General features: G+C 45.3%; 334 protein-coding genes, 20 tRNA genes, 5 rRNA genes, 1 other RNA gene, 4 CRISPR repeat arrays, 2 riboswitches and 2 other annotated features (2 of these 368 only partly in view). Of the genes, 51 read left to right on the forward strand and 309 right to left on the reverse strand.

The features are described 5' to 3' along the window. The 8 genes from serS to gap all read right to left on the reverse strand — a co-directional run. Window positions 1-626, reverse strand: partial view of a serine--tRNA ligase gene (gene serS, locus GCWU000321_RS02225; protein WP_040381115.1) — the 5' portion only. The gene continues 679 nt to the left of window position 1, outside the view; 626 of the gene's 1305 nt are visible here — the first part of the coding sequence; it begins with the start codon at window positions 624-626; its stop codon lies beyond the left edge, outside the window. 322 nt (window positions 627-948) lie between these two features. Continuing rightward, entirely contained in the window at window positions 949-1809 is an 861-nt protein-coding gene (gene rsmA / locus GCWU000321_RS02230) for a 16S rRNA (adenine(1518)-N(6)/adenine(1519)-N(6))-dimethyltransferase RsmA (RefSeq protein WP_007069451.1), read from the reverse strand. Then, window positions 1796-2347, reverse strand: coding sequence for a ribonuclease M5 (gene rnmV, locus GCWU000321_RS02235; protein ID WP_007069452.1), 552 nt, complete (start codon window positions 2345-2347; stop codon window positions 1796-1798). Before rnmV ends, rsmA begins: the two co-directional genes overlap by 14 nt. A gap of 1 nt (window position 2348) precedes the next feature. Then, window positions 2349-3029, reverse strand: coding sequence for a response regulator transcription factor (locus GCWU000321_RS02240; protein WP_022027246.1), 681 nt, complete (start codon window positions 3027-3029; stop codon window positions 2349-2351). 554 nt (window positions 3030-3583) lie between these two features. Then, window positions 3584-4882, reverse strand: coding sequence for a phosphopyruvate hydratase (gene eno, locus GCWU000321_RS02245; protein WP_007069454.1), 1299 nt, complete (start codon window positions 4880-4882; stop codon window positions 3584-3586). 9 nt (window positions 4883-4891) lie between these two features. Next, window positions 4892-5647 carry a triose-phosphate isomerase gene (tpiA, locus tag GCWU000321_RS02250; protein WP_007069455.1) on the reverse strand — a complete coding sequence of 252 codons (756 nt, stop codon included), beginning with the start codon at window positions 5645-5647 and terminating at the stop codon, window positions 4892-4894. Further along, window positions 5647-6834 (reverse strand): phosphoglycerate kinase, encoded by a 1188-nt coding sequence (locus tag GCWU000321_RS02255; RefSeq protein ID WP_007069456.1) that lies wholly within the window; start codon window positions 6832-6834, stop codon window positions 5647-5649. Before GCWU000321_RS02255 ends, tpiA begins: the two co-directional genes overlap by 1 nt. 18 nt (window positions 6835-6852) lie before the next feature. Further along, window positions 6853-7857, reverse strand: a complete 1005-nt coding sequence (gene gap / locus GCWU000321_RS02260; RefSeq protein WP_007069457.1) for a type I glyceraldehyde-3-phosphate dehydrogenase — start codon at window positions 7855-7857, stop codon at window positions 6853-6855. Between the two features lie 514 nt (window positions 7858-8371). Here gap and GCWU000321_RS02265 point away from each other — a divergent pair. After that, on the forward strand, window positions 8372-9322 hold the full coding sequence (locus GCWU000321_RS02265; RefSeq protein WP_007069459.1) for a nitronate monooxygenase: 951 nt from the start codon (window positions 8372-8374) through the stop codon (window positions 9320-9322). Between the two features lie 130 nt (window positions 9323-9452). Next, the gene (locus GCWU000321_RS02270; protein ID WP_040381119.1) at window positions 9453-10010 is read left to right on the forward strand and encodes a gamma carbonic anhydrase family protein; all 558 of its coding nucleotides are present in this window, start codon (window positions 9453-9455) and stop codon (window positions 10008-10010) included. A 66-nt stretch (window positions 10011-10076) separates the two neighbouring features. Here the strand turns inward: GCWU000321_RS02270 and lysA are convergent, their stop codons facing one another. Both lysA and GCWU000321_RS02280 read right to left on the reverse strand, forming a co-directional pair. Further along, window positions 10077-11351, reverse strand: a complete 1275-nt coding sequence (gene lysA, locus GCWU000321_RS02275; RefSeq protein ID WP_007069462.1) for a diaminopimelate decarboxylase — start codon at window positions 11349-11351, stop codon at window positions 10077-10079. A gap of 222 nt (window positions 11352-11573) precedes the next feature. After that, a complete protein-coding gene (locus tag GCWU000321_RS02280; RefSeq protein ID WP_007069463.1) occupies window positions 11574-12371 on the reverse strand; it encodes a basic amino acid ABC transporter substrate-binding protein in 798 nt (265 codons plus the stop codon). 232 nt (window positions 12372-12603) lie between these two features. Between GCWU000321_RS02280 and GCWU000321_RS02285 the strand changes: the two genes are divergently transcribed. Genes GCWU000321_RS02285 through GCWU000321_RS02300 form a run of 4 tightly spaced genes read left to right on the forward strand, consistent with a single transcriptional unit; the run spans window position 12604 to window position 17156 of the window. Next, complete coding sequence (locus tag GCWU000321_RS02285) at window positions 12604-13197, forward strand: DedA family protein (RefSeq protein ID WP_007069465.1); 594 nt, start codon at window positions 12604-12606, stop codon at window positions 13195-13197. Then, the gene (locus GCWU000321_RS02290; protein WP_007069466.1) at window positions 13187-14770 is read left to right on the forward strand and encodes an ArnT family glycosyltransferase; all 1584 of its coding nucleotides are present in this window, start codon (window positions 13187-13189) and stop codon (window positions 14768-14770) included. Before GCWU000321_RS02285 ends, GCWU000321_RS02290 begins: the two co-directional genes overlap by 11 nt. 19 nt (window positions 14771-14789) lie before the next feature. After that, window positions 14790-16457 (forward strand): ArnT family glycosyltransferase, encoded by a 1668-nt coding sequence (locus tag GCWU000321_RS02295; protein WP_007069467.1) that lies wholly within the window; start codon window positions 14790-14792, stop codon window positions 16455-16457. Then, complete coding sequence (locus GCWU000321_RS02300) at window positions 16458-17156, forward strand: uracil-DNA glycosylase (protein ID WP_007069468.1); 699 nt, start codon at window positions 16458-16460, stop codon at window positions 17154-17156. Between the two features lie 55 nt (window positions 17157-17211). Here GCWU000321_RS02300 and GCWU000321_RS02305 read toward each other — a convergent pair whose 3' ends face one another. The 5 genes from GCWU000321_RS02305 to rpsF all read right to left on the reverse strand — a co-directional run bounded on the left by GCWU000321_RS02305 (window position 17212) and on the right by rpsF (window position 20077). After that, window positions 17212-17643 (reverse strand): GtrA family protein, encoded by a 432-nt coding sequence (locus tag GCWU000321_RS02305; RefSeq protein WP_007069469.1) that lies wholly within the window; start codon window positions 17641-17643, stop codon window positions 17212-17214. A 257-nt stretch (window positions 17644-17900) separates the two neighbouring features. Then, a complete protein-coding gene (locus GCWU000321_RS02310; RefSeq protein ID WP_007069471.1) occupies window positions 17901-18911 on the reverse strand; it encodes a uroporphyrinogen decarboxylase family protein in 1011 nt (336 codons plus the stop codon). Between the two features lie 164 nt (window positions 18912-19075). Further along, entirely contained in the window at window positions 19076-19306 is a 231-nt protein-coding gene (gene rpsR / locus GCWU000321_RS02315) for a 30S ribosomal protein S18 (protein ID WP_083786266.1), read from the reverse strand. Between the two features lie 24 nt (window positions 19307-19330). Then, entirely contained in the window at window positions 19331-19774 is a 444-nt protein-coding gene (locus GCWU000321_RS02320; RefSeq protein WP_007069473.1) for a single-stranded DNA-binding protein, read from the reverse strand. A gap of 18 nt (window positions 19775-19792) precedes the next feature. Continuing rightward, complete coding sequence (rpsF, locus tag GCWU000321_RS02325) at window positions 19793-20077, reverse strand: 30S ribosomal protein S6 (RefSeq protein WP_007069474.1); 285 nt, start codon at window positions 20075-20077, stop codon at window positions 19793-19795. Window positions 20078-20382: 305 nt separating this feature from the next. Between rpsF and citC the strand changes: the two genes are divergently transcribed. From citC to GCWU000321_RS02340, 3 genes are all read left to right on the forward strand, one after another. Next, entirely contained in the window at window positions 20383-21471 is a 1089-nt protein-coding gene (citC, locus tag GCWU000321_RS02330) for a [citrate (pro-3S)-lyase] ligase (protein ID WP_007069475.1), read from the forward strand. A 113-nt stretch (window positions 21472-21584) separates the two neighbouring features. After that, window positions 21585-22133, forward strand: a complete 549-nt coding sequence (locus GCWU000321_RS02335; RefSeq protein WP_050754513.1) for a chromate transporter — start codon at window positions 21585-21587, stop codon at window positions 22131-22133. Then, entirely contained in the window at window positions 22130-22693 is a 564-nt protein-coding gene (locus GCWU000321_RS02340; protein ID WP_007069477.1) for a chromate transporter, read from the forward strand. Before GCWU000321_RS02335 ends, GCWU000321_RS02340 begins: the two co-directional genes overlap by 4 nt. A gap of 100 nt (window positions 22694-22793) precedes the next feature. Here the strand turns inward: GCWU000321_RS02340 and larAH6 are convergent, their stop codons facing one another. The 3 genes from larAH6 to GCWU000321_RS02355 are packed head-to-tail and all read right to left on the reverse strand — an operon-like array spanning window position 22794 to window position 26107. Further along, on the reverse strand, window positions 22794-24041 hold the full coding sequence (gene larAH6 / locus GCWU000321_RS02345; RefSeq protein ID WP_007069478.1) for a nickel-dependent malate racemase, LarAH6 family: 1248 nt from the start codon (window positions 24039-24041) through the stop codon (window positions 22794-22796). Between the two features lie 58 nt (window positions 24042-24099). Then, window positions 24100-24489: a rhodanese-like domain-containing protein gene (locus GCWU000321_RS02350; protein WP_007069479.1), complete on the reverse strand. Its 390-nt coding sequence runs from the start codon at window positions 24487-24489 to the stop codon at window positions 24100-24102. Between the two features lie 28 nt (window positions 24490-24517). After that, window positions 24518-26107 (reverse strand): helicase HerA-like domain-containing protein, encoded by a 1590-nt coding sequence (locus GCWU000321_RS02355; protein ID WP_040381124.1) that lies wholly within the window; start codon window positions 26105-26107, stop codon window positions 24518-24520. A 156-nt stretch (window positions 26108-26263) separates the two neighbouring features. On the opposite strand from GCWU000321_RS02355, the gene GCWU000321_RS02360 reads away from it, so the two are divergent. Further along, window positions 26264-26959 carry an HAD hydrolase-like protein gene (locus tag GCWU000321_RS02360; protein ID WP_007069481.1) on the forward strand — a complete coding sequence of 232 codons (696 nt, stop codon included), beginning with the start codon at window positions 26264-26266 and terminating at the stop codon, window positions 26957-26959. Between the two features lie 84 nt (window positions 26960-27043). On the opposite strand, the gene GCWU000321_RS02365 is transcribed toward GCWU000321_RS02360, so the two are convergent. Next, on the reverse strand, window positions 27044-28615 hold the full coding sequence (locus GCWU000321_RS02365) for an MATE family efflux transporter (protein ID WP_007069482.1): 1572 nt from the start codon (window positions 28613-28615) through the stop codon (window positions 27044-27046). Between the two features lie 222 nt (window positions 28616-28837). Then, window positions 28838-29194 (reverse strand): hypothetical protein, encoded by a 357-nt coding sequence (locus GCWU000321_RS02370; protein WP_040381127.1) that lies wholly within the window; start codon window positions 29192-29194, stop codon window positions 28838-28840. A gap of 326 nt (window positions 29195-29520) precedes the next feature. Between GCWU000321_RS02370 and GCWU000321_RS02375 the strand changes: the two genes are divergently transcribed. The 3 genes from GCWU000321_RS02375 (at window position 29521) to potE (ending at window position 34801) form a co-directional block, all read left to right on the forward strand. Continuing rightward, entirely contained in the window at window positions 29521-30432 is a 912-nt protein-coding gene (locus GCWU000321_RS02375; protein ID WP_007069485.1) for a LysR family transcriptional regulator, read from the forward strand. Between the two features lie 743 nt (window positions 30433-31175). After that, window positions 31176-33353: an ornithine decarboxylase SpeF gene (speF, locus tag GCWU000321_RS02380; RefSeq protein WP_007069487.1), complete on the forward strand. Its 2178-nt coding sequence runs from the start codon at window positions 31176-31178 to the stop codon at window positions 33351-33353. 116 nt (window positions 33354-33469) lie between these two features. Continuing rightward, window positions 33470-34801: a putrescine-ornithine antiporter gene (gene potE / locus GCWU000321_RS02385; RefSeq protein ID WP_007069489.1), complete on the forward strand. Its 1332-nt coding sequence runs from the start codon at window positions 33470-33472 to the stop codon at window positions 34799-34801. Between the two features lie 131 nt (window positions 34802-34932). Here potE and speC read toward each other — a convergent pair whose 3' ends face one another. The 43 genes from speC to cas10 form a co-directional block, all read right to left on the reverse strand. Then, window positions 34933-37116, reverse strand: coding sequence for an ornithine decarboxylase (speC, locus tag GCWU000321_RS02390; RefSeq protein WP_040381774.1), 2184 nt, complete (start codon window positions 37114-37116; stop codon window positions 34933-34935). Between the two features lie 385 nt (window positions 37117-37501). Continuing rightward, the gene (locus GCWU000321_RS02395; RefSeq protein ID WP_007069491.1) at window positions 37502-37804 is read right to left on the reverse strand and encodes an HU family DNA-binding protein; all 303 of its coding nucleotides are present in this window, start codon (window positions 37802-37804) and stop codon (window positions 37502-37504) included. A gap of 62 nt (window positions 37805-37866) precedes the next feature. Then, window positions 37867-38934 (reverse strand): nucleoside triphosphate pyrophosphohydrolase, encoded by a 1068-nt coding sequence (mazG, locus tag GCWU000321_RS02400; protein WP_169303243.1) that lies wholly within the window; start codon window positions 38932-38934, stop codon window positions 37867-37869. 78 nt (window positions 38935-39012) lie between these two features. After that, the gene (locus GCWU000321_RS02405) at window positions 39013-40617 is read right to left on the reverse strand and encodes a putative polysaccharide biosynthesis protein (RefSeq protein WP_007069493.1); all 1605 of its coding nucleotides are present in this window, start codon (window positions 40615-40617) and stop codon (window positions 39013-39015) included. Next, on the reverse strand, window positions 40610-44017 hold the full coding sequence (gene mfd, locus GCWU000321_RS02410) for a transcription-repair coupling factor (RefSeq protein ID WP_007069494.1): 3408 nt from the start codon (window positions 44015-44017) through the stop codon (window positions 40610-40612). Before mfd ends, GCWU000321_RS02405 begins: the two co-directional genes overlap by 8 nt. Beyond that, a complete protein-coding gene (folK, locus tag GCWU000321_RS02415; protein WP_007069495.1) occupies window positions 44002-44514 on the reverse strand; it encodes a 2-amino-4-hydroxy-6-hydroxymethyldihydropteridine diphosphokinase in 513 nt (170 codons plus the stop codon). The genes mfd and folK overlap by 16 nt, the downstream gene beginning before the upstream one ends. Next, window positions 44511-44870 carry a dihydroneopterin aldolase gene (gene folB / locus GCWU000321_RS02420; RefSeq protein WP_007069496.1) on the reverse strand — a complete coding sequence of 120 codons (360 nt, stop codon included), beginning with the start codon at window positions 44868-44870 and terminating at the stop codon, window positions 44511-44513. Before folB ends, folK begins: the two co-directional genes overlap by 4 nt. 14 nt (window positions 44871-44884) lie before the next feature. After that, complete coding sequence (gene folP / locus GCWU000321_RS02425) at window positions 44885-45724, reverse strand: dihydropteroate synthase (protein WP_040381130.1); 840 nt, start codon at window positions 45722-45724, stop codon at window positions 44885-44887. Window positions 45725-45869: 145 nt separating this feature from the next. After that, on the reverse strand, window positions 45870-46019 hold the full coding sequence (locus GCWU000321_RS09540; RefSeq protein ID WP_007069499.1) for a hypothetical protein: 150 nt from the start codon (window positions 46017-46019) through the stop codon (window positions 45870-45872). Further along, window positions 46019-46633 carry a DUF47 domain-containing protein gene (locus GCWU000321_RS02430; protein WP_007069500.1) on the reverse strand — a complete coding sequence of 205 codons (615 nt, stop codon included), beginning with the start codon at window positions 46631-46633 and terminating at the stop codon, window positions 46019-46021. Before GCWU000321_RS02430 ends, GCWU000321_RS09540 begins: the two co-directional genes overlap by 1 nt. Window positions 46634-46745: 112 nt before the next feature. Further along, a complete protein-coding gene (gene ribH, locus GCWU000321_RS02435) occupies window positions 46746-47213 on the reverse strand; it encodes a 6,7-dimethyl-8-ribityllumazine synthase (RefSeq protein ID WP_007069501.1) in 468 nt (155 codons plus the stop codon). 20 nt (window positions 47214-47233) lie between these two features. Further along, entirely contained in the window at window positions 47234-48442 is a 1209-nt protein-coding gene (locus GCWU000321_RS02440; protein ID WP_040381133.1) for a bifunctional 3,4-dihydroxy-2-butanone-4-phosphate synthase/GTP cyclohydrolase II, read from the reverse strand. Further along, window positions 48432-49082: a riboflavin synthase gene (locus GCWU000321_RS02445; protein ID WP_007069503.1), complete on the reverse strand. Its 651-nt coding sequence runs from the start codon at window positions 49080-49082 to the stop codon at window positions 48432-48434. Before GCWU000321_RS02445 ends, GCWU000321_RS02440 begins: the two co-directional genes overlap by 11 nt. Window positions 49083-49084: 2 nt before the next feature. Next, entirely contained in the window at window positions 49085-50389 is a 1305-nt protein-coding gene (gene ribD, locus GCWU000321_RS02450) for a bifunctional diaminohydroxyphosphoribosylaminopyrimidine deaminase/5-amino-6-(5-phosphoribosylamino)uracil reductase RibD (protein ID WP_007069504.1), read from the reverse strand. A 43-nt stretch (window positions 50390-50432) separates the two neighbouring features. Further along, a riboswitch (FMN riboswitch) is annotated at window positions 50433-50557 on the reverse strand. A gap of 94 nt (window positions 50558-50651) precedes the next feature. Further along, window positions 50652-51320, reverse strand: a complete 669-nt coding sequence (locus GCWU000321_RS02455) for a dTMP kinase (RefSeq protein ID WP_007069505.1) — start codon at window positions 51318-51320, stop codon at window positions 50652-50654. Between the two features lie 191 nt (window positions 51321-51511). After that, window positions 51512-52084, reverse strand: coding sequence for an aminoacyl-tRNA hydrolase (pth, locus tag GCWU000321_RS02460; RefSeq protein ID WP_007069506.1), 573 nt, complete (start codon window positions 52082-52084; stop codon window positions 51512-51514). Further along, the gene (locus GCWU000321_RS02465; protein ID WP_007069507.1) at window positions 52081-53034 is read right to left on the reverse strand and encodes a ribose-phosphate diphosphokinase; all 954 of its coding nucleotides are present in this window, start codon (window positions 53032-53034) and stop codon (window positions 52081-52083) included. The genes pth and GCWU000321_RS02465 overlap by 4 nt, the downstream gene beginning before the upstream one ends. 136 nt (window positions 53035-53170) lie before the next feature. Beyond that, a complete protein-coding gene (gene glmU / locus GCWU000321_RS02470; RefSeq protein ID WP_007069508.1) occupies window positions 53171-54550 on the reverse strand; it encodes a bifunctional UDP-N-acetylglucosamine diphosphorylase/glucosamine-1-phosphate N-acetyltransferase GlmU in 1380 nt (459 codons plus the stop codon). Window positions 54551-54715: 165 nt separating this feature from the next. Then, a complete protein-coding gene (locus GCWU000321_RS02475; RefSeq protein ID WP_007069510.1) occupies window positions 54716-56005 on the reverse strand; it encodes a peptidoglycan-binding protein in 1290 nt (429 codons plus the stop codon). Window positions 56006-56134: 129 nt separating this feature from the next. Continuing rightward, window positions 56135-57130 (reverse strand): tryptophan--tRNA ligase, encoded by a 996-nt coding sequence (gene trpS / locus GCWU000321_RS02480; RefSeq protein WP_007069511.1) that lies wholly within the window; start codon window positions 57128-57130, stop codon window positions 56135-56137. Between the two features lie 16 nt (window positions 57131-57146). After that, a complete protein-coding gene (gene glmS, locus GCWU000321_RS02485; RefSeq protein WP_007069512.1) occupies window positions 57147-58973 on the reverse strand; it encodes a glutamine--fructose-6-phosphate transaminase (isomerizing) in 1827 nt (608 codons plus the stop codon). A 129-nt stretch (window positions 58974-59102) separates the two neighbouring features. Continuing rightward, complete coding sequence (locus tag GCWU000321_RS02490; RefSeq protein WP_040381136.1) at window positions 59103-59681, reverse strand: YIP1 family protein; 579 nt, start codon at window positions 59679-59681, stop codon at window positions 59103-59105. 9 nt (window positions 59682-59690) lie between these two features. Further along, window positions 59691-60638, reverse strand: a complete 948-nt coding sequence (sppA, locus tag GCWU000321_RS02495; protein ID WP_007069514.1) for a signal peptide peptidase SppA — start codon at window positions 60636-60638, stop codon at window positions 59691-59693. A gap of 113 nt (window positions 60639-60751) precedes the next feature. Continuing rightward, window positions 60752-60827, reverse strand: a tRNA-Glu gene (locus tag GCWU000321_RS02500). A 47-nt stretch (window positions 60828-60874) separates the two neighbouring features. After that, window positions 60875-61663, reverse strand: a complete 789-nt coding sequence (locus tag GCWU000321_RS02505) for a type III pantothenate kinase (protein WP_007069515.1) — start codon at window positions 61661-61663, stop codon at window positions 60875-60877. A 153-nt stretch (window positions 61664-61816) separates the two neighbouring features. Continuing rightward, window positions 61817-62380 carry a biotin transporter BioY gene (locus GCWU000321_RS02510; RefSeq protein ID WP_007069516.1) on the reverse strand — a complete coding sequence of 188 codons (564 nt, stop codon included), beginning with the start codon at window positions 62378-62380 and terminating at the stop codon, window positions 61817-61819. Between the two features lie 24 nt (window positions 62381-62404). Next, window positions 62405-63394, reverse strand: a complete 990-nt coding sequence (locus GCWU000321_RS02515; protein ID WP_007069517.1) for a biotin--[acetyl-CoA-carboxylase] ligase — start codon at window positions 63392-63394, stop codon at window positions 62405-62407. Between the two features lie 125 nt (window positions 63395-63519). Beyond that, window positions 63520-64881, reverse strand: a complete 1362-nt coding sequence (gene hslU, locus GCWU000321_RS02520; RefSeq protein ID WP_007069518.1) for an ATP-dependent protease ATPase subunit HslU — start codon at window positions 64879-64881, stop codon at window positions 63520-63522. Then, entirely contained in the window at window positions 64878-65411 is a 534-nt protein-coding gene (hslV, locus tag GCWU000321_RS02525; protein WP_007069519.1) for an ATP-dependent protease subunit HslV, read from the reverse strand. Before hslV ends, hslU begins: the two co-directional genes overlap by 4 nt. 98 nt (window positions 65412-65509) lie before the next feature. Continuing rightward, window positions 65510-66808: a methylenetetrahydrofolate--tRNA-(uracil(54)-C(5))-methyltransferase (FADH(2)-oxidizing) TrmFO gene (trmFO, locus tag GCWU000321_RS02530; protein ID WP_007069520.1), complete on the reverse strand. Its 1299-nt coding sequence runs from the start codon at window positions 66806-66808 to the stop codon at window positions 65510-65512. Then, entirely contained in the window at window positions 66808-69207 is a 2400-nt protein-coding gene (topA, locus tag GCWU000321_RS02535; protein ID WP_007069521.1) for a type I DNA topoisomerase, read from the reverse strand. Before topA ends, trmFO begins: the two co-directional genes overlap by 1 nt. Before the next feature lie 47 nt (window positions 69208-69254). Beyond that, window positions 69255-70346, reverse strand: coding sequence for a DNA-processing protein DprA (gene dprA / locus GCWU000321_RS02540; protein WP_007069522.1), 1092 nt, complete (start codon window positions 70344-70346; stop codon window positions 69255-69257). Continuing rightward, window positions 70343-71860 (reverse strand): YifB family Mg chelatase-like AAA ATPase, encoded by a 1518-nt coding sequence (locus tag GCWU000321_RS02545; protein WP_007069523.1) that lies wholly within the window; start codon window positions 71858-71860, stop codon window positions 70343-70345. The genes dprA and GCWU000321_RS02545 overlap by 4 nt, the downstream gene beginning before the upstream one ends. Window positions 71861-71874: 14 nt before the next feature. Next, window positions 71875-72228, reverse strand: coding sequence for a YraN family protein (locus GCWU000321_RS02550; RefSeq protein ID WP_007069524.1), 354 nt, complete (start codon window positions 72226-72228; stop codon window positions 71875-71877). Between the two features lie 110 nt (window positions 72229-72338). Further along, window positions 72339-73345: direct repeats of the CRISPR family, unit length 35 nt; unit sequence GTTTCCGTCCCCTCATTCGGGGATTCTTTTTTTAT. Window positions 73346-73527: 182 nt separating this feature from the next. Next, window positions 73528-73839 carry a CRISPR-associated endonuclease Cas2 gene (gene cas2 / locus GCWU000321_RS02555; protein WP_007069527.1) on the reverse strand — a complete coding sequence of 104 codons (312 nt, stop codon included), beginning with the start codon at window positions 73837-73839 and terminating at the stop codon, window positions 73528-73530. Beyond that, window positions 73839-74834: a CRISPR-associated endonuclease Cas1 gene (cas1, locus tag GCWU000321_RS02560; protein WP_007069528.1), complete on the reverse strand. Its 996-nt coding sequence runs from the start codon at window positions 74832-74834 to the stop codon at window positions 73839-73841. Before cas1 ends, cas2 begins: the two co-directional genes overlap by 1 nt. 17 nt (window positions 74835-74851) lie before the next feature. After that, the gene (gene csm6, locus GCWU000321_RS02565) at window positions 74852-76216 is read right to left on the reverse strand and encodes a type III-A CRISPR-associated CARF protein Csm6 (protein WP_007069529.1); all 1365 of its coding nucleotides are present in this window, start codon (window positions 76214-76216) and stop codon (window positions 74852-74854) included. Continuing rightward, window positions 76213-76980 carry a CRISPR system precrRNA processing endoribonuclease RAMP protein Cas6 gene (gene cas6, locus GCWU000321_RS02570; RefSeq protein ID WP_007069530.1) on the reverse strand — a complete coding sequence of 256 codons (768 nt, stop codon included), beginning with the start codon at window positions 76978-76980 and terminating at the stop codon, window positions 76213-76215. The genes csm6 and cas6 overlap by 4 nt, the downstream gene beginning before the upstream one ends. Continuing rightward, window positions 76974-78140 carry a type III-A CRISPR-associated RAMP protein Csm5 gene (gene csm5, locus GCWU000321_RS02575; protein WP_007069531.1) on the reverse strand — a complete coding sequence of 389 codons (1167 nt, stop codon included), beginning with the start codon at window positions 78138-78140 and terminating at the stop codon, window positions 76974-76976. The genes cas6 and csm5 overlap by 7 nt, the downstream gene beginning before the upstream one ends. After that, complete coding sequence (csm4, locus tag GCWU000321_RS02580; protein ID WP_007069532.1) at window positions 78137-79123, reverse strand: type III-A CRISPR-associated RAMP protein Csm4; 987 nt, start codon at window positions 79121-79123, stop codon at window positions 78137-78139. The genes csm5 and csm4 overlap by 4 nt, the downstream gene beginning before the upstream one ends. Continuing rightward, the gene (csm3, locus tag GCWU000321_RS02585) at window positions 79120-79815 is read right to left on the reverse strand and encodes a type III-A CRISPR-associated RAMP protein Csm3 (protein WP_007069533.1); all 696 of its coding nucleotides are present in this window, start codon (window positions 79813-79815) and stop codon (window positions 79120-79122) included. Before csm3 ends, csm4 begins: the two co-directional genes overlap by 4 nt. Window positions 79816-79817: 2 nt before the next feature. Next, window positions 79818-80219, reverse strand: coding sequence for a type III-A CRISPR-associated protein Csm2 (gene csm2, locus GCWU000321_RS02590; RefSeq protein WP_007069534.1), 402 nt, complete (start codon window positions 80217-80219; stop codon window positions 79818-79820). Then, window positions 80216-82771 (reverse strand): type III-A CRISPR-associated protein Cas10/Csm1, encoded by a 2556-nt coding sequence (gene cas10 / locus GCWU000321_RS02595; protein WP_007069535.1) that lies wholly within the window; start codon window positions 82769-82771, stop codon window positions 80216-80218. Before cas10 ends, csm2 begins: the two co-directional genes overlap by 4 nt. A 136-nt stretch (window positions 82772-82907) precedes the next feature. Beyond that, window positions 82908-83897: a CRISPR direct-repeat array (repeat unit 28 nt; unit sequence TTTCTAAACTACCTATGCGGCAGTTAAC). Between the two features lie 117 nt (window positions 83898-84014). On the opposite strand from cas10, the gene GCWU000321_RS09685 reads away from it, so the two are divergent. Beyond that, a complete protein-coding gene (locus GCWU000321_RS09685; RefSeq protein WP_007069537.1) occupies window positions 84015-84293 on the forward strand; it encodes a transposase in 279 nt (92 codons plus the stop codon). Between the two features lie 17 nt (window positions 84294-84310). Next, on the forward strand, window positions 84311-85156 hold the full coding sequence (locus tag GCWU000321_RS02605; RefSeq protein WP_244835126.1) for an IS3 family transposase: 846 nt from the start codon (window positions 84311-84313) through the stop codon (window positions 85154-85156). Window positions 85157-85248: 92 nt separating this feature from the next. After that, window positions 85249-86958: direct repeats of the CRISPR family, unit length 28 nt; unit sequence TTTCTAAACTACCTATGCGGCAGTTAAC. Window positions 86959-87090: 132 nt separating this feature from the next. On the opposite strand, the gene cas6f is transcribed toward GCWU000321_RS02605, so the two are convergent. From cas6f to GCWU000321_RS02710, 22 genes are all read right to left on the reverse strand, one after another. Continuing rightward, entirely contained in the window at window positions 87091-87663 is a 573-nt protein-coding gene (gene cas6f / locus GCWU000321_RS02610) for a type I-F CRISPR-associated endoribonuclease Cas6/Csy4 (protein WP_007069539.1), read from the reverse strand. A gap of 3 nt (window positions 87664-87666) precedes the next feature. Then, complete coding sequence (gene csy3, locus GCWU000321_RS02615; RefSeq protein ID WP_040381144.1) at window positions 87667-88686, reverse strand: type I-F CRISPR-associated protein Csy3; 1020 nt, start codon at window positions 88684-88686, stop codon at window positions 87667-87669. Between the two features lie 16 nt (window positions 88687-88702). Next, window positions 88703-89590, reverse strand: coding sequence for a type I-F CRISPR-associated protein Csy2 (csy2, locus tag GCWU000321_RS02620; RefSeq protein WP_007069541.1), 888 nt, complete (start codon window positions 89588-89590; stop codon window positions 88703-88705). Further along, window positions 89587-90750: a type I-F CRISPR-associated protein Csy1 gene (locus tag GCWU000321_RS02625; protein ID WP_169303244.1), complete on the reverse strand. Its 1164-nt coding sequence runs from the start codon at window positions 90748-90750 to the stop codon at window positions 89587-89589. The genes csy2 and GCWU000321_RS02625 overlap by 4 nt, the downstream gene beginning before the upstream one ends. 2 nt (window positions 90751-90752) lie before the next feature. After that, window positions 90753-94187 (reverse strand): type I-F CRISPR-associated helicase Cas3f, encoded by a 3435-nt coding sequence (cas3f, locus tag GCWU000321_RS02630; RefSeq protein ID WP_007069543.1) that lies wholly within the window; start codon window positions 94185-94187, stop codon window positions 90753-90755. Beyond that, window positions 94184-95149 carry a type I-F CRISPR-associated endonuclease Cas1f gene (gene cas1f / locus GCWU000321_RS02635; RefSeq protein WP_007069544.1) on the reverse strand — a complete coding sequence of 322 codons (966 nt, stop codon included), beginning with the start codon at window positions 95147-95149 and terminating at the stop codon, window positions 94184-94186. Before cas1f ends, cas3f begins: the two co-directional genes overlap by 4 nt. A 964-nt stretch (window positions 95150-96113) precedes the next feature. Then, window positions 96114-97376, reverse strand: a complete 1263-nt coding sequence (locus GCWU000321_RS02640; protein ID WP_007069546.1) for a sensor histidine kinase — start codon at window positions 97374-97376, stop codon at window positions 96114-96116. Between the two features lie 28 nt (window positions 97377-97404). Further along, window positions 97405-98079 (reverse strand): response regulator transcription factor, encoded by a 675-nt coding sequence (locus GCWU000321_RS02645; protein WP_007069547.1) that lies wholly within the window; start codon window positions 98077-98079, stop codon window positions 97405-97407. Beyond that, window positions 98076-98696 (reverse strand): GTP pyrophosphokinase, encoded by a 621-nt coding sequence (locus GCWU000321_RS02650; protein WP_007069548.1) that lies wholly within the window; start codon window positions 98694-98696, stop codon window positions 98076-98078. The genes GCWU000321_RS02645 and GCWU000321_RS02650 overlap by 4 nt, the downstream gene beginning before the upstream one ends. Window positions 98697-98860: 164 nt before the next feature. Then, window positions 98861-99430: direct repeats of the CRISPR family, unit length 28 nt; unit sequence TTTCTAAGCTGCCTATACGGCAGATAAC. Between the two features lie 548 nt (window positions 99431-99978). Further along, window positions 99979-100094, reverse strand: a 5S ribosomal RNA gene (gene rrf, locus GCWU000321_RS02655). Between the two features lie 70 nt (window positions 100095-100164). After that, window positions 100165-103091: ribosomal RNA gene (locus tag GCWU000321_RS02660) — 23S ribosomal RNA — on the reverse strand. Window positions 103092-103331: 240 nt separating this feature from the next. After that, window positions 103332-104899: ribosomal RNA gene (locus GCWU000321_RS02665) — 16S ribosomal RNA — on the reverse strand. The 16S, 23S and 5S rRNA genes sit together here, the layout of an rRNA operon. Before the next feature lie 316 nt (window positions 104900-105215). Next, window positions 105216-105869 carry a thiamine phosphate synthase gene (thiE, locus tag GCWU000321_RS02670; protein WP_007069551.1) on the reverse strand — a complete coding sequence of 218 codons (654 nt, stop codon included), beginning with the start codon at window positions 105867-105869 and terminating at the stop codon, window positions 105216-105218. Next, the gene (thiM, locus tag GCWU000321_RS02675) at window positions 105859-106671 is read right to left on the reverse strand and encodes a hydroxyethylthiazole kinase (RefSeq protein ID WP_007069552.1); all 813 of its coding nucleotides are present in this window, start codon (window positions 106669-106671) and stop codon (window positions 105859-105861) included. The genes thiE and thiM overlap by 11 nt, the downstream gene beginning before the upstream one ends. 110 nt (window positions 106672-106781) lie before the next feature. After that, the gene (locus GCWU000321_RS09770; RefSeq protein ID WP_244835036.1) at window positions 106782-107285 is read right to left on the reverse strand and encodes a thioredoxin family protein; all 504 of its coding nucleotides are present in this window, start codon (window positions 107283-107285) and stop codon (window positions 106782-106784) included. Beyond that, window positions 107238-107581, reverse strand: a transfer-messenger RNA (tmRNA) gene (ssrA, locus tag GCWU000321_RS09345). The genes GCWU000321_RS09770 and ssrA overlap by 48 nt, the downstream gene beginning before the upstream one ends. A gap of 45 nt (window positions 107582-107626) precedes the next feature. Next, entirely contained in the window at window positions 107627-108583 is a 957-nt protein-coding gene (locus GCWU000321_RS02685) for a P1 family peptidase (protein ID WP_007069553.1), read from the reverse strand. After that, the gene (locus GCWU000321_RS02690) at window positions 108583-109509 is read right to left on the reverse strand and encodes an RluA family pseudouridine synthase (protein ID WP_007069554.1); all 927 of its coding nucleotides are present in this window, start codon (window positions 109507-109509) and stop codon (window positions 108583-108585) included. The genes GCWU000321_RS02685 and GCWU000321_RS02690 overlap by 1 nt, the downstream gene beginning before the upstream one ends. Continuing rightward, complete coding sequence (gene lspA, locus GCWU000321_RS02695) at window positions 109510-109941, reverse strand: signal peptidase II (RefSeq protein ID WP_040381148.1); 432 nt, start codon at window positions 109939-109941, stop codon at window positions 109510-109512. 115 nt (window positions 109942-110056) lie between these two features. Continuing rightward, a complete protein-coding gene (locus GCWU000321_RS02700; protein ID WP_007069556.1) occupies window positions 110057-111034 on the reverse strand; it encodes a G5 and 3D domain-containing protein in 978 nt (325 codons plus the stop codon). Window positions 111035-111662: 628 nt separating this feature from the next. After that, window positions 111663-113849 (reverse strand): polyphosphate kinase 1, encoded by a 2187-nt coding sequence (gene ppk1 / locus GCWU000321_RS02705; protein WP_007069557.1) that lies wholly within the window; start codon window positions 113847-113849, stop codon window positions 111663-111665. After that, window positions 113846-115402 (reverse strand): Ppx/GppA phosphatase family protein, encoded by a 1557-nt coding sequence (locus tag GCWU000321_RS02710; protein WP_007069558.1) that lies wholly within the window; start codon window positions 115400-115402, stop codon window positions 113846-113848. The genes ppk1 and GCWU000321_RS02710 overlap by 4 nt, the downstream gene beginning before the upstream one ends. 193 nt (window positions 115403-115595) lie before the next feature. Between GCWU000321_RS02710 and GCWU000321_RS02715 the strand changes: the two genes are divergently transcribed. After that, window positions 115596-117173 carry a Ppx/GppA phosphatase family protein gene (locus tag GCWU000321_RS02715; protein WP_007069560.1) on the forward strand — a complete coding sequence of 526 codons (1578 nt, stop codon included), beginning with the start codon at window positions 115596-115598 and terminating at the stop codon, window positions 117171-117173. Between the two features lie 57 nt (window positions 117174-117230). Here the strand turns inward: GCWU000321_RS02715 and queF are convergent, their stop codons facing one another. The 22 genes from queF to GCWU000321_RS02825 form a co-directional block, all read right to left on the reverse strand. After that, window positions 117231-117725 (reverse strand): preQ(1) synthase, encoded by a 495-nt coding sequence (queF, locus tag GCWU000321_RS02720; RefSeq protein WP_007069561.1) that lies wholly within the window; start codon window positions 117723-117725, stop codon window positions 117231-117233. Window positions 117726-117791: 66 nt separating this feature from the next. Next, window positions 117792-118475, reverse strand: coding sequence for an energy-coupling factor transporter transmembrane component T (locus GCWU000321_RS02725; protein ID WP_007069562.1), 684 nt, complete (start codon window positions 118473-118475; stop codon window positions 117792-117794). Further along, a complete protein-coding gene (locus tag GCWU000321_RS02730; RefSeq protein ID WP_007069563.1) occupies window positions 118472-119290 on the reverse strand; it encodes an energy-coupling factor ABC transporter ATP-binding protein in 819 nt (272 codons plus the stop codon). The genes GCWU000321_RS02725 and GCWU000321_RS02730 overlap by 4 nt, the downstream gene beginning before the upstream one ends. After that, window positions 119283-120770 (reverse strand): tryptophan transporter, encoded by a 1488-nt coding sequence (locus GCWU000321_RS02735; RefSeq protein ID WP_040381151.1) that lies wholly within the window; start codon window positions 120768-120770, stop codon window positions 119283-119285. The genes GCWU000321_RS02730 and GCWU000321_RS02735 overlap by 8 nt, the downstream gene beginning before the upstream one ends. A 73-nt stretch (window positions 120771-120843) precedes the next feature. Further along, window positions 120844-121077: a binding site (T-box leader), on the reverse strand. A gap of 106 nt (window positions 121078-121183) precedes the next feature. After that, entirely contained in the window at window positions 121184-122038 is an 855-nt protein-coding gene (locus tag GCWU000321_RS02740) for a mechanosensitive ion channel family protein (protein ID WP_007069565.1), read from the reverse strand. A gap of 31 nt (window positions 122039-122069) precedes the next feature. Next, window positions 122070-122915: a bifunctional 5,10-methylenetetrahydrofolate dehydrogenase/5,10-methenyltetrahydrofolate cyclohydrolase gene (locus GCWU000321_RS02745; protein WP_007069566.1), complete on the reverse strand. Its 846-nt coding sequence runs from the start codon at window positions 122913-122915 to the stop codon at window positions 122070-122072. A gap of 9 nt (window positions 122916-122924) precedes the next feature. After that, window positions 122925-124592, reverse strand: coding sequence for a formate--tetrahydrofolate ligase (locus tag GCWU000321_RS02750; RefSeq protein WP_007069567.1), 1668 nt, complete (start codon window positions 124590-124592; stop codon window positions 122925-122927). Window positions 124593-124725: 133 nt separating this feature from the next. Further along, window positions 124726-126714 (reverse strand): penicillin-binding protein, encoded by a 1989-nt coding sequence (locus GCWU000321_RS02755; protein WP_007069568.1) that lies wholly within the window; start codon window positions 126712-126714, stop codon window positions 124726-124728. Then, complete coding sequence (locus tag GCWU000321_RS02760) at window positions 126701-128122, reverse strand: CCA tRNA nucleotidyltransferase (RefSeq protein WP_040381796.1); 1422 nt, start codon at window positions 128120-128122, stop codon at window positions 126701-126703. The genes GCWU000321_RS02755 and GCWU000321_RS02760 overlap by 14 nt, the downstream gene beginning before the upstream one ends. 214 nt (window positions 128123-128336) lie before the next feature. Beyond that, complete coding sequence (locus GCWU000321_RS02765; RefSeq protein WP_007069570.1) at window positions 128337-129548, reverse strand: NAD(P)-dependent malic enzyme; 1212 nt, start codon at window positions 129546-129548, stop codon at window positions 128337-128339. 150 nt (window positions 129549-129698) lie between these two features. Continuing rightward, entirely contained in the window at window positions 129699-130292 is a 594-nt protein-coding gene (locus tag GCWU000321_RS02770) for an XTP/dITP diphosphatase (protein ID WP_007069571.1), read from the reverse strand. A gap of 25 nt (window positions 130293-130317) precedes the next feature. Then, on the reverse strand, window positions 130318-131796 hold the full coding sequence (locus GCWU000321_RS02775; RefSeq protein ID WP_007069572.1) for a restriction endonuclease subunit S domain-containing protein: 1479 nt from the start codon (window positions 131794-131796) through the stop codon (window positions 130318-130320). A 158-nt stretch (window positions 131797-131954) separates the two neighbouring features. Beyond that, window positions 131955-132347 carry a 30S ribosomal protein S9 gene (gene rpsI / locus GCWU000321_RS02780; RefSeq protein ID WP_040381798.1) on the reverse strand — a complete coding sequence of 131 codons (393 nt, stop codon included), beginning with the start codon at window positions 132345-132347 and terminating at the stop codon, window positions 131955-131957. A gap of 21 nt (window positions 132348-132368) precedes the next feature. Next, on the reverse strand, window positions 132369-132809 hold the full coding sequence (gene rplM / locus GCWU000321_RS02785; protein WP_007069574.1) for a 50S ribosomal protein L13: 441 nt from the start codon (window positions 132807-132809) through the stop codon (window positions 132369-132371). Between the two features lie 261 nt (window positions 132810-133070). Further along, window positions 133071-134957: an ATP-dependent zinc metalloprotease FtsH gene (gene ftsH / locus GCWU000321_RS02790; RefSeq protein ID WP_007069575.1), complete on the reverse strand. Its 1887-nt coding sequence runs from the start codon at window positions 134955-134957 to the stop codon at window positions 133071-133073. 145 nt (window positions 134958-135102) lie between these two features. Next, a complete protein-coding gene (gene hpt, locus GCWU000321_RS02795; RefSeq protein WP_007069576.1) occupies window positions 135103-135654 on the reverse strand; it encodes a hypoxanthine phosphoribosyltransferase in 552 nt (183 codons plus the stop codon). Continuing rightward, window positions 135641-137062, reverse strand: coding sequence for a tRNA lysidine(34) synthetase TilS (gene tilS / locus GCWU000321_RS02800; RefSeq protein ID WP_007069577.1), 1422 nt, complete (start codon window positions 137060-137062; stop codon window positions 135641-135643). The genes hpt and tilS overlap by 14 nt, the downstream gene beginning before the upstream one ends. A 16-nt stretch (window positions 137063-137078) precedes the next feature. After that, the gene (locus GCWU000321_RS02805) at window positions 137079-137990 is read right to left on the reverse strand and encodes a Ppx/GppA phosphatase family protein (protein WP_007069578.1); all 912 of its coding nucleotides are present in this window, start codon (window positions 137988-137990) and stop codon (window positions 137079-137081) included. 147 nt (window positions 137991-138137) lie between these two features. Next, window positions 138138-138662, reverse strand: a complete 525-nt coding sequence (locus GCWU000321_RS02810) for a S1 RNA-binding domain-containing protein (protein WP_007069579.1) — start codon at window positions 138660-138662, stop codon at window positions 138138-138140. Window positions 138663-138780: 118 nt separating this feature from the next. After that, a complete protein-coding gene (locus GCWU000321_RS02815; protein WP_007069580.1) occupies window positions 138781-139080 on the reverse strand; it encodes an FtsB family cell division protein in 300 nt (99 codons plus the stop codon). Beyond that, window positions 139050-140042 (reverse strand): D-alanyl-D-alanine carboxypeptidase family protein, encoded by a 993-nt coding sequence (locus GCWU000321_RS02820; RefSeq protein ID WP_007069581.1) that lies wholly within the window; start codon window positions 140040-140042, stop codon window positions 139050-139052. The genes GCWU000321_RS02815 and GCWU000321_RS02820 overlap by 31 nt, the downstream gene beginning before the upstream one ends. 26 nt (window positions 140043-140068) lie before the next feature. Further along, window positions 140069-141220, reverse strand: coding sequence for a M48 family metallopeptidase (locus GCWU000321_RS02825; RefSeq protein ID WP_040381155.1), 1152 nt, complete (start codon window positions 141218-141220; stop codon window positions 140069-140071). A gap of 182 nt (window positions 141221-141402) precedes the next feature. Here GCWU000321_RS02825 and GCWU000321_RS02830 point away from each other — a divergent pair, with 182 nt between their 5' ends. Continuing rightward, entirely contained in the window at window positions 141403-142359 is a 957-nt protein-coding gene (locus tag GCWU000321_RS02830) for a DUF1858 domain-containing protein (protein WP_040381158.1), read from the forward strand. 198 nt (window positions 142360-142557) lie between these two features. On the opposite strand, the gene GCWU000321_RS02835 is transcribed toward GCWU000321_RS02830, so the two are convergent. The 12 genes from GCWU000321_RS02835 to recG all read right to left on the reverse strand — a co-directional run bounded on the left by GCWU000321_RS02835 (window position 142558) and on the right by recG (window position 155194). Next, on the reverse strand, window positions 142558-143235 hold the full coding sequence (locus GCWU000321_RS02835) for an ECF transporter S component (RefSeq protein ID WP_007069584.1): 678 nt from the start codon (window positions 143233-143235) through the stop codon (window positions 142558-142560). 242 nt (window positions 143236-143477) lie between these two features. Further along, window positions 143478-144326 carry a hypothetical protein gene (locus GCWU000321_RS02840; RefSeq protein ID WP_156777731.1) on the reverse strand — a complete coding sequence of 283 codons (849 nt, stop codon included), beginning with the start codon at window positions 144324-144326 and terminating at the stop codon, window positions 143478-143480. A gap of 103 nt (window positions 144327-144429) precedes the next feature. Continuing rightward, on the reverse strand, window positions 144430-145704 hold the full coding sequence (locus GCWU000321_RS02845; protein WP_007069586.1) for a DEAD/DEAH box helicase: 1275 nt from the start codon (window positions 145702-145704) through the stop codon (window positions 144430-144432). A 137-nt stretch (window positions 145705-145841) separates the two neighbouring features. Then, on the reverse strand, window positions 145842-147092 hold the full coding sequence (locus GCWU000321_RS02850) for a M20 metallopeptidase family protein (protein WP_007069587.1): 1251 nt from the start codon (window positions 147090-147092) through the stop codon (window positions 145842-145844). Between the two features lie 181 nt (window positions 147093-147273). Beyond that, window positions 147274-147359: transfer RNA gene (locus GCWU000321_RS02855), tRNA-Leu, on the reverse strand. A gap of 36 nt (window positions 147360-147395) precedes the next feature. Next, window positions 147396-148172 carry a 5'/3'-nucleotidase SurE gene (surE, locus tag GCWU000321_RS02860; RefSeq protein ID WP_007069588.1) on the reverse strand — a complete coding sequence of 259 codons (777 nt, stop codon included), beginning with the start codon at window positions 148170-148172 and terminating at the stop codon, window positions 147396-147398. 1 nt (window position 148173) lies between these two features. Beyond that, complete coding sequence (locus GCWU000321_RS02865) at window positions 148174-149433, reverse strand: glycosyltransferase family 2 protein (protein WP_007069589.1); 1260 nt, start codon at window positions 149431-149433, stop codon at window positions 148174-148176. A 1-nt stretch (window position 149434) separates the two neighbouring features. Further along, window positions 149435-150145 (reverse strand): CDP-diacylglycerol--serine O-phosphatidyltransferase, encoded by a 711-nt coding sequence (gene pssA, locus GCWU000321_RS02870; RefSeq protein WP_007069590.1) that lies wholly within the window; start codon window positions 150143-150145, stop codon window positions 149435-149437. After that, the gene (locus GCWU000321_RS02875) at window positions 150142-150795 is read right to left on the reverse strand and encodes a phosphatidylserine decarboxylase (RefSeq protein ID WP_007069591.1); all 654 of its coding nucleotides are present in this window, start codon (window positions 150793-150795) and stop codon (window positions 150142-150144) included. The genes pssA and GCWU000321_RS02875 overlap by 4 nt, the downstream gene beginning before the upstream one ends. Continuing rightward, the gene (locus GCWU000321_RS02880; RefSeq protein WP_007069592.1) at window positions 150789-151547 is read right to left on the reverse strand and encodes a WecB/TagA/CpsF family glycosyltransferase; all 759 of its coding nucleotides are present in this window, start codon (window positions 151545-151547) and stop codon (window positions 150789-150791) included. Before GCWU000321_RS02880 ends, GCWU000321_RS02875 begins: the two co-directional genes overlap by 7 nt. After that, the gene (gene guaB, locus GCWU000321_RS02885) at window positions 151547-153004 is read right to left on the reverse strand and encodes an IMP dehydrogenase (RefSeq protein WP_040381162.1); all 1458 of its coding nucleotides are present in this window, start codon (window positions 153002-153004) and stop codon (window positions 151547-151549) included. The genes GCWU000321_RS02880 and guaB overlap by 1 nt, the downstream gene beginning before the upstream one ends. Window positions 153005-153157: 153 nt before the next feature. Further along, window positions 153158-155194, reverse strand: a complete 2037-nt coding sequence (recG, locus tag GCWU000321_RS02890; RefSeq protein WP_040381803.1) for an ATP-dependent DNA helicase RecG — start codon at window positions 155192-155194, stop codon at window positions 153158-153160. A 136-nt stretch (window positions 155195-155330) separates the two neighbouring features. On the opposite strand from recG, the gene rpmB reads away from it, so the two are divergent. Then, the gene (gene rpmB, locus GCWU000321_RS02895) at window positions 155331-155522 is read left to right on the forward strand and encodes a 50S ribosomal protein L28 (RefSeq protein WP_007069595.1); all 192 of its coding nucleotides are present in this window, start codon (window positions 155331-155333) and stop codon (window positions 155520-155522) included. Between the two features lie 108 nt (window positions 155523-155630). Here the strand turns inward: rpmB and GCWU000321_RS02900 are convergent, their stop codons facing one another. The 20 genes from GCWU000321_RS02900 to GCWU000321_RS02995 all read right to left on the reverse strand — a co-directional run bounded on the left by GCWU000321_RS02900 (window position 155631) and on the right by GCWU000321_RS02995 (window position 165264). After that, window positions 155631-156281, reverse strand: a complete 651-nt coding sequence (locus GCWU000321_RS02900; RefSeq protein WP_007069596.1) for a coenzyme F420-0:L-glutamate ligase — start codon at window positions 156279-156281, stop codon at window positions 155631-155633. A 1-nt stretch (window position 156282) separates the two neighbouring features. After that, window positions 156283-156840 (reverse strand): hypothetical protein, encoded by a 558-nt coding sequence (locus tag GCWU000321_RS02905; protein ID WP_007069597.1) that lies wholly within the window; start codon window positions 156838-156840, stop codon window positions 156283-156285. Between the two features lie 3 nt (window positions 156841-156843). Then, window positions 156844-157620 (reverse strand): glutamate racemase, encoded by a 777-nt coding sequence (locus tag GCWU000321_RS02910; protein WP_007069598.1) that lies wholly within the window; start codon window positions 157618-157620, stop codon window positions 156844-156846. After that, window positions 157613-158035: an acyl-CoA thioesterase gene (locus tag GCWU000321_RS02915; protein WP_022026388.1), complete on the reverse strand. Its 423-nt coding sequence runs from the start codon at window positions 158033-158035 to the stop codon at window positions 157613-157615. Before GCWU000321_RS02915 ends, GCWU000321_RS02910 begins: the two co-directional genes overlap by 8 nt. 162 nt (window positions 158036-158197) lie before the next feature. Next, complete coding sequence (locus GCWU000321_RS02920; protein WP_040381806.1) at window positions 158198-158881, reverse strand: potassium channel family protein; 684 nt, start codon at window positions 158879-158881, stop codon at window positions 158198-158200. A gap of 23 nt (window positions 158882-158904) precedes the next feature. Next, window positions 158905-160203 (reverse strand): TrkH family potassium uptake protein, encoded by a 1299-nt coding sequence (locus GCWU000321_RS02925; protein WP_040381165.1) that lies wholly within the window; start codon window positions 160201-160203, stop codon window positions 158905-158907. A gap of 105 nt (window positions 160204-160308) precedes the next feature. Beyond that, window positions 160309-160393, reverse strand: a tRNA-Leu gene (locus tag GCWU000321_RS02930). 33 nt (window positions 160394-160426) lie between these two features. Further along, window positions 160427-160511 (reverse strand) — tRNA-Leu (locus tag GCWU000321_RS02935). A gap of 5 nt (window positions 160512-160516) precedes the next feature. Continuing rightward, window positions 160517-160592 (reverse strand) — tRNA-Phe (locus GCWU000321_RS02940). Between the two features lie 7 nt (window positions 160593-160599). After that, window positions 160600-160676 (reverse strand) — tRNA-Asp (locus tag GCWU000321_RS02945). A 4-nt stretch (window positions 160677-160680) separates the two neighbouring features. Beyond that, window positions 160681-160756, reverse strand: a tRNA-Val gene (locus GCWU000321_RS02950). Between the two features lie 3 nt (window positions 160757-160759). Beyond that, window positions 160760-160834, reverse strand: a tRNA-Glu gene (locus GCWU000321_RS02955). A 5-nt stretch (window positions 160835-160839) separates the two neighbouring features. After that, a tRNA-Lys gene (locus tag GCWU000321_RS02960) sits at window positions 160840-160915 on the reverse strand. 4 nt (window positions 160916-160919) lie between these two features. Then, window positions 160920-160994, reverse strand: a tRNA-Gln gene (locus GCWU000321_RS02965). A 2-nt stretch (window positions 160995-160996) separates the two neighbouring features. Beyond that, window positions 160997-161072 (reverse strand) — tRNA-Asn (locus GCWU000321_RS02970). A gap of 35 nt (window positions 161073-161107) precedes the next feature. Beyond that, a tRNA-Gly gene (locus GCWU000321_RS02975) sits at window positions 161108-161182 on the reverse strand. 175 nt (window positions 161183-161357) lie between these two features. Continuing rightward, on the reverse strand, window positions 161358-162125 hold the full coding sequence (gene larC, locus GCWU000321_RS02980; protein ID WP_007069602.1) for a nickel insertion protein: 768 nt from the start codon (window positions 162123-162125) through the stop codon (window positions 161358-161360). Beyond that, window positions 162125-163147: a nicotinate-nucleotide--dimethylbenzimidazole phosphoribosyltransferase gene (locus GCWU000321_RS02985; RefSeq protein WP_007069603.1), complete on the reverse strand. Its 1023-nt coding sequence runs from the start codon at window positions 163145-163147 to the stop codon at window positions 162125-162127. Before GCWU000321_RS02985 ends, larC begins: the two co-directional genes overlap by 1 nt. Further along, window positions 163144-164193 (reverse strand): nicotinate-nucleotide--dimethylbenzimidazole phosphoribosyltransferase, encoded by a 1050-nt coding sequence (cobT, locus tag GCWU000321_RS02990; RefSeq protein ID WP_007069604.1) that lies wholly within the window; start codon window positions 164191-164193, stop codon window positions 163144-163146. Before cobT ends, GCWU000321_RS02985 begins: the two co-directional genes overlap by 4 nt. A 198-nt stretch (window positions 164194-164391) precedes the next feature. Further along, a complete protein-coding gene (locus tag GCWU000321_RS02995) occupies window positions 164392-165264 on the reverse strand; it encodes a hypothetical protein (protein ID WP_007069605.1) in 873 nt (290 codons plus the stop codon). A gap of 170 nt (window positions 165265-165434) precedes the next feature. Between GCWU000321_RS02995 and GCWU000321_RS03000 the strand changes: the two genes are divergently transcribed. Next, window positions 165435-166028, forward strand: a complete 594-nt coding sequence (locus GCWU000321_RS03000; protein WP_007069607.1) for a DUF2939 domain-containing protein — start codon at window positions 165435-165437, stop codon at window positions 166026-166028. Window positions 166029-166298: 270 nt separating this feature from the next. On the opposite strand, the gene GCWU000321_RS03005 is transcribed toward GCWU000321_RS03000, so the two are convergent. The 27 genes from GCWU000321_RS03005 to GCWU000321_RS03135 form a co-directional block, all read right to left on the reverse strand. Next, the gene (locus tag GCWU000321_RS03005; RefSeq protein WP_007069608.1) at window positions 166299-166661 is read right to left on the reverse strand and encodes a DUF488 domain-containing protein; all 363 of its coding nucleotides are present in this window, start codon (window positions 166659-166661) and stop codon (window positions 166299-166301) included. A gap of 106 nt (window positions 166662-166767) precedes the next feature. Continuing rightward, window positions 166768-168390, reverse strand: coding sequence for a chaperonin GroEL (gene groL, locus GCWU000321_RS03010; RefSeq protein WP_007069609.1), 1623 nt, complete (start codon window positions 168388-168390; stop codon window positions 166768-166770). A 33-nt stretch (window positions 168391-168423) separates the two neighbouring features. Next, entirely contained in the window at window positions 168424-168705 is a 282-nt protein-coding gene (gene groES, locus GCWU000321_RS03015) for a co-chaperone GroES (RefSeq protein WP_022026953.1), read from the reverse strand. Between the two features lie 162 nt (window positions 168706-168867). Next, a complete protein-coding gene (murB, locus tag GCWU000321_RS03020) occupies window positions 168868-169794 on the reverse strand; it encodes a UDP-N-acetylmuramate dehydrogenase (protein ID WP_007069611.1) in 927 nt (308 codons plus the stop codon). Beyond that, a complete protein-coding gene (locus GCWU000321_RS03025; protein WP_007069612.1) occupies window positions 169791-170144 on the reverse strand; it encodes a YlbF/YmcA family competence regulator in 354 nt (117 codons plus the stop codon). Before GCWU000321_RS03025 ends, murB begins: the two co-directional genes overlap by 4 nt. Then, window positions 170128-170640 (reverse strand): tRNA (cytidine(34)-2'-O)-methyltransferase, encoded by a 513-nt coding sequence (locus tag GCWU000321_RS03030; protein ID WP_007069613.1) that lies wholly within the window; start codon window positions 170638-170640, stop codon window positions 170128-170130. The genes GCWU000321_RS03025 and GCWU000321_RS03030 overlap by 17 nt, the downstream gene beginning before the upstream one ends. A 17-nt stretch (window positions 170641-170657) precedes the next feature. Continuing rightward, entirely contained in the window at window positions 170658-171059 is a 402-nt protein-coding gene (locus GCWU000321_RS03035) for a hypothetical protein (RefSeq protein WP_156777732.1), read from the reverse strand. 175 nt (window positions 171060-171234) lie between these two features. Continuing rightward, on the reverse strand, window positions 171235-171576 hold the full coding sequence (gene rplS, locus GCWU000321_RS03040) for a 50S ribosomal protein L19 (RefSeq protein ID WP_022026957.1): 342 nt from the start codon (window positions 171574-171576) through the stop codon (window positions 171235-171237). Between the two features lie 149 nt (window positions 171577-171725). After that, window positions 171726-172910, reverse strand: a complete 1185-nt coding sequence (gene rpoD, locus GCWU000321_RS03045; RefSeq protein WP_007069616.1) for an RNA polymerase sigma factor RpoD — start codon at window positions 172908-172910, stop codon at window positions 171726-171728. A 239-nt stretch (window positions 172911-173149) separates the two neighbouring features. Further along, window positions 173150-173226 (reverse strand) — tRNA-Arg (locus GCWU000321_RS03050). Between the two features lie 4 nt (window positions 173227-173230). Then, window positions 173231-173306: transfer RNA gene (locus tag GCWU000321_RS03055), tRNA-Pro, on the reverse strand. Between the two features lie 56 nt (window positions 173307-173362). Then, window positions 173363-173797: a Holliday junction resolvase RuvX gene (gene ruvX, locus GCWU000321_RS03060; protein ID WP_007069618.1), complete on the reverse strand. Its 435-nt coding sequence runs from the start codon at window positions 173795-173797 to the stop codon at window positions 173363-173365. After that, window positions 173794-174987 (reverse strand): DUF3084 domain-containing protein, encoded by a 1194-nt coding sequence (locus GCWU000321_RS03065; RefSeq protein ID WP_007069619.1) that lies wholly within the window; start codon window positions 174985-174987, stop codon window positions 173794-173796. Before GCWU000321_RS03065 ends, ruvX begins: the two co-directional genes overlap by 4 nt. Window positions 174988-175050: 63 nt before the next feature. Then, complete coding sequence (locus GCWU000321_RS03070) at window positions 175051-176136, reverse strand: LptF/LptG family permease (protein WP_007069620.1); 1086 nt, start codon at window positions 176134-176136, stop codon at window positions 175051-175053. A 28-nt stretch (window positions 176137-176164) separates the two neighbouring features. Beyond that, window positions 176165-176887 carry an LPS export ABC transporter ATP-binding protein gene (gene lptB / locus GCWU000321_RS03075; protein ID WP_007069621.1) on the reverse strand — a complete coding sequence of 241 codons (723 nt, stop codon included), beginning with the start codon at window positions 176885-176887 and terminating at the stop codon, window positions 176165-176167. Continuing rightward, window positions 176884-177732 (reverse strand): LptA/OstA family protein, encoded by an 849-nt coding sequence (locus tag GCWU000321_RS03080; RefSeq protein ID WP_007069622.1) that lies wholly within the window; start codon window positions 177730-177732, stop codon window positions 176884-176886. The genes lptB and GCWU000321_RS03080 overlap by 4 nt, the downstream gene beginning before the upstream one ends. Further along, the gene (gene lptC, locus GCWU000321_RS03085) at window positions 177729-178274 is read right to left on the reverse strand and encodes an LPS export ABC transporter periplasmic protein LptC (RefSeq protein WP_007069623.1); all 546 of its coding nucleotides are present in this window, start codon (window positions 178272-178274) and stop codon (window positions 177729-177731) included. Before lptC ends, GCWU000321_RS03080 begins: the two co-directional genes overlap by 4 nt. After that, window positions 178271-179254: a lysophospholipid acyltransferase family protein gene (locus tag GCWU000321_RS03090; protein ID WP_007069624.1), complete on the reverse strand. Its 984-nt coding sequence runs from the start codon at window positions 179252-179254 to the stop codon at window positions 178271-178273. The genes lptC and GCWU000321_RS03090 overlap by 4 nt, the downstream gene beginning before the upstream one ends. Window positions 179255-179294: 40 nt before the next feature. Next, window positions 179295-179834 carry a KdsC family phosphatase gene (locus GCWU000321_RS03095; RefSeq protein WP_007069625.1) on the reverse strand — a complete coding sequence of 180 codons (540 nt, stop codon included), beginning with the start codon at window positions 179832-179834 and terminating at the stop codon, window positions 179295-179297. Further along, window positions 179834-180805 (reverse strand): KpsF/GutQ family sugar-phosphate isomerase, encoded by a 972-nt coding sequence (locus tag GCWU000321_RS03100; protein ID WP_007069626.1) that lies wholly within the window; start codon window positions 180803-180805, stop codon window positions 179834-179836. Before GCWU000321_RS03100 ends, GCWU000321_RS03095 begins: the two co-directional genes overlap by 1 nt. 155 nt (window positions 180806-180960) lie before the next feature. Continuing rightward, the gene (kdsA, locus tag GCWU000321_RS03105) at window positions 180961-181782 is read right to left on the reverse strand and encodes a 3-deoxy-8-phosphooctulonate synthase (RefSeq protein ID WP_007069627.1); all 822 of its coding nucleotides are present in this window, start codon (window positions 181780-181782) and stop codon (window positions 180961-180963) included. Further along, complete coding sequence (gene kdsB, locus GCWU000321_RS03110; RefSeq protein ID WP_040381169.1) at window positions 181779-182510, reverse strand: 3-deoxy-manno-octulosonate cytidylyltransferase; 732 nt, start codon at window positions 182508-182510, stop codon at window positions 181779-181781. The genes kdsA and kdsB overlap by 4 nt, the downstream gene beginning before the upstream one ends. Beyond that, window positions 182507-183619, reverse strand: a complete 1113-nt coding sequence (gene lpxK, locus GCWU000321_RS03115; RefSeq protein WP_007069629.1) for a tetraacyldisaccharide 4'-kinase — start codon at window positions 183617-183619, stop codon at window positions 182507-182509. Before lpxK ends, kdsB begins: the two co-directional genes overlap by 4 nt. Next, the gene (locus GCWU000321_RS03120) at window positions 183609-184940 is read right to left on the reverse strand and encodes a 3-deoxy-D-manno-octulosonic acid transferase (protein ID WP_007069630.1); all 1332 of its coding nucleotides are present in this window, start codon (window positions 184938-184940) and stop codon (window positions 183609-183611) included. Before GCWU000321_RS03120 ends, lpxK begins: the two co-directional genes overlap by 11 nt. Window position 184941: 1 nt before the next feature. Next, the gene (locus GCWU000321_RS03125) at window positions 184942-186699 is read right to left on the reverse strand and encodes an ABC transporter ATP-binding protein (protein WP_007069631.1); all 1758 of its coding nucleotides are present in this window, start codon (window positions 186697-186699) and stop codon (window positions 184942-184944) included. Continuing rightward, window positions 186699-187835, reverse strand: coding sequence for a lipid-A-disaccharide synthase (gene lpxB, locus GCWU000321_RS03130; protein WP_007069632.1), 1137 nt, complete (start codon window positions 187833-187835; stop codon window positions 186699-186701). The genes GCWU000321_RS03125 and lpxB overlap by 1 nt, the downstream gene beginning before the upstream one ends. Further along, window positions 187832-188656, reverse strand: a complete 825-nt coding sequence (locus tag GCWU000321_RS03135; RefSeq protein WP_040381172.1) for an LpxI family protein — start codon at window positions 188654-188656, stop codon at window positions 187832-187834. The genes lpxB and GCWU000321_RS03135 overlap by 4 nt, the downstream gene beginning before the upstream one ends. Before the next feature lie 201 nt (window positions 188657-188857). On the opposite strand from GCWU000321_RS03135, the gene sstT reads away from it, so the two are divergent. Continuing rightward, window positions 188858-190111 (forward strand): serine/threonine transporter SstT, encoded by a 1254-nt coding sequence (sstT, locus tag GCWU000321_RS03140; protein ID WP_007069634.1) that lies wholly within the window; start codon window positions 188858-188860, stop codon window positions 190109-190111. Between the two features lie 91 nt (window positions 190112-190202). On the opposite strand, the gene GCWU000321_RS03145 is transcribed toward sstT, so the two are convergent. The 7 genes from GCWU000321_RS03145 to mnmL all read right to left on the reverse strand — a co-directional run bounded on the left by GCWU000321_RS03145 (window position 190203) and on the right by mnmL (window position 195966). Next, on the reverse strand, window positions 190203-190856 hold the full coding sequence (locus GCWU000321_RS03145) for a hypothetical protein (protein ID WP_007069635.1): 654 nt from the start codon (window positions 190854-190856) through the stop codon (window positions 190203-190205). Then, window positions 190849-192159, reverse strand: coding sequence for a hemolysin family protein (locus GCWU000321_RS03150; RefSeq protein ID WP_007069636.1), 1311 nt, complete (start codon window positions 192157-192159; stop codon window positions 190849-190851). Before GCWU000321_RS03150 ends, GCWU000321_RS03145 begins: the two co-directional genes overlap by 8 nt. 45 nt (window positions 192160-192204) lie before the next feature. Further along, window positions 192205-193107: a GTPase Era gene (gene era, locus GCWU000321_RS03155; RefSeq protein WP_007069637.1), complete on the reverse strand. Its 903-nt coding sequence runs from the start codon at window positions 193105-193107 to the stop codon at window positions 192205-192207. Further along, the gene (locus GCWU000321_RS03160) at window positions 193100-193516 is read right to left on the reverse strand and encodes a cytidine deaminase (protein ID WP_007069638.1); all 417 of its coding nucleotides are present in this window, start codon (window positions 193514-193516) and stop codon (window positions 193100-193102) included. Before GCWU000321_RS03160 ends, era begins: the two co-directional genes overlap by 8 nt. After that, entirely contained in the window at window positions 193503-193994 is a 492-nt protein-coding gene (gene ybeY, locus GCWU000321_RS03165; RefSeq protein WP_040381814.1) for an rRNA maturation RNase YbeY, read from the reverse strand. Before ybeY ends, GCWU000321_RS03160 begins: the two co-directional genes overlap by 14 nt. Next, complete coding sequence (locus tag GCWU000321_RS03170) at window positions 193978-194937, reverse strand: PhoH family protein (RefSeq protein WP_007069640.1); 960 nt, start codon at window positions 194935-194937, stop codon at window positions 193978-193980. The genes ybeY and GCWU000321_RS03170 overlap by 17 nt, the downstream gene beginning before the upstream one ends. A gap of 78 nt (window positions 194938-195015) precedes the next feature. Beyond that, a complete protein-coding gene (gene mnmL, locus GCWU000321_RS03175) occupies window positions 195016-195966 on the reverse strand; it encodes a tRNA modification radical SAM protein MnmL/YtqA (protein WP_007069641.1) in 951 nt (316 codons plus the stop codon). A 105-nt stretch (window positions 195967-196071) separates the two neighbouring features. Between mnmL and nadE the strand changes: the two genes are divergently transcribed. Further along, complete coding sequence (nadE, locus tag GCWU000321_RS03180; RefSeq protein ID WP_007069642.1) at window positions 196072-197952, forward strand: NAD(+) synthase; 1881 nt, start codon at window positions 196072-196074, stop codon at window positions 197950-197952. Between the two features lie 49 nt (window positions 197953-198001). Here the strand turns inward: nadE and cshA are convergent, their stop codons facing one another. The 7 genes from cshA to GCWU000321_RS03215 form a co-directional block, all read right to left on the reverse strand. Further along, window positions 198002-199534, reverse strand: a complete 1533-nt coding sequence (gene cshA / locus GCWU000321_RS03185) for a degradosome RNA helicase CshA (protein WP_007069643.1) — start codon at window positions 199532-199534, stop codon at window positions 198002-198004. Between the two features lie 343 nt (window positions 199535-199877). Then, window positions 199878-199953 (reverse strand) — tRNA-Val (locus tag GCWU000321_RS03190). A 6-nt stretch (window positions 199954-199959) separates the two neighbouring features. Beyond that, window positions 199960-200034, reverse strand: a tRNA-Glu gene (locus GCWU000321_RS03195). Between the two features lie 2 nt (window positions 200035-200036). Continuing rightward, window positions 200037-200112: transfer RNA gene (locus tag GCWU000321_RS03200), tRNA-Asn, on the reverse strand. A 293-nt stretch (window positions 200113-200405) separates the two neighbouring features. Further along, entirely contained in the window at window positions 200406-200987 is a 582-nt protein-coding gene (locus tag GCWU000321_RS03205) for a hypothetical protein (RefSeq protein ID WP_022026982.1), read from the reverse strand. A 17-nt stretch (window positions 200988-201004) separates the two neighbouring features. Beyond that, window positions 201005-201577 (reverse strand): hypothetical protein, encoded by a 573-nt coding sequence (locus GCWU000321_RS03210; protein WP_156777734.1) that lies wholly within the window; start codon window positions 201575-201577, stop codon window positions 201005-201007. Window positions 201578-201869: 292 nt separating this feature from the next. Next, window positions 201870-201945 (reverse strand) — tRNA-Val (locus GCWU000321_RS03215). 480 nt (window positions 201946-202425) lie between these two features. On the opposite strand from GCWU000321_RS03215, the gene serC reads away from it, so the two are divergent. The 3 genes from serC to GCWU000321_RS03235 are packed head-to-tail and all read left to right on the forward strand — an operon-like array spanning window position 202426 to window position 205787. Continuing rightward, the gene (gene serC / locus GCWU000321_RS03225) at window positions 202426-203496 is read left to right on the forward strand and encodes a 3-phosphoserine/phosphohydroxythreonine transaminase (protein WP_007069646.1); all 1071 of its coding nucleotides are present in this window, start codon (window positions 202426-202428) and stop codon (window positions 203494-203496) included. Window positions 203497-203539: 43 nt separating this feature from the next. Further along, entirely contained in the window at window positions 203540-205132 is a 1593-nt protein-coding gene (gene serA / locus GCWU000321_RS03230) for a phosphoglycerate dehydrogenase (protein WP_007069647.1), read from the forward strand. Between the two features lie 16 nt (window positions 205133-205148). Then, the gene (locus tag GCWU000321_RS03235; RefSeq protein ID WP_007069648.1) at window positions 205149-205787 is read left to right on the forward strand and encodes a histidine phosphatase family protein; all 639 of its coding nucleotides are present in this window, start codon (window positions 205149-205151) and stop codon (window positions 205785-205787) included. 56 nt (window positions 205788-205843) lie between these two features. On the opposite strand, the gene GCWU000321_RS03240 is transcribed toward GCWU000321_RS03235, so the two are convergent. Then, complete coding sequence (locus GCWU000321_RS03240; protein ID WP_007069649.1) at window positions 205844-206473, reverse strand: hypothetical protein; 630 nt, start codon at window positions 206471-206473, stop codon at window positions 205844-205846. Between the two features lie 192 nt (window positions 206474-206665). Here GCWU000321_RS03240 and GCWU000321_RS03245 point away from each other — a divergent pair, with 192 nt between their 5' ends. Continuing rightward, window positions 206666-207541, forward strand: coding sequence for a LysR family transcriptional regulator (locus tag GCWU000321_RS03245; RefSeq protein ID WP_007069650.1), 876 nt, complete (start codon window positions 206666-206668; stop codon window positions 207539-207541). Between the two features lie 261 nt (window positions 207542-207802). On the opposite strand, the gene GCWU000321_RS03250 is transcribed toward GCWU000321_RS03245, so the two are convergent. From GCWU000321_RS03250 to GCWU000321_RS03285, 8 genes are all read right to left on the reverse strand, one after another. Next, window positions 207803-208006: a CsbD family protein gene (locus GCWU000321_RS03250; protein WP_022026988.1), complete on the reverse strand. Its 204-nt coding sequence runs from the start codon at window positions 208004-208006 to the stop codon at window positions 207803-207805. A 23-nt stretch (window positions 208007-208029) separates the two neighbouring features. Further along, complete coding sequence (locus GCWU000321_RS03255) at window positions 208030-208269, reverse strand: GlsB/YeaQ/YmgE family stress response membrane protein (RefSeq protein ID WP_007069652.1); 240 nt, start codon at window positions 208267-208269, stop codon at window positions 208030-208032. Between the two features lie 377 nt (window positions 208270-208646). Further along, complete coding sequence (gene ftsY, locus GCWU000321_RS03260) at window positions 208647-209588, reverse strand: signal recognition particle-docking protein FtsY (protein WP_007069653.1); 942 nt, start codon at window positions 209586-209588, stop codon at window positions 208647-208649. Then, window positions 209575-213132 carry a chromosome segregation protein SMC gene (gene smc / locus GCWU000321_RS03265; RefSeq protein WP_007069654.1) on the reverse strand — a complete coding sequence of 1186 codons (3558 nt, stop codon included), beginning with the start codon at window positions 213130-213132 and terminating at the stop codon, window positions 209575-209577. The genes ftsY and smc overlap by 14 nt, the downstream gene beginning before the upstream one ends. Window positions 213133-213275: 143 nt before the next feature. Further along, window positions 213276-213809 (reverse strand): methylated-DNA--[protein]-cysteine S-methyltransferase, encoded by a 534-nt coding sequence (locus GCWU000321_RS03270; RefSeq protein WP_040381183.1) that lies wholly within the window; start codon window positions 213807-213809, stop codon window positions 213276-213278. Window positions 213810-213823: 14 nt separating this feature from the next. After that, a complete protein-coding gene (locus GCWU000321_RS03275) occupies window positions 213824-214411 on the reverse strand; it encodes a DNA-3-methyladenine glycosylase (RefSeq protein WP_007069656.1) in 588 nt (195 codons plus the stop codon). A 40-nt stretch (window positions 214412-214451) separates the two neighbouring features. Continuing rightward, entirely contained in the window at window positions 214452-215519 is a 1068-nt protein-coding gene (locus GCWU000321_RS03280; RefSeq protein WP_007069657.1) for an efflux RND transporter periplasmic adaptor subunit, read from the reverse strand. 19 nt (window positions 215520-215538) lie between these two features. Continuing rightward, the gene (locus GCWU000321_RS03285) at window positions 215539-216753 is read right to left on the reverse strand and encodes an FprA family A-type flavoprotein (protein WP_040381818.1); all 1215 of its coding nucleotides are present in this window, start codon (window positions 216751-216753) and stop codon (window positions 215539-215541) included. A 171-nt stretch (window positions 216754-216924) separates the two neighbouring features. Here GCWU000321_RS03285 and GCWU000321_RS03290 point away from each other — a divergent pair, with 171 nt between their 5' ends. Continuing rightward, a complete protein-coding gene (locus GCWU000321_RS03290) occupies window positions 216925-217230 on the forward strand; it encodes a hypothetical protein (protein ID WP_007069659.1) in 306 nt (101 codons plus the stop codon). A gap of 60 nt (window positions 217231-217290) precedes the next feature. Here GCWU000321_RS03290 and GCWU000321_RS03295 read toward each other — a convergent pair whose 3' ends face one another. From GCWU000321_RS03295 to GCWU000321_RS03320, 6 genes are all read right to left on the reverse strand, one after another. Beyond that, window positions 217291-218778 carry a Na+/H+ antiporter NhaC family protein gene (locus GCWU000321_RS03295; RefSeq protein ID WP_040381185.1) on the reverse strand — a complete coding sequence of 496 codons (1488 nt, stop codon included), beginning with the start codon at window positions 218776-218778 and terminating at the stop codon, window positions 217291-217293. Between the two features lie 252 nt (window positions 218779-219030). After that, complete coding sequence (locus tag GCWU000321_RS03300) at window positions 219031-220296, reverse strand: metallophosphoesterase family protein (RefSeq protein ID WP_007069661.1); 1266 nt, start codon at window positions 220294-220296, stop codon at window positions 219031-219033. A 13-nt stretch (window positions 220297-220309) separates the two neighbouring features. After that, on the reverse strand, window positions 220310-220795 hold the full coding sequence (locus tag GCWU000321_RS03305) for a flavodoxin family protein (RefSeq protein ID WP_007069662.1): 486 nt from the start codon (window positions 220793-220795) through the stop codon (window positions 220310-220312). Window positions 220796-220814: 19 nt separating this feature from the next. Then, window positions 220815-221312, reverse strand: coding sequence for a flavodoxin (locus GCWU000321_RS03310; protein ID WP_007069663.1), 498 nt, complete (start codon window positions 221310-221312; stop codon window positions 220815-220817). A gap of 202 nt (window positions 221313-221514) precedes the next feature. Beyond that, window positions 221515-222258, reverse strand: a complete 744-nt coding sequence (locus tag GCWU000321_RS03315; RefSeq protein WP_007069664.1) for a TIGR03915 family putative DNA repair protein — start codon at window positions 222256-222258, stop codon at window positions 221515-221517. 1 nt (window position 222259) lies between these two features. Further along, entirely contained in the window at window positions 222260-223501 is a 1242-nt protein-coding gene (locus tag GCWU000321_RS03320) for a putative DNA modification/repair radical SAM protein (protein ID WP_007069665.1), read from the reverse strand. A 317-nt stretch (window positions 223502-223818) separates the two neighbouring features. Between GCWU000321_RS03320 and GCWU000321_RS03325 the strand changes: the two genes are divergently transcribed. The 5 genes from GCWU000321_RS03325 to GCWU000321_RS03345 are packed head-to-tail and all read left to right on the forward strand — an operon-like array spanning window position 223819 to window position 228748. Next, entirely contained in the window at window positions 223819-225387 is a 1569-nt protein-coding gene (locus GCWU000321_RS03325) for an ABC transporter substrate-binding protein (protein WP_007069666.1), read from the forward strand. 33 nt (window positions 225388-225420) lie between these two features. Next, window positions 225421-226401: an ABC transporter permease gene (locus GCWU000321_RS03330; protein WP_244835045.1), complete on the forward strand. Its 981-nt coding sequence runs from the start codon at window positions 225421-225423 to the stop codon at window positions 226399-226401. Beyond that, window positions 226394-227248 carry an ABC transporter permease gene (locus GCWU000321_RS03335; RefSeq protein WP_007069668.1) on the forward strand — a complete coding sequence of 285 codons (855 nt, stop codon included), beginning with the start codon at window positions 226394-226396 and terminating at the stop codon, window positions 227246-227248. Before GCWU000321_RS03330 ends, GCWU000321_RS03335 begins: the two co-directional genes overlap by 8 nt. Window positions 227249-227256: 8 nt before the next feature. Beyond that, window positions 227257-228126 carry an ATP-binding cassette domain-containing protein gene (locus tag GCWU000321_RS03340; RefSeq protein WP_007069669.1) on the forward strand — a complete coding sequence of 290 codons (870 nt, stop codon included), beginning with the start codon at window positions 227257-227259 and terminating at the stop codon, window positions 228124-228126. Further along, the gene (locus tag GCWU000321_RS03345) at window positions 228113-228748 is read left to right on the forward strand and encodes an ABC transporter ATP-binding protein (RefSeq protein ID WP_007069670.1); all 636 of its coding nucleotides are present in this window, start codon (window positions 228113-228115) and stop codon (window positions 228746-228748) included. The genes GCWU000321_RS03340 and GCWU000321_RS03345 overlap by 14 nt, the downstream gene beginning before the upstream one ends. A gap of 173 nt (window positions 228749-228921) precedes the next feature. Here GCWU000321_RS03345 and GCWU000321_RS03350 read toward each other — a convergent pair whose 3' ends face one another. The 25 genes from GCWU000321_RS03350 to GCWU000321_RS03470 all read right to left on the reverse strand — a co-directional run bounded on the left by GCWU000321_RS03350 (window position 228922) and on the right by GCWU000321_RS03470 (window position 254334). Continuing rightward, window positions 228922-229602 (reverse strand): response regulator transcription factor, encoded by a 681-nt coding sequence (locus tag GCWU000321_RS03350; RefSeq protein ID WP_007069671.1) that lies wholly within the window; start codon window positions 229600-229602, stop codon window positions 228922-228924. 89 nt (window positions 229603-229691) lie between these two features. Further along, complete coding sequence (locus tag GCWU000321_RS03355) at window positions 229692-230474, reverse strand: pseudouridine synthase (protein WP_040381190.1); 783 nt, start codon at window positions 230472-230474, stop codon at window positions 229692-229694. A 143-nt stretch (window positions 230475-230617) separates the two neighbouring features. After that, a complete protein-coding gene (locus GCWU000321_RS03360) occupies window positions 230618-231472 on the reverse strand; it encodes a transporter substrate-binding domain-containing protein (protein WP_040381192.1) in 855 nt (284 codons plus the stop codon). 217 nt (window positions 231473-231689) lie between these two features. Continuing rightward, window positions 231690-232529, reverse strand: a complete 840-nt coding sequence (locus GCWU000321_RS03365; RefSeq protein ID WP_007069674.1) for a transporter substrate-binding domain-containing protein — start codon at window positions 232527-232529, stop codon at window positions 231690-231692. A gap of 80 nt (window positions 232530-232609) precedes the next feature. Beyond that, window positions 232610-233302: an amino acid ABC transporter permease gene (locus GCWU000321_RS03370; protein WP_007069675.1), complete on the reverse strand. Its 693-nt coding sequence runs from the start codon at window positions 233300-233302 to the stop codon at window positions 232610-232612. A 12-nt stretch (window positions 233303-233314) separates the two neighbouring features. After that, window positions 233315-234076 carry an amino acid ABC transporter ATP-binding protein gene (locus GCWU000321_RS03375; RefSeq protein ID WP_007069676.1) on the reverse strand — a complete coding sequence of 254 codons (762 nt, stop codon included), beginning with the start codon at window positions 234074-234076 and terminating at the stop codon, window positions 233315-233317. Window positions 234077-234218: 142 nt separating this feature from the next. Continuing rightward, window positions 234219-235976, reverse strand: coding sequence for a phospho-sugar mutase (locus tag GCWU000321_RS03380; RefSeq protein ID WP_244835047.1), 1758 nt, complete (start codon window positions 235974-235976; stop codon window positions 234219-234221). Beyond that, window positions 235868-236881 (reverse strand): UDP-glucose 4-epimerase GalE, encoded by a 1014-nt coding sequence (gene galE / locus GCWU000321_RS03385; RefSeq protein ID WP_007069678.1) that lies wholly within the window; start codon window positions 236879-236881, stop codon window positions 235868-235870. The genes GCWU000321_RS03380 and galE overlap by 109 nt, the downstream gene beginning before the upstream one ends. Before the next feature lie 47 nt (window positions 236882-236928). Continuing rightward, on the reverse strand, window positions 236929-237804 hold the full coding sequence (galU, locus tag GCWU000321_RS03390) for a UTP--glucose-1-phosphate uridylyltransferase GalU (RefSeq protein ID WP_007069679.1): 876 nt from the start codon (window positions 237802-237804) through the stop codon (window positions 236929-236931). Between the two features lie 194 nt (window positions 237805-237998). Continuing rightward, window positions 237999-239123, reverse strand: a complete 1125-nt coding sequence (locus GCWU000321_RS03395; protein ID WP_007069681.1) for an MGDG synthase family glycosyltransferase — start codon at window positions 239121-239123, stop codon at window positions 237999-238001. Window positions 239124-239251: 128 nt separating this feature from the next. Beyond that, the gene (locus tag GCWU000321_RS03400) at window positions 239252-239506 is read right to left on the reverse strand and encodes a hypothetical protein (protein ID WP_007069682.1); all 255 of its coding nucleotides are present in this window, start codon (window positions 239504-239506) and stop codon (window positions 239252-239254) included. A 123-nt stretch (window positions 239507-239629) separates the two neighbouring features. Beyond that, entirely contained in the window at window positions 239630-241045 is a 1416-nt protein-coding gene (locus GCWU000321_RS03405) for an amidophosphoribosyltransferase (RefSeq protein ID WP_040381195.1), read from the reverse strand. A 278-nt stretch (window positions 241046-241323) separates the two neighbouring features. Next, the gene (locus tag GCWU000321_RS03410) at window positions 241324-242934 is read right to left on the reverse strand and encodes a zinc ribbon domain-containing protein (RefSeq protein WP_007069684.1); all 1611 of its coding nucleotides are present in this window, start codon (window positions 242932-242934) and stop codon (window positions 241324-241326) included. Window positions 242935-242946: 12 nt separating this feature from the next. Continuing rightward, on the reverse strand, window positions 242947-243474 hold the full coding sequence (locus tag GCWU000321_RS03415) for a hypothetical protein (protein WP_007069685.1): 528 nt from the start codon (window positions 243472-243474) through the stop codon (window positions 242947-242949). A 421-nt stretch (window positions 243475-243895) separates the two neighbouring features. Further along, complete coding sequence (hemL, locus tag GCWU000321_RS03420; protein ID WP_007069687.1) at window positions 243896-245197, reverse strand: glutamate-1-semialdehyde 2,1-aminomutase; 1302 nt, start codon at window positions 245195-245197, stop codon at window positions 243896-243898. Then, on the reverse strand, window positions 245194-246180 hold the full coding sequence (hemB, locus tag GCWU000321_RS03425; protein ID WP_007069688.1) for a porphobilinogen synthase: 987 nt from the start codon (window positions 246178-246180) through the stop codon (window positions 245194-245196). Before hemB ends, hemL begins: the two co-directional genes overlap by 4 nt. Next, entirely contained in the window at window positions 246177-247697 is a 1521-nt protein-coding gene (gene cobA / locus GCWU000321_RS03430; protein WP_040381837.1) for a uroporphyrinogen-III C-methyltransferase, read from the reverse strand. The genes hemB and cobA overlap by 4 nt, the downstream gene beginning before the upstream one ends. 17 nt (window positions 247698-247714) lie before the next feature. Beyond that, a complete protein-coding gene (gene hemC, locus GCWU000321_RS03435) occupies window positions 247715-248638 on the reverse strand; it encodes a hydroxymethylbilane synthase (RefSeq protein ID WP_007069690.1) in 924 nt (307 codons plus the stop codon). Next, window positions 248628-249911, reverse strand: a complete 1284-nt coding sequence (gene hemA / locus GCWU000321_RS03440; RefSeq protein ID WP_040381198.1) for a glutamyl-tRNA reductase — start codon at window positions 249909-249911, stop codon at window positions 248628-248630. The genes hemC and hemA overlap by 11 nt, the downstream gene beginning before the upstream one ends. Continuing rightward, window positions 249880-250518: a precorrin-2 dehydrogenase/sirohydrochlorin ferrochelatase family protein gene (locus tag GCWU000321_RS03445; RefSeq protein WP_007069692.1), complete on the reverse strand. Its 639-nt coding sequence runs from the start codon at window positions 250516-250518 to the stop codon at window positions 249880-249882. Before GCWU000321_RS03445 ends, hemA begins: the two co-directional genes overlap by 32 nt. A gap of 17 nt (window positions 250519-250535) precedes the next feature. Further along, a complete protein-coding gene (locus GCWU000321_RS03450) occupies window positions 250536-250811 on the reverse strand; it encodes a metal-sensing transcriptional repressor (RefSeq protein WP_022027020.1) in 276 nt (91 codons plus the stop codon). 31 nt (window positions 250812-250842) lie between these two features. After that, window positions 250843-251613 carry a ribonuclease HII gene (locus tag GCWU000321_RS03455; RefSeq protein WP_007069694.1) on the reverse strand — a complete coding sequence of 257 codons (771 nt, stop codon included), beginning with the start codon at window positions 251611-251613 and terminating at the stop codon, window positions 250843-250845. Further along, window positions 251610-252467, reverse strand: coding sequence for a ribosome biogenesis GTPase YlqF (gene ylqF / locus GCWU000321_RS03460; RefSeq protein WP_007069695.1), 858 nt, complete (start codon window positions 252465-252467; stop codon window positions 251610-251612). Before ylqF ends, GCWU000321_RS03455 begins: the two co-directional genes overlap by 4 nt. Before the next feature lie 255 nt (window positions 252468-252722). Beyond that, a complete protein-coding gene (locus GCWU000321_RS03465) occupies window positions 252723-253715 on the reverse strand; it encodes an inorganic phosphate transporter (protein ID WP_007069696.1) in 993 nt (330 codons plus the stop codon). Beyond that, window positions 253708-254334, reverse strand: coding sequence for a DUF47 domain-containing protein (locus GCWU000321_RS03470; RefSeq protein ID WP_007069697.1), 627 nt, complete (start codon window positions 254332-254334; stop codon window positions 253708-253710). The genes GCWU000321_RS03465 and GCWU000321_RS03470 overlap by 8 nt, the downstream gene beginning before the upstream one ends. 235 nt (window positions 254335-254569) lie before the next feature. On the opposite strand from GCWU000321_RS03470, the gene rbr reads away from it, so the two are divergent. After that, window positions 254570-255142 (forward strand): rubrerythrin, encoded by a 573-nt coding sequence (gene rbr, locus GCWU000321_RS03475; RefSeq protein ID WP_007069699.1) that lies wholly within the window; start codon window positions 254570-254572, stop codon window positions 255140-255142. Window positions 255143-255266: 124 nt separating this feature from the next. On the opposite strand, the gene GCWU000321_RS03480 is transcribed toward rbr, so the two are convergent. Next, a complete protein-coding gene (locus tag GCWU000321_RS03480; protein WP_007069700.1) occupies window positions 255267-256589 on the reverse strand; it encodes a bifunctional folylpolyglutamate synthase/dihydrofolate synthase in 1323 nt (440 codons plus the stop codon). 24 nt (window positions 256590-256613) lie between these two features. Beyond that, window positions 256614-259265, reverse strand: coding sequence for a valine--tRNA ligase (locus GCWU000321_RS03485; protein WP_007069701.1), 2652 nt, complete (start codon window positions 259263-259265; stop codon window positions 256614-256616). 436 nt (window positions 259266-259701) lie between these two features. Between GCWU000321_RS03485 and GCWU000321_RS03490 the strand changes: the two genes are divergently transcribed. Next, window positions 259702-260397 carry a TVP38/TMEM64 family protein gene (locus GCWU000321_RS03490; protein WP_007069703.1) on the forward strand — a complete coding sequence of 232 codons (696 nt, stop codon included), beginning with the start codon at window positions 259702-259704 and terminating at the stop codon, window positions 260395-260397. 98 nt (window positions 260398-260495) lie between these two features. Continuing rightward, window positions 260496-261074 (forward strand): cob(I)yrinic acid a,c-diamide adenosyltransferase, encoded by a 579-nt coding sequence (locus tag GCWU000321_RS03495; RefSeq protein WP_007069704.1) that lies wholly within the window; start codon window positions 260496-260498, stop codon window positions 261072-261074. A 77-nt stretch (window positions 261075-261151) separates the two neighbouring features. On the opposite strand, the gene GCWU000321_RS03500 is transcribed toward GCWU000321_RS03495, so the two are convergent. From GCWU000321_RS03500 to GCWU000321_RS03540, 9 genes are all read right to left on the reverse strand, one after another. Continuing rightward, entirely contained in the window at window positions 261152-261601 is a 450-nt protein-coding gene (locus GCWU000321_RS03500) for a PaaI family thioesterase (protein WP_244835131.1), read from the reverse strand. A gap of 26 nt (window positions 261602-261627) precedes the next feature. Further along, the gene (gene rnc, locus GCWU000321_RS03505; RefSeq protein ID WP_007069706.1) at window positions 261628-262377 is read right to left on the reverse strand and encodes a ribonuclease III; all 750 of its coding nucleotides are present in this window, start codon (window positions 262375-262377) and stop codon (window positions 261628-261630) included. A gap of 2 nt (window positions 262378-262379) precedes the next feature. Next, on the reverse strand, window positions 262380-263621 hold the full coding sequence (fabF, locus tag GCWU000321_RS03510; RefSeq protein ID WP_007069707.1) for a beta-ketoacyl-ACP synthase II: 1242 nt from the start codon (window positions 263619-263621) through the stop codon (window positions 262380-262382). 183 nt (window positions 263622-263804) lie between these two features. Next, window positions 263805-264038 (reverse strand): acyl carrier protein, encoded by a 234-nt coding sequence (locus tag GCWU000321_RS03515; RefSeq protein WP_007069709.1) that lies wholly within the window; start codon window positions 264036-264038, stop codon window positions 263805-263807. Between the two features lie 270 nt (window positions 264039-264308). Further along, window positions 264309-265052 carry a 3-oxoacyl-[acyl-carrier-protein] reductase gene (gene fabG, locus GCWU000321_RS03520; protein WP_007069710.1) on the reverse strand — a complete coding sequence of 248 codons (744 nt, stop codon included), beginning with the start codon at window positions 265050-265052 and terminating at the stop codon, window positions 264309-264311. A gap of 2 nt (window positions 265053-265054) precedes the next feature. Then, a complete protein-coding gene (fabD, locus tag GCWU000321_RS03525) occupies window positions 265055-265993 on the reverse strand; it encodes an ACP S-malonyltransferase (protein WP_007069711.1) in 939 nt (312 codons plus the stop codon). A 51-nt stretch (window positions 265994-266044) separates the two neighbouring features. Further along, on the reverse strand, window positions 266045-267037 hold the full coding sequence (locus GCWU000321_RS03530; protein WP_007069712.1) for a beta-ketoacyl-ACP synthase III: 993 nt from the start codon (window positions 267035-267037) through the stop codon (window positions 266045-266047). A gap of 20 nt (window positions 267038-267057) precedes the next feature. Continuing rightward, window positions 267058-268095 (reverse strand): phosphate acyltransferase PlsX, encoded by a 1038-nt coding sequence (gene plsX / locus GCWU000321_RS03535; RefSeq protein WP_007069713.1) that lies wholly within the window; start codon window positions 268093-268095, stop codon window positions 267058-267060. Further along, window positions 268088-268654 (reverse strand): hypothetical protein, encoded by a 567-nt coding sequence (locus GCWU000321_RS03540; RefSeq protein WP_007069714.1) that lies wholly within the window; start codon window positions 268652-268654, stop codon window positions 268088-268090. The genes plsX and GCWU000321_RS03540 overlap by 8 nt, the downstream gene beginning before the upstream one ends. Before the next feature lie 382 nt (window positions 268655-269036). Between GCWU000321_RS03540 and GCWU000321_RS03545 the strand changes: the two genes are divergently transcribed. Next, the gene (locus GCWU000321_RS03545; RefSeq protein ID WP_007069715.1) at window positions 269037-270092 is read left to right on the forward strand and encodes an NAD(P)H-dependent flavin oxidoreductase; all 1056 of its coding nucleotides are present in this window, start codon (window positions 269037-269039) and stop codon (window positions 270090-270092) included. A gap of 151 nt (window positions 270093-270243) precedes the next feature. Here the strand turns inward: GCWU000321_RS03545 and pyrE are convergent, their stop codons facing one another. From pyrE to GCWU000321_RS03570, 5 genes are all read right to left on the reverse strand, one after another. Next, a complete protein-coding gene (gene pyrE / locus GCWU000321_RS03550; protein ID WP_007069716.1) occupies window positions 270244-270831 on the reverse strand; it encodes an orotate phosphoribosyltransferase in 588 nt (195 codons plus the stop codon). Further along, complete coding sequence (gene pyrF / locus GCWU000321_RS03555) at window positions 270828-271559, reverse strand: orotidine-5'-phosphate decarboxylase (protein WP_040381204.1); 732 nt, start codon at window positions 271557-271559, stop codon at window positions 270828-270830. Before pyrF ends, pyrE begins: the two co-directional genes overlap by 4 nt. Before the next feature lie 156 nt (window positions 271560-271715). After that, window positions 271716-272669 (reverse strand): hypothetical protein, encoded by a 954-nt coding sequence (locus tag GCWU000321_RS03560; RefSeq protein WP_007069718.1) that lies wholly within the window; start codon window positions 272667-272669, stop codon window positions 271716-271718. Window positions 272670-272679: 10 nt separating this feature from the next. Continuing rightward, window positions 272680-273627: a phosphodiester glycosidase family protein gene (locus tag GCWU000321_RS03565; protein WP_022027038.1), complete on the reverse strand. Its 948-nt coding sequence runs from the start codon at window positions 273625-273627 to the stop codon at window positions 272680-272682. Between the two features lie 14 nt (window positions 273628-273641). Further along, on the reverse strand, window positions 273642-274544 hold the full coding sequence (locus GCWU000321_RS03570; protein WP_007069720.1) for a polysaccharide deacetylase family protein: 903 nt from the start codon (window positions 274542-274544) through the stop codon (window positions 273642-273644). A 218-nt stretch (window positions 274545-274762) separates the two neighbouring features. Here GCWU000321_RS03570 and GCWU000321_RS03575 point away from each other — a divergent pair, with 218 nt between their 5' ends. Together GCWU000321_RS03575 and GCWU000321_RS03580 are read left to right on the forward strand one after the other, a co-directional pair. After that, window positions 274763-275923 (forward strand): N-acetylmuramoyl-L-alanine amidase family protein, encoded by a 1161-nt coding sequence (locus GCWU000321_RS03575; RefSeq protein WP_007069721.1) that lies wholly within the window; start codon window positions 274763-274765, stop codon window positions 275921-275923. Window positions 275924-275933: 10 nt separating this feature from the next. Next, complete coding sequence (locus tag GCWU000321_RS03580) at window positions 275934-276464, forward strand: GerMN domain-containing protein (protein ID WP_007069722.1); 531 nt, start codon at window positions 275934-275936, stop codon at window positions 276462-276464. Window positions 276465-276527: 63 nt separating this feature from the next. On the opposite strand, the gene smpB is transcribed toward GCWU000321_RS03580, so the two are convergent. The 14 genes from smpB to GCWU000321_RS03650 form a co-directional block, all read right to left on the reverse strand. Then, entirely contained in the window at window positions 276528-276998 is a 471-nt protein-coding gene (gene smpB / locus GCWU000321_RS03585; protein WP_007069723.1) for an SsrA-binding protein SmpB, read from the reverse strand. Continuing rightward, complete coding sequence (gene rnr, locus GCWU000321_RS03590) at window positions 276998-279037, reverse strand: ribonuclease R (protein WP_007069724.1); 2040 nt, start codon at window positions 279035-279037, stop codon at window positions 276998-277000. The genes smpB and rnr overlap by 1 nt, the downstream gene beginning before the upstream one ends. Window positions 279038-279091: 54 nt before the next feature. Beyond that, window positions 279092-279328 (reverse strand): preprotein translocase subunit SecG, encoded by a 237-nt coding sequence (gene secG / locus GCWU000321_RS03595; RefSeq protein ID WP_022027044.1) that lies wholly within the window; start codon window positions 279326-279328, stop codon window positions 279092-279094. Between the two features lie 118 nt (window positions 279329-279446). After that, a complete protein-coding gene (locus GCWU000321_RS03600) occupies window positions 279447-279956 on the reverse strand; it encodes an NYN domain-containing protein (RefSeq protein WP_040381206.1) in 510 nt (169 codons plus the stop codon). A 1-nt stretch (window position 279957) separates the two neighbouring features. Beyond that, window positions 279958-280806: a 23S rRNA (guanosine(2251)-2'-O)-methyltransferase RlmB gene (gene rlmB, locus GCWU000321_RS03605; protein ID WP_007069727.1), complete on the reverse strand. Its 849-nt coding sequence runs from the start codon at window positions 280804-280806 to the stop codon at window positions 279958-279960. Next, window positions 280799-281266: a Mini-ribonuclease 3 gene (locus GCWU000321_RS03610; RefSeq protein ID WP_007069728.1), complete on the reverse strand. Its 468-nt coding sequence runs from the start codon at window positions 281264-281266 to the stop codon at window positions 280799-280801. Before GCWU000321_RS03610 ends, rlmB begins: the two co-directional genes overlap by 8 nt. Beyond that, window positions 281256-282701 (reverse strand): cysteine--tRNA ligase, encoded by a 1446-nt coding sequence (gene cysS, locus GCWU000321_RS03615; protein WP_040381209.1) that lies wholly within the window; start codon window positions 282699-282701, stop codon window positions 281256-281258. Before cysS ends, GCWU000321_RS03610 begins: the two co-directional genes overlap by 11 nt. Window positions 282702-283327: 626 nt before the next feature. Next, a complete protein-coding gene (locus GCWU000321_RS03620) occupies window positions 283328-283678 on the reverse strand; it encodes a hypothetical protein (protein WP_007069731.1) in 351 nt (116 codons plus the stop codon). Window positions 283679-283859: 181 nt separating this feature from the next. Continuing rightward, window positions 283860-284216: a hypothetical protein gene (locus GCWU000321_RS03625; protein WP_040381212.1), complete on the reverse strand. Its 357-nt coding sequence runs from the start codon at window positions 284214-284216 to the stop codon at window positions 283860-283862. Window positions 284217-284455: 239 nt separating this feature from the next. Beyond that, window positions 284456-284737, reverse strand: coding sequence for a WapI family immunity protein (locus GCWU000321_RS03630; RefSeq protein ID WP_007069733.1), 282 nt, complete (start codon window positions 284735-284737; stop codon window positions 284456-284458). Window positions 284738-285296: 559 nt separating this feature from the next. Beyond that, entirely contained in the window at window positions 285297-285788 is a 492-nt protein-coding gene (locus tag GCWU000321_RS09840) for an SF0329 family protein (RefSeq protein WP_007069734.1), read from the reverse strand. A 265-nt stretch (window positions 285789-286053) separates the two neighbouring features. Next, window positions 286054-286764, reverse strand: coding sequence for a hypothetical protein (locus GCWU000321_RS03640; RefSeq protein ID WP_007069736.1), 711 nt, complete (start codon window positions 286762-286764; stop codon window positions 286054-286056). A 165-nt stretch (window positions 286765-286929) separates the two neighbouring features. After that, window positions 286930-287316, reverse strand: a complete 387-nt coding sequence (locus tag GCWU000321_RS03645) for a YfbM family protein (protein WP_277352338.1) — start codon at window positions 287314-287316, stop codon at window positions 286930-286932. 229 nt (window positions 287317-287545) lie between these two features. After that, a complete protein-coding gene (locus GCWU000321_RS03650; RefSeq protein ID WP_007069738.1) occupies window positions 287546-287902 on the reverse strand; it encodes a hypothetical protein in 357 nt (118 codons plus the stop codon). Window positions 287903-288297: 395 nt separating this feature from the next. On the opposite strand from GCWU000321_RS03650, the gene GCWU000321_RS09690 reads away from it, so the two are divergent. Together GCWU000321_RS09690 and GCWU000321_RS03660 are read left to right on the forward strand one after the other, a co-directional pair. Next, window positions 288298-288576 (forward strand): transposase, encoded by a 279-nt coding sequence (locus GCWU000321_RS09690; protein ID WP_007069739.1) that lies wholly within the window; start codon window positions 288298-288300, stop codon window positions 288574-288576. 17 nt (window positions 288577-288593) lie between these two features. Continuing rightward, window positions 288594-289439 (forward strand): IS3 family transposase, encoded by an 846-nt coding sequence (locus GCWU000321_RS03660; protein WP_244835139.1) that lies wholly within the window; start codon window positions 288594-288596, stop codon window positions 289437-289439. Between the two features lie 103 nt (window positions 289440-289542). Here GCWU000321_RS03660 and GCWU000321_RS09545 read toward each other — a convergent pair whose 3' ends face one another. From GCWU000321_RS09545 to acpS, 18 genes are all read right to left on the reverse strand, one after another. Next, complete coding sequence (locus tag GCWU000321_RS09545) at window positions 289543-289806, reverse strand: hypothetical protein (RefSeq protein ID WP_156777736.1); 264 nt, start codon at window positions 289804-289806, stop codon at window positions 289543-289545. A 186-nt stretch (window positions 289807-289992) separates the two neighbouring features. After that, window positions 289993-290169, reverse strand: a complete 177-nt coding sequence (locus GCWU000321_RS09550) for a hypothetical protein (RefSeq protein WP_007069742.1) — start codon at window positions 290167-290169, stop codon at window positions 289993-289995. A 155-nt stretch (window positions 290170-290324) separates the two neighbouring features. Then, complete coding sequence (locus GCWU000321_RS03670; RefSeq protein ID WP_007069743.1) at window positions 290325-291833, reverse strand: AIPR family protein; 1509 nt, start codon at window positions 291831-291833, stop codon at window positions 290325-290327. A gap of 528 nt (window positions 291834-292361) precedes the next feature. Continuing rightward, window positions 292362-292544 (reverse strand): hypothetical protein, encoded by a 183-nt coding sequence (locus GCWU000321_RS03675; protein WP_007069744.1) that lies wholly within the window; start codon window positions 292542-292544, stop codon window positions 292362-292364. A 146-nt stretch (window positions 292545-292690) separates the two neighbouring features. Further along, a complete protein-coding gene (locus tag GCWU000321_RS03680) occupies window positions 292691-293773 on the reverse strand; it encodes a hypothetical protein (RefSeq protein WP_156777737.1) in 1083 nt (360 codons plus the stop codon). 21 nt (window positions 293774-293794) lie between these two features. Continuing rightward, the gene (locus GCWU000321_RS03685) at window positions 293795-295234 is read right to left on the reverse strand and encodes a DUF5677 domain-containing protein (RefSeq protein WP_007069746.1); all 1440 of its coding nucleotides are present in this window, start codon (window positions 295232-295234) and stop codon (window positions 293795-293797) included. Window positions 295235-295541: 307 nt separating this feature from the next. Next, the gene (locus tag GCWU000321_RS03690; RefSeq protein WP_007069747.1) at window positions 295542-295784 is read right to left on the reverse strand and encodes a helix-turn-helix domain-containing protein; all 243 of its coding nucleotides are present in this window, start codon (window positions 295782-295784) and stop codon (window positions 295542-295544) included. 85 nt (window positions 295785-295869) lie between these two features. Then, a complete protein-coding gene (guaA, locus tag GCWU000321_RS03695) occupies window positions 295870-297408 on the reverse strand; it encodes a glutamine-hydrolyzing GMP synthase (RefSeq protein ID WP_007069748.1) in 1539 nt (512 codons plus the stop codon). Window positions 297409-297578: 170 nt separating this feature from the next. Next, window positions 297579-298130 (reverse strand): phosphoribosyltransferase family protein, encoded by a 552-nt coding sequence (locus tag GCWU000321_RS03700; protein ID WP_007069749.1) that lies wholly within the window; start codon window positions 298128-298130, stop codon window positions 297579-297581. Between the two features lie 131 nt (window positions 298131-298261). Continuing rightward, window positions 298262-299191, reverse strand: a complete 930-nt coding sequence (locus tag GCWU000321_RS03705; protein WP_040381221.1) for a hypothetical protein — start codon at window positions 299189-299191, stop codon at window positions 298262-298264. Window positions 299192-299348: 157 nt separating this feature from the next. Further along, window positions 299349-300155: a hypothetical protein gene (locus tag GCWU000321_RS03710; protein ID WP_007069751.1), complete on the reverse strand. Its 807-nt coding sequence runs from the start codon at window positions 300153-300155 to the stop codon at window positions 299349-299351. 158 nt (window positions 300156-300313) lie between these two features. Then, window positions 300314-301132 (reverse strand): hypothetical protein, encoded by an 819-nt coding sequence (locus GCWU000321_RS03715; protein WP_007069752.1) that lies wholly within the window; start codon window positions 301130-301132, stop codon window positions 300314-300316. Between the two features lie 398 nt (window positions 301133-301530). Continuing rightward, window positions 301531-301620, reverse strand: a tRNA-Ser gene (locus GCWU000321_RS03720). 61 nt (window positions 301621-301681) lie between these two features. Beyond that, complete coding sequence (locus tag GCWU000321_RS03725) at window positions 301682-302668, reverse strand: diaminopimelate dehydrogenase (protein ID WP_007069753.1); 987 nt, start codon at window positions 302666-302668, stop codon at window positions 301682-301684. A 161-nt stretch (window positions 302669-302829) separates the two neighbouring features. Then, the gene (locus GCWU000321_RS03730; protein WP_040381223.1) at window positions 302830-303072 is read right to left on the reverse strand and encodes a DUF1653 domain-containing protein; all 243 of its coding nucleotides are present in this window, start codon (window positions 303070-303072) and stop codon (window positions 302830-302832) included. 10 nt (window positions 303073-303082) lie between these two features. Next, entirely contained in the window at window positions 303083-303967 is an 885-nt protein-coding gene (locus GCWU000321_RS03735) for a ComEC/Rec2 family competence protein (RefSeq protein WP_007069755.1), read from the reverse strand. After that, entirely contained in the window at window positions 303964-305490 is a 1527-nt protein-coding gene (locus GCWU000321_RS03740; protein WP_007069756.1) for a bifunctional ADP-dependent NAD(P)H-hydrate dehydratase/NAD(P)H-hydrate epimerase, read from the reverse strand. The genes GCWU000321_RS03735 and GCWU000321_RS03740 overlap by 4 nt, the downstream gene beginning before the upstream one ends. Further along, the gene (gene acpS / locus GCWU000321_RS03745) at window positions 305487-305861 is read right to left on the reverse strand and encodes a holo-ACP synthase (RefSeq protein ID WP_050754544.1); all 375 of its coding nucleotides are present in this window, start codon (window positions 305859-305861) and stop codon (window positions 305487-305489) included. The genes GCWU000321_RS03740 and acpS overlap by 4 nt, the downstream gene beginning before the upstream one ends. Before the next feature lie 191 nt (window positions 305862-306052). Here acpS and rpsT point away from each other — a divergent pair, with 191 nt between their 5' ends. Then, the gene (gene rpsT / locus GCWU000321_RS03750; RefSeq protein ID WP_040381226.1) at window positions 306053-306328 is read left to right on the forward strand and encodes a 30S ribosomal protein S20; all 276 of its coding nucleotides are present in this window, start codon (window positions 306053-306055) and stop codon (window positions 306326-306328) included. Window positions 306329-306614: 286 nt separating this feature from the next. Here rpsT and purD read toward each other — a convergent pair whose 3' ends face one another. The 12 genes from purD to GCWU000321_RS03805 all read right to left on the reverse strand — a co-directional run bounded on the left by purD (window position 306615) and on the right by GCWU000321_RS03805 (window position 318842). Next, window positions 306615-307895 carry a phosphoribosylamine--glycine ligase gene (gene purD / locus GCWU000321_RS03755; RefSeq protein ID WP_040381230.1) on the reverse strand — a complete coding sequence of 427 codons (1281 nt, stop codon included), beginning with the start codon at window positions 307893-307895 and terminating at the stop codon, window positions 306615-306617. Window positions 307896-307908: 13 nt separating this feature from the next. Then, on the reverse strand, window positions 307909-309456 hold the full coding sequence (gene purH / locus GCWU000321_RS03760) for a bifunctional phosphoribosylaminoimidazolecarboxamide formyltransferase/IMP cyclohydrolase (RefSeq protein WP_007069760.1): 1548 nt from the start codon (window positions 309454-309456) through the stop codon (window positions 307909-307911). Further along, window positions 309453-310070, reverse strand: coding sequence for a phosphoribosylglycinamide formyltransferase (purN, locus tag GCWU000321_RS03765; protein ID WP_007069761.1), 618 nt, complete (start codon window positions 310068-310070; stop codon window positions 309453-309455). The genes purH and purN overlap by 4 nt, the downstream gene beginning before the upstream one ends. Continuing rightward, the gene (purM, locus tag GCWU000321_RS03770; protein WP_007069762.1) at window positions 310063-311121 is read right to left on the reverse strand and encodes a phosphoribosylformylglycinamidine cyclo-ligase; all 1059 of its coding nucleotides are present in this window, start codon (window positions 311119-311121) and stop codon (window positions 310063-310065) included. Before purM ends, purN begins: the two co-directional genes overlap by 8 nt. Before the next feature lie 10 nt (window positions 311122-311131). Further along, window positions 311132-312532 (reverse strand): amidophosphoribosyltransferase, encoded by a 1401-nt coding sequence (purF, locus tag GCWU000321_RS03775; RefSeq protein WP_040381851.1) that lies wholly within the window; start codon window positions 312530-312532, stop codon window positions 311132-311134. Window positions 312533-312549: 17 nt separating this feature from the next. Then, window positions 312550-313413 carry a phosphoribosylaminoimidazolesuccinocarboxamide synthase gene (locus tag GCWU000321_RS03780; RefSeq protein WP_040381235.1) on the reverse strand — a complete coding sequence of 288 codons (864 nt, stop codon included), beginning with the start codon at window positions 313411-313413 and terminating at the stop codon, window positions 312550-312552. A gap of 25 nt (window positions 313414-313438) precedes the next feature. Further along, window positions 313439-313927, reverse strand: a complete 489-nt coding sequence (purE, locus tag GCWU000321_RS03785) for a 5-(carboxyamino)imidazole ribonucleotide mutase (RefSeq protein ID WP_040381238.1) — start codon at window positions 313925-313927, stop codon at window positions 313439-313441. Between the two features lie 353 nt (window positions 313928-314280). Continuing rightward, window positions 314281-315483, reverse strand: coding sequence for an MFS transporter (locus GCWU000321_RS03790; RefSeq protein ID WP_040381240.1), 1203 nt, complete (start codon window positions 315481-315483; stop codon window positions 314281-314283). Window positions 315484-315495: 12 nt separating this feature from the next. Then, window positions 315496-316488: a tRNA dihydrouridine synthase DusB gene (dusB, locus tag GCWU000321_RS03795; protein WP_007069768.1), complete on the reverse strand. Its 993-nt coding sequence runs from the start codon at window positions 316486-316488 to the stop codon at window positions 315496-315498. 503 nt (window positions 316489-316991) lie between these two features. Then, window positions 316992-317849 carry a transporter substrate-binding domain-containing protein gene (locus tag GCWU000321_RS03800; RefSeq protein WP_156777738.1) on the reverse strand — a complete coding sequence of 286 codons (858 nt, stop codon included), beginning with the start codon at window positions 317847-317849 and terminating at the stop codon, window positions 316992-316994. A 32-nt stretch (window positions 317850-317881) separates the two neighbouring features. After that, the gene (locus GCWU000321_RS09845) at window positions 317882-318016 is read right to left on the reverse strand and encodes a hypothetical protein (RefSeq protein WP_007069771.1); all 135 of its coding nucleotides are present in this window, start codon (window positions 318014-318016) and stop codon (window positions 317882-317884) included. Between the two features lie 307 nt (window positions 318017-318323). Further along, complete coding sequence (locus GCWU000321_RS03805) at window positions 318324-318842, reverse strand: nitroreductase family protein (protein WP_156777739.1); 519 nt, start codon at window positions 318840-318842, stop codon at window positions 318324-318326. Window positions 318843-319241: 399 nt separating this feature from the next. On the opposite strand from GCWU000321_RS03805, the gene GCWU000321_RS03810 reads away from it, so the two are divergent. The 5 genes from GCWU000321_RS03810 (at window position 319242) to GCWU000321_RS03830 (ending at window position 323512) form a co-directional block, all read left to right on the forward strand. Then, window positions 319242-319913 (forward strand): amino acid ABC transporter permease, encoded by a 672-nt coding sequence (locus GCWU000321_RS03810; protein ID WP_040381242.1) that lies wholly within the window; start codon window positions 319242-319244, stop codon window positions 319911-319913. Next, entirely contained in the window at window positions 319882-320559 is a 678-nt protein-coding gene (locus GCWU000321_RS03815) for an amino acid ABC transporter permease (protein ID WP_007069774.1), read from the forward strand. The genes GCWU000321_RS03810 and GCWU000321_RS03815 overlap by 32 nt, the downstream gene beginning before the upstream one ends. Before the next feature lies 1 nt (window position 320560). Further along, on the forward strand, window positions 320561-321313 hold the full coding sequence (locus GCWU000321_RS03820; RefSeq protein ID WP_007069775.1) for an amino acid ABC transporter ATP-binding protein: 753 nt from the start codon (window positions 320561-320563) through the stop codon (window positions 321311-321313). A gap of 15 nt (window positions 321314-321328) precedes the next feature. Beyond that, window positions 321329-322198, forward strand: coding sequence for a cysteine ABC transporter substrate-binding protein (locus GCWU000321_RS03825; RefSeq protein WP_007069776.1), 870 nt, complete (start codon window positions 321329-321331; stop codon window positions 322196-322198). 138 nt (window positions 322199-322336) lie between these two features. Further along, complete coding sequence (locus tag GCWU000321_RS03830) at window positions 322337-323512, forward strand: MalY/PatB family protein (RefSeq protein WP_007069778.1); 1176 nt, start codon at window positions 322337-322339, stop codon at window positions 323510-323512. Between the two features lie 49 nt (window positions 323513-323561). On the opposite strand, the gene GCWU000321_RS03835 is transcribed toward GCWU000321_RS03830, so the two are convergent. Then, window positions 323562-324197, reverse strand: coding sequence for a tetratricopeptide repeat protein (locus GCWU000321_RS03835; protein ID WP_007069779.1), 636 nt, complete (start codon window positions 324195-324197; stop codon window positions 323562-323564). Window positions 324198-324282: 85 nt separating this feature from the next. Between GCWU000321_RS03835 and GCWU000321_RS03840 the strand changes: the two genes are divergently transcribed. Continuing rightward, on the forward strand, window positions 324283-325044 hold the full coding sequence (locus GCWU000321_RS03840; RefSeq protein ID WP_007069780.1) for an SDR family NAD(P)-dependent oxidoreductase: 762 nt from the start codon (window positions 324283-324285) through the stop codon (window positions 325042-325044). A 63-nt stretch (window positions 325045-325107) separates the two neighbouring features. Next, window positions 325108-325183, forward strand: a tRNA-Thr gene (locus GCWU000321_RS03845). Between the two features lie 120 nt (window positions 325184-325303). Here the strand turns inward: GCWU000321_RS03845 and GCWU000321_RS03850 are convergent. The 9 genes from GCWU000321_RS03850 to GCWU000321_RS03890 form a co-directional block, all read right to left on the reverse strand. Beyond that, window positions 325304-325909 (reverse strand): superoxide dismutase, encoded by a 606-nt coding sequence (locus GCWU000321_RS03850; RefSeq protein WP_040381852.1) that lies wholly within the window; start codon window positions 325907-325909, stop codon window positions 325304-325306. A 166-nt stretch (window positions 325910-326075) separates the two neighbouring features. Next, entirely contained in the window at window positions 326076-326606 is a 531-nt protein-coding gene (locus GCWU000321_RS03855) for a biotin transporter BioY (protein ID WP_007069783.1), read from the reverse strand. Between the two features lie 161 nt (window positions 326607-326767). Then, window positions 326768-328696 carry a bifunctional 4-hydroxy-3-methylbut-2-enyl diphosphate reductase/30S ribosomal protein S1 gene (locus GCWU000321_RS03860; protein ID WP_040381245.1) on the reverse strand — a complete coding sequence of 643 codons (1929 nt, stop codon included), beginning with the start codon at window positions 328694-328696 and terminating at the stop codon, window positions 326768-326770. Window positions 328697-328766: 70 nt separating this feature from the next. Continuing rightward, on the reverse strand, window positions 328767-329387 hold the full coding sequence (locus GCWU000321_RS03865; RefSeq protein ID WP_007069785.1) for a lysophospholipid acyltransferase family protein: 621 nt from the start codon (window positions 329385-329387) through the stop codon (window positions 328767-328769). Continuing rightward, a complete protein-coding gene (cmk, locus tag GCWU000321_RS03870) occupies window positions 329380-330063 on the reverse strand; it encodes a (d)CMP kinase (protein WP_007069786.1) in 684 nt (227 codons plus the stop codon). The genes GCWU000321_RS03865 and cmk overlap by 8 nt, the downstream gene beginning before the upstream one ends. Further along, window positions 330056-331315, reverse strand: coding sequence for a BaiN/RdsA family NAD(P)/FAD-dependent oxidoreductase (locus tag GCWU000321_RS03875; protein ID WP_007069787.1), 1260 nt, complete (start codon window positions 331313-331315; stop codon window positions 330056-330058). Before GCWU000321_RS03875 ends, cmk begins: the two co-directional genes overlap by 8 nt. Then, complete coding sequence (locus GCWU000321_RS03880; protein WP_007069788.1) at window positions 331299-332018, reverse strand: pseudouridine synthase; 720 nt, start codon at window positions 332016-332018, stop codon at window positions 331299-331301. Before GCWU000321_RS03880 ends, GCWU000321_RS03875 begins: the two co-directional genes overlap by 17 nt. Next, the gene (gene scpB / locus GCWU000321_RS03885; RefSeq protein ID WP_007069789.1) at window positions 332015-332548 is read right to left on the reverse strand and encodes an SMC-Scp complex subunit ScpB; all 534 of its coding nucleotides are present in this window, start codon (window positions 332546-332548) and stop codon (window positions 332015-332017) included. The genes GCWU000321_RS03880 and scpB overlap by 4 nt, the downstream gene beginning before the upstream one ends. Continuing rightward, window positions 332545-333255, reverse strand: a complete 711-nt coding sequence (locus GCWU000321_RS03890; protein WP_007069790.1) for a segregation and condensation protein A — start codon at window positions 333253-333255, stop codon at window positions 332545-332547. The genes scpB and GCWU000321_RS03890 overlap by 4 nt, the downstream gene beginning before the upstream one ends. A 117-nt stretch (window positions 333256-333372) precedes the next feature. On the opposite strand from GCWU000321_RS03890, the gene GCWU000321_RS03895 reads away from it, so the two are divergent. From GCWU000321_RS03895 to GCWU000321_RS03905, 3 genes are all read left to right on the forward strand, one after another. Continuing rightward, window positions 333373-335190 (forward strand): Orn/Lys/Arg family decarboxylase, encoded by a 1818-nt coding sequence (locus GCWU000321_RS03895; protein ID WP_050754516.1) that lies wholly within the window; start codon window positions 333373-333375, stop codon window positions 335188-335190. Window positions 335191-335271: 81 nt separating this feature from the next. Continuing rightward, window positions 335272-335865, forward strand: a complete 594-nt coding sequence (gene rpsD, locus GCWU000321_RS03900) for a 30S ribosomal protein S4 (protein ID WP_007069792.1) — start codon at window positions 335272-335274, stop codon at window positions 335863-335865. Window positions 335866-335973: 108 nt separating this feature from the next. Then, the gene (locus tag GCWU000321_RS03905) at window positions 335974-336639 is read left to right on the forward strand and encodes a DUF1638 domain-containing protein (protein ID WP_156777740.1); all 666 of its coding nucleotides are present in this window, start codon (window positions 335974-335976) and stop codon (window positions 336637-336639) included. 59 nt (window positions 336640-336698) lie between these two features. Here the strand turns inward: GCWU000321_RS03905 and GCWU000321_RS03910 are convergent, their stop codons facing one another. The 10 genes from GCWU000321_RS03910 to nikB all read right to left on the reverse strand — a co-directional run bounded on the left by GCWU000321_RS03910 (window position 336699) and on the right by nikB (window position 351171). Next, on the reverse strand, window positions 336699-338228 hold the full coding sequence (locus GCWU000321_RS03910) for an alanine/glycine:cation symporter family protein (protein ID WP_040381248.1): 1530 nt from the start codon (window positions 338226-338228) through the stop codon (window positions 336699-336701). 91 nt (window positions 338229-338319) lie between these two features. Further along, complete coding sequence (locus GCWU000321_RS03915; protein WP_040381250.1) at window positions 338320-339570, reverse strand: pyridoxal phosphate-dependent aminotransferase; 1251 nt, start codon at window positions 339568-339570, stop codon at window positions 338320-338322. A gap of 190 nt (window positions 339571-339760) precedes the next feature. Further along, a complete protein-coding gene (locus GCWU000321_RS03920) occupies window positions 339761-341038 on the reverse strand; it encodes an L-lactate MFS transporter (RefSeq protein ID WP_007069797.1) in 1278 nt (425 codons plus the stop codon). Between the two features lie 63 nt (window positions 341039-341101). After that, window positions 341102-341187, reverse strand: a riboswitch (ZMP/ZTP riboswitch). A 102-nt stretch (window positions 341188-341289) separates the two neighbouring features. Further along, window positions 341290-343164, reverse strand: coding sequence for a TonB-dependent receptor plug domain-containing protein (locus tag GCWU000321_RS03925; protein WP_040381251.1), 1875 nt, complete (start codon window positions 343162-343164; stop codon window positions 341290-341292). A gap of 369 nt (window positions 343165-343533) precedes the next feature. Next, entirely contained in the window at window positions 343534-345474 is a 1941-nt protein-coding gene (locus GCWU000321_RS03930; protein ID WP_007069799.1) for a TonB-dependent receptor plug domain-containing protein, read from the reverse strand. A 453-nt stretch (window positions 345475-345927) separates the two neighbouring features. Continuing rightward, window positions 345928-346737, reverse strand: a complete 810-nt coding sequence (locus tag GCWU000321_RS03935) for an ABC transporter ATP-binding protein (RefSeq protein ID WP_007069800.1) — start codon at window positions 346735-346737, stop codon at window positions 345928-345930. Continuing rightward, on the reverse strand, window positions 346734-347522 hold the full coding sequence (locus tag GCWU000321_RS03940) for an ABC transporter ATP-binding protein (protein ID WP_007069801.1): 789 nt from the start codon (window positions 347520-347522) through the stop codon (window positions 346734-346736). The genes GCWU000321_RS03935 and GCWU000321_RS03940 overlap by 4 nt, the downstream gene beginning before the upstream one ends. Before the next feature lie 178 nt (window positions 347523-347700). After that, window positions 347701-349281 carry an ABC transporter substrate-binding protein gene (locus GCWU000321_RS03945; protein WP_007069802.1) on the reverse strand — a complete coding sequence of 527 codons (1581 nt, stop codon included), beginning with the start codon at window positions 349279-349281 and terminating at the stop codon, window positions 347701-347703. A 104-nt stretch (window positions 349282-349385) separates the two neighbouring features. Next, complete coding sequence (gene nikC, locus GCWU000321_RS03950; RefSeq protein ID WP_007069803.1) at window positions 349386-350213, reverse strand: nickel transporter permease; 828 nt, start codon at window positions 350211-350213, stop codon at window positions 349386-349388. 4 nt (window positions 350214-350217) lie between these two features. Then, window positions 350218-351171 (reverse strand): nickel ABC transporter permease, encoded by a 954-nt coding sequence (nikB, locus tag GCWU000321_RS03955; protein WP_007069804.1) that lies wholly within the window; start codon window positions 351169-351171, stop codon window positions 350218-350220. Between the two features lie 454 nt (window positions 351172-351625). Between nikB and GCWU000321_RS03960 the strand changes: the two genes are divergently transcribed. Continuing rightward, entirely contained in the window at window positions 351626-352258 is a 633-nt protein-coding gene (locus GCWU000321_RS03960; protein WP_007069805.1) for a lactate utilization protein, read from the forward strand. Window positions 352259-353026: 768 nt separating this feature from the next. On the opposite strand, the gene GCWU000321_RS03965 is transcribed toward GCWU000321_RS03960, so the two are convergent. The 9 genes from GCWU000321_RS03965 to GCWU000321_RS04010 form a co-directional block, all read right to left on the reverse strand. Continuing rightward, window positions 353027-353740 (reverse strand): ATP-binding cassette domain-containing protein, encoded by a 714-nt coding sequence (locus tag GCWU000321_RS03965; protein WP_040381856.1) that lies wholly within the window; start codon window positions 353738-353740, stop codon window positions 353027-353029. A gap of 2 nt (window positions 353741-353742) precedes the next feature. After that, window positions 353743-354507: an ABC transporter ATP-binding protein gene (locus GCWU000321_RS03970; RefSeq protein WP_007069807.1), complete on the reverse strand. Its 765-nt coding sequence runs from the start codon at window positions 354505-354507 to the stop codon at window positions 353743-353745. Further along, the gene (locus GCWU000321_RS03975) at window positions 354507-355469 is read right to left on the reverse strand and encodes a branched-chain amino acid ABC transporter permease (protein ID WP_007069808.1); all 963 of its coding nucleotides are present in this window, start codon (window positions 355467-355469) and stop codon (window positions 354507-354509) included. The genes GCWU000321_RS03970 and GCWU000321_RS03975 overlap by 1 nt, the downstream gene beginning before the upstream one ends. Further along, entirely contained in the window at window positions 355469-356350 is an 882-nt protein-coding gene (locus GCWU000321_RS03980; protein WP_040381256.1) for a branched-chain amino acid ABC transporter permease, read from the reverse strand. The genes GCWU000321_RS03975 and GCWU000321_RS03980 overlap by 1 nt, the downstream gene beginning before the upstream one ends. 216 nt (window positions 356351-356566) lie before the next feature. After that, window positions 356567-356766: a binding site (T-box leader), on the reverse strand. Window positions 356767-357056: 290 nt separating this feature from the next. Beyond that, entirely contained in the window at window positions 357057-358565 is a 1509-nt protein-coding gene (locus tag GCWU000321_RS03990; RefSeq protein ID WP_007069812.1) for an IMP dehydrogenase, read from the reverse strand. Between the two features lie 644 nt (window positions 358566-359209). Beyond that, window positions 359210-360439, reverse strand: a complete 1230-nt coding sequence (locus GCWU000321_RS03995) for an S-layer homology domain-containing protein (RefSeq protein WP_007069813.1) — start codon at window positions 360437-360439, stop codon at window positions 359210-359212. A gap of 818 nt (window positions 360440-361257) precedes the next feature. Beyond that, a complete protein-coding gene (locus tag GCWU000321_RS04000) occupies window positions 361258-362487 on the reverse strand; it encodes an S-layer homology domain-containing protein (protein ID WP_007069815.1) in 1230 nt (409 codons plus the stop codon). Window positions 362488-363448: 961 nt separating this feature from the next. Further along, window positions 363449-363564 (reverse strand): 5S ribosomal RNA (rrf, locus tag GCWU000321_RS04005). Between the two features lie 70 nt (window positions 363565-363634). After that, window positions 363635-366129, reverse strand: a 23S ribosomal RNA gene (locus GCWU000321_RS04010); it runs 432 nt beyond the window's last position.

Raw genomic sequence — 366129 nt, forward strand, 5'->3', positions numbered from 1 at the left:
TGTCCGGTTCCCTGCATAGAAGCACCATTAATGATATATGGTGGAATAACTTCCGTGAAATCATTCTGCTGTGTATGAACATCAAGCATGAAATTGTACACAGCTCTTTCCAGACGGGCTGCCATACTGAGATAGAAATAGAAACGCGCACCTGACACCTTCCCCGCCCGTTCAGAATCAAGAATGCCCAGGTTTTCTCCTAATTCATAATGTTCTTTTGCAGGGAAAGGGAATTTACGAATTTCACCCCAGCGACGGACTTCCGGATTTTCACTGTCATCTTTTCCAACCGGCACAGAAGCATCTGTCATATTTGGAATGCGTAAAAGACTGTCCTGTAATATGAGCTCCACGCCTGCCAGCTCCTTATCAATGGCAGCAATCTTTGTCCCTACTTCTCTCATAGCAGAAATGGCAACAGAAGCATCTTCCTTGTTCTTTTTTGCCAGAGCAATCTTTTTTGTTTCCGCATTGCGCTCACTCTTCAACGCTTCTGTCATCTGCAGAAGCTCTCTTCTCTTCCTGTCCAGCTCAATAACCTCATCCAAGTCAAAATCGTTATGGCGATTAACCAGATTTGCTTTTACCGCTTCCGTATTTTCCCTAATAAATTTAATATCCAACATAGCCATCTCTCCCTGCATAAACCTGCCATTCGGCTAAAACATAAAAAAAGACTTCCATCCTGTATGGGACGAAGTCATCACGGTGCCACCCAATTTGCATAAGCTAACTTGATTGTGGCATAACGTCCACAAACCGTCCGATTCATCACCGGCCATTCCCGATTGGAAAACACCTTCTCTGCCAAAGCTCGCACCAACCGCTTTCTCTCTGTACGCACTGAAAGAATATTTTCTCTTTCACTATGTTTTTCTAATTATATAACCCTCGCAGTCTTTTGTAAAGTAAAACAGCGGTTCTGCAAACCCCCGCTGCACTTGATACTCATTTATTTACCACCAGTTCATCCCATGCATTGGCAAGAGCAGCATATTCCTCCATCGAAAACGTTTCTCCACGGCGGCCGCCGTCAATCCCCGCTCTCTCCAGAATCTTCTTTCCCAACTCCATGCTTATCCCGCCGGATTTCATAGCGTTGGTAAATACCTTCCTCCGCTGCCCAAACCCCATTTTAACCAGACGGAAAAACAGTTTGCGGTCCGCCACCTTCACCGCAGGTTCTTTTCTTCTCCTGATTTTCAGAACTGTCGACGTTACTGCAGGATGCGGCAAAAAAGCTGCCGGTGGAATATCCATCACCCTTTCCACGGTACAATCAAATTGTACCGCCAAGGTAAGCGCACCATAATCCTTCGACCCGGCCTTCGCCAAAATACGATCCGCCACTTCCTTTTGCATCATAAATACAAAGAGGGAAATGGGCAGTTCAGATTGAATCAGGTACAGCAAAATAGGTGTCGTAATATAGTAAGGAAGATTGGCCGCTGCGTGCCAGTTATTATCTCCCAGTATTTCTTTCAAATTTGCTTTGAGCACATCTTCATAGATAATATGCACATTATTATAAGCTTCCAGCGTATGCGTCAAAACATTTTCCAAACTTTTATCAATTTCAAAAGTTGTTACATTTGCCCCTGTTTCAGCAAGTGCCTGTGTTAATGTCCCTATACCTGCACCGATTTCCAAAACAAATGCTCCTTCTGCCAGTTCCGCTGCCGCCGCGATTTCTGCCACAATATCGGGACGTACGAGAAAATTTTGCCCTAAACGATGCTTCGCTCGAATACCAAATCGCTGCAATACATACCTTACAACTTTAATATCTGCTAAATTAGCGTCTTTCATTCTTTCTCCCGCACTCTGCCAACGCGGATTCCCACTCCTTTCGTGTAATCCCAAAATGATTCAGCCTGCGCAAAAACTGCTTGGCATTCCCATATCCGATGCCAAGTATAGCCCCAACAGATGCTCTTTTCCCCGTGGCATCTTCCGCACCCGTAAGGCCGGAATTCCAAAGATCTTCCATATGAAATTCATGGGAACTTTCCTGATAAAGTATCCGTACTTTATCCAAAGCTTTTCTAATCGACTCCGGAGATGCATCTTCAATCCCCACATCATCCTCCGTAGACGCTTCACTTTTCGGAACAAAAGCATGAAGTGCTTCAGGAAACATAACGGAAAGTCTGCTTCTTATTTTTTCACCGGGACCATCCGGATCAGTCAGTATAATAATCCCTCTTTTTTCATAAGCGGCACGAATATCCTGTATAACAGCAGACCGGAGGGCATAGCCTCCGGTCGCAATCAGATCCGCATCTACCGCCTGTCTCACACGGGCAATATCCGATTTGCCCTCGACAACGATAACCTGCTGAATCATATCAGTCTCTTGCTACATACCCGATACCACGAACAGTATGGATATATTTCTTTCCTACTTTTTCATCAATTTTGCTTCGCAGGTAACGGACATATACATCTACAATATTCGTTTTCCCTGCATATCCATATCCCCAAACCTTTTCAAGAACTTCTTCACGTTTCAGGACACGATTTTTATTTTTTGCCAGGAATAAGAGTAAATCAAATTCCTTCTTCGTCAGATCCACGACTTCATCACCGACACGTACTTCATGGCGATCCGGATAAATTGCCAGGTCTCCGATATTAAAAGACGGGTCGGCCACAATTTTCGGCTCCTCATGACGGCGCAGTGTAGAACGGATTCTGGCAATCAATTCTTTTGTGGCATAAGGTTTGGTCAGATAATCATCAGCACCTGCATTCAGCACTTCAACTTTTCTGTCCACACTACCGTCAGAAGACAGGTAAATAATCGGAATCGTGCTGATTTCTCTTACGTTCTCAAGAATTTTATCGCCATCTTCCATGGGATCATCCGGATCAAGGACAATGATGTCCACTTGGCGCTGTCCTGCCAGATCTACCACAGAATCACCAATATTGTCTACCAAACAGGAAAATCCTTCTTCTTCCAGCTTAAGCTGCATGAAACGGCTGACACTCGGATCACGTTCAACTACTAATACACAATTTCTCATTTTTAGGTTCCTCCCCCAAAACACAACAAATACTACAAATACTACAAATAAAAATGCTCTTTTAAATTATTATTATTATTTTTCGTCAATCACTTTAAACGGGAAATTATTATTTTTTTACCATTTTTATAAAAGTAATCGCCAAAGAGCTTCATGGTTCTCCACTTAATAATACCATAACTTTAATTAAATTCAAGCAATTCATTTTAAATATATTGTATTAAAATTAATTTTTAAATAGTAATTGATCGCTTATATTTATTAAACTTTTGCGAATTACTCTTATTCCTTTTTTCTCTTGTATTATTTCAAACCCCTACTTATTTACCGATACTTCCTGGTAAAACTCAATATATTCAAAATTTTAAATGATACTGTATCTCATTCATTTCTTTATAAAATTATTCTCCTTTTATCCAAAATACCCATACCCCCCATGTGTATAAAACTTTTTTATGATTGAGCTTTAATGAATTTATTACCTTTATAATTTATTAGAGCCCAAGAAAAAAGAGGGGCATCCCGGAAGGAACCCTCTCTTCTGAACCGATTTATTATTTTAAGATATCTCTCATACGATGTGTCAATGAGCCGCTGCCATAAAAAGCATCCGCATCAAGCGCCTCTTCAATACGGAGAAGCTGGTTATACTTTGCCACCCGTTCGGTACGGCAGGGAGCACCAGTCTTAATCTGCCCCGCATTCAGGGCTACTGCCACATCAGCAATTGTCGTATCAGCCGTTTCACCGCTGCGGTGAGAAATAACTGCGGTGTATCCGCTTCTCTGCGCCATCTGCACCGCCTCAAAGGTCTCTGTAATCGTCCCGATCTGGTTCAGCTTGATCAAAATAGAATTGGCAACACCTTCATGGATTCCTTTGGATAAGCGGCTTGTATTGGTAACAAAAAGATCATCACCCACCAGCTGTACACGTTTCCCCAACACAGCCGTTAATTTTTTCCAACCTCCCCAGTCTTCCTCTCCAAGACCATCTTCAATGGAAATGATCGGATATTTATTGACAAGGTCTTCATAAAAAGAAATCATTTCTTCTGCCGTTTTAGCGGCATGATCCCCGGACAAATGGTACAATCCGTCATCGCCCAGAAGTTCAGATGCCGCCACATCAGCTGCCAGAACGATATCTTTCCCCGCCGTATAACCCGCTTTTTCTACCGCTTCACAGATAACTTCCATCGCTGCTTCATTAGACGGCAGATCAGGCGCAAAGCCGCCTTCATCACCAACTGCCGTGGATAAATGACTCTTTTTTAATACTGTTTTCAAGGCATGATATACTTCTGCGCACATACGAAGTCCTTCAGAGAAAGAAGAAGCACCGACGGGCATTATCATGCTTTCCTGAATATCCACATTGTTATCCGCATGAGCTCCTCCATTAATGATGTTCATCATAGGAACCGGAAGATTATGGGCATTAATACCGCCAAGGTACTGGAACAGCGGAAGTTCTGCTGATTCCGCGGAAGCATGAGCAGCCGCAAGAGATACCCCAAGAATAGCATTGGCACCAAGGCGGCTCTTATTCGGTGTGCCGTCCAAATTAATCAGGATATGATCCAATCCGCGCTGGTCACTGGCATCCCAGCCAAGAACAGCATCAGCAATTTCTCCATTCACATTATTGACAGCGCAGAGAACACCTTTTCCATCATAACGGTTCTCATCACCATCACGAAGTTCCGTTGCTTCAAACATACCTGTAGATGCGCCGGAAGGAACTCCCGCCCTTGCGAAAGCTCCATCTTCCAGTGTCATTTCTACTTCTACCGTGGGATTTCCACGGGAATCAAGAATCTCTCTTGCGTGAAGATCTGTAATAACTGCCATGATATCTCCTTATTCACATGCTTTTTTATAAATAGACAATAATTCTTCTGCTTTCAGACTGGCACCGCCGATAAGAGCGCCGTCCACATCTTTTTCTCTAAGGAAAGAAGAAATATTCTCTCCTGTTACGGAACCGCCATACAAAATTCGTATCCGTTCTGCGACTCCCCCGGATGAAAACGCTTCTATTGTTTTGCGAATAAACGCGGATACAGTTTCCGCATCCTGCGCGGTGGCCGCTTTTCCCGTACCGATCGCCCAAACAGGTTCATAAGCAATAACTGTCCGTAATAATTCTTCCGGGGAAAGCCCCGACAGCGCCGCTCTCATTTCTTCCAGCAAACGTGTTTTCATCTGCCCGCTTTCCCGCTCTTCCAAGGTTTCACCGACACAAAGGATAGGCGTCATTCCATACGCAAGGACTATTTTCACCTTTTTCCCTACAAACTCATCGGATTCACATAAAATCTGTCGGCGTTCCGAATGTCCGCAGATGACATAAGAACAGCCTGTTTCTTTTAACATACCAGGAGATATTTCTCCGGTAAATGCGCCTTTCTCCGCCGGATACACATTTTGCGCCCCCCACTTTATGCCCGTACCTGCCAGGTATTTTTCCGCCAAGTACAAATCGGTGAAAGGCATACAGATTAAAAGTTCGGCTTTCCCCATTTCCGCATCGAATCGGCCGAGAAACTGTTCCGTTTCCATGGCGGTACGATTCATTTTCCAATTTCCCGCAATCAGTCTTGTCCGCACCGGCATCACTCCTTATCTGCAAGAACAGCCACACCGGGAAGAACCATCCCCTCCAGCATTTCCAAAGAAGCGCCGCCGCCGGTAGACACATGAGAGAACTTATCTTCAATCCCCATCTGATCCACAACGGAAGCGGATTCTCCGCCGCCGATAACAGTTGTCGCATCCAAGTTTGCAATAGCTTCCGCAATAGTAAAAGTCCCGGTTGCAAAAGGCTTCATCTCAAATACACCCATCGGTCCGTTCCAGACAACAGATTTCATTTTTTTCAGTGTTTCTGTATAGAGACGGATTGTCTTCGGTCCGATATCAAGAGCCATCCAGGGATCGCTGAAATCTTTCGCCTCCAATACTTTTATATTTGCTTTTTCTGAAAAAGCATCTCCCGCCATAAAATCTACAGGAAGTATTATGTCCGATCCCATTTCCTTTGCTTTTTTCATCAGGTTGCGTGCCAGTTCAAAGCGATCTTTATCCTGCAAAGACCGGCCCATGTCATAGCCTTCCGCCGCGACAAAAGTATTTGCCATACCGCCGCCGATCATGATGACATCCGCTTTTTCCATCAGGTTGGCAATCACCTGGATTTTGTCACTGATCTTAGCCCCGCCGATAATGGCCGCAAAAGGACGCTTCGGATTTTCAATAACACCGTCGAGGAAATCTATTTCCTTCTTCAGTAAGAGTCCGGATACCATAGGCAATAATTTACCAACCCCCACAACAGAGGCATGGGCTCTGTGAGAAACGCCAAATGCGTCATTCACAGCTGCTGTACAGCCTTCCACCAGCGCTTTTGCAAAATCGGGATCATTCTTTTCTTCTTCTTTATGGAAACGAAGATTTTCAAGAAGCAGCACCTGTCCCGGCTGAAGCGCTTTTTTCATGGCGGCCGTTTCGCTGCCGATGCAGTCATCGGCAAATTGTACCGGCTGTTCCAAAAGTTCTGACAGTCTTTCCGCCGCAGGGCGAAGAGAAAGTTCCGGGTTCCGCTCCCCTTTAGGCCGCCCCATATGGCTTGCCAAAATGACTGCTGCCCCCTCTTTCAGTAAATATCGGATAGTCGGGAGTGTAGAACGGATTCTTCTGTCATCGGTGATATGCCCATCCTTGTCACAGGGAACATTATAATCCACACGGACATATACCGTTTTTCCCGCTACATCAATATCGTAAATCGTCTGTTTATTCATCGCGGAGTCCTCTTCAGATCAAAACTTTCCCGCTACAAAAGCGACAAGGTCAATGATTCTCATGGAGTACCCCCATTCATTGTCATACCATGCGATTACCTTTACCAGGTTGTCATCCATCACCATGGTGAGAAGACTGTCAACAGTGGAACTTACATCGGTGGTTTTGAAATCACTGGAAACAAGAGGTTCGTCAGTATAAGCCAGAATACCTTTCATCTTTCCTTCAGCGGCCGCTTTCAAAGCAGCATTCACCGATTCCTTTGTCGCCGGTTTATCCAGTTCAACCGTAAGATCCACTAAAGATACATCAGGCGTAGGAACACGGATAGCCAGTCCGTTCAGCTTTCCTTTCAGCGCAGGAATAACGATACCAATAGCTTTCGCCGCACCGGTGCTGGTGGGCACCATATTTTCGGCAGCGGCTCTTCCGCGTCTCGGATCTTTTTTATGTGCTTTTTCCAAAATAGCCTGGTCATTGGTATAAGAATGTACCGTAGTCATAAGACCGCGCTTGATTCCAAACGTATCATTCAACACCTTGCAGACGGGTGCCAGACAGTTTGTCGTGCAGGAAGCGTTGGAAATAATATCATCTTTAGCAGGGTCATAAATATTTTCATTCACACCTACGACGATGGTCGCGTCTTCATCTTTACCCGGAGCAGTAATAATAACCTTCTTAACTGTTCCGCGGATATGTTTCCCCGCGCTTTCTCTGTCTTTCAGTTTACCTGTGGATTCGATAACGATTTCCGTGCCGTAAGCGCTCCAGTCCAGATTTTCCGGATTCCGATCCTGGAATACATGGATGCGTTTCCCGTCAACAATAAGATCATCTTTATCAATTTCTACCTTTTTATTCAAACGTCCATGAACCGTATCATATTTCAAAAGATAAGCAGCTGTTTCCGGGCCGCTTGGATTGTTGATGGCGACAATATCCAGATCCGTTCTGTCAAGAAGCCCCCGAAAAACAAGACGTCCAATTCTTCCAAAACCGTTAATTGCTACTTTTGTCATTCTTGCACCCTCCTATAGACCCAACCGGAAAATAAATTTTACCGCAATAAAACAGCCGCGCCCTAAAAGAAATACTGCAGTCACTCATGCAGTCTAACCGGCAATATCTTTTTGCGGCGGGAATAAAACAATAAAATGGTGACTTCCACCTCATAAGACTTCTGTAAGTATGCGGCAGAACCATACTTTGAGGACTCCTTACTTATGTAGTATATCACGCAGCCATTTCTGCTACAACAACAATAAACATTTTCAAAAGTAGTATATACTTATCTTTAACCAGACAAATAAATGAAACATTATTTCCCGTAACCGCTTTGAATCTGTCTTAATTTCCATATGAAATACATCCTGCTGATTTCGCACAAAATTAACTTTCTCCTTATATCAATTTTTATGTTTTTCGATTTCTTTTTCCTTTCAGTAGTTATATAATGAATACAAGTCATTAATCTTTTTCTATTTATGATTTTTTTCAATCATTAGTATATGCGCAGAAAAGAAAGGAAATATTATGTCTTGGAATACGAAAATCACAAAGCTTCTCAACATTGATTATCCTATCATCCAAGGTGCCATGGCGTACATTTCTGACGGTGTCCTGGCAGCCGCTATGAGCCATGCAGGCTGTGCAGGCGTCATTGGTTCAGGTGGATTTACCCCTGATGAAGTACAGTCCCATATCCGCCGTTTTAAAGATATCGCCGGTTCGCAAAAAGTCTACGGTGTCAACCTGATGCTGCAAGATGATAATAAAGATGACATAGCGCAAATCATTTGCGATGAGAAAGTCCCTTTTGTCACCATTGGCGCAGGAAACCCTATCCCCTGGTTTGAACCGTTTCACCAAAAAGGAATCAAATGTATTCCTGTCGTTCCCAATGTGAAACTGGCACAAAGGGTACAGGCTCATGGCGCCGACGCTCTCGTAGTAGAAGGTATGGAAGCCGGAGGTCACGACGGAAAACTGACGCTCATGGCGCTTTTAGAGAACGTTCTGCCGGATATAGAAATTCCTGTGATTGCCGCCGGCGGTATTGCCGACGGACGGGGTATCGCCGCATCGCTTCTTATGGGCGCATCCGGAGTCCAGATGGGTACACGTTTCCTCCTAGCTGAAGAATGCAGTCTCCACCCGAAAGCGAAGGATGCTATCATGGCAGCAGCGGATACGGATTCTGTTGTTACAGGATTTACCACCGACGACAGTGTAAGAGGCCTCAAAAACCGATTCTCCGATCGTTATCTGAAAGCGGAGTACAGCGGTGCTTCACCTGATGAACTGTCATCTATCTCTGCAGGTACCACAAAGAGAGGGGCTCTTTTTGGCGATACGGAAAATGGTTTTATTCTGGCCGGCATGTCCCTTACCCATTTGACAAAAATTCAATCTGCAAAAGAAATCGTAGAGGAACTCGTTTCTGAAACGGAACGGCGCCTTGCGGCGGCTCCAAGGCTCATCTGAATTTCTTTCGAATATTTATAGAAAAGTATATAATAAAGATGACTTCTTAATTGATAGAAGTTATTCTGTATTTAAAATCTTTGCGGTAATTTTTATAAGTTTTATTTTCTGTCTTTCATGGAGGTTCCTCATGTACACACTTTCCAATCTTAATTTTATGGGGAAGAGTCCCAAAATTGATCCTGATGCTTTTGTTGCACCCCGCGTATTCCTGGCCGGCGATGTGCGTATAAGCAGATACGCCAGCCTTTGGCCCGGTGTTGTCGCAAGAGGTGATGTTAACTATATTTCCATAGGCGAATGTTCCAATGTACAGGATTTGGTATGCCTTCACGTCGCCGATGATTTTCCCTGCATCATCGGCGACTATGTTACCATCGGACACTGCGCCTGCGTACATGCCTGCACGATTGAAGACCATGTCCTCATTGGTATGAACGCCACTGTTCTGACGGGAGCAAAAGTAGGCAAAGGTTCAATCATCGCTGCCGGTGCCCTTGTCCTGGAAAATCAGGTCATTCCGCCAAACTCCCTCGTTGTCGGCGTCCCCGGCAAAGTAAAATCCACTATCAATGCACTTAAAAACATCCATGCCCAGGCTTTGAAATACAAAAGTGAATGGGCTATCGGCTACGGTGTAAAACCCGATATTGGAGGCGAGCTTTACCACGGAGAAAAAATCGTTTAATTAATCCATTGAAAAATCGGTAATGACACAAGTCTGCAACTGCATCATTACCGATTTTTTATTGCTTTATTTTTCCAGCTTATCTACATTTTCATGAAGTTCGGGATAAGTAAGAGTAGCAAACAGATCATGGAGCGTTTCATTTCTGCGAATCTGCTGCACGGTTCCATCTTCATGAACCATGATTTCCTGATGGCGCAGACGGCCATTATAATTGTACCCCATACTGTGTCCATGGGCACCGGTATCATGAATGATGATAAGATCCCCCATTTCAATTTCCGGCAGTTCTCTCTGAATGGCGAACTTATCGGAATTTTCGCAAAGGGAGCCAACCACGTCATAAATTTTGTTCTTAGGCAAATTTCCCTTGCCAAGAACACTTACATGATGATAAGCACCATATATACCGGGACGCATCAGATCAGCCATACATGCATCTACGCCGATGTAATCCCTGTAAATATTTTTGTAATGGATCGCTTTTGTTACAAGGTAACCGTAAGGTCCTGTAATCATTCGGCCGCACTCGAAACAAATACGCGTATTTTCAAATCCCCGCATTTTTTCTTCAAAAAGTTTTTTCGCACCTTCTCCAAGTCCCTCCAGATCTACAGGTTCCTGTTCAGGCCGATAGGGAATCCCGATCCCGCCGCCGAAATCGATAAAGCTCACCGTTACACCATGAGTATTACGTATTTCATTAGCCAAATCAAACATCATGCTGATGGTTCCCAAAAGTCCCGGAAGTTCCAGCTCTGCGGAAATAACCATAGTATGAATACCGATATATCCGATACCCTTATTCTTCGCCCATGCCACACATTTGAGAAGCTGCTCGCGGGTCATGCCGTACTTCGCTTCCTGGGGTGTACCGATAATTGCATTCCCCCTCGCCAGATCAGGCCCGGGATTATATCGGAAACAGATGCGTTTCGGTACCAGGTGAAGCCGTTCCATATCATCCAAATTGGAAATATCATCCAGATTAATAATAGCCCCAAGCTCATGCGCTTTCAGAAACTCTTCATCCGGTGTGTCATTGGAAGAAAAAACAATTTCCTCTCCTGTGATTCCCACCGTTTCCGCCAAAATCAATTCTGCCATGGAACTGCAGTCTGCACCCACGCCAAGTTTTTTTAAGCTTTTCATAATCCACGGATTGGGTGTCGCCTTCACCGCGAAATATTCATGAAAATCCGAACTCCAGGAAAAGGCTTTCTGCAGGCGTTTTACATTATCCGATATCCCTTTTTCATCGTAGAGGTGAAACGGCGTACCGTAAACGGCAGCAATCTCCCTGACCAGCTCTTCGCTGAAGGGCAGCTTCTTTTCACTCATTCAGAGAACCCCTTTCCTTTTGTAGGAAGAAATATCAATTTCAATGACTGAAATCTTCCAAACAAATTTATACCCTATAAAGTATGTCTATTATAGCATAGCCATATTTTATATTCTATTGTAATGCCAAGCGTTATAAATAGAATTCTTTAATCTTATAGGTTTTCTGCAAATGAAAAGAACCCCTGCCACACAGAGGCTCTTCATTTTTACTCAAAAAACTTATTTTTCCGCTTTACCGAACCATTTTTCAAAAATCTTGTCATATTCACCGTTTGCTTTTAATTCCTTCAGCGCTTTATTCACTGCCGCCTGCAATTCTTTATTTTCTTTCTTCATAGCAAAAACAAATCCTACATCTGTCTTTGGCGTACCGACGATCTTCAAGTCTTCAGAACCGCCTTGCTTCATATAGAACATAGCCACCGGCTGATCAACAACAAAAGCATCTAATGTCTTCGCACGGAGTTCCATAAATGCCTGGGCGTTGGAGTCAAGCTGTTTCACTTCGCCTTTTGCTTCCTGAATCATCTTGACCGGTTCCGTCCCTACCTGGGCCCCCACCTTCTTGCCTTCCAGATCCGCCCAGTCTTTCAGACTGTCATTGTCCTTATTAACAATGATAACGAAGCCATTTTTATCAAAGTATACATCAGAAAAAGCGACCTGTTTTTCACGTTCCGGGTTTGCTGAAAGTCCGGATGCGATCATGTCAATCTGTCCGCTCTGGACCGCGGGAATCAGAGCATCAAACCCCATACTCTTAAACTCCATCTTGCTGCCCATCTGCTTAATGACGGCTTCTGCCAGATCCAGGTCAAATCCCACGTACTTATCATCCTTTGTAAATTCAAAAGGCGGAAAAGTGGTTTCAGCCCCTACACGAACGATAGACGGCACGCCTGATTTCGCAGCATCACCACTTTTTGCCTTATCTCCATTTCCACCGCAGCCCGATACTGCCAATACAGCTGCCAGTGCTCCTACCGCCAGCCATGCTTTCATCTTTTTATTGAACATACTCCCATCTCCATATCTCAAATAAAATAATCAATGTGCATATTCTATCAATATTCTGCATATATGTCAATAAATATTCATAAAGACCTCTCCGCCTTCTCCCATTTCCGTCCTCTGTAAATGAGATAATTATGCATTCTGTCGATTTGACCACATTTTTCTGCCATGCTATAGTTTAAAATAAAAGCTTTCCAAACATAATACACGTTAAACCACATTAAAAGGAACTATTATGGAATTACTCATCTCCTTTCTTTCCGATTGGGGTTATATCGCACTTTTTATCTGCATGGCTTTGGAAAACATGAATATCCCCATTCCCAGTGAAATTATCCTCGGGTTTGCCGGATTTCTTGTTTCACAGCAGATCTTTTCTTTTTGGCCCACCATTATCATCGGTACAGCCGCCGGTATCGCAGGCTCTCTTTTATCTTACTACATGGGGCTCAAAGGCGGACGGGAATTCATGCTCCGTCACACAGCTAAAGGCGGTCTTGGTGCGAAGAAACTGATTGCTGCAAAAAACTGGTTTGAAACATATGGGGGTATCGCTGTTTTTACAGGCCGTCTTCTTCCGGGGATCCGCACTTTTATCTCCCTTCCCGCAGGCATCGCACATTATCCTCTCCCCCAGTTTATTGCTTACACGATTGTCGGCACAATCCCGTGGACGATATTCCTTGTATATACAGGAGAAATACTCGGAGAAAACTGGATGCTTCTTCTTGAATACAAAATAGAAATTGCCCTTATTTCTTTCCTTACAGCCGGCATCATCGCCGTTGCTTTTTACTTTTGGCAGAAATCAAAAAAACATGAAAAATAAAAATGCTTTTCTTATATTTGTATTTGCTCTCCTTTTGTATGGATTATTTTCGGACATCATTCCGCTCATAGATCCTGACGAACCTGTCTACGGTGAAACGGCAAAAGAAATGCTTCTCACAGGCGACTGGCTTTCCCCCCGTATTTACGGGGAATACTGGTATGATAAGCCGCCGCTTTTTTACTGGCTTGACGCGGTTTCCTTTTCTATTTTCGGCGTTTCTACTTTTGCCGCCAGATTTCCCTCGGCCATAATCGGTGCCTGTACCGCTTCTTACCTGTATCTTTTTACAAGAAAACTGATTGGAGAAAAACCGGCTCTTACAGGTGCTTTCATATGTGCCACTTCTCTGGAAATTATTGTTCTTGCCAGAAGTGCCGTTACTGATACGACTCTTGTTTTCGCACTGACAGTCGCTCTTATATCCTTTCTTCGCAAAGAATACATTCCTGCGTACATGGCATGCGGCTTTGCTTTTCTGACAAAGGGTCCCATCGGATTTGGATTCCCTGCACTCATCGTTGCTCTTTGGATGATGATTACCAAAAGCTTTACATTAAAAAACATTATGGCCCTGAAATGGTACTGGGGCATTCCCCTGGCCTGCCTCATCAGTTTTCCCTGGTTTATATACATGGCCATGCACCATGGCCCCGTTTTCATGGATACCTTCTTCGGCTATCATAACCTGGCCCGCTTTTCCAGTCCTGAGCATGTGGGGAAAAACCATCTGTGGCTGTTTTTTATCGTTTTAGCAGCAGGATTTTATCCATGGACCGGCTCTATCCCCGGTATATTCCGCCATTTCCCGGAATGGAGGAAAGATCGTACCCTTCTTTTCTTTTATGTATGGACTGTCTTCATATTTATTTTCTTTTCCTTTTCCTCTACGCAGCTCTTTTCCTATATTCTTCCCATGTTCCCTCCGCTCTCTCTTTTAGCAGGAAAATACATGGTGAATCTGGAGGAAACCGGACATATTTCGAAACTATTCCTTTATACCCATCTATTCTTTTCTCTTGTCACCGCAGGGGCCATTGCCTGCGCTCCGATTGCTCCTGATGCAGGCAAATGGAGCCAATGGTGCGTTTCTGCCGCTATGCTGGCGGCGGGACTGATTGCTGCTTACTTTTTCAAAAAGGGACGATTTAAAGATTTTCTTATTTGCCAGGGGTTCATTGTTTCATGCTTCGTTTTCTCCGTATGGTTCACCTTCGGCGTGACTGTCACACGGCTCTTCACATCAGAAAGTATCGCCCTGGAACTGAAAAAAAACCGTCCGGGAAATGAATCTGTATATATTGATGCATTCTATCGTCCTTCTGTGGCATTTTACGGAGATATTTACGGCAAGATCCTTCCTAAATTTGATGAAGAAAACTTTGAAGAAGCAATAAAAAACCGGGAAAAAGGAATTATTCTTCCGACAGACAGTATAGACAGAGATATAGAAAAAGGCGCTTACATCCTTGTACAGGAAAAAGTATACAATCGATGGCCTAAAACGCAGAAAGCAGGACTGCAACTGATTTGGAAAAAAGATACGGCGCTGTTTTTACGAAAAGAATCTTAAAAAACATAAGAGGACTGCCATGAGCACAAAGAAACAAAAGCGGGAAAGGCTTCAAAAAGCACGGGAAGAAACTGCAAAAAGAGAATTTAAATACGCTACCGCACAGACATTAATCGGTATCTTTGCACTGGCCCTCATGTTTTTTGCCTGGGGTTCCCATCTTCTTCCAGTCACCGATCCGGTAGAATCCAACTATGCGCTTACCGCCAAGGAAATGGTATTGTCAGGGAACTGGCTGTCGCCGCAAATCTACGGCCATTTTTGGTTTGATAAACCTGCCATGGTGTACTGGCTCATGTCCATCTCATACAGCCTTTTCGGCTTTACCGATTTTGCCTCACGTCTCCCTGCCGCCTTCTGCGGGGCTGCAACGATCACACTTCTTGTCTGGTATATCCGCCGGATTACGAAAAATAACGTAGTTGCCGTCTGGTCGGGCATCATGCTTGCCACTTCTCTGGAATTTTGGATTATTTCTCACGCCATCATTACTGACAGTATGCTGATGCTTTTCACTGTGCCTACACTTCTTTCCGCCTATATCGGCCTCATGGAAAACAACAGGCGCCACATGGTCATCGCCTACTTTTCTTCGGGTCTGGCATGCCTTTCCAAAGGTCCTGTCGGTCTTGTCCTTCCGGGAATGCTTCTGCTGATTTGGTGTGGCTTGATGCGGAATAAAAAACTATTCCTCCGTCTCTTTCCCTGGCAGGGAATCCTTATCTTCTTCATCACTGCCCTCCCTTGGTACGCCTGCATGTACGCCATACATGGCGATCCATTCATCCGCGAATTTCTCGGTCTTCACAATATTGTCCGCGCCACATCATCCGAACATCCGGGAGATAACCACTTCTACTACTATTTTCTTCTTCTCCCTTTCTCTCTTCTCCCCTGGACAGGACTTTTTTTCTATGAAATAAAAAAACAGTGGAAAGAAAAAACATCATTTTATCTTTTTCTTATGGTATGGTGTTTCGGTACGCTCCTTTTTTATACCCTTATGGCGACAAAGTATGTGACCTACACCTATATCGCTCTCGTACCGGCAGCCGTTCTTGCCGCCCATGCCGCACCGGATGTGACAAGCGGAAAGAAAATCCCGGGACTGCTTGCGATAATTCCGTTCCTCCTTTTGCTTGCCGCGCTGCTCGCAGGTACATTCTTTTTCCCGGATTCCCAATGGTGGCCGCTCTACATTGTAACCGCCTATTCTGTATGGGCCCTCCTCTTTCGTTGGCATAAAAATTCACATAGACGGCTTACCGTCATTTCCACCGTCACCATTTCCGCACTCCTTGTTACCGTCAGCGCGGGACTTCCCGCTTACATGCATACACGGTCAGGATACATTATGTCAGACTACCTGCATAAACTTCCGGGACAGCACTATTTCTTTCAATCCTACTCAGCTTCTTTCTCTTACTACACGGGAGAAACCGCGACACGCCTCATTCCCATTCTTCCGAGTGAAGATGTACAAAATATTCGCGATGCCCGATGGAAAGAAAAATATGCCATGCCCTCCATCACAGAAGAAGAATTCCTCAAATTAAAAAAAGAAGAACCGGTCTACCTTTATGTATCAAAAGGAAACCTGTCCCGTATGGAAAAGTGGTCTTTAAATAACCGGTTTACCGTTGAGAAAGAATTTATTGACGGTACCATTTTCAAATTGGAAAAATAAATGATAAACGAATCCATAAAGAATTTTATCGAATCTCTTGCAGAATATCATGCGGAAAATGTCTTCAACCCGTGGGCGGATACAAATCCTGACTATGAAATAGAAAACGCTGTCATTCTCCGCCGCCGGCAATTGGAAACCTACCTGAGCCGCCGCCTTTCGGCCGCTAAACTTCTCCTTATAGCAGAAGCCTGCGGATACCAGGGCGGCCACTTTACCGGTATTGCCATGACCTGCGAGCGGATGATCCTCGGCTATCACAAAACGGTAACCCCCATGATGATCCTTGGAAAAGAAGGAACACGGACAAGCAGAAAGGACAGCCTCTTCATAAAAAAAGAAATACAAAGAGAAAAAGGCTTCAACGAACCCACGGACACCGTTGCCTGGTCGGCATGCCTTGAAGCGGGACTTGGGCCTGATGAATTTATTCTTTGGAATATATTTCCTTTTCACCCTTATAAAAAAGGCTGTTTTCTTTCCAACCGCACCCCCACCGATGAAGAGCTGTCCGTCGGTCTGGATTATACCCGGCAGCTTTTGGAAATAACAGGAACCTTGCCCATCTTCGCAGTAGGGAAGAAAAGTGAAATCACTTTATCAGCCGCAGGTTTTTCCGTCATCGGTCTCCGCCACCCGGCTAACGGCGGCGCTAATATTTTCAGAAAAGGCTTAAAAGATAATCTCCCCTGCAGCTAAAAAAAGACTTCGGCCTAAACTGTATTTCTCATACAATCCGTCGAAGTCTCTTCCTTTATACTTTCCCTTTCAGGATATACCGCTTTGTTGCATAATTCCATATCATGACGATACCACTGGCAATAACCTTGGCAAACATATACCAAAGACCTGCGATCTCCACAAAGAACCACATGGTCATCTGGTTGATTCCCAAGCCTGCCGCAGATGTGGCAAAAAAAAGAAACATTTCCATTTTCGTCCGTTTTCCCGTGTGAAAAACCACCGTCACACAAAGTAAATAATTCACCAGCAGAGAAATAAGGAATGCAATCGCTGAAGAGGTAAGATAAGGAATCCCCGCAAACTCAGTAAGCATGTACAAAAGCACATATTCCAAAAGGAAGCATCCGCCGCCGACGATAAGGAAACGAAGTATTTCATGAAACCGTTCCGCCGGCGGCAGTTTCTTCATAAGCCAATCTGCCAAAATAATCTCCTTTGCCATAAATATGTCCTTATTTTACTATATCTTGTCCGTGCTGCAAAACCCCACCAGAAAACCGTCTGCCATTTTACTCTGTTTTGGCAGACGGTTTTTCATTGCCGCTTGGCCGTCCTTATACGATAAGCTGCATTTGCGTTTTATGTCATTTTCTATGATGATTAAAAACATTACTTTCGTTCCAGTAAAAGCAATACAAAAGAGGATCTCAAGATATCACACAATGATTTCATGAAATTCCTCCTTTAGTAAACATGCTTTTATAATTCTGTCGCTTTCCGCAAAGCCATCAGATTTTCTGCCGATGCTTTCGGATTGACCACGCACCCCGGCGCCAGTATGAGACCTTTCCCGTCAACCTGGGAAATAGCATCTTTCACATGTTCTGCGATTTCTGCGGGTGTGCCGTCGAGGATAATATCATCATATTGGAGCACGCCATTGACAAAGTAAGGAGCTGACCGGATACCTGCCATGAGACACTTATCCGTGAGCCTCCGCGCTTCTTTCAGTGACGGCCAGGTATGACGGTCATGCCAGTTCAGACAATTTACCGGATAATCCTTTAATTTTTCAAAATACACATCTTCTCCATGCATATGAATAGGATTGAACCAGGTTTTCTTCGCATAGCTGTTAATGACAGCCAAATCATAAAATACACCGAATTCATTAAATTCTTCTTCCGTCATCATTGTCTTTACGGCATTTTGCGTAGCAAAAAAGAATCCGTCCACACCGGCATCGATATTGTACCCGACAAAATCCAGCGTCGTCGCTGTAATAGCGGCCAATGCATGGTGAACCGAACGCGGATATTCTTTCATATCGGTAAGCAGCCTGTCCCCCGCCAATTTCTTCAAGGTCGAAAAAGGACTGAAAATCGTCTGGATGATCGGCGTTCCTTCTATGCGGCGCTTTGCCAGTTCACGGGCAAATTCCACCTGCTTTCCGTACGTCCCCTGAAGTGCTGAGATCGCGCGGATTGAATCATATCCTGCAGGACCGTCAATAGCAAACTTTTGGACAATCGGTTCTTTGTAAGGATCACAGTAGATCTTTACCTGATTGCCAAAATCCTGGGTAGAGTACAGCCCGAAAGGCATCATCTTAATATAATCAAAGTCATATTTTTCCGTCAGTTCCACTTCCGCTTCCGCCAGAGAAATAGGATCCTGGTCATGTTCGGACAAATGCATCCACGCCGCCACGGGCACACGATCTGTTTCCCTGCCGGCAATCGCTGCACGGATACGCTCTTCTCTTGTCATACTTTCCCTCCCAAATGAAACCGTATATTCTCTATGTTCTGATTATAACACTCCTTTTCCAAAAGAAAAATCAGTTTTCTTTACTGTTAAAATTCCATCTCTCTAAACCATAAAAAAAGAACTGCCGCCATACCACTTACTGCCTGCAGTTCCTTCATATTCAATTAGTCTGCGCTGAACGGAAGCAATGCGATAGCTCTTGCCCTCTTGATTGCGAGATTGATTTTGCGCTGATGTTTCGCGCATATTCCGGTCACGCGGCGGGGCAAAATCTTGCCTCGTTCCGAAATGAACCGGCGGAGCATTGCAATATCCTTGTAATCAACATTTTCGATATGATCAACACAGCCCTGACAGATCTTTCTTCTCGGTCTTCTTACTCTATCTTTCTTAATCATATTTCCTCCAAAACTGGAAAATCAGAATGGAATATCCTCATCATCGTGGGAATCACCAAACTGGTTAAAATTACCTTTAGGCTGACTATCGCTTTCGCTGCCCGCAAATCCCTGATCCTGCGGTGCTGCGGAAACACGGGAACTCATTCCAATGGGAAGAGCGATCATATTGGCTACCACTTCGGTAACATACCGTCTCTGTCCATCAGGAGTGTCATAAGATCTGGTGGAATAACGCCCTTCGACAAAAACACGGGTTCCCTTTTTGAGCTGGTTACCCACCGCTTCTGCCAGATTGCCCCAGGCAACAACATTGATCCAATCAGTTAATTCTCTCTGTTCACCCTGAGGTGTCGTATAATTACGATTTACAGCAATAGAAAAAGATGCCACGGCACGGCCGGTTTTAGTCGCGCGGATCTGCGGATCCCTCGCCAGATTACCCATTACCTGAACTGAATTCATAGTCTTTACCTCGATCCCTTAGTCATCTTGCTTAACAATGATATGACGAATAATTTCTTCATGGATCTTAATGATACGGTCAAGTTCCGCAATCTGTGACGGGTCAGCTTCAAAATCAATGACTACATAATAGCCTTCATTCTGATGCTTGACTTCGTACGCCAGATGACGTTTGCCCCATTCATCAACCTTGGTTACTGTACCGCCGATACGAACGATCGTATCCTGCACCAGCTTCACTGCAGCCTGAATCACTTCTTCATTTGCAATGTCCACGATGAACATAACTTCATACTTTTTCACGAAATCGCCTCCTTTTCGGACCTATGTCCCATGCTCCCCATGGGCCAGGAAGTTGCTTGTGTAAAACAAGCTTCTATATTATACAAGGCTTCCCTTTAAATTGCAAACTCTCTGTAAGATATCTGCCGTATTACTTTTTGTACTCTAATTCCTTTTATAGATTTATTCAGAATCTAATATCATTTCTTCTTTACGCCTTTTTATTACTCGTGCTATAATATACTTGCTTATCAATAAATAGCATTTACATTTTTATTTAAAGAGTATACTTATTCTTCATCATTTTTACTTATAAGGAGCAAATAATGATTACAGAACGAGAAATTTTTTTGACAGATCCTGAAGAAAAAGCAAGAGTTGTAGAATTCCTGAAAGAATTTGATCTGACTTTCACAGGAAACATTGATTATACCATGGGACTTTTCGATGATGGGAAACTTATCGGCACAGGCTCTCTCGGCGGCCGTGTCATGAGAGATATCGCCATCAGTAAAGATTACCAGAAAAAGGGGCTTACCCATCGTATCATCCGTAACCTCCAGGGCGAATCCAACCGCCGCGGAATTACAGGAAACCAAATCTTCACCAAGCCGAAGAACGTCCCCGTTTTTGCCCATATGGGTTTCAAAGAAGTGGCTGTAGCCGAACCTTATGCGGGTCTCCTGGAGCGCGGACAGGACACATTGGAAGACTACCTGAACCGTGTCCGTTCCATCCTCGGTACCGGTGAGGGTAAGAACCGCGGTGCTATCGTTATGAACTGCAATCCTTTCACATTAGGGCATCGTTCTCTTGTAGAATATGCTGTTAATAACTGCGATGAGGTCATCATTTTCGCCGTGCAGGAAGACCGTTCCATATTCCCATTCTCTGACCGCTTTTCACTCATTAAGCAGGGTGTTAAAGATATGAAAGGTGTTTCCGTCATCAGCGGGGGCAACTACATTATCTCCAACGCCACTTTCCCGACATACTTCATTAAGGGCACTGATGAGCTGGCGGCGCAGACGAAGCTGGATGCCACCGTATTTGCTACGCGTATCGCACCCGCTCTGAATATCACTGTTCGTTTTGTAGGCGAGGAACCGACTGATAAAACTACACTTGCTTACAACCGGGCCATGCGCGAAGTTTTCGCCAACAACGGTATCGAACTGAAAGTCATCCCAAGAGAACAAAAGGGCCACCAGGTCGTCAGCGCTTCCACCGTACGGAAAGCCCTTTCCGAAGATGACTGGGAGACAGTTTACCGTATGGTTCCGAAATCTACCCTCGTTTACCTGAAGAGCCCGGAAGGACAGGCCGTCATCCGCAAAATTAAGATGACAGAAGCGTTTAAACAAATGGAAGCAGAAGAAAAGGCAAAAGCCGCTGAAGCAAAAACAGAAAAGTAACTGTATCCCGTAAATCCCGCCCCCTCACGTTGCGGGATTTTTCTTTTCCATTTTATCCTGTTAAGGTCTATAATAATCTAAAAATGCCAGTCATTATAAAAGAGGATCTGCTTATGCTTTGGGATTTATTTCTCACTTTTTTTAAAATGGGCGCCGTCACTTTTGGCGGAGGATATGCCATGCTTCCTATCCTGCAGCGGGAAGTAGCGGAAAATAAAAAATGGAGTACCGAAGAAGAGCTAATGGACTATTTCGCCATCGGCCAGTGCACGCCCGGCATGATTGCTGTCAATGTAGCCACCTTTGTAGGGTATAAACAAAAAGGTTTTTCAGGCGGCCTGGCTGCCACCTTAGGTGTCATTACTCCTTCCATGCTTATTATTACTGCTATTGCCATATTTCTTTCCAGCTTTGCAGCAAATCCGTTTGTCATCCATGCTTTCGCCGGCATCCGTGTCTGCGTATGCGTCTTGATTTTTGACACTGTCATCAAATTAGGCAGGAAATCCATTACTGATAAAAGAACAGCATTCATTTTTCTTTCCATTCTTCTGATCTCCCTTTTCTCCTCTCTCTCTCCGGTATTCTCTGTCATTTTCGCGGGAACAGCAGGGTACATTTTCATGCCTGATGCAGGAAAGAAAGGCAAGGTGGCGCAATGATCTGGTTCCAGATCTTCTGGGAATTCTTTAAGGCGGGACTTTTTGCCGCAGGCGGAGGACTGGCAACACTCCCTTTCCTCTATGCCATATCCGAATCTACCGGTTGGTTTTCCACAGCAGATATCGCCAATATGATTGCCATCTCCGAATCTACTCCCGGGCCGCTGGGCGTCAACATGGCGACTTACGCAGGTTATCAGACCCTCGGTATTGCCGGCGGCATCTGGGCAACGCTGTCTCTTACCTCACCGGCGCTCTTCGTTATTACAGCAGTTTCAAAAGCACTGGATAAATTTAAGAATGCCCTGCTTGTGGAAAAAATTTTCTACGGACTCCGCCCCTGTTCCATCGCTTTAATTACAGCAGCCGGGCTGGGCGTGGCAAAAATATCTCTCCTTAACATAAAAAATGATATCCCGGCACCAAATATCCTATCTTTCTTTGACTGGAAATGCATTCTTCTTGCTGTCATTATGTGGTATGCGCTTTGGCGGTTTAAAAAGCATCCTGTTATTTACATTGCCGTTTCTGCCGCCATCGGCATCTTATTTGAACTGTAATTTGAACTCCAGTATTCCGCCTAATCGGATTTCGCATCAAAAAACACGCATCCATATAGGATACCGTGTTTTTAAATATTCACTTTCCACCAATAATCATTCATTCCAGTACAGGAAGCGTCGAACCGCCGACAGGAACGACATACGCTGCCGCCTTTTCCCCCATTTGGGCAAATGCCGCATCTACCGCCTGCTGGAGATTATGGAAAGGAACCATGTTTGCCTTCTCCACCAGTTTATCTTCCATATCAGTCACCAGATAAATATCACAATTTTTCTGCACCATGGCAAGAGCTGCCGATTTGTGCCCGCCCAATTCAAAATGCCTTTGTATTTCTTCAATCCGTTCACCGGGCGTGCTGTATGTATTAATCCACTTGCCAAATACATCACTGCCGTATCCTTCACGGCAGCTGGCCGCCACAATCATAATGCCGCCCTTTCTCACAATATGTTTCACGTTATCGATAGATTTCTGCGCCTGGTACAAATTGATGTCCTTCGGATAGCCACCGGTAGAAACAATAACAATATCTGCCGCTTTTTTCACTTTTTTCTTGTATATTTTATCAAGAAAGGCACAGGCCTTGCGATGGGCCTCCACAGGATGTCCTGCTGCGGCAAAGGCAATCCGCTTATGATCATCAAGCGCTACATTTAAAATAAAATCAACAGAAATAAAGTCAGCTGTTTCTTCAATATCATCACGAACCGGATTATCTTTCAAATTCCCTGCAAATGCCCCGGGGTGAATCATATTTTTATGGTTGGCCTGGATGGCAGCACGAGAGGAAACTCCCGGCATAATTGCTTTCATGCCGCCGCTGTACCCTGCAAAATAATGGTATTCCACATTTCCCACCAAAATGCGTCGGTCCGCTTCCGCCACCGTACGGAATATATCCACCGGCGTACCATTCCTGCAAACGCCCAGGTGCACACAATCTTCAGGATCACTGTCAACGCATTTCACACGACTATACACTTCTTCTCCCACAAGAGATTTCTGTTCTTCTTCAGTTTGCTTACGATGGCTGCCAAGACCGAAGACAATCGTCACATCCTCATCTTTCACCCCTGCCTTTCCCAATTCATCCAAGAGGCGGGGAATGATAATCTTTGACGGTACGGGGCGGGTAATATCACTGGTAACAATTACAATCTTCTCTCCGGATCTGACAATTTCAGACAATCTGGGGGTTCCAAAAGGAACAGAAAGGGCACGGGCTACTTCTTCCGCCTCTGATACCGCAGCAGGTGCCGTATTGGGAAGGATATTCCCCAATACATTTTGATCCGGTATGTGAAAAGACACCAGATCCTTATAATATTTAATTTTGAACTCCATAAGATTCTCCTTCCCCTGGAAAACATGCGTTTTTATTATATATTCCTAATTTCAAAATTTACGTAACGACATCATAAGGCCAATCCTTGATACCACCCATATCAAATACCTTTTTATATCCCAATTTAATCAGTTTTTCAGATGCCTGTCTGCTTCTTACACCACTTCTGCAGTACACAAGAATTACGGCATTCTTATCCGGAAGAAGTGCCGGCGGTTCGTTGCCGATGGTCTCATTAGTCAAAAGAACTGCTTCGGGAATATGCCCCGTTTTGTATTCCTCTTCACGACGTACATCGACAACAGTCACACCGCCTTTATCCATCATATTTTTTGCTTCCGCCGCCGGAATCTTCTGATATCCCGCCATACTTTCTCCTCCACAGCCGATAACCCCCAAAAAGAGGAATACACAGATACTGCCTGCCGCTAAAAGTCTTTTCATCATAAACCTCCAGAAGAAAAACAGGTAGTCGTTACCGTTTAAAAAAAGTTCCCAGAAGTCCGCGGACAAGGCTTGCTCCAAGATTTCCGCCCACACTCCTGCCCAGACTTCCGCCTACGCTGCCGCCGATCGATCTTCCCGCCGCACGGCCGATTGTCCCCAGTACGGAATTCCCCACGGATTTTATGGCCCGGTTCTTTGCCGCCGATTCTTTTTCCGCTTCACGAGCCGCTTTCTCATCTGCCTTCGCCTGTTCTTTTGTCAGGCGCGCATCTTCTTTCACCTGCGCCGCTTCTGCCGCTGCCTGTTCCTCTCTTGCCTGTTCCTCCTGCCCTAAACGCATCAGGATCTCATAAGCCGATTCCGGATCATACCCTTCCGCATATTTACTGTAAAAAAGACTTGACTTAACGGACTGCTCCCGCTGCCCGTCCCCAATACTGCCCATACTGCACTGCGGCGGAAGAACAGATACCTTCTGCGCCATGCCCGGGACACCGTCTTCCCCAAGGAAAGAAACAACCGCCTTTCCCGTCCCGAGAGAAGTAAGCGTTTCTTCCGTATCAAATGCAGGATTCGCGCGGAAAGACATAGCCGCCGCTTTGACTGCTTTCTGGTCAGACGGCGTATATGCGTGAAGACCGTGCTGCACTTTATTCCCCAACTGCGCTAAAACACCGTCGGGAATATCTTTCGGATTTTGTGTACAGAAATATACCCCCACTCCTTTGGACCGAATCAGCTTAACCACCTGTTCAATTTTATCCAAAAGCTGTTTGGGCGCTCCATTAAACAGGAGATGAGCCTCATCGAAGAAGAAAACCATCTTGGGTTTAGGCAGATCACCCACCTCGGGAAGTGTTTCAAAGAGTTCGGACAGCATCCAGAGAAGAAAGGCGGAATACATCTTGCCATTATTGATCAGACTTTCACTGTCAAGAATATTGATCATCCCCTTGCCGCCATCACCTAATGTCAGCCAGTCGGAAATACGGAGAGCCGGCTCACCGAAGAACACATTGCCGCCGGCTGCTTCAAGAGCCACTACTGCACGGACGATCGTGCTGATAGAGGCCGGACTCATTTTCCCGTATTCTCCTTCAAAAAGCCCACGGTGATCACTCACATAATTCAGGACGGACTTCAAATCTTTCGTGTCGATAAGGAACCACTTACGATCATCGGCAATCTTAAATATTACTGTGAGGATATCACTTTGGAGATCATTCAAATCAAGGATACGGGCAAGAAGCATCGGTCCCATTTCAGAAATGGTGGTACGGAGCTGGATTCCTTTTACACCGTAAATATCCCATAAAGTAACAGGATATCCTTTGTAGGCGAATCCCGCATCCGTCAGATTGAACTTCCCGATGCGTTTCTGCATATCTTCGCTGTCTGTCCCGGGATTCATCATTCCTGCGATATCACCTTTGACATCCGCCATAAATACAGGGATACCCATATCGCTGAATGTTTCCGCCATGACTTTGAGCGTAACCGTCTTGCCTGTGCCTGTTGCACCGGCAACAAGACCGTGACGGTTCACCATCTTCGGAATGATGCTGATCCGTTCCCCCTGATCATTATTCCCTATCCAAATTTTTCCATCGATATACATAATTCCCTCCTGCATAATACATAACCTTTCTTTGCCTTAAGAATATCAAAAAAATCATGAGACCACAATAAACATAAGGCTCTTCCTTTTTTCTTATTCTCGCTGCCTTTTCTTCTTTTTGATATACTGAATTTAATTGATCAGAAGGAGTATCACATGACTTATAAATATATTCTTTTCGACTTAGACGGCACTATTTCTGCTTCCGGTCCAGGCATTATAAAAGCCATGCAGTACGGGCTTACAGCAGCAGGCATTAATGAAACAGATCCTGCTACACTTAAATCATTCATCGGTCCGCCGCTGAATGTGCAAATACAAAAAATCTATGGCCTGTCAGAAAAAGATACACTGGCGGTCATTATGAAGTTCCGCGAGCAGTATGATAATAAAGGCATTTTTGATTCCGCCCCCTACGAAGGTATCAATGGACTCTTATCCGCCTTGAAGCAAAGAAACATGATCACCGCCGTCGCTTCCAGCAAGCCGTGGCCGCTGGTGCATAAAATACTGAAAGACTTTTCCTTTACCTCTTACTTTGATGTGATTGTCGGCAGCAATCCTTCTGACGAAATGAAAAACAAGGCAGATTTCGACCAAAAAACACGCATTATCAAAAAGACTTTCATCAAATTGAAGGAAATCGGAATGACACCCGCCCTCGATGAAAAATTCCTTTCCTCCACGATTATGATTGGTGACAAAAACTATGACATCTTTGGCGCAAAAGCAAATAAAATCACATCTGCTGGGGCAGCATGGGGTTACGGTAGCCTGGATGAACTCGCCGATGCCGGGGCGGATTTTATTTTTAAAACGCCTCATGACTTGCAGGACTTTCTGCTCACATGAAAAATCGGAAGGCATATTCTCCAAAGAGGAAAATATGCCTTCCGATTTTTTGCCTTAAAGAAATCACTGTATCCTGAAGCAGCGCTATGGCACATAAGCCCGCGCAGCATGGCCTATGAGCTTGCGCTGGATACCCGTAAGCACATGACCGCGTATTTCCACAATTTTTTCCTGTGGTACAAAAAGATTATTTCCGATTTCCCTGCAATATTGCCATATAATTTTTATACCCGTCAAAACTTCTGCCTTTACTCTATAAACTCCATTGTCATAAGCCGGTTCCAAAGACAGCCTTCCGCGAAGGGATACAGCTGCTGTATTTTCCATAAACCCGCTTTCCAAAGTAAAAAGACGGATAGCCATAAATACCGCCGATGCCGCCACACCCACATCAAGACCAATCCAGTAAGAAACGGCAGCCATGTCCAGCTGATGATCAAGGAACAGGGCTACAGGGAAACAAGCTCCCCAGTAAGCCGCCAAAAGAAGGATAAAAGGCACTTTAGCATCTTTATATCCGCGAAGAATCCCCTGCACCGGCGCAGAGATAGAATCAAAAAACTGGAACCCTGAAGCAAAAATCAGGAATTGCGATGCGATAGCAATAACTGCGGCATCATCAGTATAGACCAGTCCGATCTGCTCCCGGAAAATCGTCGTCAAAAGGACTTCCGCTGCAGAAAATCCCACGGACATAAGAATTCCTGCTTTGGCGTACCGCCTTGCAAGAGCATGATCTTTCGCGCCTGCGGCACGAGCCACTAAAATGGTGAGCGCCATGGAACAGGACAGTGGTACCATGTATGCCATATTCGCAAAATTATCGGCGACCTGATATGCTGCAAGTGTTTCCGTGCCAAACCGCGCCATGAAAATAATAATCGCCCCAAAAAGTCCCATTTCCATGAAAACGGATAGTCCGCTCGGAATACCCACACTCATATATTCTTTCCAGTCACAAAAACGGCTCTTGCCGGAAGCGAATATTTCCTTTCCCATAAATCTTTCGTCACTATGAATCACATAAAGGAACATCAGCAGTACGAAAAAGTACGTAATTGCCGCCGAAACGCCTGCACCGATACCGCCAAGGCGAGGCAGCCCGCCATGACCATAAATCAGAAAATAATTCAAAACAGCATTGATAGGAAGCGCGGAAAGAAAAAGTTTCATAGAGGTAGCCGTGCTTCCTGCCACATCCGTCAAAGAGCGAAGCGGAATAATAAGAGAAATAAATACCATTGCCACTACCATGGCAAAAATATAATTCTTTGCAATATATTCCACTTCAGCCGTGAGTCCCATGCTGCTGACAACCTCATCAGCAAAAAAGAAATATCCTGCAAACAACAGCATGCTCAGTGCAAGTGCTATGTATATGCCTGTACGCACCACGAAAGGAATGGATGATTTTTCATTCTTCCCAATTAATTGGGCAATTATAGGCGTCCCTGCCATCAGAAGCCCGATAGCCGCACCTTCAAAAGGAAAGAAGATCCCTGTCCCTACTGAAACCCCGGCCAAATCATCTGCTCCCGCATGGCCTGCCATTGTCGTATTTATAAAATTGATTCCCATGGTGGAAAGCTGCGCTACTAAGATAGGAAATGTGACTGAAAGCAGCTTTTTCATATCACTATATAATCCGATTTTCATTTTTCTCTCCTTAAATCACCATCAAAAAAGACGCCGAGCGTCTGATTTTGGATTCCTGAAACTGGTGGAACCCTCCATATTGATTTCCTGTACTTCTCTTTTAATACAGGCTTCCTGTCCTATACGTTGGACAAGCATGGTCAATCAAGAAGATTTTCTTTGAAAGTTGACTGCCAATACACCAAAGTGCATCTTTTGCAAGATCAGCCAACCTTTCTGCTTTTAAATAACAAACAGGTCAGCACTGACCCGGCTATGATCAATATATTTCCGCAGTGAAATGATTTCACGCAGACGCTTTTGTAGATATGTCCCTGTAAAGAGCCGTATCCTTCTGTCATTCAAAACGACAGCCCGTGTATGTATTTTTACCGTGCCCAACGGTTTTTGGGCTTTCAGCCCCCATCCCCCTGCGCCGATGAACCCTTTGAAGAAAGAAGAGAATCTGGCCACAATTCGTTTGAAATTGAAATTTTCACGAAAAGGCACAAGCAGATTTGCTCCTTCTACAAAGAAAAGCGCCATTAGGCAAAGTTCATACATCATATCTCCCAATTCCATATCCACAGAGGATGCCATACTCTCATCTCCTTCCCCGATAAATTTTTGCAAATATTATTAAAGGTATATTCAATACCCATTTATAGTATATAACTATAACACTTAAAAATCAAGTTTTTACAAGTTATAGGCGATTCTCTCCTCGATGAGTCCGTATTTCTGTTAAATACAAATATCCCTCAGAAATTTTTATTTCCTAACCATTTCCACTTTATCCCCGCTTCCGGGTAACCCATTTTCCGCATCCCCGCTTTATGATATACTGTTTTTGATATATATTTTATGATTTAATTGTTATACTTTATATCGCTGTATATATTGCACTGATAAAAACCGGAGAAAATATGAAACTGAATTTCACCTCACTGCTCTATTTTCAAAGAACTGCAGAAATGCAGCATCTCACAAACGCCGCCGAAAGCCTTCATGTCGCCCAGCCAGCCCTCTCCAGAATGATCAGCGGCATAGAGAAAGAACTGGGTGTCGCACTGTTTGAACGGAAAGGAAGGAATATTAAACTGACACGAGACGGAGAAATTCTTTTGAAGCATGCAAAAAGTTTTCTTGCGGAACTGGATCAGCTTAAAACAGATCTGAATGAATCAAAAAATCTTCAGCAGATGACAGTTACGCTTAATATAGAATCCGCTGCCCAACTGATCCCCGTCTTTCTCATGAAATTTCGTCAGGAACATCCGGAAGCCATTCTGGATATCCGCAATCGTTCTCTGCATCATCTCCATTCTCAAGAAACGGATCTGACCCTTTTTTCAAGCAATGAGCCAATCGACAGTCCCCACACGGTAACGCTTTTCAAGGAAAACCTCATTGTAATCATGCCGAAAGACAGCACTTACGCAAACGGAAGCCGCCTCTCTCTATCGGATCTGGCAACTGCCAAATTCATTGCTCCGCCGAAAGGAATGTGGCTTAGAAAAACAATTGATGATCTTTGCGCTTCTGCAGGATTTGAAGCAAATGTAGTCATGGAAAGCGATAATCCCAATACCGTCCGTGAATTTATCCACGCGGGTCTCGGTATCGCCGTTATCCCGCAGCTCACCTGGTACGCTGCCCGCGGAGAACACATAAAGATGGCATTCCTTACTGACGACAAATGCTACCGTCACCTGAATCTTTCATGGCACACGGATTCTCAATTATCTCTCGTAGCGGTTCTGCTCCAAGAATATATCATTGATAATTTTTGGGAATTTGTTCAAAACGCGGCAAGTTACAACTCCCCCCTTCTTTAAATTTTAAAATTAAATCAAATTAAATCAACGCCTTTCATTGGGCGTCTTTTTATTTTGTTTAAATTATATCACTATAGATATAATTTAATATCATTATTGCTATTAAATATTCATTTTATTCATTTATTTATCAGGGTTATCAGATAAGTTTTTTCTTTATACATACACTCCTCAATCATACATATTATTTTTGTTATATATATCAAATAATTTTGGGGGATTTTGCATTTTTCCTTCTATGATTTTACTCAAAAATCCCATTATTTCTCTTTGTTATATCAAAATAAATATATTTATTCTTTTGGAGGTATATTAGTTAATTCCTTTCATTATTTTAATAATATACATTTTTATATTTTTACTTTCGATCTTTCCTTAAGGTTTTGTTTAATATACAACTCCTTTTATCCTTTTCTTATTAGTAATATAAAGAAAAAATTCTTTCAAGGTGAAAATATATGTTTCGGAATAATATTTAATTTATTGAATATTTAATAATAACTTTTTATATATTATTTTGTGATTAATTATTTATAAATATCTTTTATGATATTATACATGCCAAATGGATATTTTCCTTATAAAATGGTATTGGAATAGTATTAAAATCTATCCTATGATGAAGATGTCGAAAACACATGCTCCCCAGAAGGGCATAACCGCAGAGTGACTCACCGAAGTGCACACGGACGAGTACATTGCGGATCTGTGTTTCTAAGTTATTTGTTTAGGAGGTTATTACTGTGAAAAAACTAAAGATCGCTTATTCGGAAAATGCTCTCCAAGCTTTCGGCGCCATTGGTGGCCGCGAAATCATCGATGTAAACAATACAGACTACACTGACGTGGCTGCTGTTGTCATTACCGAACAAGATTCTGATGTGCTGAAAAATGAAATGATTGGCGCTTTTAAAATTCCTGTCATGCTTATTAAAGATGCAGACAGCCACGTAAGCGATGAAATAATCAAACAGGTATACCGCGTCATTGATTTAAATGAGACTGATCACGATTTTTATTCCCGCCAGATCGAAAGCGCTGCAGCCCATTATGAAGAAAATGTACTTCCTCCCTTTTTTAAAGACTTAGAGAAGTATGTTGAAAACGGATATTCCCAGTTCGACTGCCCCGGCCACCAAGGCGGTGCTTTCTTCCGTAAACATCCGGCAGGCCGCGCTTTTTACGATTTCTTCGGTGAGAATACATTCCGCGCCGATCTCTGCAATGCGGATGTCGCATTGGGTGATCTCCTCATTCATGAAGGTCCTGCTCTGTCCGCGCAAAAACATGCAGCCCGTGTATACAATGCCGACAAAACATATTTCGTACTGAACGGGACATCTACCTCCAATAAAGTTGTTTTAAATGCGGTTCTCGCTCCTGGTGATATTGTTCTCTTCGACAGAAATAACCACAAATCTATAGACCATGGTGCTCTTGTTCTCGCCGGCGCCACCCCGGTATATCTGGAAACGGCGCGAAACGCTTTCGGTTCTATCGGCGGCATTCTTGAACACTGCTTTGACGAAGAATATATCCGCAAACTCGTTGCCGAAAAAGATCCCGTAAAAGCGAAAGCAAAACGTCCGATCCGCATGGCGGTCATCCAGCTCGGCACATATGACGGCTGCATTTATAATGCCCGTCAGGTTGTCGACAAAATCGGCCATCTCTGCGACTACATATTCTTCGATTCCGCCTGGGTAGGGTATGAGCAGTTCATTCCGATGATGAAAGACTGCAGTCCGCTGCTTTTAGAGCTTGGACCGGAAGATCCGGGGATTTTCGTTACTCAGTCCGTCCACAAACAGCAGGCAGGTTTCTCCATGACTTCCCAGGTACACAAGAAAGACTCCCACATTAAAGGACAAGATCGTTATGTACCGCATAAACGGGTGAACAACGCATTCATGATGCATGCCTCTACATCTCCGCTGTACCAGCTCTTTGCCGCACTTGACGTAAATGCAAAAATGCATGAAGGCGAAGCAGGTAAAAAACTGTGGGTAGAAGCTGTTAAAACCGTTATCGAAACACGTAAGCAGATTCTCCGCAACTGCCACTATATACGTCCTCTCGTTCCGCCTGTTGTAAACGGCAAAAAATGGGAAGATGGCGATACGGAAAAGATGGCAAACGATATGGATTACTGGGCATTTGAACCGGGCGCCAAGTGGCATGGCTTTGAAGGATACGGCAAAGGACAGTATTTCATCGACCCGATGAAACTCCAATTCGTAACCTGTGGTATTGACATTGAAAACGGCGGCTATGAAGAATTCGGTATTCCCGGCAATATCCTGGCAAACTATCTCCGCGAAAACGGAATCATTCCAGAAAAATGCGATTTAAACGATATCCTTTTCCTCATGACTCCGGCGGAAAGCAAAACTAAGATGGACGATCTCGTTGCCAAACTGATCCGTTTTGAAAAGTTGATTGATGAAGATGCTCCGATGGCGGAAGTGCTTCCGTCCATCTATAAAGCCTACGAAGACAAATACAAAGGATATACGATCCGCCAGCTTTGCCAGGAAATGCATGATTTTTATAAGGACAGAAAAGTCTTCACCCTTCAGAAAAACCTCTTCCTGCATGACTACCTGCCGGAATACGTCATTAATCCGCAGGAAGCCCAGTATGAATTCATGCGCGGACATGGCGAACTGGTGGACTTGGAACAGGCGGAAGGCCGCCTCGCGCTGGAAGGTGCACTTCCCTATCCGCCAGGTGTACTCTGCATCCACCCGGGTGAAAGATGGTCCAAAACTGCCGTTAAATACTTCCTTGACCTTGTAGAAGGCATTAATCAGCTTCCCGGCTTTGCTCCGGAAATCCAGGGCGTTTATGTCCAGGAAGCGGAAGACGGCAAGAAACATGCTTACGGCTACGTCATGAAGAAGGAATTTGATAAGAAGTAAGAAAGCAAGTTTACGATTTATACAAGATATACCGAACCGACAGGCAGGAACCCGATTAAAGAGTTCCTGCCCATGCCGGTCCAAATCCTGAAATCATAAAAGGAGATTATAATATTATGAGTCAAAGCAATAAAATGAGCGTTATGCAACTCACCATCCTGACAGCAGTGAACATGATGGGTTCCGGCATTATCATGCTCCCTACCAAACTGGCCCAGGTAGGCGCGCTTTCTATCGTATCCTGGCTGGTTACCGCAGTGGGCTCCATGTGTCTGGCTTATGTATTTGCCAAATGCGGCATGTACAGTAAAAAAGGTGGCGGCATGGGCGGCTATGCGGAATATTCTTTTGGGAAAGCCGGTAACTTCATGGCTAATTACACCTACGGCGTTTCTCTGGTTTTCGCAAATACTGCGATCGCCATTTCTGCTGTAGGTTACGCCTGCGGATTTCTCGGCACCACGCTTAATCCGCTCTTCACGGCTATCGCCACAATAGGCGTACTTTGGCTGGCTACCGTCCTAAACTTCGGCGGTCCGAAATATACCGGCGGCGTTTCCTCCATTACCGTATGGGGCGTCATTATCCCATGTATCGGACTTGCTGTTATCGGCTGGGGCTGGTTCTCAACCGATATGTATATAGCCAACTGGAATGTGAATAATATGGCTTTCGGCGAAGCGGCCACAAACTCCATTACCATGACCCTTTGGGCATTCCTCGGTATGGAATCCGCCTGTGCCAACGCCGATGCTGTTGACAATCCGGAAGTTAATGTGCCGAAAGCCGTTCTTGGCGGCACACTCCTTGCGGCAGCCTGCTACATCGTTTCCACAAATATCATGTTCGGAATCGTTCCCGCATCTGAACTTCTGAAATCCACCGCGCCTTTCGGAATGGTATTTGCCCACATGTTCGGCGGCACAGTAGGGCACATCATCATGGGACTCATGGTTCTCTCCTGCTTCGGTTCCCTCCTTGGCTGGCAGTTTACCATCGCCAACGTATTCAAAGCTGGTGCTGATGAAGGCTACTTCCCTGCATTCCTGCAGAAGATTACATCCAAAGGCGCACCGATCGTGGGTATGGTTACAATTACCTGCATCCAGTCTCTCTTTGGCCTCATGACTATCAGCCCTTCCCTGAATGAACAGTTTGAAACATTGGTCAATTTGGCAACAATTACCAATATTATTCCTTACCTTCTCTGCATGGCCGCCATTATCGTTATCATGAAAGCCGCCGGCCACGAGGGAAGCGAATTAAAGACAACGACCTTCATTGCTTTCATTGCTTCCATCTACAGTCTCTATGCATGCTATGCTTCCGGATTTGAAGCAATGACTTACGGTGCGATTGTTACCTTCTTAGGCTGGACCCTCTACGGATTTGCTTCTGACAAATTTGATTTGGAAAAAGCAAAAGAAGATAACAGCAAAATAGCTTAAAGCTGATCATCTCCCATTAAATTTGATATATTTCCCACTGAAAACCACCGGGCTTCGTGTTCCGGTGGTTTTCAGCGGGAAAAGCTATTCAGCAAAAAGTTCCGGCATGCAGCCTGTCTTTCACTTTTCCATTATAAGATTTTTTCATACTCCTTTTTTAGTACCTGGGCATACACATGGAACTTCCCATCAGCTGCCCGCTCCATATATACCCCCTGCAGTTCCGGAGTGAAACCCGGAAAAAGATTGAATACTTCTGCCAGTGCCATGAAATAAGCAATAGCCGTCTTCGACCATTTTTCCCCCGGCTGAATGCAAGGAACCCCCGGCGGATAAGGAACTCCCCCTTCCAATGCCACGCACCCCTCCGCTTCTGCTAAATCGATCAGCTCGCCATGTCCGCGGACAAGCTCATAATTCGCTTCCTGCGGGCTCATACTGTATATGGGAAAATAGTTTTTCAGAAACAAATGTTTTTGGAGGACATTGACCTTACGTTCCTTATAAAAATCATGCATTTCCTGGCAAAGCCGGCGAATCGTATATCCTGCATACTTATCCTGATACGTATGATAAATATTGGGAAGAACCTTTGCCATAGGGGCATCATTATCTACAAATGCTTCAAAATGGAGAATCCTTGAAATCAGGTTATTAATCTTCGCCTTAGTTTCCGCCGGCGTTATGATAAAGAGAATATCATTTAAATCGCATTTTTCGGGAATCACGGCATTTTCCCTGAGATAATTAGCAAGCACAATCCCGGGGATCCCGAACTTTTCATACCGTCCGGTTTCTACATTGATTCCCGGCGTAGTAAAGAGAAGTTTCATAGGATCAATAAAATACTGTCCTTTCCCGTATCCCTGAAAAGAATGCCATTTCCCGCCCGGTTCAAAAGTAAAATAAGCAATATCATTAATAATTTCTTCCGTATCCCATTCTTCCCAATTCTTGCCGTGAACCACAGGAGGAACGAGAGGCTTCAGATACTTGCAGTTGCGGATAACTGCCTTTCTCGCTTCCACGGAAAGCTCCATACATTCTTTCCACAAAAGCGCTCCGCCTTCTCCCTCCTGTATACGGGCATTCATGTCCAGCGATGCAAAAACCTGATAAAAAGGAGATGTAGACGCATTCACCATGAAAGAATTATTCAAGCGTTTATGAGGCAAGTACCGTTCCTGTCCTTTAATATGCGCATCTTTTTTATGAATCTGGGATGACATGGAAAACCCCGCCTGATGCTTGTGGACGGACTGGGATACGATGATTCCCGGATCATCCGGCCCAAGATTCAAAAGCAGCGGACTGCAGTCACGGAGCATAGGGATGAACTGCTCATACCCTACCCAGGCGGAATCAAAATAGATATAATCGCAGAGATGGCCGATCTTTTCTACAATCTGACGGGCATTATAAATGCAGCCGTCATAATTTCCCAACTGTATGACCGCCACTCTGACAGGCCGTTTTGCCTTCGCCTTCTTTTTATCTTTTTCCGCGATGACCATGCGGATATATTCTTCATTGAAACAATGTTCTAAGATACCGCCAATTGAGCCAAAGGGGTTCCGCGCCGTCTCTAAATAGACCGGAACAGCACCTGCTTGTATCAATGCGCCATAGCTGATAGATTTATGGTTATTTCTTTCATAAAGAACAATATCTCCCGGCGCTAAAAGAGCATCCAGAACGACCTTATTGGCCCCCGATGTACCGGTAAGGACAAAATATGTCTTATCCGCATGAAAAACACGCGCCGCGTGACGCTGAGCCTCTAACGCCGGGCCCTCATGAATGAGAAGATCCCCCATAGCCACATCTGCATTGCAGAGATCGGCACGAAAGGTATTCTCGCCGTAAAAATTATAGAATATTCTTCCCGCAGGATGTTTTCTGAAATAAGCTCCCCCCTGATGCCCGGGACAGTCAAACTGCGTATTTCCCCGCTCCACATATTCCATCAGTTGTTTGAAAAAAGGAGGCAGCAGCCCGCTCTCGTATCGATCTGCGGCGCCTTCAATCTGCCGCGCATATAAATGGTGATCCCCATCGGTAGGATCGATAATACTGTATGCCTGCCCGATCAATTCATCATGTTTTTTACCTGCAGCCGACAGGATCAGAAACACAGGAATCTCAAAAGCATGGATCCGCGGATTTCGTAGTGCATCCCCGTCCTCATCAGTCACCACCACAGCGGCCACATCGGTAAAATCCGTTTGAAATACATCTACAATATCCCTTTTCTCTACCGCGCCGAAAGTTTCCAACGCTTTTCTCGAGTAAGCTATCTTTAAATGCTCCTGCATGGCCCCCACACCTTTCATACAGAAAGATTGTATACAGAAAATTTCCGAAATATACGATTACTTACAGAAATATATACTTATGTTCAGTATAGCAAAAAAAATGATAAAATGCACCTGTACTATCGACATTTACTGAATAAAACCACCTCTCTCCTTCTGTTTGCGGAATGATAAGCGACAACTCTCCAAAATGAAATTTATCATGGACTGAAACGGATGGAAAACAGAAGGGCTGCCTCTTTCTTTAAGTAAAATAATGCTTCTATTCATCATTCACAGAAAGACTGGTTCCCTTTCGAGTATTTCTGCATCTTTATTTCTTCCAAGCGAAAAGCCGTGTCGAAAGAGGGATTGCAGTCTCTTTCGACACAGCTTTTAGGCTGAATTATTTCTTTGCTTTCTTAGCAGCTTTCTTAGAGTTTACTCTTTCTTTCAGCTGTTTGGAAACTCTCCAAGCCGGGCTCTTGGAAGCCGGAATCTTGATAGCTTTCTGGGTCGCCGGGTTGTGGCCTTCACGGGCTTTGCGCTGGCGGACTTCGAATGTACCGAAACCGATAAGCTGAACCTTATCTCCCTTTACAAGAGCCTGGGAAATAACATCGATTACCGCTTTAACTGCTTTTTCGGAATCTTTCTTTGTCATTTCTGCCGTCTGGGCAACTGCACTGATGAGTTCTGTCTTGTTCATAACTAAACATCCTCCTTTAATTAACTCTGCGGAAAATCCCGCTGTAGTCCCGATGGATTAACTTACACTTTCGCATTGAATTCCCGCCACAGTTCTTCCAGCCTCTCCTGAGACAAGGCATCAAAAGATCCGCATCCTCTGATACCGTCCTCAAATTCGCTGAAGCGCCGCATGAGATTCACACAAAAAGAGTGTAACGAAAGTTCCGGATCAATTCCCTTTTCCTGCATGACACGGGCAAGCTCAAAAAGGTACGCTCCTGCACTTTCTTCCCCCATTCTATTCCCTGTCTGTACCTCTCTTTGAGTGGCATTCATCCAGAGCGGCTTTTCATCTTCACGAAAAGCCGTGAGGTCATAAATCCCTACAGAACTAACTTTCTTTTGAATTATACACGCTAAAAGCAGACTTGGCAAGCATTTTGGTATTCCGGAAAGCAGATATTTCCTGTTTTTTTCTTTTCTTTTACGTTTTTCCCAATTTTTAATCACCGCAAAAAGGTCTTCTTTGCTCATTTTTTCGAATACAAAGGGATGGCGTTTCACCATTTTATTTGCGATACCGTCTACCACATCCTGCATAGAAAACTCTCCATTTTCTTCTGCAATCCGCGCGTGAAAAACGACTTGAAGAAGTACATCACCTAATTCTTCTTTCAAATTTAATATGTCATTTTCTTCGATAGCATCAATAACTTCATATACCTCCTGGAGAAAATATGTCCGCAGCGTCATATGATTCTGACTCCGGTCCCAGGGACACCCTCCTGGTTCCCGAAGAGTTTTCATCGTATCAATAATCGGTTTTAAAGTGAATTTTTCCATCTCTTTTTTTATGATTTCTGAAGATTTAAGTATCACTGCCTTCACAGGAAATATAATTTTGTTATTAAATTCTTTAATTGTACATTTAAGAATTTTTCCATTATACATTAATGTAGTAATCGGTGTCGTTTCATCACATATTTTCATCAACCGGATAAAAATACACTTCTGTCGTTCTTCATCTTCCGCACCGGTAATAATCAACGTACCGTAAAAAGGCAAAGAAATATGTTCCGCCTCTTCCGCATTCACAAGAGCAAAAGAATCTTTCTCCGTAAGTATCCCATTTTCTAAAAGCTTACGCATGAGACACACATAATCTTGCATAACAGACTCCGTTTCTTTATAGAAAAACGGCACATCATCTCAAATGTGCCGTTATACCTATTTTTTTACAATACTGCAGCGGTCAATCAGTGCCGCCATTTTTCCGCCAATTTTGGGTATACTTGCCACATCTTCACCTTTTACGGCACGAAGCATGATGGCAGCCATACAATACACGATGCCGCTTGCGCAAATCGCCGCCAGTGTAGACAGTGTATTGCTGTGGATTATCCCATAGAGCCCCGTGTACACGCCATAAGCAACAGCACCCATGATCCCTGCCGCGATAAAGAGTTTAACCGTATGCATGATATCCATCATGTATCGCCGATACTTATAGAGGAAAAATAAATTTAGGAGAGCCGCCACACCGAAATCCGCATTTGTCGCCCATGCTGCCCCAAGAACTCCCCAGCTGGGCATCGCTGTCAGATTCCACGAAAGGAATACTTTTACCGCCGCGCTCACCACCATATTGATAAAAGGAACAGCAGTCTTTCCCATTCCCTGGAGAACACCCGTAGTGACCTGCTGCACGCCCAAAAGAAACACGCCGAAACTCATGACCGCAATACAGGGACCGGCATCAGGAATTGCGTAAAGCATGGCAGAGATCGGTGTAGCGATGACACACATCCCCACGAAGGAAGGAATCGTTATTAAGTTCGCCAGCCGCATGGCGGTATGCGTTCGTTTCAGGATCGTCTCGCTCTTATTTTGTGCCACCGCCTCGGAAATAACAGGAACAAGACTTGCCGCAAGGGATGCCGTAACAATAGTCGGCATATTCACGAGAGCTGTCGCCATACCTGTCAAATAGCCAAAAAGCGTGGTCGCCTCTTCCACGGAAAATCCTGCCACGGCCAGGCGGCGGGGCACAATGAAAAGATCAATACTCGATACAACAGGAAGCATAATATTGGCCAGCGAAACGGGGACTGCCAGTATCAAAAGGCGTTTCAGAATCGTTCCAACACCAAGAGGCTTTATATGAGAATCCTGCCGGGATGCCAGTTCTCTCCGCCAGCTCTTTGTCATAAAATAGCAGGCAATAAGTACGAGGATACCGATAAATGCACCGGGTGCCGCACCAAAAGTAGCACCGGCCGCACCGTATTCCAAACCGTAAGGCATGAGCACAATGGCAAGAGCAATCATTGTGACAACACGAACAAGCTGTTCGACAATCTGCGAAACAGCGGTAGGCGTCATCATCTGGAGCCCCTGGAAATACCCGCGGAGCGATGCCAGAAGCGTAGCGCAAAGTACCGCAGGAGATAAAGCGATGAGTGACCAATAGGCTCTCTCATCAGTTACGACACCTGAATGGACGAGCCAGTCCGCACCAAAATATAAAAGAGCGCTGAATACGATACCCGTAAGGGTAAGTGCCGTCATAGAGATACGGAATACCTTCTGTCCGCCCCAATAATCATTCACCGCGTTTCTTTCCGCCACCATGATGGAAATGGCCACGGGAAGTCCTGCCGATGAGATGGAAAGGCACAGCATATAAATGGGATAGGCCATCTGGTAGAGGCCGATCCCTTCTCCGCCAAGAAGCCTTGACAGATAAATTCTGCTGAATGCCCCGATAAACTTCACAATGATCCCCGCAACGGTCAAGATGAGGGCACCCTGAATAAATGAATTTTTACGCACGTTTTTCTCCTGAATATATTTCTTTCGTTATTTCTTCTATAAAATCCGACATCCATTTAGCAGTATTTCCCTGGATATCGGTCTTTTTAATTCTAACACGGGCAGGCGAACCTGGCAAAAAATGAAGCTTCGACATATAAGAATGAGGCAGCCGGTTCATATTCCATCGGTGCATCGGTTCTTCATCGGCCCATACAATGAGAAGCGTCTGTCCTTCATCAAGAATACTGCCGATTCCTAAACGTCTTGCCTGCACACGGATACGGGATACCAGGAACAGCCTTTCTGCCGGCCGGCTCGGACTGCCGAAACGATCTATGACTTCATCAATAAGATCGGTCAGTTCCTCTTCCGATGCCGCCACGGCAAGACGTCGGTAAATTTCCATCTTCTGCCCCTCATTGCTGATGTAGTCTTCATCCAGATAGGCATCCTGGCGAAGTTCCACAGTGGTATCAGGCATTTTCTTGGGTACCGGTTTATTTTCCCGCTCTGCCCGCAGACGCGATACAGTATCCTCCAGCATATTGCAATATGTGGCAAAACCTACACCTGCGATATTCCCATGCTGTTCTGCACCGAGGAGATTACCTGCGCCTCGGATTTCCAGGTCACGCATGGCAATTTTGAATCCACTTCCCAGTTCCGTAAATTCCCGGATCGTATTCAACCGTTTTTCCGCTGCTTCGGAAAGGACTTTCCCCTGGCGGTAGAAGAACCATGCACGCGCTATTTTTTCCGAGCGGCCTACGCGTCCCCGCATCTGATAGATTTGAGACAATCCCAGCTTATCCGCATCATAAACGAGCATCGTGTTTGCGTTAGGCTGGTCCACACCATTTTCAATAATCGTGGTACAAAGAAGAACATCATATTTCTTCTCGAAGAAATCCACCATGATTTTCTCCAATGTTCTGCCGTCCATTTGCCCGTAAGCAACGGCAATCGTCACATCAGAAGGCAGAATATCCCTCAAATGGGCTTCCATCGCCCGTATACTTTCTATACGGTTGTAAATAAAATAGGTCTGTCCGCCGCGTGCCTTTTCATGGAGAATGGCATCTTTCACAATGGTGTCATCGTACTCTGTCACATAAGTCTGTATCGCATGGCGGTTCGCCGGCGGCTGTGTCATCGCCACCATATCCCGCACACCGGTAAGACTCATATGGAGCGTACGGGGAATAGGAGTTGCTGAAAGCGTAAGAATATCCAGCTTCTTTGACCAGGATTTCCATTTTTCTTTCTGCATAACGCCGAACCGCTGCTCTTCATCCACCACAAGAAGGCCAAGATGGCGGCATTCAATTTTTTTTGACAGAACGGCATGCGTTCCAATGACTACATCCATTTCTCCGCTTGCCAGTTTCGACAGTATTTCTTTTTTCTCCCGCATTGTCGTAAAGCGGTTTAATAGAGCAATATTAATCCCGAAGGAATCCATTCTTCCCTTAAAAGTTTTATAATGCTGACTCGACAGGACCGTTGTAGGGCAAAGAACCATCGCCTGGAAGCCGCTCATGACGCATTTGAAAACCGCCCGCATGGCGACTTCTGTCTTACCAAACCCTACATCGCCGCAAATGAGCATATCCATGGGCTGCGGCCGTTCCATACCGCGTTTTACCGCCTGTATGGCCTCCAACTGGTCATCCGTCTCCACGAAGGGAAACGTATCCTCAAACTCACGCTGCTCCGCCGTATCGGGAAGGAAAGAAATTCCCTCCGTGATTTCACGGTCTGCGTAAACGGCCAGCAATTTTTCTGCCAGTTCCTCAATCGACTTTTTGGCTTTTCTCCGTACTTTATCCCATTGGACACCGCCCATACGGTGAAGAGCAGGGGTCTGCCCTTCAGGACCGATATATTTTTCAAGACTGGCAATCTGCTCCATGGGGAGGTAAAGTTTGTCCGCCCCGGCATACTGGATGGTAATATAGTCCCTGTGGACACCTTCCAGTTCAATGGTTTTTACCCCGATATATTTTCCGATGCCATGGACACGCTGCACTACATAATCTCCCGGCTCCAGATCAGAGAAATATCGGATCTGTTTTCCTTTTCCTCCGGCTTTATACCGTCTTGCCTTCTGCTTTCCGAAGATATCTCCTGCTGTGATAAAAGCCATCTTCGCATCAGGCAGTTCAAAGCCGCCGGAAAGGACACCATTGTACAACGTAACTTTTCCTTTTTGCACTTTTTGTGAAACAGGCACATGGTAATCCGACAGATATTGCTCCAATTCCTTCCGCTCCGACCGGCGGGGCGTGAGAATAACCGCAGACCAGCCTTCCTTTAAAAGACGCGTCAGGTCATTGAAGAAAAGAGAAATCTGCCGCTGGTAATTCACCATGGTACGTCCCTTCCAAGTTGCGGTTTCTTTAACTTTGAAAAGATCCGCATCTCTTTTCAGGAAAGAAAACAAGATCTCCCTGTTTCTATATTTCCTGCCTGACCGCCCTGTCTTTACAAGACCTGCCCAATCAAAAGCTTTTTCTTTATTTTCAGCTTCTTCATGGAAATACTTCTTTAACTCTTCTTCACACCGCTGCGGCTCATCATAGAATATCCTGCCGCTATTCAGGTATGACAGGATGGAAGAAGAGCATTCCCCGCGGATGACAGCGGGAAGAATGGATATATCGTCTCTTATATCAATGGAACGCTGTGTATCTTCATTAAAAACACGGATTCCGTCCACTTCATCATCAAAAAATTCGACACGGAAAGGATGACTTTCGTTAATGGCAAAAATGTCCACAATATCTCCGCGTACGGAAAAATGACCGCACCGCTCCACCTGATCCACCCGTTCATATCCCAGTTTTACCAACTTCCCCACCAGTATTTCTCTTTCGATAACTTCGCCCATATGAATGGTCATCAGATTCTCAAGAATACCGGAAGGACTGATAATTTTTTGCGCCGCTTCCACGACTGTCGCAATAACTGCCGACCTGCGCCCATCTAAGAGACTTGCAAGTCCCCTCATGCGGTCACGAAGGCGTTCGGTACCTGAAAAAGTAACTTTAAATCCGGTTTCTTCCACCAGGGGAAAATAGTACAAATGTAAATCAGTTGCAAAGAACCGCAAATCCATTTCCCATCGAAATACATCCTTTTGAGACGGCACGATAATGATTAAAGGACTGTCTTCTTTCGCAGCCATCGCCGTTAAAAGAGCCTTCTGCGAATCTCCTGCGCCTGAAATCATAATGGGGTCTGCCAGGGAAAAAAGCTTTTCAACAGACCTGATATCTTTATGGCGGCATACTTCCTGCACCAGTTCCGCGCCAATCATTTCATCAAAAACGAATTCCTCACTTTGTATACGGCCGGGCAAGTCCGGCGCTGACGCTTCTGTCCGCAGGTTCGCAATTTTTCTTATTTCGTCTGCCACAGATACTCTCCTTTCCCTGTAATTTCCTGTTTCACTATTTCCCTGCCGCCGCCAAGTTCCCGGATCCTGCTTTGTATATCCTGTCCTTTGAAGATAAAGTAGGGCATGATTTCTGCAAAAGGAACAAGCACAAAAAGCCGCTCCCAAAAAAAAGGATGCGGTAATTTTAAAAATTCCGTCTGTTTTTCTACATTTTCGCCATAGAGTAAATCCAGATCCAATGTCCGCGGCCCCCATCGCATCATCCGTTTACGTCCGAAAGAGTTTTCCGTATCCAGCAAAAGTCTCATCAGTTCTTCCGGCGTCCCCTGCCAGTCTGCTTCGATAACGGCATTCAGAAATTCTGCCTGATCCGTCTTTCCCCACGGCGGTGTTTTATATAGAGATGATACTTTGCTGATGGAAAGAAAAGGCATGAGAGAAAGCTTGTGGAGCGCCGCGCCCATAATCTCTTCTGACGGTCCCTCATTGGAACCTATTGAAATGAAATATTTCATCTTTTTTTATGCAGCGTCACTGAAACATCTTTCAAAATACCATGGATAGGTACAGACGGTTTATGCACTGTCGTTGCCACCTCCTCCACCTTAGAATAGCGCGCAAGAATTTCTTCATTGATTTTTCCCGCCACCCGTTCCAAAAGTTTACAGGGCGTCCCCTCCGCAATAGACTGTACGAGAGAAAACACTTCCGCATAATTCACCGAATCTTCAATGTTGTCGCTTTCACCTGCACCGGACAAATCCAAGTCCATTTCCACATCGATGAAAAAGCGCTGTCCCAGGGTATTCTCCTCAGAGTCAATCCCATGGTGTCCATAAAACGCCATTTCCTGCAATTTAATCTTATCCATTTCCGCCCCCAAGATTATATAACGGTGCAATTTTTCAACGCATCCCAGACTTTTGCCATCCGTACCGCCATAGACACATTATGGACACGGAGAATTGAACATCCTTTATTTATCCCCCATAACCCCGCGGCTCCGGTTCCCTCATCCCGTTCTCCCGCAGGCAGATCCAAAATAGCGCCGATGAACCGCTTTCTGCTTACACCAAGAAGCCAGGGGCAAGGGAACGCCCGCACCAGTTCATCCAGCCGCCGCAGCACTTCCATATTTTGATTCCCATCTTTGCCGAAACCGATTCCCGGATCAAGAATGATATTCTCTTCTTTCACACCGGCCTGCAGTGCGATGTCTAAAGACTTATCAAAAAATATTTTCATTTCTTCTATGACATCACCATTATAATTTGTATCCGCTTTGTTATGCATGACAATGACCGGTACCTGATGACAGCCCGCTACCTCTGCCATCTCCCCATGATCATACTGCAGTCCCCAAATGTCATTCATCATATGGGCACCCGCATGAAGAGCATAGTCTGCCGTTTTCCAATGATAAGTATCTACGGAGACGGGAACACTGCTTTCCCTCAAAACCACAGGCAGAAATATTTTCATCCTTTCTATTTCTTCTTCTGCCGTGAGCGGCTGACCGCCGGGACGTGTAGATTCCGCCCCTACATCAATAATGTCCGCGCCGGCATCTGTCATTTCCCTTGTATGAGATTGTGCCTTTTCCGCCGTATTCCACCTTCCGCCATCAGAAAAGGAATCGGGGGTTACATTCAATATCCCCATAATCAGCGTTTTTGCTGTAACTTCCAATCTCTTTCCGTCACACCACGTATAAGCCCGTTCCAATTTTCCTCCTTGCAGAAATCATAACTCCATACTCTGTAATATTGTTATTTTATCACCACCGGAAGACAGTAGCAATGAAAGCAGGCAACAAAAAAAGCGGTGCAACACCGCCTCCTTTGCGCAAGATGCTCATTGAGGAGTATGATCATCCGCAGCCGAATTGATAATCAGGGAAATAATCATCAAACCGGCTCGATGGACGTACATCCACCGCCATGGCATTTCCTCCATGTACTTTAATTATACATAAATTGTAAGAAAAGTCCAATATCAATTCATAAAAAAGATACCACATTATACCCGCACAAAAAGTTTTTGCAGGAGTGTTGCGGCACCGGCAGCCGCATCCAGCATCCTTTCCACATCCACCAGAATATCTTTCCAATAAATCATATAGGCAGCAGATTGTTTTTCCGTAAAAAGACGGCGGATTTCTTCCCGATAAAATTCATCTCCCCGTTCCTCAAAAACATAAATCTTCCTGCACCGCGCTTCCATTTTCATGTAATTTGCCGCCACGTCCCCCGTATAGTCCAGTACTTTCTTCATTTCAAGAAGAGCATCCCGCACCAACATGACCATGGAAGAAAATTCACGGGGTGTCGTTTCCACATTATACAAGGTAAAACGATCCACCACTTCATGAATTACATCAATAATGCCGTACATCTTCCCGATAAACCCGCGGGCAAATTCGATTTCTGCCGGATCCTTGTATACTTTGTACATGCGCTCATACAGTTTTCCCAAAGACGCGCGTGCTCTTTTTTTTATTGCGTGGAGTGCATCCACACCATCTTCTATTTCCATTTTCCCTTCGGTAATCCGCTGAAACACTTCTCCTGCTTCATAGGCATTTTCTGCCAGCATACCGAGCTGCTCAAAAAACTTTCCTTCTTTATTTGCCATAACGATTCCCCTTTACCATTTTGATATCCTCATTTTAACACATAAAAATACTTTCAGCGCAGTCTTTGGGTAATCGAAAAGCCTGTCTCAAACAGACAAGCTTCTCTACTCCTTACCTGCCGATTTTTTTATAAAGGGAAACAAGCTCCAATGCATCCAAAGCACATTCGAAACCTTTGTTGCCTGCCTTCAGCCCCGCACGGTTCAGTGCCTGTTCCACAGTGTCAGTCGTAAGAACCCCATAAAGAATGGGTACACCGGTGGAAAGCGATACCTGGGCAATTCCTTTCGTTACCTCTGTGGATACATAAGCATAGTGGTCCGTTTCTCCGCGAATAACGGCGCCAAGACAGAGAATGGCGTCATACTTGCCGCTCTCCGCCATCTTTTTCGCAGTCAGGGGAACCTCAAACGCTCCCGGCACCCATGCCAGATCTACAGTATCCATATCCACTCCGTGACGGGAAAGACCGTCCGCCGCGCCGTCAACCAGCTTGGATACAACCACCTCATTAAAACGGGTCGCTACGATACCCACTCTGATTTGTCCTTCATTATAAAGTCCTGAAATAATATTCATAAGCCGCCTCCTTCAGTAAATTATTTATGGGCATGAAGCATATGTCCCATTTTATCCTGCTTCGTCTGTAAATAAAATTCATCCTCGCTGTGCGGTTCCATTTCAATAGGGATCCGTTCCGCAATGGTAATTCCATATTCACTTACATCCCCGATTTTCTGCGGATTGTTTGTAAGAATACGAATCGTTTCAGCACCAAGGTCATGAAGAATCTGGGCACCCGTCATATATTCCCGAAGGTCAGCGGCAAATCCGAGTTTCAGGTTTGCTTCCACCGTATCATACCCCTCATCCTGCAAAGCATATGCGCGGAGCTTATTGATAAGGCCGATGCCGCGCCCTTCCTGACGGAGATAAATGAGTACACCCCTGCCTTCCTTTGCAATCATTCTCATAGAAGTATCCAGCTGTTCGCCGCAGTCACAGCGGCGGGAACCGAAGCAGTCTCCGGTAAGACATTCGGAATGGATACGGCAGAGAACGGGTCTGCCGTCATTTACATTCCCCATCGCAAGCGCCACATGGTGTTCGCGGTTGATGAGGTTCACATAGCCATATATACGAAACTTACCGTACCTGGTAGGCAGATCCGCTTCCGTGACCCGTTCAATAAGTTTTTCATGAATCTTTCTGTATTCAATCAGATCCTGAATACTGCCAATCTTCAAACCTTTTTCTTTTGCCAGTTTAAAAAGGCTTTTCTTATCAGACATCGCACCGCCTGCATCCATGATTTCACAGCAAAGACCTGCCGGTTTGAGTCCCGCCATTCTGGCCAGATCCACAGTGGCCTCTGTATGTCCCGGCCGTGCAAGAACTCCCCACGGCTTTGCTCTCAGGGGAAACATATGCCCCGGCCGTTTAAAGTCTGCTGGATTGGCTCCGTCTCTGACCGCTTCCATAGCCGTCATGGAACGGGCTGCTGCAGAAATCCCCGTTCCCGCATCCTTAAAATCAATTGACGTAAGAAATGCCGTCTGGTTGCTGTCCGTATTATGACGAACCATCGGAGCAAGATACAGCGCATCGGCAATTTCCCCCGCCATAGGCATACAAATCAAGCCTCTCGCTTCCGATGCCATGCGATTGATATTTTCAGGCGTAGCAAATTCAGCGGCGCAGATATAGTCTCCTTCATTTTCACGATCAGCAGGATCCTGCATGATGACAATATGCCCCTGTCTGATTTCCTCCACAATTTCTTCAATCGGATCAAATTTAAATTCCATAATGGCCTCCATACCCTAAATCCTTTAAACGTTTTGTTGTTACTCCCTCATGTTCTTTTTGCATGAGTTGCTCTATATACTTTCCCAAATAATCACACTCTATATTCACCGGCTCACCTATGCGCTTAGCAGAAAGAACCGTCAGGCTTCCTGTATGGGGAATAAGGGAAATCATAAAAGATGAATCTCCTCTTTTTGCCACAGTCAGGCTGACACCGTCTACGGCAACAGAGCCTTTCTCAAGAATATACTTCATATATTTTTCTTCCGCCGAAAATGTCAGATTGAGAGCGATTCCTTCTTTTTCAGAAGAAAGAATACGTCCCGTAAAATCCACATGCCCCAGCACAATATGCCCGCCAAGACGGTCGCAGAAACGGAGCGCCCGTTCCAAATTCACAGGCGTCCCCGAGGCAAACAGGGAAAAGGCAGTACGCCGCATCGTTTCAGGCGTGACATCACAGGAAAACGTACTCCCGTCAAAAGCCATTACCGTAAGACAGGTTCCGTTGACAGCGATACTGTCACCCGCTTTCGTGCCTTCCAGCACTTTATGGCAGGCAATTGTAAGCCGGCAGGAACTTCCTGTGCGGTCCACCTTTTTAATCTGCCCGATTTCTTCCACAAGTCCGGTAAACATGGCTACGCCTGTCCTTCCGGCAGTCTGGCTTCCTGTGCTTCAGCCATTTTTTCTGCTGCTTTCTCCATTTTTGCAGGTTCCTTTATTTCCTCCTGCATTTTTTCCGGTTCCCGATCCCTTATTTCATTTTCAACAGCAGTACTTCCTTTCTTCCCGGAGATATCCGCTTTAAACTTTTCAGGCAGCGGTCTTTCGGCGGGTACCTTTTTCCTCTTCTTTACATATCCTTCTACCACAAGATCCACACCACTCCGCTCGGTACGGATATTTTCCAGCTGCACCGCTTCCGGAATAAGCGCTGCGCCTGTACCGCCGACCGCCCCAGGTGCATCTTTCCCTCCAATAAGTATAGGCGCCATATAGAAACGGATTTTATCTACAATACCCGCTTCAAAAGCGGCTGCCGCCGTTTCCGCTCCACCTTCGAGAAGGATGCTGTCGATCCCTTTCACCGCCAGACCGATCATGGCCGCTTCCAGATCAACACAGCCCTCCGTATCGCTGTCGGCAAAAATCACTTCAATTCCTTTTGACTGGAAAGCCTTCACCTTTTCAGATGCGGCAGAAGAAGTAGTCAGAACGATCACCCGTGACTCGCCGCCGAAAACACGAGACTCCATGGAAACGGATAATTTGCCGTCTACGATGATGCGGACAGGATCTTCCAATCCCTCCGTCCGTGCCGTAAGCAGAGGATCATCTGCGGCAATCGTTCCCGCCCCTGCCATGACAGCCGCGTACAGACCGCGCAGCGTACGAACTTCTTCTCTTGATTCTTCCGATGAAATCCACTGCGACTTTCCCGTATGGCATGCCGTTTTTCCATCCATGGACACTGCTGATTTGTACAGGACGAAAGGTTTCTTTTCTGTAATAAATTTCATGAAAACTTCATTTAAAACCTGCGCCTCTTTTTCCATCACACCAGTCGTCACGAAAATCCCCGCATCTTTCAGTTTCCGGATACCCTTTCCTGACACAAGCGGATTTGGATCCTGCATGGCAACCACGACACGCTCAAGATTCTTGGATACGATGAGATCCGCGCAGGGCGGCGTCTTTCCATAATGACAGCACGGTTCAAGCGTCACATAAAGAGTCGCTCCGGCGGGATCAGCCCTGCAATCGGCAAAAGCATTGACTTCCGCATGGGGCCCGCCATAAAATTCGTGCCATCCTTCACCGATGATTTCGCCGTCTTTTACAAGTACCGCGCCCACCATAGGATTCGGACGGGTATGTCCCATCCCGTTAGCCGCCAGCTCCAGCGCCCGCGCCATAAACTTTTTGTCATCATCAATCCGCATAAAAAACCTCCCGTCTTCAGGGAGGCTCTTACGAAATCAGAAAAACAATCTTCTCCCATCCAGACTGTACTGTCGGCTTTGGAATCACACCAAATCAGCCATACGGCTCGTGGGCTCAGGAAAACCTTTACCACCGGTCGGGAATCACACCCTGCCCTGAAGATACATAATTGGAAACACACAAGCTGATGCCTGTATATTCCTTAAACCTATTCAATTATAGCAAACCCATGAATAAAATCAATAAAAATCCCGTCAACAGTTATCCAAGCCGGGAAAGCACAGCATCAAGCACTTCCTTTGAAATGTCATCCGTACTCCGCAATCTGCCATCCGCCATGCAGGAAATACGCAGCCAGTCATAAGTTTCACAAAGTACCTGGTACGCATCGCAGCATTTTTCAAGATATGCCGAATGCTGCTCATGGATATCCATAGACCCGCCCTGCTTTGCCCGCTCACGAACCAATTTTTTGGAAACAGCCGGCGGTACATCAAGAAGAATCACCACATCCGGACGGGGAAGCTCCAATTCTTCATATTCCATATGATCCAGCCAGGAAAGGAACTCTTTCCGCTTTCCTTCATCATCGTACTTCGTCATCTGGTGAACCATATTGCTCGTCGTGTACCGATCGGCAATCACGACCCCCCCGTTTTCATAGAAAGATTTCCACTTCATTCGAAACGAAGCAAAACGATCCACCGCATAGAGCATGGACGCCGCATAAGGATTCACATCCCCCGGTGCTCTGCCGAAATCACCGTTCAGGTACATTTTCACCAGCGCCGAGGAAGGACTTCCATAATCAGGAAAAGAAATATGCATGACGTCTTTTCCCCTCTTAATAAGATGATCCTCCAAAAGTCCTGACTGCGTCGCCTTTCCGCTTCCATCAATTCCTTCAAGAACAATCAATTTCCCATTCATGATATCTCCTGCATAACATCTTTGTTTTCTATTTTATCATACTATCCAATGGCGATAACCTGCTCCGCACAATAGCCGATCTTGGATTTTACAACAGCTGAATAATTTTTTGAGTCAAGACGGATTTCTACACGTATCCATAATAAAGAACCGTGAACATAAAGAGTCCTTCTCTATATTCACGGATATCTTCATCTCCCCCGTTTGGGATTAAATTCATTCATAGCTTTGTCCACAGTGGTTTCTAACGCCCGTTCCACGGAATCAGCAGTATACTTCCTTGCGGCTTCGATACGTTCAATTTCTTCACCATATGGCCGGCCAAGAACATGCTCTATAACGGTATGCCCGTCCTTCGGATGTCCCACCCCGATACGGAAACGGACGAATTCCTCCGTGTGAAGGCCGGCAATCAGGGATTTGATGCCATTATGACCACCGGCAGACCCCTTCTTTCGAATCCGTGTTTTCCCCGCCGGCAAATCCAAATCATCGCAGATGATATAAATATCTTCTGCAGGTATTTTGTAGTAATTGGCAATCGCTCCTACTGCGTCCCCGCTGAGATTCATATAAGTCAGCGGCTTCACCAGAAGGATCTTTTCGCCGAACCTCACAACGGAAGCGATCTCCGCTTTCATGTCCGTTTTCCAGACATTCACAGACCAGCGGCGGGCCAACTCGTCAATAACATCGAATCCCATATTGTGGCGGGTATGTTCATATTCTTTACCGGGATTCCCCAGTCCTGCCACCAATTTCATTTATCGAAAAGGGCGCTGACGGAAGCGTCATGGAAAATACGAAGAATTGCTTCCCCAAGGAGAGGAGCCACGGACAGCACTGTCAATTTATCCTGCATTTTTTCTTTTTCTATGGGCAGCGAATTGGTCACTACCAATTCTTTCAACACAGATTCTTTAATTCTTTCTGTCGCCGGATCGGTCAGCACAGGATGGCATACAGCCGCATACACACCGGCAGCGCCGTACTCCATGAGTGCTTTCGCACCTTCACAAAGGGAGCCTGCCGTGTCTACGATATCGTCAACAACGAAGCAGTTTCTTCCTTTTACATCGCCGATAATATTCATAACCTTTGCTACGCCCGGTTCCGGACGGCGTTTTTCAATAATAGCGATAGGCGCGCCTACGCGGTCAGCCAGATCTCTGGCACGGTTTACACCGCCCAGATCAGGAGATACGACCGTCAAATTTTCCAGATTCTTGGATTTTACATAATCGGCAAGTAGCGCCGCAGAAGCCAGATGGTCTACAGGGACATCAAAGAAGCCCTGGATCTGTCCCGCATGGAGATCCATGGTCACCACTCTTGTAACACCGGCCGTTCCAAGCAGATCCGCCACCAGTTTCGCGCTGATCGGTTCTCTACCGCGGGTTTTCCTGTCCTGACGGGCATAGCCGTAATAAGGGACGACCACGGTAATATTACGTGCCGAAGCTCTTTTAAGCGCATCCACCATAATCAACATTTCCATCAGGTTATCGTTTACCGGTGAACCTGTCGGCTGGATGATGAAACAGTCTTTGCCACGGACACTTTCATTAATCATGACCTGTATTTCGCCATTATTAAATCTTCCGCACAAAGACTTTCCAAGCGGAACGCCGATATAATCTGAAATTTCTTTTGCAAGAGCCGGATGCGCGGTTCCTGTGAAAATTTTCAGTCTCGATGTACCTTCCATATCCATTTATGATGCTCTCCTTTTCTCCCCTGCGGGATCTCCGACAATAACTCCCCCATGCCGTCTTCATGGCAGCATTTCTTATATTATATACCCTTTCTCAAACAGAAACTATCCTGCTTGGACGGAAATATAAAACAGGCTAATCTTTATATGTATCTTCTTTTACCCAATTTTCAATATTCACCTGCTTTGCCCTGCCCACAGCAAGCGCTTTGGCAGGAACATCCTTCGTAATCGTCGAGCCCGCGGCGGTAAACGCCCTTGCCCCTATATGAACCGGTGCCACAAGATTTGTATTGCACCCGATGAATGCATGCTCATCAATCGTGCAGCGGTGCTTATTTTTTCCGTCAAAGTTTACCGTTACCGTTCCGCATCCGAAATTCACGTTTTTCCCTAAATCGGAATCGCCGCAGTAAATCAGGTGCGGCAGTTTCGTGCCATCGTCCACGTCGGAATTTTTCACTTCCACGAAATTCCCGATTTTAATATCATTGTGCAGACAGGTCTCGGGACGTAAGTGGACAAACGGCCCGATTTCATTATTATCTCCCAATTCACAGGAATGGGCATATACACGGTTTAAATGATTACCATCACCGCAAATCACATCGGTAAGCTGCGTATCGGGACCAAGAGTACAGTTTTTCCCTACTTTTGTTTTCCCCTGCAGCATTGTTCCCGGTAAAATCACCGTATCCTGTCCCACTTCTACATCCTGCTCGATATATGTACTGTACGGATCGGTGACTGTGACACCTGCCGCCATCAGGTCTTCCGCTTTACGGATGCGAAGGATGCGGTCAGCTTCTGCCAGCTGGATACGGGAGTTAACGCCCATTGTCTCGCTTGCGTCTTCAGCTGCAACAGGAATCACTTTCCGCCCCGCCTTAATTAATATCTCAAACACATCAGTCAAATAATATTCACCCTGGGCATTTTTATTGTCTACCTTCTCCAAAGAATCAAGCAGTGCACCTGTTTTGAACACATACGTCCCTGTATTGATTTCATGGACAGCCAGCTGATCCGGCGTACCGTCCTTCTGTTCCACAATGGAAATCATATGTCCTTTTGCATCGCGGAGAACTCTTCCGTATCCGAAAGGATTGTCCATAATTGCCGTCAGGACAGCCGCGGCGCCGTCATGATCCCTGCACGCACAGACGAGACCTTCGATCGTTTCCCGGCGCAAAAGTGGTGTATCCCCGCAAACCACAAGCACATACCCGTCACGATTATCTTTAAACAAAGGAACCGCCTGCATCACCGCATGGGCGGTTCCCAGCTGTTCCTCCTGATGGACGAAATAAATATTTTCTCCGGCAAGCCTTTCACGAACAAGTTCCTCTTTGAATCCCGTGACAACCACACATTTTTCAGATCCTGCCTTTTTTACCGTACGAATGACCTGCTCCGCCATAGGGACGCCGCAAACTTTGTGCAGAACTTTCGGCCATTGCGACTTCATTCTTGTACCCTGGCCTGCAGCCAAAACGACCGCCGTCAAACTCTCCATATTGCCTCCCGCCGTTTTTTACAACGCGCATATATTTTCAGAAAATAGATTGCCTCATAAAACAAGTTTTCCCAATTTATTTTAGCAAAACAGACTTGCTGCCGCAATACAAAAGCCGCGTGTCCGTTCTTCACCACGCAGCTCTTTATCACTTAACTTAAAACTTCAGGAAATAAGGTAAACGGTAATATTATCTCTTGACCCCCACTGGTATGCCTGCTCCAGGTTGTCCACACCGACATCGATAACATATCCTTGTATGGCTCCGCCGATATCATCACAAATGGCATAGCCGTATCCCTCGATATATACGATACTCCCCAGAGGAATCACATCAGGGTCTACCGCCGCATGCCCTTTCCCTGCATAGTTTCCCAAGGCGGTACGGCCGGAGCCGCCGCCGTCCGTCGGCGTGTATGCCGTAGATTTCATTTGAAATGATTTTTTATACTTCCCCGTAAATTTTGGCGCATTTTCCAAACGTTCCCACACATTGGTATCTGCCATTCCTGTCCTTTCCAGTTTTTCTTCCGCCTGCAATTTACGGACCGCCTCTGCTGTTGCCGCTCCGTAAATACCATCAGAACCGCCAGGATTATACCCGTGCAGAAGGAGCCTGTTCTGTAATTTAACGACGCGCTTGCCCCGATCTCCTGCTTTTAACGTGCCGCCCGCAGAAGGAGCGCTTAACCCGCCGAGCAGTTTCCACGTAGCATCATCCACATTTCCTGTAACGGATAAACCATGTTCTTCCTGCAGTGCGCGCACGGCGCTTTCTGTGTCATTACCGTAAATGCCGTCTGCTTCCCCGTCCAGATACCCTGCGCGGCGGAGCTTATTCTGTAATGTTTTGATCTCACTCCCGCGGTCACCTTTTGTATAATGCATGTCTTTTTTATTCTTTTGTTCCTTCTTTATTTCCTTTTTGTTTTCTTTTTTTGCCTCTCCCGTTTCTACCCCTCCCAAAAGGGAAAGTGTCTGTTCATCTACAGCTCCCGACACCGGAAGTCGGTGGTCTTTTTGGAACTGTTTCACGGCAGCCGCCGTATCCCCGCCATAGATACCGTCAGAAGCGCCAGTGAGATAGCCTGCCGCCGCAAGACGGTCCTGCAGTTCAGCAATCATATCCCCCCGATTTCCTTGGGCATATACGATCCCGCCTCCATCACGATACCCTTTCCCGTCATCTTCTTTCAGCTTTGCCTGTGTGCTGTCATCTGCTTTTCCCGTAACAGGGAGTCCATGATCTTTTTGAAATTCCGATACCGCCTTCACCGTGGTCGATCCATAGTCGCCATCTACCGTACGCGCCAGATATCCCGCTTCTACCAGATCATTCTGCAAGGATTCCACAGCGGCGCCACGCATTCCCATGTGAAGAATTTCTGCCGATACGGAGCCTACCATACACAGCCATAAGGCCGCAGCAAGTTCCAAAATATATAATTTACGCATTTCTTTTACCTCCGTAAAAAATTCATGTGTATTTTACCATGGACGATATTTTTTGTAAAAATTCCTCAGAATGAAATACCATTCAATACGCAAAAAACCGCGGTGAAGTCATCGCGGTTCTCATTCCTATTATTTTCTATACAGCCCCATGGCATGAATTGCATTTTCATACGTCACGCGGGCTTTCGCACGGGCGCGGACGGCACCGTCATCAAGAATGGCATCCAGTTCGGGAGTTCCTGTAAGTTCATCATATCGGGAACGGATCGGACTAAGTTCTTCTACTACCAGATCAGCTACATCTTTCTTGAACGTGCCGTATCCCTGTCCGTCATACATCGTTTCTATTTCTTCAAAAGTCTTTCCGGAAATAGCCGAATGGATACTCATCAGATTGGAAACGCCGGGCTGGTTCGCCTTATCATAGTGGACATGCGCCAATGAATCGGTGACTGCCTTCTTTATTTTCTTCACAATTACATCTGCCGTATCCAGCATATGGATGGTCGCCCATTCATTATCATCAGACTTGCTCATTTTACCTGTCGGCTCCTGAAGGCTCATGACTCTCGCCCCGCCCTGGGGGGCCCACATTTCAGGAATGGTAAATACTTCGCCATACTTGCGGTTAAAACGTTCCGCCAGATCCCTTGTAATTTCCATATGCTGGCGCTGGTCTTCACCAACCGGCACGAGATTTGCCTGATACAGGAGAATATCGGCAGCCATAAGGGGCGGATATGTTAAAAGTCCCAGGGGAATAAACCCCTCTTTCTTTTCCTCTTTCTGTGCTTTTGACTTATACTGCGTCATGCGTTCCATTTCTCCCACATACGCACTGCAAATCATCATCCACCCAAGCATGGCATGCTCCGGTACTTCCGACTGGACAAAAATCGTCGCCTTCTTCGGATCCATCCCTGCCGCGATATAGAGTGCCGCCAGATTCCGTGTCCGTTCATGAAGCAGTGCCGGATTCTGGGGAACAGTAATCGCGTGCTGGTTTACAACACAATAGTAACATTCCGCTGTTTCCTGAAAAGGGATAAAATTTTTCAATGCCCCCAGATAGTTTCCTAAAGTTAAAGAACCGCTGGGCTGGATTCCCGAAAAAATAACATCCATTATGTATCTATGCTCCTTATTCCACAGTGACCGATTTGGCCAGGTTACGGGGCTTATCCACGTCATTGCCCCGTTTGATACCGGTATAGTATGCAAGAAGCTGCATAGGAATGACAGAAAGAATAGGGGCGATAAATTCGTCTACTTTCGGAATTCTCACGATTCCTGTAGTATATTTTTCAAGCTCATGATCATCATCATAACCGATTCCCAGTACATCTGCACCGCGGGCGCGTACTTCCTGTATATTGCTGTACATCTTAGCTCTCACATTATTCTGTGTTGCCACGGCAATAACCGGCGTTTCGGCAGAAATAAGAGCCAGCGTGCCATGCTTTAATTCACCGGCCGCATATGCTTCCGCATGGATATAAGAAACTTCTTTCAGTTTCAGTGCTCCTTCCATGGCAATGGCATAGTCAATAGAGCGCCCAAGATAAAAAATATCTTCTGCTTTAATCAGGCGGTCCGCCACCTCAGACATATGTTCCTTTTCAGTAAGCACTTCTTCAATCTGCTTCGGCAGTTCAAGCAGAGCGGCAGTCAGCTTCCTCACCAGTTCCAAAGAAATACTCTCTTTTACCTGCCCCATATAGAGAGCAAGCATCAAAAGGGAAACCAGCTGTGTAGTATATGCTTTTGTAGATGCCACGGCGATTTCCGGACCGGCCAGTGTGTAAATGGCCACATCTGTTTCACGGGCAATGGAAGATCCGATGGAATTTGTCACCGCGATACTCTGGGCACCAAGACGCTTTGCTTCTTTCAGCGCCGCCAGTGTATCGATCGTTTCACCGGACTGGCTGATAACGATACATAACGTCCTTCCCGTCGTCAGAGGGCGGCTGTATCTGTATTCCGACGCGATTTCCACGGAAACCGGAATTTTCGCGAACCGTTCGATATAGTGCTTTGCCACCAGCCCCGCATGATATGCCGTACCGCAGGCAGTGATCAGAATATTGTCAATATTTTCAAGACTGTTTTTCGTCCAATTCAGCTTATCAAAAAACACAGTGCCGTCTTTTTTCAAATGAATTTTTACAGTATCACGGACTGCTTTCGGCTGTTCATAAATTTCTTTCAGCATAAAATGGTCAAATCCGCCCTTTTCCGCCGCTTCCGCCGACCAGGTAACTTCCTGTACTTTTTTTGAAATAGGAAGACCGTCAGCACTGAACACGGAAACACTGTCTTTTTTTACGACCGCAATCTCCCCGTCATTCAAAATATAAATACGGCGGGTATGATTAATCACTGCAGGAATATCGGACGCAATGAAATTCTCATCTTCACCAAGCCCTATAATCAGCGGATTATCTTTCTTTGTGCAGATAATCGTATCGGGATCGGCATCATGCATGAATACAAGAGAATAAGAACCATCGATTACAGCAAGCACCTTGCGGACGGTAGAGAAAAAATCACCGTCATCAAGCTCTTCCGCCAAATGGGCAACGACTTCGCTGTCCGTTTCAGACTTGAATACATGGCCTTTTTTCAGAAGATCTTTTTTCAAATCCATGTAGTTTTCAATAATGCCATTGTGAACGATGACGAAATGATTATTTTCATCCCCATGGGGATGGGCATTCACATCTGATGGTTTGCCGTGAGTTGCCCATCGGGTATGCCCGATACCGATATTTCCACGTAAAGGATGGGACTCCAGCGCCTTTTCCAAATTTACCAGACGTCCCGCTTTTTTCTCTATCTCGATTTTCCCATTTTCATACACGGCAATGCCTGCCGAATCATAACCTCTATATTCCAGACGGCGCAGACCTTCTATCAGGAAATCGGAAGCATTTCCATTTCCCACATAGCCCAATATACCGCACATAATATTTCCTCCTGCAAAACTCCAATAAATGAATCATTTATTTCAAAATTCAGCCATGTAATACTAAGTCATTATACCACAACCAGGCAATATTCAGTGTCCCGATAAGCTACCGGCACCCCCGTTTTCTCAGAAAGAATTTATGATACCCTCCACATCCTGAAGTTCCGAAATACCTGCAAGAGCTGTCATAATACCGATAACAAACAATGCAGTAATCAGCATGCCGCAGAGAAGGAAAGGAGAAATACTGATAAAAAAGGCTTTCCCTTTCCCAAACCCGTAATTTGCACGGATGGCAAGAATGTCTAAGAAAAAGCTCCAGACAACAATAGCAAAAACAGCAAATCTGTGGATGCCGTCCAGGCCAAACTGTCCTATAAGAGAAAAGAAAACAGAAAAAGCATAAGGGATCGACGCGCACATGAACCCCGCCGTAATCCCTCTTGCCGTCCCCCGCCCGCCAAGGAGTCCGGAAATATAATCCACCACGGCACTGTGTATCAAAAGGAGAGAACCTGTCCCGACAAAAGATGCCAGAAAAGCGGTCACAAAACTTCCTGCCTCCACAGAAGAAAGGGTAAGAAGCAAAACCACGAATCCCCAGATGATACTGCTTTCTTTCATTTTTTCACCGGTAGTCACATCAGACATCGCGTCTGTGGGATGGGCAAGCAAACGGTATATTAAATCTAAAACTGTATTCATCATAGCTCCTTAACGAACAGAGGGTGCCGGCGTCTGGGAAAACGTGCCCCATATATTATCTGAAATGTTTTTTGCTAAACTCCTCACAGCACTGTCCATTTCCCCTGCAAGGATATTTTTCCAGGATGTTCCTACGGAATATCTTTTCACCGGTACACTGTCCCCTTCTATTCCGGCGACGCCTCCCGCATAATTCAAGGCATCATAATAATTCCCCATCGCATCAACCAGTCCCAGTTCCATAGCCTGCTGGCCGGTAAGAATCCGTCCGTCAGCCACACTTCTTACACGGCTTTCTTCCATACGTCTTCCGTCAGCCACGGTCTTCACAAACTGGCTGTAAATATCATCCACCATGGTTTGAAGCATTTTCTGCTCGTCTCCTGTCATGGGCCGGTACATAGAAAGAATATCCTTATGGGCACCGCTTTTGATTTTTTCATTTTTTACACCCAGCTTATCCATAAGCTCTTCAACATTCGTATAATCCATGTACACGCCAATACTTCCTGTCAGGGTAGCAGGATTGGCAAAAACATAATCGCCTTTGCTGGCGAGCCAGTATCCTGCAGAGGCACACATATCCCCCATGGAAACGACGATCGGCTTTCCCGCATTCTTAATCTTGTCCATTTCTTCCGCAATTTCCTGCGTTGCTCCCGTAGAACCGCCGGGACTGTTAATGCGGAGAAGGACGCCCTTTACCCGATTATCCTTCCGCGCCTGTTCCATTTCATACATCACCTGCTCGCTGGAAACGCCTTCTGACGCCCCCAGGAGAGTCCCATTGCGGGGACCGCCGTAAATAGTACCATCAATGCGGATTTCCGCCACATAGTCCTTACCCTTCCCGATGGCGGACGTCTTTTTCCATTCAGGCATAAAACCTGCCGCTGCAGCGGAAATAACAAGAACCGCCAGCATCACCATGATCCACTTTTTAATTTTACTATCCATTGTTAATCTCCTATCTTGTCATTTCATTATACCATCATCATGAATACAAGAAAAATCAAGCCAGAAAAAAAGGTTTCTCCAAAGATGTTTCCATCATTCAGCGAAACCTTTTCTGGTGACCGGTATGGGATTCGAACCCATACTCTCTGCGCTGAGAACGCAGCGTCTTAACCGTTTGACTAACCGGCCATGTGTTCCATATTATAACCGGCACTGACTGAAATTTCAAGTATTTTTTACATACATGGTTTCCGATCCCCCTTGTTTTTTTCATAGAGAATCAAAAGACCTTTCAAAGTAAGCATGGAATCCACCCTGTCAATCGTTCGGGATGCGCCCGCCATAAGCGTCGCCAGACCGCCCGTAGCAATGACCTTGATATCGTTCCGTTTCATTTCCGCTTTAATACGGGTAACGATTTCATCAATCTGTCCCACGAAGCCGTAGTAAATCCCTGCCTGCATGGCAGACACGGTATTTCGACAAATAATGGAATTCGGTTTTAACAGTTCGATACGCGGCAGTTTGGACGCCCGTTGGAAAAGGGCTTCCATGGAAATACTGATCCCCGGAGCAACAGCCCCGCCAAGATAATTCCCTTTTTCATCGATGACACAAAACGTTGTCGCCGTTCCCAAATCGATAACAATAAGAGGGCACTTATATTCAGCGATGGCGGCTACCGCATTAACGATACGGTCAGCCCCCAAATCTTTCGGGTTGTCATAAAGGATATTCAGCCCCGTTTTAATCCCCGGTCCCACAAGAATGGGATTCACGCTGAAATAACGGCGCGAAAGAGATTCAAGGATAGGAATAATCGGCGGTACCACTGTTGAAATAATGACATCTTCAATATCGGAAAACTGAAGTCCGTTAATACGGAACAGCGTTCCCAACACACTGGCATAGCCATCAGCAGTCTGGAGTGTATCCGTTGCCAGACGCCAGTGATTGAGCAATTCCTTTCCACGGTAAATACCACAGACAATATTTGTATTCCCTACATCAAAAGCAAGCAGCATTATTCATCGCCTCTCAGAATAAAGGTGCCTCCGGATCCGGATTTCCCCTCTTGGTTTATAAATCACGAAACCGTAATTTATCACATGTGTATCATGCAATAAAGACTCGATTCTGTCAAGCAAAAAAGGCAGAGGATCCGCCTTTCATTAAATTTATTCATTTAAAAAGAGTCCCGCGTTTCGGAGTGCTTTTTGTATACGTATGCCGCAGAATACACCGGCGGCCACTTTGATGAGATCAAATCCGATAAAAGGGAAAACGGTCATCGTAAGGGCTGTCCAAAGCGGCATTCCTTTCCCCAAACCAAGAGAAAAGTACATCATGAACCAAACTGTCCCCAACGCGTAGCAAAGGATGAGCCCCAGAAGCGCAAATACTCCCTGGGTGAAAAAGCGGCTTTTTTCTTTAAGATATATCCCGCTGAAACCGGCCATAAGAATAAATCCGATATAATAACCGCCCACAGGGCTCAGGAAAATACCAACCCCTGCCTTGCCCATCGTAAGAATAGGAACGCCCAGTGCGCCAAGAAGAAGCCACACGGAAATAGAAACCGCGCCCCATTTCCAGCCAAGGACACCACCGGCAAAAGCACAAACAAACGTCTGTAATGTAACCGGCACCGCCCCGACGGGAAAAGCAAACTGGGAAAGTACCGCCATGATTCCCGCAAATAAAGCGGCACCCGACATATAATGAAATTTATTTCTGTCCATAAATTATTTTACTTCTTTTCTGTTTTATCTTTGCGGAATTGGCGCATCTGCCGGACGGATGGAAACATCGCCTGCCATTACGCGGCGGACTTCCCTGCCGGTGTCTACCAGGAGGCAGCCGTCATCATCAATATCCACAGCTTTGCCAGTATAATTATCATTGCCGAAAATCACGCGCACCTCTTCGCCAAGAGTCACGGATAATTTCCGCCAGTCATCAAGTACGCGGCCAAACCCTTCCGTCTGTGCCAGCTTATACTCCGCTTCCAGCTCGGCCAGGACGGCTGCCAGCAAATCCCGGCGGGACACATTAACCCCTTCGTTCAGGAAAGACGTCGCATGGCCGCGGAAATCTTCAGGGAATTCCTTTTCCTTCACTCCCGTATTGATGCCGATTCCCATAATAATATAATCAATCTTTTCCATAGAAGCCGACATCTCGCAAAGCATCCCCACCAATTTCTTCCCATGATAGAGAATATCGTTGGGCCACTTGATACCTGCATCAGCAAGTCCGAGACGGCGGATACCGCGGCAGACTCCTACTGCTGCAAGGAGCGTGCTCTTTGATGCCTCCATCGGGAAAAACGTGGGACGGAAAATGACAGAAAACCAAATCCCTTTCGCAAAAGGAGAATAAAAATGCCTTGTAAGGCGTCCGCGGCCGGTCGTTTGTTCCTCTGCCACGACGATCGTCCCCTCTTCCGCGCCTTCCCTTGCAATCTTTTTGGCTTCTTCATTTGTGGACGGTGTCGATTCAAAATAAACCACTTTCTTTCCAAGCGTTTCCGTATGGAGAACACTGGCAATTTCCAAAGGTGTCAGTAAATTCGGCGCATAAATCAGCCGATATCCTTTCCGTGTGCTTGATTCAAAAATATATCCCCTGCTTTTCAGAATATTGATATGCTTCCAGATTGCTGTACGGGATACGTTTAAATCTCTGGATATCTGTTCCCCCGACACATAATTTCCATTTGCTTTGCGGAAATACTCCAGTATTTCATTGCGCATAATATCCTCCTTTTCCTTTCAGAACTTTCCTTCATTATAATTTTCGACAATCCCTTCGTCAACTTATTTCATTTACGACCTTTACATTAAAAAGAGAGCCGTTTTGGAGGCTCCCTTTCTTCTTTTTACAAAATGTAATTTGATGTATCCATATCCTTCGTGATTTCCCCAAGCTTTTGCCTCACATAAGTACCGTCAATGGTAACTTCTTTATTTTCCAGCTCAGATGCTTCAAAAGACAGCTCCTCCAGTACCCGCTCCAGAATCGTATAAAGCCGCCTCGCACCGATATCTTCCGTTTCCGAATTCACCACAGATGCGATTTCCGCAATCGCACTGACAGAATCTTCCGTAAACGTCACTGTGACGCCTTCCGTTTCCAAAAGCGCCGTGTACTGCCGGATCAAAGCCTGCCGCGGTTCTGTTAAAATCTTCCGCAGATCCTCCTCTGTAAGGCTTTTTAATTCTACACGGATCGGGAACCGTCCCTGCAGCTCAGGAATCAAATCGCTCGGTTTTGATACATGGAACGCACCAGCCGCCATGAAAAGAATATGATCCGTCTTTATTCGTCCGTACTTGGTCTTCACCGTCGCCCCTTCCACAATGGGAAGGATATCCCGCTGCACCCCTTCACGGGATACGTCAGGCCCGCCGGATGCACCGTGTCTCCCCGCAATCTTATCGATTTCATCAATAAAAATAATGCCCCGTTCTTCAGCAAGCGCAACCGCCCTGTCACGGACAACATCCATATCCACCATCTCTTCGGCAGAAACCTCCGCAAGAACAGTTTTGGCCATGCGCACTGTCATTTTCCTCTTCTTCATCTTTTTCGGCATCATGGATGCGAATATTTGAGAAATCCGATTCGCCTGTTCATTGTCCGCTGTATCTTCAATATTTCCTTTTTCTTCCAATTCCACTTCTATTTGGCGGTCGTCCAATTCGCCGCTCCTGATACGGGCAAGCAGATTCTTTCTTCTCTCCCTTTCCCCTTCATCTGAAACACCTGTCTTCTCCGCCTTTTCCCCTAAAATAATTTCCATAGGAGATCTCGTTTCCTTTTTCTTTGCAGGCCACATGATTTCAGCAATTTTCTGCACCGCCGCCTCTTCCGCATCTTTCCCATAACGACCTGATTCCTGCTTCTTCACAAGGCGCACCGCTTCTTCCGCCAGGTCGCGCACCATAGATTCCACATCGCGGCCCACATAGCCGACTTCCGTATACTTCGTCGCTTCCACCTTTACGAAAGGGGCACCTGTCAGCGCAGCAATGCGGCGGGCAATTTCCGTTTTTCCCACTCCGGTGGGACCGATAAGAAGAATATTTTTCGGACTTACTTCACGGGCTATTTCCTTAGGAAGCCGGCTGCTGCGCCAACGATTCCGCAGGGCGACAGCGACAGACCGTTTCGCATTCTGCTGTCCCACAATGTATTCATCAAGATATTCCACAATTCTCCGTGGTGTCAGATCTTTCATCCTATTTCCTCCACAATCACATTATGATTCGTATATACGCAGATATCCGCCGCCACATGGAGTGACTGTTCCGCAATCTCCCGCGCTGATAAATCCGACACCGAACACAAAGCGCGAGCTGCGGCAAGAGCATAATTTCCGCCGCTCCCGATTGCCAGTATGCCGTCATCCGGCTCGATAACCTCTCCGCTGCCTGATACAAGAAATAAATGGTCGCCATCCGTCATAATCAAAAGAGCTTCCAGCTTTTGGAGCACCCGATCCCGCCTCCACTCTTTGGCGAACTCCACGGCAGCACGCACCAGATTTCCATTGCAATCAGAAAGTTTTCCTTCAAACTTATCAAAAAGAGCAAATGCATCCGCTACAGAACCGGCAAATCCGGCAATGACCTTTCCATGATACAGGCGGCGCACCTTCCGCGCCGTATTCTTCATCACCACGGCGCTGCCCATCGTGACCTGCCCGTCACCGGCCACAGCCGTATGTCCGTCTTTCTTTACAGCCAGTATTGTTGTTGCAGTAAACATATTTCCTCCTTGTACTTTTATGTTTCAGGTAATAGTAAGTTCACTTCCTTTATTATACCCCGCGATAAAAGCCGTCCCCTGAAAGAAACGGCTCCTCTTTATCCCTTTATAAACTCATCCAAGACTGACAATGCCCGCGCCGCCAGTCTTTCATTCTTTTCTCTTTTCTTCACCTTTTCAGGCAAAGGAGGCAGCAATCCGAAATTCACATTCATCGGCTGGAAATTCTTTCCGATAAAATGAGAAATATAATGGCAGAGCGCGCCAATTGCCGTCTCCTTCGGGAATGCCCGCGGCTCCTTCCCCGCCGCCCGCGCGAAAGCGGAATAGGCTGCCGCGATTCCCGATGCCGCCGATTCCACATACCCTTCGACGCCTGTCATCTGCCCTGCAAAGAAGAGTCCCTTCCGTGCCCGCGTTTCCATAGTGGCTTCCAGTAAATCGGGCGAATGGATATAGGTATTCCGATGCATCACGCCATAGCGGACAAACTCCGCACCAGCAAGTCCGGGAATCATGCCAAAAACCCGTTTCTGCTCGCCCCATTTCAGATGAGTCTGGAAGCCGACAATATTGTACATCGTATCTTCTTCATTATCCTGACGCAGCTGGACAACAGCATACGGTTCCTTCCCTGTCCGCGGATCAGGAAGTCCTACCGGTTTCATCGGCCCGAAACGCATCGTATCCTTACCGCGCTGCGCCATCACTTCCACAGGCATACACCCTTCAAAGACATTTCCTTCTTCAAACCCGTGGACTTCCGCTGTCTCCGCCGTCCTGAGCGCCTCATAAAATGCATTGTATTCCTCTTCGTTCATGGGGCAGTTCAGGTATGCCGCCTCTCCCTTATTGTAGCGGGACATCCGGTACACGATGTCCATATCAAGGGATTCTTTCATCACGATGGGCGCTGCGGCATCATAGAAGTGAAGTCCTTCGCCGCCGCAGAATTTTTCTATGCTTTTTGCGAGAGCGCCGTCCGTCAGCGGCCCGGTCGCAATAATCACGATCCCTTCTTCCGGTATTTCCCTGATTTCTTCATTGACAAATTCAATCAGCGGATGACTTTTTATCTTTTTTGTCACTGCCGCCGCGTATCCGTTACGATCCACCGCCAGAGCACCGCCTGCAGGGACACGGTGGGCATCGGCACATTCCATAATCACCGACCCGAGCCGGCGCATCTCTTCTTTCAGAAGTCCTACCGCATTGGTAAGAGCCGCCGCACGGAAAGAATTGCTGCACACCAGTTCCGCACAATATCCCGTATGATGGGCAGGCGTTCCGATTGCCGGACGCATTTCCGCCAGCTTCACGGGAACCCCCATTTCCGCCAGCTGCCAGGCAGCCTCGCTTCCTGCTAAACCGGCTCCGATTACCGTAACCTTCTCCATCAATCACCGGCTCCTGTTTTGGTTTTCCCCGCCGCCCCGGCAGTCGTCTTCTTTGCAGTTGTTGTCTTTTTCTTTGCTGCCGAAGTTTTCGTTACAGTTTTCTTTTTCGGATGCGTTGTGCACTCGGGATTAGAGCAGATAAGCTCTTCTTCCTTATTTTTCCGAACCTTCTTTACCTTGATCGCGCCGCAGACAGAGCAGAACTCATTAACCGGTTCATCCCAGACTGCCATATCGCAGGCCGGATAACGGCTGCAGCCATAGAAATAACGTCCCCGCTTTGAGCGGCGCTTCACCAAATGCCCCTCATGGCATTTCGGACACTCTATGCCTGTATCAATAACGATCGCTTTGTTCTGCCCGCATTCCGGGCACTTCAGATATCTGCCGTACGGCCCCTGGCGGTACACCATCTTCGCGCCGCACTTGTCACAATCCACATCGGAAATCTCTTCCTTTTCTTCTCCCGTATGATAAGGCTTGATATTTTTGCAAGAAGGAAAATTCGGGCAGGCGAGATATTTCCCGTAACGGCTCATCTTCACAATCATATGGGCACCGCATTTTTCGCAGATTACATCGGATACTTCCTGATTTTCTTCCTTCGCCTTCGCTGCCTCCAGGTTGGCATTCTGCAGTTCCTTCTCAAAAACATCCCAGAACCCGCTCATGACCTTTTTATACGTCGCTTTGCCGTCAGCAATTTTATCCAGCCAGGTTTCCAGCTGCGCGGTGAAATCCACACTGACAATACCGGCAAAATATTTCTTTAAAAGATCCGTCACTTTAAACCCGATATCTGTGGGAACAAACTGTTTTCCCTCTTTTTCCACATACTTACGCCTCTGGATGGTATCCAAAATAGGCGCATATGTAGACGGCCTGCCTATCCCCTTCTCCTCAAGTGTCTTAATCAGGCTGGCTTCCGTGTACCTTGGCGGCGGCGCGGTGAAATGCTGCTCTCCTTCCGCCTTTGTATTGAGTACCGTATGTCCTTTATGGAGCGCCGGCAGAATAGGAAGCTCTTCATTATCCTGCTTCTTTTCTTTTACCGTCCGGAGTACCGTAAATCCATCAAACAATATCTGCGTCCCTGTCGCGCGAAGTGTGTAAATGCCGCTTTGGAGCACTGCATTCGTTGCCTGGGAAATCTGGGGCGCCATCTGGCTTGCAAGGAATCGGTTCCAGATCAATGTATACAGCCGGAGCTGGTCACGGGACAAAACGGCCGCCAGCATATCCGGAGCAAACTGCAGATTCGTGGGACGAATCGCTTCATGGGCATCTTGAGAATCCTTCCCCCTGGCATATACATTCGGTTTAGGCGGCAGATAGTCTTTCCCATAAACACGTTCAATGTACGGCCGTACCTGCTTGATCATTTCATCGGAAATACGGGTCGAGTCAGTACGCATGTATGTAATCAGTCCTACATGTCCGTGACCCGGTATTTCGATCCCTTCATAAAGCATCTGGGCAAGAGCCATCGTCTTTTTGGAGCCGAAATTAAGACGGTTGACCGCATCCTGCTGCATCGTGGAAGTCGTGTACGGCGGTTTTGCCTTACGCTGCTTTTTCGTTTTTGTGACTGAAGTGATTTCTGCCGGTTGTTTTAAAATCCCCCTGACAACCCGATCCGCTTCCTCTGCATTATTAATTTTTGCTTCCTTCCCGTCAACCTGCGTCAGTTTCGCCTTGAAACTTTCCTTTTCCTCCGTACGGTAAATCCCTTCCACCGTCCAGTATTCCACAGGCTTAAACGCCCGTATTTCTTCTTCCCTTTCACAAATCAGACGTGTCGCTACCGATTGTACACGTCCCGCGGAAAGGCCGCGGTAAATCTGCTTCCACAGCCACGGTGAAAGCTTGTACCCCACAAGACGATCAAGCACGCGGCGTGCCTGCTGGGCATCTACACGGTTTAAATCAATCGGTTCGGGATGGAGTACCGCCTCTTTAATCGCCGGCGGCGTGATTTCATGAAAGGCGATACGCGCATTTGACCGGGGATCCACATCAAGAAGTTTCGACAAATGCCAGGAAATGGCTTCCCCTTCACGATCAGGGTCCGTTGCCAGAAGAATATCTTTCGACTTATTGGCTTCTTTCTGCAAATTTTCAATGACATCGGCCCGTTCCGCCGAACTAACATACTCCGGCTTGAAATCATTTGCCACATCCACACCAAGCGTACGCTGCGGCAAATCACGTAAATGACCCATGGAGGCAAGCACCTTATAATCGGAGCCCAAAATACGCTCAATCGTCTTCGCCTTTGCCGGAGACTCCACGATAATCAGGTGTTTCCCCTTGGCATTCGGTTTCCTTGTGAAAAGTTTTTCCCCGGCAGAAGATCTTTTCTTCTTATCCTTCACGGTGATCGTAATCTGTATAGCCAAAATACCCTCCCTATACTACATGAAATACAGCATATATCTCATTTATATTATCCGCGTCCTGTTGTAATAAACCGGCCGGATCCCGTTTCCTTTATAAACCCTTTAAGCTGAAGCCGGAGCAGGAGCATCGTAATCTTCATCACCGACATTCCTGACTGCTGGAGAATATCCTCCGCCGTCACTTCCTCTCCTGTACAGCAGAAACGATACACCACTTCCTCTTCCAATGTCAACTGTTCAGGAGATTCCTTCTTGGAAGAAATACTCTTTTCGTTCCACCCGTATTCAGAAAGGATATCCTCGTAGGACGTACAGCAAATCGCCCCGCTCCGTATCAGATGATTGGTTCCTCTGCTCGAATCGAGCCAAATATTTCCCGGAACGGAAAAGACATCCCGTCCTTCTTCCAAAGCAAAGTCAGAGGTAATAAGAGCGCCGCTCCGTTCTGCCGCTTCCACCACAAGAATCCCCCGGCTCATTCCCGCGATAATTCTGTTCCTTGCGGGAAACTGCCTCCCCAGAGGCGGCGTACCCGGCGGGTATTCAGAAATAATCGTACCGCCATTATCAATGATTTTTTGGAACAAATTTTTATTTTCCGGAGGATATACATGATCCAGCCCGCAGGCAAGCGCCACCACCGTCGGGCTTTCTCCGCGCAATGCCCCTTCATGCGCAGCGCTGTCGATCCCCCGCGCGCCGCCGGAAATTACCGTCACTCCATTTTCAGCCAAACCGCAGGCTATCCGTTCTGCCGTCTGCACGCCATAAGGCGTCGCTTTCCGTGATCCTACAATCGCCACCGTTTTCTCAAAAACGGGATTATTTCCTTTATAAAATAAAACAGCCGGAGGATTTGCCGTCGTCTGTAAAAGCGGGGGATACAAATCATCCTCCCATGTCACACAGCGAATCTGCAGCCGGTATAACTTTTCCCCTATTTCTTCAGGCTCCGTTTCTTTCCGGTACGCCAAAAAAGACGCTTCCGTCTTTCCTTTCAGCAAATGAGATTCCACAATCTCCTTATCGGAAGCCTTCCACACATCTTCCGCCGTTCCGAACGCCTCTATGAGAGTCCGCATATGTTTGGCTCCCAGTCTTGGACAACCGGGGAGCGCCGCCGCGAATATATCCATCATGACCTCCGGGGAAGCATATTTCTGTAACTGAGCGCTTCCGCCACATGCTCGGGCTTAATCTCCGACGTACCTGCCAAATCGGCAATCGTACGGGATACTTTAATGATGCGGTCATAACTTCTCGCGGATAAATGGAGCTTTTCAAAAACCTCACGGAGCAGCTCCGACCCCTCCGCATCCAAACGGCAGGTTTCCCGAAGCTGGCGGTGCCCCATCTGCGCATTATTCTGCATATGCCATTTAGACAACCGTTCCGACTGCATGGCCCTTGCCGCTGCTACACGTTCCGCAATCCGTACTGAAGATTCCCCTTTAATCGTTGCTGTGAGTTCACTATACTTCGGACGCATCACCGACACATGCAAATCAATCCTGTCCAAAAGAGGGCCGGAAATCTTTCTGCCGTAACTCCGTATTTCTCCATCACTGCAGGTACAGGGATGGTCAGGATCCCCAAGATATCCGCAGGGACAAGGATTCATTGCGGCAATCAGTACAAAATCGGAAGGATATACAAAAGATGCATTTACCCTTGAAATATGCACCTCCCGATCCTCCAGCGGCTGCCGGAGAACTTCCAGCACCGCCCGTGGAAACTCAGGAAGTTCATCTAAAAATAAAACACCGTTATGGGCAAGCGTCACCTCGCCGGGACGAGGAATCGTACCTCCGCCGATAAGCCCGGCCATGGAAATCGTATGATGAGGACTGCGGAACGGACGCTCACGGATGATATCCTCCGCCTTGAACAGTCCGGCCACCGAATAAATCTTTGTCACCTCAAGAGCCTCCTCCCGCGTCATCGGAGGAAGAATCGTCGTGATGCGGCGTGCCAGCATCGTTTTCCCTGATCCGGGCGGCCCCGTCATAAGGACATTATGGGACCCTGCCGCCGCTATTTCCATAGCATGCTTCGCCATGATCTGTCCCTGCACCTCGGCAAAATCCACATCACTCAACTTAGATTCCGCCGCTTCCCGCCGCTTGGCAGGAGCCATCGGGCTATGCCCCAAAAGATACTCCACCAGTTCGCCAAGCGTCTTTGGCGCGTACACAGTCACATTTTCACAAAGAAGAGCCTCCCCGGCAACTGCAGGGCTCATGAAAAAAGTAGAAATCCCCGCTTCCCGTCCGGCAAGAACCATGGAAAGCACACCAGGCACCGAGCGTATTTCCCCCTGCAAAGAAAGCTCTCCGATGAACATCACCGATGCAAGAGCCTCTTTCGGAATCACCCCGCTTGCCGCCAGTACCCCCATGGCAATCGGCAGATCAAGACAGGAACCGTCCTTCTTCAAATCCGCAGGCGCCAAATTCACCGTTACCTTTTCAATAGGAAAAAAATATCCGGAATTCCGTATCGCCGACTGGACACGCTCCTTCGACTCCTTCACAGAAACCGCAGGCAGCCCGACAATATCAAAAGCCGGTGACGCACGGCTGATATCCACCTCCACAGTAATCACATGACCATTCAACCCAAACGTACATGTCCCAAACACCTGCGCAAACATGGCATCTCCCTCTCTCAGAACGCATTCCTTGTATGACGTAAGCGCACCGCACGCCCCGGCGCCATCATGACTTCCACCACATCAAAACGGATCCGGACATCATGCAAATGACGCGCTAAAAGAAATACCTCCGCTGTATAACGGATATGCCGCTGCTTATACACAGTCACCGCCTCAATCGGTTCCCCATATAAACGGCTCCGCCGGGTCTTTACCTCGATAAATACAAAAACGCTTCCGTCCTTCATGATGAGATCGATTTCCCCATGTTTACACCTGAAATTCCGGGTGACCAAAGTCATCCCCTTCTCCTCCAGGTACAAACAAGCCCGATCCTCACCCATCCGTCCGAAAGCTGTATTTCCCATAGCGCCTCTCTATTTACCACTCTCTTCCTTTCTTATTATTGTAAGTAAAAAGAAATGCAATAGTCAAATGCAATCTGCATACTGAAACATTGAAATTACTCCATCATCGTTTTTTCTGCCCCTCATTCAGGGATTCTTTTTTTATTGTCCGCAAGTATGAAACGAATAATCCTAATGATCTGGCGTTTCCGTCCCCTTATTCGGGGATTCTTTTTTTATTCAATATCGAGGGGAGCCCGAACGGAGTGATCGCCGTCGCTAGTTTCCGTCCCCTCATTCGGGGATTCTTTTTTTATTTCCCTTTTCCTGGTTGGACAGGTATTTCCTGACCACGTTGGGTTTCCGTCCCCTCATTCGGGGATTCTTTTTTTATGGTATATAGATATGGATGACACGAGAGACAAGATAAAACACGTTTCCGTCCCCTCATTCGGGGATTCTTTTTTTATACAAAATATCAGAATGCGTTCAGAAAAAAATTCTTAGGTTTCCGTCCCCTCATTCGGGGATTCTTTTTTTATGATTTTATTTGAACAGCGGAAAGAAAGTTGATGTACGCGTTTCCGTCCCCTCATTCGGGGATTCTTTTTTTATATGAGGACGCCAGCTGTGGTGTCACTGTCGTCGTCGACGGTTTCCGTCCCCTCATTCGGGGATTCTTTTTTTATCGCCTCATGTTCCCCAACATAAAGGGGAATTTAATAAAAGTCGTTTCCGTCCCCTCATTCGGGGATTCTTTTTTTATTGATGAAAATCAGTAGCGTTATTGGCAGGTTCTTGCAAAGTTTCCGTCCCCTCATTCGGGGATTCTTTTTTTATACGCCGTGGGGATACTGGAACTTGTACCATATGCTGAAGTTTCCGTCCCCTCATTCGGGGATTCTTTTTTTATATCGGGCAAGTTGAGTTAGTGCCCTACAGTACCAACGTTGTTTCCGTCCCCTCATTCGGGGATTCTTTTTTTATCACAGCTACTATCGTCCACGACGACTTCAATGCCGTTTGCCTGTTTCCGTCCCCTCATTCGGGGATTCTTTTTTTATAATGGGCGGAAAGTGAGGACATCATGAAAATCTCAAGCAGTTTCCGTCCCCTCATTCGGGGATTCTTTTTTTATACTGTCGTTATGATATGCCGCCAAGTCTGAACATTTTTGCTATCTTTCGGCGGATCCTCCATTTCCTTGCACAAAAAGGCTCCCCTCTGACGCAATCCATACATTTCTCTCCGTACCCATCGGCATCGGCGCGGATTAAATCTTTTTTTCATCCATATTGTACCGTCTCCAATTCCTCTTAATCAATATATTATCACATCGTCTTCTTTTATATCACCTATGCCCCACGATCTTACTCTTGTATGGTCATAGAGAATATAAATACGCAATGAATCTTGCTCCGCATTTATGATTCTGCTCGCCAGTTCCGATATACATTCGTATTGTTTGGGTGTCAGAAATCCTTCAAATGCGGATTTTTGCACGCGCACGGCAAACTGCTCCAGACAGCGTACCATAGATAATCTTCTTTTATTATCCGTGATGTCATAAATGATGAGAACAATATACCGATTATCGTCTGTCGGCCGCACTCTGATTTCTATTTCTTCCATTATCGTATAACCATCGGCTTTAATTTCTCTACATCTCTTTGATGCACAGCAAGACTATAGGAGTCACATTCCATTTGTATGGTATGGCGCCAGGAATATGTTCCCTGAAAATAACGATTCACCGTACGCATTTTCCTTTCATATGCTTGCAGGAATATGCGCCGTCCAATCCGATTCAGATAAATCCCCCCATTTTCTCCTTTCACAAAATAATCTTTAGATATTTCCCGGTGCGTCACAAGGGAGAGGCAGAAAGCATCCACCACAGCCGGTCTCCATGGTTCCATGAGATCGGACGCTAATGCAGGATGTCCATTTCTCAGTGCATGAAGAAATCCTATATAAGGATGAAGGCCGCAGTTTACGATTGCACTGTAAAAATCATACATAAGGAGGGTATACCCGAAACTAAGAAGGGAATTGAAATAATCCCGGGGAGGACGCTTCGTACGCTTTTCAAACCGGAATTCTTCAGGAAGGATATGCCCTATCGCCTGAAAATAGATTCGTGCCATCATCCCTTCATATCCCATGACTTCTTCGACGGAATGAGCCATATGCAGCTTATCTGCTAATATCCGTATGTCACTTCTTACTTTTTCAATAAATGGATCCTCGGCACGGCGGTTATAATTCCGCAATATGGTTCTTTGATTATATACTTTCCCAAACACAACTCTTTTCGCAAGCGCAAGGCAGAAGTCCTTATCTGCCAACGCGTCAAACTGTTCTTTCTGGCGCAATACATTCTGATGATCCGTGGATTCCAGGCGGCCGAAAAAGCGTCCTGTCGAGGAGATCCATGTCAAAGGAATATTTCTTTCCAAAAAATCTACAATGACGGATGATGATATCTGGATAGAGTCAAACAATGTGACACCTTCTACCACGGCAGACGGTACTTCGCAGATCGTTTCATTCTCACGACTGATCACATATCGTCCGCCCTGCCGATTAAGCTTTGCCCCCGGTTCGGTGACATAGATCCAGCTCACGTCCGATAACCTTCTTTCTATAAACTATCTATGATGGAATTATTTAATTCACCATAATCCCATTGGAACTTTTGACCTCGAATCAAATCTGATGCCCGATGTAAATAATTTAATATATCCCGAGAATCTAATCCTGCATCAGCAATTCCGCTTCTTTCTTTGCCCTTTGACCACTCCCTTATAATATTTTCCGTCAAGTTCATGACTATTTTATGCGCCACTTTATTTCTTATATTCTCTGATACAATGCTTAAACGGACAAATATTTTCTTAATTTCAATATCTCGTCCATTTGAAGATATCCCAGAATTAATGATCCATTCACAAATATACGCCATATTTGAAATAGATAAATCACTGTCCTTAAATCCGCCAGAGCGTTTATATTGATGATTCAAATGCTCCAACAACGTATTATTATATCGTCCTATTTTTTCTCTTTTTAATACATACCTGACATCCCCATCTTCATCTCGGCGAATCTCACTACATGCGTTTAAGTCAAATAACGTTCTCTGCTCCAAAGATATCGCGTAATCTGTCGCTAACTTCGTACAAATTGGTGTTGTTTTTACAATAAATTCATACAGCTGCTTTTTCCTTTGCCTAAGTTCCATGACACGGAAAAACTCTTCAAAATCTCCTGCCTTGCTGATTAAAGGTTTCCCATTATAAGAGGGAATAATTTTGTTGGCATCCTTCCACATCAAATTCCTTCTGCAAACCGCGTGACGCAAAAGCTTTTCCGATATATCAGAAAACAGATGCCGATTCTGTCTCAAAAGCTGCAGCGCGCCTTCATACTCATAATTTTCCACCAGAGATATAATTTGCCATTTCACACTGTGTTTTTTGAGCAGAGAAAGTTTCGCCTCCTTGCAGCGATTGGGGGCAGCGGGATCATTATCATCATTACAATCCAGCATTTCCACCAGTCCCGGTGTTTCTTCCGGATGATTTTTACTATTTGAGCTTTTTCCCGGAGTTAAAACCTGAATAGCTTTAGTCTCCGGATAGTCCAGCCCTATAAGCCCCATGACTGTTTTGATCTGCGGTGTGCCGGAGCTGAGATTCAGCAGCCATTCCTCATCAGGGTACTGTTCATACTTCTCATGGAATACATCCTGCAAAACCGTCAGTCTTTCATATATATGGGGCTCGGTAATTCCGCTCCTGATGAATTCGATCTTACATTGGGGTGCTACTTTTTGTATCCCTTTTGTATAACATTCGCTCTCTGCTTCCTTATCTTCCATTTCTTTCGTAAGAAATACAAAGATGCGGTCTACCGGCGCATAATGACGGAGAATATGCAGCATCCCGCCATCATGATATCCTCTCACCGGATCCGTATCTCCTACAGGTGTAAATAAGATTCTCATAACTGCTCCTTTTTTTGATAATAAGCAATATTCGAATGAACTGCGCCCATCCCCATAGCCGTCTTTATACCTATCCCCGCATAATCGGCAAAGGCAGCAAGCATAGACGCCATACGGCGTGTTATGTCATCTTTAAAAAGGCCAAGCCGTATATTTCCCCGGAATGCCCGTATGCGCCTCCCTTCCACGGAGAAAGGATGGGTATGCAGCCGGTAATCCGTGATACACATAAATTCCGCCAGTTTATCCCCCAGCCGTTCTTCTCCCAGCACCATGCTGTCAGAATATACATTCCATTTCCGGATCAGGTTGTTAAAAACAAGCAGAAGCTCCGGAAAGATTTTGTATTCTCCATTTTTTTTGAACGAAGCGGATGTAAGAAAATCCAATTCTATATGATGGATCTTTTCCGTTCCTGTCCAGAATCGCTCTTCCAGTCCCTGAAATGAGTCTTTCTTCAGTATACTGAATTTTCCTACCTCTACTTCATATCCCTTTTGCTCCAAAAAAAGAGAGGTTTTCTGCATCATCGGCCGGAGTATATGGTCAAAAGCTTCTTCTGTCAGCACCGCTATCCGCCAGTAAGGGTTCCCCTCTTTCACCAAAAGATATTGGCTGTACGGGCGAATCTGCTGTTCATGCATCTTTTCCGCCCATTCTCTATCCAACTCGCTGATTAACGCGCCATGAAAAACCGATCCGAATGACTGGTTCAGCAGAATACCTTCCGGTAACCGCAGTTCCGTTTCTGCCAATGTCAGCATAATTCTTCTTCCACTTCTAACTTGCACATTCCCATGACCTGATAAGAATTTCCCCGCTTCGCCAATTTCAAGGTATGCGGAGAAATATGTTCGCCTTGATTATGATGTCCTCTTTTGAATTGCTCCGCCATCAGCCGCTTCACCACATCCCGTCCTGTTTTCAGATCGGGTGCCAGCGCATAGATAACGGTCTTGCTCAAAAAGCCCGCTCCTCCACCGAGCAATAAATCAGTATGCTGCATTTCCTGTATTTCATCGGTATCCCCAAATGACTTCCATAGCAATTCACACTGGAAATCAACAAAATCCTGTAAGCATTGAATAAGCCCCTTCGTGTCAGAAATCCCCAAAGCTTTCATTCCCACGCTGTCAATTCCCAGCTTAAAATTCACTGTATCGCCGGGCGCCATGCACTCCCGCCAAAGGGAAATGGTATGCGGATTATCTTCCTTTTCTCCGAAATCCGCCTTTTGCACAATGATACCTGCCTTGGAAGCGGTACTGCTGTCTCCCACAGTGAGAGCACGGAAGCAGCTGTTGACCATATTCCGCTTCCCGTCAGTGCCAATGGGTATAAAAATCTCTTTTTCCAGTTTATCCAGGACATTTCCTATATTTCGATTAAGGTAATTTGCTCTCTTAGCAATATTAAATATCTCATTCCAGTATTTTTCATACCTTTCCCTATCTTTTCTTATCATGGCAGCGATTATGGCGGTGCGGAAAGCCCCTTTCAGACTGGAACCGGGTATGTACATCCTGCCCTTACTGTCCTTGATAAAGGTATGAACATCATTTAAGGCATTCCTTGGATTCTTTGAGTAAGGAACATCCGCCGTTTCCGGTTTTGACAACACACCGCTATCGACCAGGTCCCTTATCAGTCTTTTTAATGATTCCGGCTGACGATCATTTCTTTTACATGTATTCAAAAAATCATAAATGGAGAAATGCTTAAACTTTCTATGAATTTCAGAAACAAAGCTGTCCAGCAGTTTTTCTTTTTCTAAAAATTCCGCCCATTTCGATTCGTTTAGAAAATAAATATGAGCTTTTTTCCCGTTGTCCTCATATACATACTGATTTTTTTGATATATATCTCCACTGCCGATATGCACCGGTGACTGGCAGGTCAGTTTCATTTTCCAATATTTCATCATAACGGCAGCCCCACAAATAATCCTCTACCATATTTATAGACAGGATGCGGTGCCGAACCATTATTCACGTCGGCAATCCGTCCCTCTAACCGCTTGGAAAAACAGGCGCCTGACGCTATCATATACACGCTATTGGTTTTCGCAGCGCTTATCATGTCTCTTGACCATGCAAAGCCGCCCCGCTTAATGATTTTTCCCGTACCGGCCGATACATCCTTCACCTCCGATTTTTCCGGAAGAAAGGAAGAAAGCGACATATAACAATCGGAATGATCGGCACACAGCATTTTATACAAGGAAACATCATCCCCGCCGTAGGTATCCTCATCACTTAACGCCAAAGGGTCATCCTCAAATATGTACTTCCCGAATCCGCTGCTTCTTTTTCCCCCGATTCCCGCCATTCCCAAAAGCTTAATAAGCGGTTCCAACCTTTCCGCAAGCTCCTCACTTCCCGAAAGGATAAAATATAAACCGGCATCAGGCATAAAGTGATATGCCCCGATTCCATAGGGATGCCTTTCTCTGGCATTATACTGCGTACGGATTTCTTCCTTTCCAAAATCAGGCTGGACAGATACATCCCGTCCCTGTAAATAAATCTCCATTTCCGAAGCACGGATAAAAGAACGTTTCTTATGCTTTTTCCTTTCTCCCGACTGCGCTCTTACCTCTTCATAAGAAAGCGTTTCTACCAGATCAGAATTCTTTTGATACATTACGGGACGAGGCAGGTATAACTCGTAACAATGGTTTGCCTTCTTCCACGGAAACAAATCCGAAACCCGCAAGTTTCCCAGCCGAACATTCTCTATTACACATTCCAAAAGTTCCTGCGAAATATCCGCAGCTTCCCGGCAGAGCGCGCTGAAAAAAGTATCCGCCCTGCAATAAGATAAAATTTCCCCAAGACCTCCACCTTCTGCCACATCACCGAAGTGTACCGGAGAGGTAAAGTGGAACAGTATGATTTCATGCCTCATAATTTTGATCCCTCAAACTCCTGTGCCAATGCAGCCTGTTCTTCCATTTCTGCTGTCTGCGGATCCATTTTCTGTACATGGAACGAGGAAAACGCAATCCTGCCATAACCGCGGGATCCATGTCCCCCAAGATAGTCTAACTGCAGCAAGCGGAATCCTCTGCACAGTACTTCCATATCCTCTTTCATCTGGTTCTCGTCTTCGATGTTATAAACCAGCTGGAAATCAAATTCCATCCCTGCGGGTACCCGTTCAATCATCCGGGGATTGGCCACACCGGTCCCCCGATTAATCGTATTTTCCGCTTTAATCTCTCCTAAGTAGGTATCTGTATCTAAGTTTTTAAACTTATTCCTGCTTTCTGCTTTAACGAATGCGTCCCTGAACTGCAATCGCGCGGGTTTGGTTTCTGTTTTTGAGCTGATGCCGAATAATCTGGCCACGACCGCTTCATCCTCTTCCGGCGAAGGGAGAGCAGCCATGCCGTCCCGTACCCTGGCTAAAAGCGTCCTCATCTTTCCTTTTAAAGAACTCCCAGGAATGATCGGCGCCTTTGTCAACGGATCCCTGATAAAAGGACTGTCTACAGCGCCAATCGGCGCAAAATCGCTGGAATCACCGATATGCAATCCCGTCTTCACTGTAAGTACCGCTCCAATCAGCAATTTCCCTTTTAACTGTACCTGTGCCATGATTAGTCCTTCCCTCCGTAAAATTTATGAAAAGCCACCAATGCTTCAATATAATGGGCAAATTTTTCATATTCTTTTGTACTGCTTTTTATCCCGTCAATCAGGCTTATTAATCCGGCTTCTTTTTCGAAGTCTTCAACCGGATTTCCCCATTTACTCCTATTCCGTCCAATCTGATAAGCTAACTTTACTTTCAGATACTTGATTTGCGCCTGCAATTCCACAGGTAATGTATCATACTCATCTGTCTTCTCTAATTTATAGGCATTCACTTTTTCGGTCACTGTATTTACGGCTGTCAAAAATTTCCGTATCTGCGATGTAGTAACCATTTGCCCCTTTCGAGATAAATTTCCCATCACCTGCTGCGCCCGATCCACGATCTTATTTTCTTCCAGCATCATGCTTCCTCCTTGTCACGCATACGATAAATAATGAACTGAAGAGCTGTCACCAATTCTTTTCGTTCTTCTTCCTTCACCGCCCACTGATAAAACCAGCTTCTTACCTTCTCATAACAGGGCTGCAATTCTTTCCCCTTCGGCTTCAATCGCGCCAATGTGTAAGCAAACCGCGCCAAGTCCATCCTATCCCCGGCAGCTCCCTGCAGCAAGTTCATTAATTTGTATAAAAGCGATTTACCTGCGGAGATACGATCATTTCTTTTATTGTTGCCATTGATACCATCCAGCAGCATATGCTCCATAAGGAACTTTATTTTTTCACCGTGAACTTTCTCTATGAATTCATCCCATGTATAAACAGCAGCATTTTCTTTTTCCGCTGCACCGCTATTCTTTTCATTTCGATGATATTCCGTACCACTGCCAAATAAAGCGATGCTGTTTTTTCCCGGACTGGTCTTCGCCAACTCTTCCAATTCCCCGGTGACCTCCGCCATACGGCTAATCGGATACGTGGAAGAATACAATCCCAAGCCGGCGGAAAAGGTAAGCTTTCCATTGGTATAAACCGAAAACGCACGTTTCAGATCAACGGCAAATCCCATCAGATCATCCCAGGCGCCGACAAGAAAAAGATCATCACCGCCGGAGTATACTACATGAATTTTTCTCGGCTCACCGTCTTTATCCTCAAAAAGATAAAATGGCTTTATGCCTTTGGGCAATTCTTTTTTACAAATACTATTGATTATCTTTCTAAAAAACAGCGCCATACTGCGTGATAGGGCAGCATATCGGGATAAAGTCGCATAGGCTTCCGGATTTTTATTCTCTTTATGTATAAAGCCTGCAATAAAGGCTGCTCCCAATCCATCTACATCTGCCCGAAGTACGCCAAGACGTTTAATTCCTTTTCCTGTCTTTTCTCCGGAACTTTCTGCCAGCTCATTGAAATCAAGCACTTTCCCCATCTCATTCTTTGCCGCATAGTCTGCCACCCACAAACGGGATGCCATGAATGACGACGTATAAGAGCCATTTTTATCATAAATCCGTTTCAGTATTCCGGCTTCAGCCCACTGCTTCAAATCATTTTGAGAAGCTGCTGTAAGCCAGCACAAACCGGAACATGCGGAAATCGGTATCGCCTTGTCCAACCCTTCCGCTTTTTCTGAAAGAACAGCAAAAACACTTCTTTTATCATCAATCAGTGCTTTTCCTAAATAATACAGCCCGTTGCAGACTTCACAAACCTCTATACCCGTGCTGTCATTTGATTCATTTCCTTTGTAAGGCCCCAGTCTGTTTGTCGAAACATGGCATATACCACATTCACGAGCTCCCTGATCCGCTCTATTTATATTGCTGTTTTCATCAAATATTTCGGTCAATATATCCGGACCATATCTGGATGCCTTTGCTGTAAAAACCTTTTCGGATACAGAACGAAATACATTCTTTTTATGATGTACTGTATCAGATTCCGCCATTAAATCATTGGCACAGAGAGGTTCACATCCCATCGCTAAATACAAAGTTCCGGAAAACAGCTTCACCAGTCCCTGATTTATTTTTTCCGCAACGGCTTTTGCGGTATCCTGTGTTTCCTTTGTATTATCTGCCAATATATAAAAATGCCCGCCGCTGCAATAAATCAAATTCGCTCGGGAAAGATGCAATTCTTCCAACAACTCATCCACTATATTTTCCAAAGCAATATCCAAGTAAAAAGAACGCCCGCGAAGCATACGCATCGCGCCTTCAGATCGGATACGGTATATAAATTTCTGTATGCCTGAAAAATCACCGGAAATCATCAGGAATACGTCCTTATTTCTGTTTTCTTTATTATGAGTAAAGCAAAACTCTTTATAATCCGTAATTTTCGACATTTCCATGTACTTCATCAGAACAGCTGCTATCGCGCCGGTCATTTTCATGTGATCATATAAAGAAATATCCGCATGTTCCTTCATATTTGTGCTTGACGGTACATAGATGAGTGTATCTTCCAATATACGCAGGAGCTCATTTTCTTCCATAGAAATCGGTGATTTTTTCCGAAAATTCTCTTCCAGATACCGCATGATGGATCTATATTGTCCCTGTGTCGCTATACTTTTATTTCCATGAGGAAAGTTATCTTTTTTTATCGCATCTAATTCATGTAAAGAAAAATAAGACGATTCCGCGTCCCCCGAAAAGACATTAAATATATTTTCCAGGCACAAATCGGAATCAAACTTCACACCCCTGTCATTAAGATCTCCTTCCACTTCCCGTCTGTCTGCTCCGGCTGCAATATTATCCGCTTCATATATAACATATGCCAGATCATCGGCACTCAATCCAGCGCCGGACAATTCCCTTCCATGATGATATTTTATACAGCGCAGCAGCTGCTCATCTGCTTCTGTATCCTTTAAAAATGTTTTAATAAAATCCGCACCAAGAACAGAATGTCTTGTCTTCTCATGTGTAGCACGTATACATACCTTCCCCACATCATGGAGCAGTCCCGCCTTTAACGCTAAAGAAATTTTCCCACTCATTTTTCCTCATCCTCACCATCACATAATAAAATCTTATCTTTACACTATATTTAATCATACCCAAAACTTCAAAACAAGTTAATGATTTATGAAAATCCTCCTCTAAAGTGACAAATCAGATAAACAAAACCGAACCTCTCCAAGCTGCCTATGCGGCAGTTAACACGCATCTATCTGCAGAAACGCTCAAGTATACTTTCTAAACTACCTATGCGGCAGTTAACTCCAATTTTGTGGCATCCGCCGGAAATGTTATTTTCTAAACTACCTATGCGGCAGTTAACTCCGGCAGGGGTGAGCGGAGACGGAAGCAACTTTTCTAAGCTGCCTATGCGGCAGTTAACAAATCACTTCCGTATAATGGTTTGGCGTACATTTTCTAAGCTGCCTATGCGGCAGTTAACTCCGGCAGGGGTGAGCGGAGACGGAAGCAACTTTTCTAAGCTGCCTATGCGGCAGTTAACGCTGAGGTAAACGGCGGAAAGATGACTATTCATTTCTAAGCTGCCTATGCGGCAGTTAACACGGCATGGAATCCGTCAATGCCGAAGCGTACTTTCTAAACTACCTATGCGGCAGTTAACGATAGGTTGCCCGGCGGCAATTTCTCCCAGAATTTCTAAACTACCTATGCGGCAGTTAACATTGGGACTTTATAGAGACTACATCGGCATTTTTTCTAAACTACCTATGCGGCAGTTAACGAGTAGCTTTTTTATTCATCAAAGCATACATATTTCTAAACTACCTATGCGGCAGTTAACATGCATAACAGCTTCAACGGCTTCCTGTTGGTATTTCTAAACTACCTATGCGGCAGTTAACATTGGCTTTTTCTTTTCTGCAGCATACGGTCTTTTCTAAACTACCTATGCGGCAGTTAACCTTTCTGATAACAATAAATCATTAAATTTTGCTTTCTAAACTACCTATGCGGCAGTTAACGATCAGTTTTTTATAACCGTAGATAGTGCTGTTTTCTAAACTACCTATGCGGCAGTTAACATGAAATTACCGATAATGCGTATATGTATATCTTTCTAAACTACCTATGCGGCAGTTAACGTGCAGTTGATTCGCGGGAATTAAGCCGCCAGTTTCTAAACTACCTATGCGGCAGTTAACTACTATAAAAGCTATCGGCATTTTATAAGATTTTTCTAAACTACTGGTGTTAGTATAAATTAGTGGACACATAAAATGCGACACATTAAACTTTTGTATAGGAAAGGATGTGTTGCAAATGGTGCATAACAACAAGAGGTATTCTGAGGAATTTAAGAAACAGATTGTAAACTTACACCTTTCCGGAAAATCAGTTAAAGCGCTCGCAAATGAATATAGCTTAGTCGAGCAAACAATTTACAAATGGAAGAAGCTCTATGCTCCTACTCTTCAAGTAAATGAGAAGCAAACTATTTCTATGAAGGAATATCAAAAACTCCAAAAGAAAATACATGAACTTGAACTGGAAAATGAAATATTAAAAAAAGCTACAGCCATATTCGCCAAAGAACAATAACCGCAATCGTTACTTTCATAACAGCATATCAAAATAAGTATCCTATCAAACTTATGTGTAAGGTACTCAATATGAATCGCAGCACCTTTTACAAATGTATTCACCATGTCCCTTCTAATCGGGAAATTGAAAATCAAAAGTTAGATGCAGATATTTTGGCAATCTATTACGATACAAATTACCGTTACGGAGCGCCAAAGATCTGTGATGACCTTCATGACAGAGGCTGGCATGTCAGTTTAAAACGTGTGCAGCGAAGAATGGCTGCTATGGGGATTCGTTCTATCGTCATCAAGAAATACCGTCATGTCTCAAACAATGTCCATGTCGATGAAAAAGAAAATATATTAAATCAGGATTTTACAGCGACCGGCATTAACCAAAAATGGTGTACAGATATTACCTATATATTCACACAAAAAGACGGTTGGACATATCTGGCATCAGTAATGGATTTATATAGTCGCAGGATTATCGGGTGGGCTTATGATACATCAATGACTGCTGAACTTGCAGTAAAGGCTGTGCGTAATGCTTGTATGAATGTTTCTGATACGGAAGGAATCATTATTCAAAGCGATTTAGGGACGCAGTATACAAGTGAATTATTTGAACAATATCTTACAAATCATAAAATACGGCATTCATTCAGTCGAAAAGGTTGTCCTTACGATAATGCTTGTATTGAATCATTTCATTCTTTGCTAAAAAAGGAAGAAGTGTATTGTAAAACGTATAAGGATTCAAAAGATGCCTATCAGAGTATCTTCGAATATATCGAGTCATGGTACAATCACAGGAGAAAGCATAGTAGCCTTGGCTATCAGACCCCGGATGAAGTGCATGCGGGGAGTGTGGCATAAAAGTCGCAATTTTAGTGTCCACCATATTGTCCTAAGACCACTACCTATGCGGCAGTTAACATAAAACAACATATACAATATTACTGGCAATTTTTCTAAACTACCTATGCGGCAGTTAACACGTATGCTGCAGTGGGATTATGACAAAAAAATTTCTAAACTACCTATGCGGCAGTTAACGAATTACTGCTGGATGCTGACTCTGACGTATTTTTCTAAACTACCTATGCGGCAGTTAACTCATTTCTTTCATCTCCATATTTTTACAATTTTTTCTAAACTACCTATGCGGCAGTTAACTGGTCCTGCGGGTGTTTCGGTGAAATTTGCGTTTTCTAAACTACCTATGCGGCAGTTAACTCTTGTACGATGACGCAATTACCGCCGAAAAATTTCTAAACTACCTATGCGGCAGTTAACCATTTGCGGCAATCAGAAAGAGTTTTGTTGCATTTCTAAACTACCTATGCGGCAGTTAACGCAGGCGGCAAGCTATGTAATGCTTTTGATTTTTTCTAAACTACCTATGCGGCAGTTAACTTCGAGAGTCAGTATTACATGAAAGATTGAGATTTCTAAACTACCTATGCGGCAGTTAACTCCATAATAAAATCAGCTCCTTTTCTGAAATATTTCTAAACTACCTATGCGGCAGTTAACTTCTGATACATCGGGGGCAGGGGTATTCATCTTTTCTAAACTACCTATGCGGCAGTTAACGTGCACGCTCCAGCGTCTGTTTCGATGACGGCTTTCTAAACTACCTATGCGGCAGTTAACTGAAAGTTATTGCAGACCGCAAGCTAAAAGATTTTCTAAACTACCTATGCGGCAGTTAACATATACGGTTAATCTATGTGACAACACAGAAGATTTCTAAACTACCTATGCGGCAGTTAACTACCTCCTGAGTAAATAAAAAAGCCCCCATATTTTCTAAACTACCTATGCGGCAGTTAACCCGCACAAGGCAATGTTGTTCCATTGCCTCATTTTCTAAACTACCTATGCGGCAGTTAACGAGAGCCGCGCGTCAAAATCCTCTTTTTTCGCTTTCTAAACTACCTATGCGGCAGTTAACAAAGTAAAATAAATGTCATTTCCAAGTGAAAATTTCTAAACTACCTATGCGGCAGTTAACAAAGTAAAATAAATGTCATTTCCAAGTGAAAATTTCTAAACTACCTATGCGGCAGTTAACTGAAATTAACAGGGAACAGGTGTTCTCTGAATTTTCTAAACTACCTATGCGGCAGTTAACGCACTTCCTTTTATTTAAAAAGCGCCGGTTAATTTCTAAACTACCTATGCGGCAGTTAACTCGATCACGTACATAAACAGAGGATATACTATTTTCTAAACTACCTATGCGGCAGTTAACCCAGAGATTTCTTTGTCGTTTCGCAAGTTTCATTTCTAAACTACCTATGCGGCAGTTAACGTTTATTGCAGTCATTTCCTGCTTCCCCCCAATTTCTAAACTACCTATGCGGCAGTTAACAAACGCATAAAATGTATATGCGTTCCCGTTCATTTCTAAACTACCTATGCGGCAGTTAACTCAACGGGCTCAAGGTAGCCCGTGCGGCTTACTTTCTAAACTACCTATGCGGCAGTTAACGAGTACAAGTAAATAAACTTGAGCTTGATGAATTTTCTAAACTACCTATGCGGCAGTTAACCACGACACGTCGCTGTGGCCAACTTCGAAAAATTTCTAAACTACCTATGCGGCAGTTAACTATATTATACGCATTATGCGTATAATTGTCAATTTCTAAACTACCTATGCGGCAGTTAACCCGATGCTGGAGCGGAAAAAGAAGCCGACAGCACGTGCGCTTATACATCTTTTTCCCACTTTGACCCAAATTTATTCCTGCTTTGAAATAGATTGATTTAATCGCATTTTTCAAATGCCGTAAAAATTTGGGTTAAAATTCCGGAACGGTTCTGTTATTACTTAAACCATAGGTTCCGCATTCTGTCAAGGCGGATTCTTTTTCTACCCGCTTTTTTATAAAAAGGCTAAATGTTCCTCCGCGGGAAAGGCTTTTCATCTGTATGTACGGCAGTCTGACAGATTTTCTCTTTCCTTGCAGAAGCCGGGCAGCCTCTTCAATCGTTACTCCCGGATGTCTTTTTGCATAGCGTCTCGCTTTCACCCAGATTGAACCTTCCGGTTGGTACCTGCTATACACGGCATACCCCCGCAGCTTGCGCTCCGGCACTTTCCTTATGCTTGTACAGTGCACATAATCAAGGAGGCGTCCCAGTACTTTGGACAGGTTGAGTCTTTCCAATTCTTGTGCTTCCGCAAAGACACGGATTTTTTCTCCCAGACCTGTTTCCCTATATTCGGGAAATGAAACGGCATAGAGGTTATGTCCGCTTTTATTTTTTTCATCTGCAAAAGCAATATGGAGCTGGGTAAACACTTTGGTCCAAAGGAAGGCAAGCGATACTTCCGCACACGGGAGCAAGGTGATTTCCTGATAGTATTCCATGGCTTATTCCTTTTCGCTCTGACCAAAAACACCGCCGCGGACGAGAACAGCCATGACATAGTTTTTGTCATTTTCATCGTCCGGTTCACTGCCGGTTGACCACTGATCAAACAGGGTATAAAAATCTTTTTTCTCTTTTGGTGTGCGGTAAGCTTTCCCAAGAGTGGTGACCGCACCATAGGGTTCAATGGCAATCGGTATCCGTCTGCCCTCTTCCTGGGGATACCAAGTGTCAACAGTTCTGATGGCATTGCTGAGTTTCTGCGAGTGCATGGCTGCCGTACCGTCCACATGGTAAAGAACCTTGCTCTTCTTGCCTTTTCCTTTATCAAGAATCAGTTCTTCGCTGGGATAAATTTCCTGTCCTTTTCCCATAAGTGCGAAGGCTTCCACTTCAATCAGAAGGGATGACCTCTTTCCACAGAGAGTTTCGGCAATAAAAGATGCCAATTCTTCCACTTTTTCACGATTCTTATCAAAATCCTTCAAGCTGAAATCATAAATATTAAATATCCATTTTTTATTTTCTTCTTTTATGGATACAATGACCTCCGCTTTTTCCGCCCCTACACGATTTCTCCAAAGGAAGCGTCCATTGGCTATATTCATCGCATAACGGGCTGACAGCTCTTTAAATCCGTTCTGCTCAATAAATTTCTTTCCTATTTCTTCTATCTTTTTATGATGAGTTTCGTTATTGCATGCAGAAGGATGCTCTACACCGGAAAGGACTTTGATTGTAAAGGATAATTTCAATGTGTCATCGTTTAAAGAAATAGAAGCACTGTCTACGGTCTGCAGATTTGCTTTTTCCACTTCCGCATTCAATTTCATGGGATCATTTTTTACACTATCCTTCAATCGGTTGGAAATGGTTCCTCTTACAGATTTTTCTACCAGCATAACGGGACGGGCTGTTTCATTTCTTTTTTCCCAGGTTGTTCCATACATATAGCCATCCGATAAAACAAGTTTCTTTTCAAAAGAAAGTACAGATGCCAGATTTGATTCTTTTTTCGCCATTTTCATTTCCTCCTGATCATTCCTTATTTTTACAAAGATATAATTGATTGGTTTCTTCATAGGCATAGTGCCACATCATTTCATCTATGTCACGGAACCGATGAGCCATCTTAAATTCACCAAGGGTGACTATGCTTTCTGCAAATCGATGGGGCGTATCCGGATCCCGCTGATTTTTCACTTTCCCCAGCGGAGACAATCCCTTAAATCCTACAGCAAGCGGCGCAATCCATCCGGCTGCCGCCTTTTCATATTTCCAGTCTGTTACCTTACCGGATTCATCTTTTTCTGCCATCTGATGTACTTTCAGATAGTGAAGCAGCCTGTCCAGACTGTCTTTTCCTTCCAGCTCTTTCGCTTCCATGAGATCCCTGCGCTCAATAGGTATATAACCGGGCATAAGTGTGGAAATCACTTTCCTAACTGATATAGGATTGTCTTCATTTATACGCATGACTTGGATTTTTCTAATATCCAGTATGTCTCCCCCCGCCATTTTCATCCGGGGCAATATTTCCTTTACTACCTGTTCCAATAATTCCATGTTATTCCCATCTACCCTTTCGGCCTCTATCAGAAGGGATACGGAAAGATGGATTCTCGCATCTTCAATAAATGACGGTCTTTCTCCTTTTTCATTAAGTGGATTTGCCGTTCCTACAAGGGAATTCACATAGTCTCCGGGGCCCTTATAAATCTGCAGATTCGTCTTGTGATATGATACCGCTGTTTTTACAAGTCGTATCCCCTCCAGAGCCGGCTCCCTCCTTTCTCCCAACTTTCGTTCCAGTGCATGGACTGCACCGAGCCATGCTGTCATAGCAGGTACTCCGATGGTTAAGGTACTGCTCATGGCATTGGCATTATGAATACGCAGACGGGATATAAGCAGATATGCTTTCATGACAAACTTCTCACCTCCTCCATAAGAACCTCTATCATTGCGTGCCGAATATATTTCATTTCCTCCTCGCCTAATGATATACGCTGTTCTTTTTTAATCCTTCTATATTTGTAAATAAACCATTTTGCAAAATACTTCCCTGTTTCCTTTGCCCATTCATCTGTCCGTTCCTCTCTATATTGTTCATCAAGCCATATTTTCTGGATCTGCGGCAGATTAAGGAACTCCTCGCCATTGCTCCAGCCGGCAGGCTCTTCCCGTAAACGATAACAGGACTGCAGTATGACATCAATCAGATCACAGACCAGTGCTTCCCTCTTATTCCGAATTTCCACATTATTCCGTTCCATGAGAAACAACTCATGCAGATTTCGGAACAGGAAGAAATAGTCTCGGTATGGCACTGTTTCCTCAAGGAAATTACGGTGGGGGCGACGTATTTTTTTCTCTTCCAACAGAGCCGGCATAGACATGAGCAGATCCGCTTTTCCCGCTACCCGTGCATTAAAAGCGCTGATATTCTGCGCTTTCGTTCCCCCAAAGCCAATGACTGTCCGCTCCATGATTTCATCACATGCATTCCCATAAAACTCGCTTTTCTCATTACGGCAGTCAAACCTGTGCTGCCTCATATTCCTGCTTCTGCCGTTCAGCACTTGCAGGAGGCTTGAGGACGGCAATACAGTCAACAGATGATACATCCCTTCTCCGACAGGAAAGTAAATTTGCCGCAGCCTTCCGTCCGTTGCTGCCAGATCGGCAGTCGCCATCATGCGTTCCACTTCCTGTCTCATTGTATCAAAGGATACGCCCAAAGATTCTACTTCTCTCCTGACGTTTTCATCATTTTCATAGATATGCTTCCATAATGGTCTTCCGTCATCCAATGCATAAAGCAGTAATTTTGCCGCGCCCATGTAAGCAGCGGAAGAATATACGATATCCGTTTCACAGTCCACATTTTCCGTCACTACATATGCATTTTGTCCTGCTTTATTTTTTCTCTGCAAATACACTTTCACATCGGGATGGGTAAATTTCCCGACATGTGTCGCCATATCGCATTTGGAAAGCAAAGAAACCGTATCCGCCAGCCACTTCTGTGGCGTTTTCTTTTTCCCTGCCGCCGCTTCCGATATGTACGCTGTCAACCCGCTCAAAATCATCCCTCCTGTCTATTTTCTTCCGTTAACTTGAACATACCTAACTGATCTGAATATTTCCATTCATCCACTGTACTGGATCTCCCGTAGGGTATAGTGATTTCTCCATATCTGCAGGAAATCTCATTCATCTGCACATCCTGCGGCACATCACTTGTATCTGATACGTACCGCCTCAAGGCAGCTTCATAATCACGAATAAGCCATAACCGTCCCTCCATTTCCTCTGTCATACCACTGTAGTCGGTAATTTCCACACTATCTGAAAGCAAAGTCTTCTCCGTTCCCTCATACACAAGAAATTTTCGTTCCCCCTCCTCATAAACTGCGCAGGCCTTGATTTCTTCCCCATAACTTTCACGAAAGCGGCTGCAGCCTTGCGGAAGTGCCGTCATCCACCAGTATTCTTCCATCCATCCGTGCATACACTGCGGCCCGCAATCTTCCTCGCAGTTAAAATCCATCATGCTCGCATGTTCCAGATCAGAGAGTTTTGAGAAATATCTTTTATCATCCGGACAGAATTGCTCCTTATCCAACATTTCCGGTTTTAAAATTCTCGGTACCGCATCAATCCTTCTGCCCAACTCCTCTTCATCCACAAGATCATGCATGTCATAACTGTTCAATTTCCGTTTTTTAGTTTCATACCCGGGTTTGCTGTAAGCCGGCTCTTTTCCCTGCCAAGCTTTCAGATTATAGGCCATGATTGCCATATTCTTTTTTTCAAGCGTTCCTGAAACCGGCTGACGATGACGAAGGACACGGCCGGCAAGCTGTATGATGGATCGGTACGACGACGGCTCCACCACTGCCCAATCGAAGTCATGATCACGGCCGACTTCCTCCACCGGTGTTGCTACAAGAATAAATATGATATTCTCTTCCGGTGTGCTGTCCAGATGCTTCCGCACGGTTTCATCCTGAAAATCCACTGTGGCAGACTGCGTTTTTCTTGTGAGCACCTTGTCCAGATACCGCTCCTGCTCATGACGGAGAAGAAGGATCTGCCTGCTGTGGTAAGTCATCACTCGGACAGCTGTCCCCTCGCTCCATCCGCATTTCATGAGGTACAGGCTGACTTTCACACAGGGGGTGATATTTGCCACACGAACCACACCGAAAGAAATCCGCTTCTTTGTTCTTTTATCAATGACATGGTGATTTTCATGCAGCTTTTCTATGGCCTTCCTCATATTTTCAAAATAGGAAGTCTCTTTCGCAGCGTCAGTGTCATTATATTCCGCTCCGCAGGGCTGTATATATCCCTTACGCTTTATCGGCTCTTTCCCCAGATTTTCCACTCGTTTACGGATAAATCGATCGTGAATCTTTCGATAAGCCGAATCATCCCCGCTGTCCATCGGTTCCACATCTGTCCTGAACTCATCACAAAGCACAAGAGCACACTGTTTTTTCCCCGTAAAGAAGGAATTGTAACTTTTCAGTCCTGCCTGATATGACCTGTACAGCCCTTCCACCAGATCAGGCGGTATCGTCGCTGAAGAGATCGCCACATTTCTTCCGCACAATCCCGCCAGATGAACAAGCCTTGCTATGGCGATGAGATCCTTGGAATTGAAATCATCAATTTCATCAATCACCAGATCCGATGACATCAGCCGCAATGAAGGCAAAATATACCTTCCTCCCCGTGTCGTCTCCACAGCCCCCATCATATGATCGATAGTCGCCGCAAGAACAGGCTTGTATAGAAAGGCTTTATTCTTTTTTGACGTCTTTTCATTTACCGCCACTCCTTTTTTATCTGTCTTATTGAAAAAGATATCCAGAAACCGGGACTGCTCCTCGCTTTCCGTATCCACATACTCCAATTCTTCCGGCAGCAGCGGCTCTTCCGATAAATACCCCTTTCTATTTCCCTTTTTCTCTTTACCTTTATCTGCTTCCTTATTTTCCTCATGCAATTTGGTTACAGCACTGGAACCGATAAGGACGGCCAGATCATTTCTGTCCAAATGTATCCGTTCCCTGTATTCATCACCGGTCTGCAGCGTCAACGTACGGAGGCCGAGGGCAAGGATATACCGGAGCGATTTTCCGTCCATCGATACAGCCTGCATGATCTTTGCATTGGCAAACGTTTTGCCGCAGCCGGTGCTTGCCATATTGACTATAAAATACCTGGCACCATCCCCATTCTTCTCCCGGAATGCTCTGATTTTCTCGACAACTGTATCCTGCCATCTGAAAACTGCCGGGCTTTTCTTTGTCAACGCCTTTACATCATAGACGCTCTCCATCTGATCACTGAAATAAGGAAGTCTGTGGGCAATATGGGTTGCCTGTTCACAGACCCTGACCAAATGTTCCTCCAGAAACTGCTTTTTCTTTCCGGTCTTACCGTCCGTATTCGCCCACAAATCATTTTTTACCCATCGGCCCTTATCTGTTTCCTCAGGCAGGGAAGAAACATAATGGTCCGCCAGCATAAGAGACAATCTCGTATAGTGGGCGATAGCCCTGAATGATGGTTTGTATGTCTCCCCTCCCATAATATCCATCAGTCTGTCGTAATCATTTAATAACCGGCCGCACCATTTTTTTATGGCCTTCCGCCAAGCTGCCGCATTCTCCACAAGGAGTCCCTCCGGAAATACAAAGCAGCTCCTGCGGCACATAATAGCCTCCTCCGCTTCACTCTCATATCCCCAGCACGCATTCAGACTGAAGAACATACTGTGGAAACTTTTTTTCTCCACATTCACCCAGCCATTCTTATCCATAGACGGCAGCCTGTGATGAGACAGGATCAACCACATCAGAAACTTTGCAATCGGCGGCAAATGTGCTGCATCCAGCTTTTTCATATCTGCCTGCCCGTTTCCTTTTTCGTCAATTTGCAGATTCTTTTCTATATCCTCTGTCTTTATCGTTCCTTCGGCCAGTACTTTCAGCCATTTTCTGTCGTCTTCCTCCGCACCTGCGGCAAAAATAAGCGCTTCAAGAAGCTTGCAGGATACCCATTCATGACGAAAGGGATCCATTTTCAATGTCTTTTCATCCAGTTTCTTCTGAAATAACGCTGATGCCTTTCCCCAGTCATGGAAGAGTGCCGCCACCGCTGCCAGCGCTTTTATCAACGGCAGATACTGCCAGTCATTTTCCCACTCATGGTGAAGGATTTCCTTTTGTGTGGAGTGGACAGGCACGATGCCTTCTTCGTTAAACATATCCCGCTTCCCTACAATCCAGACTAACTCGCTATGGCTCCGGGATCGGATCCAATGACACGCCACTGCTGTACTTTTGGTAGCAGTCCGTCGCAAAAGTGCCTGTACCGTCAGCAATCCCTCTTGCGTAATGACCGTTTTCCACGTATCATTCCCAATTCTGTCTGCAAAACTATCCAGAATCCTCCGCACCGTATAAATAGCCTTCTTCTCGCTCCTGCTCGTAAATATGACCATCATGACCGTTCACCGCCCGCATATAGTCTGCTGCACCGTTTCACTTCATCAAACATAAAATCCAGCGCCTTATGCTCGGTAAACTTCTGTAAGCAGATCTGCCTGAACTCTCTGTCTCTCTGCCCTCTCATGGCACAGATAAAGCTCCATGGCAGGACAATGGCATCCTTGATCAAATCTGCCACATCAAAAACAAGAGCGCCTCGTCTTGTCTTACCATGCATCACCGCGAAGCCGTGAGGAATACCAAGTACCCAGAGAGTCGTTGCCGCCAGTCCGTACGCCAGATAATTCCCATGGTCAAGCAGCCTGTTCGCAGGCTGGTCAGAATTACGCTCCCTCGTGAAATCGACTGTTTCCGTATTCTGTGCCGCGTACCTGTAGAGCTTTTTTGTGAATTCCGCCTCCGCCGCCAATACATGGGTCACATCCCCCGCTATTTCCATGCGGCTCTTAAAAACGGAAATCGCTTCTTCTGTCAAAGCATCATCGGTAAAAAAACCTTCATCGGCCAATTCATTGTCTTTATCCCAGACTGTCTGCAGAAAACGGATACGCTTTTTCTGGAACTCCTTTGCCACAGCAAGACGTTTCTCTTCATCAAACCAAAAAGACAGCCACCCCTGCACATATTCTGTCGGCCTGTACTCACTTTGCGGATTCAGCCACTCCACCTCCGTACCGGCAAATAACGGTGTAGCCCCACCACCGCAGAAACCAACAAGTACACCGGCGCTGCTGAGCAGCCGCATTGCCGCCTGTGTCACAGAAGTACCGCTGCCCAAAAGAATCACTGTTGTGTTGGCAATCGGAATATTCCAAAACAAGTTCTCTTTTTTCGTCTCCGTCAAATAAACAATACGTCCATCCTTCTGCATGATCCTGCACTTTTCAAGATAATATAAATTCGCCCGTTTAGAATGAAGAATCGTTTTTAAGTCCGACTTGACAATATCCTCTATCATAGCCCTCACCACATTCTTTCCTGCAGAATTTTTACTGCAATACAGATACGTTCTCTTTTGCAATATTCATCAATACCTTACAGTAATAAAGATAATTTAACACCATCCATCCATTTCTGATCGACAGCAATCTACTAATTTCTTTGTTATTGCTTTTCTCATTTTACCCCTTAAGTAAAACCATGTCAAATATAATTATTTATTAAGTGGAATTTATTTGACATGGAAATAATCTTTTATGAAATTCAAACTGCCTATGCGGCAGATAATTATAATCATTCATTAAGTTTTCTAAGCTGCTTATCCAGCAGTTGTCTACATTGTACACCATGATAAAAATAAACAGCAACCACAAGATGTTCTTAATATGGATACATTTGCCGTACTGATTTTTCTATAGCTCAGCTTCATGAATATTTTGATCATCCTTACTTTTCATTATCCAAAACCTTCAACTTTTTCATTCCTTCAGTATTCAAATTCTCCAAAGAAAATAATTAGGTTCTTGCCAATTTTCTAAGCACGACCATTCGCTCTTTCCAATCAATCTTTTTACCAATTAAAACTGCATTACAGCTTTCCATATTCGCAAGGACCAATAACTCATTTAGATTTGCACAAGCCCTCATTTTTCTTTCAGATCCGGATTTTCCTCACGCCACTATTTTGCACGTTTATTGAACAACACAACATTTAGCACATCCGCTTCACTTACATATTTGCAGGACAATTGTTCACTTGTTAAATCAGATAAAAGATATCCGTTGACAGCATCTGTGTAAATTTTATAGTTAATCTTTAGGATTTCTCTATTTAGATTCCAAAGCCCTGAATACCCATTATCGGGGCAAATCCACTCATAGCTTATCCAAGCTGCGCCTCATTTTCATTGCATTTCCAAAAACACTCTACAATCCTTTACTCAAAAACGGCACTGTTTTTCTTTCAGTGCTGTTTTTCTGTTTCAGAAGTCAAGGCGGAAGGAAATGCGCCCTTCTTTCCATGATACGTCTATGGTTCCATCGAGGATCTGCACGATGTCGGCAGCTATGGAGAGGCCTACGCCGTAGCCTTTGATCTGGCTGCTGTGGGAGATGTCGTGGCGGTAGAAGCGTTCAAAGAATTTCGTGTAGTCTATATCTTCTCCTTCTGCAAAGTCGTTGGAGATTATTATCGCAAAACCTTTTTCTTTTTTCTCTGTCGTGACTTCCACTTGCACGCGTCCTTTTTCGTCGCAGTATTTCACGGCGTTATCCAGAAGGATGCCGAGGATCTGTCCGAAGAGTTTTTCTTCTGACCGGACGTGGACGCCGGGCGGTATATGGGTTTCGAGCGTCTTCCCCCGTTCAGCCGCCACCTGTCGGAAGTCACCTGCGATGGTTTCTGTGACTTGGGAAATATCCACATCTTCCAGTTTCAGGTTTTCTTTTTCTATTTCCCCGACCCGGGCGAGGGCAACAAGGTCGTTGATAAGGTTCGTCAGGCGTTTCGTCTGTTTGATAATATTCCCTGTCCATTCGCTCTTTCCGCTGACGAGTTCGAGCGCTTCCGTATTCGCCGAAATGATCGCCACCGGTGTTTTCAGCTCGTGGCTGGCGTTTGTGATGAACCGTTTCTGGTTTTCCATATTTCTCACGAAGGGCTTGATGGCCTTGCTGGAGAGGAAGGTGATGATGAGGAAGAAGAGGATGATGCAGAAGAGACCGAGCGCCACGGAGTAGCTGAATATGGAAGAGAGGGCGAGGATGTCCCGGGTACAGTCGAAAAAGACGACGAGGGTGTCACCGCTGGCGGTCTGTGTGATTTTATAGTTGTAATAGGCCCTGTCTTTAAGGAAGAAATCTTCCGATTTCTCTGTCTGGAGAACCCGTACGGCGAGGTTGAAGGCTTCTTTGGCGTTGAATGCGGCGATGTGGTTGACGTTAATGACCTTCGCTTCCTTTTTGTTCGCGTCAAAGAGAATGGAGAAATATCTCGCCTGATAGGAGAATTCAGGTGTTTCTTCCGCCCAGTTCCCGAATTCGAAGAGTCCTTTCTCCTGCGGCGCGAGGTCGGATGGGATAGTGCCGCCGTTCTGCGAAATGATGTCGGTGATGGACGATATTTCATGGTGCACCCTGACGTAAAGGGAGCCATTGATCAGTCCGACGGCAAGGACGATGATGGCCACGACGGAGACGGTGGCCATCCATATAAATTTGCGGTGGAGCCTGCGTATCATATCCATAGGAGTACCTTCTGTTTCTGTATGTCAATCAGCGGGAGACGATCTGGAGGCGGAAGTCGCTGTTTTTCTCTCCTGCTATCCGTATATTTCCATGAACGGCCTCGATTTTTTCTCTGAGGTAGGAAATATACATCCAGACGATGCCGATATCCATGTCCGCTTCATCACTCCAGACATAGCGGAAAAGCTCGTCGGTAGAAATAGTCTTCCCTTCGTTCATCATAAGGTAGGAAAGGAGCTTCGTTTCCTTGCTCGACAGGCGGACGGAACTGGTGCAGGAAAGTTCTTGCTCCGCCACATCCAGCTCGACATCGCCTTTTTTCAGCTTAGTCGGCGTGAATTCGCCCATGCGCCTTGTCATGGAACGGATGCGGGCGAGCAGTTCCCCCATGGCGAACGGTTTAGCGAGGTAGTCGTCCGCGCCTGCGTCAAGGCCCATGATGCGGTCTTCTACCTCCGATTTGGCGGTCAGCATGATGACCGGCGTCATATCACCGCTGTCACGGATACGTTTCAGCGCTTCAATACCGTCTATTTTCGGCATCATGATATCGAAAATCATACAACTGTAGGAGTTCTCCCTCGCCTTTTCCGTAGCGGCGAGCCCGTCATAGACGGCGTCCACCTCGTAGCCGAAATGTTTCAGCACCGCCGCAAGGGCGTCTGACATAGCCTTTTCGTCTTCTGCTATCAATATTTTCATTCTGTTCCACCTTCTTCACGGATAAGTTTACGAATCGTCTGCATGGAAATATCGCAGGACGCCAGTTCATCAGCACAGCGTTTCAACTCCTGCTCAATGAGCGGCGCATTCCTGATATGGTGCTTATATTTCATTTCATGCTCCAGACTCGCCCACGAATCCATAGCGATGGTGCGGAGCTGTATTTCCACAAAAAAATGACCCGGATTATCTCCGCGAACGTCCTCATACGGCGCCTCAACCGACAGGATCATATGGTAGCTGCGGTACCCATTTGATTTCACATCCAGTATATAATCCTTTTCTTTCACCACGGTGATTCCCGGCAAGTTTTTAATTCGTGAAATATTTTTGTAAATATCGTCGATAAAGCGGCAAACAACACGGAACCCGATGGCATCCCGTACCTCGCAGAGCGCCGAATAAGGGGTAAGAGGCAATCCCCGCGTTTCCAGCTTCGCCTGCATGCTTTTCTCCGATTTCAGCCGGTAACGCAGATGCTCATAAATCAACTCCCCCGAATTATCTTTATGTGCCTTCGCATACCGCTCTATGGAAACCGCCATCATCCGCATGACCGCCTCTAAAGAATCCTTGTACTGTCCATATATATCCATATGATAAACCTCTTTTACATAAGTATGCCTAAATTATAGCACAGGAAAAACGGCCCCTGACAAAAAAGCCCCCCCACTTCGCCACATACGCCCTGCAACATCAGCCGCGCAACACAAAAAGCCGACCCCCATCAGACGTCAGCCATAAAAAAAGAACTATGAAGTATATAACCTGCCTATACGGCAGATAACGAAAAAGGAATACAGCTGCCACTGATCACGAACGTTTCTAAACTGCCTATACGGCAGATAACTTACCGCTCTTGCTGTCGCTTGTGCGGTAATCTTTCTAAGCTGCCTATACGGCAGATAACATGCCGGAAACGACTTTTCCGTGTGCGAAAGTTTTCTAAGCTGCCTATACGGCAGATAACTTGAAGTCCATATAGTTTTCAACAACTTCATATTTCTAAGCTGCCTATACGGCAGATAACTTGTTTATTCCTCCTGTTTTTGTTACAATGGATTTCTAAGCTGCCTATACGGCAGATAACAGAAAACATAGACTATTATGCTTTCAAAGCATTTTCTAAGCTGCCTATACGGCAGATAACTGTCCTCTTTTCTTTTAAAAATATGCGATTTTTTTCTAAGCTGCCTATACGGCAGATAACCCGTATTTCCTTTTTCTCCTTTTTCGCCTTTTTTTCTAAGCTGCCTATACGGCAGATAACCATGTTTTTTAACGGTGTTTCCGCAAATTCCCTTTCTAAGCTGCCTATACGGCAGATAACTGTAAAAAATAAAAAGATATTGCGATACTGTCTGGCCGTATCCTTTTTTCTTTATTTTATCCCAAATTTATCTTCTTTTGCAAACATATAGGTTTTATCGCATTCCCCAGTGTCCATAAAAATTTGAGTTAAAATTTAGTATTCAATACTTCCTCTATCCTCCGTCATACCTTACCGCTCCTTTCGTCCAGGTATGGCGTTTCAAACGCTTTTATAGTGTCGCTTCGCTCTCTTAAAAATGGTTCACTTCCTTTCTTTTGAATAAAAGGGCTCACCCAAACCCTATTCTTACCGGCAGAATTTCTTTTATAAAACCGGTTCGCAATAAATACCTTATGAAGCAAAAGCGTAAGCAGAAAGCCTTCTTCTTTATAAGGATGTAGTCAGCAAAGCCGGACAGAAGATGCTCACTTGCCGAGATAACTCAAATCGTAAAAGAAAAAGTTCACCGTTTGCCTCACTACGGGTACAGATCCTTCACATGTCCTACTCCCTTCAAATTTATGCATATGAAAAAAGACACCTACATTTGTAAGTGTCTTTTCCTTTATCAGCAGCTTCCTATCCTCCCGAGCCGCTTCCGGCCAAGTACTTTCGGCGTTTGTGAGCTTAACTTCCGTGTTCGGCATGGATACGGGTGATCCTCACAGCTATCGCCACTGTTTCTCTGAGAGTCTGTTCTCTCAAAACCATATAGAAGAAGTCCTGAAGTTATTCGCTTGTCTCGGTGTTCCTAAGTTAAGACCTCGACCTATTAGTTTTATGTCGCTCCAAGCCTTGCGGCTCTTCCACTCATAACCTATCTACCTCATCGTCTGTAAGGGGTCTTACTCATTGCTGATGAGAAGTCTCATCTTGAGGTTGGCTTCGCGCTTAGATGCTTTCAGCGTTTATCCTTCCCGGATGCGGCTTTCCAGCCGTGCCACTGGCGTGACAACTGGGACACCGTTGATCCGTCCACTCCGGTCCTCTCGTACTAGGAGCAGCTCCTCTCAAACTTCTTGCGCCCGCGATGGATATGAACCAAACTGTCTCACGACGTTTTGAACCCAGCTCGCGTACCACTTTAATGGGCGAACAGCCCAACCCTTGGGACCTACTCCAGCCCCAGGATGTGATGAGCCGACATCGAGGTGCCAAACCTCCCCGTCGATATGAACTCTTGGGAGAGATTAGCCTGTTATCCCCAGGGTAGCTTTTATCCGTTGAGCGATGGCCTTTCCACTCAGTACCACCGGATCACTAAGCCCGACTTTCGTCTCTGCTCGACTTGTTGGTCTCGCAGTCAAGCTCCCTTCTGCCTTTGCACTCTTCGGCCGGTTTCTGTCCGGCCTGAGGGAACCTTTGGGCGCCTCCGTTACTCTTTCGGAGGCGACCGCCCCAGTCAAACCGCCTGCCTGAGAGGGTCCGCAGGGTCGTTACTCCTCGCGTTAGAATCTCAGCAACAGAAGGGTGGTATCCCAACATCGGCTCCGCACCGCCCTAGGGCAATGCTTCGGCGCCTCCCACCTATCCTGTGCATCTGTCACCGGGATTCAATCTCAAGCTGCAGTGAAGCTCCATGGGGTCTTTCTGTCCAGTCGCGGGTAACCTGCATCTTCACAGGTATTTCAATTTCACCGGGCCCCTCGTTGAGACAGTGCCCAAATCATTACGCCTTTCATGCGGGTCGGAACTTACCCGACAAGGAATTTCGCTACCTTAGGACCGTTATAGTTACGGCCGCCGTTCACCGGGGCTTCAGTTCGATGCTTCGCTTTCGCTAACTTCTCTCCTTAACCTTCCGGCACCGGGCAGGCGTCAGCACCTATACTTCAGCTTTCGCTTTCGCAGGCACCTGTGTTTTTGGTAAACAGTTGCTTGGGCCTCTTTTCTGCCGCCCCTTTTAGCTCTGAGCGTTTCTGCTCTTCACTGACCGGGGGCCATCCTTCTCCCTAGGTTACGGATGCAATTTGCCGAGTTCCTTAACGAGGGTTTTCCCGCGCACCTTAGGATTCTCTCCCCGCCTACCTGTGTCGGTTTACGGTACGGGCGGATCTTGTCTCGCTAGAAGTTTTTCTTGGCAGTGTGGGATCCATGAGTTCGTCAAAGTTTCCTTTAACTCCCCATCATGTCTCTGCTTTTAGCTACAGGGGTTTTCCTCTGCAGCAACATACGCACTTGGACGCGCTCTTCCAGCCGCGCGATCATGTGCCCTCCTGCGTCGCTCCTTCGCTCAATCGACTTGATCCGGTACAGGAATTTCAACCTGTTGTCCATCGCCTACGCTTCTCGCCTCGGCTTAGGTCCCGACTTACCCTGAGTCGACGATCGTTGCTCAGGAACCCTCGGGCTTTCGGTGGAAAGGATTCTCACCTTTCTTTTCGATACTCATACCGGCATTCTCACTTCTTATTCGTCCACATGTCCTTCCAGTCATGCTTCTTCCTTATAAGAACGCTCCCCTACCCATGATATTGCTATCATGCCATAGCTTCGGTTCCGTGCTTGAGCCCCGGACATTTTCGGCGCAGCGTCTCTCGACCAGTGAGCTATTACGCACTCTTTAAATGGTGGCTGCTTCTGAGCCAACATCCTGGTTGTTTATGAAATGCCACATCCTTCGCCACTTAGCACGGCATTGGGGACCTTAGCTGATGGTCTGGGCTGTTTCCCTTTTGACTGCGGCCCTTATTAGTCGCAGTCTGACTCCCAGGTATGATTGCAGCCATTCGGAGTTTGACTGGGTTTGGTAACCGGGTAGGTCCCTCTCCTGATCAGTGCTCTACCGCCTGCAATCTTTTCCCTGAGGCTAGCCCTAAAGCTATTTCGGGGAGAACCAGCTATCTCCACGTTCGATTGGAATTTCACCCCTACCCACACCTCATCCTAACCCTTTTCAACGGATATAGGTTCGGTCCTCCACACATTTTTACCTGTGTTTCAACCTGGACATGGGTAGATCACTGTGGTTTCGGGTCTACGCTTCCTGACTTGCGCCCTCTTAAGACTCGCTTTCGCTTCGGCTCCGCATTTCCTGCTTAACCTTGCCAGGCTTCGTAACTCGCCGGTTCATTCTTCAATAGGCACGCCGTCGACCTTATTATTAAGCGGTCTCCGACTGCTTGTAAACATACGGTTTCAGGTTCTCTTTCATTCCCCTCCCGGGGTGCTTTTCACCTTTCCCTCATGGTACTATGCGCTATCGGTCGATATCTGTGTTTTGCCTTGGAGGGTGGTCCCCCCTGCTTCCCACGGGATTTCTCGTGTCCCGCGGTACTCTGGTGCCATCTCCGCGTTTCTCTTTTTCGCCTACCAGGCTTTCACTGTCTTCGGCACTGTTTCCCAACAGTTTCGGCTAAGGTTCTTCGCGGTTCTGATGGTCCTCAACCCCGGTAAAGTTTCCTTCACCGGTTTGGGCTTCTTCCCTGTTCGCTCGCCGCTACTTGGGGTATCTCGTTTGATTTCTTTTCCTCGGGTTACTTAGATGTTTCAGTTCGCCCGGTTCCCTTCTCATGCTCTTGGGCATGGATGGCTGTGCATCATCACAGCCGGATTTCTCCATTCGGATGTCTGCGGGTCGCCGATTATTTGCATCTCTCCGCAGCTTTTCGCAGCTTGTCACGTCCTTCGTCGGCAGATATCGCCAAGGCATCCACCGTATGCTCTTAGTATCTTAACTTACGTTTTTTACCTTGACTTTTGTTTCTTTTTCCCGGGGAAAGGGTTCCCTCTCTCCGGGTTTCCTTCAGTACGCCAGAAAATTTTTCTCTTTCGTGAAATCTTTTCTTTCGTTTCTTCTTCTATACAGTTTTCAAAGAACAGTTGAGAGTTATGGTTCTCTCAAAACCGAACAGTACTTCGAGATTTCCGATGTCCGACCTACACGTTCTTAAGGTTTCCCTTAAGTGTGTCTCCTTAGAAAGGAGGTGATCCAGCCGCACCTTCCGATACGGCTACCTTGTTACGACTTCACTCCAATCATCAGCTCCGCCTTCGACGGCTGGCTCCTTGCGGTTACCTCACCGGCTTCGGGTGTTTCTGACTCTCATAGTGTGACGGGCGGTGTGTACAAGGCCCGGGAACGTATTCACCGCGGTATGCTGACCCGCGATTACTAGCGATTCCTACTTCACGCAGGCGGGTTGCAGCCTGCGATCTGAACTGGGGGTGTGTTTTTGAGGTTTGCTCTTCCTCGCGGGTTCGCTTCTCTTTGTTGACACCCATTGTAGTACGTGTGTAGCCCAGGTCATAAGGGGCATGATGACTTGACGTCGTCCCCGCCTTCCTCCGCGTTGTCCGCGGCGGTCTCATTTGAGTCCCCACCTTTACGTGCTGGTAACAAATGATAGGGGTTGCGCTCGTTGCGGGACTTAACCCAACATCTCACGACACGAGCTGACGACAGCCGTGCACCACCTGTTTTCTCGTCTTCCGAAGAAGAACTCCGCATTTCTGCAGATCGCGATCAATGTCAAGACCTGGTAAGGTTCTTCGCGTTGCGTCGAATTAAACCACATACTCCACCGCTTGTGCGGGCCCCGTCAATTCCTTTGAGTTTTAATCTTGCGATCGTACTTCCCAGGCGGGATACTTATTGCGTTAACTCCGGCACAGGAGGGGTCGATACCTCCTACACCTAGTATCCATCGTTTACGGCGTGGACTACCAGGGTATCTAATCCTGTTTGCTCCCCACGCTTTCGCGCCTCAGCGTCAGTTTTCGTCCAGAAAGTCGCCTTCGCCACCGGTGTTCTTCCTAATCTCTACGCATTTCACCGCTACACTAGGAATTCCACTTTCCTCTCCGATACTCCAGCTTCCCAGTTTCCTTCCCATCACGGGGTTAAGCCCCGCACTTTTAAGAGGGACTTGGGAAGCCGCCTGCGCGCGCTTTACGCCCAATAATTCCGGACAACGCTTGCCACCTACGTATTACCGCGGCTGCTGGCACGTAGTTAGCCGTGGCTTGCTTTTCCGGTACCGTCAATGCAGTTTGTTCTTCGCACTCTGCCTTTTCGTCCCGGATCACAGAGTTTTACAACCCGAAGGCCGTCATCACTCACGCGGCGTTGCTCCGTCAGGCTTTCGCCCATTGCGGAAGATTCCCCACTGCTGCCTCCCGTAGGAGTCTGGACCGTGTCTCAGTTCCAGTGTGGCCGTTCATCCTCTCAGACCGGCTACTGATCGTCGCCTTGGTGGGCCGTTACCCCTCCAACCAGCTAATCAGACGCAAACCCCTCTTCAGGCGATAGCTTACAGGTAGAGGCCACCTTTTCTTCCATGGGCCATGCGGCTCTTGGAACTTATTCGGTATTAGCAGTCGTTTCCGTCTGTTGTCCCCATCCTGAAGGCAGGTTGTTTACGTGTTACTCACCCGTTTGCCACTCAATTCTGAAAAGAGCAAGCTCTTTCCGTCTTTTCGTTCGACTTGCATGTGTTAAGCACGCCGCCAGCGTTCGTCCTGAGCCAGGATCAAACTCTCCATGATAGATTGTTTGTTTCGGCTCGATTTTGTCTTGCCTTTCTTACTCAAATTCTTTGCGGTTTCCTTTTTTTCTTGAAACTCGCACATCGGCTTTTTTCTCGCTGTACTGTTCAGTTTTCAAAGAACCATCGCTCTAAGCGACTTCATTACTTTAGCACGACCATTTCCTTCTGTCAAGCATTCTTTTGAATCCTTTTGAAAAAATGGAACCAGACTTACTATGCACTGGTGCATCAGTAGAAGTTATTATAACAGCGTTCTATCTTTAAGTCAAATGTGTCTTCTTGCAGATTTAACCGATGCTTTAAACATAGAGCTATTAGTTGCTGCTATATTTATTTTTTATATTTAATGTGCTGATTACCACCTTTTTCATTTTTTTTGCGGCACTATATGCTTGTGCCGCCCCTAAAATTGCGGAAACAACCGCGATCCCGCTTATACCGGTTTCATGCAAGTATTTAACATTGCTGCAATTAATGCCTCCAATGGCTACTACAGGAATAGAAACGGCCTTTACTATCTCCTGTAACATTTTTATCGTAACATTTTTCGTATTTTTTTTCGTGTTCGTAGAAAATACTGCCCCCACACCAATATAATCTGCTCCATCACGCTCCGCCTGCAACGCCTCTTCCACATTATGAGCGGATACACCCATAATTTTTTCTGCACCGATAAGCCGTCTCACAATGGAAGCAGGTATATCATTTTGCCCTACATGGATGCCCGGTGCGTCTATTGCAAGCATCAAATCCAATCTGTCATTAATAATAAGCGGTATACTGTATGTATCAGTTATCCTCCTCAGTGCAGCCGCGTCATGATAAAATTCTTTCATATTCCCATTTTTCTCACGCAACTGTACCATCGTGCATCCACCTCTGATTGCCAATTCGACTTTTTTATCTAATTTTCTTCTTTCTGTCGTACCGGTATCAGCCACTAAATATAACGAACAATCAAATTTCATGAATACGTGCCTCTGCTTCAAAAATTTCTTTTCTCATATTCCCAAGCATGTCAAATAATCCCATATGAAAATGCCCCAATCCACACTCCCCATATCTCTTCCATGACAATTCACCTGCAATCCCCACACAGGCTGCTGCACAAACAGCAGAATACACCGCCTTCGTATCTGCACCGAGAAATAAGCCTGTAAGCGCACTGCAAATACAACCCGTTCCTGTCAGTAAAGACATTTCTTTACAACCGTTTTCAATCATATACATCTTATCCCCGTCAGTAACTATATCTCTTTCTCCCGTAACAACAACAACTGCATGTGTCTTTTCCGCAAATTTTCGTACGGTGCAAATAGAATCAAACTTCGTCTCTGCGTCAATTCCCCTCATCCGATTGTACTTATCAAATAAACATTGTATTTCAGATGAATTTCCTCGAATTACGGATACTTCCACTTCATGCAGCAACTTTTTAGCAGCATTCCTACGGAAAGAACTTGCTCCACATCCTACTGGATCAAAAACAACAGGAATCCTTTTTTTATTAGCAGCCTTTCCTGCTAACAATAATGATTGAAGTCTTTCTTCTGATGGCACACCCAAATTCAAAACAAGACTATCTGCTGCACCGGTGATTTCTTCAACTTCTTCAATATAATCTGCCATTACGGTGCGCCCCCCCATAGCCAACACTGCATTGGCACAATCATTAGCAGTTACAAAATTAGTGATTTGATGTACAACGGGATTTCTATTCGTAATCAGTTCCAGATAAGCTCCGAATGAATTTATACCATCTTTCTCCATACTATATTTACTCCCTCACATAAACCCATTTCAATTATCTTAACTTCTACCATCATACACTAAAAAAGCTGTGACCAAAAATTTTTCAGTCACAACTTTTTGTATTTCGGTTATTTTACATTATTCTTGTTCACAAATTCCATTAATTCCGAATATCCTACATTACCATAACCAACGATACTATCCACCGGTTTTCCATCACGGAAGAAAAGCAATGTAGGAATTGTATCTACTTCGTACTTTTCGGCAACAGCCTGATCTTCATCAAAATTAAGTCCATAGATCGGCACATCAATTTCCTCGGAAATCTTTTCTAAAATCGGGCGAAGACGACGGCAATAACCGCACCATGGCGCACTAACCCCTATAATTACATTCCCGCCTGAAATAACTTCATTCACTTTTTCTGCTCCTTTAATTGGCTGGATCATATCGAACACTCCTTTTCTATGAAAGATTAATTTACTAAGATTATCATAGTCGACTAATCGAATTTTGTCAATATACTTTTTTTGATATATTAAGTCATAAAAAAACAGGCCATGTATATGACCTGAAAACACTTCTGGTGGAGATGAGGGGAGTCGAACCCCTGTCCAAAAAGCCTGCCCCATAAACTTCTCCGAGTGCAGTTCTTGTTTTTTATTTAAGCAAAGTATCGTACAAAAACAAACTACCTTTGCCGATCTTGGAATTAGTTTCCCTAAAAAGTCCCAAGCCTCCTCTCTCGGTATCCTATTGGTTGATGTCAGCCTGAAGTCATAGGAAAACTTTAGGGGACATTAGCAGATTAAGCTGCTAAAGCAAAATCATGTTTTGCGTTTAAGTTTTTCCACCGTTTAACGGGGTAGATGGAATCCCGACTCGCTTTTTATGATACAGAATCTCCTGTCGAAACCGGTACATCCCCAGAACACTATTATTTTAAATCAAACTCGGAATACTTGTCAAAATATTACCCGGAAAAAATATCATTATACGAAATGCATCCTCCCATAGTTTCCGTATTTTTTATGGCATCAAGCACTGCCAGCCGGATGGCATCTTCTGCCAGATAGCCTACCGTATCCACCGCCGTCTCATACTCTCCGGAAGCCATTGTAAAAATCGCATCTCCATCCATTGTCGTATGGACCGGCCGGATAGATCGGGCATATCCGTCATGTGCCATACCGGATACTGTACTGCATTCCGCTTTACTCAGTGCTGCATTTGTAATAACGCAGGCGATCGTGGTATTTGCTCCGCTACACTCCCGCGTGATACCGCTAAGCATCAATTCATGAGAAGATATGAGCTTTTTTCTGCTCCGGGAAAAAACACCGGCGAATATTTTTTCTCCATCAAATACCTCTCCGCAGGCATTGACCACCACATAAGCACCAACGCGAAGACCACCGGGTAAAGAAATCTCATGGTAACCTGCTCCGCTTTTCATGGCATTTCCAAATCCAAGCAATTTACCCACCGTAGCACCTGTCCCGGCACCGTTACATCCTGATAAGAATTCTGAGGATGCAGATTTAGCCGCTTCATATCCCATCAATAAATCAGGATAAGCTTTTTCATCTCCAATCATCAGATCGAAAAGCACTGCACTGCATACAATCGGGACACATACATTCCCTATCGGAAATCCCACCCCCTGTTCCGCCAGGTATTTCACACATCCCGATGCGGCTTCCAAGCCGAACGCAGATCCCCCTGACAAAACAACGGCATGAATTTTTTGCACGGTTTTTCTTGGATCCAATAAATCCGTCTCTCTTGTCCCAGGTGCACAGCCGCGGACATCTACACCGGCCGTTGCACCGCCATCAGGTGCCAAAATAACGGTAACACCGGTCAACCCCTCTCTGTTCTCTGCTGTACCGATTTTAAATCCCGATATATTTATTTTTGATTTCCTCATTATAGCATGCTTTCTTTCCTTGCTAAATTAAGGCAGTTTATCATATCTTCCGGCACAGGCGCCTCAAAATGCATAACTTCTCCCGTAATAGGATGGCATAATTCCAACGTATGGGAATGCAGCGCCTGTCCCTTTATCGGAAAATGATCTTTCTTCCATCCATACAATGGGTCATTGACTACCGCATGCCTGATATGTGCCATATGAACACGAATCTGATGCGTACGTCCTGTTTCCAGTTTGCACTCAATCCATGAGTAATGCGGTAGATATTCTATAACATGAAAATGCGTTACCGCAGGCCTGCCTGTTTCATGCAGCACATCCCATTTCATGCGATCTTTAGTACTTCTCCCCAAAGGCAGCCGAATTACTCCAGTATCGCCCTCCATCTGCCCGTGCACCAGTGCGATATAACAGCGCTGTGCTTTATGACTGGCAATTTCCTTTTGTAAAATACCATATGCCCGTTCCGATTTGGCCGCCACCATGACACCCGATGTATCTTTATCCAAACGGTGGACAATCCCTGGCCTTTCAGGATCCCCCACACTTCTCAGTTGTTCGCCGCAATGAAAAAGAAGAGCATTCACCAGCGTTCCTTCCGTATTTCCCGCTCCGGGATGAACTACCACACCTCTTCTCTTATTGATGACAATCATATCATTGTCTTCATATAAAATATCAAGAGGGATATTTTGCCCAATAAGTTCCTGTTTTTTCTTCTCCTCCCAGAAAAACGAGATACGGTCTCCTTCAGATACATGATAATTCGAATGAATCATCTTCTTAGGCAGTAAACTTACATTCCCCGCCTTAATCCACTTTTGTACCTCAGAACGAGTTAACCCGGTCCGCTCCTTTAAAAATTGATCCAGCCGTTTCCCTTCATCTGCAACAGACACTAAGTAAACATTCTGATTCATTCAATCATGTCTCCAAAAATAAAATGCAATACATGCCACACCTATACAAATCGCAATATCCGCCACGTTAAAAATAGGCCAGATACGAAAATCAAAAAAATCAACAACCCCGCCTATTCTGCACCGATCCAAGGCATTTCCCACCGCTCCGCCAAGTAATAACCCAATAGACAAAGGAAAATATACCGGCTTTTGAGGAATACGATTCCTAAGCCAAGCAAAAGCAAGTAACAGTATCATGACTATTCCCAAGAACAGCACATCCTGATGGGGAAATAAGCCAAATGCCGCCCCCGGATTAATGATATAAGTTAAGTGGACAACATTTTTTATGACAGGTATAGTTTCTCCCAGATCCATATTTATACACACGAAATACTTTGTGATTTGATCCGCGATAACAGTAAGAAAGGTAACCAAAATAGTGAACATAAAGCCTCCTGTTTTCATATTATAACAGACGCTTCCGCAAAAATAAAAACCGGCGTCTTTCCCCTCGCTTTATCGCAAAGAGGAAGATACCGATTTCCAAAAACATTTAAGTCACCTAATAATTTATAAATACCTGCACATCGCGACGGCCGAACTGGTAACATTCTTCGTAGCTTTCCATACAAAGGTCAATTTTATGCCCGACAATCGCTCCACCCGTATCCGCAGCTATCGCTTCACCATACTGCGGAATATACAATTTAGACCCCAAAGGGATTACGCTTGGATCTACCGCTACAGTTCCATAACCTGCTTTAGTCCCGGTCGCCGTTATACCGTCTCCACCGCCATCATTAGGATGATAGGCGGTAGCGTTCATTGTAGTCACCCATCCCACGGCACCATCTCTTTTCCCGGTCCGCGCAATACCCTTGACCCCGGCCTCAAGTGTTTCTACTTTGAAAACGCTTTCATGAATCACCTTACCATCTGAAATAAATTCTTCAATTTCAAGACGCCGCCGTTCAGGTGTCCCCTCTTGAATAACCACCACTTCATCAGGCGCAAGAGAACTATCATACCACATGGTATATCCTGCGGGAACAGATTCTTCACGAACTACATTACGAGCCGTATACGGAACCATATGAATCTTCATATTTTCATGAACCTTCGATAAACCATCTTCCAGCGGCATCATTTTACGCCAATCATATCCAGCGTCATTGACCGCTCCCTGAACAGTCTGTTGTGTTGTATAAATTATTTTTTCCTTATCATTTTCAATAATAGTGACCGGCACCGAACGTTCCACATAAAGAACTGCCCCATCTTTTAGTTTTTCTGTACTGGTCCAATAAGTATCATGTATCCTTAGCGGCTGCGAAAGCGAATCAAGAACATCCTTAAAGGTATTCCCCCGGGTTTTTACAACAGTCCTCACTTCGCCGTCATATACAGTGATATTTTTAATTTCCGGCAAAGAAGCTGGATTTACTTTTGCAAGAACAAACTCAGTATGCATAATTGCTGCGACAATAAGAAATAATACAGCAACCATGATTTTTACTTTTTCTTTAATAAATATCTTCATAATGTCTCTCCTACAGGCATTATTCTACCATAGGTGGACATTCTGTCAAATACGGTTTGGTTTACAATATATTTTTGCTAATTTTAATCATAATTTATCGCATAATATATAAATCAACCTATGCTTTACATAAACAAAATAAAATTATATATATCTTTTAAATCCACAAATAACTTAATGAAATTAAGTTACTCCCCTACGTCCATATTGTAAACATATTGTTTCTCCAGTGGACTTATCCATAAAGTTCTAAAATACATAAACACTAAATCTCACTTTTCAAAAGGAATGCCTCTTAGTACCTCTTTTATTTCTGACTTGATCAATTTACAAATTTTTTTAGTTTCATTATTTTTTATGGTCTCTTTTTGTCTCATTCTTCCTATGTTTCAATTATCTGAAAAATTATAATTTTATTAAAAGTGGGTAATTTGTTTTAATAATAGGTAATTAAAGGTGTCATTTCCCAAAAACGTCCGAAATAGATGCCAAAAGTGGATAATATACTTTCCTTCGTTTACCCATTCACCAGCTTCCCTATTTATAAAATAACGGCTATTGTTGAGTTTTTTTCCCAGCAACAACCGTTTATACAATTATATCCAATCAGAAACTTTATCGGAACCCTTTAATCAGATCCATCTCCATGCCCAAGTACAGGTGTATATGGTTCCAGTTTTTGTGCCAATGTCATTTCATCTTCCGCATCACGTTTTTCTGCAATCTTCTGAAAATACTCCTGTGCACATAACTGATTCTCCGCGGAAATAGTCTTCAACCAAGTACCATCAGCCTGCATAATATGTGCTTTCTGGTTATCAGACAATTCAATATCCACCATCTGTTTTAAACGCCGCTTGATCTCCGGATCTTCAATAGGTACCATGAGCTCCACACGATCATTTAAATTTCTTGGCATCCAGTCAGCACTGCTTATATAAAGTTCCTCACGTCCCCCATTTCGGAACCAGAATATCCTGCTGTGTTCCAAAAAACGTCCCACTATACTGCGCACTGTAATATTATCACTTACTCCGGGAATCCCCGGAATCAGAACGCAGATGCCACGCACAATCAATTCAATTTTTACTCCCGCCTGCGATGCCTCATACAATTTTTCAATAATCCCCTTGTCTAAAAGAGAATTCATTTTCGCAATCATATGGGCATCTTCCCCATTTTTCGCAAAATGGATTTCCCTGTCAATGAGTTCTATGCAGCGTTGTCTCAAGTTAATTGGCGCTACAATAAAAGAATCCCAGATTGGCGGGTCAGAATATCCAGAAAGAAGATTAAAGAAAGCTGATGCATCAATTCCAAAACGGTCATTGCAGGTCAGTATCCCTAAATCTGTATAAAGCTTCGCTGTTGACGCATTATAATTTCCGGTCGCTACATGAACATAACGACGGATCCCATCTTTTTCACGACGGATGACAAGAGTACATTTGGAATGAGTTTTAAGTCCGACCAAACCATAGATGACATGGGCTCCCGCCTTTTCCAACCGCCTTGCCATAAGTATATTATTGGCTTCATCAAAGCGGGCCTTTACTTCCATCAAAACAGTGACCTGTTTCCCATTCTGAACAGCTTTTTCCAGCGCCTGGACAACAGGACTTGAAGAACTGACACGATAGAGTGTTTGCTTGATTGCCAACACATCTTTATCATTTGCTGCCGAATACAAGAAATTAACTACTGATTCATCAAAAGACTCATAGGGAAGATGAATCAACAGATCTTTTTCCCGGATCATATCAAAAATATTTGTTTCCGGAGTACGCTTTAGCTCGAGCATGCTCCAGGGCGAATGCGGATGTGCCTCGGGATAGCGGAGATGATTATATCCCTTTATGCCGCAAAATCCAAAAAATACAGTCATATCCAAAGGCCCGTCAATTTGATACATATCTTCTTTTTCAAGATTCATTTCCTGTGTCATGAATCGCCGCATAAACCGGCTCGTTCCCACTTCGAACTCAAGGCGTACCGCTTGCCCACGCTGCCGTTTCTTTAATTGGCGCTCCACTTCCACCACAAGATCCTGGGCATCTTCCTCATCGATATAAAGGTCCGCATCCCTTGTAATCCGGAATGCACGGGCTTCAAGCAGATCATAGCCAACAAAAAATCGTGCTGCATAAAACATAAGCATATCTTCAAGAAAAACGAAACAATGCCTGCTGTTTGCTTCAGATACATCAGGCAGACGGATTATGCGCGGCAGCACAGATGGCACCGGAACAATGGCTGTTTTTACATCAATATCATTTTCTTCATCCATTTCTTCATCACGCTCATTTTTCTCCAAAAGCATGGCGATATTCAGACTTTTGGATGCAAGGAACGGAAAAGGGTGCGAAGAATCCACCGCCATCGGTGTCACTACAGGAAAAATTTCACGTTCAAAATAATTTCCCATCCATTGTTTCTGCCGCTCATCCGCATCCGCCGGCTTTATAAATACAAGCCCTTCTGTCTCCAATTCTTTTAAAATGCCTTTCAAATGCATATATTGCTGGGCGACCAACTTCTGACAGGCATCTGAAATATTTTCCAATTGTTCTGTTGGTGTCATATTCGCAATATCCCGTCTTTTCACACCATTTTCTTTCTGGTGTTTAAGTCCTGCCACACGGATCATAAAAAATTCATCTAAATTAGAACTGGTAATAGCCAGAAACTTTAACTTCTCCAGCAGAGGATTACTGGTATCTACAGCTTCCTGAAGCACACGTTTATTGAATTGCAGCCAGGATAATTCCCGGTTTAAGTAATACCGACTGTTTTTTACATCTGTTTCCATAATCATCTACGCTCCAATTTCACTTCAAGACCATACACATTTTCAAAGAACTCTTTATTTTTATCAAACATCCATGTTTCAAGAGCCGTATTTTCCCTGCTGTCGTATTCAATAATCAAAATATCACCTGTTGCACGAGCTGTTATGTCTTTCAATTTCTGCTTTCGAGAAATATCCATGGCACGAACCATACGAAATATGGAAATTAATTTTAAGGCCGTCATCTTCGCCGTATCTGACAAAATACGGAATGGTGTGTCATCATCACTTGGATTTCCCTTATGGTCATAGTACACGACACTTGCCACAATATCTTTTTCTTTATCTGATATGCCAAATATATCCGTACCTCTGATTAAATTCCAGGCATGCGCCTGCGAATCCAGAAGATTTACATATTTTCCAATTTGATAAAGAATAATCGCCATCCGCAGAAGAAATTCGTCCCGCTTCGTAAGCCCGCTTTTTTTCTTTAAACCGGCAATAATTACATGGCTGTACAGTTCAAGGGCCTTTGTATGGAGCGGTTCATAATAATAGGCCGCGGCAATAGATCGTGTCAACTCAATGTTTTGCGTCTGCATATATAAGATAAAAGGTTCTTTTACTTTCTCTGCTCCATAAAACATAGTCACCGCTTCGACAAAAGTTGTCCCAAACATCAAAATATGTTCTACGGGAACATTGTCCAATATTTCTTTATATATATGAATAGTAGGAAGAACTGTCATTGCCCATTGCTCACTGACATAGTACTTTTGTCTTGTACGTGATGCTGAAAGTGATCCTGCTTCCATATACAACTTTTTAAATGCATCTGCTTTAACTTCCGCCTTATTTTCCGCATCCATGCTAAGTTTCATCAAACTTGCAATAATTCGGGCTTCTCTTCCGGACAAAATAATACTGTTCGGATGATACCTTTTAATCGCCCCCCACAAAGGGCTCATAATTGCATGGATATATTCCGCCATCGCCTGCGGAAAATCAAGAGAATCCCTTTGATTCTGCTTAAATGTTTCCAACAGACGAAGCGTGCCGATATGCACATTATGCTGATACCGCAAAGAACCATTTTCCCAGGCTGTCAACCCTACGCAGCCTGACGTAATATCCACAAAAAGCAAATTATCTCCATAATCATATCTCTTGCCGTTTCTGCTTTTTTGTATGAGATACTGAAGAAGATAATGCTTGTAATAAATCTCCTGCGGCATATCCACTACATCCACATGAAATCCCGTATTCACATGAATCAAATCCAGCACGGGCCTGCGATTTTCCGCTTCTCTGAGGATTGCTGTAGCATATACTTTATAATCAGTTACACAATAGTCCCGCAGCAGCTGTTTCAGCCCGTTCAGCATATCACAAAGTCGTCGTATAGAAGTAAAAGACAATTTCTTATTAATAAATACTTCTTCCCCAAAAGTTGTTTCTTTCCTTACCTCTTCAATCACTCTGATGGTATCCGCATCTTTATACTCTACAATACGCATAGAAAGGCTGGAAGATCCGATATGAATGATTCCATAAACAAATGAATTCTCTTCTGCCATTTAACTCCCCTCGCTTCCGCGGATAAATTATACATGAAATGCATCTTTTCATATTTATTATACTAAAAAACACCGTATCCTGCGTATATATTAAAGAAAAAGACACCATGTTTTCCTACACGAATTTTAATCACCACAGCTTTTTTATGTATTGTAAAATAGTAATAACCGTACGGCAAGAAAGGGGTAAATTATGAACCGCATCGCTATCATTGATCTTGGCTCCAATTCCATCCGCTTCATCATCATCTCTGTCAGCGCCAAAGGAATTTATCAACTCATATATCAGGAAAAACGTTCTATCCGCCTGGCGGAAGGAATGAGCGATGATTCTCCGTTTCTTACGGATGCCGCACAGAACCGTGCAATTGACTGTCTCAAGGTATATGCACATCTTGCCAAAGTTCACCAGGTGACAAAGACACTTGCAGTTGCCACGGCTGCCGTACGAACAGCCCGCAACGGTTCTTCTTTCCTGAAGCGTGTTCATTCCGCTGCCAATATTCCCATGACGATTATCAGCGGGAAGCAGGAAGCTGCACTCGGTTTTTCCGGAGTGATACATACGATTGACACATCGGAATTTCTACTTTTTGATTTAGGCGGCGCCAGTATAGAAATATCCTTGGTAAAAAACAAAAAGCAGCTGCATTCTGTCAGTATTCCCATAGGTGCTGTCAGTTTGACGGAAAAATTTAAATCTTCCGGTCTCCTTTCCGCAGCAAAAATAAAACATATCCGCTCCTACATAAAAAGTAAACTTCAATCTATTCCCTGGCTTCCCAAGTCTCCTATTCCCGTCATCGGTATAGGCGGCACAATCCGAAACTTGGCGAAAATACACCAGAGATACTCTGGTTATCCTCTTTCAAAACTCCATAATTACAAAGTATCCTCACAAGGATTATTTTCCGTGATACATATGATTTTAAAATCTTCACCGGAAGAACGAAGAAAAATACCGGGACTTTCTGCTGAGCGTGGAGATATTATAAATGCAGGTGCTCTTATTGTCAGAGAAATCCTTACTTTGACAAAAGCCGAATCTCTCACCATTTCCGGCTGCGGTCTCCGTGAGGGGCTTTTCTATCATTGGTATGATCCCATTTACGACAAAAACAAAGAGCTTCAGCATAATATGCTCCTGTCTTCCGTACGAAACTATTATTCCACACTTCCGCTAAAAGATCATGACCATACCCGTTATGTGACTGCTCTCGCCTTATCCATGTTCGATCAGTGGCGGAAAATATATCAAATGCCTGATCGAATGCGTACTTTATTGCACATGGCCGGATTGCTTCACGATGCGGGACAAGTCATTAATTATTACAGCCATGCACGCCACAGCGCTTATATGACAGCCAATGCACATATATTCGGGTGGTCTCACAAAGAACAGGTCCTATGTGCTTTGATTACAGCTTTTCACCATGGCTTTTCGGGAAAAATACTGAAATCCATAAAAGAAACACAAATACTCACAGAGAAAGAAATTGACAGGGTAAAAATTCTTTCTGCTTTTCTTGCTTTAGCGGAGAGTTTGGATGAAAACCACGAGCAATGCATTTCTCAAGTCATCTGCACTTCTACGCCAAGTTCTCTGAATATTCATATTTACTTGAACAGAGATAATTTCATCGTCCCTGCCCATGCAACAAAAAAAATTATTTCCGCTTACGAAAAGCTATGCCATTATCCGCTTACAATCCAGTGGTTTCCCTCCAGCAGGCAGAAAGATTTAATAAAAGAAATGGCACGGTCCCTATAATTAAAAAGGAGAATCATCATTGAAGTAAATGAGATTCTCCTTTTTACATGCCGATAGTCAGCGGTTATCTATTTTTTCGGGGTCCAAATCATGACGCAGAAGTCTGAATCTTGCAAAATCACGCCACTCAGTATTCGGAATTCCATAATTGCAGTAAGGGTCGATCGACAGTCCGCCTCGAGGAAGAAACTTTCCCCATACCTCAATAAAACGCGGGTGCAGCAATTTAATCAAGTCGGTCATGATAATATTGACACAATCCTCGTGAAAGTCCCCATGATTTCTGAAGCCGAACAGATATAACTTAAGTGATTTACTTTCCACAATATACTTATCAGGAATGTATGAAATATAAATTGTTGCAAAATCCGGCTGCCCTGTCTTCGGACAAAGGCTCGTAAATTCAGGGCAATTAAACTTCACGAAATAATCTCTGTCATCATGTTTATTAGGGATCTTTTCCAATACATCAGGATTATAATCAAAAACATATTTTGTATGCTGATTGCCCAAAGCTTTTAATTCATCAACACCTTCTCTTATATTTCCCATGATATTTCTCCTTCCAATATAAGTCTATGAATATCAAATACCACAAAAGGGATCTGCCGCTATTGATCATGCACCATATAAAACACGGGCATAAATCACTGCAACTGTAAACAATATAATCAATAGCATGAATATATAATCTATCCCTTTAGGAGAAACACTTTCCATAAAAGTTCGGGTAGAACTGCCGAACCCGCGAAGCTCCAAAGAAAGCGCCATCGTTTCACTGCGTCCGAGAGAACGAAGCATTAACGGTCGTACCACCGACATATAACGTTTTACCTGTTTAATGAAATTGCCTTCAATTGCCAGTCCCCTGCATGACTGCGCCTCAGCAACAGCTTTATTCTCTTCCATAAAATCCGGTACGAAACGAAGCCCTGCGGTAAACATAAAAGCGTATTCATAGGGCACTTTCAATTGTTGTACCATCGCCGCCGTCAGATCCTGCAATCTGACAGTAGCAAGCAGATAAATGAATATGATAGTCATGCCAAGCATACGGAGCGCCGCTACTGCACATTCCTTCTCCGTTCCACCTCCGATATATTCAATCAGTCCCAAAAAGAACGCAAAAACGCAAAGCATCATTAAAGCTTTTACATTCTTAAATAACTCATTGGAAACCAAAAGAATGATCAGTTCCAACACACACAGAAGCGCAAGGCTGAAAGGCTCTCTGAAGATAATGGCCCACACGGCTGTTCCCAGTGTCAGCAATATTTTTGTCAATGGAACCAGATTTCTCATCGTACTCTCTCCTTTCTGATTTCTAGGAACTTAGCGCAGAATGTATCCATATCTTTGCAATACGGCGCCCCCGGAAGACATCGCCCCAATAATACGGCGGGAGGATATGTCAATCCCCAAATTCCGGGACGGTTTTCCTCCGAAAACAAGTCTGACGGCACCCCGTCAAATACTATCTCTTTATTGGCTACAACAATAACCCGGGTACAGTTTTTTGCAACCACATCCATGTCATGGGTAACCAAAAGAATGGTAATTCCTTTTGCTTTTAACTGATCCATAAGGCTCATTAATTTTTTCTTTTCCCGTCCATCCTGCCCGCTTGTCGGTTCATCAAGCACTAAATATTCCGTATTCATCGCAAGGCCGGATGCGATAGCCACTCTTTGCTGATCCCCGCGGGAAAGCGTTCTCGGATATGCATCAGCTAACTCCGAAATATCAGTATCCGCCATAGCCCGGTCAACCAGTTCATCTAGTTCACTGCCACGCTTCCCCTGCTGATAAGGGCCGAAACCAATTTCTTCCCGAACAGTAGGCATGAACATTTGCCGCTCCGGCTGTTGAAATACATAACCGATAAAACGGCTTCTTTTGGCTGCACCTTCATCAGTTACGTTTTTACCGTCATAAATAATTCGACCCTCCGTAGGTTTTTCCAATCCGGTAAGGAGTCTCGTTACCGTTGTCTTTCCGCTGCCGTTTCGACCTGTAACAGCAATAAATTCACCTTTCCCAAAAGATACGGAAACATCAGACAAAATGACTGGAGTTTCTTTACTATAGCGGAAGGTCACATGTTCCATTTCAAGCATTACGCACTCCTCCGGATTCCATCGAATTCAATACGGAATATTCCGCATCTTCTATATTTAAGAATGATCTTTCAAATTTTATACCGGCCTGTTCCAGCCTGAGCTGTGCTAAGTATATATCAGGAATCGCTTCTTCATAAATATGATTCCGTTTCATATCACGCATGACCTGCTCGGGACTTCCATCGCTGATAACATGTCCTTTATCCATAAGAATGAATCTTTTTGCGTAAGGCAGCGTCGCTTCCAGATGATGTTCTGCGACAACAACGGTAAGTTTTTCTTTCTGATTCAATTCTCCGACCATTTCATAGAATTCATGAATACCTTCCGGATCCAGCGCGCTGGTCGGTTCATCAAACACAAGAACTTTCGGTTCTTCCGCTAAAACAGCCGCTACGACGAGACGCTGTCTCTGTCCGCCGGAAAGGGTAGAAACTTTTCTTTCCTCCAGTCCGTCAAGATGTACTTTCCTGAGCGCCTCTGCCGACCGTCTTCGTATTTCTTCCGGTGAAAAGCCATGGTTTTCCAAAGTAAAGGCCATCTCTTCCCCTACAGTCATCGTTACGATTTGGGCAGAATAATCTGAAAGTATCACGCCGATGCTGGAAGCAAGATCTGCAATCCCGGTTTGCGTGACCGCCTTGCCGCCGGTAAAAACCATCCCTTTCATTGTCCCGCCATAGTAATGAGGAATTGCTCCCGCCATAGACATGAGAAGCGTCGTTTTTCCTGCGCCGTTAGGCCCTGTGATGACAACAAAAGACCCCTGTTCTATATTAATACTCACATTTTCCAAGGCCGGTGCATTTGAAAATAAATAGGAATAAGAAAGATGCTCTACACTGATCACCCCATTCCCCTTTTGCTGCAAATTCAAATGACTGTGATTACTGTCCTCCACATCGGATTCTGTCATATACTGCATGGATCTAAATAATTTGAGGGCGGGAAAATATAGAAAAGGTGTAATAATCGCATTTCCTACTCCAACGAGAGCTACCATAGGAAGAATACCATACAGATATACGCTGATCGGTATCCCCACCACTACGGTTAAAATGGAAACGAAAATGAACCCGCTGACTAAAGTCGTAATAAATCCCGCAATAGCAGGCCTTAAAGAAAATCTGCCGATTTTAAATGGCGGAACGGAATGGGCAAAAAAGCCTGCCACATAAGCACCTGCAAACTCACTGGCAAAATCACCATACGGAAACGCGGACTTCGAAGTAAATACTTCCATAAGCGCTGCCACCATACAGATCCCCAGGCATTGCCGATAAGATGGCTTTGTCAGTAATATCGCCACTACATAAGTCGCAATCATCCAGTTCGGAGTAAAGCCGGCAACCGATGGAGAAACCAAGTGGAGCAGCATACCGATTGCCAACATCAGTGTGGAAATCGTCAGCCAGCGAAACCGACCGCCCCTCGCTTTTGTATAAATTAAACTTGATACATCTTTTACTGCTTCCATGCATCTTCCCCCTTAGAAAATCTTTTCCTGATCTTCCACAAATAAAAAATCCTTTCATTCCCCCTGCATTATGCAAAGGGACGAAAGGAAATATTTCCGCGGTACCACCCTCATTGACTAAAGTCCGGCTCTCATGGTCATTATAAACCACTATCTCTATAACGGAAGCCTTCCGGCAGTTCCTACCCCATATGGCTCGGACTGCATCTTGTGGGCCCATTCATAATACCGGCTGTATCGGACTCCCACCTGCGCCGACTCTCTCGAACAGCTCATTATTACTACTCTTCCCAGTCATTGATATTAAGAGAAGTATATCACTCCATTTTTTAAGTGTCAATAAAATTTATCGTCAAACATTTAATAAAAACCGCAAAAAAACATCATTCTCATCAGACAGCTTTACACGGCAATCAATCCCTGGCATGGTGAACAACCAACTGAGGAAATGGAATTTCTATCCCCGCTTCATCAAATGCATTCTTCACCTTAATATATAAATGGTTCTGCGCTTCATTGTACTTTGAGCGCTCTACCTGCGCCCGCACATAGATTCGAATACTTGATTCACCCATACTGCTTACATAAATGGGCAGCTCCGCTCCATTCAACACATATGCATCGGCGCTGAATAATTTCTGTAAAAGTTCTACGCACTTCGCCAAATCCGTGTCATAAGCCACATCAAAAGTAAATTCTATATTCCTTGTTTCAAAAAATGAATAATTTTTGATGACACTGTCTGTAAGCCTTGAATTGGGTATGACGATCATTTGATTTCCCAGCGTGGATATTTCCGTGTACATAACGCGTATATCCACAACGGATCCTTCGCTATCCCCTACTTTGATATAATCCCCTACACGAAACGGTCGGAAAATAAGGATAAAAATCCCTGATGCCACATTCCCGATATTATCCTTAAGCCCCAATCCGATAGCAAGACCAATCCCGCCAAAAGCAGCCGCCAACGTTGCCGGAGCCACCCCTGCTGCTGACAGCGCCATAATAATAACTCCGGCAAGACATAAGAAAAATATAATTTCCGAAATAAAGCTGATTGCGGATGGCTCTACATTACTCCGTGCAAGCAGTCGGCGGACAACCCCACGCAGCCAGCAGCATATCATGTACCCGATGCTGAAGATAATAATCGCCTGAAAAATATCTACGCCTTTTGTTACTGCAAAATTTTTGACACCACTGATTAAGCCGGCTGTCATATCCAATTCATTATTTACTACTTTCTCCACAACATTTCCACTCACCTGGCAGCCTACCTCCTTGCTGTATGAAATTTCACTTTATTCCCGCCGCATGTTCTCCGGCTTTCACAATCGATTCAATAATCATTGTTGTCGTCACAGAGCCTACGCCGCCGGGAACAGGTGTCACAGCGCCGGCCACAGGAAACACATTTTCATAATCCACATCTCCGACAGTCTTGCCATGGATCCGATTAATTCCTACATCAAGAACTATGGCTCCTGGCTTAACCATATCTGCAGTGACACAACCCGCTTTCCCTACAGCCGTAACAAGTATATCGGCCTGCTGTGTTATCTCGGACAGGTTCTTTGTCCGTGAATGGCAAATTGTCACAGTAGCATTTTTTTGCATAAGCATCATGGCAACCGGCTTTCCAATCACATTGCTTCTGCCAATGATAACAGCATGTTTCCCTTCGACAGAAATCCCATAATGTTTTAATATCGCCATCACCGCACGGGGCGTACCGCCAAATAATCCATCTTTTCCTGAAAATAATCTGCCCGCATTCACCGTCGTTAATCCATCCATATCTTTATCGGGATGAATCATCTCTATCATTTTCTCTTCATGAATATGACCGGGCAACGGCATCATCATGAGAATCCCAGTAATAGATGGATTTCCATTCAATGCCTGTATCAAAGCGCCTAATTCATCTTCTTTTACATTCTCAGGCTTTTCATACAGCTCCGTCCCGATCCCATAAGACAAAGCCGCTTTCTTCATAAACTCTGCATACATATGAGAAGGCTTGCTGCTCCCCGCCAGAATAACCGCAAGTTTGAGAGTACAGCCTCTCTCCTTCAGAACGTCAATCCGTTCCCGTATATCTTTCTCCAACGCCGCTGCCGTAACTTTCCCGTCAAGTATCATATCCGCCTCTTAAAACAGTCCCGTAATATGACCTTCATCATCCACATCAATCCGTTCTGCTGCCGGGTGTTTCGGCAATCCAGGCATTGTCATAACCTTTCCGGTCAAAATGACAACAAATCCTGCTCCTGCCGCGACACGGCAGTCACGCACATGAAGAGTGAACCCTTCCGGCGCTCCCAGTTTAGACGGATCATCTGAGAAAGAGACTGGGGTTTTCGCGATACATACCGGCATCCGCCCATACCCCATTTCCTCAATGTGTTTCAATTCTTTCTCCACATTGGAATCATATTGTACATCAGCAGCCCCATAAATTTCTTTCGCAATGGTTTCGATCTTCTGCTTTAAAGTTAAATCAAGATTATATAAAGGCTTATAGTCAGAACCGCGTTCTACCGCAGTCAGAACCTTCCTCCCCAATTCAAGCGCTCCTTTTCCGCCGCAGGCAAATACATCAGAATCGGCAACTTGGACGCCTGCGCTTTCACAAGCCTCATAGATCACTTTTTTCTCTTCTTCTGTATCCGAAGGGAATAAATTCAGCGCTACCACAAGAGAGACTCCATATTTCTTTACATTAGAAATATGACGCAGTAAATTCGGCAGTCCTCTCCTGACTGCGTCCGGATCCGATTCGGTCAATTCATTTTTTGCTTTTCCGCCATTCATTTTCAATGCACGAACAGTCGCTACAAGAACAACCGCTGCCGGATGGAGCCCGGCAAACCGGCATTTGATATCAAGAAATTTTTCAGCGCCGAGGTCTGCGCCGAACCCGGCTTCTGTCACTACATACTCCGCTAAATGCAGTGCGGTCTTCGTCGCAATCACGGAGTTACAGCCATGAGCAATATTGGCAAAAGGTCCGCCATGAATGAATGCAGGCACATGCTCCAATGTCTGCACCAGATTTGGCTTCAACGCATCTTTCATGAGTGCCGTCATCGCACCTTCCGCATGGATATCCCCTGCACGAATCGGCTGATTATCATAAGTGTAGCCAATAATAATGCGGGCAAAGCGCTCCTTCATATCTTTTACGGAAGATGCAAGACAAAGAATAGCCATGATTTCGGATGCAACAGTAATATCAAAGCTGCCTTCCCTGGGAACGCCATCCGCATGTCCCCCCAAGCCGATAACGATATGCCTGAGCGCACGGTCATTCATATCCATAACACGGTTCCAGACCACACGGCGCGGATCAATTTGAAGCTCATTCCCTTGCTGGATATGATTATCCGTCATGGCTGCAAGAAGATTGTGAGCCGCCGTAATGGCGTGGAGATCTCCCGTAAAATGAAGATTAATATCTTCCATAGGCACTACCTGGGAATATCCGCCTCCCGCCGCACCGCCTTTAATGCCCATACAAGGCCCGAGGGACGGTTCCCGCAGACAAATCATGACTTTCTTATCAAGCTGTGTCAACGCTTGTCCCAGACCTACGGTTGTCGTTGTTTTTCCTTCTCCCGCCGGTGTGGGGGAAACAGCCGTGACCAGAATTAATCTGCCTTCCTGCCTGTCTTCCACAGCTTTTGCAAACTTTAAGGAAATCTTTGCTTTGTACTGTCCATAATTTTCCAGATCTTCCGGCGGAATGCCAATCTTTTCCGCAATCTCACAAATTGGTTTCAATTCAGCCCTCTGTGCTATTTCGATATCACTTAACATTTTCTTCCCCCTTTATTCTTACCGAACATTTTCTTAATTATAGCATAGACCTATGTATCACAGACTTAATATTCCGGACTCATCGTAAATAAAAACAGCCTCTTCCATTAACGAGAAAAGACTATTTCCTATACTATGAATCAGAAAAATGAACTCTTATATTATCGCCGCGCTGTACTGTTTCTCCGGCACCGGGCGACTGTGAATCTGCACTTCCATTTCCGTCAGGCTGGAACCCCAACCCCGCTTTGTACAGCCATTCACCAACTTCACGAATAGACCATCCGTAAAAGTTCGGAAGAAGAAAGGCTTTTTGATCCTTGCCCGGCAATGCAGGCAGATTGTCATTATTGTATCCCCCTGCGCCCGCAGAACTTATCCTTTTTTCTTCCATAGCGGGTATTCCCATATACCGCATAATCTGTCCCATGGTCTCTTTGAATACCGGCGCCGCCACCTGTCCGCCATAATACACGCCCCGCGGATTATCTAAAACGACAAGGCATATAGCTCTCGGATCTTCCGTCGGACCGAACCCGCAGAAAGACGCAATATATTCATTTTCCAAATATCCACCTTTGACGGGATCTATTTTCTGCGCGGTTCCTGTTTTTCCCCCCATGTGGTATCCGGGAACACGTGCATTGATACCGCCGCCTTCAGACACTTCTTTTTCCATCATATCCTTGACTTCATCAGCCACTTTTTTAGACACCGGGTTTCCTACATATTCAGTTTCATACACTTTATTAACAGAGCCGTCAGGATTATTAACGGTTCTTAAAATATGAGGTTTTACCATTTGCCCCCCATTGGCAAGAGCACTATATGCCTGCAGCATCTGCAGCGGAGTCACCGCTATACTCTGTCCGATAGACATGGTCGCCACATCAATATCCCGCATGTCATCCGGATTAAACAGAATGCCCGCTCCTTCTCCGGGAAGTTCTATCCCTGTCGGTTTTCCGAAACCAAATCTCAAAGCATATTCCGTCAAGGTTTTCCCACCTGTCAAAAGACCGATATGGGCAAACCCTGTATTGATTGAATATTTAATAATATCCACCAATTTTACATCACCATATGCCCCATCATCCCAATTTCGGATTGCATGTCCCGACGCCCAAATTTTACCGGGATCATGCCAGACTGTTTCCGTGGAGTATGTTCCTGCATCAAGTGCGGCTGCAGCAATAATCGGTTTAAAGGTCGAACCCGGTTCATAAATATCAGTAATTGCTTTATTTTTGAAATCCTTTTCTACTGCCTTTTCAAAATGATTTGGATCATAGGTCGGACGATTTCCCAACGCCAGAATCTCTCCTGTTTTAGGATCCATTACGATAATAATCCCGCCCTGAGCTTTCGTCTTCGTCATAGCCCGATCCAAAGCACGTTCTGCATAAAACTGTATTGTCTGATCGATTGTCAGATAAACAGAGTTTTCCCCTTTGGATTTATAAGGCGTTAACGCGGATTCCATAATAGGATTTCCTTTGGCATCAATGCGCATCCTGACTGAATTTGCTTCTTTACTGCGTTTAAGGATGTCTCCCAGATACAGTTCCAATCCGTCTAAAGCCTTATCGTCGACTCCGACAAAACCAATTACATTGGCCAATAATCGGCCATTGGGATAGTATCTTTTACTTTCTTCCCTAAATCCTAAAAACCTTTCCCAGTCTTTTGATTTTAAGAGTTCCTCTACCTTAAGAGCCTCTTCCGGTTCCATTAACCGTTTAATCCAAACAAATCGTCCCTCTTGTGAAAATTTTTTTAAAAGTTCTTCCTCCGATATATTCAAAATTGGAGAAAGTATTTCTGCCATTTCAATCTTATTTATATTTTTTTGTTTATTCAGCGTGGCAGGATCACAATATAAGGATTTAACCATTACAGAAATTGCCAGCTGATTGCCGTTACGATCATAAATCGTACCGCGGGGAGAATATAACTCTTCATTTTTTTCCACTTCATTCTTCGCCAAAGCTACGTATCGCGCATGATCAAAAATTTGTACATATGCAAGACGTCCTATTAAGATGACCATAACGGTAAGAAAAAATCCCAGCAGCCATTTGGCACGATTATTCCTTATTCTCCTTGGACTATTCATCTTCATTATGACGTCTCCTATACCTTACCGCAGCATCGAGCAGGGCTTCTTTCTCATTCTTTAGCGTCCCATTCTGGACGCGAAAAAGTAAATTGGCCATCCCATCAGCTACCGCCGGCCGCAAAGCATCAATCACCCGCCTGTCGTACCGAAGATCTTTTGTAGACACAGGCATCATCTGACATAACTCCTCCATATATTTTCCAAAAGAAGAATGTCCTTCCGTAGCGTTCTCATCTTTCCCACAGCCAATGATATCCGCATTGCATAATGCCGTCAATTCACCAATCCCCTCTTTCATATCGGCAGATGAGCTAAATTGTTTGCCTCTTGCAAGCTGTCTTAACCACTTTTCCACATTCGCTTCAGGTACATTGGCAAAATAATGATAACGCATATGGTTTTCTACCAGCCAGACAACGCGTTTGGCAAAAGCAGCCGGGAATCTCCAACGACGGAAAATCTCCGCTGCCATTTCCGCCCCTTTCAAATCATGTCCATAGTCTGTATATTTCCCATCTTTTATTCTGCGTACACCAGGCATCCCCTTTCCCACATCATGCAGAAGAGCGGCCCAGCGGAGAAGCAACGTAGGCGGCGCCGCATTTACAACAGCTAAAGTATGATACCAGCCATCAAATTTATGAAATTTTTTTTGCTGCGGTAAATCCACCAGGTGTGATAACTCCGGCAAAATCCTAACAGCTTCCGTCCGGCCGTTTTCACGGATACGGCAGCTGCATTCATTCAAGCCGGTACGAACCAATAAATCCAATCCTCGTGCTGCAAAAGGAGAAACAAGAAGCTTTTCCACTTCCTCTCTCACCCTTTCCAGCGATAACCCCGAAACTCTGTCAAAAGCGGATGCCATTCCGCGGACTAAACTCTTATCCGCCATGAAATCTAACTGCCCGATGAAACGGCATGCCCGAAAAAGGCGAAGCGCATCTTCACGAAATCGTTCCTCCGCCTTTCCCACAGTTCTCAATTTTTTATTTTCCAAATCCTTTGTTCCATCAAAATAGTCATAAACTACACCATCCCTGCCAAGAGCCAAGGCATTCACTGTAAAATCTCGGCGGGACAAATCCTCCTTAAGAGTAGATGAAAACGTTATATTTTCGGGACGGTGGCTGTCCTGTCCGTAAAACTCATTTCTAAACGTAGTGACTTCATACGCGATATGGTTAATAACGACAATAACCGTACCGAACCGCCTTCCGGCACCGTCAACGGTTTTCCATCCATTCCTACCCATAACGGAAATAATTTCTTCCGGTTTTGCAGAAGTAGTAATATCCCAATCATGAGGTGCTTTAGCCAAGAGCAAATCTCTCACACATCCGCCGACCGCATACGCTTCATATCCGCTATTTTCAAGCGCATTAATAATAGCAGATGCATTCCTGTCCATTTTCCCGCGATCTGCATCTACAGCATCGTATTCAAATTCTTTTTTTAGAAGCTGCTCTTTTATATCATCCATAAAATTCATGTACGCCGACTTTCTCTAATTTTCTTAATCATATACGATTTTTTTTTGCAGTGCAATAAACAGACAATCACCAGCAAGATAAAACCGCCTGCCCGCAAAGACAGACGGTCTTATCCCCATCCCCATTTACAAATCAGTCTTTATACTGTTCCGGCAATTTGGTTACTCTTGCTACACCAGACTCAATAGCCGCTTTTGCGGATGCCTTTGCTACCGCATGAGGCACACGCGGATCAAATACATCAACCACTACATATTCAGGTTTAAGTTCTTCATCGGAAACCAGGTCTGCCAGTGCATGAGCCGCTGCCAGTTTCATCGGTTCATTAATCTGTCGGGCACGGACATCAAGGGCACCGCGGAAAAGCCCCGGGAATACAGAAGAATTATTTACCTGGTTCGGCATATCGCTTCTGCCTGTACCAAATACATAAACGCCCAATTCCTGTGCATCAGACAACATCATTTCCGGAATCGGATTTGCCATGGCAAAGACAACATTCTTTTCCGCCATCGTCTTGATTGCTTCTTTATGCATTTCTTTGAATGCTGCCGGTGCGGAAGTAGCCAAAAGGATATCCGCACCTTTTACTGCGTCCGCAAAAGTTCCTTGGCGATTTTCCGGATTAACCTGTTTCGCCAATTCCTTTTGTACACGGTTCAATCTTCCGTCATCATAGAGAATCCCCTTGCTGTTCAAGACCGTCATATTTTCCGGTTTGACGCCATCTTCCAGGAGCAGTCTTGCAATAGCCGTGCCTGCCGCGCCTGCGCCAAACATAACCACCTTGGCTTCACCGATGCCTTTTTTAATCAGACGAAGCGCGCCGAGAACAGCAGCCAAAGCCGCAATGGCGGTTCCATGCTGATCATCATGGAACACAGGGATATTCATGGTTGCTTTCAGTTCATCTTCAATATCGTAGCATTTGGGGGAAGAGAAATCTTCCAAATTGATGCCGGCAAAAGATTTCTCCAAAATTCGAATAGTGCGAACTATTTCATCCTTGTCTTTTGTATTGAGCACAATCGGAATGGCATCAATATTGCCAAAACGTTTGTAAAGGGCGCTTTTGCCTTCCATGATAGGCATAGCCGCAGCCGGTCCAATATCGCCTAATCCCAATACACGGGTACCATCAGAAATAACGGCGACAACATTTCCCCGCCAAGTCAGTTCCAAAGATTTATCTTCTTCTTCCTTAATAGCCAGGCATGGAGCTGCAACCCCAGGTGTATAAACAACTGCCAAATCATGGCTGTTTTCCATTTTTGCATTCAATCCCGTTTTAATCATCTGATGTTTTTCATTTCTTAATTGCATCGCTTCATCTCTGATATCCATTATTTTCCTCCTTCAAACCCGATATCTGTTTTTTCAACCCACAAACATTTATATACTAAATACGCCCGGCTGGTAACTCTTTTTACTTTATCAGTTTTGCAGCCTTATGTATTTAATAACACAATTATATCACAGGCAGCTTTCTACATATTATATGCCCGCCTCTTTTAATTTTTTCAGCATCGCGTCAACAGCTTTTCCGCGGTGGCTTATTTTATTCTTTTCCTCCATGGATAACTCCGCCATTGTCTTTCCAAATTCCGGCAGATAAAACAACGGATCATATCCAAATCCGCCTGTTCCTTTATAAAAATCGCGAATAATTCCGTTACATCTGCCTTCCGCGGTAATCTCCCTTCCATCGGGCCACACGACAGCAATCACGCACATATAGTGTCCCCGGCGTGCTTCTCCGCGATAAGGACGCAAAACTTCCACCAGTTTTTGATTATTCGCTTCGTCATTCCCATGAACGCCTGCATACCTGGCCGAGTATACACCCGGTTCATTTCCCAATACATCCGCTATAATTCCGGAATCATCTGAAAGCACCGGCAAATTCACAGCTTCAGCATAGTAACGGGCTTTTTGCAGCGCATTCTCCCTAAAGGTGGTTCCTGTTTCTTCCGGTTCCGGTATATCCGCTATATCCGCGATAGGAATCACTTCCCATCCAATCTCAGAAAAGTGCTTTTGAAATTCCCTTATCTTCCCCTGATTACGGGTGGCCAAAACAACTTTCATATATCCTCCTGAATCAGCAAAATAATTAAGATTTCCCCATCATAAGCTGTACCGCTCTCTTCTTAGATTCCCGCCAGTTTGCCGCCGCTGCAGACAACTCCTTCACAGATGTCCGGCAAAGTTCCGTTACTGTAGAAATGCCTTCTTCCGGAGCATCAAGAAATGGAATCCGCATTAATCGGGAACTTTTCAGCCCTAACGCATCTCCCGCATGAATTGTCTCAAGGAATAACGTTCCCACAGGCCCGTCAAGATACATTTTCATATATTCCCCTGTATACTTTCCTTTTGACCGGATCACCGTAATTGCCGCATCCGCTACCATGGTTCCCTGTTTGTTATAAACGACAGCGGTATATACCCTGTTCCGGCTGGCGGCCAGCAGTAAATCTCCGGATCTTACCTTTGTCCCGATAATTGGTTTGGAAATACTCATCTCTTCTATTAAATCTGCGCAAAGACCTGTATCTTCCAATATGGCGGCTTTAGAAACCTTTAAAATCCGCCCGGAAAAAATCTTTTCCTTTTCTACAAGGAAGAACTCTTTTTCGATCGGCGTTCCCATGTCCACAACGTGAGCACTTAAAATAGCTTGAAGCGCCGTTGAACTATTATAAGCATATACATCATAATTCCAGTCATCAGCTTCAAAAAATTGATCGGCACCGATAGAAAACAGCTTTGTTTTTTGCAAAATGTCATCTTTAATAACTGCTTCACCAAAAGTAACCGGCCCGCTATTTCCTTTTATTATCTCCAGTAAAACAAATTCATCATTTTCAAAAGAGAAGTCGTAGTACCCTGCTAAAGATTTTTCTTTGGCTATCATCCTTTTTATTTCCTGCTCCCTTACCGCCGTATCCGTTATTTGTGTATAAGGCAGCACCACATTCATTTTTGCGTTTTCAAACAAATGCCCTTTGAGCAATGGTACCATTTTTAAAGAATCTTTTTCAAAAAAGAATATATAATCATACGGTTCCTCATCATGGAAAATTTCTTTCTCCAGCATAATCCTCCCCCGTGGGAACAGGTTGGAAAGATTTTTCTTCCATACTTCCGATTTAACAGCAACTGCAATCCGGCAATCGTTCAAATCATAAAAAATTTTAGGCAGCATATATATATAATGATCCGCTCCTGCAAACAGGATTGTTTTCCCCGATTGTTTTGCCTCACTAATAACAAATTCAATAAGTCCGCGTAAATCATCACCTGCCTTAATAACACCTGTGGCAAAATCCATCGGGTTGATTCTCATGGCAAGCGTATATACATTCGCATAAGTTTCTTCATTTCCCGTATAATCGCCAAACTTATCCGAGGTGAGTTTCATATTTTCATACAGGCTTTCAATTGTCACGCCATACTCAGCATTTGTGGGATTTAGGAATAAATTGTAGTCTAAATAACGGGCACGCATAATTTCCGAAAAAATAGATTTTTCCGCAACCCCCATGCGCAGGAAAGATTCTTTCGCCTTTTGGATTTCTTCATCAGTCATAAAGCTTCTCCTTTAATGTCACAATTATTATATGACAGTCCCCTCTAAAAAGCTATATCTTTTATTTAAAGCATACCTTTATTCCTATTTCAATAAAATATAAGCGCAATGAAAAACGCATATGGATGACCATATACGTTTTGTAATCTTCCTGTGAATTAACGCTTGGAGAACTGGCTTGCCTTCCTCGCCTTTTTAAGACCGTATTTCTTACGTTCTTTCATTCTCGGATCACGAGTCAGAAGACCTGCGCTCTTAAGAATCTTTCTATATTCCGGATCAACTTCCAACAATGCGCGGCTGATACCATGGCGGATGGCGCCGGCCTGTCCGGAAGCACCGCCGCCCTTTACGGAAGCAATCACGTCATAGACAGCAGTTGTGCCGGTCAGTTCCAGAGGCTGTTTAACAATAATTTCAAGAGTTTTCAAATCAAAGTAATCATCAAGTACGCGACCATTGATTACGATATTTCCCTGTCCTGCTACCAGACGGACTCTGGCAACGGATGTCTTTCTGCGGCCTGTGCCGTAGTATGTAGCTTCTGCCATTTTCATTTCCTTCCCTTCTGGTTAACGGATATCAAACTTCAATTCTTCAGGCTGCTGTGCAGCATGCGGATGTTCGCTGCCTGCATATACCTTCAACTTACGATACATCTGATCCCCCAGCTTCGTTTTGGGAAGCATTCCTCGGATAGCATGCTCAACTACCCATACCGGCTTTTCACGAAGTGCATCACCGGCTTTCTGGTAACGATCTCCACCGATATATCCGGTGTAATGAAAGTATTCTTTCTTCAAAAGTTTCTTGCCTGTCAGAACCACTTTATCTGCGTTAATGATTACGACGAAATCACCCGTATCAACATGTGGTGTAAAGGTCGGTTTATTCTTGCCGCTGAGGACTTCTGCAACTCCTGCAGCCAGACGTCCAAGAGTCTTGCCTTCAGCGTCCACGATATACCATTTACGGGTAACATTGCCCGCATTGGCCATGAATGTGCTTTTCATTCTTACTGATCCTCCTAATAAAAAACGGAACCGCAAGATATAATCCTTCCTCCGGGGCTAGTGGTTTCCGGACAAATCTCACAAGGAGTATTATACCGTTTTAATATATAAGTGTCAAGAAAATTTCATACTGTCTTTCCTGACAAATTAAGCTTTTGCTGAATTAACAATTCATCCTCTTTTGAGATGACACTGCATATTTCTTATTTTCTTAACGGCGCTAAAAAGACCTGAGCTATGCCCAAGCCTTTTAGAGTCAAATTAATTTGTAAAAGAGGGAAGTCCATATCCATCATCCATGGGAGGTGGTGAAAATTCCGATTCCTCTTGCTTCGGCTCTTCTCCCGGCGCATAGATAGAATGATATTTAAAAAGATTTTCAACCTGCTTATGGTTGATTGTCTCCACTTCCAAAAGTGCCTGTGCCATGGCCTCCAGTACTTCTATATTTTCTGTAAGGATACGCATCGTATCATTATAGGCTTCATCCAGATACTTATGCATCTCTTCATCGATAATCGTAGCTACTGTTTCCCCGTAGTTCCTTTCCGAACCAAGCTGCTTGCCGAGGAAAATCTGTTCCTGATGCTCCCCAAAAATCATCGGGCCGAGGCGGTCACTCATCCCCCATTCCATAATCATTTTTCGCAAAATACCTGTAACCTGCTGCAAGTCGCCGGAAGCGCCACTGGAAATTTCCTTAAAAACAATCTGCTCGGCACATCGGCCGCCAAGAGCTACACGAAGCTGGGCAAGTAAATGGGCTTTTGTAATAAAAGAACGTTCTTCATGGGGAAGCATCATGGTATATCCGCCGGCCTGTCCACGAGGAATAATGGTTACCTTATGCACAGGATCCGCCTCTTTAAGTACTGTCGCCATGATTGCATGACCTGATTCATGATATGCCGTCAGCCTGCGCTCGCTGTCACTGACCTTATGGCTCTTTCTTTCCGGGCCATAGCTTACCTTTTCACTGGCTTCTTCCATATCCGCCATAGAAATAGTTTTTCTGTTCTGTCGGGCAGCAAGCAGCGCTGCTTCATTCAATAAATTCGCGATATCCGCCCCTGTAAATCCGGGAATCTTTTTTGCGATGATATCAAGATTAATATCAGAGTCAAGCGGTTTATTTCTTGCATGTACTTTCAGGATAGCAATTCTCCCCGCCAGATCCGGACGACCTACAACCACGCGGCGGTCAAACCGCCCCGGTCTTAATAATGCAGGATCTAGAATATCCGGCCTATTTGTCGCAGCAATCGTGATAATCCCTTCGTTCGCACCAAATCCATCCATTTCTACAAGAAGCTGATTCAATGTCTGTTCACGTTCATCATGTCCGCCACCAAGACCCGAACCGCGCTGGCGGCCAACCGCATCAATTTCATCAATAAATACAATGCAGGGCGCATTTTTTTTCGCCTGCGCAAATAAATCACGGACACGTGATGCGCCTACACCGACAAACATCTCCACAAAATCAGACCCTGAAATGGAAAAGAAAGGAACCTTTGCTTCCCCGGCCACCGCTTTCGCCAAGAGAGTCTTTCCGGTACCGGGAGGCCCCACGAGAAGAACCCCTTTAGGGATTTTAGCACCAATCGCTGTATACCGTCCCGGATTCTTCAAAAAATCTACGACTTCCGCCAATTCTTCTTTCGCTTCATCTTCACCGGCAACATCACTGAAGTTCACATGAACTTGTCCTTCCCCGCTCATTCTTGCACGGGATCTGCCGAAACTCATGACACGACCGCCGCCCCCCTGGGTCTGATTCATAATCCAGAACCAAACGCCCACAAGAATTAGAATAGGAAGAAGCGAAGACAGAAGGCTCATCCACCAAGATGGCTGTTCCGGCGGTTTTACGGTAATCACTACGTCCCCATCGGTCATTTTCTTAACAATCTGTGTATCATTGTTAGGAATATATGTAGAAAATTCCGTTCCATCTTTGAGTTTTCCTTTAATTGAATTTTCCACCATGATGACAGAAGAAACATTCTTTTTCTCTATCTGCGCCACGAAATCACTATATGCCATCTCAGTAAATTTTTCCTGCGGATGGACAAACGTATTGAATATAGCCACTGCTATGACGATGATAAAGACATAGAGCGCCACATTCTTTACAAACTTATTCAAACTGATCCTCCTTCTCTGCCAATGAGAGTAAATTTAAAATTATGGTTTCAGTGATTAATTTTATCATATTCTTCTATATTTAATCAACTTAAAGCCGGATAATCCTCCTGCCTAAACTGCCCCTGTACCAATATTATTTCCCGCATCAGGTTCTTGTATACACTTTACTTTTCAATGTGCATACCGCCGGTAAATTACGGTATTTTTCCGCGTAATCACAGCCATACCCCACAATAAATTCATCAGGCACGTCAAACCCCACGTATTTCACGGAAACATTCTTTTCCCGCCGTTCCTTCTTGTTCAGGCACACTGCCAGCTCTACAGAAGCGGCCCCCCTCTTTTTCAGCAAAGGGACAAGCAGAGATAAAGTAATTCCCGTATCAATGATATCTTCCACCACAAGGACATTCTTCCCCTGAATCTCTTTATCTAAATCTTTTCTTATATGGATACTTCCCGAAGAAACCGTATCATTCCCATAGCTGGAAACAACCATTGTATCGATAGTAAGCGGAAGATCAATGGCCCTCATCAAATCACAAAGAAAAGGCATCGCTCCTTTGAGCACACCCACGAGAACAAGTTCCCTGCCCTCATAGTCTTTCGTAATCTGTGCACCCATTTCACAGACTCTCTCTTGTATCTTCACCGCATCAATCAAAACCTTTTCAACATCTTTGTCAAGATTCTTCATCTTCTCTATTCTCCTTTTTCAGTGTGATGAGCAGGTACTTTTTCGTATTTTTATCCGGAAGTCCGTAATTGCTTCCCCGCAAGAAGGCAATCCAGTATATATGATTTTCATCGGCAACAAGCGGCCATATCCTGCGCTCACCTGCGGAAATATGAAGATCACGCATAACACGGGCAAGTTTTTTTGAACCGTTTATCCCGCGCGGACTGAACCGATCCCCTGCTTTCCAATACCGCAATACGATATTTCCCACTTTATCGGCATCAAGGATAATCTGATTTTTTTCTATGAAATCCGGCTGCTTCGATAAAATCACTTTCTCAATGCACCACTGACCAAGATGCTCTATCAGCCGTTTTACCAGCTCAGATAATACAGCCGCTGATGTTCCGACATTTTTTAATTTTCCCGCCGGAATCCGGTTCTGCGTGCTCCCTTTATAAAAAATAGCCTTTCCATATTGAATCTCCAAAAATGTTCCTGATGAAGATGTGACACTTCCTGTTTTGCCGGCACCAATCAGAAATATAAACTTTTCAGTTCCTTCAAAACTTGGAATGCGCCCCGCAACCATGCAGCAGATCTTTCTAATCACTCTGCGTTGTAAAGCAATGTGCAATGCGAGAAAATATGCAATGAAAAAAACACACTTGTCGTTATCATGCTCTACGCAGGAAGAAATAAAGACATCCGCCTTCTCTTCCATAAACAAATCTTCCTCACGAAATATGTCTGCTGTCCGCCGAAGAGACTCCGTTACACGCGGATTATATGATATCAGTTCCGGAACCAGTGATAATCGGATACGGTTCCTAACCGCATCTTCTACATCATTGCTTTCATCATGACAAGGCACATAAGAAAAATCTTTCAAAAAATCTTTTATTTCATTTTTACTGACACATAAAAAAGGGCGGATAATATCCCCGTTTATCGGCTTCATTCCCGAAAGTCCCGTCACACCGCTCCCGCGAAGTAAATGATATAAAACCGTCTCTGCCTGATCATCACCATGATGAGCGACGGCAATCTTTGCATATCTGCCGCCACGAGCCGCTTCACGAAGCGCTTTATAGCGGAAATCTCTTGCTGCCGTTTCGATGGATCCCCCATTTCTGACTGCAGACTGGACATCCACTTCTTTTAAAATGAACGGAATATTCCACTCACGACAGACAGACTCTACAAATTCAGCCTCTTTTCCCGCCGCTGCCCGTAAGTGATGATTGACGCAGCAGCAGCCAATGTTTATTTTTTCTTTTACTGCCAACAACTTTAAAGCCAGCAGCAGCGCAAGGGAATCAGGACCACCGGATACCGCCGCAAGGATCCGCTCCCCTTCTCTCCAAAGAGCATGCTTATGCGCATAGGAGGCGACCCTTCTCAAAAACTTTTCGTTTCCCTGCATATCTCTGCTCCCACACTCAGTCTTTCGGCATCATGGTATCAGCATTCAGCAAACCTTCACTCAAGTCTCGATCACTGACTTTAACTTCAGAAACGGCAAAATACTCCATCAGACTGTCTAAAATAGCCACACCTGCCACGATAATATCCGCCCGTTCAGGACGCATCCCCGGTAAATTACATTTCTCATCGTAGGACATATGACAGAGCCGATCCAGCAGATCTGTCACCTTGGACTGATCCATCACATAGCCCTGCACTTTTTCCGCATCATATACTTCCAATTGCTGCAAAACCGCTGCCATAGATGTAACTGTTCCGCCGACAACCACCCAGTTCTTTACCGCTTCTGCTTCATCTATCAGTTTTGTCTTCCTGAATGTTTCGAAACAATATTTTTTTAATTCACCAATCCCTCTTGCCGTAGTCGTATCAAAGAGATGAGAACAACGCACCGCCCCCAGCGGGAAACTATACCGCATACCAATATCCGCACTGAAACCGATACATATTTCCGTAGAACCTCCGCCGATATCCACCACAGAAGTCACGACGGCAGAAGTGCCTGCCGCGCCGATATAACTATAATACGCCTCCTCCCGTCCCGATAAGATCCGTACGGGCACACCGGACGTGGAAGTGATCTCATCAGCAAATTCGCTTCCTTCCTTTGCATCACGCATGATAGATGTCCCGTATGCCCGGATATCCGTAAATCCATCCGACCTTGCCATCGCTGCAAACTCTTCTATGGCCTTAAGTGTACGGTGACGCGAACCGTCAGCGATGGAAGTGGATTCCGTCATTCCTTCTCCCAGGCGTGTGCTGTTTATTTCCTTACGGACGACATCCCATTCACCCGTCTCACTTTTGCGTGCTTCAAGCAGTCTGACTGAATTGGTACCGATATCAATAATCGCGCGATTCATAATTCCCTCCGCAATATTTTCTTAGTATATCCCACTGAACCTTTATCTTTATTATTCTATAAGCATTTTAACATACCATGAACACTAAAAGACATAAAAATAAACCGAATCCCACAATATGGAAAACGGCTATTTATCTGCAAAACATCAGTCAGTGCGTCTGGCTCCGCGGCCGCCGCGTTTAGACTCCACATTACGTTTAAGATCCAGGAGCCTTTCATCGCTGTCTTTCAGGAATCGGCTCAATTTATCCTCAAAAGAAGCCGGATTATCATGTTTGCGGCTCGGACGGGGATTATCATTTCTTCCTGCGTAGGAATAGCGCATCTCTTTTCTCTGCATTACTGCCCGATCGATACGGGAAGCGCCGCTGTCACGGCGAATGTCAGCAGAATGTTCACAGGTATGCTGATCAGGCTTCCGCCTTCCGCAGACTTCCGCCTGCGCCTGTTTAATGGACAAAGCAATCTTTCCTTTTTCATCCACAGAAATAATTTTCACTTTTACCTTATCATGCAATTTAAGGTAATCATTCACATCGCTCACATATTCCCCGGCAACTTCCGAAATATGGACCAGGCCGATTTTTTTATCGGCAATTTCCACAAACACACCGAATTTTGCCAAACCAGTGACAGTGCCTTCAACGATACTTCCGACTTCTAAAGCCATGTAAGAATAAATATCCTTCCTGCAATACATAAAATAATATATCCACCATTATACGAAACTTCATTTAGGAGTGCAATACAAACAGTTATAAAATCTGTAAAATATCTGCATGAAAAACTTACTTGATATAGGGAATCTCCCGTTCCTTGACAAGCCCCAGATCTTCCCTTGCCTTTTTCTCTATGACAGAAGGATCCTCCAGATCTTTTTTCTTTTCCTGTAGCGCTTCCTGCATTTCCAAAAGGTGTTTCTTCTCTTCGGTAAGCCGTGATTCCTGCACTTTAATCTCGTAAAAATGGTACATACTGTATCCTGCAATATAAACTGTTGACATAACCACAATTACAAACAGAATTCGCAAGAAAGGACTATAAGGAAACAATCGTTTCAGTAATGGCGTTTTCTTTTTTCTTCCCATGAAGACTCCTTTCCCGTCAATTGATTCATAAACTTATAGACGGCAGGTTCTCCCGCCATTTCCTGTTCATATTTTTCCCAGGCCCGGATGCAGGCGAACCCATAATCAAACCACGCTTCCACATCCTTCCAGCGATTTTCATCGTCATAAACTGCCGCAATCAAAAGCTGCCCATCACGTTCAGCAGAAGCAACAAGACATTCTCCTGCCGCCATCGTCATTCCCGTCTTGATTCCGTTTGCCCCGCGGTAACCATTGGATAGAAACTCATTCCTGTTTTCCACATTACGATATACCCCGCTGCGATACCTCATGGGGTACACCTTTTCCCTTACGATTTTTCTGAACTCAGGATTTCCCATGGCATAACGGGAAATTTTCGCCATGTCAATAGCAGTTGTATAATGGTTCTTGTCTGTCAGACCATTAGGATTGGCAAAATGGGACCGGGTGGCACCAATAGACACCGCCTTTTCATTCATCATCTGAATAAACCCGCCATAGGAACCACCTACCGTTTCCGCCACAGATACAGCTGCGTCATTTCCGGAAACAAGCATCATGCCATACAGCAGTTCATGAAGAGAAATCGGCATGTCACTGCGAAGCCCTATATTTGTTCCGTCCTGCCCAATTGCCAGCGGCGTAATGACCGCATCCGCCTCCAACTTCTCTCTTCCCTCTTCCAGCGCAATAATACAGGTCAAAATCTTTGTCGTACTGGCAGGATAAATTTTCAGTTCCCCTTCTTTCTGGGCAATGATATCTCCTGTATTTCCATCCATTAATACAGCGGACACAGCGCCCACGGGAGGAAGCGGCGGAAACACAGGCGGCTTTGGCGGTGGAGGTGTCATATATGCCAGCGTACCGAAACCAATCCCCGTAAAAATAACTATACAAGAAATGATTGTTAAAAAATATTTCAGAAAATTCCCTTTTCTTTTTTTTGCTATGCCCATTGATTTCTCTGATTCCTTTTGTTCGTTTAACGAACAGCTGTTTCCGCTGTTTCTATCCGTTTTTCTTTGAGCTTATCTTTTCTTTTTTCCACTTCTGATTTCTTTTTCACCGGGTCACCGCGATCCAGCACGATTCCTTTATTCAGAGCCGCCTCGATTTCCATGCCGTTCTCTCTGGAGGAAACGGTGTAAATCGGTACATTGCCAATCTGTATCATACCATCTTTATATCTTGCATTTTGTACATTACCATCATGATATACAGCCGCCAGCTTGCCTGCCGTCAGATACGCCCGTTCCGTCTGCGTATACCGTTTTGTTTCTGCCGGCTGAAATGTTTTTTCCCCGTTGATAAGGATCCAATTATCCTTTGCTTTTACATGATTTCCGGAATACTCGTACAGACGTTTTCCATTCTTTTCTACACGTTCCTTTGTGGATGGATGGTCAGCCGGAGCGATAACGCCCTTAAGACCCGTTCTTGGTTTATCTCCATACTTGTCAAGAAGGACGCTCATGGATGCTGCCGCCCCGCCAGGATTGTAACCGGCTTCCACAAGATACTGGAATCCTAAGCTGTCAGCTTCTTTCTCCTGATCCTTGGTAAATACCGCATTAGAAATATAATTGGCCGCGATATTCCCAAGAATCACACCGCCAACCCCTTGTTCGCTTCCAAGATAAATACTGAGCGCCGTCTGTAATCCCACTCTTTTCTTCACGCCATTCACACTATGCCGTTTTTCACCATGGACAAGCTCATGTGCCATGATATAAGCCAGCTCATCATCATCCATAGCATCAAGAGTCCCCTTATTGATGCACATGACCCCACCAAGACTCATAAACGCGTTGATGTCCTCATCAGGAGAAACATATACAATATAATTTCTTTCTACCGCTCCCGTTTCCACAAGACGATCATAAATATCCGCCACCCGTGTCTGGGCTTCCGCCGATTCATAAACACCAGTTTCCTTTTGACACGTTTCCAAAAACTGCAACTGCTGATGATCATCCATATCTGAAAAATAACGGGAAATAAAAACCATGGCTGCCGTCCCATATAAGACTTTTTCCAGTGTACTTGCCGCCTGTGCTTCCATAGGAACTGCTGCACCGGAGATAAGAACGGCTGCGGCCAACATAGCGGTTACAATTTTTTTCAGACGACGCATGATTATCCCTCCGTCATACTTATTATCTACTGGTCTTATTTTACCATTTTCACCGTATACCACAAATATATAATTAATCGCTGTTGAAATTCATTTAAAATTTATCCCTTCTCCTCTTTTGGGATTCATATCGATATGATACAATGTGGATACAAGAAATTGGATATATAAAGGAGCTTCTTATGACTGCAGACAACCTTACTTTCGCGCTGGAAATAGACTTTATTCCGGATTTACAAGAAGGACGCGATGATTTTAAAAAGAAAATGAAATCCGTTGCCGAAAAAATAGACGGCAGCTATACCTTAGACCAGAAATCCCGTCCTATTATTTCCGGACTCACAAAAGAAGATATTGAAAAAGTGCTGACGGAACTCGGACTGCTTGCCTTCGGCATGTGGCCATCCTGCATACTCACCTGTTCCGTCACAACCGCTCTTCCCATGCGTGCTGTAGGCATGTCTGACGGTTGGGATATATACACGGGAAAAAAGACTTTCTTTGCCTTTGCCCAGTTCCCTGCAGATGCGCTTTCCATCATGGTCAAAGCCTGTACCTACTACCTGGATCACGAAAATTACCAGTCTTTAGAAGAATTTATCGACTCTATGGGATATGAAGCATTCCGCGACACTGTCCTTGGAAACACCATGTCCGATATGAACGGTAATGAAAATTACTACGGAAGTTCCTGGGTCATGCCGAATGTTCCCCCGTTAAATGAAGGCGATTTTGTGAGACCGGAACACAATATCATGCAGGTCATCGAAGTATATCCTGAAATGGGACAGTTCCTTATGGAATACGGCATGTCTTGCGTAGGCTGCTTCGTCTCTTATGATGAAAACCTGTGGCAGGCGGCACAGACCCACGGTATGGACGTCTTTGAACTCATTGGCGAAATCAATGAATACCTGTCAGATAAATTCCAAAAACCCCTTTTAACGGAAAATACGCCTATGGAAGAAATCCTCACTCTCTATCCGCAGCTCCTCCCTCTCTTCCAAAATGAGAAAATACAGATGCCGTCCGAAATGGCAACGCCTATCGGCGAACTTTGCAAAGAAGCAAATGTAGATTTTACTTCTTTTATTCAAAAGTGCGATGCCCGACTGCGCGGTGATGAGAATAATTTATAAAACATAAAGTGCATTGTATTTTTCTATTTCTCTTTTTACGATAAATGACTCCCTTCGCGGGAGTTTTTCTTTTTCCGGAAACCTTTTCCTCTGACTCTATTTCGTTTTCCGGAGAAGTTCTTCCGGATAAAAAGCTTTCCCCATATATATATTTCATAAAAGGAGAAAGCTTTTTAAATATCGTTTTATTGATTTATATTATTTCATTTTCCATCCTGATTTTTTCAGCATCATCACAATCGGAGTAATAATAATGCCGGATACCAGTGCTTCAGGAATACCATTCATCGTTACAATCCCCATAAGCAGGTATCCCACCCCCGCCACAGACATATCATGAGCCTCTGCATAAGGCGCTCCCACAAGAATAAAAATGGAGCCAAGGAAAAGTACTGTATTTGTGAGCGATCCGCAAACCGCAGCAATTGCGGTCCTTGTAAAATCTCTTACCGGTATATGTTTATACAGCCAATAAGAAACCAGTGCAATACAGATACGCGGCACAATACATATAAATGCATCATAGACTACACTGTACTGGAGAATAAACTGCATTAAAAGGCTTGGTGCACGGAGCGTCTGGATAAAAGAAAATGCCCCGAAGAGGAATCCGACGACAATTCCCACACGGGGACCCGCCACGACAGATCCGATAATCGTAGGAATATGTAAAATTGTGGCATTCATAAAAATAAGCGGGATAAATCCATATCCTGTCAGTCCGAGGAAAATGGTAATTCCCGCAAGCAGACCGGAAACAGTAAGTTCACGGATGCTCATAAACGGATTCATCTGTGATCCCAAACTCTGTGAAACACCGCCGGCCATTGCAGCTTCTGTGTACTGTCCTTTGATCTGATTTACTTTTTCTTTCATTGAAAAATACCTCCGTTCTCATTCCATATGGATACAAGGCGAATAAAAATACAGGCACAGGCTTTTCTGAAGTCCGACTCAAACGATATCGGCAATACAGATTCCTTCAGCCAATACCTGTATTATAAACAAATCTCCCCACATGTCAATCTTAAATTCATATTTCCATAATAAAAGATGACGACTTCTATTTTTTACGGGCCGTCATCTTTCCATTTGCGAAATCAAACCTACGAAGACATTCATTTAAAAATCCATTTTGACACATATCCGCCGATGATCATTGACAAACCGACACTCCATAAATCCGATAAGACCGGAAACAAAGAAATATAAGCAGGATCAGCATAAGCACGCCATTCCCCTGCCATCGGCAGACGGAGTGATATGATAATCGGAATATAAATCAGCATCAAATAAAACAAAGCGGTAAAAACGACCTGTGTTGCCCGTTTTCCTTTTGTCCCTGACAAAGCAAAATACAGATAGACTGCAAAAGATGCCATAGCAAGAAAAATTTTCAGGAAAAATGTTTTTTCCAAAATCGTTGACACAAAGAACAATTCCGTATAAGGATCAAGGCGCATCCCTTGAAAAAAGTAAATAAAAAGCACCGATACGATAATCGAGGCAGGAACCAGACCGATAAAATAACAGCATGCAAGCCAATGTGCTATATTTTCATTCTTTCTCCGCAAAAAAATATAAACATGGGCAAGTGCATCATCCAACAGCATGGATAAAAAGACAGCGGCCGCCATCACAGGAATCGATAATGCCGCAAAAATCATTTCTCTTTCCCATATTTCCTGAAATAGATCGAGAAAACACCAGACTATCGCAAGAAAGAATACAGACAGAGCACTCCAGGCCGCTAAATGCGCCGCACTATGATAGGGGCCTTCTGCATCGCCCAAATCTTCTCTCTTCACAAAATAATATAGAAAAGGTCCTATCAAACCGCAAAGTATAAAGCCAATAATCCCCCAAAGAAAGGAATACGGCGTATGTAAAATGAATCCCGCAATGCCCGGAGGAACGGAAAGCGCCAAAAGCCACGAAAACTGTTTCCCTTTATATATACATCTCATCAAGCTCACCTCGAATGTTTCCATTTTACCATAAGCAGCGGCATGCTGTTCCCATAACGCAAATACCGGCCACCTGTAATGGTGACCGGTTTTCATGCAGACGCTATTCCCCGCGGCGGCTTCCTTTCGCTTCCCCTTTCTTTTTCTTCTTCCTCATGTCAGATCCTTTATGCCCAAGCACCTTATGTTCTTTTTTCTTTGTCGGTTTGTACATACCGGGCAGGATAACCTTTTTCTTAGCGGACGGGCCTTTGATCCGTCGGATATTCCCTTTTTCATCATACTTCGTGATGATTTCCTTGATTGCCTTTTCCAGTTTGCGAAGCAGCAGGATATCTTCAGGCGTTGCATAAGTGATGGAGACCCCTTGTGTTCCCGCTCTGCCTGTACGGCCAATCCGATGAATATAGTATTCCAGATTGCGGGGAATATCATAATTGAAAACATGAGTAATCCCCTCTACATCAAGACCGCGGGCAGCGATATCAGATGCCACAAGCACCTGCGTCCTTGCCTTTTCAAACTCACGAATAACTTGGTTCCGCTGACCCTGGCTCATATTTCCATGAATTTCATCGACAACAAGATCCGTTTCCTCCTGCAGACGCCCCGCCAATTCATGGGCACCTTCACGAGTATTGCAGAAAACGACAGCCATATAGGGATTTATCTCTTTGAGATGACGAACCAGCAGGGAAAATTTATGTGTTTTTACTGTTTCATAAACACGCTGCTCCACCGTCGAAGCTACTGCCTTTTCCGCCACGTCCGCCACCACCGCTGATTTCATGTACTTATGGGCCAGTTTCTTGGCTTCCGGCGGCATGGTTGCACTGAAAAGAAGCACTTGCCGTTTCTTCGGTGTTTCATCCACAAGGGCATCTATATCTTCTCTGAATCCTGCTGCAAGCATCTGATCCGCTTCGTCAAGAACAACCGTTTTTACCCCGGATAAATCCAGACTGCGGCGGCGTATATGATCCAAAAGACGTCCGGGCGTTCCAATAATGATATGCGGTTCCCTCTTCAGTTTCTGAATCTGGTTTTCAATCGTCCGCCCGCCGATGATATCCGCCACGTCCGCTTCCATAAGGATGGCAAAAGGACGCAGTACATCAAAAATCTGCTTTGCAAGCTCACGGGTCGGTGTCATAATCAAAACCTGCGTACCGCCTTTTTTTACATCCACACGCTGTACCAGCGGCAACAAGTACGCCAAAGTTTTCCCCGTTCCCGTTTCTGAACGGCCGATGATGTCTTTTCCCTTAAAAATCGCAGGGATAGATGCCTGCTGGATCACCGTGGGAAACCTGATCCCCTGCTGGTATAAAGCCTGCGCCAACGGCTCTATCACGCCAAGCTTAATAAATGCATTCATAGTTCCTCCCGAATCCCTTCGTTAAAATAATTTCACTCATTATACCATACCGATCTTTTTTCTAATTGGCCAATCTCATATGCAAAAAAAGATCATCACCATAAGTAATGACCTTATACAGCGCTGAGAAACTCCTGCTATTCTATCAGTTTCAGCATACTCTCCAAATCCGCCGGCTGAAAGCTGTTACATTTCGGCTTCTCTTTCAGTGCGGCAAGAACAAATGATAACGCCGCCGCCACTCCTGTCACCAATCCTTTTTCACCGATATCAAACGCAGGAGTATGATGTCCGCTGCCACTTCCTACCGTTTCATCATAAATGCCTGTAAAAAAGAATACCCCCGGATAAATGGATTCCGTGATGGAAAATGTCTCCGTTGCCATCCACATGGGGCAATTCGGATCAAGCGCTCCCGTCCCACAATTCTCCCTGACCGCTTTCCGCGCAAGATCCACACATTCCCTTGTATTCACCGTCACAGGGAAATATTGATCCTCCACAAACTCCGCTGTACATTCATACATGCGGCAGGTATGCTCTATGATTTCCTTCATAACCGTCCGGAATGACAGGCCGTCTTCATTCTTTGTACACCGTGCCGTTCCTGCAAATGTCAGCTCTTCAGGAATAATATTCGGCTCATGCCCACCCTCTACACAGCCAAAAGAATAGGTCAGACTTTCCTCCGGCGCAACGGCACGCATACGATATGCCCGAAGTTCATTGGCAATCGTAACAAAACATTCAATCGGGCTGTGAGCCATATCAGGACGAGAACCATGGCCGCTCTTTCCATGGATTTTCACCCGGAAGAAATACGCGCCTGCCATGACCGAACCATAAAGGATTCCCACTTTCCCCGCAGATAAATCCCATTTCACATGTGTACCGAAACAGGCATCCACATGAATCCGGTTGTCTCGCAGATAACGGAGCAAGGGCGCGATACCACGCTCCCCCATTTCCTCCGCTTCTTCAAACATCAGAATGATCTTGCCTTCCCATTCTTCTTTATGCTCCGCCAAAATCTTGGCTTCTGTCAAAAGCATCGCCATATGCCCGTCATGCCCGCAGGCATGCATTACTCCTGCATTTTTAGAAACGCATATCTTTTTCCCTTTTAAATTACAGGAATCCTCATCAATCGGAAGCGCATCGATATCTGCACGCATGAGCATCGTCCACCCGGGTTTACCGCTGTCCAAAACACCAAAAATGCCGCCGTGGGGAATACGAATTGTTTTTATTCCCCACCCATTCAATTTCTTTTCAATGAAATCCATCGTCTTAAATTCTTTTTGCGACAATTCGGGATTTTCATGGAAATAACGGCGCAGACCAACTACCAGATTTTTTTCATATCTCGCCAGTTCAAGTATATTCAAAATATCTCCTCCATCATTTGCATCAGATGACTCCCATTATAGAAACGACCATCCCCCATGTCAAACTTTCCTGCCCTGCCTCATTTATATACCTACATAAAAAATCCTGCCATATATTTAAGCCGATCGTCTTTCCGCATAATAAAATACCGCAGGAACGTAATAGTCCTTACGGTACTTATGGTGCCGGAGGTGGGACTTGAACCCACACGATATTGCTATCGGCAGATTTTGAGTCTGCTGCGTCTGCCATTCCGCCACTCCGGCATATATCAACGGCAATTATTGTAACATACACAAGAGCTATGCGTCAATGAACGCCGCTGTAAGTTTTCCTACTTCCCTCAGATTCTCAAAATCGGTTTGATTCCACTGCAGCGGAGTAATCGTTATATAACCTTTTCTCGACCAATAAACATCTGTCTCCGGTTCATATCTTTCCAGCGGTTTCCCTCTCATGATAAATTCCATTTCATCCGCTTTTGTCCGCTTTCCCGCAATCACATTAGAATAGCGCAGCAAGCCGAGCCGGGCTACTTTCACATTTTCCCAGGAAACTTTTTCCGGTTTTATCTTCGGAATATTTACATTGAGTATACCAGTATACCGCTTTTTCATAAAATATCCGGATACCAGATCCGCAGCAAAAGCAGCCGTTTCTCTTAAAAGAGTTCCATCTGCCATGCTTTCCATAGAAACTGCCATAGAAGGAATTCCCGCAAATATACCTTCCAGTGCGCCTGCCACTGTCCCGCTGTAAAGACAGTCGCTTCCTGTATTAAAGCCATCATTAATCCCTGATACAATCAGGTCCGGCAAGTCATCCTTAAGCCAGTATTCCAAAGCCAATTTACAACAGTCGCCGGTAGTCCCCGTCAAAGAATATACTTCGATGTTTTCTCCATAACTTTGCCGCTTTTTCAATTTCATCGGCTTTCTTAAAGACAATGCGCTTGAACAGGAACTCACTCCTTCCGCCGGTGCGATAACGGTAATTTTTGCAAGCGCGGAGAGTGCTCTTGCCAGGGCTCGAATACCCGGCGCAGCGACACCATCATCGTTTGTCACAAATATATGCATACTAACTGTCTATTTCCTTTTTACGTGTAAGAGAAGCAGCCTGAAACTGCATGCTTCTCGTATGAATAGTATGAACCCATTGTTTCTCATGGCGATGAATCCATCCGAGGAAAGTCACAGGAACCCAGGAATACATGAACACAGGATAAATCAGCCAATACAGGTAAATTTTAGCAGGCACTTCAATTTGCAAAAGGACGATAAGCGGCAGAACATACTGGATTGTCCCCAATACACTCCAGAATTGCCGCGGAACCAAAGCATCATTATATAGAACCACCGTAAAACAAGGATAGAACATATTAATATATGTCATCACTAAATAAAAAGCGGAAATAAGCAGAAAATAATTCTGCAGCAGCTGCATAATCCCATCAAGCACGACAATACTGTGTCGCTTAAAACCTTCTTTCATCAAAATGGGGATATATCTTTCGGAACAGTCAAACTGACCTTGGGCCCAGCGCTTTCTTTGTCTCCAGGACGCCATAAAAGTCAATGGTTTTTCATCGTAAATAATCGCATCATGAACCCAGCAAGTGCGGATCCCATGAGAAAGGCATTTCATGGAAAATTCCATGTCTTCCGTGAGACAGTCGCACCCCCACCCGAATTCCCGCACAATATCCGCCGAAATACACATCCCTGTTCCCCCAAGACAGGAAGATAATCCTAAATTATACTTTCCAAGATGCCACAAATGATTGACAGTCCAGAAAGCAATCGCAAAAGTACCCGATACCCAAGTATCCACCGGATTTTTAGCGGATAAGTATCCTTGAAGAACTTTCTGCCCTTTCATCAGACGGGTATTCATGACCGCCAAAAAATCAAGATGGACAAGATTATCTGCGTCAAACACGCAAAATGCATCATAATGGCGGCCTGTTTCAAATATTTTCGGAAAAGCCCAATCCATGGCATATCCTTTTCCGCCAAGTTCTTTATTACATCGTTCAAGGACATAAGCGCCATGCCGTTGAGCCACTTCTGCTGTACTGTCGGTACAGTTATCAGCAATAACGTAAATATCATAAAGTTCTTTCGGATATTTTAAAATATTTAGGTTTTCAAGAAGATCTCCGAGAACCATTTCTTCATTATGCGCCGGAATCATAAGCGCGAATTTGTTTTTCGGTGCAGACAAATCCCTATCTTTCCTATGCCATATTCCAAAAACGGCAATTACCGTATAATAAACGGTAAACCACGCCACAATCAGTTGGATGGGCAGCATCAGGATATCCAAAGGATAATTCATGTCAAAATTCTTCCTTTACTCTTCTTTTAAGTTTTCTATGGAATTTCTTCCGGCGGTTCAGGTATGTATTTACTATGCCGAACATAATATACGCCGCACATAAAGCAGCTGCCCAGGACGGCCAGTAAATCATGGTGCAAAGTATGAAAAAACCGAGGCAGAACAGGAATGCCGGCAAATGAAGCTGATCGGCGCTGGCGCCTTTATTATCCGGATAATGTACTTCACTCACCATCAGCACCGCGAGAACAAGCACGCAAACCATGGCAAGCCAGTTCCAGATCTTTACACCGGAAAGGACATAGCAGGCAATAATTACACCGACCGTCGGGCAAGGCAGTCCTTCAAAATATCCATGGACAGAAGTCACTTTCACATTGAAGCGCGCCAAACGGAACGCGCAGAACGCACCGAGGAGTGCGCAGGGAATAAACCCGAGCGCCCCCAATTCCCGCAGCTGATAAGAATACATCAATGCCCCGGCAGCGACACCGAAAGAAATATCATCAGATAAAGAATCCAGCTCCACTCCCATCGGACCTGCAGTCCCAAGAGCACGAGCCACCCTGCCGTCAAAGGCATCGGCCGCCATAGCAATCAATATGCATATCGCCGCCACATGGTATTCTCCTGAAATCGACATCATAATAGAAAGACCGCCAAATAATGCATTGGCTGCGGTAAATCCGTTCGCAATCCATGATTTATTCATTCTAATTTAAGCCTCCCCACTATCGTCAGCCCACCGCGGACTGTATCACCTTTCTTTACACAAATTTCCGCTTCTCCCGGTATATAAAGTTCTGTACAAGATCCGAACTTAATCATTCCGTACAGTTCCCCCTTTTGCAGCGGATCTCCCAACTGTTTCCATGAAACTACACGTCGTGCCAAAATGCCGGCAATTAATATAACGAGGATATTCCTATGCTTTCCCTCGATACCAATCGCACCGCGTTCATTCTCAAACCCCACTTCTTTTTCATAAGCAGGAAGAAACCGTCCTTGTGTATAGGATTGGTATTTAATGGTTCCTTCCATGGGAGAACGATTACAGTGCACATCAAAAACAGAAAGGAAGATCGTGATCTTATGGCATTTTTCTCCAAGATACATTTCTTCTTCCACGCCATGAGAAACATCCACTACAGTACCGTCAGCCGGGGAAACGATCGTATCTTCCCCCGGAGGGATAATCGCATTTCTTCTGGGGCAACGGAAGAAATAGCAAAAGTAACAGGAAAAAACAAAAGGAATAACCGCCGCATAAAGCATGCTAAAATACCACAGCAACGCCGCGACTATTAAAGATATGATGATGAACGGATATCCTTCCGGTAATATAATTGGTTTTTTCAGCATATTTTATTTCCGTTTTTCCTTTTCCATTTTTTTATCGCCAGCATAAACTTTGGAATCGCCGCCATACGTCCGATACGGCTCGGCTGTAAATACAAGCGGTATGCCCATTCCAATCGGTGATTTCTCATCCACAGCGGTGCCCGCCGTAAATTCCCTGCCATGACGTCAAACACGCCGCCGACCCCCATCGCCAGCACGGGCCCTAACTCCTTCCTATGGTTCCACAGCCATTTTTCCTGTTTAGGCACTCCCATTCCACATAGAAGGACTTTGGTACCGCCGGATTTAATTTCTTCCACGATTTTCTGTTCTTCCATTTCATCGAAATAGCCATCATGGAAACCCGCTTTTTCAAAAGAGCCGTATCGTTCCGTAAATTTACGAATCGCAGTTTCCGCCACCCCCGGTGCACCGCCGAGAAAATATACCGGCCATTTTTCTTTCACCGCGATTTTAAGGATTTCTTCCGCGTAATCGGCGCCTGCCACCCGCGCAGGAAAATATGCCCCCAACTGTTCACCTGCCCAAAGGATTCCCGCCCCGTCCGGTACGACCAGGCTGCAATGGTTCAGCACATAGACCAATTCCTTATCTTCCTGTGCGATCATAACCATTTCGGCGTTAGCGGTAGCAATTATATGTTCTTCTCCTGACGCCGCCATTTCACGGGCACATCGCAGCGCCTCTTCCATAGTTACAGCATGTATGCGCACATCCATGACCGTATGAGATGGATATTTGTTTTCTATCATTATTTAGCACTGTAATTTGGCGACTCTTTCGTGATGCTTACATCATGGGGGTGGCTTTCACGAAGACCTGCGCCTGTAATTTCAATAAATCGGGTATTCTCATTCATAGCCGGGATATCAGGTGTGCCGCAGTATCCCATTGCCGCCCGCAGACCGCCAATTAACTGGAACAGTACGTCAGATACATGTCCTTTGTAAGGAATCCGTCCTTCAATGCCTTCCGGAACAAGCTTCTTTGCGTCCTGCTGGAAATATCTGTCCTTGCTCCCCTGCTGCATAGCCCCCAGTGATCCCATGCCACGGTATAACTTATAATTTTTCCCCTGATAAATAATTATTTCGCCCGGGCTTTCATCGGTTCCCGCAAGAAGATTCCCAAGCATGACCACTGACGCTCCTGCACCAATGGCTTTGGCTATATCGCCGGAGTACTGAATACCTCCATCGGCAATAACCGGCACATCCGTCCCGGCCGCCGCTCTCGCGCAGTCATAAATTGCGGTAATCTGGGGTACACCGATACCTGCGATTACCCGTGTCGTACAGATAGAACCCGGCCCTATACCGACTTTCACCGCGCTCACGCCTGCTTCAATCAGTGCTTTTGTCCCCTCATAAGTTGCCACATTTCCTGCAATCAATTCTGCATGGGGAAAAGCATCCCGAATCTTACGGATCGTATCCAATACCCCCGGGCTGTGTCCGTGAGCCGTATCAATCACCAGGACATCCGTCTTCTTCGCAAGAAGAGCTTCCGCCCGTTCCAATACATTCGGCGTCACGCCGACAGCCGCAGCCGCCAGCAGCCTCCCATCTTTATCCTTGGAGGAATTGGGATACTTCCTCATTTTCTCTATATCCTTAATCGTAATAAGGCCCTTCAAATACCCGTCCTTATCAATTAATGGCAATTTTTCAATCCGATGTTCCTGTAAAATACGTTTGGCTTCCTCCAGCTTCGTATTCTCCGGCGCGGTAATTAAACCTTCGCTCGTCATAATTTCTGAAATAGGTCTTGACAGATCCGTTTCAAAACGCATATCGCGATTGGTTATGATTCCAACCAATTTCCCATCTACAGTAACAGGAATTCCTGAAATATCATATTTCACCATGAGATCATCCGCATCGGAAAGTGTATTATCCGGATTGAGATATACCGGATCCACAATGACGCCGTGTTCAGAACGTTTTACCTTCTCCACTTCTTTACACTGTTCATCGATGCTCATATTCTTATGGATCACACCGATGCCGCCTTCCCGCGCCATGGCGATAGCCATATCTGATTCTGTGACAGTATCCATACCTGCGCTCATCACAGGGATATTCAAAGTAATGTTCCGTGTTAAACGTGTAGAAACATCGACTTCTTTGGGAAGCACTTCTGAATGCGCGGGAACCAAAAGGACGTCATCAAAAGTAAGTCCTTTTTTCCCAAACTTATCCTCCCTCATATTTACCTCCATATTTTATTATTGTATAAAAGTCATTCTCAAAGTACAGGCACAAAACATACCCGACTAATATATTTATTTTAATTCAAATAATAACCGATAGCAACTTGACTCTGCTTCATCAAGCTTCATAACTATACCACATACCACTTCTCAGTAGTATATCCGCTCAAAGAACTGCCCGCCGAACCGATGCCTTAATTCTTCCTTGAAATCCAGTCCTTTATCAACGGCTTCTTTCGCATCATGCTTCGCCAGTTCCAAGAGCGGCAAGTCACGCACGATATCCGCAGCTTTCAGATCAGGCATACCATGCTGATGGTACCCGAAAAACTCTCCTGCCCCGCGTAGGAGCAGGTCTTTTTCCGCCAGAAGAGCGCCATCCCGTATTTCGCACATCAGTTTCATTCTAAGCTGAGTCGTTTCATTTTGATTATCCGTATATAAAACACAATATGCCTGCTCTTTGCCTCTGCCCACACGGCCGCGAAGCTGATGAAGCTGGCTCAGGCCAAAGCGATCGGCGCCATAAACAAACATAACCGTCGCATCAGGCACATTCACCCCGACTTCAATAACTGACGTGGCCACCAGAAGTTTGAATTTACCTTTGCGGAAATCTTCCATAACCTGTTCTTTTTCCGCGTTTTTCATTCGCCCGTGAACCAGTCCTACGCCAAATTGGGGGAACACGTGATCCCGCAGATTCTCATAAACGGAAACAGCTGCCGCCAGATCCTGCTTTTCGCTTTGTTCCACCAAAGGGCACACCACATAAGCCTGATGACCGCTTTCCATCTCTTTTTTCATGAAACGGAAAATGCGCTGCAGCATATGGCTTCCTACCACATAAGTTTTCACCGGATGTCTGCCGGGAGGCATGCCTTTAATAAAGGAGACATCTAAATCACCATACACAGACAGCGCCATTGTCCTGGGAATCGGAGTCGCCGTCATAATCAACACATGGGGCGACTTGCCTTTACTTTCCAGTGCCTGCCGCTGTTTAACGCCAAAACGGTGCTGTTCATCAGTAATGACAAGGCCTAATGCGGAAAACACCACGTTCTCTTCTATCAAGGCATGCGTCCCTATTAAAATATGGATACTGCCGTCTTTTAGCTGCTCCAGTATTTCCTTCCGCTCCGCCGCTTTTGTATGTCCCGATAAGTAAGCTGTCTTTACAGGCATTCCTTTAAATACCTGCTGGAAAGTTTTAAAATGCTGGGCTGCAAGAACCTCTGTCGGCGCCATAAGCGCTCCCTGATATCCATTTTCTACAATTTTCGTCAGCGCCAATATGGCTATCGCCGTTTTACCGCTTCCCACATCGCCCTGCACAAGACGCTGCATAGGAACAATCCCCTCCATGCTGTCTTCTATATCGCGAAATACGCTTTTCTGCCCTTCCGTAAGTGCAAAAGGAAATTTCTTCATCACTTCATGCACTAAATTCCCTGATGGCATGCATTTGATTCCCACATTGTCCGTTTCTCTGCGCTTTCGTAAAAGCTGAATACCTGCCTGCATGAAAAACAATTCTTCAAAGGCTGTCCTCCTTCGTGCCGCCCGCTGTTCTTCCCAGCCAGCGGGATCATGCATTCCGCGGATTGCCGCCATACGTCCCATCAAATGCTCCCGTACAAGAACGTCTGCCGGAAGATTTTCCCTGATTCCCTCCGCATGATCAATGGCAAAGCGGATCATCGCCCGCATTTGCGAAGCACGGATTCCTTCCGTCAGGGGATAGACAGGTACCAATTTCTTGAATGCATGAAGCTCTTCAGCAGCGACTGCCTCCGTATCCGCATTGGATATCTGCCATTTTCTGTAATTATATTCTATTTTCCCATAGGCAAGAATGTTTGACCCGTAAGCAAACTGTTCTTTCTTCCACGGCTGATTAAAGTACACCAGATTGACCGCGCCTGTCCCATCCACCAAAGTCACTGTAAGTATGGACAGATTTCTTCGGGGATGTACTTCCCGGATTTCAACCACCGTTCCATAAACCGCAGTTTCCATTTCATAAGAAAGATCCGCCATAGGGGTAATCCGTGTCCAATCCTCATACCGCCGGGGATAATAAGAAATCAGGTCCTCTACAGTCTTTATCCCTAAACGTTCCAGCTTTTCTTTCATTCGCATTCCCACTCCCTTGACGACAGTGACGGCATCAGATAAATTCATAAAGCACCCCATTTCAAAATGCATCATTTCCTTTATTATAAATCGGGAAAGCAGCATACAAAAACACTTGCCTCTAAAAATATTTTATGCTATATTATGAATGTTGCAATTGCGGAAGTGCAAGGAGGTGTAGCACATGGCTAATTATTGTGAAATCTGCGGAAAACATACCGCAACGGGATTCAATGTATCCCACTCCCATCTGAAAACAAAGAGGACCTGGAAACCGAATATCCAGAGGGTTCGCGTAAAAGCTGACGGACAGGTCAAAAGAATGAATGTCTGCACTCGTTGCCTTCGTTCTCATAAAGTTGACAGAGATATCTGATAAAGTAACCGGTCAATCACACCGGTTACTTTTATTTTACAATGATATCATTCAGGTCCTCCTAAATTGAAAAGATATCTCTCCACGTACAGGAAAGATATCTTTTTCTTATCTATTTATATGGTCTGTGAAATTTTTGATAATGACGATAGGTGTTTTCTGATTATCATTGCCAAAGGGATTATCAATCAGAATCTTCGCTATCTGACCGGGATTGATTCCTTTGCTCTTCCCCAGAACGGCTGAACGCCTCAAGTCATTTACATCCGCAATGACTGCACCGTACGCACCGGTAGCATTTTTTATTTCTTCGCATACCCTATCAGTATCCGCCGGCCCATAAACGAGGCATTTATCAAAAGGAGGCATCGTTCCTGTAACATCATCAATCAAAGATGCCTGGCGGCATCGGGCGTAAAACACGCCGGCCTTGCCAAATATTTTTGCCACAGCGCCGATTATGAAAGAAAAAAGCATATTCCATTTCCCTTCTTCTTCCATGGCCGCCTGCATGCCATAAATACTGGCCATGGATCCCGCGCCCGGTACAAAACGGTTCATCAATCTGGCCTGCCAGCAGATATGAAGTTCTTCAGGACGGATATAACGCCCCTGAGTAATTGCCACGACTGATTCCGCTGCACAAACGATATCATGATTGGTAATATCATGCCCCGCGTATTCCATAATCGCATCTACAATATTATCTTTATTTGTCAGAATCCGGGTAGGAACCGGAACAAGTTTCAAATCTGCCATTTTATTTTCTCACCCCCGATGTGTACTGATAAAGAGCGGTCCGTAAATCTTCAGAGGTCAGAGTAACTCTTGTTTTTGCATAGTAATAGTCACTTCTCGCCACCACCTGGTAGATAATATCCATAGGCATATCAGGAAAATCCTCCAAGTCGCGAAGTATATTCCCTGATTTCCCTTTTATTGCCAATTTGATTAAAAACACTTTCGGTTTCCGAATTTCCATGATAAAAGCCTGCCAGTAACCGTCATCCCTCGGTGTGTCGGCAGCGGTAAGGGTGGCAGTTACACTTGCTTTGTCATACTGTTCAAAAGGAAGGTATGTACGGACAAACGCATCCATAATCGTGCCGATCTGCCTCCCTGTATTTACAATCGGTATCGTAAAAGACAGGACAACACTTTCCCTGTCCATGTCTTCCACCTTTAAAGGCGTCATTTTCCCCTTTAACATACGCAGCGAACAATCGCCTTTAAGAAGCGCCATCCCCCAGTAGGCAAGGAACCCGAGACAGACAAGGAAAATACAGATTCCAATTATTTTCAAAATCAATATAAACATTTTTCACACTCCTGATAAAACAACTCGTTGTATATCCGCTCGCCTGCCAAACATTTTCTTTACAAGAATTTCCGCCCTGAGGGTACTTTCCGTAAAGAAAAACAAGCATGGTCCCGCTTCCTCAGACTGCCCATTTTGATCAGCCAGGATGGACATCGCTTTTTTCACTGTCCTCTCCGCAGGATCAATCAACAGGGTATTCGGTAATATATCTCGGAAAACTCCTGCAACGAGAGGATAATGTGTACAAGCAAGCACAGCAGCGTCCACAGATTCAGCACCGGCCTTTTGAACTGCTTTGTTTATCATCCTATAAATAAAGGATTCTTCTTTTCCCATCTCTATAGCGTAAGCCAAACCGTCAATGGGGATTTCAGTGACATTCATCAGCGGAAAATCCTTTTTCAGCCGTTCCCGATGCCGATGACTCCGTATCGTCATGGGCGTACCAATTACCGCCAGATGATTCACGCTTTCCAGTTCCGGAAAATCAAGACTCATTCCGATGACAGGAATTTTACCTTCAAAGAAAGACGGCGGCACACTAAATGTAATCGTATTACAGGCGGCAATAATCATTTTTACCTGTTTTCCCGCTAAGAATGCTTTCATTTCTTCCGCAAAAAAAGTGACTTCCTCAGGGCTTTTGTTTCCGTAAGGATTCCGCGCCGTATCACCGATAAAAATAAATTTTTCATTCGGATATTTTTCTTTAAGGACACAGGCAACAGTCAAACCGCCTACGCCGGAATCCATGATCCCAATCGGTCTGTTATCCATCCGTTCTGTCCTCTTCCGCCATATCCATCAGCTTCTTCAATCTTTCTTCCGGTATCCTCACTATTTTCCCCGTGGAAATCTTCGTATACGTTCCCACAGACTGTCCCGTTGCTAAAAGCTCGTTCGTATTTTCACGAAGCACCTCATATTCAAATACCAACTTAACCCGATTCACCTCGCGAAGATACGCCCTGACCAGAACGATATCATCATACACAGCGGATTTCATATACTTCACATTCATTTCCACGATAGGGAATACAATGCCTTCCGCCAGCAAATCATTGAGGCACACGCCTCCCTCACGCATGTATTCTACACGCGCTTCCTCAAACCAATTAAGATAATTGCCGTGATAAACGACCCTCATTCCGTCAGTTTCATAAAAACGTACTCTTTTACGTAATGTATACATATACTCCTCCATGTTCTTTATTGTACTACAAGAAGAAACGAGTTTACAGGAAAACTTTGATGATATGGCTGAATGGTATCTTTCTATAAACCGATCATGCAGGTTCTTTTTCCTGCTATACATAAAAACCACCGCCATCCAAAGCAGTGGTTCGATTTCTATTTATTCACCTGCAAGTCCAACCCATTCCGTCAGCGCTTTAAAGCCGTCTCTGCTTCCGGCAAGAAAAAGCAGGTCGCCTTCCTGGAATACATAATTCGGACTAATCATATCAGTAACTCCTGCAGCATTCTGGATTGCAATAATATTCAGTTCAAACTTTGTCCTCAGCCCACTGCCGACAACAGTTTGACCAACAAGAGGCTTCGGCAGAGAGGCTTTATAAATATTAATTTCTTCATTTAACTGGACAAAATCAAGAACCATATTGGCGCGAAGGCGGCTGGCAAGACGAATCGCCATATCCCGCTTTGGATAAACAACTTCAGCGCCAATTTTTTCAAGTATCTCTCCATGTTCGGAAGTATCTGCCACAGAAATAACTTTCTTAATACCGAGGTTAATCAAATTCAGGGTAACTAAAAGAGACTTCTCCAGTTGTTCTTCCAAACAGACGATAACTACATCACAGTTTTTCACGCCGGAATCTTTTATGGATTTCTTATCATAATCATCAACCACAATAGCGCTTTCTGTCACGGTTCTGAGATCCTGCACTAAATTCTCGTCTTTATCCACAACAAGGAAATCATAGCCATACTCTGCCAATTGTATAGCAAGTGTATAACCAAATTTCCCTAAGCCGATTACTCCATAAGAAATTGTTTCTTCCTTCTTTTTTTTCATAAAGCCGAGCATATTCTCCCCCATTAACCAACTGTTACATTGCCCTCAGGATACCGCGCCCGGGTTTCTTCATAAAAATACCAGGCTGTTGCAATAGTCATCGGTCCCATTCTTCCTGTAAGCATAACCAGAATAGAAATCAGCTTCCCCCATTCATTCAAAGAAGCTGTCGTCCCAAGTGACAGTCCCACCGTAGTAAAAGCGCTCATCATCTCTGTAAAGGCTTCTGCCAGCGAAAGTTCCGGGCACACAAGAAGCAAAATAAACGTACTGATTACGATATCTGCGATAGCCAAAACTACGACAACCGCCGCTTTTCTGAACGCCAGTGGCGGCAATGAATAATGAAAAGCCTCCGCTCTCGCATTGGTCGTTACACGACGTACCCCGAGCACAAGCGCAAAAACAGTACTCGTTTTTACTCCGCCTCCCGTTGATCCCGTTGAAGTGCCGATAAACATCAGGACCAGCATGACAAGCAATCCCGCAGGAGACCAGGATTCAAAAGGATACACCATATATCCTACCGATCTCGCCGATTGGCTGCTGAAAAATGCGACCAACCAGGAAATAGGATTTGTCAGTTTAAGGAGCACAGCGCCGCCAATCAGAAGGAATACGGCCATAAAGATGGAAACCCGGGAGTGCATGCTGAGCTTGCGCCAACGAAACCGGTTTACCCAGCACTCACGAATTACAATAAACCCTAAACCGCCAACAAAAACAAGTGCTGTCGTAAGAATCAGCATAAAAGGATCTTCAGCATACATTTCCATGCTCCATTCTTTCGTCAGAATTGTTAATCCCGCATTATTGAACGAAGAAATAGAATGGAAAATACTAAGCCCGATAGATTCCATCATTTCATAATCACGGCGAAAAACGAAATATCCAAGAAAGGCTCCGATGATCTCTATAAAAACTGTCGTTGCGAAAAGTGTCCGCAAGAAACGGACCACACCGGAATAAGAATCAAGATTCATCGTATCATGAATCAGATTTCTTTGCCGTATCCCGACTTTCCGTCCAAGCATAAGCAGTACGCCTGCTCCCATGGTAGAAACGCCAAGCCCCCCTACCTGTATCAGCACCGCCAAGATTGCCTGCCCAAAAGGATTAAATACCGCTGCTGTATCAACAATAGATAAACCTGTCACACATAAAGCACTGACCGCAGTATACAAAGCATCTACATAGGTTATACTTTGTCCGGGCATATGCCCCCAGGGAAGATACAGCAATATAGAACCGATGAAGCTGATGCTGCCAAAGGCTCCCGCAATAATGCGCGCAGGAGACCATCTGAACATATGTCTTCTCATCTATCCGCTCTCCATAATTTATACATGATTTTATTATATCATGAGGCTGGAAAAATATTCTTCACAAAAAAAAACTCATCCGAAGATGAGATCTTAATGAATGACTGGTGCGGTTGGAGAGATTTGAACTCTCACGGATAAATCCACTACCGCCTGAAGATAGCGCGTCTGCCAGTTCCGCCACAACCGCATATAAACTTAAATATAAAAAATGAACTTGGAATGGTGCGGCTGGTGAGACTTGAACTCACACGATCAAGGATCACTACCCCCTCAAAGTAGCGCGTCTGCCATTCCGCCACAGCCGCATATTTGGTGCCTCAGCACGGAATCGAACCGTGGACACAAGGATTTTCAGTCCTTTGCTCTACCAACTGAGCTACCGAGGCAAAATTGTGGCGACCCGGATCAGATTTGAACTGACGATCTCCGCCGTGACAGGGCGGCATGTTAGACCACTACACCACCGGGCCGTTTTGGTGGGCGATGACAGGATCGAACTGCCGACATTCTGCTTGTAAGGCAGACGCTCTCCCAGCTGAGCTAATCGCCCACTTGGTGACCTGTGGGGGATTCGAACCCCCGAACCCGCCGTGAAAGGGCGGTGTCTTAACCACTTGACGAACAGGCCACAAATGGTGATCCATCCGCGACTCGAACGCGGGACACCTTGATTAAAAGTCAAGTGCTCTACCGACTGAGCTAATGGATCAACTTGGCAGGGGTAGCAGGATTCGAACCTACGAATGACGGAGTCAGAGTCCGTTGCCTTACCGCTTGGCGATACCCCTATTGGCTCCTGAAGCAGGGTTCGAACCTGCGACATCGTGATTAACAGTCACGCGCTCTACCGGCTGAGCTATTCAGGAATTTATAGTACATCCTTGCAGATGATACTAACTTATGGAGCGGAAAACGGGACTCGAACCCGCGACCCCAACCTTGGCAAGGTTGTGCTCTACCACTGAGCTACTTCCGCATCTGTTTTAGCAACGACATTATTATACCATTGCTTAGTCATTTGTCAAGCAACTTTCAAAACACGTTCTGTTTCAAAAGCGCCTGAAACTCTGACGTCATGTCCAATACTCTACCATACGAGATTTCCCATGTCAATAACACACTTAAAGAAATGGGGCAATCATATTTCCCCTTCAGACACCCATTCCAAAAACCTTCAGATGACGGCTGAAAATGGAATCTTCCCGATCCGTAAAATACCCTAAATATTCAGCCACCGTAACTTCCCCTTCTATTTTCTCCACACTGGCAGTCCCATAAGCAGTCTTATCCACCAGGAATCGTCCATCCATGGCGATAAATCCTGCAGAAAGCCCCTCCAGTATAGCTGCAGCGAATGGGTCAATATCCTCGGATGAAATCACATTCTCAGTTGTCGACACGGCTCTCGTCAGAATTTTTTCCGTCGTCCGGGCAGCTTCTGAAGTCCCCGCCGCCAGGGAAAATGGACAGGTAAATAATGTTTCCACACCTAAATAATCCAATCCGGCGAGAAAACAATACAAGGAAATCAAATTTTCCTCTTTTACCCGGCATCTGCGTAGATCAATAATTGTCGCGGGTATTTCATCCAATGCATCTGACGCGCCGGCAGAAAGAGCTGAAAACACTTTCCACCCCAAGCTTTCCCATCCCGACTCGCCACCTTCGCAGATTTTCCTCCATATGACAAACAGATCTTTCTGCTTTAGCAAAAGAGGTTTATCTTCTTTTTCCGGAATACAAAAATAATGAGCTGATACTTTTGCGTCAAGATTTGAACGTTCAATAAAATCGGAAGAAACTCCGGCTGCCTCCAATTTTGTTCGAAGATAGGCCGGCGGCACCCCCATATCAATCAATCCGCCAACCAGCATATCCGGCGTTAGTTTTCCATTACAACGGATAAATAAAGCTTTCATCACTGCACATCCTCCCTTTGCCGTCCCTTGCCGGGACCATCCTCCGCCACATCGACACCGCCCTGTCCAAAAGTTTTCATTTCATTAACCATATCCAAAGCAGCATCAAAAAGTGAAAGTCCCATCGCTGAACCAAACCCTTCTGCTACGGTAAAATCATAGTAGAAAAAAGGTTTCATTCCCAGTTTCTTCATTTGTATTTGATGAACAGGCTCATTATAAGCCGCTGATGGAAATACATAATCCCTTACTTCAGGATATACTTCTATTGCAGCAAGAACGGCAGCACCGGTTACCGCATTGTCAAATACGATGGCAATCTTCTCTCTTGCCGCCTGTACCACAAGGCCAAAAAGTCCTGCAATTTCAGCGGAGCCTACGCGAGACAATACGCCGACAGGATCATTTGCCATATTTCCCACATCATCCATATGGAGAGAAAATCCGTCTTTTAGGGAATTTTCCTGTAACTCCTTTTTCATAATGGCAGCTGTTACGCCTAAGGCGGACAACAAGGAACGCTCACCTATATTCCCCAGCCCCACAGCTTGAATACCCTGAACTGCCAATGTCCTTGCTACAGACATCCCGATCGATATAGCAGCGGATACCGCATCTTGGTCTAAAGCGGGATTTCCACGATGAGTTCCGTAAACCACCTTATTTGTCAAAACACCTTCTATGTCATTGGTATTCTGTTCCAGCCCCACATCAATAAGATACACCGGAGCACCAAGCGTACGGGCCACCGCACTTACAGTGCCCAATCCTCTGGATACCATCTGTACTTCTGTCAAACTTGTTTTACCGCCAGTCTTATTTTCTCCGTCTACCGCCGTATCACCCGCCATAATGACAATCGCTTTATTCAGCTTTCCAGGTTTTATTTTTCCTGTAATCCCCGCCAACCTGACTGCTATATCCTCCAGCTTTCCCAAGGAATGGATCGGCTTAATTAAATTATCCACATAAAGCCGGCAAGCCTCCATGGTTTCCTTATCCGGTGCCTGTATTCCGCTCATTCTGCCACTCCCGTTCTTTTATCCGCGCCGTCTTTATAAACAGCAAGCGCCATATCCAATATTTTCTTTTGTATACTTGCGCCGACAGCTTCCCCAAGACGGATATCCAAATCAATATATTCTGTAAGACCGATTGCCTTCAGTGATTTTCTGTGAGCCTGCTCCAAGGACAAATGAGAAGCCATCAGGTATTGAACGGATTCCTCAGACAGTGCCTTTGCAATAAATGCACTGGCAGTAGAATTAAATCCGTCAATAATCGTCATGCAGTGATTGGCAGCCGCACCAAGCATAACGCCCGTCATACACCCGAATTCAAAACCTCCAACTTTAGACAGCACATCCAAACCGTCAGCAGGATCCGGCTGATTGACATCAAGTGCTTTTTGCACCATCTCAATTTTATGAAGAAGACGGGCATCGGAAATATTTGTACCACGCCCCGTAACCTCAACAGCATTCCACCGGTTAAATGCTCCAAGTATGCAGGCAGACGCTGTCGTATTCGCAATCCCCATCTCTCCCACCGTAAAGACACGGTATCCTTCTTTTATTTTATTTTCTGCGATTTCAATACCGGCTTCTATGGCGTGAATCGCCTCTGCCCTGCTCATGGCCGCCCCTTCTGTTATGTCCTTGGTTCCGAAAGTAATTTTTCTGTGAAGCAAACCGGGCACATCACTCATGTCCGCATTGATTCCCATATCCACTACGACCATATGAGCACCGCAATAATGAGCCAGAGCATTGGCTGATGCGCCTTTTACATCCACATAAGATTTTACCATGCCTACAGTTGTAGACTGGGGGTAAGCAGATACTTTCTGACGATACACGCCATGATCCGCACAAGCCACCACCATACAGCATTTAGGAATCTCGGGTAATACCTCCCCTGTAACTCCTGCATACTGAATCACCATCTCTTCCAGCTTGCCCAAATCCCCTACACCCACATAAAGATCGTCCCAGCGCTTCTGCGCCTTATACATGGCCTCTCTGTCCAAGGGATGAATACGCCCAATTGTTTCATCTAACAATCCCATATTTATTTTCGCCTTTTATCATTAAATTCTATAAAGATTATAATTTAGATTCTGCTTAAATTATACCATAGAAAAACAGCAGTCTGCAGACATCTTCCGCATGACATGGCAGGTATCCATGAGAGCACTTCCATCGGAATTTCCACAAAAAAAGAAATGCTGCAGAAAATTCTCTGCCACATTCCTTTACACTGCTTTCTACTTTTTAATAATATGCAGACGCCCATCCATCAGTGAATCAGGAAAAGGGAACTCCATTTTCTTACCTGAGAAATCCACAATGAAATATCCGTCTTCCACACTTATGATAATCCCTTCGCCATACACCTTGTTACTGACTTTCGTACCGCTGCCAACCTCTATATAATTCGTCATGATCCGCTCTTTCCGTGTGGAAGCTGCCTGTACAGGAAGAGATTTAACCTCCTTTAGCGCCATCTTTACGGGCGGCACCTTATAAATACGAGCTACGCCGCCGGAATGCTTAATCGGTTTCTTTTTCTTCATCCCCGTTTCAGGGAAAGCACTTTTCAGCAGTTTCACAGGCAGTCCTGACGGATACAGAACAAACTCCCCCGTCCGTTCATAAGTTACATAGGTTCCCCGTTCTGTAATCTTTCCTACCACACCGGGACCTAAAATATCATCGACCACGTGCAAGCCAATCTTGACAGGTGAACGGCCCTCTCCCGGTTTCCGCTCCGTTTCCCTGGCATCGGTACGATCAAACTTGAATACGGGATTTCGATCATCTTTCGCATATTCCCTTTTGACAAAAGACTTCGGTTCTCCTCTTCGTTCTGTATGTTTATGACGGGGAATGATTTTTTCAATCACTCCGAACTGCACCGTCATGCTCTCTTTATTGATTTCCTTAACCGCTCCGGTTCCCAATTCCCTGTCATGGAATTCAGCTCCCACTTCCAGCTTTTTTCTTTTTAAACCGTCCCGCTTCCCTTTAATTCTTCTATTACGGCTCCCGTCACGGCCATCATAACTTTTGCGAGAAAAGGCCCCCCTTTTGCTGCGGAAATCCTTATGAGTCTCTTTTATATCTTTACTCTTTTCCATATTTGCCCCCAAATATAAAATTCTATCCTGCCTATTATACACGATAGCGGGAATTTACACACGAAAATAAGAACTCTATTCTGCCATCCATCATAAAAATATACCCGCTCCGCCATCTTCCTATGATAAAATAGAAAAAATGCTTTCTTCTGTAACGGAAAGGAGTTCTCATGAAAAAACTTTTCATCATTATTATACTGCTCGTTACCGCAGCTGTCGGATTCTATTTTGGTTACTGGACAAACACCCCCGCCTATGCCGCTGGAGAAATACAGCAGGCAGTACAAAAAAAAGATCTGCAACTTTTTAAAGAACGGGTAGATATGGAAAAAGTTTATTCTTCTGCCATTGACGATATCCTGTCAGAGCTGAAAGCAGACGGGCAACCAGAACATAAAATGGCCGCCACGGTCATCAGAGGACTAAAAAAAGATCTCATTCGTGAACTCATCCGGCGTACGGAATTGAAATTCCAGGCAAAAGAAGTCCCGGATTCATCCCTTATGGATAAACCGCTCAAAAGCATCACTGCTTACATCGGTTCTGCCGCACTCTCCATGACAGATGTTTTAGATGTGGAAGAAAAAGATGGGCTTGCTTTTGCCAATATAAAACTTCATGATAAAAAATTGGACCAAGACTTCCTATGGCGCGTACAACTTGAAAAAGATCCGAACAATAAATGGACAGCTGTAAAAATCGTTAATTTGAAAGAATACATGGAAAAGCGAAAAGAATTATTGAAAAATCAGGTTGAATTCTGACAAAGATATTCAATCCATTCTGAACGCTTGCGCATTTCCAAAAGAATTTGTGTAAAGGGCTGGCACAAAACGTAAAAAAATGTTTTGTGCCAGCTTTTTTATGCTATCCATTTAAAACCTCGCAATATTTTTCGAAAAAATGCCCAAACATCCTTACTCCGCGATACTGCATTTAAACCTTATGCAGTTTTAAGGAATCATCGTAAAATTTTACGATGGCAATTCATTTATTTAAATTCACTTATTTACACGATTTTCACCTGCCTTATATCAATTATCTTTTGAATCCAAGTATTCTTTCAATACCGCCGCCTGATTATGAGTCTCATCCTTAGCGCCGAAAAGAAGAGTTACTTTCTTATCTTTCCCTAAATGATGAATCATATCCTCTAAACGTTTGATCGCCGGATTATCTTCAAGTTCTTTTCTGTATTTATTCCTAAAATCATCAAATTTATCCGGATCATGTCCGAACCATTTTCTAAGCGCTGCAGAGGGTGCCACATCTTTTTCCCATATATCAATGGCAGCCTTTTCTTTTGACAAACCTCTGGGCCACAAGCGGTCCACAAGAATCCTTTCCCCGTCGTCAGGGCTGGCAGCTTCATACACTCTTTTTATACAGATCCGCATACTGCACCTCCTTTTTTATTTTACAATATGTGCAAAATAATGTGCAAAATAAAAATAAGAGCCCCGCAAAGAAGCTCTTATCTTTCACTCTATTAAACTATACAGATTACATCATTCCGGCACCGGGCATCGGAGGCATCGGAGGCATTGCCGGTTTATCTTCCGGTTCATCTCCAACGATGGCTTCTGTTGTCAGTACAAGTGCCGCAATAGATGCTGCATTCTGCAAAGCGGAACGGGTAACTTTTGCAGGATCTACAATACCTGCAGCAATCATATCCTCATATTTATCTTCCGCTGCATTGTAACCGATGCCGACCTTTGCAGCTTTTACCTTTTCAGCCACAATCGCACCTTCCATGCCTGCATTGCTTGCAATCTGGCGGATTGGCGCCTCAACAGCATGACGGACAATATTGATTCCTGTCTTTACATCACCTTCTGCTTTGATTCCATCCAGTTCTTTCTGGATATCAACAAATGTCGTACCGCCGCCTGCTACGATGCCTTCTTCTACAGCCGCACGGGTTGCATTCAGAGCATCTTCAATGCGGAGCCTCTTGTCCTTCATTTCCACTTCAGTTGCTGCACCAACTTCAATGACAGCCACCCCGCCGGACATCTTGGCCAAACGTTCCTGAAGCTTATCTTTATCAAACTGGGAAGTTGCCACTTTGAGCTGCTCACGGATCTGTTCCACACGGGATGCGATAGCTGCTTTATCTCCCGCACCACCGACAATTGTTGTATTATCTTTTGTAATGCGAACCTGGTGTGCTGTGCCAAGATCTTCAATAGAAGCGCTATCCAGCTTGCGGCCCATATCTTCGGAAATCACCTGCCCGCCGGTAAGCACAGCAATATCTTCCAGCATGGCTTTGCGGCGGTCACCAAAGCCAGGAGCCTTGACCGCAGCGCACTTGAATGTCCCGCGAAGCCTGTTGACTACGAGTGTCGCCAGCGCTTCACCTTCTACGTCTTCCGCAATAATGAGAAGTTCTTTACCTGCCTGTACCACTTTCTCCAACAGCTGGATAATATCCTGAATTACAGGGATCTTTTTATCGGTAATGAGAATGTATGGATCATTCATGACACATTCCATTTTATCAGCATCGGAAACCATGTACGGGCTGAGATACCCACGGTCAAACTGCATGCCTTCCACAACTTTAAGGCTTGTACCCATAGTTTTGGAATCTTCTACAGTAATAACACCATCATTACCTACTTTTTCCATGGCATCAGCAATCAGATTACCAATGGTAGAATCAGCAGAAGAAACAGAGGCTACCTGTGCGATCTTAGCCTTCGTATCAACGGATACGGCTTTCTTTTTAATTTCTCCCACAAGAACATCTACTGCCTTTTCAATACCTTTTTTCAGAACCATCGGGTTTGCACCGGCAGCTACGTTCCTCATCCCTTCATGAATCATGGACTGAGCCAGCAGTGTGGCAGTTGTCGTACCGTCACCGGCCACGTCATTTGTCTTTGTTGCCACTTCCTTCACAAGCTGGGCACCCATATTTTCAAAGGGATCTTTCAGCTCAATCTCACGGGCGATGGATACACCGTCATTAACGATATTCGGTGCGCCATATTTCTTGTCGAGGACCACATTACGCCCCTTGGGTCCAAGAGTAATCTTTACTGCATCTGCCAGTTGATCAACACCTTTTAAAAGCGCTTTGCGAGCTTCTTCATTATAAAGAACTTTCTTTGCCATTTATATCACTCCTATACATTTATACAAACAATATTAAAGTTTTCCAAGAATATCTCTTTCAGAAAGAAGAAGGAACTTCTTTCCGCCTTCTTCAATATCAACACCGGAATACTTTGCAAAAAGAACTCTGTCACCTACCGCCACTTCAAACGGTAAACGTTCTCCGTTGTCAAGGACCTTCCCGCTGCCAATGGCAATAACTGTCCCTTTCTGGGATTTCTTCTGCGCTGTATCAGGAAGCAAAATACCGCCTGCGGTCTTGGATTCTTCTACATCGACTTCGACAAGAACACGATCTGCTAATGGTTTTAACATTTCAATTCCTCCTTTACTTATTAGCACTCACCATCTTTGAGTGCTAACTTACGTTATTATAATACATACTTTTGGGTTGAAAATCAAGAGCATAATAATTATTTTTTTATTTCATTGAAAAAGAAGAGGCTCCCGATAGACTCTCCTTCTCCAACTCCTTATTTATCTTTCCTGTTCCAGTCCCTCACCAAGCATTCTTACATCAAGAGGAATATGGACGCCAAACTTTTCTTTCACCCGTCTTTGAACTTCATGGAGTACAGCCAAAACGTCTTCACAGGAAGCATTTCCATTATTCACCACAAAATCCGCATGCTTGGTAGATACCTCTGCATCACCGATTGCAAATCCGATCAATCCGCAGGCTTTAATCATGGGACCCACATGGTATCCCGGCGGCCGGAGATACATTGTCCCTGCACTTCTTTTTTCCAAGGGCTGCTTCGCTCGGCGGGATTGCTGATGGTCATCCATTTCTGCCTTGATTTTTTCAGAATCTCCCATCGCCAAATGAAGTTTGACGCCATAAATAACATCACCGTTGTGCATAAATACACTATCACTTTCGCCATAGTGCAGGTCGTCCCAACCATATACTTTGTCTATTTCCCCATCAATAGATACGGCATAAACCTCTTCTACCACATTTCTCATTTTGCTGCCATAACCATTGGCATTCATAAAAGCGGCCCCGCAAAGTGTACCGGGAATCCCCACCGCCCATTCAAACCCGGTAAGGCTGTTCTTTTGTGCAAATCGTGCTACGGTTCCCGTTCCTACTCCGCCATAAGCAGTAATCCAAGTTTCAAAGCAGGCCATTTCCGGTTTTATACGGGAAGTACAAATCGTTACCCCGCGAATTCCTTTATCACTAATCAGGCAATTGGAACCGCCGCCAATCAATGTCACCGGCAAACCTTCCGCAGCTGCTTTTCTTAAAACAGCAATCAGTGATTCTTTATCAGCCGGACTCACGAACACATCTGCATTTCCGCCGATGCCATAAGTATTATGGTTTGCCATCGGTTCATTTACTTTAATCAGTCTTTCGTCTAAAATCCCCTCAAAAAAGCTGTTCCAATTTGTCATTTTTGCAAATCCAATACATCCATACCCTGCGCCATCGCATCAGAAATGATCTTCTGAATATCCGCAGCCACCTGGTTCCATCGAATAAATGCCTGTAAGTATTCCTGGGCATCACTATTATTGCTTATAAGTAAGGCCAGTTCCTGAAGATGGCGATACTCCTGCCCATCCGTTTCCTGCCCCGCCAGCTTCGCATAGTCAGATTTCATCTGTGCCATGATATACTCTTTAACCATTTTCCCCGCATCTGCATTACTCTTAATTTTTTCCGCAGCCTGCGTAAGTCTTTTCATCTCATCACATTCACGAATTGCCTTTGCCAATGCATGCGCTTCATCGTAAGTATTCATTGCTCCCAGTTCCTCCTTTAAATAAACGACCGCTCTGTTTCAGCAAATGGGGAAATCCGACCTGGCGCATCGCTTCCATTGCCACAATCGCCACCGCATTTGATAAATTCAGGGAACGCGCTTCTTCTATCATGGGTATGCGGATACAGTCTTCTTTATGGCTCCGCAGCAATTCCTCGGGAAGTCCTTTCGTTTCTTTCCCAAAGACAAGTACATCGTCCCCATCATAGGAAATATCTGTATAGGAACGTATCGCTTTTGTCGTATTTAAATAAAAATGGTGACCCGCAAGCATCCGTACCACGGAATCATAATTCGGATGCACATGGACGTCAAGCAGATCCCAGTAATCAAGCCCTGCTCTTTTCAGATGTTTATCATCAATCTGAAATCCAAGCGGTTCAACCAAGTGAAGCGTCAAATGTTCTGCTGCACAAAGTCTTGCTATATTTCCTGTATTTCCCGGAATTTCAGGCTCCACCAAAACTATATGCATAATTAAATTACTCCCAATTAGAAATAACTGCCATACCGCTCCCTGTATTTATCTTTCATCTCGCCTGACTCATACGCCTTAAATGTATGAGGTTTCTGTCCCTTGTAAGAAATACGGTAAATAATATCTATATCCAATCCATTAACAGGAATTCTGTACACATTTTCATGGAAACCGTCAGAAGGTTGAAGAATAGGCAATCCCGTAGCTTTAACCCCCTCATTGAAAGTAAAACTCGGCTTGTAACCAGGATCTTCCACCTGGCGGGGATCCAGCTCCTTTTCTGTGAGCGGCTCTTTCATCATGACTTCCACATTCAAATAATCAACAGCAATAACCGATTCTATTTTATTTGCTTCTGCAGTTATGGAAACTGCTAAAACTGCCGCCATAAAGGTTGGTATGAATATTGATTTCATAACTCCTCCTATCATACATCCAGTTTATTGTATCACATTGACTATGCCCTGCAAATAATTATCTTTTTATATGGCAAAGTTTGCGAATGCAGTCACAACTCTTTTTCTGTACCACATTTATATGTAATAGTCTAAAACACGAAAAAAGAAGACCCGCAGGTCCTCTTTTCTTGTTTTACTTTCTTTCCTTAATCCTCGCCGCTTTACCGGACAGTCCGCGCAAATAGAACAGCTTGGCGCGGCGGACAATACCGTGGCGCTTCACTTCAATCTTTGCCAAACGCGGAGAATGAATCAGGAATGTTCTTTCTACACCTACGCCATAAGAAATACGACGTACAGTAAATGTTTCCCTTACGCCATGATTTCTTCTCGCAATAACAATGCCTTCGAACACCTGGATTCTTTCAGTCTTGCCTTCGACAACCTTTACATGCACACGAACCGTATCACCCGGACGAAATGCAGGGATGTCATTGCGGAGTTGTTCATTTTCCAAGGTTTCAATAATATTCACGATCTTTTCCTCCTTCTCACAAGACATTCATGCCGATCGCATTTGGCAGAGGACTGTCCAGATTAACGGTGTTATTATACTACAGAAAGAATGGATTTGCAATCATCATTTGATTCCAGACAGTTCGTCTCTGCTGAAGTTTCATTTAATTAAAGCCCTGCCATGGGAATAGCCAATTTTTTTAATTTTTTTAAAGCTTTCCCTTCAATCTGACGAATACGTTCGCGGGTAACTCCAAAATATTTTCCCACTTCTTCCAATGTACGCTGGGTTCCATCATCAATTCCGTACCGCAGTGCAATAACGCCTTTTTCACGTTCCGTTAATGTTTCCAAAAGCTGATGGATCTGCTCACGGCGCATAGTTGCTGCCGCCTCATCTTCCGGAGATGCTGTCTTCTGATCCTCAATAAAGTCTCCCAAATGGGAATCTTCCTTTTCACCAATAGGCGTTTCTAAAGAAATAGGATCCTGTGCCGCTTTTTTAGCTTCACGAATTTTTTCCACACTGGTTTCCATTTCTTTGGCCAGCTCTTCGTTTGTCGCTTCCCTACCATGTTCCTGCAGGAAATGTCGCCCTACACGGTTCATTTTATTAATGGTTTCCACCATATGAACCGGTACACGGATAGTTCTAGCCTGATCCGCAATAGAACGGGTAATAGCCTGTCGAATCCACCATGTAGCATAAGTACTGAATTTATATCCTTTCGTGTAATCGAACTTATCCACGGCTTTCAAAAGTCCCATATTCCCTTCCTGGATCAAATCAAGGAAAGGCATTCCCCTGCCGGGATATTTTTTCGCAATAGACACGACAAGTCGAAGATTAGCATTGGCCATTTCCTTTTTCGCTTCTGCCGCCATCCGTTTTTGTTCATCAGTAGCTTCAGGCATTTTTCCAATTTCAATCGTCTGTGCCAGTTTCATTTCCTGTTCAGAAGTTAAAAGAGGTGTCGTACCGCATTCTCTTAGATATAATCGAACCGGATCGGTTATCCCAGCCGGATCAGCAGAAATATCACCATCCCCCTTTTCCCATTCCTTTTCATCAACATCTGCTTCTGCATCGCCATCTTCTAAAAGTTCATCTTCAAATTCTTCTTCCGACTCTCCATCTCTAAACTCATCTTTACCGTCCTCTTCATAAATAATTTCTACGCCACCTTCATGAAGCGCCTTAAAAACAGAATCTAACTGTTTGGACGTCAGAGATTTTTCTTTTGTAAAAAGAAGTATGTCATCATATTTAATATTGCCATCTGCATTCACTTTATCCTGCAATTCTTTAAGCCACTGTGCAAGTTGAGCCGCTTTAGCCGCCAATAAGGACACCTCCTGAATAAACTTGTAATGTGTTTTCCCTATAGAACTCTCTATTTTTAAATTAAATTAATTTACTCCATTTAGAGGCCTGTTTATGCTGGGGATACTTTATTAACAGAACAACATGATACTCCTATCCATAGAAAATTGCAAGGAAGAATCTCCATATTGATTTTTCTTGCCATAAAATAACACAAAAAAAGATCCGTATATACAGACCTTTTTCTGTTCACAAAATGTGAAACTGCTGGTGACCCAGGGGGGATTCGAACCCACGACCTACCGCTTAGAAGGCGGTTGCTCTATCCAACTGAGCTACTGAGCCATGCTGGTCGGGGCAGCCGGACTCGAACTGGCGACCCCCTGCTCCCAAAGCAGGTGCGCTACCAACTGCGCCATACCCCGCAATACTACAAGAGTATATTACATATAATCTTGTATGTCAATAAAAATGTATTTCATCACACCTTTTTATGCCCCACATCTTCTGCACGGACAATCCCCAAGTAAATACAAGCGATGATCCATGCCACATAATCATCTACAGGAACAGGAATACGGCGGAATCCGTCCGGGATCAAACGCCGCCAGCCGGTCACAGGATGTTCTCTTTTATACCATGTTTCCCCCATTTCCGTGGTATATTTTTCATCCACCAATTCTATTTTTACATTCTTTTCACGCTCTTTCAAGAGCATCACCGTCCGCTGCTGCATCTCTTTATGATGAGTGCCGTTTCCCATCACAATGACACCTATGTCGTATGCGTCAAGAACCCCCTGGACTTCTTTTTCAAAATCTTCTGTTTGGATAACTTTTTTCCATGCGAGACTCCCATCTTTATGGACAACAGCCACACCGGTTTTTACTGAACCGGGATCAAGAGCAAGTATCATGAAACATCTCTTTCTACTTCAATATCAATTAAAAGCGGACCCTCCGAATAGATATCTTTTTTCGCTTTTATAACGAGAACACATTTGCTGTTATATCCTTTTACTTTTTCAATCACCGAAAGCAGTTCCTGCCCTTCCAGCTGTCCCACCTTTCCTGTAATCGGATCCGGCAGTATCCCTTTATCCTTTGCTAAATGGTTCAATTCATTCAGCATACTCAGAACCTGGGCATCCGGCCGTTTAAGACCTTTATAATTGAGCATCTTCGCCGTCATGATGGTTTCATTCGCATGAAAAACCAGATTATTATCATGAACATCAAATTCCACAATTGCCGGCTCCCCCAAAATCAGGTTTCCCGCAGCAACAACACGAACAAGCTTCTTACTGCTTGCACCTGCCACTTGATCAACGGCTTTGTCAAATGCAATCTTCGGCATACGTACAAGGTAAACATCTTTGTCACTGACATTCATTCGTTCTTTCAGCAAATTATTGATATCATTCAAAATACTCCCAAGTACCTGCTCAGATTGTTCTTTGGACATATTCTCATCAACAACCGCATCAGTAAGCACCTGTCCTGCACGAAAAACGACAGTGCCTTCACGGATAGCCGCAATATTCCCAAGAAGCGCTTCCTTCTCGCTGTTCAGTTTTGTAATATTACCGGAAAGTTCTTCTTTTGTTTTTTCCAACTGTTCTATTTCTTCTGCAGACTGCTGGATACCTGCCTGCGCTTCCTGGTAAGCATTTTGTACAGAAAATAGTTCACTCTGCACGTAAGCACGCTGGCTTTCCACCCGTTCCAATTCTTTTACTGTCTTTTCCGATTTTTTTGTTACCCCTTCATACTCTTTATTCCTTGCCTCAAGCTGCTTTTTACCTTCATCAAGTTCTTTATTTTTTACGATGATCTCCTGATTAAGGTTTGCCATCTGTGCCTGTAATTTGCTCAAGCCAAAAAGCGCTACGCGTACATTTTCATTTACTACGGCAAGCACAGCAACTGTCAGGAATGAAATAAGGACACCTGAAATAATCGTAACGATAATGGAAGTATATTTTGGCCGCAGTCCAAAGAGCGTCATTCTCTTTTTCCCCACCTTGGATCCAATTTTATCGCCAAGAAATGCAATGAGTCCGCCCATCAGCATAAGGACGAAAAACATAGCAATGCCAATAAACATACTGACCTCCTTCAGTTAAAATACCACAGCGAAGAAATTAAAAAGAGAAAACGCACAATATAATTACTGATTAACCCGCTTAATCAAGTACACTGCACAAATAAGAGCGATCAGGTTTGGGAGCCATACTGCTGCCACCGCAGAAATTACATGCCCTTTTCCAAGCGCTTCAAGAAATGTCATTACAGCATAATATACAAAAATAATAACTACTGAAAGTCCAAATCCGATTGATGATGATGATCGTTCGCGCTGCACGCCGAGAGGCGCTCCTACGAGACCAAATACAAAACTCGCAAAAGGAAGTGAAAAACGGCGATGAATTTCCATAACAATGGCAGTCGCATCTTCATGAGCAGCCTCATAAGCTTTTCTTGCTGTAAAGAGCTCCCGAATGGTCATCTCATCATAATCTTTATGCTCTTTTTGTATCGTTTCCGGCGACTGCCCATAAGGAATAAATTGATTCTTAAAACGCATCGTGCGGCTAATTCCATCTTCACCAAGATCATAAATAGTACCGTTTTCCATAAACCATTTACCATCTTTCCAAACGGCATTTGGCGCATTTTCCACGCGGATAACAGCTTCATTCTGGAATTCCTGAATCGTTATATTTTCCAATTTTTTATTTTCAGGATTATATCTCCTCGCATAAAGCAAATGGGCAATTTTTCCATTTTGTACATCACGAAGAATAACATGATCCGTAACCCCCGGATTCAAATTACGTTTAATTTCAATATTGATAACCTGTTCATATTTCCGATTCGTCCATGGCACCACATACTCATTAAAAGCCACCGCACATAAACTGATTAAAAAAGTAAGGATAAAAATAGGCATGACCAATCGGCTAAAGCTCTGTCCGGATGTGCGCATAACAATCAATTCGCTGGAACCGGATAGCCGGGATGTCGCCATTAACGCCCCCAATAAGACCGCCATAGGAAACGTATAAACAATAATCCGGGGCAGTGCCAATATAAATATTTTCAGTGCCGCGGTAGAAGATGCACCATATTTTGTAACATAGTCCGCAATTTTCAGCAGTGTATCCGCCCCGAGAAATATAGCAGTAAATGCGGCAACACCAAACAAAAAAGGTCCCAGGAATTCCTTAAGGATATATTTATCAAGTATACGCATCAGAATCCCACTCCTTTAATCAAATAAATCATAGGCTGAAATTTTCTCCCAGGTAGAATTTTCTCGCCACAGGATCTGCAGCAATATCACCGGATTTTCCATTAAGCAGAATTTTCCCTTCTGAAAGGATATACGCATTATCCACAATCCGAAGAGTTTCACGAACATTATGATCTGTAATTAAAATACCGATACCTCTTGTTTTAAGATGCATGACAACGCTTTGTATATCTTCGACAGCAAGAGGGTCTACACCGGCAAAAGGTTCATCCAGCAATATAAAGGACGGCCCCATGGTCAAAGATCTGGCAATTTCTGCCCGCCTCCGTTCGCCGCCTGAAAGGGCATCTCCCCTTGTATCCTTTACATGAGTAATGTGAAACTCCTCCAGAAGCCCTTCCGCCTTTTCTTTTCTCTCTGCAGGGCTTAATTCTGTTCTTGTTTCCAGTAAAGACATCATATTTTCCCATACTGTCATTTTGCGAAATATGGAAGCTTCTTGGGGTAAATAGCTGATACCGAACTGATGCCGTTCATGAATAGGCATATGATCCAAAGATTTCCCATCAGCAGTCACATCCCCTTCATCAGGCCGGATAATGCCGACAATCATATAAAAAGTTGTGGTTTTTCCCGCACCGTTAGGCCCGAGCAGACCTACAACTGTTCCCTGTTCAACTTCTACATTTACATCATTAACTACGGTACGTTCTCCGTAGCGTTTGATTAAATGATGTGTTTCTATTTTCATTTGTGATCCTTATCAAAAAAAGAACTTTGTGCCGGTTCGTCGGCATAGGATGGTCTTCCTGCGATAGGAGTTTCTTCTGTCACGCGTTCTGTGCCGCCTGTTTCAGCGGCTTGGTTTCCGGCAGCCATACTTGATGCGCCTGCAGTGTTTGTAATTGTGATTGTGCTTCTTCCGGAAGTCTCTACAATTTTCTCTGCATCCCGCATAATCAGCTCAGGTCCGTCAAAAGAATTCCCATTTTGCACAACATGGGCATTTCCTGTCAATATCAGTTTACCATCGATCCCTTCCTGTCCACTTCTTGTATAAACAGCTTTGTCCCCGTATCCATTCATTTGATGCATAGTACTGGAAAGGTGTACTCCACCGGTTGCTTCTATCTTTACCTGTTTCATATTTCCTTCGATCAAAGGCGCCTCGATAATACCATCAACAGATTCCAGGTAACCATTCCCCTGAATTTTGCCGAATCCGGTTTCCGGATTATACATGATATCGTCTCCTTTCATCGTGCGCTTTTCCGCTTCATCATGAATATAGACTCCACCTACACCGCGAGTTGTTTTATCTTCATATAAATACATTTTTTCCGCGGTCATAACAGTCTGGTCTTTTTGGTACTCAACACCTCCATCAAGCCATGCGCTGCGGTTTTCAAAATAATACTGGCCTTTTTTACCGGTAACTACAGCGCCCTCATTAGCATGAATAACCACATTCCCTGTCGCAGTGACTGTTTTAGCTTTTCCATCATAAGTCAATATATCGGCGGTGATATCATCTGCCCATGCCGTACCGCCTGCTGCAATTAAAAATACTGCCAGGAACCCATATATTTTCCTCACTTATTTGCCTCCTTATCAGCAAGCTTAGCATGTCCTTTTGCTACAATTTTTTCAAGTACACGATCGGCCGTAAATGAATCTGCTGTTAATATTCGCCCATCCTTTTCCGCGGTAAACGAGCAATCTGTGGATAAAACCTGCTTCTTCCCATCATAAGTCAGGTTTTTGGCATAAAGAATAAGGCCGTCTTTCGTCTTTCCCTCAATATCTCCCTCAAGATTTACTGTTTGCTCCGCTCTTTTTATGATTCCCTTCTTTGCTTTGATAGACAATTCATTCCCATCTTCTGCAAAAAAGCCTTCTATATCCGTAAGATAAGCCGTATTTCTGTTACTCTCCATCTTAACATGACGCGCCTTCAGATTCCATATCACTTTACCGTCTTTTTCTTCATTCAGGTTAATATCATTGAACTCCACTGCCTGTGTCGTATCATCACCAGTAAAAACAGAATTACCGTCTCCTTTAAAAAGTATGTACACTCCTAAGGTGATCAAGACCATGAGTACTACACCAATAATAGATTTTTTATGTTTTTTCATGTACTGCCTCCCTCCGCTCTTTCCGCAAAAGGTACTCCGTGGATAATTTCCTTTTTTTCTTCATCTGTCATCCGGCAATACATCTCAATACTCCATGGTTCCGTCCAAAAAAGATGCTGGAACCACATCCAATCGGCAGGATGTGCTTTAATAAACTCTTCCATAATGGTAGCCATTTTTTGTGCGTTCACCAGCAAGTCATGTTTTTTATCTCCGGTTTCTTCATAATAAAAATGCTTTCCTACACAAATGGTATTTCCTATGCAGTCTTCATTCCTAACTACAAAGATAGGAAGTACCGGAGCTTTGAACTTCTTGGCAAAAACCACGGGCCCCTGGGGAAAGGAGAAAATCCGATTCATGAAACGAACCGGTATCCCCACTCTATCTCCATCTTTATCAGATAAAAATCCGAGAATATGGTTCTTTTTCATGGAACGGGCCGCTGCAATCATTTCATAGCCGCCTGTTCCGGTCAGATAAATATGTTCGCCTGATTCCGCCCGATATTCATTAATAATCCTCATCAGAGCATCATCTTTCTGTTTTTTGCCAATAGCGGACGTATCATATCCATGCAGGGCAAGACCGGCTCCAAGCCATTCCCAGTTTCCTACGTGGGCAGTAAGCCCCACAATCCCTTTTCCCTCTGCGTATGCAGCCTCCAGATACTCCGGATGATCAATAGAAACATATTCATCTATATGAAGTTTCTCTCGGCACAGCCGCGGCATATACAGCATTTCCATCGCCGACATTCCTACACGTTGATACACTTTATTCAACAGCTGCTCCGCATCTTCTCTTTCACATAACAGACCTGTCATAATCTGCTCAATTCCACGATTACGTTGTTTCGGTATCCGATTCATAATTGCCGGCCCCAGAAAAGAACCTATAGCTAAAATATTTTTATAGGGCATTCTGCAAAGTATGCTGCTGACCATCTTAAGCAAATGATATTTTACATTAGAAAGCATGTCTTCTCTTCCTCAAAAATCAGTTTCCTAAATTATATAACTATTGCCGGGCAGGTGCCTCTTGCATTTCCGAATAAAATGACGCAACTGCTTCATCCCACCGTCCCTGTTCCTTGAGTATTTCCTCAATAAACTCTCTCGCTGCTCCACTTCCCCCGGCACGGCGGGAAACAAATTCCGCCTTTTTTAAGTTTTCAGGAGCTCCATTTGATGGACTGCCTGCTATTCCAACTTTATCAAAAAGAGGCAGATCATTTAAATCATCTCCCATGAAAGCGACTTCTTCCCAACATAAACGATACTTTTCCAAGGCCGCTGCCACGGCCTGTACCTTATTTTTCACCCCCATAAGGAGCACATCTACTTTTAATTCCTCCGCCCGCACACGGACAATATCCGAAGTACGCCCAGTAATAAAACCGGTAATATATCCCATACGATGTGCCAGCCCCAAGGCCATTCCATCCTGGGCGTGGAAGATTTTATAAGCTTCGCCTTCCGTCCCTAAAATCAATGTACCGGAAGTCAAGGTTCCATCTACGTCAAAAAAGAATGCCTTTATACTTCGCGAACCTCTCATCAGACCACACCTTGTCTCAACAAATCTGTGACATGCACCATACCTATAGATTTTCCATCCTTATCCACTACAGGAAGCACCGTGATAGGATGAGGCGCATGTTTTTCCATTTTATGGAGTGCTTCTGCCGCCAACTTATCAGCAGTTATTACCAAAGGATTCTGTGTCATCACTTCTTTTATGGTGAGCATCAGAAAATCTTTTTCTTTTTCCAGCCCACGACGGACATCCCCATCTGTCATAAGCCCCTTCAGCTTAAACTTTCCATCCACAACAGATACCGCACCAAGCCCCATTTTAGTCATCACAAAAAGCGCATCCTTAACAGAAGCAGTTTCTTTAATTACGGGATTATCACTGCCATGGTGCATAACCATTTCAACAGTCATAAGCAGACGTTTTCCCAAAGATCCGCCCGGATGAAATACCGCAAATTTATCGGCAGTAAAATTCTCTTTTTCCATAAGCGCCACTGCCAAAGCATCGCCAAGTGCCAATGCCGCTGTCGTTGAACTGGTCGGAGCCAATCCGAGGGAATCAGCCTCTTGTAAAACACCTGCATCCAATACAACATCTGCATTTTCCGCCAGCGTAGAATGGGTGTTCCCAACAACAGCAATCAATTTCGCACCGATTCTTTTCAGCGAAGGCAGAATGTTTAATATTTCACCGGTTTCACCGCTATTGGAATAAGCTACAACCACATCTTCAGCTGTCACCATTCCCAAATCTCCATGGATACCTTCCGCAGGATGAAGAAAAAATGACGGTGTTCCCGTACTTGCCATAGTTGCAGAAACTTTTTTTGCAATATGCCCGGACTTTCCCATTCCCGTCAGTATGACACGACCATTTGCATGAAGAATCAAATCGACAGCTGACTCAAAATTATTATCCAGTTTATCAATCAGGCTCAAAATGGCATCCGCCTCATCACGAAGCACCCTTATCGCTGTTTCTATCGAAGACATGCTTCCTCCCTTGATAAATCCATGCCGCTGGCAGCGGCTCACCATTAGGCAACTATGCCTTATCTTACGCTAAAAAGAAACGGTTTTGTTCTGTATCAATTTATTATACTATATTCTCTTTATTAATATTCTCTTTATTATTAGCCAATGTCTTCTTATTTATCGTGTTTCACAATTTCATTAATCTTAATTAAATCTTTCAGCAGCCCCTCCAAAGATGACAAATAAAGCATATTCGTAGAGTCAGACAGACCTTCCGGCGGATTATCGTGAACTTCCATAAAGAATCCATCCACTCCGCTTGCTGCCGCCGCACGTGCAAGATAAGGAATCATATCCCGCTGCCCGCCGGTTACCGTACCCATAGCGCCCGGCAGCTGCACACTGTGGGTAGCATCATAGATAACCGGATAACCAAACTTCCTCATTATCGGGAAAGAACGCATGTCTACTACAAGATTATGATAACCAAAAGATACACCTCGTTCGGTGACGGCCAAATTGGGATTATGAGCTTCTTCCATTTTATTCAGCACGTTTTTCATATCTTCAGGCGCCATGAATTGTCCTTTTTTTACATTTACCGGTTTTCCTGTCATCGCCGCCCCGTAAACCAAATCGGTCTGGCGGCAGAGAAATGCGGGAATTTGAAGCATATCCAACACTTCCGCGGCCTTTTCCAATTGAGTCACATCATGCACATCGGAAAGCACCGGCACATCCAGTTCCTTTTTTATAGACTTTAGAACTCGAAGACCTTCCTCCAGCCCCGGACCACGAAAAGAATGATAAGAAGAACGATTTGCCTTATCAAAAGATGCTTTAAAAATATATTGTACACCTAATTTTTCACAAATTCTTTTCACTTCACGCCCAATCATCAATGTGCGGTCGTAGCCTTCAATCACACAGGGGCCGGCAATTAAAAATAATCTGCTTCCATCAATAGTAAGATTTCCCACCTGAATTGTTTTCATAATTGGCTCCTTTCGAAATATGCGTTTACTTTCTTTAGATCTTCTTCCGTGTCAATCCCTATATCTTCCGTCTCTACCGTAATTACACCTATTTTATGCCCGCTTTCCAACGCCCTCAGTTGTTCCAAAGACTCTGTCATTTCAAGCGGCGTCTGCTTCATGTGGGCATATTTCAGAAGAAACTCTCTCCGATAGGCATAAATTCCTACATGTTTTAATGCGGGAACTACAAAATCATGGCGGGGATAGGGAATCAGCGCTCTTGAAAAATATAATGCTTCGCCCTTTTGGTTGACAACAACTTTTACCGCCGACGGATCTTCGTAGTCGTCATTTTTTAACGGCGTTGCCACTGTCACCATATCAAGTTCCGCCCGTTCAACAAGTGTCTTCGCAAGAAGATCGATAACATTGGGATCAATCAGAGGCTCATCTCCCTGTACATTGACAATGATATCATAATCCGGCAGACTTTCCGCCACTTCCGCTAAACGGTCAGTCCCGGTCGGATGATCAGCAGAAGTCATCACTACATCTCCACCAAAAGACCGGACTTCTTTTTCAATATCTTTATGATCCGTAGCTACGATGACCACATCAGGCAGCATCGCCAAAATCGCTCTTTCATAAACACGTCGCACTAACGTTTTCCCCGCAATCATCCTCAGCGGTTTTCCCGGCAGACGTGTCGATGCATAGCGGGAAGGGATTATACAGGCAATTTTCATAAAAAGGCCTCCCATTGTTCCTGAAGCTGTGCTTCTCCATTTTCAGCAAATTTCATTTCTATCTCCAAAACATAAAGAGGAATTTTACTGTCTTCCGCTTTACTTAAATTCAGCATCTTTACCGCATCTTTTTCTGTCACCGTGATCAGATCAGCACCACTATATGCAGCTGCCATTTCAGCAGATTCCATATCTGCTGATGTATATACATGGTGATCCGGAAAAAACATATTTCCCACAGGGCTCAGCCCCGCCTCTAATGTTGTTTCTTTAAACGCTTCAGGATTTCCTATTCCTGAAAGAATAAACGTCCTTCTCCCTTTCTGGCAGGATAAACAGTCTTCTTTGATTCCTTTTTTCCATTTATTGAAAGGAACAAGCAATGACGGCGAATGGAAAGATTCAAGGATAAGCGCCTGCGGTGCCAATCGAAAAAGGTTCTTCTTTATATCCGTTTTCACAGACACATCTGCCTGCTCACTTTTAGTGAGGATAAATGTATGGGCACGTCGTAATGCCTCCATAGGCTCACGGAGAAGTCCGCGGGGTAGGGAATATCCGTAACCGAAAGGATTCGTGCAGTCTATGAGAACGATGTCTAAATCCCGCTTCATATCCCAGTACTGAAAACCATCATCTAAAAGCAATATATCCGCCCCCAATTTAATCGCTTTTTCCGCAGAAATGATCCTGTTACGTCCCACAAGAACAGGGACATCAGGAATTTTTAACGCCATCATATAAGGCTCATCTCCCGCCAGTTTCTGGGAAATCCGCAAAGATCGTCCGTCAGATACAACTCCTCCGACTTTTTCCAATCCGCTTTTATAACCGCGGGAGAGAATGGCCGGATGATGCCCCTTTTTGTGAAGCATTTCAGCCAGCTTTAAAATGCACGGTGTTTTCCCCGTTCCACCGGCCGTAATATTTCCAACGCTGATAACAGGTATCGGCATACGGCGGGCATTTCGCCCAACCTTCTCATATTTTTTCACGACACCTTTTTCATAAATCCCTGCAAGAAGCTCCAACCCGCCAAGAACAATCTTTCCTATCTTTCCCGGCGACGGATTTTTTTGGAGTCCAAGTATGTAAGACTCAATACTCATCAGTATTCTCCATCAAATCAATCTTATACTTTTCAGCAAGTTTTGCAAAAGTATCTACATTCCTTTTCGTCGCCCCCTGATTCTCCGCCACCACAGACAACGCCGCTTCCCCCATAGCCTTCATTTTTTCGGGATGAGCCAATAAATCCCGCAGCGTTTTTTCTAATTCAGACTCATTTTGTGCCATGCGGCAGACACCACGCTTAGACAGCAGATCAAATATTTCCCGGAAATTGAACATATAAGGACCTACAAGCACCGGTTTCCCATGTGCCGCAGGTTCCAATATGTTATGTCCCCCCACCTTTACAAAACTTCCGCCAACAAAAACTACGTCCGCAAGACTGTATAAACGTCCTAATTCACCAATGGTATCAAGAATAATAACCTGATGGCCTCTCCCATCATCTTCCTCCGTCCCCATCTTAGAGCGGCGGAGAACACTGTATCCAAAATGCTTCACCAAAAAGCGGACAGACGGTGCCCTTGTAATCTCACGTACTGCCAGAAGCAACCGGGCGTCAGGATACTCTTTCAGAATCTTGCCAAATATACGAAGAATAATTTCTTCTTCTCCGTTATGCGTACTCCCTGCTACAATCACAGGCCCTTTTCCATCAAAGTGAAATTCATGACGAAGCTGTTGTTTCTCTTCTTCCGAAACTTCCACATATGTTTCATCATACTTTGTATTTCCTGTAATTGTCACCCGATCAGAAAGTGCTCCCATAGAAATAATATGTTCTGCATCAATGCCCGACTGCATACAAAATTTTTTAATTTGGAGAAGCATGCGCGAGGTAAAACGCCGGATCAGGGAATACCTTTTCATAGAACGGTCACTGATACGGCCGTTCATCATCATAACAGGAATATTCTTTCTCCATGCCAGCCGAAGAAAATTTGGCCACAATTCCGTTTCAATCAGAATAATTGCTTTAGGATTCACTATATTCACAATTCGTTCTGTGATAACAGGCAAATCAAAAGGAAAAAATATATGGCCGTCCGCCTCGGGCATGATCCTTTGCGCCATTCGGTGACCTGTAGCAGTAACGACGGATACAACGACCATTTCTTTGGGATAGCGTTTTTTCAATTCTCTCACAATAGGACTGGCTGCGACAACTTCACCCACCGACGCCGCATGTATCCAGATTGCATTATGATAAGCAATCTGTTCCAAAGTCGGCGTCGGCATAATCCCGGCACTCTGCTTCAGTCTGTCATAAAAACCGTCTTCAAAAATAAGACGGTAAAGCAGTACCGGCACCTGAAAGAACCAATAAGCAACCAGACAGACATTATAAAACCAGTACAAGTTATTTTTCTCCTTCCGGCTGTTTTATCGACATGGTATACAGTTCATGATATAAACCGCCCATAGCCATAAGTTCTTCATGTGTTCCCTGTTCTTCAATCCGTCCTTTATTCAGCACTAATATCTGATCAGCATTTTTAACCGTCGATAAACGATGGGCGATAACAAACGACGTCCGTCCCACCATCAGTTTATCCAAAGCATCCTGTACAATTTTCTCGCTTTCTGTATCCAAAGCGGAAGTAGCCTCATCCAGGATCAAAATGGCCGGATCTTTCAGTATTGCCCGTGCGATAGCAATACGCTGCCGCTGCCCGCCGGACAATACAAGCCCCCGGTCTCCAACTTTCGTATCTATGCCATGAGGAAGTTCTCTGATAAAATTTTCCGCATTTGCTGCTTTTATAGCTGCCCAAACCTCTTCATCCGTCGCATCCAGTCTTCCATAAAGAACATTTTCCTTAATTGTCGTATTAAAGAGAAGTGTATCTTGAGGTACAAGACCTATATTTTCCCTTAAAGAGCCGACAGTCACATCGCGGATATCCATACCATCAATGCAGATTGCCCCTGCGCTGACATCATAAAAGCGGGGAAGCAGGTTTGCCACCGTGGTCTTCCCCGATCCCGATGGACCGACAAGAGCAATGGTCTGTCCTGGCTCCGCGATAAAGTTTAAATCTACGAGAACTGGATTTTCTTTTTCATAGGAAAAAGAAACGTGCTTTGCCTCTACTCTGCCTTTCTTAATAATGAGCTGCTTTGCGTCCGGCTTATCCTGTACTTCCGGCTGCTCATCAAGGATGGCAAAAACACGGTCGGCTGCAGCCAGTGATTTTTGGATATTCCCAACGCTTTCCGCCACGCGCCGTGTCGGATTCGCCAAATTGATGGCATAAATAAGAAACGCAATCAGTTCCCCGGTCGTCATCACCCCGTCAATAACGGAAACACCGCCATACCAGATAATAGCGCACACCGCAATGGCCGCTAAAAATTCAACAAAAGGCGTCATCTGACTCTGTTGGCGGATGGAACGAACCGTTGCGCTGAAGCTGAAACGATTAATTTTTTCAAACCGTTTTTCCTCATAACTGCCGCGGTTAAAACTCCTTACAATACGAACGCCTTGTATCGTCTCCTGCAGCATGGAGGTTACATCAGCAAGGCATTCCTGTACCACCCTCCCGCTGGTATGCAGTTTTCTGCCGAAAAACTTAATCACATAAGAAACCAGAGGCACGATGATGAGACAAAGCACGGTCAGCTTCCATTGCAGATAAATCATAGACGCAAAGGAGCCGATAAAAATTGCGCTTTCCTGTACAAGAGAAATAAAATCCACCACGATGGCCGTTTGCAGCGCAGCAATATCATTAGTCAGATTACTCATGATATCCCCCGTACGGCGGCGATCATAGTAGGAAATGGACAAAACCTGCAAGTGATGGTAGAGAACATTACGGATATCCATAATAACCGCCTGTCCGATATACCCCATCAGATATCGATGCCCGAAAGTCGTGAGCGCCCTGATAAAGAAAGTCACTAAAATAGCTACAATAACCAAGTACAGCATTCGCAAGTCCTTTTGCTCCAGCACTTGGTCAATCACGTCCTTAATAATCCATGGAACCACCAAATTTGACAATGCTACAAAAAGCATAAAAACAACTGACAATATTAATAACTTCTTGTATGGCCACAAGTAAGACAGAAGACGTTTATAACTATTTATCTTATTTTTTTTACTACTCATTATTTCCCCTCTGCTGTCCTTAATATAAGTTCCGCCGTACGACGAACTGCTCCGCCTTCACCCAGCACGGCACGTACAGATTTTAATTCTCTTATATTCTCCTGCCGCTTTACTTCATTAGTCAGCCACGGCAGCACGACTTCCGCTATATTTCCGGCAGTAACTTTATCCTGTAAAAGTTCAGGCGTCACTTCTTTATGAAGCAGTATATTCGGCAGCCCCGCATACTCCACCCGTACAAGATGCTTGGCCAGGAACCAGGTAATCGCAGATAATCGATACACAAGCACAGTAGGAAGCCCCATCAGCGCTGTTTCAAGAGTAGCGGTTCCAGACGAAGCGATACACGCCGTACAAATCCGCATCAGATCATATATCCGGTCGGCCGTCACAATGATATCCAATCTCGGTGAAGCATTTTTTAAAAAACCTTGAATAAACTCCGATGAAATCGTACCAGCACGGGGCAAAAAGAATTGGCACTCACATTTTTCAGTAAGTATATCCGCTGTTTTAAGCATGGCGGGAAGAAGTTTTTCCACTTCATTTTTTCTGCTTCCCGGCATAAGCAGAATTCTTTTTTTTACTCTGTCTCCCCCAAAAAACATCATTGCCTCTTCATAAGACATAGACGCTTTCACAGTATCTGCCAAAGGATGCCCCACAAAAGTCACCCGGGCTCCAGCTTCTCGATAAGCCTCCGCTTCAAAGGGAAATATAGATGCCACATGCTCCACATCACGAACAATATTCTTTGCCCGTCCCTTGTGCCAGGCCCAAATTGTCGGTGCAATATAGTACACTACCGGAATGCCCAGCTCTTTTGCCACGTGGGCAATCTTCATATTGAACCCCGGATAATCCACACACACAACTACATCCGGTTTTTCTTCCATCATAGCATGTCTAAGGAATGTCCGTAACTTAAAAAACAGTGATAAATGACGAATGACTTCTACCACTCCGATAATTCCCAGATTACCGATATCATAAATAATACGCACTCCCGCATTACGCATATTATCTCCGCCCATGCCGAAAATATCAGCATCAGGATATTCTCTTTTAATTTCCGCGGCAACAGCGGCGGCGTGCATATCCCCGGAAGCTTCTCCGGCAGACATCATAATTTTCATAAATGCTCCTGCTCCACGGATAGAATAGCAATTCCTGCACAATCCGCCTCTTTCAGCACGGACGTTTTTTCCACAAATAAGGTGCGGTACGCCTCAATAGCAAGTACTTTGCATCCGGTTTCCATCATAGAATGTAAAGTTTCCAATCCCACAGCGGGTACATCAAAACGCAGATCCTGATCCGGTTTTGCCGTCTTCACCACCACGGCTCCCCCGCGGGCCAGCATACCACCGCGTCTAATACAGGCATCTGTCCCTTCAATCGCTTCCACTGCCATAACCGCCTGATCTTTGATGACCACCGTCTGCCCCAGATCCATACCGCCAATGGCCTTAGCCGCCTTAAAGCCGAATGCTACATCAAGCATTTCATTTTCTGTCGGCCGGCGTTTGGTAAATATTTGCGGCCCCGGCATTAAAGGCTTTAAATATTTCGTTTGATCCAGCACTGAAATCCCGTCTTTCCCCAATTCTTCCACAAGTTCCAAAGTAATCGTGTCATCCTTGAAATTCTTTTTCCTCAATCGATTCAAAACTTTCAGCGCACGCAAATCAGGAATCACATGATCCTTATACAGCCATTCTTTTGTTACTTTCCCAAGCATTGTGACTTCCTGCACGCCTTCCGACAAAAGCGTTTTAATGACCTTATTCAATTTAAAGACGCTGATTTCATAATAAGCATCAGCTTTTTCTTTTAGTTTCTTTTCGACTCCTGGAATCACAGCAATGCATACAACCTTATATCCCTGTATATGTGCGGCCTCTATAAATTCCACCGGAAGTATGCCGATTCCGGCAAGCAGTCCTACGGTCTCCATCGTTCCCCCTATCATTCTACCCTTTGAGTATTTTACCATATATTTCGTATTTTACGGAAATTATCGATTCTATATGAAAATACTTTTTTATGCTAAAAACGTATGCTAAACAGCCTTATACAAATCATTTTTATATGCTTCTTGAAAGAAATATAAACGCAAGGTATACTTAAATTATTATAATTTAAAGGGGGAATTACTTTGCTAAACAAAATCAAAAAAGTTTTGTCCAGTGTCGCATTGATCAAACAAATTGCTGTCGGCTTGGTCATCGGTATCCTGATTGCCGTCTTTACACCGACGGTAATCCCTGTCGTTAAAATTTTTGGCGATCTCTTCGTCAAAGCACTGAAAGGCGTTGCTCCCGTCCTCGTATTTTTCCTTGTCATGAACGCGATGGCACAAAAAAAAGAAGGGACGAACGCAAATATGAAACCGATCATCATCTTGTATGTCATCGGAACCTTCTGTGCCTCTCTCGTCGGCGTAGCATTGTCATTCCTTTTTCCGACCGTACTTCATCTCCAGGTGGCAGCCGATGCCAAACTGGCTCCGCCTTCCGGCATCGTTGAAGTATTGCACAATGTAATTCTTTCCGTTGTAGATAATCCGGTCAATGCGCTTCTTACTGCAAATTACATCGGTATCTTGGCCTGGGCGATCATTGCCGGTCTTGCACTCAAAAGTTACGCAAACGGTACAACAAAATCTGTGCTTGATGATATAGCCCGTGCTATCACTCAGGTCGTCACCTGGGTCATCCACTTCGCTCCGCTTGGCATCATGGGACTTGTTGCTGACTCTGTCGGTACTGCCGGTGTAGATGCCCTGTTGGGATATGCAAAACTTTTGGCTGTCCTGATCGGCGCCTATATTCTTGTTGCTTTTGTTATGAATCCGATTATCGTATTCCTCAATGTTCACCATAACCCTTATCCTCTTGTCTGGACAACAATCCGTGAAAGCGGTGTATATGCATTCTTTACAAGAAGTTCCGCAGCAAATATCCCTGTCAATCTGACCTTGTGCAAGCGGCTGGGCCTTAACCCCGATACTTTTACAATTTCTATTCCGCTCGGCGCAACTATCAACATGGCGGGCGCTTCCATTACCATTTCTGTACTGGCTTTAGCTGCTGCCAACACATTGGGAATTGTTGTCGATCTTCCGACAGCGCTTCTTCTGTGCCTGATTTCCACAGTTGGCGCCTGCGGCGCTTCCGGTGTAGCCGGCGGTTCCCTCCTTCTGATTCCTGTGGCCTGTGCCTCTTTCGGTATCAGCAATGACATTGCCATGCAGGTTGTTGGCGTAGGCTTCATCATTAGTGTTCTTGAAGACGCCTGTGAAACGGCACTGAACAGTTCCAGTGATGTCCTCTTTACTGCTGTTGCTGAATTTTCTGAACGCCGCAAGAATGGAACTTTTGATCCTAAAGATATGGTTCCCCACAACTGAATCTGATACAAAAAAGACTGTGAAAATGCGAAATACTTTTCACAGTCTTTTTTCGTGTGCCTTATGGCGGATATTCCGCATTCAATCTGATCTATACCTCTATCAAAAAAGCTCCGGCGGTTTTCATTTTTACATCTCCATAGCAGAGAATAAATTTATCTATATACCCCGCCAATTCCTTAAAAACTGATGCCTTAATAGAGCCTCCCCACTCCGATCCCCAATCATAATCAGAAAAAGATTGCATAAGCTTCATCCCTGCCGGTGACAAATGTAATTCACGTTCTGTTTCATGACTTCCTGCATCGATACCGGCTGCCCGAAGGAGCTGCACGGATACAATCAGCGCTGCCACCTTTTTATTTTTACATGCGGCAACAGTCATCGCACGTCCCAAAAGCCGGTATACCCTTTCATTTCTTTCCTCTTTTGGAAAGAATATACTGACCAACTCAATCACATAGTACCAGCACTGCATTTCTTCATAGGATAAATTCATCATATCCAAAAGCATCCGGCTCTCATACTGGGACATGAAAAAATTCTCGCCATCTTTCCACGCAGTGAACCGAAGAAACGCAAAAGAAACCATACCGCCGCTTCCACATCGTTCAAGCACCGTCTTGCCTACATAGATCCGTACTAATCCGGCAGATAAAGTAAATACATCCGCAATTTTCCCGCCATCCTTCCCCGCATGAGCATGAAGAAGGATCCCCTCATCATTTTCAAGCAATTTATTCATGACTGTCTGGTTCCGTTTCTTCTTTACGATCCATTTCCGCCTTCACACGCATAATACGGAATCCGTACATTTTCAGTACGGTAAACTTCCACCCGCCAAAAGAAATATGGTCACCGACTTGGGGTATCCGTTCCAATTTCGAAAAAATCAGCCCGCCAATCGTATTATTTCTTTCTTCATCATCAAACTCCATTTGGAGCCTTTCAGAAACATCTTCCAGGATGACGGTACCGTCAAACTCATAAACATGGTCATTCACACGCAAAATTTCAGCAGGCGCGTTGCTCTCATTCTGCGGAATTTCTCCAGCCAGCTCTTCCATCAGATCCTCCAGCGTCACAAGGCCTGACGTCCCTCCATACTCATCCACGACGACCGCCAGGTATGTTCTCTTATTCTTCATCATTTGAAGGAGGGCCGGCGCGGGCATAACTTCAGGTACAGTCAGTATTTCCCTCATGATTCTTTTTATGTTGTACTCACCCCTCAAAAGGCTTTCTAAAAAATCTTTTACATGAATAAATCCAAGAATATGATCCTTGTCCTCCATACACACGGGATAACAGGTATGATGCGTTTTTGAAATATTCCGGCGCATTACGTCCATATCATCATTAAAATCCAAAACGACCATATCATTCCGGGGAATCATGACATCCCTCACATCTAAATCAAAAAAGTCAAAAGAATTTTTGATCAACGTATTTTCAAGAGTATTCAAACGCCCGCCGCGATGACTTTCTTCCACGATGCAACGGATTTCATCTTCGGTATAAGTGAAATTAACTTCGTCTCTGCACGGGATTCCTTTCATATCCAATATCTTTTTTACCGCGAACAAGCCGATGAAAATGAAAGGCTTCCATAGCCTGCCGGACAAATTGATGAACCATGTATAAGAGGATAACATGGACAGCGGCCTGACCAATGATATGGATCCCGGCACAAGAATGGTAAAAATCCAATAGAGCATCAGTGCAATAACAATGTAGGCAGAAACACCGACATATATCAGCACCGCGGAAAAAAAATTGGTTTCTTCCCAAAACAAAACCATGTGACGGACACTCTGGTATAAAGAAAGGGCAAAAATGCTGCTGCAGAAAAGATAACCGATCTGTGTCCCCGCAAGTACCACAGAAGTCTTTTGATAATAAGGAGCCACTTTTTCCACTTTCTCCGCATCCAGTTCATCATTGTCTTCAATGTATTTCTTTCTCATTCGCGCAAAAGAAAAATTAACAGCAGTACATACATAATTGACGGCTGCCGCAAAAAGCGCAACGAAAATCCATACAATCACCCATTCTACGTGGATATTGATAAGTCATTCCTCCTTTTTTAAACATTACTTATGCTCTTTATACCCTAATTCCCGAAGAATATAATCTTTATTCTTCCAATCTCTACTGACTTTCACCCATAAATCAAGAAATACAGGAGCGCCGATCAGATTTTGTATTTCCTCTCGTGCTTCCTGCCCGGCCTCTTTAAGTAAGGTGCCTTTCCTCCCGATAATGATACGCTTCTGAGAATCCCGTTCCACATAAATCGTACAGCGGATATATACCTTTCCATTTTCCCGCTCACTAAATTCTTCAGTGAATACGCCAATCGCATGAGGAACTTCTTCTCTTGTACGCAGCAGTAATTTCTCTCTTACAATTTCCTGCACAATATTTCGCTCCGGCTGATCTGTCACCATATCATCAGGGAAATACTTGGGGCCTTCAGGCAGGTATCTTTCCAGAACCGTCGTAAATTCTTTCAAATTCTCTCCGCTTCGGGCGGAAAGCGGAATGATTTCCGAAAACGGGTGTATTCTGCTGTATTGTCCTATTTTCTTCAGCAGCATATCTTTTTTTATCAAATCAATCTTACTCAGAACCAGCACGACGGGTACTTTTTTATCCTTGAGCAGATTCAAAATATACCGATCGCCCGCCCCGAGGGGATCATTACAGGCACAAATAAAGACAATGACATCCACTTCATCCAAAGCGTCCACCGTACTCTGACGAATAACCTGCCCTAATTTACTCTGCGGCTTATGCATTCCCGGTGTGTCAAGAAAGACAACTTGGGAATTTTTACCATTCCATACACCGGTAATCTTATTCCGCGTCGTCTGCGCATGAGCAGACACGATGGAAACTTTCTCCCCCAAAACCGCATTCATCAAGGTAGACTTCCCTACATTCGGCCGTCCTACAAGGGCAACAAATCCAGAATGGAATTTTTCTTCAGCCATTTCGTTCTCCTGTCTTTAAACAGCCTTCTTCAAAAGCATGGGGAAGCAATTTGCTTCCATCAAAAATTTTATAGTGGTCTTCATCTTTTGCCACAATGACCACGGGGATATGAAATTCCGCTATGACCTGGCGGCAGATTCCACAGGGCATCGTAAAACCCTTATCACTCCCCGCCACAGCGATTCCCTGAAAACTTGTATACCCTGCTGTTACCGCACTGCCGATGGCGTTCCTTTCCGCACACATACCCGCGGGATAAGAAACATTCTCTACATTACAGCCGGTAAATATATTTCCATCTTCACCAAGAACCGCCGCCCCTACGGGGTATCCCGAATAGGGAACATACGCATTCTTTCTTGCTGCAAGCGCTGCAGAAACCAAAGCGGCCGCTTCATTCCCCATCATTTTCAAGTTTTCCTTCCGTTACAATACGTTCCATACCGCAGGCACCAAGTATTTCTTCTTCCTTTTCCCGCATTTTCCTCTTCTCCTCCGGATCATAATGATCATAACCAAGAATATGGAGAAATCCGTGTACAGATAAATACGCCATTTCCCGTTCTTTACTGTGCCCGAACTCTTCTGCCTGCTCAACCGCGCGGTACAAATTAATAATGATGTCGCCCAACACTTTTTCTTCCTCCATACCGTCCTCTTCTTCGCCCTCGTTTAAAGCAAAGGAAAGGACATCCGTCGGCGCGTCAACTCCGCGGTATGTTTTATTCAGTTCATGAATGGTATCAGCGTCACAGATAAGGAGACTTAATTCCGCGTCTTCCGCCACGTTCTGCAATTCCGCCCCTTTCGAAAGAACTCTCAGAATGAGCGTTTCCAACTCTTCACTGTAAAATTGCTCATCACTGTAATTAATCGTGATTTCCATCATCTTCCACCCCCTGTCTTTTCTTTTTTGTATCTTCTTCATAAGCGTGGATAATGGCCGCCACCAAATCATGGCGAACCACATCATCTTCCGTAAATGTCACGGATTCAATATCGGAAACATTTGCCAAAACACGCTGCGCATCAATAAGTCCGCTTTTCACATGAGGCGGAAGATCAATTTGGGTAACATCGCCATTAATAACCATTTTTGAGCGATCCCCCAGGCGGGTCAGAAACATTTTAAGTTGTTCCACTGTCGTATTTTGCGCTTCATCCAAAATGACAAAAGATTTTTCAAGCGTCCTGCCCCTCATATACGCAAGCGGAACCACTTCAATCTGGCCTTTCTGCTGCAGCCGGATGAACTCTTCCGGCCCGAACATATCCAAAAGACCGTCAAACAAAGGGCGCAGATAAGGATTTACCTTTTCCTGCATATCCCCCGGGAGAAACCCCAGTTTTTCACCTGCTTCCACCGCCGGCCGCACTAAAATAATCCGCCGGACATCATGATTTTTCAGAAAGAAAGCTCCCAATGCGACCGCCAAGTATGTTTTTCCTGTTCCCGCGGGACCAACGCCAAAGGTAATGGAATTCCGACGGATCGCATCTACATACATTTTCTGCCCTAACGTTCTCGGACGGACAGCTTCTCCATTCCGTGTAAGATTAATAATATCCTCTTTCATCTCATGAAGCAGTTCCATCTTCCCCTCATCAAAAAGCTTCATGATGAGGAGCATCTGTCTTTCAGAAACACGGATGCCTCTTTTGGCGTCAGATAAAATCTCTTCAATCACTGACAGGCTTTTGTATACTTTCTCTTCCGATCCTTTTACACGGATCAGATTCCCGCGGCATAAGATATCCGTGCCATAATGTTCTCCCGCCAGTGCAAGCAGACGGCCGCCCTGCGCAAACACACGAGCGGCGTCCTGCATTCCCTGTACCAGTATTTCTTTTTCTACTTTCGTTTTTATAGTGCTTCACCCCATCTTATATAAACCAAAGAAAGATTCTTATTCATGCAGAAATCTTCGAACAGCTGCCCCGTGAAGATAATTACAGGCCGATCCCTGTTGAATATGTCTGTTTCTCATCAGCTTCTCTATATATTCTTTTACTTCCCACCACGGACGTCCGCCATTTACGGAAAGCGTATTTGCCGAAGCACGCCCCACAATTCGCTGCACCACGATATCAGGGCGGAGCATGGATAAAATCAGAACAACTCTTTCCGCATATTCTTCAGGGGGTAAAAGTTTTATATCCCCTTTTTCATACATCTTCGCCAATTTCGTTCCTTTAATAATATAGAGAGAATGTATTTTTATTTCCGTGACGGGAAGAACCGAAACCAGTTTTGCCACTTCTTCCACATCGATACGGTCGTCCCACGGCAAATCAGCAATGATGTGCGCGCATAAATCAAAATGATACCTGCCAATTTGAAGAGCCGCATCAATAAACTCTGCCACCGTATGGCATCGTCCTATTTTAAGAAGTGTGTGGGGATTTACGCTTTGCAGCCCAAGCTCTACCGTGATATTCGTCCCGTATTTCCCCTGGGCCTCTCTGAGTACCTCCAGGTACGACTCATGGATACAATCGGGTCTTGTGGAAACCGCAAGTCCTACGATATCAGGATGCCCGCAGGCTTCCTTCACACAGTATTCGAATCGGGAAAGCGGCATATAGGTATTTGTGAAATTCAAAAAATAAGCAATGAATTTTTTCGCCTTATATTTCGGTCCCACATGGGAAATACTCCGATCAATCTGGCGGGTGATTTCCATTCCCACCGCCTTTGTTTCATAGTCCGCCCGAATAGAACCGCAAAAAATGCACCCGTCACTATCTAATGTACCGTCTCGATTCGGACAAGTCACGGGAAGGGCAATCGGAATCTTATAAACTTTCTCATTATATTTTTCTTTTAGATAATCCGAATACGTTCTGTACAATGCCATAGCATCTGCTCCTGTATATTTTTATTATATAACACCCCCTCTCATTTACACAAAAGAATTGCTTCTGTACAATAGAAATTAATAGAACATAGAGGAGGCACACCAATGATCCGTATCTCTACGGTGCAGTTATCCGTTATTCCGGGAAATATCCGCGCCAACTTTGAACAGATGGAAAGAGAAATACAAAACGCCCGAAAGCAAAACACTGACATCCTGATCTTTCCCGAACTCTGCCTGTCAGGGTACATGATCGGCGACCTGTGGGAACAGAATGCTTTCCTTCGTGAATGTGAGCGGTATGGTCAGAAAATCGCCGATGCGGCAGAAAACATTATTGTTATCTTCGGCAATATAGCCGTTGACCCGAAAAAAAAGAATAATGATGGCCGTGTAAGGAAGTATAATGCTGCTTTCGCCGCCTGCAATGGACAGTTCTTAAAAAATGACAGAGGGTTATCTTATACTATTAAAACGCTGCTCCCTGATTACAGGCAATTTGATGACAAACGCCACTTTACAAGCCTTCCTGAGCTGGCTGCCGAAGAAAATCAATCTGTATCTTCCCTGCTTGCGCCTTTTACATTTACCATCAGGCAGGAAACTCTCCGCGCAGGCATTGTTCTTTGCGAGGACAGCTGGGATGAAAACGCACGGCTGTCCCCTATGGAAATCCTTTCAGAAAAAAATATCGATATTCTTTTCAATCTGTCCGCCTCGCCATTCACCTTGGAAAAGAATGATAAAAGACACCGTCTCTTCTCTGCCTCGCTTTCCCGCCTCGGCTGCCCTATGCTCTACATCAATAGAAGAGGACTGGAAAACAATGGAAAAGACTGCTATACCTATGACGGCATGACTGCCGCCTACGATCCGAAAGGTACACTTCTTGCCGAAGCAGTCCCTTATCAGGCGGAGCGTTCTTGCTTTTCTTTTGATATCGCCGCAAAAAAACTGACTGCAGAAAAAGAAATGAAACCGTTTAGGGGAGATATGTTGCTGCCTGCTCTCCGCTATGGGTTGAAAGAATTTTTATCCGCCATTCATGCAGGCAGGGTGGTCATCGGCATCTCAGGCGGCATCGATTCCGCGGTCAACGCCGCACTGTACCGATCGGTTCTTCCTGCGGAAAATCTCCTTTTAGTGAACACGCCGACACGGTTCAATTCGGAAACCACAAAAAATCTGGCGCGGCGGCTTGCCGAAAATCTGGAAGCTCCTTTTGTGGAACTCCCTATCGATTCTTTTATCAATGAAACAGTTTCTCAAATTGACGATTTGCAAATTCCTTCTTCGTCAGACATGAAAACACTGCACCTCACCGGTTTTATGAAAGAAAATATACAAGCCCGTGACAGAAGCACCCGTATCCTCGCCACGCTTTCTTCCGCCTTTGGCGGCATATTTACCTGCAACGCAAACAAAACCGAATTAACCGTCGGCTACGGTACGCTCTATGGCGATCTGTCCGGCGCTCTTGCCGCTACAGCCGACCTTTGGAAGCATCAGATATATGCACTCGGCAGAACTCTGAACAGATATTTCGATAAAAACATGATTCCTGATGAAATATTTACTGTCAGACCAAGCGCTGAGCTTTCCGAAAATCAAGACATTACAAAAGGATTGGGAGATCCCCTTATTTATGAATACCATGATTTTCTCTTCCGCTCGTTTATTGAACCATGGAATCGGATAACACCGGAAGAGATTCTTACCTGGTACAGTGAAAATTGTCTGGAGGAGAAACTGGGAACTCCTGTATCCATCAAATCTATTTTCAAAACACATCACGATTTTATCACCGATTTGGAAAAATGGTGGAATTTGTTTGCAGGATTTGCCGTTGCCAAGCGCATACAGGCGCCCCCCCTGCTTGCCGTCAGCCGCCGTCCTTACGGCTATGATCTCCGTGAATCGCAAATAGCCCCTTACTATACCGACACCTATATCCATCTGAAAAATTCTCTTTTATCAAATGGCTGAGCAACGTAAAAGGAAGCGCTTACTATGACGCCTCCTTTTATATTGCTTTTCAATTTTTCTTAAAGTATGGTTTAAAACTGGACTCATGCATATTGCTCTTTTCCCTTTTTCTACTTTCCTGCGGACGGGAACGATGTCCGTTATACCTGCCGTCCCGTTTTTCACTTTCATAATTTTTATCACGGGAATGCCCTTGCAATCGTCTGCCGCGTCTTTCCCCGCCAAAAGAGCGTTTGCCGCCGGAGCTTCTGCGCTTCTTAAACTGCGGACGTTCTTCCGTAATCTTTACAGGCGTCACATCAGGCTGTTTTGTGAGCAGTTTAATTGCCGCCGCAACTAAAGATACCGCATCCACATGGTTCAGAAGTTCTTCCGCATTTTCACGATATTCTTCCAGTCCGGTCCCCCGGGACGCTTCCTGCAGATTCTCAATAGCAATCCGCTGATTTCCTTCAATGACGTCAGACAGCGTAGGAACACTCTTTCTTCTGATTTTGCGTCGGATAGCGCGCTCAATATCATGAAGCTGCCCGATTTCTCTGGAAACAACAAAAGTCATGGCCAAACCGGTCTGTCCCGCCCGTCCCGTACGGCCTACACGGTGCACATACGTTTCAGAATCCTGGGGCATATCAAAATTATATACATGGGTTACCCCGCTGATATCCAATCCTCGTGCTGCCACGTCAGTAGCCACAAGAATATCAATTGTGCCTTCTTTAAACTGGCGGACGACTGCATCGCGTTTCTGCTGAGACAAGTCGCCATGAAGACCTTCTGCCATATACCCGCGCTTTTTCAACGCCTCCGTCACCTCGTCGGCACGGCGTTTCGTCCGAACAAAGACAATGGCCAGTTCAGGATTCTCCATATCCAGCAGCCGGCAAAGGCAATCGAACTTCTGCATATCCGGCAATTCGATATATTCCTGTTCCACCAGGTCAATTGTAACCGTAGCCGCTTTAATCTTCACAAGCACAGGATCACGAAGGAAAGATTCCGCCAGTTCTCTGATCGGTGCCGGCATGGTAGCAGAGAAAAACATCGTCTGCCTTTCTTCAGGCATCCCCGCTAAAATAGTGCGGATATCATCAATAAATCCCATATCCACCATTTCATCGCCTTCATCAAGAACAAGAATCTGGACATGGGACAGATCAATGGTTCCTCTCTTCATATGGTCCATAAGACGACCCGGTGTCGCCACAATAATATTCGGCTTCTTGCGAAGCGCGCGAAATTGTCTTTCGATATCCTGTCCGCCATAAATAGGCAATGCATGAATCGGCAAGTACTGGGCAAGCCGATTCATCTCTTCCGCAGACTGGATGGCCAATTCTCTCGTTGGCGAAAGCACGATAGCCTGCGGCCCTTTTTCTGTCGTGTCAATCTTTTCCAGAATCGGAATACCAAATGCCGCTGTTTTGCCCGTACCGGTCTGTGCCTGTCCAATCAGATCCTTCCCCTCCATCGCCGCGGGAATAGATACCTTCTGGATAGGAGTGGGCTCCTCAAATCCCATATCTTCAATAGCCTTCATGATTTCAGGAACAAGGCCCAGTTCCTTAAATGTATCGTACATAATACCTCCTGCACGAAAAAAGGAAACGCACAAGCGCCCCCTATAATTGACTTATTTGTAGCCTGTAATTTCGTTATTATAACATAGTTTTTATTTATATAATAGTAATTAGAAAAGTATAATTTTTTCAAATTGCGGTCAAGGAAAACATTTTGTTCCTTATCTTAACATAAAGAGACACTTAAAAAAATTTTTCTTTACATCATCTTTCCCAAACTTCTTTTTTTGACAGGCAATAAGCAGGTTGAATACGCAATAAACAGGACTTATATGCCGTCAATACAGAAAATTACTATTTTGTCTTTAATATGCAAAAAGCAACCGGAAAGGCTGCTTTTTTCTTTGGTGGGCGATGACAGGATCGAACTGCCGACATTCTGCTTGTAAGGCAGACGCTCTCCCAGCTGAGCTAATCGCCCGTATGTTGGTGACCTGTGCGAGATTCGAACTCGCGAACCCGCCGTGAAAGGGCGGTGTCTTAACCACTTGACGAACAGGCCGTTGGCTCCTGAAGCAGGGTTCGAACCTGCGACATCGTGATTAACAGTCACGCGCTCTACCGGCTGAGCTATTCAGGAATACGTACTTAAGGTACGTGACATATAATATCAGATTTTTTCTGACTTTGCAACAAAAGATATACATTCTTCCAAAATACATAAACCGAAAGCATTAAGTTATATCCTTATATAAAAAACTATTTGTATACATAAGAAAATACGGAAAAGCAGGAATCATCATATTAAGAACGGATCATGATGAATAAAATGATTCGTACCATGCCTTCCGTATTTTCTTTACTCTATTTAACAATTTTATTCTTATCGGGTATGACTCCCCTTGTCTTTTAACAAAGGATTCTTAGCAGGTTTTACCGTTCCGTATCAAAACCGATGACATATCCCTCATGACGTACCAAGGTGACAGGACCGTCCCTGTTCGGTTTATCAAAAGTAAAGTAATGATCTGCTTTAGGTTTATAGACTACACCTTTTTTGCATTCCTCCGGAAGTATGATACTTATTTCTCCCTTTTCGCCTGTTCCGCCATCCCAAAGAGAACCGCGGGTTTTGAGTATCAAAAGATTATTTTCCAGACGCACCTCTAAATCTTCCCGTCCCGCTTTCACGATACCATAAATTAAATCGCATTTCGCCGTAGTCGGCCCGGGAGGCGCCGGCATTCGGCGCGCTTCCGCATCATTTCTCGAAAGAAGGGCTCCTGTTTTCTCATCATACCAGCCATGGACTTCTGCATTATAAACCATACCATTTTCTCTTGTACCGTCTGCCGGTTCCCCCTCATATAAAGGCTCCTCACTGGATTCCGTCGTAGAAACACCGACCTTGTTCAATACTTTTCCAAGATTGAAACCGGCAGCCGTATTCCCCATAACGCTGAAAGCTAATCCTGCTGCTATCCCTAATATTAATAATCTTTTTACGTTGGACATATTGACACCTCCCATTCTTACGATCTTCCCATACGATGAGGAACGAACTTTCCCTTCCCCGGCCTAAGCGTATACCTTAAATCTTCTCCCCGTTCAATATCCATTATATTACCAAGATCAGGCATTGTCAGTCTTGAAAAATAACCGGCACCATACCCCTCTTTGCTGAAAATAATATCATAATAAAGACCTTTGCTGAAATCAACAGTCACTTCAAAATATCCCCGTGCATCAGTTCTTGCAACCTCTACTGCATCACCGCCTTCAATTGATAATGTATGACCATCGACACTTTTCAGCTCAATACCGTCATAGTTATCGGTATAAGCACCCACCGCCGGTCCATAAAGAATAACTCCTTCCAGCGGCTTACGTTCGCCATCTTGACCTTTCACAAAAATATGCCCTTTAAATGTAAATACTTTGGAGTCCTTCCTCACTGAAGCTCCTTGTTTGGAATCGCCGGCCTCCTCTCCAGGAAGATTGATTTGCGGCAGTTTTAAACTTCCCAGATTAAATCCGGCTTCCACTGACATCGTCCCCAGCACCAAAGCTGCCAATACCAGTGTTAATACCCCTTTTCTCCTCATTTGCATGACACCTCCCGGTCTCCTAAAAAAATAAATAATAACATAACAGTTTTATTATGAGCTAAGTAAAATATTGCCTAAATACCAAAACAGATATTTATCCTAAATAAATTTAATTATCTATATATATTATGATAATATAATTTTTTTATAAGTGTCAAGCATATCCCAAACCAGTGCAGCAGGACATGAGTCACAAAACCGGCAATGTACAAACCATTCTGATCCACTAATGCGGAAAGTTATATCTTTTTTGCATACACAAAAAGCAACCCTCCCGGTTGCTTTTCTTTGGTGGGCGATGACAGGATCGAACTGCCGACATTCTGCTTGTAAGGCAGACGCTCTCCCAGCTGAGCTAATCGCCCATATTCGGATAAGCTTATTATGCCTTATCTCATTATTTTTTTCAAGTGCTCTCCGCTGCCTTTCCCCTCCTTCCTGTCATCTTTTCAAGAATATTATAAACAGACTTGACAAGAGTTACTACGTCCGTCTATACTCATGTTAATACATTATGCACAAGGATGAAGAAGCGCTTTTGCAAGCTCTCCAGAGAGATGGTGGACGGTGGAAACCATCAGCAAACAATTGTCGTTCCGCTTCAGAGTGGTAGATGATGAATCTATCGGGTATGCCCGTTACAGCAGATTAAAGATGGCTGAAAAGCAATTTGGGTGGTATCGCGGGTGCTCTCGTCCCTTAGAGGATGAAGAGCGTTTTTTATTACACAGGATATTTTGTCCCTTTTGGTTTCCTGCTAAATTGGGTGGCACCGCGAGAAAAGAGAAGCTCGTCCCATGGGACGCTTCTCTTTTTGTGTTTATAAAGTATAGGAGGTCTCTTTTATGAATCGAGTCTATAATTTCAATGCCGGCCCTTCTCCGTTGCCACTGGAAGTGCTTGAAGAAATCCGGGATGAGATGACAAATTTCAAAGGCACTGGGATGGGAATTATTGAGATGAGCCACCGCTCCAAAGAATTTCAATCCGTCATAGAAGAAACGAAGTCATTGCTTTTCGATCTCATGAAGCTTACACCGGATCATGAAATCGTATTCATTCAAGGCGGCGGCACCATGCAGTTCCTTATGGAAAGTTATAATTTTCTCCATACCCGCGCCGCTTACGCAGATACTGGTGTGTGGGCGCACAAAGCCCGTGATTCTGCTGCGTTCTTCGGAGAAGCGTATGATGCAAATTCCGCTAAAGACCGAAACTATTCCTATATTCCGGAGGACTGCCTGATCAAACCGGAAACGGATTATCTCCACATTACAACAAACAATACGATTTATGGCACGGAATATTGGAAATTTCCAGAAGTAGATATCCCTATCATTTGTGACATGTCCTCTGATATCCTTTCCCGCCGCATAGATTTCAACCGCTTCGACATGATTTGGGCAGGCATACAGAAAAACCTGGGTGCCGCCGGTATGGCTCTTGTCATTCTTAAAAAGGATTTTGCAAAAACGGCGCGTACAGATATTCCTCCTTTTCTTCAATATAAAACATTTATTGAAAAAGATTCTGCCTATAATACACCGCCGGTATTCTGCATTTACACATTGAACAAGATGCTCCACTGGATAATAAAACAAGGCGGACTGGATATCATTGAAAAAAGAAACAAGGAAAAAGCAAAATTGATTTACGACATCATCGACAAAAGCAACGGATTTTATAAAGGGCATGCCGTAAAAAAAGACAGAAGCCGTATGAACATTACGTTCAACCTTTCTTCTGCCGATGAGGAAAAAGATTTCATTGAGAAAGCAAAAGAAAACCGCTTTATCGGCGTCAATGGCCACCGACTCGTAGGCGGCTGCCGTATTTCTCTTTATAATGCAGTTACCATAGACGCCTGTAAAGCAGTCGCCCAATTCATGGAAGCATACCGGAAAGATCATCAATAATCTTATCTGTACATTTCTTTACTATTTTTTAGGAGGAGACATTATGTTCAAAATTTTTATCACTGCCGATGTTGCTAAGGAAGCAAAGGAATTTCTGGAAAAAGAATTTGTTGTGGATATCCGCCCAAACATGGATGAAGATGAATTGTGCAAAGTGATCGGCGAATATGACGCTGTCATTACAAGAAGCCAGACAAAAATCACAAAAAATGTCATTCATGCCGCTACTAATCTGAAAGTCATCGGCCGCGCCGGTGTGGGCATTGACGGCATTGATATTCCTGAAGCTACGGCGAAAGGAATTACTGTGGTAAACACGCCGGAATCAAACACAATCGCCGCCTGTGAGCATACCCTTGCCCTTATGCTTTCCATAACCCGCTATATCCCTCAAGCACACCAGTCCATTATGGAAGGCCGCTGGGACCGCAAAAGCTTTACCGGCATCCAGCTTTTGAATAAAACAGTCGGTATTATCGGTGTGGGCCGTGTAGGCTCCAATGTAGCAAAACGTCTGCAGGCGTTCAACATGAAGACCATTGGCTATGATCCTTACATTCCGCTGGAACGAGGCCAGCAGCTGGGAGTAGACCTGGTAGATCTTGATACGCTTCTCCGCGAATCCGATTATATTACGCTCCATACACCGCTCACCGAGGAGACCAAAGGCATGATCGGCGCGAAAGAAATAGAAAAGATGAAGGACGGGGTACGCATTGTGAATGCCTCCCGCGGCGCTGTCATTGATATTGATGCCTTAGCAGAGGCACTAAAAACCGGAAAAGTTGCCGGTGCCGGCATCGATGTGTGGACAAATGAACCGCTCAAACCGGAAAACAATCCTTTCCTAGGGATGAAAAACGTAACGCTCACCCCCCATCTGGGTGCCTCCACAGTTGAAGCACAAACAGGCGTCGCCACTGATGTAGCCCGCGGCGTTGCTGACGCCCTCCATGGAGAACCGGTAGCGACTGCTGTCAATGCATCACCTATCACAAGAGCTACACTCGCCGTTATCCAACCTTATTTTAATTTGTGCGAACGCATGGGAAATATTGGTATTGATTTGGCTGACGGACGTATTTCCCGTGTCAGTGTAGAATATACAGGTGAATTGACTGAAACAGAAACCACCCCGCTCACCACGGCTGTCCTGAAAGGACTTTTAACCCCCATTCTTCAGCAAACGGTTAATTTTGTAAATGCAAGAAATATCGCGGAAGAACGGCATATGGAGATACGGGAAGTCAAGGCAAAAAAAGGACATTACTTCACCAATACGGTCACGCTCACTATTGATACCGATAAAGGTACACATCGTATTACAGGCTCCCTTTTCGACAGGAAAGAAGCGAAAATCGTTTCTCTTGACCACTTCCGTGTAGACTTTGAACCGAAAGGCTGCATCATCCTTGCTCCTCATGAAAATAAACCGGGCATGATCGGCCAGATGTCAGGTATTCTCGGCAAGGCAGGCGTAAACATCAATGGCATGCAGGTAGGTGCATCCAAAGACAAAAACACCAATATTATGGCCGTTGCCATTGATAAGGATATTCCCAGCGCTATCCTCCCCGTTCTTGCAAACATTGACGGAATCCACGGAATTACAGTCATTCACTGCGAAAGTCATTAACGGAAATGAGGTCATTATGGTACGAATTATTCTTATACGTCACGGGGAAACTACGTGGAACGTGGAAGGTCGTTATCAGGGACAGGAAGACATTCCTCTTTCCCCAAAAGGAATTGCTCAGGGAAAAGCCGCCGGTCTTGCCTTAAAAGATATATCCATTGATGCGGCCGTCTCCGGACCGCTCTCCCGTGCCTTTGATACCTGCCGTTTCATCACAGAATACCACCATGTAAACATCCGTATCGATGAGCGGATCACGGAAATTTCTCACGGCAGATGGGAAGGCGTCCATGCCGATGAAATCAAAAAAAACTATCCGAAAGAATTTGAACTTTGGCACAACCGGCCTGAACAGATACAAATGCCCGGCGGGGAATCTCTGGCAGATGTAAGAAAACGCGTCCGTGCCGCCTTTGACGATTATGCCGCTATATATCAGGGCAAAACGCTTCTCGTTGCCGCCCACGATGCGGTCAATAAAGTCATCCTCTGTGATCTCATGGGACTCGGCATGGAACATTTCTGGCATTTCAAACAGGACAATGCCTGTATCAACGTCATAGAAGAACATGAAAAAAGTTGGAGGCTTGTCACATTAAACGCCACGACCCATTTAGGATATCTCTTTTCAAGTATTGAGCAAAAAGGGTTATAAAAGAAAACCGGGCGGAAATAATTTCATCTTTTATTTCCGCCCGGTTTTTGTTCTTGCTATTTATTCATTGCTGCCGCCGGTGTGTTGTCCTTATCGGCATGGACAGTCTCCGATAACTTTGCTTCCACATCTGTCGGCACACGGCGGTAAGGAAATTTTTTCCACAGCCGTTTCATCACTTCATCCATAATGTAACGGTTACGTACGGAACTTTCTTCTTCTCTTTCATAGTAAACCGCCTGATCATCCCTGACCCCTTCGCCGTTCTTACAGCTGTATACATCAACAACAACCTGCGTTTCCACAACGGGATCTATGTCAAAGAAAATGGAAATCGGATGAGAGCGCCTCTGTACCCACCTTGTAACAACAGGAAGTACGACAATATCCGCTCCCGTTTCCTCAGCAATGGCAGGAAGCTCCGCAGGACTGATACTCTTATAAGCATAGTCGGCCGTATCTAATTTTCTGTAATAAGGGTAACGGAACACCGCATTCATCTCTTTTGCAATGTATGATGCGGCATAGCTGCCTCTATCATTGCTCTGTGGCAAAAGAAGCAGTACTGTCCGTGTATTATCAAAGTATCCCATTTTCCGGTTTACCGACTTGTCAGCGGCTTGTGCCATCATCCCCACTGCACATACCATAAAAAAACAAAATAAATATTTCATAAAAGTCTTCATGGCAAATCTCCTTGCAGTACATGTTCAGAGCTTTATTTTTTCCAGTGTATCACAAGAGTTTCTCTTTCCGTACCCGTATCTTTTTATTTTCTGCTATAAGACTTTTCTATATTGTCCTTGCATGATATAATGATAAAAAACTTTTATATGTCCCCTGCTAATTTGTAGAGTCTTGTTTTCAGAGGTGTTTGCATGAATAATACGGACTGGAAAATCCTGATCTATCTCCGTGAGGAGCGAAGTATCAATAAAGTTGCCAAACGGCTGTTTATGACTCAGCCGTCATTAACATACCGCCTGAGTCAAATGGAAAAGGAAATCGGTTGTCCGCTTTTTATCCGCACCAATAAAGGTGTGCACTTCACCGATGCGGGAGCACGGCTCTTTTCCTTTGCGGAAAAAGAACTCCAGCAGTACCAGGACATGAAGAATTATGTCACCCACGAACCAAACTCTATTTCCGGTGTCCTCCGTATCGGGGCATCCCAATCTTTTTCCCAGTCCCACGGTCCTGCGCTTCTGAAAGGATTCGTTGATGAGTATAGTGATATTGAAATATCGCTGACTACAGACACAAGCGATCGTTTAGTAAAGCTGGTCAAAAAAGAAGACATCCATCTTGCTATCGTCCGCGGCAACCAGGAATGGCCCGAATCCGATATTCTTCTGGAAGATGCCCCGCTGTACCTGATTTCAGCCAAGCCTATTGATTTCAGTACATTGGCACAGCAGCCTTCCATACGCTACCGCAGCGATCCGTCTTTGGATGAACTGCGTACCCGCTGGTGGCGCCAGAACTTCACAAAGTCCCCCCACTTCTCACTGACTGTAAGCGACTGCAATACCTGCGTGGAAATCGTCAACCACGGTCTTGGCCACTCACTGATTCCGGCAGACATGCTTCCCAAGTGCAAACCGAATGTAGACCGACAGATGATTTACAACAGCCAGAAGCAGCCTATATATCGTCCGAGCCACCTCATATTCAAAGAAGCCATGCTCCAGTCTACACCCGTACGGATTTTTGTTGATTATGTAAAAAAATATTTTAAGATTAAAGATAACTGAATGAAACAGTTAATGATTTAAAAGGGTCATATTCTGATACTTATGAATCATTTTTGTCCGCTGAAAAAAAGCAGTAAACCAATTTTGATTTACTGCTTTTGAATTTCTATGTTGTAGGTTCTTATTTAATTGTTTGATTTTGACAACCCGGAATTTATTACTATTTCTTCTTTACAATGATGCCTTCAATAAACACAATGATGGCGGGAATGATAAAATATAAAGCATTTGTTATCATCCATCCAGAAAAAGGGGGCAAAATTATTTTTTATCTTTATTTATAATATTTTTGACACCGTCAATTGTTCCTTCTATAGCATCTTTAACATCTTCAGCAACTTCTTTGACTTTTGCAGCTGCTTTTTCCGCAGCCCCTTCTTTTTCTATTTTTTTATCACCGGTTAATTTACCTACACCTTCTTTTGCCGCACCTTTAGCCTGGTCGATTTTTTCTTCTATTGACATGATCATGACTCCTTTTATTTAAATTATTCTTTTTTCCCAAAGAAAAATGAAACAACAGCAATAACAATTACTGCACCTAAGATAGAAGGAACTAATGCCATTCCCGCTAGAGTTGGCCCCCATGTACCAAACAGTGCTTGACCTACCGATGAACCCAATAAACCTGCAATGATATTAGCAATTATACCCATTGCTCCACCTTTTTTAGTAATCGCTCCCGCAATAAAGCCTATAAATCCCCCGACAATAATTGACCAAATCATAATCTCACTCCTTTACATATTATTCATATATTTATCTTTAAACTCTTAAGTCAAGCAGTTTTTATAAACATTAATATATTTGGTTTATTCTCTTTATAACCATTATCCCTACAACTTCTAATCTACCTCACCAAATACCTGTTAGTATTGTACTATTTTTAATATATTTTTTCCACTGTATATCACTCTTAATCAGTTGATATTATGCGGCCCAGTCCGCACTTTCATACCCTTATGTCTCGTTGGTTTTCTGATTATAAAGAACGAAGAACTCTCCTGAATCAGGTGAAAAAAGAATTTTACTAAAATGAAAAATTGTATCCTCACTAAAGAATAGCAAAAGGATACGATTTTAAATGAAATATGTGTTTGTATTTTTAAACTTTTGTGGATTGGCTCAGTATATGGTCTTCCGTTTCAAAAAGCGCTTTTGCAAATTCAAGAGCATTGAAACGTTGGAGATCATCTTCTCTTTCACCAAGACCGATCCAACGGATTGGCACATGGAGTTCTTCATGAATAGAAAGGACAACACCGCCTTTTGCCGTTCCGTCTAATTTTGTCAGCACTACGCCGGTTAGCGGAACGATCTCTCCAAAATTCTGCGCCTGGCTGACCGCGTTTTGCCCTGTCGTAGCATCTAATACGAGAATAGTCTGGTGAGGCGCGTCGGGAATTACTTTTTTTACGACACGGCTGATTTTAGCCAATTCTTCCATAAGGTTTACTTTCGTTTGCAGCCGTCCCGCCGTATCAATCAGCACCACATCGGAACCGCGCGCCTTAGCCGCTGATACAGCATCAAACGCCACTGCCGCAGGATCTGCTCCCTCTGCATGCTTCACAATATCTGCTCCTGTCCGTTTCGCCCAAATAGAGAGCTGTTCGGAAGCAGCAGCTCTAAATGTATCTGCCGCCGCCAAAAGAACTTTCTTCCCTTCTTTACGGAATTGGGCCGAAAGTTTCCCGATGGTCGTCGTCTTACCCACCCCATTGACTCCCACTACAAGGTATACTTCCGGATGATGGGAAATATCTTCCTTTCCATCTTCCGTCAGCATATTCACCACCGTTTTTTCCATAAACGGCATCACTTCATTCGTACTGCTGATCATACCTTCCGTCACACCGCGCCGAATCTGCCGCATCAGATAATCGGTGGTGCGCACGCCAAGATCACCGGAGAGAAGAACCATCTCCAGATCTTCCAAAAAGTCATCATCAATTTTTGCATAACCGATAACAACCGTTTCGATATTTTTGATCAGACTTTCTTTGGTCTTTTTTAGTCCATTTCTTACCTTATCAAGAAACCCCATCTTGTTCCTCCTTTATATAATCTCCCACACGGACCGTTACAAGAGAGGAAACCCCCTTCTCCGCCATAGTCACCCCTTGAAGGGTATCAGCAAATTCCATCGTTTTCTTTCTGTGAGAAATAATGACAAACTGTGTCTTCCTTTTATAATCCGCGATCATACGGCTGTATCTTTCCACGTTGGCATCATCCAGTGCCGCATCAATTTCATCAACGAAACAAAACGGTGCGGGACGGTAAGCCATAAAAGAAATAAGCAGCGCAATAACGGTAAGCGCCCGTTCACCACCGGACATGAGCGTCAAAGGCTGGCGCTTCTTTCCCGGAAGCTGGAGATACATTTCTACGCCACCCTCCAGCGGATGCGCTTCATCGGTCAACTCCAAACGGGCTTTGCCGCCGGAAAACATAATCTGCATAATGCGGGCAAATTCCACATTGATCATTTTAAAGGCATCGGCAAACCGTTCAGACATCGTTTTATCAATATCGTGAATCACTGTTTCCAATCCGCTCTTTGCTTTTTTCAGGTCTTCAATCTGCGTTTCATAGAAAGCGCGGCGGCGGAGGTGGAGTTCATACTCTTCTTCCCCATTGGGATTTACCGCGCCGAGTTTGCTGATGCGTTCTTCCAGATCCGCCTGTTTTTCTTTCATTTCCGCCATAGGTCCCTGAATACGCATGCTTTCTGCCATCTCTACAGTCAGTTCCTGTTCACGCAGTCTTTCTTTCTCTTCTGCTTCCTGCGCCTTGAAACTGTCGATACGCGCCTGACGGTCCGCCATATCTTTACGGACAGCTGAAGATTTCTCCTGCGCGTTCCTCCAGGCATCATCCTGCTGTTTTCGCTCCGCAGAGAAAGTATCAGAAATGTTTTGCATATTCTCCAGACGTCCTTTTACTTCATTCCATTCTTTTTCCGCCAAATTAAATTTCTCTTCAATATCTCTTAATTCCGACGCAAGCCTTTCTTTCTGCTCCCTGTTTTCCAATATGTCACGGGAAAGTTTTTCTCTGTCCTTCCTTTGTTCCAAAGCAGCATTTTCTCTTTCTTGCTTCCCCCTCTTCCCAAAATTCACCGCTTCTTCCGCTTTTGTCACATCAATGCGGATTTCCATGAGGCGGGCATCCAAATCTGCCACAGCTTTTTTCAGTGAGGCACTTTTTTCATCAGCTTCCATCACAGGGATATCACCAAACCCGGCCAGCCGCTCTTCCAATAATGCTAAATTTTTCATAATGGCAGCCACCCCCTCTTCTGCCGTCCGGAGATCAGCCTGATTTTTCTCTTCTGTATTTTTCTCCGTTGAAAGAATACGGGACAAACCGTCTTTCTTCCCTGATATTTCCGCCAAACCGATTTTTAAAGACTGATAATCTTCCCGTTCTTTTGTTACTTTTTCGGATAGTTCCGCACAGAAATCATCATGAATACTTTTTTCCTTTTTCAAATCGGCAAGCAGCTTTTCCGTTTCTTTTTCTTCTTCTAGAAGATCATTAATCTCCTTCTTTCTTCCAAAAAAAGTATTCTCTTGCTTCCGCATGGAACCGCCTGTAAGAGATCCGCCGGGATTAACCAGCTGTCCATCCAGTGTCACTAAACGCAGGCGATAATTATATTTTGCAGAAACTGTACGGGCGACATCCAGATTCTCGGCAATCAGCGTCTTCCCCAAAATAGAATCTATTAAACCGCCATACTCCTCATCACAGAAAAACAGCTCTGACGCTATACCGTGGATTCCTTTCTCACTGCACGCTTTTCTTTCATTTCCGTCATTTCCGCGGGGACGCATGGATTCTAAAGGATAGAATGTCGTCCGTCCCAAATTATTTTTCTTGAGCCAGGTAATGACATCTCCGGCTGAACGGGACGTATCTGTCACGATATAAGAAACAGAACTGCCAAGAGCCACCTCAGCTGCCGCCGTGTACTTCGGAGGAACCCGTATCAGTTCACCCACGGCGCCAAGGATATGCTGTCCAAAAAGAAACCGGCTTTCCAGAATCGTCTTTGTCGTATGAGAAAAACTGGCATACTCCCGATCCGCCCGTTCCAGATATTCACGACGGGAAATAATTTTCATCAATCGGGCATGAAAATCATTGATTCGGTTCATTTGTCGGAACTGTTTATCCTGCGCTTCTTTTAAACGAATGCCGTCGTTTTTGCCGTTTTCTTCCAGCACTGTCATCTTTTCCCGCACAGATGCTTCTTCAGCCGTCAGATTCTCTACCTGGATTTCCGTCATCTTTCTCTTTTCTGACAATTCCAATCCGGCCGCTTTAAACTTTTCTTTCTCTTCTGTAAGACGAACTTTCTCACGGTTTCCCTGTTCTATTTCCCGTTCCAGGCTTTCCTTTTCCGCCAGCCTTCGGCGGTTGACTGCCAGTGCATCCTGATAAGCCGTTTCCGCTGTTAGAAGCTCGCTTTCTGCAATGCGACGCTTTTCTTCTTCCGCTTTAAGCAATGTTTGTTTCTCCAGAAGGAGAGACTCCGCCTCCGCCAGTTCCTCCAGCATTTCCCGCATTTCTTCTTTCAATTCATTTTCCGCTTCGGTCTGGTCTTCTTCATCTTCTTTTAAACGGACTGACTCCTCCTCCGCATGACGAAGTGCTTCTTCCTTGACGCGGTAATCTCCGCGGAGCGTCTCCATCAATCGCTGCTTTTCTGCAGAGTCGGCGCCGGCCTTACGCAGATTTTCCTGCTGTTCCAGTTCCTCTTTTTCCAGTTTTGCCTTCGCTTCCGCATAACGGGCAAGTTCCGTCTGCCACTTTACATCCTGATCTGCAAGAGAATTATACTCGTTTTCATACCGGGCGATCATCCGCCCCACTGATGTCAGCCGGAGAAGTGACATTGTCGCTTCTACTGCACGTCTGTCTTTGGAGAGAGCCTTATAAATTTTAGATTTCTCCGCAGCCTCTTTCATCGGTCCCAGCTGCTCATCAAGAAGTGCCACCAAGTCACGGACACGCTCCATATTCTCTGCCGTTTTTTCCAGTTTCCGAAGCCCCTCGTTTTTTCTCATGCGGAATAAACTGATCCCCGCCACTTCTTCAAAAATGAGACGCCTGTCTTCCGGACGGGACGTCAGAACCTGATCTACCCGGTTTTGCCCGATGATGGCCATCGATCCTTTTCCAAGACCAGTATCCGCCAGAAGCTCCTGTATATCCTTCAGGCGGCAGCTCCGTTTATTGATATAAAAATCACTTTCTCCATTCCGGAGAACACGGCGGGTAATGGACACCTCCGCCGTATCAAAAGAAAATTCATGGGCGCTGTTATCCAATACCATGGTGACTTCCGCTGCATTTTTCGGATTTCTTCCTTCTGCCCCGGAGAAAATGATATCTTCCGTTTTCTGCCCGCGGAGATTGTGGACATTCTGTTCACCCAAAACCCAGCGGACAGCATCGGAAATATTACTTTTCCCGCAGCCGTTTGGTCCCACGATAACCGTCATACCGTCAGCAAATTCAATTGTTGTTTTATCGGCAAAGGACTTGAACCCCTGCAAAATCAACCGGAGTAATTTCATCAATCCTGCTCCTCGACCAGTTTTATATTTTTATTATTATACTGGAAACACCTGTTTTTTACCACAAAGCTTAAGTCTTACCCCTCACGGAAATATCCGGCGCAAAATAAAACCCCCGCCTGAGTACGGAGATTCAACTATATTTATAATGCTGTTCCCTCTCGCGGCAGGTAAAAGGATTCCATGGAGTGCCCTTCAAGCTGCAAGAGAGCGATTTTTCTTTCAATTCCTCCTGCATATCCCGTCAAATTCCCATCAGCGCCTACGACCCGATGGCACGGCACAATAATGGAAACAGGATTATGCCCTACTGCGCCGCCGACTGCCTGCGCCGACATATGTTCTCTTCCCCTGCTCCTCGCGATTTCTTCCGCGATCTTACCATAAGTTTCCGTCTGTCCATAAGGAATATTTAAAAGAATTGCCCAAACCGCTTTTTGAAATTCTGTTCCCTGTAAGTGGAGCGGAAGCTTTTTCTCCGGACACCGTCCCATAAAATACGTATCCAGCCATTTTTCCGCTTTCTTCAGAATGACAGATTCCTTTTCTTCATACTCCGCTTCCAGCGTATTTCCAAAATACTTTTCTCTGTCAAACCAGAGACCGGTTAAACCTTTTTCATCAGCTGCCAGCGTGATTGCCCCTAAAGGTGATTCATAATGTGAAATATACTGCATGCTGCTCTGCCCCTTTATTTGGAAATCCAAAGACTGCCTTTCATCATAAACCGCCAGGGAAAATTTTTCCCATACCGGGCATAATCAATATTAATCCGCTTGGACCGTTCCACCCGCACCTTTTCCTTCCCATCCTCTATATATACGCTTCCATGCACCAGATCGGCCCCATAAAAGGATTTATCAATCCCCATTGCCATTGTAAGACGGCCGGGGCCTGCGGTAAGCAGCCTTCCTCTTGCTTTTCCCCGACGTTTTTCCATCAGCTCTTTCCCTTCCAACGGTTCCAACGCACGGAGAAGGACGGCATATCCATCCCCTTCATGGCCGCAGACCACGTTCATGCACCAGTACATCCCATAAATCATATATACATAAATATGCCCGCCTTCTCCAAAAATAGCTTGTGTCCTTGGAGTAAGCCCCTTGTAAGAATGAGCGCCGTCATCCGGTTTTCCCCTGTAGAATCCTCCATACGCTTCACATTCGGTAATTCTTCCTGCCGTAATTCCTTCTTTCGTCTCATGCACCAGAACTGCACCAATCAGATGCTTAGCAGTCTCTACCGCTGAACCTGTATAATCTTCCCGACTCCATTTCATTCTAATCTGCCGCCATAAAAAACAAAAGGAACATGATCCTTTAATTCACTGATATCGTACTTACCTGCATTCCCATTTCAAGCTTGTCAGTCGGATCTGTGACTACACGCTCCCCCTCCTGAAGACCATCCAAAAGGAATGCCTTTTCATCCTCCACATAAGCCACATTGACTGTTTTCAAGTCCACAAGAAAATCATCCCTTATAACAGCCACCGTATTTTCACCGATAATTGCAGACCGGGGAATCACGATATACGGCACCGGTTCCGTGCTTTGCAAACGAACGGTATAAGGCTCACCGATTTTAATTTCTCCATCCGGGTTATCTGTCTGCACTTTGTAAGAAGTATATCTTTCCCCATTTTCATTTGGCTGCTTTTTTAGTTCTCCATACCACGATTTATCTGCAGAAGAGAAGAAGACGGTAAGTGTTTTTTCCTCTTTCATTTTCTCCATCGCAGAATCCAGTTCAGATGGAAGACTTATCTCCGCGATAACCGGCGTATTTTGACGGATAAGCAAAGCCGGCCGCCCGGCTGCCGCTATCTTCGCATCACCAAGATATACCTGAGAAACGGTACCACTGATAGGCGCGCGTACCGTACAGGCCGCAATAGCCCGCTCTACAGAAGCAAGTGCTTCCGCCAATCCCGGGTTTGCCGAGCTGTTTGAAACCTCCTGGGGAACACTTTTTCTTCCCTGTATTTTATCATATTCCGCGCGGGTAATAATTCCCTGCCGCAAAAGCGATGCTTCTATACTGTTATCATCCTTAGGAGCAGCCGCGCCGTACACCACGGGTGAAAAAGCAGAAATTTGTGTTTGCAGTGCGGAGGCCTGTGATTCATACTGGGACGAATCAATTTGGAAGAGTACCTCCCCTGCTTCTACTGTTTGTCCTACTTCCGGCAAACCGGAAATAAGACTCCCTGAAACAGATGGAATGACAGGCGCCATATGAAGCGCTTCAGGCACCGCCTTTGTTTCCATTGCAAAAGGAACTTTCTCTATTTTTACCGTCATTACATGGACAGACGGTTTTCCACAGCCTCCCGCAAGCAGCGCCCCGATAAAACAAGCGGCTGCCATTACATATTTCCAGTTCATATTACGCCTTATGCTTTCATTATTTTAAAATATCCTGCGCCAGTATACCTGCCAGCACTTCCAGTTCCCTGTCTTCCTTTACGCCGACAGCAGATGCTATATTTACCGCATCGCCAAGAATTGTACAGTTCTTCCAGCCGACGGCTGTTTCAGTTATCTTCTTCACACTTATATCAGGCACCCAACTGCTGTTGCCGATAACCGACACTGTCCGGTTTTGCAGCCCCATCACGCTGCATTCATGAAGGAAATTCTGCATCATCGGATGAAGATCCATATTTAATGTCGGCGCTGCCAAAACGAGATGGCTCCGCCTCATTGCTTCTGCCCATGCGTAACTGACAGGTATCGTGCAAAGATCAATTAACTTCAAATGGCGGATTCCCTTTTGCCCAAGGAAGAACGTGAGGCGCTGTGCAGCAAATGCCGTATTCCCATAAGCCGATGCAAAACAAACCGCTGCAGAACGATACTCCGGCATCCACGATGCTAACTGACGGTATAAGTTCATTATGCGGGAAATATCGGCTTCTGTCCGATGCACAGGGCCATGAAGAGGACAAACCATGGATACATCAAGGTTTTCTGTCTTTTGAAGAGTCCTCAGTACCTGTGCGCCATATTTAGCAATAACATTCATATAGTAACGCCGCGCTTCTTCAAGATACTCTTCTTCATAATCTGTATCATCGGAAAAAACACTTCCGTGGAGCACGCCAAAAGTACCAAACGCATCAGCAGAGAAAAGAATCTTTTCCGTTTCCTCATAGGTGAAAGTTACTTCCGGCCAATGAACCATCGGCGCTGGAATAAATCTCATCTTATGGTGCCCCAGGTCGATCACCAATTTTTCGTTTGTCCTGATATATCTTTCCGCCATGGGTTCATGAAAATACTGCTCAAACATTTTCAGCGCTGCCGGCGTCGCGCAAATCTTTGCTTCCGGATACCGCTTTGCCAGTTCCAGCAAAGAACCGGAATGATCAGGCTCCATGTGATTTACGATGATATAATCCAGCGAGCGGTCATGAAGTACTTCTTTCACATTCCCCAGGAATAAATCACGCGCTACATTATCCACCGCATCAAGAATACAGGTCTTTTCATCATCAATAAAATATGAATTATACGAAATTCCCCGTTCCAAAGGAATATAATTATCAAAACGAGGTGTAATAAAATCATTGCTCCCGATCCAATAGACGGACTTTGTTACTTTTTGCTCATTATGCATTTTATTCTCCTTATTTTCTGCATTCATAAAAATAGTATATCACACAAAATTGATTTTCTCCCCGTCCCAGACAGAGCTTGATGCGCACTGATTTCTATATAAAAATACTTCTTTTTTCTCCTGCATCTGTCATATAATAAGTGACAATCACAAAATCATACTGGAGGTCTTATGAAATATTCTCTTCTTCTTTCCCTTCTGTCTTTAATCGCCTGGAAATACGACTGCCTTTTCCCCGCAGGACTTCTCGGCCTTTTGGCGGGATTTCTTTTCTCTTTACTTTTCCGCCGGAAAATCCAGATTCTTGCTATAGGATATATCTCCGCAGGTATCCTGACAGTCATATTATTTCCTATAGAATTCTCTTTTGCCGCCATAGCCCGTATCGGTATCGCCTGGGCGGCGGCCATCACAGCACTTATGACGTTTCTTATTCTCTTTAGCCTTATTATTAAAACCAAGGAGAAACTGCAATAACTTTTAAATAACAGCCAATCGAAAACAGGACCCTCAAGGAGTCCTGTCTTTTATTTATAATCACTTCATTTTAAACTTGTAGATTCCTGCCATCATAAGTACCAGCAGAATGATACCGGAAAACGTTCCCAAGAGACCTTCTCCCGTTACGCCGGCCACAATATAACCGGCTACGCAGCAGGAGGAAACACAAAGTACATAGGGAATCTGTGTAGACACATGGTCGATATGATTGCACTGTGCTCCGGCAGAAGCAAGAATTGTAGTATCGGAAATCGGAGATACATGGTCTCCGCCGACAGCCCCTGCTAAAACAGCGGCAACCGTTATCGTTGCCAGATTCATATCTGTTCCCGTGATTGCAAGAACAATAGGAATCAAGATACCAAACGTTCCCCAGGAAGTACCCGTTGCAAAAGCGAGACCAAGCGCCACGAGGAAGAACATCGCGGGGAGCATGATCGCCACAGTTTGATTACCGCTGACAACACCGCCTACATACCCGCCGATATTCAGGTAATCTTCACCGCAAACACCGGAAAGAGTCCACGCGAGACAAAGAATAAAGATTGCGGAAGCCATCTGCTTAAATCCATCAACAAAACAGGAACAGAATGTTGTAAAATCAAGAATTTTTCTGGGTACATAAAGGATAAGAGTAAAAACAAGAGCCATGAAGGAACCCATCACAAGACCTTTCGCTGAACTACATTCAGCAAAAGCATCAATAATACTCTTCCCCTCCAAAATACCGCCGGTATAAAGCATACCGAAAACACAGCTTCCAATGAGTACAAGCAGCGGAAGCACAAGATCCATAATTCGTCCATTTCCTACAGGAGCTGTAGATTCATCATCTGCATATTCCGCAGGAATCACCAGCGTACTTCCGCTTTCCTTTTCAAAAGCCGCCATGCGGGAAAAATCTTTATTCAGAAAAATGATAAAAAGCATAAAAATAATGGTAAGCCACGCATACAAGTTCAGCGGAATCGTATGCAGAAATAAAGAGAACCCGTCAATTCCGCTGTTTTCAGGAAGAGAAGACGATACAGCTGCTGCCCAGCTGGAAACCGGAGCAATAATGCAGATCGGAGCCGCCGTAGCATCAATGATATACGCCAGTTTTGCACGGGTGATTTTAAACTTATCTGTAACAGGTCTCATAACCGTACCGACCGTAAGACAGTTGAAATAATCATCAATAAAAATTAAAAGCCCCAGGAAAAAAGTAACCAGCAGTGCGGATCGTTTCCCATTAATCTTCCTCGCTGCATAATTACCATACGCCTGAGAAGCTCCCGATTTCTGAATCGCTGAAACAATAATCCCCAAAAGAACCAGGAATACGAGAATATTCACATTCCCTCCAACCTTATTCGACATGATATCAAACATGGTGTCGATCGCCCCCAGGAAATTGAATCCCGTGAACATAAACGCTCCAATGAAGATACCGATTGCCAGTGACATATAAACTTCTTTGGTAACCAGCGCCAAAACAATCGTTATAACCGGTGGTACCAGTGACCAAGCTGTTTCTGCCATAACTCCAACCCCTTCCATTCTCCGCACGTATTTTTACGCACATGTTTTGATTATCCTTGATTATTCTACACAACTGTAACAATGTCAAGAATGAATTAGATATACGTCAGAAAATTTTTTCACATTCCTCTCCACTTTCTATAAAGCACCTGTATTTACCTGTAATACTTTCCGGTTTATTCAACAAAAATGACCGATTGTTTCCTATCGGATCAATCAGCCATTTCTATACCATATATTATTTCCTTATAACTATTTCCTTATAACGGACTTATGCATTTCCTGCCCGTCCGAAGTATAGCCTGTAACAACAAGAGCATCTTCTCCCGCTTCCATGACAAGGTAATTATCGGTTTCCGGCTGTGGTGCAGAATAGATGTCCAACGAATGTACTTTCCACAGTCCCGGATAGCGCACATCCCCGGCCACCCCGGTAATGATATAGTAAGGTCCTGTTTCCGCACGCCTGAAGTCATAAATGCGTCCGCGATCCCTATACGTATGCAGATGGGCAGACAAAACCAGATCCACATGGTTTGCATCAAAGACAGGCATAAATTCCTGTCCTTCCGGAGAAAATCCCTCTTCTCTCCCTTCCCTTCCTGCAAAGGCATATTGCAGAGGATCCTTGTGCATCAAAACAACTTTCCACTTTTTACCGGTCCTTGCCAAATCGTCAGCTGCCCATTTCTTTTCTCTTTCAAACAAATCAGGATACCATTCTTTTAATTCATTAAGCTGTGTATCCAGTACGGTAAAATGTACATCTCCCCAATCAAAAGAGTAGAAATGGTCTTTATAATCAGCATCTCCATTATTCGGCAAATGAAAATGAGCCAGATATCTGTCCGGTTTTGCCATTTTCCAATCGAGAGAATAATCTTCATGATTCCCCATCATCACCGCACCGGGAATGGTATCCATAATCCCTTTCATAGAGCGCATCCATGCCTGCCACTGGTATTCATCCTGTCCATTATCTACCAAGTCACCCATACTGACAAAAAACGCGGCATCTTTATTTAATTCATACGCTTTGGCCGCCAGCTTTGACCAGCCTGTATAATCCGCACTCTGGGAATCAGGATAAATCACCGTCTTAAAAGCGCCGCCGTCATCAGTCCTGAAATCCATCCAGCTGCTTACAGTATTTCCGGTACGTGTACGATACTCATATGCCGCACCTTTCTTCAAATCTCTCAATTCCGACGTATATATATAACTGTCCGTTATGCCATTATTTTCTTTGAGAACAGCACCTTTGGCAGGAACAGAAAAAATTCTGTCATTTCCTTTTTCACGATATTCCACAAATTCTTCCACCGATTTCAGCAACTGGAACATGATTGTGCGGTTGTGTTCATTATCTGCGGCTACCAGTTGGCGAACAGATATCGGATTCATTGTCTCCTTCAACGGGACAGCCGCCGGGGAAGTACCTTTATCCGTACTGCCCGCGCAGCCTGCCAGAAAGAGCGTTACCGCAAATGCTGCTGCCATTACTTTTTTATATGCCATACTATCCTTTCATCTATTCCTTACATTTGTTTTTTTCCGCCCAGCGGATAATCTCATCCACCGGCCTCTGCAGCAGATTCCTTTTATACGGTACTGATAAAGAACTGCCTACCAGCGCGCCTTTATCTTCCAACAATCTTTTAAAATCATTTGCCGTCTTTCCCGGCTGCCCGCCGCTTGTAAAGAAAGGATATATCCGCTTCCCTTTCCATTCTGCTTTGCTGATGAAACTTTTTACAGCAGGCGTAAGCGTAAACCACCATACGGGAGATCCAACAAATATGACATCGTACTCTGCCGTTTCAGGCATTTCTGCCAATTCGGGAAGCGATTTTCTCAACTGTTCCAATCCCCCCTGCAGGACTGCCATACCGTAAGAAGGAGCATAACTCCTCTTTGTACGGATTTCACCGAGTTCTCCGCCCACCGCCTTATGAATCATTTCCGCAATCGCTTTTGTATGTCCCGTTTTTGAAAAATACACAGTAAGGATTTTCATAATTTTCTTCCCCTTTCTTTCAGAAAATATCTTTCACAGCTTCTTTTGCCCAGTTCCGGATCTGCACCTCTTTTGTAATTAAGATATCGCCGGAAAATTTTACATTCATTCCGGATTTGACACAGCCTCCCGAAAGATTAGTCGCAAAATCCTGCAGGGCATGCCCGGCCCATCCTTCATTAGTAACAAAGGGATAGATAATCTTTCCTCTTAAGTCATGGTTTTTCAGGAAACTTTTCATCGTCGGAGCGATACTGTACCACCACACCGGCGTTCCCAGAAAAATCATATGGCAGGCATCTATATCCACAGGGAACTCATTTAAGACCGGAAGGAATCCTTCATTCACTTCCCTACGCCCCTGTTCCACCATCGCTTCATAATCGGAAGGATACGGTTCTTTCGTCCGTATGGATGCCAATTCCCCGCCGACCGCATTTTGAATCAGTTCCGCTACGCGTCTTGTATGTGAGGTCATGGAATAATACGCAATGAGAATCTTATTTTTCAACTGCATACACCTCTTTCACCATTCAAAATGCCGCCCATGCTTTCGGACATCCCGTATAGAAAGCCGGCTGCGTGATCTCATCGACTGCTTCTCTTTTAGTGATACCACGAATACTTTCCTTTCTGCAAGTACCACCGGGAAAAACATCCCAACTATTTTTCGCTCGCTGTACAACTTCCCTGCGATGACATGATCCTCTTTCGCTATCCTACGTTTTTCCGCTCATTTCTGTCAGATAAGCCCAATACTTTTTTGGCAGGAACGAACGCTGTGCGGTAGGGTTATTTCTTTCCCGGATTGCCATATGACGGTAATAATCGCGCCACAGCTGTTGAAAGCCCTCTTCATCTTGGCTATAGGCTATATCCGTTTTCAAACTTTCCACACGAACAATCGTAACCTGCTTCCCATCATAATAAGCAGCCACATGCCGGCCCACATCATGAATTGCCCATTCTTCACAGGAAAGCCGTTTTTGAAAATGACGGACAATGAGGGGCAGCACATGATGCGTCGGATGAATGGGCGCATAAAGCATTCCCTCCGCCAATTCGCTGAACCTTACGATCCCCTTGAATTTTTCCGCTTCGTTCCCCGCCATTTGGGAACGCCTGAGAATTTCCCACATCCAGACTTCCCCCTGATGGGTATAAATAGATTTCCCCCATTTGAATCCGCGGCGTACATAGTCAAAAAGATATTTCTCACTGTCGTCATCACATAAAAAAGCGCGGTACAACCATCGGAAGGCGGCCGTCCCGCAACTCTTAAGAAATGCATCCGCCACGGTTTCCGCATGATTTATATCCGTCGCCACTTCTGTTTCTTCCCCAAAAAGATCCCCACTCCCCCGCGATGCGCTGATAGATCCCATCTGACCCGTGCCGTCATGGTAAATACGATATACCGCTGACAGGAATCCTGCAAATGTACCGTCATATACATATTTCATCTCATACCTGCCCGGAAAATAGACTCATCTGCATCATTTTTCTTCCTGCCCGCTTCGACAAGAGTGCCTTTCTTAAATTCCCCGTATCAGCATCTCCCATACCGTCATACTTTCCTCCGCAGGTCACAAAATGCTTCGCCCGCTTCCAGACCGCCCCTGCCCGTTTTACATCATCCGGTGATACAAATTGATTCCTCCGCATCCTTACGATTCTCCGTGCGCTTATTACACCGATTCCCGGCACACGCAAAATCATTTCATAAGGGGCGCGGTTGACTTCCACAGGAAACAACTCCCGATGGCGCATAGCCCAGCAGGATTTAGGATCCAAATCCATATCAAAATCCGGTTCCTTTTCCGTCAGTATTTCTTCTGCAGAAAACCCATAATACCGAAGCAGCCAGTCCGCCTGATACAGTCGGTTCTCCCGCAGAAGCGGCGGCCTTGCAATGACCGGCAGATTTTTACCTGCCATCACAGGTACATAGGCCGAATAATAGACACGCTTCAACTTCGCTACACGATACAGCCCCTCCGTCAGACGAAGAATATCCCGGTCACTCTCTCTGCTTGCCCCTACGATAAGCTGTGTCGTCTGCCCGGCTGGCACAAAGGCAGGTGCCCTTTTCGATCTCTCCTGTTTTTGCTCGGCAATTCGATCCCGAAAGAACTTCATGTGTGCCATGATCGCATCCCGTGATTTTTGTGGAGCTAAAAGCCTTAATGCCTTTTCCGATGGCAGTTCAATATTTACACTCACACGATCTACATAGCGCCCCAGTTCATTCAAAAGCTTGGAATCCGTACCGGGAATCCCTTTCATGTGGATGTATCCATTAAAATGCTCCCGCTCGCGAAGAATCCTTGCCGTTTTAATGAGCAGTTCTGTCGTATAATCGGGCGAGCGGATAATCCCGGAAGATAAGAACAGCCCCTCTATATAATTCCGCCGATAAAACTCTATAGTCAGCGTCGCGATTTCTTCAGGCGAAAGAAACACCCTCAGTATGTCATGGCTCTTTCTGTTCACACAATACTCGCAGTTGTAAATACAGGCATTCGTCATCAGTATCTTCAAGAGAGAAATACACCGCCCATCTGCTGTCCAGGCATGGCATATTCCGCTGTACTTAGCATTTCCCAAGCCGCCGGCCATATTTTTTCTTGATGACCCGCTGGAAGAACAGGATACGTCATACTTTGCCGCATCTGCCAGTATATTCAACTTCTCACCAATTTCCATGGAACCCCTCCCAAACAAATATTCTATTTCATTATACCATTAAACAGAATGTTTGTTCTGTTTATATTTATCGTTTTATATATATCGAAAAGGAATATCCGATACCAAACTTCCATTTAGCCGATTTTAGCGGTCACTTTACACATCATCTTATTCCTTTTATTGAATTGCATTCATTTCTTTTTAATTTTTACGGTTATTCTCCATACATATACTGTTTTTTTTTTCATAATACAGTATATAATAGAGAAGATTATTCTAATTATCCTAATTTATCATAGAATAAGGATATTTTTTCGAATCAAGGAGGAGTTCTTATGAAGAAAAAAATTTTAGCCGCACTGCTTATTGGAGCCTTATCATTAACAGGCTGCGGCACTGATAACATCCCCTCAAAAACCGCACAGAAAGATGAACTGACCATTACGGTAGGAAGAAATATGGTTGCAGGGAAATTCGATCCCACCATAGGTTACGGTGTATGGCATCCGGATGTTTTCCACAGCCATATTCTTACAGTAGGCAAAGATAATAAGCTGGTCAATGATTTGGCAACAAAAGAAACCATCAGTGCCGACGGGCTGACTTACACTTACGAAATCAGGAAAGACGCTAAATTTGCCGATGGTAAAACACTCACAGCAAAAGATATCGTATTCACTTTCAATAAAACAAAAGAAAGAGCTTCCGCTGCTGACCTCAGCATGCTTGATTCCGTAGAAGCAAAAGATGACTATACTGTTGTATTCCATCTGAAAAAGCCCTGGTCCACTTTCCCGTACAGCCTCACTGAAATCGGTATCGTCCCTGCCCATGCGTATACGGATACCTACGGTGATAAACCAATCGGCTCCGGCGCCTGGAAGGTACTTGATTTCAAAAAGGATCAGCAGCTTATCCTTGCTCCAAATGAATATTACTATGGCAAAAAATCTCCTTTTAAGAAAATTACCATTCTGAAAGTCGATGAGGATGCTGCTCTTGCTTCCGCCAAATCGGGACAGCTTGACCTGGTCTATGTAGATGCAGAGTCCTCCAAGACTAAAGTGGATCATATGACAGTACTCACAAAACCTACCATCGATAGCTTCTCCATTAATCTTCCCGTCATCCCGGAAACAACGGAAGATGGACAAATTATCGGAAATAATGTCACCAGCGACATCGCCATCCGCCAGGCATTGAATATCGGCATTAACAGGCAAGCCATTATCGATAATGCATTAAGCGGCTGCGGAACACCGGCATTCAGCACCAGCCCGGAGGCTCCATGGAGCAGCAAATATACGTTCCGGGATAACCGTGTCGAGGAAGCGAAAAAGCTTCTGGAAGATGCCGGATGGAAAGATACCGATGGTGACGGCATCCGCGAAAAGAATGGCGTGAAAGCCGAATTTACCGTTACCGGACGAAGCAATGATCTTGCCCGTTACAATACAGTCGTAGCACTTGCAGAAAATGCAAAGCCTCTCGGTATCCATATCATAGCCAAGTCGGAAGCATGGGCGGAGGCCAGAAAAGCCCGGCATACCCCGACCTGCTGGTCTTTTGTTGATTTGAATCCGATTGATTTCTATCGTCAATTCCATTCTTCCCAAATTGGGAAACAGGTAATCAACAATCCCTCTTCTTACCGTAATACGGCGGTCGATGCCGAAATTGATGCAGCCATCGCTTCCAACAACAGGGAAGAATCTTATATGCACTGGATCAATGCACAAAATCTGACAAATAAGGATATCCCTTCTCTCCGTATTTCATTCCCCTCTCTCACCTACTTTGTCAAAGATGGCCTGCACATTCCTGAATATGGAAAAACCATCACCAGAGGACAGGGGATTTCCATCATTGAAAACATGAATGAATGGACTTGGGATAGCAAATAACTCCGCATATTTTTCAAAGAAAGGGATTATATAGTGAACATCCGATATATTATTACATCATTTGTCCGAATGATCTTCCTTTTGATTTCAATTACTATGATCAGCTTTTTTCTGATTACTTCTTCCCCTATGAACCCTGTTGATTCCTATTTGGGAGAAATCAGCATATCCGAAGAACAGAGAGCAAAAATTGAAGAAGAATGGGGACTCAATAAATCGCCTGTAGAGCGGTACATTACCTGGGGCACGCATTTTATCTCCGGTGATATGGGAGATTCCATCAGCTACCATGAGCCCGTCAGCAAAGTGCTGAAAGAACGTTTTCAGGCGTCTTTAATTCTCATGGGCACTGCGTGGATACTCTCAGGCATTCTTGGTTTTACACTTGGCGTTATTTCAGGTACTTATAAAGGCAGTATCCTAGACAATATCATCAAAACGGTCAGTCTTCTCTTTGCATCCACCCCCGTATTCTGGATCGGACTGGTAATGCTTGTCATTTTCGCGGTGGAGTTACAATGGTTCCCTCTGGGTCTTGCAGCACCGGCAGGAAAACTGTCTTCCCAAGTCACCGTCATGGAACGACTCCATCATCTTATACTCCCTGCTTTGACATTGAGCATCTCTGAAATTTCTTATATCTGCCTTCATACCAGGCAAAAGCTGATCGACATTATGGAAAGTGACTATGTTCTCTTTGCCAAAGCGCGCGGTGAATCTACAAAACAGATTATTATGCGCCATGGTCTCCGAAATATATGCCTTCCTGCTGTCACCCTGCAGTTTGCCTACATCAGTGAACTTTTTGGCGGATCTGTACTTGCAGAGCAGGTCTTCTCCTATCCCGGATTGGGAAATGCCGCCACCCACGCAGGACTGCACGGAGACGCGCCTATGCTCCTCGGTGTTGCTGTTTTCAGTGCGCTTTTTGTATTTGCAGGCAACATGATGGCAAATATTGCCTATGGTATTATTGACCCCCGCATCAGGGAAGGAGGTAATCTCGATGCCTGAAAAGGAAATATCTCTGGCCCCGCTTCCCTTTTTTAATCCTCGTCGTAAAGTTCTGCTTATCATTTTTTCCGGACTTTTCATTCTCATTGCCGTATGTCTGTGGGGATTTTTTATGAATCCTGAACTTTATGGACCAAATTACGCTGCTAAACGGCTTTCTCCCTCGCTCGTCCATTTATTCGGTACTGACCAATTAGGACGGGATATGTTCTATCGAACAATCAGCGGCCTTTCACTTAGTATTCAAATCGGACTTCTTTCTGCTGTATTGAGTTCTTTTATCGCTCTCGTACTGGGAAGCATGTCTGCTATTTACGGAGGAAAAGTAGATTATATCATTAACTACCTCGTCGATCTCTGTATGGGTGTCCCTCACCTGATTCTTCTTATTTTAATTTCCATCGCCTGCAACAGCGGCGCCATCGGCGTTATCACCGGTGTGGCTCTTACACATTGGCCGGCGCTGACCCGTGTAGTCAGAGCGGAAGTCATGCAGGTACGTTCCGCCAAGTACGTCCAACTTTCGAGGCACATGGGAAAAAGTTCATGGTATATCGCAGTCCGGCATATTATTCCCCATGTTTTTCCACAATATATAGTCGGCCTGATACTGCTGTTTCCCCATGCCATCCTTCATGAAGCAGGAATTACCTTCCTTGGTTACGGTCTTCCTCTGGATACGCCTGCGGTTGGAATTATCCTTTCAGAATCCATGAAATATCTTTCCGCCGGTATGTGGTGGCTCGCAGTATTCCCGGGTATTGCACTGCTCATTACCGTACAGCTGTTTGATATCATCGGTGATTATATGAAAATTTATATTGACCCCCACAGTGCGCGGAAATAGGAGGAATTATGACAGAACAAATGAATACGCTCCTTGACGTCCGCCATCTTTCCGTCAGCTTTGAAAGTTACGATGCCAAATTACAGAAAGTTATTTTTACTGCTGTAAAGGACATGAGCCTCACTTTAGAAAAAGGAAAAATTCTCGCTATCGTAGGTTCCAGCGGTTCAGGGAAAAGTCTCCTTGCCCATGCGGTCATGGGAATTCTCCCTGATAATGCAAAAACAGGCGGCACCTTCTATTACAAGGGAGAAAAACTTACAAAGAAGAAGATAGAAGAAATCCGCGGTAAGAAGATGGCTTTTATTCCTCAATCCATTTCTTTCCTTGATCCACTCATGCCCGTAGGAGAACAGGTACAAGGCATTCAGGGCAAAGCAGTTCGGGAACTTCAGGAAAAACTCTTCAAACATTTTCACCTGAAAGAGGGTACCGATAAGCTTTACCCTTTCCAGCTCTCCGGAGGTATGGCAAGAAGAATCCTGCTTTCCACCGCTCTTGTGGGGAATTCTGAACTCATCATCGCTGACGAACCTACCCCCGGTCTTGATTTGGATACAGCGGTTAAAGCATTACAGGATTTTCGCAGTATCGCCAATGAAGGCCGAGGAATCATTCTCATCACCCACGATATCGACCTTGCGATCCATATCGCCGACTCTATCGCCATATTCCACGACGGACGCATCATTGAAACCGCCGACACAAGCACTTTCACAGGAGACGGTGAGGGACTGAAACACCCATACAGCAGAGCTCTTTTCGCCGCACTCCCCCAGAACGGTTTCCGTCTGGATGTATGTCCCCGATGCGGAGCCTGCAGTGCGACATGGGAAGTTGATGAAGCAGGAATGAGGTGTAATTGTGAACATACTTGATGTAAAAAGCATCTGTTTCCGATATAACCGGAGCCCTTATGTACTGAAAAATATCAGTTTCTCCGTTAAAGAAGGGGAAATCATCGTACTCCTGGGTCCGAGCGGTTACGGAAAAAGTACTTTGGCACAGCTGATTTCGGGATTTCTGAAGCCAACAGAAGGTGAGATTCTTTTTGAAGGAAAACCATTGCCAAAATCAGGATTTTCTCCTGTCCAGCTTATTTACCAGCATCCCGAACAGGCAGTGAATCCCCGATGGAAAATGAAAGATATTCTTTATGAGCCAGGCATACCGGAAGAAAACGTACTAAAAGAAATAGGCATTCAGGAAAAATGGTATGACCGATGGCCCAATGAACTGTCCGGCGGTGAGCTGCAACGTTTCTGCGTGGCGCGGGCTCTGCGAAAAAACACCAGACTTCTAATTTGTGATGAGATGACCACCATGCTTGACGCACTGAACCAGGCACACATATGGAACTATGTCCTGAAATATGCGAAGCAAAATAACATAACGCTCATTGCCATCACCCACAACAAATATCTGGCAGAAAAAATCGCAAATCGAATCATCAAACTGCCTGATCTGAATCATATAGATGTGGATACATCCGATATATGATATATAATTTAAAAATCCCCGATGCAGTGAATCTTCGGGGATTTTTAATGCCGTTTTACATAGGACAAATCTGAACGAATAACGGCTCATATTTTTTTGTGATTCAAAAAGATTGCAATACTCCGCTTTCTGCGTCTTTCCTACAAAATAAACACTATGCTTCCCATCATATTTTATTTCTCCCGCTCTCCCAGGCGATACCCCACGCCTCGAATGGTCCGTATGGCGGCACCTTCACCTCCCAGTTTCTGCCGCAGGCTCATGATATGCATATCAATAGTCCGGCTTTCCATTTCAAAAGGAATATCCCACACCGCCTGCATAATCTGCTCCCTAGAAAGGACAATCCCTTTATTCAGGAGCAGGTAGCATAATAATTGAAATTCTTTCAGCGTGACCGCCACTTCTTTCTCATCCACTGTCACTACATGGCGGTTTCGATCTGCACGGATAGTTCCAAAAGAAAGCAATTCCCCTTTATTCTCCGCCATTTTTCCACTTCTCCGCAGGACGGAACGAATACGCGACAGCAGTTCCATGATACCGAAAGGTTTTATTACATAGTCATCTGCACCGAGATCAAGCCCGCGAACCACATCAAATTCGCTGCTTTTAGCTGTCATCATGATAATCGGTATATTTGCTTCCCGCTCTCTGATCTTTTTTAAAATGCTGAGTCCATCTTCACCGGGAAGCATGACATCAAGCAGTACCAAATCGGGTACTGCCTTTTTCATCCCTTTGTAGAAATCATCCGCACAGCCAAATCCTTCCATGCCATATCCCTGCCCCCGCAGCGCGTAGCCTACCAGATCGCGGATGCTTTCATCATCTTCCACACAGTAAATCAGCATATCATTCTCCCTGTTGCACCAATGTACCGCATAAACCGCTTTTCTTTCATTATACTACAGCATACTGCGCCGCCTTCCTACAAGATATTTCACATATGTCCATTTTTTTCAAGAGCGGCTACTTCTCCTGCAGTAAGCCGCCGGTACGTACCTTCTTCCAATGTGGGATCAAGGACAACAGAACCTATACGAATCCGCTTTAAGTAGATGACCTCTTTTCCAAGTGCATGAAACATACGCTTAATCTGATGAAATTTTCCTTCCTGCACCACAACCCGAATTTCACTTACCCCGTTTTCCAATGCCGATTTCGGTGCCCGGCTGTTTGCCAAATCCATAAAATCACTTTCCAGAGCATTTTCACGATATCCGTCAATCATGAGTTTTGCAGGAAGTGCCGTAAATATTTCATCGACATAAATACCTTTCTCAAACTTTTCCCTGTCTGCCTCATCCACCCTGCCGTCAATGCGGGCATAATATTCTTTATCAATATGCTTTTTTGGAGAAAGCAGACGATGATGAAAACCGCCGTCATTTGTGACCAGAAGAAGTCCTACGGTATCTTTATCCAACCGTCCTACCGGAGACAGATCCTTGCGCCGCCTTTCTCCAAAAAAATCCAATACTGTTTTCTGATACCGGTCTTCTGTCGCCGTGATGACACCTGCCGGTTTATTCAGCATATAGTATTCATAACGAAAATAGGGTACCGGTTCTCCTGCAAAAATAATCTCATCATTTTCATTGACCATAAACCCGGGATCCGTTATCTTTTCTCCGTTGACCTGTACTGCGCCCTTTCGTATGTCCCGTTTCAATTCCGTCCGCGTACCCATATTCATATCGGAAAGAAATTTGTCCAGCCGCATAACATCCTCCTCATCTGCATCTCTTCCGCCATTTCTATTATACAAGAACAAAAGAAATCAAATCATATTATGCCTGCATCCCACAGTAAAAACCCACCTTGTGAATAAGGTGAGTTTTTTCATGCTTATATGGCTGAATTCCTTTACTGCTTATCAGCATTTTCCACGGCTTTTCTGCTGTATTCATCTGTCCATTTTTTAAAATTGCCATTGTCTGTATTTTCTTTAATGACTTTATTGACGACAGCCACCACATCTTCATTTCCTTTTTGCACCGCTGCAGCAGAACTCTTCACTGCATTCGGGAATTCTACCTCAGAGAACATAAGATCATCATTGAATACAAGGTACTGTCCGCCGACAATCCCTTCCACCACAAGCCCATCCACTTTCCCCTGTTTCAATTCAAGCACTACTTCCGGCACATGAGCTAAAGAAACAATCTTCGTGTCTTTAATCTTTTCTTTGGCAAGAGCTTCCTGGGTTGTCGATTTTTGTACGCCGACGGTTTTCCCGAAAAGGTCTTCCAATTTTTTGTATCGGCTGCCATCTTCCTTACGAATGATAACTTTCTGCTCTGTCGGCAGGTAATCCGCGGAGAAATCCATGGACTTTTTACGTTCCTCTGTCGGATTGATGCCCGCAATGGCGATATCCACCTTTCCTCCGGTCAGCGAAGTGAGAAGCGCCTGGAAATTCATATCCTGCACTTCCAGTTTCACCCCTAATTCATCAGCTATTTTCTGCGCCAGCGCCATGTCAATACCGATAACTTTCTTTTCACCGACAGAGGTATCAATAAATTCATAAGGCGGATAACCGGAAGCAGTCCCTACCACAAGTTTCCCCTGCTTTTTGATCTTCTGCATCAGTGGACTTTCTTTCTGCACAGCCCCCTGGTCCGGTGCTTTATTCCCATCACTGCAGCCTGAAACAAACAGCGCCGCGGAAGCTGCTATCCCCAAAATCACCGCTCTTATCATTTTCCTCGCATTCATTTTTTCCGCTCCTTTCCAACATACTGCATTGCTCTTTTTAATAGTGCAAAGGTATATTAGCATAATTATTCATATATGTCAATAATTATTCATATAAAATTTAATTCCTTATTTTCTATAATTCGTAAGTATTATAAATCCCCCCTTCCTCTAAATGCATATTCTCTCATTCTACACATATAAAAAGACGCCCCCAAGGAGCGCCTTTCCATTTTTGTCATTTTGCTTTTTCAACAGCGACCTTGCTATACTCATCCACCCATTTTTCAAAATTTCCATTTTTCGTATTTTCATCAATCACATCATTAATCAATTTAACCAGGTCATCATTTCCTTTTTGCAGTGCAACAGCAGAAAGTTTCTTTGCATCAGGAAAAGTCACATCAGCCAGTACAAGATCCGGATTAAAAATCAGGTACTGCCGCGCAACAATCCCTTCTATAATGATTCCGTTCAGCTTGCCGTGTTTTAATTCAAGCACCGCGTCGGGAACACTTGTCAGCCCCACAGATTTTGCCCCTTCTACTTTCTGGGCGGCGGCTTCCTGGGTAGTGGACTTTTCAGCACCGATAACTGCTCCTTTTAAATCAGCTGCAGTTTTATATTTCGCAGCATCATCTTTTTTGATCAGCAGCTTTTGTTCCGTCGGCAGATAGGATTTGGAAAAAGCCATCGCCTTTTCCCTTTCCGCCGTCGGAAAGATACCACCCACCGCAATATCTACTTTATTTGCCGTCACGGAAGAAAGAAGCGCAGAAAACCCCATGTCCTGTACTTCCAATTTCACGCCTAACTTATCGGCAATCTGCTGTGCCAGTTCGATATCAAGTCCGATAACCTTCTTTTCACCACTCGCGGCGTCTACAAAAACATAGGGAGGGTAACCGGAAGAAGTTCCTACAACAATCTTGCCTTTTTCCTTAATTTTCTGCATCAGGTTTCCCTGAGCTTGTGCATTCTGTGGTGCTGCCGTCCTGCTGCTGTCACCGCATCCGGAAATGGCAAGCGCGCATACGGCCGCTAATCCTAAAATCGCTGATCTAACTGCATGTTTCATTTAAATAACTCCTTCCCTTACTCAATTTTATGTATTATACACCGCTCTATCCGCCGTGAAAATGCGGTATGACATCTTTCTTACCTTACCGACCGTACTTTCAGGCGTATTTCCAGAACACGCAGACAGGAAGAAACAAAGAATGTCATCACAAAGTAGTATACCGCGACAATGACAAGCGGAGGAAAAGGCTGGAAACTGATTCCCTGAATGGTCGCCGCCGTATACATGAGATCCGCCATGCCGATGACGGACACCTGGGAAGACTCCTTGATAAGGGTAACAAATTCATTACCAATCACCGGCAGGATATTTCTGATTGCCTGGGGAATAATAATCCGCACCATAGATTCCCATTTCGAAAATCCAAGAGACATGGCTGCTTCAAGCTGCCCTTTATGAATTGACTGGATACCGGAACGGACAATTTCACACTGGTATGCGCCGGAGTTTAATATCAGTGCCAGCACACCGGCTGACAGCCTTTCGAAATCCACTCCCCATATTTCAAAATTAGGGAACTGGATTCCAAGGAAAGGAAGTCCAAAAAACACAAGGGAAATCTGTACAAGTACCGGAGTGCCGCGGATGACCTCTACATATACCGCAGCAACAGCCTGCAATATTTTCACACCGGAAATCTTCATAAAGGCCAGAATTACCCCCAGAAAAAGTCCGAAGAAACATGACAGAAATGAAATAATGATCGTTATCTTCGCGCCTGCCATAAAAATATCATTATATTTGACAGCGGTTTCAAGCACTATATCCATAATACAATCTCCTTAAATATCTGTATGAAGCAAACGCTTTAGGAAAATCTGTGTCCTTTCTTCCCGCGGACGGCTGAATATTTCCTCAGGACTTCCTTCTTCTACAATATACCCTTTATCCATAAATACCACACGGCTGGAAACAGAGCGGGCAAACTGCATTTCATGGGTTACCACCGCCATGGTCATACCTTCAAGAGCCACTTCTTTCATAACGGTGAGAACATCACCGACGAGTTCAGGATCAAGAGCGGAAGTCGGTTCATCAAACAGGAGCATCTTCGGTTTCATCGCAAGCGCTCTGGCAATAGCCACACGCTGCTGCTGTCCGCCGGAAAGCTCTCCCGGATAATGGTTTGCCCGATCCGCCATGCCCACGCGGGAAAGCAGCTCCATAGCTTCTTCTTTCGCCTGTTTCTTATCCAGCTTGTTGATATGGACAGGCGCATACATGACGTTTTCCACAGCACTGAACATGGGAAACAAGTTGAATGACTGGAATACCATACCCACATCACGGCGGAGCATTTTCACATCAGTCTTTCCGTCAATCAGCCTGCCGTCAAACCACAATTCGCCTCCCGTCGGTTTTTCCAAAAGATTCAGGCAGCGGAGAAAAGTACTCTTCCCGGAACCTGACGGACCGATAATTGTCAGTACCTCTCCATTTCCAATCTGAATATTAATGTCTTTCAGAACTTCTACTTTCCCGAAGGATTTCTCTAAATGCTTGACTTCATAAATCACATGTGTACCCGCTGCATCAATCATCATACCACCTCAATTATTAATATACAGGATAATAGCATAATTATACACCTATGTCAATAAATCTTCATTATGTAATCTGCCGCAAGAAAACAAAAAACCATACTTGCACATTCCCGTAAGTATGGTCTTATGAATAAATTCTATTTTATAAATCAAATTCCCGTTCCCAGATTTCCTTGTACATAAGGAAACGGCGGGATGTTTCTTCTTCATCTTTCCCCTTCAGCGAACAGTAAATCTTTATCTTAGGTTCCGTTCCCGATGGGCGGACCGCTATCCATGAATGATCCTTCAAGATGAATTTCAATACATTTTCAGCAGGCAGTCCGTCAATGCCTTTTGCATAATCCCGTATCTCCCCGATGTCCGGTAAAATCTCCTGCACGCCCTTTACCCGGAGGGCTGCCATGATATCTGCGATTTTTGCAAGACCTTTTTTACCGGCAAATGTATAAGATGAAAGTTTATCAAGGCAGTATCCATATTCTTTCGATAGTTCCGCCAGCACATCAATCAGAGTTTTTCCCTGCTTCTTAAAATAATCTGCCATCTCGCAAATCAGAAGGGCTGTCACAACGGCGTCTTTATCCCGGGCATGGGTACCTGCCAGATAACCGTAACTCTCTTCATAGCCAAAGATAAATTCATGGCTTCCATCTTTCTCATACTGTGACATTTTCTCACCGATATACTTGAATCCGGTAAGAGTTTCTTCCACCTGCACACCATACTTCCCTGCAATATCCCTGCCAATACCGCCGGTAACAATTGTTGTTATAATGGTGGACTTACCTGTCAGTTCTTTTTCTTTCATCGTCAGCAGATAGTTCACCAAGAGTGCCCCCATTCTGCTTCCTGAAATAAGAAGATACTTGCCGTTATGGAGGACGGCCGCGCCTATCCGATCGCTGTCAGGATCTGTTCCGATAACGATGTCTGCTCCGATTTCTCCTGCCAGCTTTATCCCCAACTGCAAAGCATCCTGATTCTCCGGATTCGGCGCGCTTACAGTCGGAAAGTTCCCGTCAGGCTTTTCCTGGCTTTCTACGATATGGACATCAGTAAAACCACCACGTTTCAATATTTTCCGCACAGGAATATTCCCTGCGCCATGAATAGGCGTGTATACGATTTTAAGATTTCCCACATTCCCCTTCAATGTGGACTGTTTATATATTTCTTCAATAAAAAGATCTACCGTATCCTGCCCCAGACGGGTAAGCAGCTCTTTACTGCCGGTACATGGAATATGGGCAAGATCAGAAATATTTTCTACATAACGCGAAAGCACATTGGCATCACGAGGCACCAGCTGCCCCCCATCCGGCCCGTAAACTTTGTATCCGTTATATTCCTTCGGATTATGACTGGCAGTAATGACGATCCCGCCTGCCGCACGAAAATGCCTGACCGAAAAAGAAAGAATAGGGATTGGTTCCGGCTCTGTGAAAAATTTTACCGGAATCCCTGCTGCGCAAAGAACATGAGCCGCTTCCGCGGCAAAATCAGCGGAGTTATTTCTGGAGTCATAAGCGATAATCACCCCGTCTTGACACCGTTTCCCATAAGTATCCTGCAGGTAATCCGCAAATCCTTTTGTCGCTTTCCGTACATTGTACCTATTCATGCGGTTTGATCCGACACCCATAATACCCCGGAGCCCTGCCGTACCGAATTCCAGATCCCTGTAAAAGCGATCTTCAATTTCCTTTTCATCTTTCAGTAAAAGCAGCTCTTTCTTCTCTGCATCATCACACCAGCTGAGCCAGTCCCTGTAAGCATCTTTATACCCCATCACAGGCTTTCCTTCTGTTTTTCCCCGCCATATCCGTAAGGATGTGACAGATGCCATTTCCATGCTGCGGCAATAATCTCTTCTGTACTGCTTCTTGTCGGATTCCATCCCAATGCCTTTTTGCACTTGGCAGATGATGCAATTAAGGCTGCCGGATCTCCGCTGCGCCGCCCTTCTTCGACTACCTTGAAATCCACACCTGTCACTTTCTTTGCGACCTCAATGATTTCTCTCACGCTGAAACCGTTTTCTGAACCGAGGTTAAATACATCACTCACTCCGCCACCCGCCAGATACTTCATTGCCAGCACATGGGCATCCGCCAGGTCCAGCACATGAATATAGTCACGAAGACAGGTACCGTCAGGCGTAGGATAATCCGTCCCATAGATGGAAATATGGTCGCGTACCCCCTGTGCCGTTTTCAAAATCAAAGGAATCAGATGGGATTCAGGCTGATGATCCTCTCCGATCATTCCGCCTTCCGCCGCGCCTGCCGCGTTAAAATAGCGGAGTGCCACATAGCTTAATCCGTACGCCGCAGTAAAATCACGCATCATATCCTCGATGACAAGTTTCGTCCTGCCATACACATTGGTCGGATTATGGGGAAAATCTTCTTCAATAGGTGTTTTCTCCGGCTCCCCATATACCGCTGCCGTGGAAGAAAAGACGATTTTATCCACGCCTGCTTTTCTCATTCCCAGGAGCAAATGAAGCGTCCCTTCCACATTATTGGAATAATATTTGCCCGGTTCTACCATGGATTCTGCCACAAGACTGGATGCAGCAAAATGAATCACACCGTCAATTTCATAGCGTTTCATAGTTTCTGCCACAAAAGCAATATCATGGATATCGCCCTCGATAAAAGCAACCTCTTCAGGCACTGATTCACGGTGCCCGGTAGACAGGTTATCAAAAACAAAAGGAGTAAATTCTTCTGACTTCATCAGTGCTCTTACTGTATGTGAACCGATATATCCCGCACCGCCTGTTACAAGAATATTCATTCTATGTTCCTTTCCACAAGAAATACAGACTTATAAAGAATTTCCTACTACCAGTCTTTCGTCAAGTTTTTCAAGTATGTATGGAAATCATCCCCCAAATCATCTCTTCGGAGCGCATATTCCACAGTGGCTTTCAAAAAACCCAGCTTATCTCCGGTATCATATCGCTTGCCCTCAAAACAGTATGCGTACACATTCCCTGCATGAGCCATGACACGGAGTGCATCGGTCAACTGTATTTCTCCGCCTTTTCCCGGCGCAGTCTGTTCAAGTACCTCAAAAACTTCCGGTGTAATCACATATCGTCCCAATGCTGCCACACGGCTCGGTGCTTCAGAAATGGACGGTTTTTCTATCATATCATCCACCTTCAGAAGCCCCTTATCATTGATTTCCTTTCCGGCAATAATTCCGTAAGCAGACACCCGCTCCGGCGCTACACACTGGCAGCCAATCACAGTTCCGCCGGTTTGTTCATATTGTTCCATAAGCTGTTTCAACGCAGGCTTCTCTGGGTGGTATACGACATCATCACCAAGAATGACACCGAACGGCTCGCCGTCCACGAAATCTTTCGCACAGAGAATCGCGTCTCCCAGCCCCCGCATATACTGCTGCCGGACATAATGGATTTTAATGGAAGAAATTTTCCTGATTTCTTTTAAAACGGACATCTTTCCATGTTCATACAAATGGGATTCCAGCTCGGGAGACGAATCGAAATGATCTTCAATTGCCCGTTTCGCATGACCGCTGATGATTAAGATCTGGTCAATACCGCTTTCCAGAATTTCTTCTGCAATATATTGGATTGTCGGCTTATCAACAATGGGCAGCATCTCTTTCGGCATGGCTTTTGTCGCAGGAAGAAACCGTGTGCCGAATCCTGCAGCCGGAATAATTGCTTTCCTTATTTTCCGCATAAAGTACCTCCTCAAATTTTTATTTCTTAGAAGATTATTTTCTCATATTCAATAACACTAAACTGCTAAGCGGCATAGAGGTATCTTCGGTCATTTCCGCAAGCACTTTCTTAATAGAATCCAAGTATCTCTTTCTGTTTCCCCAGCGGCTGCCGCACTTATCATAGAGATGAGACCAACAAAAAGTATATCTCTCAAATGTTTTTTTTGTCCATTTTTTCAACCATATCATAGAGGATTTTTACAACTTCTCCGGCACTTTCCATATGACTGGTACCGCAGGCATTTTCCATTTGTTTCCTTTTTTCGGGATTCGCAAGGATATATCTGACCGTTTCCGCCAGTTCTCCCCGTTTCACCCATTCCGCACAGCCGAGTCCGCTTAAAAATGCAGCGTTTGCCCGTTCCTGCCCGGGAAGCGTATTCACCAAAACCATGGGCTTGTTCATGACAATCGCTTCCGTACAGGTAAGCGCCCCCGGTTTTGTCACCAGCAGTTCGCACCGCCCCATGATACGGGCCACTTTATTCGTATAGCTGTGCAGTTCCACAGGATGGCGGAGTCTTTCTGCCAAAGCCGCCACTTCTTCATAAAGGCTTATATTCTGTCCTGTGATGACAATGAACCTTGCTATTTCATCCACTTCATCCATACGTTTCAAGTCATCAGCAATCCTGCCGAGGCCAAGACCGCCTCCCATGACAAGTACTGTTCCCTTTTCCGCAACCGGACGGCGGGCGCTCTCCTCATAAAAAGACTTCCTCACGGGGATCCCCGTCGTATGGATAATATCGGAAGAAATACCATACCGCGAAAGCAACGATGCCAGTTCAGGCGTTGCCACACAGTATCCGTCCAGGTGACGGTCTATCCAAAGCTGATGAATGTCAAAATCAGTAATCACCCCTAAAAGCGGCGTGGTGATATCGCCTTTTTTCTTCAACAAATCAGCGGCCCCCGCAGGAAAGGGATGGGTAAAAATCAAAGCGTCCGGATTCAATACCCGGATAAGCCGTTTCATTCTCCTGCGGAAACTTAAAGATAAAAGCGCCTGCGACGTTTTTCCGAAGCTGCTCTTTTGTGAATTGCTGTACAGGCTGTCATATATATCAGGAATAAGCCTGATCATCTGCAGATATGTCCGCTTGATGATCTGATCCACAGACAGCACATCACGGGATACGAAATCAAGCACGCGAACAGAATCCTCAGGATGCATCTCCTTGATGGATTCCGCGATGGCTCTCGCCGCCTGGCTGTGTCCTGTGCCGATACTGGCTGTTAATATAAAAAACCTGCGGGATTTTTTCTCAGGCATCAAAATTCCCTTCTTCCGATTTTATCTTTGCTCATTATAGCATACCGGGCAGCTCAGACGGTAAAGGGGGAATGAAATCAGGAATCGGGGCATCAGAAAAGCCCCCAATAGCGGAGGCTCCATTATTCTTATCCTTTTAATCCACGGCTCTGGCGGTCCATGTCTTCTACAACGATATCAAAGATATCTCCCACAGTGGCGCAGTATTGAAGAAGAAACCATGGCTCATTCGTATGAAAATGGATTTTCACCAAATTCCCCACCTGTACGACAATGAGACAGTCGCCTTTCAGATTTTTATTGATATGCTTTGAAATTTCCTCCTTCTTTAAATTTTCGCCTTCAATCAGTAATTGCGTATCATATTTGAATTCAATCATCATGATCCCCCATCCTGATTTCCTTGTCAGAAACCTTAAACAGTATATTACATTTGAGAATGAATTTCAAATTTTATGTTTCATTTCCGCAAGATAAAAATCCGCGAAACTTCCGCGGTTTTTCTGTCATTCTCTGCCGTTCCAGCAATATGTACACATCTTTGACGGGTCTATCCCTGCGGCATCAAGCATATCGTCCAGGCGGTTATATCCCAGCGAAGTAAACCCCATCCGCTTACAGATTTTTTCCACCATCTTGTGATAGCGGTCGGAGTCGGGATCCGCATAATCATCGAGAACGGTCCGGTCCACGTTTTCTCCTTCCTCTTCTGCAATAACACGACGGGCAATCAGTTCCATTTCCGAATTGGAACGGGAAAAATTCAGATACTTGCAGCCAAACAAGATGGGCGGACACGCTGCACGGGCATGAACCTCTTTCGCTCCGCTTTCAAAAAGAAACTCCGCCGTTTCCCGAAGCTGCGTCCCTCTGACAATGGAATCATCCACCAGAACCATTCGTTTCCCTCTAATCAGTTCATGAATGGGGATCAATTTCATTTTTGCAATCAAATTACGCTTCGACTGGATTGTCGGCATAAAAGAACGCGGCCAGGTAGGCGTATACTTTACAAGCGGCCGCGAAAAGGGCACGCCCGACCGGTTGGCATATCCCATGGCATGGGCAATCCCTGAATCGGGGACGCCGGCAACGATATCCACATCTTCTTTTGTAAATCCGTCACGTTCCGCCATCGCCATCCCGCAGTGGTAACGCATTTCCTCCACGGACACGCCTTCATAACGGGCAGATGGATAGCCATAGTAAATCCATAGAAACGTGCATATACGCATATCCTTTCCGGGAGCGACAAGCGTCTTTACTCCCTCCGGTGTAAGTACGGCAATTTCTCCGGGACCGAGTTCACGGTCATCTTCATATTCCAGATTCAAGTATGAACAGGATTCAAAAACAGCACAATAACCGTCCTCTTTTCTGCCGATCACTACGGGCGTCCTCCCCAGCCTGTCACGGGCACAGTATAAACCGTCCGGCGTAAGCAGAAGAAGCGTCAGTGCGCCGTCTATTCTCTCCTGGGCATAACAGATCCCCTCTATCAGATTATCTTTCTGGTTAATCAGCGTCGCCACAAGTTCCGTCGCGTTAATATCGCCGCCGCTCATTTCCAGAAAGTGGGTACCCCCTTTTTGAATTATTTCTTCCGTTAATTCATCCATATTATTAATTTTCGACACTGTTGCCAACGCGTATGTGCCGTGATGAGAGCGGACAATCAGCGGCTGCGCTTCATAATCGGAAATACAGCCTAACCCCAAGTTTCCTCTCATTTGGTGAATATCACTGTCAAACTTCGTCCGGAACGGCGTATTTTCAATATTGTGGATGGATCTGTCAAAACCGTCCTCTCCGTAAAAAACCATACCCGCCCGCCTTGTCCCCAGATGAGAATGGTAATCTGTCCCGAAGAATACATCAAACACACAATCCGATTTCAGCACCGCTCCAAAAAATCCGCTCATAATATCCTCTTTTTCCATGACTGACAATGAAATTAAAACAGGTACACATCCATTATAAAGGATATTAAAAACATAATGTAGCCGCAGTAATTATACTTTCGTTAAAATATCAGGATTTTTTTCTGAACAAAACAGCCCTCACGGTTCTTGACTTATCTCTATCATCTTTTGGGGTAAAAGAGCCCATAATGCGCTGCTGCACAAATTAAACGGCAGCGTCTTTTACATTCTGCTTCCTGACTCCCACAGCCGTTTCCCGCCTTCCATTATTCGTTCTCTCACATAAGCATCGCACCGACAGTCCCTAAAATTATAAATACCAGGAGCGCAATCACCCACGGAAATACCAGAAGCAGTTCCGTTATATCCTTGAGTATATAGAAAAGATTCATCGGTTCTATGTCGTCTGCCTGTACGCTTGTCAATTTCCCCTCCGGACCGATGAGCTTCACCAGCGGATAATTATACAAACGAATACGTCCAACGGACATCCAGAGGATAAGTGAGCAGGGAACTGACAGACAGAGCCATACCACCATGGCAGACCAGCAGATCGGCCCCGTCATCCCGCTGCCGTAATAAATCAAAAGCGCGAAAACGGCAGGCAAAAAGTTAAGCAAAAGCAGGAATACCCCAATCTGTATCCACCGCTCCCATGAATAAAAGCTGATTTTTACGGGAGCCATCTTCCCTTTAACCTTTTCAAAGAAGACGGGAGCCTCAAAATCTTTTTCAGGAAACGCCTCTTCTTTTACGATGAGACGGATCCCTTTTCTTTCTGCCCGGCAGTTCTTCCCCTGCCGGATAATCTTTCTGATCCTGGCAGACCTGCCGTCACTGAATCCCGCAAAAAAAATGATGCCGAAAACAAGCCCTACCATCCCCGCAACATACACCTCGTAATCAAAAAGGAACAGCATCACGATGAATACGAAAACTGTCATAAGGAGCGGTTCAACGATCCAGGGCCAGCTTTTCTTTTTTTCTCCTACAGAGACAGCAATTCTCCCTGTCTGGCCGTTAACCGCCGCAAGCTTTCCTTTTCCGGCGATGATATAGAGCGGAAGAAGGGCGGGAATGCTTAATAGGTTTTCTCCTTTGGCATGAAGCTTGACCCCTGATGTTTCCATCACTTTTTCAACAATGGGAAGATAATCCGCTTCCACTTCTTCCAAAACCCGTTGCTCTGCCGCTCCGCCCGATATATCAGGCAGCTTCACACGCTGCCCTGCGATATAGCCGAATTCAAAAGGAACTGTGCCTTTCCAGTCAAACGGCTCCGCATGGTCAAGAACCATATTATCCAGCTGATTGGACGTATTTACCGCCATACCGTTGATAAAGCTTCCGCAGATATATTTTTTATCGGAAAATGCCTGATCCCGAAATACGGTACAGCGGACAGGACCTTTTACGATTTGATAAGGAAGATAATAACCTTTAAGACTTTTTATGTTTTTCTCTACCCATCCCGCTTCCTTTGTCCTCTTATTTTTTACTGCCCATGCCGTAAGCCGCTCTGACGCTTCCCTTTCTGTCAGGACAAAGGGGATAAACACTTCCGGCAAATTATCGCGAAACGTAAAAGCACGCCTTACAAGATTTCCCCCGCAAAACTCACAGCGCCCGACAGCTTCTCCTTCGGGAATCAGTATCTCGGCTCCGCAGTTTTTACAGATATGAACCGATGGATGAATATCCCCGCTGTTTACTCCGGAATGGCGCCTTTTAAGTGCCCGCCATTTTTTTAAACGTTCCACCGGTTCATTGGCATCTACTTTCTGCCCGCAGTACCGGCACTGATAAATTTGATGGATAATGTCAAACTCTGCCGGTGCTCCGCAGGCAGAACAACGTATTTCCAACGGATTTTTTGATTCCTCTGTCATAAAGATTCCTCCTTACCGCTGCTGCGTCTCTTGCGCCGTTCCTATGAACGGATATCCGTTTCTTTCGCAAAGATTCTTGAAATAGGGAATAAATATGGGCAGATCCGCCGACACTCCTGAGGAATCCCCCCTTTCTCCATGACCGCTGACCTGCTGATCCCCTTCATGAACAATTCTTAAATCCCAGCTGCTTCTAAGAATGGTATTTCTTTTATACACACCATTGTCAAGATAAATTTTCTCCGTATTTTCTATATCTGTAAGAGCCGCAAATACATCTTCCTTCGTACCAGATGCCACCTGCCTCCGCTCTTCCCCATTATCCCGACAGAACGCTGCCTTTAATGGACACTTTACCCGGCAGGTACGGCGGAAAAAATAAGTCCCCCACGAATAGGAATTGTCCAGCACATAGGAATGCCCGAACCGGAACCGGAGATAAAAAGAAACCGTCCGCCCCTGTGTCATCTCTTTTCTTTCCTTGGTATCACTATAATCAGCCAGTCCGCCGCATTCCGACAAAATTGAATCGTTTCCCATACGACATCCCCACAGCAGCAAGCTCAACCCTGTCGTTCCTGCTGCAGTCCATACCTTTTGTGCATAACCATATCCTCCCTATAGAATTTGTTCCACCGCTCCGTGATTTCCATCCTTATACATAAGAGAGCTTACTCATTTATCAATTTCACCTGTTATCCTCCATTCAAAATCTGATTTTTGATTTCTGTTTTTCCTATCGCCGCGTTCTTTTGATAACAGACGACAGAAGTCGTCAACAAACGGGCAGATTGCGGTTTATGATTTACGACTTCCGGATTCCGATTTCTGTTTCTAATATTAGTATACAAAATTTGGACAAAAAAAATAACCTGTCACAAATGACAGGTTTTATCCGCTCACATAAACCGGATTTTCCACATTCAATTCATGGAAGCGGTTATTTTTCAGATGGCAGGTTTTATTTTGCTTCTGCCGCCTCTTTCATGGCAATGCGGGCCGCAGAAATTGTTCTGTCCAAATCATCTTCGCTGTGCGCATAAGACATAAAAAGTGTTTCAAAGGGAGAGGGTGCCAGGTAGATCCCCTGTTCCAGCATGGACAGGAACCACGTCTTGAACTTCTTTCCATCACATGCGCAGGAGTCTTCATAGTTAAGAACAGGTTTATCATTAAAGAAGAGACAGAACATGGATCCCGACTGATGGACCTGTACCGCCACACCGGCTTCTGCTGCCGCATCCAGCCAGCCGCCGAGCAGCCTCTTTGTCTTTTCTTCCAATATTTTATAGAAATCGGGAATAGTCCTGATCATTTGAAGCGTTTCCAGTCCGGCAGTTACCGCCAGGGGATTTCCTGACAAAGTTCCTGCCTGATAAACGGAACCGTCAGGCGCAATGCAGTTCATGATATCCCTTTTCCCTCCATAAGCCGCCGCAGGTAAACCGCCGCCGATAATTTTCCCAAGGCATGTCATATCGGGAATAATACCGTACTTTCCCTGTGCGCCATGGAGTTCTGTACGGAAACCACACATGACTTCATCAAAAATCAGGACAGTGCCATGCTTTTCTGTTTCACGGCGAAGTGTCTCCAAAAAACCGTCAACAGGAAGGACACACCCCATATTTCCTGCCACCGGTTCTACAATGACTGCAGCAATCTCTTCACCTTCGTCATCCATCTTTTTTACAAAAGCATCAATATCGTTATAAGGAACAACGACCGTGTCTTTTGCCGTGCCTTTTGTGACACCCGCGCTGTCAGGACTGCCGAAAGTCGCTGCACCCGATCCGGCTTTCACAAGGAGGCTGTCGCCATGCCCATGATAGCAGCCGGCAAATTTCAATATTTTATCTCTTCCTGTATAACCGCGGGCAGCACGAAGAGCACTCATCGTCGCCTCCGTTCCGGAAGAAACAAGTCTTATTTTTTCAATGGACGGGTAGAAAGCAGTAACCAGTTTGGCCAGTTCTGTTTCTATCACCGTCGGTGCGCCGTAGCTCGTACTGTTTTCCGCCGCTTTTTGAATCGCGGAAATCACTCGGGGGTGGGCATGTCCCAAAATCATAGGTCCCCAGGAGCCGACATAGTCTATATAGGTATTTCCATCAATATCGGTAATATGCGATCCTTTTGCCGATGCAATAAACGGCGGCGGACAGTCCATATGCGGATAGGAACGGACCGGGCTGTTCACTCCGCCGGGCATGTAATTCCGCGCCTCTTCAAAAGCCGCTTTCGAACGGAACAGGTTCATCATCTTCCCGCCTCCTCTTTCAGCCACCTTGCCGCGTCAAGAGCATGATAGGAAATAATCATATCTGCCCCTGCCCGCTTCATTGACAAAAGGGTTTCCATGACAATCCTCTTTTCATCAATCCATCCGTTAGCAGCAGCCGCTTTCACCATGGCATATTCACCGCTCACATTATACACTGCCACAGGACGGTTGATCCGCTGACGGACCTGATGAACAATATCCAGGTAAGCAAGGGCAGGCTTCACCATGATGATATCGGCGCCTTCTTCCATGTCCAAATCCACTTCCTTCATCGCCTCACGGCTGTTCGCAGGATCCATCTGGTATCCGCGGCGGTCGCCGAACCGGGGGGCCGAATCGGCCGCATCACGGAAAGGCCCGTAATACCCTGATGCATACTTTACCGCATAGGACATGACGGATATATGAGAAAACCGATTTGTATCCAGCGCGTTTCGGATGACAGAAATACGCCCGTCCATCATATCGGAAGGAGCAATGATATCCGCACCGGCTTCCGCCTGGGAAACGGCAACTTTCGCCAGCAATTCCAACGTGGAATCATTATCCACTTCATGACCGCAGAGCTGCCCGCAGTGTCCGGAATTAGTATACTGGCAGAGACACACATCACCTACAATAATAAGATCGGGAAATTCTTTTTTGATTGCCACCATTGCCCGCTGTACAGGACTTTCCATATCCCAGGCAGAAGAACCGATGTCATCTTTATAAGAAGGCAGCCCAAATATTTCCACCGCAGGGACCCCGAGACTGACGATTTCCTCCGCCTGTTTGACCGCCTGATCCACAGACAGATGATAGCAGCCGGGCATACTCGGTATTTCTTCTTTCACATTTGGCCCGGGAACAACAAAAATCGGATAAATAAAGTCATTGATTTCCAGAGACGTTTCCCGTACCATGCTGCGGATAGCAGCAGTACGCCTTAAACGGCGCGGACGCAGTGTATTCAATTTCATTCTTTCGCAACTCCTTTCACAATCGCTTCTGTCAGTCCGTCAATTGTAAATGTATCGGAAATAATCTGCGGTTCCAAGCCGTACTTTCGGCAGGCATCCGCAGTAATCGGCCCGATACATGCCAGGGACACTCCGTCAAGCAGTCCCGTTTTCCCGTCCAGCTGGTCTACCAGATTGAATACGGTAGATGAACTGGTAAATGTAATGATATCCACTTCATGATTCACAAGAAGTTCCTTTAATTTTTCTTTATTTTCTTCATCACAAACGGTTTCATAAGCTTCCGCCACATCCACATGGCATCCGTAACCTGTCAGCATTTCAGGCAGTACGCTTCTTGCCACTTTCGCGCGGGGCAGCAGGATTTTGTCTCCTCGACGGACAAGCGGCTTCATTGCTTCTGCCAAATCTTCCGCCTTGTATGCCGACGGCACGCAGTCTGCCTTGAGGCCGTAGAGGAGCAGCTGCTTATCTGTAGCCGGTCCTATGACAGCAATCTTTACATGACCAAGCGCCCGTGTATCAAATCCTTTTTCATAGATCCTCTTAAAGAAAGCATCTACTCCGTTTTGACTGGTAAATACAATCCAGTTATATTCGGCAAGTTTTTCAATCCCCTGATCAATACTTGCCCAGCCGTCATCGGGGGATTCAATTTTGATGGATGGAATCTCCGTACAGAATGCCCCCAAGTCTTCCAGCACTTCCGTCAGCCGGGAAGCCTGCGTGCGGGAACGGGTAATGACCACATGCTTTCCGAAAAGCGGCTTATTGTCATACCAGCACAATTGCTCGCGAAGGTTGACTACATTCCCGACAATAAATACGGATGGCGGCTTGATGCCATATTTCTTGACTGCTTCCGCCGCCTCTCCAAGTGTAGTGGTATACGTTTCCTGATAGGGACGGGTACCCCAGCGGACAAACGCCGCCGGTGTGTCTGCGCTTTTTCCGTAACGGATCAGTTCTTCGGCAATATGCTGCGTACGGCCTACGCCCATAAGAAACACAAGCGTATCCACAGCGCCCGCCAGTTTTTCCCAATGAATGTCAGAATGGCCTTTTGTCGGATCCTCATGTCCCGTGATAACGGCAAAGGATGCCGCCACCTTCCTGTGGGTCACAGGAATACCCGCATAAGCGGGAGCCGCAATCGCCGACGTCACTCCCGGCACTTCCTCAAAGTCCACGCCTGCCGCACGGAGCACTTCGATTTCTTCTCCCCCGCGCCCAAAAACAAAGGGGTCTCCCCCTTTTAAGCGGGCAACAATTTTCCCTTCTTTCCCTTTTTCAGCAAGAAGGCGGCTGATATCCTGCTGTGTCATTGTATGGCTGCCGCAGCTTTTTCCTACATAGATGTATTCCGCATTCTTATTGGCAAAACGAAGAATCCGTTTATCCGCCAGATAATCCCCGACAATAACATCCGCTTTTTCAAGACAGCGTTTCCCTTTCAGTGTAAAAAGTTCGGGGTCGCCCGGACCTGCTCCGATTAAGTATACCTTTCCCTTCTTCATCCGTTTCTCCTCATCCATCATTTTCTTAATTCCTCTAAAATGCGGCCGCCGCCATCGGCAATCAATGCTTCCGCCAAACTTTCTCCCAGCTGCTTTGCATCCTGCGTCTGCCCATTAAGGCTCCTTTTGTACATCTCTTTCCCATCAGGTGATCCAATGAAAGCCACCGCCTCTATATGCCCAAGAAACGGAACTGCATAGATACCTGCAGGCACTTTACAGTCACCACCGACTTTTTCCAGAAATGCTCGTTCTGCCATTATACAGGATGCCACTTTTTCATCATGGATAAATTGAATAATCTCCATTGTTTCATCATCACCGATTCTTGTTTCAATAGCCATAACACCCTGCCCCGCCGCAGGTATGCTATCACAGGTAGAAATATAAGATTGGATCCGTTCTTGCAGTCCAAGCCGTTTCAATCCTGCCGCCGCAAGGATCACTGCATCATAGTTCCCTTCATCCAAATGCCGGAGTCTTGTCTGCACATTCCCGCGAAGCGTTTTTATCTGCAGATCCGGCCATAAATGGAGCAGCTGCGCCTGTCGGCGGAGACTGGATGTCCCCACGACCGCCCCTTCCGGCAACTCCTGCAGACTGCCATATTCCAAAGATACAAAAGCGTCCCGCGGATCTTCTCTTGCCGTCACTGCCGCCAGTTTCAATCCATCGGGAATTACGGCCGTCATATCTTTCAAAGAATGTACAGCTATATCCGCTTTTTTCTCAAGAAGCAATTTTTCCAGTTCTTTGATAAAAAGCCCCTTCCCTCCGATTTCAAGAAGAGACCTGTCCAGAATCTGATCGCCTTTTGTCGTCACCGGAAGGAGTTCCACCTGTATTTCAGGATAAGTATCTTCAATCCGCTTTTTTACATGTTCCGCCTGCCAAAGTGCCAGCAAACTTTCTCTCGTAGCGATTATAATCTTATCTTTCAACAGCCTTCTCCTTTCCCGTATCAAGACTGAACAATGTTTCTACAGCACTCTTGCCTGCACTTTCTTTTTCCGTCCCTGCGTGTTCATGAAGATAAGTCATCGGTTCACGGAGCATTTTTCTCACCAGCATGTGGGTCATATGTTCTATAACCCGCCGCTCTTCCTCTTTTAAATCAGGCAGTTTTCCCATAGCGCGGCGGAGCTCACGCTGACGGATTTGTTCCGCTTTCTCAGAAAGCGACACCATAACGGGCCGCGTACCGAGATAAATAAAGCGGTCCAGAATTGATTTAATTTCCTCTTCAATAATAATGGCTGCCCGCTCCGCTTCCGCTTCCCTGAATTTAATATTATTTTCCACGATTTCCTGCAAGGCATCGATATTGCATAGCGTCACATTCTTTATATTCCCTACTTCCGGCTCAACGTCGCAGGGTACGGCGATATCAATGACCACAAGAGATTTATTATTTCTTTTCATCATAAGATTCCGCACATCCCAGGCCTTCACGATATACTGGGTTGCTCCCGTAGCTGTGATAAACACATCCACATCTTCTGCCGATGCCACCGCCTCATGAAAAGGCAGCGTCGTTCCATCAAACTTGCGTGCCAGCTCCTCTGCCCGCTTTGGATGGCGGTTTGTCACAACCACTTCCCTGAGCCCTCTCCCCTGCAAATGCTTCACTAAAAGTTCCGCCGCGTCACCCGCGCCGAAGACGAGAGCCTTTTTTCTTTCCAGACTGCCTAAAATTTTTTCCGCCATTTTAACAGCCGCATAACTCACAGAAACAGCACTTGTTGAAATCCGCGTTTCTGTACGGACTCTTTTCCCCGTGGTAATGGCGCGGTGAAAAAGCGTATTTAAAATGGTACGGGTCGCGTGAACCGCCAAAGCTCCCGTGTAAGCCGTCTTGATCTGGTTAAGGATCTGGCTTTCACCGAGAACCATGGAATCAAGCCCTGAAACAACCCGGAAAAGATGACGGATACATTCTGTACCTGTATAAAAAAAGAAATATTCTTTTTCCGCTTTACTGTTTCCTGAAAGTGTCAGAAAAAAACGATATAATTCCTCTTTATCTTCCTCCTCTTTTAAAACAGCATATATCTCTGTGCGGTTACATGTAGAAAGGACAACCGCCTCCTTAATTCCTTCCTGCTCAGACAAATGGAGCAGCCCCTCCTGCGCACTTTCCTCAGAAATAGAAAACTTTTCACGAATATCCACAGAAACAGTTTTATGATTCAGACCTAAGACGGCTAATACCACTGCGTACACGCTCCTCTGCCGCGTCCAGATTTCCCTGAACAACCAATTCCATAACCTGATGTTCAAAAGCAAGACGCCAGAACTTTTCCCTCTGTTCCGCATCCGCCAATCCCTCTTGCAATACCGACCGAAGCGCCCCCATTCTGTCCAGCCATTGTCCATAGGCATCAGGTATTTCAAGGGCAAGCCAGTTTTTCACATACTTTGCCATAGCAGGCGACCGGCCTTCGGTGGACACTGTCACCATAAGCCCCTCTTTCTTTATCCGTGCGGGAATATGGCAATTCCCTAACGCAGGAAAATCCGCCGCGTTATATAAAAAGCCCTCCCGCTCGGCTTCCTTCTGTACCGACAGCGCGACCGCCTTATCCCCTGCCGCCGTCACCACCATACAAAAGCCGCCGCACATAGGGGCCTCATAACTTTCCCTGCGCCATGAAATACGTCCTTCCCTGAAAAGAGCCTCCAGATCACTGCAGACTTCGGGTGCGATCACCGTCACCGCCGCCTTTTCCTCCAAAAGCGTACAGACCTTTCTTTGCGCTACATGCCCGCCGCCGATAACAAGACAAGCCCTGCCGTCCATTTTTATATTCACAGGATACATAGTACCTTCTTTGGAGATTATCCCATATTGGAAAAACGTTCTACCGCTTTGCTGAACTTCGCAATGGTTTCTTCCGCATCTCCATGTTCAATTCCATCTAAAACGCAATGATGGAGGTGTCCCTCCAAAACGATCTGTCCCACTCTGTGGAGCGCCGATTTGGCCGCATTGATCTGGGACAGCATATCTTCACAGGCGATATCTTCCTCCACCATACGGTCAATCGCCTGCACCTGTCCGATAATTTTTTTCAATCTTCTGTGCAGGTTTTCTGCATCCATACATTGTCTCATGATCGTCCCCCTGTCCTGTTCTAAAAATATTTTATAAATATGTTCCATTCACCATACTCTTCACCGGTTCGAAACTTTTCCTGTGGATCGGTGTGATTCCCAATGTTCGGATGGCCTCTATATGCTCCGCCGTGCCATATCCCTTGTTTTGCGAAAATCCATAACCCGGGTAGACTTTGTCATACTCATCCATCAGATGATCCCTGTGAACCTTTGCCACGATTGACGCCGCCGCGACAGATGCCGATTTGGCATCCCCGTGGACCAGCGACAGGGACGGCACAGGAAAATGGAGAGGCATGGCGTCTACGATGACCGCCTGCGGCTGTATCTTCAGATTCCGCACCGCGCGGTACATGGCTTCCATCGTTGCCGCATAAATATTCCGCATGTCAATCTCTTCCGGAGAAAGGCTGACAATGGAAATATCCACTGCCGTTTCGTGAATTTTCTTTGCAATTTCTTCCCGCCGCCGGGGCGCCACTTTTTTCGAATCATTAAGTCCCGCAATAAAAAAATGAGGCTTCAAAATAACTGCCGCGACTGTGACAGGTCCCGCCAACGGCCCGCGTCCTACCTCGTCAATTCCGGCAACATACTCCAATCCTTTTTTGTAAAAAGAACTTTCCGGTTCGTACATATCTTCCACACGGAACCGTTCTGCCGATTCCCGATTCAGGCGGCGGATATAGGCATCCACCAGCTGCCGGACACCTTTCCGTTCATCTGCCATAATTTCTTCCAAAACCGTTTTCTCCACGGTTTCCTGTTTCAATATGTCCCTGATTTCAGAAATTGTCATACTTCCTCCGCCGGAACAGCGTCAAGTGTAATGCGTCCCAGTTTCCCGCTCCGAAAATCATTAAGTATCATTGTCTGTGCACGGGCATAATCAATCGCGCCTCCGGGAAGAATACAGCCCCGTCTTTTTCCCGCCTGGGCCAGAAGAATTTGGGGATCCGCTGCCGCATCTTCAATTCCGTACTTTTCACGAAGCGCATCAGGTGCCGTTCGTGCAAGCACCCTCATCAGTTCAGGAACTACCGTATCCGCATCAAAGACATCTCCGGCAATCGCTCCGGTCGCCGCCAAACGAAGAGCCGCCACCTGATCTTCAAACTTCGGCCATAAAACACCGGGGGTATCCAAAAGATCCAACCCCTGCGAAAGACGGACCCACTGCTTGCCCCGTGTGTGTCCGGGCGTATTGGCTGTCCGGGCCGCCGCTGTTCCTGAAATAAAATTGATAAGAGTTGACTTGCCTACATTGGGAATTCCAAGAATCATGATCCGTACCGATCTCGTTTTCAAGCCGCGGAGTTTCCACTTTTCCAGCATCGGACCGGCCGCCTCTTTGATGAGACGGAGAAATTTCTTTTTATCTTTTCCGTTGCCGCAGCTCATAGATACCGCAGCAACCCCTTTCCTTTTATAGTATGATTCCCAAGCTTTCGTCATTCCCGGATCCGCAAGATCCGCCTTATTCAGTATGACGATGCGCGGCTTCCCCGACAGAAGCTCTTCCACCATAGGATTCGCACTGGACAGAGGAATACGGGCATCCAAAAGTTCCGCCGCCACATCTACCGCTTTCAAGTGTTCGATAATCAGCCGTTTTGTCTTTGCCATATGGCCGGGAAACCATTGTATCAGCATAATAATCCTTTCTATCCCCTAACGGGTTTACCTATGCCCCCTTATTTTACCACATAAGTTCTTTTCATGGGTCGTTCCCGTTTTTCGACTATGTCAAGACCTTGCAGGTAACATCTCTTTTCTCTTACAGTCAATGACCAACTCCGCTGCCCAAACAGTTTCGCAAAGAATGGTCATTGCATAAAACACCCATAAACCTTTATATGGACATTTCAACAAAAAACGCCCGCATCAACGGGCAATCATCGTATTTTCTCAAAAGATATAACGGATAAGGATGTATACCAATGCGCCGACTGCCGCTGTGCTGGGAATCGTCATGACCCAGGCACCCACCATGGAATACGCCACATTCCAGTGTACTGCACGGAACCGCTTTGCCCAGCCCACCCCCATAATGGAGCCTGTGACCACATGTGTCGTAGATACGGGGAGATGCAGAAAGGTCGCCGTGAAAATAGTTAACGCCGAATTGATATCCGCTGCCAGTCCGTTCACCGGTTCCAAACGGAATATTTTATTCCCGACAGTACGGATAATGCGCCAGCCGCCTACACTCGTCCCCGCACACATGGCAAATGCACAGGCAATCTTTACAAGGAAAGGAACTTCCAGTTCTCCAATGTATCCGCCGGACAAAAGCGCCAGCGTGATGATTCCCATGCACTTCTGCGCATCATTTGAACCGTGGGAAAATGCCATTACCGCGGCGGATAAGCTCTGTATATGGAGAGAAATATAATTCACTTTCGATCTTCCCACATTCCGGAACAGGATAAACAGAAGCGTCATGATGACATATCCGCTGAACATGGCAATAACAGGCGAACCGATAAGTCCCGCCACGATCATAAAAACCCCGTTCCCATTGATTGCCCCCGTACCGTAAGAAATTGTCACCGCTCCGAGGACACCGCCGATCAGCGCATGAGAGGAGCTGGAAGGCATGCCGATCTTCCAGGTAAAAAGATTCCATACGATAGCGGCAAAAAGCGCCGCTATAAGCACTGTGGAGTCCACCATCTGCGGAGACGTGACAATCTCCCCTCCGATTGTTTTCGCCACACCGGTCGACACCATCGCTCCAACAAAATTTAAAAACGCCGACATGATAATCGCTATGCGGGGACTTAAGGAGCGCGTTGCGATACAGGTAGCAATCGCATTTGCTGTATCATGGAAGCCGTTGATAAAATCAAAGGCAAGCGCCAGAACAATTACCAGGCCTATCGCATAAATATCAGGCATATTTCATAACCACTTCTTTAATCAAATTACCTACGCGTTCCGCCTGATCTGCCGTTTCCTCCATCGTTTCCATGATTTCCTTCCAGCGGATAATCTCTACCGCATCATGGGTACCGTCAAACAAATCAGAAATAATCGCACGATAAATCGTGTCTGCTTCACTTTCGAGACGATTGATCTTACGGGCCCGTTCTGTAATCTCCGTTTCATTTTTATCTATATCTTTCAGGAGGCGGAACAGGATAATCAATTCTCCGGACATTTCTATCAGAATATCCGCCATGCGAAGCATCCGGTTCCAGCCGAGGCCGGCATGATAAATGCGCAAAGTAAAGATGACATCTTTAATATCGTCTACACAGTCGTCCAGGTTGCTGGTAAGGAGATAAAAATCCTCTCTGTCAATAGGCGTAATAAAGACATGCTTCATTTTTGCCGCCACTTCATGGGTCACTCCGTCAGCAAGATGCTCAATTTTCTCTGCTTCCTTGGCACAGCGTTCCAGCTTCTTCGGATCTTGAAGGACCTCCTTGACCATAAGCGTTCCTTTGTGAAAATATTCTCCATTTGTTACAAGAAAATCAAAAAACTCTTCATGCTTATTGACCAGGCTGAACATACTCCCGCCCCCTTAAAAGGTACACGACTTCCTATTATTTTCTTTATCATAAAGCAGCTGTGTAAATTCTTTGTAAAAATTTATTTACAAAATGATTCTACTTTCATGCCAAATTGGAAACAGAAAATATTCCTTTCTCATTTTCCCTGTTCCGCAAAACTTTTATCATGTATAATAATTACGGATATCAGGAGTATCCTTTATAGTAAGGTAAGTTGTTCAGGAGGAAAAAATCATGAATGAAGAAAAAGCTTTGGAAGAAATGTCGCGCCTTGCAGGTACACAGACCGAAAAAAATCTGCGCGCCGCTTTCGCGGGAGAGGCACAGGCCCATGTGAAATACAATCTCTTCGCTGGCGAAGCACGAAAAGATCCGTCCATGTCCCGGCAGATTGCCGATCTCTTTGAAGAAACCGCGAACCAGGAAAGAGCTCATGCTAAAATCTGGTTCTGGCTCGTGGGGGATCTGAAAAAGGATACCGCCGAACATTTGAAAATGGCAGCCAAAGGGGAAAATGATGAATGGACTTCAATGTATCCGGAGTTTGCTGAAACTGCAAAAAAAGAGGGCTTTCCGCAGATTGCTTTCCTCATGGCCAAAATCGGCGAAATTGAAAAGCAGCATGAAAGAAGATATAAAATTCTTCTTGCCAATGTGGAAAACGGCAAATTGTTCAAGAGGGATGAAAAGAAACTCTGGATGTGCGCAAACTGCGGCTTCACTTGCGAATCCGTAGAGGCGCCGGAAGAATGTCCCGTATGCAACCATCCCCGTTCTTTCTTCGCTATTAAGGCGGAAAATTACTAATCTATGATAAAACGCTGATGGGCTGCTCATTTATTTATCAGCATAATAATCAGCGACAACAAGAAAAGAAAAAGGACTGAGAAAATATTTTATGTTTCCCTCAGTCCTTTTTCTTGTTTATTTTTTATTCTGCCAATTCCTGCTTTCGAAGCCACCGGATCGCGTCTCCCAATATGTAAAGAGAGCCGCAGACGAGGACAATATCGTTTTCATCCGCCTCTTTCACCGCCTTTTCCAAAGCATCTGCCACGCTCCCCGCTATCTTGTGCTCCGCCCTGATTTTCTGCCGGTCAATCATTTCACAGATTTCTTCAGGCGTCCTTGTCCTCGGTGTCGGCGCGGCGCAGGCATAAACCTTGTCCCCTTTTCTTACGAGCATCTGAATAATGGTTTCCGTCGTTTTATCCTGAAGAGAAGAAAAAACGAAAATACGCCGTTTATCGGGATACTGTTCCCGCAATGCTTCCTGAAGCGCTTCCGCTCCGGCCTCATTGTGCGCGCCGTCTAAGACAACTGTTTTCCCCCCTGCGTGATGAATTTCAAAACGGCCCTGCCATCTGGCCCGCGCCAATCCTTCACGGAGATCATTTTCATTAATCCGCCCGTCTTCTTTCATGAGAATGGTAAGTGCCATCGCTGCCACCGCCGCATTGACTGCCTGATGGGCACCGATAAAGGGAACAAAGAGCATGCTCTTTTCCAGTTCTTTCGGCATGCCTTTCCGTTTCACCACTACGACCTGGCCCTGCTCCCATTTGTTTCTTGTATCGATTTCAAAATCACGGCCGTAAAAATAAATGCGTGCTTTTTTATTGTGGGCATCTTTTTTCAATTCCTTCAAAGCCACATGCTGCGCCGCAGTGACTACCGGAATCCCCTCTTTGATAATTCCCGCTTTTTCTCTCGCTATTTCCTGAAGGGTATTTCCCAGATACTGCATGTGATCCATAGCCACATTCGTAATGACGGAAACAACAGGCATCACTACATTGGTCGCGTCAAAACGTCCGCCCATGCCGACTTCCATAACGGCGTAATCCGCTTTGTTTTCACGGAAATACCAAAACGCGATGGCTGTCAGCAGTTCAAATTCCGTCAACGCTTCTTCCCCCGCGGCTACCAGCTCGTCATGAGCTTTAAAAACCACTGTGGCCGCTTTGGCAAAATCTTCCCGGGAGATATCTTTCCCACCCAAATAAATCCGTTCCGTGTAGTCTATAAGATGCGGTGACGTAAACCGCCCTACCCTAAGATTTGTATTTTCCAAAACACTCGTTATCATAGCGGCGACGCTCCCTTTTCCATTCGTCCCCGTGATATGGATCATCTTACAGGCTTTTTCAGGATTTCCCAGTACAGCAAGAATTTTTTGCATTCGTTCCAGCCCCGGCTTGATTCCGAAAACGGATGCTTCTTCCAGACGGGAAATACTTTCCTGATAATTCATACTGACTCCTTTATGTAACAACAATTAAAGATCGGCAAGGAAACGAAGACGTTCATCAAATGATTTCATCTTCTCTTCAAACTCCGCAAGTTTTTCTTTTTCTTTCGCCACAACATCTTCCGGCGCTTTCGCAAGAAAACCCTTATTGTTCAACTTACCGGATGTACGGGCGATTTCTTTTTCCAGAGCGGCTTTTGCCTTTTCGATCCGTTCTCTTTCCTTAGCCGTATCAATCAGGCCCTTCAATTCAAGATATACTTCCATGCCCGTGACAACAGCAGCAAGGGCATTTTCAGGCTTTGTTCCATCAGCGGCAAGCAGGACGATTTTTTCTACATGCCCCAGTTTTTCAAAATATTCTTCGTGGGTTTCGATACATTTTCTCAAATCATCACGATGAACCGCGATCCGGATATGGCACATTTTGTTCGGCGCCACATTCGCTTCCGCACGCATATTGCGGACAGCCTTAATCGCGTCCATGATACGCTCCATCTGCTCCTGTTCTTCCGGGAAACGAAGTCTTTCATCAGCTGCCGGCCAGGGAGCTCTCGCCAGAGTTTCACCGGAGTGGTGCAGATGCTGCCAGAGGTGTTCCGTAATAAACGGCATAAAAGGATGCAGGAGTGCCATGATTCTCGTCAGTACATACACAAGGACATATTGGGTAACCTGCCGGTCGGCATTGTGCGCTCCATAAAGACGGCCCTTCGCCGTTTCAATATACCAGTCGCAGAAAGAGTTCCATGCAAAATCATAAATAGAATCCGCGGCAGCGCCTAACTCATATTTATCAAGGTTCTCGCTGACATGCTCTTCCGTCTGCGCAAGACCTTCCAAAATCCATTTATCCGCAAGTGTATACTGGCTTTCTTCCGGAATGAAACGGGGATCATAGTCATCCAGATTCATAAGGGTAAACTTGCTGGCGTTCCATAATTTATTGGCAAAATTACGGTTTCCCTCCACACGTTCATAGTAAAAACGCATATCATTGCCCGGCGTATTGCCTGTGACAAGCGTAAACCGAAGCGCATCAGCGCCATATTTCTCAATCACTTCCAGGGGATCGATGCCGTTGCCCAGGGATTTGGACATTTTCCGCCCCTGGGAATCGCGGACAAGACCATGAATAAACACATACCTGAAAGGAATTTCCTTCATGAATTCCATAGACATGAACATCATACGGGCAACCCAGAAAAAAATGATGTCATAACCGGTAACCATCGTAGATGTAGGATACCATTGGTTCAGGACCGGCGTCCTGTCAGGCCAGCCCATGGTGGAAAATGGCCAGAGCGCAGAGGAAAACCATGTATCAAGAACGTCAGGATCCTGGCGGATATGTTTGCTTCCGCATTTCGGGCAGGCCTCCAAATCGGTGCGGGACGCAATGACTTCACCACAATCGTCGCAGTACCACACAGGAATACGATGTCCCCACCAGAGCTGGCGGGAAATACACCAGTCATGAATATTTTCCAGCCACTGGATATAGGTAGAAGAAAAACGTTCAGGAACAAATTTTGTTTTCCCCGACTGCACTGCTTCCATAGCGGGACCGGCAAGCGGTTTCATTTTGACAAACCACTGTTTCGTGGTAAGCGGTTCAACAACCGTATGGCAGCGCGAGCAGTGACCGACGGCATGTTCTTTTTCTTCGCTTTTTACAAAAAGCCCCATATCCGTAAAATCTTTGATGATCTCTTTCCTGCACTCGTAGCGGTCCATGCCATTATATCTGCCCGCCTTTTCGTTCATCGTGCCGTCTTTATTCATGATGACGATGGTTTCCAGATGGTGGCGTTCACCCATGGCAAAGTCATTTGAATCATGGGCCGGTGTAATCTTTACACAGCCTGTACCATATTCCATATCTACATATTCATCAGCGATGATAGGAATCTCTCTGTCAGTAGTCGGCAGCTTCACCTTCTTCCCGACCAGATGCGCATATCTTTCATCTTTCGGATTAACAGCGACGGCCGTATCACCGGGAATCGTTTCAGGACGGGTCGTTGCGATGCGCACAGCACCTTCCTCATCGGCAAGAGGATAATCGAAATACCACAGATGGCCCATATCATTTTCATGCTCTACTTCGATATCGGAAAGCGCCGTCTGGCAGCGGGGACACCAGTTGGTAATGCGGAACCCCTGATAAATCAGCCCTTTTTCATAAAGGGATACAAATACTTCACGGACAGCACGGGCGCAAACATCATCCATCGTAAAACGTTCACGGCTCCAATCACAGGAAGACCCCAGGCGTCGGATCTGCTTCCCGATGGTATTCCCGTATTTTTCCTTCCATTCCCATACGCGTTCCAAAAATTTTTCACGTCCCAGATCGTACTTTGTGAGGCCTTCTTCGGCGATCTGTTTTTCCACCTTGACCTGCGTGGCGATACCAGCATGGTCCTTTCCCGGAAGCCAGAGGACATTATACCCCTGCATCCTTTTATAGCGGATCAGGATATCCTGCAATGTATTGTCCAGCGCATGCCCCATATGAAGCTGCCCCGTTACATTGGGAGGCGGCAGCACAATGCTGTACGGCTCTTTCCCCTCCTCCGGTTCATCATGAAATACACCGTGTTCCTCCCAAAAGTTATACCATTTCTCTTCAATCGCACCGGGTTCATACTTCCCTAAATCTTTCATCTCATCCATGTCATCCACTCCCTGTAAACAAAAAACTCTTTCATCCCATAGGACGAAAGAGACTTCCGCGGTACCACCTAAATAGCCGTCAGGCCACTCATCAGCGCGTAACGTGCGCGGCGGACAGGCCTCCCTGCCGGCTCCGGGGTGACTTGCTGTTTTCTTTCTGCCGCTCTTCCAGCCAAGGAGCGGTTCTCTTTGAGAAAACCCGACAGCTTCTTCCCATCCATGCCATTTTTAATATATTCGTTATTATATAAGCGGAAATATATTTTTGCAAGTGACCGGATGTGTAAAACGAATACGGTATGTATAACGCCATCGGATAACTGGCAATAAAGAACGGTTTGTTCTATAATAATGAAAATAAATTACTGTTCTGCAGGAAACAGAATTATGCAGCTTGTATATTTCCGTTTTCCTATTTTTTCTGTAAGGAATCCCCATGCCTGATTCATATAAAAAAACGGTAGGAATTTTTATGCTCCTGCTTCTGGCAGCCATATGTTTTCTTATCGCTAAAATATTCTTTCCTGAATTTTACAGCAATACCATCACCCTGACTTTGGCGGGAGATGTGGATAGTCTGTCCCGCTATATTTCCTCTTTTGGTTACGGGGCTTTTGCAGTGAGCCTTTTTTTACTGATTCTCTGTAACGTTTTCGGTATCCCCACGATTCCTTTTCTCACCATCAACGGCGTTCTTTTCGGTCTTCTGCCGGGGATCATTATTTCCTGGATCGGCGAAGTTATAGGGATTGAAATCAGTTTCCATATCGGCCGCATATTTTTCAGGGATGAAGCAAGGCGGATCATTGAGAAAAAGCATATGCTAAGAAAAGTAGACAAATACAGTTCAGTATACGCCATGGCTGTAGCCCGGGCAATCCCCTACTCGCCAAACATTCTCTTTACCGCAGCGGCAGTCCTCACAAAACTCACCACAAGACAGCATCTGCGGGCAACACTCTTCGGAAAAATTCCTTCCGTAGTCATTGAAGTCGTTCTCGGCCATGATCTGATCCATTTTTCCCAGCACGGTATACGTTTCGTTGTTCTCTTCATTCTTACTCTCGGAGGTTTTTTTGTCCACCGCCGTTATAAACAGTACAAATGTGGAACAAGGAAACAATTTTTTTGATTTTCCCATGCGAAACATCTTTTCTTCCGTAAGAGCAGGAAGATTTTTTTATGCGAAAACCCCGTCATTTTGTGTAATAAAAACAGGAGGCAGCCATCATGACCAAAGGATATATCCATGTATATACAGGCGACGGAAAGGGCAAGACAACTGCCGCCATCGGACTTGCCATCCGTGCTGTCGGTGCGGGAAAGAAAGTTTGTATCCTTCAATTCATGAAATCCCTCGCTTATTCAGAGCAGAAAATTCTCCAGTCGATTCCGGGCATTACCTTGATCACTTTGGGCAAACCTTACTTCATCGCAAAGGAAGGAATGCTCACGGATGAACAGCGAAAAACATGGGGAAACCATATTCGAATTTATCCTGCGGGACATCCTCCGAAAGACTATCGGGAAATGACTCTGAAAGGAATTGAGCAGGCCATAGACGCTGTTTCTAAAAACTACGACATGGTCATCCTGGACGAATATAATATGGCACGCTGGTATGATTTGGCAACAGAGGAAGATACGGAAAAAATTTTAAAAGCCCGCCGCCCTGAAGTAGAACTCATTTTTACCGGACGGAATGCGCCGAAAGAAATTCTTGACGCCGCCGATTTGATTACAGAAATGAAAAAGATACGCCACTATTATGACAAAGGCGTACCTGTACGAACCGGTATTGAAAATTAAATAAGATAAAAAACGGATACTCCGTTCCTGAAGCATATTATATGCCCCCAGGAATATTCGGAAGTATCCGTTTATATTTACCACTTTCTCGGTATCTCGGGAAAATGATCAACAATCATCATATCTGCCAGTATATTTGCCATCAATTTATCATCTTCGTCATACATTTCCGCGGCAATAACAATTGTTGTTCTGCCGTTGTGGGTAATATGGCTTTTTACACGGATTCTGGAACCCGGTCTCGCATTACGGATAAAACTCATCGTAAGGCTGACTGTAACGACTACCGCCCCGACAGATGCCCCGGTAACTCCTGTCACCGAATCGGCAAGCGCCATCATAACACCGCCGTGGAGCACCTCTCTGTGGTTCGTGTGTTTTCTCGGATCCGTCAATAAACTGACCGTCACTTTCCCGCAGCGGATATCATCAATATCAATATGAAAATAGTCGGACATAAAATGGTTGGGCACGTATATTTCCCGTATCCGAGCGACAATTTCCTCCGGCCTTGTAAGCTGCTTCACCGCCGCCAATCTTATCCCCCCTTGCTTCATTCAAGAGAAGGCGGCACTGACTCTCCCTTATGAAGCCGTTCAATGGCTTCCTTAGCCGCGTTTTGGGCGGCTTCTTTTTTATTCTTGCCTATACCGGTTCCAAGTGCTTTCCCATTAATGAAAAGTTCCATCCATATTGTCTTATCATGATCCGGTCCCTCATCACGGACGACCTCATACCGTATATCGACATCACCATTTTTTTGGGCAATTTCCTGTAAATCTGATTTATAGTCATGATCATAAATCCCCTGATCAACCAGATCAAGAAACTTCTGCATATGGCCCAGAATAAACTTTGCCGCCACTTCATAGCCGTTGTCTAAATAAACAGCACCGATCACCGACTCAAAAGCATTCCCAAGGATAGAAACGCGGGTTCTGCCGCCCGACATTTCTTCCCCTCTGCCAAGAAGCATATAATCACCTACATGGAAATTAGCCGCACATTCGGCACATGCCGGTTTGCACACCACGCTTGCCTTGGCACGGGTCAGATCTCCTTCCGGCCATTCGGGAAAACGCCGGAAAAGATAATCCCCTACTGCCAGATCCAAAACAGCGTCCCCCAAAAACTCGAGACGTTCATTGTCATGAACTTTCAGATTACGATGTTCATTGGCATAAGAGGTATGGGTCAGTGCCACATTCAGCAGCTCCATATTATGGACAGGAATATCACTCTCTTTTGCAAAACGCCAGACTTCATCCAGCCGCTCCTGCTTCCTGCGCTCAATCCGGCTCATTCCTATTCCTCATAACGCCTCATAACGATAACCGCGTTATGTCCACCGAAGCCGAAAGAATTAGACATGGCCACGTTTACTTTTACATCTCTTGCACCATCTGTCACATAATCCAAATCACAGTCCGGATCGATTTCTTTCCGGTTAATAGTCGGATGAACCCTATTCTTTTCAATAGTCAGCACGCATACCACGGCTTCGATCGCACCCGCTGCGCCAAGCAGATGCCCTGTCATGGATTTTGTGGAGTTTACGGGAATTTCATAAGCATGCTGTCCCAGCAGCGCTTTAATGGCAGTACTTTCGTTCAAGTCATTCAAATGGGTAGATGTGCCATGGGCATTGATATAGTCCACGTCTTTCGGATCAATACGGGCATCTGCCAATGCTTTCTGCATGCAGCGGAGCGCCACCTCGCCGCCCGGCCGGGGAGCGGTAATATGGTAAGCATCACCGTTGGAACCATACCCTGCAAGTTCAGCATAAATATAAGCGCCTCTCTTTTTCGCATGTTCCAGTTCTTCCAGTACGAGAATTCCGGCGCCTTCACCAAGAACGAATCCGTCCCGGCGGGCATCAAACGGGCAAGACGCTTCTTCCGGCGGACATTCTCTTGAAGAGAGCGCCTTCATGGCGGCAAATCCTGCCATCGGTGTTTTTGCCACAGCCGCTTCCGTCCCCCCGGCAATCATCACATCAGCATCACCATGCTTAATCAGGCGTGCAGCAAGACCAATGGCGTTAGTACCGGACGCACAGGCGGTCACATCAGTGAGTACAGGCCCCTGCAGACCAAAAGTAATGGAAACTTGTCCGGAAGCCATATTGGCAATCATCATAGGAACAGCAAAAGGATTCACCTTGCCCGGTCCCTTTTGCTCAATACGGAATACCGTTTCCTCCATGGTGGCAATACCGCCGATACCGGTTCCAATCACTGTTCCTGCCATATCCGGATTTTCTTTTTCCATATCCAATTTGGCATCTTCCACTGCCATCCGGGCAGCAGCAACAGCAAATTGGGCATTGCGATCCATATGTCGGATTGTTTTTTTATCACCTGCCAGTGCCGGATCAAAATCTTTTACTTCGCCTGCGATTTTCACCGGGAAATCAGCAGCGTCAAACCGGGTAATCGGAGCAATGCCCGATTTGCCTTCCAAAAGACTGTTCCAAAACTTCTCTACGCCCGTTCCAACAGGGGATACCACCCCAAGACCGGTAATTACAACTCTTCTTTCCATTCTTACAAAGCACCTCACTCACATAATTTGGATCAGATTACCTGTTTTCTCATATTCCTTTATGGGACAAAACCTCAAAAAAACGGATGGCCGAAACTGCGGTCCGCTTTTTTGAGGTGTTCTCCGCACAGCGGCCTTTCGGGGGAATAAAAGCCCCCGATGCCTGCCATGTTCCAGTATGAATTACTGAATCTGCTTTTCAATGTAATCAACTGCATCACGTACAGTTTTGATCTTTTCAGCCGCATCATCCGGAATTTCAATTTCAAATTCTTCTTCGAACGCCATGATCAGTTCTACGATATCCAAAGAATCCGCACCCAGATCATCAATAAAAGTGGAGTCGATCTGTACATCAGCTTCATTGACTCCCAGCTGGTCTACAACGATTTTCTTTACCTTGTCAAAAGTTCCCATTCATCTCACCACCTTTCAATAAAATTTACCATCATAAATTATATTACATAACCATTCCGCCGTCTACATATAAACCCGTTCCCTGATATAAAAAACGCAGTCAGGAAAAAAGTAAACGGCTGTGGCAACCTCTTTTATCTTCTCCGAAGAATCCTGCAAAAGCGAATGACGCATACCCTTTTTATATATGCCGGAAAACTCTATGCTGATGATACGGCATGAATATTTTCCCGTTCCTCATATCAGGATGCTCTGTCCTCCCTGCCGAACTTACATCACCATACCGCCGTCTACATTCAAAACCTGCCCGGTGATATAAGAGGCATCATCAGAAGCAAGGAACAAAACAGCCTTGGCAACTTCTTCGGTCTGCCCCAGACGGCTGAGCGGGATAGAATGAAGCATGCCTTCTTTTATATTCTCCGGTATCTTATCCGTCATATCAGTCACGATACATCCCGGAGCCACCGCATTGACACGGATACCGCGGGATGCCAGTTCTTTGGCAGCCGCTTTCGTCATACCGATAACACCCGCTTTTGCTGCTGCATAATTTACCTGCCCTGCATTTCCCGTAAGACCTACAACTGAAGAAATATTGATGACAGATCCCTTTTTACGGCGAATCATCATCGCCGCCGCTGCTTTCAGTACCAGAAAATTTCCTTTCAAGTTGGTTGCAATCACCTCATCCCAGCTGCTTTCTTTCATACGGATAAGTAAACTGTCTCTTGTAATGCCCGCATTATTGACAAGGACATCAAGAAATCCGAACCCCTCTTTAATCTTTTCGAACATATGCTCTACATCTTCCGGATCGGACACGTCTCCCTGCAGAGTAAACGCTTTCCCGCCTGCCGCGATAATTTCATTTTTTACCGCTTCCGCCGCTGCTTCGTTCCCTGCATAATTAACTGCTACCGCATACCCCGCTTGACCGAGAGTGAGGGCAATCGCTCGGCCGATACCGCGGGAAGCGCCCGTAACCAATGCTGTTTTTTCCAATTTTTCCATTATCAGACTCCTTTTAATGCTTGTACGGTTTCGATAATCGTTTCTATATTTTCCGCGTGATAAGACACGATACTTTTATCTATCTTGCGCATAAACCCGGACAGGACGGTTCCCGGTCCGCATTCCACCATGGTGTCCATTCCGCCGGCAATAAGATTTCGCACCGACTCTTCCCACCTCACCGCATGAGCCGCCTGCTCCACCAAATGTGTACGGATATCTGCCGCTTTTGTTTCTGCCAGTGCATTTACATTAGCGATAACAGGAATTTCCGCATCTTTTATCTCAATCTTATCAAGCACCTTCTTCAGCTTCTGCGCCGCCGGTTCCATAAGTGAAGAATGGAAAGGCGCGCTTACATTCAACATGATTGCCCTCTTTGCGCCGGCTTCTTTCAAAGCAGCACAAGCCTTTTCCACCGCCCCGGCAGCCCCGGCGATAACCGTCTGTCCCGGACAATTAAAATTAACCGCCTGCACCGGCTGGCTTTCCGTAGAAACACCCGCACAGACTTCAGTGATACGATCCGGATCCAAGCCGATAACAGCCGCCATGCTTCCTTCACCAAGAGGTACCGCTTCCTGCATAAACTTGCCGCGAAGATTGACCGTATGGACCGCATCAGAAAAAGAGATTGAACCTGCCGCCACAAGGGCGGAATATTCACCGAGGCTGTGACCTGCCGCCACATCAGGTGTAACGCCTTCTTCTTTCAATACCTGCCAACAGCATACACTGGCCGTCAAAATAGCAGGCTGGGTAAATTCTGTTTTCATCAGTTCCGTATCCGGACCTTCAAACATCATTTTTGAAATGGAAAAGCCCAATGTGTCATCAGCTTCACGAATGATCTTTTTCACGGAATCATACTTTTCGTACAAATCATGAACCATTCCGACTTTCTGGGATCCCTGTCCCGGGAAAAAAAATGCTGTTTTCATTGTTTCACCTCATTACATAAACTATCTATTATGACTATTAAATTATGACTATTAAATCCAACGCATTACATCACAGCCCCAGGTAAGACCGGCACCGAATCCTGTAATCACAACGATATCGCCATGTTTTATTTTTCCGCTCCGCACCGCTTCATCAAGCGCAATCCCCACGGATGCCGCCGAAGTATTTCCATATCTTTCGACATTCACATACATATGGTCTTTGGGAATACCCACTTTTTTTGCAATAGACTGGATAATACGATTATTGGCCTGATGGGCAATGAACATATCTATTTCCTCTTTATCAACTCCCGCCTTTTCAAGTGCTGTCATAGTTGTATTTTCCATATGGCGGACAGCAGCTTTAAACACTTCGGGGCCTTCCATATGTATGTAAATACGATTCGAATCAATGGCGCGGTGCGTCACAGGTTCAGCCACACCGCTGGCTGGGATATTTAAAATACTTCCCATGCTCCCATCAGAACCTAAATCTGATGCCAGAAGGCCGAATCCTTCTTCCGCCGCCCCGATGACCGCCGCTCCGGCCCCGTCACCAAAAAGAATACAGGTGGAACGATCCTGCCAATTAACCAGGCGGGACAATATTTCCGCGCCCACCACCAAAATATATTTATAAAGTCCCGCTTTGACCATCGCGGCTGCTGTGGCGACTGCATAAATATAACCGGAGCAGCCCGCAGAAATATCCATGCCGCCCGCCCGTTTCATTCCCATCTTATCCTGCACAAGACAGGCAGTCGACGGTACCACATAATCCGGTGAAGCTGTCGCCACCATCACAAAATCTATATCCTCTGCAGTAAGACCGGCAGCTTCTAAAGCTTTCCAACCGGCTTTTACACACAAATCCGATGTATTTTCAGAGGCGGCTGCCAGGTGGCGGGTTTCCACACCTGTGCGGGTACGAATCCATTCATCCGTAGTATCTACCAACTTCTCAAGGTCAAAATTTGTCAGGAGTCTTTCCGGCGCATAGTGACCGGTTCCCAAAATTCCTGCCGAACTGCATACACTCATATAATTATTCCCCCAAAAGCTCAGTCCTCTTTTAAGCGGCCCGCTTCTTTTTCAATCTGCACCACCGCTTCTGCAATAACATCAACCACACGGGCTTCACAGAAGTCTTTTGCCATATGAATGGCATTCCTGATTGCCCGGGCTTGGGACGCGCCGTGGCAGATAATCAGCCCGCCTTTAATCCCCATCAAAGGCGCTCCGCCATATTCGGCATAATCCAGCCGCTTCACAAGATATTTTTTCAATGCCGGTTTCAGGAGAAAGGCCCCCAGCTTTGCCCGAAGACCACCTTTTTCCACCGATTTTTTCAATAATGCGGAAAACAGGCTGGCAGCTCCTTCTCCAAATTTCAGTACTACATTTCCTGTAAAACCGTCAGTAACAATGACATCAAATTCACCGGACATGATATCACGTCCCTCCGCATTTCCCGCAAAAGGAACCACTTTCTGTCCGGACAGCCATTCATAAGCTTCCGTCACGACAGGACTGCCCTTTGTACTTTCTTCGCCGATATTCAGAAGTCCGATCCGCGGATTTTCGATATGCCACACTTTTTTCGCATAAACATATCCCATCAGAGCATTTTGTAAAAGTGTCTCCGGTTTCGGCTGCGCGCTGGCACCGGAGTCAATCAGAAATGTATATCCGTCTTTCCGATTCGGAATCGGAGTTAAAATGGCAGGACGTTCAATCCCATCGACACGTCCCATCCCTAAAAGTCCTGCCGTCACAGCAGCACCTGTTGAACCGGGAGCGACAAGAGCACCGCACTCTCCGTTCTTAACAAGCTTTGCCCCCACAGACACGGATGCGTCTTTTTTCTTACGAAATGCCATCCCCGGATGTTCTCCCATCCCAATCACCTGTGACGCATGGCAGATTTCAATCAACGGTTCCTGATCGGCATGATTGTCTTTCAATACTTTCACAATTTGTTCCTTATCGCCGACCAGGACAACAGGAACATGAAAATCACGCACTGCCAGAACAGCGCCTTTGACTATTTCAAGAGGAGCAAAATCCCCCCCCATAGCATCTACTGCTATTTTATCCATGAAGCGCCTCCCCGCCTGTTTTTGATACTTCCATAATAAATTTGGCACGGAACACTTCCGCCGCTCTTTTAAAGAAGCTGATATAAATATATTTCCTGTTTACTTTCATCAGAGCGATTTTCCCCTTGAGAACAAGCTGTTCACCACTGCCGACAGGTTCTTTATACTTAATATTCCCCACCTGCACCGGCGTGAACACCTGTCCTGCCAAAGACTGCGCAAAATCTGCCGCAGCGGCATAAAGTCGATCTGCGGAAACCATACCGCTTCTGTCCGTCATTTTCTCTGTCGTATGAAACAGGGCGAGTCCCTTTTTCCCTTTCTCCATATCCAGAATCTGGAGTTCTTCATGAAATCCGGACGGATGTTCAGAAACTGCTTTTTCAATCCGTTTCCGCATCTGCGGTATTCCCAGCATCTGCCGGTCAAGCCTTATTGTCGCAGCAGAGACGGAAAACCGCTTTGCCAGATCCTCATCGGTAAGGCACGGATTCTGCCGGATCACATCAGTGATCGCTTCCCGCCGTTCTTCTTTCTCCCATTTATGTTTTCTGTTCATATTTATCACCTGCTGATAATACTATATCACAACACCGCAACCATTATATAGTATCCTCGTTTCTCCCCTGTTGATTAATATGCTTTTCTATTATTCCCGTAACAGGAATCTTTTAATCCAAGGATATAATAAAGAATTCTTTTATGAACAGGTGCTAACTTCATAACGCAATGAAATGCCCTTATCCCTGTCTTCCTTTACTGAAGATTTATTTTGTCATATTATCAAAAATAAATCAAGTTTTGTTTGAATAAATTATTTGACATAAAACCATTGACTTATCCATACTTTTAGACTACACTACAATCAAATAATTTCAATTTACACTCATTAAATAAAACGTTTATGTGATTTTGTATTATAATCAAGAAGGAGAAGCGCTATGTCTTTACCGGCATTGCATATAGGTGAATTGACAGCCCGTATTCCCATCATCCAAGGCGGCATGGGTATCGGCATCAGCCTTTCCGGTCTTGCGGGAGCCGTCGCAAAAGAAGGCGGTATCGGTGTCATTTCCGCGGCACAGCCCGGTTTCGATGAACCTGATTTCAGAACAAACACGATTGCCGCTAACTGCAGGGCTCTTGCACGCCATCTGAAAAAAGCGCGTGAAACAGCGCCTGATGGAATTATCGGTGTGAATATCATGACAAAAGGATATAACTATGAAGTTTATGCCAAGTGTGCCGTAGAAAACGGAGCAGACATTATCTTTTCCGGTGCAGGTCTTCCCGCCGATCTCCCCGCATGTGTCGAAGGTTCGAACACCAAAATAGCACCCATTATCGGTTCACCCAAAGCGTGCCGCGTCCTGTTGAAATTATGGGACAGGCACCACCACACGACAGCAGATCTGGTTGTCATCGAAGGTCCGAAAGCGGGCGGCCATTTGGGCTACACCCGTGAAGAAGTAAAACTTCATGAAAACGACGGCTATGAAAAAGAAATTCTGGAAATTCTCGCGGTAGTTCACGAATTTGAAGAAAAGTACAATAAAAAAATCCCCGTCGTATTCGGCGGCGGTGTTTTTGATAAAGAAGATATCAGACATTATCTTTCTCTCGGTCTTTCCGGCGTGCAGATGGCAACACGTTTCGTAGCCACGAAAGAATGTGATGCGGCGGACGAATTTAAACAAATGTACGTCAATGCGAAAAAGGAAGATGTGACAATCGTCCAAAGCCCGGTCCATATGCCGGGACGGGCGCTTCTCAACCCTTTTGTAAAACGGATCCGCAAACAGCGTGAAAACGTAAGAAACTGCTTCCACTGCCTTAAGACCTGCGATCCCCGCACAACGCCATATTGCATCACCATGGCACTCATCAGGGCTGTCAAAGGAGATGTGGATAACGCACTTGTCTTCTGCGGCGCCAATGCCTACAAAATTAAGGACATCGTTTCCGTTCATGACCTGATGTGCGAACTTTCTACTTAACCCCCGAGGCAATACCGTTCTCCCATCAAACGACATTGCCTCTTTCCTGAAGACCTCCACCCCCATGGAGGTCTATTTTGTTTGCCGCATAAAAAAACGATACATCACTGTACCGTTTCTTCTTCACTGTTCATTCACAAACCATTGTTTTTTATTTCTTCAAATGATGACTTCCTCTTTCCGTAATTGGCACTCCTTTTTTACAAAGCGGACATTCTTCCGGGCGGTAAGCCGGCACTGTCAGGCGGACAAGAGGAAATACCTTATCGGCAGGCACACCGTAATCCGCCTTTCCTCCGGAGCGATCTACAAAAAGACCGATGCCCACAATTTCACCTTTTGCTTCATTTACCACGTCCACCACTTCACGGATAGAGCCGCCGGTAGTCACGATATCTTCCACAATGAGAACCTTTTCACCCGGTTCCACACGGAAGCCACGGCGAAGTGTCATTTTTCCGTTTTCTCTTTCCGTAAAAATAGAACGGGTCCCCAAAAGCCTCGCTGTCACCTGTGACAGGATAATGCCGCCCGTTGCCGGTCCGATGACTGTCTGCACCCCCTGATTTCTGAAATGGTCTGCAATCATTTCACAAAGTTTTTCCGTGTACTCAGGGTGCTGCAGTACATTGAACTTCTCTACATAAAGGGGGCTGTGCAACCCGCTGGTCAGAAGAAAATGCCCTTCCAGAATGGCTTTTGTCTCTCTCAATAAAGATTCTGCGTCTTTTTTCATCATTTTTTATTCTCCCTGATCTCTTCTAAAATCATACGGACGGCTTTTTTCGGATCTTCCGCTTTTGTAATCGGCCGCCCGATCACAAGCCGCGTCGCACCGTTATTAAGCGCCACAGCGGGCGTGGCGATACGTTTCTGATCATCAGCATCCGCAAAGGCCGGACGGATTCCCGGCGTGACAATTTCAAAATCATTTCCACAAAGTTCCCGTATCCCTTTCGCTTCTTCCGGCGATGCCACCACACCGTCGACGCCGCACTCTTTTGCCAGTTTTGCCAGGCGGAACACTTGAGACTCAATCGGCAATAATCCGCCTGTCTCTTTCCAAACAGTTTCATCAAAACTGGTAAGCACGGTAACCGCCAGAATTTTTGGACGTCTCCCGTTATTCCGTCCCGCTTCATCGGCAGCTTGCACTGCGGCTTCCATCATGTCCCGACCGCCGCCTGCGTGGATCGTGATCAGGTCAATCCCCAGCCCCGACACGGCAGAAATTCCATGGGCCACGGTGTTCGGGATATCATACATTTTTAAATCAAGAAAAACCTGCTTCCCTTTTTCATGAAGCCATTCCATGGTTTTACTTCCTTCAGCATAGTACAGTTCCATTCCTACCTTGTAGAACGAAACGAGTTCTCCCAGCTCCTCCACGATGGACTCCATCTTTTCAAAAGAATCTACATCCAGTGCCGCAATGATCCTGTCGTCTGCAGAACAGACCCTCTCCATATAATCCCTCTTTTCAAAAGCAGTTTTTTTAATTATATCAGTTTTATTAGGCAGGCGCATTAGAAAACACAGGTTTTTCCGAGTAAAAAAAGCCCCGAATTTATTTTCGAAGCCTTTTCTGTGTGACTGTCCGATTTTATATTACAATTTAATGATTTAATTTTTCTTCTCTGCCGGCTGTTCAGGATTTGCCGCGGCCGCTTCGCGAATCATATGGACCGTGACGGAATTTAATTCTACCGGTGTTTCCAATGCTTTCACTTCATGAAAGCCCACTTTCAGTCTTCCCGTATAGTAACCGATGACTTCATCTTTCGAATTTACTTTAACGGCGTAAATCGTTTTATCTTCGCCAAGCCCAACCAGCCGGAACTGCCCGGGCGGAGAAATAACGCGCCAGCCGCTGTCATCCCCGTCAAAAAGATACATAATGCCCCGCTGGCTGTCATCGTAGAAGAATTTATCTTCATCATAAAAAACGGCAATCTTACCGATATGGGATGTCTGCACATAGATGCGGCGGGTATCATAGTTTGCATCAGTACGATAAATACGATACAGTCCGTTTCCCACCTCCATTTTCATATACACCGCATTCGTCGCAGTCGAGTATGCCACATCCACAATTTTGGCGTTTCTCGGCAGATCCTTAATCGGCGCATCCGATTCATGGGTCGTTCCTTCCGGATTATACCTTGCCAGAGTCACATCCCAGCGTCCGCCCTTCCAATGAATGGGATACATGGCCATAAGCGCCAGATTACGGTCAGGCATCCATTCAAAGAAAGATACGCCCTGTCCTTTCAGATCCACTTTCTGCGGCGTGTTCAAACTGTCTGAATTATAAATCGTCACAGAATCAGCGGTAACATCAGCCATATAATGGTAGTCATGGGAATAATAGGCTTTCCCCTTCACCGTAATTTTGCTGAATATCTTCCGTCCCGCCTTATCAAGAGCCTCCGTATTTTTATCTTTTACATCAGATACCCCGTAATCCGAAGAAGACAAAGGCGCAAAGAGTACCTGATCAAGATAAAGGTACCCGCCCGCCTGCAGCACCGTACCGATGACACAGCAGGAAACAAATGTAAGAAATTTCTTATTCATCAGTTCCCTCCTATTTCACGATAAATGCCGTCGGAATCATACGCTCTCCAAGAAGATCCGCCGGTTTATTCACTACATTGCCGTTATAATACAAGGTCGTACTGGAACCGCCGTCCAGATTCGCCGCAATATACGCGCCTTTTTCATACATAATATTCTGCACATCCACCAAAGTGGCCCCGATACTGTACCCCGGCTGGCGGCCGTCAATAACAAGAAACATCATGGTTCCGTCTTTTTTCTGTCCGATCGCGGACCGCGGACTGATCCCCCAGCCGCCGTCACCGCTGCGGATAACCTTTTTGCCGTTCATGATAAGTGGCGGGCCGAAGGTCAATCCCTCTGTCACACCCAAATCATGAAGCTCCTTTTTATTATAGTTTCCGGCAATCAGGTTCCCTGAACGTGTCATGCCGACAAAATCGACCCGTTCTTTATCATCTACCTGCTGCCCGAGCAGATACTTTCCTTCATGAATGATAAACCCATAGGGCAGGCGGCCGGTTCCCGTACCATTGGGATCATAAAATCCCCCGCCGTTAATTGCGGCAACCGCATTATTCTTCTTTGCAATGCGGCTCGTCGTATCCCCTTTTTCCTGAATATCTTCAGCCGTTGCCACCTGTATCCGCTGCGGATTGGGGATTTCCAGAAGATAACCCACGAAACGGGTCGTTTCAATCTTCTGCAAAGACAGCGTGGAATCGGTACGCGGTTTAAAGGAAAGAACTTGCGTCTGTTCCGTCGTTTTGACTACACCCAATATTTCATTTAATTCCTCCTGGTTATACAGCCAGGTAATGTACTGGGGATGGCGGGAACGCATGATAGCGCCTACCACGGCACGCTTCAAATTTCCAAACGGTCCGAAAAGGACAATGATCGGAGAAGTAGCCGCAAAGAAAACCAGCGTAACTATGATAAACCGAAATATAAGGCTGTGAAATATTTTACTCATCATTTCTCCTGATTTTATAAAGGCGCATAGTTATCTTTCGTCAATCGTTCCATGAACCGCGCCAAAGAAACATTATTCCCAATGTATACGCGTTTCAGGTCATAAGGGTAACTTCCCACATGGACACGTCCGGCATCGGTAGTTACTGCCAGCTTGATTCCTGCCTTTTTGCAGATATCAATCACTTCGTCATCATAATCTCCATACGGATAAGCAAACCACAGATTATCAATTCCCAAATGATACTTGAGGGCTTTATTCGCGCCGATAATTTCGTTTTCCTTCTCTGCCCTCGTAGGCAGGTTATGCAGCTTGGGATGGCTCAAAGTATGGTTCGCAATGGTTACTGCCCCGCTGTCCGCCATTTCCTTCAGCTGTTCCCAGGTCATACGGTTGTAAGATTTACCCACATCATCAGTAATAAGAAATAAAGTCCAGGGATAACCGAATTCTTTCATCATGGGGTACACGATAGTATAGCTGTCCAGATACCCGTCATCAAAAGTAATACATACCGGTTTGGATGGAAGTTTTTCCCCTTTTGTCACATAATCATATAATTCCTGCATCGTAATGGGATGGTATCCATGGTCTTTCAGGTACTGCATCTGTATACGTAAATTATCCTCCGTCATGACGGCGGAATTATTTTTCATGTCCCCGATCATATGGTACATGAGAATGGAAACTCCTTCAGGCACGCTGTATTCTACATCAGCATCACGATGTACAATCGCTGTTCCCGGTTTGAAATTCGGATCTTTCACCTTAACGGGAGCAGCCTCCGCCATATTGACAGCATCTTCTTTCGGCACACCTGATTTCCACATGCCGCAGCCGCCAAGGAAAACCGCGCCGCTGATTCCCAACAAAGCGGCAAATACTGCCGCGCTCTTTTTCCAATGAGACAAAAACATACTTTAACTCCTCGTAAGCACTTTGTCAAAATGACAATACATAATTTATTTTACTACAAAACAAACTTCATGTCATTTTTGGAAGGCCATCGCAATCATCAGTGCCTCCTGGCCCCATCTATTTTTATGACCAACATTCAAGAATATATGTCCCGTGGTATAATAGGAAATATCCTCGGATAATCATCTCATGCATTACACATAAAGAAAGGAAACTTATGAAAAGAATTTTTTCTATACTTATCTTTTTTGTCAGTTTATTCCTGCTCGCTGTCCATCCGGCTTCGGCAGCACCCGCTTCCATCACGAATTTCCGGTGGACGGCAAGAAACGACGGCGACCCGCCGTTTGTCCGTATCGCTATGGATTTGTCCCATGCAGTAAAAGCAGAAGCCGCTATTGATGAAGAAGGGAAAAATTTTCAACTGATTTTAAGAGATACTGCCAAGGGTTCCGCTCTCCATCAATATGAAATGGATGAACGGGCTATTGATTTCGCCACTGTCTCAGAAAAAAACGGCGACACCTATTTGGATGTCCTCATGACAAAACCGCAGAAGATGGAAAACATCCGCGTCTTTGCCTTACGCCCTGACGCAAAAGCAGGCAAACCTCATCGTCTCGTTGTAGATATCCCTATTATCGGTGCCAAAAAGAGTTACTATAAATCCGTAGATAAAGCGGAAAAGCGAAATGCCGCAAAAGCAGCAAAAGAAGAAATCACTTCTTCGACACCTGCCGCACCGGCACCTCCCATAAAGGACGTCCCTGTTTCCGCTGAGGCCAGGCAGGCCCTGAAAGGAAAAATCATCTGTCTTGACCCCGGTCACGGCGGTACCGATGTAGGTGCCATCGGCCACTTGAATAATAAAGAGATTTATGAAAAAGACATCACGCTTCCGATCGCCCTCAACCTGCGCGATCTCCTGACTTCAGCAGGTGCGAAAGTCGTCATGACCCGTACCACCGATAGAGATGTCTACGGCCCTTACGCTTCCGATACGGCGGAATTGCAGGCACGCTGCGATATTGCCAATGAAGCCCATGCCCACGTCTTCGTTTCCATTCACATCGATTCAATCTCCAATCCGCAGATTGACGGCGTTACGGCCTACTACTACGTAGGAAGTGATAAATCTCTCCTGCTGGCGCACATGCTCCACCAGGCGACGCTGAACAGTCTCTCCATTCCGGATCGGGGTGTCAGAGCAAACAACTTCTATGTCACCGCCCATACCACGATGCCCTCCGTCCTCATGGAAATGGGGTATATTTCCAATGAACACCGTCTGAAGATGCTGACTTCCAAGTGGGCACCCAAGAGTATTGCCAAGAGCCTTTTCAACGGCCTTGTAGATTATTTCGCCCAGACTGATTAAGGAGGATGCCATGAAAAAGATATATCTGCTCGGAGCGGCATTTCTTATTTCGCTCGGTATCACAGGCTGCACCCCGGCCACAACCGCCACACCGCCGGCATCAAAACCGGCTTCTACCGTTGAGCAGCAGGAAAAAGAAGTATCTCTCACTATTTACCGTCCTACGGAAGATGCTATGTACCTTGTGCCGGTCACCGTGAAAATGAAACTAAAAGATGATCCGCCAAAAGCGGCACTGGCTGCCATGATTGCCGATGATCGTAAACAAAAATACCCGATCCTTCCGAAAGGGTTATCTGTCAATACCGTCAAGGTAAAAGACGGCATTGCCACCGTCGACTTTTCAAAAGAGCTTCTAAACATGGATAAGAGCACCACGACGGAAGAACTTTTCACCGCTATGACAGTAAACACGCTCACTGAATTTCCGGATATTAAAGAAGTAAAATTTCTGATGAACGGCAAAGCCATCACTCACCTTTCCGGTCACAGCGATATGACAAGAACTTTCAAACGGATGAATGACATCATAAAAAAATAATCAACTGAAAACGAGGATTCTCCATAAGAGAAGAATCCCCGTTTTTTATTGAAAATTTTCAACTCAATCATACCGCTGTTCTTTGATCCGCCGCGCCAAATCGCGCTTCGCCTCTTTCGCTGCCATGTCCTGCCGCTTGTCGTACAGCTTTTTCCCTGTGGCAAGACCTATTTCCACTTTAATTTTCCCATGGCGGAAATACATTTTCAGCGGCACCAGGGTATATCCCTTCGTCTTCAGGGTATTCTCTATTTTTAAGATTTCTTTTTTATGGAGAAGCAGTTTCCTTGTCCGAAGCGGGTCATGGTTGAAAATATTTCCCTGCTCATACGGGCTGATATGGGCATTCCAGAGAAATACTTCTCCTTTCTGCACACGGGCAAAACTGTCTCTTAAATTCACCCTGCCGGCGCGGATGGATTTTACTTCCGTTCCGGTAAGCGCGATGCCGCATTCATAGGTTTCATGAATGAAATAATCATGATAGGCCTGGCGGTTTGCGGACACAGGCGGCGCATTTTTTTCTGCTGCCATTATTTCTTTTTCCTTTTACCTTTCTTTGCTTTCTTTTTTGTGCTCGATTTGGGACGGGATCCTTTTCTTACACGCTTTTCCAGATTAAGCGGTGATCGGATCTCCCCCATGATGAAATCCAGCTCCCGTTTTTCCTTATCCGCTTTGACAAGGGTCACACGCACCGGCATCCCCATGGTGTATTTCTTCCCGCCGCGCAGCCCTTTAACCGTCATGGTGTCTTCCTGATAAACGTATTCGTCATCATCCATGGAATCGATATGGACAAGTCCTTCCACTCCGTTATCCAGTCCGACAAATATGCCGAACCGGGTAAGCCCTGTAATATGGGCATCAAAAGGCTCTCCAACAAAAGGAATCATGTATTCCGTCATTTTCAGATCGGTTGTGTCTCTTTCCGTTTCCACCGCATTCTGTTCCGTTTCGGAGCAATGCTCCACCGCGCGGAGAAGAAATTCCGTCTGCTTTTTCAGCTGTGATTTATTCAGCCTGTTCCGAAGAGCCTGGCGGATGAGCCGATGAACCATGAGATCAGGATAGCGGCGGATTGGCGATGTGAAATGGGTATAGCAGGTGGACGCTATACCAAAATGCCCTTTGTTCTCCGTACTGTAACAGGCCTGCGGCAGAGATCGGAGTGTCATGACCTGTACGACGGCTTCGCTCTCTTTTCCTTTCATGCTTTCCATAAGGCGCTGCATATCTTTCGGCTCCGGTTCTTTCGGCAGTTTTTCCGCCATTCCGAAAATTGCCATCATCTTTTTTAAAGAAAGGAGCTTATTTCCGTCCGGATGGTCATGAATGCGATATACAGAAGTATGTCCCGTAGCTTCCAGGAAACGGGCAACCGTTTCATTGGCGGCAATCATGGCATCTTCAATCATCTTTTCCGCATCGCCGCGATTCCGTTTTTCAATGCGGAGCGGAGTGCCTTCCTCATCAAGAATCACTTTATATTCAGGGAAATCAAATTCCAGAGCGCCTCTGTTTTCTCTGTTTTTACGGAGGATATCAGCACACGCTTTTAAATTCCGGAGCATGGGCAAATATGGTTTCAAATCATCAGACGCCACTCCCGTTTCAAAGGCCTGATTTATCTCCGGATAGTTGCAGCGCCGCGCCACGCGAACCATGGAAGGCGTAATCTTTTCCGCCGCTACCTTCCCGTCAGGCGCCACATCCATAATGCAGGACATGGCATAACGGTCTTCATCATGATTCAGACTGCACAAATCGTTGGAGAGCTGGAAAGGCAGCATAGGTATAACACGGTCTGCCAGATAGACGGATGTCCCGCGGCGATATGCCTCATCATCAATTAAACTTCCTTTCCTCACATACCGGCTTACATCGGCAATATGAACCCCCAGTTGATAATGGCCATTTTCTTTTTTCACACAGTAAACAGCGTCATCCAGATCTTTCGCATCAGGGCCGTCAATAGTCACGATGGGAAGGCTGCGGAAATCCTCCACTCCTTTTTCCTGTTTCATTTCCTTGGAAAGGGCATCGGCTTCCGCCATGAGTGCTTTGGAAAACACATGGGGCAGCCGGTGCTGGGCGATAATGATGTCGATATCAATCCCTTTATCCCCCTTATAGCCGATAAGCTCCGTCACTTTCCCCTCGGCATTTGCCCGCGCCCCGGGCCATCTGGTCACTTCCACAATCACTCGGGCACCGGTGACAGCTTCCAGTTCCTCTCCCCGTGGTATTTCAATCACCATATCGATCTTTTCGTCAATCGGTATGGCTTTTCCTCCAAAGGATGTCATCTCATAAGTGCAGACAAAAGTATTTTCCGCTCTTTCAATGATGCGGAGGACTTCCCCTTCCGTATTGTGACGCCCCGTTTCTCCTTTTTTTATACGCACTTCCACGATATCATTATTGACCGCATTCAGATGATCACGGTCAGCAATGTACACATCTTCATGCTCCTCATCCGTGATCAGGAATCCGAAACGCGGTCCGTAAGATTTGTAGACCCCCTGCAGAACCATGCCGGGACGATATGATAATTTCTCCTTATCTCCCATTTCTTGTCTCCTTCAATAAAAAAGGCTTGCCTCGTGCAAGCCCCAAAATCCTCATTAAAACGTATTCATATACCGCCCGAGCACAAGACAAAGCACGGCGAATAGAATACCGAGCACAACGGTAAATTTTGAAAGGACAGCATCTTTACCGCGGGATTTTCCCCCCATCATCCCTTCCGCGCCGCCGCCAATCGCACTTCCCATGCCGGGCTGTTTGGATTCCTGGGCAACAACCACGATGATCAAAAACAAAGCCACTACCATCGTTATTCCAATTAAAGCGTATTTCACAGTACTTCCTCCTATGCATCATGAAAGATACAGTAAATTTTATATGGATAATATCAAAAATTAGTATATAACACAGCCGCTTTCAGGTCAACTTTTTCCATAAAGCACCTCTGTCACACTACTTTCTTCTTAACCTTTCCAGCTTATCCTGCACGGATGAAGGAATGTGCCTTCCGATCTCACTCCGTGGATTCGCCATATTATTCCGGCGCATAAAAATCGTCTGCACTTTCTTATCTTCATTCCACGACCGCACCAGGTCGGAAACCGCCATACGGTAAGCGCCGTTTCCCAGCACCTGGTTCTGTTCCGCGCCATCCGATGTCACAACGAAAATAGAACGATACTCATCTCGCCTTTTATATGATTCCATTTCAATATAACTATCCGCCGTCATTTTCGACGGTGTGTACACCACATGGAAAAAGGGGGAAACCGTTTCCACTTTCGCTTTTAAAGAACGGCTATTCCCGTCAAAAACGACAATCACCTCCACGTCGTTATGAGCTCCATAGTCCTGCATAAGATCTACCAGCTTTTTGCGGCTCGACTCCAAATCGATCCGAGGAAACTCTTCGGGAAGCCAAAAGATAACATTGTATCCGTCAATCAAGTATAAATCTTTCATCTCAATTCCTCTGCCGGACTGCCTCATACATGAGAAGCGCTGCGGCAACAGATACATTCAGAGATGACACTTTGCCTCTCATCGGAATGCGTACACAGAAATCACACATTCTTTTGGTGAGAGGACTTATGCCTTTTCCTTCCGCTCCCATAACGATAACCAGAGGACCTTTCAAATCCGCCTGATACAGATCACCGCCGTCCATATCAGCGCCGACTGCCCAAAACCCCCGTTCTTTCAGTTTTTCCAGTGTCTGCCGGATATTTCCAATCTGACAGACCGGAAGATAAGCAAAAGCACCTGACGCCGTCTTCATAGCGGCCGCCGTCACCGGTGAACTTCTATGCTTGGGAAGCAGTACCGCCGCCGCCCCCGCACATTCCGCTGTGCGGACAATCGCACCTATATTTCTCACATCTTCCACACCATCAAGAAGAATAAGCAGGGGATCCTTTCTTTCACAAGACGAAAGCACCTCTTCCAAATCAGCATATGCATAAGGCTTCAAAGACGCGGCCACTCCCTGATGCCGGACACCTTCCGTCAAACGGTCAAGCGTCCTTTCCTCCGTTTCGATAGCAGCGACACCGAGACGTTCCGCTTCTTCCGCCAGCGCTAAAAGGCGGCCATCTTTTTTCCCCGATTTTATGAAAACTTTTTTTACCTGTCCTGCACGCAGAGATTCCAGTACGCTGTTCCGGCCGCCGATAAAACAGGTTTCCTCTTCCTTTCTCCTGCCCCCAGAAGAAAATCCCCTTTCCCCACGTATGGATTGGTCTCCGCTCCTTCTTTTCTCATGCGGATCGCATTTCCGTTCCTTTTTATCAAGGGAAACCCTTCTGTTATTCATCGTGAAACTCCCTTGCCAAATAAGAAAGCCCGCGTCCCATAAGGAAATCAAGCCTTTCCTTCTGCCGTGACAGATAGAGATACCCCAGGAGCCCTTCAAATGCCGTAGACTCCCTGTATTCCTCTACGGTAGCACTTTTCGGCACTGTAGAATGGGTATTCCTTGCCCTTTTGCAAACTTTTAATTCTCTGTCGGAAAGTAATTCTTTTATCTCAAAAAGGATACGGCTCTGCTGGCGGGCGGACACCATCTCCGATGCCAGGCTGTTTAATATCTGCACATTGTAAATCCCTGTATCAATCAGCGCTTTTCTGACAAAAAATGACCAGCATACATCACCGATATACGCCAGTGTCAGCGCATCCATGGCAAAAATATCCTGTTCACCCAATTCAGGGGATCCTCTCCCCAGTTTTTGCGCCATTTGCTTTTTCAGAAAAAGAACCCTTTTAAACTCCACGTCTCTTCCACCTTGCGCCGGTCGGCGTATCTTCGATTACGATACCTGCGGCATCCAGCCTGTCACGGATTTCATCGGCAATTTTGTACATTTTTTCTTTTCTCGCCGTCTGGCGGACTGCCAGAATGATATCCATCAGATCATTATAAGATTTGTCATCCGGAGAATCCGTCTTTTCCCATACCTCTTCAAGAATTCCCAAGATGTCCATAATCGTTTTCAAAGCGGTATACGCCTTTTCTACCGCTTCATGATCCACACTGAGGCCGCCGTCTACCGCAGTCCCGTAAATATTGATTGCTTTCGCCAGGTCAAACATGGCGCCGGTGGCAAGTCCCGTATTGAAATCATCATCCATCGCTTCATGGAAGGCCTTCAGCGACTCTTCCGCCGCTTTCTCAAGAGAACGGGATGCGTCTGTTTTTTCAGCACCTTCTTTAGCCGCTAATTCTTTCAGCCGTCTGATAACCCCTGACAAACGTTCCATATTCTTCTCCGCTTCGTCCAGACGGTCACGGGAATAATCCAGCGGATTTCTGTACTGGACAGACAGCAGGAAATAACGGAGCGCATCGCCGGAATATTCTTTCAGCACGTCCTTCGCCAGGAAGAAATTATTCAAGGACTTGCTCATCTTTTCCGAGTTAATCGTAATAAATCCGTTATGCAGCCAGTAATTGACAAACTTGCACCCTGTGCATCCTTCCGACTGGGCGATTTCATTTTCATGATGCGGGAAAATCAGATCGCTGCCGCCGCCATGGAAATCAAAAGTCTTTCCCAGATAATGGACAGACATGGCGGAGCATTCAATGTGCCAGCCGGGACGTCCCTTTCCCCAGGGACTTTCCCAGAACGGTTCACCCGGTTTGGCCCCCTTCCAGAGAGCAAAATCGCCGGGATTGCGTTTTCCCTCATTGACCTCGATACGTGCGCCTGCCAGCATGTCATCAATCTTACGTCCGGATAACGCTCCGTAATGCTCAAAAGTGGAAATATCATAATAAACATCATTTCCTAATACATAGGCATGGCCTTTATCAATCAGCCCCTGCACCATATCAATGATATCCTGCATATGGTCGGACACACGGGGATACACATCCGCCCGCCGCACATGCATGGCGTCCATCACTTGGAAATAAGCATCAATATACCTGTCGGAAATCGTTTTCCAGTCAGACCCCTCGGCATTTGCCTTATTGATAATTTTATCGTCCACGTCGGTAAAATTCTGCACAAATTCTACTTTATAGCCGATATGCTTCAGATAGCGGCAGATCACATCCCAGGTCACCGCCGGACGGGCATTCCCGATATGGGGGTGATTGTACGGTGTGACGCCGCAGACATAAATCTTGACTTCCCCCGGCACCAATGGCCGGAATACCGTTTTCTCTCCTGTCAGCGTATTATACACCTTGATTTCTTCCATCTTCATTCCTCCAAATCTCATTCACTCATACAAATCAAAAGACCGCCGCCTCACAGAGACGGTGGCCCGCAATTCCACTCTGCCGGCTGAAAAGCCGTCCATACATTAACGCACATTCACGGAAGAAGATACAAGAATCCGATTCCTTCCCCTCTCCAGCTCACAAATGCATTTCCTCAAACTCATGACAGACGGCTCCCATCGTCCCGCCCTCTCTTCAGACATGAAGTAAGAATACTTCTTTTGCTCATCGCCTTTACATTCAATTGGAAAGCACAAACAGCTGACCTGGTTTTTGACCCCACACCCGCCTGCTGGAGCGTTCGCTACCCGGCACTTGCCTCTCACTACTAACCCTCTCGATTTCCTCGGCAGGACTTACTTCTAAGCCGCACCATGCTCAGTATTCTTTTAAACACCTTACGTGGATCGCTTTGCCTGCGACTGGCATCGACTTTCAACCACAGACCTGTTAATGCTTATGTATCATTATAGAAGTTTTTATATAGACAGTCAATATTGATTTTTATCAATCAGTGTGCCGGCTGCAGATAAAAGAAATATTTCCTGTACCCTCCTTTTCACAAGAGAAAACCGCTCCGAAGAGCGGCCTCCCATCCATTTTATTACCTTGCGCCTTTTTGCTCCTTTTCATAAACGATTTTAATCGTTCCCCTGCGTTTTGCGTCAAATTGGACTCGTCCCGGTTCCGTCCGCACAAAACGATACGTTGTGATATTGCGGATATAATCATTTCCATTGACATAATCACCGGATACGCCCTTGATTGTCTGTGTCGCATAAATATCGCGTCCGTGAATATCCACATATTTTATATATACATAAGCATCCTCCACCTTTTGAGCGGCAGGATGAGACCGGGGACCGTCCCAAACAGCGGCCTCCGACGGAAAAATAAAGAAAGGCGCAGCAGCTGCCATAACCCAGATCATCCACATTCTCAGCGTCCTGTTCATAAAATTACCTCCTTCACTTTTCTGCTAAAATGCAATATAAAATAATAAAATGTATTCCTCATCCTCATTTTATCATACATTTAGTGAAAATCAATTTTCTGCGAATCTCACAAGTAATGACATCACAGCTGTTTTGAGCTGTCAAATTAAACCATTTCCGTATCTGAAATAATTACGGACATCACTGATCAGGAATGTATTCTTTCCATTTGCCATTTTCAAGAATTTCCAATTTTCCCCACTGGGGTTCACCGATATCACGCCCTTTTACTCTTATCGGTAAAAAAGCATCGTGCTGGCAATAAGGCAGCGGATCATCTATAAGAATCCAGCCTTTTTCATTCACAAGATCATTCCAATCCTCATAGACATCTTCAACCGTTTTATACCAATAATCAAATGAACATTGAACGGCATCCTTTTGGCAATACATAAACAGATATACTCCATCTTTTTTCGTCTGATACAGCATGATTTTATATATGTAATCTTTCTTGTTTGTTTTTATCGGTTCTTTTAAGTATGCATATCTTCTCATTTGTATTTTCCCTACTACCATTTTACTGATGAGCTTTCATGCTCCCACCGCTCTGAAATCCGGCAATCCATTTCGGATAAAGAATTTAGATGATTATATCCACCCCGCTTGTCAAAATGAAGTAAAACAGTTCCATAATCTGTCAGACGTTTTTATCCTATGCTCCATAATTTTGAAATATATTAATTATCTTCTGCCATCTCCTGTTTATTCATGCTTCTGCTCTCAATACCATTTGATCACTCAGCATATTTACCGTAATCGGCAAACAGTGTTTTTGCAAAACATCCAAGATAGGTCTGATCTACTTCATTTTCAAATGTCAGTTCATGTCCATATCCAACACCCATTTTATTATGAATATAGCCTTTAATGCGAATATGTCCGCCTGTCACAGCCGTAAATTCTAAAAAACAGTGCATACTATATGGTTCTTCCAGTCTTACCGATCCGCTCAGGGTCTCATAAAGCTTATTCAAATTCACCGCGAAATCAGATAAAGCAATGTCATCAATATCCATAATAGAATCCGCAGAAAAAGTTACTTGACACTTTAACCTGAAGACTATTCGCCTTGGGGTACGGAAAATTATCCTGATGAATTCCAGGCAGCAACTCTAATGAAAAATTTTCAGTTTCCAGCTTGTACATATGACCTCCAAAACAAAAATATTATGTCATCCTCATCTGTGAACTTTTTCACAATATATTATCCATGCGCACTATAAATTTATATAACAGAAAGAATGATCTTTAATATACTTTTGTACTTTCTGACTAAGCATCTTGCCCTTACAAACTTTTAGAAATTCTGAATGACAACTTTCTATTTCACTTTATCGTATCCATCTTATTAGCGTCAATATCAATAAACGTCCCACGATTTGACGAGCTCGATCAAGTCCGGTTTTCCGAAGACATCATATCCACAAAATCCTCCCTGCAAAAGTAGAAAGCTTTCTGAACGATTTAAAACCTGAATGTATTAAAATAAGCACATAGCTGAAAGGTTTTGCAATCTTAAAGTTATGTGCCTTGTTTTATATAATATTCAATTATCTATTATCTGTGCAAACCAGATTATATCAGTCCCTCCGCCTTCAAACGAATGGCATAAAATTCCTGAAATGTATCCGGTTCTTCTGCTATCGTTTCTTTCATTAAAGCTAACCTTCTTTTACCAACACGCCTATCTAATACAGCAAATATCCGTACGATTAAATTTTCACTCTTCAAACTCATTTCGATACTTTGCTGATCAAATTCTGCAAAGGCATTATAAAAACAACGCTGATCAAATATGCCCAACTGTAAGGCTGTATCATCTATAAAGGCAAATTCTTTTTTCATGCGTTTTTCATATTTTTCATCTTTGGGAAATAAATCTGCTTTCATCCAATTATTGTAATAACATCCTTTGATAATTTCTTTTCCATCATACCTTATTGCCGCCCGTCCCTCATGATCAGGACTTCTGCTATATGATGTCGCATAATACTGAATATGCCCCCGCAGACTTGGGGCTAAATATTCCGTTTCCAGCTTTTTTCTTATACCGCTCCAGCTTGACATTCTCTCTTCTCCAAAAATTTATCAATCACTATTTTCTACAAAAACATCTCTGCAAGATGATGGAATACCTTCCAAACAATTTATATGACAGGAGTTTTTGTTCTGTAAAATCTCTAAAATACTGTATTTTCAACCATTTTTTACAGAAACACATTTGTTACCGTTATTCCCACTCTTCATATAAAACCTGCTGCCCATTATATAATTTGACTTATAAGTCGTTGGAGAAGAAAACGTTTATAAAAACAGTCGCATAATCTAATACTTATTCTTGTGGTTCTACAAAAAAATTCTTATAAACACTAGATATTTCTTTTAGTTTTTCACTGATTAAAGGATCTAAATATTTAAAAATCCCATCAACTAACTCGTCTCCGGCTCTCCCCACTATTCTCCCACTTAATTTTTTAAGAATGGAAGAGAGTATTCCCTTAAATCCCAATTCTTCTCTTGCACCACATTTAACTAATGCTTCCGTTATTTTCTTTCGTGATTCATTCGGAATCATATCTTCAAATATTGTGATATAAGCTTCCTCTGATAATTTAATCAATTCAGCGGAAAAGGAACCATCCGTAATATATCCCAATCTTTTAAGTTTCCACCTCAAATGATCTGATAATAATGGATTACTAATTTCAATTGCAATTTTATCATTTTCCTTAAAGAAAATAGGGGTAGACAGTAACTCCCTTAATTCTTTATCCAGCATTTCTTCTGATGAGTTACGCATTTTCGCTTCATATAACAAATTTCTTGCCTTTGCTCTGGTCACTTTCAAATTGGATACAATGTGATATAAATCAGGATCTTTTTCTATAATCTTTAAATCTTGCAGCTTCATAAAAAGCAATATATCGAAATCCCTTTTAGACATAGACCCATACGCAGGGTTCATATAGGCAGTGATTAATTCTTTAAAAACTCTTTTCACTTCTTTGGAGTCAACGCCATCAATTCGATCTACAAACATCATATCCCCCCTCTGTCATTTAATATAAAGCCCATTTTCTTAGCAGGTCTATGAAAAACAAGTCACCTGCTTCATGCTCAGCAGAATTAAAACTCTGTAATATTTTCAGAGATATATCTATAAGATTTATTCAATTCACCCGATAAACCGGGATTTATCTATACTCTTTCAACAAATAGTAACCATTACATTACCATTCACTTCTAATATTTTCTTATAGAAGTCTTTCAGATTTTGAAAGTAATCCATTAGTTCTTCTTTTATTTCATCCGTTTCTTCTTCATAAGTCCAAATGTCCGGATATATATTTGCTTGTTTGCATTCTTTCATACTGAAATTTTCCATAACTTTTTCTATATCAAAATGATCAAGAGCAAAAACTATATCCTTAATCCTAGACTTTTCTGTATAAGATATAAACTCTTCCACACCTTCAATAAATGACACACCTACAACCGCTTCACTAAAAGGGTTGTTTTTTATAGGCTTACTGCTGCTTACTCCTGTAAGCACGAAATGAAGTGCATCCCACATCTTATCTAAATCAAGTCGTATTTCTACATCCTCATTTCACTCTTTTGCCTCCCCAAAAGTTTCATTCTCTTCTGAATAGAAAGCCCTAAGCTCCTTTAGGTTTTTATCACTTAAATATTTATAATTTGCTATTATCCCCATTTTTCACTTCCTTCCACATACTGTAATTTATTTCCTGTTTTCTTTGTGCTTATCGTCAAATTTTATGAGGGGGTGAACAAACATACCGCCCCCTCAACATAGAGCAGTCCTATGTCTCTTCCCATCCTCCTGCCTGCCCATCATATTTTGCAAACTCACCGGTATCCGTAAATTCAGATGCTGTCAGTCCCACTTCAAAAATACAATCAAAGTCATTCGAAGTTGAAAAATACAATGCACTGTCTGTCAGTAACGCTTCTCCAAAATCAGCATGTTCAAATCTTTTCCCGTCGCTGTTATTCCCTACCAGTTTATACTGATATTTCAACAAACGGTTTTCCAATGCTGACTGCTGCTCCGGTGTGAATTTTTCCAGATTCTCCTCCTTTTCAAAGAAATCGGGTTGTGCTGACTGCTGTTCTTTCTGTTTTGTTTTAACAGAGAACAACGAAATTGTGTAACTCATTTACGATCCGCCTCCTTATAAATATTATAATTTACCTATTCACTTCACTATTTCCATAAAAGCCTCCCACCTAAATGATGGAAGGCTTTTTAAATAATTTATCACCTTATTTTTCTTCGGTCAATGAGTGCAACTCCGTAAACTCGCTCAATTCAACAACTCCCTTTTAGACCTACTTTTAGAGCTTCTTAGTATCGAAACAGTATCATTCAGGAGTATAACAGCAGAAGCATATTTGTTTATTGCCACTCCCATTTTTCTTTTTCTACTGCTCATTTTATCCGAAGCCCTTTAAGATAAAGACTTTTCGTTTATTTCATATGGTGTTAGTATAAATTAGTGGACACATAAAATGCGACACATTAAACTTTTGTATAGGAAAGGATGTGTTGCAAATGGTGCATAACAACAAGAGGTATTCTGAGGAATTTAAGAAACAGATTGTAAACTTACACCTTTCCGGAAAATCAGTTAAAGCGCTCGCAAATGAATATGGCTTAGTCGAGCAAACAATTTACAAATGGAAGAAGCTCTATGCTCCTACTCTTCAAGTAAATGAGAAGCAAACTATTTCTATGAAGGAATATCAAAAACTCCAAAAGAAAATACATGAACTTGAACTGGAAAATGAAATATTAAAAAAAGCTACAGCCATATTCGCCAAAGAACAATAACCGCAATCGTTACTTTCATAACAGCATATCAAAATAAGTATCCTATCAAACTTATGTGTAAGGTACTCAATATGAATCGCAGCACCTTTTACAAATGTATTCACCATGTCCCTTCTAATCGGGAAATTGAAAATCAAAAGTTAGATGCAGATATTTTGGCAATCTATTACGATACAAATTACCGTTACGGAGCGCCAAAGATCTGTGATGACCTTCATGACAGAGGCTGGCATGTCAGTTTAAAACGTGTGCAGCGAAGAATGGCTGCTATGGGGATTCGTTCTATCGTCATCAAGAAATACCGTCATGTCTCAAACAATGTCCATGTCGATGAAAAAGAAAATATATTAAATCAGGATTTTACAGCGACCGGCATTAACCAAAAATGGTGTACAGATATTACCTATATATTCACACAAAAAGACGGTTGGACATATCTGGCATCAGTAATGGATTTATATAGTCGCAGGATTATCGGGTGGGCTTATGATACATCAATGACTGCTGAACTTGCAGTAAAGGCTGTGCGTAATGCTTGTATGAATGTTTCTGATACGGAAGGAATCATTATTCAAAGCGATTTAGGGACGCAGTATACAAGTGAATTATTTGAACAATATCTTACAAATCATAAAATACGGCATTCATTCAGTCGAAAAGGTTGTCCTTACGATAATGCTTGTATTGAATCATTTCATTCTTTGCTAAAAAAGGAAGAAGTGTATTGTAAAACGTATAAGGATTCAAAAGATGCCTATCAGAGTATCTTCGAATATATCGAGTCATGGTACAATCACAGGAGAAAGCATAGTAGCCTTGGCTATCAGATCCCGGATGAAGTGCATGCGGGGAGTGTGGCATAAAAGTCGCAATTTTAGTGTCCACCATATTGTCCTAAGACCAATACAAGGAAATTTACCTGATTTAAACTCATTTTATACCCATTCTAACCCCAACTAAATTCACCTAGTTATTTCTTTTATTCTTAGGAATATATTCCCTAATATCATTGACAAAAAACGCCAAAATATCTCCTTGTTTTAATCCGCTCTTTTTTTGTCCCATGTCTTTTCTAATTTCAAAAATAATGTCTTCAAGTATAAAAAGATTATCAGTTGGATTTTTATTTTCAGCTTGACTCATTTTACGAAAAGCAAGCCATTTTTTAATTACCTTATTCGAGCCCCATAATGTTAATTTTTTAGAAAAACTTAATATATCATCTAACATTTCCTTCTCAGTATATTTTTGAGGTTCCTTCGCATTTTTCTGTATTTTATATACCATTTCAATAAATTCTGAATATGGTTCCTCCCTTTTCCCATATAAATATCTTTTTGTATTCTGACGGTACTCTATTATTTTAGATACTACTCAACTAATCACAATACCCAAAATTGATACACTACCAGTTATTTATGCAACAATAACCACAGCATTCATATTTGATGCAACTTGATTAAGTCTATCAATGAAATTTCCTACATACCCTAAGAGTACTTCTAATAACCAAACAATAATATAACCTATTATTGCGATCAATACTATACCTAGAATTATGTCTTTAATGGAACTCAATTTGTTTTCTTTCAATCTATTATCTCCATTTCATCCCCTCTATTCTCACTCGATATGTTCATTGATATCGTTTTATATATACGGCATATAATCAATGTTTTGTTATCAAATTTAGCCTTATTATACTATTTATTTCTGTTTATATGATTTTCTGTAAGCACAAGAAATTATTATAAATTGCCTATATACTGTTTTATTTCTTTAAAAAGTTTAGTGTTTTTAGTCAATGCAGAAATATTTCTAACGCCATCTGGATAAGTCTCAATTATATTTTTGTGTATTAAAAGTATTGCATCCTTAATTAACTTTTCATCATTAAATTCTATTTTTTGATTTTTATATTTATCCTTTAATAATTTTGCTGTATTTAATATAACTATATCACCTGTATTCATAAACAAATACTGATCAATCTTATTCAAAAAATCAGAATGAGGTATACCTAAAAAGTCAGATATTTCCGTCTTATTTTCATTTCTTCTAGTCCTTCTATAGCTGGTTATTATTTTGCTAATTTCCCTATACATATTATTAGCTTCTATAACCCTATCTGCATTTATGTCCATCAATATTTCATCAATTTTGTTTTTATCAAACAATAGACCTTTTCCTCTTTTAGCTGTAGAAGCATACTCATCAAGCCAATATCCTACATAATGTTGTATAACGCTTTCTAATTTTATTGGAACAAGATTATTAAGACCCTTTCCTCCATAATGTTTTTTATATTCAAACTCATTAATTTGCCTTTCTAGATAGTACCCTTTATTTTCTAATGATTTTTGCAAGTCTCTAATTATTGTGTGATTTGCTATAAAATAACTATCTTTTATTGGATTTTGAGAATTCAAATACTCCGTAATCTTCATTCTTTCATTATAATCTGATATTTCAATAATCCTTGTCAAAATATCCACTCCATTTTCAAGTTTGTTTTGAGTGTATAAATCATATAAAGATGTTACTGTTTGACACCCATTTACTATAGATACCCCTTTTAAAGAAACACTCAATTTATTTGGACTATTATTAACTTTATCGCATATAATAGTAACTCCATTATTATAGAAATAGAACATTTCACTTTCTTTAGGATTAGATGCTGTAGCCTTAATCGAATTGTTAACACTAGTTTTCCCCTCGTACAATCTTATATTTTCATCAAAAATAGTTTCAATACTATTTTCAATAGAAGATATAAGTGACTTACCATTAACCAATCCAACATATGATTTTATATTCATTAAATCTATATCATATGCAGAAGCCAACTGTTTATATGAAAGTGTAATCTCTAAATCATTTTTCCTATTCATTTTTTCATATATATTAGAAATTATTGATTTATCATGAATTTTTATTTGTAATTCACTGCCATAATCTTTTTTAAAGTTTTTAGCAAAGTTTTCTACTAAATTTTTATTAGCAATTGCATCTATGCCTTTGTTAAAGCTAACAAAATAAATCTTAAAACTAAAAATATCCATATCATTTATTCGTTCTTTAAATTGGTTAAACTGAATATTTGATTCTTGATTCGTTGTTTTATCAATTAACAAATTAAAACCATTAAAAGTTTTTAATATATCTCCCTGGCTTATTTCAGAATTAATACCATTTATATCATTCGGAAACTTGAATTGCATTACAGTTAGTTCTTTTTCTTCTTCATTTAGCAAGATTGCATCGATACCATTATCGCCAAAACCGTCAATTATTGCTTCACCGATCTCTTGTTCTTCTAAAAATAAATGATTTTTTAGATACCAATGTATAAATGCATTTGATGAATTTTTATAATCATAATTTTCTTTTATCTCATCAACTGACTCTTTAATTTGTTATAATATGATTCATATTTAGTAACTGCCATTTTCTCCTCCTAGTTAATAATTAACTTTTATACTCCCCAGTAGCCTCTTTTATCATTCCATCATACCAATCTATCGTCTCTAATGGCATTTCATTGGTGTTAGTTTATCTATTCTTTTATTAAAATACGGGAAAACTTTCAAAGGAAAACGCTCTTATTCCCACTCAATAATTACCATAACATATTTGTTTCTCTTTTTATATATCAGTATTTATTTAGTTTCTATTTTTAGCTGTTTTTATACCTGTTTTTCATAGTTTTTGAATTATTTAGTATCATATCAGTATCAAGAGTGATACTACAGTAACAAGCAAATCTTCCGATATAGTACCAACTATTTTTCGATAACACTTCTAAACTCTTTTGCTACTGAATAGTGAAATTTTGTTGCTTCTTCCCCTTCTGCCTTGCCTTTCCTTAGCTTTTCTTCTGTCGGTGGAATTCTAAATAAATTAGCACTCAATTCTTTATTTTTGTAAAAACCTTTGATCTTCTGTAGCTTCGTCAATGTATCCATGAAAGGTAACCTCGTCCTCATTGTTCGTACTTCCAATAACCTGTCGCCCTGCTTCTCGATAGCTGTTGCCTGCAGTCATAACGACACAGACTTGTCAGTTCACGAAGAACCGAATTCAAAAATTCAGTTTCTATATTCCTTTGCAATTAACTCATTTCCAATTTTTCTATATAATCTTTTGCTTTTTCAACTATATCAGAAATTCTTGGATATCCATCTTCTTCGATTACTATGTTCTCAAGAATATAATCAATAAGAACGCCTTCACCCATTTTCTGCTTTACTTCCTCATAATCCCATTCAGAAAAATCAAATTTCTTTTGTAATATATAAGGTACAAGTACTTGCAAATAATCGAGTATATCAAATTTACCATTTATACTTGAATGAAAAAGCAAATCAAAATATTGAAAAGCAATATCATTCCTAATATATGGCATAATTCTTAAGTTCTGCATACAATTAAATGTTGCCATCGCCCCCATGCAATGCTGAATTACTAAGATAAAAAATAGATCAGATTCACTCATCGATTCCATGAACGGAATATACTCTTTTTCGGCATTAAGAGCTTTTTTACATTTTTCTTCTATTGACAATTTACTATCTTCAATAGAATCAAAAACCAATCTTTCTTTTATCCAGCTGTATAAATGGTTATCTAACTCCTCATATGAAGAATTATCATTCTTCATTTCCTCAATAGAACCATACCGCTTAGAAAAAAACGACAATAACATTTGTTCCGCAGCATCAACAAGCGCCTTATGATATTCGTCGTTATCTGTAGTAGTTATTGTTTCTAATGGAATTACAAAAAAGTCTTCAGAATACTCACGTAAAAGCACAAGCATATCAGAAAAACAATCCTTTAAATATCTATTTGCTGTTTCAAAATTTACTTCACCATCTGTTCCATGATAAAAAGACGTCATTTTCATTAATGGATCATTTACTAACTTACATCCTTTTACAATAATATACTCTTTGTGACCAGAATTTTTTATATCCAATCTTACAGCCCCTGATAAATATGTTACATTATCCTCTTTATCAATATTTGAAAGAAAATAACGTATATAACGTTTCTGACGATACCAAAATAAGCGAACTTCTCCTATCAGTCTCTTAATATCTTCTTGTTCAAAACAATCTATTTTGTCTTCGTATTTTTCAAGAATAGAAAGATATTCCTTCATTATTCTCTTTAATGGTTTTGTTTCGATCAACCTAATTTCTCCCTCCTGAACTTACTCAACATAATAGAAATCCGGAAGTTCAATATATCCTGAAATAAGTTCAAATAATTTCCTCATAATCATATCACAATCATCTTGCACGCTTCTTAATTTCTGTTCGGCATAATAATCAGGGACAGTATGGTAATTATGGGCTGGATTGTCACATATAAGCATTGAAGTTTCTCTTATTGCTCCCCAAAAACCGTGAGTAAAATTTGTTCCATATTCGTAGTAAATTTCATACAACATTAGTTCATCACACAAAGTAAATTTTTTGTTTATCTGAGTTTTGTCAAAGTATCCAAAACTAGTATTAACAAATGCTTCGTCCATATCCTCATTAACAAGAAGTTCCATGATTCTTTGGTGAAACTGCGCATCATCAGAAACAGAATATTTCCCTTCCCTCATCTTGGCCATAACAAGCTTGTACTTCCCAAGTCCATAAGCCTTAAATCTATTATACACATCAGGAATTTCTTTTTCTTGCAACATAATATATTTCAAATTTATGTAACTTTCCACCATAGTTCTAAAAAGTATCCTTCCGCTTATGTTGTTCTCAAGTTTTTTTTCTGATATTTCTCTGTAAATTTTATAAATATAGCAAGTAAGCCCCATTATAACCGCATACTTTTCATCCATCTTTTTGTCATCATTAGTCGCAGCAATATAATCAATAACTTTTGTTATCTTATCAAAGAATTTCATTTTTTCACTTCCATCCCACAGTATTATTAATGGATTACATTCAGATACTTCTCCCAATCTTCCCCATATCAGTTTTGAAAATTCTTTACTACTATCAATACTACATAACCCTTGAAATGTTGACCTTATTACAGGTCTATACTTCCTCATTATCTCATCAGAATGATCATATTTGTAATAAGCAGTCAATGCCTGTGGCAATAGATCTACTCCACTTGAAATATGTAATCTCCCACTCTTTACATAGAACCAATCCAAGGCGAAACATATATCTGTTGTAAGCTCATCATGAAATTTACTACATTCTTTAATTATTGTAAAAAGTTCAGAAATGCTCTCATCAATATTTATCGAATAATCAAAAAAGAAATTATAAAAGACATCATCTATATCTGGTGTCACAACAATTGTAAATGAAGCCAATACATCACGATCCACATATTTTAAGACGATAGACCAAAAACGCTCTCTTTTTTCTCGCTCTAAGTCAAGTATTTTCGAAAACTGAGGAACACATATCGACCATGAGTTTAATTCATCAATAATATGATAAATTCTCTCTAAGCCTCTTTTTCTCCCGTATTTATGAATAATTAGCCCAATCCATAAAAATTCTGGAAGCCAATTCTGAGACCAGCTCGATAAACTTAACGCAGATCCAAGCCCTTCCGGATCGGTATAAGGAGTATATAGTGTATCACCTTTTTTTATATGCTTTGATAGTTCGATTCTATCCATCAAAATGACTCCTCTCAATATAATAATAAATATATCTATTTCTCTTCTTCAAACAATAAAGAAAACCTTATCCCCTATTTTAATTATCTGTGCAAATTCAGACATCCTACATTTTAATAAATTGGATTTATTTGTTTATTGAATAGCACCCATAGTAAAACCTCATCTACAAAAGCACATCCTTTCATTAACTGACCTTTCGTCTTTATCATGAAAAGATACTCCTATCCACGTTCAGCATTCTGTATAAATAACACCAATTACAATAGTTACTATAAATAGTCCTATAAATGTTTTATAATTCTTCTTAAAGAAGATCTTCTTCATTATTTTTCCTTCCTACTCCCTTTTCTTCTTCAAACTCCATAATATCATCTAAGCTACATTCTAAAACCTTACAGATCTTCCCAAGGACTTCCACAGTAACATTCTCGTTTTTATTAAGCTTATTAATCGTGTATGTACTGACCCCCGCAAGTTCTGCCAATTCCTTCTTCTTCATATTCCTAACCAGCAGAGTATGCCATAGCTTTTTATAATTAGCTCTCATGATGACCTATCTTTCACGAATATATAAAAAACCTTTTAAAACATGATTTAAACAAATAACCACCCGTTCTACGGGTGGTTATGATTTATTCCCACTCAATCGTGCTCGGCGGTTTGGATGTGATATCGTAGACTACTCTGTTCACGCCTTTGACTTCATTGCAGATTCTTCTGCTCATTTCGTCAAGGACTTCCCAGGGGAAACGGAAGTAATCGGCAGTCATACCGTCAGAACTTGTAACGGCTCTGATGCCTACGGTGTAATCGTACGTTCTTTCATCGCCCATGACGCCCACGCTTCGGATTGCGGCGGGGAGTATGGCAAAGGACTGCCAGATTTCGTTATAGAGACCTCTTTCTTTGATGACTTCTCTGACAATGGCATCCGCTTTACGGAGGATTTCCAATCTTTCCGGAGTAATTTCACCGATGATACGGATTGCCAATCCCGGTCCGGGAAAGGGCTGACGGTTGATAACGTCTTCGGGGAGTCCCAGTTCACGTCCCAGTTGGCGGACTTCGTCTTTGAAAAGCTCACGGAGCGGTTCGATAAGTTCAAATTTCATATCTTTCGGAAGACCGCCTACATTGTGGTGGGATTTGATGGTTGCCGCCGTGGCAGTGCCGCTTTCCACCACATCGGGATAAAGCGTACCCTGAACAAGGAATTTCACATCTTCCAACTTGTTGGCTTCTTCCTGGAAAGTATGAATAAATTCAGCACCGATGGCCTTACGTTTCTTTTCCGGTTCTGTCACACCTTTCAGAAGAGAAAGGAAATGCCGGGACGCATCTTTATGAATCAGTTTGATCTTGAATTTGTTCGTAAATGTATCTACTACCTGTTCCGCTTCACCCTGCCGGAGGAATCCGTGATCTACAAATACGCAGGTCAGTTTATCCCCAACCGCTTTATGGACAAGGACAGCGGCAACAGAAGAGTCCACACCGCCGGAAAGAGCGCAGAGGACATTATGGTCGCCTACCTGCTGCCGGATATTGGCAACAGCGATGTCGATATAATTTTCCATAGACCAGCCGCCTTCACATTCGCAGATACGGAAAAGGAAATTCTTCAGCATCTGTGTACCTTCAGTGGTATGGACGACTTCCGGATGGAACTGGACGGCATAGAAACGCCTTGCTTCATCAGCCATCGCCGCGGTGGGAGTCAGTTCCGTATGTCCGATCAGCCCGAAACCGGCAGGCATATCGGTGACCGCATCGCCGTGGCTCATCCATACGGCAGTCTTTTCTGAAATATTTTCAAAAAGCGGACAGCTTCCGTTTCTGGAAAATTCCGTATGGCCGTATTCATGTTTTTCCGGACTGGCAACCGTGCCGCCAAGGTCTTTTGCCATAAGCTGCATACCGTAGCAGATTCCCAGAATCGGTACGCCTGCCTTGAATACGCCTTCATCCAGCTGTGGGGCATTTTCCATATTTACACTGGCAGGGCCTCCGGAAAAGATAACGCCTTTCGGGTTGTGGGAAAGAATTTCTTCCGCCGGCTTATTGTACGGCAGAATTTCACAATATACGCCGCATTCGCGCACTCTTCTTGCAATCAGCTGCGCATACTGCCCGCCGAAGTCGATGATGATAACAGTCTCCTGGTGTTTCATTCCATTCCTCCTGTCGGAATTGATTCAAAATCTATGTGGCAAATTCCAAATTATTCGCCATATTATACCATAAAAAGCGCTCTCCTTTACAGCATTTCCCGTAAAAAGGAAGGAATATCCCCTCCATCAAAAAAGCCGTCATACCCATTTCGTGTATACGGCTTTCGTTTTTATTCAGCCTCCAGGAGAGGCAGTTCTTCAAGAAATACGATATCGTCACGCTTCGCTGCATCGCCTTCGGCAAGAATGGCAGCCTGGCAGCAGACTTGGGCGCCCGCTTTTTCCGCCAGTTCTTTCAAGGCTTTCATAGATCCGCCGGTACTGATGACATCGTCCACAAGAAGGACTTTCTTCCCGCGGATCAGCGCCACATCAGAGGCAGACAGGTACAGCTTCTGTTTTCCCATCGTAGTAATAGACTCGTCTTCTACACAGATAGGATCATCCATATACGCCTTGACCGACTTTCTTGCCACCAGGTACGTCTTCTGCCCCAGATTTCTGGCCAGTTCAGCGGCAAGGGGGATTCCTTTCGTTTCCGCCGTCATGACGTATTCGCAATCTTTCGGCACTTTCGCCGCCAAATCGCGGGCCGTGTTTTCCACAATTTCCACATCACCCAAAATGACAAATCCCGCAATCGCTACCTTGTCTGAAATATTCAGTACGGGAAGATGTCTCGTGCAGCCTGATACATGAAGTTCGTAATATCTCTTAGCCATGGTACGCCTTTCGAAAAAAATACATCCTCCGCGCAGCCATCGGATTTTGCGGGGAGGACTTATACTTCCGGAAAATACTCCGTAGTGATTATACTATTTTCATCAGAAAAGAGCCAACTTTTACAGGGACTTTATGTCACATCACTTTTTGAAATGATTTCCACCACCGGATGGGAGACGATGGAAATTTCGACCTGCTCGGTGATTTCCCCCTCTTCATTTTTCTGTGCATCTTCTTTCCTCTGTACGTTTCCTTTGACTTTCACTGCCGTCAGTTCTGTTTTTTTCTTTTCAAGGGGGCCGGTCATCGGCGATTCGGCAGACGTTTCTTCCTTTCTCGATCCGTTTTTCTTTGCATCTGCCGCTGTCTCTTCCATCTCTGCCTTTACCGGCATTTCTATCGATGCGTTCTTTTTTACAGGATTTACTGCAGGTATCATGTCAGGTGATTTTATTTCCACCACTTTATCAGGCTCGGCTCGTTCCAGTTCCGGCATTTCCATGTCCGGCAATTTCACACTTTTCACGGATTTATTATTTTCCTGATTCTTTTCTTCCGTTTCCCTTTGCAGCTTTTCATATTCTTCCTGCTGCGCCGTTTCCGCCGCCTTTATTTTTCTCTCCCAGAGTGCCGTAATTTGTCCCATGTACTTATCACGGCACTCTTCTTTTCCCATTTCTTCCCGAATCAGACGCACCGCTTCACTTTCCGCCCGCGCAGCTCCTTCATTCACAGCATGCCAGCCGTCTTCCATGGCAATCCATGCGCCGCCGTCTTCCGTCATGCGGAAATGGGCGGTAGATACAGTCGACACTCCTTTTTCCAACTTGAAGAAATTCACTTTTACAGCCAGGCCGTTTTTAAATAAATCTTCCACACTGATAGAAGTGAGATCCATAAACACGCCTGTATTCCCATCATTATCTATACCACCGGTATTCAAAATCATCGGAATATTCGTATCTCCATGCAGATAAATCTCTTCCGCCGCCATGCTGCCGGACCACATCAAAAGTGCCATTAGTCCCAAAACAGCTGTCCTTACTTTTCTTCTTTTCATAGCCGCTCTCCGAAAATACAAATCCATTGCATGTTTTTCGTCTTGTGTTTATTTTAACAAATCTACGAGAATGAAAACAACTTTTCTATTTTTTAGTCTTTGAATTGTCAAGTCAATAAAAAAGAGTCCTCCTCAAAAGAAAGACTCTCCTCGCCCGTCATACGCCAAGTTCGTCAAGCAGCTCTTCCGTCGCTTCCAAAGCTTCCCTTATTTCTCCACGCAGATCCGCTTCATCAGTAAGAAAACGGACTTCGGAAAGCACGCTGATAAGGTGTGCCACCTGCGTTGTTCTGCCTATAATAATCTTCTGCGACTCCGAATAATTCTTCCAGTCATTCCCGCTCTCACTTCGGATATCGCGGATATCCTTGATTCCATCTGTCAGATAATCTGACAAATCAAGAAGGGCATCCTGTGCCTGGCGGGCTTCTCGTCTTACATCCTGCATACGGCAGCACAGCTTCTTTACCTGCTGCTGGAATTTCTGCAGCCGTCCGCTCATTTCTTTCAATGCATCCACATCACCTTCACTTTCAGAAGGAAGCACATCCAGTTCCGGAACCACAGCATACTGGTCTATGACGCCCGCACCAAAACCGATGGCATCCATACCGCCGGACAGATTCATCAGTCCCATCGCTTTGGATGACAGCGCTTCCAGTTCCCTCCAGTTTCTCCGTTCCTTATTAAAATGCTCCAATCCGGTCAGTGTGTCGCAGTCATGAAAATCAATATTTTTAATTTCAGAAAATTCTTTGGTAAATTTTTTCATATCCCCTGCCATGAGAGTGATACGGACACGGTCCAGTTCTCCCAATTCATCTTCCGCACGTACTTTTGCACGGTATATCCTTTTTGCCGCCCGCTTTTTCGCACGCTCAATCTCTTCATTAATGCTTTGCGGATGTCCGCCTTTACCGCTGATCGTATTGGAAATCATGCGCAGTATAAATGCGATAGACATATTGCCTCCCTGTTTATAAAAATAACTACATGCATAAAGTATAGCATACTTATAGAAAAGAATTTATGCAAAACTGTATTTCCCCATAATAAAACTGACCTCCTCAAATCAGTTTTTATCTAACTTTTGGTGGTCAGTTCATCGGGCAATCTTCATTATCATGCATCACGTTTCAGGAGTTCATCCTGCGCTTTTTTTATCGCGCTGCGGCTCTGTTCATCCACATGTCCCGCGCCATCCATCAGATTCCGGAAAAGAAGCGTAATAAGCTGGGCTACCTGTATCGCTCTTCCGATCTGCATCTTCTGCGCCAAAGTATAAAGTTTCCAGTCACCGCCGGACTGCATCTGGATCCGCTCCAGGCTGTCTACGCCATCAGCAAAGTAATCAGCGAGATCATTCAGCGCGTCCCCTCTTTCACGGGCACACTCGGTAATATCCAGCAGGCGGGAACAAACTTCACGGACAGAATCCTGAAAAGCATGCAGCTTTTTAATCATCTGCAGGCAATATTCCTTATCACCCGCATTGAACTTCCTATTATCAATTTCAATGGGTGCCACATCCGTATATGTTTCCAACACGCCGAATCCGAGAGACATGGGCGTGTACGCCGTAGAGCTGACCGCCGACATATGCTCGATCTTCTCAGCCATTTCCATGACTTCATGAATCCGGTTTCCATCTTCCAGAAAATCTTCAATGCCAATCAGCCCCCGGCAGTCCTCCAGGTTCAAATTGCGGATTTTACCGAGAGACTTGGTAAAACGCCTCATATTGTCATTGGCCGCCGCCACTTTTGCCTTATCCATCTCCCCAAGCTCGTACTGTGCCCGTTCCCGAAGCCGGGCAATACGTCTCCTTGATCGGCGCACCGCTTTCTGCAGTTCTCCGTTCATATCAGGAATTACGCCATACTTCTCTGCATCGCCTTTTACCACAGCTTCCAGAATCTGAAATATATACGTGATGGTCATCTGACATCTCCCTCTGCCGTTCTCTGGCAACGATTATTTTTAATATTATACCATGTTTTAAAGGACAAAACCGTCCGCTTATCTATGATTTCGGGCAAAATCCATAATAAAATTTATATATAATATCTTCTTGAGAAGTTTATACACCTCTTTGGAATACCTTTTATTTCGGCCCAGGTGTTTATTCTGATACAGCGGGTGCCTTTACCCTTTTTATTATTTAGACAGCACGATAATGAGGCTGGCAGCAAAAAGGAATTACAGCCCAGGATTTGCAGGGTACCGCAATTTTACCTGTTCCGGAAAATAACCTCTGATCAGATTCCTTTTTATTTTAATTATTGAATAATGAAAACAAAAAACAGGATACCCATAAAAATATCCTGCCTCATAATTCATGGCGGAGCGGGGGGGATTCGAACCCCCGCACGGGAAACCCGTCTAACGATTTAGCAAACCGTCCTCTTCAGCCACTTGAGTACCGCTCCGCATAACTGACTTATGTAGAATACACTATCATATACTAAATTGTCAAGCCGCTATTGCCTTTTACAGCATCGAAGAACGGAGCTTTTCGCCGCTCTTTTCGCTAAGGTATGCCGGCGGTATATCAAACACCGTTTTACATCCTGTCTGTCCTTCTCTGGCCATGCGCGCGGCAGCTCTCGCATAAGCTGCCATGACATGCGTGGTGAATTCCGGATTCGAATCCAATTTCAGACTGAATTCAATAATATGCTTATGTTCTTTCTCTTTCCCCGTATTTCCACTGCGGAAAACGAAACCGCCATGCGCCAGCCCCTGGTGGTTCCTATCAAATTCTTCTTCCGAAATGAAATGAACCACGGTATGATAGCCGGCGAAATAGTTCGGCATCGTCTTAATTTGTTTTTCCACATATGCCGCGTCAGCGCCATCTTCCAAAACGACGAAACATTCACGGATATGTTTCTCTCTTGTGGTAAGCTCCGGATTTTCCCCGTTCCTTACGGCACGCATGGCGCTTTCCACGGGGCAGGTATACTGCTTGGCGTTCTTCACGCCTTTAATGCGGCGGATGGCATCGGAATGCCCCTGAGAAACGCCTTTTCCCCAAAAAGTATAATCTTTCCCGTCGGGAAGAATCACATTCCCATAAAGCCGTGAGAGAGAAAAAAGTCCCGGATCCCATCCGACGGAAATAATGGCAATCTTTCCATTTTCTTTTGCAGACCGATCGACAGCGGCAAAATGGGCGGGCACCTTAGCATGGGTATCAAACGTATCTACCACGTTGAACATTTTCGCATAGAACGGTGTCTGCTGCGGCAGGTCAGTAGCGCTTCCCCCGCAGAGGAGAAGTACGTCAATCTTATCTTTCCATGCTTCTATTTCTGAGACGGAAATGACCGGCACATTTTCAGAAAGAATCTTTACCTGCGAAGGATCCCGTCTTGTAAAGACCGCTGCCAGTTCCATATCCGGATTATCCCGGAGCGCCGTTTCTACACCGCGCCCTATATTTCCATACCCTAAAATTCCAATCTTTATATTCATACTGTTTCTCCTTTCATCCTGCTGCGTTTACGTATCTTAAATCATACGCTTAATTTACCACTTTTTATGCATGATGGAAAGTAATGATTTTTCATTTTATATTGAGTTTTTTGGATAAAAAAAGACTGCCATGAACAGCAGCTGATTCCGGCAGGAAATATCTATTCTTCCTTTTCTGTTTTTTCAAAACGGTATTTTTGTTTCACATCAGGATATTTCACCCGGTCCACTTCGCTCATGAACATATCCAGCGGTCGGAGATAGTCTTCGTACGTACCGTAAAGCGCTTTATAAACCACATACATTTCCCCCGTTTCCGTATGACGAGCTGCGGCAATGATAAGATAACAATTCCCTTTAAAGTGCCGCCACACTTCTCCTGCCTTCGGCATTTCTCTTTCCATGTTTTCCCCTCTAATGTTCTTTTGTAATTTCATAGCGCTTTCCATCAGTGGTAAGAGTAATCGTCCCCTGCCTGTCCGTCCGATAAACATCTATCCCCCATTTTTCCAACCGCTTCATCGTCTGCCTTGAGGGATGCCCGTAATTATTACCGGCGCCGCAGGAAATAAAAACCGCTTTCGGTGAAACGGCACGGAGAAATTCTTCCGTAGAAGACGTCTTGCTTCCGTGATGTCCCGCTTTGAGGACAACACTCTTTACGTCAGCGCCGCTTTTCAAAATAGATGCTTCCTCTTCCGCTTCCGCATCTCCTGTAAAAAGCATCGTAAAATTACCATATTTCAGCAGCCCCACGATACTTTCATTATTCTGACGCGAATTTTCTCCGCGGGCATTGCTTTTTTCCAAAGGTCCTACAACTGTAAAAGGAACGCCGTCCAGCAATTGTATTTTTTCACCGCCCCGCAGTGTCCTGCGAGGAATTTTCCTTTTATCCAGTATCTTTCGATACGTTTTGTACGTGGAAAGGGAGGTCGGCACCCCATTATCATAAACCTGCCTTATTTCCGCATTGGCAAAAACAGAAAACATGCCGCCTATATGATCTCCATGGGGATGCGTGATAATAACGGTATCCACCTTTTTCACGCCGTACTTCCTGAGATACTCCGCCATCCGAGGACGATGCTCCACATCTCCCGTATCAATAAGCGCAAACTTTCCATTTCTTTCAATAAGGATGGCGTCTCCCTGTCCGATATCAAGCATGCGGATAATCAGAGGCGCATCGGCTGCTGTTCCACTCCCGCTGCCAAAGACATCAAACCCGCAGCCTGTCCCTGCAAAGACACAAAGGCTGATAAGGAGACAAAGGAAATACTTTATAAAGCGCTTCATCCTTCAATGACCTTTTTACGCGCCAAAGGAATCATGCGGGCCACATCGCTTGCCGTATACCCCACCGGCATCTTTTCGGCAAGCAGGTCTCCCGCCAGTCCATGAAGGTATACGCCTGCCACAGCAGCCTCTTCGGCAGAAAGTCCCTGTCCGATAAAGGCGGCAATGATGCCGGTCAGAGTATCTCCCATACCGCCTGTGGCCATGCCCGGATTCCCCGTGGAATTCACCCATGCCCTGCCGTCCGGTACGGCAATAACCGTAGGCGCTCCTTTCAGCACAAGCACCACATGGTTTTCCTTAGCATACCGGATCGCTTCATCGATCCTGCCGGCTTCTACATCTTTTGCGGTAAGTCCGGTAAGGAAAGCAAATTCTCCCACGTGGGGCGTCAGAACCACATCAGCAGGGCAGTTTCTCAGATTGATTTTTTGATGGCCGACAGCAAAGAGCGCGTCCGCATCCACAACCATGGTCTTACGGCAGTGCTCCAGCATATCCGCCACAAAGGTCTGCGTTCTTTCGTTCCGCCCCAGACCCGGTCCCAACGCGACAACGTCATACATCCCGGTCTGCTTCACTGCCTTATCTGACATATCCTCGGTAAAGCAAGGGGCATCCCCGCAGGAAGAAACCATCACTTCCGGAATTTTCCCTGCCAGCTGGAAAGCAGCATTCCCTACGGAAGCAAGGGCAATCTTTCCTCCGCCACCGTAAAGCGCCCCCTGTGCTGCCAGCAGACCCGCGCCCGCCATCCCTTCCGAACCGGCAAAAATGCCTATAAATCCATTTGTTCCCTTATGAGCGGCAAAACTCCGCACAGGAAGAAATTCATAAATATCTTTTTCTTCCACCAACTTTACAGGAAAATGTTCCCTGGCGCCGTTTGGGATGCCGATGGGTGAATACAAGACGGTTCCTGCATATCCATTTCCCGGATAAAGGACATGCCCCCGCTTTACGGAGCCTAACGCCACCGTGTAATCGGCATTCACCACCGCCCCCGCCGCACAGCCGCTGTCAGAAAACATGCCGCTGGGAACATCTACGGAAACAATAACCGCTTCCGAATCATTCATGGCCGTAATAAGCTCCGCCGTGCTTCCTTTCACATGATGTTTCAGACCCGTGCCGATGAGCGCGTCTACAATAATATCCGCACCTGCCAGATATTCCTTTGCGTCATCCGCGCCTGCAACGGAAATCACGGGAATTCCCATTTTAGCCGCTATATTTTTATACAATAAAGAATTCTCTCCCATATGGGATGCATCCCCCATGACAAGAACGGCTACATCAGCACCTTCGGAAAGAGCGTACCGTGCCGTGACGAATCCGTCGCCCCCGTTATTTCCGCTGCCGCAGACGATGACCACCCGCGCGTCTTCCCAGGATATTTTTTCTTTCATAAGCTGCACCACGGAAGCGCCGGCGTTTTCCATAAGCACCGACTCCGGCAGCCCGTATTCTGTCATGGCGCGTTGATCCAAAAGTCTTGATTCCTCAGATGTTGTCAGTATCATGATTTTGCCTCCATCACAACAACAGCAATAGACATACCGTCTTCATGGGAAATGGAAACGGACATATCCGTGATTCCCAATTTCTCCGCCCGCTTTTCAAAATTCCCCTGCAAGTGGAGAACAGGCGCCCCCCACTTTGTCCATGACAGGTACGCATCGCCAAAACCTGAACCGAGGATGCCTATCCCCAGTGCTTTCCCTGCTGCTTCCCGCGCTGCCCAGAGCGCCGCGTAAGAATAAGCCTTATTTTTTCCTTTTGACTCACAGTGCGCCCGTTCTTCCTCCGTAAACATTTTTTCAAGGCGGGACGGAAATTTTTCACAAATCCGTTCCCAGCGTGCCGCTTTCACCATATCTACACCGACATACATAGGCTGCTCCTTTTCCTTTGCTCTTTCCATAAACCGATCTGAAGGAAATATGTTTATTCCGGCATTTCCTTTATTTTAACGAATAGCCTGCTTTTACACAAACCGACGGCATTATAAAAGATTTCTTGCCACAGAAAGCGAAACATGGTAAAATAACACGGTATGAATGACACAGACGGGAGGTGAAACAATTGCCGCAAATAAAATCCAACATAAAGACCATGAAAACTGACGCAAAGAAGAGAGCTGCTCATGCCGCTTTCCGTTCCCGGATCCATGGTGCTGTCAAGAAAGCTGTAGCTGCTGCCACAACCGACCAGAAGGACATCGCCCTTCGCGAAGCGCAGAGCGTTATCGATACCGCTGCGCGGAAAGGCATTATCCATAAAAATGCTGCCGCTCGTAAAAAATCCCGTCTGAATGCAAGCGTCAATGCCGCCATCGCTGCTGATGGCGCAGGAAAGTAATAATCTATACTCGACGGAAAAGGCGAAGACCTGTTGTGCCGACCCTCAAAAGTTAGACTTTTGGGGGGCACATCACACATCACTGTGTCCTCGTCTTTTTTTATTGCCATTTTTTCATAGGTCGGGCAGATTGCTAAACGTTCCGAAGAATAATTTCCTGCCTGCAGAAACAGGCATAGGTGGATATCAAATGACCGGATCAGTAAAACTAACCAAAAATATCCGCCCATATAAACACAGATAAAAGCGCTGTCCCCATCAAATATGAAAACAGCGCTTTTCTTTTCTATTTTCTTTTTTTCAAACGCTTCAACCCTTTATCGGCAATATCATGACGGTACTGCATACCCCGCCAGCTGATTTTTGAAACACCTTCATAGGCCTTGTCCCGCGCTTCTTTCAATGTCGGCGCGACAGCCGCCACATTCAGCACACGGCCGCCATTAACAAAGTACCTGCCTTTTTTCTTCATACTGCCCGCATGGAACACGAGGCAGCCGGTCTTTTTTGCTTCCTCCAGCCCTGATATCTCCTCTCCCGAGGAATGGGTGGCGGGATATCCTTCCGATGCCAGGACGACATCCACAGCACAAGCGTTTTTCCATTCCACCTTTTCCTTTTTCAAGGTTCCTTTCGTGCAGGCAAGCATGATCTTCGCAAGATCGCTTTCAAGAAGCGGCAGAACGGCTTCCGTCTCAGGATCTCCAAATCGGCAGTTAAATTCCACCACTTTGGGTCCGTCTTTTGTAATCATCAATCCGGCATAAAGGCAGCCTTTAAACAGGCAGCCTTCTTTTTTCATTGCTTTGACAGCAGGCAGCAGAATGGTATCATAAACGATTTTGTCCAATTCTTTCGTCATGACCGGAGTGGGAGCATAAGCCCCCATGCCGCCGGTATTCGCTCCCATATCCCCGTCGCTGATGCGTTTATGATCTTGTGCGGAAATCATAGGAACGATGGTATTTCCGTCAGTGAAGCAGAGAACACTCGCCTCTTCCCCTTCCATAAATTCTTCAATCACCACGGATTCTCCCGCGCTGCCAAAGGTTTTTCCTTCCAGCATCCCGCGGACCGCCTGAACAGCCTGCTCTTCGGTTTCGGCAATGACGACGCCCTTCCCCGACGCCAGTCCGTCTGCCTTGATGACAAGGGGATATTTCTTTCGTTTTTTGATATAAGAAACGGCCTTTTCTTCATCAGTAAATGTTTCATAAGCAGCTGTAGGGATCTTATACTTTTTCATCAGATTTTTGGCGAAACTTTTCGAACCTTCAATCTGCGCTGCTGCCGCTGACGGTCCAAAGAAAGCCATTCCCTTTTCGGCAAACTTGTCGGCCAGACCTTCCGTCAGTACGGTTTCGGGACCAGCAACGGTAAGATCCACTTCCATCAGACGGGCAAAATCCAGAATATCTTCTGCTCCTTTTACCGGAATTAAATGCGCCACATCTGTCATTCCATCGTTTCCGGGAATGACGTACACTTCTTTCACAGACGGACTGTGTGCCAGTTTCCAGAGCAGCGCATGTTCCCTGCCGCCGCTTCCAATCACTAATACTTTCAAAGCTCCTCCAATCTCAGCTATGGCGGAAATGCCGATGTCCGGTAAATACCATAGCTATACCATACTTATTTGCCATATCGATAGATTCCTGGTCGCGTATAGAACCGCCGGGCTGAATGACAGCGGTAATTCCTGCTTTCCCTGCTGCTTCAATTGTATCACCGAAAGGGAAGAACGCGTCAGACGCCATGATGGAGCCTTTACACTTTTCTCCCGCTTCGGCAATGGCAATATCCGCCGCACCTACGCGATTCATCTGTCCCGCGCCCACGCCGTAAGTGATATCCTTACCGGTCAGCACGATGGCGTTGGACTTAACGTGCTTTACAATCTTCCAGCCGAATTCCAGTGCCTGCCACTCTTCTTCCGTCGGCGCTCTTTCCGTGACACAAGTACAGTCTGCTCTCGTTTCGGAGCTGTCGTCCGGTGTCTGCACGAGAAGTCCGCCGGAAACCTTATGGAGCTGCAGTTCTTTTTCTTCCGTATCCGCCACTTCTACAAGGCGGATGTTTTTCTTCACAGATAAAATATCGACAGCTTCCTGTGAAAACTTTGGAGCCATAATGACTTCAAAGAAAATCGGTTTCATTTCTTCCGCCGTTTCTTTGTCACATTCCCTGTTCATCGCCACAATGCCGCCGAATGCAGATTTGCTGTCCGCCGCAAAGGCCCGCTTAAACGCGTCGAGGGCACTTGTACCGAGAGCGGTACCGCAGGGATTCGTATGCTTTACAACCACACAGGCGGGAGTATCTTTCCATTCGCAGGCAAGATCCCATGCCGCTTCCATATCCACAATATTATTATATGATAATTCTTTTCCATGCAGCTGCCTGGCGGAAGCAATGCCGCCTTTCGCTTCCGGATCTCTGTAAAAGGCTGCTTTCTGATGCGGGTTTTCACCATAGCGGAGATTCTGGATCTTTACATAAGCCTTGGCAAAGATATCCGGCAGCCCTTCTCCGCCGCCATTTATTTCTTTTGTCATGTAATCGGCAATGGCGCAGTCATACAGTCCTGTATGAAGAAAAGCTTTTCTTGACAAATCAAAGCGGAACTCTTCCGTCAGCCTGTCTTCCCGGATCCGTTCCAGCACCTCTCCGTACTGCGCGGGATCAACGACAATCGTGACATACTTATAATTCTTTGCTGCCGCACGTACCATGGAAGGGCCGCCGATATCAATATTTTCAACAGCTTCCGCCCGTATGACACCGGGTCTCGCTATCGTTTCACGGAAAGGATATAAATTGACGGCCACCAGATCGATACCGGCAATTCCATGTTCTTCCATCGCTTTTACATGGGCGGGATTGTCACGAACCGCCAGAATACCGCCATGTATTTTCGGGTGAAGCGTTTTCACCCTGCCGTCCATCATTTCCGGAAAACCGGTAAGATCGGAAACGGACATGACCGGAATCCCTGCCTCAGAGATCGCTTTCATCGTACCGCCAGTGGAAATAATCTCCACTCCCAGTTCATGAAGGCCTTTGGCAAATTCCACGATGCCGGTCTTGTCAGATACACTGATCAATGCTCTTTTAACTGCCATTTTCATTCCTCCTCGTGCATGCCTGTCACTGTATGACCCGCTATATGAAGTTTATCTTCGCAATAGGCTTTCACTGCGCGGACATAGGCGGGATGTTCTTCCGCCAGTATACGTGCGGAAAGCGTATCTTCCGTATCATGGTCATAAACCGGTACCGCCACCTGCGTGATAATCGGGCCGTCATCAAGCCCTGTTCCCACAAAATGGACAGTACATCCCGCCACTTTTACCCCCGCCTCTATCGCCTGCCGCTGTGCGTGGAGTCCGCGAAAACTGGGCAGCAGGGCGGGATGGATATTGATAATGCGGTTTTCAAAAGCCTTTATCAAATTTTCGCCACAGATACGCATATATCCTGCCAGACAGATCAGATCGGGTGCGTATGATTTCGCCGCTTCCAAAATCTTCTCATTATAATCAGCTTTATCCCTGCATGTCTTCATTTCAATAACCGTTGCAGGCACCTTCCATCTTTCTGCCCTCTGAAGAACAGGCGCGTCGTGATGGTCGCAGATAACGCCTACGATCCTCCCCTTAATCGTTCCGTCCACGGCAGCTTCATGGAGAGCTTCCGCATTGGAGCCGCGGCCTGACGCAAATATCAGTATGCGCTTATTCATGGAAAAGCCCGCCTGTCACAATGACATCCCGATTTCCTTCGCTGATTGTGCCGACTTCATAAACAGCTTCGCCGATGTTCTTCAATATTTTTTTCGCCTTTTCCGCTTCCCCACGGCTCAAAATGAGGAGCATTCCCAGTCCGCAGTTAAAGGTGCGGTACATTTCACGGGGCTCTACGCCGCCCTGCGCTTTGATGAAAGAAAAAATTGGAAGTAGCGGCCATTTATCCGCATCAAGGACAGCTCTTGTCCCCTCCGGAAGGACACGGGGAATATTATCATAAAAACCTCCCCCTGTAATATGGACAAGTCCTTTCACGTCAGCGCCCTTCAGTACGGGAAGGACAAGTTTCGGGTAAAGCTTTGTCGGCGTAAGTACGACTTCTCCGAGAGGTTTGTCAAACCCTTCATAAGTTTCTTTTAAATTTAAATGATTGTCAGAGATAATGCGGCGTACCAGGGAATAACCGTTAGAATGGATACCTGTGGAAGGCAGTCCGAGGATAACGTCGCCGGCCGTAATCTTTTCACCGGTAATTAAGTTTTTCCTATCCACAATCCCTACCGCAAAACCTGCTACGTCGTAGTCGCCTGATGCGTAAAAGCCGGCCATTTCCGCCGTTTCACCGCCAAGAAGCGCGCACCCCGATTCGATGCAGGCATCAGCCACGCCTTTGACAATCTCCGCCATCAGTTCCGGATCCAGTTTCCCCGTCGCGATATAATCCAGAAAGAAAAGCGGGCGCGCCCCCTGTACGAGAACATCATTAACACTCATCGCCACGCAGTCCTGCCCGATGGTATGATGTATCCCCATTTCAATGGCAAGACGCAGTTTCGTCCCTACACCGTCCGTGCCTGAAACAAGGATGGGATCTTCAGACAATTCGTCTTTCAGGCGGAACAGGCCGCCAAAGCCGCCCAGATCCCCCAGCACCCCTCTTGTATAGGTCGCCTGCACAGATTTTTTAATCAGTTCCACTTCTCTTTCTCCGGCGTCGATGTCCACGCCCGCTTCCGCGTAAGTCAGCCCCTTTTTCTTTTCGTCCATATGTCTCTCCTTATTCTTTCATACCGTCGAGTCCGCCGCCCGACACCGGTTCGGGATAATCACCGTCAAAGCAGGCAAAACACATATCTTTGGCCCGTATGCGGGAAATGGATTCCGCCAGTCCTTTTTGCGACAGATAGTGCAGCTTATCGGCGCCAATCATTTTGCAGATTTCTTCTTCCGAATGGCTCGCGGCGACCAGCTGCCTCCGCTGTGCCGTATCAATGCCGAAGAAACAAGGGAATCTGACAGGAGGCGAACTGATGCACATTTTTATTTCCTTTGCGCCTGCATTCCGCAGCAAACGGATAATGATACCGCTTGTTGTTCCGCGGACAATGGAGTCGTCCACAAGGATGATTCGTTTCCCCTTTACATTCATGACAATCGGATTCAGCTTCATCCGTACCGCCCGTTCCCTCTGTTTCTGCCCGGGCTGGATAAAAGTACGCCCCATGTACTTGTTTTTCAAAAGTCCTTCCACATAAGGAATGCCTGACGCATGGGAATACCCTAATGCTGCCACATTGCCCGAATCGGGGACGCTCATGACAACATCACCTTCATAATGCGTTTCTTCCCATAAATGGCGGCCCATAGACAGGCGTGCTTCATAGATATCCTGTCCGTTCATCACGGAATCGGGACGGGCAAAATAAATATACTCAAAGGCGCAGATCCCGAGGCGGGGCGCCTTTTTTCCATACATCGTGCTATGAACGCCGTCATCATCAATTCTTACAATTTCTCCGGGAAGGATATCGCGGACAAATTCCGCGTCAATCGCATCAAGGGCAGGCGTCTCCGAACAAAGTACATAACCGCTTTCTGTCTTGCCCAGCGCCATCGGACGATAGCCGAAGGGATCCCGGAATCCGTAAACTGCCTGATTGGTACACGCCACAACGGCATATGCGCCGCGGATTTCATCCATAACGCCCTTGATCCTGTCCTCCATCACGGCTGCTCCTGCATGGGCAAGGAGTTTGATAATGATTTCCGTGTCCATGGTGGTCTGGAAGGTAGATCCGCTTTGAAGGAGTCGGTTTCTGAGAACTTTTGTATTCACCAGATTCCCGTTGTGGGCAAGAGCCAAAGGCCCTTCCGCGCCTTCCAGCTGCAGCGGCTGGATATTGCTCGGAATGGAAGATCCCGTCGTGCTGTACCGCACATGGCCGATGCCTATGAAACCTTCTTTTTCAGGAAGTTTGCGGAAGACTTCCGTGACAAGACCCATGCCGCGGAATGTTTCCATCGTATGCCCGTCGCTGACAGTTATTCCCGCGCTTTCCTGCCCGCGGTGCTGCAAAGAAAAAACCCCGTAATATGTTTCAAGAGCAGCAGGCCGGTTTCTGTCATAGATGGCAAAAACCCCGCATTCTTCATGAAACTTGTCATCGCAGGCAGCCATATTCCCGTCATCCACTTTCAGAATTTTTCTCCCGTGAGAAGTTCGTAGGCTTCCACATACTTGCCGATCGTCTTGTCAATGATTTCCTGCGGCAGCACATCCCCCGGATTCTCTTTCAGGTAGTCGCGGACAAACTGTTTGTCATAAGACGGCTGCCCTTTCCCCGGTGCATAACCGTCCAGCGGCCAGAAGCGTGAATTGTCAGGCGTCAGCATTTCATCACCGAGAACGATATTTCCTTCCTTATCCAGACCGAATTCAAACTTAGTGTCCGCAATGATGATGCCTTTAGACAGCGCGTAATCGGCGCATTTCCTGTACAGAGCAAGTGTTAAGTCACGAAGCCTTTCCATGTATTCCTTCCCTTTTCCCGGGAAGGTCTTTTCAATCCATTCCGCCCCTTCTTCCATGGAAATATTCATGTCATGCTCACCGACAGGCGCTTTGGTAGAAGGAGTGAAAATCGCTTCAGGGAGCTTTTCACATTCCTCAAGCCCTTCCGGCAGACGGATACCGCAGATGGTGCCGTCTTTTTTGTAGCTTTCCCAGCCGGAGCCTGTGATGTATCCCCGGACGATGCATTCTACAGGAATCATCTCCAGCTTTTGGGTTTTCATGCTGTTTCCATCAAATTCGGGTTTTCGGAAAAACGCAGGCATATCCGCTGCGTCAATGGAAATCATATGGTTCGGTACCACGTCTTTTGTAAAATCAAACCAAAACTTGGACATCTTGTTCAGCACTTCACCTTTTTTGGGAATCGGATTTTCCAAAATATTATCGAATGCGGAAATGCGGTCAGTGCAAACCATGATAAGGCTGTCGCCCAAATCATACAATTCACGAACTTTCCCCGATTTAAAAGGCTTATATTCTTTCATCATACCCTCCCTGTCCCCTATATAATTATTTCAATTCTTTCTGTAACTTTTCATCTTTACGATAAATTTCAGCAGCCATTTCTTCACGGTATTCTTTATATTTTCTATAAAGATCTCTATCTGCTGCCGCGCCGATTTCCACTGCCAGGTACGCCGCATTTTTAGCGCCGTCAATCGCCACTGTCGCCACAGGAATCCCCGACGGCATCTGGACAATGGAAAATAAAGCATCCATGCCGTCCAGCCTGGCTCCTGACAACGGTACACCGATAACAGGACAAAGTGTCATAGAAGCCACTACGCCGGGAAGCGCTGCCGCCATACCCGCGCCGGCAATAAAGCAAGCTGCCCCTTTTTCTTCCTGTGCCAGAATAAATTCTTCCAGCTTCTTAGGTGTACGATGGGCAGATGCGATCGCCATATCATATGTCACGCCGAAACCGCTTAAAACTTCTGCGGCTTTCTTCATGACCGGCAGATCGGAATCACTGCCCATGACAATACCTACATGCATAGTTCCCTCCTTGAACAAAAATAAAAGCCCCCTGCTTCCCATAACAAGCAGTGAGCCTATTGCACAATACTAAAATGACAGTCATAAATAAAAAAGGCATTCTCTTCCCGTTTGTCCAAAACGCAACCGGAATCAAGAAACCTGCCCATTTTTCCTCCTTTAATAAGAAAAGCCCGCCATAACCACACGGGTTCCGCTTACAATAGATTGTGACTGTATCTTTACATATTTTAATATTTCCATATTGCCTTGTCAATGAAAGTTAATCTGATAAAGTACTGATTTTATAAGGATTTTTTATTATAATTATTTTCTTATCATCAGCTTATACAGTTTTCTTATTTTTTAATAATTCATGCTTCTAATTTATGCTCTTGTCTTCCTGTCAGGAAAAAGAACGGCACTGCCGCTGCCTGCATAAGCGCCGATATTGCCGCCATCCATAAAATAGAAGCATCATATAAAATTCCTAAAAGAAAACTTCCAATAAACCAGGATACACCAAACCCCGTTTCAAAAATTCCATACCCCACCGCTCTTTCGTGTTTAGGTATGATAGCAGCTACGGCCGCTTTCAGTGTAGACTCCTGCGCCCCCATACCTATACCCCAAAGAAGAACGCCGGCATACAGCCAGCAGGAAGACGGTGCCATAAAGATAAAAAACACAAAAGGCATCGACAGCAATGTAGACCATACGAGAGATACGGTACCGTACTTATCATAAAGCCAGCCGAAGAACAAAGCGGAAAACGCATCCGCCGCCATAGCTGCCGCATACAGCAGGGAAATTTCCGCTTTCCCTGCCAGCCCTGATTTCACCGCGTGCAGTGCCACTATCGGAAAATCAATAAAACCAAAGGCAAATAAAGCGGTTCCCACCATGTAAATTTTAAAACGGAAACCAAGATGTGCCTCTTTGGTTTCTTTAACTTCCGGCTCAAATTTTTCAGGATCGGGAAATTTTATTTTAGCTAAAATAACTGCTGCTATGCAGAGAAATGCCGGTATGCCGAGGAATAAAAAACTTTTCCCATAAGCCGTTTCCATCCCCTGGCTTCCATAATAAGACAACACCCAGAAAATCAACACCGGCCCCAGGAACGCGCCAAGCTGATCCAAAAACTCCTGAATGGCAAAACTTTTCCCGAGTCCTTCCCGGGATGCGGCATAAGAAAGAAGGGTACTCTTGGCAGGCTGCCGTATCGCTTTCCCCACCCGCCCCAAAATGATAAAGCATGCTGCCATCATCCAATTCCCATCAGGTACAAAAGCAAGACAGGGGATGGCAAGTACTGCCAGCGCATACCCGCCGACAGTCATAAACCAATATTTCCCGCTGCGGCTTGCAATGATACCGGTCACAAACCGAAGTCCGTATCCTACGAGCTCGCCGGCTCCCGATATACATCCCACCATTGCCGCAGATGCCCCCATCATCCCCAGGTATGCGCCAAAGATCCCACGTGCCCCTTCCTGCGTCATGTCGGCAAATAAACTTACTACCCCCATCAGGCAGATAAAACCCATGGCTGATGAATTCTTTCTGACTGTCATGCTGCCTCCCTGCTACACTTCCGGTTCCTCCAACCCCAATTCCTTTTCATACCCGGTAAGGATCCGTCCGAATTCTTCCTCCGTAAGTGCTTTCATAATCTCCCGGCGGAGTACGGTCGCCTTAGGAAGACCATGGAAATATCGGCTCGCATGAGCCCGCATTTCCCGGACCGCGATTCTTTCCCCTTTCTCAACGCACAATCCATGCAGATGTTTCCTTGCCATGGCAAGCCGTTCTTCCCAGCTCGGCCCGGGAAGGATCTCTCCTGTTTCCAGATATGTATTCACCGCCCCGAAAACCCAAGGATTTCCCCATGCCGCACGGCCGATGGCAACTGCTGCACATCCGGTTTCCTCCATCAGTGCCTTTGCCGCAGGGCCGTCCCCCACATCCCCGTTTCCGATAACAGGAATACGGACGGCATCCACAACCTTTTTGATTTCTCTCCAGTCTGCCGTTCCCATATAAAAATCTTCCCGTGTCCGACCATGGACCGTAATGGCTGCCGCCCCTGCCGATTCCGCTGCCATTGCCAGTTCTACGGCATTGATCGTATCCCGCGACCAGCCCAGACGCATTTTTATGGTAACAGGAATCTTCACCGCTGCCGTTACCGCTGAAATAATCTCCGCTGCCAGCGTCACATTTTTCATCAATGCTGAACCGTCGCCATTCTTTACGACCTTTTGCATGGGACACCCCATATTGATATCCACTATATCAGCGCCGGCCTTTTCCATCACTTTCGCTCCAAGTGCCATAACAGCGGGATCGCTGCCAAAAAGCTGGAGAGATACGGGATGTTCTTCTTCCGCAATCTTCAGCATATCCTTCGTTTTCTCATTATGATAATAAAGCCCTTTCGCGCTCACCATTTCCGCCGTTGTAAGGGCAGCGCCCATCTTGCGGGCAATGACACGATACGCCAGGTCACTCACCCCTGCCATGGGGGCCAGCAGGGCAAACCCGTCCAGCTGTATATTTCCAATCCGTGGATATTCCATGCCTATTCCTTTACTGTCACAAATTGTTTGCAGTTATATTATATTATCATATTGCCAAACGGGGAAAGTCCATTTCTCCCGCTCTAATGCTCTAATGAAATACCCTTTATACTTTTTTACACCGCGCAAAAACGGCAACCCCTTATCAATCGGATCTGCCGTTCCTTTTCCGCCAATCGTCATTCAGAGCGGATGCAAGAATGCCTTATGGGAAAGCAGAGAAGCGGTAATGTGACACTAAGCGAAGAATCTGTCACCCTGATGATGTCTTACTGATTCCCTCACCATAGTAGCAGATCCTTCACATTCGCTTCGGATGACAATTAACGTTTCCCTCATTATGACGCCTTTTCCTCCAATCGTCGTTCTGAGCGGACGCAAGAATGCCTTATGGGAAAGCAGGGAAGCGGTAATGTGACGCTGAGCGAAGAATCTGTCACTCTGATGATGTCTCACCGGCTTTTGTATCGCGGTAACGGCTTCCAGCTTATAAACTCCGTTCCTTATTTCTTCAATTCTTTCAGGTTGTCCAGAAGGTTTCTGTGGTACCACTTTTCCGACAGGCGGGCAATAGTACCGTCATCAGTAAGTTTTTTCAGAGCCGTGTCAATTTCCGCCGCCAGTTTTTCTTCTTTCTTATTTACAATAACAACGATTTCATTGACTTTAATCGGCTTGCCTACTGTCACAATTTCAATCCCCATCGCTTTTGCTGTTTCTTCCACACCGAAGTTATCCGGGTATACCATGAAATCATACTGGCCGGTTTTGAGGGACTGCAGACGATCCGCCACGGTAAGCCCGTCTTGAATCGGCACTTCTTTCATAAGATTGTCATGAGCGGCGTTCCAGTCGGTGAGGACTTTATAAATGCCGCCATTCGGTGTATTCGGTACCTGTTTGCCGTTCTTTACCGCATCTTCCAGATTGGAGAATTTATTCTGATTGTCTTTCAGCACATAAATCATGACGGAACTTGCACCGATGGGCGTATTCGGAATGATATAATCCTTTTCGCGGCGGGGTGTTCTGTAATAACCACCGGAAGCGACTTTCGCATCGCCCGATTCCATCATGACGTCCTGCGTTTCAGGCGGCACCGCTTTAATATCCAGTGTATAATCTTTCAGATTCTTATTTACTTCCTGCCATATATCATATTCAAATCCCTGGATTTTTCCATCTTCATCCTGCCAGGCAATCGGCCGCTCCGTGCTGGATACGACTAATTTCACTGCTGTTTTATTTCCCGCATCCGCCGCTTTCGGCGCGTCTTTCTTTTCACCGCCGCAGCCGGCGAAGGCTCCGATAATCATAGCGGAAGCCGCTAATGCGAAAATAATTTTCAGACTTCTTCTCATGATGTGATCCTCCTTTAAATACAATTGCATTACTATTTTTTATAAAACTGATGAAACGCGGGCGAAGAAATTCCGATAAAGAGGAGACAGCTGTAAAATCCCCATTTCATATTGTCCAGTTCTCTGGCGATCAATCTGCCCATCTTCATCATCCTTTCTGTAAACAAAAAATCTCCCGCCCATATAGGACGAGAGACCCGTGATTCCACCTAATTTTGTGCATATGTCACCACATACACCTCATCGGGTACCGGGAAAAATCCTCTATACCCTGACTCTGTATCGGGAGTACCCGGGAAGATCTACTGCTCGTTCAATCCGCCGGACTCAGAAATGCACTTCAGCACCTTATCCGTATCCGCTTACACTCTCCGGACTCGCTTTGCCGTATTCAGACTGCCTACTCTTTTCTTCATTGCCTTAAGTTGTCCCTTACTCTACCATCAATATTCCATTCTGTCAACAAAAAATCAATTATTCCATACGGAGTATCCTGAAATGTCTGTCATCTTTCCTTTTCACCGCGCTTCCCGGACCATGTCCGACAGCGACTCCCAGAAGCGGATAAACGCCTTCCGGCAAATTCATCTTTTTGATATATTCCGCGTTTTCACCTAAATGACGGATAAAGCCAAAGAGAATAACAGATCCCAGCCCCAATTCCGCCGCTTTAAGATGGATATGCTCCGCAATGATTCCAGCGTCATACCGCATGAGATAATCCACCGCTTCCTTCGTGCGGCAAATCAGAAACAGCAGGGGCGCACCAAAAAGCGGATCCCCGCCTCCGGTTTCTTCCTTTTCTTCTTTTGCAATAAGGTCAAGTATTTCCCTGTCCCTTACTACGACAAGATTGTATCCGCCGTCATTATGTTTTCCCACGGATGAAGCCATGGCTGCGTCAAGCATGGCTTTTTCATCTTCCTGTGAAACGATTTCCTTTGTATAGCGGCGGACAGATTTCCGCAAAGCGAGCACTTCATTAAATTCCATAGTCATTCCTCCTTTAGCTTACTGTTTTTATTATGACAGACCGGAGACATTTTTTCTATGAAAACATGTAATGTGCAGTAAGCATTTCAGTTTTTTCAAACATTAGTTTGACATTTCAAATTTATCATGCTACCATGACTTTAAATTGAGCAGAAATGCGGAAAGGAAGTACCACGATGGACTATCAGGCACGTGTAATGGTGATTTGTTGTAACATGGCATGTTGCTGTCATGTCCGTTTTGCGTGCGCTCCTTTTTATACACTTTCTGCCAATGATATGATTAACTGAATGGCAGGAACGGATCAGCGGGAAGCGCAGGCTTCCCGTTTTTATTTTGGATATTTCCATCAGATTGCCGCCAAAAAGAAAAGGCGGCGCCATTCTAAAGGAGCTTATCTTGGATATTGATTTTATGATGAAATACGCTCCCCTTTTCGCAAAGGCGGCATGGACGACACTTGGTATCGGCGCAGCCGGTATTTTTCTTTCTTTTCTTGCTGGACTTGTCATCAGTGTGATCCGATACAGGAAGATCCCTTTTCTTCTTCCCCTTTCCACGGCGTATGTGGAACTGTCAAGGAATACGCCTCTCCTGGTCCAGCTTTTTTTCCTCTACTTCGGCCTTCCGAAAGCAGGCATCCATATTTCCGGTGAAACCTGCGCCGCCGCAGGGCTCACTTTCCTTGGCGGAAGCTACATGGCGGAAGCCCTCCGAAGCGGAATTGAGTCTGTGTCCGTCTCTCAATATGAATCGGCAGCCGCCCTCGGCCTTACGGAGCATCAGATTTTCCGTTTTGTAGTTTTCCCGCAGGCTTTTACCGTTTCCCTTCCGCCTCTCTGCGCAAACGTTTTATTTCTTATCAAAGAAACCTCTGTTTTCAGCGTCTGCGCAGTGCCTGACCTGATGTACATCGCCAAAGACCTCATTGGGCTTTACTATAAGACCGATGAAACTCTCTGGATGCTCGTCATTTCTTACCTCATCATCCTTCTCCCTATTTCGGCGGGATCGTCATTACTGGAAAGGAGGCTCCGTCATGGACCATACAGGGATACGGATCCTGCTTGAGGGCAGCAACGGTTTGCGCCTTCTTTCCGGATTGTGGACGACCGTGGAAATATCCCTTCTTTCCGTAATCGGTTCCGTGATTTTCGGCCTTTTCACCGGTCTTTTCATGACACTCCAAAACAGAGCGGCAAAACTTATTTCCCGTTTTTACCTGGAGTTTATCCGCATCATGCCGCAGCTTGTCCTTCTCTTCATCGCCTATTTCGGCATCACGCGAGCATTTGGTATCAGCCTGTCCGGATTTACCGCCTCTGTCATCGTTTTCATCTTATGGGGAGCAGCGGAAATGGGCGACCTTGTCAGAGGCGCGCTCATCTCTATCCCTAAGAGTCAGTACGAAAGCGCGGAAGCTTTAGGCCTTTCCCGCCGGCAGATGTACCGCTTCATCATTATCCCCCAGTCGCTCCGACGCTTGCTTCCGCCGGCGATCAACCTGTTTACGCGGATCATTAAGACCACTTCTCTCGTCGTCCTCATCGGTGTCGTGGAAATGCTGAAAACAGGCCAGCAAATCATTGAAGCAAACAGATACACCGCTCCCGACGCGGCACTTTGGATCTACGCCGCAATATTTTTCCTTTACTTCCTCGCCTGCTATCCGCTTTCCCGAATGGCGGCATATTTGGAAAAGAAATGGACAGACTGATATGGCAGAAAACATCCTGCTCCACACAGAGCATCTCAGCAAAAAATTCGGAGAACAATTTATCTTGAAAGACATCTCTCTTGATGTAAAGAAAAGTGAAGTCGTCGTGATTATCGGACCGTCAGGCTGCGGCAAATCCACTTTCCTGCGATGTATCAACGGCCTTGAGCCGCTTTCTGGAGGAAAAGTGGAACTGGACGGGCAGAATATTTCCGACGGCTCCGTCTCAGGAGCCGCCATCTGCCAGCGTATCGGCATGGTCTTCCAAAGCTATGACCTTTTCCCTCACATGACCGTTCTGGAGAATATCATCCTTGCCCCCACGGAAGTGCAGAAACGGAAGAGAGAAGAAGTCACCGCCGAAGCAAGGCAGCTGCTGAAACGAATCGGACTGGAAGACAAAGAAAATGCCCGTCCCGGAGAATTATCAGGCGGGCAGAAACAGCGCATCGCCATGATACGCGCTCTCATCATGAAGCCGGAAATCATGCTTTTCGATGAAGTCACCGCTTCCCTTGACCCTGAAATGGTGCGGGAAGTCTTAGACGTCATCATGGAGCTGGCAAAAGAAGGCATGACCATGCTCATCGTAAGCCATGAAATGCAATTTGCCCGTGCCGTGGCAGACCGTATCCTCTTCTTTGATCAGGGTGTCATTGAAGAAGAAGGAACCCCGTCTGAACTCTTTGATCACCCGAAACGGGAACGGACGAAACAGTTTTTACATTCATTCAGATATGAAAGAAGTCAGTAGAAAGAAGGGATCCCCATGTTAAAGAAACTGTCGTACATCCTCGCCGCCATTACGCTCGTATGCACCATGGCCTTTGCTGCAGGCTGCGGAAGCAAAAATTCCGATGATAAACAGGCTGCGCAGAAAGCCTCTTTTCGTTCCATCGCGGACATTAAGCAAAGTGGAAAGCTGATTATCGGCGTATTCAGTGACAAAGCGCCTTTCGGTTACATTGACAAGGACGGAAATTATCAGGGATATGATGTATACTTCGCCGAGCGCCTCGCCAAAGACATGGGCGTAAAAGCAGAATATATCTCTCTTGAACCGGCGAACCGTGTGGAATACGCAAAAACGGGAAAAGTAGATATCGTCCTCGCCAATTTCACTGTCACTAAAGAAAGAGCGGAGCAGGTGGACTTCGCCCTGCCTTACATGAAAGTCGCCCTCGGCGTTGTTTCCCCGAAAAAAGACAACATTACATCCATTGACCAGCTGAAAGACAAGCTGCTCATCGTCGCTAAAGGAACGACAGCGGAAACCTATTTCGACAAGCACCACCCTGAAATAAAACTTCTGAAATTTGACCAGTATACAGAAACCTTCAACGCCCTCCTAGACGGCAGAGGCGCGGCCTTCTCCACGGACAATACGGAAGTTCTTGCCTGGGCAATGAAAAATCCGGACTTCAAGGTAGGCATCACTTCCCTCGGCGATCTGGACACCATCGCTCCTGCCGTACAGAAAGGAAATAAAGAACTTCTCGCCTATATCAATGATGAAATAAAAAAATTAGGCAAAGAAAACTTTTTCCACAAAAACTACGAAGCCACCTTGGCTCCCGTTTACGGCAGTGCTGTCAATCCTGACGATCTTGTCGTGGAAGGCGGGGAAGTAAAGAAATAATGCACAAAACCGGGCTGCCTGCTGACCATGGGCTGCCCGGTTTTCATTTGCCTTTCTATATTTCCTTTCGCGGAACTGTGCTTAAAAGAACCGTTCATGCTATCATAAGGGCATGGATTCTCATGAAAGGAGAACTTTATGGAACGATTTGATTTTGATACCGTCATCAACAGAAAAAACACGGCCTGCCTTAAATACGATTTCGCCGGAGAATACGGCGTCCCCGAAGATACACTCCCCTTTTGGATCGCCGACATGGATTTTAAAGTGGCGGACTGCATCACCGATGCTCTTCGTGACCGCATAGAGCATGGTATTTACGGGTACTCCGACACAGGCGTTTCTTATTTCCGGGCGCTCGCCGGCTGGGAGAAAAAACATTTCAACTGGGATATCCGCCCGGAATGGCTCATAAAGACTCCCGGCGTCGTTCCCGCCATCAACATCGCCGTAAAGGCTCTGACAAAAGAAAATGACGCCGTCCTCATCAATCAGCCCGTTTACCATCCTTTTCATGCCGCCATCACGCAAAATAACAGGAAACTCATTAACAGCCCCCTCATTCTTAAAGACGGCCATTATGAAATTGATTTTGCCGATCTGGAAGAAAAAATTAAAACCCACAAGGTAAAGGCGGCTGTCCTCTGCTCCCCCCACAACCCCGTGGGCCGTGTGTGGACAATAGAGGAGCTGCATGCCTATGCGGAAATCTGCAGAAAGTACAATGTCGCTGTTATTTGTGACGAGATCCATGCCGACTTCGTCTTCAAAGGGCACAAACATATCCCCTTTGCCTCTGTCAGCGAAGACGCGGCAGACAGGTCTGTCACCTGCACCGCCCCCAGTAAAACTTTTAATATCGCAGGACTCCAGACATCAAACATCCTTATTCCCAATGAGTCCATCAGAAATAAATTTAAAGCCGTCCTTGATTCTTTCGGCTATGAACGCCCGAATGTCATGGGTATTATTGCAGCCGAGGCCGCCTACCGCGGCGGGGAAGAATGGCTTGCCGCTGTCTGGGAATACATCGAAAACAATCTTGCTTTTACTAAAAAATTCCTTGCCGGCAGACTGCCGAAAATGAAACTCATCGAGCCGGAAGGGACTTATCTTCTCTGGATCGACTGCAACGCGTATGACATCACCGATAAAGAATTGGAAAATAAACTTCTTTATGACGCAAAACTCTGGCTCGACATGGGCTCCATGTTCGGCCCGGAAGGAAATAAATTTTTCCGCTTCAACATCGCCTGCCCGAAATCCGTTTTAGAAAAAGGGCTGGGTCAGCTGGCCGAAGCATTTAAAGAATGACAGCTGAAAAACAAAATGCCCCACCACTGTCGGTCGGCATTTTGTTTTTTTATTCCTGCTTCAGCTGTAATATTCTCTTAAACTCCGCATCTTCACGGAGGAAAGCAAAGTGATCCTGCACAGAGGCCGCGGAAACGACATCCTGTCCTCCAAGGATGACCGCTTTCTCCAGGTAATCCAATGCCTCTTCCCTATCCCTTTTATCCGCAAAATTCGTGGCGATCCCGTAGTAAGACCATGTATTCTGCGGGTCTGCTTTCAGAACCTTTTGAAAATACACGATAGACGCATCATAGTGCCTGCCTAATTTTTGAGCAACGGCCATGTCATAATCAGCCTGTACATAGGAAGGTGAAATGGAAAGCGCCTTTTCAATAAAAGGAATCCCTTCATCAGGAGAAATATCGAAGGCAAGAATAATTCCCTTGAGAGAAAGCGCCTTATAATTTTCCCCATCCTCATTAATTGCCTGATTAGCCAAACGAAGCGCCTCTGTACGATGTCCTTTCCCATAAGCCTGTGCCGCTTTATGGTACAGTGTTTCCGATACTGCCGGAATCTCATGGACTTTTATTTCCTGTGCCGCCGGAATGTCTTCTGCAGCAAGCGCTTTTTTCTCCCCGCTGTCCAACCCGCACCCCGCCAATAATAACACAGCCAATAATGCATATCCTATTTCTTTCATAAACGCCTCCTGCCCCTATTGTAAAAGAATTTATCCTCCGGCGCAAAACATAGTATAATAAAGGAAAACAATTGAAGGAGGCAGTATGAATAAACTTGCATTTATCACAGGGGCGACCAGCGGCATCGGACTGGCTACCGCCAAAGCACTTGCAGAAAATGGCTATGATTTGGCTCTTGCCGCAAGAAACGAGGAAAAACTTTATGCCGTCAAAAACGGCTTTGAAAAAGATTATGGAGTCAAAGTCACGCCGTATCCCCTTGATGTAAGAGATCAGGATGCCGTACAAAACACTGCCGGCCGCTGCCTTTCCGAAACGGGCACACCCGATGTCCTCGTAAATGACGCAGGACTTGCCAGAGGTCTCGAACCGTACAGCAGCAACGATGTCGATGATATCATCCAAACCATCGACACAAACATCAAAGGACTCTTCCTTGTGACCCGTGCCTTCCTTCCCGCCATGCTTAAGCGGAACACGGGGCATATCATAAACCTCGGTTCCACGGCGGGACTGTACGCTTACGCCGGAGCCGCGGTCTACTGTTCTACCAAAGCCGCAGTAAAAACTTTCAGTGACGGCATCCGTATCGAAGTCATAGACAGCGACATCAAAGTCACTACCATCCAGCCGGGTATCGTGGAAACGCCATTCAGCGAAGTTCGTTTCCATGGCGATAAGGAAAGAGCTGCCGCCGTTTATGAAGGTATCGATGCCCTTCAGGCGGAAGATATAGCCGATATAATCGTCTTTGCGGTGAACCGCCCGAAGCGTGTCCAAATCAGCGACATCGTCATTATGGCAAACCAGCAGGGTACCGGTTTCCTGGTCAGCAAAAAGAAATAAGCGGTTTATATTCCTTTTATATTGACAAATTCTCTTCCTATAAGTAGAATATAACTTGTCAATGCCGATATAGCTCAGCTGGTAGAGCGGCGCATTCGTAATGCGTAGGTCGCAGGTTCAAATCCTGTTGTCGGCTCCAGTGATTCGAGTCTGAGAAGTTCTCCTTTTCAGACTTTTATTTTTTCCAAATGAAATATTTCTGTCATGGATCCACGAAAAAGAACCTCCCTGAAGGAAGTTCTTTTTTTGATCCGGTAAATTATGCTTTTCCCAAAAGTTCTTCCACGAAGTCCCAGTTGACAACCTGAAAGAAGTTCTCCGCATAATCGGCGCGGCGGTTCTGATATTTCAAGTAATAGGCATGTTCCCACACATCAAGGCAGAGAATCGGTTTCTTGCCGTCCTCCAGCGGGCAGTCCTGATTGGCCGTGGATAGGACATCAAGTTTGCCGCCATCTGCCACGAGCCATGCCCAGCCGCTGCCGAAACGGCTTGTGGCAGCCGCTGCAAACTGCTTCTTAAATTCATCAAAAGAGCCGAAAGACTCATCGATCTTTGCCAAAAGAGAAGCGGACGGTTTTGTCTGCCCGACAGGTGCCATCATCTTCCAAAAAAGACTGTGATTGTAATGGCCGCCTCCATTATTACGGACAGCCGTGCGAATCGCTTCCGGCACCTCATTCAGATGAATGATAACATCTTCAATGGACTTTTCGGCCCATTCCGGATAATTTTCCACTGCTTTGTTCAAATTTGCCACATAAGCCGCATGATGCCTGCCATGATGGATTTCCATCGTTTTTGCGTCAATAATCGGTTCTAAAGCGTCAAATGCATAGGGCAGGTCCGGTAATACAAAAGCCATGATAAACTCCTTTTTCATATACGACAGCCTCCTGCAGTTCCCTGCATCGGAAGCGGTTAAAATTTCTGTGATTTCATTATATCTTATTTTATCGATTTATGCAAATATTTCGATTTACTTTTTTAAAAATATAAAAGCAGGACTTCCTGCCTTTATATGAACCTTCCTATCCCTGAATCAAACGGCCTCTGTACTTACTGACCAGGAAAGAAGCCAACAGAATCTTTGCCAGATCTCCCGGAAGAAACGGAAACATACAGAGCAGAAACGCTGACCATACGCCTGTACCGGTAAGGAATATGAACCAAGCGATCCCCAAAATATAACAGCCCAGAGTACCGCATATGGAGGCAATCAGCATTGTTTTAAAACTATATCCATATTTCTCGGAAATCAGTCCTGTAACAAAAGCCATCACCGCAAAACCGATAATGAATCCGCCCGCAGGTCCCGCTATAACGGAAACACCGGAACGCATCATGGAAAAAACGGGGACTCCCGCCGCGCCGAGAAGAAGGTAAATAACAATACTCATCAGTCCATACCTGGAGCCAAGGAATCCGCCCGCCAGTAAAACGGCAAAGGTTCCCAGTGTAATTGGCACCGGCTGGATCGGTATCGTCAGTTGGGAGCACACGGCGCAAAAGGCGGCAAAAAGTGCACAAAGCACTTGCATACGGATATTACTGTTATTCATAATGACCTCGCTTTATAATTTATGTTTTATTATAAACAGCCATCCTTTATATGTCAACGGCATGTGTTCAGCAAGGTTTATATTTTCAGTTTCTGCCTATTTTCCGCAGTAAAAAAGACCCCGGGGAAATTCCTCTCAGGGTCTTATTGGTTTTACATCAGTTATTCTTCAACTTTTTCTTCTGTTTCCGCTTCCGCTTCGACTTCCGCCTCTTCATGAACCGGAGCTTCTACCAGAGAAAAGCTGATTCTCTTGCGGGCTTCATCTATGCCGATGATACGGACAGTCAGATCATCGCCAACCCGGCAGATATCGCCCGGTTTCTTGTTATGATCCTGTGTCATCTCATTGATGTGGAGCAGGCCGGTAAGCCCGTCTTCCAATTCTACAATAACGCCGAATTCAAGGATTTTTACCACTCTTGCACCGACTATATCATCCACTTCATGGTCTTTGACAGCAGTTTCCCATGGATTCGGAAGGCAGTCTTTGTGGCTGAAAGAAATTCTCTGTTTTTCTCTGTCAAAAGACTTAATCTTAACGTCAATCACCTGTTCCGGCTGGAGAACATCTTCTACCTTGGAAATCTTTCTCCAGGACACATCGGAAATATGAAGCAGGCCTTCAATACCGTTCAGCGCAACAAACGCGCCGTAAGGCATAATTTTCTTCACGGTACCTTTCAGCACTTCGCCGTTTTCATAAGCCTGTTCAATGACATCCAGCTCACCCGTGCGCTGTTCTTCAAGAACGGCTTTACGGGAAAGGACGAGGCGGTTCTTTGTAGGATCCACTTCCAGAATCTTGGCTTTAAATTTCTGTCCGACGAGGCTCTGCAGAGAATGAACGAAACGGAGATCCCCCTGGGAAAGCGGGATAAAGCCGCGCAGGGATTTAAGCTGTACAAGCAGACCGACTTTGATTGCTTCGATACCTTCGCATTCAACCGGTTCCCCCTTGTCAAAGGCTTCCTTAGCCACATCCCAGTCTGCCAGGCGGTCAACCTTGATCTTGGAAACAAAAATCGTGCTGTCTTCTTTCACACTGCTGACAACCTGCACACGAAGCGAGTCTCCTACCTGCAGTACATCTTTAAGGGATGCGGGCTCCGGATAGGAATATTCATGAAGCGGAAGTACGGCTTCGGTCTTGTATCCGAAAGAGATCCAGGCTTTGTCATCGGTCAGGTCTACTACCTTCCCTTCTACAACGCTGCCTTTGTGTACATCCAGGTTCATTTCTTCCTGTTCCAGCATTTCATTCATGTCTTCCATAATAAAAAATACCTCCTCTATGATCCAGTCCGGTGTGGATGCACCGGCGGTGATGCCAACTTTGCATTGACTGTGGAACCATTCTTTTTTCAGTTCCGCCGCCGTTTCAATATGATGGGTAACGGCTCCTTCCGCCTGGCAGACTTCCACCAATCTGCCGGTATTGGCACTGTTGCGGCCGCCTATAACGATCATCACATCTACATTCCGTGCCAGCTCTCCTGCCGCCGTCTGTCTGTCCGACGTGGCATTGCAGATCGTCTTATGGACGCTCACGCTTCCCGCTTTCCGTTTGATCGCGGTAATCAAGCGGTCTGCCAGAGAAAGGGAGAATGTAGTCTGTATAACAATATGGACTTCGTCCAGGTCCGGCAAGGCTTCCACGTCTTCCATCGTTTCCACGATGTACGGCGCTTCACCCGCCCATTCAGCTACGCTCAGCATTTCAGGGTGCTTCTTTTCACCGACAAGCACAATCTTTTTGCCTTCCGCCGCCAGCCCTTTCGCTATTTCCTGGTTCCTCTTCACAAAAGGACAAGTCGCGTCAAGCAAAACTGATTTTTTGCGCTTGAGGTTATTATAACACGAAGGCCCTATTCCATGCGAACGAATAATCACTGTTTCATCGGTTATCTCATCAGTACTCATCACGGGAGAAATCCCTTTTCCCGCAAGCCTTGCCACGACCTGGGGATTGTGGATAATCGGCCCCAAAGTAACCGTCTTCTGTCCTGAAACAGCAGCATTTTCCGCGATTTCCATCGCTTTTCGCACGCCGTAGCAGAATCCCATCACTCTTGCTTTATAAATTTTCATTGATATATTTTTTCCAACTTCCCCTTGCATATAACTAAAAACTACCATTTGCTATAAAAAAGTTCTTTATCTATTTAGTATTTATCTTCTCCATATACTCATCAGTTAGTTTTTGTATTTCCTCTTTGACTTTTTTATTCAAAGCCTCCACTGCTTCATCATCAGCTCTTTGCTTTTTTACTTCAATCGGTTTCCCGATGAGCACGGCAAGAGGGCCGCATTTGCGGGGCATAGTTACAGAACCTACCACTGCCACGGGGAGAATAGAAACTCCGCTCATGAAGGCAAGGGACGCCATGCCTGAATGAAAACGGCCGAGTCCTTCCCTTTGTATACGTGTGCCTTCAGGAAATATACCAAGTGCGTTGCCTTCTTTCAGTTCCAGAATCGCCCGGCGGATCGCCATACGGTCTATGGAGCCTCTTTTTACGGGAAATGTACCGAACTGGCGGAGAATGTACCCAAAAATCGGATTCTTAAAGAGCTCTTCTTTGGCCATATAATGGATGATGCGGTCTTTAAACGCCACGCCAACGATAGGCGGATCAAAATTGCTTTTATGATTCGGCGCCACGATAATTGCGCCTTTCCTGGGAATATTTTCCCGTCCCTCCACGTGGAGACCGTAAATGCCGAAGAAGAGTCCGTTGAAAAGCACTCTCACCACGCTGTAAAATATCTTTTTAAACATTTGCCCGCCTGACTTCCCATTTCTTTTCACAGATTTCCATAATTGCTTTAGCCGTTTCTTCCAGCGTAAGTCTGCTGTTATCCAAAAGGACCGCATCTTCTGCCTGTTTCAAAGGGGATACTTCACGATGGCTGTCCTGCCAGTCCCTTTTCCGGATATCTTTTTCCACCTCTTCCAAAGTCATGCCCGGATTCTTTTCCGTCATTTCTTTGAACCGGCGGAGCGCTCTCGTGTGAACGGATGCCGTAAGAAATATTTTTACATCCGCATGAGGAAGCACTGTCGTCCCGATATCCCTTCCGTCCAAAACAATCCCGCCTTTTGCAGCCTGGCGCCTCTGTATCCCTACCATGGCGGCGCGGACGCCCGCCAAAGCGGAAACGGCAGACACCCTCGCCGAAACCTCAGGCGTGCGGATATAATCCGTTACATCATGTCCGTTGACAACCACATGCATGGCGTCGGCTTCCGGTTTCACTGTCATGTCCATTCCTGCCGCCAGTGCGACGATATCTTTTTCTTCTGTCAATTCCCGCCGAAGAACTTCGTAAGTCACCGCACGGTACATAGCACCGGTATCCAGGTAAGCGTACCCCATATTTGCCGCCAGAATTTTGGCAACACTGCTCTTTCCTGCCCCCGCCGGTCCATCAATCGCAATAGCTAATTTACGCATCTGTCTTATCTCCTGCTGCTGAAAGCGCCGCCATCCGCCCCATAGAAAAGGCGGCCTGTAAATTATATCCTCCCGTAAACGCATGCACATCAAGTACTTCACCCGCCAGATAAAGTCCGCGGACAATCTTCGATTCCATGGTGGAAGAATTAACTTCTTTTGTAGAAATACCGCCGGCCGTTACAATAGCCTCTTCAATCGGTCTTGCCTTTGTAATAGTGAGAGGCAGTTTTTTTATTGTCTGCCGCAGATGAATACGCTGTGCTTTTTTCAGCGCCGCCGCAGGAATTTCTGCAGGGATATCGGACAGCTTCATCACCACGTCAATCAGGCGGCGGGGAAGCAGCTCCGACAAGGCATTGCTCATCTGTTTTAAACGGAACTTTTGCAAATCACGGAGAATCCGCTGATCCAGAACTTCTTCCGTCAAAGCGGGTTTCAGATCAATATATCCTGTCACCGGATACCCCTGTGACAGCCAAAGCGTAACCATATCGCTCTGTGATAAAACGATGGGGCCGGAGATGCCGAAATGGGTAAAAATCATTTCTCCGAAAGCTTCCGACTTCCTTCTTCCTCCTGCTGCCAGCGCCAGAGTCACATTTTTAAGGGAAAGTCCCTGCAGTTCTCTGCAATATGCCTCCTCGCAAACGAGGGGAATCAGGGCAGGCCGGATTTTCGTTACCGTATGCCCCAGTTCTCCGGCCAAACGGTAACCATCGCCCGTGGAACCCGTACGGGGATATGACTTGCCGCCGGTGGCAAGAATGACTGCATCCGCTTCATAGGTTCCCTTGCCCGTTACCACGCCGGCAGCGCATCCTTTCTTTGTCTGTATATGGAAAACAGGCTCGCTTAAATGGACATCGACCTGCTTTTCATGTAAAAGGCGCATAAAAAGATGGCGGACCTCTTGGGCATCATCGCTTGCGGGAAATATGCGCCCTCCCCGCTCCACCTTTGTTTCCAACCCCCATGTATGGAAAAGGGAGAGCAAATCCATGTTATTAAACCGCTTATAAGCGCTGAAAAGAAAACGGCCGTTTCCCGGTGTCATGGCGATGAAATCCATAATAGGCGCGTTGTTCGTCAAATTGCATCGGCCTTTGCCGGTGATCCCCATTTTCAGCCCGACCTTGTCCATCTTCTCAAAAAGAAGGACTTTTGCCCCGTGATCGGCTGCTGTGACAGCCGCCAAAAGTCCCGCCACGCCGCCGCCGATAATGGCGACTTTTTTACCGGTGGAGCTCATAAAGCTTTTTTACCTCCGCAGCAGTCAAACGGCGGTACTGCCCGCGATTCACATCCAGCGTAAGGAAACTGTACCTGATACGCTTCAATTCAAAAACCGGATAGTGGAAGATTTCCATCATCTTGCGGATCTCACGATTCTTTCCCTCATGGAGTACCATGCGGAGCCTTGTTTTATTCTTTTCCGCGTCATAGCCGAGCACTTCGATTTCACAGGGCGCGGTCACACCGCTGTCAATCTTTACACCCTTTTCCATCTTCTTTGCCAGTTTTTCAGAAAACTTCCCGCGAACTACCACTTCATATTCCTTCTGCACTTCATGGCAGGGATGGGTCAGAATAAAGTCAAGCTGTCCGTCATTGGTCACCAAAAGGAGCCCTTCCGAATGGTAATCCAGTCTTCCCACGGGAAATACACGTTCCCGCACACGGCGGAAATAATCCATAACCGTTCTTCGTCCCGCAGGATCGGAAACGGAAGTAATCACACAATCCGGCTTATGGAATAAATAGTATCGGAGCGGTTCCGGCTTCACAATTTCACCCAAGGCTTCAATTTTATCCGTACAGACGTCCGCCTCCGTCCCCAGTTCCCTGACGACCCTGCCGTTTACACGGACACGGCCTGCCAGAATCAATTCTTCCGCTTTACGGCGGGAGCAGACCCCTGCATGGCTCAATATTTTCTGTAATCGTTCCTTCAAAACAACTCTCCTTCATCCGGCGCATGGGCCCATTTCATCTTCAATTCACTCACACTCGACAGTCCCGTGCATTTCAGAAACTGTTTGGTCGTTCCGTACAAGATAGGCCGTCCCGGCACCTCCAACCGCCCCCGTTCTTCCACCAGCTCTTTTTCAAGAAGCGCCGCCAGTATGCGTCCTGCCGAAACGCCGCGGATCTTCTCTATTTCTGCCCGTGTCACCGGTTCTTTCATGGCAATGACCGCAAGAGTTTCCAGCGCCGCTCCTGACAGAGGCGTCTGCTTCCCCAACGTTTCTGTGAGCCATGCATCATATTCCTTCTTCGTTGCAAGAGACCAGCCTGCCCCCGTTTCATGGAGCGTAATCCCGGAATCATCTTTTCCATATCTTTCTTTCAGCAGGGCAAGCGCTTTTTCAATCTCATCGGGATTTTCTTTAAGCGTGCTTACCAATTCCTCCATAGTCACAGGATCTCCTTTGACAAAAAGGAATGCCTCCAGCAATGCCGCCAAACGGCTCAGCCCTCTCATGGCCGTCCTCCTTCTATCATAAGTCCCGACACCGTATCACGGAGCAGAACTTCCCCCGTGCGGAGAAGCTCCAAAAGCGCCATCAGCGACACGGCGAGGCGCAGTCTTGTCTTCTTCCCCCGGAAATATGTCATCAGTCCTACCGCTTTCTCTCGGCGCAGCGTAAAACGGAGTTCCTCTATCTCATCATCCAGAGAAACCTCCTCCTGCTCCATAATCGTCGTCTCCTCTTCCTTCAGCGATTCATAAAGAGCAAAAAACGCGGCCGACAACTTTTGGAGAGAAATCTTTCCCGTATAGAGCCCGCTCCTTATTTCAGCAGGCTCTTTCGTGCGGTACACTTCCTCTTCCCGTATGAGCGACTCGATATGGGCGCGGATTTCTTTCATCCGCTTAAATTCTTCCAGCGAACGTTCCAGCTCACGGCGGGGATCCTCCGTCTCACTTTCTTCCTCTTGCCGTCGTTTCGGAAGAAGCGTCCTTGATTTAATCAGAAGCAGTGTCGCCGCCATCGTAAAAAAACTGCTTCCCAGCTCCAGATTAAAAGCCTGCGCCTGATTTAAATATTCCAGGTACTGGTCAGTAATTTCATGAATGGGAATATCATGGATTTCTATTCTGTTTTTCGACACCAAGTGCAGCAGCAGATCCATCGGCCCCTCATAGACCGGAATACTCACTACGTAGCTGCCTCCTGTTATTTCCATAACCCCTCCGTCAGCGGCAATTTTCCAATTTCTATCTTATCATAGTGGATATACATTCACAAACAAACCGCCCCCGTGTATTTAGTATATAATGAAGAACAGAAAAAGGAGATCCCTATGGATAAGAAAATGAAAAGCAGGCTTCCTCCTTTCACAGAAGCCCTCATGAACCACACAAAAGAAAAACAATTTCCCTTTGATACGCCCGGCCACCACGGCGGAGCCTTTTACAACCTTACCGAAGAAGGAAAAGCCTTTACCCGCTTCTATGGGAATGCCATGTTCGCCGCCGATGTATCCGACTCGGGCAATAATCCCGGCGACCCTTCTTCCCATGAAGGCGCGGCGGGGGCGGCAGAAAAACTGGCAGCCGAAACCTTCGGCGCCGACCGGGCATGGTTCGTCCTCCACGGCACTTCCGTCTCCAACCGCATTTGCTGTCAGGCACTTCTTTCTGAAAACGATCTCGTCCTTCTTGACAGGAACAGCCATAAATCCGTTTATCAAGGCGCCCTTCTCCAATGCGGCGCCATTCCGGTCTGCCTGGACTCCCTGCGGCTGAAAAACGGAATCATCGCCGGCATCGACAAACGCAGTCTTAGCGAAAAGCATCTGCGAAAAGAAGCGGCACGCCTTGTATCGGAAAGCAAGAACAGGAAACGGCCCTACCGTCTTGCCGTCGTCCAGCTTGCCACCTATGACGGTTTCATGGCCGACGCGAAATACATCATCATGAAATTAAGAAACCTCTGCGACTATATTCTCTTTGATGCCGCATGGGCAGGATACGAGAAGTTCCTTTCCCTGACCGAAAGCCTGTCTCCCCTTACCCTGGCCCTCACAGATAAAGATCCCGGACTTCTCGTCACCCAGTCTGTCCACAAACAACTGGCGGGATTTTCACAAACCTCGCAGATATTGAAAAAGGACAGCCACCTTCGCGGTAAAAAGAGGTATCTTCCTGACGATGTCTTAGACAACGCCTTCCTCATGAATATTTCCACCAGTCCTTACTTCCCCTTCTTCTCCGCTCTCGAAATGAACGCTTTCCTCCACAGGAAATACGGGCACACTCTTTGGCAGGATGCGGCCCGCTTCGCCGTAGAGCTGCGGAAGAAGATCCTTACATCCTGCCGGAGCATCGCCCCCCTGCTCCCCCGTATCATTGACGGACGGCCATGGGAAACATATTCCACGGAAGAAATTCTTTCCGCCCCGCGCTTCTGGCAGTATGGAGAAAAAAGAAATGAAAAAGAACACTTTTCCCACACACGGATCGATCCGTGCAAAATCCTTCTCACCACGAACAGAAAAGGACGTCCGTACCCTGCCATGCTTCTTTCCCTCTATCTTCAGGAAAGAAATATTACCCCTGAAAAATGCGGGCTTCACACACTCCTCTTCCTCATCCAGCCGGGAGATCAGGAAGAAAAAGCAGAGGCTCTCGTTTCCGCATTAATAGACTTTGAAAACAACGCATGGCATCGTCCCGTTTTGGAAATTCTCCCGAAACTCTCGGTGAATTACAACATGACCGTCGCTGAACTGGGCAGGCAGATAGAAAACTTCCTTGAAGAAGAGAATGCTTCCCGCCTGGAAAACAGCATTTTCACCCGGCGCCGAAGGGAAATGGCCTGCAGCGGGCGAAAAGCCACGGAAGCCTTCGTCAGAGGAAACAGAAAACTCCTTCCTCTTTCCCAGCTGAAAGGAAAAACCGCCCTCGAATGCGCCATGATTTATCCTCCCGGCATCTGCGCCGTCACGGCGGGAGAGAAATGGACACAGGACGATATTTCCTACTTTCTCTTCATGGAAAAGTATATGAATCGATACCCTGATTTCGCCCCGGAAATTATAGGGCTCCATAAGAAAGAAACAGCAAGAGGAAAAAAATTATTTGCCTGGATCCTATCCGAAGGAACTCAACGGGTTTGACAGCCGGAGTTTATTCAGATATAATTATAAAGCTATTCAACAGCTCCACAGCTGTATTTTTTTAGAGAGGTGATTTACACAATGGCAACAAACAAGAATCTCCGTTTTAAGACCAGCAGACGTTTTGGCATGAACATTTACGGCCATCCGAAAGCGTTAAAACGGCAGCCCGCTGAAACCCGTCAGAAGAAGATGTCTGAATACGGTCTCCAGCTCGCAGAAAAACAAAAAGTTAAAGCGCTGTACAACTTATTGGAAAGACAGTTCTACCGCTATTATGATAAAGCGAGAAGAATGTCCGGCGTCGTTGGTGAAAACCTGCTGTCCCTGCTCGAAACAAGACTGGACAACCTGGTATACCGCGCAGGCTTCGCTCGCTCCATCCGCCAGGCGCGCCAGATGGTCAGCCACGGTCTCATCGCCGTTGACGGAAAGAAAGTAGATATCCCGTCCTATCCGGTACGTCCGGGACAGGTGATTACCCTGAAAGAAGCCTACAGAACCAATGAAATGTTCAAACAGGCTTTCCTCGAACTGAAGTCTTTCGACCTTCCCTATGTAGAAAAGAGCTTCGACAACTGGTCCGCGACACTCGTCCGCACACCGCTGCGTGAAGAACTCCCCTACAAAGATGAAGTCAACGAAACGCTCATCGTCGAATTGTACTCAAAATAATTTTTACCTTAAAATCCGACCTTTTTCGGTCGGATTTTTTATTTCCCGATTTAACAATCCCTTACCCCTGCATTACAATATAAGAAAAGAAATATAATGGAGGAAATTATGAATACAATCATCTTCGCCTGCTCTACATTAAGAAAAGAGCTGCTTGCCGCCATGAAAGAGAATAACAATCACACCCCTATTTTCTTTCTTCCAAGAGAAGTCCATACAGACCCCAAGTTCCTCCACACTTATGTACAGGATAAGATCGACCGTTTCTGTCAGGTAGATCGCATCGTCATCTGCACATCAGGATGCGGCGGCGGTACAATAGGACTCACAGCAACTACGGCGGAAATTGTGATTCCACGGACACGGGACTGCCTGGATATTCTTCTTTCCGGCAACTCTCTCTCCACGCTGGAAAGAAATTACGAAGGCGTTTTCTTTACCGACAGCTGGCTGGACTTTACCCGTAATTCTCCCCTTGACCTGGATAAACTGGAAGCGGAACGGGGCAAAGAAGGCGCTGCGAAATTTATAAAAAAACTGTACGGCCGCATCAATCAGTTCTACATTATCGACACCGGCTGTTATGATCTTACCCCAGTCCGGAAATATGTCCGGCGAATGGCACACATATTAAACGGGACCGTGGAAGAAATACAAGGGCAATACGGTATTCTGAAAAAAATTGCCAAAAATCAGTTTGATGAAGATTTCCTCATCCTAAGGAAAGGAGACACTGTTCCCCACGGATTTACTTTCCCTGTTTCCACAAAATAATGAAAAATAATCCAGTATAAAAGGCCGTGCATTTAGCTGCACAGCCTTTTTATATTGCTTCAGTTTTTATTTTTCCTATCCCAATATTCCGTTTCCATGCCGATTACGGAGGAATTAAAGACAGGATTTTCAGATTCTCTATAATTCTTCGTGGCTTTCATCACATAGCGGAAACCTATATAAAGCATAGGGATATTGCAATATACGATGATGATATTCCCCAAATCGGAGAACGCCCACAAGTTGGACAAGTCATAGCCTGCAATATTGCAGAATATGCCAAAAGCAGCAACAAAAACGCCCATCCCGCGGATAAAGTGGATAAAAGGACGGGAACTGGAAATACGATTTGCAGAAATTTCCGAAAAGGTAATAAATCCGATCACACAGGTATATGCAAATAGGCAGAAACAGACAGATACCAAAATCATAACGAGCTCATTCAATCCGCCCGGTGTCATGGAGCCGATAGAAAGAAGGAATTTCGGATATGTCCCTGCCGCTTTCCACGCTTCCGGTTCCATAGCCCATCGATGAGCCATAATAACGATAAAGCCTGTCATCGTACAAATCACATGCGTATCAAGGAATACACCGATGGCAGAAATGATTCCCTGTTCACAGGGATGTTTTGCTTCCGCCGCAGCCGCAGGCATCGTGATAGTCCCCTGACCGGCTTCATTAGACATAAGGCCACGCTTCACGCCCTGCATGAGAACCGTACCGAAAGCTCCCCCGAAAACAGCTTCAGGAGTGAAGGCCCCCTTAAAAACTGCGCTGAAGAAATAAGGGACATTATCTAAGTTAATCAGAATCAGGGACACCACAGTCAATACATAAATCACCGCCATGACAGGAACAAGTTTATTGCTGACCGCGGCAATACGGCGGATTCCCCCGAAAGCCATGACCGTGACCAGTACAATGACAACAAGGGACACCACGTAGTAGAAAACGGACTGCACAGGAATAGTGCTTCCTGAAAGAATGCTTCCCATGGCTCCGACGGAAGACACGACATTAAAGCCCTGTGCAGGCAGGCACATCATGGCATACACGATATAAACCAGCGATAGTGCCACGCCGATCCACACTTTGTTCCCACAGAGACACCGCGCATAGAATGGAAGGCCTCCCACAAATTCTTTCCCCCGCTTCTCCTTGAATATCTGTGCCAGGGTACTTTCCGTATAAGCAGTCGCCATACCGAAAAACGCGGATACCCACATCCAGAAAAGCGCCCCCGGGCCGCCGGCGGCAATCGCTCCGGTCACTCCGATAATATTTCCCGGCCCCACACGCATGGCCGTACTCAGACAAAAAGCAGCCAACGGGGAAATTCCCGTACGGATACTGTGATTGTCCATAAGCGTACGTACGCCCCGGCTGAAACACTGAATCTGTATAAAGCCGAGTCGGAAAGTGAAATACAGCCCGGATCCTACAAGGACGATAATGGCAAGCGAGAACTGTCCTAAAAGAGGGATTGCTTGCCAAAAGCCGAACATCTTAGGAAAGTCCCAAAAAAAATCGGATACCGGTGTAACGAAAGAAAGTACGGCATTCACTGCCGCGAATAAGCCTTCCATGGTGAGTCCTCCTGTAAAGAGGAAAACGATTCTCTCAGGCAAATCTGCCGCAGAATCGTCTTCCAAATATATTTCTGAATTGCTTCGAAACTTACTGCTTTGCGCCCGCTGTTTCTATGGCTGCCGCCAGTTTCGCCGCAAGGCCTTTCATCTTTTCCTTGGATACGGAACAAACGGCAAGACGGATTCCTTTCTTCATAGGAACGAGGAATACATTGTCCTTTTCAAGGCAGTCACAGACTTTCTGCGCGCCTTCCAGCGGAATCGTGATGAAGAACCCGGAAATATAGGGGACAAACTTCACACCTGCATCTTTTGCTTCTTCCATGAAGATGGCCGCTCTTTCACCAATCAGCTTGAAATATTTATTTCTTTCCGCATCCAGCCTTGCCACCTTTGCGGAATCACTGCAAATATCAATCATTACATTCTGGGCGGCACTGTTGCAGTTCGACCAGGTTGCGCGGCTGGCATACTGGTTGATGTCTACAAATTCCTTTGCCACATCAGCATCAGAAGTAATGCCGATCATCGCCCCCTGGCGCTGGCCATAAAGGGTAAATCCTTTGGACAGGGTATAAGCCACGATGGTTAAAATATTTTTGGGAAGTCCGCCAAACACCTTAAAAAAGCGGCGGCATTCCTGTTTTTCCCCGCTGTAATCGAGATAGGCCACATCGGGAATAAGAACCGCATTCTTATCTTTCCCTTCCACCGTGTGTTTCAGCACGTCCACAACCGCCTGCCACTCTTCCACACTCATGCAGTACCCGGTGGGATTATTGGCGACACCGTTAAGAATGATGACAATATTTTTCTGGCGTGACAGGATATCTTCCACTTTTTCCCTGAAAGCATCCACATGGAAATGACCGTCTTCTGTAAGGAATTGGAAAGAAGCAACCTTGCGATTCGGATAGTCAATCAAAGAATCATAAGCCCCCCAATGCCAATCAGTAATCAAAACTTCATCTCCATCAGCAGAATAATTATGAATAGCATGATGCAGCGCGCCTGTACCGCCCGGAGTCGCGCAGGCATTAATATATCCGCTCGGGCGGGACTCTCCGAAGCACTGGTCAATGCAGCTTTCCAGGAACTTTTTATATCCCTGGATAGGTGCATACGCGATAATCTGCCGGGGCGACAGCCTTGCATAAGCTTCCTTTACTACCTCAAGCTCCACTAAATTTCCGTCTTCATCAAGAATGGATCCTACAGTCCCGTTAATGACTTTATCTTTGCCGATTTTATCAGCCAAAGCCACGGCCCTGTTATTTGCCGCAAAAATGTTGTCCTGCGCGCTTTTCCCCCGCGCCTGCGGTGCTGCTACACTAAACATACGATCTCCCCCTTCCAAACTGCTCATCGCTGTTACGCTACGACTTTCATATGTTAAAGATACAAATTTATTTTACCATCATGGAAAATACGCTGCAATAAATAAGACAATACATAAGGAATTTTATTCCCCTTACCACCTACAATTGAAATGAACGGAACCGACCCCCGTAAAAACTGACGACATTGTCTCATGCGCGGACAGATAAATGATTTTCGGAAGATGCGCTCCACTTCTTCCGCTCCGTTTCATTTTGCCAATGAATGAGTAGAGAAATAAGGAAAGCAAGAGCAAGCATTCCCGAAAAAAGACTGAGTGTCGCGCTGTAACTGCCGGTCGCCTCTTTCATGAGTGCCAATATGACCGGTCCTGCTATCCCCGCAATCCCCCAGGCTGTAAGAATGCTTCCGTGGATAGCCGCCAGCTGGCGGACACCAAAAATATCGGAAAGGAAAGCGGGCATACAGGAAAATCCGCCGCCATAGCAGCTGATAACGGCAAGCACAAGAAACTGGAATACAAAGCTGTCCGTTATATCCGACAGACGATAAAATGCAAATACTTCAAAAGCAAAGAAAATCATATATGTCACACCGCGGCCAATCCAGTCAGAAACAGTGGACCAGAAAATACGCCCCCCACCATTGACGACGCCGATGATTCCTACAAAGGATGCCGCTTCCGGCGGTGCCATACCGATCACATCCTGTGCCATAGGAGATACGACGGCAAGAAGACCGATGCCGCAGGTAATATTTGTAAAGAAAATCCACCACAAAGCGTACCATTTCCAAGTCCGCATCGCTTCCTTACGCGTAAGCTGCGGGCCGAGGACAGTACGCTTCTTTCCTTTCTCCATTTCCGCCTTCAATACATCTTCAAGACAGGGAACCACCTCTCCCGGACGGGGCGCCCGAAGGTAAGATGCAGAAAGCGCCATTACCGCCGCATAGACCGCGGCAAGAATAAGGAAATTCCCTGCCAGCCCCACCGTCACAGTGAGGTACTGCATGGCAGGGCCCGCAATAAGAGCAGCAAATCCAAATCCCATAATAGCCAGACCCGTAGCAAAACCACGGTGCAGAGGGAACCATTTCACCAGCGTGGATACCGGAGTGATATATCCTGTTCCCAGTCCGATTCCTCCGATACATCCGTAAAACAGGTACAGGAGCACCGCCGACTTCACATAAACGGCTAATGCCGTCCCCACCATGGCGGAGGCGAAGAAACAGGCAGAAACCAGTCCCGACTTGCGCGGGCCAAGACGCTCCACAATACCGCCAAGAAATCCTGCGGAAAGCCCAAGAAATAAAATGGCAATAGAAAACGCCCACGTAGTTTCCGAAAGAGATAATCCCATTCCCGCCATAACAGGCTTCGTGAGAACGCTCCAGGCATATACACTGCCGATGCAGATATGAATGCCTGCCGCCGCAAGCGCAATAAGCCAACGATTCCTTTTCATATAATCCCCTCCATTACTAGCTGAATGAAGGGAAACCAATAAGCGCAAAACCGCCTGAGTAGGTTTCCCTGCCCAGACGGTCGGCTTGTTTTCGAAATAGGAAGTTCACGTGGTCAATTCCACAGAATCCGTCAGTTCTTCCTATCCTTTAGATTGTGCAGTCATCGTATCATGAAAAATTCTTTCCGTCAACAGAAAACCCACACCATCTGTCTATCCTCTTTATCCCATGTCAGCCTGCCTGCCGTTTTTTAGAATCTGTGGGAATAAGAAAGTCTCCAGTTAAGCGGGAGTTCCAAGTTTCCATAACGGTTTGCGTAATTCTTGTGATCCAGGAGGTTGTTCAAGGTCAAGGAAACCGTATCCCGCGGGGTTATGTCATAAATCGTATTCCATGTCAGACGGATACGGGACGGTACATCCCCATAAATGGAGTAGCATTCACGGTCACCGAGATACTTGAAAGTCATCGTGCTCCGCACTTTATCCGCACGGTATGTAAGCGCAGCAGCTATATCAATACGGCCTGCATCCTGCTCCCATTTGGAATTCTTCTTCGAGGGATCCCTGATTTCCGGATTGCCGTACCCCAGTCCCAAAGAATAATCCCAATGGGCATTTACGGTTCTTGCAAATTCCGCTTCCACCCCGGTATTTCTGAACTCTCCTTTATTGATAGCATGCTGGAGCCCGGTGAGAGGATCTTTATCAGACCAGCCGAGTTTGTTGTCAAAATCCATATGGTACACGGCAAATTTCAAACTGCTTTTATCCCCGATAAGCTTTTTCACACCGGTTTCATAAGTCCAGCCTTTTTCAGGCTTCAGCCCGCCGGCAGCAGCCTTGTTGCTAAAATAAGCATCAACGGTCGGCATCTGGAAAGCGCGCCCCACGTTGATATACCACGATGTGGTGTCATTGATTTTATACAGTGTCTGGAACTGGGGATTGATAATCCTCTGATCATCAAAAGGATCGTCGATCATTTCCCCGCGCAGTCCCACCGTCGTGCTGAAACGATCGTTAAACGCATGATCCCACGACAAATACAACGCATTGTTCGTGCGGTGCGCCTTATTTGATGATTTAACAAGGCTCGTATAATCCTCACGCTTGAAGCTGTATCCCGTGATCAAGGTATCCCTTTCGCCAAGTTTCCATTCTTTCTGCACATCGGCAATATAACTTTCCAGATCGGCAGAGGCAGATATTCTGGCATTCTTTACATGGTCCCAGCCGTCCGCCTGACGGTAGTTGTATCCGAGCGTCGCCTTGACTCCATTGTCTTTCCCCTGATAGTACAATCCCGTAGTTATACGCCTGTCCTGATAGGTATAATCATACTTTACAGGCCTTCTTCCCGTTTTGATGCCGCCCCTTGTAATCGTGCCGTCCTGGAACATGAAATTGAAAGACAACTCATCCGTCAGCTTGCCTGCAACAGCAGCACGGTTTTTCTGTCCTTTCCCGATCCACCAGTCAATACTGGATCCACGGGGAAAATCATTGGCACGTGTATAGTCGTCAGAATATTCCTTCGACAGGCTCACCAGCAAACGGTCGCCTGCATAAGTTACACCGAAATCCTTATAATAATTTCCCACGGTTCCTTTGAGAGAAATTCCCTGTTTTGCCTGCCCAGGCTTTTTCGTAATGATATTCACCACGCCGCCCATCGCTTCGCTGCCGTACAGAGTTCCTGCCGCCCCCTTGATGATTTCTACCTTCTCAATCATTTCGACAGGAATCCCGTCAAGAGAATTGTAATTCTTCAGATTCATAGGGATGCCGTCCACCATGACAAGAGTGCCCCTGTCATAACCACGGATAACCGTACGTCCCGAACTGAAACCGAAATCCTGCCCACCATCGCCATAACCTGTACTGGTAAGGCCCACCTGGCTTTCAATGATATCAAAAGCATTTTTATAACCTGCCTCCTCAATCTTCTTAGCGGTGACCACCGTTTCCGTCGCAGGTGTTTCTATTTCTGTCGTTTCCATCCTCTGCGCCGTAACGACGACAGGATTCAGCGTGTAAACCTGATCTGCTGCCGCAGCTCCACTCCAGCCCGCCAGTGACAGCAGTACTGCCCCTGCCAGTAATTGATTTTTCTTCATCATCATTCCTCCTCTGATAATATTTTTTCCCGTACTGCCAAATGATTTGCCGCACCCCATCCTTTCGTGTCAACTAATACATATAAAAACAATGTATCTATCACCAGCAGAAGAAAGCTGTCCGATGTTTCGCCTATCCTGCATGATGAAAAGCAATAAAAAAGCAATGATCGTACCACAAAAAAATTCCTTTGTGAAATCCTCATTGCCCCTGTAGGTAATATAAATACTTCGCTTATTATTATTTTATGCGAACCACTTATATTATTTACTTTACATAATCATATGTCAATCATAAAAAATGTTTTCTTCATAATAGACTTATTCCTCAAAAAGAAAAAGCCATGCACACGCACAGCTTTCTCAATTCTCACATCAGAATTTATATTCCACTCCTGCCAGGAAGTTGCGTCCTAAGTTGTAGAACGTGGAGGAAGACGAAGAAATGATGTCATGCCGGTTGAACAGGTTATCAATATTCAGGAAGAAACGGGCATTTTCATTTGCCTGATAGGAAAAGTTCAGGTCAGTGAAGAACTGGCTCTTGAAAGATTTGTACGGCGTGTAGTCACGAATACGTTTCCCCAGATAAGCAAACTCAAAAGCGCTTGTTAGCTTGCCGGTCCTGTAAACGATACCGCCGTTCCACTGCACCTTGCCGTAATAATCATGCCAGTCCCCTGTTGTACCGCCGGCCTTCCTTTCCTGCTTCTCCGGATGCCCGAAAGTCAGTCCCGTGTGGTAGGACAGGTTTTCATTTTCATTTCTTGTCCATTCGAGTTCAATACCGGTATTTCTTACATCTTCATTGGCATATTTGATATCTCCCACTACACCTGCGCCGACTTTTGCTTCCAGGCTGTCCTTGATTTTGTAGTGGAATGCGGCCAGGCGCCAGGATGACTTGCCTATATTTTTCTTTGCGCCGATTTCATAGTGGGTTCCTGTCTGCGGACGAAGTCCCGGAGAGGCGATGACATTGCCGCCGCCATAAAGCTGTTTGAAAGTCGGCATCATGAATGACTTTCCCGCCTTGGCATAAATCATGGTATCTTCACTCAGATCATGCATAAGAACCAGTTCGGGCGTAAATTTGTCATACCTATTTCCTGCATCATCTTTTGCAACCCAGGTCTGGCGAAGATTCAGGTTCGCCCTTGTCGCCCTGGTGAAATCGTATTCCAGCTGTCCATAAAGAGAGTACATATTGCGCGCATAGTGATAAGTATTTCCATCGACAACGTCCGCCATGTCCCTGCGGAAATCACCGCCGATAAGGACGGAACCCTTATCAAAATGCCAGCGGTTGGACAAATTGAACCCAATGGTCTCATCATTATTTTCTGTCTTTGTGAAAATCCGCTTGTCGGGGTCATATCTTCCCCTTTTCGCGTAAGGCGCTACTTCCGTTTTGCTCTTACCGGTGGACATATCTCTCTTATGATAGTAAAAATCCGCTTTCAGGTCATCCTTATCATAATGAAGCCCCGCCACGTTTTCGCGGGTCTTGTAAATCATATCCTGGCCGGGCTGCCCTTTATTCTTTCCGTTGCGTCCGTCATAACGGTATACATAGTGGCTGTTGTTCTCCGAGTACGCATGGGTAAAATAAAGACCATCAGTGATATTGTAACGCCAGTCTACATAATTATGCTCAGCACGGATGATATTGTAATACATCCCTGCCGGACGGCCGCCGTCAGGATGGGAAATATGATCTACTTTCCCCATGTGGTCATAGGAATAAGTAATCCCGAATTTATCCCCTGCCTGCGCGCTGACTGCATAGTTCTGCTGTCCATAGTTGCCAAAGCCCGCTTTTACCTTGGTATCCCTTGTCCCTTTGGTGATGATATTAATAACACCACCGCTGGCTTCTGAACCATAAAGAACCGCACCGCCTCCGCGGACAATTTCTACTTTTTCCACGGAATCGGAAGCAATATCCTGAAGACTGTACATGCCGCTCTGATTCATCGGAACACCGTTCACAAGAACGAGCGTGCCTTTTTCAACGCCGCGGATCACCGCCTTTGCCGTCATTGTCCCCTGGGAGAGACCGCGGGGCCCCTGGCTGCTGGTAATAATACCTGTGGAGAACTTGAGCGCTTCCTGCATATTGGCGGCTCCGGTTTCACGAATCTGTTTATCCGTGATAATCTCCACCGCTGCCGGCGTTTTTAATTCTTTCGTATCTGTACGTTCCGCCGTGACAATGACGGGATCCAAGGTATAGATCTCCGCCGCATCTGCTGCACTCCATCCTGCCAGCACAAGCAATAAAGCCCCTGCCAGCGCCGTGTTCTTTTTCTTCATACTTTTCCTCCTCCGGCTGCGAAAAGCCGATTTTCCCAAACAGCTTCCCCTAACCAATAAATGAAATTCTATATCATTGATTTCCGGCAAGGCTTTCCCATGTTTCGCCTGCGAAAATGAAATGAACGAAAAAACAAGAGACTCTCCCTTCTCTGATTTGTGGATCTGTCCTCTTAAAACGTTTTTCCCCCTGTCAGCGCATTAATTCTTTTACAGGAAGATTTCTTATATTATCTGCACATTCATAATAATTTGTCAATAAATTCGTTATGTATCCTTCAGTAATTATCATCACGCTGTCTTAAAATCCTTTTATTTCTCTTACCATTCGTAAAAATATATTTATTTACCTGTAAAACAATCAAATTCCACTCCGGAAATACATCTGTAAACCAATTTTACTCATACAAAAACCGGCTCTTTATAAAGCCGGCTTTCACATTTCCATAACATTTAGGCAAAAAGTTCATCAGGCAAGACTTTATTCTTTCCTTCTTCAATGGTAAAGATAGAAGCGAGAAGTTTTTTCGTATACGGGTCTTTTGCCAGTGTCAGATCGCGAATCGTTTCTACCACTTTCCCTTTCTGCATGACTATGATTTTGTCACAGAATGTATTGGCAAGGGCAAGATCATGACAGATAAAAAGATAGGCTACCTGTCTTTCCCGCTGAAGCCGGGTAAGGAGTTCGATCACGGTTTTCTGTACGGACATATCCAGTGCCGAGGTCGCTTCATCACAAATGATGATTTCCGGTTCCAGTACCAAAGCTCTTGCGATGGCGATACGCTGCCGCTGTCCGCCTGACATATTATTGGCATAACGGTCAGAAAATTCCTCCGGAAGTTCTACCAGCCGCAGCATTTCCCTTGCTTTCGCATCAACTTCACTGTTCTTTATCATGCCGAAGTTTTTCAGCGGTTCGCATATAATATCGCGGACGCGCATTTTCGGATTGAACGCGGTAGAAGGATCCTGGAAAACCATTTGTATTTTCTTACGATGCTGCCGGAGTGCTTCCCCCTTTAAACGAGTAATATCCTCTCCGTGGAAAATAATCTTCCCTGCAGAAATATCGTATAGACGGGTCAGCATCTTAGCCACGGTAGATTTGCCCGAGCCTGATTCCCCTACGATACCGACTGTCTCAGCCTTATGCACAATGATATCCACACAGTCGCAGGCTTTGAGGACTTTTCCTCTGCCCAAGTCAAAGTTCTTACAGATATTGTCTATATGAAGTATTTCTTCTCCGCCTTTCATGCTGTTGTCTTACCTCCTAAGCTGGGAACCGCCGCCAGAAGCATTTTTACATAATCGGTTTTCGGATGGTAAATAACTTCTTCCGCTTTCCCGTATTCCACCACTTCGCCATTTTTCATCACCATGATATTATCCGCCATATAAGCGGCGACACCCATATTGTGGGTAACGATGATAATGGCAATGTTCATATTTTTACGCACTTCCATCATTTCTTTGACAATGGTCGCCTGTGTCGTCACATCAAGAGCCGATGTCGGCTCATCAGCCAGGAGCAGTTTCGGATGAAATGACATGGCCATGGCGATACCGACACGCTGCCGCATGCCGCCGGATAATTCATAGGTATAACTTTTCAAAACCTGTTCCGGATCGGGAAGCCTGACCATTTCCAGCATAGAGATCATCCGATCATGGGCTTCTTTTTCATCAGTCAGCCCATGAACCGCCAGAAAGTCCCGATACTGCCTTCCGATCGTATGGATGGGATTCATCATGGCGCCGCTATCCTGGAAAATCATAGACACGTCCGTGCCGCAAAGGCTTCTGTGCATTTCCGCTGTCTGCTTCTGCGTATCCTCTCCATTGAGAATAACCTGTCCTTCAGCAATATGCCCTCCGCCGGGAAGAACATGCTGGATGGCACGGATAACCGTAGTTTTCCCTGACCCTGACTCTCCTACGATAGCCAGAACCTGCCCCGCATCCAAATCGAAAGATACATGGCGGACCACAGGGTCGCCTTTTCCATAGGCGATTCCTAAATCTCTTACCTGTAATAGCATGGGAATATCTCCTCATAATAAATTCAATTGAAATGGAAACAGAAATTCGATACAGCATGGCAACGGCCGGACAAAAACGGTCTGTACCGAATTTCCATCCCCATTTCAGAGGAAGGAAAGCCGCTTCTCCGCTGCCGGATATATGACAGTGGAGAAAAGGCATATTTCACTATAGAAATTACTTAGCCGGAGTAATGTCTTTAGTTACCCAGTAATAGTCACACGGATAAATATTGGCATTCTGGACAGACTTGTTGCTGACCATATTGGTCTGCGGATAGCCGAAAATCAAAGCAGCAGCGTCATCCTGGACAATTTTTTCCATTTTAATGATGATATCTCTGCGCTTAGCGGGATCAAATTCAGATGCCAGCTGATCAGACAACGCATCATATTCAGGGTTGCTGTATCCGGAACCGTTCTGCGGATTGCTGCCGTCTACATTGGTCTTCCAGTACTGGTTGACGAATACTTCCGGATCCCCTGCCTGTTCGGTCAGGATATTGGAAATCAGGAGGTCATACTCCCCGCGGACACCGATGCCATCCAGTACGTTATAGTCTACATTCTTCAGGTTGATCTTGATGCCGACTTTCTTCGCATCCGACTGGGTAGCTTCCGCATACAACGGAAGTTCCGCACGGCCGGAGTAGAAAATGAAATCCAGCTCCAGATTCTTGCCGTCCTTATCCACAAAGCCATCTCCGTCGCTGTCTTTCCATCCTGCTTCTTCCAGCAGCTTCTTGGCGCTTTCCACATTGTATTTATCCGGATACGCCTTCATCAATCCGTCGAAGTCATAATCCAGGGATGGCGGAAGCATCGGACCACCAGCAATAAAGGTATCTTTCAGCAGCACCTTGGCATAGGTTTCACGATCCAAAGAGCGAAGCAGCGCCTGACGGACTCTCTTATCCGCCAGCGGTTTTCCTTCCTTGACACTCATACGGGCAAGAACATCGCGGATAGAAGAAATGGAACTGATATTGAATTTATTCTTATCCTGGAACAGTGCCAAGTCGCCGGCAGCCACATTGACCGCTATATCGATTTCGCCTTTCTGGAGTGCCATAGCACGGGTATTCGGATCATCAATGGTATTAATGACTAAGTGTTTGAACGGCACCGCAGCATAGTAGTTCGGGTTTGCATCCAATTCACATTTTGCCTTGGAGAATGATTTAACCATGTATGGGCCGGTACCGATCGGTCCCTGTTTAGCAAAATCTACTTTCCCATCGGAATCGACATCAACAATAATAAAAAGCGGATCACCCAGCATGCCGGGAAGCGTAGCAATCGGTTTTTTCGTATAAATAGTGACATTCTGTCCATCAGCAGTGATGTGATCCAGTTCAAACATGGCCTTTGCACGGGGAGCCTTGGCAAAGGTACGTTCGATGGATTTTTTGACCGCTTCGCCGGTTACCGGTGTGCCGTTGGAAAACTTAATATCCTTGATTTTGAAAGTCCAGGACATCTTATCATCAGATACCTTCCAGCTTTCAGCAATCCACGGTTCCGCATTCATTTTGGAATCAAAATGGACAAGGCATTCACCGACGCCGTAGCGCATGACCTGCCAGCCAAAATAATTGTCGGTCGGTTCCAGGCTGTCTGCAAAGTTGGTAATACCTACGGTCAAAGTGTCTTTCGGTCCTTTAGAGGCAGACTTGTCTCCGCCGCCGCATCCGGCAAACGCGACTGTCATAAGAGCTGCTGCTGCCAATGCGGCGCCTTTCTTGTAAATAGATTTCATGGATGTAACGCTTCCTTTCTTAAAACAAAATATAAATTAGGCAAAACCTGTTACATATGCAGAACGGCGGCAAAAGCCATCCCTTCTGATAGGAACCATATTGATCAGTCCTGGCGCGGATCCAGGACATCCCGGAGAGAATCTCCCCACAGATTGAAAACGACAACGGTTATAAAAATAGCAAGCCCCGGGAAAATCATCAGCCATGGAGCGGTCTGCAGCTGCTGGCGTCCTTCATTCAGCATAAGACCCCACTCCGGCGCCGGAGGCTGGCTGCCGAACCCAAGGAAAGACAATCCCGCCAATTCCATCATCATAGCACCGATATCTGCCGCCGCAGTGATGACCATGAGAGGCAGGATATTGGGAAGAATATGAACCCAGAGAATATGGGCAGAAGAACCGCCGCTTACAATAGCGGCATCCACGAAATCACGTTTCTTGATTTTCAGGACCATACTTCTTGAAAGACGGGCATACTTCGTCCATGTCACACAAAGCATGGCAATCATGGCATTCACAAGACTGCCTCCCAGAATACCGGCAATAGCGATGGCAAGAATAACGCCGGGGAAAGAAATCATCATATCCGCAAACCGCATGATGACCGTATCCACAATACCGCCGAAATATCCGGCAATGACCCCCAGGAATGTACCTACCACAAAAATAAGGAATACCAGGAAAAGTACGCTCGTCAGGGAATAGCTGGCTCCATACAGGATGCGGGACAGTACATCACGTCCCAGCTTGTCCGTCCCAAAAAGATGCGCTGCAGACGGAGCCGCGTTGGCATCCCGCATGACCGCTTCCAGCGGATTATAAGGAGCTATCACCGGGGCCAGCGCCGTAATCAGTATCAAGAGAAGCACCAGCAGAGACGTAATGCGAAAGGCCTTATTTTCTTTAAATCCTTTAATCAGGTTTTCCATTGGACTATTGACCTGCCTTTCTCAATCTGGGATCCAGGTGGTTGTAGGACAAATCCACCACCAAATTAATGGCCATGTACATGAAAGCAATCCAAAGGACAACCGCCTGCACGGTTTGGAAATCACGGTATGTAATGGCCTGTACCACCATGAAGCCAAGCCCCGGCCAGGAAAATACGATTTCTACCACGGCCGCACCGCCCAGAAGAGAACCGAAAGCGAGCCCCAAAAGCGTTATCAGCGGAAGAAGCGCATTGGGAAGAACTTCCTTCCATAAGATGTGAGACTCAGAAAATCCTCTTGCCCGCGCGCCCATGACATAGTCCTGCCGCAGTTCTTCCAGCACAGTCGCGCGAACCTGCCTCGTATACTTCGATGCCATGACTACGCCGAGCGTCACCATGGGAAGAATCAGATTTTCCACAGAAACATCGCCGCCAACGATAGGAAACAGATTCAGCTTTAAAGCAAAAATCCACAGAAGCATAAGACCCATCCAAAAATTAGGTACAGATACCCCCGCAAAAGTAAAACCACGGATGATGTAATCGGCCCAGGTATTCTGCTTAACTGCCGTATATATTCCCAGTGGGATGGCAAACAAAAGCATAAAAACGGAAGAAGCAAGCGCAAGAATAACCGTAGCAGGCAAAGCTTCCAGAACCGCATCCAATACAGGCTTCTTCATCATAAATGAAAATCCGAAGTTTCCGTGAAGCACCCGTCCGAGCCAGCTCAGATACTGCATGAGGAACGGCTGATCCAGTCCCAGTTCATGGCGAAGCGCATCAATTTCCACCTGGCTGACCACGATATCTTCATTCCCTGCAATCATCTGGCGGACAGGATCTCCCGGTGCCAGCATAACCAGACAGAACGTAATAAAACTGATTCCCAAAAGGACGAGAACCATCTGCCCAAGACGCATAGCAATTTGTTTGTTTGTCACACCTATCATCTCCACGTTGGCAAAATAAAAGCATGAATCGGGGAATCATTAATCCATGCCAAAATAAGGTAATTCAAATACCCTGATATTTTTCTTTAAGCTGTACCCCTGATTTGCTCCCCAAAGCGACATTGATACTTTACACACTTTTTAATATACACATTATATCACAATATATTAACATTGCAATAAAAATCCATAAATGTTTGCCGAACCTGCAGCTTACAGCCTATCCGATACATATCATTTGCCCATAGCATATATACCCCTATATGTATGCTAAATTATATTTTAGCCTTACTTAATCCATAAAATATTTTTTATCTGTGTACAAGCAGAAAATTCCCTGCAGATGCAGACTCATTTCCCTGTCTGCCCTTACGCATATTGAGTTCAATCTTTATATTTCTTATAATGAAGTGAAAAAGAATTTAATGTAAACAGGAAATGCATAGGAGGAACCATGGATCTGGATAAAATTTGCCGGGCTTTTAAAAGAAACCGATTCGACTGCACCATTTTCGAAACGGCAGAAGAAGCGGCCGCATATTTATCACAGGAAATACACGGTAAAACCGTGGGGATGGGCGACTCCATGACACTGGAGAGCATGAAAATGTACGAACGGCTTTCAGAGAATAACGAAGTTTATGACGTGCAGCATATTGAAAACAAAGATTACACATCGAAAGAACGGATGGAACAATTTCTTTCCATGGCAAGGAAATGCCTCATGACCGATGTCTTCCTCACATCCGCCAACGCTGCAGCGGAGACGGGCGAACTGGTAAACATCGACGGTACGGGAAACCGGATTTCAGGCTCCCTCTTCGGACACAGGAAAGTGTATTTTGTTATCGGTGTGAATAAAATCTGTCCTACTTTGGACGACGCTATTTTCAGGGCAAGAAATGTAGCCGCCCCAAAGAACGTAGAGCGGCATCACTATAAAAATGGCTGTTCCTTCTTCAATTACAAAAAATGCTGTGACTGCAGCGCGCCTGATCGGATCTGCAACGCTCTTGTAATCTACTACAAGAAGATGAGGAATATGGACATGGAAGTCGTCATTATCAATGAAGAATTGGGATTATAAAGATAAAAGCCATCAGCTGTGAGCTGTCAGCCATAAGCTGGAGAATAGAGGATATGAGCGCTGTCCGTTAAACGTCATCCTAAACGAATGTGAAGGATTTGCCGCCGTGATGGAGAATACGGTAAAATGTCATCCAGAGCGATAGCGAAGGATCTATTACCGTAGTGAGGAAGACGGTAAGACGTCATAGAGGTAATAGATTCTTCACTCCATGCCACTATTCCGTTTCCCGTTCTTCTCACAAGGCATTCTTGCCAAAGCTCTGAATGACGATTAGGGAAAAAGCGCCACAATGACAGAAAACGCTAATCGTTATCCTGAACCGCACGAAGGAACTGTACACGTGGTGAGGAAAGCCGGTATGAGGATAAAAGCCATCAGCTGTGAGCTGTCAGCTGCAAGCTAACTATTCTTTTACGATTTAAATCATTACGACAAGCGCGTATCCTCAATCGCACTGCGTGCGCCAGCAGCTTCTTCTGACGGCCGACTCCATGATCCCCGTATAAGACGATAAAGTATCATCTATAACGCCAGCGAAGGATCTATTACCGTGGTGAGGAAGACGCAAAATATACTTGACCGAGACCTCTTTATATAAAAGCGCACAAAAGCTTCTCACATTTAGGATATACTCCATGTTCTGCGAGAAGCTTTTTACATTTCATGCATTCCCCTGTCAGGCACTTCCGACCGGCTGCGCCGGACAGCAGAGAGAAATCAAAAACATGAGCCGCAATCTGCTGTCGGTTTATCCAATATTGGAAATTATTTCTTTTTCCCGCCGAGATAGGCCGCCATGACGTCGGGGTTCCCCGCCACTTCCGCAGCCGGTCCTTCCATAACGATTTTTCCCGTTTCCATAACATAAGCATAATCGGCAATCTGCAGTGCTTTTCGTGCATTCTGTTCTACAAGAAGAACCGTTGTCCCCATTTTATTGATATCCTTGATGACATCAAAAATCTGCTGGACGACAAGAGGCGCCAGCCCCATGGATGGTTCATCAAGAAGCATGAGCTGCGGTCTTGCCATCATGGCACGGGCAATGGCGAGCATCTGCTGTTCTCCGCCGGAAAGGGTGCCGCCAAATTGTTTTTCCCTTTCCAGCAGCCGGGGAAAACGCTGGAACACTTTCACCATATCTTCCCTGATTTCTGCCTTATCCTTTCTCTGGTATGCACCGAGTTCCAGATTTTCACGAACGGTCATGTTCTGAAGGATCTGCCGCCCTTCCGGCACAAGGACTACACCGGCATTTACGATATGGAACGACTTTTGTCCCGTGATGGATTTATCTTTGAAACGGATCTCCCCTTCCGAGGGTTTCATGAGCCCCATGATGGTTTTCATCGTGGTGGACTTTCCCGCGCCGTTCGCTCCGATAAGGGTCACGATTTTCCCTTCAGGAACAGAGAGGCTGATGCCTTTCAGCGCCGTGATATTTCCATAGCCGGCGACAATATTCTTAAGCGTAAGCAGCATCATTCGTCCTCCTTTCCGAGATAAGCCTCAATAACGGCAGGATTATTCTGTACTTCTTCGGGAACGCCTTCTGCCAGTTTTTCGCCGAAGTTGACGACAATCAGGCGGTCACAGAGAGTCATCACAAGGTGCATATCATGCTCAATCAAAATAATGGTCGTTTTATAGGTTTCACGAATTCCACGGATGAGTTCCGTAAGAGCTGCTGTTTCGCTGTCATTCATGCCTGCTGCCGGTTCATCCAGGAGGATAAGTTTCGGATGGACGGCAAGAGCACGCGCGATTTCCAGCTTTCTCTGCTTGCCGTAGGGCAGTTCCGTGGCAGGGCGGTCCGCATCCTGTTCCAGCCCCACAAAGCGGAGCAGTTCCATCGCTTCCTTCCGCGCTTCTTTTTCTTCTTTCTTCTGTGCACCTGTGTGGAGGATACTGGCAAGGAATCCTGCTTTTAAATGGTCATGCTGTCCGACAAGGATATTCTCCAATGCTGTCATCCCCGTGAAAAGGCGGATATTCTGGAACGTACGGGCGATACCCCCATTGATAATCTGATAGGGTTTCTTCCCGCTGATCGACTGTCCGTCAAAAAGGATATTCCCTTCAGAAACCGGATACACGCCTGTGAGCAGGTTGAAAATCGTTGTTTTACCGGCGCCGTTTGGCCCGATGACACCGAATATTTCCCCTTTCTCCACATGGAAGGACATATTCGATACCGCCGTAAGACCGCCAAAACGCTTCACCACATTCTGCATTTCAAGAAGCATCACTTTTCTCCTCCTTCCACGGAAACGGCCTTCTTTTTGCCGAAAAGCGAACCGATCCACTTCACCGCGTCATAAGAAAGAATACCGTCCGGACGGAAAGCCATGAGTGCCACAAGCATCACGCCGTAGATGATATCCCTGTATTCCGCCAGGGAACGGAGCGATTCGGGAACGATAGTAAGCACTGCCGCGCCGAGGACAGGCCCCCACATGACATTGCTGCCGCCGAAAACTGTGTAGAGAAGCATATCCACTACACGATGCCACGAGAAATCCGTCGGACTGATAAAGAATGTGACATGAGCGTACAAAGCGCCCGCTACTCCCGCAAAAAATGCGCTGAAGAGAAATCCCATCATTTTGTAATACACTACATTGATTCCCGACAGAGAAGCAGCGTACTCATCGGCCTTCACGGCTGCCATGGCACGGCCGATGCGGGAATGTTCCAGCCGGTACCAGAAGGAAATAATCAGCACCGTCAAAACCAGCAGCACCAGACACACAAGAAGCTGTCCGCCCGTCTGTGAATCTATTTCCAAAGCATCCAGGAGCCCCCAGTCGCTTGCATAATCGGAAAGTACACTTCCCATGGAAGGAATCCCCGAATAGCCGAGTGCGCCGTGAGTAATTTCCAGATTCAAGGCGATGACTCGGACCACTTCACCGAACCCCAGCGTGGCAATCGCCAGATACAGCCCCCGGAGACGGATCGTCGGCAGTCCGATAACCAGAGCCACAAGAACCGCCATGACACCGCCAAGGAAAATCCCTACGGGCATAGGTACGTGGTACTGCGCTGTCAGAATGGCGGACGTATACGCACCGAAACTCATCAGCCCGGCATTCCCCAAAGAAAGGATGCCCGTGCAGAGCGTCATGTAAATCGTCATGGCAAGAATAATATTGATGCAGACAAAGGTGAGAACCTGCAGAAAATATCCATTCAGCAAATCTTCCATTACGGCCTTCCTCCCTTCCCCGCTTTCGCAAAAAGTCCTTCCGGACGAATGAACAGGATCAAAATGATAAGGCCGAAGGCCACCGCGTCACGATAAGAAGAAGTACCGTAAGCCACGCTGAATACTTCGGCGATGCCGAGAATGAAACCGCCTGCCATGGCGCCTTCCACATTGCCGAGACCGCCCATGATGAGCACCGCCAGCCCTTTCAGCCCCATTGATGTCCCCATCGTCGGTTCAATCGCATTGAAAGAAAGTCCGATCAGTACGCCTGCCGCTGCACCGAGGGCAGAAGCCAGCATCACCGTCAACGTAATGATACGGCCCGTATTGATTCCAAGAAGACCGGCCGTCTCCGCATTTTCCGAAGTCGCCCGGATCGCCTTGCCCACCTTCGTCCGGTTCAGCATGACTGTGAGAAGAACCATGAGCACCACTGCCGTCCCCAAGCTGATAATCTGGATACCGGAAATTTTAAAGACTCCCATATCCATCAGTTCATTGCCGAACGCAGACGGGAACGAACGGGTCTGCGGCCCCCAGACCATAAGCGCCACACTTTCAAGAAATGTGGATACGCCGATCGTACTGATAAGCGGCGCCAGATGCGTCGCCTTATGCTTACGAAGCGGACGAAGCGCCAGCAGCTCCAGCCCGTACCCCAGAACCGCGCCCCCGATCATGGCGCCGGCCAATGCAGGGAAAATATTCATTCCCGCTTCCGTTACCAGAAGCAGGCCGATATAAGCGCCTATCATGAAAATTCCGCCATGCGCCATATTCACGATATTCAATACTCCGAAGACCAGAGTATATCCGATAGCAATAACCGCATAAGCGCTTCCCAGCGTTAAACCGTTGACAAGCTGTTGAAAAAACACGATAACTTTCCCCCTTCTTGAGAAATATTTCTTTGCCCAAACTTCAGGCAAAACTTTGCAAAAACCATAAAAGGACTAAAAACCGCCCCTGCCGCACGGCAGGACACCGATGCAGCAGGGGCGGAAATCTCCGCGGTACCACCCTGTATTTGTCACTCTAAGGAAAAAGAGGCAGAACTTCCCGATAACAGAAAAGCCCCCACCTTCATTGCTGAAGATAGGGGCGAACAGTCGCGGTACCACCCTACATTATACTCTTAATCCTTCCTCCGTAACGTGGATAAACGCCATTTTTTACTTATTTCAAAAACGGAGCTCTCAGGTGATAAAAAATAACGGAATGTACCGGCTTGCACCCTCCGCCGGCTCTCTATACCATGGACCGCCATATTCCCTGTCCCGATCATTGCCTGTATCCCCTTAACGCGGGTAACGCCGATGATTACTTCATTCATCCTCGGAACTCCCGGGCGAGCAGGCATCTGCTTTCGTATCGGTTCCCACCACTCCCGACTCTCTATGACGAACCTGTCAGATACGTTTCCCGTTCACAGTCCTTGGTTTTTGTTTGTGATGTCAATTATATGCTGAAATATTTCCACTGTCAAGGGAAATATTAAAACATCTTTTACTGATTGAATGTTAAGCACAGAACTTTCTATTTCATCATTTTGCATCACAAAACAGTATGGTTCCAAAATAGCTCTTAACCGTTATCGCTTTCCTTTTCCTTGCGGATGACATCATGGGCGCCGCCCTCCACGATGGAAGTCGCGGAAACCAGCGTAAGCTTCGCTTTCTTCTGGAGCTCGGCAATCGTGAGCGCGCCGCAGTTGCACATCGTAGCCCTCACCTTGCTGCAGGTTTTAGCCACATTCTCCTTGAGCGGTCCTGCATAAGGAACATAAGAATCCACGCCTTCCTCAAACTGGAGCTTCTTATCTCCGCCCAAATCATATCTGGCCCAGTTACGCGCACGGTTTGAACCTTCCCCCCAGTATTCCTTCACCACAGTACCGCCCACTGTACGCTTCTGCGTGGGAGACTCGTCGAAACGGGCAAAATAACGTCCCAGCATGACAAAATCGGCACCCATCGCCAGCGCCAGCGTGATGTGATGATCATAGACAATGCCGCCGTCAGAGCAGACCGGCACATACACGCCCGTCCGTTCATAGTATTCATCCCTTGCCTGGCAGACTTCGATCAAAGACGTCGCCTGCCCGCGGCCAATCCCCTTTGTTTCACGAGTGATGCAGATGGAACCGCCGCCGATGCCGACCTTTACGAAATCGGCGCCCGCCTCCGCAAGGAACAGGAATCCTTCGCGATCCACCACATTGCCTGCGCCGACCTTCACACTGTCGCCGTACTTTTCGCGGATCCATTGAATGGTCATCTTCTGCCATTCAGAAAACCCTTCCGAAGAATCAATACAGAGCACATCCGCCCCCGCATTGACAAGGAGCGGCACACGCTGCTCATAGTCGCGGGAATTGATACCGGCGCCCACGACAAAACGCTTCTCCGCATCCAGCATTTCATCCGGATTCTCACGATGAGAATCGTAGTCCTTACGGAAAACGAAACCGTAAAGGCGTCCATCTTCATACAGAACAGGAAGGGAATTGATCTTATTATCCCAGATAATATCATTGGCTTCGGAAAGTGTGATGCCGAACCTGGCAGTGACCAGCTTTTCAAGAGGCGTCATAAAATCGGCAATCTTCTCGCTGCGGTCCATACGGCTCACACGGTAATCACGGCTCGATACGATCCCCACCAATTTCCCGTTCGGTGTACCGTCCTCTGTAATCGCCACGGTAGAATGCCCCGTTTTTGCCTTCAGCGCAAGGATATCCGCCAGCGTATTCACAGGAGCCAGATTGGAATCGCTGAATACGAACCCCGCTTTCTTCGCCTTCACACGAGCCACCATCGCCGCTTCGTCCTCCGGCGTCTGCGAACCGTAAATAAAAGAAACACCGCCGTTACGCGCCAATTCTACCGCCAGCCTTTCACCGGAAACCGCCTGCATGATGGCGGACACCATGGGAATCGCCAGCTCAATAGCGGGCTCCTCTCCTTTTTTGAACTTCACCAGCGGCGTCTTAAGAGAAACATTCGCCGGAATACATTCACATGAAGAATATCCGGGAATCAGAAGATATTCATTAAAAGTATGTGACGGTTCATTGATATAAGTTGCCATCATGTCCTCCTTCGGCAAAGAAATATAAAAGCAGTTATAGATTTTTACTATTATAGCCAAAAAAGCGGGGTAAATAAAGGGGGAAACATAATTTTAATCTCCTTCTGCTTATTTTATTACGCACCGCTGATTCGTTATCTGAAAACTGTCCCCGCACAGGCATCCATAGCCGCAGGAGCAAGTTGTTTCACTCATTTTTACGCGTCACTCCGTTCCTTTAAAAATGGTTCACTTGCCTTCTTATGAACAAGTACACACATCCATTCCAACCTTTCGTGTCACTCCCCCAAGCCAGTATCCTCCGTCCGGCTTCGCCGGCCACCTCCTTATAAACAAGGAGGCTTACCCAATCCCTATTCTTACCGTTGGAACTCTTTCCTAAACACTGGTTCGCATTAAATACTTTAAAAAGGAAAATGGAATGCAGCGGGGCTCCTTATCCATAAGGAGCTGGCGCACATAATGCGACTGAGGATACTCACTTGTTGTAATGACTCAAATCATAAAAGAATATTTAGCTTGCAGCTGACAGCTCACAGCTAACGTCTATCAGCTAACGGCTATCAGCTAACAGCTAATCAGACACATACAAAAAAGACCCCTTTCGAGGTCTTTTTCATTGGTTCTGTCTCTGGTATCTCCAAGTATTAGAACTTGTAGTTCAGGGAAACGTTCCATGCATCCTTTGCATCGGTTTCAGATTCTTTTGTATCTACATCGAATGCATATTCAGCGTGGAGATAAACGTTCTTCTGGAGAGTGACATCAGCCATAGCGTTCCAGAATGTTACATTGTCCGCATCACCATAGGTTGCTTTATTAGTCAGCTGGCTCAGAACATCTGTCTGAAGACCGGTGCCACCGAAGTATACTCCGGCATCTACATCGTTGTAAGCCAAGCTCAGAGCGAAAGAACCCGGTTTTTTCAAATCCAGTTTGCCATAGCCGATGCCTGCGTTCCATGCGGTATCATAATCATCAGCTTCCGTATTCTTCCAGTATTCACCGAACACACGGAAATCGTTTATATTGAAAGCCACACCTGCGCCAAACAGCTCACCATTATCTTCACCGGTCGGTTTTATATAGTTCAGGTCGAGAGCTACCGGTCCCAACTCGGTATTAGCCTTCGCAAAGAACATATCCGCTTCAGTAATATCTGTTCCATAATCAGAAGCATTGAACTGTCCATAGCCTACGGTTGCGCCGAATCTATCGCCTTTATAGGAAAGCTGTGCGCCGTCATAGCCTTTAGCAGATCCATAAAGCCAGCCGCCCTGGTTGCCGAAAGTAACCGGCTGACGACCGAGTCTTACAGCAAAATCACCGAAGCCATGGTTTACAAACAGCTGATCAGCATAGGTATTTGCATCTTTGCTGTCTTTGAAGTTCATTTCGCTTACGAAACGAGCCTGTGCGTAGGTGCTGTCGTTAACAGCCGCCTTTGCTACGATACGCATACGGCCGTCCCAGTTATCGGTATCATTGGATTTGTCCTGATAACGCATACGAGCGTCGCCAGACCAGGAAATGTTGCCGACTTTCTTTTCCAGGTTGCTTACGCGGACGCCGAGGTTAGCCAGTTCATCAGCGTATTCCCCTGCCAGTTTATCCAGGGTTGCTTTCTGTTCAGCATTCAGCTGGTCTTCACGAGCCATCAGACGGGCGATAACCTGCGCCAGTTCATAACGGGTCATGTTTCTTTCGCCTTTGAATGTACCGTCCGGATAGCCTTCTACAACGCCCTGATCGGAGAGATCGGACACTGCCTGATAAGCCCAGTCGTCAGGGGATACATCAGAGAACGGATTTGCAGCGTATGCGGATACGCCTGCGGTGAGTGCAGCTGCTGCTGCGATTGCGAGAATCTTTTTCATTATTTTTGCTCCTTCCGAAAAATAAATTGTCCCTTTGGAATGGAGTTCCGGAAGAATCTTGCACGAGTGACCGTGTTTCCTCTGCGTTTCTTCATTACCCCATAAGCAGCATAGCGGGACATGCCCCTGCTGCTTACCTGCAATTTAACACATCAGAATTTTTTTTGCAAGAACTCTGAAACTCTTCGAAAAAATCTACCTTAATTTATTTTCTCTATTTCCATTAGAATAAATTAAGTATTCTCTTTTATTATTTTAATCACAAAGGACACCAACTTTTGTATAAGCAGATTCTATCGTATAATTACAGCTCTTTCTTCTCATGGTATATTTCTCACTGTTTTTTCATCTTCCTCCCTTTTTTCGAACGCAAGTCGGTTATAGTTTTTTTCTTTTACACGAGGCCCTTTTCCTTTATAGCACCTTAATCGTCACCCTGAACCGGCATAGAGTGATGAATCCGTTGCCTCCATAAGGTCTTATATTTCCCTCATCACGGGTACAGATCCTTCACGGACGCGCTGAATGGCCCCTTACTGCTTTCCTCACCACGGTGATAGATCCTTCACTGTCGTTCAGGATGACGTTTTACCGTCTTATACAGGAATCATGGATTCGGCCGCCGAAAGGAGCTCGCTGGCGCACGCAGTGCGATTGAGGATACTTGCTTGCCGTAATGACTCAAACCATAAAAGAATATTTAGCTTGCAGCTGACAGCTCACAGCTAACAGCTATCAACCAGCAGCTAATCAAACACATACAAAAAAGACCCCTCTCGAGGTCTTTTTCATTGCCTTTATCCCTTGAACACCAGGTATTAGAAGTTGTAGTTCAAAGATACGGTAGCGAGATCATCATAATCTACGCTGTTATCTGTCTTCACATTGAATGCATATTCACCGTGGAGGCGGATATTCTTTGCCAGAACGACATCAGCATTGGCCAGCCAGAACTTGCTGTCCACTTTAAGAAGTGAGCTGGCCGGGAATGCGGTGTAAGTGCTGCCGCCAAAATAAGCTCCGGCTTCATTCCTCACATACTGGGCAGATACTCTGAAGGTACCCGGTTTTTTCAGGTTATAGTGCCCGAAACCGAGGCCTGCTGTCCACATCTGCGGATCACCTTCGGGTTCCGTATTCTTGTAAAAATCACCAAACACGTCAACAGCATCGGTTACACCCACAGTCAGGCCAGCGCCCCAGATAGATTTTTTATCAGCATCAGCTGCACCGACAGTCTTAATGTATTCCGCGTCATAGCCGATACGGCCGGTCTGTCCGTAGAGACGGGCATAAACGGTATCATCTTTTTTCTGTCCGTAATCATTAATCCATGTATTCATGCGGCCATAACCTGCTTCCAGAGTCAGTTTGCTGTCGCCAATGAAAAGCTGCGCGCCGTCAAAGAAATCATCATAATACATACCGGTCTGACCAAGGGTAAGGAAGTTGCGGCCCAGGTTCATGCCGACTTTATCGCCGAACTGATGATGAACAAAAAGCACATCCATCTTTGTATTCGCGTCCGCGCTGTCTTTGAAGTCCATGCTGCTGGTGAAACGGCCGCGTACATAGGTGCTGTCATTCACCTGCGCCTTGGCATTGATACGCATACGGCCATCCCATCCATCAGCTTTTCTGGAGCCGTCTGTATTGTATCCTTTTTCTTTCCAGCGCATGCGGGCATCACCGAACCAGGAAATGTTGCCGACTTTCTTTTCCAGATTGCTTACGCGGACACCGAGGTTAGCCAGTTCGTCAGCATATTCCCCTGCCAGTTTATCCAGGGTTGCTTTCTGTTCTGCATTCAGCTGGTCTTCACGGGCCATCAGACGGGCGATCACCTGCGCCAATTCATAACGGGTCATGTTTCTTTCGCCTTTGAATGTACCGTCCGGATAGCCTTCTACAACGCCCTGATCGGAGAGATCGGACACTGCCTGATAAGCCCAGTCATCAGGGGATACATCAGAGAACGGATTTGCAGCGTATGCGGATACGCCTGCGGTGAGTGCAGCAGCTGCTGCGATTGCGAGAATTTTTTTCATATTCTTGCTCCTTCCGAAAAAATAATATGTCCTCTATATTTTCAGGAAGAGAGAATACAACTCGAGTTACCGTGTTTCCTCTGTTTCTTCTCCTATTCCTGCAAGCACAACCGAAAGGACCGCGCTTATGCTCCGCACTATTTTATCATACGTTCTAATTTTTTTCAAATTATTTTCTTAATTTCAGAATTTCTTTGACTTACGAAAATGAATTTCTTTTTTATCTTTGACTTCAAATTCCTTTTTGTATTAAATACCTTATGAAGCAAAAGGTAATCAGAAAGCCTCCTTCGCTCCTGCTCTGAACGGGGGTAAGAATTCCGCGTGAGAAAAACAGGAAACGGAACAGTGGCATGGAATGAAGAATATTACCCTGATGACACCTTACCGCTTTCCTCACCACAGCAGCAGATTCTTCGCTGGCGCACCGGATGACGATTACCGTCCCCCCTCATTATGATGACTTCCATGCCGCGGTCATTCTGAACGGAGACAAGAATGCTTTGTAAGAAAGCAGGAAAGCGGAAATATGACACGGAGTGAAGAATCTGTTACTCGGATGACACCTTGCCGTCTTCCTCACTACAGCAGCAGATCCTTCGCTTGCGCTCGTATTATTAAGTAAGTCAAGCAAATCGCTTGATCATATGCTTCGGAAGGGGTATACGGCATACTCTGAATGAGAATCTTACGGCTCTCCTCACCACGGGTATAGACCCTTCACATTCGTTCAGGATGACGATTAACATTTCCTGCATTATGACACTCTCTCCTTCAATCGTCATTCTGAACAGCGGCAAGAATGCCGTATGAGAAAGCAGGGAAGCGGCAATGTGACACGGAGTGAAGAATCTATTACCCGGATGACATCTCCCACGGATTCTTCCGGACACCTTTATCCTACTCCCTTTCAAGTTTATGCATGTAAAAAGGACTCACATCTCTGCAAGTCCTTTCCCTTTATCAGCAGCTTCCTATCCTCCCGGGCCGCTTCCGGCCAAGTACTTTCGGCGTTTGTGAGCTTAACTTCCGTGTTCGGCATGGATACGGGTGATCCTCACAGCTGTCGCCACTGTTTCTCTGAGAGTCTGTTCTCTCAAAACCATATAGAAGAAGTCCTGAAGTTATTCGCTTGTCTCGGTGTTCCTAAGTTAAGACCTCGACCTATTAGTTTTATGTCGCTCCAAGCCTTGCGGCTCTTCCACTCATAACCTATCTACCTCATCGTCTGTAAGGGGTCTTACTCATTGCTGATGAGAAGTCTCATCTTGAGGTTGGCTTCACGCTTAGATGCTTTCAGCGTTTATCCTTCCCGGATGCGGCTTTCCAGCCGTGCCACTGGCGTGACAACTGGGACACCGTTGATCCGTCCACTCCGGTCCTCTCGTACTAGGAGCAGCTCCTCTCAAACTTCTTGCGCCCGCGATGGATATGAACCAAACTGTCTCACGACGTTTTGAACCCAGCTCGCGTACCACTTTAATGGGCGAACAGCCCAACCCTTGGGACCTACTCCAGCCCCAGGATGTGATGAGCCGACATCGAGGTGCCAAACCTCCCCGTCGATATGAACTCTTGGGAGAGATTAGCCTGTTATCCCCAGGGTAGCTTTTATCCGTTGAGCGATGGCCTTTCCACTCAGTACCACCGGATCACTAAGCCCGACTTTCGTCTCTGCTCGACTTGTTGGTCTCGCAGTCAAGCTCCCTTCTGCCTTTGCACTCTTCGGCCGGTTTCTGTCCGGCCTGAGGGAACCTTTGGGCGCCTCCGTTACTCTTTCGGAGGCGACCGCCCCAGTCAAACCGCCTGCCTGAGAGGGTCCGCAGGGTCGTTACTCCTCGCGTTAGAATCTCAGCAACAGAAGGGTGGTATCCCAACATCGGCTCCGCACCGCCCTAGGGCAATGCTTCGGCGCCTCCCACCTATCCTGTGCATCTGTCACCGGGATTCAATCTCAAGCTGCAGTGAAGCTCCATGGGGTCTTTCTGTCCAGTCGCGGGTAACCTGCATCTTCACAGGTATTTCAATTTCACCGGGCCCCTCGTTGAGACAGTGCCCAAATCATTACGCCTTTCATGCGGGTCGGAACTTACCCGACAAGGAATTTCGCTACCTTAGGACCGTTATAGTTACGGCCGCCGTTCACCGGGGCTTCAGTTCGATGCTTCGCTTTCGCTAACTTCTCTCCTTAACCTTCCGGCACCGGGCAGGCGTCAGCACCTATACTTCAGCTTTCGCTTTCGCAGGCACCTGTGTTTTTGGTAAACAGTTGCTTGGGCCTCTTTTCTGCCGCCCCTTTTAGCTCTGAGCGTTTCTGCTCTTCACTGACCGGGGGCCATCCTTCTCCCTAGGTTACGGATGCAATTTGCCGAGTTCCTTAACGAGGGTTTTCCCGCGCACCTTAGGATTCTCTCCCCGCCTACCTGTGTCGGTTTACGGTACGGGCGGATCTTGTCTCGCTAGAAGTTTTTCTTGGCAGTGTGGGATCCATGAGTTCGTCAAAGTTTCCTTTAACTCCCCATCATGTCTCTGCTTTTAGCTACAGGGGTTTTCCTCTGCAGCAACATACGCACTTGGACGCGCTCTTCCAGCCGCGCGATCATGTGCCCTCCTGCGTCGCTCCTTCGCTCAATCGACTTGATCCGGTACAGGAATTTCAACCTGTTGTCCATCGCCTACGCTTCTCGCCTCGGCTTAGGTCCCGACTTACCCTGAGTCGACGATCGTTGCTCAGGAACCCTCGGGCTTTCGGTGGAAAGGATTCTCACCTTTCTTTTCGATACTCATACCGGCATTCTCACTTCTTATTCGTCCACATGTCCTTCCAGTCATGCTTCTTCCTTATAAGAACGCTCCCCTACCCATGATATTGCTATCATGCCATAGCTTCGGTTCCGTGCTTGAGCCCCGGACATTTTCGGCGCAGCGTCTCTCGACCAGTGAGCTATTACGCACTCTTTAAATGGTGGCTGCTTCTGAGCCAACATCCTGGTTGTTTATGAAATGCCACATCCTTCGCCACTTAGCACGGCATTGGGGACCTTAGCTGATGGTCTGGGCTGTTTCCCTTTTGACTGCGGCCCTTATTAGTCGCAGTCTGACTCCCAGGTATGATTGCAGCCATTCGGAGTTTGACTGGGTTTGGTAACCGGGTAGGTCCCTCTCCTGATCAGTGCTCTACCGCCTGCAATCTTTTCCCTGAGGCTAGCCCTAAAGCTATTTCGGGGAGAACCAGCTATCTCCACGTTCGATTGGAATTTCACCCCTACCCACACCTCATCCTAACCCTTTTCAACGGATATAGGTTCGGTCCTCCACACATTTTTACCTGTGTTTCAACCTGGACATGGGTAGATCACTGTGGTTTCGGGTCTACGCTTCCTGACTTGCGCCCTCTTAAGACTCGCTTTCGCTTCGGCTCCGCATTTCCTGCTTAACCTTGCCAGGCTTCGTAACTCGCCGGTTCATTCTTCAATAGGCACGCCGTCGACCTTATTATTAAGCGGTCTCCGACTGCTTGTAAACATACGGTTTCAGGTTCTCTTTCATTCCCCTCCCGGGGTGCTTTTCACCTTTCCCTCATGGTACTATGCGCTATCGGTCGATATCTGTGTTTTGCCTTGGAGGGTGGTCCCCCCTGCT

The sequence above is a fragment of the Dialister invisus DSM 15470 genome, assembly GCF_000160055.1.
In the GTDB taxonomy this organism is placed as follows: domain Bacteria; phylum Bacillota; class Negativicutes; order Veillonellales; family Dialisteraceae; genus Dialister; species Dialister invisus.

Excerpts from the sequence above, each read along its gene's own strand:
- rsmA (WP_007069451.1), bottom strand. The coding sequence starts at position 1,809 with ATGAAAGACGCTAATTTAGCAGATATTAAAGTTGTAAGGTATGTATTG.
- rnmV (WP_007069452.1), bottom strand. The coding sequence starts at position 2,347 with ATGATTCAGCAGGTTATCGTTGTCGAGGGCAAATCGGATATTGCCCGT.
- GCWU000321_RS02240 (WP_022027246.1), bottom strand. The coding sequence starts at position 3,029 with ATGAGAAATTGTGTATTAGTAGTTGAACGTGATCCGAGTGTCAGCCGT.
- eno (WP_007069454.1), bottom strand. The coding sequence starts at position 4,882 with ATGGCAGTTATTACAGATCTTCACGCAAGAGAGATTCTTGATTCCCGT.
- tpiA (WP_007069455.1), bottom strand. The coding sequence starts at position 5,647 with ATGCCGGTGCGGACAAGACTGATTGCGGGAAATTGGAAAATGAATCGT.
- GCWU000321_RS02255 (WP_007069456.1), bottom strand. The coding sequence starts at position 6,834 with ATGAATAAACAGACGATTTACGATATTGATGTAGCGGGAAAAACGGTA.
- gap (WP_007069457.1), bottom strand. The coding sequence starts at position 7,857 with ATGACAAAAGTAGCAATTAACGGTTTTGGAAGAATTGGACGTCTTGTT.
- GCWU000321_RS02265 (WP_007069459.1), top strand. The coding sequence starts at position 8,372 with ATGTCTTGGAATACGAAAATCACAAAGCTTCTCAACATTGATTATCCT.
- GCWU000321_RS02270 (WP_040381119.1), top strand. The coding sequence starts at position 9,453 with ATGTACACACTTTCCAATCTTAATTTTATGGGGAAGAGTCCCAAAATT.
- lysA (WP_007069462.1), bottom strand. The coding sequence starts at position 11,351 with ATGAGTGAAAAGAAGCTGCCCTTCAGCGAAGAGCTGGTCAGGGAGATT.
- GCWU000321_RS02280 (WP_007069463.1), bottom strand. The coding sequence starts at position 12,371 with ATGTTCAATAAAAAGATGAAAGCATGGCTGGCGGTAGGAGCACTGGCA.
- GCWU000321_RS02285 (WP_007069465.1), top strand. The coding sequence starts at position 12,604 with ATGGAATTACTCATCTCCTTTCTTTCCGATTGGGGTTATATCGCACTT.
- GCWU000321_RS02290 (WP_007069466.1), top strand. The coding sequence starts at position 13,187 with ATGAAAAATAAAAATGCTTTTCTTATATTTGTATTTGCTCTCCTTTTG.
- GCWU000321_RS02295 (WP_007069467.1), top strand. The coding sequence starts at position 14,790 with ATGAGCACAAAGAAACAAAAGCGGGAAAGGCTTCAAAAAGCACGGGAA.
- GCWU000321_RS02300 (WP_007069468.1), top strand. The coding sequence starts at position 16,458 with ATGATAAACGAATCCATAAAGAATTTTATCGAATCTCTTGCAGAATAT.
- GCWU000321_RS02305 (WP_007069469.1), bottom strand. The coding sequence starts at position 17,643 with ATGGCAAAGGAGATTATTTTGGCAGATTGGCTTATGAAGAAACTGCCG.
- GCWU000321_RS02310 (WP_007069471.1), bottom strand. The coding sequence starts at position 18,911 with ATGACAAGAGAAGAGCGTATCCGTGCAGCGATTGCCGGCAGGGAAACA.
- GCWU000321_RS02320 (WP_007069473.1), bottom strand. The coding sequence starts at position 19,774 with ATGAATTCAGTTCAGGTAATGGGTAATCTGGCGAGGGATCCGCAGATC.
- citC (WP_007069475.1), top strand. The coding sequence starts at position 20,383 with ATGATTACAGAACGAGAAATTTTTTTGACAGATCCTGAAGAAAAAGCA.
- GCWU000321_RS02335 (WP_050754513.1), top strand. The coding sequence starts at position 21,585 with ATGCTTTGGGATTTATTTCTCACTTTTTTTAAAATGGGCGCCGTCACT.
- GCWU000321_RS02340 (WP_007069477.1), top strand. The coding sequence starts at position 22,130 with ATGATCTGGTTCCAGATCTTCTGGGAATTCTTTAAGGCGGGACTTTTT.
- larAH6 (WP_007069478.1), bottom strand. The coding sequence starts at position 24,041 with ATGGAGTTCAAAATTAAATATTATAAGGATCTGGTGTCTTTTCACATA.
- GCWU000321_RS02350 (WP_007069479.1), bottom strand. The coding sequence starts at position 24,489 with ATGATGAAAAGACTTTTAGCGGCAGGCAGTATCTGTGTATTCCTCTTT.
- GCWU000321_RS02355 (WP_040381124.1), bottom strand. The coding sequence starts at position 26,107 with ATGTATATCGATGGAAAAATTTGGATAGGGAATAATGATCAGGGGGAA.
- GCWU000321_RS02360 (WP_007069481.1), top strand. The coding sequence starts at position 26,264 with ATGACTTATAAATATATTCTTTTCGACTTAGACGGCACTATTTCTGCT.
- GCWU000321_RS02365 (WP_007069482.1), bottom strand. The coding sequence starts at position 28,615 with ATGAAAATCGGATTATATAGTGATATGAAAAAGCTGCTTTCAGTCACA.
- GCWU000321_RS02370 (WP_040381127.1), bottom strand. The coding sequence starts at position 29,194 with ATGGCATCCTCTGTGGATATGGAATTGGGAGATATGATGTATGAACTT.
- GCWU000321_RS02375 (WP_007069485.1), top strand. The coding sequence starts at position 29,521 with ATGAAACTGAATTTCACCTCACTGCTCTATTTTCAAAGAACTGCAGAA.
- potE (WP_007069489.1), top strand. The coding sequence starts at position 33,470 with ATGAGTCAAAGCAATAAAATGAGCGTTATGCAACTCACCATCCTGACA.
- speC (WP_040381774.1), bottom strand. The coding sequence starts at position 37,116 with ATGCAGGAGCATTTAAAGATAGCTTACTCGAGAAAAGCGTTGGAAACT.
- GCWU000321_RS02395 (WP_007069491.1), bottom strand. The coding sequence starts at position 37,804 with ATGAACAAGACAGAACTCATCAGTGCAGTTGCCCAGACGGCAGAAATG.
- mazG (WP_169303243.1), bottom strand. The coding sequence starts at position 38,934 with ATGCGTAAGCTTTTAGAAAATGGGATACTTACGGAGAAAGATTCTTTT.
- folK (WP_007069495.1), bottom strand. The coding sequence starts at position 44,514 with ATGAAATATTTCATTTCAATAGGTTCCAATGAGGGACCGTCAGAAGAG.
- folB (WP_007069496.1), bottom strand. The coding sequence starts at position 44,870 with ATGGATAAGATTAAATTGCAGGAAATGGCGTTTTATGGACACCATGGG.
- GCWU000321_RS09540 (WP_007069499.1), bottom strand. The coding sequence starts at position 46,019 with ATGTGGTATCTTTTTTATGAATTGATATTGGACTTTTCTTACAATTTA.
- GCWU000321_RS02430 (WP_007069500.1), bottom strand. The coding sequence starts at position 46,633 with ATGGCAAATAAAGAAGGAAAGTTTTTTGAGCAGCTCGGTATGCTGGCA.
- ribH (WP_007069501.1), bottom strand. The coding sequence starts at position 47,213 with ATGAATATTATTTCAGGACTTTATAATGAAGGACAAATCAGAGTGGGT.
- GCWU000321_RS02440 (WP_040381133.1), bottom strand. The coding sequence starts at position 48,442 with ATGGAATTTAAATTTGATCCGATTGAAGAAATTGTGGAGGAAATCAGA.
- GCWU000321_RS02445 (WP_007069503.1), bottom strand. The coding sequence starts at position 49,082 with ATGTTTACCGGACTTGTGGAAGAAATCGGGCAGATTAAAAAGGTGGAC.
- ribD (WP_007069504.1), bottom strand. The coding sequence starts at position 50,389 with ATGCGGATTGATGATGACAAAAAGTTTATGGCGCGGGCGCTGGAGCTG.
- GCWU000321_RS02455 (WP_007069505.1), bottom strand. The coding sequence starts at position 51,320 with ATGAATGGGAAATTGATTGTTCTTGAAGGAATTGATGGAAGCGGAAAG.
- pth (WP_007069506.1), bottom strand. The coding sequence starts at position 52,084 with ATGAAATTGGTGGCAGGACTGGGGAATCCCGGTAAAGAATATGAACAT.
- GCWU000321_RS02465 (WP_007069507.1), bottom strand. The coding sequence starts at position 53,034 with ATGGATATGGAAGGTACATCGAGACTGAAAATTTTCACAGGAACCGCG.
- glmU (WP_007069508.1), bottom strand. The coding sequence starts at position 54,550 with ATGGAGAGTTTGACGGCGGTCGTTTTGGCTGCAGGCCAGGGTACAAGA.
- GCWU000321_RS02475 (WP_007069510.1), bottom strand. The coding sequence starts at position 56,005 with ATGCGTAAATTATATATTTTGGAACTTGCTGCGGCCTTATGGCTGTGT.
- trpS (WP_007069511.1), bottom strand. The coding sequence starts at position 57,130 with ATGGATGTTATTTTTTCGGGAATCCAGCCCAGCGGTTCTTTAACTTTA.
- glmS (WP_007069512.1), bottom strand. The coding sequence starts at position 58,973 with ATGTGCGGTATATTGGGCTATGTGGGAAATGGAAATGCTTCCGATTTC.
- GCWU000321_RS02490 (WP_040381136.1), bottom strand. The coding sequence starts at position 59,681 with ATGAATACAGTTTTAGATTTAATATACCGTTTGCTTGCCCATCCCACA.
- sppA (WP_007069514.1), bottom strand. The coding sequence starts at position 60,638 with ATGGATAGTAAAATTAAAAAGTGGATCATGGTGATGCTGGCGGTTCTT.
- GCWU000321_RS02505 (WP_007069515.1), bottom strand. The coding sequence starts at position 61,663 with ATGCTGCTTGCTTTTGATGTAGGGAATACAAATATTGTCTGTGGTATT.
- GCWU000321_RS02510 (WP_007069516.1), bottom strand. The coding sequence starts at position 62,380 with ATGGACAGAAATAAATTTCATTATATGTCGGGTGCCGCTTTATTTGCG.
- GCWU000321_RS02515 (WP_007069517.1), bottom strand. The coding sequence starts at position 63,394 with ATGCGCAATGAAATACTGGAGTATTTCCGCAAAGCAAATGGAAATTAT.
- hslU (WP_007069518.1), bottom strand. The coding sequence starts at position 64,881 with ATGAAAGATCTGACACCACGGAGAATTGTGGAATATCTTGATGAATAC.
- hslV (WP_007069519.1), bottom strand. The coding sequence starts at position 65,411 with ATGTTTACTGCAACAACAATACTGGCTGTAAAGAAAGACGGACATACG.
- trmFO (WP_007069520.1), bottom strand. The coding sequence starts at position 66,808 with ATGGAGAAGGTTACGGTAATCGGAGCCGGTTTAGCAGGAAGCGAGGCT.
- dprA (WP_007069522.1), bottom strand. The coding sequence starts at position 70,346 with ATGATGGATATATTCGCGGCGGCGCTCCCCGGTTGTCCAAGACTGGGA.
- GCWU000321_RS02545 (WP_007069523.1), bottom strand. The coding sequence starts at position 71,860 with ATGTTTGCGCAGGTGTTTGGGACATGTACGTTTGGGTTGAATGGTCAT.
- GCWU000321_RS02550 (WP_007069524.1), bottom strand. The coding sequence starts at position 72,228 with ATGGGAAATACAGCTTTCGGACGGATGGGTGAGGATCGGGCTTGTTTG.
- cas2 (WP_007069527.1), bottom strand. The coding sequence starts at position 73,839 with ATGGAAGAAATAGAAATCAGAGTGCGGCCGACAGACGATAATCGGTAT.
- csm6 (WP_007069529.1), bottom strand. The coding sequence starts at position 76,216 with ATGAGAATCTTATTTACACCTGTAGGAGATACGGATCCGGTGAGAGGA.
- cas6 (WP_007069530.1), bottom strand. The coding sequence starts at position 76,980 with ATGCTGACATTGGCAGAAACGGAACTGCGGTTACCGGAAGGTATTCTG.
- csm5 (WP_007069531.1), bottom strand. The coding sequence starts at position 78,140 with ATGATGAAATATTGGAAAATGAAACTGACCTGCCAGTCACCGGTGCAT.
- csm4 (WP_007069532.1), bottom strand. The coding sequence starts at position 79,123 with ATGAGGCATGAAATCATACTGTTCCACTTTACCTCTCCGGTACACTTC.
- csm3 (WP_007069533.1), bottom strand. The coding sequence starts at position 79,815 with ATGGCACAGGTACAGTTAAAAGGGAAATTGCTGATTGGAGCGGTACTT.
- csm2 (WP_007069534.1), bottom strand. The coding sequence starts at position 80,219 with ATGATGCTGGAAGAAAATAAGATCGTGGATCGGGCGCAGCAGGTGATG.
- cas10 (WP_007069535.1), bottom strand. The coding sequence starts at position 82,771 with ATGAGTGGGAAAATTTCTTTAGCGTTAAAGGCGGGACTGCTCCATGAT.
- GCWU000321_RS09685 (WP_007069537.1), top strand. The coding sequence starts at position 84,015 with ATGGTGCATAACAACAAGAGGTATTCTGAGGAATTTAAGAAACAGATT.
- cas6f (WP_007069539.1), bottom strand. The coding sequence starts at position 87,663 with ATGGAATACTATCAGGAAATCACCTTGCTCCCGTGTGCGGAAGTATCG.
- csy3 (WP_040381144.1), bottom strand. The coding sequence starts at position 88,686 with ATGGCGAAAAAAGAATCAAATCTGGCATCTGTACTTTCTTTTGAAAAG.
- csy2 (WP_007069541.1), bottom strand. The coding sequence starts at position 89,590 with ATGAAAGCATATCTGCTTATATCCCGTCTGCGTATTCATAATGCCAAT.
- cas3f (WP_007069543.1), bottom strand. The coding sequence starts at position 94,187 with ATGATGGTCATATTTACGAGCAGGAGCGAGAAGAAGGCTATTTATACG.
- cas1f (WP_007069544.1), bottom strand. The coding sequence starts at position 95,149 with ATGATAGAGGATATTGTCAAGTCGGACTTAAAAACGATTCTTCATTCT.
- GCWU000321_RS02640 (WP_007069546.1), bottom strand. The coding sequence starts at position 97,376 with ATGGATATGATACGCAGGCTCCACCGCAAATTTATATGGATGGCCACC.
- GCWU000321_RS02645 (WP_007069547.1), bottom strand. The coding sequence starts at position 98,079 with ATGAAAATATTGATAGCAGAAGACGAAAAGGCTATGTCAGACGCCCTT.
- GCWU000321_RS02650 (WP_007069548.1), bottom strand. The coding sequence starts at position 98,696 with ATGGATATATATGGACAGTACAAGGATTCTTTAGAGGCGGTCATGCGG.
- thiE (WP_007069551.1), bottom strand. The coding sequence starts at position 105,869 with ATGAAATTTGATTGTTCGTTATATTTAGTGGCTGATACCGGTACGACA.
- thiM (WP_007069552.1), bottom strand. The coding sequence starts at position 106,671 with ATGGAGAAAGATGGTATAAATTCATTCGGAGCTTATCTGGAACTGATT.
- GCWU000321_RS09770 (WP_244835036.1), bottom strand. The coding sequence starts at position 107,285 with ATGGGGCAGGCTTTTTGGACAGGGGTTCGACTCCCCTCATCTCCACCA.
- GCWU000321_RS02685 (WP_007069553.1), bottom strand. The coding sequence starts at position 108,583 with ATGAGGAAATCAAAAATAAATATATCGGGATTTAAAATCGGTACAGCA.
- GCWU000321_RS02690 (WP_007069554.1), bottom strand. The coding sequence starts at position 109,509 with ATGAATCAGAATGTTTACTTAGTGTCTGTTGCAGATGAAGGGAAACGG.
- lspA (WP_040381148.1), bottom strand. The coding sequence starts at position 109,941 with ATGTTCACTATTTTGGTTACCTTTCTTACTGTTATCGCGGATCAAATC.
- GCWU000321_RS02700 (WP_007069556.1), bottom strand. The coding sequence starts at position 111,034 with ATGAAGATATTTATTAAAGAAAAAGTAAAAATCATGGTTGCTGTATTA.
- ppk1 (WP_007069557.1), bottom strand. The coding sequence starts at position 113,849 with ATGATTATGGAAACAGATGTAAAAAACAGTCGGTATTACTTAAACCGG.
- GCWU000321_RS02710 (WP_007069558.1), bottom strand. The coding sequence starts at position 115,402 with ATGGCAGAAGAGAATTCATTTGTTTATGGAATCATTCATATCGGATCT.
- GCWU000321_RS02715 (WP_007069560.1), top strand. The coding sequence starts at position 115,596 with ATGAACCGCATCGCTATCATTGATCTTGGCTCCAATTCCATCCGCTTC.
- queF (WP_007069561.1), bottom strand. The coding sequence starts at position 117,725 with ATGGGAAATATAAGAGAAGGTGTTGATGAATTAAAAGCTTTGGGCAAT.
- GCWU000321_RS02725 (WP_007069562.1), bottom strand. The coding sequence starts at position 118,475 with ATGAGAAATCTGGTTCCATTGACAAAAATATTGCTGACACTGGGAACA.
- GCWU000321_RS02730 (WP_007069563.1), bottom strand. The coding sequence starts at position 119,290 with ATGCTTGAAATGGAACATGTGACCTTCCGCTATAGTAAAGAAACTCCA.
- GCWU000321_RS02735 (WP_040381151.1), bottom strand. The coding sequence starts at position 120,770 with ATGGAAGCAGTAAAAGATGTATCAAGTTTAATTTATACAAAAGCGAGG.
- GCWU000321_RS02745 (WP_007069566.1), bottom strand. The coding sequence starts at position 122,915 with ATGATACTTGACGGGAAAGTTACGGCAGCGGCGTTGGAGAAAGATATA.
- GCWU000321_RS02750 (WP_007069567.1), bottom strand. The coding sequence starts at position 124,592 with ATGTTAAGTGATATCGAAATAGCACAGAGGGCTGAATTGAAACCAATT.
- GCWU000321_RS02755 (WP_007069568.1), bottom strand. The coding sequence starts at position 126,714 with ATGAAGATGAATAGTCCAAGGAGAATAAGGAATAATCGTGCCAAATGG.
- GCWU000321_RS02760 (WP_040381796.1), bottom strand. The coding sequence starts at position 128,122 with ATGGACAGGAATGCATCTGCTATTATTAATGCGCTTGAAAATAGCGGA.
- GCWU000321_RS02765 (WP_007069570.1), bottom strand. The coding sequence starts at position 129,548 with ATGGATATCAGAGATGAAGCGATGCAATTAAGAAATGAAAAACATCAG.
- GCWU000321_RS02770 (WP_007069571.1), bottom strand. The coding sequence starts at position 130,292 with ATGAAAGTTGTTTTGGCCACCCGTAATCAGGGGAAGATAAGGGAATTT.
- GCWU000321_RS02775 (WP_007069572.1), bottom strand. The coding sequence starts at position 131,796 with ATGACTGATGAAGAAATCCAAAAGGCGAAAGAATCTTTCCTGCGCATG.
- rpsI (WP_040381798.1), bottom strand. The coding sequence starts at position 132,347 with ATGGCAGAAGCTACATACTACGGCACAGGCCGCAGAAAGACATCCGTT.
- rplM (WP_007069574.1), bottom strand. The coding sequence starts at position 132,809 with ATGAAAAGCACATTCATGGCCAATGCGGGCAATGTTACCCGTAAATGG.
- hpt (WP_007069576.1), bottom strand. The coding sequence starts at position 135,654 with ATGAAGAATCTTGACAAAGATGTTGAAAAGGTTTTGATTGATGCGGTG.
- tilS (WP_007069577.1), bottom strand. The coding sequence starts at position 137,062 with ATGCAGGGAAACGAAAAGTTTTTGAGAAGGGTCGCCTCCTATGCGCAT.
- GCWU000321_RS02805 (WP_007069578.1), bottom strand. The coding sequence starts at position 137,990 with ATGAATCGCGCGATTATTGATATCGGTACCAATTCAGTCAGACTGCTT.
- GCWU000321_RS02810 (WP_007069579.1), bottom strand. The coding sequence starts at position 138,662 with ATGGCTTTAGAAGTCGGAAGTATCGTTGAAGGCACTGTCACTGGTTTG.
- GCWU000321_RS02815 (WP_007069580.1), bottom strand. The coding sequence starts at position 139,080 with ATGGGAAGAAAAAAGAAAACGCCATTACTGAAACGATTGTTTCCTTAT.
- GCWU000321_RS02820 (WP_007069581.1), bottom strand. The coding sequence starts at position 140,042 with ATGGGCATAGCAAAAAAAAGAAAAGGGAATTTTCTGAAATATTTTTTA.
- GCWU000321_RS02825 (WP_040381155.1), bottom strand. The coding sequence starts at position 141,220 with ATGCGTCGTCTGAAAAAAATTGTAACCGCTATGTTGGCCGCAGCCGTT.
- GCWU000321_RS02830 (WP_040381158.1), top strand. The coding sequence starts at position 141,403 with ATGACTGCAGACAACCTTACTTTCGCGCTGGAAATAGACTTTATTCCG.
- GCWU000321_RS02835 (WP_007069584.1), bottom strand. The coding sequence starts at position 143,235 with ATGAAAGAAAAAGTAAATCAGATCAAAGGACAGTACACAGAAGCTGCA.
- GCWU000321_RS02840 (WP_156777731.1), bottom strand. The coding sequence starts at position 144,326 with ATGAGATGTATATATAAAGGGAAACAGTTTTCGTGGCTTTTGGCGCTT.
- GCWU000321_RS02845 (WP_007069586.1), bottom strand. The coding sequence starts at position 145,704 with ATGAATGCATTTATTAAGCTTGGCGTGATAGAGCCGTTGGCGCAGGCT.
- surE (WP_007069588.1), bottom strand. The coding sequence starts at position 148,172 with ATGCATATATTTGTGACAAACGATGATGGTGTCGCTGCGCCGGGTATT.
- GCWU000321_RS02865 (WP_007069589.1), bottom strand. The coding sequence starts at position 149,433 with ATGAATTATCCTTTGGATATCCTGATGCTGCCCATCCAACTGATTGTG.
- pssA (WP_007069590.1), bottom strand. The coding sequence starts at position 150,145 with ATGAATAAATCATGGATTGCGAACGGATTTACCGCAGCCAATGCATTA.
- GCWU000321_RS02875 (WP_007069591.1), bottom strand. The coding sequence starts at position 150,795 with ATGCTGAAAAAACCAATTATATTACCGGAAGGATATCCGTTCATCATC.
- GCWU000321_RS02880 (WP_007069592.1), bottom strand. The coding sequence starts at position 151,547 with ATGATAGAAAACAAATATCCATCTCATACGGTCATGGATGTGCGCATA.
- guaB (WP_040381162.1), bottom strand. The coding sequence starts at position 153,004 with ATGAGGGAGGATAAGTTTGGGAAAAAAGGACTTACTTTTGATGACGTC.
- recG (WP_040381803.1), bottom strand. The coding sequence starts at position 155,194 with ATGAATTTATCTGATGCCGTCACTGTCGTCAAGGGAGTGGGAATGCGA.
- rpmB (WP_007069595.1), top strand. The coding sequence starts at position 155,331 with ATGGCTAATTATTGTGAAATCTGCGGAAAACATACCGCAACGGGATTC.
- GCWU000321_RS02900 (WP_007069596.1), bottom strand. The coding sequence starts at position 156,281 with ATGGCAGATTTGAAACTTGTTCCGGTTCCTACCCGGATTCTGACAAAT.
- GCWU000321_RS02905 (WP_007069597.1), bottom strand. The coding sequence starts at position 156,840 with ATGTTTATATTGATTTTGAAAATAATTGGAATCTGTATTTTCCTTGTC.
- GCWU000321_RS02910 (WP_007069598.1), bottom strand. The coding sequence starts at position 157,620 with ATGGATAACAGACCGATTGGGATCATGGATTCCGGCGTAGGCGGTTTG.
- GCWU000321_RS02915 (WP_022026388.1), bottom strand. The coding sequence starts at position 158,035 with ATGTATACATTACGTAAAAGAGTACGTTTTTATGAAACTGACGGAATG.
- GCWU000321_RS02920 (WP_040381806.1), bottom strand. The coding sequence starts at position 158,881 with ATGAAAAAAAAGAAGGAAGAAACAATTTCTTATGGAGTAATCGGCTTA.
- GCWU000321_RS02925 (WP_040381165.1), bottom strand. The coding sequence starts at position 160,203 with ATGAGAAGACATATGTTCAGATGGTCTCCTGCGCGCATTATTGCGGGA.
- larC (WP_007069602.1), bottom strand. The coding sequence starts at position 162,125 with ATGAAAGCTTTATTTATCCGTTGTAATGGAAAACTAACGCCGGATATG.
- GCWU000321_RS02985 (WP_007069603.1), bottom strand. The coding sequence starts at position 163,147 with ATGAGCGGAATACAGGCACCGGATAAGGAAACCATGGAGGCTTGCCGG.
- cobT (WP_007069604.1), bottom strand. The coding sequence starts at position 164,193 with ATGGGATTGTTAGATGAAACAATTGGGCGTATTCATCCCTTGGACAGA.
- GCWU000321_RS02995 (WP_007069605.1), bottom strand. The coding sequence starts at position 165,264 with ATGGAAAAGAGTAAAGATATAAAAGAGACTCATAAGGATTTCCGCAGC.
- GCWU000321_RS03000 (WP_007069607.1), top strand. The coding sequence starts at position 165,435 with ATGAAAAAACTTTTCATCATTATTATACTGCTCGTTACCGCAGCTGTC.
- GCWU000321_RS03005 (WP_007069608.1), bottom strand. The coding sequence starts at position 166,661 with ATGCGGATCTGTATAAAAAGAGTGTATGAAGCTGCCAGCCCTGACGAC.
- groL (WP_007069609.1), bottom strand. The coding sequence starts at position 168,390 with ATGGCAAAGAAAGTTCTTTATAATGAAGAAGCTCGCAAAGCGCTTTTA.
- groES (WP_022026953.1), bottom strand. The coding sequence starts at position 168,705 with ATGTTAAAACCATTAGCAGATCGTGTTCTTGTCGAAGTCGATGTAGAA.
- murB (WP_007069611.1), bottom strand. The coding sequence starts at position 169,794 with ATGACAAATTGGAACAGCTTTTTTGAGGGGATTTTAGACGAAAGACTG.
- GCWU000321_RS03025 (WP_007069612.1), bottom strand. The coding sequence starts at position 170,144 with ATGAATACTTACGATGAAGCGCATGCATTGGCAAAGGCAATTCGTGAA.
- GCWU000321_RS03030 (WP_007069613.1), bottom strand. The coding sequence starts at position 170,640 with ATGCATATAGTTTTGGTGGAGCCTGAAATTCCGGGAAATACAGGAAAT.
- GCWU000321_RS03035 (WP_156777732.1), bottom strand. The coding sequence starts at position 171,059 with ATGAAATCAATATTCATACCAACCTTTATGGCGGCAGTTTTAGCAGTT.
- ruvX (WP_007069618.1), bottom strand. The coding sequence starts at position 173,797 with ATGATACTTGCTCTTGATCCCGGTTCAGTAAAAACCGGTGTGGCTGTT.
- GCWU000321_RS03065 (WP_007069619.1), bottom strand. The coding sequence starts at position 174,987 with ATGTTTATTGGCATTGCTATGTTTTTCGTCCTTATGCTGATGGGCGGA.
- GCWU000321_RS03070 (WP_007069620.1), bottom strand. The coding sequence starts at position 176,136 with ATGCGTATACTTGATAAATATATCCTTAAGGAATTCCTGGGACCTTTT.
- lptB (WP_007069621.1), bottom strand. The coding sequence starts at position 176,887 with ATGAAAATAGAAACACATCATTTAATCAAACGCTACGGAGAACGTACC.
- lptC (WP_007069623.1), bottom strand. The coding sequence starts at position 178,274 with ATGAAAAAACATAAAAAATCTATTATTGGTGTAGTACTCATGGTCTTG.
- GCWU000321_RS03090 (WP_007069624.1), bottom strand. The coding sequence starts at position 179,254 with ATGCTTTCTAATGTAAAATATCATTTGCTTAAGATGGTCAGCAGCATA.
- GCWU000321_RS03095 (WP_007069625.1), bottom strand. The coding sequence starts at position 179,834 with ATGAGAGGTTCGCGAAGTATAAAGGCATTCTTTTTTGACGTAGATGGA.
- GCWU000321_RS03100 (WP_007069626.1), bottom strand. The coding sequence starts at position 180,805 with ATGTCTTCGATAGAAACAGCGATAAGGGTGCTTCGTGATGAGGCGGAT.
- kdsA (WP_007069627.1), bottom strand. The coding sequence starts at position 181,782 with ATGAAAACAATTCAGGTGGGAAATCTTACTATTGATGGAAGCAGATTA.
- kdsB (WP_040381169.1), bottom strand. The coding sequence starts at position 182,510 with ATGAAAATTGCCTGTATAATCCCTTCCCGCTATGCATCGACACGTCTG.
- lpxK (WP_007069629.1), bottom strand. The coding sequence starts at position 183,619 with ATGAGTATTGAGTCTTACATACTTGGACTCCAAAAAAATCCGTCGCCG.
- GCWU000321_RS03125 (WP_007069631.1), bottom strand. The coding sequence starts at position 186,699 with ATGAGTAGTAAAAAAAATAAGATAAATAGTTATAAACGTCTTCTGTCT.
- lpxB (WP_007069632.1), bottom strand. The coding sequence starts at position 187,835 with ATGAAAATTATGATGTCTGCCGGAGAAGCTTCCGGGGATATGCACGCC.
- GCWU000321_RS03135 (WP_040381172.1), bottom strand. The coding sequence starts at position 188,656 with ATGGAGACCGTAGGACTGCTTGCCGGAATCGGCATACTTCCGGTGGAA.
- GCWU000321_RS03145 (WP_007069635.1), bottom strand. The coding sequence starts at position 190,856 with ATGAATAAATTGCTTGAAAATGATGAGGGGATCCTTCTTCATGCTCAT.
- era (WP_007069637.1), bottom strand. The coding sequence starts at position 193,107 with ATGGCTGAAGAAAAATTCCATTCTGGATTTGTTGCCCTTGTAGGACGG.
- GCWU000321_RS03160 (WP_007069638.1), bottom strand. The coding sequence starts at position 193,516 with ATGATGGGGAATGAAGCGGCCGCTTTGGTTTCTGCAGCGCTTGCAGCA.
- ybeY (WP_040381814.1), bottom strand. The coding sequence starts at position 193,994 with ATGGAAATCACGATTAATTACAGTGATGAGCAATTTTACAGTGAAGAG.
- GCWU000321_RS03170 (WP_007069640.1), bottom strand. The coding sequence starts at position 194,937 with ATGCAGGACGCCGCTCGTGTGTTTGCGCAGGGCGGCCGTCTGCTTGCA.
- mnmL (WP_007069641.1), bottom strand. The coding sequence starts at position 195,966 with ATGGCATTGTACAGAACGTATTCGGATTATCTAAAAGAAAAATATAAT.
- nadE (WP_007069642.1), top strand. The coding sequence starts at position 196,072 with ATGATCCGTATCTCTACGGTGCAGTTATCCGTTATTCCGGGAAATATC.
- cshA (WP_007069643.1), bottom strand. The coding sequence starts at position 199,534 with ATGTACGATACATTTAAGGAACTGGGCCTTGTTCCTGAAATCATGAAG.
- GCWU000321_RS03205 (WP_022026982.1), bottom strand. The coding sequence starts at position 200,987 with ATGTCCAACGTAAAAAGATTATTAATATTAGGGATAGCAGCAGGATTA.
- GCWU000321_RS03210 (WP_156777734.1), bottom strand. The coding sequence starts at position 201,577 with ATGAGGAGAAAAGGGGTATTAACACTGGTATTGGCAGCTTTGGTGCTG.
- serC (WP_007069646.1), top strand. The coding sequence starts at position 202,426 with ATGAATCGAGTCTATAATTTCAATGCCGGCCCTTCTCCGTTGCCACTG.
- serA (WP_007069647.1), top strand. The coding sequence starts at position 203,540 with ATGTTCAAAATTTTTATCACTGCCGATGTTGCTAAGGAAGCAAAGGAA.
- GCWU000321_RS03235 (WP_007069648.1), top strand. The coding sequence starts at position 205,149 with ATGGTACGAATTATTCTTATACGTCACGGGGAAACTACGTGGAACGTG.
- GCWU000321_RS03240 (WP_007069649.1), bottom strand. The coding sequence starts at position 206,473 with ATGAAGACTTTTATGAAATATTTATTTTGTTTTTTTATGGTATGTGCA.
- GCWU000321_RS03245 (WP_007069650.1), top strand. The coding sequence starts at position 206,666 with ATGAATAATACGGACTGGAAAATCCTGATCTATCTCCGTGAGGAGCGA.
- GCWU000321_RS03250 (WP_022026988.1), bottom strand. The coding sequence starts at position 208,006 with ATGTCAATAGAAGAAAAAATCGACCAGGCTAAAGGTGCGGCAAAAGAA.
- GCWU000321_RS03255 (WP_007069652.1), bottom strand. The coding sequence starts at position 208,269 with ATGATTTGGTCAATTATTGTCGGGGGATTTATAGGCTTTATTGCGGGA.
- ftsY (WP_007069653.1), bottom strand. The coding sequence starts at position 209,588 with ATGGGGTTTCTTGATAAGGTAAGAAATGGACTAAAAAAGACCAAAGAA.
- smc (WP_007069654.1), bottom strand. The coding sequence starts at position 213,132 with ATGAAATTACTCCGGTTGATTTTGCAGGGGTTCAAGTCCTTTGCCGAT.
- GCWU000321_RS03270 (WP_040381183.1), bottom strand. The coding sequence starts at position 213,809 with ATGCAGTATATTTCACATTATGAATCACCTTTAGGGGCAATCACGCTG.
- GCWU000321_RS03275 (WP_007069656.1), bottom strand. The coding sequence starts at position 214,411 with ATGAAATGGAGTCGGGAAGATTATACAGGTTCAGCGGTAGAGACTGCT.
- GCWU000321_RS03280 (WP_007069657.1), bottom strand. The coding sequence starts at position 215,519 with ATGAACTGGAAATATGTAATGGCAGCCGCTTGTTTTATCGGGGCGCTG.
- GCWU000321_RS03285 (WP_040381818.1), bottom strand. The coding sequence starts at position 216,753 with ATGCATAATGAGCAAAAAGTAACAAAGTCCGTCTATTGGATCGGGAGC.
- GCWU000321_RS03290 (WP_007069659.1), top strand. The coding sequence starts at position 216,925 with ATGAAATATTCTCTTCTTCTTTCCCTTCTGTCTTTAATCGCCTGGAAA.
- GCWU000321_RS03295 (WP_040381185.1), bottom strand. The coding sequence starts at position 218,778 with ATGGCAGAAACAGCTTGGTCACTGGTACCACCGGTTATAACGATTGTT.
- GCWU000321_RS03300 (WP_007069661.1), bottom strand. The coding sequence starts at position 220,296 with ATGGCATATAAAAAAGTAATGGCAGCAGCATTTGCGGTAACGCTCTTT.
- GCWU000321_RS03305 (WP_007069662.1), bottom strand. The coding sequence starts at position 220,795 with ATGAAAATCCTTACTGTGTATTTTTCAAAAACGGGACATACAAAAGCG.
- GCWU000321_RS03310 (WP_007069663.1), bottom strand. The coding sequence starts at position 221,312 with ATGCAGTTGAAAAATAAGATTCTCATTGCGTATTATTCCATGACCTCA.
- GCWU000321_RS03315 (WP_007069664.1), bottom strand. The coding sequence starts at position 222,258 with ATGAAATATGTATATGACGGTACATTTGCAGGATTCCTGTCAGCGGTA.
- GCWU000321_RS03320 (WP_007069665.1), bottom strand. The coding sequence starts at position 223,501 with ATGGAAATTGGTGAGAAGTTGAATATACTGGCAGATGCGGCAAAGTAT.
- GCWU000321_RS03325 (WP_007069666.1), top strand. The coding sequence starts at position 223,819 with ATGAAGAAAAAAATTTTAGCCGCACTGCTTATTGGAGCCTTATCATTA.
- GCWU000321_RS03335 (WP_007069668.1), top strand. The coding sequence starts at position 226,394 with ATGCCTGAAAAGGAAATATCTCTGGCCCCGCTTCCCTTTTTTAATCCT.
- GCWU000321_RS03340 (WP_007069669.1), top strand. The coding sequence starts at position 227,257 with ATGACAGAACAAATGAATACGCTCCTTGACGTCCGCCATCTTTCCGTC.
- GCWU000321_RS03350 (WP_007069671.1), bottom strand. The coding sequence starts at position 229,602 with ATGCTGATTTACTGTGTGGAAGATGATGAAAGCATCCGCGATCTGGTA.
- GCWU000321_RS03355 (WP_040381190.1), bottom strand. The coding sequence starts at position 230,474 with ATGCGGCTGGACAAATTTCTTTCCGATATGAATATGGGTACGCGGACG.
- GCWU000321_RS03360 (WP_040381192.1), bottom strand. The coding sequence starts at position 231,472 with ATGAATGCGAGGAAAATGATAAGAGCGGTGATTTTGGGGATAGCAGCT.
- GCWU000321_RS03365 (WP_007069674.1), bottom strand. The coding sequence starts at position 232,529 with ATGAAACATGCAGTTAGATCAGCGATTTTAGGATTAGCGGCCGTATGC.
- GCWU000321_RS03370 (WP_007069675.1), bottom strand. The coding sequence starts at position 233,302 with ATGGATATAGTGCTTGAAACCGCTGTCAAATATAATGATATTTTTATG.
- GCWU000321_RS03375 (WP_007069676.1), bottom strand. The coding sequence starts at position 234,076 with ATGATGATTGATGCAGCGGGTACACATGTGATTTATGAAGTCAAGCAT.
- GCWU000321_RS03380 (WP_244835047.1), bottom strand. The coding sequence starts at position 235,976 with ATGGAATCCGACAAGAAGCAGTACAGAAGAGATTATTGCCGCAGCATG.
- galE (WP_007069678.1), bottom strand. The coding sequence starts at position 236,881 with ATGAATATTCTTGTAACAGGCGGTGCGGGATATATCGGTTCACATACA.
- galU (WP_007069679.1), bottom strand. The coding sequence starts at position 237,804 with ATGCGGAAAATAAGGAAAGCAATTATTCCGGCTGCAGGATTCGGCACA.
- GCWU000321_RS03395 (WP_007069681.1), bottom strand. The coding sequence starts at position 239,123 with ATGCCTGAGAAAAAATCCCGCAGGTTTTTTATATTAACAGCCAGTATC.
- GCWU000321_RS03400 (WP_007069682.1), bottom strand. The coding sequence starts at position 239,506 with ATGATGATTGAATTCAAATATGATACGCAATTACTGATTGAAGGCGAA.
- GCWU000321_RS03405 (WP_040381195.1), bottom strand. The coding sequence starts at position 241,045 with ATGAGCGGATTTTTTGGAGCGGTGCTGAAATCGGATTGTGTGTTTGAT.
- GCWU000321_RS03410 (WP_007069684.1), bottom strand. The coding sequence starts at position 242,934 with ATGACAGAGGAATCAAAAAATCCGTTGGAAATACGTTGTTCTGCCTGC.
- GCWU000321_RS03415 (WP_007069685.1), bottom strand. The coding sequence starts at position 243,474 with ATGGGAAACGATTCAATTTTGTCGGAATGCGGCGGACTGGCTGATTAT.
- hemL (WP_007069687.1), bottom strand. The coding sequence starts at position 245,197 with ATGATGAACCTGTTCCGTTCGAAAGCGGCTTTTGAAGAGGCGCGGAAT.
- hemB (WP_007069688.1), bottom strand. The coding sequence starts at position 246,180 with ATGAAATTGAATACACTGCGTCCGCGCCGTTTAAGGCGTACTGCTGCT.
- cobA (WP_040381837.1), bottom strand. The coding sequence starts at position 247,697 with ATGAAGAAGGGAAAGGTATACTTAATCGGAGCAGGTCCGGGCGACCCC.
- GCWU000321_RS03445 (WP_007069692.1), bottom strand. The coding sequence starts at position 250,518 with ATGTATCCTGTGAATATAAAAATGGACGGCAGGGCTTGTCTTGTTATC.
- GCWU000321_RS03450 (WP_022027020.1), bottom strand. The coding sequence starts at position 250,811 with ATGAGACAATGTATGGATGCAGAAAACCTGCACAGAAGATTGAAAAAA.
- GCWU000321_RS03455 (WP_007069694.1), bottom strand. The coding sequence starts at position 251,613 with ATGACAATTTCTGAAATCAGGGACATATTGAAACAGGAAACCGTGGAG.
- ylqF (WP_007069695.1), bottom strand. The coding sequence starts at position 252,467 with ATGCTGATACAATGGTTTCCCGGCCATATGGCAAAGACAAAACGGCTG.
- GCWU000321_RS03465 (WP_007069696.1), bottom strand. The coding sequence starts at position 253,715 with ATGCCTGATATTTATGCGATAGGCCTGGTAATTGTTCTGGCGCTTGCC.
- GCWU000321_RS03470 (WP_007069697.1), bottom strand. The coding sequence starts at position 254,334 with ATGTTCAGCCTGGTCAATAAGCATGAAGAGTTTTTTGATTTTCTTGTA.
- rbr (WP_007069699.1), top strand. The coding sequence starts at position 254,570 with ATGAATGAAGAAAAAGCTTTGGAAGAAATGTCGCGCCTTGCAGGTACA.
- GCWU000321_RS03480 (WP_007069700.1), bottom strand. The coding sequence starts at position 256,589 with ATGAATTATCAGGAAAGTATTTCCCGTCTGGAAGAAGCATCCGTTTTC.
- GCWU000321_RS03485 (WP_007069701.1), bottom strand. The coding sequence starts at position 259,265 with ATGGATGAGATGAAAGATTTAGGGAAGTATGAACCCGGTGCGATTGAA.
- GCWU000321_RS03490 (WP_007069703.1), top strand. The coding sequence starts at position 259,702 with ATGCCTGATTCATATAAAAAAACGGTAGGAATTTTTATGCTCCTGCTT.
- GCWU000321_RS03495 (WP_007069704.1), top strand. The coding sequence starts at position 260,496 with ATGACCAAAGGATATATCCATGTATATACAGGCGACGGAAAGGGCAAG.
- rnc (WP_007069706.1), bottom strand. The coding sequence starts at position 262,377 with ATGAGCCGGATTGAGCGCAGGAAGCAGGAGCGGCTGGATGAAGTCTGG.
- fabF (WP_007069707.1), bottom strand. The coding sequence starts at position 263,621 with ATGGAAAGAAGAGTTGTAATTACCGGTCTTGGGGTGGTATCCCCTGTT.
- GCWU000321_RS03515 (WP_007069709.1), bottom strand. The coding sequence starts at position 264,038 with ATGGGAACTTTTGACAAGGTAAAGAAAATCGTTGTAGACCAGCTGGGA.
- fabG (WP_007069710.1), bottom strand. The coding sequence starts at position 265,052 with ATGGAAAAATTGGAAAAAACAGCATTGGTTACGGGCGCTTCCCGCGGT.
- fabD (WP_007069711.1), bottom strand. The coding sequence starts at position 265,993 with ATGAAAACAGCATTTTTTTTCCCGGGACAGGGATCCCAGAAAGTCGGA.
- GCWU000321_RS03530 (WP_007069712.1), bottom strand. The coding sequence starts at position 267,037 with ATGAGTGTATGCAGTTCGGCAGGAATTTTGGGAACCGGTCACTATGCG.
- plsX (WP_007069713.1), bottom strand. The coding sequence starts at position 268,095 with ATGGATAAAATAGCAGTAGATGCTATGGGGGGGGATTTTGCTCCTCTT.
- GCWU000321_RS03540 (WP_007069714.1), bottom strand. The coding sequence starts at position 268,654 with ATGAACAGAAAACATAAATGGGAGAAAGAAGAACGGCGGGAAGCGATC.
- GCWU000321_RS03545 (WP_007069715.1), top strand. The coding sequence starts at position 269,037 with ATGTCTTTACCGGCATTGCATATAGGTGAATTGACAGCCCGTATTCCC.
- pyrE (WP_007069716.1), bottom strand. The coding sequence starts at position 270,831 with ATGATGAAAAAAGACGCAGAATCTTTATTGAGAGAGACAAAAGCCATT.
- pyrF (WP_040381204.1), bottom strand. The coding sequence starts at position 271,559 with ATGGAGAGGGTCTGTTCTGCAGACGACAGGATCATTGCGGCACTGGAT.
- GCWU000321_RS03560 (WP_007069718.1), bottom strand. The coding sequence starts at position 272,669 with ATGAATAAGAAATTTCTTACATTTGTTTCCTGCTGTGTCATCGGTACG.
- GCWU000321_RS03565 (WP_022027038.1), bottom strand. The coding sequence starts at position 273,627 with ATGAGTAAAATATTTCACAGCCTTATATTTCGGTTTATCATAGTTACG.
- GCWU000321_RS03570 (WP_007069720.1), bottom strand. The coding sequence starts at position 274,544 with ATGTTTTTGTCTCATTGGAAAAAGAGCGCGGCAGTATTTGCCGCTTTG.
- GCWU000321_RS03575 (WP_007069721.1), top strand. The coding sequence starts at position 274,763 with ATGAAAAGAATTTTTTCTATACTTATCTTTTTTGTCAGTTTATTCCTG.
- GCWU000321_RS03580 (WP_007069722.1), top strand. The coding sequence starts at position 275,934 with ATGAAAAAGATATATCTGCTCGGAGCGGCATTTCTTATTTCGCTCGGT.
- smpB (WP_007069723.1), bottom strand. The coding sequence starts at position 276,998 with ATGGCAGCAGAAAAAAATGCGCCGCCTGTGTCCGCAAACCGCCAGGCC.
- rnr (WP_007069724.1), bottom strand. The coding sequence starts at position 279,037 with ATGGGAGATAAGGAGAAATTATCATATCGTCCCGGCATGGTTCTGCAG.
- GCWU000321_RS03600 (WP_040381206.1), bottom strand. The coding sequence starts at position 279,956 with ATGAAAGATTTATACTTGATTGACGGATACAATGTTATCTTTTGGCTT.
- rlmB (WP_007069727.1), bottom strand. The coding sequence starts at position 280,806 with ATGAATAACAGAAGGGTTTCCCTTGATAAAAAGGAACGGAAATGCGAT.
- cysS (WP_040381209.1), bottom strand. The coding sequence starts at position 282,701 with ATGGAAGAAATCAAGGTGTATAATACGCTGACAGGAGAGAAAACGGTA.
- GCWU000321_RS03620 (WP_007069731.1), bottom strand. The coding sequence starts at position 283,678 with ATGAACAGGACGCTGAGAATGTGGATGATCTGGGTTATGGCAGCTGCT.
- GCWU000321_RS03625 (WP_040381212.1), bottom strand. The coding sequence starts at position 284,216 with ATGAGAAGATATGCATACTTAAAAGAACCGATAAAAACAAACAAGAAA.
- GCWU000321_RS03630 (WP_007069733.1), bottom strand. The coding sequence starts at position 284,737 with ATGGATATTGATGACATTGCTTTATCTGATTTCGCGGTGAATTTGAAT.
- GCWU000321_RS09840 (WP_007069734.1), bottom strand. The coding sequence starts at position 285,788 with ATGTCAAGCTGGAGCGGTATAAGAAAAAAGCTGGAAACGGAATATTTA.
- GCWU000321_RS03640 (WP_007069736.1), bottom strand. The coding sequence starts at position 286,764 with ATGATGTTTGTAGATCGAATTGATGGCGTTGACTCCAAAGAAGTGAAA.
- GCWU000321_RS03650 (WP_007069738.1), bottom strand. The coding sequence starts at position 287,902 with ATGAGTTACACAATTTCGTTGTTCTCTGTTAAAACAAAACAGAAAGAA.
- GCWU000321_RS09690 (WP_007069739.1), top strand. The coding sequence starts at position 288,298 with ATGGTGCATAACAACAAGAGGTATTCTGAGGAATTTAAGAAACAGATT.
- GCWU000321_RS09545 (WP_156777736.1), bottom strand. The coding sequence starts at position 289,806 with ATGTTAGATGATATATTAAGTTTTTCTAAAAAATTAACATTATGGGGC.
- GCWU000321_RS03675 (WP_007069744.1), bottom strand. The coding sequence starts at position 292,544 with ATGGATACATTGACGAAGCTACAGAAGATCAAAGGTTTTTACAAAAAT.
- GCWU000321_RS03685 (WP_007069746.1), bottom strand. The coding sequence starts at position 295,234 with ATGGATAGAATCGAACTATCAAAGCATATAAAAAAAGGTGATACACTA.
- GCWU000321_RS03690 (WP_007069747.1), bottom strand. The coding sequence starts at position 295,784 with ATGAGAGCTAATTATAAAAAGCTATGGCATACTCTGCTGGTTAGGAAT.
- guaA (WP_007069748.1), bottom strand. The coding sequence starts at position 297,408 with ATGAAACACCAGGAGACTGTTATCATCATCGACTTCGGCGGGCAGTAT.
- GCWU000321_RS03700 (WP_007069749.1), bottom strand. The coding sequence starts at position 298,130 with ATGGCTAAGAGATATTACGAACTTCATGTATCAGGCTGCACGAGACAT.
- GCWU000321_RS03705 (WP_040381221.1), bottom strand. The coding sequence starts at position 299,191 with ATGAAAAGAAGAAAAGTAAGGACAGCTGTTTTGGGACTAATGGCACTT.
- GCWU000321_RS03710 (WP_007069751.1), bottom strand. The coding sequence starts at position 300,155 with ATGTCTATCGCATTTATACTGCGCATGATTTCCAATACGATCAGCGGT.
- GCWU000321_RS03715 (WP_007069752.1), bottom strand. The coding sequence starts at position 301,132 with ATGACCATCACGTATATATTTCAGATTCTGGAAGCTGTGGTAAAAGGC.
- GCWU000321_RS03725 (WP_007069753.1), bottom strand. The coding sequence starts at position 302,668 with ATGAATATAAAGATTGGAATTTTAGGGTATGGAAATATAGGGCGCGGT.
- GCWU000321_RS03730 (WP_040381223.1), bottom strand. The coding sequence starts at position 303,072 with ATGGAAAGAGAAATGCCGAAGGCAGGAGAAGTGTGGCGGCACTTTAAA.
- GCWU000321_RS03735 (WP_007069755.1), bottom strand. The coding sequence starts at position 303,967 with ATGAAGCGCTTTATAAAGTATTTCCTTTGTCTCCTTATCAGCCTTTGT.
- GCWU000321_RS03740 (WP_007069756.1), bottom strand. The coding sequence starts at position 305,490 with ATGATACTGACAACATCTGAGGAATCAAGACTTTTGGATCAACGCGCC.
- acpS (WP_050754544.1), bottom strand. The coding sequence starts at position 305,861 with ATGTATGTCGGTGTAGATATGGTGAAAGCGGCACGCTGGGAACGGATT.
- purH (WP_007069760.1), bottom strand. The coding sequence starts at position 309,456 with ATGAAAATGGCAGTTAAAAGAGCATTGATCAGTGTATCTGACAAGACC.
- purN (WP_007069761.1), bottom strand. The coding sequence starts at position 310,070 with ATGAATAAGCGCATACTGATATTTGCGTCAGGCCGCGGCTCCAATGCG.
- purM (WP_007069762.1), bottom strand. The coding sequence starts at position 311,121 with ATGGACGAAAAGAAAAAGGGGCTGACTTACGCGGAAGCGGGCGTGGAC.
- purF (WP_040381851.1), bottom strand. The coding sequence starts at position 312,532 with ATGGCTGCCTGCGATGACAAGTTTCATGAAGAATGCGGGGTTTTTGCC.
- GCWU000321_RS03780 (WP_040381235.1), bottom strand. The coding sequence starts at position 313,413 with ATGAAAGAATATAAGCCTTTTAAATCGGGGAAAGTTCGTGAATTGTAT.
- purE (WP_040381238.1), bottom strand. The coding sequence starts at position 313,927 with ATGCATGTAGGTATTGTCATGGGCAGTGATTCCGATCTGCCGGTCATG.
- GCWU000321_RS03790 (WP_040381240.1), bottom strand. The coding sequence starts at position 315,483 with ATGACAGTCAGAAAGAATTCATCAGCCATGGGTTTTATCTGCCTGATG.
- dusB (WP_007069768.1), bottom strand. The coding sequence starts at position 316,488 with ATGGAATATCCACGGATTGGAAATATACAGCTGGACGGGTTTGCCCTG.
- GCWU000321_RS03800 (WP_156777738.1), bottom strand. The coding sequence starts at position 317,849 with ATGAGAAGAAGTCTGAAAATTATTTTCGCATTAGCGGCTTCCGCTATG.
- GCWU000321_RS03805 (WP_156777739.1), bottom strand. The coding sequence starts at position 318,842 with ATGGAATTTAATGAAGTGCTCGCTTTGCGGAAATCTGTCCGCCGCTAT.
- GCWU000321_RS03815 (WP_007069774.1), top strand. The coding sequence starts at position 319,882 with ATGGACCATACAGGGATACGGATCCTGCTTGAGGGCAGCAACGGTTTG.
- GCWU000321_RS03820 (WP_007069775.1), top strand. The coding sequence starts at position 320,561 with ATGGCAGAAAACATCCTGCTCCACACAGAGCATCTCAGCAAAAAATTC.
- GCWU000321_RS03825 (WP_007069776.1), top strand. The coding sequence starts at position 321,329 with ATGTTAAAGAAACTGTCGTACATCCTCGCCGCCATTACGCTCGTATGC.
- GCWU000321_RS03830 (WP_007069778.1), top strand. The coding sequence starts at position 322,337 with ATGGAACGATTTGATTTTGATACCGTCATCAACAGAAAAAACACGGCC.
- GCWU000321_RS03835 (WP_007069779.1), bottom strand. The coding sequence starts at position 324,197 with ATGAAAGAAATAGGATATGCATTATTGGCTGTGTTATTATTGGCGGGG.
- GCWU000321_RS03840 (WP_007069780.1), top strand. The coding sequence starts at position 324,283 with ATGAATAAACTTGCATTTATCACAGGGGCGACCAGCGGCATCGGACTG.
- GCWU000321_RS03850 (WP_040381852.1), bottom strand. The coding sequence starts at position 325,909 with ATGGCTTTTGTATTACCGGACCTGCCCTATGCATTTGACGCTTTAGAA.
- GCWU000321_RS03855 (WP_007069783.1), bottom strand. The coding sequence starts at position 326,606 with ATGAATAACAGTAATATCCGTATGCAAGTGCTTTGTGCACTTTTTGCC.
- GCWU000321_RS03860 (WP_040381245.1), bottom strand. The coding sequence starts at position 328,696 with ATGAAAATTTATAAAGCAAGAGTGATGGGATTCTGCTACGGCGTGCGA.
- GCWU000321_RS03865 (WP_007069785.1), bottom strand. The coding sequence starts at position 329,387 with ATGTTTAAAAAGATATTTTACAGCGTGGTGAGAGTGCTTTTCAACGGA.
- cmk (WP_007069786.1), bottom strand. The coding sequence starts at position 330,063 with ATGCGTAAATTAGCTATTGCGATTGATGGACCGGCGGGGGCAGGAAAG.
- GCWU000321_RS03875 (WP_007069787.1), bottom strand. The coding sequence starts at position 331,315 with ATGAGCTCCACCGGTAAAAAAGTCGCCATTATCGGCGGCGGCGTGGCG.
- scpB (WP_007069789.1), bottom strand. The coding sequence starts at position 332,548 with ATGAGAGGGCTGAGCCGTTTGGCGGCATTGCTGGAGGCATTCCTTTTT.
- GCWU000321_RS03890 (WP_007069790.1), bottom strand. The coding sequence starts at position 333,255 with ATGGAAATAACAGGAGGCAGCTACGTAGTGAGTATTCCGGTCTATGAG.
- GCWU000321_RS03895 (WP_050754516.1), top strand. The coding sequence starts at position 333,373 with ATGGATAAGAAAATGAAAAGCAGGCTTCCTCCTTTCACAGAAGCCCTC.
- rpsD (WP_007069792.1), top strand. The coding sequence starts at position 335,272 with ATGGCAACAAACAAGAATCTCCGTTTTAAGACCAGCAGACGTTTTGGC.
- GCWU000321_RS03905 (WP_156777740.1), top strand. The coding sequence starts at position 335,974 with ATGAATACAATCATCTTCGCCTGCTCTACATTAAGAAAAGAGCTGCTT.
- GCWU000321_RS03910 (WP_040381248.1), bottom strand. The coding sequence starts at position 338,228 with ATGGAAGGCTTATTCGCGGCAGTGAATGCCGTACTTTCTTTCGTTACA.
- GCWU000321_RS03915 (WP_040381250.1), bottom strand. The coding sequence starts at position 339,570 with ATGTTTAGTGTAGCAGCACCGCAGGCGCGGGGGAAAAGCGCGCAGGAC.
- GCWU000321_RS03920 (WP_007069797.1), bottom strand. The coding sequence starts at position 341,038 with ATGAAAAGGAATCGTTGGCTTATTGCGCTTGCGGCGGCAGGCATTCAT.
- GCWU000321_RS03925 (WP_040381251.1), bottom strand. The coding sequence starts at position 343,164 with ATGATGATGAAGAAAAATCAATTACTGGCAGGGGCAGTACTGCTGTCA.
- GCWU000321_RS03930 (WP_007069799.1), bottom strand. The coding sequence starts at position 345,474 with ATGAAGAAAAAGAACACGGCGCTGGCAGGGGCTTTATTGCTTGTGCTG.
- GCWU000321_RS03935 (WP_007069800.1), bottom strand. The coding sequence starts at position 346,737 with ATGAAAGGCGGAGAAGAAATACTTCATATAGACAATATCTGTAAGAAC.
- GCWU000321_RS03940 (WP_007069801.1), bottom strand. The coding sequence starts at position 347,522 with ATGCTATTACAGGTAAGAGATTTAGGAATCGCCTATGGAAAAGGCGAC.
- GCWU000321_RS03945 (WP_007069802.1), bottom strand. The coding sequence starts at position 349,281 with ATGAAATCTATTTACAAGAAAGGCGCCGCATTGGCAGCAGCAGCTCTT.
- nikC (WP_007069803.1), bottom strand. The coding sequence starts at position 350,213 with ATGGAAAACCTGATTAAAGGATTTAAAGAAAATAAGGCCTTTCGCATT.
- nikB (WP_007069804.1), bottom strand. The coding sequence starts at position 351,171 with ATGATAGGTGTGACAAACAAACAAATTGCTATGCGTCTTGGGCAGATG.
- GCWU000321_RS03960 (WP_007069805.1), top strand. The coding sequence starts at position 351,626 with ATGGATCTGGATAAAATTTGCCGGGCTTTTAAAAGAAACCGATTCGAC.
- GCWU000321_RS03970 (WP_007069807.1), bottom strand. The coding sequence starts at position 354,507 with ATGCTTCTTGAAATGCAGAATGTGGTGAAGCGTTTTGGCGGTCTTACG.
- GCWU000321_RS03975 (WP_007069808.1), bottom strand. The coding sequence starts at position 355,469 with ATGGAAGATTTGCTGAATGGATATTTTCTGCAGGTTCTCACCTTTGTC.
- GCWU000321_RS03990 (WP_007069812.1), bottom strand. The coding sequence starts at position 358,565 with ATGATGGCAACTTATATCAATGAACCGTCACATACTTTTAATGAATAT.
- GCWU000321_RS03995 (WP_007069813.1), bottom strand. The coding sequence starts at position 360,439 with ATGAAAAAGATTCTCGCAATCGCAGCAGCAGCTGCACTCACCGCAGGC.
- GCWU000321_RS04000 (WP_007069815.1), bottom strand. The coding sequence starts at position 362,487 with ATGAAAAAAATTCTCGCAATCGCAGCAGCTGCTGCACTCACCGCAGGC.